The organism is Cesiribacter sp. SM1, from assembly GCF_020178975.1.
Lineage (GTDB): Bacteria > Bacteroidota > Bacteroidia > Cytophagales > Cyclobacteriaceae > Cesiribacter.
The window spans coordinates 1-323784 of record NZ_JAHXBU010000047.1; the positions used below are offsets into that span (position 1 = coordinate 1).

The window sequence follows — 323784 nt, forward strand, 5'->3', positions numbered from 1 at the left end:
ACTGGTGAGGCAAAAGGATAAGCTACATCAAGTTCTGGTAGAGCATGGTATAGACATGCTGGCTATGTTTGACCAGGAGTTAAACTTCTTGTACAGTGGAGGTTCCACCTTCAGAATAATGGGCTACACGCCAGAACAGCTTGTTGGCACTAATGTTATACACTACATTCATCCCGAAGATGTTCCCCAGGTTGAGGAAGCGTTAAGGCAAATTCTTACTTCACAAGAAACCGTTAAACTTTCAGATTTCCGATTCAAGGATGCAAAGGGAGCATGGAGATGGATGGAGACAACGGTGAGCAATCAGTTAAATAATCCTAATGTCAGAGCGCTGGTATCTAATTCACGGGATATTTCCAGCAGAGTAATACTAAGTCTTGAACTGGAAAAGCTTTCCCTGGTTGCAAAGAAGACCATCAATGGAGTCGTGATCTTCGATGCTGATGGACGTGTAGAGTGGGTGAATGATGGTTTTACCAGAATAACAGGCTACACTTTTGCCGAAGCGGCAGGTAAATTTCCTGCTGTTTTTCTTTCAGGGGAAGAGACTGATATAGCCACTATCAACAGAATCAGAGAAAAGTTAATACAAGATCAGCCGTTTTCAGAAGAGGTGGTTGCTTATAACAAGTCAGGGCAAAAGATGTGGGTTGCACTTGATTTTACTCCTATTCTGAATGATCGTGGTGAGTTGTTGAATGTGATAGCCTTGCAGACTGAAATTACAGAAAGAAAACAAGCAGAAATACAGCAGCTAAAGTTAACCCAGGACCTTTACAAGCAAAATAATGATTTGCAGCAGTTCACCTATGTTGTCTCCCACAACCTTAGATCACCAGTAGCAAATGTTATGGGATTAGTGGATATAATGTCCACACTTGATAAGGATTCTGATGAATTTGATACTACGCTTGCCTATCTGAAGAAATGCACAGGAAAACTTGACGGTGTTTTGAAAGATCTTAACATGATTCTTTCCTTCAGGGATAAAGAAGATTTTATTGAGATGGTAGAAGTGAGTGTCGCAGAAAAGTGCCAGCAGGCAGTGGAAGATCTTCAGGAATTACTTCAAATAAGTGGTGGTGAAGTGAATATGGACATTGATAAAAGCATTATTGTCCTTGGTAATAATGCTTATATATACAGTATCTTTCATAACCTGCTAACTAATTCCATAAAGTACAGGTCACTTAAACGTACTTTAAAGATCGACATCAAGTGCATAAGCAGCGACAGAACTGGCACCATCATATCTTTCCAGGATAATGGATTAGGCTTTGACATAGATTTAGCGGGTGACAAACTCTTTAAGCTTTACAAGCGGTTTCATAACAACTCCGATGGAAGAGGTGTCGGGTTGTTCTTGATCAAATCTCATCTTGATGCCATGGGTGGACGAGTAGAAGTGTCCAGTGAAGTAGACGTGGGAACGATGTTTCTAATCTACTTTAAGTAAGGTGCATGAAAGCTATGTCAATGATGATGGAGAAAATAGCTTATTCTTTGCTTTATAGTAGATCTTAGAAGGAGTAGTTGCAGGAGAAATGAATACCAATATTTAAGCTATCTGCAAAAGCAGTGTTAGATTGAATTTGTACCTCTATTATCCCCCAATCAATGTTTTGACTTCATTTGCATCTAATGGCTTTAAGATGTATTTCTGCACAATGTCTTTGTGCAAATTAACATTCTCACCATCTTGACTGCCTATGTGGGTTGCTAACATATAGATAGTAAGCCTGCTTCTGTCAATGTCTTGTAACTTTTTCAACTTTTCCAAAAATTCAAATCCGTCCATGTCAGGCATGTTCAAATCCAGAAACAGTAAATCTTTACCCTGTTCTTGTTTGGTTGAATTCTTGTAATGATCAGTGATATATTGTAGTGCTTGAGTCCCATCATGCATGCATAGCACCTGTTCAGCGACACACATATTTTCTAAAACTGACTGATGCACAAAGCATGACACTTCATCATCATCCACAAGCAAAATTTTATTTACCTTTTTCATAACAGATGTTAGCTTAAAGAAGCCCTGAACGATAAGGCTATAAAGTGACGGTAATTTAACCCTAAATTTCAATTCTACTATAACTGCAAGCCAAACAAAGTATTTAAGAGCAGGGGTTGTATCTCCAAAGCCAGCATACTGACATAGATTTCATTGTTGCACACCTGATGATAAAATTATTCTCTGGGCAAAACCTCTCCTGGCGGAATGGTCGGAATCAATTTAAACCAGCATTCAAGGTTAACAAAGAAGCATGTCTAATATCAATATATTAGACATATATATGATGTCTATTTGTCTAAGCTATATAATCAAACCACTATTTTCATAATAGTTTCATAAACCTGTACTCGGTATAATGTAACTAACTGTAAAACAGCACTAAGAATGTGGTTTAACATTATTTAACTTTAATTAAGAATACGTTAACACCGGCGCATTGGGTGATGCAGTACTTTTGAATAAGCATCAAATTGCTTTGATAAAGCATCCATTTAAATTTTTAACCCATGAAAAAGGCGGCCCTATTTTTAGTATTATGCCTTGCCACAGGCTGGTTAGCGCAGGAGGTACAGGCACAGAAGGATTCTCCAAAACAAAGGATCAGAGTAATTACCAAAGACAGTAATGGCAATAAGGTTGCATATGAATACAACAGCCGTGAAGAAATGCAGCAGGATGAACGCCTGAAAGGCTTGAACCTGCCCCTGCCCCTCGATGGCAACATTACTTTTGAAATCGACAGGGATAACACTTATGATCGGCTCCTGGAAAATGCTGGCAGTTTAAGGCAGCTGAATGATTCTGTAAAAATCAGGCGGTTTAGTTTTCATCCTGACAGCAACATGCTGAAACAAGTGGACAGGGCCAGGTTTGTGATTGTAAGGGGAATGGAGAATGTTCCATTAGAAGACCTGCTCAAGCAGCGGGATAGTGCGATGGCCGGGGGAATGCAGAAAGAGTTAAGGGTTTTAAAGCTCAGGGGAGTGCCCGCCATGGAAGAAATGCCTGCGGATATGCAGCAAATGCTGAAGGAGAGAGGGCTGGATTTTAAAGAAGGGGACGTGATGATCTGCCTCAGCCATCATGATTCTGTACCCCATCCGCCAGTGCCGCCGGTGCCGCCTATGCCTGCCGAAGCGGCAGGATTAGCTGTTCCGCCAGTACCACCTTTACCTGCCGAAGCAGCAGACTTTACCCTACCGCCAGTACCAGCAGTGCCGCCTGTTCCGGCTCCTGAAGCTGTTGCGGAACGCTCTGCAACACCAGCAGAAGCTCCCTCCTGGCTGGAGGAGCTGGCTGTTTACCCAACACCATCTGCCGATGGACAGGTACAACTGCGATTTAAATCTAAAAACAGGGGAGAAGTTTTGCTGCGGTTAATTGACCTGAATGGAAAAGTTGTATATGAAGAAAGAGTGCCTGATGCAGCTAACACCATAGAGAGAACCATACAGGCCCCGAATGGAGAAAGAGGCATAATGGTACTGCAGATTCAGCAGGGGGGCAACACCTACAGCCGCCGAGTGATTTTAGAATAGTATTTTTTTATCTCCTCATACACCTGAAAACCGGCCGGAACTTCCGGGCGGTTTTTTTATCGCCTTAAACGTGGCCCAAAGCGAACCACTACCCACACCACCAGCAGTAGTATAAATACCCAGGCCGGAATCTGGCCCGGAAGCACAGTTTCATTTAAAACCAGCAGCAAAACTGCAACCAGTAGTATAATAATAGCATTCAGGTGTGGTCCCATCAGGTATATAGTTTCAGCCCTAAAAATATAAAATTAAGGGAAGGGATGGAAAAAAATAACTGGTTTAGCCCCGCTAAAGCTGTAACAGCTGCTCTAGTTGAACTCGTTGGTTTTTTTCATGATCCTGTTAATCACCCGGTTAAGCTCATGGGTGGTGGTAATGAGATAGCCGAGCCACTGCCTGTTTTCAGTATTAAGCTCATCTTCTTTGATGAGCTGGGTAATGCCCATGATGGTGGCTACGGGCTTGCGTACTTCGCTGGCGTAGAGACTGGCTATTTCCTCCAGCTTTTCGTACTGCTGCTGCTCTTTATCTATGTTGGTGGCGCTAAGGGCTACGCCAATAGTATTTCCTTCTGAATCGCTCACCTTAAAGAAACGCAGCTTGTACCAGAGCTCAACGCCCGGGGCAAACTTAAGCTTTTGAATAAACTCCGACCGCTCTTGTGTTAATACCTCATTGATGTGTGCACGAAAAATATCTTCGGTACCTGGCGGTGCATAATGCCAGAAGGAGTCTCCTTCGGCTATTTCCCTGTTAAAGAATGTGCTGGCAAATTCTGCGGCAACCCTGTTGAAGGATATTACCTTAAAGTCCTGGTTGATCAGGATGTTTAGGTCTGAGGTGCTGTTTAAGATGGCAATCAGTTTATTGTTGGCTTCCTGTATGTTTTCCTCTACCTGCTTTCTTTCGGTTACGTCTTTTATCAATACCGTGAGCCCTTCTGCAGATGGGTAAACGGTGCGCTCAAACCATACATTTATATCGGGCCAGTACTCCTCAAACCTGATAGTGGTATTATCTCTTACTGCCTGGCTATAGTACTTGTACAGTTCATCACCTTTGGCTTTTGGAAGTACATCCCAGATGCGTACACCTAAGATCTGGCTGACAGGAAGCCCAACAATTTCTGTAAATACCCTATTGGCTTTGATGATTCTCCAATCCTTATCAACAATGTAAAAACCGTCGGTAATATTTTCAATAACTATATCTAGCTTTTCGCTGCTTTTGCTTAGTTCCGACTGGGCAGCCTCATTTTCTGTAATGTCGTAGCCAATACACATGACTTCTGCTACTTCGCCAGCTTCATTGAGCAGGGCAGAAAATTCGTAATACGACAAAAAAAAGCCCCCGGCGCCATCGGGCTTGCGCAACTGTACCGGAATACTTTTATTCGGATTGGCAATGCAGCTAAAAGCGGTCTGCCTGCAGGCTTCCAGATCGTCGGGATGTATGGTGGCTTCAAAAGGCAGCCCTACAAGATCTGGAGCAATAAAGCTGAATTTACTGGCAAAAGCCTTATTCACATAGGTGTACCTGCCGTCCATGCTAACCCTTAACAGATAAAAGGTGTCAGAATTTTCCAGGTGTGCATACAGGCTTACCGGTAAATTAAATTCAGCCATTGATGTATAAGCGTGAGGTTAGGGTGTTTTTTTAGCTGCACACTTTGCAGGAAATGGTATCAGGAAAAATGGTAAGCTTAAAATACTCATTTAATTAAGCTTGCTTACATATTCGGTGATTTTTTTAATGCATTCAGGCATGCTGAATGTCCGGAATTTTTAGATGAAAGGCCGCGGAAAAGGCAAGGCAGCATGAATGGAAGGGAGCAAGTGCTGCCAATACGGAAGGTATTCTTTAACCTATTTCGCTGGTTTTTATTACTATCTGGTGAATAACACGGTCCAGCTCCTGGGTAGTTTTTCTGAGGTGCCCGAACCACTCCTTATTTTCGCGGGTTAGTTCTTTCTGCTCAATAAGCTGGGTAATGCCCAGGATGGTGGCTACCGGCCGGCGGATGTCGTGTGAGTAAAGATTGGCAATTTCTTCCAGCTTTTCGTACTGGCGCTGCTGCTGGTTGATGTTGGTAGAGCTGAAAGCAACGCCTATAATATTTTTGTCTGCATCATAAACAGGAAAGTACTTCACCAGAAACCATAGGGCAAGTCCGGGTTTGAAGAACAGCTTTATTTTTACTTCTACAGGCTCTCCTTTCAGGGCAGTCTGAAAATTATGAATAAACTCCTCTACCGTACCTGGCAGTATGTACTCCAGTATATTCTGTCCTACTTCAATCTTTTGGTTCTCGTAGAGTATTTTAATGCTTTCGTAGGCAGTTTTATTGAAAGAAAGCACCTTATAGTCCGGATCGATGAGAATGTTGATATCTGAAGTGCTGTTGAGGATAGCAGATAGCTTATTCCTGGATTCCCGTATCTTTTCTTCGGCTTTCTTCTTTTCAGTAATATCCTGGAATAGTACGGTCAGTCCTTCTCCAGAGGGGTAGGCGGTGCCTTCGTACCAGCGCTGTTCCTCTACATTATAATCGATAAAGTAGGAGGTTGTATGCTCCAGCATAGCCCTGCGGTAGGCTTTGGGGTACTGGTAAGCGCCATTGTCGGGAAAAATATCCCACAACGATTTTCCAAGAACCTGCTGGCGGTCTACTCCTACAATTTTTTCAAATACCCTGTTAACTTTAACAAACTCCCAGTTTTTGTTAATGATTAAAAAGCCATCTCCAATATTCTCAATAATGTTATCGAGCTTAATGGCATACTGCAAAGCTTCTCTCTGTGCATGCTGGCTTTCAGTGATATCATAGCCAAGGCACATGATGCCACGTACAGTACCATCCTTGTCTTTAAGAGCAGAGGCCTCCCATTGTGTCCAGACCATGGAACCACCCCTGTTGTCGGTCATGCGGATGCGAAAGGTAAATGTTTTGTGGGGGTGTCCGTGGCAGGCAGTGGTTACCTGGCTGGCCTTTTTTAAATCTGCGGGGTAAACAACACTGTTCAGGTGGGTACCTATAAAATTGTTGCTGATAAAAGAGAACCTGCTGGCAAATAGCGGATTAACATATATATAATAGCCCTGGCTGTCTACACATACCATGTAGAATGAAGCCGAGTTAGTAAACCTGGTGTATGTACTGTTAAAAATCTGGTCTCCAGCCATTAACGATGCTTTCGCTTTTGGTTAAACAGCACTTGTGTAATTGCAGAACAAGGAAACGGGCTGCACTGTTTATGAGGCAAAACCAGGGCTGAATCCGTCGACTGCTGCACTTAATATAAGCAGAATATGTAGAATACAAAGCTTGCTTTCCTTTCCGGGAGAAAGGCTTAGGCGCGGGATTGCACATGCCAGGATATCAACACAGCGCATGCTGAAGACGGAGACTTATTTCTTCCGGGCCTCGTAAATCAGCTTGCCTTCTTTATCCCACTCCTGCAGAATATAAGGGGTGTGGTTATCATCCCAGGGGGTAGGGGGGTACTGCACCACCCGCTTACGGCGCTGCTTGGGGCCTGGGTAATATTCGGTCCAGATGCCTACTTTTTCATCGAAGCGATACTCGCCCTTTACTGCCAGGCGGCCGTCTTCAAAAAAGTAAAAGTAGTTGCCTTCTTTTTTGCCATACTCTACCGGAATTACCTCCTGCAGGCTTTTGGCTTTATCGCTGTAATAGGCAACTTCAGATTCTTTTGGCCAGCCCTTAAAGTATTTCTCTTTGTTGTCGAGTACATAGTAATCGTACATTTTGCGGTAGGTGGTCCAGCGGCCATGCTTGGCGCCCAGGTAAAAAATGCCTTCTTCCACCACCTGGTCGTCTTTTAGTACTTTGTAGGGGCCGTGCAGCAGCATGCCTTTGTCGGGCGTAGGGTTGCCGCCCACTTTTACGGTTTTGCTTTTGTACTCATACCAGTGTATGTCGCGCACATAAGGATCGGGGTCCTGCCATTCGCGCAGGAGGTGAAACAACTGAATTTTCTCTGCTGCACCATAACCGCTTTTTGTAAAGCCCTTGCGGGTTTTCAGGTCGTAGAACACATTCTTTTTCCGCTTTTTCTCCGGAATTTCCTCCTCTTCCTTTTTTTCTTCCTCAAAATCTATGGTGAGGGGCTTATCGGTAGTAAAGCTTTCTTCCGTTGCTGCTGCAGGGGCCTGCCTTTGAGCAGATTCTTCTGTTTGTGCCAGCAGGGGCTGCTGCAGAAGCAGCAGCGCACTTAGCGAACATACGGATGTTAGAAATCTATTCATACAAATGTGGTAACGCAAAGGCAATGGCTCTTGGTATACAATGCGCTGAAGATGCAAAATACCTGTTTTTATATAATTTATAAATAAAGACAGTAATACCGGATCATGGACTTTAACAACTAAAGGCTGCTTTTCTGTTCCGTCTGATTATATTTTTGCAAAAGAATAGGCGCGCAGCTATTGCTGATTCAGGTTCGGCTGGATTATCCGGTACTTACTAAAAATAAAAAAGCGAGAGAAATCTATCCCTCGCTTTTATCAACACAATCAGAATAAAATTACTTCACCAGCATATCGGTGCTGCGACGTATAAAGTCGGTGAGGGCAGCGCCCTGCAGCATATCCTGGCTTAAAAGGGCCAGATCGTAGGCCTGGCGGGCCAGTGCTTTCTGCTTTTCAGCATCGGTTTCGCCGGCAAGCTTGTTAATGAGCGGGTGGTTGGCATTTACCGTCAGCTGGTAGTTATCCGGCATCTGGCCAAAGCCCATGCCCTGCATCATGCTCATGTCTTTCATGCGGCGCATAAACTCTGGCATGGTAAGGGTTACGGGCAGCTCGTCGGGGGCCATTGGGCTTACCTGTACGGTTTTGCTCTTGTCGCCAACGGTTTCTTCAAACACGGTTTTTACCTTTTCTTCCTGCTCCTTGCTTAATACGCTCTCCAGCTTTTCGTCTTTTTCGATCAGCTTGTCGATGGTATCGGCATCTACGCGCTTAAGGCTGGTTTTATCAAGCTTGCGCTCCAGCAGGTTTACAAAGTGGCTGTCGAGCGGAGAGCCCAGCTCCAGCACATCGTAGCTGCGGCGTTTGGCCGATTGCACGTAAGCATCCTGCTGGCCGGGGTGGGTGGTGTAGAGCCACACCTGCTGCTCACTTTTGTCTACCTGGTTGGCTTTAACATGCTCGGGGTACTCGGCCAGGGTAAAGTATTTGCCTTCGGTATTTTTGAGCAGGGCAAAGTCTTTGGCACGATCGTAAAACTTATCGTCGGTAATCATGCCGTATTTCACGAACAGGCCAATATCATCCCACTTTTTCTCGTAGGCTTCGCGGTCTTTCTTATAGAGCTCCTGCAGCTTGTCGGCCACTTTTTTAGTAATGTGGCTATTGATTTTCTTTACGTTGCTGTCGCTTTGCAAAAAGCTGCGGCTTACGTTCAGGGGTATATCCGGTGAATCGATCACACCATGCAGCAGCTGCAAAAATTCTGGCACTACATCTTTTACCTCATCGGTAATAAACACTTGGCGGCTGTAGAGCTGAATTTTATTTTTCTGCAGCTCCAGCTCGTTCTTCAGCTTGGGGAAGTACAGAACGCCGGTAAGGTTAAAGGGGTAGTCTACATTCAGGTGGATCCAGAAGAGCGGATCCGGCGCAAAAGGATAAAGCTCTTTGTAAAAGTTCTGGTAGTCTTCATCCTTTAGCTCGCTGGGCTGCTTGGTCCAAAGTGGCTTGGTTTCGTTGATCTGCTCCGGCTTAGGGGCTTCTTCACCCTCTTTTTCGGCTTTTTCGCCGCTATCAAAGTATACCGGGATGGGCAGGAACTTGCCATATTTCTCCAGTATGCTGCGCAGGCGATAAGTTTCGAGGAACTCCTCGCTGTCTTTGTTTACGTGCAGCACCACATCGGTACCACGTTCCGCTTTTTCGGCAGTACTGATTTCAAACTCGGTGTTACCCGTGCACTCCCAGCGGGCTGCTTCTGCACCCTCTTTATAAGAGCGGGTGATGATATCTACCTTATCGGCCACCATAAAGGAGGAGTAGAAGCCAAGACCAAAGCGGCCAATGATGTTTTTGGCATCGCCCTCTTCCTTGTATTTCTCAATAAACTCAGTGGCGCCGCTAAAGGCGATCTGGTTTATGTATTTCTTGATCTCCTCGGCCGTCATGCCTATGCCATTATCGCTAACGGTAATGGTTTTTGCTGCTTTGTCAAGCTTTACTGTCACCTTCAGCTCTCCGGCTTCACCGGTATACTCTCCTAACTGCGAGAGCTTTTGTAGCTTTTGGCAGGCATCTACGCCGTTGCTTACCAGCTCACGTAAAAAGATCTCGTGATCGGAGTACAAGAACTTTTTGATGATTGGAAAAATGTTCTCGGTATGGATGGAAATTGTACCTTTTTCCTGCATAGCCTAATATAGTTTGATTTGTTGTTCTGCCAGCTCTATTTCAAAAACTGTTCCATTACAGGTAATTCCGCTAAAAATGACACTTTGGCAGAGGTGTAACATATGGGCCGTTTCTGCATTTTTTTTACGCTGTCAATAGTATTATTTCGCTTACTACTTGAATTGGTTAAAAGCATAATGATCAGCAAAATAATCAGCTTTCTTTCTTGGGTTTCAGAACAGGGTATTCGGCCGGAATACTCAATGGGCAAATCCAAGTACATAAAGCTGGTGAATCAGCTAAGCGTGCTTGTTGCAGTAATTGTACTGCTGGTTAACTTTATTCCATACCCCGCTGTACCCCCGCTTCTGCGCTCAGTTATGTTGCTAACGCCGGTTATTATGGCGTCAACGATTCTGATTAACCGATTGGGGTACCCTAAGCTGGCTAAAGTTATCTTTTATCTTGAGCTTAATGCCTACTGCCTAACCCTTACTTTGTTTGTAGGATCGGCCAGTGGCGCCCATATGTTTTTTATTCCGGTTATTTTTGGCTCTGCCCTGGTGTTTGATATGCGCAGGAGGTGGCAGCGAATGCTTGTACTGTTGGTGCCACTTTTAACCATTTCAGTGCTTTGGCTAACAGGAGACAGGCTGGTAATCATAGCTGCGGAGAATGCAGAAGTTATCAGGCAGGCGTATGTTATTAATTATATTGTTACAATTCTTATCTCTTTTTTACTTGCCTTTCTTTATTTCCGCATTACTAACCAGCAGCAAAGGCAGTTGTCTGATGCCATACAGCAGCTTGAAGATCTGAATGTTGCCTTAAAAGAAAAGGAACGCAGCCTGGAGAGTAACCTGCAGTATTCCGACCTGCTGCTGGAAAACCTGAAGGCCAGCAAAGACTATTTCAAATCTGTAATTCAGAATGCCTCCGATATTATTTGTGTTACCGGTAGTAAAGGCTTTGTTAAATACCTGACACCCTCCTTTTACAGGCTGACCGGTTATTTGCAGGAAGATATCCGCAGCATGATGATTTTTGACTTTGTGCACCCTGACGACCTGGCGGAATGTCAGGAACGTTTCTTTAGGCGGGTAAAGGATGGTGGTATGGGACAAACGTTCATGTTTCGTTTTCGTAAGGCCAACGGAGATTACATATACCTGCAAGCCAACGGAAGCAATTTGCTGGGTAACCAGGCTGTAAATGGCATAGTGATTACCGCCCGGGATATTACTGAAAGGGTGCATTACGAGCAGGAGCTAATCCGCAAGGAAAATAACATCCGCAGTATTCTTGACAACAACCCTACCGCTATCTGGATGGTAGACAGTGACTTTAAGCTGCTAGATTACAATAAGGCATTCATTAACCTGCTTGGCATGCTCCACGGCATAGTGCCCTACCGGGGCATGAACCTGATGCAATCTGTGCCTGAAAAGGAGCAACAGGTCTGGCTGACACGTGTAGGGGTTGCAGGAGCGGGAAAGATGGAAGAATACCTGGACAACCGCTACATAGCAGGCAGGGAATACACCTTCCGCGTGTGGGTGCACCCTATCATGAAAGATGGGGAGGCAGACCGCTTCACTGTATTTGCTGAAGACATTACCATTCAGAAGCAGGCAGAGCTGGCCCTGATAGATGCCAAGGAAAAGGCAGAGGAAGCCACTCGTATTAAAACGCAGTTCCTTAGCACCATGAGCCACGAGATCCGTACGCCCATGAACGCTGTTATTGGCATGACACACGTGCTGATGCATGAGAACCCACGCCCCGACCAGGAAGAGAACCTGCGCATACTGCGTTTTTCTGCCGAAAACCTGCTGGCACTCATTAACGATGTACTTGATTTCAATAAAATAGAAGCTGGTAAAGTGGTGTTTGAGAATACACCTTTTGATTTGCCGCAACTGGTTTCTGATCTGAAAAACTCCATGCAGGCCACTGCACGCGATAAGGGCTTGTTACTGGAGGTTTTACATGATGCCGAATTGCCTAAAGTAGTTTTGGGTGATCCGGTGCGCCTGTCGCAGGTATTAGCAAACCTGCTTAGCAATGCTGTTAAGTTTACCTCACAGGGTAGTGTGCGTATACAAACCAGCCTCCTGAAAGAAGAGGCCGGTAAGTGCCACATTGCTTTTAAGGTAGAAGATACCGGCATTGGCATAGCAGCAGAGAAGCAAAACCTGATCTTTGAAAGTTTTGCCCAGGCCGAGGCCGACACCACCCGTCGTTTTGGCGGAACCGGCCTTGGGCTTGCCATTACCAAACGCCTGCTTGAGCTGCAGGGTAGCCACATTACCGTAGAGAGTACCCCCGGAGAGGGATCAGTATTTTCGTTTGTACTCCCGTTTGAGAAACTCTCCCAAACTACCGTTCCTATGCACACTATTCCTATTGAGCCCGAAGACAACCTAGAAAATGTTCGGATACTGTTGGTAGAAGACAATCCGCTGAACCGATTTGTGGCAGAGAAATTCCTGATTCGCTGGGGCATGCAGCTCGATATGGCAGAAACAGGTGCCGAAGCGCTTGAGCTACTGCAAAAGCACAGCTATAAGCTGGTGCTGATGGACCTGCAGTTGCCTGATATTGATGGTTTTGAAGTGGTGGAACGCTTACGGGCTTCGGAATTTAGCAATGCCCGCATTCCGGTTGTGGCCATGTCGGCCTCGGTAGAGCCGCACGTACAGGCACAGGCTTTTGCCTCGGGCATGCAGGATTTTGTAGTAAAACCCTTTAATCCGGAAGAGCTGAAGCAGAAGATTTATTCCTTTATTGGTGCCGGCCTGGCGCAGGTAGGCAGCTGATAAACATTATTTTCAGAATAAAATACAAAGCGGGTAGCCTGGGGCTGCCCGCTTTTTTTCTGTAGCGCTGTGTATTTGGGGCTCGCGCTAAGAGAAACAGTTTCCTGGCTATGGTGAGGAAGGGGCTTAGCGAGAGAAAGAGCAGTCAGCGTATAAAGTGAACTGACAAATATTTATTCATTAGCGGGTAATTCAAGCTCCTGCTGCAGGAGAAGCGAGGCGCTGGCAGAGGCCAGCACCAGCTGCATATTAGCATCCAGGCTTGGGTCTATCCACACCCGGCCATTATTGATGACTTCTACTGCGGCAAGTGGTTTGCCTTCCTGGCGAAACTCATACCCAATAATATCGGTGCCCCAGGTTTCGGCTCCCTGTAGCTTACGCACAGGCAACACTTCAATATTTTGCTGCTGTTCATTGGTGAGCAAACCTGCATAGCGGCCGTTTTTCCTGGTATCATCGCGGTTCATGAGCATCAGGTGCCAGGTTTCCTGCCGGCTGTTGCTGTAGAGCGATGCTGCAAACAAATCTTTGGTTTGCACTGTAAAAGAGGCAAGCTCCTGCAGGGCCGGACTGGTGTTTCCGCCCAGGAAGCGGCCAATGGGCAAATCAGCACCCCTGATGTGATTAACGGCATCTACGGTATAGGCGCCGCGATTGTTATCGAAAAGGGTAAAGCTGTACTTGTCTCTTGCATCCTGCAGTTTGGCAAGGAACACATCCAGCTCATAGCTCCTGGTCCAGCCACGCTTTACCTTTTCGGATTCGTAGTGGCCAAAACTGATCTTTTGGTTAATGAGCAGGCCCTGGCGGCCCGATACCTGCATAGGAGTGCTTTGCTCGGTGAGCTGCTGATCTACCAGCATTTGTGGTGTGGTGCAGGCTGCCAGCCCAAACACCAGTGCCAGAACAAAAAATGTACGTTTCATGGGTAAAAAAGAATAGAAAAAAACAGGCGCTTTAGTTTAAGAGGTGACTAGCTTAAACCCTGGGCCTGTACAGCAAACAATAAGCAACTTCTGTGCCACTGGATATATGAAAGGTACAACTGAACCAGATTTATTTCGCAGCGGCAAAAGGGCTTTATTTGTATCAGTAAATCTTTCAATCATCAGCAGCAGCTCCCTTTCTGTATATAATGCTGGATTTCAGCTAAAAAGCATGAACAATAACTTGCAGCTGTTCAAGATGTTGTTGTACTTATAGGTAAGCGGCTGATGCGCATCTGTAGTTGTTTTTTTATTCTTTCTGATCTACTCCTCCTGGGAAAAAAGAATTTAAACATCACTAATAAAGGAGGCTTATCATGATTTTAGTTGTAGGCGCTACCGGAGCTTAGTGAAGGTGTGATTAAGCTAGTAGTGACTGAAGCTCCCTTTCTATATTTTGCTTTGCAGCATGCTCGTACATATCCTGAAACTGCTGTGTTTTATAAATGGTGGGCAGGGCTAAAAAATGCTGCAGTACTTTTTTCCGGCCTTTCCTGTAGAGGAAGTAGGGCACAAGGCTATACTCCTTGCGTATCTGCCGGGTATAGGTAAGATAGTTTTCCCAGTCATTACCCAAAATGGATAAATCAAAGTCCAGCAGCAGCCTGGTGTCCGGATCAGGAGAATCTGTATGAGCTTTGGTGGCCAGGATCTGCTGGCAGATGTGCTCTTGCTGATGTACAGACAGCCCCAGCCGCTGCATGCGTGCTACGGCTAATTCAGCACTCTTTTCCTCATTGTCCTTGCGCAGTGGGCTGTAAACAATGTCGTGGTAAAAAATGGCAAAGTTTAGCGAGTCAATATCCTGAACAGAAGCTTTATGGGTATTAGCAAGCTTGATAAGTGAATTTAGGTGCTGCAGCGTGTGGTAGTAACGCCCTTTAGAGGAGTAGGCCTGTTCTATTTCCTGCCACAGCTGCTCTGCCAGGTCCTGATGCCGGGTGTAGTGGCTGGCTAGTTTAAGCCAGGATTCTTTCAGGGGTATGTTTTCTGCTGTTTCCATGCCAGCACTGCCGCTAGCGGGCTATGTAATCACTGATCATGCCGTCGGCAATCCAGTTTGCCAGGGCCTGGCGATTGTCGGCCAGCACAAAACGGCGCTGGTCGAGGTCGTTTTTGATATTGCCTAATTCTATGAACACAGCAGGCGGATGGCTGTACTTGATCACATAAAGGCTGCTGCGGGTAGATACGTTGCCGTAGTAGTTACGGTTAGGCTGGTGGTGGTTGTACTTATCGGTAAAGGTCTGGTGAATTGTTTCGGCCAGGCGTTTGCCGTGGGGGCTGTTCTCGTGATGGTAAAAGAATACATCAATATTCTGGCCCTTGCTGCGGCTGTCGACGTGAACAGCCAGCATACGCTGGTAAGCACCTTTGTGCTTCAGGTATAAGGCATTTACAGCATTGGTGCGTTGCCTTAGCCGCTCCTTCTGGCTGAGGGGAATAATATCTCTGGGATAGCAAACCTCATCCTTGTCCGAGGGCAGCAGGCTTTCGTCACGGATTCCGTCGTCCTCGTCCTGAACGATCATATACACCGTTGCCCCATGCTCCATCAGGCGGCGTGCCAGGCGAATGGTTACATCGTAGGCGTACTCATCTTCACTGAGTTCGTAAGGGCCGTATTTGCCGATAGCTCCGGGATCGGGACCGCCATGGCCGGCCGTAAGGTAGTAAACGGCTCCTTTCAACTGCTGGTCTCTTACCTCCAGGCGGCTGTATTTTTTGCCAAAGAGGGGTACATCCAGTACTGCCAGTTCTGCTTTGGGCGCGGGCGCTGGTGCTTTTTCGGGTGCTGCTGCCACTGGTTTAGTTTCTGCAGCAGCAGCAGCGGTAGAGGCTAAAAGTGTTTCAGGTGCGGCTGCGGCAGGCGGCAGGAGGTAGGTTCTGCCTGTGTAGAGGCTGTTATCTTTGCCAATATTGGCTGCGTTTAGCTCCAGGAAGGCCTGAAAATACCTGGCGGGATCAAGGCCGTTTTTACGTAGCAGCAAAAAAATGCCATCGCCGCTTTCGGCCACCACTTTTTTAGGCCCGTCCTGAGCCAGCAAAGAAGTGTGTACCAGCAGCATAAAAAAAAATAAGCAGCACGTTCGGGCAGCAGTTAACACCATCATCACAGAATCAGCCTTTGCGATAGTACAAACAGAATTATAGAATACGAAGATAAGCGATCCGACCCTTTGCACCAACCCATCAGTCTAAAGGTTTGAAAATTTCAATATTAAATTGACGCAGGATTGTTGGCAGAAGGGGCTGTTGCCTCAGAAAATGCCTCTAGCTTGCTTATTTTGAGCTTAGCTTTTCAAAATATTTTTTTAACAGGGTGTTGAAAAAAAACAGCAGCCAAAAAGCCGCGAGCGAAACCAGCCATGTTGTAGCGGCGCCCGGGTCAATGTTAAAAGGCCGGGGAGTAGTTTCGCTGCTGAAGGTGTAGCCCTGGTCAAGCATAAAGCTCATCAGCAGCACAGGCACAGCTGTAAGGGTATAGGCCAGCACAAACCAGGCAAGCAGCCGTATGTTCAGGAGCGGAGCCTTTGCCTGCTTCCGGGCTTCGGCAATCTTGTTCACCCTGTTCATAATGGCCAGTTCCAGCTCAGGCGATGCTTCCGGAGTACCGCCTCTTTTTAATATTTCTTTCAGGTGTTTATCTGCTTGCATGGCTAATCAGATTAGGGAGTGAACATCTTTTTTCAGGATTTGCTGCAGGCTTGCGAGCAGTTTTTTGCGGCCCCGGTGCAGCAGCACTTTAATGTTGGAGGCCGAGTAATGGGTTAGGGCCTCCACCTCGCTCACAGAAAATTCCTGGAGGTAGAAAAGGGTGATACAAACCCGCTCATCTTCGTTTAGGGCAAGCATGGCCTGCTGAATAAACTTTTTTTGCTCAGAGAGCATATAGCTGGCCAGCTGGCCGTCGAGCTGGGGTGATAGCGCCTCCTCGTGCAGTTGCTCTTCAATTGTAACCAGGGGCAGTTTTTTCTTTTTGCCCTTGTTAATGGCGGTGGTGAGCACAATCCGGTAAAGCCAGGTAGAAAATTTAGCATCACCCTTAAAAGTACTGAGCTTCAGGTAGGCTTTTACAAAAGCATCCTGTACGGCTTCTTCGGCATCCTCATGGTTGAGCAGAATGTTGTAGGCCAGGGTGAGCGACAAATCTTTATAGCGGCTCACAATGCTGCTATAGGCAGCAACTTCGCCAGCCAGTACCTTCCGGATCTGTATGTTGATGTCGGGCTCACTCATTACTGCTTTTGACAAGGCGGGTTGAAAAGAGGTTACAACAAAAAATAAGAATTTATTTTGTAACCACCAGCGGGCCAGGGCCTGTCAAAGTATGTGAACATGTAAAACTAAAACGTTATGGAAAACACATTTTTTAGCTCCACCCTATTTTTTCTGATCGTAGTACTGGTGCTGGCCACTATTTTCGGAATATTCTACCTCTACTTTACTACCCGCAACCGGGAGCGCATGGCACTCATTGAGCAGGGTTTAGATCCTAACCTGGCCAACAGCGATTTTTGGGTAATAGTAGCCCTTATTGCCGTGGGCATGGCAGGCGGGCTCATCATAGCGGATCTGATGCCGGGCGGCTACGGTCCACTCATGGGCTTTATTGTGGCCGGTATAAACATTGTGGTCTACCATTTTTATAAGCTGGCAAGGCGAAAAAAAGATATGGAAGAGCGTTGAATTGTGGAATGAGAGTACTGCCAGGGTCTAATCGTTGCTCTTGCAGTCACTGATAAACTCCAGGATAAGCCTGTTAACCAGTTCTGCTTTTTCGTGCTGCACCCAGTGGGTGGCATCGGGAATCATCTCCAGTCTTCCACTTTCACACATCTCTATGCTGGGTTGTGCCATTTCGTGGCTTAGAAACTGATCCTGCTTTCCCCAGATTAGCAGGGTTGGCAGCTGTATCTTCTGGTTTTTCTTTAAAGTACCGGATAATGCAGCACGGTACCAGTTGATCATAGCCGTGAGGGCTCCGCGCTGTCGCCAGGCCTGTTTATAGCGCAGCATGTCGTCGCTGCTAAAGGTGCCTGGTTTTGAAGTGCGTATCATGCTCCGTTCCAGCAGGCGATAGTTGCGCATGCTAAGCAGCTTTTCGGGCAGAAAAGGTATTTGAAAGAAACCGACATATGAGCTTTTAAGCCACTGTTTAGGCCTGCTTTTCAGAAAATTGCGCATTACCTGTGGATGAGGAAGGTTCAGCACAATGAGCTTTTGCAGCAGCTGTGGGTAATGGATTGCTACAGACCAGGCAACGGCGCCGCCCCAGTCGTGCCCTACCAGGTTTACCTTTTGATGTGGCAGCAGCCTGATGAGCTCGGCAATATCGCTGGTAAGTTGCTTCATGCGGTAGGCCTTTTTCCCTGCAGGTTTACTGCTTAGGTGATAGCCCCGCTGGTTAGGTGCTATTACCCGGTAGCCCAGTTTTGCGAAAAAATCTATCTGATGCCGCCATCCCCAGAAGAACTCGGGAAAGCCATGCAGAAAGAGCAGGACTTCCCCATCAGCTGGTCCGGCCTCTACCACATGCAGCTTAATGCCATTTAGCTGGTAATATTGAATTTCAAATGCCATATCTAACTTTCTACGGAAGCAGCCCGCTTTGGTATAGCACTAGCCGTGGCTGAGAATAAAGTTTTAATGTAGCGCATGCAAAGGTAGTGTTTGTTCCATTCCTCTATCCTGTAACCCGAACGATCACAGAGGGAGCCACCATCGAACGTGAAGCAGACCTTTTTTGACTGTGCATTTGCTGCCAGAGATGCAACAACTGATATAATGAAAAGAAAAGATCTGAAAATTGGCTTTTTAAGGAGCATGTGGTGTATTTAAAACTTACAGCTAAGCCTGCGTTTTATTTTTTATATCGATGTGTGAAGTGGCTCGAGTAGTAACTAATGGCTTATGCGCTACTGTTCTGTTGCTGTAGTTATGTTGCGTAAATGGGGTTGCTATCATGGGACAATCTACTTGTCTTTAGCGTTACTATCGCGTTGCGTAACTATGATCAAATCTTTTGGAGAAAAGGAAACAGAGAAAATATGGAATGGAGAGAGGTCAAAAAAGTTTCCTAACGAGATCCAACAGATAAGCAGACGTAAATTAAGGAAGCTTAACAACTCACAGGATCTTCAGGACTTGAGAATACCACCATCGAATCTAAAGAGACCTTTATTCCGCAGACCCGGATTAGTGAAATCATCAAAGGAAGAAGAAGAGTAACCGCTGACACAGCACTTCGACCAAGCAAGTTCTTTGGCACCTCAGCTAAATTTTGGCTGGGCCTGCAGGATGATTATGATCTGGAAGAAGAACTACTACAGAGGAAATCAGCACTTAACAGCATTAAACCAATAGAATATAACGCAGCATAACAACAGAATAAAGCAAATGCCCCCAAGCTTTCAGCCATTGACAATGCAGGTAGCGAGCCTTGCGTCCTTTCAGTAAAAGCCAGTGAATGGGTGCCTGCTTTATTCAATGGACGATGCTATGTAAGTAATATAGGGGAGAACCGAATTCCTGAAACAGCAGAAGCTCCGATGATATTTTAGCACTGGAATACAAGTTAATTTAAAGTTCAGGATTTCATTATAGCCATCACTGCTTTACTTAATGGAGCTTCTGTGCTACCTTGAAGCATTGGAGCTATCAGAATCAAATGGATAATATTCGAATAGAAAAAGTGACACAGGCAGAACTTGAAGAACTGCAGACTATCGCTGTGCAAACTTTTCATGAAACTTTCGCAGAGCGTAATACAGAAGAGGATATGAAAATGTATTTATCTGAAAGTTTCAGCCTGGAAAAGCTAACGAGTGAGTTTAATAATGCAGCATCGGAATTCTACTTTGCCAGGCATAACAAGAAAACAATCGGATACCTGAAACTCAACTTTGGATCAGCGCAAACAGATTTAACAGATGCTAATGCGGTTGAAATAGAGCGGATTTATGTTTTGCAGGCCTACCATGGAAAAAAGGTGGGGCAGGTTTTGTACGACAAAGCTTTAGAAATAGCCAGGCAAAGAAAAGCTGAGTACCTGTGGCTGGGCGTTTGGGAGGAAAACCCCAGGGCAATTGCTTTCTATAAGAAAAATGGCTTTGTAGCATTCGATAAGCATATTTTTAAGCTGGGCAACGATGAGCAGACGGACATCCTGATGCGGCTTAAGTTAAAAATAGACTGAAGCGGATATATAGCTACATTACAGCATGAAAAGAATAACTGTTTTTTGCGGTTCGAGCTTTGGTACAGAAAAAGTCTTTGAAGAACAGGCTTTTTTACTGGGGCAGTATTTAGCCAAAAAGGGGATCGGGCTTGTTTATGGCGGGGCGAAAGTAGGCTTGATGGGGGCTGTAGCAGACGGAGCATTAAGTGTGGGTGGAGAAGTAACAGGAGTGCTGCCCAACTTTTTGAAAAGCAAAGAAATTGCGCATGCAGAGCTGTCGGAATTAATACTGGTGGAAACCATGCATGAGCGGAAAATGAAGATGCACGAGCTCTCCAGTGGTATTATTGCCCTCCCAGGTGGCTTTGGAACCCTGGAAGAATTGTTTGAAATGACAACCTGGGCACAGCTGGGGCTGCACCAAAAGCCTATAGGATTATTAAATGTCAGTGGATTTTACGACCCGCTCCTGGAAATGACTCAGAACATGGTCGCAAAAGGATTCCTCAAAGACGTAAACCACAAGATGCTCCTGGTAAGTGCTGAAATAGAAGACCTGATACACCAGATGGAGCACTACAAAGCGCCTGAAGTTCCTAAATGGATTACCAGGGAAAAGACCTGATAAAGCAACCATGTACACAGCAGGTATGACTGTGTTTTGTGTACTTAATGATAGCACCAGCAACATATGATTCAGGCAGCATTGAACGGAAACAGAAGCGAAGCATGGGTGCCAAAATCTACAGTAGCGATTGTGCAGGCTGCGGTTTCTTCTGTTCTGGAGGGTGCCGGCAGTATTCATTTTCATGTAAGAGATGAGTATGGCGCAGAAACCCTGGCAGCAAAGTGGGTCGATGAGCAGCTTGCTGCGCTGAAATCACAGCTCCCTCACATACCACTGGGCATAAGCACCGGTGCATGGATTGAGCCTGATCTGGAAAAGAGGCTTGCGCAGCTACAAAGCTGGACACAACTGCCCCACTTTGTATCTGTTAATTTCGATGAGCCGGGCTGCCACGAACTTGCCAGGCTTGTATCAGCAAAAGGCATCCGGATAGAAGCCGGACTTAGCAATAAAGAAGCAGCCCTAAATTTTTTAAATACGGGGCTGCAGGCTAATTGTATCAGAATCCTGCTTGAGCCCGGGGAGCAGACCTTGGGTGCAGCCATTAGTACAGTAGAGAGCATGGAAGCCCTGCTCCGACAATCAGGAAACAGCCTGCCTATGTTGCTGCACGGCTTCGATAGTACCTGCTGGCCTTTACTTGCCCTGGCCTTTGAGCGTGGGTATGAAACCAGAATAGGCTTTGAAGATACGCTTGTGTTACCAGATGGCACAAAGGCAAATACGAACGCCGATCTGTTAAAAGCGGCAAAGGCTGTAGAAGGGGGCCATCTGAAAGCAGGTCATCATAAATAGGGTGCCAGGCCGGTAGCAACTAACTGGCACTTGCTTATTATCAGTCTACTTTAGCGCCTCGATAGTGACTTTAGAATTACCTGGTAAAAAAAACGGCTGCAGTTTTATAACACAGCAGCCGCCAAATAACCAGGGTTTCACTTGTAAATGTAGGAGCAAAGGCTGTTTACAGCATAAAGCCAACGGTAAAAGCCACCCGCCTGATAAGCCTTTCCTCCTTTATGTCCATTGTCTTTGCCCTGATGGGTTGTTCACCGCTTTCAATAAATTGATAGTAATACACTTCTGAATGTACTTCCATTTGCTGCAGCTTATAACCAAGCGTAAAGCTGAGGGCCGATCTGGCAAAGTTGAGCTGGTAGCCTATGCCTGCCTGCCCCATCAGCCCTCCTTTAACGCGCATCTCCAGAAAATCATTGTTTACACCTTTGTTCTGCCAGCCGGCGCTATAGCCCAAGTCGCTAAAAGCATATAGGCTCAGCTTATCATTTTTAACATACAGCCTGGGCTGAAGATATATGGGCAGTACCGAAGCCTGCTCAAACCTGTCATAGTTTACCCCAAGCCCCAAAGCAAAAAGCTTATTAAAGCGATAGCCATTCACCATGCCCAGGCTTTTGCCGGTTTCATCCTCCCCAAACGAAAGGCCCGCAAAGCTATGGTGGTAAAACCCCTGCTGCTTTCCATAGGCACCCCTAATGCCTGCATTCCTAAAACTATTCTCCAGCTTCTGTCCATTCAGTTGCTCCTGCTTTACTTTCCTGATATCGGAGGAGTCAATTTGCACAAAGGTTTTTTCTGATAAGTAGAGGTAGAGATTACCGCCTGACCAGCGTTCGGAGATCTGGCCGTTGAGTACATCACCATTCATGAGCACTACCCTGGCTTTGTACCTGTAATCCTGTGCAGATGCAGGAGTACACAGGGCAAAAAAAGCCAGGCTAAAGAAAGCTGCAATCCTAAAGTATGTTTGCATCAGTTGATGGGTTTTGTTCTTTCTATGGTAAGGCGGCTAAGTAGCTTCAGATCGGTAGGATCGCTGTAATCATACTGGTACAAGCCCTCACGGCCAATCATGATCAGCACATCCTGGTAGGGAATTACATCATAGGCATCTATGCCTGTTTCATGATCGAGTAAACTGGTGTTCACCTTATAAATATCTGATACATCATATACCTTCAGGCCATGCTCGCCCTCGCAAATAAACAGGAGCCCATCTTCATAGGCCAGGCCATAGGGGCTTTGCATGGGGTGAGATACCAGCAGCTCCGGTGCCTCAAGGTTCTTGATGTTGATAATATCGAGCTGGTTAACTACTCCACGGCAGGTGGTGCCGCCTCTTAGTGTTACATAAGCCAGCGTATCGTGTACCACCACCGGGTCGCAGCTTACCACGTGGCTAAAGGTAGAGCGCCTCCTGGGTGCTTGCGGATTCTGCAGGCTAAAAATGTGCATGCCATTCTGTGCTCCTATAAACAGGTTGCCGTTGTATGGAAATACTGTTTCAATGCCCCAGCCAATCTGTACCGTAGTTCCCTGCGTAGGTGTTTCGGGGTTTTGTATGTTAAAGGTGTAAAGATTGCTGTTATCGATAGTATAAAGGTAGTCTCCTGCAATGGTGAATCTTGCCATAGATCCGCCAATGCCTGTGGTACTTTGTGTTGGAGCTGTGGATGAGCGGGGTAGGGAAGAAGCATCCATTGCAGCATAAAACACGCCACCGTAGGGAAAGTAGTAGGGGAAATTTCCGTTGAAGTCACCAGAGGATACCTCGATTTTTTCACGCTCTTCCCAATCGGTAACAATGCCCCTTTGCGGATCGTAGGTGCCTGCGGTCATTGCATTTGCAAAAATGTTCTCCGTCCGGCTGGTAATGCTGATGTTGTGGATATCGCGAATATCCAGCACCAGCAAATCCATGTAACTGTCTATATATAAAGCCCCGTCTTTTGCCGCCATATCAAAATTGCCCGGAATGCTGATAAACTTGATGTTCATGGGGTTTGCTTTGTCGGTATTGTTTACCACATGGATGCCTTCTCCCGGTTCGTTGATGAACAGGTAGTCGCCATAGATGTAGATCTTACCCGGATCATGAAGTATCCTGGGAGTTTCTTCCACGGCAAAAGAAGCCCTAATTTCTTCAGGGCTTGTGTAAACAGGTTCATAAACCGTGTAAACGCGGGTGTACTCTACCTTGTCGTCGCAGGCTGTTATACAAAATGCTAGCAGGGCCAGAAGGAGGCTCCAGGGCCTGATGCCGGGAAAGTAAATATTATTCATAGAAGCGGGGCTTTTTTGAGTGTGTGATAAAATATATCCTCTATATCTGGAGTGACAGGAGCTTTTAACAAAAGGTTGGTTCTGCTTTGCCGGAATTTTGTTTTTCCGCTATAAATTTTTCATCAGTATCTCCCTAATCAGGGGCAGGGCGCTTATTTTCGCAGCTGCCACTTCTTGTTACCCGGGGCCAGATAATTTTTATGATAGACAGAACCTGCCTTTTACTTTGCCTACTGGCTTTTTTTGCACAATGCACCTCCAGTGTTCAGCAGCCACCACCCCCAGCCCAGCCTACAGCATCTTTTGATGATGCAGTATCTGCTGATGCACCCGGTGCTGCCGATTCCCTTATTGTCAGGGAAGATCTTTCAAAACATCTAAAAGCATGTAACGAGCACCTGGAAGGTAGTATCACCATTTACGACCAGCAAAGGGGCAAATGGATTATAAGCGACTCTGCTGAAATCTACAGGGAGGCGCTGCCGGCATCTACCTTTAAGATCATTAACCTGCTGATTGCTTTAGAGGAGGGCCTGGTCAGGGATGAAAATGAAGTGATGATCTGGACGGGCGAAACAGATACCACCCTATACGGCAACCGGCCCGAGATCAGCAGAGACCTTACGGTTAAGGAAGCTTTTGAGCTATCGGCAGTATGGGTATTTCTTGATCTGGCAAAAAAGATAGGGAAAGACCGCTATGCCTATTACCTGAAGGCCACTGGGTACGGCAACGGGAACTTAGAGCAGGAGGGCGAAGATTTCTGGAACTTCGGTTCCTTTGGTGTAAGTCCGCTTGAGCAGGTTCAGTTTCTGCGAAATGTGTATGAGGGGAAGAGCCCTTTTTCCAAGCGCAGCACCGATATCTTAAAAAAGGTAATGCTAACCGAAGAAACAGCTGACTACAAAATAAGGGCAAAAACCGGCTGGACCCGGGAGGGAGGTATGAATTTAGGCTGGTGGGTAGGCTATGCCGAAACAGAGCAGGGTGTTTACTTTTTTGCCACCAGGCTTTACCAGGACCGAAAATTTAACAGCCCCAGCTTTGGCCCCTGCCGCAAAGATGTTACCAGGGCTATGTTAAGAGAGCTGGAGATAATCCGGTAATACGTTCTGATTCGTACATCCATAAACGAAGCTTTATTTGTTTGATGTACGCCGTTTGTTTAAGCGCTACTATCACTGTTGTAGGCTGCACCAGGTGGTGTGGGCTGGAAAGAAAGCCACCATGCCAGGGTAGCCTGTAGCTGGTTCATCAGGCTGCCAATGTTACTCCCTTATATTGCTTTAGCTATCTGCTGCTCATGTAAAGATAAACCATGAGGGTGTAGTCCTGTTTCTTTGTTGAAACCTTAATTGTAAAGCAAGCAAGTGCATCATTACGGCTGTTCTCACATCAGTGCTTTTGAGCTGTAAGCAGGTTAATGCAGCAGTGCTTTACTTAAATCTAAAGCAGATAATAAAATGGAAAAAAGGCAATTAGGAAATACGGCACTCTACACGGCTCCCATTGTTTTTGGGTGTAATGTGTTGGGCTGGACCCTGGATGAAAAAGAATCTTTCAACATACTGGATGAGTTTTTTGACTCCGGTTTTAACACCATCGATACAGCAGATGCTTATTCCCGCTGGGCCCAGGGAAACAAAGGGGGCGAGTCTGAAGCAATTATTGGTAAATGGATGAAAGAACATGCCAGGCGGGAACAAGTGACTCTTATCACAAAAGTGGGCTCTGATATGGGCCAGGGCCACAAAGATATTTCAGCAAAGCATATCCTCAAGGCTGCAGATGATTCGTTAAAAAGGCTGCAAACCGATCACATCGATCTTTACCTTACTCATTGGGATGATGACAGAACCCCTGTGGAAGAAACCCTGGGCGCATATCAAAAGCTGATTGAGGCAGGAAAAGTACGTTACATTGGTGCCTCCAACCTCTCACCCCAGCGGCTTAAGGCTTCGCTGGAGGCCAGTAAAAGAGATGGACTTCCGCGCTATGAGGTGTTTCAGCCCGGTTATAACCTCTACGACCGCCGGGATTTTGAAGAGGGTATTGCCTCCCTTTGCAAAGACGAAGGCCTGGGCGTGATCACCTATTATTCCCTGGCAAGCGGCTTTTTAAGTGGTAAGTACCGCAGTGAAGACGATCTTGACAAGAGCGTTCGTGGTGGTGGCGTAAAGAAGTACCTCGATGAAAGAGGAAAGCGAGTACTGGCTGCGCTCGATGCTTTAGCGGAACAGCATAAAGTTTCGCAGGCAGCTGTTGCCCTGGCATGGCTTATAAACAATCCACGGGTAACGGCACCCATAGCCAGTGCCACCAAAAGCAGGCATTTGCAGGCCTTTACAGAAGCTGCCGGGCTGGAGCTAAGTAAAGCAGATATGGAGCAGCTGGAAAAAGCGTCTGCATATGGTGTAAAGGCATGAAGAGAAAGAGTCTTGTTCTGATTTACATGGTGCTTACCGGGCTGTTATGCTGGCCGGTGGGTGCTTTTTCACAAGGCTACAGCACCATCAAAGCACAGGAAGATCTCTATTTTGTAGGCGACCGCACCTTCTCCTGCTTTTATATTACCGATGCCGGCGTTATTGTGATAGACCCCCTGGATTCTGCCCATGCTGCAGCCACCATGAGTGCCATCAGGCAGCTTACAGATAAGCCGGTGCGCTATGTTTTCTATAGCCACAACCACTGGGATCACATCAGCGGAGGTAAAATATTTAAAGACCAGGGTGCTAAGTTTATAAGCCACGAGGAGGCTAAAAAAGAAATCTCCCCCAATCCTGCCGTAATTATGCCAGATAGTACCTGGCGTGGAAATAAGGCACTGTTCAAAACCGGGGGCAAAAGCCTGGAGCTCTACTACTTTGGCCGCAACCATGGCAATGGCATGACCGTTTTCCGCTTTCCGGAATACAATGCAGTTTTTATTATAGACCTGGTGGTGCCAGACCGGGTGCTGTACGCCTACCTGCCCGATGCTTCACCTAAAGACTGGGTGGAAGACCTTAAAAAAATACAGGCGCTGCCCTTCAATACAGTATACATGGCCCACGAACGAGCCATTGGCAACCGCAACGATGTTACCCTGGTTCAAAACTATTTCGATGCTCTTTATGCTGCCGTGGAAAAAGAATTAAGCAGTAATACCCCCTTCTTTGAGATTCCACAAAGGGTAAAGCTGCCCCAATATCAGCACCTGAAAAACTACGATGAGTGGCTGCACATGAATGTATGGCGCATACTCATGGAAAAGTCTATAGGCAAATAAGCCGGATAAAACTGCCCGGAGGTGCCCCTTTGGGCCTAAACTGAAAGCTGCTGCTGGCCCTGCAGCGCTTTGTTAGTCTCCCGGCAAACTATTATCTTTCATCGCCAGCCTGCTGCAAATCCTGTAGCGCTGGCCCTCTTACTAATATGAAATCGGACTTAACGATCAGTATGAAGAAATCAGCACTTTTTTTAATTCCCATCCTGCTCTTTTGCCAGGTTCTGTATGCGCAGACCAAGCCCGCCAGGCTAGATCTTAAAAAGCTGGATAAGTACTACGAGCAGGTGGTGCAGGACTGGGAAATCCCCGGCATGACCGTAGGCATTGTACAGGATGGTAAGCTTGTTTTCAGCAAAGGCTATGGTGTTAAAGAAGCAGGCAAGTCAGAAAGGCCTGATGGCAACACACTCTATGCCATTGCCTCTAATTCAAAAGCATTTACCTCGGCCATTATCGCCATGCTGGTGCAGGAGGGCAAACTCTCCTGGAACGATAAGGTGCAGCAACACCTGCCTTATTTTGAGCTTTATGATCCCTACATCAGCCAGCAGGTAACCATTCGCGATCTGCTTAGCCACCGCGTGGGGCTGGGTACTTTCAGCGGAGACTTTATCTGGTACAAGTCAGAACTTTCTGCCGAAGAAATGATCAAAAGAGTGAAATACCTGCCCCAGTCGTACGATTTCAGGGCGGGCTTTGGCTACTCCAACTTAATGTACATTACCGCAGGAGAGATCATAGCAAAAGTAACAGGCAAAAGCTGGGGCGAGAATGTAAGGGAACGGATACTGGAGCCGCTGGGTATGGACCGCACCATTACCAGTATTTCCGGGCTGGAAGAAAAGGGAAACTACGCAATTCCACATGCCATGCCCGATGGCAAAACCAACGTACCCATCTCCTGGGTAGACTGGGAAACAGTAGGCGCCACAGGGGGCATTATCTCCAGTGTGAATGATGTTGCCAAATGGATGATCTTTAACCTGAATCATGGCATCTGGCAGGGAGACACCCTGCTTACCAAAGCATCCAGAAACCTGATCTGGACCCCACATAATAATTTTACTGTAGACCATACCACCATGTATAACTTCAACCAGAATTTCCATGCTTACGGGCTTGGCTGGTTTATGAATGATTATCATGGAAACCTTCGGGTATGGCATACCGGTGGCTACGATGGCATGATTACCGCAGTAACCCTCCTGCCCGATAATAATGCTGGTGTAGTGGTACTAACCAACGGGCCTAAGAGCCCTATCGGAGCTGTTACCAATCAAACCCTGGATGCGCTGCTGGGCATTAAAGGAAAAGACTGGTCGGCAGATATGCTGCCCAGGACCAACAAACGCCTGCAGGCAGATACCCGAATCGAAGACATTAAAAAGAAGCGTATAGCCAACACAAAACCTTCGCTGCCGCTGCAGGCCTATACCGGCACCTATCATGCTGATATTTACGGAAACATAGTGGTGCGACAGGAAAATGGTGAGCTCAAGCTGGCGTTTGAGCATTCGCCGGATTTATCGGCAAGCCTTTCGCACTGGCATTACGATGTGTGGGAGATCAAGTGGGACCAGCCGCATGCCTGGTTTACCTTTGGTACTCTTAAATTCACTACTGATAATAACATGGAAGTTAGCGGGCTGGAATTTGAAGTGCCCAACGACGATATCTTTTTTGAAGAGCTGAAGCCCAAAAAGGTAAAAACCGAAGTGGCGCAACAGTAAGTGTGCAAAGCTGATCAGGCCTGTCATCTATAGCCTCCGTGCTGCCGGTGACAGGCCTTTTTTGTTCCTTAGGGTATGGGCAGTTTTACAAAATGCTCCATCTACCCATGCAGGCCCAGCAGCCGGAGCACCACCAGCAGCTGGCCGTTGTGGTAAGCATTATGTTCTATAATGAGCATGGCCTCGCGCAGCAGCGTTTGCCCCGAGCCGAAAGAGAACGGCTCAAACAGATCGTTGGCGGGATTAAGCAAATACTGGCAAAACTCATCCCTTTCCCGAAAGTAATCTTCTTTTAGCTGCTGCCACGCCTCCGGGCTTTGTGGTGCCTTTTCCTGTGGCCAGTAGCCTTCCGGCCATTTTGGTGATTCGTACTCCGGATCCTGCGAAAACTGTATGATGTCGTGCTGTGCCAGGCGCATGTGGTAAAACAGCTGGTAGAAAGAATAAGGAAGGCCATTGGGCACCGAACCCAGCTGCTGGTACTCAATTTTATTTACGGCTTCATCTACCGTCATAAACGCTTCACCACCTTTCAGGTGTTTTACCAGCTGCTCCCTTAGCTTTTTGTCAGCGTGCTTATCCATAACTGTTTAGTTTTTATTCGCTTTGTTTAACCCCTGATATCAGGTACATAATAGCGCCACCGGCAGAGTGGTACTCTTTATCTTCTATGGCTTCCTGCATACGGTTGCCGCTGCTGCCATAATGAGCCCGGTAGTCCTCATAAAACTGGAGGTACTCCTCACCAAAGGCCCTGAAAAAGTCATAATCGCTGTACTGGGTGCCCTGCCAGGCGCTGCCACTGCTCCACTGCTTCAGGGCTGCCTGCTGCTCCTGTGTATTGTAGGGTGGGTACATGGGAATGGCTTTGTCCGATAAGCGCACCTCTATGTCCTGCAGGCCGGCTTCGGCCATCATGCCGGGCACCAGGTCACCAACGGAATTATCGCCCTGGCCCAGCCGCTTTTTGCCGCGCTCGCAAATCAGGGCATATTTTACATGGTCCAGTACCTCCTCTATATCGTCGGTGGCAGAGAGTGAGTTTTTAATGAGTGTCTGCACCAGGTTGTTGGGCTCGGCACAAAGTAAAGTACCGCCCGGCTTCAGTACGCGTTTCATTTCGGCAATGGCCCTTTTAGGGTTGGGTACATGAATGAGCAGGGTCTGGCAGGTAACCATATCGAAGCTGTTATCAGCAAAAGGCAGGGCCTGCGCATTGCCCTCCACTGCCTCAAAGGCTGCCTGGTGGTAGTGAAAGTAGGCGCGGATTTCAGGGTCTTCGGCTGCCCATTTAGTATCATTGTCAATACCGGTAACATAAGCGGGCTTTGCCAGGTACGGCACCAGCAGCTTGCTCCAGTGGCACTGGCCGCAGCCAACATCCAGCAGGCTGTGGTGCTGCGCCAGGTTCAGGCGTTTGGCCATCAGGTTCAGAAAACCCTTGTTCCACCAGAAATTGCGGTACTCGCCAAAATAATTCTCTGAATGCCCCTGCGCCATTGTTAGTATCCTCGTGTCTGTTTATTTGTTCAATGCTGCTATAAAGGTACGAAAGCAAGCGTGCTGTGGTTAGATTACCGGCCCTGGTACTGGAAAATGTTTAAGGGATTTGCCCTGGAGTAGGCGCTTACGGCTGCTTATGACCTGCCGTATCAGGTAGTTTGCTTTTTAAACCAGTATCCATTAAATCCGGCGGGAGGCAAGGCGTGTAGCACTATAGTAAGGCCAGCTGGAGCTGCTCCATAAAAGAGGGTATATGGTATTTTATTTTTCTGCTAAATCTTACCCGGGCATGTATATTCCTGAACATCTATGCATTTAGCAATAGAATGGGTGGTTACTTTGGTGGTCTTTAGTGTAAAAAATCAAGACAGTCTGATGAATATAACTTTTGATAAGTTTTGGAAAATGGGTGTTAAGCCCGAAATGCCCCAGTACCTGAAAAATAAGGTGCAGACCAGCAACATTGTGTGTGTTTCCCTGATGTTTATTGCGCTGGTTTACTGGGTGGTAAGTGTGGTTTTTCATCCAGAGCTGACTTTCATTCCCCTGATAGGAGTGTTCGTTATTTTGGGTGCCGGGGCACTGAATTTCTTTGGCGCTATCACCTTCAGCAGGTTTATATTGAGCACCGTACCCACGGCACTGGCAATATTGTACCAGGCCTACCTGGTGAAAGCGGATGGGGAACCCCTGGTAGGAACCATGTTACTGGCCCTTAGCTTTTCTGCCATTTCTTTCATTTTATTTGATTTGCGCGAAGGCAGCCATGTGTACCTTCCATCTGTAGTATGTTTTTTGCTTATTGCCTGTTTTCCTTACCTGCGCAATGTGCTGGAGCTGCCTATAGATGATACACTGTACAGAAGCGGAATTCTGTACCACATGACAGTGGCCATAGCATTTGCACTTAACTTTGTAAATGTGGTAGTACTGGCCTATGTGAATTTACTTTCCGACAAGCAATCCGAAGTTTTATTATCAAAAGCAGAGGAGCAGCGTCTGGAGATGCAGCACAAGGAAGAGGAACTGCATAAAAACCTTGAGGAACTGCAGAAAGCGCAGGAGGAAGAGCGCAGGCGAGCATGGGCTTCGGAAGGATTTTCGCGTTTTGGAGCCGTTTTGCGCAGGCATGATGGAGAGCAGCACTTATATGACACCCTGTTGGCATCATTGATCAAATACATTGGCGTAAACCAGGGCGGGCTGTACCTGGCAGAGGGCGAGGGGAAGGAAGTGCAGCTGGTTTTGCGCAGCGCCTATGCCTACGACCGTAAAAAATACCGTAACCACCAGGTTGCTCCCGGGCAAGGCCTGCTGGGGCAGTGTTACCTGGAGCGTGACTATACCTACCTTACTAAAATTCCGCAGAATTATGTATCTATCACCTCAGGCCTGGGCGATGCAACGCCATCAGCACTTTTGCTGGTGCCCCTCTTATATGAGGAGGAAGTGATGGGCGTGCTGGAACTGGCTTCCTTTAAGCCCTTTCCGCCACACGTTATAGATTTCCTGATGAAGCTGGGCAATGATATTGCCGCAACCGTGCATGCTAACAGGATCAACAGCTTAACACAGCAGTTGCTGGAGCAGGCACAGGAGCAGACTGAAATGATGCGTGCCCAGGAAGAAGAAATGCGGCAGAACATGGAGGAGCTCAATGCCACCCAGGAAGAGCTGCAGCGTAAAGAACGCGAGTACATGCGACAGATCGCAGAGCTGGAAGAACGTATGCAGACCCAGTCAGTGCCGAGGTTTAATTAGGGCATCGGGTATGAGGCATCAGGTACTAAGCATGAGGCATCGGTAGCTACAGCCGACTGATCAGTATCAACTAACCTATTAAGTGCATCTTATTAATAAAAAAAGAAGCAGCCCATCAGCTGCTTCTTTTTTTTCTACGATCTATCGATGATTGTCTATCATCTAACTTCTATCTTCTTGCTTCTACTTTAAACCCCTACCTGAACCTGTCGGCGGAGCGAACGAGCAGCTCGTCGCGGCGGATAAAGCGGTTTGCCAGCAGGTTGAATACAAGGGCTACCGCTGGTAGCCAGAAGCCAGTCATGTAGTGGCCTTCGCCCTCGGCATTCGTAATCAGTTTATCGCCCTGGAAGGTGGCGATGGTGCAGGCAATCAGGGTACCACCAATAAGCAGCGCATTAAGCGCTCCTAACTTAATCTGCAGCAGGCGGTTGCGGTACTGGAAAATAGCAAACAGCGCTACCACTACAGAAAGGCCGGCCAGCAGGGCAATATACCAGAGGCTGCTGGTGGAAAGTACTTCTGTTTGTACAGCAGTATCGGTACCGGTAAAGGTGTAGTGGGTAAGCTGGTAGGCATCTACCTGCACAGCCTGGCTTTGGGCTAAGCTAATTTTTTCCCATACCGGAAAACCAAACATAAGGCCCATGCACAGGGCCGTGAGGAGTAGAAATATGGTTTGAACCCGTTGTATCATCTTTTGTATCTGGTTAACTTGCGCGAAGGTAATCCTTTTTTAGGATAAAGGAAACCGGCTAAAAACCACTTTTTAAACATGGAAAGCGCATTTGTTCTAGATATTATCCGTACACCGGTAGGCAAATTCGGAGGAGCTTTATCCACTGTTCGCCCCGACGACCTGGCCGCAGACGTAATTCAGAAGCTGCTGGAGCGTAATAAAAACTTGCCCAAAGCGGTACTGGAAGAGGTAATATTGGGTGCAGCCAACCAGGCCGGCGAAGATAACCGCAACGTTGCCCGCATGGCAGCACTCATGGCAGGTTTGCCTGTTGAGGTGTGCGGCGTAACGGTTAACCGCCTGTGCGCTTCCGGCCTGCAATCAATCATTGATGCATCACGCGCTCTGAAGCTGGGTGATGGTGCAGCGTATGTGGCAGGCGGCGTAGAAAGCATGACACGCGCGCCCTTTGTACTTAGTAAGGCCGATGCTGCCTGGGGCCGCAGCCAGGAGCTGTACGATACCACCATTGGCTGGCGCTTTACAAACCCCAGGCTTTCTGAAGAGTACCACCCCTTTACCATGGGCGAAACAGCCGAGAACGTAGCCGAACGCTGGGGCATCAGCCGCGAAGAGCAGGATAGCTTTGCGCACGAAAGCCAGCGGAAGTGGAAAGAAGCCCATGAAGCCGGCAAGTTCAGGGCGGAAATTGTGCCGGTTGAGGTGCCCCAGCCAAAAAATACCAGCCTTACGTTTGATACAGATGAACACCCGCGCTTCTCCAGTCCGGAGAAGCTGGCAACGCTGAAGCCTGCCTTTAAGGCAGGGGGTACCGTTACGGCAGGCAACGCCTCTGGCATTAACGATGGTGCTGCTGCTGCACTGCTGGTGAATGAAGCCACACTGAAGCAACATAACCTAAAACCGATGGCCAGGGTAGTATCAGCAGCCGTAGCTGGAGTAGACCCTGCCCATATGGGTATCGGCCCGGTGCCGGCAACCCAAAAAGCCCTGAAGCGTGCGGGCTTAAGCATCAAAGACATCGGGCTGGTAGAGCTGAATGAGGCATTTGCCGCACAGGCCCTGGCCTGCATGCGCGATCTGGAGCTAGATCCTAAAATTGTAAATGTGAACGGCGGCTCCATTGCCATTGGTCACCCGCTGGGCGCCAGCGGTACCCGCATCTCTGCCACGCTGCTGCACGAAATGAAACGCCGCAACACCCGCTACGGCCTTGCCACCATGTGCGTAGGTGTAGGCCAGGGCGCTGCCGTTATTTTTGAACTGGTTTAAACTTGTATATGGTATATTGTATATTGACAGGAGCCTGCAATACAAGCTGTACCATATACTCAATACCCACTACTCAATACTAAAACACCCTTTTGAGATACTTTCTTGACATAGCCTATAACGGAGCCCGCTACCATGGGTGGCAGTTGCAGAATAATGCACACACCCTGCAGGCCGAAGTGGAGGAGGGCCTGGGCAAGCTTTTCCGGCAGCCCATACGCATTACGGGCAGCGGCCGCACCGATACTGGCGTACATGCCCTACAGCAGCTGCTACACTTTGATGTTGAGCAGGAGCTGGAACCGGCGCTGGAGGAGTGGCTTTACAAGATCAATGCTGTACTGCCTCCTGATATTTGGGCCAAAAGCCTGCGCGCAGTCAAGCCCGAGGTGCACGCCCGCTACAGCGCTTTAAGCCGCCGCTATGAGTACCACATCTGCCGGCATAAAGATCCCTTCAGACAAAAGCAGGTTTATTACTTTCACAGGCCGCTCGATGTGGAGAAAATGAACGAGGCTGCCGCCCTAATGCTGCAGTGGGAAGATTTTGAGTGTTTCAGTAAGATACACACCAACGTAAAACACTTTCGCTGCCATGTGTGGGAGGCCCGTTGGGTAGATAGGGGGGGAGAGAATCTGGTCTTCTATGTGGCGGCAAACCGCTTTTTGCGCAACATGGTAAGGGCGATTGTGGGTACCCTGCTGCAGGTAGGCCAGGGGCGCATGTCGGTGCTGGAGTTCCAGGAGGTACTGGAGAGCCGCGATCGCAGCAAAGCCGGACGCTCTGCCCCCGCCGATGGCCTGTTCCTGGTAGAAGTAAAATACCCCGAGGATATTTATTTGTAGTTAAACAGCAAAATCTATTTGCGGTTGCCGGCACTCCAAAACAGGTTAAGACGTTATAGCTAACGTTACAAGCTAATGAACTGGCGTTGTTAGCTTATGCTGCAGCATATCTTTGTGCCTCCTCCGGGCTAACCTTATCCCGGAAAAGAGTAACTTGCAGCAATTGTTCTGCACTCAATGTTGGAACATATAATATTTTTTGGAGTATGTGTTAGTACTATACTTTTGACGTACGCATGGCAGAAGGCGATATTAAAAGTGGAAATATAATGGACTGGAAGGTGCTGCGGAGGCTTTTTGGCTTTGCGCGCCCTTATATAGGCAGGTTTTGGGTGCTGGTTTTTCTAACCATAGCCATGGCTGTGCTGGCGCCTTTGCGCCCATGGCTTATTCAAAAAGCAATAGACAACAACATAGCAGTAGGCGATTTTGCCGGCCTGCAGTATATGATGCTGCTCCTGGTTGGGCTGCTGCTGCTGCAATCGGTGGTGCAGTACTTTCATACCTACATGAGCGACTGGCTGGGGCAGTTTATTATTCGTGATATCCGCACCTCCCTTTACCGGCACCTGCTAAGCCTGCGCCTTAAGTTTTACGATCGTACTCCTATTGGCCGGCTGGTAACCCGCAGTGTATCCGATATAGAAACGCTGGCCTCTGTTTTTAGCGAAGGGGTAGCTGCCATTGTAGGTGACCTGCTGCAGCTGTTCTTCATCATTGGCTTTATGCTGTACACCGACTGGCGCTTAACACTTGTGTGCCTCTCCACCCTGCCGCTGCTGCTCATCAGTACCTATGTATTTAAGGAGAAGATTAAAGTAACCTTCAATGATGTGCGTAATGCCGTGGCTAACCTCAACTCCTTCGTGCAGGAGCACATCACGGGCATGAGCATTGTGCAGATCTTCGGAAGCGAAAAGCGTGAGTACGAAAAGTTCAAGGATATTAACAGGGAGCACCGCCGCGCCAACCTGCGTTCGGTTCTCTACTACAGCATTTATTTTCCGGTGGCAGAGGTTATTCAGGCCATGGGCATTGGTTTGCTGGTGTGGTATGGCGCCAGGCAGGTAATCCATGCCGAAATTGCCCTTGGGGTACTGGTAGCCTTTATCCTTTACATCCAGATGTTCTTCCGCCCCATCCGCCAGATTGCCGACCGCTTTAATACCCTGCAAATGGGGGTAGTAAGCTCAGAGCGGATCATGAACCTGCTGGATAGCAAAGAACACCTTTCCGACACCGGAAGTTATATACCGGAGCAACTGCAGGGTGCTGTAGATTTTAAAGGCGTGTGGTTTGCCTATAACGAGCCGGAATGGGTGCTGAAAGATGTTAGCTTCAGCGCTAAGCCAGGTGAGATGATAGCACTGGTAGGCGCAACAGGAGCAGGTAAGTCGTCTATCATCAACCTGCTGAACCGTTTCTACGAGTATCAGCGGGGCGAGATCTGTATCGATGGAAGAGACATCCGGGAGTTTGACCTGGCCAGCCTGCGCCAGAGCATAGGCGTAGTACTGCAGGATGTGTTCCTGTTTTCAGATACCATCGACAATAACATTTCCCTCAACAATCCTGATATTAGCCTGGAGCGGATGAAAGAAGCCGCACGTCTGGTGGGCGCCGATAAATTTATTGAGCGCCTTCCCGGTGGTTTTGAATACAATGTAATGGAGCGTGGGGCTACTCTTTCTGTTGGGCAGCGGCAGCTGATTTCCTTTGTACGGGCATTGGTGTATGATCCACGCATCATCATACTGGATGAGGCCACCTCTTCGGTAGATACCGAAACCGAAGAAATGATACAGGCAGCCATTGATAAACTTATGAAAGGCCGCACCTCCCTTGTAATCGCCCACCGCCTTAGCACCATCCAGAAGGCAGATAAGATCATTGTGCTCGATCAGGGGGAGATTAAAGAAGAAGGCACCCACGAAGAACTGCTGGCCAAAGGCGGCTGGTATGCCCAGCTCTACCGCATGCAGTATAAAGAAGTGGTAGGTAGTTAATGTGCTGATCGGGAGGTTGGTAATTTAACCACAGCAGGTAAATAATTCAGTAGTCCATAACTGATTTAAGATATAAGATACCTTTTTCTGCAGAAGCTGAATATCTTTGTTGCTATTCGTTTTACTTCTGTCTGTCACTTGCAGGCCTACTCCAGATGATTTCATGTGGCTCTGTAATTAGCTCATTAGCATATTAAACCCATGTCCTTTCGCAAGATCCTTTTCATCGTTATTCCATCAGTTCTGCTGGTGTCTGCAATCATTTACTGGCTGTTGGGTGGTTTTAAAAGTCCTCAGGTAGAAGTGGTAGCGGTAGAGGGAGGCTATACACTGGTGGGCAAGCATTACCTGGGCACCCTGAAGCATCCTGCCCTGCAGGATATACTGGATGAAGTGGGTCAGCGCTGGGAGAGTGGTCAGTTGCCAGGTGTGCTGACAGTTGCGGTGCTTAAAGAACCTGTTACAGATAAAGATACGGTAGAACAGTTCATAGGCGTGCTGCTGCCCGCTACAGAACAGCTGAAAGAACTACCGGAGGGCTACGAGATAATGGAGGTAGAGGCGCAAAGAGCAATTAGAGTGAGCCTTGATGCACATTCATCGGTTTGGCCCACGCCCGACAAACTCCGGCAGCGGGCAGAAGAACATGCCAGGGAAAATGGCTTAGCCATACAGCCTCACATTCTGCTGGAGAAATACTATGGCCCCGGCCACCTGGAAGTAGAACTGCCCCTGGAGCCTGCAACTTCCGTTCGCTGATTTTTTATTGAGTCTGCCTGCCTAACCTTACCTGAGGCCACCGGCGCGTCTTTCGGTTTCGGTATAGCGAAGTTCTATGGGTGCTGATTTGGGAGCGGTGTTCAGGGGCAAAGGCATCAGGAGATACCTGGTGGAGTTAGGCGCAATTGGTGCTCCTCCGGCCGGCATGGTGTACTGTACCAACTCCTTAACCTCCTGGTTAGATCTGTAGGCAACAATGCCGTTAAGAATACCCCAGGCAGCAGGGGCCAGGCCCAGCGGGTGGTAGTCCAGCTTTTTTTCTTCTCCTTCTGTACGAACGAAAGGCCCTAGCAGGAACCACAGCGCGTGCACGGCTACCGGCTGGCGTAAGGCCTTGTAAACATCTTTTCCAGGTCTTACATATAATGTTTTTCCGGCTGAAGAAAGTAATACATCATTGGGCTGAAGCCATACTGTATCGCTTGTATAATTGGTTGCCCGTATGGCATACAAGCTAAGGTTGCGCTTGCTGAGCTTTCTGGCAAAGGGTTCTGAAAACGGGAGTGGCTGCTGGGTAATATCAAAATCCAGCCTGCTTTCGGTTGTGCCGGCAGGGGAGAAGTCTGCATTAGTAAGATCAGGCTTATGAAAAGACCTGGCGCAGGCAGAGAACAGGCCTGCCATAGCACAAAGCATCAGGAAACGTAGAAGAGTAGTCAATGCTGTTATGTAATTGGAAAGCACGAAGTTAACAAGCCAGTTAGACTTTTCCCGTTTCGTCTGCTGATTTTCCTTACATCATTCCACCGCTTCTTCCTGCAGCTGTTTGTCGTAAAGTGTTTTGTAGATGCCAGACTGCTCCAGGAGCTCCTCGTGGCTGCCTTTTTCTACTATATGGCCATTGTCGAGAACCAGAATGTGGTCGGCCAGCTTTGCAGAGCTTACCCGGTGGCTGATGATGATGCTGGTGCGCCCCTGCATGATGCGCTTAAGGTTGTTCAGAATGGTGTTTTCTGTTTTGGTATCTACTGCAGAGAGGGCATCGTCCAGGATCAGGATCTTGGGATCGCGCACAATGGCCCGGGCAATGCTCACGCGCTGCTTCTGGCCGCCACTTAGCGTAATGCCCCTTTCTCCCACACGGGTTTCAAAGCCATTGGGGAAGCGGTCAATATTTTCCAGCAGGTCGGCATCGGCGGCGGCCTGCTGGATGGTCTGTTCATCTAGCCCCGGCTCTCCCCAGGCAATGTTGTTGCGGATGGTTTCGGAGAAGAGGAACACATCCTGCGGTACGTAACCAATCTGGCTGCGCAGGCTTTGCAGGTCGTAGGCCTGAATTTCTGTATCGTCGATATACACCTTACCCTGGCTGGGGTCGTAGAGGCGCAGCAAAATGTTGGCAACTGTACTTTTGCCGGAGCCGGTAGTGCCAATAATGGCCAGCGACTGGCCCGGATCTACCTTAAAGCTGATGTTGTGGAGTGCCTGTATGCCCGAGTCAGGGTATATAAAGCTTACCTCTTCAAAATGCACCCGTCCTTCTATTTCCCGCTCCAGGTCCTGGGTAGAAACTATGTGCGTTTTAGTCTGTAGGAACTCGTTGATACGCTGCTGAGAGGCAGCTGCCTGCTGTACAATACTGGTGATCCAGCCCAGAGAGGTTACCGGCCAGGTAAGCAGGTTTACATAAATGATAAATTCAGCAATGTTACCTGTGGTAATAGCGCCGCGCATTACCTCCAGGCCACCAATGTAAACTGTTAAAATGATTGATAAACCAATGAGCGCCAGAATGAGCGGAAAGAACAGTGCGTTTACAAAAGTGAGGCGCAGCGCCTTATCCTTGTAGTCGTTGCTCAAAACATCAAACTTATTGGCAGAGTCTGTTTCGCGGGCAAAGGCCTTTAGTACCCTGATGCCGCTGAATGCCTCCTGGGTATAGGTAGAGAGGCCGCTAAGCGCTTTTTGTATTTCTGTACTGCGCTGTTCTATCAGGTTGTTCACATAATAAATACTTAGGGAGAGCACCGGCAGGGGCAGCAGCACATACATGGTTAAGCGTGCGTTAATCGTAAACATATACGGGATCAGGATCACGAAAAGCGTAACCAGGTTAATGCCGTACATAATGGCAGGGCCCAGGTACATGCGCACCTTGCTCACATCTTCGCTGATGCGCGCCATCAGGTCGCCGGTATTGTGGCTGCGGTAAAAGCTTAGGGGCAGGGTCTGGTAGTGGGCGTAAATCTCGTTCTTGAGATCATACTCTATGTAGCGCGACATGGCAATAATAGTTTGCCGCACCAGGAAGAGAAACACCCCCCGCAGCAGGGCCATGGCCAGGATAATTATGCCGTATATAAAGATAGAACTGGTGAACAGCTCATAAATAGACTCCTGCAGGGCATAGCCTTCGTAGAGCCGGTAAAGATCTATGTTTTCTTTTACCAGGTCGAAGGCATAGCGGACAACCTGTGCCGGAATGATGGCAAAAATATTTGAGATAACCAGAAAAAGGGTACCCAGGAGCAGGTAACGCTTGTACTGGAAGAGGTATTTATTGATATAACTAAGAGCTTTCACGCTACACTGGAACGATAGAATTAATAATTGGTTTTACCTTACTACAACGTTTGAAATAAAGTTATAAAAGGTATAGCTTTGCATGATTTTTCAAAAAGTCATTGCATAAAAGCACATTTCCATACGGGTTAACCCGGGTTGCAAAGGTAATCTAAACATAAACATACGTACATGGTGGAAGTAAACGAAGTAATGCCACGTGAAAAAACAGGTGTCTTCGATCAAATTGAAGCAATGGAGCACGAACAGCTGGTAGTTTGCTACGACAAAGCTACCGGCCTTAAAGCCATCGTTGCCATTCACAATACCACACTGGGCCCCGCGCTTGGCGGTACCCGCATGTGGCAGTATAAGAACGAACAGGAAGCCATTACTGATGTGCTGCGCCTGAGTCGTGGTATGACTTTCAAGAATGCCATCTCGGGCCTGAACCTGGGTGGTGGTAAAGCCGTGATCATTGGCGATGCCCAAACCCAGAAAACAGAGGCCTTTATGCGCCGCTTTGGCCGTTTTATCAACGGGCTGGGTGGTCGTTATGTAACCGCCGAGGATGTAAACATCCGCACCTCCGACATCGAGTACATTGCCATGGAAACCCGCTATGTATCGGGCCTGCCCGAAATTATGGGTGGCGGTGGCGATCCTTCCCCTGTTACTGCCTACAGCACCTACCTGGGCATGAAAGCCGCAGCTAAAAAGGCCTGGGGTAACGACAGCCTCAGGGGTAAAAGAGTGCTGGTGCAGGGTGTGGGCCAGGTAGGTTCTCACCTGGTAGAACGCCTGCGCCACGAAGATGCACAGGTGTTCATCAGCGATATCAGCGAAGAGCGCCTGAGGCAGGTAGCCAACCGCTTTGGTGCCGAGGTAGTGATGGGCGATGCCATCTACGACCTTGACCTGGATATCTACTCTCCCTGCGCACTGGGAGCCACCCTTAACGACGATACCGTATCCCGCCTGAAATGCCAGGTAATTGCCGGTGCCGCCAACAACCAGCTTAAAGACGAGAAAAAGCATGGCCAGATGCTGGTGGAAAGAGGCATTATCTATGCACCCGATTTCCTGATCAACTCTGGTGGTGTTATCAACGTGGCAGCCGAGTACGAGGGCAACTACCAGCGTGAGCGTGCCTACCAGAAAGCAGAAAAAGTATACGATATCTGCTTAAATATTTTAAATGAGGCAGAAGCCAAAAATATAGGCCCACAGGAGGCTGCCATGCAAATGGCCCTGAAGCGTATTCAGGAAGTAGGCCGTGTGAAGCTGTCTTATTAAGGTATGAGGTATCAGGTATCGGGTATCAGCTTCTGCAGAGGTGGGCATCAGACTTTCTGGATTTATAGCTTTTTTACCATGATTTCAGTAACTTCTGGTATAGTATCTGTTAACGCTGCAGCTTCTGATATTGGCCCGATACCTGATACCCGATGCCTGATACCCGATACCATATAACTTGTACATAATACCCTATACTTAAAACAAATTAGGTACACAACCTTTTTACTAAAGAAGCTATGCTGCATCTTTGCAGCAAGCTTCTTTGTTTTTTTGTTTAAAGCTGATTCTGCTAAATGCTGAACCGTAGGTACCTGCGTATAAAGGCAATGCAAAATATCTTCGCATATTTGCAGTGCCGCCAGTCCGATTACCACCTGGCCTTGGACCTGATCCGGGAGGAGTTTGCTCCCGATCTTAACTCTATGGAGGTGCAGGATCCGGTAAAACTAGAAGAGAACCGTAAGGCTGCAGCCGATCTTTTCATCAAAAGTCACGAGGAGCGCAGGCTACAGTCTGCCGAAGGCTATACCCCCGAACAGACCTCTGCGGCCAGTGATGCCCTGAAATACTATAATAAACTGGTGCAGCAGGATTTTGACCACCTGCGCAAAACCATGGTGGCCGAAGCTGAAAAGCTGGCTGGCCGCTACCTGCTCTTTCTCCTACTCCTGCTGGATCTGAGGCGCTATGCGGCAAGCGAGCGCGAAAGCAGGCTGGAAAGAGGCCGTACCACCGGAACAGGGCCCGATGAGCAAAACTGGCTCAGCAACAGGGTGCTGCAAATACTGGAGAAGAACAAAACCCTGCAGACCGAGGCGATACGCCAGAACCTGAACTGGAAGGTAGATGAGGACTTTGTGCGTGAGCTGTACCGCGATGTGCTGCAGCGCGATGAGGCCTACCAGGAATACCTGAAAATGGGGCAGCCCGACTTTGATGCCGATCAGAAGATTGTGCTCCATGTGGTAAAGAAAATATTCTTCAAGCATGAGCTGGTAGAGTCTTTTATGGAGCGCCAGGATATTTACTGGAGCGAAAACCGCGAGGTGCTTAAGAGCATGGTGCAGCGTACGGTAAAAGAATTAACACCCGAGAGCGACAGCAATGTAGAACTGGCGGTGCTTTCCGTAAACTGGGAAGATGATCGTGAATTTTTTATAGATCTCTATAAACTAACAATTCAGAAAGAGCCTGATTTTGAGGAGCTGATCGCCTCAAAAAGCAAAAACTGGGATGTGGAGCGGCTTGCGCTGCTGGATAAAATTATCCTGATGATGGCACTTTGTGAAATGATTAATTTTGCAAGCATCCCTGTAAAAGTAACGATAAACGAGTATATTGAGCTCTCAAAACGGTATAGTACACCTAAAAGCAAAATCTTTGTTAATGGTATACTAGATGTTCTTTCAGTAGAGTTACAAGAGAAAGGAATAATCCGGAAGAGTGGCAGAGGATTGATTGATAATAAATAAGAGCAGTTTTTATGAATAAAGGTACTATAGGAATTCTCTCGCTGATAACGGGAGCGGCTGTAGGGTTGGCAGTAGGCGTTTTGTTTGCTCCCGATAAAGGATCTAATACCCGCGGCCGTGTTTCATATAACCTGTACCGTTTCAAATCAGCGTTGGAAGATATCCTTAGAGAGCTGCAGGCAGAAGACCTGCCCGACAGCAGCGCACGCTCCGAAAGCGAACGCGTAATAACCGATGCAAAAGTAAAAGCCGAAGAGTTGCTGAAAGATGTAGAGACGTTGATCGGCCAAATTAAGAAAGACTATAAATAATTATGGCTACAACAGTTACGCTGATTGAGGGCGATGGCATAGGCCCGGAAATTACTACTTCTGTAAAACGTATTTTTGAAGCAGCAGGCGTGCCTGTGCAGTGGGAAGAAGAAAATGCCGGACAGACTACCCTGGAATCTGTAGGAGAGCTAATTCCGGCCACGCTGGTAGAATCTATCAAAAAAAATAAAGTAGCCCTGAAGGGTCCGCTCACCACACCGGTGGGCAAAGGCTTTAAAAGTGTAAACGTACAGCTGAGGCAGCTGTTCGATCTTTACCAGAACGTACGCCCCTGTGTTACCACAGAAGGTATCAGCTCCAGGTTCAAGGACGTGAACATGGTGATCTTCCGTGAAAATACCGAAGGCCTTTATGCCGGTCTGGAGATTTTTGACGAACGACTGCAAATTGCCGACTCTATCAGCCGTGTTACCTGGGAGGGCAGCTACCGCATTGTAAAAGCTGCCTTTGATTACGCCCAGCGCCGTGGCTGCAAAAAAGTAACGCTGGTACACAAGGCCAACATTCTGAAAAATGCCGGCAGGCTCATGCTGAAAGCAGGCGAAACGGTTGCTAAAGACTACCCCGGCATTACCTACGAGAATGTAATTGTTGATAATATGTGCATGCAACTGGTGCTGAAGCCCCAGCAGTTTGATGTTGTGGTAACCACCAACCTGTTTGGCGATATCCTTTCGGATCTGTGTGCAGGCCTGGTAGGCGGTTTGGGTGTAGTGGCCGGTGCCAACATTGGCGACGAAGTTGCTATCTTTGAGGCAGTACATGGTACAGCCCCAGATATTGCTGGCCAGGGCAAAGCCAACCCAACAGCTTTGCTGCGTTCCGCTATTATGATGCTGTATCACCTGGATATGGTAGACCATGCCAAGCGCATCAGCCACGCCATAGACGAAACCCTCAAGATAAAAGAGCAGTGCACCGGCGACCTGGGAGGTAGTGCCAGTACACAACAATTTACTGATTATGTAATTCAGAAGCTCCAGAACTAAAGCAAAAAAGCTTGCGTTAGTAGAGCAGTTTGCAAAATCTATTCAAGTTAATTTCATCCATGAAAAAGAATTTCTTGCTTGCATTAGCAGTGGCTGGTATGTTCACTGCATGTAATAATGCCGATTCAGATTCGCGCGTAAAGGAACTGGAGAACCGTTTAGCAGCACTGGAGGCTGAAAAAGGATCTGCAGCAACCACTGTTTCGCAAGATGCTCCTCAGTTAGTTACTGAGCAAAATGCAAATACTGCACCCACAGGCCCCGTTGCAAAAATTGAATACCAGGAAACAGAGTACGATTTTGGTACTGTAAAAGACGGTGAGGTTGTTACGCACACCTTTAAGTTTAAGAATACTGGCGATGTGCCCCTGGTAATTCAGAGTGCTAGTGCTTCTTGTGGCTGTACGGTACCCAAAAAGCCAGAACAGCCAATAGCTCCCGGAGCAACAGGAGAAATCCAGGTTCGCTTTGATAGCTCTAACAAGCCAGGAATCCAAAACAAAACTGTAACCGTTACTGCAAATACCGATCCTGCTATTACAAGACTTGCCATTAAAGGAACAGTAGAGCCTAAGGCAAGTGCAGCAGTTAGTACAGAAGGCCCGGTAAGAAACTAATTATGCTACCTACAATTCTTTTACAGGCAGATGCACAACCCCAGGCCTGGTGGGGTAACTTAATCCTGATAGGCGGGATTATCATTATCTTTTATTTCTTTATGGTAAGGCCACAGCAGCGTAAACAAAAGCAGCATAAGTCTTTTGTAGATTCGCTCAAGCGGGGCGATCGTGTGGTTACCATTGGAGGCATGCATGGCCGCGTAGTAGAAATTGTAGATGATGCCGTGGTGCTTGATGTTGACAGAGGTACCAAACTTACTTTTGAAAAATCAGCCATATCGGTAGAGGCCAGTAAACGTTTTATACCGCAAACCAAAGAAACCAAAGCAGAAGCTTGAAACGGAGTGAGGTATTGTTAAGAGGCTTAAAAAGGCTTTTTTCTACTGAAAGAGGCAAATGGAGAGTGGTAGCCCTATGTGTATTGGGGGCTACCACTTTCTGGTTTTTTAATGCCCTCAATAAACAGTACGCCACACGCCTCAACTACCCCATTGAGTTTCTGTACGACGAGCAGGATGTGGTGGTGGTAAATGAGCTGCCAAAAAAGGTGAGCATTGTGGTATCCGGCGGCGGCTGGAGCCTGTTGCGTAAAACCGTGCTGGTAAATGTAAACCCTATTCAGATACTGCTGGAGAACCCTGCCTCGCAAAAATACATTACCAAAGCTTCGTTAAGTGCCATTATTGCAGATCAGCTCAATGAGGTGCGTTTAAACTACGTGGTTACCGATACGCTTTTTATTGATATTGAACGCAGAATATCTAAAAAAGTAGGGGTGCACATCGACAGTACCTCTATCTCGCTGGCAGATGGCTATCGCATTGTTACCCCCATAAACGTGGCGCCGGATTCCATAAGCTTTACCGGGCCTACCTCTTTCATCAGTGGCCTGGCCGATAGTGTTGTGCTGTTTGTGCCGGCTAACCAGATAAACGGCGATTATTCTGAGTCAATTGCATTAACAAACCTGGAGTCGCGTATTGTAGAAGTTGAGCCCGATGTAGTAGCGGTGAGCTTTGGTGTAAGGGAATTCAGCAGGCAAAGCAGAATGGTAAACATACGCCCCCTGAATTTTCCGGTAAACAGGCCGGTTTCGCTTAGAGATACTGTAGCAAGGGTAAGCTATCTGGTAAGCAGGGCAGATGCAGAACGGCTGCCTCCGGGAAGCTTTAGCGTAGTAGCCGATTATGCAGAACTCAACCGCTCTGACTCTACAATAGTACTGAAATTAGGAAATTATCCTCCACAGGTAGATATACTACGCATAGAGCCAGAATCTGTAAAGGTACGCTATGACCAGCCAGAAGCACGACAAAACCGCTGATAATAAGCCGCTTAAAATTGGCATAACCGGGGGCATAGGAGCAGGTAAAAGTACTGTCTGCAAAATATTTGCTGCCCTGGGTATACCTGTTTATGATGCCGACAGCCGTGCCAAACGGCTGCTGGTAGAAGACAGCGAATTAATGGAGCAAATAAGGGCTGCTTTTGGTGGAGAGGCTTATTTTCCCGAAGGAGGCCTGAACCGTGTGTGGCTGGCAGCACAGGTATTTAGTAAGCCCGATCAGCTGGCACAACTCAATAAGCTTGTACATCCGAGGGTTGGCCTGGATTTTGAAAGCTGGTATCAGCAGCAGGAGGCACCCTATGTTCTCAAAGAAGCAGCGCTGCTATTTGAAGCAGGCTCCTATAAAAGTCTTGATGCAGTAATTACCGTAACGGCACCACAACCATTGCGTCTGCGCCGAACACTTATGCGCGATGAGCACCGCAGCCGTGAACAGGTAGAAGACATTATGCAGCGCCAGTTGCCAGAAGAAGAACGTATTCAGCGTTCCCAGTTTAAGATTGTAAACGATGAACATAGCCTGGTGCTGCCCCAGGTACTGCGTCTTCACCGGCAGTTACTAAGAAGAGAACTACCCGCAGCCGGTTAAGAATTGAGAAACGAAACATCGCCAGGGCACTAATCTTAGCTTGCTAAAATTAGTGCCCTGGCGCTGCAGTTCTTTGGTTAAGCTGTATTAATCTACCGCCCGGCCTATAAAAATCTGAACCAGCAAACCAACAACTGCCAGAATAGCAGCCGTTCCAAGAATGGTGTTGCTGGGTTCGCCCATAGCCATGGCTACGATTAAAATAATGGCTGCTATTACAATAACAACCAGACCCAGGTATCGAGAGATATTTTGCATTGTTAACACGTTCTGCGAATAAATAAACAGGCCCTAAAATAGGTAGAGTGCCGGAATTTACAAAATAATTGACAGTTCGCTTCAGCAGAAGTACGACAACCTTTTCTTAACTATATACATATATTGATGTAAATCATTAATTTAGTATTAAAATGGCTGTTAAAGGTTTATATTAATAACCAGCCGTTCATTCCAAAATCCTCTCCTGTCGGGGAACAAGCAGGCAGGACTCAAGTTTTAAATCAAAAAAAGCATGAAAATTTTTTCTACCGTTCTGCTACTCCTTGCGCTGTTTGTTTTCAACAGCACCGAACTGCATGCACAGCAAAGCACGCCTCCCAGCCGCGTAAACGTAAAGTTTAATGCCAAGTATCCTAAGTATGCGGATAAAGCCAGCTGGGAGCAGACCTCAGAAGGTTATACGGCCACTTTTAACGACAAAGGCAGGCATACCGTTAGCCGCTTTTCTGAAGAGGGGCGCTGGCTGGGCTCCACAACAAAAATTATGAAAAAAGATTGGGAACCTGCCATGAAGCACTATCTTGATCAGGTTCACCCGGGCTATAAGTATCTGCAGGGTTACCGTTATGAAGAGGCCGAGGGAAAGCTGCGCTACCAGGTAGATATACAGGACAAGAACGGCAGCCGTTACCGGCTTGATTTTGACCAGTCGGGAAGCTTTATTAACGAGGGGCCTATCCAATAGCGGAATTAATAATCACTGAATAAATAAATCCTTAAAACAAAAGCGGCTGCTCCACCAGGAACAGCCGCTTTTGCTTTAAGGATTTACAGAAATCAGAGTAAATACTCTGTCAGGACTCAAACCGGCACTCGCTTTAAAATTCAGAAGTAAAATGGAAGGTAATGTCGGGGAAGTTCTCCTGTACCATTTGCAGCCAGGCACGGGTTTCTGCCATAAACACCAGCTTGCCATCTTTATCGCGTGCTATATAGCGGTATTTTGATTCTATGAATTCATCCAGCTTCTTTTTGTTGGTGGCCGTAATCCAGCAGGCTTTGTAGAGGTTGGTGCCTACAAAATCGCAGGAGGCTCCATACTCATTTTTCAGACGGTACTGAATTACTTCAAACTGCAGGGCACCTACGGTACCTACTACCTTGCGGGCACCCATCTCATAGGTAAACAGCTGTGCCACTCCTTCGTCCATCAGCTGACTAAGCCCCTTCTCCAGCTGTTTGGTTTTCATGGCATCCTTGTTTATTGCCTCCCTGAATATTTCAGGAGAGAAGCTGGGAATACCTTTGTAGAGCGATTTGTCTCCGGCAGAAAGGGTATCGCCAATCTTAAGGTTGCCGGTATCGTAAAGGCCTACGATATCGCCTGGGAAAGCCTCGTCAATAATTTCCTTTTCCTGCGCCATAAAGGCAGTGGTGTTGGCAAAGCGGAAAGGCTTATCGAGCCGCACGTGGTGGTAGGGAACGTTGCGCTCAAACTTACCGCTGCACACGCGCAAAAAGGCAATGCGGTTGCGGTGCTTAGGGTCCATGTTGGCGTGTATCTTAAAGATAAAGCCGGTAAAGTCTTTCTCATCTGGTGTAATTACCCGCTCTTCGGTGGCACGTGCTCTTGGGGGTGGGGCCAGCTCTATAAAGCAATCCAGCAGCTCGCGCACACCAAAGTTGTTAACGGCACTACCAAAGAATACAGGCGCTACCTTACCATCCAGGTACTCCTGCACATCAAACTCAGGGTATACCTCTTCTACCAGCGATACCTCCTCGCGCAGCAGTTTTGCCGGGTTTTCACCTACTTCCTGGTCAATGCGGGGATCTGCCAGGTTGCTGATCTCGATAACGTCACTCTGCAGTTCGGGCCGGCTGGGCTGGAACAGCATCAGCCGGTTCAGGTAAAGGTTGTACACCCCCTTAAAGCTTTTGCCCATGCCAATGGGCCAGCTAAGTGGTTTTACGCGTATGTCAAGCTTTTCTTCTATCTCATCCAGCAGCTCGTAAGGATCACGGCCCTCGCGGTCCATTTTATTAATGAAAACCATTACAGGCGTATTGCGCATGCGGCACACTTCCATCAGCTTTTCAGTTTGCCGCTCAACACCTTTCACACAGTCAATTACCATTACCACACTATCTACAGCGGTGAGGGTGCGGTAGGTGTCTTCTGCAAAATCTTCGTGGCCGGGGGTATCCAGCAGGTTAATTTTACAGCCTTTGTAATCAAAGCCCATTACCGAGGTAGCAACGGATATACCCCGTTGCTTTTCTATCTCCATCCAGTCGGAGCGGGCATGCTGTTTTATTTTGTTTGACTTTACGGCACCCGCTTTTTGAATTGCACCACCAAACAGGAGCAGCTTTTCAGTAAGCGTGGTTTTGCCGGCATCCGGGTGACTGATAATCCCGAACGTACGTCGTTTCTTTATTTCTTGTGTAATTGTATTTGACTTGATAAGGTCTTCAGCAACCGCCATGATGATGTATGCTTATAAATTAGTTTTGTAGCAGCCCCTTTAACGGTTCTCCTGTTTTGTCATGCCTGGAATCAGGCAGGTTTACATACAGGAGCTAAAGTTTTTCTACTGCGGCTTTTTTCCGCTAAGCAGGGGCTGGTGTTACTCCAGATATAGAACCTGTAAAAGTAAGAAAAAATTCTGACAGCCTGCAGATTCGCTGATGCCCGGCGGAGCAAAACAGCTACATTCCTCTGGAGTGAAATCAAAAGCAGGCCATAGCCGCCAGCTAAGTTGTTCACGCTTTATTGTGGCCGGTAGCAGAGGAAGGTATTTGCAACTAATCGCCAGAGAGACTGCAGATCTGCTAAATTTACAATATCTTGCGCTACATGCGCTTTCTCCGTATTCTTTGGCAATTTATCTTTTGGGGCCTCATTGTACTGGTGCTGGTTGGTACCTTCCTGCCCCTGATACCATCATCGCGCTGGTGGGTACGCATGTGGGATTACCCAAGGCTGCAGGCTTTTTTTCTGGCGCTGCTGGCAATGCTCATGTTTTTTATTTTTTATTACCACCGGCGTAAACGTGGCAAATTGCTAATGCTGTTGCTGGCTGGCGTTGTCGTTTACCAGGCAGTAAAAGCCTTTCCCTACACCCCTTTTGCACCAAAGCAGGTGCTTGAAACAGAGGGAGACCCCCAGGATACCAGCTTTCTTAGCCTGCTGGTAGTAAATGTGTTGCAGTATAATAAGAATCACCTGGCCTTATTAAAACTCATCGAGGAGAAAGCACCCGATATTGTACTTACGCTGGAGTCAGATTCTGCATGGCAAAAAGCACTCGACCGCAGCAGTACAGCTTATCCCCATGCAGTACGAATTCCCCTGGATAATACGTATGGCATGCACCTATACTCCAGGCTGCCGCTAAAGGAAACAGAGGTGCTGTACCTGCTGGAGCCGGATATTCCTTCAATACAAACCAGGGTGCAGCTGCCTTCAGGTGAGTGGATTCAGCTTTATGCTGTGCATCCACGCCCGCCTGTGCCTGGCGAGAGTGGCGATAGCCGCGAGCGCGATGCAGAAATTGTGATGATTGGAAAAATGGCTAAGGAAAAATCTGAAACGGGAGGTGTAGTGGTGGCAGGTGATTTTAATGATGTTGCCTGGTCTCCCACCACTGACTTATTTCAGGAAATCAGCGGCCTGCTCGATCCGCGTATTGGCAGGGGCTTTTATAATACCTTTCATGCCCAATACCCGCTCTTCCGCTGGCCGCTCGATCATGTATTTCACTCCCATCATTTTAAGCTGTCCAGCATGGAGCGCCTGCCCGATATCGGCTCCGATCATTTTCCTATTATGATCAGGCTTAGCTACGAACCGGAAGAAAAGGCAGAACAGGAACAGCCGTTGCCTGATGAAGATACCCGGGAAAAGGCAGATAAGCTCATAGAAAAAGGCGTGAACGACAAAGATGCACCTGGCGACTGATTTTTGATATTTTTTACCCTATAGCTAAATGCCTGTTCCTGCATCAGTGGCAGACTACTGGCATAGCCTGCTGTAAAGCAGTACATTTTGCCCCAGTATTTGGCTGATTTTTGGATAGCCTGTATGCCATACATTACCTGACTGTCAACATCGTGTAAAGTAACTGTCATGTTGGCAGCTTTTGAGGGTAAAAGCCGCCTTGGCACAACCATTGTTAAATTCTTTGCGTGAGGTAAAAAACGTAAGTTGAATTTTTAAAACATCTATATATACTATGGGAAAAATAATAGGAATTGACTTGGGTACTACCAACTCTTGCGTTGCCGTAATGGAAGGTAACGAGCCGGTAGTAATCCCTAATAGTGAAGGCCGCCGCACTACGCCGTCCATTGTAGCCTTTTTGGAGAACGGCGAGCGTAAAGTTGGCGATCCTGCCAAGCGCCAGGCCATCACCAACCCTAAGCGCACCATTAGCTCGGTGAAGCGCTTTATGGGTAAAAAATACTCTGAAGTTTCTGCAGAAGCCAAGCGTGTTTCTTATGAAGTTGAGCAGGGTGCTAACGATACACTTCGTGTTAAAATAGGCGACCGCCAATATACGCCACAGGAGCTTTCGGCCATGATTCTGCAGAAGATGAAGTCTACTGCCGAAGATTACCTGGGAACAGAAATCAAGGAAGCTGTAATTACCGTACCTGCATACTTTAATGATGCCGAACGTCAGGCAACAAAAGAAGCAGGCCAAATTGCTGGTCTTGAAGTAAAACGTATCATCAACGAGCCAACAGCAGCTGCCCTGGCCTATGGTCTGGACAAGAAAAGCCAGGACATGAAAATTGCGGTATTCGACCTTGGTGGCGGTACCTTCGATATTTCTGTGCTGGAACTGGGTGAGGGTGTGTTCGAAGTAAAATCTACCAACGGTGATGTGCACCTGGGTGGTGACGACTTCGATGCCAAAATCATTGACTGGCTGGCAGATGAGTTTAAGAACGACGAGGGCATTGACCTGCGTAAAGATCCTATGGCCCTGCAGCGCCTGAAGGAAGCAGCCGAAAAGGCCAAAATTGAGCTTTCTTCTTCGCAGCAGACCGAAATTAACCTGCCGTACATTATGCCGGTAGATGGCATTCCAAAGCACCTTGTGCGTAGCCTTAGCCGCGCTAAGTTCGAGCAGCTGGTAGACGGCCTGGTACAGCGTACCATGGGCCCTGTACGCCAGGCGCTGAAAGATGCCAATATGTCGCCATCAGATATCGACGAAGTAATTCTGGTAGGTGGTTCTACCCGTATTCCTAAAATTCAGGAAGAAGTAGAGAAATTCTTTGGTAAGAAGCCAAGCAAAGGTGTAAACCCAGATGAGGTAGTAGCTATTGGTGCTGCCATTCAGGGTGGTGTACTTACCGGCGAGGTTAAAGATGTGTTGCTGCTGGATGTTACGCCGCTGTCACTGGGTATCGAAACCATGGGTGGCGTAATGACCAAACTGATTGAGTCTAACACAACGATTCCTACCAAGAAATCAGAAGTGTTCTCTACAGCCAGCGACAACCAGCCAAGCGTGGAAATTCACGTACTGCAGGGCGAGCGTCCTATGGCGAAAGATAACCGTACCATTGGCCGTTTCCACCTTGATGGTATTCCACCAGCACCTCGTGGTATCCCTCAGATCGAAGTAACTTTCGATATTGATGCCAACGGTATCCTACACGTATCTGCCAAAGACAAAGGCACTGGTAAAGAGCAAAAGATCCGCATCGAAGCAAGCAGCGGTCTGAGCGAGCAGGAAATCGAAAAAATGCGCCGCGAGGCCGAAGCCAATGCCGAGTCAGACAAACAGGCTAAGGAAAAAGTTGAAAAACTGAACCAGGCCGACTCGCTGATCTTCCAGACTGAAAAGCAGCTAAAAGAGTATGGCGATAAGCTTAGCGAAGGCAACCGCAGCAAAATCAGCAGTGCGCTTGAGCAACTGAAAACTGCTCACCAGCAGCAGGATGTAGCCGCAATTGACAATGCTATGAACGAGCTCAACACTACCTGGCAGGCAGCTGCACAGGAGATGTATGCAGCCGGCGGCGGACAGCCAGGTGCTGATGGTGCCGGACCACAAGGTGGACCAGGTGCAGGCCCGGGTGCTAATGCCGGTGGCGGAGCCGCAGGCGATGTGTCTGATGTAGAGTATGAAGAAGTAGATGATAACAAGAAGTAGTATTGACTACTGATCCAATAAAAAGCCCCGGCCTTCAAGTCGGGGCTTTTGTTTTGCATATTGTTCATAAGTGTAATGTTATCATGGTGAAAAACAGATCTCTGCAGAATATTATATAAATGTTTGTTCATTGATTTTCATGAATGTTTGAACATTGTGTTATTATGCTGATAACTACAAGATAATCAGGGCGTTATTGTGGAATTTTTCGGGTACCGATTGATAATAGATCTTTTCATTACAGCACATTATGGAATGCTTTAATAGAAATAGTGAGGAGCGGGCATTGCTGTAATATTGTAAAATTATTTGACCTCACTAAACAACCACTACTGATTTATGAAGTGTATTCATTTTGCCTTCCTGGTGCTGGGAGGGCTATGCCTGCCTGTTGCTGCAACTGCACAGCAGCCGGCAGATAGTCTGCTGCTGGAGTTGCAGGGATTATCGGCCTATGAAGAGGCTAGTGCATTACAGGCACAACTAAATGGTAAATTGGGTGTAGGCAGCCACATTGGCTTGAGCAGCCGTGAGACTCCCGGAATTGTATCTGTCATTACTGCCCAGGATATACAGGATATGGGTGCGCGCGATTTTATTGATGTGATGCGCGTTGTGCCCGGCTTTGATTTTGCCGCAGACGTAGATTTTGCCGTTGGTCCTACCATACGAGGTAACTGGGCTATGGAAGGAAAAATGCTGCTGATGGTAGATGGTGTGAAGTACAATGATCTCCTGTACCAGAACCTGTTCTTTGGCAACCACCTGCCGGTAGACCAGATCGAAAGGGTTGAAATTATTCGTGGTCCGGGATCGGCCATGTATGGCGGTACGGCAGAATATGGGGTAATCAACATTACAACAAAAGGTGCATCCGGCCTGAATGGCGTTTCTGCTACAGGCAGCTATGGCATGTATGGCAAAGACCTGGCCCGCCGCAACATTGGCCTTAGCATTGGTAAACGTATAGGGAATGTTGTTGTTGATGTTTCGGCACACACAGGCAGGGCAAACAGGAGCAATAGCATGTACCAGCCAGGCTTTGATGCCTTTGTTGGAGAAGTAAACCTGGCCGACGGCCGGGGGCAAACAAACCCGGGCTTTGTGAGTGCGGGCGTTTCCTGGAAGGGGCTTAAGTCGCGCTTTGTTTTCGATGACTACTCCTGGAGCAACTATCATTACGACCTTCAGACTAAAATCATGACTGGTTTGCTTGAGTACGAATTTAAAGTAGGAAAAAGGTTTACCCTTACGCCACAGCTAAGCTATACCAACCAGATGCCATGGTACTACAAAAACTCTTTATTCCCCTCTGATGAACACAAGTATCTCTATGAATATAAAATAAGGACCGAGCGTGCTACCGCTAACCTGACCGGGGGCTATAAAGTTAACCACCGCTTGTATTTAACTTCTGGAGTGGAATGGTACCAGGAGCGGGCAAAGGATGTGTTGGATCAGGGTAATTTTGGAGATGTGCAGCAGGTTGAGTATCAAAATTTTTCTGCATTTGGCGAGGCGCTGCTAAAGCACAGGCTGGCCAATATAACTGGCGGTATACGATTAGAGCATCACAGTGCTTTTGGTTACGCCTGGGCTCCACGCTTTGCCATTACAAAGCACGTGAACCGCCTGCACTTTAAAGGTTTGGCCAGTGGTGCTTACAGGGCACCAGGCATTGAGAACATCAACATGAGTGATGATATAAAACCGGAGCGCAGCAGTACTTATGAGCTGGAAACAGGCTACCAGTTTACAAAAGATATGCTCCTGGCTGTAAATCTCTTCAAGATTAAAACAAAGGACATTATTGTTTTCAGCTATGTTGACGTTGAAAATGAAGGCTTTGGAAATTTTGAGCAGGTGAGCAGTAAGGGTGTTGAAGTTGTATACCAGGTGCGCCGGCCAAAATGGTCTTCAAACCTCACTTATTCCTATAGCCGTGCTTCTGATAAGAATGCAGTAGAGCAGTATAAGGTCTCAGGTAAAGATCATCTGAATATTGGTATCGCCGCTCATAAATTAACCCTGCATGGGGGGTACAGGGTGTCGAACCGCTTCAGCATCAATCCTTCTCTGGTTCTTATTGGCGAACGCTATGGTTACAAAGGCTACGATGAAGAAGGCACGCCGTTGCTGATGCGTTTTGCGCCATTTCTGCTGGCAGACCTGCACCTGCAGTATAAAGATCTGCTGCCGGGGCTTACACTGGGCGTGGGTACCCACAACCTGCTGAATGAAGAGAATTCCTTTGTTCAGGCCTATAACGGCAGCAGTGATCCTGTGCCCGGCCCTGGCAGAGAATATACAGTGAAGGTATCTTACGACTTAAAATTCACGAAATAATGCAGGCAATCATGAAAAAACAACTCATTATAGCAATTGCTCTATGCCTGCTGCCGCTTAGTTCGCTCCTGGCGCAGGCTGTTAATTATAAAGCACAAAGTGTATTTCTGTTCAACTTTGCCCGCTATGCCGAATGGCCGGCCTCTGCACCCGATAATGAGGTGATACGCTTTGGTATCATGGGTAAAACCGAGGTATTCAAAGAACTTGATGAGGTTCTGAAGGTTAAAACCATCAATGGCAAAAAGTGCCAGGTAGAAAAAATAACAAATGCGGCTTCAGTGGGCTATTACCACATTATTTTTGTGGCTGATAATGAGAGTAGTAAACTGCTTGACTTGTTGAAAGCACTGGGAGATAAACCTACCCTGGTGGTTACAGAACGCGATAACCTGATTCGTAAAGGTGCTGCCATCAGCTTTTTTATAGCGGATGATCAGAAGCTGCATTTTCAACTCAATGACGATGCACTTAGCAAAGCTAAAATACAGCTTGCAAACTCTTTAAAGAGCCTTGCACTGGCCGATCACTAATCTTCTTTTTCATACATATTCCTCAATTTAAAACCAGTTTCTGTAGAGGCTGGTTTTTTATTTTAGCCTGCCTCCAGACATCAGAACAAGCTTAGCTTTTGTGTAAACGGGCGTGGGTTTATACCTTTGGTAAAAAAAACTCATGGCGTCAACACTTATCCTAAATGCGCAACTGGTTAACCAGGGCAAGGTACAGGAAGCAGATGTGCTTATTTCAGACGGGCGCATTATACGCATAGGCAAAGACCTGCAGCATATTGTAGCCGACAGGGTGCTGGATGCAGGCGGTAAATACCTGTTGCCGGGGGTAATTGATGATCAGGTGCATTTCAGGGAGCCAGGGCTCACGCACAAAGCCACCATTGCCACCGAAAGCCGTGCTGCTGTGGCAGGGGGCGTTACTTCTTTTATGGAGATGCCCAATACGCAGCCACAAACCCTTACCCAGGCGCTGCTGGAAGAGAAGTACCAGATAGCAGCACAAAGCTCCTTTGCCAACTACTCTTTTTTCATGGGAGCCTCAAACGATAACCTGGAGGAAGTGCTGCGCACCGATCCGGAGCGTGTATGTGGCATCAAGGTGTTTATGGGTTCCTCTACCGGCAACATGCTGGTAGATAACGAGCAAACACTGGAGGGGCTTTTTAGCCGGGTAGAAATGCTCATTGCCACGCACTGCGAAGATGAGGCCACCATTCGCCGAAACATAGAAGTGTACCGGCAGCAGTGGGGCGAGGAGGTGCCTGTGCGCTTTCACCCCCAGATTCGCAGTGCCGAGGCCTGCTACAAAAGCAGCAGCATGGCTGTTGCGCTTGCGCGCAAATGGGGTGCGCAGCTGCATGTGCTCCACATCAGTACTGCCAGGGAGCTGGAGCTGTTCGATAGAGACATACCACTGGCAGAAAAGAAAGTTACAGCGGAGGCCTGCATACACCACCTCTGGTTCACAGAGCAGGATTATGAAATTAAAGGCAATTTTATTAAATGGAACCCTGCTGTAAAATCGGCTGCAGACAGGGCTGCACTAAGAAAAGCCCTGGCAGAAGGGGTGCTGGATGTGCTGGCAACCGACCACGCCCCCCACACTCTTGAGGAAAAGGCAGGCACTTATTTTAAAGCCCCCAGTGGTGGCCCGCTGGTACAGCATAGCCTGGTGGCAGCCCTGGAGCTGGCAAAGCAGGGCGTGCTAAGCCTGCCACAGGTGGTAGAAAAAATGTGCCATAACCCGGCCATCCTGTTCCGCATAAAAGAGCGGGGGTTTATTGAAGAAGGCTATTGGGCAGACCTGGTGCTGGTAGATCCGCAGCAGTCCTGGACAGTTAGCAGAGAAAATATATTATACAAGTGCGGCTGGTCTCCATTGGAGGGGCAGGAATTTCAGCATAAAGTTACCCACACATGGGTGAATGGAGAACTGGTGTGGGAGGAAGGCCAGCTTCATGAAAGGAAAGCAGCCCAACGCTTACTTTTCGACAGGGCCAGCATAAACCGCTGAAACAGGCTGTAGCATAGTTGCAGCATGTGGCCCTGGATATCCTTTGCTCTTCAGCCCAAAAATCTTTTTGAGAGAAAATAAAAATAGTGCTGGTAGAATATTGCGGGATATCACTCTCTGTATTACCTTTGCATTCCAATCTGATGGTAATTGTAGCTCAGTTGGTTAGAGCGCCTGATTGTGGTTCAGGAGGTCGCCGGTTCGAGCCCGGTCTTTTACCCATATTTTTCCCCTGCCGGTAACGGCAGGGGTTTTTTGTTTAAAGGGGCTTTCAAAACAAACTTTTTACGTAAATTACTGCTTAGTTGAACATCGGATTTTAGTTACTAACCCAGGCATAGGAAAAGAAAAAGAGAGATTGCATGAGGCCGGAAGTATTTATGGATCTGCCCATAAGGGATAAGGTAAAAGTGTTGTATGAGAAGGGTACTTTTGTAGTAGCCATACGCTACTATGGCTATAAAATTAACCTCTACCTCATGCAGAATTATTATGTTGAGGTTTTTTACAACCACAAGCAGGATTGTATAGAAAAAATTGAACTATTCAACCCGCGTCATACCCGCCTTAAATTCTATGCCGATCAAATTAAGATCAGCCTGCCTGCAGGGATATAAGTTTTGAGGGAGTGAAGGATTGATTTTGTGAGTAGTAGACCCCTGCTGAAAAAATCCTGTATTGTGATATGGCAAGTCTTGATTCGGTAAATACATCGCTCACTCTCTCACCCCCTCTTCAAAATCACAACTTAGAACTAATCACAAAGCAGCAGTTCCCATTCTGCCCTGTTGTAGGTATTCTGGAAAATGACTTCACCCTTGTCGTTCATATAGATAACGGCATAGGTTTCCTGTTCCCTGTTTTTGCGCTCCAGGTAAAACAGGGGTGCTTCGCGGCTGCCCAGGTTGCGGATATCATCATAAACAGGTGCTGCCAGTATGCCTCTGCCGGTGCTGGCAATGCCGTAACCGGCGTTTGTTTCTAATATCACTAACCCTCCTTTTGTATGGCCAGGCTCGCGCAGCCACTCTATCTCCAGTATATCCTGTAGCAGGGGCTGGCTGCTATGAACAAAGATTATTTGCCAGAGGTCGTCTTTCTGGGCAAATGCAGTAGAATCGGTCCAGTAGCGAATACTTTCATAAAGGTGAGGCAGTATGGTTTTTCCGCCGCTATCAACCAAACCCCACTTTTTGCTCTTTGAGGCTGCCACCAGCTGCCTGTTGTAGGGCCGTGGTGCAGCATCGAACTGCGGGTTCAGCAGGAAGTTCTGGTACGGATTAAAGGTGCCAAAGCGACTGCCCTTTAGCATTGCCAGGTGCCCGCCCTGGTAATTTCCGATAGCATCATAAGCCGGTTTAAGCAGTGTCTGGCCGCTGGTGTCTACGAGCGTGGCTGCACCTCTGTTTGTTTTTAAAATAAGCAGGGCGGGGTCGGGCGACTGTACATCTTCATATCTGCCCTGAAGCAACTGCCTGCCCTGCAGGTTATACACCCGCATGTTTCTGCTGGCGCTCACTACTACCTTGTCGAAGCTGTCGCGCTTAGGTTTTAGAGAGTCGGGTACATACAAGGAGCGTAAAATCCTGATGCTTTCATTGGTTTGCAGGGGCACGCGCTGCTGTTTGTTGAGGAAAAGCAGCGAATCGCGGCCCTCGTTGCGGTACCATAGCAGCTGTGCGTGCAGGAGAAGCAGGCTATCGTAAGCCGGGCTAAGGGGCTTGAGCGCAGGAAGCTGCCAGAGCGACCAGCGGCCATCCTGCTTCACAGCCAGGTGATCGTACCTGTACTGCGCCTGTTGATAGTTGCCGGGTAGTGCTGGTTTTCCCTCCCCATTCAAAACCTGGTATGCATTGTTCTGCTGCATCAGCAGTGCCCCTGGTATAGCCTGTACCGTCGTGCCTTTGCTGCCTTCTGCAATACTGTTCAGGTTGGTATCCAGTACCAGCCAGCTGCTGTCAGGCCTTACTGCCATCAGCAGGCTATCATTTATAAGCCTTACAGACTGGTAGGCAAAAGCTGGTTTTATTTGCTCGTTTTCCTGTGCTGCCCTTACGAGGCTTTCGCGGCTGTGTACTGATATGCGGTTTGAGCGAATACGCAGGATATAATTTGACAGTCGCGCCAGGGAATCTGGCTGTGGATTCAGCAGCCACAGGCCGTTAGGGGTGAGCAGGCCTCTCTGGTTTTCCCTTTGCACCAGCACCAGGTCGCGGCCCAGGCTCCTGATTCCGTTGTAGTCGGGTTGCAGCAGCCAGGTGCCATTTTTGAGCAGGAGGCCCTGCCGGCCTGCTTCCTGCACCCGGATGAGCGCAGGCATAATGTGTTCCACAAATTCGTAATCACCCTGAAGTAAGGTCTGGCCATTCAGGGCAACAAGTTGTGATTGTCCGTCGGCAAACACTTCTGCTACATCCTGTTCAAGGCTTTCGCACACATAATCGGGGTGTACATCATCAAAAGCAGGGGATAGAACACTACTGCCATCTTCAGAGATAAAGCCCCACCTGCCATCTTGTAAAACAGTGATCACCTGCTGGTTTGCCAGGCTTATGAGGTTGCGCAAGGAATCTGGCTGCGGCAGGCCGGGGTATTTCTGCCACAGTGTTTGCGGTTGTTCATGCAGGTAGTATAGTTGTGTGAGTGCCTGCTGGTTGTAGGGGCTTTCGGGGTAAGTACTTATGTACTGGTAGTAGCTTTGAGGCTTGTGGTCAGCAGTGCTAAGCCGGTATATGTTTCGCAGCAGGCGATCACGGTATGGGGTCTGGGGAAAATCGGACAGAAAGCGGCGGTAGGCCTGCAGGGTGCCGGTGCGGGTACGTTCTTTAAATAAAAGCTCCTCGTAACGTTCGCGCGCTTCGGCTTCCTGCCGGGCCTGTGGGTAGGTCTGGAAAAACTGCTGATAGGCCTGCCAGGTATTTACCTCTTCTGCGGTGGCAAAGGCAATGGCATTGCGCCTTTCCGTGGCTTCTGCCACCTGCCGCGCCAGTGGGTAGTTGTCAAGAAAGTACTGGTAGGCTATCACGGTATGTTGTGCAGCGGCGCGGGCAAAGGCTGCACTGTCAACCCGGGCATGCTGAAGGGCAAGAGCGGTGCTGTCGAGGCCAAGCCTGTGCCAGCGCTTTTTGTCTTTTGGTTCTTCCTGCGGCTCCTGTTGCTCCGCTTTTAATATAAAGAGGTGTGCTGTATCGATGTTTTGCCGGTAGGCTGTGTCGAGGTACAGCCTGCTAAGCAGCCAGTAAGCGGCAGGGTTAATACTGTCCTTTTCCAGGTCTTTGCGCAGGAGTTCTTCAGATCTGGCAAACTTTTCTTTCTGGAGCTGCCGCAGGGCTCTGCGCGGTCTCGACTGCAAAAAACAGCCGCTAAGCGTAATAGAAAGTAGCAGAAACAGTAAGATATGATAAGCAGAGAACTTGAGCTTCATGTAGCAATAACGTAATGCGCAGACAATATTGGTAGCTGTAGCCAAAAAAGAGGCAAACAGTAATGTAAAAGAAATAAAAAATTTCGTAATATTGCAGCCCGTTCGGGATGTAGCGCAGCCCGGTAGCGCGTCCGTCTGGGGGGCGGGAGGTCGCAGGTTCAAATCCTGTCATCCCGACTGAATGGGAACCGCATTTACTGCTTGTAAATGCGGTTTTTTGTTTTATAATGGTGAGTTCAGCCTGAAGGAAGGCCGGAAACTATTTTGAAACATTAGTAAAATACAGTAGCCATGGCTCGTGCTTGCCTCCAATCTGTAGCTGCAGCTCCCACCGTTTATCCTCTTGACCGGGATGTGAATAACAACTTTAAGACTGGTTTTTGTCGTCATCTGTAAAGTACCTGGGTTAGAAGCCAGGGGAGGGAATGTCTGACGATGACCTTTTTTCCATTTGGATCATGTCTACCACTAGTCCTGCCCAGGTAAAATCTTTTGCACCATAGCCTTCGCCTGTAAATGGATTGTAGTATTCTCTAAAACCGCTTGATTCAATTAGCTTTCTAATACTTTCTACCAGCTTAGTAGCTTCCCCGCTATGCCCTTTTTCTATTAAGAACTGATGCAGGAACCAGTTATTGAAAATCCAGGTGGGGCCACGCCAGATGTACATAGATTCACCCGGGTTAAAAGAAGGATGGTTTTTAGCCACCGATGGAAGAGGATAAGGAACGTCAAACTCCTGGCTGTTGAACAGGTGCCTGTCAATAACTTTTTGAGTTATTGTTTCGGGCATATTCTCCAGAACAGCAGGAAAGAACACGGTAGGCGTAACTACATGTATTTTCCTGTTATCCTTTCCATACACATCCAGGAAGGCTGCAGATGCTTCATCATACATCACAGCAATGATACTCTTCACAACCTTTTTACCCAGTGATCTGTAGCGCTCGGCATCTGGGTCGTCTGCTTCGCTGCACAAATCAGCCAGGGCAAATAGATTTTGTGCATAGATGGTATTAAACCCTACCTCCTTTACCAGGAAATACCCTTTTCTGTAGATCTTCTGCAGGTTGTAGTTGTAAACAAAGTTTCTCAAGTCCACGCCTACATATTTTACAAACAGCCTCCAATCAGCCTTTCTTTGAGGCATCCCCAGTGCTACATCAAAAGTAGGCTTGAAGTCGATCCCGGATTCAAAGGGTGAGATAATGGTGATAAGCCCATCACCCTCAAAGTCCCGATGCAGTGCAATCCAGTCAAACAGCTTCTTGAGCTTGGGCAGCATTTCTTGTAAAAACTGTCTATCTCCACTGTTGTGGAATACTTTAGCGACTGCCTGTGCTACCAGCGGGGGCTGTATTAGCGCTGACATATGCTCCTTGAAGAAGCGCTTTCCTAGTCCTGGCTTTAGCTGAAAAACATCGGTACTTCTGCCTGGTACCAACCGATCCCAGTAAATCATATGCCCGACAAACCCATCTTCCTCCTGTAGGGCAAACAGGCTGTACAGATGCTCCTTTGCCATTTCATGCTCACCCAGGGCACTGAAGATGAACACATGAAAGCAGGTGTCCCAGAAGAACTGAAAAGGATAGCGGCCAGGAGATGGTTTCGTATAATGAAATGCGCTTCCGTTTTCCTTGCGGTGCCCCCTGATCATGTTGTTGTGCAGGAGCTGTCTTACCCTTTGGAACAGCTCCTGATCGGCTGCATTTTGGTCGGGACTACTATCTGGAAAAGCCTTATTTCTATTTGACATACTTATCCCATAAGCCGTAAGTTTCTGTTTTAGCTCCTTTTGGGATGGCCAGGGCAGCAACGATCAAACCAGCCACTGCACCACTAATGTTCAGGGCCAGGGTGCTGTCTGCTGTAAACCAGGGGCCGATTGCAACTACCATGCCCAGCAGCACATTTCCCCAGCGCCCCATGCGGAGCACTTCCCCCATGCAGATCACAGAAAGAACAATGATCAAAGCTCCTGCTACGTGGTTGATATGGGCTGACATGGCTTCTATGCTTACACCGAAAGTAGCCGGGGCAAACATCAGCCAAAGCCCTAGCAGGGAGGAAGCCACGAGCGTCCAGGGAAAGCTCATCCCCCAGATAGAAGCTTTGTATACCTTGCCCGGCATTTGAGGAAACTGCATGAGCTTGGGAGATCGTTCGTCTTTATTCATCTCAAAAGGTTCGCCCCCTTTCCAGAACACTTTCCAGAGGTTGTCGCCTCGCTTTTTGGCCTGCACCATGTGCTGACCCATCGCTATTACTTCATCGGCTTCCAGGGGAATCATAGGAAGCATAATGGCTGCCGCCAAAAGGCAGAAGGTACACCATTCGCCTACTACTACTGGCTGGGAGATCACCAGGAATATGTGCACCAGGCCTAAAGGAATAACCAGAATACCAAAAACAGCTACCATCCAGGGCATGGTGCGCCAGCGGCTGGGGCTGCCCATAAAGCCCATCAGAAACTCAAAGGTATAAGCCAGGGCACCCATGGCTCCATCCGAAATAAAAAGGGAGTGTGACATCTTTGAGTTGAGCACCTGGCGTGTGCTTTCGCCAAAGAAGGGATCCCAGGCATGGTCAATGTATCCTAGCTGAAAAGCACCCAGGTAGCGCGATACACCCCACCCGGCAAAGGCTAGCACAATCATGATCCAGCGCTGTGGCCAGCTGGAGGGGTTATAGCTCCAGCCAGGAGGTACTGCAGATCCCATTTTCATGTACATGATCATGTTGGGCATGCCGGGAATCAGGATGGTCAGCGATATGACCAGCATGCCAATAAGGGTGTTGTTGAGGTAACCAGCAGCTGTTGGAGACCAGAATAGCACCGGGGCAATACTTAGCCAGATGCCAATAAAGCAGCATATCCAGAGACTAACAGGTCTGTTAGGGCTAAGCGAGCGCCAGCCAAAGAAGATCAACCCAAGGCCGCTGATAATATCGCTCCATTTCATGAAAAGGATGCGCTGTTCCAGGGACAGCCACAAATCACGACCACCGCTGGGATCAACAGTTCCCTTTGCATAGCTGAAGGTTAAAGGAGAAAGCACCATCCACACCCCCAGCATGATGATGGCCCAGTAGATCCAGAGCGTTTGCATGTGGTGCATGTGCAGCATGTTCTGCCGCATCTCTTCGTCCATCTTCATGCCGCCCTTTTTTCCCTCTCGATGTTTTTGGTGCTGGTCTTTCTCCTGCTCGCCATCATCATGTGACTGCATCTCTTTATGGTGCTGCCTGATCTGTTTTTCGGCCATAGGACGGCTCACACCACGCATGGCCATTCCGCCATCCTTTTCTTTTTTGTCCTTTGAATCTTTATTGTGATGCTTCATGCTGAAAAGATTAAAAAATTCCTGAATAGGGGGTAAAGCTTGTACAACGGTGAACACAAAAGCACCAACCCCATTGGAGCCAGTGCTTTTGGTTTGGAGCTTAGAAAGCTTAAGCGCCTACACCGGCATAGCTGCGGCAAACCTGCTCACACTCAAAGCATGCCCTTGCGCATTCTTTACAGTGATCAGACTGGTGCTTGTCGCACTCCTCACCACAGGCACGGCAGATCTCTGCGCATTGTTGCAGAATAGTACCGGAATAAGCAGAGTGAGAGGCTACATAGCTGTGCGCCAGCATACATATTTTAGCACAGTCTCTATCCAGGCGAATGCACTTTACCATCATCTTGATATCGTCTTCGTCGAGGCAGGCATCTGCACACATATCGCAAGCGGCTGCACACTGGGCCAACTTTTGAAGCAATTCTCTATCGTGAGCCATGTTAAAAAATTTTAGGTTTAAAAATTTACTACACTACTAACATCTTCATCTGCGCAGTGTTTAGGGAAAGCCCCTTCTGAAGGGCTTAAGGCTGTACAAGATTATGCTTTTTATGTGTGGAATTATGAAGCGATGTACATTGGCTGTGTAGTGCTGGCTATTACACAAGTTCCGGCACACTGCATTTAGTCCTGTGGCTGTTACAGCACTTGGTCATGCGCAAACCATAGCAATCAAGTATAGCGGGACGCAGTAATAAACTCATTTCACGAGTTGTAGAAAGAGATGAGTAGTTTCGTTTAGTTTCTCTCCTGGGTGCAATACACTTCCTGCCAGCTCCAGCCACTGCCTAGCAGAATATTGGCAAAGACCTTTCTCCGGTTTACAAACTCCTGGTCAGATTCAAAGAACAGCTTTGCTTTTTCAGTGTCTATAGGAATTCCGGAATTCCTGAGCTTTTGCAAGTCAGACTCTGGTAGTGGGTGTTGCTCCAGCAGGTTATAGTTACTGGCAATCCTGGTGTAAAAGTCCAGGGTGTCTTCCAGTGTAAGTAGCTCTTTATCATCAGGACTAAACTCCTGCTTTACTACATGTTTTAGGAGGCCTAAGGCTTCATTTAGCTTTGCCAGGTTAACAACAATCGAGCGGTTGGCATCTCCTGCTCTAAAGTAGAAGACTACCGGATAGGCTTGGTAATTCTGTGTGTGCTGAATAAGTTTTTGATAAACGTTTGATAACCTGTTAAGCAGGCGGTCAAAGTTCTTGCCATTCCAGCCATTGATGATAATATCTTCAGGACTTTTGCCAAGGCTGTTAATAAACACACCTATACCTTCCTGTAGGATCACCGCCGATAATATAGGGACAAAGTAGGTGATGGAAACCGTAATGAAAATAAGGCCTGTAAATGACACAATGTTAGCCAGCAGCCGCCATACATCTGAGGCAGGAATATATTCACCGCTACCAAGCGTAGAAAGGGTGTAGCCAACAAAATAAAAGAGCTTAAAACCCTGTACCGGCGCATGTGTGCTGCTGGTTACAACAGCATCGGCACCAAAAAGAAAGATCAGGAAAAAGCCAAGCCACAGTGCAATAACCCACACCAGTAAAACGACCAGCAGTATGAGATAGCCAGCATGATTAAGGAGTTTCTTGTTGTTTAGTACTTCTGAGATCTTCAACAGGAGTTTCCAGAACCTGCTGGAGATAAAATTTGTAACCATGCCCCCTCCTTGTAAAGAAAGAGCTGTAAGAACAATGTCCCGAAGAATGAGCGTAATCAGTACGAAGCCTACAACCAGATAGAGGTAGTTCATATGAGATATCTACAATGGCACCATTGGCTAATAAGTAATAAAAGTCAAAGCAGCAGTGCTGTATAAAGAGAAAGTTCTACGGCAAAAGCCCGGAAGTTGTTTTTCCGTGCCTGGGGCAGCTTTTCTTTTAGTACGTACATAACAGTACTGCCGGCAATAAAAAAGATGAGAATCATGATCCTGGCATCAGTAATCTCTGCCAGCACCCCTATGAGACGTCCTGCAGTAATAGCCCCGGTGATAATCCATAGGCCTTTTTTGGTAGTGCCCACCTGGGTTTAATCCTTGACCGGAAAATGAAAGGCACGGCTACGGTGTACCACCGCAGGATGATGGGGTTACTTTTATAGAACCAAATAGAGCAAATTTCATCGTTATCATGTATTATTACGGTAAAGCGATTTATAGATGGGTGTAACGAAGTCAGACTTATTTGACGAGCGAATTAATAACATGGCCACCGTTGCCAAAGCAATTGGTCATCCTGCAAGGGTGGCAATACTGGAGTACCTGCTCAACAATAAAACCTGTATCTGCAACGACCTGGTAGAAGAATTGCCACTTTCTCAATCTACCATCACCCAGCATCTGCGGGAGTTAAAACAGGTAGGCTTGATCAAAGGCGAAATAGAAGGTCCCAGGGTAAATTACTGTATTGATGAGGAGGCCTGGAATGATGCCCGTAGCGCTTTTGCTGCTTTCTTTGCCAGGCTTGTTCCTAAAAATGACTGCTGTTAAGCTGTTTTGCTGATATTCAAAAAAATACATAGGCCTCCTGCTAATCGCATTGGAGGACTTTCTTATGATAGGGGTGCTGCAGCTTTACAGTAATTTAAACCAGTGAAAAAGCGTATAGCATTTCCCTGCCTATTTGCCCTAGCCTTTCGCTGTACTTCCGGGCCTCCTGGGGAGTGCCATCGAAGTTTTTGGGGTCATCATAAGTTACCGGCAGGCGTAGTTCAGCACCAGGAATAAAGGGGCAATTCTGATCTGCATCAGAGCAGGTCATTACCGCACAAACTTCATAAGCTGAATTGGCTTTATCGTCAAACCTTTTCGACCAGGCTTTTACCAGCGCTGCTCCTTCGGCAAACTTTACTGCGTAGAGCGGATTATCTCCCTGCTCAAGGATTTCAATGCTAAAGCCTGCTGCTTCTGCTGCCCTTACAGCTCTTGGGTTAAAAGCAGTTGCTTCGGTGCCGCCCGAATAGCACCTTACACCTTCAACATCATAATAAGCAGCTGCAGTTTGTGCCCAGATTTGGGAAAGATGGCTCCTGCGTGAGTTGTGGGTGCAGATAAAGTTGAATTGTGCCGGTTTGCCTTCAGCCAGCTTGCTGCGGGTATAGTCAGCAAGTTTTGCCAATACCTGCTTTCTTTCTTCCGGTATCTGTCCAAACTCCTGTTCCAGTTCCTGCGCGTATGCGTTCAGTTGCGGATATAGTTTCATATAAAGGGTATCAGTAAAGTCTGGTTGAGAAATTACAGGCGAAGAATCAGGCACTTTTTGCCTCTGGGTAAGATGCTTTGGGCGTTATTCTATCATTATACAGCTTTCGCCTGAGCCAGAAAGCCACCCTCACCAGGAGTATTAGTACCGGTACTTCTACCAGCGGGCCTACTACGCCAGCAAAGGCTTGTCCGGAGTTAAGGCCGAATACGCCTATGGCCACAGCTATGGCGAGCTCAAAGTTGTTACCGGCTGCTGTAAACGATACAGCAGCGTTTTTAGAATAGTCGGCTCCGCTGGCCTTGCCGGCAAAGAACGTCACCAGGAACATAAGCACAAAGTAAATTACTAAAGGAATGGCAATGCGGACCACATCCATCGGAATATTAACGATCAGCTTGCCTTTCAGGCTGAACATCACCAGAATGGTAAACAGCAGGGCTACCAGGGTAATGGGGCTGATGGCCGGAATGAATTTCTCCTTATACCAGGTTTCTCCATATTTAGTAACCAGCAGCAGGCGGGAAAGGAAACCGGCTGCGAAAGGAATACCCAGGTAAATCAGCACACTTTGGGCTATTGCACCCATGCTGATATTAACCACATGCCCCTCTATGCCAAAGTAAGGAGGCAGCACGGTAATGAAGATATAAGCAAAAAAGCTATAGGTAAGTACCTGGAAGATGCTGTTAAAGGCTACCAGGCCTGCGCCATATTCAGTATCGCCTTTGGCCAGGTCATTCCAGACCAGCACCATGGCAATGCAGCGGGCCAGGCCAATCATAATCACACCTACCATGTATTCAGGATAATCGCGAAGAAAGGCAATGGCCAGGAAGAACATCAGCACAGGGCCAATAATCCAGTTCATCAGCAGCGACAGGCCAATAATCCTGAAATTGCGGAATACTTTTGGCATCTGGGCATAATTTACCTTAGCCAGGGGCGGGTACATCATCAGGATCAGCCCAATGGCAATGGGTATATTGGTGTTATTTACCTGAAAGTTATTAATGATGCCTTCTGTTCCGGGAAACAGGTAGCCAAGGGCAATGCCCAGTACCATGGCCAGAAATATCCAGAGCGTAAGATAGCGGTCCAGAAACGAAAGCTTCCTGGGCTTATCGGAAAAGGCAGTGGTGGTTATGGGTTTTAGCATGGTGTTAGGTTCAGCTGGCTTAACAGCAACTCAATAAAGGAAAGCCCTCCAGAACGAAAGCGTACAGTTCTGCTGCCAGTGTAACAGATACTAGCGCTAGCAGCAAAGCTTTATTGCTATATCGCAATATTACGATATGAGCGTAAAATCAACAAGCTCTCCCAGTGATAGTTTATGGGCCTGGTTGAATTTTTTCGGGAGCAGTTTTTTAAATTATCGCCGGGAGGGATTTCATTTAGGCTGTGTCTGATGCCTGCTTTCTTTGTTATTGTGCCAGTTACAGAGGTTTATTGATGGAGAGAGGTAGTTTGTTTGTGCCGAGCCGGCATGAAACTTTTTTGCAGCTGTTAGGCAATGTTTCGGTTAAACCTTTGCGGGCGTTTCACTGGTTAATAACTTGCCATTCTATAGTCCCTCAAACATGAATTTAACAACTGAGAATATTCTGCTTATTGGTTCTGTTCTTCTTTTTATCAGTATACTGGCAGGTAAAACTTCCTATCGCTTTGGCGTGCCTACGCTCATCTTCTTCCTGGTGGTGGGTATGCTGGCCGGCTCTGAGGGAATAGGCAAGATATATTTTGATAATATGGTAACAGCCCAGTTTATCGGGGTGGTTGCCTTAAACTTTATTCTGTTTTCAGGTGGCCTGGATACCAAATGGGACTATATAAAACCTGTACTAAGCAGGGGCTTGCTGCTTTCTACAGTTGGTGTTTTACTTACTACCGCCAGTGTGGGGGCCTTCGTCTGGCAGGTTACCAATTTTACTTTGCTGGAGGGACTGCTTTTGGGAGCCATTGTTTCATCTACCGATGCAGCAGCCGTATTCTCTATTTTAAGGGCAAAAAGTGTTGGCTTAAAAAAGAACCTGCGCCCAACCCTGGAACTGGAGAGTGGCAGTAACGACCCCATGGCCTACTTTCTTACCCTTACCTTAACCTCACTGGTAATCGACCAGAACCAAAGCTTTTTATCTGTTATTCCGTTTTTTATCAAACAGATTCTTTTTGGTGTAGCGATAGGCTTTGGTATGGGTAAGCTCAGTGTGCTGCTCATTAACAGAATAAGGCTTGGTTTTGAGGGGCTTTACTCTGTGCTGGTAATTTCCCTGATGGGCTTTACCTTCTCCTTTACCGATTCTATTGGCGGCAACGGCTTTCTGGCCATTTACCTGGCTGCAGTCTACATTGGCAATCATGATATCATTCATAAAAAAACGATCATGCGCTTTTTTGACGGTATTGCCTGGCTGATGCAGATCGTACTCTTCCTTACCCTGGGGCTTCTTGTTTTTCCCAGCCAGATCCTGCCCGTAATAGGTATTGGTCTGCTCATCTCCCTCTTTATGATCCTGGTTGCACGTCCCATCAGTGTGTATGTGTCGCTGGTGTTTTTCAGGCTTAAGCACAGGGAAAAGCTGTTTATATCCTGGGTGGGCTTAAGGGGCGCGGTTCCTATTGTATTTGCAACTTATCCCCTGATAGCCGGGGTGGAAAAGGCTAATATGATCTTCAACATTGTATTTTTTATATCAGTAACCTCTGTACTACTGCAGGGCACTACACTGCCCCTGATGGCAAAATGGCTGCACGTTGCAGTACCTGAAAAATTAAAAAGAAGAACGCCTTTGGATATGGAGCTTTCAGATAATGTAAAATCAGAGCTAACAGAAATTATAATTCCTGCCGATAATGAGGTGGTAGGCAAGCAAATTGTGGAACTGGGTTTTCCCAAAACTGCCATTATTGCCATGATCAAAAGAAACGGGGTTTTTATTACACCCAATGGCTCTACTGTGCTGGAGCCAAGAGATACCCTGCTGGTACTTGCCGAGAATGAAGAAGGCGTAGATGCAGTTTATGAAAGCCTGCACATTTCTGAAGTCTAAAAACTGTTCATCACAATGCTGCAGCACAACTTACAGTGCACTGGAAAAGGTGCCGGTACTGCTGCCTGTAAGAAACAGCATGGCTACCATCAGGAGAGTCCTGGATAGTCTATGGCAGCATACTTTGCAGGAGTTTAGCGTAGTGCTGGTAAACGACGGTTCTACCTATGCAACAGCTGATATTTTAAAGACCTGTACCGATACCAGGCTAAGGGTTATTAACCTGCCGCCCATGGGTCTGCCAGCTGCCCTTAATGAAGGTCTGCAGCACTGCACAGCTCCGCTGGTTGCACGCATGGATGCCTGCCCTATGCTTTGCCAATCGGCATGTGTTGTTAAAGTGGCTGTCTGTGCCTGTTCCGGCACAAAGTGCGTATTTGGCTTTGAGTACCTGTTAGGGTGCAGGTAATCTGTTAGAATATGAGTTAAAGAAGCCTGCTCAATGACAGATATCATATTTTATTCAGAAAAGTGCGGCTAACTATGCAGCAGCGCTTTTCAGAGCACAGTAGTGGCTGGTGTTTTGCCTGTAGTTGCAGCCAGAACTAACATAATGGGAAATAAATTGGGGCCATTATAGATTTAAATCTGACATGGTGGCTTACAGGATTGAAAAAAATACCATTTTCGCCACGCGAGATCCTGAAACACAAGGCAGGGCCTTCATTATTAATAAACATTAGTTGTTATGTCAAAAATTAAAGTTGGAATTAACGGTTTTGGTAGAATTGGCCGCCTGGTTTTCAGGGCTGCCGAAGAAAGAGACAATGTAGAGGTAGTGGCCATCAACGACCTGATGGATGTAGACTACATGGCTTACATGCTCAAATATGATTCTACACATGGCTTGTTCAAAGGCGAAGTAAAAGTAGAGGACGGCGCCCTGATCGTAAATGGCAGGAAAATCCGTGTTACTGCCGAGAAAGATCCTTCAAACCTGAAATGGGGAGAGGTTGGCGCTGAATATATTGTAGAATCTACCGGGATTTTCCTGACTAAGGAACTGGCCCAGGGTCACCTGAAAGCAGGTGCCAGAAAAGTAGTGCTTTCGGCACCTTCTAAAGATAGTACACCTATGTTTGTAATGGGTGTAAACGAAAAAACTTACAACAGCAGCCTGGATGTGGTATCGAATGCTTCCTGCACCACCAACTGCCTGGCTCCGCTGGCAAAAGTTATTCACGATAACTGGGGCATTGAAGAAGCTCTCATGACAACCGTACACGCCACTACAGCAACGCAAAAAACGGTTGATGGTCCTTCTGCCAAAGACTGGCGCGGTGGCCGCGGTGCCGGTCAGAACGTTATACCTTCCTCTACCGGTGCTGCAAAAGCAGTAGGTAAGGTAATTCCTGAGCTCGATGGCAAACTTACAGGCATGGCCTTTAGAGTGCCTACCCCTGATGTATCTGTGGTAGATTTAACGGTTAGGCTACAGAATCCTGCCAGTTACGAGGAAGTATGCCAGAAAATGAAAGAGGCATCAGAAACCTCGCTGAAAGGTATCATGGGCTATACCGAAGATGCAGTGGTTTCCAATGACTTTGTGGGAGACGCCAGAACCTGTATTTTCGATGCTACCGCCGGTATAGAGCTCAATAACAAATTCATGAAGCTGGTTGCCTGGTACGATAATGAGTGGGGATACTCCAATAAAACTGTAGACCTGGTTGTGCACATGGCCAGCGTTGAAAAGTAAAATCCTGAATAAGGTAAAAGGGCCGGCTCTAAGCGCTGGCCTTTTTACTTTTCCATACTTTCTCTTGCTGTGGCATAAGCACCATATAAAGCAAATGAAGCCAGTCCTTCGCAGGGCTGGCTTCATCTTCATAAGGCTATTCAGGATTAACCGTTCAGCTTGTCCACCGTGAACGACACTTTGGCATTCACACCATAGGAAACAATATTATTATCCTTTACATCAGCTTTCATTTCCTTCACATATACAGAAGAAATGTTCTTCACAGATTTAGATGCTTCCTGTAAGGCATTCCTCACAGCGTCATCAAAGCTTTTTTCTGATGTTGCAATTACTTCAATTACTTTTACTACACTCATAAAATTTGTGTTTTGGGTTAAAAAAATATATTATCGTAGCCATTGGCAGGGTAGTGTAAAGGTTTACCCACATTCCCGCTACCAGCCGTAGCCTTAGCATCTAAGCTTACCCGTTTTGGCTTGCAGAAGGGGATAATAGTTTTTAAATCCTGTATGCAAGCACTACTTCTCGGGTGTTAGCAATGGCTTAAAAAGGCTGCATCAGCAGCAGAATAAAGGCTCCTTCCTGCGGAGCATTCTCCGCAGGCAGGAAGCCACTCTATTTAATAATTGATAATCAATCCATTTGTTGCTCTTTCTATGCCAGTTATTTCTGTTGCATACTTTGCAGGCCACATTCAGATAACTGCAGCTCTATGTAGTTGTTTGTTAATCCATTGATATTTAGAGGGTACAGCAGCTGGAGGCCTGTCTCCGTAAAGTGGAACAAGCCTTGATATTCTTTTGTAACTGCAGCTTTTTTACATCTGAAAGGCAAGCTTTTACATACACAAGTAACATAAGCTGTATTGCTCATATGTATGAAAGAACCAGCTTATGGTAAAATAATTATGAGATACTGTGTTATTTTTGAAGGATTTTATGCAGGATAACTAAATCATCAGCTGGATGATCTCTTTACCTGATCAATGATGTATGTTAAAATCAGACCCATGAGTGCCGGCAGAGAGATTAGAATATACAGATGGGTGATTTTCCTCCTGCTTTTTATGGCCAGTGCCGCTGCTTTGGCAAACAGTGCCAGCCTGCCTAAGGGAGCCACTGCTGCACATCCGCCACTATCCCCGGAAGATTCCGCGACTATACATCAGCACCTGAAAGATGCAGATAAAGTTAGTGTTTACGACCAGCGTAAGGCAATTCAGCATGTAAACAAAGCCCTCCGCTTATCAGAACATCATCAGTATAAAAAAGGAATTGCCGATGCTTACCAGTTAAAGGCCGACCTGTACGTGATGATGGAAAGCAGTGATTCTGTGCGCATTTTGTTCGAGCAGGCCCTGGAACTTTATATGGCACTCAAAGACCCGGAGGGAATTTCATCATCCAGGGCTGGGCTGGGCTACTGGTACTACATGCGTGGCGATTATGCAATTGCCCGCTCATACAATCAGCAGGCACTGGAGGGCTTTAAGGCCCTGAATAATAGCAAAGGCATTGCACAGGTGCAAAATCAGTACGGACTCCTGTGCTGGAGCGAGGGCAACCTGGCTGATGCCCTGCGCTATTTTCAGCTGGCGACCCCTCATTACAAATATGCCGAAAATAACCTAGGGCTTATTTACCTGGAACTGGCACAGGATACTCTGGCGCTGATTCATTTTCAAAACAGCCTGAAGTTGTATGAATCCTTAGGGGATGAAGTTGGCAAAGGCATTGCCCTGGGCAATATGGGTGTTGCCTACACCAGCCTGAAGCAGGATTCCCTGGCACTGCAGTATTTTTACAAGTCGCTTGCACTTAGCGAAAAACAGGAGAGCCTGGAAGGAATAGCATTTTGCAAGAAAAGCATTGGCTTGCTGAAGCTGGGCCAGAACAAGCTGAACGAGGCGCTGGTGTACATTCAGGAGGCAAATAAAATTTACGATAGAATTGGTAGTAAGGAAGGGATGGGTTTCTGCCTGTCGGGCATAGCAGATGTTTACCTTAAGCAGGAAAACTACCCGCAGGCCATTAGCCACGCAAACGAAGGCATGGACATAGCCCGTAAGCTAAATAGTAAACAGCTCATAAGCCAGACAGCCAAAACACTGGCATTGGCCTATAAGCATGAACAGCACTTTGAGCAGGCTTTTAAATACCAGGAACTGTTCCAGCAGTACAGCGATAGCATACTCAATACCGACAACATTCGTCAGCTTGAGGGCATGCGTTACTCTTTTGAGCTGCAGAAAAAAGAAATTGAAAATGTAAGGCTGCGAAATGAAAAGGAATTGCAGCAGGCCAGATCGCACAAGCAATTGCTGCTCATACTGGTAATTGGTGGAGGCCTGATAGTAGCCCTGCTCTTACTGATGCTGCTCCTGAAAAGCAGTATAGCCAGAAAGCGTAGCAACCAGTTGCTTGCCCAGCAGAAAGAGCAGATCTTGATGCAGAACGAAGAACTGCAGGCTACTAACGAGAAACTGGCCGAACTGGACCGGGAAAAAGATGGCCTGATGAGCATTGTAGCCCATGACCTTAAATCGCCCCTGAACCGGGCACATGCCCTGGCGCAATTGGTGAGAATCAGTGGGCCCTTAAACACAGATCAGGCCACTTATTTACAGCTGATAGAGAAGGTGGCAAATGATGGTGGCAGGCTGATAGAGGACCTGCTCACACTTAACCAGGCACAGCAAATAAGCGAGGAGCTTAGCCATACGCCTATTGTGTTGCCAGACTGGCTTGATGTGCTGCTGGTTGGTTACCGGCAGCAGGCAAAAGCAAAAAATATCCGCATAGAATACCAGCCATTAGCTGTGCCCGTAGCGCTTAAAATAGACGAAGATGCCTTAACACGGATTTTAGACAACCTGTTGTCAAATGCGCTAAAGTTCAGCAAGGCGGGAAAAGACCTTTTCATCAGCCAGAAGGAAAGCCCCGAAGGAATAAGGATTAGCATTCGGGATGAGGGGCCGGGCATTAGCCGGGACGACCAGCCTAAGCTGTTTAAGAAATTTCAGCGCTTAAGTGCCAAGCCAACTGCGGGTGAAAGCTCTACTGGCTTAGGCATGGCAATTGTAAAAGCTCTGGCAGAAAAAACAGGAACAGAAATCTATGTGGAGAGTGAGCCTGGCAAAGGCACACAGTTTACAGTTCTTATTCCTAAAAACCTGTACCAGCACCAGCCCCACCAGCCCCTGCAAAAAGTGTAAACCAGTGCCTCATAAGCATTTTGTCTGGCCAAACATAACAGTGCGGGCTGAGATTAATGTACACTAATATATCATCTGTTTTCTGCACTTATCAGTAGCCGAAATGCTGTTGATTATGATTAAGCCTGAAGGGATGAAGTGATTCTGGCAAAACATGCTAATCTCAAAACCCTTAAGGGGTGACCTGATTATTACTACGGAGCTGGAATACCCGGGAAACATTAAAGCCAAAGTGAATATCACCATCGAAGAAGTTGCCGGTGGTTTGGGTAATAAAGCCCCGCTCCTGCATGGCCCGGGCATTGGTAAGGTGGAGCTGAAACACATGCCCGCCGGTTTCAATATCTAGGCCAATTGCAAGTGCGTTGTAGTTGGGCTGCAGGAGCGGTTCGTTAAAGCGGTAGTAGTACTCAAAGTTAAGTGCCAGCCGCTTGTTTAGCTTATAGCGTCCGCCGGCACCCAGGGCATAAATATCATTGCTGTCTTCTTCCGTAAGGCTAAGGTTGCGGTGCACCACTGCAGGCATCAGCTGCAGGGAAAGCCGCTCGCTGAATTTTCTGGCAAGCAGCAGCTGCCAGGTGTAGGTAAGCCGGTTGCTTAGGCTTAGTTCATTGGCCGACTTTAAGGTGCCAATAGCAGCACTGGAAAAAAGAACGGCAGAAAGTGGAGCTGTGCCTTTACCGTTGCCCTGCTGTAAGAGCTTGTATTTTATAAAGCCATCGTACACTCTCTCAAAAGAACTGCGGCCAAAGCCTATATTTAATCGGTTGGTAAGGCCATAGTCAAGGCCCAGCCGAATGTTGGCTTCATCGAGGCCAAAAAGATTGTAGGCGCCACTGTTAAGCCTGCCAAAGCGGTGGGAAATAATGAAATCGAGCACGCCCTGGCTGCGGGTTTCAATGGTGTGGCCGTTAATAAGGCGTGTGCTTTTAAAGGTGGCCGTGGTGTATTCCGGCTGTGCAGGATCCTGCTGCTCCCTTAGGGCATCCAGCAGCTCGTCCTGTGCCTGCAGCGAGTGTGCAGCAGATAAGGTGAACAATAAAGTAAACAGCAGCATAAAGATGCGCTGTTGCCAGCTATTTCTTTTCATAGGGCAGGTATTTAGCTTTAACAGTTACCTCTACTTCTTCTGCTATGTTATAAAAAACCAGGCTTGGAATTTCCACCTCGTAATCGGCTACTTTAACCGGAAACACTGCCGTGAGATAGATTTCCTTATCACGATATTCAAGCGTTCCCGCTGCCTCTACATTGCGGTTAACACCATGAATATTCATCTGGCCCCGGGCCACTACCTTTTGCACTCCCTTTTGCTGCGGGTTAAAACCGCTTAGTTTTCCCTTAAAGGTGGCATCAGGGTACTTGTGCGATTCCATATAGTTCTCGTTGAAATGTTCCTGCATCAGCTTTTTCTCAAACTCAAAGGTTTTGATGGGGATCACAAAAGCAATTTCGGCAGTCTGTGTGTTCAGCAGGCTTTTTGCCCTGCTGCTGATGGCTTCAATGTTCTCCATGGGTGCACTGGAAAAAAAGCTCACCCGACTTTCGGCAAGCTGGTATTGCTGGCTGTACAGGGGCAGGCTTGCAAATAAGCACAGGCTTAAAAGGTATATCTTCATTGTTGGATATTTAAAGGTTTACTCTTTTACTGCTCCCTGCGCTATCCAGCAGCTTATCAGCTGTATTTCTTCAGCGCTTAGGCTTTTTCCGGACGAAGGGGGTGGCATCTGCAGGCTTTGCGTCATATGATGTATATCACCAGCCCTGGCTTTTATCTGCTCATAGGAGGTAAGTGTTGGCTGTGTTCCACCAGCTGCATGGCAGCCGCTTATGGCACAGTTTGCCTGTACCAGGGGCTCAATGTGAGTGGTAAAAACAACAGGCTCGGCACAATCACTGTCTGCTCCAAAGAGGCTCTCCTCGTTCTGGTATTCGCAGGCGCTGGTTAAAATCATTAAAACCAGGGCTGCCGCTGTGGGTAAATTGGCCATATGGTTTAGTTTTGAAGTGCTCCATCATCTACCCAGCAGGCAATGGCAGCAATTTCTGCTGCTGAAAGTGATTTGCCCGATGCCGGCGGGGGCATAATTTTGCTGTGGGTCTTTTCTTTTATGGCTGCAGCATTGTTTTGTATCTGGCTAAACTGGGTAAAGTTAGCCCGGCCTGTACCGGATACATGGCAACCTGCAACAGCACAATTGGCTTCGATGATGGATTTTACTGTTCCATCGAAACTGGTGCCGCGCAGCAGGCTAAAATCGGTGCTGCTTACGCAGCCGGCTGCATCTTTTACATAGGCGGTGTGCTGGCCGGCAGCCAGGTTAGAGAAGCTGGCACTCTCCTGAAAAACGGAGCCATCCAGGCTGTAGGTATAGCTTCCCTGGCCACCTGTGCCGCTAATTGCAACCCCGCCATTGCTGGTACCGCAGCCGGCATTTGTGCTCGACTGAATAGAGGCAAGCAGGCTGCTGCTTTCGGCAATGGCAGATTGCTGTTCCGTGGTACAGCCCTGCTCGTCTCTAACCTTTAGGGTATAGGTTCCTGCTGCCAGGTTGCTGAACTGGCTGCTTTGCTGAAAGCTACCATTGTTGAGGCTGTAGGAAAGCGCACCACTACCGCCGCTTGCCTGTACCTGTAGGCTGCCATTATCGTTCCCGCAGCTGGCATTTACAATGGCAACATTAACTATTGCAGGAGGTGTCTGGCAGGGCTCCGGCTCGGGATCGCCGGAGCAGCCCAATAAAAAAAGCACAATAGCTCCCGGGCTAAAAAAAGTGAAAAAGCTTTTCATAGCAGAAAATTTAGATTGATAAAAATTAAGCAGTTTGGCGGCCAGTCCGGCCACTGTACGTTTATACTTTCCTGGATTCTAATGTTACAGGCTAGTCATTTGTGCGCCTCATGAAGTTGTATTTCAGGTGGATGAAAAAGCCCATGGAATTTAATTTTGCAGTTCCTGCTCCTACGCCCTTTATCGGTACTTTCAAAAATGGCTCGGCCTGCAAAGACCAGCGTTCCGAAATGGCACGTTCATAGCCTAATGATAGGTTCCAGGCCGCCATAAAATGCCTGTGTTCGTTGCGTACTTCGTAGGTGTAGTCATCGTAATAATAACTGTCATACACCATATAGTACTCTTCGCGCTGCATCAGGTAGCTCGATGCTCCCGTGCTCACAAAGAAGCGGTGCCTGTTCTTTTGGTAGAGGTAGTAGCGCAGGTTCAGTGGAATGTCAATCACGCCACAACTTGCATCTACATAATCGGGTGCGTAACCATGTTGCCACGATTCGCCGTAGGGAGAAAAATCACCCCCGGCCATGTAATTCTTTTTGCTGTAAAATGCCCCGCTAAGCAGCGATACCCTTTTCAGGAAGAAGTACTCCAGGTGAACTCCTGCACCAGCACCCCATTTCACGCTGCCTGCCTGCCCTGTTCCTGTAAAATCAGGGGCTAGGGTTAAACTTACACTTAGCGGCAAAGTGCTGCGCAGCTTCTTTACAACAGCCCCGGTATCTGCCCCCGCCTTAGGTTCTGCAGCAAGTAAAGGCAGGGCAGGTGTTTTAGCTGCTGTATCCAGGCTCATGGGCATCCAGCTTTGTGCTGAAATTTGAGGCAGCCTATTCAGTGCTGCTTGCTGCTTTTCAGGCTGCTGCACACCTGCATTTGCTGTATGTTCAACAGCCTTCTGTGCGGCGGCAGGCTTTTGCGCATGATCTGCAGCGCTTTGCTGCCCTTCATTTGTTTCCGGTACTGCTGCAGCCGCTACCTGTACCGAACTGCTGGAATGCTCCATAGCAGGGGTATTACCTTTGCTGTTTACTGCAGCAGTTTGTGCTGCTCCATGCGCTGTCGCGGCTTCTGGCAGTGCCAGGCGCGCAGTTTCAGCCGTTCTGCTGGCCTGTATCCTGCTGCTGTTCCCGGCTCCACTACCCAGTTCTGAGGTAGAACTTTCAGTCGCTTTGACATCTTCTTCAGCACCACCAGCAGCTCCTTTGTTTTGATCAGCAATAAGCGGAGAAGCAGGTTTCACTGCTACACCTTCTGGATCGTTGGTGTCTGTTAGCTGTATTGCTCCAGCTTCGGTGCCTTCCTCTTCTGCTCTTGATGTTGCTGCTGCAGTGCTGGTACCAGGCCCTTTAAGCTGCACTTGCTGTTGCCTTTGTGGCTGCAGCTGCTCTTTCTTGGTGTAGCTGCTAAACAGGTACCAGCCCAGCACAGCACTGATGAGCAGGGCCGCCATCAGACCTGCACTACGGCCACCCCTGGCGGAAAAGCCACCTCCCCTTGAGGGTCCCTTTTCAACCGGCATATGCGTATCCAGCATTTTCTCCATCGATGCCCAGGCAGCCTGATCGAAGTCAGGTAACTGGCCCTCCTGCGATTTCTGCCGGATATACTCCTCGAAATTACCGTTTTGCCACTCCTGGTGCTTGCTCATGATCGTAAATTTTAGTTAACCTCTTCTGCAAAAGTGCCTTTGCCTTGAAAAGATTAGATTTTGAGGTTCCCACCGATATGCCCAGCTGGCCGGCAATTTCTTCATGTGTAAATCCGTCAATTACATACAGGTTAAAAACCGTGCGGTAAGCCGGACTTAAAGCTTGTATTTCTGTTAAGATTTCATCGTAAGAGAGCTTACTGCTAACAGTTTCCTGTTCAGAGACCTTCATCGCGTTTTCAATATCAGAGTTGTTGTTTGTGTGCCTGCTGTTTTGCCGGTAATAATCAATAGCAGAATTAATCATAATCCGGCGTATCCAGCCTTTGAGTGATTTCTCCTGGTTGTACATTTCTATTTTTGTAAAAACCTTGAGAAAACCCTCGTTCAGTACTTCTGTGGCTTCTGTACGGTTTGCCGTATAGCGCAAACAGATGTTCATAGCATAGCCGTAAAAATGCTGGTAGAGCATTCTCTGGCTCTGCCGGTCATTTTCCTGGCAACCTTTCAGCAGGTTTTGAAGGCTTATGCTAATTCCTGGATCCACATTAACATTTTCAAGGTCAGCACGCAGGCTGTGGCCGATTGGTTGCCTGCTGTTTAAAAAAAAACTAACAAAATTCCTTATCCTTAAAGCCGCTTATAAAAGCCGCCGATGCCGGCTGCTGCTAACTGTTAAAAGTTAAGGATTTTTATGGCTCCTACGCATGCTCCAGTGTTGAATGTTAAATAGTGTTTGGCTGGTGGTTATTAGTTTGTTGGGGTGGTTTAGCAGTTGCTGCAACTGCTGCTTTCGGTGCTGATCGCAGGCAGGATATAGCCAGCCCCTAAAACATGAACTTTATCATATTTTAGATTTCGCCAAATAGTTAAGATTGTAAAATATGCTGTGAGCTTATGCCACTGCTATTGGGTGTATGATCTTCATTTCCAGGCTTGAGTGCCTGATTAATTATTGATTGCTATACTGCTGAAGCATGCAGAACAGCGGACCGGCATCATACATTGGTACATCTCTTTTAACTTCATAACCGGCCGATCGGGAAGTCCTTATGAATTTTCAGTCAGATAACAAGCATGCCGTAGAGGCAAGACATGAAGCACAGAAAATAGCGTTCGGCCCTGTTGCCTTTCAGGCTGCACTGTGCTTAAGAGACCTGGGAATCCTTGCTTTTATAGAGAAGGGGGGTAAGGTGGGGCACACAGAAGATGAGGTGGCATCTGCACTTGGCCTCTCCGTTTATGGCGTAAGGGTGCTGATGGAGGCCGCCCTTGGCCTGGGCTTACTGTGCTTAAATGACGGGCGCTATACCGCTACCAAAACAGCTTTCTTTATACTCCATGACAGGATGACGATTGCTAACATGGACTTTATGCAGGATGTCTGCTACCTGGGTCTTTTCCATCTTAAAGAATCTGTTACAAAGGGAAAACCGGAAGGCCTGAAAGTATTTGGGGATCAGTGGAAAACAGTGTATGAGGCCCTGGCTTATTTGCCGGAAAAAGTACAGAAAAGCTGGTTTGCCTTTGATCACTACTATTCTGATATAGCCTTTCCAGAAGCACTTCCGCTCTTGTTTAAACATAAACCGGCTACGCTCTTTGATGTTGGTGGCAATACCGGCAAATTTTCCATACGCTGTGCACAGTATGATCCGGAAGTTAAGCTGTGTATTCTTGACCTGCCGGGCCAGTGGAACATGGCTGCCAACAATATCAAAGAAGCAGGCTTTGCAGATCGGATCAGCGGTTATCCCATCAACCTGCTCGATGAAACACACGAATTTCCTGCTGGTGCAGATGCTGTATGGATGAGCCAGTTCCTGGACTGCTTCTCCGAAACCGAAATTGTATCTATTCTGTCGAGGGCTAAAAAGGCACTGAGCAGGGAAGGGGCTGTTTATATTCTGGAAACCTACTGGGACCGCCAGCGCTTTGAGGCTGCCGCTTTCTCATTGCAGCAGATCTCTCTCTACTTTACCAACATTGCCAATGGCAACAGCCAGATGTACCATTCTAAAAATATGATCAGGTGCATTCACGAGGCAGGCCTTTATATAGATGAGGATATTGATGGCATTGGGATCAGTCATACCCTCTTCCGCTGTAAGGCTAAATAAAGCTTCTGCTTTCGGCTCTAAAGTATAATCATAAGCCGTGCCTTGCCGGGCAGAGGTGGAGCAATGTGGCAGGATAAAGGAGTTAGTACAAGCTTTTTGTTTTTTCTTTTTTTCTGTTGCAAAATGGCTCCACTCTGGTATATCTCCCTCATTAAAATGTAGATAGGTGCCGGGCTTTAAAGCGTTGCTTCTACATTAAAATATAATTAAAAATCAGCTTCCTGCCTGAATAAAGGGAGCTGCGGAAACCATTCACGAAATTGGTTTGTATTCCTATAGATCAATTTTTCATAATATGATTTTAGAGGAACGTCTGGAAGGTAGTTGGAAATCATATAAGACCCTGGTACATGGAAAGGTTAAAATAAGCTGCCCTGCAAATTACCAGGAGTTTCATTTTTCAAAAGATGGAAAGGTAATCCTGGAACATACCCGTGATGGCTATAGTACCGCTGGTGTATCCAACAGAACCTGGGGGCTTAAAACCGTTACTGATCGGGAAGGTGATAGCCAGACTTACCTGGTGCTGAATAATAAGCTTCAATACCAGATTGTATCTCTTAATAAGGATTTTCTTGTGATTAAGACACTCCTGGGCACTATTTACTTTGCCAGAGAGGCAAAGTGGCAGGAGTTAACTGCCGTTACCGCTAGCCTTAACTGATTCAAAAAGCCTTTGGGATAGCTGATGGCTGAATGATAGAGTTAAGCTTCGATGATATTAACCTGCTCAGTGTAGAGCAGGTTTCCTTGTTTTAAGGGCTGCAGACCAGGTTTATATAGCGCCTGAAAGGGACAAATCCTGCAGGGGTTCCTGTGCTGCCCTTTTTACCGGCACCCACAAATGAAAGCTGCTGCCTTCGCCATAGACCGACTCTGCCCTGATGCGGCCGCCAAGTTTTTCTATAGATTCTTTAACTATGTAAAGGCCCAGCCCAGATCCGCCGGAGCGTTCATTACCACGGTAGAACATTTCGAACATGCGGGCCTGCACGTTAGGGGGAATCCCTGGTCCGTTGTCTGCCACCAGGAGGTGCAGCTCATCACCCTCTAAGCTTGCATCAACAGTAACCCGGGCTTCCGGGTATTGCAGCCGGTGGTACTTTATTGCGTTTGCAACCAGGTTGTTTAGTACAGTGTTCAGGCGCTGGCGGTCAAGCAGCAGCACTTCCTGGAAATGAACAGCTTTCATGAGCTCAATAGGCTGCTCTTCGTACAAAAAGCGATGGTTATTGAATACCTCCTCAATTAACTCCTGCAGTACAACCGGCTCGGCCTGCAGGGGCAGGCGAGCATTGCGGGCATAAGCGGTAATATCGTTAATAAAGGCCTCCAGGTTGCTGATGCGCTTACGCATCATTTTCATGTACGATTGCATCGTTTCATCAGCAGGCTTTTTTTCCATCAGCTGTATCAGTCCTAAAACTGAGAGCAGGGGCGCCCTTAGGTCATGAGAGGTGCTGTATACAAAGCGGTCCAGTTCTTCATTTACCTTGCTAAGCTCTTCGCTTCTTTGTTGTGCCTCATCTGCCATTTCCTGCAGGTGTTTTTCGGCTTTATAGTTTGCGTGGGTAATAAAACTGAATATCAGGAAGAGGGCGACCCCCGATGCTATAAAATTAACCGTGAAGGATATATTATCGGGCTCTTCCAGTAAAGGCAGGTTACCAAATAGCCTGAAATCTGTGACCTCCAGCAGCAGGTAACAGCTTAATATAAAACCGCCCCCCAGAATTTTCCCCAAATGCTGCTTATAGCTGAAACATATAAATACGGAACACAAAAGTGGCAGGAACAGCAGGTGCAGTCCATTCTCTTTTGGAATAATAGAGCCTGTTACTAACAAAATAATGCTAAGGGATGCAAGTATACAGTAGGGAACAAAAGACCGCCTGCTCAGCTGGTTAAGAACCATAAGGCCAGATAACCACAGCAGGATTACCAGATCGAGCAGGGCAATAGCAACAGAACTTTGGTAAAAGTCCCACACAGCCTGCAGCCCTGCTGCAGATGCAGCAACCAGTAGTAATCTGTTAATCAGGTGTTGGTTATTCATGTATCAGGCAAAAAAGAAGTCAGCAGAAGAAGTTGCCCAGGTCCGCAATTAAGTAAATAATCCTATTTATGGAAGCGCAACACCTTCCACATGTATGATATTTAGTGTGTTTACATAAATATCTGCTGGATAGTGTTAGCCCTGTGCCTCCTGATTTCTCCAGCATAGAAACGCGCTGATTATCATCTTATTTCTGCGTAATAAAAAATACTGTTCCAGGAGCCGTGGGCTGTGCTTTGGGAAACAGGTCTACAGGCTGGAGAGTAACAGGCTTGCATTGTGGCCGCCAAAGCCAAAGCTGTTGCTAAGTGCAAACTTGATTTCTTTATGTAATGGCTGCCTGCAGATGTGTTGCAGTTGGGTGGGCAGTGCGGGGTCCGGGGCCTGCAGGCTGGCAGTGGGGGGAAGTGTATGATGATAGAGTGCCAGGGCAGTGGCAATGGCTTCTACAGCCCCTGCTGCTCCCAGCAGGTGGCCTGTTTGGCCTTTGGTGCTGCTTACTGCAACTGATGCCAGCCGGTTGCCCAGTAAAAGGGCTATTGCTTTTGCTTCGGCCAGGTCGCCTGCCTGGGTAGAGGTGGCATGTGCATTTATATAGCCGAGCTGATCAGGGGAAACACCGGCTTCCTGCAGTGCCATCTGCATGCTAAGTAAGGCGCCGCTTCCTTCTGGTTCCGGGGCAGTAGGGTGCCAGGCATCGGCACTCATACCACCGCCTGCCACTTCTGCATAAATACGGGCACCGCGTTCCTGTGCATGCTCCAGCCGCTCCAGTACCAGGGCTCCGGCGCCTTCACCCACTACAAATCCATCCCTACAGGCATCAAAAGGGCGTGAGGCTGTGGCCGGATCCTCATTACGAACGGATAGAGCTTTCATGGCATCGAAACCTCCTACCCAGGCCGGGGTGATAGGGGCTTCGGAGCCACCGCAGAGGATGGCATCGGCCTTGCCCAGCCGCAGGTAGTTAAAGGCTTCTATGATGGCAGTGGTGGCAGAAGCGCAGGCCGATACGGTGCCAAAGTTTACTCCTCTGAAACCAAACCTTAAAGCCAGCATGCCGCTGGGTGTATCCAGGAGTGTTTTAGGGATCATATAGGGGCTGTAGCGGGGCTGTCGGGGGCTGGCGGCATTTGCAAGCACCTCCTGCTCAAAGCTCTCTACCCCTCCATTGCCCGATGCCCATACCACGCCCATGCGTTCGGGACGCACAGCGGGCAGTGCTAAAGCGGCATCCTGTACTGCTTCTTCGGCGGCAACAAGAGCGTACTGGGTAAAGCGGTCGGTTTGCCGCAGGGTTTTGTGATCCAGGTAGTCCCGGGCCCTGAAATCCTTTAGCTCACAGGCTATGCGGCTTCGGTAGCCGCTGGTACTAAAGCGGCTGATCGGGCCTGCCCCGCTGCGAGCCTCCAGTAAACCATTCCAGAAAGAGAGAACAGAGTTGCCAACCGGTGTTAGCGCACCCAGTCCCGTAATGACTACCCTGTTTAATTGCATGTTAAGTTCTTGATTGATGATGGAGACAGGAATCTGGATTTAGCTAGCCCGGAGCAGCCTATATGAAAAAACTATCAGCAAAAGTAGCAGGGCTGATGCCACAACCATTTCAGCGCTGTTTACATTTCTGTTGCTGCTTTCCTATGCCCAACTGCTCACTGCACTGCCAGTCGCTTTACAGTTTAGCGTTCAAAGCCTTCAATCCAGACTCCTGCATCATGCTCTGTTACTTAGCCCGCAGTGCACTGTCCAGATCTGCAATCAGATCTTCTGCAGCTTCAATGCCAACAGAAAGGCGCAGCAGACCATCGGAAATACCTGCCTCCTCCCGCTCTGCGGCACTCATTTTTAAGTGAGATGTTTTTCTGGGTGAGCAGATCAGGCTTTCCACACCACCCAGGCTCAGGGCCGGCATAATTATTTGCAGGCGGTCTGTGAGTGCATCGGCAGCGGTACCACCACCAGCTACTTCAAAAGAAAGCATGGCGCCAAAGCCCTTCATTTGCTTTCTGGCCAGCTCGTGTTGTGGGTGAGCAGGCAGGCCGGGATAGTTTACTTTTAACACATTAGGGTGCTGTTCCAGGAACTCAGCAATACGCTGGGCATTCAGGGTCTGGCGTTCTACGCGTATCTCCAGGGTTTTCAGGCTGCGCTCTATCAGGGCGCAGGTTTGGGCATTAAGACTTCCGCCTGTGTTCACCGCATGGGTGCGTAGTTTTTGCATGGGTTCGCGCCTGCCCAGCAGCACGCCAAAGCAAAGGTCGCTGTGGCCGCCAAAATATTTGGTACCGCTGTGCATTACCACATCTACGCCCATTTGCAGGGGCAGCTGGTTAATGGGCGAGGCAAAGGTATTGTCTATAAAGCTTAGCAGTCCGCGCTCTTTTGCCAGCTTTGCTATGGCCGCAACATCAGTCAGCTTCAGCAGCGGGTTGCTGGGCGTCTCCATGTACAGGGCTTTGGTAGCCGGAGTAATGGCGGCGGCATAGGCTTCAGGGGTGGTATCGTTAATCAGGGTAAAGCCAATCCCAAAACGCGGCAGTTCGGTACGGAAAAAGCTGTAGCTGCCTCCATATATTTCTTTAGGGATTACCAGGTGATCGCCACTCTGCAGCAGGCCCAGCACCATTGCGCTGATGGCGGCCATGCCAGAACTGAAAAGCATGCCTTCTTCGGCATGTTCCAGGGCACACAGCTTGTCTACAACCGCCTTTTGGTTAGGAGTATTGTAGTAGCGCGGGTATTTGTTATCGGCAGGGTCTCCATAGCCAAAAGCAGAGGAGGTATGGATGGGGGTATTAACACCCTTTACATTTTCATCAAGTTGGGTTCCACTGTGTACGCACTGTGTGGCGGTACGCCAGCCGGAGGTATTTGGGTTGCTCATTCCCAAATTTAAGCTGCTAATTGGTTAATGTACTAATTTTTTAGTACGCGAATTTAAAACTGTTGCCGGGGAACGATAATGGTACTGATGTGGAAGATGACAAGAGTGTTCACATTTAAAATGATGTGAATATTTATACACTATATATTAAACAAAACATCAGTTGCCATTCAAAGTTACCCTTATAACCAAAGCTATAAAACCTATGACAACATCTTATTGGGAACGGACAGCCAAAAAAGAAGTCTATGCCCCCCTGGATAAAGACCTTGAGGCGGAAGTACTGATTGTGGGCGGAGGCCTTACGGGGCTGATGACGGCCTGGAACCTGATGCAGGCAGGAAAGAAAGCAGTGATCGTGGAAGCACGTACCATTGGCAGTGGTGTAAGCGGCAATACCACCGCTCACCTTAACTCTTCAGTAGATTGTGACTATCACATTGTAGCGCAGAACTTTGGTAAGGACACGGCCAAACTTGTGGCAGAAGCTGCAGTTTTAGGAATTGAGCTGGTAGGGCAGGTAGACAAGGCGCATAACCTGGATGCTAACTATAAAAAGCTGCCTGCCTATATCTATGCCGAAACCACCGACCAGATCCTGGAGCTGCAAAAGGAGCTCAAAGCCGCAAAAGAAGCTGGCCTGGATGTTGAAGAAGTGGAGGAAATAGAAGGGCTTAATTTTCCAACCGGGATGGTGGTGCGCTTTAACCGTAACGCTCGCTTTCATCCCCTGAAGTTTTTGTACGGACTGGCAGAAACCCTGCGGGAAGCGGGTGTGCAGATCTATGAGCAAACACGTGTTGAAGAGCATAATGAAAAAGACGGATATGTAGAGGTTACGCTTTCTACTGGTGCCACTGTGCGGGCGCAGCACCTGGTACTGGCAACGCATAGTCCTATTTTTATGCATTCGGTACATACCCGTATGGCACCTTACCGTTCCTATGCCATTGCTGTGCGCACCCGCCAGCCGGTGCCCGATAGCCTGATCTACGATATGCGCGAGCCCTACAACTATGTGCGTAAAGAGGAGGATGATGTGGTGATCATTGGCGGTGCCGACCATAAAACCGGCCAGACCGGAGATGAGAACCAGCACCTGCAAAACATTAAAGCCTGGGCAGAAGAACGTTTTGGCATAGCCGAATACCTGGCCAGCTGGTCGGCGCAGGTATTTGAACCTGCAGACAACCTGCCATTCATTGGTAAAAGCCTTACCCACAAAAGGGTATACTATGGTACTGGTTATTCCGGAGATGGTACCCTCTGGGGTTCTTTTGCCGGCTACCTGCTGTCAGATATTATTCTGGGCAAAGAGAATAAGTTTGCAGAACTGTTCAGCCCGGCACGCCTTAATGTGAAAGCAGAAGCAGGCGAATTTCTGAAGGAAAACCTGAATGTAGCAAAGGAGTTTATCGTAGAGCGCTTTAGCTCCGATGCTTCTGATGTGAAAGAAATACCTAATGGCGAAGGAAAGATTTTGCGGCAGGGCATTCAGCAGTATGCGGTATTCCGCGACGATCAGGGTGGTTTGCACGTAATGAGCCCTACCTGTGTGCACATGGGCTGTGTAGTGCAGTGGAATAAAATGGAAAAAACCTGGGATTGCCCCTGCCATGGTGGCCGTTACAAAGCAACCGGCGAGCAGCTTTCCGGACCCCCGGCTACTGGTTTGCGTAAGGCAGAGTTGTAAGCAACGACAAGCTTAGCCTGTATAGCATGTTTTAAATTGCCTTTGCTTCAACTGGCCAGACAATGAATAAATGTATATTTATATCCTCTTTGGGCTAAAACCTGGGAGGATTTTCTTTTGAAGTCATGTAGCCTTTGAAAGATTGCTGATCATATTCGGCATGTCTGGTTTTGTGGTGCTTCTTAAAAGGAGGTAGGTTTGGGTATTTTATTAACTGCGTTTTTATCCGGAGTTGTTTTTTGGTTCTGGCGGTATGTTAAAAGTAAGACCGGTACCATCAGGGCAGAAGGGTTCTATACCAAAGGCATTGTTGTTGACTATCAACCTGCACCTTTTGAATTAGGTGGAGACTGGACTGGAATATACCCTTATGTAGAATATGTTGATTCAGATCAGCAACAGAAGAAGGGTATGCTTAAATACCCTGTCAGGTATGCAGAGCCGTTCAAAATAGGGGCGGAAATTGAAATAATTAAGCATAATGGAATACTTTATCATAGAAATTCCCTGCACTAAGATCTGCTTAAGCACCATGACAGGAGAGAGTATAATATTATTTCAAAAGTTGAGGCAAGCTACCTTGCCTTTTACTTTGATCTTTAATTTTTAATTGATTGCAATGAGCATCACCGAATCAAGCTCACACTATAACCACCTCGAACGGATGAGTGTGCGGGAGCTGCTGGAGAATATAAATAAGGAAGATAAAACAGTGCCACTGGCCGTAGAAAAGGCTATTCCGCAAATTGAGGCGCTGGTTGAGCAGTTGGTGCCGCGCATGCAGCAGGGCGGACGCCTGTTTTACATTGGCGCGGGTACCAGTGGCAGGCTTGGCATTGTAGATGCTTCTGAATGTCCGCCTACCTATGGTGTGCCCCACGACTGGGTAGTAGGCCTTATTGCCGGCGGCGATAGTGCCATCCGCAATGCTGTTGAGTTTGCTGAAGATGACCGTGAAGCTGCCTGGCATGATTTGGCATCCTACCTGCCCAATGAGCTTGATACGGTGGTAGGCATTGCGGCCTCTGGCCGAACGCCCTATGTGATCGGGGGGCTGCAGGAAGCCCGCAAGCGAGGCCTGCTTACAGGTTGTGTGGTGTGCAACCCCGGCTCGGCGGTGGCAGCGGCCTGTGAGTATCCTATAGAAGCTGTTGTTGGTCCGGAGTTTGTAACAGGCAGTACCCGTATGAAGGCTGGCACCGCCCAGAAGCTGGTGCTGAATATGATCACCACCTCCACCATGATACGCCTTGGCAGGGTAAAAGGCAGTAAGATGGTAGACATGCAGCTTAGCAATAAAAAGCTGGTAGAACGTGGAACCCGCATGATCATGGACGAGTTAACTATCGAGGAAGCCGAAGCCCGGCAGCTGCTGCTGCAGCAGGGTTCGGTTCGCAAAGCCGTCGATTTTTACCGTCAGCAACATGCACGAAATTGAACCTTTTTATAACTGGCTAAAATATTATAACGTAGCCGAAGATACCCGCTCACCGTACTTCGGGAAGGAGTACAATTACGAGCTGTATACCGATGCCATCTACAATTATTACATAGATCCGGCCTGGGATTTTATGGGCTCCGAAACGCTCTATTTTAAAATTCTCTGGGCCGATTATGACCGTGGTTTTGTAGTAATGGAATTCCTTGGGGAATGGAATGATGCCATCAACAACGACATCATGCACCTCAAACGCAATATAATTGACCATTTTACCCCAATTGGCATCAACAAATTCATCCTCATCGGAGAAAATGTGCTTAATTTTCACGGCTCCGACGATTGCTACTATGAGGAGTGGTTTGAAGATGTGGAAGATGGCTGGATTGCCGGCATAGGCTTTCGCGACTTTGTACAGCACGAAATGAAGCTCTACAACATAGACGCCTACATTAACATGGGAGGCCAGCTGGATGTACAAAACTGGCGCACCATGAAGCCCCAGCTTTTTTGTGAGGCCATCAACAAGCTGGTAACCTATCGCCTGGGTTAAGCACTGTACAGTATATTTGCTTATGTTTGGCAGGGGCTAAGATGCTCTGCATGATTCCGGCATGCCGCCCCTAATTCTTCAGAAAGCATAAGCAATTTGCATGATCAAAATATTTCCGAAACCTGAAATTCCTCCGCTGGGGCATGCTGTAGCATTACAGCAGCCCCGGCTGGAGGAATTGCTTTTTCTGGGCATCCACACCCTGGTGAGGCAACGGAACCGGGAAGACGGAGCAGATTACTACTACAGCCTTCCCGTAGGCTACACCTCTTTTTACCCGGTTTCTTTCTGTGCCGATGGCTCAAAAGCCCAATACCATCCTGAGGCTGCCGACTGGCTTGCAAAGCCCCTGATCGACAGTGTGGTGCAGGGCAGGGGCAGTACAGTTACCATAGAAAAACAGGTTTTTAAGCAGGCAGGCCGGGTGGTAATACTTAATTGCCTCGACGATTGCTATGGCCATGTGCTGGTGAAGCTATTCAATGCCCGGCAGTATTTAGAAGATCCTGCTTTGGGCCTGGTTGTGATTATACCCCATATATTTGCCTGGCTTGTGCCTGAGGGTGTGGCCGAGGTCTGGTCGGTGCAGGCGCCGCTGCGGGCGTTAAAGGCTGTGCTTACTAATTTTGATGCTTTTGTAAAACAGGAGCTTAGCCGCTTTTCCGAAGTTTATCTGAGCCCTGCTGCTACCAGCCTGGATTACAGCAAAACAGATTTCTCCCGCTTTATAAAGGTGCCACCCTTTGCCATGCAGCATTTTATGGAGAAGCCAGCGCACATAACATTCATCTGCAGGGAAGACCGCTTCTGGCTCACCAGCCAGGCCGACGCAAAGCTGTACCTGGCGGCCGTAAAGTTTAAGTTTCTCCCTAAAGTAAAGGCTTATTTTGTACACAGGCAGAACCAGCTGTTTCAGCAGGTGGCAGGGTTGCTCGGGCAGCAGCTTAAAAACGTTAGCTTTGCAATAGCTGGTTTTGGCAATAGTGGGCAGTTTCCTGCAGATTTCAGCGATATGCGCGTACAGCCCGGAACCATGACAGAAGCAACAGAACTAGCCTGGTGCCGGCAATTTGCCAGTAGCCATGCCGTGGTAGGGGTACATGGCTCCCACATGCTGATCCCTTCCTGGCTGGCGGCCGGTTTTATAAGCCTGGTGCCACCTTATAAGATTATCAACCAGGCAGAAGATGTGATACCGCGGCACAGTGCCCAAAACCAGGTGTACCTGGGCCGGTTTTTGCCCACCAGCGTATCTCCTGCAATTGTTGCACAGCACCTGGCAGCCATGATCCGGTACTTTCCCCACCATTACAGGATAGAGGAGTAGGAGAAGGCTACTCTGCCTGCTTTTCCAGGTTTTCGCCCAGCAGTATGCTGTTGTTCTCTTTGTTGGTAACGGGTTTCAGGGCAAGGGTTGCCACCATGGCTTTATGGTCGGAGCCAGGGATGGGTGCGCTGCCATGACTAATGCGCTGCCAGTGGGCGCTGTGCAGTACATAATCAATGGGAATGCCCCACCTGCCCAGGGGAGAAGGCCAGGTAGCAGTATAGTGTAGTGATCGGCAGTCTTTCAATCCGGCAGCCTGCAGTAGTGGCTTCAGGGCAGAATCCCAGGGAACTATGTTAAAGTCGCCCAAAATAAGGGTGGGCATATCAGCTTCTCTGACGAACTTTGCAATTTCGTGGAGCTCTTCGTTACGTGCCTTAAAGCGTTTTAATGTGACTGGAGAGGGCGTATGTACGCTTAAAACAAGGGTTTCCTGGTCTCCCTGCCTGATCTTTGCGCTAAGCACCGGGTATCCAGCCCAAACATTAAGCTGTACATCTTTTAAAGGTTTCCTGGAGAAGATTGCCATGCCGTAGTGTTTTTCGTGCGGTGCCAGGCTGTAGTACGGATACTCCTCGCTTAGTAACTCCGCCAGTGTATCTGTCCATACCTTATTTACCTCCTGAAAGGCTAGAACATCTGCATCCAGGGACATTATTTGCTGGGCCACCAGCTCATGCTTCCTGTTTTCCTGAAGCACATTCACCTGTGCCAGTCTAAGTGTGGATCCGTTGCCCTGCATAGGGGTAGAGGTGTGGTGCTGCGGGATAAGCACCGGAATACAAAGCAAAATCCAGAGAGCAAGCCAGCCAGCCTTCCAGCTTTTGTGTTTCAGCAGCAGCCATCCGCACCATAGCAGGCTTATTACCAGTAAATGTGGCAACCAGGAGCCGGCAAGAGCAAAGATGAAGAGGGGGCAATAAGCAGCCAGAGCCAGAAAGGGCCCTGCCAGCCAGGGACTGGTTGACAGAGCTTTGCTTATATGTCTATTTAATTGTTTCAAGATTCTGTTTCGCATAGTAATTCAGGAATGTCCAGCTTTTCCAGTTGTCTGTTTTGGTAGATTCTACCAGGCGAATACGCCGGGAGTGCAAATTTAATTGCTGTTGGTGAGAGAATTTTGCATTGTGTTGCAACAGCTGATCTGTGTTATGTAAGGAAAGTGCCAGAAGGTAGCTGTTATCGGTTATTTGTGCTTTTTCGAGATTATACCATGTGATAATACGTGCCCAGGGAAGTACAGTTACCAAGAGTAAAACTAGTATAGTAGCCTTGAAATTGCGTGTAAACATCCACCAGAGCGTTTGTTTTTCAGTTATTTTGATCCAGGTGGAAATCAGCCCAATTAGCACTAGAATCAGATATACCCAAACACCGATACGTTTATAGGTAAGACCGTAGGAAGCTATATACCAGCTGTTTTTCAGGGCGGTAGTGGAGGCAAGCACAGCATTTTGAACTATCCACACTTTGGCTAGTAGCAGGAGTGACTGGTTCTGGCGGAAGAAGTTAAGATTACCGCGGAAAACATATACCAGCAAGGCAACGGCCATTACAATGGAGACAATAAGTGTACCTACGCCCTGGTGTACCCATTCGGCATAGGTGGTTCCGCCACCCGGTTTGCCTTCCAGCAGGGTAGTAATATCAATGCTGTGAAAGAGCAGGAGCAGGGCATTCAGGAGTCCCAGCACCAGTAGGGCAGTTTTAAACTCGTACTTGAGCCAGAAAGGGTTCAGCAGCGATTTTCTCCGGCGGCGCAGCAGCACATCCGGCTGGCGTGCATCCCAGGCCTCCAGCCTGCTTTGCGGATGGGCATAGGCCAGGGCAAAACTGCCCCACAGCAGGCAGAAAAACAGCAGGAACCAGGAAAAGTCAGGCAGGTGCAGCTGTGCCAGAGATGCCTTACTGGCAAAAACAGGACTGGCATTAGCATAGAGCGCATAGAAGATAAGGGTAATGCCCAGGGGGGGTAAGCTAAGCAGCAGGCTTTTGCTCATGCTAAAACCAGGCAGGGGACCATGTTTTCGGCTGCGGATAGCAAGCCAGCCCCCTTTCACTAAGCTGCTGATGCCTTCGGGTATGGCCGTTGGCCAGGAGAGCTTGTTCTGGCTATTGCCTATCAGCACGAAAAGTAACAACCAGAACAGTACCAGGCTAAGGGCGGAAGCACTTAAGGCAACCCCTACCCCGGAAAAGCCAAACAGCAGTGCAGGCAGGGGAGCGATACGTTTGCTCCACACCAGCAGCCCCAGTATAATAAGAGACAGCAAGAAGGCATTCAGTCCCCAGTTAGCTTCGTATAGCAGCCAGGTTCCTGCTAAGGCTGCTGCTGACTGGAAGTAAAGTTTGATGTTTTTCATAAAGCACTTTGTTTTTCAAAGTTAATTAGCAAAAAAAGAGAAGTCGTTTTGTATAAGTGAATGAGCAATAAATTACGGATACACAAACTGAAGAGCACGTTTATCTTGCCTGACTTATCAGGCTCTCGGTTACTACACCCGCCAGCCCGGAGAGGGAAATAAACCGGCTGCAGCGCTCCAGGATAGTGGGAATTTCTGCCAGATCATTTAAGTAGGTGTCAGTCTTGCTTATCATTTAAAGTACTTTGTGTTCCAAAGTAAGTTATTTTTGCAGCTAAACTCCAAGGGAAACGCAGGAAAAAATTAACGGCTCAGCAAAAATGGCGTAGTGCTGCCTCCGGGAGTAATAAAAAAGCACAGGGGTCTCCTGTGCTTTTGATTGTAGTTGCAAATGTGCAGCGCCTCTTTATCTGGTAGGGCATTTATTGCATCAGACTGCTGGTTTAGCTCTTTTTTTTGGCCTATATAATGAGTAAGGAGGCATTAGCCGCTGCATGTTCAGCGCTTAGATTCTTATCCCTTCTGTTTTAACCAAACTGTAAAGGTGGTGCCAATTTCTGGAGCACTTTGCACTGTAATGCGGCCAGCGTATTTCTCTATAATCTTCTTTACTATGTACAGGCCCACGCCTGTTCCCGGGGTGTGGCTATGAAAGCGCTTGAACATATCAAAGACCCTGGGCTGATGTTCCGGTGCAATGCCTATGCCGTTGTCATGAATGGAGATTTTGTACCAGTGGTCTTCCTGTTCGGACTTTATCTGTACATGCGGTGGTCTGCTGGGGTGGCGGTATTTTAAGGCATTGCTAAGCAGGTTATCCAGCAGGCTGCGCATATGCTTACGGGAGATGCAGCAGATCTCCTCCTCTTCCAGGTCGGCCTCCAGGGTGGCAGCAGTACTTTCGTACAAGAGCTGGTGGTTTACTTTAAACTCTTCAATTAATTCCGGCAGGTTAATCCAGTGCGATTCTTCGGCAGATTCGCGTTGTATGCGGGTAATGTCGGCAAGATCGTGGATGGTCTCCTTTAGCTGGTTTACAGATTTATCGATGCGGGAGTAGATGTTCAGAAGGTCTTTGTTTTCTCCGGCAGGTACCTTTGATTTGATCAGCTGCAGCAAACCTTCAATATTCAGAATAGGGGTTTTAAGATCGTGTGAGGCAGTATATACAAAATTATCCAGCTCTTCGTTGGTTCGTTCCAGCTCCTGGTTTTTAACAATCTGGTCGTTAATGTTGGTGGAGGTGCCAAACCATTTTTCAAGCTGCCCCTTATTGTTTGTCATGGGTAACGCACGGGTCAGGAACCAGCAGTATTCACCTGTTTTATCGGCAATACGCATCTTTGCCTCAAAAGGAATCCCTTTTTCCATAGATTCTTTCCAGCTTCCACGAGCTGTTGCCAGGTCATCCGGGTGAACGAGCTGTTGCCAGTTGCCAGTACTTGTAAGCTGTTCGTCCTGGCCGGTATAGGTATACCATGTTTTATTCAGGTAATCAGTTTTGCCATCGGGGTTCGCTGACCAGACAATCTGAGGAATGGCATCGGTCATGAATTTATAATGGGCAGCCAGCTTCTCCAGCTCTTCTGTACGTGTTTTTACTTTTTGCTCCAGTTGTTCATTCAGCGCCCTTAGTTCTTCATTCATTTCCTTCCACCTGCGCCCGCTGGGCAGCATAATAAGCTGTGGTGTAATACGCATCAGCATAATGGCGGTACCTATAGATGCAAGGGCAGTGATGATACGTATGGCAGAGTCTGTTAAATACCAGGGCTCCCAGATGTTAACAACATCCATGATATGTGTTGCACCGCAGCCCAGGATAAAAGCGGCAAAGAGAATGAGCATCCACATATAGGCAAAGTCATCTTCCTTGCGGCTGCGAACAATCTTTATCAGGCTAAGGGGTATTGTCAGGTATGCCAGGGCAATAATACTGTCGGAAATGGCATGCGACCAGAGGATGTATGGCTCCCAGTAGTAGCAATGGCCATGAGGCATAAAATTTGATTCCAGCGTATCAAATAAAGGATTCATCTTTATTTCTGCATGATAATGCCTGAAAGATACACCTTCTAGTATAAATTTCTAATAACAAATGTCGGGCGTTGGTTTACTGTAAAATGGGCTATAAAAACACACCCTGCTGTAAAAAGCAGGGTGTACTTTCTTTAGGTTATGCTTTAACGGGCTCGTGCAGCACAAGGGATCTGATGGATTGTTCCTGGCAGTGAAGAGCTGCGGCTGTATGTATATGCTTTAGTTTAGGTGTTCCTGCCACATGAGTGCTACGATAGATACATCTGCTTTGCTTCTGAAAGTAGCAACCGGGTTGTCTGGCTGTTGCTGAATTAGTCTGCTTTTACGCATTTGCAACTCCTGATGTGCCAGAACTATCTGGGAAGCTAAAAGCTTATTGAGTTCTCTTAGCCTGTTTAGCAGATTATTTAAATCTTCTGATCGCTTGTCCATATATGAGTATTTTTTAAAAGCTGTTATACCTGATGTTTTATGCCATCATACTTTCATGTTCTGTATTTTGTTCCAGAGCTTCCTTTTGCTCCCTGGCCCAGTTAAGCAGCTGTTTTTCTGCGGTAATATCCTGTGCCAGTTTTACAATCTTCACAACATTGCCGTTCATATCGAGCACTGGTCCGTAGATGCCTTTTATCCAGATGGTGTTCCCGTTCTTGTCAACGCGCTTAAACTCCCCCTGAACAGCTTCTCCTTCTTTTAGCTTTAACCAGTGTTCCTGATAGTCCGGGGATTTGCTGTCTTCTTCGCTAACAAAAATCTTGTGATGTTTACCAACTAATTCACTTTCGCTGTACTTCATTAAATCCTGGAATATCCAGTTGGCCCTTACTATTTTACCTTCAGGCGTAAATTCTATTACTGCACTTGAATTGTTGATGGCCTCTACCTGTCCCTGCAGATCAAGCTGCTTTTGTTTATCTTTGGTTATATCAAAAGCCAGCTTAATTACTTTATAAGGTTTACCGCTACTGTCAGTAACAGGGGTATAGGTGGCGTATAACCAGATTTCTTTACCTTGTTTGCTGATACGCTTATAATCATTTTTGAAGCTGATGCCACTCTTTAGCTGTTCCCAGAAGTTGGTGTATTCAGCTGATGCGGCAAAGGAACTTTCGCAAAGTATGCGATGGTGTTTGCCTCTTATTTCTTCCAGGGAGTAGCCTAAAAGCTTCAGGAATGATTCATTGGCAGTACGCACCATGCCTTGCATATCGAATTCTACAGTGGCCAGTGTATTATCTATTGCAGACAGCTGGCCCCTGGTCTCAATTTCTTTTCGGTGCAGTTCTTCCTGTGTGGCCTCCATCTCCTCCATATTTTGGCGCATTTCTTCTTCCTGTGCCCTGAGCTCCTCGGCCTGTTGCTGCGATTTCTCCAGTAGCAGTTTGGTGTGCTGGTTTACCTGTACAGAAATAATGGTAGAGGCAATGGTTTCAGAGAGCTTCTCCAGGAATTCGATCTGGTGGGTTTCAAACACCTGGAATGAAGCAAACTCCATAACACCCACAACTTCGTCGTTAGATTTTATAGGAACGATGAGTACACAATTAGGACGGGCCTCACCCAGACCGGAAGTGATGTTTACATAGTCCTTGGGAATATCTGTAAGATAAACAGTGTCTTTCTCCAGGGCAGCCTGTCCCAGTAAACCTTCACCAACTTCTATTTTTTTGCTGATGTATTTTTTGCGGTTGTAGGCATAGCTGGCCAGTAGCTCAAGACAGGCCCCGTCTGCTTCTTTTTTTAAGATGAACAGGCCGCCCTGGTTGATGTTCATGTACTTAATAATCCTGGTAAGTACCTGGTTCGCCAGATCTTCCAGACTGGCCGAACTGTTTCTTAGTATATCACTGATTTCTGCAAGTCCTGTGTTTTTAAACTTTTCCTGCTCTTCTTTTTGTGCTGCTTCAACCAGGCTGTTGCGCATCTCAACCAGAGATTTACCCAAGGGGTCTTCTTCATTCAATGCATACCTGGCAGCCAGGTTTCCCCTGCTGATCTCACTGGCAAATGCTATATTATTCTGCATGTTTTCCAGCTGGCTCTCCAGCCTAGTCTTATTCAGGTAATCCTGCCTGCTTCTTTTTTGCAGCACGATGCTCCACCATCCGCAAACAGCTCCCATAAGGGCAACCAAACCAAGGTGAAAGCCTATCATTGTATAGCTGATGGTATCCAGGTTAATGATGTATTCCTTTACCTCGTAGCCGTTCATTTGCAGGCCAAACAAAACTCCATGATGCACGGCAGCAATAAGTGTGTAAGGCAGCATAATGCGCCAATCCTGGTAAATGATCAGAATGGCAATGTTGATAAAAAAGAAAAAGTGCATTTCGAACATGCCATGCATCTGTGCTATAAACTGAAGCATGTAAATGGCAAACACTGAGCTGATTACCATGCGAGAGAGCAGGGTGCCCGGAATCAGAACTTTGCAAAGCAGGTAAGCTACCAGGCTGGTGCCACCAACCCCCAGCGCTAACAGCCAGGTATCATAAAAAAATGCCATGAACACACCCAGTACAAAGAAACTGTATATAAAATAGCTTGTATTACGATCGGCTTCGCGGTAACGTTCGGAAAGGAAAGTTTTGTACCCCTGGCTTATTACTGCCTGATTTTCTGAAATTGAAATGGTCATGCTTTGGTTAGAAGTTTAGAAGGTTCAAGAATGAGGGTCCGTTGTCTTTAAGCGCGCAGCCATAAGCTGTTGTCGCCAGTGCTGATGGAGTAGGAGGAGCTGTTCTTGCACGGAGTGCTTCCAGGGCAAGGCGCGCATAACTTGTTTGCCTGTCGGTACAGTACCGCGACCTGTTGTAGTTTCCGCGATAAAACAGCTGCTGGTTACTATCTACAATCACGGCCTGGGGGCTTGAGTAAACACCGCATATTTGGGCAAGCGCCTGGTGTTCATCGGTTAGTACAGGCAGTTCAATGCCGTAAGTAGCCAGCATCTGCGCTACAGCTTCCCTGTCATTACTATATTGTAGCACTACATAGAAGCTTACTTCATTGCCATACTCCTTTACCAGCGAAACAAAATGATCGGTGTTGAAGCGGGAGCAGGGGCAGTTGGGATTAAAGAAATGGAGGAGTACAGGCTTTTTCTGATTATTTTCTCCTAATTCAGTTAAATCAATTGCTTGCCTTAGGGCTACACGACTATAACCCGGCGGAATGGGGGTTGGCGTGAGATACTTTATTTCCTGTTGCCAGAAAATAGTAAGAATGAACAGGAGCAGGCTTGTCAGTACAAGAGAGAGAACAAGTTTTCTGCGCATAAATGGAGGATAGAGAACCACTATGACAAATGTCATTGAAATAGCACAGGCTAAAAAACCAATCCAAAGCCTTAACTCACCTAAGGGTTTCCCCTTAGTGTTAAGGGAAAACCCTTATTCTTACAAAGAACCTACCAACAGAAGCCTATTTATCTGGCAGATTGTGTTGAATTTTTTCACCAGTAAAGCTTTTTAACACTTTTCACCTGTAAAAGGAGTGTTCGTATAGGATCATTGTGTAATAAAATATACTACCGATGTTAAAAAGCTGTAAAAGAAAGGTGTAGGCGCAAAGTCCTCAACTAAAATAATAAGTGGATCTTTTTCGCAGGAGAGACAAACCCTCAATAGTATTACTATTTTGTGAAAATATGGGATGTGTATTGTTCCGGTCTGATTTATTACATCAGCCTGGCCTAAGAATCTGCCTGGAATATTACATACTATTTATCGGCATACTGTAATTTTTTGAAAATTTTTAGATACAGAAGTTCAATAAACTTCTGTATCAGCTAACATGGGGCGAAAAAAAAGCCAACCCTAAGGCTGGCTTATGCTGTAATTGTTATGCTCATTGAGCCATTGGCTCACCATAAAGGTCAAACTCTGAGGCATCTGTGATGGTAACATCAGCAAAATCGCCCACGCGTAAATAGTGCTGGCTGGCATCTATAAGTACCTCGTTATCTACCTCAGGCGAATCGTGTTCGGTACGGCCAACATAGTAACCGCTCTCTTTTTTGTCGATGAGCACTTTGAAGGTTTTACCTATTTTCTCCTGGTTTAGTTCTGCACTAATACTTTCCTGCAGTTCCATCAGCTCATCGGCACGCTGTTGCTTTTCTTCATCAGGTACGCTGTCTTGCATGCTGTAGGCGTGGGTGTTTTCTTCGTGCGAATAGGTAAACACGCCCAGGCGCTCAAAGCGCATTCGCTCTGCAAAATCCAGCATTTCCTCAAACTCTGCTCTGCCTTCGCCAGGGTGGCCCGCAATAAAGGTAGTGCGGATGGCAATACCAGGCACTTTTTCGCGGATGGTATGGATCAGCTCTTCCTGTTTCTGACGGGTAGTGCCGCGGCGCATTTGCTTCAGCACCTCGGTGCTGCCGTGCTGCAGCGGAATATCCAGGTACTTGCAAATATTGGGGCGCTCACGCATTACGTCCAGCACATCCAGCGGAAAGCCGGTGGGGAAGGCATAGTGCAGGCGAATCCACTCTACGCCCTGCACATCGGCCAGGCGGTTGAGCAGCTCTGCCAGGTTGCGTTTCTTGTACAGGTCCAGTCCGTAGTAGGTAGAGTCCTGCGCAATGAGCAGTAGTTCTTTGGTACCGCCTTTTACCAGGTGGTTTGCTTCTTTTACCAGCTCTTCAATTGGGCGGCTGGTATGGCCGCCACGCATCAGGGGAATGGCGCAAAAGGAGCAGGGGCGGTCGCAGCCCTCGCTTATTTTCAGGTAAGCATAGTGGTTGTGGGTGGTAAGCAGTCGCTCACCTACCAGCTCATGCTTATAGTCGGCCTTAAGGGTTTTTAGCAGGCGGGGCAGGTCGCGGGTACCAAACCAGGAGTCTACCTCCGGTATTTCCTTCTCCAGTTCTCCTGCATAGCGCTGGCTTAAACAGCCGGTCACATACACTTTTTCAACAAGGCCTTCGCCTTTGGCATCTACATAGCGCAGAATTGTATCAATACTTTCCTGCTTGGCGTTATCTATAAAGCCGCAGGTATTAATGACCACCACATTGGCGTCGTCATTTTCGGCTTCGTGGGTAGCATCTACATTATTTCCACGCAATTGGGTGAGCAGCACCTCGGAGTCAACAAGGTTTTTGCTGCAGCCCAGCGTTACAATATTTACTTTATGCTTCTTAGTATTCTTAGCTTTGGTTTTCAAAGGCTCTTTCCTCTCTTTTTTCCGGCGAATCGCAAAATTAACACAATTTAAGTATCAGTAGGTTTCCGGAGGCCGCTCTTATTCATAACTTTGTAGCTACGCATGCGCTATTTATTCCTCTTAATCGTTTTTTCTGCAACTTTCTGGGCTTGTCAGCCCGAAGAGGCCTGCATTTCTTCTGCTACCAACAACTTTGTAGTGGAGTTTCTGCCTGTAGATAACCCGGATCTAACCACCGACGACCGATATTTCAGGAGGATTAGTACCCTTATCGGAAATACTGAATATGTTTTCTGGGCAAACGACACTACGCCTATTAGCAGGTTTTTGCTGATACTGGACCCTAACAGGGATACTACTACTTTTGTGTTCCGGCACCTGGAAGCAGAGGGGCAGGAACCCCTGCCAAATGATAGCCTGGTGCTTACTTACCAGCGCCGTTACCGCCTTATTACACCCGATTGTCCGCTGGAGGTTAGCTTTGACCAGCTTCGCCTGGTTAAAACAACATTCGATACAGCCCTGGTCGTGAATTCAGAACTTTTAGAACCCAGTGATTCTACAGATGTACAGGTATTTGATTAGTTTTTGCCTGCTGCTCCTGCCGCTGCTGGGTATGGGGCAGGGCACTGCCGATACGGTTGCCCGAGAAACTGTTGTGCTGCCCGATACAGCAGATTTGCCCCTGCGTATTAATGGCCTGCGGATAGGGGTAGACATGAAATCCTGGATACAGGGTATTGCCTCGGGCGACAGGGATCTGTACAACCTGCACCTGCGGCTGGATGCCGGTCCGGGCGAGGTGGTACGCTACGGAGCCATGCTCGACTGGACCCACTCACAGGCAAACATCACTGGCGATAGTGCTACCTACTACCACCGGGGTAATGCGCTGAAGGTAGGTTTTTACCTGAATGCCATGCCCGGCGATCCTGATAACAACCTGCTAAGCATTGGCATAGGCTATGGACGCAGCTGGTTCGACGAAAGCCTTTCCGGAATTGTAGAAGATGAGCTTTACGGCTCATTTCCCATTAACAGAAGCTCAACCGGGCTCAGTGCCGGCTGGCTTGAGCTTAGTGGCGGTATGCAGGCACGGGTATGGAAGCAGCTGAATGTTGGTTATAATCTTACCCTAAGGCTGCTGCCCCACTTCAGGGACGATGAGCAGGTGCGGATTTATGAGATACCCGGCTTTGGCAATGCCAACAATAACTCTACTTTCGGCTTTAGCTATTACCTGCTTTACCGCTTTAAGCTTTAGTGCTATTGGCTGTGAGGCCTCCTGTACCAGGTATGAAGTATCAGGCACAGGAGACAGAATGCCTGTCCACATTTAGCTACAACCATTCCATAGCAGAAGCAGGGTGCTTGGCTGCTGATCATGCAGTGCCTGCCTTATACCTTAAAGCTCATACCCGATACCTGAGCCCCAACCATCTGCCCAATTTGTAGTTTAGCTTCTACCACTACAATTTTTAATATGGCCAGCTACGAATGGGAGGGGGGTATGCGCTGGATCGTTTCCATGGTAATGGCCGTGGGTTCACTCATTGCCTGCTTCAGCCTCCATCCCGATCCGGCAAACAGAATCGAACGTATAGGGGAAGCAATACGTAACTATGGCGTGCAGTCACTTTAAAAAATTTGCCATGACATACAGATCAGGATTTTTGGCTGTTTACACAGCCCTGCTAATGAGCCTTTGCTTTGCGTGCGAAAATACCGAGCGGAACCCACAGACAGAGGGACCTGCTAAAAATACTTTGCGCGACAGTGTTGAAACAGAAGAGGTAGCTGTAAAAGTACTGGCCGGCGACGATACTACCCTTGAAAGCAACAGCCTGATGAACAGTATGGCACCTAAATGGTCGGTGCAGGAGGTGTTGCGCAAGTATCCCGAGGCTGAGATCACGAATAAAGAAGCTGTGCCCAACAGGCATACCGACGGGCAGATCGATACACTAATAACCATTAAAAGCGATAGCACCATTTTTCAGTTTTACAGCCTGCAGGACAGAGACCTGCTCCAGACAGCAACACTTTCTAAAGCAGGCATTGCCCTGGGCAATGGCCTGGAGGTAGGCATGACTGCGGAGGAAGTAACCAATCATATAGAACCGCTGCAGGGCAGAAAAGCGGTTCCCCAGAGCATCCTGATAAGAGCAGAGCAGGCGCCAACCTCTATCAGGCTACGTTTCAGGCAAAACAGGCTCTCCTATATCGATTACCAGGGCTACGTTGATTAGGATAAAAATTTATCTTGGAAAATAATTCTATTAAGTTGTGATATTCTTTGTTTGTGGGTTCTTTCCTTTCCCCTAACTTGCAGACTTACAACTATTTTACACATGAAAAGAATTTTTTTCTTAATGCTCATAGGGCTGATTTTTAATACGGCCCTTTACGCGGCAGTTATGCTTGCCTCACCGGAGGCAGAGTTTGATCAGTTTATGACTGATTATGTTGCCCGCCTTAAGGCTGTAAAAGAAGAAAGAGACGATACCAAAGCGGTAAAGCTGTTAAACAGCATGGTTGCAGAATTCCGGCCCCGTGCAGAGAAGCTTAAGCCTTTGCTCGAAAACTGGAAAAAGTCTTTATCCGCTGCAGAGCAGGAAGCCCTTGAAAAGAGAATGGAGAAGAAGCCCTATGTGGCAGAGCTGCTGAAGATAGGCTTTGATATGGAGTTCGCAAAGCGAATAGAGGCTAACCCTGCCATGAAAAAAGCCATGAATGAGCTAAGGTTAATGACCGATGCAGATAAAGATGCAGGGGCTTCCAGTATCAGCTTTTCGGGTGGCCCGCTAAAAGGAAAAACGTTTAAAGTAGATCCGGCACTGGAGGGAGTGGGAGATGCAGAGCAGCTAGAGGATAACCTGCTGATAAACATATATGGGCAGACCATGCATAACGAAGAGGTAAGCGTGAGCTTCTCCATAGAAGGCAACAAACCTGGCAAGTACAACTGGCCCGATGATTCTTTTATGATCACCATTGCGAATAGCGCAGGCAGCTATGGCTATTACGGCACTAAAGGCACTATCACAATTAGCTCTGTGGCTGGCGGGTATGTGAGCGGTAGCTACGATGGCACCGTTATTCCTGATGATGGCAGTAGTGAAGCCCCTATTCAGGTAAATGGCTCATTTAAAGTAAAAGTGATGGAGCAGTAGGAGTGGGATTGCTGTAAGCAAGGCTTAGTTCTACCGGACATGCAATTGCATAGAACGTTGGATCAGTGCTACCCATTAGAAATATAGAAGGCCCGGGTTTTAAGCCCGGGCCTTCCTATTTATAGGTCAGAATCTAAATCTTCATGCTCTTAGATTCTGCAGCTTTACCTTTTGAAAATGGTCTCTACAAAAGCTTTGCGGTCAAACACCTGCAGGTCGTCTACTTTTTCGCCTACGCCAATATACTTCACCGGTATTTTAAACTCTTCGGAAATGCCAATGACAACGCCGCCTTTGGCTGTACCATCCAGTTTAGTAATGGCCAGGGTGGTAACATCTGTGGCTTTCGTAAACTCGCGGGCCTGGAGCAGGGCATTCTGGCCGGTGCTGCCATCCAGTACCAGCAGCACCTCGTGTGGTGCCTCGGGTACAAATTTCTGAATAACGCGCTTGATTTTTGAAAGCTCGTTCATGAGGCCCACCTTGTTATGCAGGCGTCCTGCTGTATCAATAATCACTACATCGGCGCCTTCCCGCTGGCCGCTTTCTACGGCATCGTAAGCTACAGAAGCAGGGTCTGTATTCATGCCGTGTGATACTACCGGCACACCTACGCGCTCGCCCCAAAGCTTTAGCTGGTCAACGGCAGCGGCCCTAAAGGTATCGGCTGCACCGAGCACCACTTTTTTACCATGCGCTTTGTAACGGGCAGCCAGCTTGCCAATAGTGGTGGTTTTACCTACACCGTTTACCCCCACTACCAGAATAGTATAAGGCTTTTTGATACCCTCGGGTATGTTAAATCCCTCTACGTCTGCAGATTTATTCTCTGCCAGCAGTGCTGCAACTTCCTCGCGTAAAATTCTATCCAGCTCGCTGGTATTCAGGTAAAGGTCGCGGGCTACGCGTTCTTCTATGCGGCGAATAATTTTAACGGTAGTTTCCACGCCAACATCACTGGAGATAAGAATTTCTTCCAGCTCATCGAGTACTTCTTCGTCTACCTTCGATTTGCCTGCTACAGCTTTGCCTAGTTTAGAAAAAAAGCTTTCCTTGGTCTTTTCCAGACCCTTGTCCAGCTTTTCCTGTTTCTCTTCAGGTTTGTCCAGACCGGATCTCTCCTGAGGCTTTTCCTGCTTGCCTTCCGGCTTTTCCTTAAAAAAATCAAAAAAACCCATAGCTTCCGCAATTATGCTTTTCCGGGGGAATATAACAAAAAAGTCCCGAACCAACGGGACTTTTTTGTTATATTCAATAATGATATTAGGCTTATTTCAGCGCTTCTTCGGTGCCTGTTTCAGCACAGCTTTAGTGCTTATTTCAGCGCGTCTTTTACTAAGTCAACCGGTACAATCTCTTCTCTAAAGGTGTAAGCACCTGTTTTAGGAGATTTCACGGCTTTGATCACTTTCGCGAAGCCTTTTGCTTCTTTGTTCTTCAGAGTTGCAACTACCTTCTTAGCCATGACTATTTGATTTCTTTATGTACAGTAACTTTTTTAAGGTTCGGGTTGTATTTTTTCAGCTCCAAACGCTCAGTTGTGTTCTTGCGGTTCTTGGTAGTGATATACCTTGAAGTGCCTGGAACGCTAGTATTCTTCTGTTCGGTGCACTCCAGAATTACCTGTATACGGTTGCCTTTCTTTGCCATGATGCTTTCTTATATTGGAGGTTAATCCGAATGATTAGCTTAATGTTCCTTTTCTGGCTGCTTTTTTCAGCGTATTCAGCAGGCCATTTTTGTTGATGGTACGCAGTGCCTGGGTAGATACCTTCAAGGTGATCCAACGGTCTTCTTCTGGCAGATAGAAACGCTTCTTCTGCAGGTTCGGATAGAACTTACGCTTAGTTTTGTTGTTAGCGTGTGATACGTTATTACCCGTTACTGGTTTTTTTCCTGTTACTTGACAAACTCTGGCCATGACTATATATGCTTTAAGCTACCAATGCCTGTGATTGCTTATGGTTGTTTCAAATTAGTCTGCAAATATCGTGATATTAGTTTAAATATGCAAACCTATTTTTGTTCTGATTTTACTTATTATCTTTTTCCTGCTGTTGCCGGTCCTGCTGCGGGCTTTTTTGCCGCCAGGGGCAGTGCCGGCAGCCGCTGCCACAGCAGTAGCCGCGCCGCAGGTGGTACTGTTTAGTGAACACCATCAGTCCCTGGCTGTTAAAATAGTAATCGCCCGACTGCAGGGGTTGTGGATCTGCCTTTTTTGATTTCAAGCCTGCTATTCTGGAATATGGTTCTCCAGCCCTGGGCTGGCCCGGCACACAGCGCCAGCGCTAATAGATTTGCAAAGATAGCTTCTTTCTGCAAATTCGGGAGGGGCCCCCTGCCTGCTGTTTAGAATTTTAGCCACACAGGTTTAATTATTACAGGCAGAGGGGTAATACTCAGGCAGCAACATTTTCATCATAAATTGAATTGGGGAGGTGTATAGGGCATTTCCTGCTTTTTATTGTGTGCTATTTTATGCTCTGTGCTGTTATCGCTATATTTACCAGCATTCCCCTTTATTTGAGGAAAACGTATATAGCGCTAAAGAGCTATTTTTTTAAGGTATGGGTTTGGGTGTATGCCCGGGCCAGTGCCTAAGGATATTAAATTCTAAGTTATGACTACTGAAATTCGTACCAGCCAGGAGGCAATGGAGTTGGAAGACCGCTACGGCGCACACAATTACCACCCGCTGCCCGTAGTGCTTAGCCGTGGCGAAGGCGTTTATGTGTGGGATGTAGAGGGCAAGCGTTATTTTGATTTTCTCTCGGCTTACAGTGCTGTAAACCAGGGCCACTGCCACCCTCGCATTATTGGTGCCCTTAAGGAGCAGGCCGAAACCCTCACCCTTACCTCCCGTGCCTTTTACAATGATGTGCTGGGGGTGTACGAAAAGTATGTAACCGAATATTTTGGCTTTGAAAAGGTGCTGCCCATGAACACAGGGGCAGAAGCTGTAGAAACTGCCATTAAGATCTGCCGCAAGTGGGGTTATGAAAAACGTAGTGTACCGGAGGCACAGGCAAAAATAGTGGTGGCAGAAGGCAATTTTCATGGCCGCACCACCACCATTATCTCCTTCAGTAATGATGAAGATGCCCGGAAAAACTTTGGTCCTTACACCCCCGGTTTCATTAAGGTGCCCTATAATAATATAGAGGCCTTAAAAAAGGTGCTGCAGGAAGAAGATAACGTAGTAGGTTTTCTGGTAGAGCCCATCCAGGGCGAAGCAGGCGTGTTTACGCCCGCCGACACCTATATCAGGGAAGTGGCAGCCTTATGCCATGAGAATGGTGTTCTTTTTATTGCTGATGAAATACAAACAGGCATTGCCCGTACCGGTAGCTTGCTTGCAGTATGCGGCAACTGCAGCTGCGAAAACAAATGCGAGCGCCAGCCTGAGCATTATACCAAACCCGATATCCTGATCCTGGGGAAGGCCCTAAGTGGTGGCGTGTACCCGGTATCGGCTGTGCTTACCGATAACCTGATCATGGATGTGATTAAGCCGGGCCAGCATGGGTCTACTTTTGGCGGTAATCCTTTGGCCTGTAAAGTAGCCATGGCAGCCCTGGAGGTGGTGTATGATGAAGGACTGATGCAAAATGCCCGCCGCCTTGGCAATATTTTCCGGGAGCGAATGGAGCAGCTCATCGGTAAAACAAACCTGGTAAAGCTGGTGCGGGGCAAAGGCATGCTCAACGCTGTGGTTATCAACGATTCTCCCCAAAGCTCTACTGCCTGGGATATATGTGTGGCACTCAAAGAGGCAGGACTGCTGGCCAAACCAACCCATGGCAACATAATTCGCTTTGCGCCCCCGCTGGTGATGACGGAAGAACAGCTGCATGAGTGCTGCGATATTATTGAAAAAACAATCCTGAATTTTAAGAGGTAGCATGACTGAAGTTGAATCTTCGTGACAGAACCTTCTGAAACAATAAACATTTATGAGCCCTGCCTGTAGGCGGGGCTTTTTTTATTTTAACCACTTGCAGGCATTTCCTGTTGTAGCAGGGAATTGCTACAAAATGAAGTTAATAAGTTTTGATCCCTACGAATGGGCAATGCTGGGAGCCGGGCTTACCCTTGTGGTTGGTGTGTGGCTGCCGCAAATATTAGTAAAAAGGCATTTTACCATTGCTTTACTTTATGTGCTGGCTGGCTTTCTGTTTTTTAGATTTTTCCTGATTGAGGTACCTAATCCTTATTCAGGCATTGGTCAGCGGCTTTGGGAAAAGCTCTCAGAGTTTGTCGTTATTATTTCGCTGCTGGGAGCAGGCCTGAAAATAGACACACCACCTACCTCGGGAGAATGGAAAACTACAGGTCGCCTGCTTTTTCTGGTAATGCCGCTCTGTATACTGGTGGGAGCCTGGCTGGGCTCCACAATGCTGGGGCTGGTGCCTGCTGCTGCAGTGTTGCTGGGGGCTGTGCTTGCTCCTACAGACCCGGTGCTGGCCAGCGATGTGCAGGTGGGGCCGCCAAATGAACAGAACGATAAGGTACGCTTTACCCTTACCTCGGAAGCCGGGCTTAACGATGGGCTCGCCTTTCCCTTTACTTATTTTGCCATACACATGGCCGAGGAGGGGGGACTTAACAGTGAATGGCTGTTTACCTGGTTCTGGCAGGATGTTTTATATAAGATTGGAGTAGGTGTTATGGCAGGGTTCCTGATGGGCAGGGTGCTGGCCTACCTGGTTTTCAGGGTGCCCAGGGAGCGGCCTGTGTTTGCCGAAGGTATGGGAGCTATTGCCATTTGTGTACTATTTATCTCCTATGCCGGGGCCGAGGCCATTGGGGGCTATGGCTTTATGTCGGTTTTTGTGGCAGCCTATGCCTTTCGCAGAAGTGAGCATACAAATAAGTTCAATATTATTTTGCATGAATTTACTTACAACCTGGAGCATGTAATAGCCTCGCTGGTGCTTATTTTCCTGGGAGGTTTGCTGGCGTTTTTGTGGCCAACACTTAGCTGGGATATGCTCTGGTACGCGCTCGTTTACATACTGCTGGTAAGGCCTATTATTGCCTGGCTGTGCCTGTTAGGTTCCAGAATATGGGGTGCTCAACGTACCATTGTCTCTTATTTTGGCATCAGGGGCATTGGCTCTGTTTACTACCTGGCTTATGCCCTGGCCAATTACGATTTTGGAGTAGCAGAAAGGCTGTGGGGTACGGTGCTGGTTGTTATTGTGGTATCCTCTGTTGCACATGGCTTCAGCGCCTACCCGGTAATGGAGTGGCTCGACAAGAGGTACGGCTACGAAAAGCCAGAATCTAAAATAGAAACTACAGGGGAAGAGGAAATTTAATGAGGTATGAGCTGTGAGGTATGGGGTATGAGCCACAGCAGACAAGGAGCCGAGTAACATTCAGTTTCTCTATTTTCATAGCAGAAGGTGTTACTGCTGTCTGCCGCAGTTTCTATTTTACAATCTCAACGCTCATACTTCATACCTCATACCTCAGCCCTTTGTAATCATCTCAAAGCCACAGTATGGCTGCAGTGCTTTAGGAATGCGGATACCTTCAGGGGTCTGGTTGTTTTCCAGCAGGGCTGCCATAATGCGCGGCAGGGCAAGGGCGCTGCCGTTAAGGGTGTGGGCTGGCAGGTTTCCTTTTCCTTCTTCGGGCTTGTAGCGTAACCTTAGGCGGTTGCTCTGGTAGGTCTCAAAATTGCTCACGGAGCTAACTTCCAGCCAGCGCTCCTGTGCAGCACTCCATACCTCCAGGTCGTATGTAAGGGCAGTGGTAAAGCCAATGTCGCCCCCGCACAGAATAATGGCACGGTAAGGAAGCTCCAGCTTTTTCAGCAGGCCTGTGGCATGCTGGCGCATATCTTCCAGCACAGCATAGGAATCTTCAGGTTTGGTAATCTGAACGATCTCAACCTTGTCGAACTGGTGCAGGCGGTTAAGGCCGCGTACGTGGGCTCCCCATGAGCCGGCTTCGCGCCTGAAACAGGGCGTGTAGCCAACACATTTCACCGGCAGCTCAGATTCCTGTAAAATCACATCCCTGAACAGGTTAGTAATAGGCACCTCTGCGGTTGGGATCAGGTAAAGGTTATCGGCGGTGGCATGGTACATCTGTCCCTCCTTGTCGGGGAGCTGGCCTGTGCCATAACCACTGGCTTCGTTCACCAGCAGGGGCGGGGTAAATTCGGTATAACCTGCTGCCAGGGCTTCGTCGAGAAAAAAGTTGATGAGTGCACGCTGCAGGCGGGCACCTTTGCCTTTATAAACGGGAAAGCCGGCTCCGGTAATTTTAATGCCCAGTTCAAAGTCTATCAGGTCGTACTCCTTAATAAGCTCCCAGTGCGGCAGGGCATCAGCACCCAGTGCAGGCTTGCTGCCTCCATTATCAACCTCAATATTGTCGTCTGCACCATTTCCTTCGGGAACACGCTCGTGTGGTACGTTGGGTATGGTATAGAGGAGTTGGGTAAGCTCATCGCTGTACTGCTGCAGCCGTTCGCCAAGCTCTTTGCTTTCCGACTTCAGATCGCTCACACGGGCCTTGGCAGCCTCTGCTTCCTCGCGCCTGCCCTCCTTCATAAGCTGGCCAATTTGCTTTGAAGCTACGTTTTGCTCGGCAAGTAGATCGTCCAGGCGCTTTTGGGTTGTGCGCCGGCCTTCGTCGAGAGAGAGTACTTTTTCAATACTTTCTTCTGCCTGCTTAAACTTTTTCTTTAAGAGGCCAGTTATAACAATGTCTTTGTTATCTTTTATATAGGATACTGATAGCATGCCGTAAGGGGTTATTCCTTGCGTTAGCTGTAAAATTAACTATTTTTTCAGCTTTAAGCTCCCGGTTAAAGGCTTTTTTGGCTAAAGATAAAATTTCGCATAATTGTTGCGAAATCGCAGCATACTAGCTATACTTGTGAACCTTTCAGACGTCACCGTCCCCGGGCTACAGGCAGGTAAGCTTTTCTTAAAGACCTTTAGCACCCAGTTTAGGATAAAATAATTCATCTTTTAAGGTATTTCAACCCTCGTTAGGTAGTCATTCCGACTCGTTGTTCTAACACCCGGATATGTACAAAATTGAAGAACTAAATCTCAGGCTACTTTCGGAACTGAAAGAGATTGCAGAGGAAATGGGCGTAAAAAACTACAAAAAACTGCCCAAAAAAGAATTAATCTACAAGATTTTGGATCAGCAGGCTGTAATGCCTGAAAATGCACTTCCCAAGCGAAGGGCTGCTTCTCCTGCTCCTGTAGAAGAACCCGCCACTCCTGCAGATGCTGTAGAAGAAGAAGCTGTAGTAGCAGACGCAGAAGAAAATACTGTTCAGGAGAGATCCCGTCAGGACAGACCCGGTCAGGACAGGCCTCGTAAAGAGCGTTCTGGTCCTTCCGGCCAGGATAAATCTCGCCAGGAGCGTGGGCAGGAAAGGCCGGATCGGGCACAGGGCAGGGCTGTTTCTGCTGAAACAAAGGATAGGTCCGGTGATGATGGGGCTGCGGAAGCATCTGCTCCGGAAGGACAAACCCAGGAGGATCAACAGCGTCAGCAGCAGGAGGAGGATCGCCGTCAGGCAAGAATTGCCCGCCGCGTGAATGTTACCCCTGTTGAAGAAGAGCCTGAAACTGATGCTGGCACAGAAGGTGGTGATGCTACCGACGGCCGCCAGCGTAACCAGCGCCCTCGTGGTGGTGAACGTCGCGGTGAAGACCGTCGCGGTGGTGACCGCCGTAGCGACGACCGCCGCGGTCAGGAGGAAGATCGCACTGAACAGCGTGAAAACCGCCGTGCTGATGCACAGGCTGAACGTGGCGACAGAACAGATCGTAAAAATGACCGCCCGGACCGTGAAGACCGTCGCAGTGAAGACCGTCGCGGTGAAGACCGCCGCCCGGATAAACGTGAGCGCGGCGATCGTAATGATCGTAACCGTGATAACCAGCAGCCAGAAGCAGAAGCTCCTGCTGCCGGTAACGATACACGCCGGGATACCATAACTCCTGCACCTGTAAAAGAATTTGATGGTATTGTCTCCAGTGAGGGTGTACTGGAAATCATGCAGGATGGCTATGGCTTCCTGCGCTCCAGTGACTACCATTACCTTGCCTCCCCGGACGATATCTACGTATCTCCTTCTCAAATCAAGCTTTTCAACCTTAAAACCGGCGATACGGTAAAAGGTCAGATCCGCCCGCCTAAAGAAGGTGAGAAATATTTTGCGCTGCTGCGCGTGGAAACCATCAACGGTAAAACACCCGAAGAGGTGCGCGACCGTATTGGCTTTGAGCACCTTACCCCACTTTTCCCTCAGGAGAAGCTTAGGTTAAGTACCGCAGCCGGCGATTACAGCAACCGTATTCTTGACCTTTTTGCCCCTATTGGTAAAGGTCAGCGTGGTATGATTGTGGCACAGCCAAAAACTGGTAAAACAGTATTGCTGAAGCAGATAGCCAATGCCATTGCCGAAAACCACCCAGAATGCTACCTGATTATCCTGCTGATTGACGAGCGCCCTGAAGAGGTGACCGACATGGCCCGCAGTGTAAAGGCAGAGGTAATTGCCTCTACTTTCGATGAGCAGGCAGAGCGACACGTAAAAGTATCGAGCATTGTGTTACAAAAAGCAAAGAGAATGGTAGAGTGCGGCCACGATGTGGTTATTCTGCTTGACTCTATTACACGACTTGCCCGTGCCTATAACACAGTGGTTCCTTCTTCCGGTAAGATCCTTTCCGGTGGTGTGGATGCCAACGCCCTGCACAAGCCCAAGCGTTTCTTCGGTGCGGCACGTAACGTGGAAAATGGTGGTTCTCTTACCATTATTGCTACCGCTCTTATCGAAACAGGCTCTAAAATGGATGAGGTAATCTTTGAAGAATTCAAAGGTACCGGTAACATGGAGCTTCAGCTGGATCGTAAGCTTTCTAACCGCCGCATTTACCCTGCCATCGATGTGCCTGCTTCCGGTACCCGCCGTGAGGATCTGCTGATGGATAAGGAAACGCTGCAGCGTGTGTGGATCCTGCGCAAGTTTATGAGCGACATGAACTCACAGGAGGCCATGGAGTTCCTGCTCGAAAGAATGAGAGGTACCCGTGATAACGACGAGTTCCTGGTATCCATGAATGGTTAATTCCAGATAAATATATGAAGAGAGAGCGGCTACCCCAGGTGGCCGCTTTTTTTTACTTGTTATTTACACCAGCCTTTGTTCTTGTTTTGCTGGGCTTGAGCCAGGGCTTGGCATATCGGCAAAAGATCAATATCTTGTAAGGTAGCAGCAGGCGTAGCGGTAGCTGGTTTGTGTAAAAAAGCCTAACCTGCTGCTCAGTAATTGTGGTAAAGCAGTATGTCTAAAAAAGTATCTACAGCAAGGCAGGCAATAAAATCGGCCCGTAACATAGCATCTTCCCTAAGAAACAAACAGAAGGTAGGCCTGCCGCCAGGTTCTATTTTATACACAGGCGAGCATGCCGATACTCCCATCAGCATGCAGCTGTTTTCTTATAATGAAGAAGGCCTGAAGGAGTCTTTTCCCGTTACGCCACAGAAAGCAATCGACGCAGTAAGCGAAAATGGCACTACCTGGCTAAATGTTGATGGCGTGCATGATGTGGTACTGGTGGAGCACATCTGCAGGCATTTTAAAATTCACCCTCTTACCATAGAAGATATTGTAAGTACCCGGCAGCGCCCCAAGGTAGAGTCAATGGAAGGCTACCTGTACGTGGTGCTAAAGGTGCTGGAATACGATGATGAAAAGGCCAGTGTAGGCCTGGAGCAGATAAGTCTCTTGCTGGGGCCTAATTTTGTGCTCTCGTTTCAGGAGCGCCCCGGAGATACTTTTGAACCGGTGCGTAACCGCCTGCGTGCAGGCCGGGGCCGTATAAGAGGGGCTGGTGCCGATTACCTGCTCTATGCCCTTATCGATACAGTAGTTGATAACTACTTTGTGATACTGGACAGAATAGATGAGCGTGCCGACCAGCTCGAAGAGCTGCTGCTTACAGATGCCTCAAAGGAAAATTTTGATGCTGTTTACCACCTCAAACGGGAGATGCTCACCATCTGGCGTTCGGTATGGCCGCTACGTGATGTAATGTACCGCCTGGAGCGCGGCGATTTTGCGCTAATACAGGACCAGACCCAGATTTACCTGCGCGATGTTTCTGACCACATGACCCAGATCATAGATATTGTAGAGGTAACACGCGATCTGCTAAAGGGCATGGCCGATCTGTACCACTCTACAGTGGGGAGCCGGACCAACGAAGTGATGCGGGTGCTTACCATTATTTCAACCATTTTCATTCCACTAACCTTTATTGTAGGGGTGTATGGAATGAACTTCGATATTATGCCGGAACTGCGGTGGCGTTACGGCTATCTTTTGGTCTGGATTGTAATGATAACCCTAACGGTTGCCATGCTCGTTATTTTCAGAAGAAAAAAGTGGTTGTGAGGACTTACTCTTTACCATCTACATAATCCTGCAGGTAGGCGTAGGCAGGCGTTAGTTTGCCGCCTTCTGTTATGGTTGCCCTTGCCAGAATTCCCTGCCTGTCGCCACCTGTAAAGTGTGGCATTACGTGCTGCATCAGGGCATTGCCAAAGCTCTCGGAGGCATCGCGCGGCAGTTCGCAGGGCAGGTTATCGATGGCCATAACCGTTATGTTTTTTTGGTCGGCTAAGGGAGTGGTAATGCTATCGCTGCCAGGTACATAATCATAGATAGGCTCTGTTACATTACTTGCTTTTTTAGTGGAGGGAATGGAGCCGTCAATATCGCAGGTAATATCGGCTATTATTTTTATCCTGAAATCTGCAGATGCGGCTTCGGCAGGGGAGAAAAGCACAGGAGCAGCCGGATGCCAGTAAGCGGCAGCAATCAGCATGTCTGCATTGCGGTAAAACTGTGCAAAAGAGGAATCGTACAGCTCCGGATGCTGGTAAAACTCTTCCTGATCGAAGCCTCCGCCGTTGCGACGGTAGTGGTAATGGCGGCTGTTCACCTGGGCAAATACAGCTTCGGTAAAAGTATCCTGCAGCAACTCTTCAGGGCTCACCCGTTTAATGCCCATGCCTTCAAGTACCTCAATGGCTCCTTTGGCCACCCTACCGCCACCGGTAACTACTATGCGAATGGGCGGCAGCTGTACTTTCTTGAATTCTGTTTTCAGGTCCTGGTAATCATAGCACTTAAATGCACGGCGCAGGTCGAAGGAATTATAGCGTCGTCCCCAGGTCCAGATGGCGTTATAGGCACCCACAATACCGGCCCATTTGCCAAAGGCCACCAGGCGGTTGCCCTCTTCATCAGTAATACGTTCGTAATCGATGAGCCGTATGTTCCTGTTCAGGATTTCCTGCAGCAGCTGGCGGTTGTAGGGCTGTTTTTTTATGGTGTGCGAAAAAAACAGGTAAGTTTTACCGGGTACCAGCTCCTGTACCGGCACTTCTTTGATGCCCATCAGCACGTCGCAGTCCTGCATTTCTTCCTGTACCACAAGGCCTTCGCTGGTGTATTCCTCATCGGTAAAGCAGCGTATATAGCTGCTTTGTACGCTAATTGTAGCCTGTTGGTATTGGCTGTTAAAGGTGGCTGCCTGCTGGGGGGTAAGAGGAACCCGGCGGTCAATAGGGCGCTTGCCTTCGCGGATGAGGCCAATCTTGAGCATAGGTAAAAAAAGCTAAATCTGGTGTGCGGCGATACAATAAACTGCCGGAAAAGACGCTCAAATATAGTAATTTGCCACAATGAGCCCATATCTTCTGTTAGTTATCTTGTGGGTGCTGTACTTCCTGTTGCACAGCCTCTTTGCCCGGCCCTGGATGAAAGAGTGGTTTGCGCGCCATTTGCGCTGGCTCCTGCCACATTACCGCCTGCTCTACAGCCTGGGTTCAGGCCTGGGACTGGTAGGAATATTATTCTACAATGCAGTTGTCTCGCATGAGCGCCTCCTCCCCGAGGAAGAGGGCACCTACCGTTATGTAGGTATGATGCTGGCAACCTTTAGTGTAATTGTATTCAGGCAGTCGTTCCGGGTGTATTCTTTCCAGGAGTTTGTAGGTCTTAAACCTGTTACAGAACACACAGCCGACCAGGGCGGCTTAAAAACCCATGGCATCCTGGCACAGGTGCGGCACCCCTTGTACCTGGGTATTCTCCTGCTCATTGTAGGCTTCTGGTTTTACATTCCAACCATTGCCAACCTTATCACGGCTGTTGTCATTATTATATATCTCTTTGTAGGCATTAGGTTAGAAGAACGCGACCTTGAGCAGCAGTTTGGTGAAGCCTACCGGGAGTACAGGCGAAAAGTACCGATGATCATTCCTAAATTGGGTAAAAATAGACATCAGTAGCGCCACTGCGCAGCTGTGGTCTACTGATGCTGCTAATATCCTCCAACACGCTAATACCATGAATATAACGCTTTCAACAGCCAGGTTAAATCTGGAATTAGTGAAGCTGAAGGATCTGCCTCATATACATGAATTGCATTCTCTTTTGGAAACCGATAGGTACAATACCCTGGGAATACCAGATTCTGTTGAGCAAACGAGAATGATTCTTCTGGACTGGATTGCTGCAGCAGAGGCGGAGCCGAGTCCTGCTTACACCTTTAGTATCAGGAATAAAGAAACCGGCACTTTTATAGGATTGATTGCCCTGAAGTGCGGAAATGCGAAGTTCAGGATCGCCGAAGTTTGGTATAAGCTGCATGTTAATCACTGGCGGCAGGGTTTTGCAACCGAGGCCCTGCGGGAGATCCTTAACTTTGGATTTTCAGGGTTGAAGCTCCACAGAATTGAGGCTGGATGTGCCATAGCCAACACTGGATCAATCAAAGTCCTGGATAAAGCAGGCATGCTGAAAGAGGGTAGAAAGAGAAAGGTTTTGCCCCTGAAAGAGGGCTGGTCGGATAATTATGAGTTCGCAATGCTGGAAGAAGACTGGGTTGGTAGTTGCAAAAGCCGGCAGGCAACTAAACAATAGCTGCATAGCTTATTGTGTTTCAGCGGCCAAACTGCTACCTTACGTTATTGGAAGTATTGAGCGGCACAGTTTTTAACAAAGCTGCTGGGCTCCTTTTTTTTCAGGACCATTTTTTGATCTGATATTAGCCAAACATGAATATCACTTTTATACTGGCAGCATTGATTGGTACTGTTTACCCCCTGTACTTTGTACTAACGTACCGAAAGATCAACAGCAATATCCGGGCTGATGGCAGGTTCAGGCTGGCAGATTATAAACAAACCATCTTTATCTTTTGGCTCATCACAGGTTTGATCCTGCTAAACAGCATATCGGATAATGGCTTTGGACTCAATTTTTACCCTCACTTTAATACGGCAGCAATAGTTTTATCAGTACTGGTAGCAGCCTTTGTGCTCTTTCAGGCAAGGCAGTCTAAAGTTACGGCAGAAACAGCACCGCTTGTAAGGGATAAAATGAAAGACATTTACCACTACCTTCCCAAGTCAAAGAAGGAATTGCGCTGGTTTAGCTGGCTGTCTTTAAGTGCTGGTGTTTGTGAGGAAATCATCTTCAGGCTTTTTCTATTTACATTTTTGCTGGAGCATACGCATATTAGCATTGCCTTTGTACTTACAAATATCATTTTTGCGATAACTCATATTGGAAGCGGCAGGCAAAACCTGATCACTTCATTTATATTAGGTCTTTTGTTAAGTGCTATTTATTATTTTACAGACAACATCTGGATCGCCATTGTTTTACATGCTGCAATAGATATCAATGCAGGTATGCTGGGGTACAGCCTAAGCCGGTTTGAGCACCTGGGCCATAAAAATCCTGCATAGTTAGTGCTACATTGTGCGTGAGTGGCCGCCCGGGGAAGTGAATGTAGGAAAGTGCTACTGTGAGAGTGAAATGTTGTAAAGTAAAATATGTGCAGCATGAGCATTTGTAAAGACTGGCTCCGACGGCTGGCTGTAGTAACAAAGCTAAACAGAAATTGGTAGCCCTATATTTTCAAATTAATCACTAAACTATCCATATGAGCAACAAACTAATGATGGCAGCTTTAGCATTGCTGCTACTGGTGGCCTGCAATGAACCTGCAAAAGAAACAAGCCTGGCTAGCCTGGGTGCCTCTGAGCAGAATGTTGAAATTGTAAACAAGGTTTACGAGCATTTTAACAACCACAACTGGTCTGCTATGGCAAGCCTTTATAGTAATCCTGCTGAATTCAAAGATCCTGCCTTTGGGCTGGAGGCTGTGCAGCAAACAAGGGAGGAGATTGCTGCCAAATACCAGGAGATGGGCGAGATGTTTCCAGACATAAAAGATGAGGTGGTAAAGGTTTATCCTTCCGGAGCCAATCATGTGGTGGTTGAGTTTGTATCTTCCGGTTCGGCGCCAGATGGTACTAAATGGAGCCTGCCTATCTGCACCATTTTTACGGTAGAAAATGGCCTGATCACCAAAGACTACACCTATTACAACAATACGCCTGAAGAATAAAGCTTTAGCTAAGGCTGTACAAAATCTAAAGTATAGACCATGGATGCACCCCTGGTAAATAAGGAGTACCTTCTGGAGAAATTTCCCGGCAAAGGCGGCTGGACCTATGCCGCCATTCCCGAAGTGCCGCAAGATAAAAAAGCGCCTTTCGGCTGGGTAAAGGTGCGGGGAACCATTGATGGTTATGAAATAAAGCATTACCACCTGATGCCCATGGGCAACAACTGCCTTTTTTTACCGGTAAAGGCTGTAATCAGGAAGAAGATTGGTAAAAAGGAAGGTGATTGGGTAAAAGTAGTGCTGTATGCCGACAACACCCCACTGGAGGTGCCACAGGAGCTGCAACTTTGCCTGCTCGATGAACCCCAGGCACACCAGGCCTTTATGAGCTATACGGAAGGCGAGCAGAAAGCTTTTATAGACTGGATCTACAGTGCAAAAACAGAAGATACCAGAGTAGCACGCATTGCCGGCACTATTGAAAAACTTTTAAAGAAACAGAAATTTTCAGACAGGGAGTAGCCCTGAATTACTTTTACAACCATGACAAAACCAAGTAACCTGATAGCGGGCTTTGTGGCCCTGGTACTGATCCCCCTAAGCCTTACCTCCTTCTTTGCAGAAAAAGAATGGACCTCGTTGCTGGATAAAGATCTCTCGCAATGGGAGCGGTACCTGAGTTACCGCCATAAAGATGACTACAACGGCGACTTGCCAAAAGAAGCCAATGGAGAGCTAACTGTACCAATTGGCTATAATAAAGACGAAAGCAAGGTTTTTTCTGTGGTTGAACAGGATGGAGAGCCTGTTTTACGCATCAGTGGCGAAGTATACGGCTGTGTGTTTACCAAGCAGGAGTATGAAAACTATCATTTAAAGCTTAAGGTAAAGTGGGGCGAAAAAAAATGGGTGCCCCGTATGGAGAAGCTTAAAGACTCCGGCATTCTGTACCATTCCATCGGTGAGGCCGGCGTTGACTACTGGCGGGCCTGGATGCTCTCGCAGGAGTTCCAGGTAATGGAAGGACATATGGGCGACTACTGGAACATTGCCAACTCGGCTATTGACATACGGGCCTTTATTCCGGAGGGCAGAATGAACACAGTTGCCAGCGCCCGGCAGGATTTTGTACCCATCGGTTCTGGTAAAAGCATTGATAGCTTCTGCCTGCGCAGCGAAGATCATGAAAGCCCCAATGGAGAATGGACTGATCTGGAGCTGATCTGCTATGGCGACAAAAGCCTGCACATTGTTAACGGCCATGTGGTAATGGTGCTGCAGAATTCCCGCTACGTGGAAAACGAGAAGTCTATCCCGCTCACAAAAGGGAAAATACAGCTGCAAAGCGAGGCCGCAGAGGTATTCTACAAAGATATTAAGATCAGGAGCATCAGCGAAATGCCGAAGAAGTATGCCTCCTATTTTATGTGAGTACAAATGGTGTGCACCTGGCCGATTGTGATGAGTACCAGGTGAGAACGCCAGCAAAAAGCAACAAAGCCTCTGCTGATATAGCGGAGGCTTTGTTGTTTCTTATACTAGATGTATTCCTGTTACTGTTCAAAGAACTGGCCCAATACAGAGCTGCCCTTATCGCTGTTGCCGCCATTGGGCAGCAGGGCCTGAATGAGCTTGCGCACAGGCATACTCTGCAGCCACACAGTACCTGTACCGTGCAGGGTAGCCAGAAAAATGCCCTCACCGCCAAAAATCATGCTTTTAAGCCCGCCGGCGCGGTCTATATCGTAACTGATGGTAGACTCAAAGCCTACAATGCAGCCGGTATCTACCCGCAGGGTTTCGTTATTAAGCTGGCGCTTAATAATGGTGCCACCTGCATGGATAAATGCCAGGCCATCGCCCTGTAGTTTTTGAAGAATGAAACCCTCGCCGCCAAACAAACCGCTGCCAAGCTTTTTGTTGAAGGCAATGGAAACTTTAGTGCCCAGGGCCGCACAAAGGAAAGCATCCTTTTGTACCAGCAACTCACTGCGGTACATGCTGGATAAGTTCACAGGCACAATGGTGCCAGGGTAAGGCGCCGAGAAGCCAACTTTAGATTTACCGGCAGGCCCGCGGCCTCCCCGGTTGGTAAAGTGGGTCATAAAGAGCGATTCACCCATGATCCAGCGCGAGCCTGCCTGAAACAGCTTGCCCAATATGCTGGAGTTGGCATCGGAGCCATCGCCCATTTTGGTGTCAAACTGTATGCCGTCTTCCATGTATAGCATGGCGCCGGCTTCGGCAATCACGGTTTCACCTGGATCCAGTTCAATTTCTACAACCTGAATGCTTTCTCCAATAATGTTGTAATCGATTTGGTCGGAAGGGCGATACATAGCTTATTCGTCTGATTGATTGTCTTTAGGGATCTTTTTCGGTATTTTTTTATTTTTCTTATCCTGAATAAATTCAAGATCATCACGGTCGCGCAGCTTCTTGTCATCCACGTTCTTGTTCAGGAACTTGTTGATGTCGTCGATGCTCATGGTTGATCTGATCTCGCCAAAGGTATCGATCTTGATGTCGAAACCATTCAGCTCATCATTCACCTTTGGGGCCTCCTTTTTTGAAGGTTTATCGTTTTTATCTTGTTTTTCGGGTTTACGTGCCATAGCCTATAATCTTTGTAGTAGTATACTGAAAAACAGTTTATAAGATTAATATAGAACTGTTTTAGTGGAATTGTACAATAATGCCACTACTAATACAACAATTTTACAGGTATTTGTTTTTTTAGCTGTTTTGAAATTAAAGGTCCTATCCGGAAATCCCGTGGAATAACCTGGATTATGATTGTTTCTGTAAGAGGCTTCTAATGCAAATAGCCATAACTAAAATACGCTGTAATAGAAATAAAGCAAACCAGGGATCTATTGAACGGTACAAAAAAAATTTAAACGGTAAGCTCAGCAGAGAAACTTGCAAATGTAGTTGTGAGGTAAAATAAAAAGCCCCTCTTACACTTAGTAAAAGGGGCTTCTATGACTTAGGATTTCTACTGTTAATACGCTACAGGCAAGGGCACCCAGCCTTATCCATTTACTTGCAACTGATGCAGCGCTGTGCGCAGGCGTTCTGCAGTTTCCTTGTTTCCGATAATCTCGATCATGTTCATCAGATCAGGACCCGAGCCCAGGCCGGTGAGCGCCAGTCGTACTGCCTGCATCACACGCCCGATCTTTACATTGTTTTTGTCGAGCACCTCCTGTAGCAGGTTTTTGGCCCCCTCGGCAGTAAGTGCCTGGCTACTGTTTTCTACCGCATCGGCAAACTGCTCTATGATGGTGGCTGCTTCGGCATTCCATTTCTTGGCAGCAACGGCCTCATCGTAGCGGGCGGGGCGTATAAAATATACGGCGCCGTCTTTCCAGAGATCTTGCGGAAATACAGCCCTTTCTTTTATCTCCAGGGCTACTTTCCTGGCGGTTTCGGGAGCATATTCAACCTCGTTCTTATCCAGCTGTTCCTGCAGCATCCGGGTCAGTTCATCATCTGAACGCATGCGCAGGTACTGCTGGTTGTACCACTTGGCCTTGTCAATGTCGAATTTTGTTCCCGCTTTGCCAATGCGTTCAAGCGAAAAGGCTTCTATGAGCTGGGGCATGGTAAACAGTTCTTCGGTAGAACCGGGGCTCCAGCCTAAAAAGGCCAGGAAGTTTACCAGGGCATCGGGCAGGTAGCCTTCTTCGCGGAAGCCAGCTACCTGCTCGCCACCGTTGGGGTCTGTCCACTGCAGCGGGAAAATAGGAAAGCCGTGGCGCTCAGCATCGCGCTTGCTCAGTTTGCCGTTGCCATCTGGCTTCAGGATCAGGGGCAGGTGTGCAAATTGCGGCATTTGCTCCTCCCAACCCAGGAATTTATACAGCAGCACGTGAATGGGTGCAGAGGGTAGCCACTCCTCACCACGGATCACATGCGAGATCTTCATCAGGTAATCATCTACCACATTGGCCAGGTGGTAGGTGGGCATGCCGTCGCTCTTCATCAGTACCTTATCGTCGAGGGTGGCAGAGTGAACCATTACCCAACCCCGTATCAGGTCGTTTAGCCTGATCTCTTCTTTGCGGGGCACTTTAATGCGGATCACATACGGTTCGCCGCTGGTGATGCGTGCCTTTACCTCGTCTTCAGGCATGGTAAGACTGTTGCGCATCTGCATACGCGAGAGGGCATCGTACTGGGGGTTGGCAACACGTGCTGCCTTCAGGCGCTCGCGCATGGCCTCCAGCTCTTCGGGTGTATCAAAGGCATAGTAGGCATTACCCTCATTTACCAGCTTTTGGGCATACTCCATATAGCTCGCCTTGCGTTCGCTCTGGCGATAGGGGGCAAAGGGGCCGCCTGTCCAGGGGCTCTCGTTCAGCTCAATGCCGGCCCAGGCCAGGGCTTCCTGAATGTATTCTTCTGCGCCGGGCACATAGCGGGTCTGGTCGGTATCTTCAATACGAAGAATCATGGTGCCGCCGGTTTTGCGGGCAAACAGGTAATTGTACAGGGCGGTGCGAACGCCACCAATATGTAAAGCCCCGGTTGGGCTGGGGGCGAAACGAACTCTAACGTCTTTATCCATGCTGCTCAAATTTGCTGCAAAATTATAAAATTAAAATAGAGAGGAAAGCCCGCAGACTTTCTACCCTTCTTTAGAAAAAAGCACCTTCTCCAGCTCCTGCCTGCTTCTGTTTACCTGCCAGCTGAAGTTTTTGATGGCTATGATGTATTGTACGCAGCCAGTGCCAAAAGCAATGGCGGCATAAAGCCAGGCCTGGTGGTATATCAGAAAGAACAGGGTAAGCAGCAGGCATACTACCGACCAGAAAACCAGGTACATGGCTGTGGAAAAAAAAAGGCGGTAGCTTACAAACAGCAGACAGCCTACAGAGGTGGTTTCCAGCCGGCCCAGCAGCAGGGGCAAAAAGTTCTCGGGCTTTTGCACCCTTCTGCTAATGCGAAAGATGCCTTTTTTAACAACGCCATTGAACAGGAAACGTTTTTCTTCAGCCGTGCTAAACTCAAATCCCTCCTCTACCGGCCGTGTATGCGGGCGCAGGCGATTCAGGGCTTCTTCTGCCGGGTAGGGAAGTACAAAGGTCTCCTGTTTGTAAGGCAACAGCTGCATCAGGCCACGGCTATGCAGGAAATTTCCACACGAACATCTTTAGGCAGGCGGCTCACCTCAACGGTTTCGCGCGCAGGAGGCTGCTGATCTGTAAAGAAGCTGCCGTACACACCATTGATAGCACCAAAGTCGTTCATGTCTTTGATAAAAATAGTGCACTTGGCTATGTTATTAAAACCCATGCCTGCCGCTTTTAATATTGCTTCCAGGTTGTGCATTACCTGCCGGGTTTCTTCTTCGATGGTGCCTTTTACAAGCTCACCACTGCCGGCAAGCAGGGCAATTTGTCCTGAAACATAGAGAGTATCTTTTACGCGAATGGCCTGGCTGTAGGGGCCGATGGGGGCCGGGGCCTGTTCGCTATAGATTACGCTTTTGCTCATTTTGGGTGGAGTTAAAAGATAAAAAAGCTTATTTTGGCCAAAAATACTCTATTTATGCTAATACTGGTGACAGGACCCGCTCAAATGTTGGCCGAATTTCAGGAACGCTTTGGTGAGCCGGAAGAGATAGTATACCATACGGTAGAGGCCCTGCCACAGGCAGAGTTGTTGAAAGCGAATGCTGTTTTTGACTTCTGGCTCGACTCGCTGCCCGAGCGTATGCTGCAATACCAGCGGCTGGATGGACTGATGCTTTTCTGCAATGTTCCAAAATTAAGCCTGGCCGAGCTGCTGTTTCGCTACGGCAGGCCTTCCTGTGCACTGGCTGGTTTTAACGGCTTACCTGGTTTTGTAAACCGCCCGCTGCTGGAGCTAAGTTTGCTTGAGCAAAAAGACCTGCCCCAGCTGCAGGAAGTATGCAAGGCGCTGGGAGCCGATTTCAGGCTGGTGCAGGACCGGGTTGGCATGGTTACCCCCAGGGTGGTGTGCCAGATCATTAATGAAGCTTACTTTACCGTGCAGGAAGGTACCGCCAGTCGTGAAGACATTGACCTGGGTATGCAGCTGGGCACCAATTACCCGATGGGGCCGTTTGCCTGGTGCAACAAAATAGGAGTAAAGCATGTGTATGAGCTTTTGCTTGCCGTGCTGATGGATACCGGCGATGAACGCTACAGGATCTGTCCTTTGCTGAAGCGGGAATACCTTTTGCAGGAGGCTTCTGAAAAGGCATCTATGTAGGCGGTGACTGCCGGGGGCATAGGTAGCAGTTAGTGTTTTGTGTGCATTGCTGTATATAAATACTTTTTGGCCTGCTTAAGGCGCATGTAATATTCTCCCCTGCGGAAAAGCATTCTGTGCATACGAAAAATGCGGTTTAAAGCTGCTGTTGCCAGTTTATCCTGAATGAGGGCTAAACAACAATGTGGATTTTTTCAGGAGATTCTCCTGCTCTCACCAGCCTGAGGTAGCCAGGTGTGGGAAGTGCGGCGTTTTCGGCTGCTGGTGTTTTGTATTTTACCTTGGTAATGCACCTGCTTCTTGCTGCAGGCCTGTGGTGTAGCTAACTTGATTTGTGTTCGTAGAAACGTCAAGTCAAATTTCTTCTCATCATGAAGTACCAAAAAGCGGGGTTTTTAACAATTATTACCCTTCTGTTGCTGTTAGGAAGCGGTAACGTGCTGGCAAAGGATTACACCTATCACACGGTGTTCGTTTATAACTTTACCAGATACATTGAGTGGCCAGGTGCAGGCACTGAAACTATTATTGGTGTACAGGGTGGAGACAAAGATGCTATGGCTGCCTTTGAAAAAATGGCCCAGAGTAAATCTATGGGTGATCGTAAATATACGGTTAAGGTAATAACCAAACCAGAGGACGCCGCCACCTGCCATGTGATCTTTATTCCCGACAGGGAGAGCGATAAAGTTGCGGCATATGCACAAAAATATGCTAACTCGCCTAAACTGATCATTACCGAAAAAGACGGGCTGGTGAAAAAAGGTGCGATGATCAACTTTATTATTGTTGATGGTAAAATGCGCTTTGAGCTTAACCAGAGTGCTATGGATAAATCTGGCCTGAAGGTTTCCAGCCAGTTATTAAGCCTCGCCATTGTCGTGTAAGGCAAAACATCTTTTGCTGCCTAATAGGGCAAAAACAGAAAAACACAGTCTGCGCAGGCAGCTGTGTTTTTTTTATCAGGCATGCAAACCCCTTGTGATGGTTTGGAGCAATTTAGGCTAAAGGGTATTCGTCATGCACAGCCTAGTTATTGTGTTCGGCTTTAAGTTCAACAACAAAGCGGCTGCCCCTGTCTTTGCCATCGCTTTCTGCCCATATTTTACCTTTGTGTTGCTGCACAATTTTTTGGGCTATGTACAGGCCCAGGCCGGTGGAGCTTTCATTGGCGGTAGGCTTGGCGCTTAAGCGCGCATATTTGCCAAAAAGCTTTTCCTGATCTTCTGCAGTTATCCCCTGCCCATGGTCTGTTATGGCTATTCTGGCAACGCCATCTGTCTGGGCCAGATTTACCTCAATGGCAGTTCCGGGATGTGAATATTTAGAGGCATTACTGATCAGGTTATCAAGCACCAGCTTTAGGCGAAAAGGATCTGCCTGCAGCCAGATGCTTTTTTCTATACTGGTAGTAACAGACTGGCTCTTTTTAAGCAGCCCTGCCTTGTTTTCTTCTATGGTTTGCCACAACAAAGACGACAGGTTTACACTTTCCAGCTTTAGGTTAGCCTCGCCATTGGTATTCAAAGAGGTGTCCAGGAGGTTTTGTACAACCTGGTTCAGGGTTTTTGTAGACTTATGAATCAGATCGGTATAGGTGAGTATGCTCTCCTTGTCTGAAATCTCCATTTCAATGAGGTGTGCCAGGCCGCTGATGTTGTTGATTGGGTTCTTCAGGTCGTGCACCGTCATGTTCAGCATCTCGTTTTGCGCACCCAGGGCTTTGCGGGTGGAAAGTCTAAGCTCCAGCTCATTCATGACCAAACTTGCCAGTTGTGCCAGAATATTACGCTGTTCTTCAGAAAAGCTGCGGGGTTTATGATCAACAATACAAACAGTGCCCACCTGGTAGCCATCGTGGGTGGTAATGGGGGCCCCGGCATAAAAGCGCAGGCCAAAAGAACCTGCCACCAGGGGGTTGTGCAGCAGGCAGGGATCGTCGGTAGCATGTTCAAAAACTGTAACTTCCTGCTGCAAAATGGCAAGGGAGCAGAGGCTTACGCCGCGGTTAACATTTTTTGTGTCGCCCATCCCTACATTTGCCTTAAAAAACACACGATCCTGATCTACCAGGGCAACCAGGGCAATAGGCACTTTAAAGATGGACTGGGCCAGTGTGGCTATTTTATCAAAAGCTCCCTCTGGAGGAGTATCGAGTATTTCATAACGGTAAAGGGCCCGCAGCCTTGCCTCATCATTTTCCGGAACGATCTCTTTGCCAAATGTATTTCTGATCATGCTTCTTTAGCTACCCCCTAATGTTGCAACATTATTTTATAAGTTTTGATTCAGGAGAAGCCCTCATTTAAAACTATTTGGTAGCCTGGTGATACAGGGTGAGGCCTGCAATAGGATTTTCCAGGATATGATGCACCCTTAGGCCCATATCTGATGCAACCTTGCGCAGCACATTGGCATAGTGGTAGGCTACAGATCCTACAAAATGGATTTTATGTTGCTGGTAATCGGGGTATTTTACCACGTTGCGTTCCAGGAAGTTTTTGAAGCTGTCGTACACCAGTTGGTAGCACCAGGGATCCTCCAGGTTGTTGTGCAGAAAACGGGCAAATGAGGCTATGTAAGGCTTTGGAAATGGCTGGCGGTAAATTCTGTCCAGCACATCTTCTGCCGTAATATCGTGTTCCTGCTGAAAGAGCTGGCGCAGGTGGTCTGGCATATCGTAGCGCAGGTAATCGGCCACTACGCGTTTTCCCAGGTCGGAACCACTGCCTTCGTCGCCCATGATCCAGCCCAGGGCAGATATGTTGTGTGTTATTTCGCTGCCGTTGTAAAAGCAGGAGTTGGAGCCGGTGCCCAGGATGCAGGCAATGCCGGGTTCTGTACCGCAGAGGGCTCGGGCAGCGGCCAGCAGATCATGCTCTACAACTACTGCTACATCGGGAAAAACCTCACGGAAAGCCATGCGCACAATGCTTTTGCTTTTGTCTGAGCTGCAGCCGGCACCATAAAAATGAATGCTGCTTGGTTTAATGCCGACAGGTAAGCTGGGGAGCAGTTCTTTTTGAACCAGCTCTTTTATTTCAGTTGCTGTCTGGTGGTGGGGGTTGTAGCCACTGGTACGTGCCTGGCTGATGCTGCCATCGGGCTGTAGCAGTCTCCACTGGGTTTTGGTTGAACCGCTGTCGGCAATAAGGATCATATCTTAGTTTTTTAATTTTCCTACTATAACAAATTTATCGAACACCTTGTCTGTGTGCGGTGCATCCTTTAGCTCATCGGTAAGATCCTGGCCGGCCCAATGCTCATAATGTTTGCCACCCCGCCAGAGGCGTGAGGGAGCTACATCGTAAATCAACCCCATATAAGCACACCAGATCTCGGGGCGGTCTTGTCCGTTGCGCAGGGCAAGCTGCGCTTTGGTGTATTCTTTCAGCATGCGCTACCCTATTCTCCGCTGATGCTGTGTTCATAGTCTTTCACCAGCGTGTGCAGCAGTTTCAGCGGGGGCAGATCGGTCTGGATGCTCAAAAGATCCTGTGCCTTGTTGGCCATTAGCTGTACTGGCTGCGTGTTACCGGTAAGGCGGTAATTGCGCAGCGTTTCGCGGATGAGCGCTATGTCCTTTTCCTGAAGGCGGTTAACCTGCGGAAACTGCACTTCATACTCATCCTCCTGGCTAGGCCTGTAGAGCTGCTGATCGAAGCCATACTGTTGGTTACGGTATTTTACCACGGTGGTTCCGGCTGCCAGATCGCCCAGGCGCTGGCCCTTGCCATTAATAAGTATGGTGATGATGGCCACTGAGCCATACAGCCAGATATCGATGGGGCGCAGCAGCCAGCGCAGCAGATAGCTGCCAATGCCCGGTTGGGTGCCATCGAGCCGCACCACCTTCAGGTTTAGCTGGCGTTTGCCCAGGCTTTGGCCATTCAGCAGCATTTCGCACAGCAGGTGGTACAAAAACGGCGGTAGTATCAGCAGAATGTTAAGCCAAGTTGGCAATTCTGTTACCTCGGAATTAACCAGGAATAAAACAACATAATAGGCACCCGTTAGCAGGGAGTCCAACAGGTAAGCACCAATACGGTCCCCCAGTCCCGCAACCTCATAGTCGATCAATACATTTTGGGTGGTTTGTATCCCTACTTTCTGCATCTTTTGTTACCTTGTGCTTTCAGAATTTAACAAATGTATGCGCGAGGCCTTATTTGTCAAAACGAATTACCCAAAATGGAAATCTTTTGAGGCTGTAATGCAGAAAAATAAGGCGGCCAGTCCCGATGAGCTGGCAGATCTGTTTGTGCAGCTTACCGACGACCTTGCTTTTGCCCGCACCCATTATCCTGAGAGTGACATAACCCGTTACCTGAACAACCTGGCGGCCGGGGTGCACCAGCGCATTTACCGGAATAAAAAAGAAGACCTTAGCCGCTTTGTAAGCTTCTGGACCCGGGAGCTGCCCCTGCTTTTTCGCGAAGCACGCCGCCCCCTGCTGTATTCCTTCCTGATCTTCATCATCTCGGTAGGCATAGGCATCCTTTCATCAGAATATGATGATACCTACGCCCGCCTTATCCTGGGCGACGGCTATGTAAACATGACCCTGGAGAATATCGAAAAGGGCGATCCCATGGCGGTGTACAAAGACGAGGAAATGCTTAGCATGTTTGCCGGTATTGCCTTCAACAACCTAAGGGTAGCCTTCACCATTTTTGCTGCAGGCCTGGTGCTGTCCATCGGAGCAGGGCTTATCCTGTTTTACAATGGGGTAATGGTAGGGGCTTTTCAGTACTTCTTTCTGCAAAAAGGCCTTTTCTGGACCTCCTTTCTCACCATCTGGGTGCATGGTACCCTGGAGATGGCCTCTTTTGTAATTGCCGGAGCAGCAGGCCTGGTAGTGGGCAACAGCTTCTTGTTTCCGGGTACTTATCCGCGTATGGAGTCTTTTAAAAGGGGCGCTCAAAAGGGGCTTAAAATGCTGGTAGGTGTGCTGCCCATTATTGTGGTGGCGGCTTTGCTGGAATCCTATGTTACCCGCTTTACCGACTGGCACTGGTCGGTAAAAGCAGTAATTATTCTTACATCTGCGCTGTTTATGCTCTATTACTTTGTAATTTATCCCTTTCAACTAGAACGCAGAGAGGATGCCGGAGCCCTACATAAATTTTAAACGGGAGCGCAGTTTTGGAGATAAGATCAATGCTACTTTTGCTTTTATCAGCCAAAACCTGAAGCCCATTGCCAAAAGCGCCCTGTATATTGCCGGGCCATTTGCCCTGCTTACCACGCTGGTGTTGCAGGCTTACCAGATGCGCAATTTTGGCGACTTCTCCGGCACCCTGTCCGGTAATAATCCTGCCGGTGCGGCGGGTATGTTTACCTCTGCAGCCTGGTGGTCGTACCTGGGCATCACTTACCTGGTGCTGCTGGGCATGATTGCCCTTACCATTGCCCTGGCACAGCGCCACATCCGGGCTTATGTAGAGACCGGCAGCGCGGCTATAGAAATAAGCTACCTGGCTAAAACGATCTGGCGCGATTTTCTATCGGCACTGGGTGCTACCATAGGCATTGCGGTGCTCATGTTTATCGCCATGATGATTATTGTGGTGCCCTTTTCTCTCCTGATTGCCGGTTTGCAGGCCCCTTTTCTGGCTATTTTAATGGTACTGGCCATGTTTGTGGGCATGCTGATGGCAGGCTCTGCCCTGATGCTGATCTACCCCATTCTGAATTTTGAAAAAACAAACTTCTTCGATGCCATTGGCAGGGTGTTTTCGCTGAACGGGGGTAAGTGGTTTAGCACAGCAGGGCTGGTATTCATTACCTCTACTATTCAGTTCGTTATTATTATGGCATTATCCATCCCGGTGTATGCCATTACCTTTTACCAGTTGTTTCATGGCGGCTCGCTCGAAGAGGTAGTAGCCCAGTCGAACCAGTTTAGCTGGTACACGCTCTTTACAGCACTGGCATCTGTTGTGTACTCAGTAGGTTTAACCCTTATTGGCAGTATTATGCTTATTGCTATAACGCTGCAGTATTTTAACCTGCGCGAAAGGCGGGAGGCCAGCGGTCTGCTGGAGCGAATGCAGTCCTTTGGCGTAACCAAAACGGTTCATGAGGAAGAAGAGCAATACTAAGCCCCTGCTGCAACTTTCCCTGTACCTGCTGGTGTTTCTGCTGCCCCTTTTTGCTTTTGTCCAGCCCGATTCAGCAGCAAGTGCCAGTAGCGACCCCCAGTGGCAGGAGCGCCGTTTTTCTGAAGAAAAGCTGCAGGAATTGCAGGAAGATGACCGCCTTGTTTATGAAATAGAAGTGGCGGAAGATGATTCCTGGGGCCGTTTTAAAAGATGGTTTTTCACAAAGCTTTCGCAGTTCTTTGGAGGCGCTTCCAAAAGCGGCTTGTTAGACATAATCGTTTACGCTGTTTGTATTGGCGCAGGCATTTTTATTATTATCCGCTTTCTGGATGTTGATTTAACAGCACTGGTGCAGCGCCGGGCAGTGGCTCCTACTATCAGTGTGGGCGAAGGCATCACTGAAAATATTCATGCACTGGATTTTGACCAGGAAATAGGCGCTGCTGTTCAGCAGCAGGAGTATAAGCGGGCCGTTCGCCTGCTATACTTAGCATCTTTAAAAAGGCTGACCGATGCCGGCCTCATCAGGTTTGAGCCTGGCAAAACCAACCGGCAGTACCAGCGCGAATTGCGATCTCCAGACTGCAGTAGCCGCTTTGCCAGCCTTGGTCGCGTTTTTGAATATGCCTGGTATGGCGATTTTCCGGTAAACGAGCAGCTATACCTGCAGGCAGCGCAGGAGTACCGGGAGCTTTGTAAACTGGTGGAGGTGCGGGTATGAGCAGGCGCAGAATACTAATACTGGCAGGGGTGGTGCTCCTGTTCGTAGTCATAGAAATGCTGATGCCCAGGCCACTGAACTGGAGCCCTACCTATTCACATCGCGATAAAAACCCTTATGGCGCTTATGTTCTGGCGCAGCTACTTCCGGGGCTGCTTGCCCCGGAAGAATTGCGCATTCAGTCGGTAACCCTCTACGAAACCGACTCTGTACAGGATAGGCTTAACCTGCTGGTGTTGTCAGAGGATTTTATGCCTGAAGAGGAAGACCTGGAAGTGCTCCTGCGCAGAGTAGCGAAAGGTGACCATGCTTTTATCTCAGCGCAGTTCTGGAGCGAGGAGTTTTCGGATACGCTTGGCTTTACCTATGTGTATAACTTTGAGTTGCCCGCAGAAGTAGGAGGCAGGGAGCGCGATAGCAGCAATGTACAATTTACCCAGGCAGGTTTGCCCCGGCAGCGTTTCCGTTTTGCCAACAGTGTGCTTGCCTCTACCTTCGATAGCCTGCCTCCAACAGCCACCGTACTGGCAAAGACCGATGGAGGGGCGGCAATACTGGTTTCTGTACCCTGGGGGAGTGGCACTATGTTCCTCTCCAGCACCCCGCTACTGTTTACCAATTACTATCTGATGCAGGAGAGGAGCAGGCCCTTCAGCGAAGCTGCGCTGGCTTACCTGCCCGAACAAACCCTTTTTTGGACAGAGTACTATCACTTAGGACGCATGGAGGCAAACACCCCCCTGCGCTTTATACTGCAGGAGCCGGCACTGCGCTGGAGCTATTACCTGGGCATGGGAATTTTGCTGGGCTTTGTGCTCTTTAGCTTAAAGCGCCGCCAGCGGCCAATTCCGGTAGTGGCACCACCTGCCAATACCAGCCTGCAGTTTGCAGAAACAGTGGCCCGCCTGTACTACAGCCAGGGCAACCACCTCGATATTGCCCACAAAAAGATCAGCTACTTTAAGGAGTGGCTGCGGGAGCGCTACCAGATGCCTGCCGGCAGAGTTGATGAGGATTACCTGCAGCGGCTCGCCCGCAAAAGCGGAAAGCCCGAGGCGGAGGTGCGCAGCCTTTTTGCTTTTATTGAACGAATACAGCGGCAGGCATCCCTTTCGCCGGAAGACCTGCTTGCGCTGCAACATAAATTAGAATCTTTTACACGAAGCTAGATGGAAGATATTCAAACACCCTTTGCCAACCGCATTAACCTGGAAGAATTGCAGAGCAGTATGGCGCAGATCCGTGCGGCGGTGGGGTCTGTTATTGTAGGTCAGCAGGAAATGGTAGAGCTAATGCTGGTGGCCCTGCTTGCCGAAGGGCATGTGCTGCTGGAGGGGGTGCCCGGCGTGGCCAAAACTTTAACTGCAAAGCTGCTGGCGGCGGCCATTGATACTGGTTTTTCCCGCATTCAGTTTACCCCCGACCTGATGCCTTCCGATATCCTTGGCACTTCTGTTTTCAACGTAAAAACCTCCGATTTTGAATTCAGGAGCGGCCCCATCTTCAGCAACCTGGTGCTGATTGATGAAATTAACCGTGCACCGGCCAAAACACAGGCAGCCCTCTTTGAAGTGATGGAAGAACGGCAGGTAACGCTGGATGGCAAGACCATGCGCATGGGCGAACCTTTTATGGTGATGGCTACCCAAAACCCCATAGAGCAAGAGGGTACCTACCGCCTGCCGGAAGCCCAACTGGACCGCTTCCTGTTCCGCATTGATGTGCCTTACCCCAGCCTCGATGAAGAGGTGCTGATTCTGCAGGGGCATCATGAACGGGGCAAGGGCTTTTCGGCTGCGGCCATACAGCCAGTGCTGGGCCCCGAGCAGATTGCCCGTGCCCGTGCCTCTGCCCGGCAGGTGCATGTAAGCCAGGATCTGCTGCGCTACATAGCCCGCCTGGTAACCACCACCCGTGCATACCCCGATTTGTACCTGGGTGCTTCGCCGCGGGCTTCGGTAGCCATTCTTAATGCGGCCAAGGCCTATGCCGCCCTGCAGGGCCGAGATTTTATAACGCCCGAAGATGTTAAGTGGCTGGCTATACCAGTACTGCAGCACCGGGTAACCCTAACACCCGAGCGTGAAATGGAAGGCCGCAGAGAGGCGGACATCCTCAGGGAAATGATAGAAACCGTAGAAGTACCCCGCTAGTGAATTTCATCCGGTCATTTTACCTGCAGCGGCGTTTCTGGATTGCCGCACTTGCCCTGGTAGCACTGGGGCTGGCTGGCTTTCCCCTGCCCACGCTGCTGTTCTGGTCAAAGATTGGCTTTGGCATGCTGCTGCTCCTGCTGGTGGCCGATGGTCTGTCACTCTACCGCCTGCGGCAGGGCATAGAAGGCACCCGTACCACTGCCGATCGTTTTTCTAACGGCGATGAAAATCCTGTGCAGCTGGATCTCAGCAACCGCTATCCTTTTGCTGTAAGACTTGAAATTATTGATGAAGTGCCCGAGCAGTTCCAGGCACGCGATCTGCAATTTGAGCTGTCGCTGACACCCGGCGAGCAAAAGCGCCACACCTATTTTCTGCGCCCAACCAGGCGGGGCACTTATGGCTTTGGTTTCCTGAATGTCTACGCCAGCTCGCCGCTTGGACTTGTTAGCCGGCGTTATAAGTTTCCGCTGCAGAAAGAGGTGCCGGTATATCCCAGCTACATCCAGATGCACAAATACGAGCTGCTGGCTTTCTCCAGCCTGCCGGAGCAGGGCATCAAGCGCTTTCGCCGCCTGGGAAACAACCAGGAGTTTGAGCAGATCCGCGAGTATGTGCAGGGCGACGACTATCGTACCCTTAACTGGAAAGCTACCGCCCGCAGCGGCCATATGATGGTGAATACCTACCAGGATGAGCGATCGCAGCAGGTAGTATCGCTGATCGATAAAGGCCGCCTGATGCACATGCCTTTCGAGGGACTCTCATTACTGGACTGGTCCATTAACGCCAGCCTGGCAATTTCTAACATTGCCATCAAAAAAGGCGATAAGGCAGGCTTGGTAAGCTTTCAGCACAAGGTAAGCCTGGTGCTGCCTCCGGGCCGGCAGGGCGCACAGATGAACACTATTATGGAAGCGCTCTACAACCAGAAGACTGCTTTCAAAGAGTCTGATTTCAGCCGCCTGTACGTAAGCTTGCGCAGGCAGCTGGCACAGCGCAGCCTGCTGCTGCTCTTTACCAATTTTGAATCTTTGCAGGGCATGCGCAGGCAGCTGCCTTATTTACGTCAAATGGCCCGTCAGCACCTGCTGGTGGTAATATTCTTCGAGAACACAGAGCTGACTCAGCTCCTGAATGCACCGGTAAAAGTGCTGGATGAGGTATACACCCAGACCATTGCCGAAAAACTGGTGCATGAAAAAAAATTAATTGTACGGGAGCTTCAGCAGCATGGTATTCAGGCCCTTTTAACTCCGCCACAGGGCCTTACCATCAATGTAATTAATAAATACCTGGAGTTAAAATCGCGGGGTCTGCTCTGATTGCAGGTGTAAAAAGAATATTTTTGCTCCAGATTGCGTTGTATCAACATTGCCAGGTCGTAATTAACTTGAAGAAGCTTCTCCTATGTATGCTGGGCCTTTTGGGCCTGCTGGTAACAGCACACGGGCAAAACCAGCGCCAGATCAGAGGGCGGGTGGTGCTTGCCACTGATACGCTGCGCCCTCTGCCTTATGTACAGGTAATAAACCGGAGTAGTGGTAGCGGTACCGTAAGCGACCTGGATGGGTATTTTCGTCTCACTGTTTCCGACAACGACAAGATCGGATTCAGGATGATAGGCTACCATGATACCCTGCTGACGGTAAGCCAGCTGCGACAGCTAAATAACGTTTTTGCTATGAAGGAAAGGGTTGTAACCCTTAAGCCGGTTACCATACGTGGCCAGAAGCAGGTTTATAAACCTTTTGCCCCGCCAGAAGCCAAAAGCGATGATCCTTATGTAGGCTACCGCAGTGTAAAACCCAGCGGGCTTGATCCGGTAGACCAGAAGATTGGCCTTGCCACCACCGGCAGTGGTGCTGCCCTTGAGGGGGCCATTACTGAATTTGCCAACCTCTTCAGCAAAAAAGCAAAACAGCGCAAGAAGATCAGCGCCCTGAAAGAAAGAGCCAGGGAGGAGGAGTACTACAAAGCCCTGCACGATTACTGGTTCGACGAGGAAATAGTAGCCGAGCTCACCGGTTACAAGGGAAAAGATTTGCAGGAGTTTATTGCTTTCTGTAATCCTTCTCTAAAATTTATGGAAGAAGCCACTGAATACCAGGTGATTCTCCAGATCTGGCACTACCAGAAGCAATACGAAAAGATGTACTACCGGGATATGTAGGTAGTAGTTGTGAGGGCGTGATTTGGTGATATCATACCAGCTTATTATACGTATTGATCCAGCGTTCGGGCACTTCGCCCTGTACGGCCATCAGGTAGTCGTTGTAGCTGCAGGGTACCATAAAATTGCGGCCGTAGCGGCTTAGGTCATCATTGGGGTGGGGAACCTCCATCCACCATTTTTCGCTGCGGCGGCTTTTGTAAAAGGTTAAAGTAGAGGGCTCTGCGGGCATGGTCACGATAAAGCGCTGATAATCGTTGCTGGCAAAGCTTTTCTCCTGCTTGCGGTTGTAGTACCCTTCAATAAAATACCAGACCATTGTAGCCACTACTGATGCAGTTGTTTTACGGGCATCGTCCAGGGCAGGGTTGTATTCAAAAAAGCCAATAGAGCTTAATTTTTCGTTAAGGCCGGCATACCAGCAAAGCTGGCAGGCTTCTTCGCCGCTAAGGCCAAAAGGCTGTGCCTGGGCATTGCCCGGGGCATCGGTAGCTTTAATGGCGGTAATATCGAAACTTAGCAGGTCTGCCTCGCGCACCAGGGGCTCGGCTTCGCGTATGTCGCGCCTAAGGGCACCCAGGCGGTGGGCCTCAAAATACAGGCGCTCCAGCATGGCCATGGCAGCAGGATCTACCAGGTAGCTCTGGTAGCCCAGCAGTGAGTAATTGAAAAGGAAGTTTGGCTCGTGTACCAGCAGGCTGTGTACGTGCCGGCTGTTGGCGGGCATATCGGCGGCGTCTTCCAGGTCTAGCTTTGCATCCACATGCACTACCGATACCAGCTTCTCAAGGTCTTCGTAAGCCTGGTATTGGCCAAAGGAAAGGTCGTGCGAGCCGCCCAGGAGTATGGGCAGCACATTGTTGCCAATGAGCATGCTGCATACTTCGCGAATGCGCAGATAGGTTTCTTCCAGGTCGTGCCCATTAATAAGATTGCCCAGGTCTATGATGCGCAGGGTGCCGGTAGGGCATCTTTTTAAACGGTAAAGCTTTTCCCTGATGGCATCGGCGGCAGCCCCAACACCTCCGTTATCGCCGCTGCCGCGGTTTTCGGTAAGGCCAATCAGGGCCAGATCGGCCTGTTCAAGGTCGGGAAAGCTCTCTGCATGCAGCCTGATGCTCTTTACCAGGGCGTCTGGTGCAGTAATGCCGGCATATGCCGATTCGGGCAGGGGAGAGAAAAATATCTTCAGGTCGGGCTGTTCCATACGGGCGAAGATACGGCGATTTCCGGAAAGAACCAGTCAGCAGGGGTGCCCTAAAAACGAAAAGGCTGCCTTCACTTAGCAGCCTTTTCAACAGATCAGAAGAGTAGTAAAACAAAACTTTATTGCCGTGTGCGCACTTTAGGTCTTTTGGTTTTATTCACAACCTTATCGTGCTTCATTGCTTTATAATCGTTAAAGGTTTGGCGTTGCTGTGTTACATAAACTGTTTCACTACAGCTGGTACCAGCCAAAACTGTGCCAGCCAATCCTAAAACCAGTATCAGGCGTCTGTACAATTTGTTCATCTGCATAAAACTTGTTAAAATTGACTTAACACTCTAAAGGTAAGGTGTTGCAGAAGGGCATACCAGCGCAGATTGCACCGAACCGTACCTGTGTAATATTTTTTTGCCAAAACTTAAATTTTTATGGCAGTAAACATCGAACAATTACTGGGGCAGGAGGCAGAGGCTCTTTTGCACCACCGTAGCCAGACTATTCTTAAAGAAAGGCTCCATTTGCCGGGCCCCGATTTTATTGACCGGACCTTTGGTCAATCAAACCGCTCACCACAGGTACTGCGCAGCCTGGCGGCACTCTACAACGGTGGCAGGCTGGCGGGCACGGGCTATCTCTCTATTTTGCCGGTAGACCAGGGTATTGAACACACAGCCGGTGCTTCTTTTGCCCCTAATCCGGATTATTTTGATCCTGAAAACATCATAAGGCTGGCTGTGGAGGGCGGCTGTAATGCCGTTGCCACTACCTTTGGCAACCTGGCGCTGATGTCCAGAAAATGGGCACATAAAATCCCTTTTGTGGTTAAGATTAACCACAACGAGCTGATGACCTATCCCAACAAGTGGGACCAGATCATGTTTGGTTCTGTGGAAGAGGCCTGGAACCTGGGTGCTACGGCCATTGGCGCAACCGTATATTTTGGTGCCGAAGAGAGTAATCGCCAGATAGTGGAGGTAGCCGCAGCCTTTGAGCGTGCCCACGAGCTTGGCATGGCAACTATTCTCTGGTGCTACACCCGCAATTCAGATTTTAAGAAAGATGGTACCGATTACCATGTGGCAGCAGACTTAACCGGGCAGGCCAACCATCTGGGGGTAACCATGCAGGCCGATATCATCAAGCAAAAGCTCCCGGAAAACAATGGTGGCTTTAAGGCTATAGGCTTTGGCAAAACCCATCCGGAGATGTACAGCAAGCACTCTTCCGATAACCCCATAGATCTGTGCCGCTACCAGGTGGCCAACTGTTATATGGGCCGCATAGGTTTGATCAATTCGGGAGGTGCTTCTGGCGGTAACAGCGACCTTGCCGAGGCAGTTCGTACGGCCGTTATTAATAAAAGGGCCGGCGGACAGGGATTAATCAGCGGAAGAAAGGCTTTTCAGCGGCCAATGAACGAAGGAATTGAAATTTTGAACGCTATTCAGGAAGTTTACCTTTCTGAAGACGTAACGATTGCATAATTTTACGCGAAACTCATTGAGCACCTTATATGACGTGGTTTAAGAGAAAGGATAAAGGTATACTAACGCCCACTGAGGCAAAAAAAGAAGTACCCGACGGACTATGGTTTAAATCGCCAGGCGGCAAAATTGTTCATACGCGCGAGCTGAAAGACAATTGCTATGTTGTGCCTGACGAAAACTACCACGTACGGATAGGTTCTAAAGAGTACTTTGAGATCCTTTTTGATGATAATAAGTTTACCGAACTGGATGCAGACTTAACCTCTGCAGACCCTCTGCACTTTGTAGACAGCAAGCCTTATCCGCAGCGGATCGTGGCTTCGCAGAAAAAAACAGGCCTTAAAGATGCCGTACGTTCTGCAGTGGGCAAATCTAACGGACGGGACCTGGTGGTGTCGTGCATGGACTTTAGCTACATTGGCGGTTCTATGGGATCGGTGGTAGGTGAAAAGATTGCCCGCGCCATTGATTACTCCCTCAAGCATAAAATCCCATTCCTGATGATCTCCCGCTCCGGTGGTGCGCGCATGATGGAAGCGGGCTTTTCGCTGATGCAGATGGCCAAAACCTCTGCCAAGCTGGCGCTGCTTAATGAGGCTGGAATTCCTTATATCTCCCTGCTTACTGACCCTACCACTGGTGGTGTTACGGCTTCTTTTGCCATGCTGGGCGATTTTAATATTGCCGAACCCGGTGCACTGATCGGTTTTGCCGGGCCAAGGGTTATCCGCGAAACTATAGGCAAGGATCTGCCTAAGGGGTTCCAGAGTGCAGAGTTTGTGCTGGAGCACGGTTTTCTTGATTTTATTGTAGACCGCCGCAATCTCAAGAGCAAAATTACTTTGTTGCTGGGCATGCTTTCCTAAGCAGTGCAGCCAACATACAGTTATGAAAGCCGGTATAATGCCGGCTTTTTTAGTTTATACCAGCTACAATCATCATTTTCCCGTTATTTGACAAACCATGCCAAACCTAAATTAGTATTTATGTACATAGGACGTTGATAGCTGTAGCATTCAGCCGAAGTTACAGCCCTCGGCGAAATGGCGCAGCCATACGTATAAGTAAAAGACCAAAACATTATTTTTTAACTGACAGAATATGGATACTACATTATCAGACAGACGAATAACCTGGCCAATCATTATCCTTTACGGCATAATTGCCGCGCTCCCGGGTATTCTTGGCAACCTAATATATATATACCTCATTGGTGAGCCTATGAGCGATACCTATGAGCTTGGCTTTAACCAGGAATATATGACCCGCATCGGGATCTTTATATTTATGACGCTGGGCTTTCTTTCCTATTCAGGTATTATTTTCTGGATTACCAAACCAGACAGGTCAAGAAGCCTCTATAACGGTTTCAGGCTGGTGCTGGTAGGATACCTGGTAGAGGTGATCTTTTTATGGATTGTAGGTATTGAGTACAGAATGGCATATGCCTTTACACTGGCGGTATATTTTGTAGCAATTTTAATTGCCACCTTTACCCCTCTGATGCTTAAAGGCAGAAAAAAACACCTGAAAGACTGGGATGCTAGAAAAGGACCAGACTACGATAAGAAAACACGAAAATAACAGCATGTTAATCGCAAAAAATGCCTGATGCAGATACACAGCATCAGGCATTTTTTTTCTGATTCTGTAACATTCAACCTGAGAGTGTTAGATTATCTATGGAATTTATTATTATTATATTGGGAATAGCAGAAGGGCATTAAGATTATATCTAAGCTTGTATTTAATGTTAAATCACCAGTATGGTAGCCACTACAACTTTTGAAGAACAAGAAGACGCAAGGCTTCAGGAATTGCTTAGATATGCTATTCTGGATACACCGCAGGAGCAGGATTTTGAGGATGTGGTGAAGCTGGTTTCCTATATGTGCGAAGCTTCCATAGGGCTGGTGTCTTTTATTGATGAATGCAGGCAGTGGTTTAAGGCAAAAGTTGGTTGGGAGCAGTTTGAAACCTCCAGGGAGATTGCCTTTTGTGCTTACACAATCAGGGGGGAGGGTATTTTAGAGGTGCCTGATACCTTGCTGGATGAACGCTTTAAAAATAACCCCCTGGTTACATCAGCACCAGGGGTGAGGTTTTATGCAGGGGTGCCGCTGGTGAGTCCGCGTGGCTACAAACTCGGTACTTTATGTGTGTTGGATCACAAGCCCCGTAAGCTTTCAGATAAGCAGGTCTTTGGCTTGGTTGTGTTGAGCAAGTACATTATAAAACTACTTGAGCTTCGCCTTAATAAACAGAATTTATTATTAAGTCAGCAACAGCATTCGAACCTGCAGGAGGAAATGCAACGCCAGCAGCATGCACTTACCCGTGCACAGAGTGCAGCCAGTATCGGCATGTTTGAGTTAGACCTAAAGACCAATCTTATACAGGCTTCCGAAGGATTTGCCAATCTTTTCGGACTAAAGCTGGCTGATGCGTACTTGACCGATGAGGTTCTTTCCTGCATTCATCCCGATGATGAACAAGCCTTTCGTGAATATTTCAACAACCTTCTAAAAAGCAGTGAGAAGCGTCTGATGTATGACTACAGATGCAAAAAGAAAAACTCGGCACAGGAAGTTTGTATCCGCACAACGGGTGAAATTATCAGGAATAGAGCGGGTGAACCTTTAAAGATCATTGGTATAAAGCAGGATATTACTGAACAGAAGGGCTACGAAAAGAAGCTTGAAGATCAGAACGCAGAGCTGATAAAGGTAAACGAGGAGCTGGATAACTTTGTGTACCGTGTATCACACGATCTTAGAGCACCTATTTCTTCCCTGCTGGGCCTGGTAGAGGTTATATCGGCAGAGCAGGATATTAGCACCATAAAAGAGATGCTCCTGCTGGTAAAAAAGACACTGGAGAAGCAAGATAAGTTTATCAAAGATATTCTTGACTACTCCAGAAATGCCCGCCAGGAAGTGCAGTTCGTGGAAATAAACTTCAATGAGCTGCTGGAAGAGGTTTTTTCCCCTTTTGCTTACAGCCAGCCCGAAAAAGCCGAGTATTCTTTTGATGTTGAGCAGGATGCTCCTTTTTATACAGATGATTACCGCCTGAGCATCATTCTCAACAACCTGGTTTCTAACGCCTTCAAGTATCTTAAGCTAAACAGAGAAAATTCTTATGTGAAAGTCTATGTTAAAGCAAACCGTGCCGGGGCTACTATTGTGGTGGAAGATAATGGTATTGGCATTGAGAAAAAGCACCAGGAGAAGGTATTTAATATGTTTTACCGTGCCACGGACCAGCACCCTGGCTCCGGCCTTGGGCTTTATATAGTAAAAGAAACAGTCTCTAAGCTTAAAGGAACCATTGGTATCACGTCTGAAAGTGGGTATGGAACTACCATAACCGTAGAACTGCCAAACCTGGCTCCCAATCATTAGAAGAACGAACTACAGGCAAGTTTAGCTGTAGCATATAAAAACAAAGGGAGCCCGCTGCTCCCTTTGTTGTATGCCACTCAAGGCTGTTTCTAAACCCGATCACGGGTTTTGCTGCCGGGCCAGCGTACTTCTGTGGCGCCTGCCATGGAGTGGCGCAGGTTGAGCTGACCTTCAGGCTGTTTCTTCATGCTTTCGTGTGCTTTTTCGCCCACGCTGCCTTTTGCCACCGTAATGCCACCATCGGCAAAGAAAAGTGCACCGGTAACAAAGGAGGCTTCGTCTGATGCCAGGAAGAGGTACACATTGGCCATTTCTTCCGGTGTGCCTCTGCGGCCCATTGGGGTAGCATTCACCATCAATTGTTCATCTTCCTTAGCCATGGGACCCTCTTCTTTTCGGGTCCAGGCGGTATCGATGGCACCCGGGCATACACAGTTTGCCCGTACCCCATGCTGCGACTGCTCTACAGCCACCCCTTTCATAAAGGCATGAATGAAACCTTTTGTGCCACCATAGGGCGTGTTCTTGGCAATACCCAGCTGCCCTGCCTCTGAGCCCGCCGATACAATGCAGCCCTGTGTTTTTTGCAGTTCTGGCAGGGCCATGCGTGTCATCATAAAGCAGCTGCGGATGTTGTTTCGCAACAGGTTGTCAAATACCTCAATGTCGTACTGCTGCAGTTCTTTCATATCCGGGAATACGCCGGCATTGTTAATCAGGATGTCTAATTTTCCGAACTTCTCAACCGCCAGCCGTACGCAGCGCATGGCATCGTCGGCATCGGCAACATCGCCCATAAAGCCGGCAGCCTGGCCGCCTTCTTCTGTAATTTCCTGCACTACCTCGTTTACAGGATCCTCTGGCATGCCTGCCACCATTACCTTAGCACCCTCGCGGGCAAATTTCTTGCAAATGGCTTCACCTATGCCGGTGGCGCCACCGGTTACTATTGCTACTTTACCTAAAAGTCTTTCCATGGTTTTATAATTTTCTGTTTAAAAAAGTAATCATAAAAAGAAATTAAAAGCAGGGGCTATGGTTTGTGGCTGGCTGTAAAAAATTTGTTAAACCTTTGTGCATGAGTAATAAAGAATGCACACTGCAGGGATTTTGCCGTGCCCTTTCCTGTATTTTGAATGCTCTCTTACCCTGTAAAGCCATTGGCAGCTGCACTAAACCTAACTTTGAGACGTTAAGAGCCAAAGGCCAGTACTGCCACATTTTTAACAGGCATTTAAGTGTAAAAGAGAACAGGAATTGATTTATATCATATTTTCCGCTTTTACCTAAATCTAAATTGCAGCCTTTTTGAACAGCTACTGATCATACAGACCCAAATCAAACATGCATATAACACATCAGCTTAAAGAAGAAATTGCCAACGCCCTTACCCATGGCATAGGCATACTGGCCGGCGCCGTTGGCGGTGCGGTGCTTATTACACTGGCAGCGCTCTATGGAGATGTGTGGCAGATTATAAGCGCTGCAGTGTTTGTGGCTGCGCTGGTGTTGCTCTATACAGCCTCTACCTTATACCATGCCATACAGCATGCCGTCGCAAAATCGCGCCTGAAGGTGCTGGACCACTGCGCCATCTTTATACTTATTGCCGGTACCTACACCCCCTTTACGCTGGTTACCCTAAAAGGCGCATGGGGCTGGAGCCTGTTTGGTGTTGCTTGGGGGCTGGCAGCCCTGGGCGTAGTTTTCAAGCTTTTCTTCACCGGCCGTTATGAGAAGCTTTCTACCGCCATATACATAGCCATGGGTTGGATGGTGCTCGTTGCCATGAAGCCACTGCTTGAGGCCCTGCCGCTGCAAAACTTTTTATGGTTGCTGGCAGGAGGTTTATTTTATACGGCTGGTACTTATTTCTATCATAAGGATAATCGCCTGAAGTACGGTCATGCTATATGGCACTTGTTTGTGCTAGGTGGCAGCGTTTGCCATTTTGTGGCCGTTATGCTGCAAGTTGTATAACTATAGGTTCCGCTTATGGTGTGCTGAAGGCTTAGCAATCAAAAAATACTCACTTAAGTTATTAAGATTTAAAAGTGACTAACCTTATTGGCACTTTTAGTTGTGCGGCAAAATAACTGCCACGACTGCCCAGTCGCGCACTGAAAGTGTCTCTGCCCCTGTATTCCTTTATCTCCATTTCGGCAACACGCCTTAACCCCTGGTTGTACAACAGTGTAAGGTGGAGTTTGTCTCGCTTGCGGTTGTAGAACTGGAGGGATAGGCCGCCAAATACAGAAAAATTCTGAAAGTGCTGCGGCAGGATGTAGTGCCTTACAAATATTTGTTGCCCATAATTAACACTTTCTATGCCTTCTGTTGTTGTTACGTGGCTCAGGCTAATGCCGGTTATGGCTTTGAGCCTGAAAAGAGCCAGGAAATAATAGCCATGCGCAGTGCTGTTTTTGCCGAAGAATTTTGGGCGCTCACTCATCGGGAAGAGGCGTACATCCTTAAGTAACCATTCTATGGCGAGCGGAAATTCACTTTGTTCTATGCTTGCGGCGTAACGGTGGCTACCGTACAGGCTATAGTTGATATCGATCCTGCTGTTTTGGTACCCGGCGTAAATGTCTGTCTTATTATTAGCTCTATAGAAAAATTCAATTCCCCAGCCTAAATACAAGTTATGGTTATTATACCGGAAGGCCGTATGCTGGTCTTTGTGTATCAGGTGTTCTACAGGAGAATTGAGCAGCATGCCGGGCCTGAAGTAAAGTTCCTTTTGTGCAAAGGCGGTTGTGATGATACCAAGGCAAAAGATCAGGCAGCTTAGTTTCTTAGGCAGGTGCATGGCGTATTGATAAGGTGCTTCTGTTGTGGATGTATTGTTATAACTGCTTCCAACATTGTGTTATTGCTCTCCTTGTTGATCAAATGTTTTTTCCCCTGCCCCCTCTTCTGTACCTTTACCACATGCGTTTAGTTCGCCACCCTGTACTCTGCAACTACTATGTAACCTACCGCTGCAATGCCAGCTGTAGCTTTTGCGATATATGGGAGCGCCCTTCACCCTATGTTACGCCGGAGCAGGTTAAACAAAATCTGGAGCAGCTGCGCAAACTGGGCGTGAGGGTAATAGATTTTACAGGTGGCGAACCCCTGCTGCACCGCCAGATAGATGAACTGCTGCGGCTGGCCAAGAGCATTGGCTTTATCACCACCCTTACCACCAATGGCCTGCTGTACCCCAAATGGGCACAGCGCCTGCGGGGGCTGGTAGATATGCTGCATTTTTCCCTTGATTCTCCCCATAAAGAGGAGCATGACACCAGCCGGGGAGTTGCCTGCTATGATTTTGTGGTAGAAAGCATTAAGGTTGCGAAAAGCCTGGGTGAGCGGCCTGATATACTGTTTACTGTGATGGAAAGCAATGTGCACCAGATCGGGGAGGTGTACGATAAATTTAGCAGACCCAACGGGCTGGTACTTATCCTGAATCCCATCTTTAATTATAACCAGGTAGCTACCGGGGGCGGCCTTTCTGCCCAAAGCCTGCAGGCGCTTAAGCGCTGGGGCCGAAAGCCAGGGGTATACCTGAATGAAGGTTTTGTAGGCCTGCGGCAGGATGGCGGTAACAAAGTGGAAGATCCTGTGTGCCTGGCAGGGAGTACTACAGTGGTGATTTCTCCTGAAAACAAGCTGGTATTGCCCTGTTATCACCTGGGCCTGCAGGAGTTTCCGATAGAGGGAGCGCTTTACGCGCTTTACAGGTCGGAAGCCGTTCAGGAGCTTATTGCTCAGGAGGGGCGGCTGCCACAGTGCCAGGGCTGTACCATTAACTGTTATATGCAACCTTCCTTTGCTGTAAAAGTGAATAAATACTTCTGGCAGGCCCTGCCCAGTACTTTAAAATACAACCTGATGAAAGGCACCTGGAAAGGGCTTTTCAGGCAAAAAGCACTCTAAAGCCAAATGCCAGGAAAAGCCGAACAACCGCTTAAAAAGCAGTGTTCAATACGTAGGAAAAAAACTGAACTTTACTGATTTAATTGCCCTTTGTTGGGTATATTTGCGCCAAATTAGATCTTAAACCCATTTTAAGAGAAATACATGAGTCCAGAAATCATTGCTGCCATTGTTGCGTTTGCTGTGGTTATTTTGCTCCTTGTGCTGATCCTGTTGTTCGCTCAGTCCAAGCTAGTGCAGTCCGGAGACGTACGCATTGTGGTGAATGGCGACGAAAATGAGCCAATGGTAGTATCGGCAGGTGGTACGCTCCTGAGCACCCTGTCGGCGCAGAAAGTGTTTTTGCCTTCTGCCTGTGGTGGTGGCGGTACCTGTGCCATGTGTAAATGCGTGGTAGAAGAAGGTGCCGGCGAAGTGCTACCCACAGAGGTTGGCCACTTAAGCCGTACCGAGCAGCGCGAAAACGTACGCCTGGCCTGCCAGGTAAAGGTGAAGAACGATATGCGCATTCGCATACCGGAAGAGATCTTCGGTATCAAGAAGTGGGAGTGCGAAGTGGTATCGAACTACAACGTTTCTACCTTCATCAAAGAGTTTGTGGTGCGCCTGCCGGAAGGTGAAAGCATGCACTTCGAGCCGGGTGGTTACATCCAGATCGACGTTCCTGCCATCACGGTTAACTTCAAGGACATGGACATCACGCCTAAGCCTGAGCTGAACCACAAGCCAGACGTTTATAAGTCTGACTGGGATAAGTTCCAGATGTGGGGCCTGACCATGAAGAACGATGAGCCGCTGTTCCGCGCTTACTCCATGGCTAACCACCCTGCCGAGGGAGACATCGTTATGCTTACCATCCGTATTGCCACACCACCATGGGACCGTGCCAATAACCGCTGGATGGATGTAAACCCTGGCGTTTGCTCTTCTTATGTATTCTCTCGCAAACCTGGCGATAAAGTAACTATTTCCGGTCCTTACGGTGAGTTCCACATCAACCCAACCAAGCGTGAGATGATCTACATTGGTGGTGGTGCTGGTATGGCTCCGCTGCGTTCGCACATCTTCCACCTGTTCCATACAGAGAAGACCGACCGCAAAGTGAGCTACTGGTACGGTGGCCGCTCTAAAAAAGAGCTTTTCTACACCAACCACTTCCGTAGTATTGAGAAGGACTTCCCGAACTTCCGCTTCTACATTGGCCTTTCCGAACCACTACCGGAAGACAACTGGCAGGTGAAAAAGGCGCTGGACGATAGCGGCGATGGTTATGTTGGCTTTATTCACCAGGTGCTGTTCGATAACTACCTGAAGACTCATCCCGAGCCAGATGAAATTGAGTACTACCTCTGCGGACCTCCAATGATGAACGCTGCGGTACTTAAAATGCTCGACGATATGGGTGTACCTAAAGAAAATATCCGCTTCGACGACTTCGGTGGTTAATTTGCGGTAACGTTAAAAGAAAGCCTCTCCCGGTAAAGGAGAGGCTTCTTTATTTTATTGGCTTGATGAATAAGCTTTTCAGGCAGTATGCAGGTTAAAAACGCTTCCTGCTGATAGTAACTTTTTATAAAGGGCTACAGCTTAGAAAATGCATCTGTACAGCCTGATTGTGGCTATACTGCTTTTTCCAGGCCATTAATATCATTGCCGGTGAGCAGCTGTACATTGCGGGTGATTTTTTCTATTGGCCAGTCCCACCAGCGTATGTTGAGGAGACGTGAGGTATCCTGCTCACTAAAGCGCCTGCGGATCGTAACAGCAGGATTACCTGCAACAATGGTATATGGTGGTACATCTTTGGTTACAACAGCATAAGCGCCAATAATGGCACCATCACCAATGCTTACACCCGGCATAATGGCGGCTTTATAGCCTAGCCACACATCGTTACCAATAACAGTATTGCCTTTGGATGGGTAAGCCTTGCCCTCCATGGCCTCCTGCCAGCCCTGCCCGAATATAGCAAAGGGGTAACTGGAGATGGCGTTGGTCAGGTGATTGGCGCCATTCATGATGAACTGTACATCTGAAGCGATCATACAGAATTTGCCAATAATGAGCTTATCGCCCGTAAAGTCAAAAAGGTATCTTACATTCTTCCTGAAATTATCAACACTCCTGAAATCATCGTAGTAGGTGTAATCGCCTATGCTGATGTTAGGAGCTTTAATGATATTCTTCAGAAAGCAAAGCTTATCATAATGCTTTAGAGGAAAGGCGGTAGCGGGATCAGGTCCTGTCATAATCAGAAATAAATAGGATGGCTGGGAATTGGAGTAAGGCTAAAGTTATTGAAAACAGTATCTAATGTAGATGTATTGTATTGGATTATATAGGTAAGATATTGAATTCTATTACATAGCTCTAAAATATTTTTCAGCTTATTCCTACAGGTATTGACGATAGAATAACTGCTCTGGAATTAAAAGCAAAGGATTGCCAGATAGCAGCAGCACTGCAGAAATCAGTGGCTATGGCTTTTACGTTTGGGTACGGGATCATAGCCGTGGGTGCCCCAGGGATGGCAGCGGCCTATGCGCTTAAGCCCCATCCAGGTGCCTTTAAATGGTCCCCACTCCTGTATGGCCTCTATCATGTAAGTAGAGCAGGTAGGGGTATGGCGGCAGCTCTGGCCCAGCAAAGGAGAGATGGCAAGCTGATAAAAACGTACCAGCCCTGTGAGTACAACAGCAATAAGCTTTTTCAGCAGTCGGATCATTACTTGTAAAAGCCTAAAGTAGCTACTTTTAGTTCAGATAAAAAAGAAAAGCTACCGGTTGCAGACCGGTAGCTTCAACCTATTTATAGGCCGGCTTCATACTATTCAACTGTTACAGCCCAGGTAATATCCACATCTGTTTCTCCGTCGTTAACAGTAGAGGTGGCTGACTTAATGTTTGGCTGATGTTTCAGCACCATCCTGAATGTGCCGCTGGCTGGTTCTCCGGTGGTCCAGGTGGTGGCAAGACCAACCGGCTGATTATTGCTGTCGGTATCACCATAATCTACAGTGTTGCTGCGATTGCTAATGTTGCCGGTGCCGGTGGGGCTATCAAACAGCTGATCGCTCCAGCCAAAGAAAAACAAATGCTCAGCAGCTTCTTCCTGCACTTCCTCTGTGATATTCTCGCCATTCGGGCCATATAGTTCTATGGTGAGATCATATTCTGTATTTGCCTGAAGCACAACCGGATCTACTACGGGTAATGTAGGGCCTTCGGGGTCTGTCCAGTCGAAAGTAAGTGCATCAGCACCATCGGCAGGCGTAAAAGTAAGGGTTACCTGGCTAATTACTTCTTCTTCGTTTTCAAGTGCTGGTACGTCGTCATCATCAGAACATGCCATCAGTACCACAAAGGGGAGCAGTAGCAGAATAAATGAAAAAATGTTTTTTGCAGCTTTCATGATAAATAATTTAATTATTGCAACAGTGATGCAAATATATAAAACTCATGGGAGTAAAAAAGTTTTAAAAATTATATTTAACAGAAACGACAAAGTTCCTGCCAGGTTCATCGGCAAAATAACGCAGGCGGTTAGTATAGTCGCGGTAGGAGGTGTTTAGCAGGTTGCGTACTTCAAGGCCATAGGTCAATTTGCCTTTTTCAATGCTGCCTGCAAGGTTTAGCAGGAAATATCCTTCCGGGGCAGCCATCAAGTCAAAACCATTTTCTGCTGTGGCAAATATTTCTGTATCATCTCCGGCAGACTCCAGCAGCTGGGCGGGTGTAATGACAGGCGGTGCAAGGTACTGCCTGAAGGTGTAGGATGGCTCCAGCCCGGCAGTAAAGTTACTGAACTTGCCAAGCCTGGCCTGCTTATAAGCTAATGTGTAGGCAATGCGGTTAGCAGGCAGGCCTAGAAAGCGTTCGTTGTTTTTTACATCTGTAGCATACAGGAACGAAAAGCGCAGGGCAGATTCCCATAAATTGTTGTGCTGTAAGGCAAAGCTGCCATCTACGCCTGCCAGTAAGGCATTGGTTTGGTCGTAGATGAAAAACGGAAAAGGCCCCCTGGAGATTACAGTAATACCTGCAGGCTTACTGTAAATATAGTTTTGCAGATAGTTTACGTATGCGGTAAGCTCTGCCGTGGTTCCGTTGCGCTGATAGCTGTAGGTGTTTACCCATTTGTAGCTTAACTCACTGTTGGCAGCCCGTTCGGCCTGGGAAAAAACACCAGAGACTCCTTCGTGAAAGCGCAGCAGGCCATATTCTATAACAGTTTCGTGTTTGCCGTAGCTGTACAATTCGGCCATGTTGGGTGGTCGCCAGGCCAGGCCAAGGTTAGATTGTATGGTAGACCAGTTATTCATTGGCTTAAGAAAGCCTGTGCTGGCTGTAATACTGCTGTAGTTTAATTCATGGCGGAATATATCCTGGTTTTGATCTCTTCCCCTCACAGAGCTCTGCTGAATGTCAAAGCGTACACCCAGGTCGAAAATGGTTTCTCCTGCCTGAATTGATTCTGCCAGGTAGGCGCCCAGGTTAAGGTTGTTGTAGTTGGGTAGAAAAGGCGTTGTGTTGGTGCCGGCTATATTATTATTATCCTGCAATTGTAGCTGTACACCTGCTGATCCCTTAAGGTTGCCTATGGCCGGGTGGTTCCAGTCGGCTTCGAAAGAATGGGTGAGCAATTGCAGGTTAATAGAAGGCAGCTGGTTGTTGGTTCCTCTCCTTACATCATACTCCTGCCGTTCATTTAACTGGAAGCCATACTGAAAATCCAGGCTGCTGTTATGGAAAGTATAGCTGCCATCGAGTTTCAGGAGGTGGTGTAGTACCTCCTGGTTAGGTGTATTTATGTTATAGGAGAAGCCGCTGGTGTAGGCAGGTGGTTCGTTGTTAATGGCAAAAGCTAAGTCGTTTAAACTTCCCACCACGGAACCTCTGAGGATGCCCAGTTTTTGCTGAAAGTAACTGTAGTGTGCCCTAAGGTCAAGCTGCCGTCTGTGGTAAAGTGCGCCTGCAGAAAAGCTAAGTTCCCTGGCACCTGTATTGGTAAGGTTATAATCAGGGGTGTGTAAATCGCCCTGAAACAGGCCGGAAGCCTGGGCAAGCCAGGCAAAGTTAGAGTAGCCTTCCTGCAGCAGCAACGTACCCCCGGCGGCACGTCCGTTGGATTGCAGCCTTAGTCCGGCCCTCCCACTCAGCGGAGCTGTTAATTGAGGCTGTGGCGGGTTAACTACAATTACCCCACCTAAGGCACCAGGGCCATATTTTACCGAGGCGGCACCTTTAATAAGGCTTATGTTGCTGACCTGCGAGGGGTCTATTTCGGGGGCATGTTCGGCACCCCAGTTCTGGCTCTCGTGCCGTATACCGTTGTTGATGATGAGAATGCGGCTGCTGTGCAGACCATGAATTACCGGTTTCACCACATTCTGGCCGGTGCTGAGGGTAGTTACACCAGAGAGTCTGCTTAGCAGGTTGCCCAGGCGCTCGCCCTGGCTGTTCTCCAGCTCTTCGGGGCCTATGGTGGTAGCTGTTACCGATGCCATACCGCTCTCCATTTGCCTGCCTTCCACTACAATGCTTTCCAGCTGCGCTTCTTCGGGCGAGAGGTAAATTACGGGATCGTTGTGGTAAAGATCGTGGTGATGGGTAACTGGCTTGTAGCCAACAAAAGAAACCACCAGGTCAAATTCATCGTCGCAGAGGTTGTGGAGGTGAAACACACCCTCATCATCGGCGATAGTGCCAACGCTTGACCCCTTTAGCTGCACAGTTGCAAAGGGTAGGGGCTCCTGGGTGAGCTGGTCTACCACCCGTCCGGCCATATCGCAGCTGCAGTCAGTAATACATTTTGGCTTTTGCTGCTGGGCAGCCAGTGGAAGTGCTGCTAAAACCAGGAGAATAAACCCCAGCATGCTTACAAAAAGTCTGTTCTTTTTAAACATCCAGCTGATGGTGGTGCCTATGTATTCTTTCAAATCAGTGAAAAGCTTAGATAACAGCAATGCAGTGCCAGCAATCCTCTTTTACTTAAAAATAAAGTCGGCGCTTCAAAGGTAATGAAAACCGATACATTATTGCAACATTAGTGCAATTACAATTAAGGAACGTTTAAAAGTGCCTGCCTTGTATTGATGGGCTTATTTGCTTATGATTTTTTCTGTGCCGGAAACTAATTGCTGCTTATCACGCATTCGGGGCAAATCCCGTCAATCAGGAGCTTTGCATCACCAAACACATAGCCTTTTGGCAGCTTAACGTCCGGGATGGCAACTTCTGGCAAACAGAGGGTTTTTGAGCAGCTGGAGCAGCGGAAGTGTACGTGCTCATCGTGATGTTCATGTTCTGAACAGCCGGTTCTGCAAAGGGCAAAGCGGGTTGTGCCGGAGTCGTCGAGTACCTTGTGTAATAAGCCGCTTGCCTCGAAGGAGCGCAAAATGCGGTAGAGCGTTATTCTGTCGAACTGGGAGGGAAGCATCTTTTCAAGCTCTGCCTGGGTGAGGGCCGTATCATGCTCGCGAAAGAGTTGTAGCACCTCTCCTCTCTGTTTGGTATAGCGCAGGCCTGTGCCGCGTAACATGTCTTTTAATGGGGCTTCTTCCACACCTAATGATTCTTCTATTTCAAAAATACTAAAGAGTACAGGTATTTCCATCATTTTTGACAAAAAGCACGTTTTACTATCTTGCACACCTGTATTTAACCTTAACAGCTATAACACCGGCAAATGTTTCTTGTTGAGCAAAGCTGGTACTTGTTTAACCATTCTTTCTATGAAACAACCTTCTGTTGCAAATTTACCGGTTTTTGACCTGCATTGCGATTTGCTGGCTTACCTGCGCGAAGTACCCCATGCAGACCCTGCTGGTACTGAAGATATGGGTGCTACCATTCCCTACCTGCAAAGGGGAGGTGTTAAGCTGCAGGTAATGGCAATTTATTCAGATGTACGGAAGGGCAGTGTGCAAAAGGCCTGGGACCAGGCGCAGCTGTATTGCCGCCTTATGCAGGATTATGCCGATTACCTGCTGCCTGTGACCCGCCGGGAGCACCTGCAGCAGCTGGCTACGGGCAGTAAAATAGGAACCATTGTGGCTATTGAAAATGCTGCAGGCCTGTGCGAAGAGGATGAGCCTCTTGATAAAACTTTTGAAAGGCTGGAGTCTATAGCAGCAAAGGTAGAGCGTATCTTTTACATTGGTATTACCCACCATACAGAAAACCGCTTTGGCGGTGGCAACTACAGCGAGGCAGGTTTAAAGGATGACGGTAAAGTACTGCTCGAGTATCTTTCCGGTAAAAATATAGCCATAGACCTGGCCCACACCAGCGACGCGCTTGCCGAAGGTATCTTTAATTACACAGCGCAGCGCAACCTTAAGGTGCCACTGATAGCCAGCCACTCTAACTTCAGAAAGGTGTGGGAGCACAGGCGCAACCTGCCCGAAGAGTTTGTGCAGGAGCTCATAAAACGTCAAGGGCTTATCGGTATTAACTTTTTGCGTGCCTATGTGCATGAAGAAGATCCGCAGGCGCTGCAGGCGCATATTATGTATGGTTTGGAGCAGGGGGCCGAAGACCTGCTGAGCTTTGGTGCAGACTTTTTCTATACCAGGGATATGCCGGATAAAAGCCGTATTCCTTTTTACTTCCAGGAGCATGAAAATGCAGGCAGGTACCCGCAGATATTACAGCAGCTGGCAGAGAAGGGTTTAAGCATGGAGCAGTTGCGAAAGCTTAGTTACGGAAACGCCTATCGCTTTCTTGATGATTTGATGGCCTGATGAAAATTTGTAGTAAAGGAATCAGGAATCAGGAATCAGGAATCAGGAATCAGGAAATTTTATTATAAGAACTAAGCAAAGAAGCCGCCCCTGTATTGGAGCGGCTTCTTTTGATTGGCCGAAGTGAGATAAGGTGCAAAGAGTGTTTTATGCTCCGGCAATGCGATGCTGCGGATTTGTAACCAATCTTGGTGCTACTTCTTCCTCCAGTCTGGCTACTTTAAAAACTTTTCTGGATCTGTGGTCGCAATAGGCACAGCAGTAGTGTTTTACCAGTTCTCCCTCGGTGCTGGTGGTTGGGGCCAGAACCAGCTCTTCGCGTTTCACTTTAAAGGTTTGGTAGTTACACTCGGGGCACTGCAGTGCGTGCAGGTGACCATCGTACTTTTCTATGCGGGTAAAGCCTGTGGCTTCGTCTAACCATACGTCATAGTCAATTGCATGCAAGTTTTCTTCTGCCTGCATACCCGGCTCCAGGTGCACATCTTCTTCTTCCTCGCTAAGCAGCTTCATTAAGTTGCCGTTGCTTGGGTTTATGCGTGGAGAGTAACGCAGTTCCTTTAAACGTTTTTCAATGTAAAAGGGGTAGTAGAATTTAAGCAGGTTCTGTACAATCACACCCAGAATTATGCCGAACATAATGCTAACAAAGATGCGGGTGAAAATCCACAGGGGTTCTGCTTCAAGTGCAATGGTGTTGGCATAAACTGCCGCCGCTGCAATTAGTGCAAGTGCGCTGTACCATAGCATATCAATCTCATTGCGAATGATAAAGTCATACTTATCTTTCTTTTCCTTTTGAGTTGATAAACGTACTATATAGTACAGCAAAATAGCCAGTCCGGTGCCGCCTGCAGCCAGGGCCACATAAGGACCAGCTTGATACCAGGTTTGTAATGCTGTTTCCATTTTTATATGAATTTTGGTTTAAGTTCCGGTTTATATAGAGGAGATCTTCTCTTACCTGTTGAAATAATACACAGGTGCTTTTTTGTATGTATATACCGGAATTAATAAAAAGGTAACCGCTGATATGCAAAATATTTTGCATTTATATCGTGTGATGTAAAAATTATCTAAGGAGGCTCCCCTGTTGGTGTATGTAAGGAATGGGGATGTTTTGTCAGTGTTTAAACAAAAAAAGCTATCCCTAAGGATAGCTTTTACAACAGAATGGGCTGGCCCTGTTAAAGATTGTTTTTCACATAGTCAGTCATCATCTGAAATAAATGTAGGCTGGTGTTGCCTCCCCTGATGCTGTGTGCCCTGTTAGGATAGTAAAACGACTGGAACTGCTTGCCTGACTCTATAAGCACATCCTGCAGGGCAACTGCATTCTGAAAATGCACATTGTCGTCGCCGGTACCATGAATCAGCAGAAAGTTCCCTTTTAACTTATCGGCATGTGTGATCGGAGAGTAGGCATCGTAGCCTTCAGGATTCTCCTGCGGGGTTTTTAAATAACGTTCGGTATAAATGGTGTCATAGAAGCGCCAGTTTGTAACAGGGGCAACTGCTATGCCTGTTTTAAATACATCGTTACCAATGAAAGTTGCCAGCGACGACATATAGCCACCATAACTCCAACCCCAGATGCCAATGCGGCTATCATCTACATAAGGCAGGGTAGCCAGGTATTTGGCTGCTGCTATCTGGTCTTCTACCTCCAGCTTACCCATCTGGCCATAGGTAAGGTGCTTAAAGTCTCTGCCGCGGGCGCCGGTTCCGCGGTTGTCTACCGAGACTACCAGGTAACCCTGGTCGGCCATATAGCTGTGCCATGCTTCGCGAAGGGTGCTGAAGTTATTTAAAACAGTCTGGCTTCCCGGACCGCCATACACATACATCAGCACGGGGTACTGTTTGGTGGCATCGAAATTGGAGGGGCGTATCATGTAGCCATTCAGTTGGGTGCCTTCTTCTGTCTGGAAGTTAAAGAACTCCTTGGTATTCAGGTTAATGGCGTTAAGGCGCTGGCGCAGGCGTTCATTATCTTCCAGAATCTTAACCAGTTCGCCCTGTGGTGCACGGTGCAGCGATACAGTAAGTGGTTCTGTTGCAGAAGAATGGTACTGGATATAATAGCTAAAGTCGGGGCTCATGCTGATGTCTACCACGCCGGCCTCATTGCTTAGCTTGGTTTTATTTTTGCCCTTAAGGCTGATGCTGTAGAACTGGCGCTCCAGGGGAGAATCTTCAGAAGAAATAAAATATACCAGCTTCTTTTTCTCATCAACACCTACCAGGTCTGTTACTTCCCAGTTGCCGGTGGTAATCTGCCGGATCAGCTCACCATTCATTTTGTGGTGGTATATATGCTTGTAGCCATCCTGCTCACTGGTGCGCACAAAACCTTTGCCGTCCTTCAGGTACTTCAGATTATCGTTATAGCCCAGGTCTACGTAGGTAGCTGCTTTTTCTGAAATGATTACCGTAGCATTGCCAGTAGCAGCATCGGCATGAAGCAGCTCCAGCTGGTTTTGCAGGCGGTTCATGCGAATAAAGGCCAGCAGATCGGGGTTGGCAGTCCAGTAAATGCGGGGCAGGTAAATGTCTTTCTCCTCACCGGTCTGTACCTGCACAGTTTTTTTGTCGGGCAGGTTGTACACCAGTATGTTTACTTCTGAGTTCTTTTCACCCGCCTTTGGGTATTTGAACTTATAATCCTGGGGGTAGAGCTGGCCCTGGCGCACATCTGTCCAGAGCTGCATGTTGTACTCAGGCACTTGGCTTTCGTCGAAGCGGTAAAAAGCTATTTTGCGGCTGTCGGGCGACCAGAAAAAGCCTTTCGCAAAAGAAAACTCCTCTTCGTATACCCAATCGGCACCGCCGTAGATAATTTCGTTAAAGCGGCCATCGGTGGTAACAGCCACCTCCTGCATATCGGAAAGCTCTTTGTAATAAAGGTTGTTGTTGCGTACATAGGCTACTTTGCTGCCATCAGGTGAGAAGGTAGCATACATTTGCTTATCGCCGCTTGCCAGGGGCTTCAGGTCACCGGTGGTAAGGTCGTAAATGTAATAGTAAGCCTTGGTAGAGTGGCGGTAAATGCCTTCCTCTTCGGTAGCAAGCAGTGCCTTGGTTTCATCGGCGCTAAGGCTGTAATCAGAAAAGCGGAAGGTGCCATTCTGGCCGCTGGCGGCAAGCTTGCTGCCATCTACCAGTGTGGCTACCGGTTCGCCGGTAGTAATATCATATTTTACCACATCCTGGGTGTTGGTCTGCGGGTTTGGGCGCAGGGAGGTGTAGTAGCGGCCGTCTTTCATCCAGTTAATGCCTCGTACGCTTTGCTGGCTAAAAACATTACGCTCAAAGAGGTCCTCCAATGATGGTGATTTTTTCTGCTGTGCATAAGCTGCCGCTGATACCATCATCAGCAGTAAAAGCAGGCCTGTTAAGCTTTTCTCTATTTGGTTAATCATTAGTATTGAAAATGAAAATTATCAATTTGCGCCTAAATATAACGAAACAACCAAACCGGCAGGTATATAACTGAAAAATGCCGGCTGGTTAACTATACCTTTTCACTCTTGTACTCCTTCACTCCTTTAAAGCTCTTTCGGTGCAGTGGGGTTGGCCCCCATTCCAGCAGGGCTTTTTTATGTTCAGGGGTGGGGTAGCCCATGTTGCGTGCCCAGCCATACTGCGGGTGCTCTTCAGAAAGGGCCTCCATGAGTGCATCCCGATGGGTTTTGGCCAGCACAGAAGCTGCTGCAATAGAGGCATAGAGGCTATCGCCTTTTACAATACACACATGCTCAATACATGGATAGGGCCTGAAGCGATTACCATCGATAAGCAGCAGTCGGGGTGTAAGTTGCAGCTGGGCAACTGCCCGGTGCATGGCCAGCAGGCTCGCCTGCAGAATGTTATGCTGGTCTATTTCGGCAGGACTGCAGCTGGCTACAGCCCAGGCCAGGGCTTCCTTTTTGATGATAGGGGCCAGCTCCTGCCGCTGTTGCGGATTTAATTGTTTGGAGTCGTTTAAAAGGGGGTGATAAAAAGTATGCGGCAGTACCACGGCTGCTGCAACCACCGGTCCGGCCAGGCAGCCCCTGCCGGCTTCATCACAGCCGGCCTCCGGCACTAAGGTTTGATAGTATTGACGTAGCATAATCTCCTAAAAATAGGCAGATCGCCCTTAAACACAAACCTGCTACTGGCTGCTGCAGTGGCGAAGTGGTAGAAAAAAACTGATTTTCATGTTAAATAACCCTTCAACAACTGATCAGGGGTAAAAAAGAGAAGCAGTCTGCATAGCATGAGCTGCTACCGACTGCTTCTTTTTCAATGTTTATAAATTTTCTGGTGTGCTAAAAAGCAGGTTTTACTCTCTTTCCATTTCTACTGCCATTGTTACACCAGTTTCTTTTTGCAGTGCTTCCATATAATCTTCACGGGCATCTGCCAGTTTCTCATTAGCGGCTTTTAGCTTTTCAGCGGCATCTTCGTGTCTGCCGGCATCACTTCTCTGCTGTGCGGTCTGCACAGTTCTTTTGGCCTCAGCTACTTTTGCCCTGGCTTCTTTTACCTCTTTCTGGCCCTCTCTGCTTAGCTGTCCGGCAGGATTATAGGTACCGGTTTCTACATTTTTAAGGTCTGCTTCAATGCGGTACCACTTTTTCTCCATTTCCTCCAGGTTGCTGGTCAGTGATGCTTCATCGGCAGTAATGCTCTCCTCATCCAGGGTCCAGTAAGCAAGGCGCTTCTGCTCTTCGCCCATCACCCGTTGGGCTCTGGCTTCTGCCTCTGCTTCGCCTTCGGCCATAGGCTGGTCTTCTGCTGTTGCAGTATCGGCTGTTGTGGCATTAGAGGTGCGGTCTATTATCATCTCATCATTGTCTACACCTTCTCCATTAGTACTGATGTAGCCCGGATCACCAGATTCTGGTTGGGTTCGTTCTCCATCACTACAGGCGGCCAGCATGGTTGCGGCCATAAAAATCATTATGCTTAGCTTTTTCATAATCTTAAAAAAATTAGGTTCACCAGCACCTTGTTTACAAGCCTTCAAAAGGCTTTTGGTACCGGAACGATTGCTTTTACGTCTCTGATTATCAAACGGTTCTCAGTTGGAGAAGTTTTTTTTCAAAGCTCAACCTTTGCGCAAATTCTACGTAATAGAAATCCCCGTTATGTTAACGGCAACCCATTTTTTAGCCTTTAGAAACTGTTTTTTATGAGAATTGTAAACACTCCTGTTAAAAGTGATTTTTTTGATAACCTGCAAAACTGGTCCAGTCAGGAGAAGTCCTGTAGCATTGTTTACAGGCAAAACGACGGTAGTTCTGTTAAAGTAAATTCTGTTATTGTAGATCTGTTTTCATGGCAGGGCAATAACTATATACTGATGGAAAAAGGACAACTCATACGCCTGGACAGGCTTGTTAGTGTGGAGGACGTTACCACCATATCATAATTTAGGATTAGAATCCTTGAGGGTGTAATCCTGCTGATGATCACTATGATGATCCATGCCTGCAGTGAAATATCCATTAAAGTGCACCTGCTGTAATTGCTCACTACGGGTAAAATAAAGATATACTGCTAACTGGCAGCAGCTGGTAAATCAGTTATATGCGCTTTTATAAATAGCTGCACACCCAGCTTATGGCGGATTTATCGCAGCAGGCTGGACAGTTCTTTAGCATCCAGATGCAGTCGATAAAGTCGGTGAGCATGTGAAAGAGCAGGCCAAGTGCAACTATGCGTATAGATTTGTAAGGCAGGAGCAGCAGCACTACATAGCCTATGATTGCCGGCAGGGTATGCAGGGGGTGAAAACCTATGCTGCAGCGCTCCGGGTCGAAAACAGGTGTGCTAAGCAGGTGGTCAAGATCTACCAGCATGGTAAGCACCATCAGGAACCAGGCCCGGAGCCACATGGGCCTGAAAAAAGTCCAGGCCAGCAGCCCGGGCACCAGGAAGTGCATGCTATAATGAAAAAATGCCTGTACCAATCAGCTCGTTTTATGCCGAAAGGTAGAAGATTCCTCTTAATTTTGCGGCCATGAATTTTGAAAAAACATACGACCCTAACCATAATCCCTGGACAACCACCAACAGCAGGCCTGTTTATGAAAACCCCTGGATACGCGTGCGCGAAGACCAGGTGCTAAACCCATCCGGTAATCCGGGTATTTATGGTGTGGTAAGCTTCAGGAACTGGGCGCTCGGTATTATTCCCTTAGATGAAGATAATAATACCTGGCTGGTGGGACAGTACCGTTATTCGCTGAATGAATGGAGCTGGGAAATACCCATGGGCGGAGGCCCGAAGGAATCTGATATTCTGGAATCGGCCAAACGGGAGCTGAAAGAAGAAACCGGCTACACCGCTGCCCGCTGGACCAATATCATGCGCATTCATACCTCCAACTCGGTTACCGACGAAACCGGCTATGTGTACCTGGCAGAGGAGCTTACCCCTGGCGAAGAAGAGCCTGAAGAGACCGAGCAGCTTGTAGTAAAAAAACTGTCGCTGAAAGAAGCGGTAGCATGGGTGATGGAAGGAAAAATAACGGATAGCATTTCCGTTGCAGGGCTTTTAAAAGTAGCCCGTATGAAGGGTATTTAATCAAATGACATCCACCACCGCTCACGCTTCAACCTCCTGGAAATGGCAGGCACGGCGTATCCTGCAAATAGCTTTACCGGTAATGCTCAGCTACCTGGGCCACGTGCTGGTAGGTACCGCCGATAGTATGATGGTGGGGCAGCTGGGTAAAGTGCCGCTGGCAGCGGTTTCCCTGGCAAACAGCATTGTAGTACTGCCCATGATGTTTGGCCTGGGCCTAAGCTACGGGCTTACGCCCCTGGTAGCTGCTGCAGATGGCAGGGGCAACCGGCGCCGGATTGCTAACCTGCTACAGCACAGCCTGCTCATAAATGTACTGGCTGGCGCGGCATTGGCCGGCCTTATTGTGTTGCTGCTGCCCTTTCTGGATGATATGGAACAGCCTCCTGCAGTGGTAGACATTGTAGGTGCCTATCTGGCCATTGCTGCCGGTTCTCTTATTCCGCTCATGGCATTCCAGGCTTTCAAGCAGTTTGCAGAAGGCCTGGGCTATACCCGGCAGGCCATGTACATTACCCTGCTGGCAAATGGTGTAAACGTATTCTTTAACTGGCTGCTTATATACGGCAACTGGGGTTTCCCGGCCTTGGGATTGGCTGGTGCCGGCTGGGCTACCCTGCTCTCCAGGATACTGATGGCAATTGGCATGGCCTGGTATTGCTATAAAAGCCCCTTGTTTGAGCGTTACAGGGACTATTTTCACTTTTCGCGTTTCAAGAAGAAAATGTCGGTGAAGCTGATAAAGCTTGGTATTCCCATGGGGCTGCAGTTTACTTTCGAGGTAGGTGCTTTTAGCGGAGCCGTTATCATGGCTGGCTGGATCAGCGATACAGCCCAGGCAGCCCACCAGATTGCCATCAACCTGGCCTCCATGAGCTATATGATTGCCTCTGGTATTAGTGCCGCAGCAACCGTGCAGGTGGGCAACCTGCTGGGGCGAAAGGATGTGGCTGGTTTGCGCACCGCAGCCGTTACATCTGCAGTGCTCGTGCTGGTACTGCAAACCCTTTTTGCGCTGCTGTTCCTGTTTGGCCGCCACCTTTTGCCTACCCTGTACATCGATAATACCAATGTTATTGATATTGCAGCCGGCTTGCTCGTGATTGCCGCTTTCTTCCAATTATCAGACGGTTTGCAGGTGGTGGGCTTAGGTGCTCTCAGGGGTATGGAAGATGTGCGCGTTCCTACCTGGATTACCCTCTTTGCCTACTGGATACTGGCACTGCCGCTTGGGTACCTGCTTGGTTTTACCTTTGATCTGGGTATTGTAGGCGTGTGGTGGGGGCTGCTTACGGGTCTTACCGTTGCTGCCATTCTTCTTGCCGTACGATTCTGGTGGCTCAGTGATAAATCAAGAATACAGCAGCTTGGCGCATGATTGTTCTCTTGCACATCTGTTAATTGCATTGTTTCATTTCTGATTATTCAAACTGTATATAAAGTGAATAATCAGAAATGAAATTGCTGCTATGCCTTATCTTTAGCATTACTATTTTTTGGCTTGTTATTCCACGCCCTACAGGTGAATGGTGTACTTGCCGGAGTGTAGGAATGCTGTTTTTAATTTTTTACGTCAATTAGCATGCAACAATCACTAGATGCCAGGCCTGTTAGCGCCAGCCGTACTACCCTTACAGAACTGATGATACCTTCCTATGCCAATTTTGGTGGCAAAATTCATGGAGGTATTTTGCTTAGCCTGATGGATAAGGTTGCTTACGCCTGCGCCAGTAAACACAGTGGGGCTTATTGTGTAACCGTATCGGTAGATAATGTCGATTTTATGCAGCCGGTAGAGGTGGGAGAGCTCATTTCTCTGAACGCCTCGATGAACTATGTGGGCAAAAGCAGCATGGTGGTGGGCATAAGGGTTACTGCAGAAAACGTAAAGGAGCGCTTCGTTAAACATACCAATACCAGCTATTTTACCATGGTAGCCAAAGACGAAGAGGGCCGTCCGTTCCAGGTGCCCCCGCTTATACTGGAGACTCAGAATGATGTACGCCGCTTTATTGAAGCCAGGGAGCGCCGCAGAATTTATTTTCAGAGCCGTGAGCTGATGCAGAAAGCCAAGCAGGCCTTCAATCTCCAGGAAGAAGTTATAAAGCTGGAAGGCGAACGCTGTGTGCTGCAGGTAAACATTTGATAGAGGAGGAGAGGGAAGTGTATCCTGCTTAGCAAAGAGTTTCTTTCTTAGCATCGCGGGGGCTCATTTATTGATAAGCACCGCTTTTGCCGGCTGTAAAAAGCGAAAGCCCGGCTACTATTGTAACCAGGCCTTCTAACCTAAACCCCATTGATACCAGATACAATAACTAAGCCAAAACAGTATTGATGTACCAGGGTTAGCCAAAATATTCAGCAGCATGCTACTCCAAAATCATGGGTGCGTTGTAAACAGCTCTAGCCGCAGCCTTTTAGCCAGAGGTAGCACCCTAATCAAAACTCCTTAAGCACCAGCATGGGAACAGGGGTGTGGAAAGCCAGCCTGTGCGTAACACTCTTGTTTAGCAGGTGGTACAGGGGGCCATGTTTCCGGGGCAAAATGCACAGCAGGGTAGCCTGCTTTTCCTTTACATAATTAATAATGCCCACCTCTGGGTCATCTGCCTCTTCCACCTTCAGAATAGGGGTAAAGGAGCTGAATAAATTCTCCAGAGCCAGTAGATTCAGCGCCTTTTCTTTAGGTAAATGATTTAAATCTTTGCCTGTATGCAGCAGGTGTAAACGGGGTTTAAATTGTGTTAACCAGGGCTTTAGTTGTTCTGCGGCTTTTTCCTGTGGCATGTCTTTGCAGTCGGTGGCAAAAACCACAGCATCTGGCAGGGCAAAAGAGCAGGCAGGTGGCACCACCAACACCGGCACCTCGCTGTTGCGGATAGTGGCAGTGGTAACATTGCCAATGTATTCTTCCAGGGCACTGCAGGGGTGAGCAGGCATGATGATCAGGTCAACGTTGTTCTTTTCAGATACTTCGCAGATATCCGGCACCGCCGGTCCATACTCACAAAAAAACTGGTAAGGTGCAGCACATTGTTGCAGCAGCCTTTGCTCGAGCTCTGCAAACTTCAGTTCTGTAGTTTCGCGTAGTTCTTCCTCATAGTAGGGAGCCAGTGCCATAGCACTGGCACCGGTAACTGCGGCAGGCAGATGGTAGGTGTGTAAAATGAAAAGCTTTGCCCCGGGTAAGTGCCTGACGAGCGATACGGCATAACGTAAGGCGTTATCGGAATGGGATGTAAAATCTACAGGGACCAGTATTTTTTTCAGCGTTTTCATGACAGGGAAGATTTATTACAATCAAGATATTACTCTTCCAGCTGTATTGCCATGAGTGGGGTCAGCTCCCGGAGTGATTTTCGTCAGATATTCTGCAGGAGTTTACAGTAGCAGCTTGCCGGGGTTAAACATGCTGATATTCAGGTGGTTGCGAGGCAAATAGACTGCCTTCATGCTCCTTGCCCGGGCCAGAAAACGTTTTGGTTTGGCTTATCCTGAATTGGCTTTACGCTTTATAAGGCTTTAAGCGTAATGCCTGTGTGGACTGCAGGTGCAAAGGCATAAACAGTATTGGTGGTTGTTTTCCCCTCCGGCTTACGCAGCTACAAAAGTATTAGTCTTTTTTTTTACCGGACCTTCCTTGCGAAGCTTTTTTCGAAGTGCCACCACATGATTAAAATTCTCCTGCAGGGCCTTGAAACCCGTGAAAAAAGATTTTATTCTTGTTTTAAGAATGATACACTGCACCTTGGTAATCTTGCCCTCTTCAGACTTTTTATTGATGAACTGGTAGCGCCACCAAAGAGGTACATATTTCTTTACATGGTAAAAAAAGCTTCGGCTTAGCTTCCTGTAAAAGGTAATGCGGCTGGGGCTGTTTGTTTCTAGCAGGATCTTGTATGGCTCGAGCACCTCAAAGCAGCCGGCGCTTTCCCTGATATAACGCTGGTAGTACTGCCAGTTCAGGCGGTCGGTGGTAATAAAATGTTCAAACTGCAGGCGTTCGTCGTACCTGATTTCATAGCCTGCCAGTGCCAATCCATAGCAAAGCTCATGGTCGCCGCCGGAGGTAAGCTGAGCTGCCATCCTATCGGCTAAAATAGAGCGAAAGCCAGCCTTATACACAGCGTAATAGGCAGATTTTCTTAAGATGCTGCCTGCACCATACAGCCTGTTTGTGGCCACTTTTCCTGATGTTGGCGCCTGGGGTCCGCCTGCATATAATGAATAGGCTGCCAGCCAGGAAGGAGGGGTAGTTTCGTATACGAATATACCCATGCCTCCCAATACAGCACAGTTGGGGTGTTGCTGCATTACATCAAAGGCAATCTCCACGTAATCCTGCTTTAGCCAGTTGTCATCATCGCACATAATAATGTAGTCGTACTGTGCTGTTCTGAATCCCATTTCGCGGGCATAGCTGAGGCCTGGCACAGGCTGATGCACCACCTTAAAATGAGCCTGGCAGTTGTACTTACTCCATTCCTCTTTAGCCAGCGCAGCAGTATTATCGGTAGAGGCATTGTCTACCAGAACCAGCTCCCAGTTAACATTGCTCCTTACCTGCTGTTCAGCGATGTGACGCAGGGTTTTGGGCAACCTGGCGGAGCCGTTGTAAGTACAGATTACTATGGATATACCTGCTTTCACGGATAATTAAGCATCATTTTGGTGTATAACTTCAGGATCTGCCAGTACATGCCGAAATCCTGGTGCATGCGCAGTGCTTCCCTGATCTGTGCCCTAACGCTCTGTCTATTGTAAGAGGAGTGCCACAGCCGGTTGGCTACCCTAAGGGCATAATGTGCATAGAATTTAAGGGCCTGTTTGCGAACGCCTGAGCGTGCCGTTTCAGGCAAATATTGCTGTATTGTATTGATTACCCACTGCAGGTCCTGCATATTTTTTGCACTAGCAAATGCCTGACCGGAGATAGAAAGCTGATGCATCCTGTAATCTGCCAGCACTTGTGGGGTATAGGCCATGGGGTAGTCTTTAGCAATGCGCATCCACATTTCCCAGTCCTCACCGTAGGTAACACCATAAAAGCCTCCCAGCTTTTCGTAAACATCCCGTTTAACAGAAATAGCACAATACTGGATGCGCTGCTTCTGTCCCAGGCGTACCAGCCAGTTATCCAGCACACAATCCCTTTCTGCTTCTGTCTGATACTTGTAAGGCAGGTATGTGCTTGTTTCGGTAATATAGTGAAAGTGGCAAAAGGCTGCACCAGCCTGGGGAAAGCGCTGGAAGAGCTCCTCCATCTTCTGGTAATAGCCTGGTCTTACCCTGTCGTCGCCATGGAGCAGGTGCACCAGGTGCCCGCGGGAGCGGTTTAAACAGGTTTCGAAGTTTTTAAGGCTGCCCAGGTTTTGTTCCTGCCTGAAGTAAGCAACCCTGCCTTTACCAATCTGCTCTACGAGTGCCTTTACATCTGCATCTGTGCTGGCATCATCTACCACCTCAATCTGCATCTGCGCTTCTCCTAAATCCTGCTCCAGGACAGCCTGCAGTGTTTCCTGCAAAAACTGGCTGCAATTGTACACAGGGATCATGACTGACCACAGGGGCCTGTGCACCGATTGCGGTACCGGTTGAATAATCGGAGGATTCAGGAGGATACGATTCACACAATTTCACTTAAATAGCGCAGGATGCTGCAGGAGCATCTAAAAATTTCCTTTAAAAGGTAAATTTTACCTAAATATAATAAAAATAAACAAAACCTATGTTGCCACATTTAAAGATGGTATCCTTTTTAATCGAAATTTAAGAATTTTTGTTGCAGACGTTCTTGATATGAAGATCATGCCACACCCGCCGAAGGTTAAAATTGCAGGGCTGGCTGAAGGAATGGCAGGTTTATCTATAATTTTTATACTGTGAACGGTATGGCTATCTATCGGATCCTGCTTGCCTTTGCGCAGGAGTATACCCGCCACGCTTATCTAAGTACCCAGCTTTCTTCTGATTCTGTTTAAGAGATCTTTTCCCTGTTTTGGCAGCCTGTCGGCTATGTAGTGAAGCATTGGCCTGCGGTATGGCTTCAGTGCTTTCTGCAACAGTCTGTTTACCTGTGGGTAATGCAGGTTCTGTTGCTGTAGGTAACGCTCCAGCCACTCCAGGTAGCGCAGCCGTACCTGATGGTAATCTGTTTTCCATGACTTTTCAACCATAGAGTCGGGGTGCTGCCGGTAGCGGTTGTTGCAGCTGGAAGCTACATACACCGGCTCATGCAGGTAAAACTTAGAGAGAAAAACCTGGTCTTCGTACATTCCGGTAAAGGCTTCTTCAAAGCCCTCCCATTTTACCAGCAGGTCTTTTTTTACCAGTATGCCACACATGCATGGTGCCGAAGCTGTTGTAAGAGGGTACAGTTCTGACATCAGGCGGGGAGGAAGAAAAACTTCATCCTGCCTCACTCCAATCTGCCCTACCCAGTCTTCCTGTTGCCCGTTCCAGCTGTACCAGTACTCGGTAGCCTCGCAAACCATGGCTACTTTGTGCTCCTGCAGCAAAGCCAGCAGCTGAGATAGCAGCTTCGGCAGCCAAACATCATCGGCATCCAGAAAGGCAACCAGTTCACCAGAGGCATTTGCAATACCAACATTACGCGAGGCGCTTAAACCACGGTTAATATGGTTCTTATGTTCCAGGTAAATTATTTTTCCGGGATATTGGGTAGCATATTTCTTTGCCAGCTTTGTGCTGTTGTCGGTTGAGCCATCGTCTATCAGCAGCAGCTCCCAACTGGTGTATTCCTGCGCCAGAACACTCTCTACGGCTTCAGCGAGGTAACGTTCAGCATCCAGAAAGCAGGTAATTACTGATATTTTCGGACCAACAGATTCCATCATCACTGCTCATTGCTTAAAACACCAGTTTGTTTGCTTTCCCATAGCTTGTTCCAGCAGTTGCTGCCCTTAAACAAGCTTACCAGATCAGTACCTTTTATGGTAAAGGGTACATATTAGAAGAAGCTTTGCCTCTTGATTGTTTTTAATTTGGCTTAGAAAAGCAGAGCAACTTTTAGTAGAAATAATAGCTTCCTTTTCTGCCTCAGAGAATGTTTTTAATAGCTCGCCTGCTGCCAGTATTTTCTTTTCAATGCTGAACAAATGATCAATCCAACCTTGTAGAGTCTTTGGTACAGTAGTTTAGGGGATGAGAAGAAATTAGTCTATGTTTAAGTATGCTAAAGTCTTAAAGAAGGGGCTGATAAAGAATTGAAAGCTTTAAGCATCATTGGTGATAAATTTTCGAGAATAACGAAACAGCTCCAGTTCGCTATCAACTGGAGCTGTTTAATTTTTAGCGGCATTGGTGACTTAAGGATAATACTAAAAAACTCCAAAAGCGTAGTAAACTCTTAAATTCAGCCACATCCTAAGATCTTTCTCCCCTACATCAAGAGGATATTTTTGATCGTAATTAAACATCAGTTTATGTTCAGCATGAAAATTATTATATGAGAAGGATGTAACAACATCAAATGTCCCATAGTCAAGATTATGTGGAAATGAAAAACCATTAACGGATTGCACCGTGTAGCTTTTATTGGTGAACAACCAGGTATGTCCCAATCCTAAAGAAAGGCCAAATTTTGAATCTGCATCTGATATTCTATAGGAAGCCATGATGCTATGGTCTGTGATGAATTCTTTCACTGGTCTGGTAAGGTAACCATCTTTATAATAAACAAGGCCATAACGAAGGTTAGCATTGTAACCTATCGAAAGTTCTGGCCTTAGCTTATACATAATTCCCAGGTTCCCTCCGGCTTTGATCTGAGCTACAACTGCATATGAATAGACGGAAGTCATACTATGATCTATGAGCTCAGGGCTTCTTAACATAGCTCCGACAGTTAAATGTAGGCGTTTCACCTTCTGTTCTCCATCTTGTGAAAATGCAGGCACAACTAATAAAATCAAGAAAGCTGTAAATACATATCTTTTGAAAGTTGGAAAATGTAAGTAGTTGCGCATGATTTAATTATGGTAGTAGATCATTCAATCTAAAGGAAATATCTATGTTATCTACACATACGGAATATTCACATTCATGAGGGTAATTGGGGAAACCTGCTTTTTTAGCAGTATCTCATTTCTACATAACGCGCGTTAAGGGTTTAGTTGCTGCTAATCTGAATGTTATCATCTCATAAGCTCAAATACAAGCCGTCATTCCCCTGAAAAGGGAGATCTGTCTGCTTTTACAGGTAGAATCACCATTCCTGTTTTATCTGACAGATCTCCGCCTGCGCGGGAATGACGATTAAGGAGCAATTGACGCTGATGCTAAACCCATAATTCACGTTACTTAGTAAACCTGCCAGTAGCCGCAGCGCGATTAGAAGATTTTGTGCCAAAACCAACTATTGTTTCTTCTGGAGGAGATACAGCATTGTAAAACGGAGATAGTTTCCAGTATACCTGAGATCCACCGATACAAAAGAGGTCATTATCATATTTGTAGATTGCGAAAATGATACAATCTCCTCTATATCATGATAAATGATGATGTAGGTACCTCAAGTGGTCTGAAAGAACCTGGCAGGTGCAGAAAGATTTTTGCTTAGCTAGCTAATCCCTCTTTTTACCCGGCTTTTTAACACTTTTTTGGCCAGCGCCCATGCATTGGTTTTGGCTGTTAGCTGTAAAGCTTTTAATAGTGGCAGGTGTTGCAGAAAATAGGAAAGGATAAAGCTGCGCTTATAGAAAGCAGCCTGTACAATGGCAGCGGGCTCGCGGTTAGGGTTGGGGGTTTCTTGTATTCTCTCCGTGAGAAAGTGCAGTACCCTGAGGCAATCAACAATACCATCAACACTTCCTTTTGCCAACAGCGGGGTAAAGTTGTGCCGGTAGCATTCTATGTATGCAGCCGGTATGGTAAAGTCGCTGCCTGCATAATATTTCAGGTTCTGCAGAATCTGCTCTAGGTGTGCCTGCTCGTACTCCTTTTTCTTTTGTACCTGGTGCAGGCTTTGGGTATTTACGCGGTAGTCGAGCAGGGTTTCGGGCAGGGTATGGATTTTAAAGCGCTTGTAGAGCTTCGAGAACAGCTCAAAATCTTCTGAATACGGAACTGTATAGCCACCACACTGCTCCACCGCTTCTTTGCGGTAGACTACCGTGGGGTGGTAAATCCAGGATTCGAATATGGAGTTGTAGTAGTAGTATTCGCTTTTAAAATCATCCTGCTCCACAAACTGCCCCTCTTCTGTAATTACCCTGGCCCGGCATGTTACCATGGCACAATCCGGATTGGCCGCCAGATAGCCATACTGCTTCTGCAGCCGCTCCGGATGGCAGATATCGTCAGCATCCATGCGGGCAATCAAACCGGTACTGGCCAGTGCTATGCCTTTGTTCAGGGTGGGGCTTATGCTAAGGTTAGTTTCATTCTGGTAGAAGCGAATACGCGGGTCTGTATAGGAATTAATAATAGCAGCACTGCCATCGGTAGAGCCGTCGTCGATAATGATAAATTCAAAGTCTGTGAAGGTTTGCTGCAGCACACTGTCGATGGCCTCTGTAAGAAACCTTTCGGCATTATGCACGGGCATTAATACCGATAGCTTTGGCTTTTGCACGAGCTTTTCGCTTGATTTTACTTAATATGTTTTTACCCTCCTGCGGCAGCCTTTGCTTAAAAAAATAAAGCATGGGTCTGCGGTAAGGCATCAGGGCATCCGCTAAAAGCCTGTTTATTTCCGGGTGGTTTATATTCTCCTGCTGCAGGTACTGCTCCAGCCATTCCAGGTATTGCAGCCTTACATCTTTAAAATTTGTTCTCCAGGAGGTTTTAACCATAGAGTCGGGGTGCTGGCGATAGAGGTTATTGCAGCTGGAAGAGATATAGACCTTTTCGTGCAGGTAAATCTTGGTGAGGAATGCCTGGTCGTCGTACATGCCGGTAAAGGATTCATCCCAGCTCCCCCACTTCTGGAGAATGTCTTTCTTTATCAGAATGCCGCAAATACAGGGAGCGTGCCGGTTGCGCAGCGGGTACAGCTCAGTCATGAGGCGGGGCGGCAGAAACGTCTGATCCTGGCTGGTGCCAATTTGGACCAGCCAGTCTTTTTTATCCTGGTTCCAGCTGTACCAGTACAAAGTGGCTTCGCACACCATGGCTACCCTATGCTCCTGCAGCAAAGCCAGCAGGTGTGAGAGCAGCTGTGGCCGCCATACGTCATCGGCATCCAGAAAGGCAATTAATTCTCCTGATGCTTTTTCTATACCTGCATTGCGGGAGGCGCTTGAACCACGGTTGATGTGCCCCTCATGCTCCAGGTAAACTATTTTTCCGGGATATTGGGCTGCAAATTTCTTTGCCAGCTCAGTGCTGTTATCGGTAGAGCCGTCGTCGATCAGCAACAGCTCCCAATTGGTATATTCCTGCGCCAGCACGCTCTCTACGGCTTCTGCCAGGTAGCGTTCTGTGTTCAGAAAGCAGGTTATAATTGATATTTTCGGGTTCGTTAACCGGGTCATAAGCTACTATTGTCTGAACCAGTAAGTCAGGTACTTTTCAAACTGCTCTGCTGACCAGTTATTTACCTGATACCTGCTTATCAGAAACGGCTCTGTTTTTTTTGAAACAGGAGCGTGCTCAGTAGTGAAAGCAGCTTTAAAGCCAGACTGTTTGAGGGCCTGGATAGAATGATCGTTGTAATTGCCTGAAGGATATGCAAATAGCGTGATGGGGTAGGGGGTTACTTCTTCCAGCAGCTTTTTGCCTCCCAAAATCTCCTGCTGCTGCTGCTCCAGCGGGTGATGGCCCAGGGCCGGGTGGGTGATGGTGTGCCCCCCTATGGTAATACCTTCTGCCGTAGCCAGTGCCTTAAGCTGATCGGTACTCATGCAGCAATAGGCTGGCCGGGCCTCTTCCGCAATGCCTGCCCAGCTACGCAGATCGGTCAGCGCCTGCTGTTGTTCGGGATCAGTTAAAGGGCTTAGCTGTTCCCACAGCCGCAGGTACAATTGCGTGCGCAGGGTGGGGGCATCTGACGTGGCTACCCACGCCCTGTGCTTTTGCTGAAGTGCGGCTGTTAAACTGGTTTCCTCCTTCAGGTTAAAAGAAAACGGGCGCTCCCCAACCGGCATGCTAAGCTGTTGGGGAAGCACTGGCGTTTGCACCACAATGCGCTCCAGCTCATCCCACCAGAACTCTTTTTGGCGGCCTATGTTCTGGGTAGTTACAAATATGGTAGCAGGTATCTGCCATTTCTGCAGCAGGGGCAGGGCTGTTGTAAAATTGTCGGCATAACCATCATCAAAAGTAACCACCACACTTCTTCTGGGCAGCTTCTTTTGTTCCATTTGCCTTACCAGGCTGTTGGCAGAGGTGGTAATGCCCATACGGGCTAGCAGCTGCAACTGCTGCTCAAAGTTCTGGGGACTTACTGCCAGCTCCCAGGGGTCGGTGTCTGTGGTACCAATGCGGTGGTACATCAGTACCACCGCCTGATGCGTTAATCTTTTCTTTAGCTTCCACAGCCACTTTTTCATTGCTTATCCCAAATTTGGCTTAGTGGCTTTCACCGTGATAATAACCGGATAGTGAGGGTCTTCATAATCCAGCTGCTCCTTTTTTACCTCTGGCAGGCCCATGCCCTGAATAAATGCTGTAGCCACCCATACGTTGCCATAGGTATGAAACTCCACCTGCCGGGAGGGAAAGCATTTTTCGAACATCTTGCGCATGGCAAGTTCGGTAAAAGACCATAGCCAGGTTTTTTTCCACTCGCCGTGGTCTATTGGTGTAATGCCCGGCACAGTAAGCAGCAGGGTGCCCCCCGGTTTCAGTAAGCGATAGCAGGTTTTTACTGCTCCTTCAAAGTCGTAAATAAGGTGCAGGGTCTGGGCAAGCACAATACAATCGAACAGGTTATCCGGAATGTGGGGTGCATTGCTTAAGTCTCCTATGAAGGTTGCATCCGGGTTTCCTTCTTCAACATGGAGTATATCGCTCTTGGTAACCTTACTACCGCCATACTGGAGGGTGTAGGCGTTATCGCCAATATCAAGTACACGGCCCCTGATGCTGGCAGATTCCCGCTCCATAAAGTTTTCAATATAATAGCGGTCAATCGGGCCACCTCTTTCGTAGCCAAAGCTCACATCCAGAGGGGTGAGTCGTGCCAGGTCTCCTGCATCTACCTTGCCTATGCCAGGTTTAAAGTATTTATGCAGGCCTGCCTTATGCAGTGATCTTAGCGCAAAGGTGCTAAGACCCGCTTTTTTCAGCCCCTTTAACGCAAAAGGAGCAATGTTCTTTTTGATGAATTTCTTTGTCAAGGAGTTATTGCCGGTTAATACGTAGCTAACTAACATTTTTGGCTGGTGAACAGCAAGCATCTGAATGGCTGCCGGCGTAGGCTTAATGCTTCTCCGGATCAGCTTATCATACAATTCACCACAGTAATATTTTTTATAGATCCTGATGCCCCGTTTGTAGGCCTGATGTTCTTCCAGTGTTTGTAAATCCTTTTTCTGCTTTTCCAGCACCTCCAGTACTGTGCTAAGCATCAACGGATCATTGCCCGACATATTGGTGGAATGCTGGCGGTAGGCAGCCGTATTGGCACTGTGGTGTATAATCGGGTATTTTCTGGCTACTCTTAGGTAAAAATCATAGTCTTCACAGGCCCTGAGGCTGGTGTCGTACAGAAACTCCTTAAACACCCAGCTGCGGTACATTACTGTTGCATGCATGCCAATGTAGTTGCCATGCAGCATCACATAGTAATGGTTTGAGAGCACTTCTGTATAATCCTCCCGGATGATGTTCTCTTTTTCATACACCTTGTTGTGGGCGGTAGAGGCAAAGGCGGCCTTGGGGTGCTGCTGCAGGTAGTTATAATTTAGCTCCAGGGCATTTGGATACAGCCAGTCGTCGGCATCCAGAAACACCACATACTCTCCTTTACAATGCTGCACACCGGTATTTCTGGCGGCTGATAGGCCCTGGTTTTGCTGGTATACGTAAACAACCTGCGGATAAGATTCTGCCACTGCCCTGGTGTTGTCCTTAGAGCCATCATCCACCACCACCACTTCTACAGCAGGATACGACTGCTGTAAAACACTTTCGATGGCATTGGCCAGGTACCTGCCGTGATTATAGCAGGTAATGATCACGGAAGCCAGGGGAGGAGTGGGCTTATTACTTTCAATCATTGCGCAGTGTTTTTAGAAAAAGAGGGCTTCCGGCGGTTCTTCAGGTAAAATAACAGGCCGCTGCAAACACCCCTGATTTCAGACCAAAGGGTTTTATGGCGGAAACGGTAGTTTGGAAACCCCCGCAGGATCAGGAAAAAGTAGTACTTAGGCAGCGCCCGGAATAAATGCTTTTTATAGCGGGCCTGCGGGTATTGCTCCTGCTGAATCAGCGCAGCTGCTGTAAATCCCTTCATATAACTGAACAGCTGCCGGTGCAGGGCCTCCAGGCTGTTGCGGTGCCCATGGTATACCACTGCACGGGGCGTGTAGCAAATGCTGTATCCTTTTGCCAGAATCCGGTACCAGAGTTCCGAATCTTCGCTGCAGCCGGAGGCGCCGGCACCCAGGCGTTCATCAAAATAACCAATTTTTTCAAATATGGCTTTTTGAAATGCGGCGTTGGCACCTGCCCCTATTTCCCACACGGGCGGACCAATGGCCAGGGTATCATTAAAATACTGCTCGTTATAAAGCTTATCTACATAGCCGCGGTTAAAGCTCCAGTGTTTTTCAAAGATCAGCTGTGCTTCCGTATCCAGCTCGTTGGCAATTACCAGGCCGGTAAAGGCAGCAGCACCTGTTTGTTCAAAGCCCTGCCACACCCGGTATACCCAGTGCGGGTGTACGCTTACATCATCGTCGGTAAAGGCAATAAAGGGGGCTTTTGCCTTTTTGATGCCGGTATTCCTGGCAAATGACAGGCCAGGGGTAGGCTCCATGCAGTAAATAACCCCCTGATGTTTTTTTACTATATTTTCTGTACTGGCATCGGCAGGGGCATTGTCTACCACAATAATTTCCTGCGGCCTGTACGCCATGCGGTGCAGCGACTCCAGGCAATGGTTTAAAGAACTGGCCCTGTTGCGGGTGCAGATGATCACAGATACAGGTACTTCTGCCGGCTGACCCTGCAGGAGCTCCGGATTTAAAATAACGCTTAGCAGCGCTGTGCTCCCTGCAACATCTCCTTTTTGCAGTGCCAGGCTCCAGCGTTTGGCTGCGGCTTCCATACCCCTTTTTTTTGCATACTGTTCTACGGCAGGGGCTATGGCTGCAGCCAGCTTTTTGTAGTATTCCTTTTCGCTAATTTTCTGGCCCGGTTCTATAAAAACATGGCCTAGCGGCAGCTCCTCCCACCAGAACACAAGGTAGTGACCCTCTTCTGCCGGGCTAAGAGAGGGCATTGCCTGTTGCTGGTTCAGGTAAAGATGATGTATGTGATAGGGTGGAAACGCCATGGGGCTACCTGCTTTTTTCTGCAAGTGCTATTTTACTGGGTTGTTCTATTTTGAAAGGAAACTTAGGCCGTACAAAGCCCTCCCATTTCCAGAAAGGCTGATGCTCTTCCCGGTAATCCTCTACATCAAACGTAATACATTCTTCATGATAGAAAAGAATATCGGAAACGTCTTTTATAATGATGAGGGAGAAATAATAAGTGCCATCGTTCAGGAAATTACCTGGTATGTGGCACTCGCCTGCAACAATTCCTTTATCGCAGACAGTTGAGTTGGAGACAAGATCGAAGATCAGGTCGCCGGAAGGAGTGAATAAGTGAAGGCCCGTGATCAGGTTTGCATTATCCAGGTTATTCCAGAACTCGAAGCGTATGCTAAAGGGGGTACGGATATCAAGAAGCTTGTTATCGCCTTTCAGTTGCGGAATAAGCTCTATGTGCTTGATGCGAACCATGCTGTTGCCGGGGGCATCCTGCTGGTTATCCCATACCTGTCGCAGGTTGTTAGACCTGGTGCTGCTGGCATATTTATGTACTACATACTGCACATCGCCCATTTCCTGCAGCCTGCCTCTTTGCAGTAAAATAGCTTTGTTGCACAGGTTGTTTACTGCATGCACGTTGTGGCTTACAAAGATAATGGTTCTGCCCTCGGTGCGGGATACATCACGCATTTTGCCCAGGCACTTTTTCTGAAACTCTGCATCGCCTACGGCCAGTACTTCATCCACAATCAGGATGTCGGGCTCCAGGTGGGCTGCCACGGCAAAGGCCAGGCGTACATACATGCCCGAGGAGTAACGCTTTACCGGTGTGTCTATAAAGTTGTCGATGCCGGAGAAGGCAACAATTTCATCAAACTTGCTGCGGATCTCATCTTTTTTCATCCCCAGAATGTAGCCGCTGATGTAGATGTTCTCGCGCCCGGTGAGCTCCTGGTGAAAGCCGGTGCCTACCTCAAGCAGGCTGCTGATCTTCCCTTTGCCCCTTACTACGCCCTGGGTAGGCCGTACAATGCGCGAAAGTATTTTTAGCAGGGTAGATTTGCCTGCACCATTATGGCCTACAATGCCCCATACCTCGCCCTGCTTTACTTCGAAGTTTATATCCTTCAGGGCCCATAAATACTTGGAGTTGTGGTCAGCATCTTCGCCCTCTCCCAGGGTAAAAAACGGATCTTCCTTTCCGCGGATTTTGGTGGTCCAGAAGCGCTGCAGATCCTGCCTTAAGGAACCGGTGCCAATGGTGCCAAGCCGGTAGAACTTCGACAAATCTTCAACCTGTATTACTACGTCGGACATAATCAGCGTTTTAAACTACATCAATTAACTTATCGCCCTGCTTGTTGAATATCATGAAAGATACCAGCAACAGTACCAGGCTAACCACAACACTGTAGGCTAAACCTAATAAATCTACAGTGCCGGAGCCCAGCATGGCATAGCGGAACACCTCGAAAAGAGAGGTAAGCGGATTCCAGAGCACCAGCCAGCGTACATTTTCCGGAATGATAGCCAGGGGATAAATAACCGGGGTAAGGAACATCATCATGCGGATGCCCAGGTGCACCAGGTTGGCCAGATCGCGGTATTTTGCTGTTAGCACCGAAAAGATAAGGCCCAGCGACAGGCCAATGCAGCCAATTAATATAATGGCCAGAGGCACAAATAATATCCAGGCATTGAAGCTGTAAGTTGTATCCTCTACCACCCAATACCACAGCATGGCAAGCAGTAAGAGTAAAAACTGCATGACAAAGCGCATGCAATGGGTGCTAAGCACGGATAGCGGAACTACCAAACGGGGAAAATATACCTTGCTGAAAACCTCTGCATTTTCGCGAAAGGTAAAAGCAGTGCCGCTAAAGCTGTCGCTGAAAAAGCTCCAGAGCACAATGCCCGACAGGTAAAAGAGCACCGGCGGAATACTGCCTGTATCGATGCCCACCAGCTTATCGAACACCATTACATAGGTAATGAGGGTTAAGATGGGCTGAAATAAGATCCAGAGCGGCCCTAAAACTGTTTGCTGGTAGTTCAGCAGGAAATCTCGTCTTACCAGCCTGCCCAGCAGGTTACGATAAGCCCAAAGCTCTTTTGCACTCCAGCCCCACCAGGTGGTTCTGCTGCCAAATTCCCAGTCCCAATGGTCTTTATTGATTTTTTCAGACATGCAGTGGAAAAATCTATCTTCTTTTCAGAGGGTAATCTACAATTATTTTGCAAGTGGGTGCAAATATTACTTAGAATAAGTATATTCCATAGCCAATAACATTAAATAATTCTTAAAAGAGCAGTTCGCTACAGAATTATCCGTTAGCTCCAGGATCATCACAATCCCTGATTACACGGTAATTAAGAAAAAATGTTCTACCAGCCAGGTTTAGTTTTCTCTTCTGAAGATACAAGGATATAATGGTAACTTTTATAAAAAATCTAGGAGCTTGCTAAACTTTGGGAAAGTTATGTTGCATTGTCAATCATAGCTGCAGCTTTGATCAGGGATTCATTGCCAGAAAGAGCAGTATAAAAATCAATATAAAAATTATGGCATATAAAAATCCTATTTCTGCTGGCAGCAGGCCCGGGTAGTGAACCTTTTCTTTAGGCTCATCTTTTGGAGGCAGAAAAAACTCGTATAATTCTTTCCAGTACTTCCTGAAATTCATTTGAGTGTTTGGCTATTGTATTTGGCCAATCCTGCACAATAACTGCCATTAGTTCGGAGGGATCTGGAAGATAGCAGCGTATTAGCTAAACAAGTGCTTTTTATGGCTGCTCTGTGCCCTGCAAAGACCAGATGCTTGTTTATGCCTGTTCCTGCTCTTTAACCAGATTTTCTGATGCGTTTGCTGCGGGATTGTATTTTTAATAAGTCATGGTTTTACCCAGGAGGCAAGAGTGTGGGTTTTACCCGGGGCGGGTACTTTAAAATGCCATTCACGGTGGAGTGGGGCGGTATTTAAACACACATTTTACCATCTTAACCTCTACTTATTAGCTAAACGACTCTTAAAGACCAGCGAAATAGCATTTTAGCCAGCCTACTCTTTTAGTAACTGAGGAAGTGTGATAAAGTTATTTCTGAGAAAGTATCAGAAGTGCAAGAATCATTTAAATGTTAACGCTGTGGATGTAGGGAGTGGGGATCTGTTGATTGATCTCGACAGCAGGTTCAATTCTATCTTACAGCAGGTAAAAGTTCCAGGCTTAGGACTGCTTTTGCAACAGTACATGTTGGCCAGCGCTGAAAAAGATCAGCATGCTGGCAAGCCACATTGTGTAAAGCTCCCAGTGGGGATTGAAAGCCGTTGCAATGGCAGCAAAATACACCACCGCCAGCGACAGCAGCCACACCACAAATACCAGCCTGCTTACCAGTTGCCTGAATCTTAGGGCTTTGCTGGTGAGCGCAAAGCCTGTAAAGCAGTAGGTGGCTGCCACCAGAAAAAGGTTAGTTGTAGTATCTACGTACCCAATGGAAATAGTACACAGGCAGAGAAGGGCTAATACAAAGAGGCCGATTTCAAGAGGAGTGTTCTTTTTTAGCAACATGGCTTTGTTGGGTTAGCGATGATACATCTTAACTTCCGATACAGAAAACCGTAGGGTTCTGAAAAATTAATTTAATGTACAGGTTTTGCCCTTTCTGATTCTGAACTTTATCAGCCTAATTCTTACCTCCATTAGTTTTAGGCTGTAATGTGAGTAGTAAAGGGGGGTATACAGGATCAGTACTAACTAATTGGGGTAAAAAGGCTACTTAATATCTCAATCAGGAGCGGTGGAATTTATGCCGGGATGCCTGCTGGTTGTATGGCAGGAGCTTTTATGTGCCATAGAGTATTTGGCGGACAGTTGCAATCTGGAACATTGTTTTGTTGCCAGGATTTTGTGCTAATTGCACTACGGTAAAAAAAACTATTGCCTGGCAGGCAGCTTTTATGCTTGCTGGCGTTGTAGGATAGGGCTTAAAACCTTATTTTTCCACTTTGTCTTTTCACTGACATATCATCAGGTATGCGTGCACAGACCTGCTGTTTGCATATTTGCAGGCTGCTGTAAAATAGATTGAGCCCCTGTAGTGCTCACAGATAATTGAAAGTTTACAACCGACAAATAATATGAATCTATGTTCCACTGCCGGCAGATGGGTCTGCTGGCTTTTGCTGCTGAGCTTTCAGCTGTTTGGGCTGCTCTCCTGTTCTTCGGAAAAGGAAGAGCCCAGGGTATTGGTATTTTCAAAAACCGGGGGCTTCCGGCACACCTCTATTGAGGCCGGTGTGGCAGCCATTCAAAAACTGGGGCAGGAGCACAATTTTGTAGTTGATACTACTGAAGATGCCTCCAGCATCAGGGAAGAAAACCTGAAAAATTATCATGCTGTAATTTTCCTGAACACCACCGGTGATGTACTGAACCAGCAGCAGCAAAATGATTTTGAGCGCTATATACAGGCGGGAGGAGGCTATGTAGGCATACACGCTGCCGCCGATACTGAGTATGAATGGCCCTGGTATGGCAAACTTGCCGGTGCTTATTTCGAAAGCCATCCCAACAATCCTAACGTGCTGAAGGGCACCTTCAGGGTGCTGGATAAAAACCATCCGGCAACAGCCCCGCTGCCCGATAAATGGGAGCGTGAAGATGAGTTCTACAATTTCAAAGATATGAACACAGACGTGCGCGTGCTGATGGATATCGATGAAAAAAGCTACCAGGGCGGTACCAATGGCGATAACCACCCCATGGCCTGGTACCATGAGTATGATGGTGGCAGGGCTTTCTACACCAGCATAGGCCATACAGATGAAACTTTCTCAGAGCCAATGGCGCTTCAGCACCTGTTGGGCGGCATTCAGTACGCCATGGGAGGAGAGAACGCTAAAAAGCCGGATTACAGCCTGGCCCGCACCAAACGAGTGCCCGATGAAAACCGCTTTACCAAAACAGTGCTGGTAGATAACCTGGATGAGCCCTACGAGCTGGCTGTAATGGAAAGGGGCCGTGTGCTGTTTATTGAGCGCAAGGGCGATGTAAAACTGTATGACCCTGCAACTGAGCAAACTACCGTTGCAGCTCATATACCGGTAAGTACCAAATACCTGCCAAAAGATGGTAAGGAAAAAGAAGCAGAAGATGGCCTGATGGGTCTTGCACTGGACCCTGATTTCAACAAGAACCACTGGGTGTACCTGTATTATTCGCCAGCAGGAGACGAACCCAAAAACATACTTGCGCGCTATGAGCTAAAGGGCAATGAACTGGACCTGGCTAGCAAGAAAGTAATGCTGGAAGTGCCTGTTCAGCGGGCTGAATGCTGCCATACCGGTGGCTCTATTGCTTTTGATGCAAACGGAAACCTGTACCTGTCTACTGGTGATAACACCAACCCATTTGATACAGGCTATGCGCCGGTTGATGAGCGGGAAGGCCGCAGTCCCTGGGATGCACAGAAGAGCTCTGCCAATACAAATGATTTACGGGGCAAGATTCTTCGCATACACCCGGAGCCAGATGGTACTTATACCATTCCGGAAGGAAACTTATTCCCTAAAGGTACGGCTAACACCCGCCCAGAAATCTATACGATGGGTCACCGCAATCCTTTCCGGATTTCAGTAGATAAGAAAACCGGCTTTTTGTACTGGGGAGATGTAGGGCCGGATGCTAACAAAGATTCGCTGGCGGTAGGACCCCGCGGGCACGACGAATTTGGGCAGGCACGAAAGCCAGGCAACTTTGGCTGGCCTCATTTCATTGGCGATAATAAAGCCTACGCCAGAATTGATTTTACCACCAGAACGCCCGGGGCTAAATTTGATCCGGCCAAACCCATAAACAGCTCTCCTAATAATACCGGCTTACAGGAGCTGCCACCGGCTCAGCCAGCCTTTATCTGGTATCCATACGATGAGTCTAAAGAGTTTCCATTAGTAGGCAGTGGCGGCAGAACGGCTATGGCTGGCCCTGTTTTTTATAGTGAACATTTTAAAGGAGCAGCGCGCCCGTTCCCGGATTACTATGAGGGTAAACTGTTTATTTATGAATGGATGCGTGGCTGGATTATGGCTGTTACCATGGATGAAGAAGGCAACCTGCTGAGCATGGAGCCTTTTATGCCAAACAGCAAGTTTAACAACCCTATGGAGATGGAGTTTGGTCCCGAGGGCGATCTGTACATGCTGGATTACGGCGAGGGCTGGTTTCAGCAGAATCCTACAGCAAAGCTGGTTAAAATAGAGTACAATGCCGGTAACCGTAAACCTGATATACAGCTGGCCTCCGATACCAGGGCTGGCTCAGTGCCGCTTACTGTTAAACTTTCCTCTGCCGGTACCAATGACCCGGACCGTGATGAGCTTAAGTACGAATGGAAAGTGACCACACAGGATGGTAAAGTGTATAAAACGCTGGAGGAACCCAACCCAACCCTTACTGTAGATAAACCCGGCGTTTACACTGTTCAACTGCAGGTAACAGATGCACAGGGAGCAACCGCCAGCAGTACCATGGATTTAGTGGCAGGCAATGAGCCACCACAGCTTGCCCTGAATATGCCAACAGGGAATAGTACATTCTACTTTCCAAACCAGTCATTCCAGTACGAGGTATCGGTAACAGATAAGGAAGATGGCAGCCTGGCAAATGGTGGCATTTCTGCAGAAGAGGTTGCTTTTACCATTGATTACATGAAGGAGGGCTACGACAAGATTGCCATAGCACAGGGCCACCGTGGTGCCGACGAAGCCGTTGCTTTTGCCCATGGCAGGAAACTGATGGAGGAAAGCGACTGTAAGGCTTGTCACGCCATTGATAAAGAGTCAATAGGCCCAAGCTATCAGCAGGTAGCACAAAAGTACAAAGGCGATGCAGGCGCTGTTGACCGGTTGGCGAACAAGGTAATCCAGGGCGGTGCCGGTGTTTGGGGAGAAGTGGCCATGTCGGCCCACCCGGGCATAGCGCCTGATGATGCCAAAGAAATCATCAAATATGTGCTTAGTCTGGATGGCTCAAAGAAACCAGCCTCATCTTTACCACTAAAGGGCTCCTTTACAGCCAATGGGCCCGCAAAAGTAGGCGGACAGGGTGTTTATTTAGCACGCATGGCTTATACAGATAAAGGCGCCAGTGGTGTACCCCCAGCAACAGCAGAAAAGGTAGTGCTGCTTCGCCATCCTTTTGTAGCGCCAGCCACGGCCGATCAGCTATCGGCAGGCATCCAGAAGTACAAATTAGAAGAACCCCCGGTGGAGATTGTAATTGTACAGGAAAGCGATTCCTACCTCAGGTTTAACCAGATAGACATGACGGGGATCAGCCAGCTGGATTTCCTGGCCACAGCGCCAAAAGAATATCTTAATGCGGCAGGTGGTAAAATAGAGGTGCGCCTGGGTTCTCCTACCGGTAAACTGGTTGGAGAAAGTGCTGAAATCAAGCAGCAGAGTATGGGTGCGAACAGGACCCCACCGAGGGTGCCTGTAACAATTGCACCAACAGATGGTGTTCAGGACTTGTACTTTGTATTTAAAGGAAGCAAGGGCGAAGGCCAGCAGGGGCTTTTTACCATTAGTGGTATAGAATTTAAGCAGGCCAGGCCAAGATCTTAGGCTGATTTTGATCTTAATAAAAGAGGAGCATTCATTTACCGGATGCTCCTCTTTTTTTATGCTGTTGTTTCCGGAAGGTTTAGCTGCCGGGGCTTATTAAAGCTGCTTATCCATGATGTAGTCTTCCATCAGAAAGCCGTTGCCAATATCAATATCTTCCCTGCCAACTATCTCAAAACCTATTTTTTCATAAAACTGCACAGCCTTGTTGTTCCTGTTTACATTCAGGGTAAGCGTTGGGTTATTGTGCTTCAGGGCAAGCTCCCGGATATAGCCCATCAGCGCTTTACCAACACCCTTGCCATGCGCTGCAGGCAGTACATAGATCTTATGTATTTTGGTTTTGGCCTGTTTCTGATAGTTAGGTTCGTAAGCGGCAAAGCCCAGAAAGGAGTCTTCCTCCCTGGCCAGAATGAAGGTGTGACCTTTCTGGTATACCTGGTTCATTAAAGCAGGCATGCTGTACATCATGTCCAGCATGTATTCAATCTGTTCGGGAGAAAGAATATCGCCAAAGGTGGGGGGCCAGGTTGTAAATGCAATACTCCTGATGGTGGAGAAATGCGTATTGTCTGCTTTGATAATCTCTATCATAGTTCTAATGGAGTGGGCAAATTTAAGGGAGATTTCCAAAATTCTACATGCTTTTTAATGAGGTCGGCCAGGAAGGTGGGGCTGCTGCCATGGGTTCTGTAGGGTGGTTTTTGATGCGTGGCAGTGCTGTTCTTACCAAGGGCAGCTGATAGCCTTTCGGCTGCTGCTACAAAGTAAAGGGGATACTCCAATCGGAGCAACCCCTTTACAGACCTGCCATGAAACTAACTTACCCCACTACAGCTTCATTACTGCTGCTGTGTATGTCTATCTCTTTGGCTTCCCCGGAGGAGGCTTCCCCCAAATCAGTTTTTGCTGACTTTCCTTCAAAAGCATTGATGTATAACTGCTTCAGCTCACTGATGAGCGGGTAGCGCGGGTTAGAGCCGGTGCACTGATCATCAAAGGCCTGCTCTGCCATTTCATCAAGCGTAGCATAAAAGCTAAGGTCAGATACGCCTGCTTCCCGTATGGTTTTAGGGATGCCTACTTTGGCTTTCAGCTCCTCAATGGCCTGGATCAGCAGCTCTATTTTTTCATCGTCGTTGCTGCCGCCCAGGTTCAGGTAATCGGCCACGCGGGCATAGCGCCACTTGGCATTCGGGTATTTATACTGCGGAAAAGCAGTCTGCTTGCGCGGATTATCCACAGCATTAAACCTGATTACTTCGTTAATGAGCAAGCCGTTGGCCAGGCCGTGCGCCAGGTTATGGGTTGCCCCTAATTTATGTGCCAGGGAGTGGCTGATGCCCAGGAATGCATTGGCAAAGGCCATACCGGCAATGGTAGCGGCGTGTGCCATTTTTTCGCGGGCTTTTATGTTGCTGGTGCCTTCGCTGTAAGCTGCAGGCAGGTATTTAAAGATGAGCCTGATGGCCTCCAGGGCCAGTCCGTTGGTATATTCTGAAGCCAGCACCGATACATAAGCTTCCAGGGCATGGGTAAGTGCATCAATACCGCCGGCAGAGGTTAAACTTTTCGGCTTGTTCATCATCAGTTCGGCATCGATAATGGCGATATCGGGTGTTAACTCATAGTCGGCCAGCGGGTATTTAATGCCTGAATGCTCATCGGTAATAACCGCAAAAGGCGTTACCTCGGAGCCAGAGCCAGCCGTAGTGGTAATGGCCACCAGCGATGCTTTTTCACCCATTTTAGGGAAGGTGTATACGCGTTTGCGGATATCCATAAAGCGCATGGCCAGGTCTTCAAAACGCACATCAGGATGCTCGTACAGTACCCACATAATTTTGGCTGCATCCATCGGAGAGCCCCCACCCAGGGCAATGATGGTATCGGGCTGGAAGCTAAGCATTTCTTCGGCGCCTCTTCTGGCAGTGGCCAGCGTTGGGTCGGGGGCTACATCAAAGAAAACTTTGTAGTCTATGCCGATCTCGTCCAGTACCTTTTCAATGATCTCGACAAAGCCCAGGTTGTACAGCACCTTGTCGGTTACAATAAAGGCCCTTTTTTTGCCGAGTGCTTTCAGTTCTCGCAGGGCAACAGGGGTACAGCCGTACTTAAAGTAAATCTTTTCCGGAACCCTGAACCACAGCATGTTTTCTCTACGCTCTGCCACGCTTTTAATATTTAGTAAGTGCTTCACCCCTACGTTTTCAGATACTGAATTGCCACCCCAGCTACCACAGCCCAGGGTAAGGGAAGGGGCCAGCCTGAAGTTGTAGATATCGCCGATGGCACCCTGCGAAGAAGGCATGTTGATAATGGTACGGCCGGTTTTAAGAGCTGCACCAAAGCGGGCTATTCTGTCTGCAGATTTTACCTGGTCGGTATACAGCACTGAGGTGTGGCCAAAGCCACCCAGCTCTACCAGGCGAACGGCTTTGTTCAGGGCATCATCAAAGTTTTTAGCCCGGTACATAGCCAGGAGCGGAGAGAGCTTTTCATGAGAGAATGGCTCTTCCAGCTCCACAGATTCTACTTCGCCTATCAGTATTTTGGTAGCCTCCGGAACAGTAAACCCAGCCAGCTTTGCAATTTTAGCGGCAGACTGCCCCACTATCTCCGAGTTAAGCACGCCGTTTACCAGGATGATCTTTCTGACCTTGTCAAGCTCTTTGCCTTTCAATATATAGGCACCGCGTTCTTCAAATTCCCTCTTCACTTCGGCATAAACCTCGTTCACCACAATCACAGACTGTTCGGAGGCGCAGATCATGCCGTTATCAAAAGTTTTGGAGAGCAGAATAGAGTTAACAGCCATTTTAAGGTGAGCTGTTTCGTCGATAATGGCAGGAGTGTTGCCGGCACCTACGCCAATGGCAGGTTTGCCGGAAGAGTAGGCAGCTTTTACCATGCCCGGTCCGCCGGTAGCCAGGGTAAGGTCGGCCTGCATCATTACAATCCTGGATAGCTCCACAGAGGGCTCGTCGATCCAGCCGATGATGTTTTCGGGGGCACCTGCTTTTACGGCAGCCTCCAGCAGAATTTTAGCGGCGGCTACTGTTGCTCTTTTCGCCCGGGGGTGTGGCGAAAAAATAATACCGTTCCTGGTTTTCAGGGCAATCAGTGCCTTGAAGATAGCGGTAGAGGTAGGGTTGGTGGTGGGTATTATGGCTGCCACAACGCCTATGGGCTCTGCTATTTTGGTAATGCCAAAAGCCTCATCTGTTTCGATGATGCCGCAGGTTTTTTCATCTTTATACTGGTTAAAGATGTATTCAGAAGCAAAGTGGTTTTTGATTACCTTATCTTCTACCAGGCCCATGCCTGTTTCTTCTACGGCAAGCTTGGAAAGTATAATTCTTGCATTATTGGCAGCCATGGCCGCCTGCCGGAAAATTTCATCTACCTGTGCCTGCGAAAAGGTAGAAAACTGCTTTTGTGCCTCTCTTACCTTTGCAAACAATAGGGCCAGTTCTTCTGCATTTGTTGTTTTCATGTTTTCTTCTCCTGCTGATTGCGCCTGCTGGCTTGCGGAGCCTCCCTTGAATTGTAGGTTTAGTTGCCTTTGTTTTATGGCTATAAAGGAAGAAACAAAGGGCTGCTATGCCGATGATAATAATCAAGTAGTGTGGTGATTCTTATCAATTTTAGCAGGCTAAAAAATGGAGGCGCTGGCATCCTGTACTGCTTTGGGTGGGCAGCTTCGGAATGCTCCTTATGCAATGGAAGGCGAAAGGCCGGTTCAGTAAAACAGTGCCTGGTTGCGGGAACAGGCTGCAAATAAAAATGTGCCCGGTGGTTTAAACTTCCAGCGCTACCGGTACAGCCGCTTTTTTTGAAACGGCAGGAACAGTAACAATAAAGGAGGTGTACTCCCCTACATTGCTCACTACTGTAATGGTGCCGCTATTCAGTTCAACAAATTCTTTGCACAGAATAAGACCCAGGCCGGTGCCATTTTCTTTTGCGGTACCCTCTGTGGTGAGGTGTTCGCCTACTTTAAACAGCCTGATCAGGTTTTCTTCCGGTATTCCTATGCCTGTATCTCTTACGGTAATAATGGCCTTATCTTCCCTGGCTTCTGCCAATACTGTTATGGTGCCGCCGCCGGGTGTAAACTTCACAGCATTCGACAGAAGGTTCCGCATCACAAAGTCAAGCATGTTCCTGTCTGCTATTACCTCCAGCCCTTTTTCTGCCTGTGCATTCACCGCTATACTCTTCGCGTCGGCGGCAAGCTTTACCAGTGCGGCATTCTCCTCTACCAACTGGCTAAGTGCAAATTTCTCTGGCTTACAGTGCAGATTACCGGTTTGTGCCATAGACCACTGTAGCAGGTTGTTAAGCAGGTTAGTTAGATTTTTAACAGAACCGTTCAGTTTTGTGGTGAGTTGCACCAGCTCTTCTTTACTTAATTTGTCGGCATTGGTGCTGATCAGTCCCAGCAGGCCAGCGAGTGAATTCATTGGGCTGCGGAGGTCGTGAGAAAGAATAGAGAAAAACTTATCTTTGGTGTTGTTAAGCTGGCGCAATTCTTTTTCGGAGATCTGCAGCCTGGCATTTACTTCCTCCAGGTGGTGGTTCTTTTCTTTTATTTCCTCGTTGTACTGTTCAAGTATTATGTTGGTGCGTTTCTTTTGAATAAACTGGCGGTAGATCAGGAAAAGAAGCGCAAAGGCAAAAACGATCCCGGCAGTGAGGGCATAGGCAAGCAGTTTTTTCTCCTTCAGCTCGGCTTCCTTCAGATCCTGCTCTGCCTTTAACAGAACAATTTCCCTTTGCTGTGCAGCAAAATTATACTTTGCCTCCATCTCGGCTGTTTTAGCAGCGCTTTCTTCATTAACCAGCGAATCTTTGTAGGTTATGTGCTGCTTTAAAAGTGCATGGGCTTTTTTATGTTCTCCTTTGGCTGCGTAGGTTTCAGAGAGGGTGAAAAGGGTTTCGGAGGTTAATAATTTGTAGCCATGCTGCCTGCTTTTTGCAAGGGCTGTATTCAGGTAGTGCAAAGCTTTTTCATACTGTTTATCCCTGTTGTAGGTATCGCCCAGGTTTAAAAGATTATAGCATATCCCTTCTACATCGGTTGTGTCTTTTCTGGCATCCAGGGCCCGGTGCAGGTATTCCAGTGATTTACCGTAATTACCCATAAACCCGTACAGAATTCCTGTATTCTGCAGCGGAACAATGGCCAGCTGCTCTTTGCCAGCATCCAGGTGGGCCTGAATAGACTTCTGGTAGTATTCCAGTGCAAGGTCGTATTCATTCTTCATTCTGTGAATGGCGCCAACATTAGAGTAAAGCTTGCCCAGCAGCTCGTTTTTAGAGCCTGTTGCCAGTTTTAATGCTTTGTGGTAGTATTCCAGGGCTTTGTCGGCATCGCCCTGCCTTTTATAGGCGATCCCTATGTTATTCAGCACTTCACCTGTTTTCAGCTCATCTCTTTGTCCGGTGGGTAGCGCTTCGTAAAGGGCCAGCAGTTTAAAATAGTTATCCAGTGCTTCTTCAAAATTACTTAGGCTCTGCTGATAACCACCCAATATCATGTAGAGCTTCGCCAGCGATTGTGTGTCTTTAAGCGAATCAGCAATGTTGATAGCCTCAGTGGTATGCTGTATGAATAAAGCAGATTTTGTTTTTAAGTCTTTTCTATGCTTGCGGTTCAATTCTATGATCAGATCAACCTTCTCTTTACTTTTTGCCTGCGAGATTTGCTCAAAGAGGCTGTCAGGCCCGATCTGTGCAAAGGAGGAGGAACGAATAAAAAGGTAAAAAAACAGTAGAAATATTACCTTTGAAGTTGCGGGCTTTGTGTTTGTAAGCGCAAGATCTGTTCTTAAACAGCGCTTATGTAAACTGTTGTCTGGCAATTTGTTAGAAGTATAGTGTGAAAATTGACCGGGCTCTACTCATAGCAAGGCCTGGCTTTCATTCAATTACCTTTTTTATACTATTATTAATAAAAAGGCTTTTTTTGGCTTCTGCACGGCAGCTCAAGGGCTCGCTAATTTGTAATATAAAGTTATGTAGCTGTTTGTTGTCTCTTCTGATAATTATAGGCAAAATCATACATCAGGTTTTTCTGCTGATGAAGCCATGCTGAAAACTGCTTCACATGAAGCGTCTATGATTTATGCAATAGCCATTGCCGCAGCGTTGTCGTCTGATGGCTTTAGAAGAAAAACAGCTGAAAATATCACAAATGAGCGATGCAAAAGAACGAATTTTCGGAAAAGGCCGTTTTTTGCGTATCTTGTTTGTTGGTTTCATACATCCATTCAGGGTACTGATGATAGACATGAAACTCTTGATGTTGATTTAAAAATTACCCCCATAGATGAATAGACGAATAGCGCTAAAAAACATGGCACTGGTTGCTGCAGGTCTGCTGGTGCTGCCGGGCTGTGATACAAGCGGCTGGAAGGAAACGGCGGTTCAGGCAACAGATCCGCTTTTATCGGCAAAGCAGGAAGGTTTATTGGCAGAGATTGTGGAAACACTTATCCCTACCACCGATACCCCTGGTGCTAAAGAGCTGAAAGTGCATGCGTACGTTCATAAAATGGTAGCCGACTGCTTTGAGGTAGATGCCCAGGAGGTACTTATAAAAGGGCTGGATACTACAGAACAGTTGGCCGATAAGAAATACAATAAGGCATTTGCTGCAGCCAGCATGGAAGAGAAAACAGCTATTCTGGAGCAAATGAGCAAATCTGACGAAGCTACTCAGAAGGATTTTTATGAACTAGTGAAAGGTCTTACCATTCGGGGTTATATGACTTCCGAATACGTGATGACCAACATCACCAAATACGAAATGGTACCTGGCCGTTATCACGGTTGTGTTCCTGTACAATCATCAACACCCCTTTCTTAACAAAGCATGGCAAATATTAACGGAGATTCAGCGAAGGAGAGAACATTTGACGCAATCGTTATTGGATCGGGGATCAGTGGTGGCTGGGCAGCCAAAGAACTTACCGGGCACGGCCTTAAAACCCTGGTGCTGGAGCGTGGCGGCGATGTAAAGCATAATGTAAATTACCCCACAGCTACTAAAAATCAGTGGGAGTTCGATCACCGAGGCCAGCTGCCGCTGGAGGTTCGTAAAGCAAACCCCATTGTGAGCAAGTGCTATGCCTTTTACGAAGGCACTGAGCACTTCTTTGTAAAAGATAATGAACATCCCTATGTACAGGAAAAGCCCTTCGACTGGATCAGGGGCTACCAGGTAGGAGGTAAGTCGCTGCTGTGGGCCCGCCAGACCCAGCGCTGGAGCGACTTTGATTTTGAAGGCCCTGCCCGCGATGGCTTTGCTGTAGACTGGCCCATCCGCTATGCCGACCTGGCGCCCTGGTACAGCTATGTAGAGAAGTTCGCCGGTATCAGCGGAAACAGAGATGGCATTCCGCAGCTGCCCGATGGCGAGTTTCTGCCGCCGCACGAGATGAACTGCGTGGAGAGCCATTTTCAAAACCAGGTTGCCAAAAAATACAAAGACCGGCAGGTAATCATGGGCCGGGCAGCACATATTACAAAGCCACAGCCCATACACCTGGAGCAGGGGCGCGCACAGTGTATGCACCGTACCCTTTGTGAGCGTGGCTGTCCGTTTGGTGGCTACTTTAGCAGCAATGCTTCCACCTTGCCTTGGGCCGCCAAAACCGGCCTTATGACCCTGCGTCCCCACTCGGTGGTACACTCTGTTATCTATGATGAGCAAAAAGGCAAAGCAAGCGGTGTGCGTGTAATCGATGCGAATACAAAGGAGGAGATGGAGTACTATGCGAACATCATCTTTGTAAATGCAGCAGCGCTCAACACCAACCTGATCCTGCTGAACTCAACCTCCAGCCGCTTTCCGAACGGCTTGGGTAACGACAATGGACTTATGGGCAGGTATGTTGCCTTTCATAACTACAGGGGAAGGGTTTCTGCCGAGTACGACGGGCACCTTGATTCTACCACCGAAGGCCGCCGGCCAAACAGTCCGTACATTCCGCGCTTCCGCAATGTGTACAAGCAGGAGACTGATTTTCTGCGTGGCTATGCAGCAGGCTTCAATGCCAACCGTAGCTCCGGCTCGAGCCACGAGGGTATGGGCGCAAGCCTGAAAGCAAGCCTGCACAACCCACAGTTAGGTGGCTGGTATGTAGGCTCTCACATGATGGGTGAAACCATTCCGAAAGAGAGCAACTACGTAGCCCTTGATACTAATAACAAAGATCCTTTTGGTATTCCACAGCTTAAGATCTCAATCGATTATGATGAGAATGATGAGAAGATGGTGAAGGATTACCTTGAGCAAATGACGGAGATGTTTACCAACGCCGGCTTTACCAATATCAAGACAAGCGACTCTAAACAGGCCCCTGGTCTTGATATCCACGAAATGGGTGGGGTGCGCATGGGGCATGATCCTAAAACATCCCTGCTCAATAAATGGAACCAGCTGCATGCCTGCAAAAATGTGTTTGTTACCGATGGCGCCTGCATGACCTCTACGGCAACACAAAACCCTTCACTCACCTATATGGCACTTGCCGCCAGGGCTGTAGATTATGCAGTGAAGGAGCTGAAAAAGCAGAATGTGTAGTAAGGCATAAGCCTAGGAAGAAGTTTTTGCTTTAAGACTTAAAAAGACCTGCAAACATCAGGTCTTTTTTTTATGCCTGATAATTGAAAATGGGCTGGCTCAGGTTATTAAACCAGGGCACTCGCGCCAATGATTATCAGGTGGGTAACCATATGTGCAATAATGGCTGCTTCCAGTCCTTTTTTCCAGTAGAGCCAGCCGTAGATAATGCCAGCCACAGAATTGCCCAGCAGAATGTAGAGGATCAGCAGGCTTGATGCCTCCGGTACCAGTGCAAAAGCAAGGGGCAGGTGGGCTGCTGCAAATAAGAGGGAAGCCAGTACTATTGCTGGCCACAGCGCAATGGGGCTGGCTTTGTGTGTTAGCTTAATAAGTACCCAGGCCAGTAATGTCATCATCCCAAATCTTAGCATTACCTCTTCTGTAATGCCGCCATATAATAACCGCACCACTAAGTTTGGACTGTTTCGGGCAGATAGCTCTGAAAACTCCATGGGCAACAGCTGTTTAAAAAAGGCCTCCACTACTATTATGGCAGCGCCTGCTACAACGCCACCAACCAGGCCGCTTTTAAACTGTTGTGTTAAAACCTTTTGCCAGCTGGCAGGTGCGGGGCTCAGCATCTTTTCCAGGCTTGGTGCCGAAAGTGCTGGTACTTTTGGGTAAAGTATTGTGCCCACAACAACTGCCGCAATTAGTAATATAAGCGGGTTTATGGTGCTTAATAGCCGCAGAGTGGTTTCGGAATAGGCTGCCAGTACCTCCTGTGGAAAAGCAACAGAAGCAAACGGCATGCTTAGCAGGCTAAGAATGCCAGTAAAACCAGCCAGAAAAAGAACAAGACCTATCTTAACGTGGAGTTTCATTTATCATGCAGGGAGTCTTACAGCATGCATTTGCCCGACCTTATGGGCGGGGCTGCTGTGCAGCATATTGCTAACAATAAGCTGTGCGCCCAAAAGTACATCTTAAAAATAGTGCAGACCTATCTTTCGAATAGTTTATAACCTAAATTAATGATAAACTGGTTGGCTCTTACTCCGGACTCCCTGTTTAGCCTGGATAAGCCATATTCGTATCGGGCATCCAGGCTAAACATTAAAATATCTGCTCCCAGGCCCAGCTGCACGCTGTTCACGTTTCTGTCGAAGTTGTAGCGGTTGGGGTCAAGAACTTTAAGATCATTCTCTGTTTCTTTGGTGTAGAGGTTAAAGACAGGTCCGGCAATGGCCCGTATGTTAAAGGCATCTGTTCTTACCAGGTAGTACCCCAGCAGTACAGGGGCTTCAAAAGTATTTATGCGTATTTTACCGGTTTCCTGCACGTTGCCCACCAGGTTATAATTGGCCCCCTTAACCAGGAAGTATATTTCTGGCTGAACATACAGGCGGCCCAGGTTTAAGCGTGCAAATGCTCCTGCAGATATAGTCTGAAAGCTCTCAAATGTAATGTTATCATCATTACGGAGATCTTCAAAGCGATTTACGCTGAATGCTGCTTTAGGGCCAATGGCAAAATACTTCTGGGCATGTGCTGTGTGCGAGGCCAGGTAAATAATTGAACAGCAGAGAATGCTTAATAACGTCTTCATGAAAAAATAATGGTTAAAAAAAATTAGCCAGAGTGCTGTTTAAATATCCTTAAACTATGGAAACCATGCAATTTTTCTGCCTTTAACGGGTGTACAGGCCATTCAAGTGCAGCTTTCCAATTAGCTTAGAGGGATAACGTTTAAACGAAGCGGCAAGCAAATTTGTATCCTGAAACAATAATAAATACTGCGAAAGCCGATACTTCTCTGTTTTGGACGGTACTACACTTACTGCACCTTTTTATCGGCACTAACCCCTAAAGCTTCTTTAGTGCCCCACACAATCGTTTTGGGAAAAGTATGCTGAGCCAGGCGGGGCTGTTTGGTAGGAAATCTTTGCTTTTCTGTAGCAGTAGGATCAGAATGGAGGCTTGAACATAGCTAGCTATTCTCTTGAATTCTTAGCTCATAAGGCGCGGGTGCTTAACGCGCAGCCAAAGCCTCTTCAGTTTCTTTTTCTGTAGTGCTGCCCCAGTAAGAGGCGTATGTATCGGCATCATTGGCCTGTTGTGCTGGCGAAAGGGTGGGATCAACCTGGCGGAGTGCATCGAGTAAAACAGCATAGGGGCGATAGCCGGTGATCATGAATGCCTGCTCACCTTTTTTTCTAAGGATAAGCGTAGGGAAGCGGGAGATGTTACCATAACGCATCTTTTGCAGGTCTTCGCGGAAAGCCTGCTGTCCTTTGCCTTTATGATAATCCTGCAGTAGCTGCTCCGCATCCAGGAGATCCTCCTGTTCAGCTGCCAGTTGTCTGGCTTGTTCAAATAATATCTGTTCTTTCGCTATGTTTTTTCCCTCCAGCATTATCGCTTCGCGCAGGCGGCGCAGGTAAGCTTCTTCCGCCTCGGCAGATTGTAAAGAGGCACATTTTACAGCAATACAGGCAGGATAAGAAGACTGTGGAGGATCATCCCCCCAGATCCGGTCATGCATTGGCTGTCCGCTCATCTGCTGGGCTTCCATCCATACAGGGCCCATTTGCAGCGGGCGGTTTACCGAATACAGCGGATCGCTGAAGTTCTTCCAGCTGGGTAGCAGTCCGGCCATACGGTAGCGCCACTGGATCATTTCCTTAAATTCATACCTTAAGCGCCGCCACTGGGGTTCAAAGGCCCAGCTCCAGCAGCATAAAGGATCGGTATAATACTCGATCTCTATCAAAGGCTCCGTTTGAATTTTGTCTTCTTTTTTAGGCAATTTTCTATTTAACTTTTTTCGTTAATGAAGGATACAGTGTTAATAATAAGCTGCCGATGGGGTGCTTAAACATCTATCAATTGTATAACTCCCTTCTGTAAAGGATATAAAAGAAGAGCAGTTTTATTCTGCTCTTCTCCCTTATAGAATCCAGAAATAGTACTCTGTTTACTAGGACATTAACGGCCAGGCTCGCGGTTTCTGGAATTGTAGTTGCTCCACTGAATATCAGCTTTAGGGATGGATCCTCTGATGTGAGAGCTGCGCCTTTCCCCTAGCTCTTTGTTCATCTGCTCAACCTGCTCCTGGGTACGTGGGGTGCCTGTTGACTTATGCAACTGCAAGCCATCGCTTTCCATTACATAACGAATAGGATCATCCACATACTGCCAGGATTCTCCCAGTTGCGGGCTCTGCCCTTCGTTCCAGGGTCCTCTGAAATCAGCACCACTCGACATGTTGAAGTACATATTGCTGTAGCGGGGATCTCCCTGCAGGACACCTTGCGGGAAATTAGGTTTAATGGTTTCCAGTGCTGCTTCAAACATCTGGAAGTGTGCTATTTCCCTGGTCATCAGGAAGCGAAGTGTTTCCTTTACATAAGGATCATCCGTAAACTGCAGCAGGTACTCATATACTATCTTTGCCCGTGATTCTGCAGCCATGTTAGAGCGCAGATCCACAGTAAGATCACCATTGGCAGTTACATAGGCTGCAGTCCAGGGATTTCCCTGGCTATCTGTATAGGCTGGTCCGCCTCCATTTAAATCAAAAAACTGCGGGTTTACCATCGCTTTGTGGATAAACTCTTCCTTGGCAGCCTTGCCTTTAAGCAGGTCCATAATTTCTGACTGATCAGCCTGGTCTTTCAGCTCCCCGGCGGTGGGTCCTAACAGCATCTGGATAGTAGCACCTACAATCTCCAGGTGAGAGAATTCCTCGGTGGCTATATCCATAAGCATATCATACTTATCGGGATAGGGCATTTTGGCCGGGAAGGCCTGTACAAAATACTGCAGGGCAGCTTTTAGCTCTCCATTCGCTCCACCAAATTGCTCCAGCAGCATGCTGGCAAATTTTGGATCGGGTTTCGACACTCGTGCGTTAAACTGTAGTTCTTTTACGTGATAGAACATAAGCCAAAAAAAGTTAATTGTGGAACATGTTTGAGCAGAGAGTGAGATTATTAGTTTGCAACAGAGAGATGAAAAGAATGTTTTATGAAAATCAGCATCGTTGGAAATTATTTATTGATAAGATATTCTTCACTTGTACCCTCTGCTAGAAGTGCGCTGTTCTCTGTTTGCCTTTTTCTGTGGGAGACAGTACGCAGATCTATGCACTAACAGGAATATGCCCTGGCAGTCGGTATATTAGTGTAGTAAGGCTTAATGGAAAGGATAGCAGTGGCTGATTTTTTTGCAGCACTACTTTTAAAGAGCTGGTATATGATGTTGTGCCTGTTAAGTTATGCTCTCCAGGCGCTGGGTAATCTCATCAATCAGGTCATCGCACCACCTTTGGGCAACCTCTCTTATTTCACTTTCTGTCCATGGCTGGTAGTACTGCTTTTCTATCTCATCGCCATCTTTATCCGGGCTTACCGTGTACATAGCCCTCCCTAATTCAAAAACCAGATTTTTTGATATGTCAAAGGCTGGTACACCTGCTCTTTGAAAACCCTCAAGCCTTAGCCTTAAAGCCATTTGCTGCACATTTCCATTCTCAATGCTGATGGCTGAGTCAGTGTTTGCATCAGGGTCTTTGGTCCAGGTATCCACTGCTTTCTCCAGCAGAAAGTTGTGGAACAGGGGGGTGATTTCCTGAAGATTTTGATGAATGCGTGCTGCCAATGCTGGCAGTGTTTTATTGTAAAGGTGTAGTAATGCGTCTTTATCCCTGGTCTGATGCGCTTCTTCCATATTAAATAAATACAATCAAGCAGGCTTCTAACGTAAATTAAACTGTACAATCATGGCTAACTGTTTTTCCACTGGTTAATATGTGTCAAGGCTGGCTCTACCCTCATTTGATCAGCTACTTCCTTTACTTCAATGGCAATATCCAGAAAGGTGTTAAAGGGCAGTTTTCCCCACTTCAGGTAATGCAGTAAAATAACTTCTGATGCCACATTTATAGGGCATGGAATACCGGTTTCATCAGTTACCCTGAATTTTCTAAATTCTTTGCTGTACACTACAGATTTTTTCAAACGCCATATGCCTGGCAGGGCCGGTCTGCTGATTTCCAGAAATATGATCTTATACCTTGTTTCCTGCCTTAAGGTAAGCTGATAGTTTTTGAGGGTTTCCAGTATCATATGCTTAGTGTTTGCCTAGGGTTGTTTCAGAAGACCGCCCCCATGTTGATAAAGATGTTAACCTGTAAGCATTAATACGTGATTAAGTAGCCTGTGAGTTGTTGGATCCTGTTGGTTTTAGTTTACCGGATGCCGATTAACATTTAGTATCTCTTTTGAAGAATTGTGATGCCAGTAAAAAAATGAAAACCATTACAAAAAAAGACAGGGATACCTTTAGCTCATCTTTAGCCACAAAACGAAGCCGGATAAGGTGTGCTTCTCAGTAAATAACCATCAGAAACACAGTTACCTCATATAGTCGGGTTGGTCAACCCTCTGTCCATCTTCAGAAAACACCAGCCAATAATCCCGCAATTCATCGTCAAAGTGCGCCTGATAGTACTTTTTGCCTTCATAAACAAGAACCTCAGTATCGGCAATAGGGACTTCAGAGTATTCTCTTCTTATAGTAGCCCTGACAGCCTCAGGTAGTTCTGATTCAAGTATGTCGTACTTGTACTTCAGTATTTTCCCCTCCCGGCTCACAAGCACTTCATAGGGAATATTATCTATGTTAAATTCTGCAGCATAGTTTTGATTAAGTGCTTCCCATTCCAGTACTCTCACATCTGGAAACTGAGCTTGTAGTCCGCTTTTTACAGCCTCCGGCACATTTTCAGGTGCTGTCTCATTATCGCACGATACAAACAATACACTTAGTATGATCAGAAATTTAGCTTTTAACATGATTAAAGGGCTACTAAGGTTCAGTAGTAATTACCTCACAGCTTGCTGTTAAAGCAGTTTCCACCTGTGAAGTGAGCAGCTGTGTGCTAGTACTTTTAAGAAGCTAAACTGAATTTTGTTTGAATTTTCAGGAAGATATATAAATAGGATATGCTGGTTCTGTTCGTTCAGATTGGCCCCTCCTGAACTAACGGCTAAGTATTGCAAAGTGCAGCTACATGGCACTTTAATATGCTGCTAACGTTGAATCGCCAGGAATCAAACTATTTATTTTTTGGCTGGATACTCCCATGGCCGGATACTCCCGTGGCCGGATACTCCCGTGGCCGGATACTCCCGTGGCCGGATATTCCTGCGAAAAATGATTCTTGTGCGAACACTCAGAAACTTATGAACCCCATCGGCATAAAGTAGTGCTAGATGCGGGAAAATGGAAAAGCTGCCATTGTTGATGTAGCTGTCAAAAAAACAATGTTTTTCCGAAGTATCCGAATATAAGATTTGCGGTTTAGTATCACAGCTGTACCAACAAAGTGCTCCATTGAAAAGTTAAGCAGCTGCAGAACGGAAAATGATGATTGAATTTTGTGCAAATGCTGAAGTATGTCTACTCCAAGCCCGGGGTCTACAACAAAAAAAAGCTCTTTCAGCAAGTGCTAAAAGAGCTTTTGTGACCTTGTCAGGATTCAAACCTGAAACCTTCTGATCCGTAGTCAGATGCTCTATTCAGTTGAGCTACAAGGCCGTTCCCGTTGATTGGGAATGCAAATCTAAGGAAAGTTTTTTTATCCGCAAATAGAATCGCACAACCTTTGAAAAAAATTTTAACTTTGCTCCATCACGTTTATTTTTATCGCATGAAACAACATGTTCTTATAGTCCTGGCGCTCCTGCTCATGAGTATGCCGGTTTTAGCCCAGGAAACTGCAGGCCAGACTACCACTACACAACAAAGAGAAACCTATCAGCCCGATGTTCGGGGGTCGCTGTTATTTGCAGTTGGCGTAAATGTTCTCCAGGATGCTCCTGAACAATTCAATCTTAAAACCTGGGGCTCCAAAAGCGTAAATATCTACTATCTGTATGATGTAAATTTGGGCGCCAGCAGTTTTTCTTTTCATCCGGGTATTGGCCTGGGCCTTGAAAAATACGAAATAGAAAGCCCTGTTACCCCTGTTTACAGAGAAACAGTAACGGGTATTTCTGAGCCCGGCCCGATTCTTATCCTGGATTCTCTGCAATTTGTATATGGCTCAGGGCTGTACAAGAAAAACAGGCTGTCGGCTAATTACATTGATATACCGCTGGAGTTTAGCTGGGTGAGCAATAAAACCAATCCAAAATCAGGATTTAAGGTAACCCTTGGCGGTAAAGCAGGGGTTCTCTTCGGTTCACAGATGAAAGTTAAATACACCGTAGGCGACGATACCCGTAAAGACAAACTTAAGCGTGACTGGAACCTGAACCCTTTCCGTTACAGTGCACATGCACGGGTGGGATATTCTGCCTTCAATCTGTATGTTGAGTACCAACTTTCTGATCTGTTTGATGCAGGTGAAGGACCTTATTACCGTACAAGGCGAAATAACACTACTGCCGGAACAGCTCCTTTCCTGCCTTACCCTGATGGCATAAGAAACTTACGCTTTGGCCTGGCCATCGATCTGTTCTAATTAAGGCAAAGATCAAGATCTTGCCTCCCTCATACAGACTGCTGAAGCATTAAAAGCTCAGACAGTGAACAACAAAAACTTTAAGGCACCTGGCCATGGAACAACTATCCGGAAACAGGTGCCTTAAAGTTTTTTTGCTTTATGCTATTTCTCTAAACCAGCATCAGGTATTTTTCTTTACATCCCTGCTGCTGTGGAAGGCTGGTCAAAAAAAAAGCCCGGGATTTAATCCGGGGCTAGGGCCTTTATTTTCTTACGCTGGTAGCAGATGGTCTGACTATTTGCCCTGGTACTGGGGCTTTCTTTTCTCCAAAAAGGCACTCACACCTTCTTTATGGTCGGCAGAGTTACCTGCAATTTCCTGGCAGTAGGCTTCGTACTCAAGCATTTCATCAAGCGAAGCAGTTTGTGACTTATTGAGCATTTTCTTGATCATGCCAATGGCTTTGGTGGGGGCAGCAGCATAGTAGTTAACATACTCCTGTACAGCACTATCGAGCTGATCATGGGGTACTACTTTATTGATCATGCCCCATTCATAAGCCTGGCGTGCCGAAATCTTATTGCCCATGGTGCATAGCTCAAACGCCCTTGCCGGGCTTACGAGTCTTGGAATAAAGTAGCTGGAGCCGCTATCGGGCACCAGGCCAATGTTAATGAATACTTCGATGAGGGTAGCCTGCTCGGAAGCTACAATAATATCGCAGGCCAGCGCCAGAGAGCAGCCAGCACCTGCTGCCACACCATTCAGGCGGCAGATGATAGGTTTGGGGAGTTCCCGCATGGATTTGATCAGCGGGTTATACCGTTTGCGAACCGAGTCAAGAAAGCTGCGGTCAGGGTCGGCCTGTGAAGCTTTCAGATCCTGGCCCGAGCCAAAGGCTTTGCCCTCACCGGTAAGCACCACTACGCGCACCTCGTCATCACGCCTTATTTGCTTAAAGGCATCCTGCAGTTCGTAGGTAAGCTCATTATTAAAGGCGTTGTATACTTCGGGCCTGTTCATGCTAAGCCTTACTACACCCTGCTCTTTCTCGTATTTTAAAAATTGATACATCAGTGAAAAAATTTCAATAGCTAGTTTACTAAAATTTATGAGGCTTTGCAGCTTTTTAGCCTATAAATCTGGTAACGGATTTTTTAGCCATCATAAGATGGGGTACAACAACATCACCATGCTGATACAGATAGAGAAACCGGCAAACCAGCCAGTCCAGACTTCCGGTGGTGTGTGGTGGTTGAGGTACAACCTTGCCCACATAACAGCACCCGATAAGATCAGCAGAATGGCGAGCGGGTAAACAAGCTCCTGGTTGTTACAATGGACTACCAGGCCAGCTATAAAGCCGGTTACACCACCTGCAGCAATACCATGAGCACTTATTTTCCAGAAGAGGCTGATGATGGTAAGTACCAGCAAGCAGGCTGTTATGCTTAAGAGGCCAAGTATTACAAATGGTATCTGGGGAAATATTTTGTAGAAGAACAGCGAAATAACCAGGTAGATGGCCGATACAAAAAGAAATGGAACGCGGCGGTCTTCGCGGCGGGTCATGGTGAGGCTGGAGATATTGCCAAACAACCGCAGGGTAAGTACACTAAGCCCGGGTAGGGCAAAGGTGGCCAGAAAAAGCAGGGCCATCAGCCGCCAGCGAATTTCCAGGTTTCCGGCCAGCATTAGCTCGGGCGCAAAGATCAGCACCAGCCCAAACATAAGAGAGGGCAGCGGCAGTGGATGCATCAGAAACGAAAGCACCCATGCCACCGCTGCCAGTGGATCTGACTTGCCGTTTTCGGATGTTCCGGTATCGGACATGCCGGTTTCGGACGTGCCTGACTGGGGTGTGCCGTTTTCAGGAGCCTTGGAGGTAGAGTCCTCGGCCGCATTCTGACGTATGGAGTGTTCTGACTGATTCAATTTAAAGTTCTTTACGAAGGCGGGCAACGGGTATGCCTAATTGTTCCCGGTATTTGGCAACAGTGCGGCGGGCAATCTGGTACCCCTTTTCATTCAACATTTTTTCCAGCTTATCGTCAGAGAGCGGCTTCTTCTTATTTTCGTTATCGATCATATCTTTCAGAACCTGCTTTACCTCGCGGCTGCTAACATCCTCGCCAGATTCTGTAGATATACCCTCGGAGAAGAAATACTTAAGGGGAAGTACCCCAAACTCTGTTTGTACCGATTTGCTGCTTGCCACCCGTGATATAGTGCTGATATCCATGCCTACGCGGTCGGCTATATCTTTAAGGATCATGGGGCGTAGTTTGGTTTCATCGCCCTCCAGAAAATATTCGTACTGGTAATCCATAATGGCCCCCATTACATTTAGCAGGGTGTGCTGCCGCTGCCGGATGGCATCAATAAACCAGCGGGCAGAGTCCAGCTTTTGCTTTACAAAGCTTACTGTTTCCTTTAGCTTTTTGTCTTTTTTATTGCTCTTGTCGTAGGCATCGAGCATATCGGCATAGGAGCGGCTTATGCGCAAATCGGGAGCGTTGCGGCCATTGAGGGTAAGCTCCAGCTTACCGTTGTTGTTGGTAATGATAAAGTCGGGGATGAGGTACTGCGAACGAACATTGGAGCCAGCCGCTGCACCACCCGGCTTAGGGTTAAGGCGTGTTATTACGTCTATGGCAGATTTTAGCTCATCTTCAGTCTCCAGCCCCAGCCGCTTCAGTATCTTTTTATAATGTTTTTTAGTGAATTCCTCAAAATGATCCTCAATAAGGCGGGTAGCCAGCAATACAGCTTCCGTAGGCTCCCGCCGGCGCAGTTGCAGCAGCAGGCATTCCCTTAGGTCGCGGGCGGCAATACCGGGAGGGTCAAACTCCTGGATCAGGTGCAGGATGTGCTCCAGCTCTTCCTCGTCGGTGCGGATGTTCTGCGAGAAGGCCAGGTCGTTGGCTATGGCATCCAGCTCACGCCTGATGTAACCATCAGGTTCTATGCTGCCCACCAGTTGCTTGGCAATGGCCTCCTGGCGCTCATCCAGCCCCAGAAAGCCCAGGTTCGACATGAGCTGTTCGGTAAGGGTGCTGCCGGCTGCCAGGGGCATATCCCGATCCTCCTCGTCAGAGGGACCATCGCCCTGCATTTTATAGCCGGCATAGTCGTCGTCGCGCAGGTAATCGCTTACATCCAGGTCTTCGCCATAGCGGTCATCTTCCCCCTCGCTGCCAAAGTCATCGTCTTCGGCAGCTGCAGCAGTTTCCTCATATGATTCATCAGCCCCTTCTTCCAGGGCAGGATTGCTTTCAAGTTCTTCTTCGATGCGGGCATCCAGCTCAGCCGTTGGTACCTGCAGCAGTTTGATAAACTGTATCTGCTGGGGCGACAGCTTTTGGGTGAGCGTTTGGCTAAGGTTCAGTTTTTGCATACGAGCCCTTCTATATTATCTTCTCTGCTAGTTGGTAAAATTATGAAATTTCCTGACTCTCTCTCGCACAATGTATTTTTGCTTTGTGGCTATGTACTAAAAAACTTAGCTCTAAACAGGCGTTCAGCGCTACTTCTTAGCTATATATCCTGATTTTAAACTATCTATGGCTACCTTGTGCTTTTTATATTATAACGAATCAGCAACGCTAAGTTTTCTGAATTATTCAAAGCTTTAGTAATATTGCAACAAGAGAAATAACATCGTGGAAGAGATAAAGTCTAGCAAACGCACAGAAATAGTGAAATTGCTGCAGGGACAGCAAACCGGCCAGCAGGTAACTGCCATGGGCTGGGTACGTAACAAGCGCGAAGGCAAAAACGTGTTTTTCGTTACCTTAAATGACGGATCCTGCCTGCAAAGCCTGCAGGTAGTCGTAGATCCTACCACTACATCCGATGAGGTACTGCGAAAAATTAGTGTTGGCGCAGCATTATCAGTCAATGGAACCCTTGTTGCCTCACAGGGCAAAGGGCAGAGCGTGGAGTTGCAGGCAAATGAGGTGGTAGTGCTGGGTGAGGCTGATCCGGAAAAATATCCTATTCAGCCTAAAAAACATTCGCTGGAGTTTCTTCGCGAGAAAGCGCACCTGCGCATGCGTACCAATACCTTTGGTGCGGTATTCCGCATTCGCCACCACCTGCAGTTTGCTGTTCACCAGTTCTTTAACCAGGAGGGTTTCTTTAACCTGCATACGCCCATTATTACAGCCTCAGATGCAGAGGGTGCCGGCGAAATGTTTCAGGTAACTACTCTTGATCTGAAAAACCCGCCCCGCACCGAAGAGGGCGAAATAGATTTTAAAAAGGATTTCTTTGAGCGTTCTACTAACCTTACCGTAAGCGGACAGCTCGAAGGCGAGCTTGGCGCAACGGCGCTTGGTAAAATATATACCTTTGGCCCTACCTTCAGGGCAGAAAACTCAAACACCAGCCGCCACCTGGCCGAGTTCTGGATGATTGAGCCCGAGGTAGCTTTCTACGAGCTGGAAGATAACATGGACCTGGCCGAGCGCATGCTGAAGTATGTGATCCGCTACGCCCTGGAGCACTGTGCTGAAGACCTGGAGTTTTTAGCCCAGCGTGCCGCCGAAGAAGAAAAGCAAAAGCCACAGAACGAACGTAGTGAAATGGGCCTGCTGGAGCGCCTGCAGTTTGTGCTGGAGCATCCCTTTGAGCGCCTTAGCTATACCGAGGCCATAGAAATTCTGCGCAATTCGCAGCACAACCGCAAAAAGAAATTCCAGTACCTCATAGAAGAGTGGGGTGCTGATCTGCAAAGTGAGCACGAGCGTTACCTGGTAGAGAAGCACTTCAAAAAGCCGGTTATACTTTATAACTACCCGGCAGCCATTAAAGCCTTTTACATGCGCCTGAACGAAGATGGCAACACCGTACGGGCAATGGATATTCTCTTCCCAGGCATTGGCGAAATTGTAGGTGGTTCGCAGCGCGAAGAGCGTTACGACGAGCTGAAAGAACGTGCCGCAGCCTTTGGCATAGAGCCGGAAGCACTCTGGTGGTACCTGGAAACCCGCAGGTTTGGTACCGTGCCCCACAGCGGCTTTGGTCTGGGCTTTGAGCGCCTCATGCTGTTCGTTACCGGCATGACCAACATCCGCGATGTGATCCCCTTCCCTCGCTTCCCGGGCAGTGCGGAGTTCTGATCTTAGAAGAAAGAAGATCGACATTAGACGAAAGACAATGGACTGCAGCGGCGGACCGCAAAAGAAGAGCACTGGCTGAAAGGCTGGTGCTTTTTTTGTGCGCCGCCTGTAATGCAACTCTGATGTAGGTGGGACTGAAACAAACAGAATACTTTTCAGCTTTTTTAGGTCAGATACAGCATTAAATCAGGAATCCGGGCTGCAATTCTGTGCTGAGGCATCATATTTTTATGATGCCTGCTGCTCTTTGTGATTAGCTGGAACAATCGGGCTGGGAAGCGTGGCAACCTCTTGTGCGCCCTTGATCAAAGCAGCAGCTACTGAACATTGATTGAAGTCCTGGCTTCTCAGTTATCGTCCCACTAACAGCCTTAGTGATTGCTGCTATCTCTGGATGGCAGATTTTTCAACCTTAATTGTTATGCGTGTAAACTGTTTTTTACTTTTTATCAAGCTGCTTTTGCTCCTCATGTTTTCAGCGACTGCTTATGGGCAATCAGATACCACTGCAGGAGCACAGTTTAAACGGGAACTTATTATAGGCCTGCATCCACAGCCCCCTTATATTATTAAAGGTGAGAATGGCACCTGGGATGGTATCAGTATTCGCTTGTGGCGGGCCGTAGCGGAAAATCTAAAGATTACCTACCGCTATATGGAAATAGCACCCGATGATGCCCCCGCCGCACTGCAGCAGGGAAAGATAGACTTGTTGCTGCAGGGCGATGTTACTGCCGAAGCCGATGCGCTTATAGACTTTAGCCACTTTTACCATACCGCCGAAATGGGAGTTGCAACAGCTAAGTTTGGAGGTATTTCATCTATCACAAAAGCCTTTTTCAACAAGCGTTTCTGGGTGATTACTGCTATGCTGTCTGTTTTGCTGCTCATTGTTGGGTCGATCATTTATCTGGTAGAGCGCGGCCAGAATGAAGACCATTTCGGAGGCGACCGCTCGATTTTAGAAGGAATCGGCTCTGGCTTTTGGTGGGCGGGGGTAACCATGACAACCATTGGCTATGGCGATAAGGCACCTGTTACTCCATTGGGGCGTGCCGTTGCCCTGCTCTGGATGCTGGTTGCCATGGCTGTAACAGCGGTACTTACTGCCTCACTTGTTTCGGTGGTTATGGGAAGCTCTGGTAAGGATCAGGTTAAGGTTCCTGGCGACCTGCGTGATATGGAAGTAGCAGCAGTAGAAGGATCCGGGGCTGCCCGCTACCTGGAGCAGGAGAGAATCTCCTACCAAAAATTTCAGGACCTGCAGGAGGCGCTGCATGCAGTTAATAAAAATGAACTGGATGCTGTTTTGCATAATGTGCCCGTTTTAAGGTATACTATAAATAACAGCTCCAGCCTTAGGCTGCAGGTGCAAGCTGTAGGCATAGATCCTCATTATTTTGCCTTGGGCTTCAAGGAAGACAGCCCTTTAAGAGAACCGCTAAACCATGCGCTGCTCCGCATCATCAATACTCCCCTGTGGCAGCAGGAGCTGGATCGTTTTATACCTGATATCGAGTAGTAGCCCTGCTTTGCTTTAAAGTAGACCGGCAGCTTTACACCAGAAGCCTGCATATAAAAAAGCACCGCTGGAACAACGGTGCTTTTAGAGGAGAGAGTATGTGAAGGTGTAAAGAGGGGATAAGATTTGGTTGCACAACCCTTACCAGCCGTTAACTTCTTTGCACCTGTGATCAGGCATGTTTAAAGGAGTAGTAATCAGATGTAAATGCCCTGATCTTGATACTCAACAATCTGTATCTGCCATCAAGACGTTGCCTGCCAGGCATATGGTTGGAAGGGGTGCTGAATAATTTAAATATTTTCAAAAAGCCTCTGTTATTTCCAGGTAAAAGCCGCTGGTATCCTTGCCCCAGCCGTAGTCCAGCCTGATGTTTACACGCTCCGACTTGTTCACCAGGAAGCGCAGTCCCAGGCCATATGAAGGTTTTATTTCATCCAGGTTGAAGGCATCAAGAGATGGGGCTACTTTTCCCAGGCCGGCAAAGGCCACAGCACCAATGCGCCAGAAGAGCGGGGCCCTGTATTCGGCCTGTGCTGTCAGGTGCTGCCTGTCGCGGTAGCGGCCTTCGTAATAGCCGCGCATCATTCTATCGCCACCCAGGGCTGGTAGCTCCAGGAATGGAACCTCTCCGCTGGTAAGGTTGGCAATACCCTGCAGTGCCAGTACATGCTTTTTCTTATTGAGGGTGTAGTACTTGCGGGCATCTATGTTATACCTGGAGTAGCGGTACTCACTGCCGAAAAAAGATGCATTAAAAGTAGTGCTCACCTCCAGGAAGGCGCCTTTTGCAGGATTTACCACAACATCTCGGGTATCATAAGCGGCTACCAGGCCTAATCCGGATGCCCTGTATCCGTTCCAGCCGCTAGGTTTTGTGGTTTCCAGAAGCCCTTCGGCCACAGGCACCACATCATACACCTGGTAGTAATTCCATTGCGGACCGGCAAAAATAGCTGGTGTTAGTTTTTTCATAAACTTGTTCTCCAGCCTGAAAAGCGTGTAATCTACCAGCTCTTCGTTTTCCTGCGGTAAGTTGTTGCCTATGCCATAGTAAAACTGTGGAAAACTAAAATAACCCAGGTTACCCTGTAGGGTGTAGCGGTCCTGCTTAAAGAAAATGGTGTAGCGCGGCGATATCAGCAGTTGCTTGTTAATGGTGTAGAGCACATAAGCCTGTATGTTAGATGTGCGGGTAAGGGTATCGGCTCCGCGGGGTTTAAACAGGTGCATGCCCAGTGCTCCAAAACCCAGGCGCGTTTCCGGAGAGTAGTAAAGCACCGGCAGTACTACCCAGCTGCCCTTTTGTTTAACAGCAGTGGTGTCTGTGTCTGTAGAGGGGTTGTCTGCCCTGGCCTGTAGCGAAAGGCATACAGCCAGCAGCACTATAACTAAAACGGCCAGGCGGCTTTGCATAAGGGGTTGATATTGCTATGGTTGAGTGAGTGTGTTAGCAGGGCAGGCTAAACCGGGTGAAAAAAAAAGACCTGATCAACATCAGGTCTTTGCAATATCTTAAATATTTTAATTATTTCTTCAAAAAGCATTATTTTTTCAGGAACCGGTAAGCCCGCTTATAGGAACTGTTCTCATCCTTAAGCGTGAGGAAATAGTAACCCGGGCGCAGATCCTTTACATAAATCTTATACCGGTTATTTCCAATGGGCTCGCTGCGTATTTCAAAGGTATTGCCAATGATGTTGTTCAGCTCAAAGCTAACGTTTATAAGGTCCTGGCTATTAATTTCTACAACCAGGTACTCTACAGCAGGGTTAGGGAAAAGCTTTACATCGCTTCGTGGATCTATCACCCTGTCGCCGGAGAATGCAAATTCTTTTGGCGTATTATATGCAGGTGTGCCGGAGCCGGAACGAACCTGCGCCTGAACACCGCTGCCAGCGATCATATATATGGCAAATAATAAAAGGATGTACAATTGTTTCATACGCGCAGACGTTAATAAGCCGTGCTCTTTTTTTGTAAATGAAGCAAAAATTGCACCAGATTTAAATCAAATTTATTTAAGCGGGCAAATATTTTGTTTCAGTGGTGTAAAAAAGCATAAGTGCAATGCACTAAAGTAAATATTGCAACGTTTATGCCAATTTCTTAAATAAATATACGGCAATAAATGGAACGGGGAGGCCATATCTGTGGAAAAAAACAAAATTTATCTGCTCCCGTACTAAATAGTATGGATTTTTAGACTAAAATTTTGTAACCATGACATTTTTAGAAATCATACTTGCCATTTTTTTTCCGCCCCTGGCAGTTGGGCTTCGTTATGGCCTTGGAAGTAAATTTTTGTTAAACGTGATATTAACAGTTATTGGCATTGTGCCCGGCATTATACATGCATTTGTGGTGCTAAGTCGCCGGTAATAAAAAAGCGCCTTTATCAGGCGCTTTTTTTATGCGGTTTGTCTTTGATAACACTGGGGCCGGCAAGGTTATTTTTATCGATGATCTCTATGGTTACTTCATGCTCCTTTTGCTGTTTTTCCAGCACCTTTAGCGTTATTTGCTCTTCAGGCCGCAAGCCATAGGGGCCCTGGTCTGTGGTTTTGAACCGGCGCAGACTCTGTAATAAGTAGCCGTTGTCAATACTATCGAGCACACAGGGGTGAATGTAGTACTCTCGGCACACAGCTTCGGTATTGCCCAAGCGTTCTGCTACTTTTTTTACCAGGGTGGGCGTTAATTCCCGCTTTGGGTTTTCAGTAACAGCCTCTATGGCCTCTTCCAGTCGCTCCACAGCAGTTACAGTGCCTCCCCAGGTACGGAAATTCTTGCTGCTGAAATTCTCGCCGCTTATCTCTTTCAAATAGTCATTTACATCGCCGCTGTCTACAGGCTGTCCTGCAAGTTCACCCTCCTGGTAACGGAACAGCTCATAGCCTGGCAGCTCGCTGGATTCTTTGATGAGCTTAACCAGTCTTTTATTATCAATCTTTACCCTTTGCTCCACACCATGCTTGGCTTTATAGGTAAAAACAGCTTCGCCATCTTCAAGCGAAAGATGCTTGCGGCGCAGGGTGGTAAGTCCGTAAGTGTTATTTTCCTTCAGGTACTCCTTATTGCCGATCCGTACATGGGTTTCATCCAGTACCGACACCACCAATGCCAGTATTTTTTCTTTGGGCCAGCCCTTTTTTCTTAGGTCTTTGGCAATATGCTCCCGAATGCGGGGCAGTGCATGGCCAAATTCTATCATTTTATCAAACTTGTGGCGGCTGCGGTACTCCTGCCACAGCGGGTGGTACAGGTATTGTTTGCGGCCTTTTTCATCGTAGCCTGTTACCTGTAAGTGCCCATTTTTGCGCTTGCAGATCCATACGTCTTCCCACATGGGTGGTATCACCAGGGTTTTTAGCCTTTCCTTAAGTTCGTCTTTTGAGATCCGCTTACCTGCCGGATCGAAATACTGATGGCCCCGGCCCCATTTTTTTCTACGGTAGCCAGGTTCTTCATCAGTAACATATATAAGTTTAACGTTTTTCGCCTCTTCCATTCGGTCATCTCTAAATGACTATCTCATACGCCAGATCTATCCTCAGGTTTGTATTTTTTTAAGGATTATTCATAAACAATGGTACTGCTAACCCGTAGATCTTTATAGTGAATAATTTAAGATCAACTTTAAAGACAATGGAAAATAATTTAAATGGGAAAAAGGTTGCTATACTGGTGGCCAATGGATTTGAACAAGTAGAATATACCAAGCCCAAAGAAGCACTTGAAAAAGCAGGAGCAAAGGTTGAGACAATTAGCCTGAAGGAAGGTAAGGTAAAAGGATGGCAGCATGACCACTGGGGAGATGAGTTCCCGGTAGATCGCACTGTAGACAGTGTTAAGCCTGATGACTATGACGGACTGGTGCTGCCTGGCGGACAAATGAACCCCGACAATCTTAGGGATAATGAAAAGGCTGTAGATTTTGTGAAGGGCTTCTTTACCAATGAAAAGCCGGTAGCAGCCATATGCCACGGGCCCTGGGTGCTGGTAGAGGCCGATGTAGTGGAAGGCCGTTCCATGACCTCGTATTCATCCATTAAAACAGACCTTATCAATGCCGGTGCCATCTGGAAAGACCAGGAAGTAGTGGTAGATGGTGGTTTGGTAACCAGCCGAAACCCTGACGATATACCTGCCTTCTGCGAAAGCATGGTAGAAGTAATAAGCAAAGGTATCTCTGCAGGTAAAAATGCCGTAAATAAAGCCAATGCCCAAATGTAAACGGGCAACGCATTAAAAATGCGTCTGTTAAGCATATAAGAGAAAAGCTATTTACCGGTTGGTGAATAGCTTTTTTTAATTGTCATAGATAAGCATATACCTTATATTTGTATGCATGCATAATAATTCAGCACAAAGTACTCCTCTGGGGCAATCGGTTTATGTGCAGGTAGGTGAGCAGCGGCTGCACCTGATGCGCATGTGTGGAGATGAAAAAGGAGCACCTGTTTTTATGGTGCATGGTTCCATTGAAAATGGAGGTATCTTCTATTCGGGATCGGGAAAAGGTTTGGCCCCCTGGCTGGCTTCAAGGGGGTTTGATGTATATGTAGCCGATCTTAGGGGGCGTGGTAAAAGCACACCCAGGGTAGATGGCAGTGCCAAATGGGGCTTGCGTGAGATCCTGGAGCAGGATTTTCCTGCTATGCTGCAGGAAATTGTAAAACTGCGCGGAACTGTGCCCCAGCACTGGGTTGGCCACTCCTGGGGAGGAGTGCTGGCCCTGGCATTTTTAGGCCGCTGGCAGGCCCCTGCACCGGTAGCTTCTCTCTCATTTTTTGGTACCAAGCGCCACCTGGGAGTCTGGAACCTGAAAAAAATGCTAATGGTAGACGGTGCATGGTCTTCTATGGGCGAAGCACTTACACGTTTCTATGGATATTTGCCTGCTCAAAAGTGGGGAATGGGTTCTGATGATGAATCTGCACGCTCTTACCGCGAAACGCACCGCTGGGTAGTGGAAAAGCAATGGCTGGATCCTGAAGATGGATTTGATTACGGCAACGCGCTGAAAAAACAGGCACTGCCTCCGGCACTTTACCTGACCGGTGCCGATGATAAAGTACTCGGTAACGCGGTAGATGTACACCGGCTTATGCTGGAAACCGGAGTTGATCAGGAAAACCAGCTGATTGTAGCTGGTAAGTCTGCCGGTTTCAGGCATGATTACGGGCATATAAACCTGCTCACCCATCCCGATGCTCCCGAAGATGTTTTTCCGCTGCTGGAAGACTGGCTGCGCCAGCACAGTTAAGTAGGTTAAATAGTGGCCCCGGTATAAACACTGTGTGCTTAGGATAGACAGCCCGACACCTTTTTTCTGCTATATTGTTAACATGCTGCTGAATTAGCAGATAGCTATTAATTTTTTATTCAGAAAGTATGCATTTTTTTAGCAGTTTTTTAAGCCTTAGTTTTTAAATTAACGTATAAGGTTTTACTCTGAAATTGTTGCTCCGTCTTCTTGTGGTGGCGAAGAAATATTGATAAAATAGTAATAATTATACTGAATACTATCTTAAAAAAATGTGATCTTTGTTGCACATATTTTTAAGAGACCAGTGTAAACAAAACAGGACCGGCTTTGTATTGAGAATATAGATTTATTCTCTGATATAAAGCAGAAGTCTACGGCCGGGTGTAGCTCCGGCAGCTAACGTTTACCAGAGGGCTTTAGCAGCTCATACAGGTTGCCAACCAGGGTATCGAGGAGTAGCTTTAACCATTTTTTTATATAGATGATACTTTTTCTAAGCGCGTATCCTCCCCGGGAGTATGGGGTGGCTTCGTATTCTTACCATCTTATTCAGGCTCTGAAGGAACATTTCGATTCAAGAAGCCTTGCAGTTGAAGTTTGTGCGCTGGAGGGAGAAGAGGAGGCTTACCGACAGTATTCAGATGATGTGCGCTATGTACTCAACACCTCAGATAGGGCTGCATGCAGAGAAATGGCTCATATTATCAATGGTGATCCCAGCATACAGGCTGTATGTATCCAGCACAGGTTTGGCCTGTGGGGCGGTAATCACTGGGGCGATAACATCCTGGACTTTCTGGAGGTAATTGACAAGCCCCTGGCAGTTGTGCTGCATAATGTGCTGCCGGAACCCGATGCCGAACTCCGGCATGTGGTTAAGGAGATCAGCAAGCATGCCGATTTGCTGATTACACCAACAAAACATCATGCTTCTCTGCTTGGTGAGCATTACCAGGTGCCGGATGAGCAGATCAGGGTTGTTTTGCCGGGTGCTCCTGTTGTTTCACCCTACAATAAAGAATCTCTCAAAGAGAAACACCAGCTGTCTGGTAAACTGGTGCTTGCCTCTTCGGGCCTGCTGCGTCGTAGTAAGGGCATCGAGCATGTTCTGAATGCGCTGGAAATTATAAGAGAAACCTATCCGGATGTAGTTTACCTGATACTGGGCGAAACGCATCCCACGGCCTACCGCTACGAAGGAGATCGCTACCGCATTCAGCTTAAAGACCTTATCTTCCGGAAAAAACTGCAAAAACACGTTCGTTTTGTAAACCGGTTCCTGAGCCAGGAAGAACTGCTGGAGTATATGTGCATGTCTGATGTGTACATACATAACAGCAGAAATAACCTTAGCAGCCTGGCCATGGCCCTGAGCAGCGGTAATACTGTACTGGCAGAAGATACGCCTGCCGTAGCAGAATTGCTGCAGATCAATGCCTCAAATGGCACCATGATTAACCTGAAATGCCCTGAAGCAATTGCAGCAACCGTAACGAATCTGTTGGAAGAGCCTAAGCCAGAGACTGGCGGTAAGCTGCCCGTTGTGTCGGCTGGCCATCCTCTCCTGTGGCCAAACACAGCACTTGCGTACCAGAAAATATTTGGAGAGCTTGTGCCGCTGCATACACACTACAAGCTGCCCGAGCTAAAGCCGGATCACCTCTACAGGTTAACCACCTCAATTGGTCTGCTTCACATAGATCTGCACGATCATCTGCTGGCACAGCAGGGCTATCTGTTAAAAGATAATGCAAAAGCCCTGGTTGCTACCCTGCTCTGGTATCGTTACGATGCAGAAAATGAACTGTTGCTGCTGATGCTCATGCGCCGCTTCCTGAATGTAATCCGGAAGTGCCAGCAGCCCGACGGTAGCTTTATTAACCAGCTGGATGATGGCGGCGATTATGTGCCCGAGCACAACAGGCAACTAACAGAAGAAAGCAGCATGCAGGCCATGTGGGCCCTGGCAACGCTTATTGAAAGGCAGGAGGAGCTGCCGGCTGACCTGACCAGCCTTGCCCAGCGTTTGTTCAACAGGGCACTACCGCATGTTACCTGGGTCTCTGCCCTTAAGGCCTCTGCTTATGCGATAAAAGCCCTCTATTTATACAATAAGGTGCATAAGAGTGCTTCTATTATTAGCCTACTGAGTGCAAAGGCAAACTGCTTACAAACCTTTTTTGATACCAATGCAGGCGCAGATCACGCCTGGTTTGAAAAAGAATTGGGTACTGAAAACGGCCTGCTGCCGGAAGCAATGCTTATGACCTGGATGGCTACGGGGGAGCAGGTGTACAAAAATACCGCCTACCGTTCTTTCAGGTTCCTGGTAGAGCGTTTGTTTAGCAAGGTACCGGCGAATGCAGCACAGGATATGGCCCTGAAGGTAATAAACGAAGAGCAGTTTACTTTTAACAGTGAGCCGCTGGAGGTAAGCCAGACTATTCTGATGCTGAACCTTTTTTATCAGCAAACCGGCGAACAGCAGTACCTGGAGAAAATGTATGCTGCCTTTAGCTGGTTTATGGGTAATAACTGCCTGCGGCATGCGCTTTACAATCCTGCAAATGGCGGCTGTTACGATGGGCTGAAGCATGGAAAACCCAGCAGTCACCAGGGAGCAGAGAGCCAGGTAAGCTATTTGCTTTCACGTTTAACACTTGAAAAATATACTATGCAACTACCGGCAAGGCCTAAAGAAGTGCAGGAAACTGCTATTGCAAATGTACGGGGAGTACCTGTAGCGCCAGACAGGCCAAGTATGCCCTCAGGGCAGGTTAAAGTTATAGCAAATTAATTAAAAGAAGAGCCCCGTGAAAACGGGGCTCTTCTTTTAATCAGCCGCATTTAATTACTCTCCGGCTCTTCCTGCATCAGGTACGCCTTGATATAATCATTCAGATCGCCATCCAGCACGGCCTGAACATCTGTACGTTCCACACCTGTGCGGGCATCTTTAATAAGCTTATAGGGGTGCAGCACATAGTTTCGGATCTGAGATCCAAAGTCGATACGCTTTTTGGTGCTCTCTACCTTGTCGCGCTCTGCATTGCGCTTCTCAATCTCAAGCTGATATAGGCGTGATTTCAGCATTTGCAGCGCTTTTTCGCGGTTCTGGTGCTGTGAGCGCTCTTGCTGGCACTCTACAACCAGGCCGGAAGGGGCATGGCGTACACGCACGGCTGTTTCTACCTTGTTCACGTTCTGACCGCCGGCACCACCGGAGCGAAAGGTATCCCAGCTTAAGTCGGCCGGGTTTATCTCTATCTGAATGGTGTCGTCGATAACGGGATAGGAAAAAACCGAAGCAAAAGAGGTGTGGCGGCGGGCGTTGCTATCGAAAGGCGAGATGCGCACCAGGCGGTGTACGCCAATCTCTGATTTAAGGTAGCCATAGGCAAATTCACCTTCAAACTCCAGCGTAACAGATTTGATACCGGCTGTTTCGCCCTGCTGCAGGTTTACCTCCCTTACCTTATAGCCGTTTTTTTCGCCCCACATAATGTACATACGCATGAGCATGCTGGCCCAATCCTGGCTTTCTGTACCACCGGCGCCGGAGTTTATCTCCAGCATGGCGTTGAGCTGGTCTTCCTCGCCGCTTAGCATTTTCCGGAATTCAACATCTTCCAGTGCTTTGAGTAATTTTGCGTGCTCTTTGTCTATTTCTGCTTCGGAGCCCTCTCCGGCTTCCAGAAATTCCCAAAGGGTAGCCATATCGTCGTAAATAGCCTGTACCTGCTCATAAGAGTTGGTCCAGGCCTTACGGCTTCGGATTTCCCGCATAATGCGCTCGGCTTCCTCGGGATCGTCCCAAAAGCCGGGCTGGGTGCTCATGCTCTCAAAATCTTCTATCTCTTGTTTCTTGGTATCGTAGTCAAAGATACCTCCTTAAGGCCGAGATGCGGGCCTTCACGTCTTTGAGCTGTTCAGCAGTCATTTTAGTGAATGTTATATATGTTGTATGCGGTATATAGTATATGGAAGAACAGGACCGGGAGTTTCTCTTAACCTATTCTTTTTTTTTGCATTTGTAAAGGTACACAAAATGCAGGGCTATGTACAGGGGCGTATTAGAATGCCCATACAGGGTGGCCAGCTTAGAACAGCTGTTATAAAAAATCAGCACGGGCGGAAGAACCGGGCCGTGCTGATTTTATGTATGGTGATGTAGACCGCTGGCAAAAAAAACTGGGGAGATTCTGCCAGGGGCTGTACCAGGATTATACCTTGTATACCCAGTCCCACTTATCGGCTACTTTTCCTGTTTTAATTTCGTCTAATGCGCGAAGTACACGATTAGAGAACTCGCGGTTTTCTACCGCAGGCAGTTCATAATCCTTTTCTTCATGGCCAATTGCCTTTATTTGTGCAATGGTGGCGGCAGTGCCGGTACCAAAAGCCTCCTGCAGGCGGCCTTCCTTAGCAGCATCTATTACCTCCTGAACAGCTACTTTACGTTCTTCTACCTTATAGCCCCATTCGCGGGCCAGGGTAAGCACGCTGTCGCGAGTAATGCCTGCCAGAATAGTATCGCCGGTAGGGGCGGTAATTAGGGTGTCGTCAATAATGAACATTACGTTCATGGTGCCGGATTCCTCGATAAACTGATGCGATTTTGCATCGGTCCAGAGCAGCTGGTGATAACCCTGCTGGTGGGCTTTAAGGGCGGGCAGCAGTGAAGCGGCATAGTTACCGGCTGCTTTGGCAGCGCCGGTTCCGCCGGTTGCAGCACGGCTGTACTGGGTTTCTATTTTAACCCGTACCGGCTCAGAGTAGTAAGCACCAACCGGACATGTGAAAATCATAAACTTATAGGTGTCAGACGGGCGGATGCCCAGGTAATCATCAGTAGCAAAAATAAACGGGCGGATATAGAGAGAGGTGTTCTCGTTGGCAGGCACCCAGTCCCTGTCCAGTCGCAGCAGCTCTGTCAGGCCGTTCATGAACAGTTCTTCGGGCAGCTGTGGTATACACATACGTGCGGCAGAGCGGTTCAGGCGATCGAAATTAGCACGCGGACGAAATACCAGTACATCCTTACCCTCGTTTCTGTAGGCTTTCATACCTTCGAAAACACTCTGGCCGTAGTGCAGGGCCGAGTTGGCAGGACTTAGCTGCAGCGGCTGATAAGGTAATATCTGAAGGTTCTTCCAGCTTTTGCCGTCAAAATCAGCCACAAACATATGGTCTGAAAAGACCCGACCAAAAGGGATATTATTAAAATCGACCTGGGATAAGCGACTGTTCTGAGTCTTATTGATAGAAATGTTCAGGGTATCGACCATGATGCAGAAATTTATTCCTAGAAAAAATTTAGAACTTGCCCTGCTCTATATCCGGAAATGTACCGGGTATAAGCCTGGGTAAATATAGGTACATTCCACTCAATCGGCAAGCTTTCTGGGCTGCCAGGGAACTTCTGTTGCGCCCAGCTCAAGGCTCATGCGGCGTGCCAGTACAAACAGGTAATCCGACAGGCGGTTCAGGTATGCCAGAATAATTTCATCTGCGGGCTCGTGCTCATGCAGGGCTACCACCAGGCGTTCGGCACGGCGGCAAACACAACGGGCAATGTGGCACTGCGAAACCTCTACATGGCCACCCGGTAAAATAAAATTCTGAAGGGGCGCCAGGCCCTCTTCCATTTTATCAATTTCCTGCTCCAGCTCTGTTACATCTTGAGGTGTGTAGGAGGGCAGGTGGCGGATACGCTTGCCCGGGGCAGTGGCCAGGTGAGAGCCCAGGGTAAAGAGCATTTCCTGTATTTTCTTCAGCGGCTCTTTGCGGTTGCGGTTAACCGTAAAATCACGCAGCAGGCCAATCCAGGAGTTGAGTTCATCAAGGCTGCCGTAGGCCTCCAGCCGTAGGTGGTTTTTCCCTACACGGGTACCTCCTAAAAGTGCTGTGGTGCCGGCATCGCCCGTTTTTGTGTATATCTTCACAAACTAGTGCTTTTATGAAATAAATGCGTTTTTGCTTCTAACGCGTTCTTCGTTAATCTTATCTGTTTCTACCAGGCCATCACGCATGCGAACAATACGGTGGGCATAATGGGCAATGTCATCTTCGTGTGTAACCATAATAATGGTATTGCCGCCATCGTGTAGTCTCTGGAATAACTCCATGATGTCGTAAGAAGTTTTGGTATCGAGGTTACCGGTTGGTTCGTCGGCCAGTATAATGCTGGGATCGTTTACCAGCGCACGGGCAATGGCCACACGCTGGCGTTGCCCGCCGGAAAGTTCGTTGGGTTTATGTTTGGCGCGATCTGCCAGGCCTACACTTTCCAGGGTAGCGTAGGCTTTTTCTTCGCGCTGTCTGGAACTGTAGCCGGCATAGATCAGGGGCAGTGCCACATTCTCCAGGGCTGTCTGGCGGGGCAGCAGGTTAAAAGTCTGGAATACGAAGCCTATTTCTTTATTTCTGATTTCTGCAAGAGAGCTTTCACTGAGAGAACTTACATCGTGGCCGTTCAGAATATATTGTCCGCTGGTGGGGGTGTCGAGGCAGCCAATGATATTCATGAAAGTAGATTTTCCACTACCGGAGGGCCCCATAAATGCAACATATTCGCCCCGCATTACCTCAATAGAAATTGATTTAAGTGCTTTTACTGTTTCGGTACCCATACGGTACACTTTTGAAATATCACGGGTGTGGATTACCTCTTTCATATGGTGTTGTTCTTGGGACACAAAAAAACCTTCTATAGTATATATAAAAGGTCTTAACAATTACGCAGGAAAAGAATGCTTTATCAAGTATTTTTTGATAAAAGGGGGTTAGCAAGGATTGCAGGTAAATACCATTTATATGTACTGTGTCCTTTTGTTAATTTAAGTTAGAGGCACACAGGTGCTTCAGGTATGGATTTACTTTTTTTCCCTTTAAGTAATCTATGCGCATGACCCGTCCCGTAATGGGTTCGTACCATAGTTCTACAAAATCATTTTCAATTCGGTATAGCGAGATCTCCAGCTGAAAAAATTCAGATTTGGAAACGTATACGCCCTTGCTGAGAATAAGCTTGGCTTTCTCATCGAGGCTAAGTTTATCAAAATCTATAGGCTTCATATTAAGCTTCGTTTGGGTAGTACAAAAAATTGCATTTTAGGAGTCTCAATAGACCTCTATTGCATGCAGAACCAAAAATGGTTTACCTTTTTCTACGCAAACATCTAAGCAAGGTTAGCTTGGCAGTGCCTATATGTCAAAAATGATTGAACTGTTCCCCGGCAGGTTTACCAATTCTGCTGGCTTTCCAGTCTAGCTTTCAGACTTTCATATTCTTCCTTAAAGCTACTGAATCGGTCGGGGGCCGAAAGCTCCTGAAGTCTCTCCACTGTTTCATCGGCATACTCATCAAGGCCAATATTCAGACTTTGCAGTGCATAAGCCTCAAGCAGTGTAACAGAATAACTGTTGAGCAAAAGGGCTCTGCGCAGTATGGCATAGGCCTCTTCGGTTTGTTTTTGGGCATTCAGCAGGTGCACGGCCTGCAGAATGGCACCCTCCTCAAAAGGAGTAGCCTCTGTTACTTCTCGCAGCAATTGGAGCGCAGCTGTGGCATTTCCATCAGCCAGTTCGCGGCTGGCCCTTAACTGCAGCTGGTGCAGCGTAGGGGCCTCTCCGTTTTGTTGCCGGGCAATGCTGCCTGTGCCCAGCTGGTGCCGCAGCCGTAAGGCCCTTATGCTGTGTAGTTGCTCCGGGCTAAGCTGTGCCTGCAGCTCCTGCAGGCGTGCCAGGTAAGCCTGTGCCTGTGCCCGGTCTCCTGCTCGCAAAGAGGTTTCTGCCAGTTGTATCAGGGCATCTGCGCGGGCAGGTGTTTCGCTAATGGTGCTTAGGAGTGCATCTGTTTCAGCAGGAATTAAGGTGCCGGGCCGCAGGTGCAGTCGCAACGCGGCTATTTGCTCCTGTTGGGGTACATCTTCCAGAGATGTATTACTTACAGCCAGCAGGGCAAGGTTTTTTCGCTGCTGAAGCCGGGCTGGTAAGGTGCTGTCGGCGAGGCTTATCCATATTTCAGTGGCGGCCTCGGCCTGTCCGCTTTCGGCCAGGGCCAGTGCCCTGTAGAAGCCTGCGGTAGCATCGCCACGCATGTGGGCCTGCTCAAACCAGTCGGCTGCGAGGCGGGGTGCGCCCTGCTCCAGCGCCCACTGCCCCAGTACTTTATAATAAGTAATGTTGTTAAACTGGCTGCGGTCTGCTAAATCCTGCATTACGCCAAACGCCCTGTAATGATCGGGAAGCTGGTACAGGAGCAGCGCATAAGCCATACCCCATTGTTCCTCCAGCGCAGAATTCTTTGCCCGCTCATAACCATCGCCAACCAGCCTTACCAGACTGCTATCGGCAAGGGGGCGCTGCAGCGCATAGTTAAGCAGGTAAAGGGGAATGGCAGCAGCACTGTCGCTACCCAGCACCTGCCGGGGCGATTGTAGCTCCCGCAGCTGGTAGCCCTGGCGGTTGGCCATTGCCAGCATGTTGTTTTGCAGGGCAAGGTTGTTGGGGCTGTGCCATGCGAGCAGGCTGTCTGGTGAAAGTGCTATGCCTTTCTGCGCCAAAACGCCCAGCATATTTGCCAGTGCCACTTCCTCGCTCTTATCATCGCCTGCGGCTGCACGTAAAAAGTAAAAGGCAGAGTCGGTAAGTTGAGTATTGCCGTAGTACAGGCCCAGGTTGTTGTAGAGGGGGCCTGCCAGCGGAAACTGCTTTACTCCCTGGCGAAGTGTAAAAAGTGCTTCAAAAAACAGGCCCTGCTCCCGGTACAGGTTAGCAAGCGTAGCATAGGCGTAAGGGCTGGGCTGGCGCTCAATGGCATCTTTGAGGTAAATGGCCGCTGGTTTAGGGTTGTTGGCCCCCAGTGCCAGGGTGGCAAGGGCATAATTTGAGCGGTGGTTCCGGATCTGGTACTGGCTGCCCAGCCTGTAATAGTTCTGTGAAGTTATCAGGTCGTTCTGGGCCGCATATAAATCCCCTATGGCATTGTAATAGCCGGCAACAGGCTGAAAATACGCCCAGTTGCCTCTTACACTGTAAAGGCCGAAGATGATGATGAGGCCGGCGAGCCTGGCTGTAAACAGCGGCATGTACTGCGGCCGGTACAGCACCCGGTATACCCGCTGGTTCTGACGTAACAGGGCATAAAAGTTAGCAAGGATGTACAGCAGCAAGGCCGCTCCCATGCCAATATGAGTGTAGAGAATGGCATCTTCCAGCGACTCCAGCAAAGGGTCGTTGGCAGTAGCCGAGGCATACGCAAGGGTGCTAAGGGTAATCATTGCCAGGGCTACATACATGATTAGCCCGTAGGGCTCTGCCTGGAGTATTGCACCCAGTGTTTCGCGGCGCAGGCGCAGCGTCCAAAGGCCGGTAATTATGCTGATGAGCAGTATCCAGTAGGGGCCAATGTAGTAAATACCCAAATCCAGGTACTGGCGATCTGTAAGGTAGTAGAAGATCAGGTTAAGCAGGTACAGGGCCGAGGCTATTGTAAAATGCCTGAGGCTGCCGGTACTGTTGGGTGTTGCAGAGGCCGTAACCAGGTACAGGATGCCTGCGATGATCTCCGGCCCCACCAGGATCATCAGCAGAAAAGAGAGGGCCAGCCAGGCTGGGATGCCGTAATTCACCACATACAGCACCGGGTTGGGCACACTTGCGCCATAACCAATTGCCAAGGTCAGCAATGCAATAAGAGCGCTAAACGCAGCAAGCCTGACCAGGAATGCCGTGTGGGTGCGAACAGCCTGGAAATAGTAGGAGAGAGGCAGGAGCAGGATAAAAACTGCAGCCGTAGCTGTATTATCAAAACGGCCCCAGCTACCCAGCTGCTCCAGGCGCAGGAGCACAACCACCCCACAAAAGGCGGTAACGCCAGCCAGGTACCAAAGGCGGCTAAAAGTGGTGAGGCAGGCTAAGATTATAGCAAGCCCCAGCAGAAATACAGTAAGGCTTATGGCTGCTGCTGTGGTGTTGATCTGCAGCGGACCACCCCAGTAGATTTGTTTTACCACCCAGGTATCTACCAGTACCTGAACATCCTGCAGGGGGTGCTGCCAGGCCTGCAGGGGTACCTGCAGTTGTTCCAGGGCAGGGGTCAGGATCCATTCTACAACAAACTCTGTTCCGTAAATGTAGGAGACTACAAAATAAATAATGCTGCCGGCCAGCATGGCCAACAGCACAATAAATAATATCCGGTATGGCTTCTGCCAATTGTTCCAGTAAGCGAATTGCAGCATAGTAAGGGGTTATTCCAGCACTTTGGGTACCCTGAAGTAATCCTGATCTTTTTCAGGGGCATTTTTCAGGCCACGCTCGCGGGAGAGCGGTTCCTGTGATAGATCTTCACGCAGTACGTTCACCTCGACAGACATATGGGTGAGTGGCTCAACGCCTTCTGTATCTACCTCATTGAGTTGTTCAACCCAATCCAGAATTTTACTTAGGTCGGCCATCATGGCTTCAGCACTTTCCTCCTCAAACTCCAGCCGTGCCAGGTGTGCAATTTTCTGCAGGGTTTGCTTGTCTATCTTCATTCCGGTTGTACTTTTTCAGTTCCTGGTCAATAACACGATAAACCTGCTGCTGAAGGTCAGGAAGGTCCTCCAGCCGCATGCCTTTCGTTTCAATAGGCTGATGCACCACCATTCTCACCGTTTGAGGGTAGAGCAGGTAACTCTTGTCATCAGGTAAAATTAGCCAATTGTACGGAAATGTGACAGGCAGTATTGGGATTTGTTTTTCAATAGCCACCCGGAAAGGGCCCTCTTTAAAGCGGGCCATCTGGGGAGGATTATCGCTTTGCACGCCACCTTCCGGAAACATGACCAGGCTCAGTCCTCTGTCTACGGCCTGCATGGATTTTTGCAGGGCACGGTAGCGGTCTTTCAGCGAGTTGCGGTCTACTGTTATGTGCAGCTTGCGGAACATATAGCCAAAGACAGGAACTTTGGTAAGGGATCTCTTGCCTACAAAAATGGCATTGATGGGCAGAAAGCCCATGGTTACAATATCAAGGATAGAGAAGTGGTTGGAGCAGATTACATACTGCCTGTTGCGCCTGGGGCGGTAGTGGTAGCGGATGCTCCAGGGCACAAAGCTCGATGCCAGAAAAAAAGCCGCCCAAAAGTGTTGCGCAATATACAGATAGCGCTGCAGGGGCTTTATCCAGATCATGAGCATGAAAAAAGGCATCATGAGCAGTAACCCCACCCCAAACATACAGAGGGAATAGGTAGAGTAGATTCTGTGGAGTACCTTTTTGATCATTCTTAAAATTACACTTAGTATGCTTGCATACCAAAAACAAAGCGAGGGAAATGTTTCCCTCGCTCCGAAATTAGGTTAAAAGCGGTAATAGACGAAAATGTGTGAGGCTGGTCTCATAACCGCTGCTTTGTTCCAGGTATCCTGGCTATACTGTCTCACAGTATTGTTATAATCTTCTTCACTTCCCCAATTCTGCACCCTGGAAACACTAAGTAGTAAGGAGGCTTCTGTAGTTACGTACAGGCGGGGGGTAATAAAGTAGGAGATACCGATAAAAGGTCGGAGTGCCCCACCGTAGGTGGTTTTTTCAGTTTTGCGTAGCCATTCACTAAAATCAGAGTTGTTGGTATTTCTTTGTTCGGTTTCGTAGTAGGAGTAACTGATGCTGGCCTCACCACCATAAAGAAATTGCCAGGAGCTGCTGAGGGCCTTTCTTTTCTCGATTCCTGCAGATGGACTAAATGAAACAGATGAATGGGAATGGTTGTGGTTGAAATCAACATATTCATTGCTGCCATAGTAAGCCTGAAGTCCATAACGCATCCAGCTGTTCTCGCCTCTGCGTTTTTTCAGCATCAGCTCAAAGGGTGCTCCTCCTGATTCAAAAATATTATCAAAAATGATTTGAGTGCTGAAGCCTATTTCCCGGCGGAGGGAATCTGTTTGTGCGGTAGAAGGCATGGCATACAACAGGGCCAGCAGCACTACAAAAAATGCTTTTTTCATAAGGGTTAAAATTTTTGGTTGAATTAAAACTCTTATGAAAAAAGCAATAATCAGTCCTGGTACTGTTGCTTAATGTTAAAAGGGGTTAATTAAAGTTAATTTGCAGCAGCTTTCTGCTTTTTTCTTCTTTTATCCCACCACACATAAGCTGCAAAGCCAACAATACTTATCACAGAGGCCCAGATAAGGCCGGTTTTAAGGCGATCGTTGTTCTCGCCCAGCCAGGCTACAAATATGGTGAGGGGCGTAATGCCAATCAGGGTAGCACCCATAAAGCGCCAGTAGCCCATGCGCAGCATACCTCCTACAAAAGAAATGGCATCGTTAGAGAGAAAAGGGGCAAGCCTGGTTACAATCACTGCCCAAAAGCCATAGTCATCAATAAACCGCTCTACCTCTTTCTCGCCCTTGGGGCCTAGAATTTTTTCAACCACCGGCGGACCTAAATAGGCTCCCAGAAAATACCCAACACTGGAGGCACAAAAAACAGCAACAAGTATAATAAGTGAACCGAATACCGGACCATAAGCCAGTACCGATACCACCATGAGCAGTGGCGTAGGAATTACCAGCAGGAACATCTGGGCAATCATGGCCAGAACTATAATAACCGGTCCAAGCCATCCAAACTGCCCCACCCAGCTTTTAATCTGCTGTTCATCATCGCTGGTAAGTACCTGCCATGCTTCCGACAGAAAATTTTGAACACTGGGGATCAGGAAGTAGGAAGCAACCAATGCCACTACAATGCCCAGTGAGATGTAAAGTGGTGCCTTACTCTTTTGTACGGAATGAATTTCCGGGTCATCGAAAAAGCCATCATCCTCTTTCTTTTTATCTCTATCTCTAAGGCGGGCTTTTGATGTATCTGAAATAGGTGTATCTGTCTTTTTCATAATATCAACCTCCTTTACGACAATTTTAGGCTTTTGGTTAAAAAAGCAGCTAGAATCAAACTCTAAACAATCTTTACCATGCTGTTTGTTATAGATTCTCTCTGAGGCTAAGTCTGCTGTTCAGCAGGGAAATATGGTGGAGTGCAGCTCATCTTTCGTTAAGATGTATTCCAGAACAAACGGAATACTCTTTATATTAAAGGGTTTTTCTAATGTACTATTGGTTTATGATAAAAGTATGTGGCAATACGGGACCACTGGCGGTTCTGGCGGCGGCTCTGCTATTTGCGAGCTGTACCGCTCCGGTTCATGAAACGGATCCTGTAGGCGCTGCATTAGCAGCAGACCATAGCGGCTGGCGTACCTATGCCGGTACCAGAGAAGGTAACCGCTATTCCTCCAATGAGCAGATCAATACTGAAAACGTTGCCCAGCTGGAGGTAGCCTGGCGCTACAGCACCGGAGACAAGGATCCTGATAATCATTCGCAGATCCAGTGTAATCCTATTATGGTAGATGGTGTACTGTACGGAACATCGCCCTTCCTGATGCTCTTTGCGCTGGATGCTGCTACAGGCCAGGAAAAATGGGTGTTCGATCCTGCCGAAGCACAGGGCAGTACAGATGATGAGATGGCCTGGTTTCACCAGATTAACCGCGGAGTGGTGTATTGGGAAAATGAGGAAGGTACTGATAAGCGCATCCTCTACAGCGTGGGAGCCAAGCTGTATGCTATAAATGCCGAAGATGGTTCGCTGGTGAGTGCTTTTGGGAATGAAGGCTCAGTTGATCTGACCCGGGGCTTAGACCGCGAAGGAACAGAAAATGCCTATATAGCAGGCACCACTCCCGGGGTGATCTATAAAGATCTGCTCATTATGGGCATGCGCGTTACCGAAGATGGCGATGCCGCTCCCGGTCACATACGTGCTTTTGATGTACGCACCGGCGAGCGCCGCTGGATCTTCCATACCATTCCCCATCCGGGTGAGAAAGGCTACGAAACCTGGGAAGATCCCGATGCCTGGCAGAAAATTGGCGGCGCCAACAGCTGGGCCGGTATGTCGCTCGATGAGCAGCGGGGTATTGTGTATGTACCCACCGGAACTGCCGGCCCCGATTTTTACGGTGGAGTGCGCAAAGGCCAGAACCTCTTTGCCAACAGCCTGCTTGCCCTGGATGCCGCCACAGGCAAATACATCTGGCACTTTCAGGTGGTGCACCACGACCTCTGGGACCGCGACTTACCGGCTAATCCAAACCTGGTAACCATCAACAAAGAGGGCAAAGCTATAGATGCCGTTGCACAGATCACCAAGCATGGGTATGTGTTTATGTTTGATAGGGAAACCGGTGAGCCCATTTTTCCCATTGAAGAAAAACCAGTGCCAACCGCAGGGCTTCCGGGAGAGCAAGTCTGGCCCACCCAGCCCATTCCTACCCTGCCGGAGCCTTTTGCGCGGCATAAGTTTGAGGAAGAGGATGTGGCTAGCCTAAATCCTGAATCGCACCAATACCTGCTGGAGAAATACAGGCAGGTAAAGCATAAGGGTATGTTCTCACCACCCAGCAAGGAGGGGGCCTGGATTTTTCCCGGCTACGATGGCGGTGGTGAGTGGGGTGGGGCAGCTGTAGATGCCGAAACAGGAATCATGTACGTGAACAGCAGCGAAATGCCCTGGATCCTCACCATGATTGATGTGCCAGAGAATGCCGGGAAGGATCTTTCCCTGAAGGGCATTGGCAGATCGGTGTATAATAAATACTGCATCTCCTGCCATGGCCCGGAGTTGAAGGGAAACGGCCCGTCTTACCCTTCGCTGGTAGCGCTAAACCAGCGGATGACTGAAGGGCAGGTAACGCAAATTATTCATAACGGCCGTAACATGATGCCTTCGTTCAAGCAAATACCCGATAATGAAAGAACTGCCTTGCTTGCCTTTTTGCTGGATGCAGAAGAAAAAGAAGCAACGGCAAAGCTGGAAACCAACACAAAAGAAGTTGATGGTGCCGAGGAGCATAACCTGGCGGGTCCCAAAACTATCCTGGAAGAAGTTCCTTATGTATCTACCGGCTACATTCGCTTTTTGGATGAACAGGGCTATCCAGGCATCAAACCACCCTGGGGCACCCTGAATGCCATAAACCTGAACACAGGTAAGCTTCTTTGGAAAGTACCTCTTGGCGAATACGATGAACTGACTAAAAAGGGGATAGCCCCTACCGGCACCGAAAATTATGGCGGCCCCTTAGTTACCAAAGGCGGGCTGGTATTCATTGCCGCCACCAAAGATGCAAAGATCAGGGCTTTCGATAAAAAGAGCGGAAAGGTGCTGTGGGAAGCAAAGCTACCCGTACCCGCCTACGCCACCCCTGCCACCTACAGCCTCAATGGCAAGCAGTATGTTGTAATTGCATGCGGCGGCGGCAAAATCGGCAGCCCCTCCGGCGATGAATACATTGCCTTTGCGCTGCCGGATGGGGGTAGTTTGTCTAAATAGGCACAAGTGAATACTTGCGCCAGGGAGGTTATGTAAAAACAATATATATTGCTTTATATTGAATAGCATTTGCCAATGACAATTCTCACAGTTCTTTTATGAAAATTAGAGCGTATTTTCTATTCGTTCTGTTCCTGCTTTTGGGACATACTGTAAATGCCCATGAATATTTGCTTGGGCTCGATAAGGTTAACGTTGATCTTTCAAAACAGCCTGTTCCCATAAATTTAGTTGAGCTGATTGATGCCCGGCCCCAAAAGGAGAATATAGGATGGGTTCAGCGGAGTATTTTAAATAAGAAGGTTCATGCAAATTTCGAAAATAGCTTTGAAATAGAATTATCAGATTTCATCAATAAATCTACTTCAAATGCATCAGAGGCTTTACCCTTGATCATTAAGATCAACTCACTCGTAATCTGGGAAAAAACGCTGGCAAACAGTGAATATGCTTATGTAAAACTTGATCTTGATTTCTATGCAAAAGTAAAAGAAGAGGACTACCGCCATCTTTATAGATCTGTTGCAATGATGAATAGCTCGGGTATGGAAGTAACTTCGCATCATGATGATAACATTGCTGCTGCATTTCAACAATGCTTTAATGAGCTAACATTACTGGATGTGCAGGCGTTGCTGGTCACCACAAAATCAGAGCCTTATGAGAAAGTCTTTTCGGAAAGGTCTAAGGAAATTGTACCGGAATATCCTATTTTCTCAGCTGAACCGGTAAAAGGTGTATATCAATCTTTTAATGAATTCATCAATAATGCACCCAGTTTACAGGGCCAGTCTATAAACAGGAAAAAGGGCGTCTGGCTTACACGCTACATTACAGTGGCAGTGGTAAAAAAGTGAAAAATGTCTGGGGCTTTACAGATGGCAAAGCTCTTTATGTGCATTATGGTAATCAGTTTTTTCCTTTAATTCGTAAAGAAGATGGATTTGTTTTTGAGGGTTATGGTGCTGTCGATCATCAAGCAGTAACCACAGCTGCAATACTGGGTGGCGCAGTAGGTGGTGCTATTGCCGGTGCAACATCTGGCAAGGCTAAAACACAGGAGTACCAGCTAAACATGTTCACAGGTAATATTTATAGTGCTGATGAAGAATATCTAGCGGGGGTAACTATTACCGCACCGGCAAAATTACAGTTATACCGCAGTGATAGAAAGCAACAAGAGGAAGAAGTAATCTTGATGATCAATGATTCTACCACCATAGCATTACGGCCAGGTTCCATACAAGAACTTAACTTTCTGGCGCCCCTCACAAAGCTTACTATTTGTGATAAAGACGCCAAAGCAGCTTGTATCACCATTAACCCATCCGCTGGCAGTACATACTATATTGAAGTGAGCTTACCTAAGAAGCAGGAGGCCTCTCTTTCGGTGGCTGAAGTAGAGGAAAAAGTGGCACAATTCTATCTAAATGAAATAAAGCTAGCCAAAGATAAATGAAAGTGACATGCCTGTGTAGATAATATCTGTATGAACAAAATAAAGGAAACAAAAAACGAAGCCCCACCATTGCTGGCGGGGCTCATTTTTTATTCTTTGATAATCTCGTAGTCGACGTACTCTCCTCCCGGATCCGACTTTGGTTTTTCTTTCTGTTGCTTCTGCTGCTTTTCTTCAGCTACATACTCAATTACCACATCGCCTTCCCTGCGTTGGGGGCGTTGCTGGTGTTGCATGTGCTGCATCATTTGCTTCCAGAGCTTACGTTGTTGTAACAGTACCAGGAAGGCACGGAACAAAAAGCGTAAAAACAGGAAAAGCAGATAGCAAAGAAATAATATAAACAGAGTCTTCATAGTACCTTATTAACCTACTTACTGAGGTATAAGTTTCTTTCCGAGTAAATCTGCATGAAGTAATCGTCCATCAGATCGTCAATAAAGTAAATGGCTTCACCCGTCGATTTCATCTCCGGCCCCAGCTCCTTGTTTACATTCGGAAACTTGTTGAAGGAGAATACGGGTACTTTGATGGCATAGCCTTTTTTGTAAGGCGCATATTCAAAGTCAGTTACCTTGGCTTTGCCCAGCATTACCTTGGTGGCCCAGTTTACATAGGGCTGGCGGTAGGCTTTGCAAATGAAAGGTACCGTGCGGCTGGCGCGCGGGTTGGCTTCTATGATGTATACTTTATCGTCTTTGATGGCAAACTGAATGTTGATGAGACCTACTGTTTTTAGCGCCAGTGCGATCTTCTTCGTGTACATTTCAATTTGCTGCATTACAAAGTCGCCCAGGTTGTAGGGAGGTAACACCGCATAGGAGTCGCCACTGTGAATACCGGCAGGCTCAATGTGCTGCATCACGCCAATGATCATTACATTTTCACCGTCGCAGATGGCATCGGCCTCGGCCTCTATGGCGCCTTCCAGGAAGTGGTCGAGCAGTACCTTGTTGCCGGGAATATCGCGCAGCAGGTCAATTACGTGCTTCTCCAGCTCCCGCTCGTTGATCACGATCTTCATGCGCTGGCCACCCAGTACATAGGAAGGACGCACCAGCAGCGGGAAGTTAAGCTTCTTGCTAAGCTCCACGGCCTGTTCGGCATCTTCAATTACCCCAAATTCAGGGTAAGGAATATTATTTTCCTTCAGCAGTGAAGAAAAAGATCCCCTGTCTTCGGCAAGGTCCAGGGCCTCATAAGTGGTGCCCAGAATTTTAATGCCGTAACGCTCCAGCTTCTCGGCAATTTTAAGGGCCGTTTGGCCACCCAGCTGCACAATAACGCCCTCGGGCTGCTCATGCAGAATGATGTCGTAAATATTTTCCCAGAACACCGGCTCAAAGTAGAGCTTATCAGAGATATCGGGGTCGGTACTTACGGTTTCGGGGTTACAGTTGATCATGATGGTTTCGTAACCACACTCATTGGCGGCCAGTACACCATGCACACAGCTGTAGTCGAACTCAATACCCTGGCCAATGCGGTTAGGGCCGCTGCCCAGGATCACTACCTTTTTGCGGTCGGAGCGAATGCTTTCGTTCTCTTCCTCAAAGGTACTGTAGAAGTAAGGTGTTTTGGCTTCGAACTCGGCAGAGCAGGTGTCCACCATTTTGTACACACGCTTAATGCCCATTTCCAAGCGTTTGCTGTGCACTTCGCTCTCCATGCAGCGCAGCAGGTGCGCTATCTGGCGGTCGGCATAGCCACGGCTCTTGGCTTCCTTCATCAGCGGAGCAGGGAGCGTTGCCAGTGTGTATTTTTCAATTTCACGCTCCAGCGCAATCATCTCCTCGATCTGGTTCAGGAACCACCTGTCTATTTTGGTAAGCTCCAGGATGGTGCGCATGGGGATGCCTAGCTTAAAGGCATCGTATATGTGGAAAAGGCGGTTCCAGCTGGGGTTTTTCAGGCTGTGCAGGATTACTTCCTGGTTGGTAACCTCTTTGCCATCGGCACCCAGGCCATTGCGTTTGATCTCGAGGCTCTGGCAGGCTTTCTGCAGCGCCTCCTGGAAGTTGCGGCCAATGCCCATTACCTCACCTACAGATTTCATCTGCAGGCCCAGGTATTTATTGGCACCCTCAAACTTATCGAAGTTCCAGCGTGGTATTTTCACGATCACATAATCCAGCGCCGGCTCGAAGTAAGCCGAGGTGGTTTTGGTGATCGGGTTTTTCAGTTCATCAAGGTTATAACCAATGGCCAGCTTGGCGGCAATTTTGGCAATAGAGTAACCGGTAGCTTTAGAGGCCAGGGCCGAAGAACGGCTTACGCGTGGGTTAATCTCAATGCCAATGATGCTGTCGTCTTCGGGGTTTACTGCAAACTGTACGTTACAGCCACCTGCAAACTGCCCGATGCCGTTCATCATTTTAATGGCCAGGTTACGCATGTTCTGGTAAACAGTATCTGGCAGGGTTTGGGCAGGTGCTACGGTAATGGAGTCGCCGGTATGCACGCCCATCGGGTCGAAGTTCTCGATGGAGCAGATGATGATCACATTGCCTACGCTATCGCGCAGCAGCTCCAGTTCATACTCCTTCCAGCCCATGATGCTCTGCTCTACCAGTACCTCGTGAATAGGAGAGGCATGGAGGCCGGCAGTGAGGGCTTTATCAAAATCTTCGGGTTTTTCTACAAAACCGCCTCCTGTACCACCAAGGGTGTAAGAGGGGCGAATTACCAGCGGAAAACCAATTTCCTGGGCAATTTCCTTGCCCTGCAGAAAAGATGTAGCAGTAGCACCCTGGCAAACGCCAACGTTCAGCTCTATCATTTTCTGGCGGAATTTTTCGCGGTCTTCGGTGGTTTCGATGGCGTTGATATCAACACCTATAATACGAACACCAAACTTTTCCCATATCCCGGCTTTTTCGCAATCAATGGCCAGGTTAAGGGCTGTTTGTCCACCCATGGTGGGTAGTACTGCGTCTATCTGCGGGTGATCTTTCAGGATCTTAATGATCGACTTTTTCTCCAGCGGCAGCAGGTACACATGGTCTGCTGTCACAGGGTCGGTCATAATGGTGGCGGGGTTGGAGTTAATGAGGATTACCTCAATACCCTCCTCTCGTAAGGATCGTGCTGCCTGGCTGCCCGAATAATCGAACTCGCAAGCTTGCCCGATGACGATTGGTCCGCTCCCGATAATGAGAACTGACTTTATTGATTGGTCTTTTGGCATGTAGCGCGGAAATATTCGGGGGACAAAGTTAGCCACAAAGGGGGAGGATTCAAAACCTTATGCTACTTTGATGCAAGCTTCTGAATTTTCTTACATCGAAATACCAAATAAAGGCTTTGGTTATATGTTTGTAACGTTTGTAGCAGCGTTCTATAGTAGTGAACATTTTAAGGAGAGGCTGAGGCAGCAGAGGCTAATCTATTAATAATGAGGACTTCTTAACTTGTTTGCCTATGTTTCCGTATAGTAAAGTAAAATTAACTTTGGTATAAAGTTTGATAAATCATTTTTAGTAGATAATTTAATTGCGATATAGGAGGAATATATAATGAATTTGAATATAGATAAACTAATAGACCTTATTAACGATTTACTCTCCACTTTACAGGAGAAGCTAAGTCCTAAACCGGAGCTTGTGCCGGTTCCCGTGCGGAACGGCCAGGGCCAGAGACCCCCTGTTCCGCGTAACTAATAGATAAGTCTAACTGCAAGCCGCCAGATGAGCGGCTTTTTTTTTGCCCGCGGCTTAAGCTTTAGTCTGCTAATATCTTGACCTACAAGGGAGGCTGGGCCCGGGGTTTACAACCATTTTTGTCGTAACTACCTTTTTTTCATGACAATGTGGCTAGTTCTTCTGTGCTAAATCCAGGTCGGTAAAAGCGTATAGTGCCTGGTCCAGTATTTTTCCTTCCTTGATGGCGCTTCTCCTTAGCACTCCTTCCCGCAGGTAGCCGGCTTTCTCCAGCGCTCTTACAGATCCCTGGTTATGAATAAACGGCAGGGCATAAATTCTGCTAAGCCCCAGTGCAGGCATGGCCCAGGTGGTGATAGCCCTAATGGCAGCAGTAGCAATTCCTTTTCCCCAATATGCTTCGCCCAGCCAGTAGCCCAGCTCTGCAGAGGTGCGTTCAACATCCTGCTGCAGGTCCAGACCAATGCTGCCTGCAGCTTCACCATTTACCTCTATGGCAAACAGGCTAAGGGGTTGCTGCTGGCCTGCATGCTGCAGCCACCAGTCAGCATCTGCGTGGGTGTAGGGGTGTGGAAAGCGGTCGCGGAGGTTCTGCCAGATCTTGTAGTTGTTGGCATGCTTTAGCAGTGCTGCTTTGTCCGATGTATGCCAGGGGCGCAGCCTGCAGTTGTGGCAGTTAAGGATCATGGCTAATGCTGTAATGTTGTTTAAGTTATAAAATAATCAGTGGTTTCTGTAAAGTAAAGTGTACTCCTCTGGCTTTTAAGGCTCCCATTGCTCAATGGAAAGTAGTCTTAACACCTGCTGCTTTCTTGGGTTGTATAAAAAAACAAGAGCACCTCCATGCCTGACATACACGAATTATTTGGTTTAGACACCGATCTCGACACCGTCTTAACTTTTGCCATCAGGGCAGTGGTGGTATTTGCTGTTTCTGTTTTTTATGTACGCCTGGGTGGTAAGCGCATCTTTAATAAAAATTCTGCTTTCGATATTGTAGCGGCCATTATGCTGGGTTCAATCCTAAGCAGGGCCATTACCGATTCAGCACCCTTCATCCCCACGCTGGTGGCGGGAGCCCTGCTGGTGCTTACCCATCGCTCCCTGGCCTACATCTCTTACCGGAGCGACTGGTTCGGAAACTGGATCAAGGGTGTGAAGAGAACCCTGGTGAAGGATGGAACGCTGCTGGAAGACAATATGCGCAAGAGCCACATTACCGAGCAGGACCTGATGGCGGCTGCACGTACACAATCCAGCCTCGATTCGCTAGATCAGATTGAGGAAGCCTACCTGGAGCGGAGCGGCGATATCAGTATACTGCCCAAAAAGAACAAAGCGTGAGGCATTGTTGCTTTTTACCAGGTAGTAACAGAGATAATTTTAGTTGATGGTGTCTGGCATCAGGTAAGCCGGATAAAATTAATGGGTGCGGGGTGTAACATTTCTGCAAAGCCTGTATCAAAGCAGAAAAAAAGCCCATGAAAAAGATAGCCCTTACCTTCGCACTTTTACTTTCCACAGTTTTTGTCTTTGCTCAATCCGGTAGTGCCATCAGGATTATGAAATCCGGAGCGGGAAAACCTGTGCTGTTCTTACCGGGATTTACCTCTCCGGGAACTGTATGGGAGGAAACCATCAGCAATCTGGAGGTTGAAAGGCAAAGCCATGTTATTTCTTATGCCGGTTTCAATGGCATACAGCCTATCGATACTCCCTGGTATGCCACCATCAGAAAAGAGCTGCTGCAGTATATTGAAAAAGAAAACCTGACCAACTTAAGCATTGTGGGGCACAGCATGGGCGGTAACCTGGCCGTGGATGTTGCCGCAGCAGTGCCTGAAAGGGTAGAAAAGTTAGTGCTGGTAGATGCCATTCCCTGCATGCGGGAGCTGATGATGCCCGGAGTGGCAGCCTCCCAGATCAAGCACAGCAGTCCCTACAACCAGCAAATGCTCCAAATGTCTGCAGATGACCTTCGCAAAACGGCCGGCATGATGGCACATAACATGACTTACAGGCAGGATAAAATTGATCTTCTTGTACAGTGGTCCCTTGCGGCCGACAGGGAAACCTATGTGTATGGCTATACCGACCTGCTCAAGCTTGATTTGCGGGAGGCCCTGAAACAGGTAAAGGCACAAACGCTGATACTGGGCGCCACATATCCCGATGCTAAACTTGTGATGGGCAATTTTGAAAAACAGTATGCTAACCTGCCGGCAAAAAACATTGTGCTGGCTCCGGAAAGTAAGCATTTCATCATGTTCGATCAGCCCGAATGGTTTTTTGAAAAAGTTAATACCTTTCTGGCAAAATGAGTAGTACTGCAACCCAAAAGTCCCTGTTTGAATCTCTGCACCGGCAGTACCAGCCGGCGGTGCTGCAAATGTGCCTGGGCTTTATGAAAGGCGATCGGGATCTGGCAAAGGATCTTACCCAGGAGGTGTTTATCAACATCTGGAATGCTCTCCCCGGGTTCAGGGGTGCATCATCATACAAAACCTGGATCTACCGCATTACTGTGAATACCTGCCTGCTGCACATCAGAAATAACAAAACCAAAAGCACAGTTCCCTTGCTTGATGTTCCCCATCCTGTAAGCTCAGGTACTGATGATAAAGAAGAGGAGGACTACCGGGAGCTGTACCTGGCAATCGGGAAACTATCGGAGCTCGACAGACTGATTATTATGATGGTGCTGGAGGAGCTTGAGTATGATGAGATTTCCTCAATTGTGGGAATAAACCCTGTGAACCTCCGGGTAAAAATACACCGGATAAAGAAACGACTCAGAGAATTCATTGAAAAAGAACAAGCACATGGATGAGCTTAAAAATAAATGGAAAAAGGCGAAGGAGGCAGCCGCACTTGCGCCCCAGCCTGTTGAGCAGTTAATTGCTGCGGCCCGGGAGAAAAAGAAGAGTAACCTGTATTTTCATTATGGCAATATCTTTATTCTTACTGTTACCCTGGTGGGTATTTCCCTGTTCTTCTATTATGTAGCACCCTTTAGGGAGCTGCTTAGCAGAGTAGGGGTTGCCCTGATGGTGGGCGGGTTAATAGTGCGTATTGCCATTGAAATTTACAGTGTGCTAAAGTCGCAGAAGATCCGGATGCTGCATGATGCCTCCCGCACCACCAGCGATACCCTGGCATTTTACCGCTTTCGCAAGACCATACACGGGCCGGTAACCATTACCATTGTAGGCTTGTACTGCTTAGGCTTTATTTTGCTTGGTCCTGAATTTAGCAGGTACATAGCAATGGAGTGGATGGTCATGATCTATGGCTCTTTTGTGCTGGGAGCCCTGCTGCTTATCTGGCAGATCAGAAAGGGAATTCAGAAAGAAATGAGAATACTGCTGGAACTGGCAGCGCTTAAAAAAGAGCTGCACAGCGAGGAGTAAGGGGAGGATGGTTTCAGGAATGCCGCAAATCCATTAACTTACCTCTTGAAACCATCTTTCCAGTATGAATAAATCTATTTTCTATCCTTTTTTTCTGCTCTTGTTTTTAAGCCTGCTCCTGCCGGTTGCTGCTCAGAGAAAGAAGCAGGCGGCAGTACAACCGGTCTATGATACTGCGCTGTACAATGGGCTGGAGTGGCGGCACCTGGGGCCCTACCGAGGCGGCCGTTCTGCAGCGGTAACTGGTGTGCCGGGCAAGCCCAACCTGTACTATTTTGGTGCTACCGGTGGTGGTGTTTGGCGTACCCAGGATGGCGGCCAGAGCTGGAGGAATATCTCCGACGGCTACTTTGGCGGTTCTATAGGTGCTGTAACCGTTAGCGAATGGGATCCTAACGTTATTTATGTTGGAGGTGGCGAGAAAACCGTTCGGGGTAACGTATCTTACGGCTATGGCATGTGGAAATCGGTAGATGCCGGCAAAAGCTGGAAAGCTGCAGGCCTGAAAGACTCCCGCCACATTAGCCGCGTGCGGGTGCATCCTAAAAATCCTGAGCTGGTATATGCTGCCGTTATGGGCGATTTGTTTAAGCCCAGCCAGGAGCGTGGTGTGTACCGCAGCAAAGATGGCGGCCAGAGCTGGCAACGCATACTCTTTGCCAACGAAAATGCAGGAGCGGTAGACCTGGTGATGGACCCAACCAACCCACGTGTGCTCTATGCCAGCACCTGGCGCATCAGGCGCACACCCTACAGCCTGGAGAGTGGCGGCGAGGGCTCCGACCTCTGGAAGAGCACCGATGGCGGCGATACCTGGAAAAAAATATCTGAAAATAAGGGCCTGCCCAAAGGCACCCGTGGTATTATAGGCATAGCTGCCTCGCCGGCACAGCCAGACCGGGTATGGGCGCTTATCGAGCATGCCGAGGGCGGCGTTTTCCGCTCCGACGATGGCGGCGAAAGCTGGCAAAAGCTTAACGACAACCGTGCCCTGCGCCAGCGCGCCTGGTACTACAGCCGCATCTATGCCGATCCGCAAGATCCGCAGGTGGTATATGTGCTTAATGTAGATTTTCATAAATCTACCGATGGAGGCAGCACCTTCAAAGCCTACGAAACGCCGCACAGCGATCATCACGATCTGTGGATTGCTCCTGAAGATCCCAGCCGCATGATCATAGCCGACGATGGTGGTGCCCAGGTAAGCTTTGATGGCGGCGAAAACTGGAGCACCTACCACAACCAGCCAACAGCACAGTTTTATCGCCTGGAAACAGACAATAGCTTTCCTTACCGCATCTACACGGCGCAGCAGGATAATACCACCATCCGTATTCCGCACCGTACCGATGGGGGCGCCATAGAAGAGCGCGACTGGGAAATTACCGCCGGCAGCGAAAGTGCTCACCTGGCCGTGGATCCAGAAAATAATGATATCGTGTATGGCGGCAGCTACGGAGGCTATCTGTCGCGCCTTAACCATCATACAAAGGAGGAGCATGCTATTAACGTTTGGCCGGATAACCCTATGGGGCATGGGGCCGAAGGTATGAAGTACCGCTTTCAGTGGAATTTCCCTATCTTCTTTTCGCCCCACGAAAAAGATAAGCTTTACGCCGCCTCTAACCACCTGCATACCACAAGAAATGGAGGCCAGAGCTGGGAAACCATCAGCCCCGATCTTACCCGTAACGACAAAAGCAAGCTGGGTCCCTCCGGTGGTCCTATTACCAAAGACAATACCGGTGTGGAGTACTACGGTACCATTTTCGCGGCTACCGAGTCGCCATACGAGGCAGGCCTTATCTGGACTGGTTCTGATGATGGTCTGATCTATGTAAGCCGCGATGGCGGCAAAAACTGGCAGAACGTAACGCCAAAAAATATGCCGGAGTGGATGATGATCAACAGCATAGATGCCGATCCCTTTGTTAAAGGTGGTGCCTATGTTGCTGGTACGCTGTATAAGGAGGGCGATTACCGCCCTTACCTCTACAAGACCAAAGATTATGGCAAAACCTGGACAAAGATCACCAATGGCATAGATGCCGGGCACTTTGCCCGTGTGGTAAGGGCCGACCCCAAGCGGCAGGGCCTGCTTTATGCCGGTACAGAAACAGGTATGTACGTTTCTTTTGATGATGGTGCCAGCTGGCAGCCTTTTCAGCAAAACCTGCCCATCGTGCCTATTACCGATCTGGCCATCAAAAACGATAACCTGATTGCAGCCACCCAGGGGCGCAGCCTCTGGATTATAGATGATCTTACGCCGCTACACCAGCTAAGCGATAAGGTAAAGAGCAGTGCTGCTTATTTGTACCAGCCAATGCCCAGCTACCGCATGGGGGGCGGCCAGGCTAAAAATCCGCGTAATGCCGGAACCAACCACCCCGGCGGTGTAATGGTGTATTACCACCTCAAAGAGCAGCCCGATACCACACAGGTGGTAAAGCTGGAGTTCCTGGAGCCGGATGGCACCCCCATCCGCAGCTTTGCTACAGATGCAAAAGATAAAAAGCTGGAGTTAAAAGACCTTAAAAAGGGCTTAAACCGCTTTGTGTGGGATATGCGCTACGAAGGGGCTAAAGATTTTGAGGGCATGGTGCTGTGGTGGGCAGGCCTGCAGGGACCAAAAGCTGTTCCTGGCGAGTACAAGGTTCGCATGACGGTAGGTGAGCAGGTGCAGGAGCAGACTTTCCGTATCCTGGCAGATCCGCGTATTAGTGCCAGCACAGAAGATTTGCAGGCGCAGTTCGAGTTCCTGAAATCCGTAACCGATAAAGTAACAGAATCGCACACCGCTATTGCAGATATTCGCAGCGTTCGCAAGCAGCTGGAGAGCCTGAAAACCCGCATAGGGGCCGATTCTGCCATGAAAGAGGTGGTAGAGGCTGCCAATGTGCTGGATAAAAAGATGACAGAGGTGGAACAGGCACTGTACCAGACCAAAAACCGCAGTGGTCAGGATCCGCTCAACTACCCGATCAGGCTTACCAATAAGCTGGCGCACTTAAATTCACTCTACGGTATGAGTGATGGCCGCCCGCCAAAGCAGGCTTATGAGTTTAAGGAGGAGGTTAATACTGCCATTGATGCTGAACTTGCAAAGTGGCAACAGATCAAAACACAGGAGCTTAAGGTCTTTAATGAGCTGGTTCGCCAGAAACAGATAGATGCTGTTAAGCTAAGTGAAGCAGCTAAGCCTTAGGGGAAGAAAGGCTTACGTGCTCTTAAATAAGAAGGCTCTACCCTGTTTCAGGGATAGAGCCTTCTTGTTTTTGGATTTGTTTAGCTTAGTTTGCTAACTGGGTTTTAGAACTGTTTGAATTTTTGCTGGCGGTCCTGTCCTGCCTGGCTTTTATCCTGCTTTCTGCAGTAACAGGCTGGCTGTTTTGGCTGCTTATCTGAATGGATATTCCGCCAAGACTTTGATCGATATAACAGAGCAGTGCATGGAGGAAAATAAGAATGCCGGCCATTTCCATAGTTTCTTCTATGGTGGTAAGTGTGTCGAAAACAAGGCCCCTTTTGCCGGTTGTGGTAAAGTAGTAGCTTTCTACAGCCTCCAGCCCTAATGCTCCGGCAACAAAAACAGAACCTGCCAGTACTATTGTTTTTTTTACGGCTGCGGGGAGTTTTAGAAGGAAAGGAATGTAAGCTACTGCTACCGCTAATACCAGAAAGCTGTAGGGGATGATCCAGGCGAAATAAAATACACCGGTGGTATTAAGCGTATTTCTTACCTTTTCAGCTATTACTTCATGAATCATAATTGATTCATCGGCACTCAGAAAGAGCAAAATAGCAGAGAGGCCAAGCCAGTGCCAGAAATCACCTGCTGCCTGCTTTTTCCTGATGTTTGCAATTACAGCCAGCAGTATAGCGCAAAATAGTAACTGGGCGCTGGAGAAATAGGTTGGGAAGTTTTTTTCGCTTGATAGCTTAAAATACTCAATGGTATAATAACTGGTATTATGACCAAAATAGTAGTAGCCAATCATGCCTGCAATATTGGCCAAAACCAGGAGACAAATGATTGCTCCAAGGCAATAGGTAATTTTTTTCGGTGAGTATGTAATCTGCATGCTAAAGCCTCGATGATTGGGAGTAGTGAAAAAATATCATCAGTTACTGCTCCGATGGTGGGGTATTCAAGTTAAAGGCTGTCTAATGCTTGTGCTCTACCTCGTTTCGGAGCAGGAAATTCATGTAATAAAAGTAAAGTGATTTCTTAAATAAATGTTAAATAGGAAGGCAGTTTTAAATCTATAGTGCAGATTTTAATGAAATTTTAATAAAAAGATAACCTCAAAGCTGAAACACTTGTCCGCTGTGGGGATGTAAGGTATGGCTCTGATTTATGTGTGTAGTTTTGCGGTATACCAGGGTAAGGAAAAGTTACGCGGCTATACCGAAAGGAGCATCAGCTCCAGAATCACCGCTTTCCGGCAGGTTTAGAGCATAATAGGTAAGACATGTATTTTATTATGAGCTTAGCGTTACGCACCTTAGAAACCTGTGATTGCCCATGATACCAGCATACCTGCAGGTATGCTTCTTGCTAGTCCTGTTTTTCTTGATCGGACCCAGCCACTGATACCAATACTAACTATCAGGGCATAAGTGCCGGCCATAAAGCTGATCATCCCAATGATTCTGGCAGTTAATAAACTACTCTCCCTGGCTAAAACTGCATCTGGCCTAAGATTTACCACCAGCATTATAAGAGCAGTTACAGCAACAATAAAGGGTAGGGGCAGCAAATAAAGCAAAAGTAATAGCCCAGCCTGCGGCCTTATTATTGCTGTTCACAAATCTAAAGCAGATAGAAAGGTAGCTGCAAGGCCTCCAGGGCACTTGTTTGGCAAGCCTGCTGCAGATGATTGACAAACAGGCTGATAGCAGTAGTGTCTGTAGCAGCAGGGAATACTTGACTTGTAGAAATATCTCTAATTTTGTAGCTTTCCTTAGGTCAGTATGATTGACTGGTGCAGAACTGGCAACACGGCTTACACCTGTGCAGCGCAAAATTTATAGAGGCTTTTTTTTGTCACCAGGCATTCGTTATTTCGTGTTCCCTGGGCTTTGCTTTTACTCTGTTCAAAGCCCTGTCTATCCATGCTATGATCAGATTACGATACTACACGCTTATGCTGCTGCTTATCAGCAGTACAGCTGCCTACCCACAGGCAAACAGAAGCACCAGGCGCCAGGCGGCAGTTACTGAGAGGCCGGTGCACCTTAAGTCCGAGACCTACCAGGCCCTGCAGTTCCGTGGTATTGGCCCGGCCGTTACTTCGGGGCGCATTTCGGATTTTGCAGTACATCCGCAAAACCCGGATGTTTATTATGTTGCATCCTCTTCCGGAGGTGTATGGAAAACCGAAAATCATGGCACCACCTACACGCCTATATTCGATCAGCAGGGGAGCTATTCCATTGGCTGTGTAAGCCTGGACCCCAATAACCCCAGCACAGTTTGGGTAGGTACCGGCGAAAACAACAACCAGCGATCTGTTGGCTATGGCGATGGTGTGTACAAGAGCACCGACGGCGGAAAGAGCTGGGCGCATATGGGGCTTAAAAATTCCGAACATATTGCCAACGTGATTGTAGACCCCAGCAACAGCAACATTGTATGGGTGGCGGCCTATGGCCCAGTCTGGAGCGATGGCGGTGAAAGAGGCGTGTACAAATCAACCGATGGTGGCCAGACGTGGAACCAGGTGAAAGCAGTGAGCCCTTACACCGGCTGTAACAGCCTTGTGATGGACCCGCGCGATCCCAACACCCTCTATGCAGCTTTTCACCAGCGGCAGCGTAAAGTATTCACCTACATTGGCGGCGGCCCGGAATCGGCTATCTATAAAACTACAGACGGCGGCCAGAGCTGGACAAAGCTGGAGGGTGGCCTGCCCGGCGGTGATATTGGCCGTATCGGCATTGATGTGTCTCCGGCCAACCCCGATGTGGTGTACGCCGTGGTGGAAGCACCTGATAATAAAGGGGGCATCTATCGTTCTGCAGACCGCGGACGTAGCTGGGAGCGCCGTAGTGGTGTGTTTACCAGCGGTAACTACTACCAGGAGCTTAATTGTGATCCGCTTGATGAAAACCGCATCTTTATTACCGATACCTGGTATAAGGTGAGCGACGATGGCGGTAAAACCGTACGCAACCTGGGTGAGCTTAACAAGCACATCGATAACCATGCGATCTGGATAGACCCCCGCAATACCAACCACCTGCTGGTGGGCTGCGATGGCGGCATTTACGAAACCTGGGATTTTGCCCAGACCTGGCATTTTAAGCCTAACCTGCCGGTCATTCAGTTCTATAAAGTTTCCACTGATAACGCAGAGCCATTCTACGGCATCCATGGTGGTACGCAGGATAACCTAAGCCTTGGCGGACCCAGCAGAACAACCAGCATTAACGGCATTACCAACGAAGACTGGTACATTACCAGCATTGGCGATGGCTTCGAAACCCAGGTAGATCCTACAGACCCCAACACTATATATGCACAAAGCCAGCACGGCGGGCTGGTTCGCTTTGACCGCCGCAGTGGCGAATACCTCTTTATCAAACCCATGGAAGGAGAGGGTGAGCCTGCCCTGCGCTGGAACTGGGACTCACCGCTCCTGATCTCGCAGCATCAGCCTACCCGCCTGTACATTGGCGCCAACAGGGTATACCGTACCGACGACCGCGGCAACTCCTGGAGGCCGATCAGCCCCGACCTTAGCCGTGGTGTAGACCGCAACCGCCTGCAGGTAATGGGCCGCATATGGAGTGTAGATGCCATAGCCAAAAATGCCTCCACAGATATCTGGGGACAAACCACCACCATTGCCGAGAGTGCTTTAGACGAAAACCTGCTGTGGGTGGGCACCGACGACGGGCTGCTGCACCTGACACGCGATGGCGGCCAGAACTGGACCCGCATCGAAAACATAGCAGGCGCCCCCAGCCAGAGCTACGTAAACCAGGTAATTGCCTCACAATTTGATAAGAATGTTGCTTATGTAGCCTTTAATCACCACCGCTATGGCGACTTTAAGCCATACCTGTTCAAAACCACAGATGGCGGCCGGAGCTGGAGGGCCCTGCACGGCACCCTGCCAGAGCGGGGCAGCGTGTACACCATTGCCGAAGATCATGTAGACCCTAACCTCCTGTTCTGTGGCACCGAGTTCGGAGCTTTCTACTCAAAAAATGGCGGTGCCGACTGGGTGCAGCTGAAGAGCGGACTGCCCACCATTGCCGTGCGCGATATTGAAATACAGCGCCGGGAGAACGACCTGGTGCTGGGCACCTTTGGCCGCGGCTTTTATGTGCTGGATGATTATACACCCCTGCGTAACCTGGATGCCAACAGCTTTAAGCAGGCTGCTGCCATACTGCCTGTAAAAGATGCTTTGTTGTACGTAGAGCGCTTCCCGATTGGCCTGCGCGATAAAGGACATTTGGGCAGCAGCTATTTTACGGCACCTAACCCGGCCTTTGGAGCAGTGTTTACCTACTATGTACGTGATGAACTGCAAACCATGCGCCAGCAGCGCAGAGCACGCGAAAAAGAAAAGGTAGACCGTAAGGAAAGCATTTATTACCCAAGCAAAGACAGCCTGCGCCTGGAGGCGCAGCAGCCGGAGCCATTCCTGCTCTTTACCATAACAGATGCAGCAGGTACCGTGGTGCGCCAGATAAAGGCACCAGCTAAGAAAGGCTTGCAGCGCATTAACTGGGACCTGCGCCACAATGTGTCGGCACCAGTCACCAACCGTTATGTGCCAGCACCCGATGAGCTGTTCGGCTCCGAAGAAAAGGGCCAGCTGGCGGTGCCGGGTGTGTACAGCGTAGCGCTAAGCAAATACGAAAACGGGCAGCTCGCGCCACTAACAGAGCCTGTTTCCTTTACAGTAAAAGCCCTGAATCAGGCCACATTCCAGACAGAAAACTGGGATGAGTACAGGCAGTTCACTGAAAATGTTGCACGCCTGAACAGGGCGGTAAGTGCAGCCAATAACATACACACAGAGCTTGCCCGTAACCTGAATTATATGCAGACGGCCGTTCTGGAAATGTCAGCGCGATCTACAGAAGCACTCAAGCAGATTTATGATTTGCAAGGCCGCCTGAACCAGGTTAAGATGGCATTGGTGGGAGACCAGGAGCTGGCCCGTCATCAGTTTGAAACGGCACCTTCCATCAGTGAGCGTGCCGGGGTGCTGCAATATGGTATGTGGTCTACCACTTCGGCGCCGCCAGCAACCTACCGGGAGTCTTACCAGATAGCTGCCAGGCAGCTCGGCCCTGTGCTAACACAGCTAAAAGAGATTGCAGATCAGTCTGCAGCACTACAGCAACAGCTGGAAATTGCCGGTGCTCCTTATACCCCGGGCCGCTGGCCGGAGTGGTCTGGCGAGTAAGGTGTGTTGGTGGCTTTATTACACCATCCCCGCGCAGGCAGGGATCTGTTAGAAGCTACTGTTACAGACTTATATTCTGAATAGATACAGACAATAAAAAAGCGATGCCATTTTCCGGCATCGCTTTTTTATTCTACAGTTATTGAGTTTGCTTTTACATATGCAAAGCCCTGTTATCCGTTGCGGCAAGGCAGGCTTCTTTGATGGCTTCTGTAAAGGTGGGGTGGGCGTGGCTCATGCGCGAAATATCTTCGGCAGAGGCACGGAATTCCATGGCCACCACGGCCTCGGCAATCATGTCGGCAGCACGTGGGCCAATCATATGTACGCCTAGCACCTCGTCGGTTTCCTTATCGGCCAGCACTTTTACAAAACCGTCGGTATCCATAGAAGCACGGGCACGGCCGGAGGCTTTAAAGGAGAAGCTGCCGGATTTAAACTCGCGGCCCATTTCCTTTAGCTGCTCTTCGGTATAACCAACACCGGCCACTTCTGGCCAGGTGTATACTACACCCGGAATCAGGTTGTAGTTGATGTGCGGCTTTTGGCCTACAATGCTTTCGGCAACAAACACACCTTCTTCTTCGGCTTTATGGGCCAGCATAGCGCCTTTCACCACATCGCCAATGGCATAAATGCCTTCAACATTGGTGCGCAGGTGGTCGTCAACTTCCACGCGGCCACGGTTATCCAGCTTTACGCCGGCATTTTCAAGGCCAAGGCCTTTGGTGTAGGGAGCACGGCCTACAGAAACCAGGCAGTAATCACCTACGATCTCTATCTGCTCGCCTTTTTTATTCTCAGCACGTACAACCACCTCGTTACCCCTGCGCTCTACGCCGGTAACTTTGGTGCTTAGCTTAAAGTCGAAGCCATGCTGCTTCTTAAGCACCCGCTGCAGCTCTTTGCTAAGAGCACCATCCATACCAGGTATGATGCGGTCAAGGAACTCTACCACGGTTACTTTAGCACCCAGGCGCCCGTAAACAGAACCCAGTTCCATACCAATCACACCGCCGCCAATCACGATCATGTGCTTGGGTACTTCCTGAAGCTCCAGGGCTTCGGTGCTGGTGATGATACGTTCTTTATCTATTTGGATGAATGGGAGTGCTGTAGGCTTAGAGCCTGTAGCAATAATGGTATTTTTGGTCTGGAAGGTTTCTTCCCTGCCATCACCACCGGTTACTTTTATGGTGTTCTTGTCTACTAAGGAACCCATACCAGTCTTCACATCGATCTTGTTTTTCTTCATCAGGTAATCGATGCCGGCAACTGTCTGCTTTACCACATCGCGCTTACGCGAAATCATCTGTGGCAGGTTTACCTGCAGGTTGCTAAGCTCAATGCCATGATCCTTGAAAGTGTGGCTGGCGTTGTGGAAGTGCTCTGAAGAATCGAGCAGGGCTTTGCTGGGAATGCAGCCTACATTAAGGCAGGTGCCGCCCAGTGAAGTATATTTTTCTACGAGTGCGGTTTTGAGTCCCAGCTGTGCACAGCGAATGGCTGCCACATACCCGCCAGGTCCCGAACCGATTACGGTTACATCGTATTGCATTTTCTATAATTTTAGTAGCAGTAAAGATGGGGTGCAATGCTTAATTTAAGCATTGCACCCCATATCAAACACTATATATTATCAATTAAACGCCAAGCAGTAGCCTGGTTGGATCTTCCAGCAGTTGTTTAACCCGCACCAGGAAGCTTACAGACTCGCGGCCGTCGATGATGCGGTGGTCGTAGCTAAGAGCAACATACATGATGGGGCGGATTACAATCTCACCATTCTCCACTACCGGACGCTCCACAATGTTGTGCATGCCTAAAATGGCACTTTGCGGGGCGTTGATGATAGGGGTAGACATCATGCTGCCGAAAACACCACCATTGGTGATGGTGAAGGTACCACCCTGCATCTCGTCGATGCTAAGCTTGCCGTCACGTGCTTTCTTGGCTAGGCTGATGATTTCCTTCTCAATTTCGTGGAAGTTCATGCTTTCGGCATTGCGCACCACCGGTACAACCAGGCCCTTAGGGCTCGACACAGCTATGGAAACATCAACGAAGTTGTTATACACAATTTCATTACCATCAATCTGTGCGTTAACGGCAGGCCACTCCTGCAGGGCCACACATACTGCCTTGGTAAAGAAGCTCATAAAGCCAAGGCCAACCTCGTACTTCTCTTTAAACTGCTCCTTGTATTTACTGCGGATATCCATGATCGGCTTCATGTTTACCTCATTGAAGGTCGTTAACATGGCCGTTTCGTTCTTAACACTTACCAGGCGGCGGCTGATGGTCTTGCGCAGCGAGCTCATACGCTCACGGCTTTGCGCTCGATTACCTCCTGCTGATGCTGCCTGAGGAGCTTTTTGCTCCTGTGGAGCAGCTTTTTGCTGCTGTTGAGGGGCACTCTGCTGCTGTTTCTGAGCATCACCTCTCTGTGCATTCTGTGCATCTTCTTTGGTGATACGGCCACCAACACCGGTGCCTTTTACAGCTTCGGCAGAAATGCCTTTTTCAGCCAGAATTTTACCTGCTGCAGGAGAGGGGTGGCCGGCTGCATAACCAGCAGCATGTCCCTGATCAGATGGTTGTGCAGTTGCCTGCGACTTTCCGTCATTGCCATGGCTGCCATAGCCGGCTTTATCTGTGGCTGGTTGTGAACCTCCAGTGCCCTGAGCGGCTCCTGCTCCAGCCTCTATCTGGCAAATCAGATCACCGATCTGCAGGGTAGCACCTTCCTGTGCCTTGATGCGAAGTACACCACTGGCTTCGGCTGGTAATTCAAAGGTTGCTTTGTCAGACTCGATTTCGGCAATTACCTCATCGAGCTGTACGGTATCGCCATCCTCTTTCAGCCACTGGCCTATGGTTACCTCGGTGATGGATTCGCCAACGGTGGGCACGATCATATCTACCAACTGGCCGGCGCCGGTCGCGCCACCTCCGGCAGAGCCGCTACCAGAAGCAACGGATCCGGCTGCCCCTGTTGTACCTGTACCTGCTGTATCCTTGCCTGTATTTCCGCTGAACTGACCGGGGGTTCTGGTTTGTTCGCCTGCGCCTAAGTCGCCCACTTTGGGAGCATCTTGTTTAGCATCTGCTTTTTCAGCACCTGAACCGCCACTGGAGGCTGCATCTCCATCTTCAATCACACACACTACCTCCCCGATGGGCACTGTCTGGCCTTCTGCAACTTTTATGCGTAATACACCCGCCTGCTCTGCAGCAAGCTCAAAAGTTGCTTTGTCAGATTCCAGTTCGGCAATGTTCTCGTCTCTTTCAACGTAATCGCCGTCGTTTTTAAACCACTGGCCTATGGTGACTTCCGAAATGGATTCGCCCACCGTGGGCACTTTTACTTCTATACTCATAGTATTATAGGTAGTCTCTATCTTCTAAAAAATTGATCCTGCTTATTTAGCCTTTTTTTTCCTTTGGTCTGGTTCTGCTGTTGTAACAGGTGATTCGTTACTGGCGGGTAGTGCAGGAGCCTGCTCAACGGCAAAGGCACGGTTTATCAGTTCTGCCTGCTCTTTGTTATGTATTTTATAATAACCAGTGGCAGGAGAAGCACTTGCTTTACGGCCAATAAATTTAACCGGCCGCTGATAAACACGCAGAATGAAGTTCCAGGCACCCATGTTGGCTGGTTCTTCCTGCACCCAGTATACCTCGGCATTGGGGTAGTTGCTTGCCAGTTCTGCCTCAATTGCCTTTTCAGGGAACGGATACAGCTGCTCCACTCTTATGATGGCTACATCTGTACGCTTCTCTTCCTCCTGGCGCTCCAGCAGATCGTAGTAAATCTTGCCAGTACAAAGCAGTACCCGCTTTACATTCTCACCACGAACGTTGGTATCTGGCAGAACTTCCTGGAAGCGGCCTTCGGTAAGGGCGCTCATCGGGCTTACCACCCGCGGGTGGCGCAGCAGCGATTTAGGCGACATTACCACCAGCGGCTTGCGGAAAGGCCATGCAAGCTGGCGGCGCATTAAGTGGAAGAAGTTTGCCGGGTCTGTAACGTTAGCTACAATCATGTTGTACTCAGCTGCAAGCTGCAGGAAACGTTCCGGACGGGCATTGGAGTGCTCTGGTCCCTGGCCTTCGTAGCCATGAGGCAGCAGGAGCACAAGACCATTCATTCGCTGCCACTTACTTTCGCTTGGGGTCAGGAACTGGTCAATCATTACCTGAGCACCATTGGCAAAGTCGCCAAACTGTGCTTCCCAGATTACCAGTGCGTTAGGGTTGGCCATGGCATAGCCAAACTCAAAGCCCATGGCGCCATACTCACTAAGCAGCGAGTTATAGATCCTGAAAGGCTGCGAGTTGCCTTCGCTGATGTGGTTAAGGCTGTTGTAAGCCTGTCCGGTTTTAGCATCGTGCAGCACGGCATGGCGGTGCGAGAAAGTGCCCCGCTCCACATCCTGTCCTACCAGGCGAACCATGTTGCCCTGCTCCAGCAGCGATCCGTAGGCAAGCAGCTCTGCACCGGCCCAGTTCACTACTTTATCATTGAAGAACATTTCCTGGCGCTGGCTCAGAGCTTTTTCGATCTGTTTGATCGGGCGGAAGCCCTGTGGGATTTTCACCAGCGCCTCTGCTACTTTATGCAGGGTATCGAGCGGAACTCCGGTTTCCGGCGACTGGTCAAAATCTTCTGGCTTAGAGCGGCGCAGGTTGTGCCATGCCTGCTCAAGCTCCTGGTACTGGTAAGGGAGCGGCTTTTGCTTCACCATGTCGAGGCGGTCCTGCAGCAGCTGGCGGAACTCATCGTCCATCTTCTGGGCAAGCTGTGCATCTACATCACCACGCTCCAGCAGGCGCTTGTTGTAAAACTCCCTTGGGTTAGCATGCTTACTGATGATGTTGTAGAGCTGCGGCTGCGTGAATTTAGGCTCGTCGCTCTCGTTATGGCCATGGCGGCGGTAGCACACCATGTCGATGAAAATGTCGTTGTTGAATTTCTGACGGTACTCTACTGCCAGCTTCATGCAGAATACCACAGCTTCCGGGTCGTCGCCATTTACGTGCAGCACAGGTGCATCCACTACTTTGGCAACATCTGTTGAGTATATGCTGGAGCGGGCATCATCGTAATCAGTGGTAAAGCCAACCTGGTTGTTAATTACAAAGTGAATGGTACCACCAGTGGTGTAGGCCTTGAGCTTACTCATCTGGATAAGCTCATACACAATACCCTGTCCAGCCACGGCAGCATCGCCATGGATCAGGATGGGCAGCATGCTGTTTACATCGTTATTGTACTGCCAGTCTATTTTAGCACGGGTAAAGCCTTCTACAACGGGATCTACTGCCTCCAGGTGCGAGGGGTTTGGTGCCAGCTTAAGGTTTACTACTTCATTGCCTACTTTTATCTGGCTGCTGTAGCCCATGTGGTATTTCACGTCACCATCGCCCATGGTAAGGTCAACATCGTAGCCGCCTTCAAATTCATTGAAGATCTGCTCATAGGTTTTGCCCATGATGTTGGCCAGTACGTTAAGGCGTCCGCGGTGAGCCATGCCAATCACTACCTCTTTTACACCCAGCTTACCGGCGTGTGAAATGGCTGCATCGAGTGCCGGAATGGTACTTTCACCACCCTCCAGGGAGAAACGTTTCTGTCCAAGATATTTGGTGTGCAGGAAGTTTTCAAACACCACTGCTTCATTCAGCTTCCTTAGGATCTGCTTTTTCTCTTCCAGTGGCGGGTTAAACTTCAGGGCTTCTGATTCGGCTTTGTTCTTGAACCACTCCATCATATCCGGGTCGCGGATATACATATATTCAAAGCCCACAGTGCCCATGTAAATATAGTGCAGGGCATCTATGATTTGCTGAAGTGTGGCACGGCCAATGCCTATTTCCTTGCCGGCATCAAACTCCTGGTTCAGGTCGGCTTCGGTAAGGCCAAAGTCAGCAATATCGAGGTATGCTTTATGGTCGCGGCGCTTGCGCACCGGGTTGGTGTTGCTTTTCAGGTGACCGCGGCTGCGGTAAGCATGGATCAGCTGGCTAACATTTAGCTCCTTGGCGTTGCCGCCGGAGATGGTTGGTGCAGCTGCAGCTGGTTTGTCGGCTACGTTTGCAGCCTCAGCGGTGTAAGCTTTTCCATTGCTTTGTGAAGATGCAGCTCCGTTTGAAGCTGTTTCGCCGGGAAGGGCAGGGTAAAATTTCTGTGCGAATTCAAACCCTTCAAAGAATTTTTGCCAGGTAGGATCCACTGAATTTGGATCCGCCTTGTATGCCTTGTACAGCTCTTCTATGTAGTTGCCGTGGGCATTGGCTATGTAACTGTATTTATCCATTTAAAAATAAACGTTTGCGCAAAAGTAACTAAGTTGTATGAGTTATAATAATTGTATATTCGCTTACGCAAATATTGCATATTTTCCGGTTACGTAAGTTTGGGCCACAATATAGTAAGGCTAAAAAGAAAAAACTGTTTTCAAAATAGTTAATGTTTAATCCCTAAATGCTAAAGGATTGATGTTGTGAAACTACCGGAATTTTGCCTATCTTTGCAGCCTGTTCAAAGCGGACGTGTTCCGCAGCTGAATTTATACTATATTATAATATGGCAGTTCGTATTCGTCTGGCCCGCAGAGGCCGCAAAAAACGCGCAATGTACGATGTAGTCGTTGCCGACGCTAGAGCACCACGTGATGGTCGCTTTATCGAAAAAATTGGTGTTTACAACCCTAACACCAACCCTGCTACAATTGATATCAACACCGATAAGGCGTTTGATTGGGTAATGAAAGGTGCGCAACCTTCTGATACCGTTGCAGCAATGCTGAAATACCGTGGTATTCTGCTTCGTAAGCACCTGCAAATTGGTGTAAACAAAGGTGCCATCACTCAGGAAGAGGCTGATAGCCGCCTGGAAGAGTGGCTGAACACCAAGCAGGGCAAGATCCAGGGTAAATCAGAGCAGATCGCTTCTCAGCGTGAAGCTGCTGCCAAGGCTCGCCTTGAGGCTGAAACTAAAGTGAAAGAAGCTCGTGCTGAAGCCATCCGCAAAAGAGAAGAAGAGGCTATGGCCGCCGCTAATGCAGATGCAGCTCAGATTGAGGATGCCGGCGATGTGGTTTCTGAAGGTACAGAAGAACCTTCTGCAGAATAATCCGGCATGCGTAAAGAGGACTGTTACCTGTTAGGTACCATACAAAGGCCACACGGCCTGAAAGGTGAAGTAGCAGTTTTTCTGGACGTAGACGATCCTTCAGTATATACAGCATTGGAATCAGTGTTCGTCGATCAGGACGGACAACTGATTCCTTTTTTTATTGAGGCGCTTCAGATAGGTTCACAGAAAAACATCTTCAAGTTTGAAGAAATAGATAGCTATGAAGATGCTGCTGAACTAACTGGATATGATCTTTACCTGCCGTTAAGCACTTTGCCTCCGCTGGAAGGAAATGCTTTTTACTATCATGAGATTATTGGTTTTACACTGGTGGACAAAGAAAGTGGTCAGGTAGGCGAAATCCGTCAGGTAGTAAGTGGCATGCAGGATCTGCTGGTGGTAGACAGGCAGGGCATAGAGATACTGGTGCCCCTTCACGACGAGCTGATCGATCGTGTAGACAGGGAGCAGCGGCAGCTGCTCATGCAGTTGCCCGAAGGCTTGCTGGATGTTTACCTGAATCCAAATAATACGCCGGATGATGAGGATTGATATCATAACGGTGCTTCCGCGCCTGCTCGATAGTCCTTTCTCTCATTCTATATTAAAAAGAGCACAGGACAAGGGCCTGGTAGAGGTGGTGGTGCATGACCTGCGCGACTACAGTACCAACAAGCAAAAGTCTGTAGATGATTATGCCTATGGCGGCGGTGCCGGCATGGTGCTGCAGATAGAGCCTGTTTCACGCTGTATAGAGCATCTGCGGGCGCAGCGTACCTATAATGAAACCATTTATATGAGCCCTGATGGCGAAACGCTCAGCCAGGGAATGGCCAATGAGCTTAGCCTGAAGCAAAATCTGCTGATTCTCTGTGGTCATTATAAAGGAGTGGATGAGCGGGTGCGCCAGCACTTTATCAGTCGTGAGATCAGCATTGGTGATTATGTGCTTAGTGGCGGTGAACTGGCTGCTGCCGTGCTGGCAGATAGTATTATTCGTTTGCTGCCCGGGGTTTTGAACGATGAAACCTCTGCGCTCTCTGATTCTTTCCAGGATGGCCTGCTGGCACCGCCGGTTTATAGCCGGCCTGCAGACTTTAGGGGATGGAAGGTTCCGGAGGTGTTATTAAGCGGCCATGAAGGTAAGATAGAAGCCTGGCGTCATCAGCAGGCAGTGGAACGTACCCAGCAGCGCAGGCCGGATCTGTTTGGTGAGGGTGCGGAGTCTGGCGGTACAAAGCCAGGCAGTACTGAGTCGTGAGATTCGGTGCCGGTAAATTATATAAATATCAAGCTCTCGGAAGGCGGTCTTTCAAAATCAGGATTTTTGCAGTAAATAATCTTTTTGCTTCGGCAGAGGTAAACAGACTGCAAACGGATCTGCTGTTTTTAGGCAATGCAGCTAGGATTTGGCTGACGGGTTAAAATACAAAGCAGTAGCCGGTATAAAATTTTAGAGAGCAGAACTGTATAAAAGAAAAAAATTCTTATATTTGCGATTCCTTTTACGGAGGCAGAAAAAAATAGCGTTATGAGCGAGCTTATAAAATTTGTAGAGAAGGAATACCAGGAAGCACGCGCGAAGTTTCCTTCTTTTAAATCAGGCGATACTGTAAATGTACACGTAAAGATCCGCGAGGGTAACAAAGAGCGTATCCAGCAGTTCCAGGGAACTGTAATTCAGCGGAAAAATGCAGGTACTAACGGTGAAACATTCACTGTACGTAAAGTATCAAACAGTGTTGGTGTAGAGCGTATATTCCCAATCTTATCGCCAAACCTCGAGAAAATCGAGCTGGTGCGTAAGGGTAGAGTAAGAAGAGCTCGCCTGTACTACCTGCGTGGTCGTCAGGGTAAAGCAGCCAGAATCAAAGAGCTGGTTTAAGCATCTTCTGCATAAAGCATTCAAGAGCCTCCTGTTATTGCAGGAGGCTTTTTGTTTTTAGTTAGTACAAGCATGCGCCACTTTGGCAGCTGCTTCACGAAATAATAGCCCGCGCTGCGGGCTTGGCTCATCTGTTTTATTATTTTTGTATCCGCCGTTTTATTACCTTCGTAGTGATATTGCCCTTTCGGCAAAAAAAGCTTTGTCTGTTACGCAGCTAAGGCGGGTTAAGAACATTCAATATGTCAACACTGCATTTCTATAAATACCAGGGTACCGGCAACGATTTTGTCATGATCGATAACCGGCAGGAGGTCTTTGATAAAGAAAACCTGGCGCTTGTACGGCAGTTGTGCCACCGCCGTTATGGTATTGGGGCCGATGGTCTCATCCTGATCGAAAATAACCCGGAGTCAGATTTTGAAATGATCTATTTCAATTCCGATGGCTCTAAAAGCTTTTGCGGAAACGGCGGCCGCTGCGCTGTTTTCTTTGCGCGCTTTCTGGGTATAGTAAATGATAATGCCGAATTCAGGGCTATTGATGGCTTCCACGAGGCCTACATGCTCAACGACCAGGTGTACCTGCGCATGCGCAATGTAGATAGCGTGGAGCAATTTGAAGAAGATATGTTCATCAACACCGGCTCGCCCCACTACATCCGTTTTGTGAAGGAGCTGGCCGATATGAACGTAGTGGAGGAGGGTAGAAAGATTCGCAATTCTGAGCTTTACAAAGCAGAAGGAACCAACGTTAATTTTGCCGAACCTACCAGTGAAGGCAAGCTGTATGTTCGTACCTATGAGCGCGGGGTGGAAGATGAAACCCTCTCCTGCGGTACTGGGGTAACGGCCGTGGCCCTGGCAAGTACCTACCTGGGTTATGCCTCACCGGTGAAGCTGGTAACCCCCGGCGGACAGCTGCAGGTGGCGTTTAAAACAAAAGGAAACGACCACTTTACCGATATTTACCTGTCGGGACCGGTTACACCTGTGTATAAAGGTGAAATTTCTATATGACAGGCTGGCAGGTGCACCATTTGCCTGCAGCCTTTGTTAATAATAAGGTACAATTTTTGTTTATTACCTGAATCGTGGCTTAAAGCATGTTTAAACTTAATCCTCTGCATCCTGCAAACATACTGCATGCTGCACAGGCCAAAGTAAAATTCAAACAAGCCTGTAGCTGCAGGGTGATTATAAGAAAAAGCTTGTAAATTTATCGGGAGATTGACGTTCGCATGTTAGATTTTATAACGAAAGGCATACAGAAACTGGTTGGCAGTAAATCAGAGCGGGATGTAAAGTCCGTGATGCCCCTGGTTAACCGCATCATAGCTGAGTACGAGAAGCTTGCTTCTTTAAGTGACGATGAGCTGCGCAACCGTACTAAGGAAATACAAAACAGCATCGATAGCAGTTTGCGTTCTATTGATGATCAGCTGGAAGACCTGCACAAACAGGTAAACGACCAGCCCGATCTGGATATAGACCAGAAAGAGGCGCTGTTTAACCGCATAGATAAGCTGGAGGCTGAGCGCAATACAGAGCTGGAAAAAGTACTGCTGGAGGTGTTACCGCAGGCTTTTGCAGTAGTGCGTGATACCGCCCGCCGCTGGAAAGAAAACGGACAACTGGTGGTTACAGCCACCCAGTACGACCACGCATATGCTGCTAAGCATGAACATGTAACCATAGAGGGCGACAAAGCCATCTGGAAAGGTGAGTGGATTGCTGCCGGAAATAAAATAAAATGGGATATGCTGCACTACGATGTGCAGCTGATTGGCGGTATTGTGCTGCACCAGGGTAAAATTGCCGAAATGGCAACCGGTGAGGGTAAAACCCTGGTAGCAACCCTGCCTGCCTTCCTGAATGCCCTTGCCCGCCGTGGGGTACACGTGGTAACGGTAAACGATTACCTGGCCAAGCGCGACTCCGAATGGATGGGACCGCTCTTTAACTTCCACTGGTTAAGCTGCGATTGTATTGACAAGCACCAGCCTAACAGTGAGGCCCGCCGTAATGCTTACCGTGCCGATATTACCTATGGCACCAACAACGAATTTGGTTTTGATTATCTGCGCGATAACATGGCCCGCAGCCCCGAAGACCTGGTGCAGCGCAAGCATCATTATGCCATGGTCGATGAGGTTGACTCCGTACTGGTTGACGAAGCCCGTACACCGCTCATTATCTCCGGCCCGGTTCCGCGTGGCGATGAGCACGAATTCTATGACCTGAAGCCCCGCGTTAGCCGCCTGGTGGAAGCACAACGCAAGCTGGTAACCGGCTTGCTGCAGGAGGCTAAAAAGGGCCTGACAGCCAACATAAAAGATGAGGATGCCGGCCTTGCACTTTTCCGTGCCTACAGAGGCATGCCTAAGTATAAGCCACTCATCAAGTTCCTTAGCGAGCCGGGCATTCGCCAGGCACTGCAGAAGGTAGAGAACTTCTACCTGGCCGATAACCAGAAGCAGATGCCGCAGGCCGATAAGGTGCTTTACTTCACCATCGACGAAAAACACAATACCATAGAGCTTACCGAGCAGGGTATCGACCTGATTACGGGAGATGGCGAAGATCCGAAGTTCTTCATCATGCCTGATATCGGTACTGAGATTGCCAGGCTTGAGCACGATACAAACATCAGCGACGAAGACAAGCTGCAGCGCAAAGATGTGCTGATTAAGGACTACGCTACCAAATCTCAGCGTATCCACACCATTAACCAGCTGCTGAAAGCTTACACCCTCTTTGAGCGCGATACTGAATACATCATTCAGGAAGGCAAGATCAAGATTGTAGATGAGCAGACAGGACGTGTAATGGATGGCCGCCGTTATTCCGACGGTTTGCACCAGGCCATTGAGGCGAAAGAAAATGTTAAGGTAGAAGATGCTACCCAAACCTACGCCACCATTACCCTGCAGAACTACTTCCGGATGTACCATAAGCTGGCCGGTATGACCGGTACTGCCGAAACAGAAGCAGGCGAATTGTGGGATATCTACAAGCTGGATGTTGTGGTAATTCCTACCAACCGCCCCATTGTGCGCGATGACCGCGAAGACCTGGTGTACAAAACCATGCGTGAGAAGTTTAACGCCGTGGCACAGGAAATCGAGCAGCTGCGTAATGCAGGCCGCCCGGTACTGGTAGGTACTACTTCTGTAGAAATATCGGAGGTGCTGAGCCGTATGCTCAAAATCCGCAACATACCACACCAGGTACTGAACGCCAAGCAGCACCAGCGCGAGGCCGAGGTAGTAGCCGAAGCCGGTAAGCCAGGTACTGTTACCATTGCCACCAACATGGCAGGCCGTGGTACCGACATTAAGCTTACGCCTGAATCTAAAGCCGCAGGTGGTCTTGCAATTGTAGGTACAGAACGCCACGAATCCCGTCGCGTTGACCGCCAGCTACGTGGCCGTTCCGGCCGCCAGGGCGACCCTGGTACCACACAGTTCTTCGTATCGCTGGAAGATAACCTGATGCGCCTGTTCGGTTCCGACCGCATTGCACGCCTGATGGACCGCATGGGTTACGAGGAGGGTGAGGTAATTCAGCACTCCATGATCACCAAATCTATTGAGCGTGCTCAGAAAAAGGTAGAGGAGAACAACTTCTCCATCCGTAAGCGACTGCTGGAGTACGACAACGTGATGAACTCACAGCGTGAGGTGATTTACCGTCGCCGCAGAAACGCCCTTTATGGTGAGCGCCTGCAGCTGGACATCATGAACATGCTCTACCAGGTTTGCGAAGACCTGGTGCAGAATGCCAAAGGTGCCGATGATTACGACAGCATGCGCCTGAATGTGCTTAGCATCCTGGGCTTTGACTACAGTCTGGATGAAAACACCTTCCGCAAAAGCAATCTGGAGGTGCTTACTGAAAAGCTTTATCACAGAGCCTACGAGCATTATAATAAAAAGAACAACAACATTGCCCAGCAGGCCAGCCCAATCATCAGGCAGGTGCATGAAGAGCGCGGTGCGGTAGTTAAGAATATTGTAGTGCCCTTTACAGATGGCAAGCGTCAGATTGCGGTAGAGTCAAACCTGGAAAAGAACCTGGAGACCAACTGCAAGGAGCTGATCCTTTCTATGGAGAAGTCTATTACGCTATCGATCATAGACATGCTCTGGAAAGACCACCTGCGCGATATGGACGACCTGAAACAGTCGGTGCAGAACGCGGTGTACGAACAGAAAGACCCGCTGTTGATCTATAAGTTTGAGGCTTTTGAGCTCTTTAAACGCTTTATTGGGCGGGTGAATGAGGAAACCATCAGCTTCCTGATCAAGGCCAACCTACCGATGAGGGATCCGGAAATGGTGCAGGAGGCAGCACAGCTGCAGCGCCTGCGCCAGCAACAGCAGCGTTTGCGGGAGAGCAAGGAAGAATCCGAGCCACTGGTAAGCGGCGGACAGGGTGTTCCGCAGGGCCAGCAGGAAACTGCAGAGAAAGTAGCTCCGGTGCCGGTTAAGTCTACCAAAGTAGCTGGCCGTAACGACAGGGTGAGTGTGCAGTATGCCGATGGTACTGTAAAGAAAAATGTGAAATTCAAGCTCGTAGAGGAAGATATCAAAGCCAGCCGCTGCGTGCTCATTGATTCAGAAGATTAATACTGAAGATTATATTAAATAAAAACCGCAGGAATAACTGCGGTTTTTATTTCTGTGCGCTAACCCTGCCCCGATAATTGCGCTATAATAGCAATATCCTATGTATTAGCTCACAGAATTGTTTCGTTATGAAAAACACAAGCATGCGCAAACGCAACTATATGATATGGTTTATGATGCTGGGCCTGTATTTTAGCTGTGCAGGTCCGGGACAGTCGCCGCAGCGGGCCGAGACCCAGTATTCAGAAGATCTTTCTGCACTACGGCGTACCCAGGATTATAAGCTTACAGAACCTGATGCTGCTACTGCTACACCACGTCCACGTCCGGAGCAGCAGTCACAGTATCCGTCTTCAGGTGCAGTAACAGCCAGTCAGGATGTAACCAGGCAGCTGGAGACCCTGCTGGCAGCCTCGGCAGAGCGTAATAAAGAGATTAAAACACTTCCCGGCTTTACCGTGCAGGTTTACCTGGGCACCAGCCGCGATGCCGCAGAAAGAGCCAAGCGGCAGGTGTATAATGCCGTTCCTGAGGCCCGGCCGGAAGTTAAGTTTGTGCAACCCAACTACCGGGTAATTGTAGGCCGCTTTGTTGACAGAATGGAGGCCCAGTCTACCTACGCATCGCTGAAGCAGGAATTTCCGAATGCACTTATTATTCCAGACAGAATACAGATCAATGAATAAGTCTGCTTAAGGGCAGGCGGCGTACATATTTTATTTTTATTTATATGGAGTTACTGGAGCGCGTTAAGGTGCTGGCAGCACAGTATGAGCAGGATCTTGTGGCTAACCGCAGGCACTTGCACGCAAATCCGGAACTGTCGTTTCAGGAGTATCAAACGGCAGCTTTTATTCAGGAACGTTTAAAAAGCTGGGGCATTCCCTTCAAGGCACCTGTTGCCGGTACCGGTGTTGTAGGCACCATTGAGGGCAGAAACCCGCAGAAAAAAGTGTTTGCCCTAAGGGCCGATATGGATGCGCTGCCCATTCTGGAAGCTAACGATGTTCCGTACAAATCTAAAAATGATGGGGTAATGCATGCCTGCGGACACGATGTGCATACCACCTCGCTGCTGGGCGCTGCCCGTATACTGAACGAACTTAAAGATTCCTTTGAAGGTACGGTACGCCTGATCTTTCAGCCGGGCGAGGAGCTGCTGCCAGGTGGCGCTTCCCTGATGATCAAAGAAGGAGTATTGAAAAATCCCGAGCCTGCTGCCATTGTGGGGCAGCACGTTATGCCGCTGATTCCTGCAGGCAAGGTTGGGTTCAGGGAAGGCATGTACATGGCCTCTACAGACGAGCTGTACGTTACTGTAAAAGGAAAAGGCGGCCATGCCGCCATGCCGGAGCAGAACATAGACCCTGTGCTGATTACAGCCCATATTCTGGTTGCGCTGCAGCAGATCGTGAGCCGGGTTGCCAACCCTAAGATACCCACAGTACTCTCTTTTGGTAAAATAATTGCCAACGGTGCTACTAATGTAATTCCCAACGAGGTAAAAATAGAGGGTACCTTCCGCACCATGGACGAAACGTGGCGGGCAGAGGCGCATAAGCGCATGAAAAAGATGGCAGAAAGCATTGCAGAAGGTATGGGCGGCCAGTGCGACTTTGATATTCAGAAGGGCTATCCGTACCTGGAGAACGATCCGGAATTAACCCGCCAGGCGCGTACTGCTGCTGTAGAGTACCTGGGAGAAGAAAATGTGCTGGACCTGGACCTGTGGATGGCTGCTGAAGACTTCAGCTACTACTCTCATGAGGTAGACAGCTGCTTTTACCGCCTGGGCACCCGCAATGAAGATAGAGGCATTACCTCTTCGGTACATTCACCTACTTTTGATATCGACGAAAAAGCATTGCCTATCGGGGCAGGCCTGATGGCCTGGATTGCACTAAAGCAGTTAAATGCTTAGTATAGCTGCGGCACTATATGCAGGTAGGTGCTGTAATAATATTTTAGTACTACCGGTACTGTAAAAAAGAAGAGGAGGACGTGCATCACGTCCTCCTCTTCTTTTTTATTGGCTATGAAATAGTTAGTTACTGCTGCCAAAAAGGGCTTCGAATACTTCTGCCCGAACTTCGGCGTTAATGGCCAGTGCAAGGATAACAGCAACCAGGAGGCCTATCAGGGCATAGAGCATATCTTTGCCAATCATCTTTGCTGCTCTCTTGGTGCTGCGGTATCTTTTCTTCTGCCTTTTTTTGCTGATGCTAATGGCCAGTTCCCTGCCACCCAGCAAGCCAATAAACACCCAGGTAGTACTCATGGGGATGGTGCTAAGGTTCTTGAAATAGAGCAGAAGCAGGGCATATACAAAATCTACTATGGTAGCAGCCCGTATGTCGGCAACACCAGACTTTTCTGTTACCACACGCTGTATTTTGTCGCCTTTCAGGTAAAAGAGAATACCTAAGCCAAAGAAAATATAAGCAACAAACCCAATGAACTGGGAGGTGCTTAAGCTTCTGGGCAGGAATACGGCAATGTTAGCAGCATCCTGCGATAGCCAGGTGTACCAGAGGGCGCCGCTGATTACCCACTGAACAGGAAGCCACCAACTGGCAGGTTTTCCTTTGAAAAGGTTTTTTACAGCAAAGGAAACACCAAACCAAACGATAAGGGCTATGATGAATGCAATAAAATAACCAATTAAGCTTTTGCCAAGTACGCCAAGGATAGCATCTGAACTGGTGGCAAAGGCACTTAGAATCAAAAATGTGGTAGATACCGGCATGCGCAGCCGGGTTAAGATCAGCAGAAAAATAGGGGCGGCCAGCTGCAGAAAAGAAAATGTCTGTGGAGCCTGATCAAAACCCTTAGATGCCAGGCGCTGATAGCTCACATCGCCATCGTACACAAGCCAGCTGTAGGTCATGGTGGCAATAAAAATAATACCCATGTACAGCCAGAGATAATACCAGCGCCTTTGGCTGTTGGAGGCAATAAAGGTACCAATGGTTTGGATACTGTCGTTTGCAATGGCAGAATAACCGGCAATTGCAAAGCCTACCCACATGGCAATATGGGGAAAAGGCGTAACAAAGGCGCAGGTTAAAAACAGTACGGCAATGAGAATAAGAAAATTTCGCTCTTCCTTAACCAGTGTAAATATCTGGATGGGGCGCCTGGAGAGTTTCTCCCAGGTAATGCGTTGGTTGATGTTATTAGCCATGAAGATTGTTTGGCCGGCTTCGATCCTTAAGAAAGGGAAAGCAAATTTATTAAATTGTTTTTACAGTTGAATGAACGCTCTGTTAACTTAACGGCTATCCAATAAGGCCATGGATAATCAAAGGTATATTATCATCAGCACAATTTTAAAATTAAAACTGTTTTTACTTATTTAAAAATTTAACAATTGCTTCACATTGAAATACCCCCTGTTCAGTATTTAATCAAATATCTTTGCATTCCCTCTCCGGTGCCAATGCTCTGGTGCCCTGGCAGGTTAAGACCGGAACAGTCAAGGGTGGCACTCTATGTTTTTCCTGGAGTACAAAGAAAAATTTACTAATAAATTGACGCAATCTGCTGCCGGTACAAAACCATCGATCAGTATAGTAGGTAGAGTACTGGCCATTATTGTGGCTGTAGCGGTTTTTCTGTTTGCGCTAAGCCTTCTTGGTCATGCCTTTAAGATGGTGGCTGCCGGAAGAACCCAGCAAATCATGGAGGTTACCTCCGATCCCTTTATCAGTTTGTTTATTGGCCTGCTTATGACTGCCGTAATACAAAGCAGCTCTACAACCACCTCTATGGTTGTTGCTGCGGTTGCAGCAGGCTCACTTAACATGGCACAGGCCGTGCCTATGATCATGGGGGCCAATATTGGCACCACCCTTACCAGTACCCTTGTATCGCTGGGGTTTATTACCAAGAAAAAAGAGTTTAAAAAAGCCCTTGCAGCAGGTACGGTACATGATATCTTCAATGTATTTACAACCATCATACTGCTGCCTCTGGAATTGTACACTGGCTTTCTCTCCAGTCTGGCACAGACAATTTCAGGCTACATTTCACTGCCTGGTGAGTTAAATTCCAGCGACCTTTTTACCTATGGTTTCTGGCACAACCTAAGCCCGGTGCAGTGGATGGTAGATAGCATAGACAATGTGTGGGTAGTGCTTCTCCTGGCGTTTGTGCTGCTGTTTGCATCTATCAAGGTGCTGGCACACTACATCTATGAGTTATTCATAGGCAGCTTCAGGAAAGATTTTGAGCGGATATTTTTTGCCACGCCCCTTAAAGCCTTTGCATTTGGTGGTTTGCTTACTGCTACGGTGCAATCCAGTTCTGTTACAACGCCATTGGTTGTTCCACTGGTGGCAACCGGAAAAATCAGCCTTAAAAAATGCTACCCTTATATCATGGGTGCAAATTTAGGTACAACTGTTACTGCTTTTCTTGCAGCACTTTTTCATTCCAATGCAGCCATTAGCATAGCACTGGTGCATGTACTTTTTAACCTGTTTGGGGTACTGATCTTCTTCCCGATAAAGGTTCTGCGCAATGTGCCGATCAAAACAGCCCAGCGCCTGGGCCGCATCACCAACCGAAACAGGATTATTGGCTTTATGTACATCCTGTTAACTTTCTTTTTACTACCCTTTATTCTGATTTATATTAGCCAGCAGAGTTAAGTTTTTAGTGGCATCTTTCTATTATTTCTTTAAAAAGAATAAGGAAAGTAGTATTATCAACAATGGTTTAGCTAAACATTACTGTCGTAGCTCTCGTTTAGAAGAGTAGCATAACCGTTTGTTATTTTTTAAATATTACCACGTGCAACCAAAAGGATTACTAAAATTTTTACGGCTTGAGGGATTTGCTCAAAACGTAAAAGAATACGTCGAGAACCAGATAGCAATAACCAAACTAGAAGCAAAGCAGAAAGTTGCAGATATAGGCAGTACTGTTGCTGCATTAGTGCCCGCAGCGCTGTTTGGTTTTTTTGCTTTGATTTTTCTAAGCCTCACCCTGGCAATGGCCATTAATGTATGGTTGGATAGCCTGGTATGGGGATTCTTAATTGTAGGTGTTTTGTACCTCGTAGGCGCTGGAGTTATGTTTTCCATGCGGGATTCTGTATGGCTCAAGAAAAAGATTGTGGATGGCAGTACTAAGTTCCTGAAGGAGAAACCCCAGCAGGAGAAAGATCAGCAGGAAAAAGACAATGCTAATGCTAAGCAGACCAGCCCTGTAGAGCATAAAAAAGTTATATTCGAAGATCTGGATGAAGATGGTGAGGTGATCACAGCTGATCGCGAGCGTTATACGACAACTGCTGAAAGACAGCCTCATGTAGCAGCAGACCGGGAGCCACTCAGCAAAGCAACTGCTGTTACCGAAGTGCGCACCAATCACAATGCGGCCATTATTGAAACAGAAACAGAAGAAGATACCAAGAGAGAAGAGCGTTCCTGATCGAACTACGTTAATCAGCCCTGGCAGCAGCACAGCATGCAGCTGCATTTTTTTTACGCTGTGCTAATGCTGGTATGCTGATTTATTGGTATACATATATGTCTGGCTGCCAATCGCCAGCACTACTTTTAATTGGGAAAAATTTTTTTATAAGAAATCAAAAATAGCGTATCTTGTATAAACCCGCTTATGGAAACCCTTGATAAGAACAATCTACCTGGCAAAAACAAAGAGCAGCTGTTAGCTGATCAGGAACGGCTTAAAAATGAAATGGGGTACCAGTTGGATGGTATCAAAGACGATGCTGCAGATGTAGGGAAAACAGTGTTGATGGTAGGTGCAGGAATATATCTGGGTTACAAACTTCTTAAGTACATTTTTAGCAACAGCCGGAAAAAACGGAAAAAAAAGCTAATTTTCGTTCCAACAGAAGAGCGCTGGTTGTAAGGCAGGGGTGAAGCCCGGCCCCAGGCTAACTCACTCAAGACATAACAGCCTCTGTTTACTGCTGTGCTACTTATGCCAGCCAGAGGCTGTTTTAAAAGAACATAGATTTTAGATGAATAACCCGCAGGTGCTTAACATCCTGTCCGAACGCTCTAAAGAGGGCAGAAAAAGTTTTGCCGTACTGATAGATCCGGATAAGGTAAGCGATGAAGATTCTTTATCAGAAATAATTCACCTAAGTGTTAAGCACGGGGTGGATTTTTTCTTTGTAGGAGGCAGCCTTATTACCGAAGACAGCCTGGACTGGGTTGTGCGTATGTTAAGAGCGGAAAGTTCGCTTCCTGTTGTGCTTTTCCCGGGTAGCAACCTGCACATACACCAGCAGGCACATGCCATACTTTTTCTATCGCTTATTTCGGGGCGTAATCCGGAGCTGCTCATTGGGCAGCATGTAGTGGCTGCCCCCATTCTTAAAAAGAGCAGGCTGGAGGTTATTGCCACCGGCTATATGCTTATTGGCTCCGGTATACAGACAACAGCCGCTTACATTAGCAATACTTTACCTATTCCCAACGATAAGCCCTCTGTGGCTGCCTGTACCGCCATGGCTGGTGAGTTGCTGGGCTTGCGTCTGCTTTATATGGATGCAGGCAGCGGAGCGCCAGAGCCTATCTCTCAACGGGTAATTGGTGCCGTACGCCGCAGTGTAGACCTTCCACTGATTGTAGGAGGGGGCATTCGTTCAGGGGCGGCTGCCCGGCAGGCCCTGCAGGCAGGTGCCGATGTGGTAGTGGTAGGCAACGGGATAGAAAAAAACCCCAATCTGCTGATTGAGGTTTCTTATATTGTTCATGAGCTGAATGCAGCCTTAAACGTTCATGAGTGATTCTCTTCTGCGCATTTTGCCGGCAGGGATACCAAACATCATCTTAAAGCGGCGGCAGAAATAGGCGGTATCTTTGTAGCCCACTTCCTTACCAATTTCGCGGATGCTCTTTTTGCTGGTACGCAGCAGCGTAACGGCTTTTTCCATGCGCTGATATTCAATATAGTCCTGCGGGTTGATGCCAGTCAGCATTTTGAAGTACTGCCCTACATAATCTTCAGATACATTGGCTACATTGGCCAGCACCTTGTTCGACAGATCGCCGGAGATATTTTCCTTGATGTAAGTAAAGATATCTATTAAGCGAGGATCGTTAAAGTAGGTGCTGTTGGTTGCCAGCTGCTCTACAAATAGCTTGCGATCCAGGATGTGGCGAATTACTTCTACCACCAGCATATCGGTGCTGATCTTTACAATTCTGTCTTTACCAGGCTTCTTAGAGCCAGCCTCGCGAGAAATATCATCTATGATCTCATAGATAACAGGATTTTCACTTAGGCTGAATGCCGGTACATCCAGTGAAGCAAAGAAGTTCACAGAATCGAATACCTTGGCCTCAAAGCTCACCTGTGTAAACACCAGGCCTTGTGCCGACTGTGCGTCTTCAGCAGAAATTGGCTGAAGATACTTTTCCCGGTTGGTCAGGAAGTCCTCGTTGTGTATTCTTAAAGATGGGTTAGAACCAAATACGAAAGATGTAGTCTTTCCACCCGGAATAAACAGGGCTTCTCCCTCATTTACAACCTCACCGCCATTGAAACTGCACTGACCGCTACGCAGGTAGAGTATCGTGTTTTCAACGTCATAATAGTTGTCAACGGCTACTGGCTCTAGTACCCTAAAATGCTTTGCCTTCAGGTAGCGAATGCTCAGCGACTCGATAATTTTATTGTAATCCTCCATTATGCACTCCAGAATGGAAATCTAGTTATATTGAAAATCACACAAAGAAAGCCCATAAAAAGGTTTATGCCAAAATTGTGTAATTTTTTTCTCTAAAATCCATTTTTTTAGAAAGATTACAAACTATTCTACTTTAAAAGTTCCCTTGAAATTACAATTTTCTGAATCTCAGAGGTTCCCTCGTAGATTTGGGTTATTTTGGCATCGCGCATTAAACGCTCTACATGGTACTCTTTTACATATCCATATCCACCATGGATTTGTACAGCTTCTGACGTTACCTCCTGGGCAATTTGCGAAGCATACAGTTTGGCTACTGCACTGGCGGAACCGAAATCTTTCTTCTGGTCTTTAAGCCAGGCAGCCTTCAATACCAGCAGGCGCGCAGCCTCTACCTGTGTAGCCATCTCGGCCAGCTTAAACTGTATGGCCTGGTGCTGGGCAATGGGCTTGCCAAAGGCCTGGCGTTCTTTTGCATAGCCAATGGCCAGCTCCAGTGCGCCGGAAGCAAGCCCCAGGGCCTGGGCTGCAATGCCAATGCGGCCGCCGTTAAGCGTAAACATGGCAAACTTAAAGCCAAAGCCCTCTTCGCCAATGCGGTTGGCTTTAGGTACTTTTACATCCTGGAACATGAGCGAGTGTGTATCGGAGCCACGGATACCCATTTTGTTCTCTTTCTTGCCCACTACAAAACCTTCCATGCCTTTTTCCACAATCAGGCAGTTAATGCCTTTATGCCCCAGCTCTGGGTTCGTCTGGGCAATTACCAGGTATATCGAGGCAGAGTTGCCATTGGTGATCCAGTTTTTGGTGCCATTCAGGAGGTAGTAATCACCTTTGTCTTCGGCTGTGGTGCGCTGTGAGGTAGCATCTGAGCCTGCCTCGGGCTCAGAAAGACAAAAGGCGCCAATTTGCTGCCCACTGGCCAGTTTAGTGAGGTGTTTTTGCTTTTGTTCTTCTGAACCATACTTCTCCAGACCCCAGCACACCAGCGAGTTGTTTACCGACATGCACACCGAGGCTGAGGCATCTACCTTGGAGATCTCCTCCATGGCCAGTACGTAAGAGATGGTATCAAGGCCGCTGCCGCCATAGGCAGGATCTACCATCATGCCCATAAAGCCAAGCTCACCCATTTTACGTACCTGCTCGGCAGGGAAGGTTTGGGCATCATCGCGTTCTACCACGCCTGGCAGCAATTCTGTCTGGGCAAAATCACGGGCTGCATCCCGCACGGCCTGTTGTTCTTCTGTAAGTTCAAAAACCATATATAAGGCTATTAATCTGATTTAAATCGTTTGCGCTACGAATATAAAGGAAAAAAATATTTTCTGCCTCCATCTGTAAATGTTATGCATGAAGAGCATTTTTAAATAAACGAAAAAGCCGGCATAGGGCCGGCTTTTGTATTAAATTTTAATGTTAGTCTCTTCTGCTGCCACCCATCAGAATCATCACCAGGTAGAGCAACTGTGCCAGTGAGGCAAGAGCAGCTACTACGTAAGTCATGGCGGCCCACTTCAGGGCGTCTTTGGCCATACCCATTTCGCGGTTGTCTACCATGCCGGTGTTGCTCATCCAGGCAAGTGCCCTGCGGCTGGCATCAAACTCTACCGGCAGCGTAATAAAAGCAAAGAGGGTAGTTAGCGCAAACAAACCAATGCCCAGTACCAGGGGTATTGGTGTGGTGTTCATCATGAATATACCAATCAGGATAATCCAGGAAAGGTACTGTGAGGACACCGACAGCACGGGTACCATGGCCGAGCGGAATTTTAGCATGCCATAGGCTTTTGCATGCTGCACGGCGTGGCCACATTCGTGAGCGGCTACGGCTACAGCAGCGGCATTGCGCCCGTGGTATACCTCCTGGCTAAGGTTAACAGTTTTGTCTGCAGGGTTGTAGTGGTCGGTAAGCTTACCGCCTACCGATAGTATTCTCACATCGGTAATACCGCTGTCGCGTAGCATTTTTGCAGCCGCTTCGGCCCCACTAATGCCGCTGTGCAGCGTAATTTGTGAGTACTTACGGAATTTGCTCCTCAAGCGCTGGCCAACCAGCCAGCTAAGCAGGGCAAATACCGCGAATATGATTAATCCGGTTCCGTCAAATATCATAGCATTTCAGAGTTTAAGCAGTTTTGATTTTATTGACCAGGGCAGTAGTAGAACAACCTTCCACCAGTTCAATGGTTCGCACCAATCCGCCTTTCTGAAGAACGAAATCCGCTCCAACTATATTTTCGACTGTATAGTCGTTTCCTTTTACCAGCACATCGGGCTCTACCTGCCTGATAAGCTCCAGGGGCGTATCTTCTTCAAACAGCACGATGGCGTCTGTAAAGGCCAGTGCTGCCAGCAAACGGGCGCGGGCATCTTCCTGCTGAAGGGGCCTGCTGTTACCCTTTAGTCTACGGACAGATAGATCAGAATTTATGCCAATTACTAGTCTGTCGCCAAGTTGGCTGGCTTTTTCCAGGTAATCGATATGCCCCAGGTGTAACAAATCAAAACAGCCATTGGTAAACACAATGCGCTGGCCTTCATTACGCCATTCTGTCAGTGTTTGCTTTAGTGCTGGTAAAGAGTATACTTTATTTGAACTATGCTGGTTTAGCTTCATCCTGTAGTGCTTTGGTGCCTTTAAGTAAACTGATGAGCAGGCAAATACTCCCTATGATGATAACAAAAAGACTTTGGGAAGTGTGCATCAGCAGGGTAAGAAATGCTGCATCTCCCCTGGATAGGCCGTAGAGCATTAGTACACCGCTTACCAGTACATGGTAGGTACCAATGCCACCCTGTACAGGTGCAGCCATGGCAATGCCACCCATAGCCAGCAGGGCAAGTCCTACAAGAAAGTTTATGTTGCTGATGTGAGGCAGGGAGAACAGGATCAGGTAGGTCATGTAGTAGTACAATACCCAGATGAGCAGGGTGCTGGTCCAGAAAGCCAGCTGATGCTCTATCTTGCGGATACTTAACAGGCCGGCCAGCAGATCGCTTCCAAAACCTATTACCTTCTGGTAGAGCTTAAACTGCATGAGGCGCAGGTGGTAAATGCGCCAGAGGTAAATGCTAACAGAGCCAAGAACGGCCCCTGCTACCAGCAGCCACACAAGCGTTGTTGAACTAAAGCGGGATTCTCCGGAGAATACTTCTGCCAGGAAATCCTCAAGCCTGTTAAACTCCAGCAGCAAAGTTACGCCCACGGCCAGGAGCAGCATTATCAGATCAAGGGCTCTTTCGGCCAGTACGGTGCCAAAGGAGGTAGGCATGGGAATGCCTGCATTTTTTCTTAGTACGCCACAGCGGGCTACCTCTCCAAAACGCGGAAGGGCAAAGTTTGCCAGGTAGCCAACCATTAATGAATTGAAGGTAATGCCTAGTGTGGGGCTATAGCCAACGGGCTTCAGGAGTAGCTTCCAGCGGAAGGCTCTTAGAATAAGGCTGATAAAGGAGGCCAGGAGCGACAGGGTTACCCAGCTCCACTCAACTTCTGATATACGACCAGCTAGTTCATTAAGCTCAACACCCCTTAAAGCGAACCACAGCAGTGCCAGGGAAATAAGAAGCAGTAAAATGTACTTGAGTACCTGCTTGATGATAGATGCCTTCACGCTTACGCGAGTTTGTTGGTGTCATCAGGAAAGATAATGGAAGGCTTAAAGCTTCTTGCTTCTTCGGGAGTTACAAAGGCATAGGAGATGATGATGACAATATCGCCCACCTGCACCTTACGCGCAGCCGGACCGTTCATGCAGATCATGCCGCTGCCACGCTCGCCCTTTATCACATAGGTTTCGAGCCTTTCGCCATTGTTTACGTTTACAATCTGCACCTTTTCTCCTTCAAGGAGACCGGCGGCATCCAGCAGATCTTCATCTATGGTAATGCTGCCTACGTAGTGCAATTCTGCCTGCGTAATCTTTACTCTGTGTATTTTTGATTTCAGTACCTGTATAAACATGGTGCTGCAAATGTAATTAGTTGCCTTGATAACTTATGAGCAGGTTGTCAATTAACCTTACACCTTCCACATAGGCAGCGGTGCAAATGGCTATTTGATCCCCCTTTTGAACATTTCTTAGTTCTTGCAAAGTTCCACCCTCGGTAATGTAAAAGTATTCCGGCTCCAGGTTTGGAATGTTTTGCAGGTAAGCCAATGCATTTTTTTGTGCTACATCAGGCACTATGCCGGCCTGCACGGCTTCTGCAGCCTGCTGCAGTGCTACATATAAATGTAGTGCGGTTTGCCGCCCCTCGCGGCTTAAGCGCAGGTTTCTGGAGGAGAGGGCCAGCCCGTCGGCCTCGCGTACGGTAGGCTCTATCTGAATCTCGGTATTGAAACCAAGGTCTTTTACCAGCTGCTCCAGAATGCGGCATTGCTGCAGGTCTTTCTGGCCAAAGAAGGCCATATGAGGCTGTACTATGTGCAGCAGCTTGCTTACAATAAGGGCAACCCCGCTAAAGTGGCCGGGCCGGTAGTAGCCTTCCATTACTTTTTCCAGGGGGCCAAAGGAGAATTGTACCAGGGGAGGGGTAGGATAGATCTCATCTGCCTCCGGAAGAAAAACAGCATGACAGCCGGCAGCTTCCAGCAGGGCAATATCCTGCTCGGGCATGCGGGGGTACTTTTTAAGATCTTCGGGATTGTTGAACTGGGCAGGATTTACAAAAATACTGCACACGGTATAGCCGGTCAGTTCCAGCGATTTGCGGATCAGCGACAGGTGTCCCTGGTGCAGGGCACCCATGGTAGGTACAAAGCCAATGGTGGTGTTCTGCAGCCTATGCTCCTGCAAATGTTGCCGCAGCGCCTCTTTTTTTCTAAAGACCAACATAAAGGAGCGAGCTTTTCGCACTAAAGGCCGCAAACATACGTTAATAGGTGGATTATTTCTTGAAAAGCCCCCTTTTTTTTTGTATTTTTGGGGCTTGAAACTTTAGTTTAAAAAAATTAGCCCTTAGGTATGTGTAAATTACGCATTTTGTATGTAGCCAGCGAAATCGACCCTTTTCTGCAAACTACGGAAGTCGCCAATTTTGTGCGAATGCTGCCGCAGGCCATGCAGGAGCGAGGTATGGAGATTAGAATTCTGGTGCCGCGTTTCGGGCTCATCAACGAGCGCAAGAACCGGCTGCATGAGGTGGTAAGGCTGTCGGGCATTAACATTTCTGTAGGCGATGAGGAAAAACCGCTGATCATTAAAGTGGCGTCTATTCCTAATGCCAAGCTGCAGGTGTACTTCATTGACAACGAAGATTACTTTCAGCGCAAATATGTGTTCGTTGATAAAGAAAACCGCTTTTACAAAGACAATGATGAGCGGGCTATCTTCTTCTGCAAAGGAGTAATAGAAACAGTGCGTAAACTGGGCTGGTCGCCAGATATTGTACACTGTAACGACTGGATGACTTCCCTCATACCAATGTATTTGAAGAGTACCTATAAAAATGATCCGCTTTTCAAAAATACGAAGACGGTGTTCACCGTTTATAATAATCCGTTCCAACACAAGTTCAGCGTTGACCTCCTGGATAAAGTGAAAATGATTGATGTGGAGGATAGTATGCTGGAGCCGCTGCAATCTGCCGACTTTGAGGGCTTTATCAAGGTGGGTATCAGGTATGCCGACGCCGTTGTAAAAGGAGATGAACAATACAGCGAAAGCCTGACGATGCTGTTTGACGGAGTTGATGGTAATAAAAAAATAGATACCTTTGACAAAGACACGGACTACCTGGATTCCTACTATAATTTATATAATGAACTTGCTGGTTAAAAAAATAGGGCTGGTACTTTTACCGGCCCTCTTTTTCGCATGCGAAGATCCCACCGAACTTGGCACCAATCTAAATCCCAACACTGGGGCAGTTTCCACCCATTACATCGAAATTCCGGTTAACACCTCGCAGGTGCGCACTGATAGTTTGTTTACTGCAATGCAGTTGTCATATTCTAATACAGGTGCGGTTAGCGTAGGGAATAGTCCATATATTGGCCGGCTGGAGCATCCTGATTTTGGTATTACCAAAGCTACGCTCTATACCAATATTGGTATGCCAGCAAGTGTGCCAACCATTGGTAACAATGTGCAGTTAGATTCTGTAAAGGTACAGCTGGTGTGGAACAGCAGAGAAGTATATGGCGGCGATCTGATACAGGAGCAGCGCTTTGGTGTTTACAGGCTTGCAGAGCCAATAAGCCCCACAAGAAGAGAAACTGTGCGAGATACTGTTGAGGTGCTCACTTACTACTACATTGCCCCAGACAGTGAACCACTGGCTGAGCAGCTGGGGCAGTTAAGCCTCAGCTTAAGGGATGTAACCAGTAAGCTGGATAGTGCCGTATTCTATAATGATGTTAACAATAGAATACTGTCCGGGCAAATCGATCAGGCGTTTGGCGAACAGCTGCTGATGGCCATTAAAAATAATACAAATGGCCTGCTGGATAACCAGGATGCATTTGATAATTATGTGAAAGGCCTTGCCATTGTACCTGAAGACATCAATACCTTTGTTACAACCTACGACATTACAAACGCAAACAGCGGAGTGTTTTTGTACTATACACAGGGTACGGAGCAGCGATCTATCAGACTTCCTTTTTTTCCTGAAATGAACACGAAACGCCAGTACACTACTGGACCTTCGTACTTCGGCCTGGAAACTGAACGAAGCGGCACTGCACTTGCCAGTGCTGATGCTGTAGGGCACCTGCAGGAGTTTGATCCGCTGGATAACAGGGTCTACTTCCAGGGCTTAACCGGTCTGCTTCCAAAGGTAGAATTTAAGGAATTCAAAGATTTTATCCTGAACCAGGAAGAAGGGGATTTGATTTCCATCAACAGGGCATCCCTTGAGTTTGACAGCCTGTACGCCGGTGCGGTCCGTCAACCCATTCCGGGCACAGCAGTACTTTACTTTGTAGACAATTCCAACCGCAGATTTGCCTCAACGCTACAGGCAGGAGCAGCGGAAAGAGCCCCCTCTACCACCATGGGTGTTTACAGAATAGGTACAAAAGATGTTAACTATTTTAGCTCTGATATAGTATATAATTTAGAGCAGTACATGCGTACCGGGGAAGAGCGCAACCTGCAGGCTGTTCTTTACCCGGGTGAATCATTGTTAAGCACGCCTAATCAATTTGTTATTCGGCCAGACCAGGTAAAACTGAAAATCTGGTATACAAAATTGGCGAGGCCAAACCTATAAGTTAAGTTTTATGTGTGGTATAGTAGCATACATCGGTTATAGAGAAGCATTTCCTGTTGTGCTGAAAGGACTGAAACGGTTAGAATACAGGGGTTATGATAGTGCCGGGGTGGCGCTTTTACATGATGGAAACATCAATGTTTTCAAGCAGAAGGGTAAAGTATCGGAGCTGGAGGAGCTTACTGCAGACAAGGATACTGCAGGCATGATAGCCATGGGGCATACCCGTTGGGCTACTCATGGAGCACCGAATGATTGCAATGCTCACCCACATGTAGTATCCAGGGGACAGGGCCGCTTGGCCATTATTCATAATGGTATCATAGAAAACTACGGCTCGCTGAAGGAAGATCTTAAGCGCAAAGGGCATGTGTTTGAGAGTGAAACTGATACAGAGGTATTGATTCACTTTATTGAAGACATTCAGAGCCATGAAAACTGCTCTATTGAAGAGGCGGTTAGGCTGGCCCTTACAAAAGTGATTGGTGCCTATGCTATTGTGGTGATGGATGAGAAAGATCCAGATACACTGGTAGCAGCACGTAAAGGTAGTCCGCTGGTAATCGGTATCGGCAAGAATGAATATTTTCTGGCTTCTGATGCTACACCTATCATTGAGTATACTAATGAAGTGGTTTACCTTAATGATTTCGAGATTGCTGTAATCCGTGGCAACACCCTTAATATTAAAGATACTGAGGATGTTGTAACCAATCCTTATATCCAGGTGCTCGACCTGGAGCTGGAGGCTATTGAAAAAGGTGGCTACGACCACTTTATGCTCAAGGAGATATTTGAGCAGCCTCGTTCCATTGCCGACTGTCTTCGTGGCCGCCTGAAGGCAGATGAAGGATATCTGAAACTGGGGGGCATCCGCGAATACTCAAATCGCCTGGAAAATGCCGAAAGGATCATGATTATTGCCTGCGGCACGTCCTGGCACTCTGGTTTGGTTGCTGAATATATCATTGAAGAGTTCTGCCGTATTCCGGTAGAAGTAGAATATGCTTCTGAGTTCCGCTACCGTAACCCGGTGATCAAGGAGGGCGATGTGGTCATTGCCATCTCGCAATCAGGTGAAACAGCAGATACGCTTGCTGCCATAGAACTTGCTAAAAGCAAAGGTGCCATTATATTTGGTGTTTGTAATGTGGTAGGTTCTTCCATAGCCCGTATTACGCATGAGGGTGCTTATACACACGCCGGCCCAGAAATTGGTGTGGCTTCTACAAAAGCCTTTACCGCACAGCTCACCGTATTGATTATGATGGCGCTGCAGGTTGCCCATAAGCGTGGTACCATGCCCCTGGGCCAGTACAAGCAAATGCTGGTAGAGCTGGAAACCATTCCTGCCAAAGTAGAAAAAGCACTGGAACTGAACGATCAGATCAAGTATATCTCAGAGCTGTTCAAAGACTCCCGCAACTTCCTGTACCTTGGCCGCGGCTATAACTTCCCGGTGGCACTTGAGGGAGCGCTTAAGTTGAAGGAGATCTCTTACATACATGCAGAGGGTTATCCTGCTGCAGAAATGAAGCATGGCCCCATTGCCCTTATCGACGAAGAAATGCCTGTGGTATTTATCGCTACCAAAGACAAGTCGTATGAGAAGATTGTATCGAACATACAGGAGGTGCGTGCCCGCAAGGGTAGGGTTATTGCCATTGTAACAGAGGGCGATGATATTATTCCTGAAATGGCAGAATTTGTGATTGAGGTACCCGCAACGCATGAAGTGCTCATGCCGCTGATATCGGTTATTCCGCTGCAGTTACTCTCTTACCATATAGCTGTTATGCGTGGCTGCAATGTAGACCAGCCCCGTAACCTGGCAAAGTCTGTAACAGTAGAATAAACAATCCAGAATAATTTTTAAAGCCGGCTGTAGCCGGCTTTTTTTATGCAGAATCCTTACTACTGTAGCTGCCGGCAGGTGTTGCCTCCACTAAAAAATATATGAAGTATAAGTAGAGCTGTAGATTAATCGTATTATTACGATATTAAAGGCAGTTTCAGTTAATCTGTAGGCACCATGAAAAACGCCAACAATACCACAGCTGCGTCTGCTCAATGCTCCACTAGTTATGTTGTAACCGGGAGCATTGAGCTTTCTGCTACTGAATGTTGTACCAGCACTGCAGCGGCAACAGCCAGTGATAGGCTGTGTGAGCAGGCATGGACAGTGTGGCAGGAACACACAGGAAGCCTGCGACGCTTCTTACATCAGCGTACGCGGGAGCATGCCCTTACCGACGATCTGCTTAGTGAGGTAATGCTTAAAGCTTATAAAAACTGCGAGCGGCTGGCCGAAGTAAAGGATGTGCGGGCGTGGCTGATACGTGTGGCGCAAAATACCCTTACTGACCATTACCGGAAGAAAAAATTTGCAGATTTGCCGGCTGAAGATGTGCTGCCGGTAGCAGAAGATGGTTTGCTGCCAGAACAGCGCCTGGCAGCTTGCCTGGGAGAAATGCTGTTGTTGCTGCCGGAAGATCAGCGTTACCCCCTGCAGTGGGCCGATCTGGAAGGCTTATCGCAGCAGGAGGTGGCCAACCGGCTGGGAATAAGTTTATCGGGTGCAAAGTCGCGCATACAAAGGGCAAGAGTAAAGCTAAGACAGCAACTGGAGGCCTGCTGCCGGATAGAGACCGATCTGCTGGGCAGAATATCAGATTATACCTCTAAAAATGCCGAATCGTGCAACAGAAATGCGGGCTGCTAGTTGTACCCCTGAAGGGACTGAGCTTAAGCGCGTAACATATTGAAGAGCAGCTGTATCAGCTGCTCTTATATTTTGCAAATTTTAAGATAAACTGTGGAAAGTTAAGCTGCAGCCCGGAACTTTGCGGCCAATATGAAACGAGTTTATTTGGTATTGATGATAGCAGCCCTGTTGCTGAGCCTGGGAGTACATGCCCAGCAGCAACAGCGCCTTACCCTGAGTGGTTACATACGAGATGCCTCCAGCGGAGAGGAATTGATTGGTGCCACCGTGCAGGTGGTGGAGTTGCCAGGTACAGGTGCCACAACAAACATTTATGGCTATTATGCACTGCCCCTGCCTGCAGGTAACTACACCCTTCGCTATCAGTACCTGGGCTATCAGTCTATAGAGCGCCAGCTTAATTTAGCGTCTGATACCCGCCTGGACATAGAACTGCAGCCAGATGAAGACCAGCTGGAGGAGGTAGTAATTACCGGAGAACGTAAAGATGCCAATGTAAGTGAAGTAGGCATGAGCCGCGAAAAACTTTCGGTAGAAGCGGTAAAAAAAGTGCCTGCACTCTTTGGTGAGGTTGATGTGCTGCGTACCATACAACTGCTGCCAGGCGTACAGACCGCTGGCGAGGGTACCACAGGACTCTTCGTTCGCGGAGGCGCTGCCGACCAGAACCTGGTGCTGCTCGACGAAGCCACCGTTTACAATGCCAGCCACCTCTTTGGCTTCTTTTCAGTATTCAATCCCGATGCCATCAAAAACCTGGAGATCTATAAAGGAGGTATACCGGCCCGTTTTGGCGGCAGGCTCTCCTCCATTCTCGATATTCAGATGAAAGAAGGAAACAATAAGGAGTATGTAATATCGGGTGGTGTGGGCCTCATAGCCAGCAGGCTTACCGTAGAGGGGCCCATCTGGAAAGACAGAAGTTCTTTTATTGTAAGTGGCCGCCGTACCTATGCCGATATTTTTCTGCGCCTAAGTCCTAATGAAAACATCAACAGGAATACTCTGTATTTCTACGATTTTAACATGAAGGCGAATCTCATCATGAATGAGAACAACCGATTTTACGTTTCCGGCTATTTTGGCCGGGATGTACTGGGCCTGGAAGACTTCTTTAGCCTCGATTGGGGCAACACCACTCTTACCACCCGCTGGAATCACCTGTTTAATGATCGCCTGTTCCTGAACACCTCTCTAATCTTCAGTAACTTTAGCTATGGCTTTACAGGCGAGAGCGCTACCACACAGTTTACCTGGGGATCTACCATGCGGGAGTACAACCTGAAATCAGCATTTACCTACTACCTTAACGAAAAGAATACCCTTACTTTTGGTTTAAGCTCCACATTCAGGAGGTTTGGAGCGCCCGTCATAAATTTCCAGAGTGAGTCTGATTTTGAAGCCCCTGCAGTGGACGATCGCTATGCTTTTGAAAATGCTGTGTATGTGGGAAACGAGTGGAAGGCCTCACCAAAATTCACGGCAGAGTACGGGCTGCGTTACTCTGCCTTCAACAATATAGGCCCGGGAAGCGTATTTTTGTACGAAGAGGGGGCCGAGCGCACCGAAGAGACAAAAGCAGGTACAATATCATTTGATCGTTTCGAGAACATACAGTTTTATCATGGACTGGAACCCCGTATGGGGCTGCGTTACCTGCTGAATGAGCAGAGTTCTGTAAAAGCTTCCTACAACCGCATGCGGCAGTACCTGCAGGTAGCCAGCAATGCTACGGCTGGGCTGCCCATTGAACGCTGGATTCCTGCCGATCGCTACATACGCCCCCTTATAGCCGATCAGGTAGCCCTGGGCTATTTCAGAAATTTTAAACAGAACACTTTCGAAACCTCTGTTGAGGTATATTATAAGTGGATGGATAACCTGGTAGACTATAAACTGGGAGATCAGGCCAATATTCTTTTCACCAACAACATAGAAACAGAGGCGCTGGAAGGTAAGGGCTGGGCCTATGGTGCCGAGTTTCTGGTAAGAAAGAACATAGGCACCACCACCGGCTGGATAGGCTATACGCTTGGCCGCACCCTGCGGCAGGTACCCGGCATCAATGGCGGTGAAGTGTACCCGGCCCGCTACGACCGCATTCACGATCTTTCTGTGGTGCTAAGCCATGAGCTCAATTCGAGGTTGTCGCTGTCGGGCACCTTTGTGTACAGCACAGGTACTGCGGTTTCCTTGCCGGTAGGCAAGGCAAACATCGATGGTTTTATAACCCCAGTGTATGACGATACGCGCCGCAATGCATTCCGCATGCCTGGCTACCACCGGCTGGACCTGGCGGCAACGCTTAAAAATAAGCCCAGGCCCGGCCGGAGGTGGGATGGCAGCTGGACCTTCTCTATCTACAATGCCTACGCACGTAAAAATCCTTTTGCCATTACCTTTGAACAGGTCTACAACCAGGACCCTGATTTTGACCCCGATGAGGATAGGGTGCGCAGCGTAGATGCAGCCGCCGTTAAACTCTATCTCTTCAGTATTATACCTTCAGTAACCTATAATTTCGAAATTAAGCCAAAGCGAAAATGATACGCTTTCTTCCTATATATCTCCTGTTCATACTTATGCTTGGAGCTTCCTGCCGTGAGCTGGTAACCCTTGATCTGCCACAGCAGGAGCCCAGGCTTATTGTGGAGGGCCATGTAACAGATACGCAGGGCCCACATACGGTAAAGTTAAGCCTTAGCCAGGACTACTTCAGTACCACCCCCGCGCAGGTTGTAGAAGATGCTGTTGTAAGGATAAGCGATGATGCCGGGAACTCCGAAGTGCTCCTCTATACCGGCAGTGGTGTGTATGCAACCCAGGCGCTGCAGGGAGTGGTAGGCAGGTCTTACAGCCTAGAGATAGACTGGCGGGGCGAGCACTACACCTCTTCCGGTACCTTAATGCCCAAAGGAATAGTAGATTCGCTTTCAGTAGCATACTATGAGGCAATACCGCCGGTGTTTGATGCTGGCTACTACCTGACCTTTTATGGGAAGATACCCCCTGAAGCTGCAGACTTTTACAGGGTACAGGTGTATGAAAACGACTCCCTGTATAACGACCGTACAGATTTGCTCATACCCGACAGCCGTTTTGTGCCAAGTACCATTGTAGAGCAGCTGCAGTACCCGTTTGAGATTGGCGATACTGTACGGCTGGAGCTTTACAGCCTCGACAGAAACATGTATGACTATTATGTAGAGCTGCGCTCGCTGCTGTTTAACGATGGTGGATTATTCAGTCCTCCGCCCCGAAACCCTACCAGCAACATTATAAATGTTAGCAATCCCGATAATCAGCCGCTGGGTTTTTTCCAGGTCGCTTCTTTTGATACCGGCACAATTATCATAGAAGAAGAGCCGGAGTAGTGCAACTTATGCATGTAATGAATTCTGTGGCATTCACTAAGAAGCGGAACCTCTGTATATGTAAAATAAGGCCTCGGCAGCAGCAGGCTGGCAGGCTGAAAAATGGATATTCGCTTTGCTTTAATAGCTTTTTAAGTTAATTTTGCCCTCTGAAAATCCCAAGCGTAAATTCTTTTCAAATAACAAATGGCAAATATTGGTAGAATTACCCAGATAATTGGCCCAGTGGTAGACGTAAGCTTCGAAGCCGAAGGATCTCGCTTACCGAACATTCTGGATGCCCTTTATGTAACCCGCCAAAACGGACAACGGGTTGTGCTGGAAGTGCAGCAGCACCTGGGTGAAGACCGTGTACGGACCATCGCCATGGACTCTACCGAGGGTATGATGCGTGGTTTGGAGGTAGTAGATACTGGATCTCCCATCCAAATGCCTATTGGTGACGATATCCGTGGCCGCCTGTTCAATGTGGTAGGCGAGGCAATCGACGGTCTGCCGCAGCCAAAAGGTACAAGAGGCCTTCCTATTCACCGCGCTGCTCCAAAATTTGAAGATCTTTCTACCTCACAGGAGGTATTATATACAGGTATCAAAGTAATTGACCTGATTGAGCCTTATGCAAAAGGTGGTAAAATTGGTCTTTTCGGTGGTGCCGGTGTAGGTAAAACTGTATTGATCCAGGAGCTGATCAACAACATTGCCAAGGCATACGCTGGTCTTTCTGTGTTTGCAGGCGTAGGTGAGCGTACTCGCGAAGGAAATGACCTGCTGCGTGAGATGATCGAAGCCGGCATTGTAAGCTACGGCAAAGAATTTCTGCATACGCTTGAGGAAAAAGGAGGCTGGGACCTTTCTACCGTAAACGTAGAAGGACTGAAAGACTCTAAAGCTACCTTTGTGTTCGGTCAGATGAACGAACCTCCGGGAGCCCGTGCACGTGTTGCCCTTTCCGGTCTTACCATTGCAGAATATTTCCGCGATGGCGAAGGCAGCGGCCAGGGTCGTGATATCCTTTTCTTCGTAGATAACATCTTCCGCTTTACACAGGCAGGTTCAGAGGTATCGGCTCTTTTAGGTCGTATGCCATCTGCGGTAGGTTACCAGCCAACACTGGCAACAGAAATGGGTGCCATGCAGGAGCGTATTACATCTACCAAAAACGGATCTATTACATCGGTACAGGCCGTTTACGTACCTGCCGACGACTTAACTGACCCTGCTCCGGCTACAACTTTTGCCCACCTTGATGCTACCACAGTATTGAGCCGTAAAATTGCCGAGCTTGGTATTTACCCTGCGGTAGACCCGCTTGACTCAACTTCACGAATCCTTACCCGCGATATTCTGGGTGATGAGCACTATAGCTGTACCCAGCGCGTGAAGCAGATTCTGCAGCGTTACAAAGAACTTCAGGATATTATTGCCATTCTTGGTATGGACGAGCTTAGCGAGGAAGACAAACTGGTAGTGCACCGTGCACGCCGTGTTCAGCGCTTCCTGTCGCAGCCTTTCCACGTTGCCGAGCAGTTCACCGGTCTTAAAGGTGTGCTTGTAGACATCAAAGATACCATCAAAGGCTTTAACATGATTATGGACGGTGAGCTTGATCACCTGCCGGAAGCTGCCTTTAACCTTGTTGGTACTATTGAACAGGCCATTGAGAAGGGCGAGAAAATGCTTGCTGAAGCTTAATTTAGTATTGAGTATTGAGTAGTGGGTGTTGAGTTTTTTGTCAATACACCATGCTTGATACTTACTACCCAATACCAATATGTTTTTAGAAATAATAACTCCCGATAGAAGAGTATTTGAAGGCGAGGTTGATAGTGCCACTTTTCCTGGTGCTAAGGGCTCTTTTCAGGTACTTACGAACCACGCTCCGCTGATCAGTACGCTGGCGCAGGGCAGAATCACCTATGTGAGCAAAGCCGAAGGCCGCCGCACATTAGAGGTAGATGGTGGTGTAGTGGAAGTGTTGAATAATAAAATATCAGTACTGGTAGAGCGCCTCATAAGCGAATAAACCTGCCGGACCATCATAAAAAAAGGCCATTCCTGTTAGCAGGAATGGCCTTTTTTTATCTGTTGCCTGCAGTAGATCTGCTTACTGTTTAGGTATTTTGATCTTCTGGCCGGGGTGTATAAGGTCCGGGTTTTTGATTACATCTTTGTTTGCGTTATAAATGGTCTGCCATTTTGTAGCATCGCCATACTGGCGCTTGGCTATTGCAGAAAGCGTATCGCCCTTTTTAATTTCATAATACTCTGGCGATATAGTGCCAGGCTCATTATGTACTGGCGGACGGTCCTGCGCCTGATTGGCCTGTGCAGGCTTTGTTTGCTGCTTCTGCTGCAGGTCTACAAGAGAACCTGTTTTTTGCTGGCCTGCCTGCTGCTGGCGTACAGGCTGCTTCTGTTCTATTTTTTCTTCTTTTCCTTTGCGGAAAAAATCCATTAATCCCATAGTAAAAAAATCTAATACTATGGAATATTACGATGCCGCTTGTTAAAGGTTCTTCGGTGAAACATTCCTGAATCTGTCTGGTTTTACGGATATATTTTTTAAATAAATGAATTTTTTATGAAGCTGGTCCGATACTATGTTCTGCTCCTGCTGCCATTCATGTTAATGGTAGCCTGTAATAACAAAGAAGAAGAAAATCCCCGTCAGCTGCTGGCAAGCGAAAGTAGCAAAACCTGGATAGCGAACCGTGAAACAGATGCAGCAGGCGATGAGCAGAGACTAAATGACGATGAAAGGGAGCAGAAAATGGTTTTCTATGCGAATGGCGCTTTCCAAATACTAAATAATGCCGAATTCCAGACTGGACGCTGGAATTATAATGAGGCACAAAAAGAGCTGGAAATTACTTTTGATGATCGCCAAAATGTGAAAGAAGTTTTTCATGTACAGGAATTGGAAAACGATAAGTTGGTACTGCATGCCAGTGATGGCTCTACCATGCGCATGAAGCCGGAGTAGATTTTAATTTATAATATTGTACCTGAAGAGCTCTCCTGCATGGGTAGCTCTTTTTTTATTGCTGCATAGGGAGGTGTGCTTGTTGAGAACTGGAATTGGTATTAATTTGCCGGCATGAGCCGCTACCGCACAGGAATAAATCATATAGAGCTTTGGGTATCAGATCTTAGCAGATCAGCCTTGTTTTACAAGGGTGTGCTTGAGCTCATTGGATGGCAGCAGACAAACTACCGTTCCTTTGCTACCGACAGCATGGAAATATACCTGGTGGAGCATCCGGAGCTTAAAAGAACCGACAACCTGGGTGTTAGGCATATAGGCTTTCAGGCACTGGCGCGAGAGCAGGTAGAGGCGGTAGCATGCTTTCTACAACAAACCGGTGCCAGTATTATACGTGGTCCGGTAGAAATGCCCTACTCAAAAGGCTATTATACTATTGATTTTTATGACCCTGATGGCATGGTGGTAGAGGTAGCGCATACGCCTAATATGGACTTCAAAGCATAAGCAGGTGAAAAAGATAGAAAAATGGTTAACCAGCCCTTTTATGCAGCGGGCAGTTTACCTGCTGCTTCTGCTGCTCTGGTTATACATCAATAAAAGCAATGGTAACTTTAACCGCTTTTACGCCAGTAACACACTGGGCATACCCTATGCGGTGATAGTTTTTCTGCCGGCTCTTTTGCTGGGACTCCAAGTTTACTGGAATAAGCAGTGGCTCTGGCGGGTGTTGTGCGGTTTCCTGATTTGTTTTACGCTATGGCTGGCTACCTTAAGCATGCCATCCATTATATCGGCTGCTGGTGCTGGCGCAAAAACTATCGTCTGGGGTTTTGGTGTAATTGGCTTCACTGTTCTCCTGGTGCTGCTGCTTGCCTTTTTAAACTGGATGCTGCTGCACATGAAGCCTAAAAGATAGTTGCCCTGCAGGAAGAATCAGAAAAGCTAAAAGGGTGAATTATCCTTCACCCCTTATCAATGGCTGCCGAAAATAAGCTTTAAGCGCCGAACATATTATCCAGCTTGTTCATTTTAAGCTTTGGATCTTCCAGGGTTAGGTACTGCTCCCAGAAATTGGTTTCGGGAAGCCCGGCCCTTATAAACAGCGGGTCTTTTTTTACAGGGTGCTCAAATTTAAGGTTTTTAGCGTGCAGGTTAATGCTGCCATCAGGATTTGGTTTGCTGAAGCCGTACTTGATATCGCCCCTGATCGGGCAGCCCATGCTTGCCAGCTGTACCCTGATCTGGTGCGGCCTGCCGGTTAAGGGTTGTACCTCCAGCAGGTAGTGGTCGTTTAAGTGCCCCAGTACTTTGTAGGTAAGCTCAGAGCGTTTGCCCTCAGGTATTTCATAGTCGTAGGCAGTGGTAACATTGCGGCTTTCGTCTTTCACCAGCCAGTGTACCAGCTTGCCGGTTTTTTCCTTCGGACGGTTTTTTACTACTGCCCAATAGGTTTTGTACACCTTCTTGCTCTGGAACATTTTGTTCATACGTTCCAGCGCTTTGCTGGTGCGTGCCAGAATTACAGCCCCACTTACCGGACGATCAATCCGGTGCACCACACCCAGAAATACATCACCAGGCTTGTCATACTTCTCCTTTATATAATCTTTGGCATAATCTGCCAGGGTTTTATCGCCGGTGCTATCGCCCTGCACCAGTACGCCAGCCGCCTTGTTTACTATGAGCAGGTGGTTATCTTCGTATATAACGGTAAAAGGAGGTTGGTTCTTCATAAATCAAAAAGTTTAGGCAAAGGTACAGCTATTTTTAACCAATATCAGCCTGCCCCTATTTTGCAAATCAGCTTCGCAACACAATGCGGAAAGTGGTGCCAACATTGGGCTCACTATGCTTTACGTAAATACGGCCCCGGTGGTAATGATCAATAATACGTTTTGCCAGGGTTAAGCCCAGGCCCCAGCCCCGTTTTTTAGTGGTAAACCCAGGTTCGAACACCTTCTTGAGGTTAGATTTGGAAATGCCCTTGCCGTTATCCACTATATCAATGTAAACTGTGTTATTGTTGCCCGGAGCTATGCGAATGTCAATGGTGCCAATGCCGCTCATGGCATCCACGGCGTTTTTGATTACATTTTCAATTACCCAGCCAAAGAGGTGCGGGTTTAGCTGGGCACGCAAATCATTGCCTACGGTGCTCACCGTAATCTTTACCTTAGTGCTGATACGCTTTTGCAGGTAGCTTACAGAGCTGTGGATCATCTCTGGCACTGAGGTAAGCTCCAGCACAGGCACTGAGCCAATGTTACTAAAGCGTTCGGTAATCAGGTGCAGCTTTTCCAGGTCTTTGGCCATTTCCGGCAGTGCCTCGTGTTGCATGGTGCGTTCATCGGCGCGCAGGTACTCCAGCCAGGCCATAAGCGAGGAAAGAGGAGTGCCCAGCTGATGTGCAGTTTCTTTTGCCAGGCCCACCCACACCCTGTTTTGTTCTGCAGTACGGCTGTAGCTGAAGGCCAGGTAGGCCAGCGCACCAAAAAGTAGTATGGTGCTAAGCTGTATAAAGGGGTAATAGCTCAGCTGGCGGAGCAGATCAGAATTGCGGTAGAATACATACTCTACGTGTTCCACCTGGTTGGCTGCATTGCGGTACACCACCTGTATGGGCTCATTTTCAGCCCGCATATTATTTATTTCGGCCCGCAGCATCTCGTACAGCTCTGCCTCCGATAAGTTCTCGGGAATATCCAGGTTCAGGTAATCCAGGGTAGGCTCGCCCATCTGGTCGGCCAGAATAACGGGTATGGTGGTGTTACTTTTGATGATGTGCTCATTGATGAAAGTAACGTTGGCGTGGTCGCCCTGTTCTGCCATGAACTCAATAGAGCGGGCAAACACATCTACTGTGTTGCGCTCGCGTTCCTTGAGCAGATGCACGATAAAATTATTGTAATAGACGGATACCACCACAATTAAAATGGCAATAAGGCCTACCAGTATTTTAATGGTGCTTTTGTGGCGGTAAAGATTAAGTTCAGCTGTTTCTCGAAGAGGTCGGGCCATGGGGGCAGGCGGTATTTAATAGCAGCAGGTTTAGGCTTTATTGCTGCGGCACTTTTTGTTAACGAATAAACACCAAATTTATGCAAAAAGAAAAGCCGGACTAGCCGGCTTTTTCTAACAATTTGAATATGATGCTTTAGCGCATCATTAGCCATTTGCCAATGGTCTTGTAGTTAACCTTGGAGCCGTGCATCAGGATACCTATGCGGTAAATGCGGCCAGCCAGCCAGGTCATGAGCAGAAAGCCTAAAACCAGCAGCACCATAGATGTTGCCAGCTCCCACATGGGTACACCAAAAGGCAGGCGCATCAGCATGACGGTAGGAGAGGTAAAAGGCACCATACTAAACCAGAATGCCGTGCTGCCATTAGGGTCTTTTAGTACCGCTGTAATGGCTACCACAAAGCCCAGCACCAGTGGCATAGACACGGGTGCCATAAACTGCTGTGTATCTGTTTCGCTGTCTGAGGCAGCACCAATGGCTGCAAACATGGCACCATACAGCAGGTAACCGCCTAAAAAGTAAAACAGGAAGCCTCCCACCATCAGGGGCACGTTCAGTGAGCCTAATTCACCGGAAGCCTGGGCTATTTTTACCTGGGTAGATGAAAAGTCTGCGCCTTCGGCAGAAGGCATCTGGTTAATCTGCGCGATAGATTCTGCATCCAGTCCGATCATGGATAATCCAACACTATAGATCAGGGATGTCAGCACAATCCAGATAATAAACTGGGTGAGGCCAACGGCTGCAATACCAATGGTTTTGCCAATCATAAGCTGGGTGGGCTTTACCGAAGAAATGATCACCTCCACAATTCGGCTGGTTTTTTCCTCCAGCACACCCCGCATGATCTGCGCACCATAGATAAAGATGAACATATAGATCATGAAGGAAGCCAGGTAGCCGATTCCTGTATAAATACCGGTGTTGGCAGATTTTTCCTCTCCTCCGGCCAGGCTTATCTCATTCAGGTTAACATTGGTGCGCAGGGCATCCAGAGTGGCTTTATCGATCTGGGATTCTTCCAGTTTCATGTTCTCGATCTTCTGCTCCAGCACACGTTCTATTCTTTCTTTTAGCTCTATGCCTGCACTGCTTTCAGAATAAAAAGTAATGCCAGATGGGTTGTCAAGCTGCAAGTCCGGTATGTAGAGCAGTCCAAAGCTGCCATTTTGCTTGATACTGGTCTTGGCTTCGTTCAGTGTGGCATCGAGGTAATCGAAATGCAGCCCTTTTTCATCTTCGAAAGTACCTCTGAAAAGGCCGCTTTCATCTACCACAGTAATATTCTTTACTTCGTTGCTGTCTCTGGTAGCCAGCCAGATGGGTATGGCAAAAAGGGCGGCAAAGATTATCGGTCCAAGAATAGTCATGATGATGAATGACTTCTTGCGTACCCGGGTAAGGTACTCGCGTTTTATGATCAGGCCTGTCTTAGACATATGCTACCTCCTTGTCCTCGTCTTTTACTTTTGATATGAAAATTTCATTGATGCTCGGGATTTTCTCCTCGAAGCGATGTACCTCCACAAGTGGCAGCAGGCGCTGCAGCAGGTAATTAGGGCTTTGTGCGCCAATTGCCCTGACAATGGTCTGGTAATAATTATCTTCCAGCAGTTTCTCCTGCAGTACTTCCACCTCGCCACCAAGACCAATCAGCGATCCTTTATGTTCTACAATAAAGGTATTGCTCCGGTGCTGGTCTTTAATTTCCCGCTTGGTGCCATCCAGTATTTTCCGGCTTTTGTTGATGAGGGCAATATGGTCGCAGAGTTCCTCTACCGATTCCATGCGGTGGGTAGAGAATATAATGCTGCTGCCACGTTCGCGCAATTGCATGATCTCATCTTTGATAAGGTTAGCATTCACAGGATCGAATCCTGAAAAGGGCTCATCGAGTATGATTAGCTGTGGCTCGTGCATAACGGTAGCAATAAACTGCACCTTCTGGCCCATGCCTTTGCTAAGGTCTTCTATGGTTTTGCCGGCCCATTGGGTAAGGTTAAGCCTGTCGAGCCAGTGGCGTATGCGCTGGCGTGCTTCTTTTTCTTTAAGGCCTCTGAGCTGCGCCAGGTACATTAGCTGTTCGCCAACTTTCATTTTTTTATACAGGCCACGCTCTTCGGGCAGGTAGCCAATAATTCTGATATGTTCCTGGCTGAGTGGCTCACCATTGATGAATACCTCGCCCTCATCCTGCATCAGGATTTGAGTGATGATGCGTATAAGGGTGGTTTTTCCGGCTCCGTTAGGCCCCAGTAAACCAAAGATGCTTCCTCGGGGCACTCTAAGACTTACATCCTGCAGAGCCGTGTGGGCGGCATAGCGTTTGGTAAGGCCATGTACTTCTAGTATATGATCGTTCTTCATAATATGGGGTTGGAACGTGCTTATCTAAAGTACAAATAAATACACTTAAAGCTTCATTATTTATGGGCAGTGGCACTTATTCCTGATTATCGGCTGGTAAATTATTAAAGGTTAAACGTTAGAGCAGCTTAGCAGGCAGTATAGAAGGAATTCCCGACTGCGACAGGAGCAACAGACTTTTGCCTCCGCAGTTCATTGCCTGCTCACATAGAGCCGCTGCGGGGAACGCAGGGCACAAAAGCGGGGTTAAGGTTGTGATGGGCAGGGTGTTTTTGTACCTTGCCTTAGAATATTTTTAGAACTAAATTTTTAGAACATGACGAAGGCTCAAAAAGGCGACCGTGTACGTGTGCATTACACAGGCCGTTTAAAAGATGGAAACGTATTTGACAGCTCAAAGGGCCGTGAGCCACTGGAGTTTCAGGTTGGCGGCGGTATGATGATTGCCGGTTTTGATAAAGCTGTTAACGGAATGGCTGTTGGCGACCAGAAGACAGTTGAAATACCATCTGATGAAGCATATGGTGCCCGCAGGGAAGAAATGGTGATTGATGTGCCTCGCCAGCAGGTGCCTGAAGGTGTAAATCCGCAGGTAGGCCAGCAGCTGGCACTTAATAACGGCGGTCAGCAGGTGCCTGTAGTAGTGAAAGAAGTAACCGACGAGAAGATTGTACTGGATGCTAACCACCCACTGGCTGGTCAGGATCTGGTGTTCGATATTGAACTGGTAGATATTGGAAGCTAAATAAAAACGCTTTTCTCCAAGCTATGCCGCATTTACTGAAAAGTAATGCGGCTTTTTATTTCTGCTGGGCAGCTGCAGCAGGGGGCATCATCAGGTAATGGTAAACTTCTCCTTTATTGAACACCCAGATGTCTCTTCCTTTTACCAGCAGGTGTTCGGGACTAGCCTCCACCAGTGGTATGCGCACCACTTCATGGGTTTTCAGATCCAGATAGCCAAGCTGGTTACGCTGCAGAAAGTAGAACCTGTCCTCATCGAGCGAAAGTGAATGTAAGCCTGGTAAATCGTGTGTTAGTTCGTAATTGCCCATGGCATCAAACACCAGGAAGCCTGTTGTGGGGCTGTAGAGATAAATTTTGCCTTTATGCTCGCGCAGGTAATTAAATTTCATCTGGCTGCTGCCGGCCACCAGGTTAAGCGGAATGGAAACTGCCAGTTCTCCACCCGGAAACTGTTGCTTTAACAGGCGCTGGCGGCTGCCATCTACCAGCCAGATGCCATTACCCTCGGCGGCGGCTACGGCATCAATAAAGCCGGCATTGTTGTCGGCACTTAAACGGTAGCTTCCCGACTGGGTAAGAAAACGGTCTACCCACAACAGCTGCTGGTTGGTCCTGTCGAACAGGAGTAACTGCAGGCCCGGCAGCGCCTCAAGGCTGCTGATGGAGAGCATCTCGTCCGGGCTAAAGCTGACCCCCTTCTGCCCCTTGCCATTGTACTGGATTACCTGCCCCTGCGGAGTGGCCAGGTACAGGTTGCCCTGTACATCCTGTGCTGTTGCCACCGCCTTGGGAACGGCAAAATTTCCTTTGAACAGCAGGGTTTGTGCCGGTGCCGGCAGCACTGCCACGCACACCATTAGTGCAAGGGTGCAAAGGAACAGGTGATTATTGCGTTGCTTCAAAGGTTTTAAGCTCCAGTTTATGCCCGTTAAAAACGCCATAGGTATAATAATTGATCCACTCCCCCAGGTTTATGTAGTGGCTGTTTTCTGTTACCTCCAGATCCAGCGGCAGGTGCCGGTGCCCGAAAACGTAGTAATCGTGGTGCTCCTTTTCTTCCTTATATCTGCAGTAAGCCAGCAGCCATTCATCTTCGCCTAAAAACACCTCATCCTTGCCCTTATTCTTTGCCCGGCTCTTGTTCGACCATAAGTTTGCCAGCGTAATACCTATATCAGGGTGTAACCAGCTGTAGAGCGAGTAGCTTAGGGGGCTTTGAAACACCTTTTTCATGATCTTGTACCGCTTATCACCCGGTCCAAGCCCATCGCCGTGGCCTATCAGAAAACGGCTGTTGCCAATGTTGATTGCCCTGGGATGGCGGTATACAGGTATTCCAAACTCATCAGGGAAGTAATTTTTCATCCACATATCGTGGTTGCCGGTAAAGATGGTGAGCGGTATGCCGCTGTCACTAAGCTCTGCCAGCTTGCCCTGCAGGCGTATGGCTCCCTTGGGTACTGCATGTTTATATTCAAACCAGAAGTCAAACAAATCGCCCATCAGGAAAACAGCAGCGGCATCCTGGCGGATGTGGTCCAGCCAGCGCACTATTTTTCGCTCGCGCTCGCGGCTTTTTTCCTTATTAGGGGCACCCAGGTGAAAATCAGAGGCAAAGTATACTTTCTTGCCGGCAGCTAATGTAATAGGAGGTAGTTCTTTCGACAAAACGTTAGGGGCTGTAGTCTTTTTGCTTTACGAAATTAAATAAAAAGAAAGGGCATTAAAAAAACAGGCAGCCCTAAAGCTGCCTGTTTTATAAGTTATTAAGTTATAAGGAATCATTCTCACGCGAGCCATTAGGCGGAACATCTCCATCTGAGCCTACACGCTCCTCTACCGTAGTGGCATCTGGTGGCATGTTTTCTTTGGCCATCTCACCATTAGGCGTAATATACTGCTGATAGGTAGTTTGCTTATCGAACGGACGCTTGCCAATAAGCCGCTCCAGATCATACTGATAAATGATCTCTTTCTTGAGCAGCTCCTGGGCAATGATCTCAAGCTTATCACGCTTACTCAACAGCAACTGTTTTACAGCCACATAAGCTTTCTCGATAATGTACTTAACCTCCTCGTCAATAATCTTGGCGGTGGCTTCGGAATAAGGCTTATTGAAGTTGTATTCGCTTTGTTTGGCATCGTAGAAAGATACGTTTCCGATCTTATCGTTCATGCCATATACCGAAACAATGCTGTAAGCCATTTTGGTAACACGCTCCAGGTCGCTAAGGGCACCGGTGCTGATCTTCTCAAATACGATGTCTTCGGCGGCACGGCCACCCAGGGTCATACACATTTCGTCGAACAGCTGCTCGGTCTGGTACAGGAACTGCTCCTTAGGCAGGTACTGCGCATAACCAAGTGCGGCAACACCACGGGGCACTATACTTACCTTTACCAACGGATCGGCATGCTCCAGGAACCAGCCTGCAACAGCGTGACCGGCCTCGTGGTAGGCAACAATTTTCTTTTCTTCCGGAGAAATAATCTTGTTCTTTTTCTCCAGGCCACCAATTACCCTATCCACAGCATCCTGAAAGTCCTGCATATCCACTGCTTTTTTATCGCGGCGGGCAGCAATCAGGGCTGCTTCGTTGCAGACGTTGGCAATTTCTGCACCGGCAAAACCTGGGGTTTGCGCCGATAGTTTCTTCGGATCTACTTCAGAAGAAAGCTTGATAGGCTTCAGGTGTACTTTAAAGATAGCCTCACGACCTACAATATCTGGCTTGTCAATGCTGATCTGGCGGTCGAAACGGCCGGGACGCAGCAGGGCAGAGTCAAGAATATCCGGACGGTTGGTGGCAGCCAGGATAATAACGCCGGAGTCGGTAGCAAAACCATCCATCTCTACCAGCAGGGAGTTCAGGGTGTTTTCGCGCTCGTCGTTAGAGCCAGGCATGGCACCACGGCCACGGCTGCGGCCAATGGCATCAATCTCATCAATAAAGATAATACAGGGCGCTTTTTCTTTTGCCTGCTTAAACAGGTCGCGCACACGGGCGGCACCCACACCTACAAACATTTCCACAAAGTCGGAGCCCGACAGGGAGAAGAAAGGTACGCCAGCCTCGCCGGCTACGGCTTTGGCCAAAAGTGTTTTACCGGTACCGGGAGGGCCTACCAGCAGTGCGCCTTTTGGTATTTTACCACCCAGCTTGGTGAATTTGCCCGGGTTTTTCAGGAATTCAACAATCTCGCGGATTTCTTCCTTGGCTTCGTCCAGGCCGGCAACATCGTTAAATGTTATCTTTACCTTGTTTTCAGCATCAAAAAGTGCTGCTTTCGATTTGCCAATGTTAAAGATCTGTCCGCCGGGTCCGCCGGTGCCTGTCATGCGGCGCATCAGGAACCAGAAACCAAACAGGATCAGGAACAGAAAACCCCAGCTGGTAATCAGGCTGGTGAGGTCTGAGCGTTCTTCTGCTTCCAGTGCAATCTGCTGTTCCCTGGGTAGCTGGTCCATCAGCTCCCGGTATTCCTGTGCGAACACCTCTTCGCTAATAATTTTTAAGCGGTAGTGAGGTCCCTGTGAGGCGGTAAACATTTTGCGGTCCTGCAATCTGTTCTGGTTTTCAGGATCGTTAATCGCTTCAGGGGTAAGAGTAATTTCAACCAGGTCCTGCCCCTTAATGAGGGTAACCTGCTTCACCTTTCCTTCTCTGAGAAGCTCCTCAAATCGAAGGTAATTTATGGGTTCTGTAGAACTGCTTTTACTAAGCCACAGTACCCCAAAGATCAATATCAGCAGGGCTACAATAATGTAAGCCTGATAATTGTTCCGCTGGGGAGGCTTGGGTATAAGGTTCTTACGGTTCGGTTTTTCTGCCATTCGTTCTATTCAAAAAGGGATATCAAATGTATAAACAATAAAAGGCCACAATAAAGTTAGCCTTTGTAACAGTATTTATGCTTCTGTTTCTGAGGAAACATGAACAATTTCTGCATCACCCCATAGTTCTTCAAGCGCAAAAAAATCGCGCCTGTCTTTTTTGAAAACGTGGGCTACAACATCAACATAGTCCAGAAGCACCCATTCCTTTTGCTGGCGACCTTCGCGGTGCCAGGGGTCCTGCTTCACTTCTTTATAAACAACTTCCTCTATGGAATCGCTGATGGCATCAAGTTGTGTGTCGGAATTACCCGTGCAGATTATAAAGTAATCAGCTACAGCATTTTTTACTTTAGTAAGGTTCAGAACCACTATGTCAGAAGCTTTTTTCTCCTGCATGCCAGCGACAATCAAATTGGCCAATTGTTCTGAATTCGTTTTTTCTTCCATTCTTGCTCTTTAAATTGCTCCTCAAATTAAATAAATCCTTGTATAATTCTCCGGCAAACACGCTATTTATTGGTAGTAAGCTTATTTATCTGCCAGAATGTCACTCTACTAATACAACAGCTTTGCAGTTGTTGCAGCAGGAGAGCCTGCCGGAGGGTACTGTTATCATCACTGATCGTCAGCTAGCTGGCCGTGGACAGCGCGGAAACAGCTGGGAGGCAGTTTCTGGCCAAAACCTTACCTTTTCAATGGTACTGCGGCCACGGTTTTTGCCTATACAGGATCAATTTCTACTTAATATCAGCATATCTCTTGCCATTTCTGATTTCCTGACAGATTTGCAGCTATCCGGGGCCGCAATTAAGTGGCCAAACGATCTCTACGCAGGATCGAAAAAGCTGGGGGGTATTCTGATAGAAAGCTCCTTGAAAAACGCTCAATTGGAGTGGAGTGTTATAGGGATTGGCATAAATGTGAATCAAAAAGAATTTTCGGTGCCAACGGCTACCTCCCTGGCCTTGGAACTTGGCTGCGATCACAGCCTGCAACAGTTGCTGGACCAGCTTTTAAAGGCACTGGAGGTACGTTACCTGCAGTTGATGAAGCAGAAGAAAACTCAGGAGCTGCGCAGGGAGTACCTGGAGCGCATGTACTGGCTGGGCGAATGGCACCTTTTTGAAACAGAAGGCAAACAGTTTACAGGAAAAATTGTGGGTATAGACCCCAGGGGCAAGCTGGCGGTGCTCCATCAGCAGGAGGAGCAGCTCCACTACTACGGCATACAACAGATCCGGTACCTGGCGTAAGGCCGGGAAAGTTGTTAAAGCTTCAGCTGCTTATCTTCCTTAATTTTTGCACATAATGGGTTGAGTTACTGTGTGCTAAATCATTTTTGGCTTTTATTGGTTAAGCATTTGGCAGGTATGCAGGCCTGGCTGTGACCACTTTGCTAAGTTTGTGGCAGGGCTGGTAAGTAGCACGAAATTTTGTACTTTTGGAAAAGTTTATGTTTAGTTTAGATTGATATGCTCAAAGAGACAGAAAATTACAAGGTAAAGGATATTACACTGGCCGACTGGGGCCGTAAGGAAATCCGTTTGGCAGAGGCAGAAATGCCTGGTCTGATGGCGATTCGTGAAGAATATGGCCCTTCTAAACCATTGAAAGGTGCCCGTATTGCCGGTTGCCTGCACATGACGATCCAGACTGCCGTGCTCATCGAAACACTGGTGGAACTGGGTGCCGATGTTACCTGGAGCAGCTGCAATATTTTTTCTACCCAGGACCACGCTGCCGCAGCCATTGCCGCCGCTGGTATACCTGTGTTTGCCTGGAAAGGCATGACCGAAGAAGAATTTGACTGGTGTATTGAGCAGACGCTGTTTGCCTTTGAAGGCGGCAAGCCACTGAACATGATACTTGATGATGGCGGCGACCTTACCAACATGGTGCTTGACCGCTATCCTGAACTGGTAAAAGAAATTCGTGGTATCTCTGAAGAAACCACCACAGGTGTGCTTCGCCTTTATGAGCGTATGCGCAAAGGCACGCTGCCGCTGCCTGCCATTAACATCAACGATTCGGTTACCAAATCGAAATTCGATAACAAATACGGTTGCAAAGAATCTCTGGTAGATGCCATTCGCCGTGCTACCGATGTGATGATGGCTGGTAAAGTAGCCATTGTGGCAGGTTATGGAGATGTGGGCAAAGGTTCTGCGGCCTCTTTGCGTGGTGCCGGTGTGCGTGTTATCGTTACGGAAATTGACCCAATATGCGCCCTGCAGGCAGCCATGGATGGCTTTGAGGTGAAGAAAATGGCTAATGCCGTTCACCGTGCTGATATTATAGTTACAGCTACCGGTAACAAGAACATAGTAACGGGCGAGCATTTCAAGAAAATGAAAGACAAAGCCATTGTTTGTAACATTGGCCACTTTGATAATGAAATTGATGTTGCCTGGCTGAAAAAGAACTATGGCAGCACACGCATAACAGTTAAGCCGCAGGTTGACATTTACAATGTTGACGGCAACGACATTATTCTGCTGGCCGAAGGCCGCCTGGTAAACCTTGGCTGCGCCACTGGCCACCCCAGCTTTGTAATGTCTAACTCTTTTTCTAACCAGACACTGGCACAGTTAGAGTTGTGGACCAACAATGGACAGTATGAAAATGCTGTTTACACCCTGCCTAAACACCTGGATGAGAAAGTAGCTGCCCTGCACCTGGAAAAAATTGGTGTGGAACTGGAGGAGCTTACTACGGAGCAGGCCGAGTATATCGGTGTGCCGGTAGAAGGTCCATTCAAAGCAGATTACTATCGTTATTAATCTTAAGTAAAGATTGTTTATTTTGTAAGCCTTCTGCCAGTCTGTGGCAGAAGGCTTCTTTTTTTACAATATGCAACTATCGGCAAGGTCGGTTTACGGTACACTGGAGCATCTGGATCAGCAGCTTAAGGAACATAAGCGGGTTTTCTACACCCGTTTTGGCGATGGTGAGATTTACATCATGCAGGGGAAAGGCACCATCGATCATGCCCCTGCGCCAGAACTTACTGCAGAAATCAAAAAGGTGTTTGCTATTGAGCATCCGCAGTTTTTAAAAGCAGTATCGGTAAACTATCCCCGGGAGAGGGGAATGGTAGATGGCGTTTTTGCTCCCTTTCCGGATAACGACGCGCTGGAACAGGCCCTGCTGCAAATGGGCGAAAAGCCCGGCACTGTGTACGATAACTTTATTTCTTTCCATTACCTAAGCCTGTTCGACCAGCAGCGGATGCAGAGTTTCTTGGATCAGCACATCCGCCCAAAGCGTAAAATGTTCATAGGCAGCTCCGACAAACGTGTATTGGAGTACGTGTTTGGTAAAATAGATGTGTATGTGCAGCTGCCTGGCCGCGATGCTTTCTATACCCTTGATGAATGGTTTCCAAAGGTGCGGGAACAGCTGGAGGGGGTTGATGTAGTGCTGCCGGCGGCAGGAGCTGCCACAAAAGTGGTTCAGCGCCTCTTGTGGGAAAGTGGTGCACCCGTGCACAGTATTGATATGGGCTCGGTTGCTGATGTGGTACAGCAGCGTGGTACCCGCCGCTGGATTCGCCTGCTGGGGCACAGAAGCCGCAAAATAATGTTACCAGGCTGGCAGCAAAGCGGGCTGTTTAAACAAAGCCCTGTACGTGATGTAAAGCAGGAGCTAAAATATCTTTTTCACAAATTACGTGCCCGCTAATGATATAGTGATAGTAGCAGAATTAAGTTGTGCTGGCCTTTTTAACGCCAAATGGTGTAAAGGCAATCTTATCCTGCTTTACCTGCGCCAGTATGTCTGCATTAACGGTGGGCCTTTGCAGTTTTCGGTGGTAGAGGTGGTACTGAATGGCATAGTTTTTTACACTCCTGAACCCTTTGCCTGCCCAGCGAAGCCGTAATTCCGGATCAGTATCCTCTCCTACGGCAGGGGCAAGGTAGCGTTCGTCAAAACCATTAATATCCAGCAGGTCTTTTTTGTAGAGGCTGAAATTGCAGCCCAACAGCCCTTTAAATTTCTGTGAGAACAGCACTTCAAATGCTTTGCTGGGGAGGTAAATGCCCTTTTCGGCATCGCGGGTTTTGCCCAATACGCTGTCTGCAAAGGTGCGAAGTGTAAAACCAGCACCAATGGCGCCGGCTCTTATGCGTTCTGCTGTAAGCCAGTTGGTGAGCTGCTCCGAAAGGTTTACGCGCCTGCCCGAAAGTACAACCCCTTCCTGGCGGTGCTGGAGGTGGGCCTCTACATAATTGGGGTGTGGCACACAGTCGCCATCAACAAAAATCAGGTAATTGCTCTCGGCAGCCATTACTGCTTTGTTGAGCATAATGGTTTTGCGGAAGCCCACATCTTCGTGCCACAGATGCTTGATGCTAAGCGGACTGCGCTGTTTGTACTTTTCTATGGAGGCAATAGTTTCCTGGTTAGAGCCGTCGTCGGCCAGAATTACCTCAAAATTTTTGACGGTCTGGGTTTCCAGGCCGGCCAGTACCCGCTCCAGGAACTCAAATTTATTATAGATAGCAATGATGATGCTGGCTAGAGGTTTCTGCATAAAATTGTCTGCTTCAGTCCGGGAGAAGTTTCAGGCGGTAATAAACTTTCACCGGCTTGCAAATATATTGATTTTGCCCATGCCTACTGGCAGGTACTGTTTTACAATTCCCTAACAAATGATAAATTTGCCATTATTTATCAGTAAACATGGCAAGGCTGGTAGTTTACACATCGGTTTTTGGCAATAAGGAAGGACTGTTACCACAACCAAAAAGCAGGGATGTGGATTATGTATGTTTTGCAGACAATGAGATGCGCGTGCCCAGGCCATGGCAGTTAAAGCTAATAGAGCCGGCAGTACCCGGCGATCCTGCCCGTAGTTCAAGAGCACCAAAGTTGATGCCCCACAGTTTTCTTCCAGACTACTCCTACAGCCTCTACATAGATGCTAATTTTTTGGTTCGGGGTAATTTTGCTCCTTTTGTGCTGTCACTATTGCCCAAAAAGGCTTTCTGGGCTTTTGGACATGGCCGCAATTGTATATATGATGAGCATCAGGCCATAATAGAAAAGTATCATCGCGAAGGGGTGCTAAAAGATAATTTTGAGGTTATGCAACGCCAGATAGACAGGTACCGCCAGGAAAATTTTCCCCCTGGCTTTGGGCTGATTTCCGGAGGGGTACTTATGAGAAACCACCATCATCCTGAGGTTGCAAAAGCCGGGGAACTTTGGTGGAATGAGGTGAAAAATGGCAGTCGCAGAGATCAGCTTAGTTTTAATTATGTTGTCTGGAAAACAGGACTTGACTACGGGGTACTTCCCGGCGATTTACGAAAGCATAAGCATTTCTATATGATTGGAATTCACCGGAAGGATTATAAATGGAAGTATTTTAGATATCGGTTCAAGCACTTCCTTGGCCTTGTGTAGTGGTCTGAAGAGTTTTACCTTGATAAAACCGCCCTTTTTTCTATTTTTGTGCAAACGAAAAACTTCCGCTAATGAGTGTTTTGGTAAATAAAAACTCGAAAGTGATCGTACAGGGCTTTACAGGCTCTGAAGGTACTTTCCATGCCGGCCAGATGATTGAATACGGCACGAATGTAGTTGGTGGCGTAACCCCTGGAAAAGGTGGTCAGACGCACCTTGATAAGCCAGTATTCAACTCCGTTGCAGAGGCTGTTGAAACTACCGGCGCCGATGTTTCTATTATTTTTGTGCCACCGGCTTTCGCAGCTGATGCCATTATGGAGGCTGCCGATGCCGGAATTAAAGTGATCATTGCCATTACCGAGGGTATCCCGGTAAAAGATATGATGATTGCCAAAGAATACCTGAAAGGTAAAGAGGTACGCCTGGTAGGCCCTAACTGCCCGGGTGTTATAACGCCTGGCGAAGCAAAAGTTGGTATCATGCCTGGTTTTGTATTTAAGTCAGGGCGCGTAGGTATCGTTTCCAAATCCGGAACGCTAACCTACGAAGCAGCCGACCAGATTGTAAAAGCAGGTCTTGGTATTTCTACTGCCATAGGTATTGGTGGCGACCCTATCATTGGTACGCCTACTAAAGATGCGGTAGAGCTGCTGATGAACGACCCAGAAACTGATGCCATTGTAATGATTGGCGAAATTGGTGGTAATTACGAAGCTGTAGCTGCCCGCTGGATCAAGGAAAATGGTAATAAAAAGCCTGTGATTGGCTTTATTGCCGGCCAGACAGCGCCTCCAGGCCGCCGCATGGGCCATGCTGGTGCTATTATCGGTGGTGCCGAGGATACGGCAGCTGCTAAAATGAAGATTATGCGTGAGAACGGAATTACCGTTGTAGAATCACCTGCCGAAATTGGTGCTGCAACTGCCAAAGCTTTAAAAGAAGCTGGCCTTGTTGCTTAAGTAATTAGTAAATTAAATGTAAGAGCCTGTTCCATAGCCGGAACAGGCTTTTTTTTATGATAATAATTTCTAATGACAGCTTAAAAGGAATATAATTAATTGAAAAAATATTACTAATTTCGGAATATGGTCCTAGCTCCGGTAAGAAGTGCCGGAGCATTAACGAACATGTTTTACCCCACAAAGCTTCTCTGAATAGCCACCCTTCTGAATGCTGCCTCCAAAGAGGGCAGCATTAATACCTATAGCCTCTACCTCTGCTGGCAGCTTCTATTTAATTTATGTGATGTAACATTTGCCTTACAATTGCCGCAGTTGGTTTCCCTGCACCTCATAACTTTGTGCTTAGCATGATTATGGGACTATAAGCCAATGAATATCAAGTCTATAATCTGTTCTGATACTATCCATATCAATGTTTAAATGAAACACCTTTACTTAGTTCTTTCCTTGTGCTTGTGCACAATGGGGTGGGCGGGTGCGCAGCAGGAAACAACCCTAAGTACCATGCGAAGCCTGCCGCAGGCGGGTTATACTAACCCGGCCTTTGTACCCACGCAAAACTTTTACCTGGGCCTGCCCGGTATATCATCTGTAGCAGGCTATGGTGGTTCCAACAGCCTTTCTTATCAGCAAGTAGAAGAGCTCAATATTGAGGATGACTTCTCCGGAAGAAATTTACTGGAGCTGCGTGCAAAGATGAAAGACAAAAACTGGTTTTCTACTGGCGCAGAAATTGATCTTTTATCTGCAGGCGTTCGTGCAAATGCGCGTCTGTACCTGCGCTACCGGCTGAGCACCAAAGTGGCAGTGCAGACAATGCTGCCGCGTGAGCTTGCTTTGCTGGCAGATGAGCAGTTCCTGAAAACTACCAATACGGTGGTGCTGGCGCCCTCTGTGCAGGCAATGGGCTACCTGGAGAATTCAATTGGTGCATCTTATGTGATTGACCGGAAATTTACCGTAGGGGCCAGCATAAAAAGGTTAAATGGTATTGCAAATGTGCACACCGATGAGCTGGACATGACCCTTCGCTCAAAACCAACAGAAGGCTTAATGGAGCTGGAAGGTGGCTTGCTTGCTTATACCTCAGGCTACGAGTTTGATGAGGATGATTCGGAAGAGGAAGAGAGCGAAACAAACTATGAGTACATAAAGAACAGGTTAAAAGACAATGGAGGCTGGGCGGTAGACCTTGGTGTTACCTATCAGCTTAGCGATAAGCTTCAGCTTGGGTTGGGTATTCTGGATCTTGGTACCATCAACTGGAAGAACAGTGCTACTGAATTCAGGGTAAACAGAGCCACTGCAACCTTCGAAAACCTGAATGAGGAAAGCCTTAATGAAGAAAATTACAGGGCCGAGGCTTTTGCCGACAGTGTGGCAAAGTATTTTGAACCACAGGAAAATGCAATCAGCAGCTACCGCACGGGCATTCCGAGCAAAAGCTATCTCAATGTAACTTATGAGCTGCACCGCAGTGTGCATGCCTCAGGTATACTTTTCGCCTATAAGTATAAAGACAGGTTTATCCCTGGCTTTACGGCAGCTGTTAACAAAGAATTTGGCCGCAGGCTGGGTCTCTCTGTAAGCTATACTGCTATCAATGGTTCTTACTCGAATGTAGGGGCAGGATTTAGTTTAAGGCTCACGCCATTTCAGTTGTATGTGGTGAGTGATAATGTGCTTGGCGGCATTGATTATGAAAATGCCAGAAACGTAAATGTTAGAGCCGGCCTGAACCTGGTATTTGGTACAATTAAAAAACCTACTAAGCTTCCTTACTAAGCCATGAATTTCCCGATAAAGCATTTATATAAAGCAGCACTCATGGTGTTGCTGACGAGTGGAGCTGCCCGTGCACAATCGAACTTTGCACCTCAGAGGGTTGAAGAGAGCATCAACAGTACTTATGCAGAGATAAACCCTGTTCTGTCGCCTGATGGAAATGAGCTGTTCTTTGTAAGAGCCAATCATCCGCAAAATGGTTTTGGCGAAAACGACAGTGAAGATATATGGTACAGCAAGCGGGGCGAAGATGGAAAATGGTCTGAGGCGGTGCGTATTCCGCAGCTTAACATTGGCCGTTACAATGCCGTTTGGGCCGTTACCCAGGATGGCTCTGCCGTGCTCATACAGGGGCAGTATAACAAAGACGGTGATTTCTGGAAGAAGCGTGGCTTTTCACTGGTACGCCGCACTGCTTCCGGTGAGTGGGAGAAACCAGTCAAGGTATCGCTGGCAAAGTTCAATAAGAAGAACAGGGGCCTCTACACTACAGCCTATCTTACACCTGATGGCAGGCACGTGCTCATGAGCTTTTCCAATAAGTTCAACAGCAAAAAGAGCAGGCTTTATGTGAGCCATGAAGAAGTGCCGGGTTTTTTTGATAAGCCCAGAAAAATAAAGATTAAGCAGGGTAGTGCCCTGCATGCTCCTTCTGTATCGGCCGATGGGAAGAAGCTTTATTACACCAGTAGCCAGTCTGGCAACTCCGATGTCTGGGTAGCAGAGCGTTTGGATGAATCATGGCGGAAATGGTCGGAGCCCAAGCCAGTGCAGAGTATCAATACTGCAAACTGGGAATCTTACTTCCGTACCAACGTTAAAGGAAGCCAGGCCTGGTATGCTGCAAGAGCAGAAAAAGGCAGTAACCCTGATCTATATACCATAAAGCTGTTCGAAGAAAACCCCTTTATCGTAGTTTCAGGTCAGGTGATCAACAAAAAAACAAACCTGCCTATTACCAACCTGACCGAGGTTGCCCTTTATGCAAATGATTCCCTGGAGAATTCGCTTGTAGTGCGTGAAGACGGCAGCTATACCATGAAGCTTCCGCTCGGTAAAAACTACCAGCTAAAGCCACAGCTGGCCCATTACGATGCCGATCCTGCATCTGTAAAAGCCGACAGCCTGTTTGAGTATACAGAAACCAGCCTTAACCTGTATTTTACCCCATGGACGGTAGTAAAGGTAAGTGGAAAGCTGCTTGAGCGCAGTACACTCGCACCTTTCCCGGCAGAGGCAAAAGCGCGCCTGCTGGTAAACGGAAAAGAACCTGATTCGCTGGTGATGAACCCTGCAACAGGTGAATATTCGCTGTGGCTGCCCTATGGCAAAAATTACCAGCTGCAGGTACAGGCAAAGGGGCATAAAACAGAAGAACAACCCCTGCTGCTGGATAAGGTGAAAGCCTACCAGGTTATTACCAGGGATCTGTATGCCAGCAAAGTAAACACTGCCACTGTACAGGGGCGCCTGCTGGACCGTAAAACCGGTAAGACATTCCCGGCTGGTGTGCCGGTTAAGGTAATGCTTAATGATACGCTGCAGCTAACCATCATCGATACACTGGGTACCTATTCCGTTCCGCTTGCTCTGGGTAATGCCTATTCTCTAAGTGCCAAGGCAGAGGGTTACTACCCGATTACCGAACTAATTGACCTTTCAGGGGAAGAAAAGCAGGTAAAGGTGTACAAAGATCTGTACCTGGCTCCTGTAGAGGTAGGGGAATCTATTCGCCTGAACAATGTATTCTTTGAGAATGCCAAATCTACGCTTAAACCAGAGTCGTTCACCGAGCTGGACAGGGTGGTAACCTTCCTGCAGGAAAATCCTAATATGAAGATCGAAATTGCCGGCCACACGGATAACAAGGGCACCGCTGCTCTGAACAAAAAGCTTTCTGGCGACAGGGCCAGTGCGGTGGCTAAATACATTACCAGCCAGGGCATTCCTGCCGACCGTCTTACTTCAAGAGGCTATGGCAGCACCAAGCCAGAGGCCGATAATAAAACAGAAGAAGGCCGCAGCCGCAACCGCCGGGTGGAGTTCACCATTTTGGAGATTAAGAAGTAAATTTGCATCATCATCAACGGAAGCGCAGCTCTGAAAAGGGCTGCGCTTTTTTTTTTGCTTCTATGATTGTGTATCTTTTGCTATGGCTAAATTCCGGTTAAGCATACCCAAGCCCTGTTCTGAAAAGTGGGAGAGTATGAACCCTTCCGCTAAAGGCGCTTTTTGTAATAGCTGTCAGAAAGAGGTAGTCGATTTTACTACCATGTCTGAAAGACAGATTAAAGAATACTTTAGCAGGTCTGGTGGGCGCGTATGCGGCCGGTTCAGAGGAGAGCAGCTGGCACTGCCCTACAATACTGTAGCAGCTACACCTGCCTGGAAAAGGTGGATGGTAGCGGCATCATTGGTGGGGCTGGGGCTGCCAGGGCTTGCTGCTGCACAGGAAAGCACTTTAGCAAAGGCCCCGGTTGAGCAGCGGGATCCTTCAACAAAGGGTAGTCATAAGGCTAAATTGAAAAGTAGCGCAGTTTCACCAGCTACTCTTGACAGTCTGCGGGTAGTAAGGGGTAAAGTAACAGACCCGAAGGGTGAGGCATTGCCAGGGGTATCTGTACATTTAAAAAACACTTCCTATGGTGCTGTTACTGATAAAGATGGCGTATTTGAAATCAGATTTCCGGATAACATTCCTAATCCTGAACTCAGGGTTTGTTTCATAGGCTATGAGACGGAAGAAGTAAAGCTAGGACCAACTGTAAGCTCTATGAACGTTAAGCTGGAGGAGGCTGTGGAAAGCTTGGGAGAAGTGGTGGTAATAGCCAGAAAATGGAGCCCTCGCTGGCTGTGGTGGCAGTTAAGAGGCATCTTTTAGCATCGAAAATAGTAGTAGCGGATATAATATCCTTTTTATTATCTGTAAGCTACCTCTTCAATTTCTAAGATTTGCCGTCTTTTCCTCGAAGGAGAGCCTCTGTTTGCTGTTTTGCCAACATACTTCCCTTCTGATAATGTTTCTGAAAAGTCCTCGGCGGGCGGCCACTGCCTTCTCGGGGATGACGGAACTAGTAAGTCAGGCGAGATAGCCTTTAAAGCAAAAAAGCGCAGCCCTTAAGAGCTGCGCTTCGCTTTTTATAGCTGTTAGCTGTTATTTGAGTAATCGGCTACTTCGCATACGCTACAGAGCGCATTTCGCGGATTACGGTAATTTTGATCTGGCCGGGGTACTGCATATCCTGCTCAATCTTTTGTGAGATATCGTAAGACAGGCTGCTGGCCTTCTCATCTGTTACATTTTCAGCATCTACCATCACGCGTAGCTCACGGCCTGCCTGAATGGCATAGCACTTCTGTACGCCATCAAAATTAAGGGCAAGGTTCTCCAGGTCGCGCAAGCGCTGAATGTAGCTCTCCATTACTTCGCGGCGTGCACCAGGACGGGAGCCACTAATGGCATCACAGGCCTGCACAATAGGCGAGAGCATAGAGGTCATCTCAATCTCATCGTGGTGAGCACCTATGGCATTGCAAACCTCCGGATTTTCCTTGTATTTTTCGGCCAGCTGCATACCCAGAATGGCGTGTGGCAGCTCCGGCTCCTCCGGCCATACCTTGCCAATATCGTGCAGCAGGCCTGCGCGTTTGGCTAGTTTTGCATTTAAACCTAACTCTGCGGCCATGGTGGCACAAAGCTTGGCTACTTCGCGGCTGTGTTGCAGCAGGTTCTGGCCGTAGCTGGAGCGGAAACGCATGCGGCCCACCATCTTGATCAGCTCGGGGTGCAGGCCATGCACACCCAAATCGATTGCAGTACGCTCACCAATTTCTATGATCTCATCTTCAATGTTCTTGGTGGTTTTGGCAACTACCTCTTCGATACGGGCGGGGTGAATGCGGCCATCCTGAACCAGGCGGTGTAGCGAGAGGCGGGCAATTTCCCTGCGAACCGGATCAAAACCACTGATGATGATGGCTTCCGGGGTATCGTCTACAATGATTTCAACGCCTGTGGCAGCCTCCAGTGCGCGTATGTTACGACCTTCACGGCCAATGATCTTGCCTTTGATATCGTCGCTTTCGATGTTGAAAACGCTTACACAGTTTTCAATGGCATGTTCGGTAGCAGTACGCTGAATGGTTTCTAGTACCACCTTTTTGGCTTCTTTGGTAGCGGTGAGCTTAGCCTCTTCGATGATATCCTTTATGTTGGCAGATGCTTTGGTGCGAGCTTCCTCTTCCAGGGTGCTGATAAGCTGGTTACGGGCATCTTCTGCGGTAAGGTTGGCAGCTTTTTCCAGAATGGAGATCTGCTGTTCTTTTAGCTTTTCAGCTTCCTCTCGGCGACGTTTAGCCAGCTCAGTCTGTTCGTCCAGTTCAGATTTTAGCTTTTCGAGCTCTGCTTCGCGGCGGCTTACTTTTTCCTGTTGCTGTTTAATTTGCTGCTCGCGCTGTTTAAGCTTTGCTTCGTTCTGGGTAAGAATTGTCTTCTTCTTGTTTACCTCTTTCTCGAATTCAGTTTTCAGGTTCAGGTACTTCTCCTTAGACTGCAGCATCCTTTCTTTCATGATGCTTTCACTCTTGGTTTCAGCCTCTTTAACGATAAGCGCGGCTTTTTCCCTGGCTTCGTTTTCCTGTTGCTGGTATATGCGCTGCAAGAGCATGCGCCCGATAAAGATCCCTGCTACCAGCGCTATAATGGCCGTTAGCAGGACGTATATGTACTCCATTGTGGTTTTTGTTAAAATTATTTATGGGGGTTTATAATTTTAACAGCCCCGTATAGTGAATCTGGAGTGAGGCAATAAATAAGCTAGTTTATGTACTGGTGCTCTTGATAAGGGAAAATAATAGGGTACTACAATACCTGGTTCAGCAGACTGTTTAAATGGTCAAGCTTGTTGCTGATGGACTCGTCTACAGTGCCTGTTTTCGACTCCGTTTCAAAACGCTCCACGATACAATCAAACGCAACCATGGCAAGCAGGTCCTGCTTGTCATGAAGGCCAAAACGGGCGGTGTATTCACGCATCTTTTCATTGATGAGCTTTCCGGCCCTGCGTACCTTCTCTTCTTCGGCGGCACTTACCTTCATGGGGTATTCGCGGTCGCCTATTTTTATCCTTATCGAAAGTTCTCCCATAATCCTGATTTAGAACTATTCGCTCAAGTGCGCGATGCACAAATCTATTTTCTTGATATACTCGCTTAATTTTTGCTTTATCTCAGCAGATTCGCCTTCGTCGGCTGTTACTGAATTCGCAATTTTATTTATAGTTACTTTGTTTTTGAATCCTTCTACCTGTTCGTCTTTAGCCCTGAGAATCTTTTTCATCTCACCGTTCTCTTCCTGAAGACGGCTGACTTCAAGCTGCAGGTTTTGGTGCTCATTGAGCAGCAGCCTAAGCTTTCGCTCCAGGGTGGCTAATTTTTTCTCCAATGTCTCCCGCTCCATGCGTTGCTATTTTCGGATATAAGCACCAAGTTCTTTTTCAAAAGCAGCCATCAGCCGCTGCATTGTTTTATCTATCACCTTATCGGTCAGTGTTTTGTCTTCGTCCTGAAGTATAAAACTTAAAGCATAAGCCTTTTTGCCTGCCTCTATTTTATCGCCTTCGTACACATCAAAAACGCTGATACGCTTAATCAGGGTACTTTCGGCTTTTCGGGTAATCTCCTGGATCTGGTTAAAGGTAGCCCCTTTATCCAATACCAGGGAGAGGTCGCGCCGTACTTCCGGAAAGCGGGAAACAGGCTGGTACACCGTTTCCTGAATGCCCGAGAGCTGCAGCAGCAGAGCCCAGTTTACTTCTGCCCAGAACACCTCCTGCTTTACACCGGCAAGTGCTGCCAAAGCAGGTTTTACCTTACCAAGGCGAACAATAGGTTGTTTGGCAAAAGCCCGATCAATTTTCCTACCATTATACACAATTTCCAGGCCGTAGGCAAATTCTCGCTCGTGAATAACTTGTGGATAAGTATCATTTATTCCGAAACGATTGAGTAACAGCTCAATAGATAAACGAAGGTCGTGGTAGGCCACCGGACGGGCTTCCTGCAGATAATGCTCTCCTTCGGCCAGGCCAGTTATCCACATACCCACATACTTGTGCTCCTGGTACTTATTATCTTCTTTCCGGTAGGTTTTTCCAAACTCAAATAGCTTCAGATCGCGCTGCCGGTGGTTAATATTGTGTGCGATCACTTCCAGTCCGCTAAAGAGCAGCGTCTGGCGCATTACACCCAGGTCTTCGCTTAGTTTGTTCAGGATCTCTACGCTCTTCTCCTCTTCCAGAAAATCGCTTTTGCGGGCATATTCGGGATTGGTAAGAGAATTGGTCATGATCTCCAGGTAACCGTTGGCTGCCAGTAGGGCAGAGGCTTCCTGGCGCAGAATATTCTCGTCCGTTTTAGGGAATTCAGCCATGTAGCTGCTGCTAAGGCCTGCCGGCATCGGGATGTTATCAAGGCCATAGATGCGCAGCACCTCTTCCACTATGTCGGCAGGGCGTTGCACGTCTACCCGGTAAGGAGGCACTATGGCAGTAAAGCTTTCGGCAGTTTCGTCCTGCAGTTGTATATCCAGGTTGTTCAGTATTTTCTTAACTTCCTCTTCGGGTATATGATGGCCAATAAGCTCATACAGCTTCTGCCAGCGTACCTTAATGCTGAAGTTCTCAACAGGCTGCGGGTAGAAATCGGCAATATCGGAGCTTATTTCGCCACCGGCCACTTCTTTGATCAGCTGTGCCGCCCGCTTCAGGGCATAAACCGTGATGTTTGGATCGGTGCCCCGCTCAAAGCGAAAAGAGGCATCAGTCTTCAGGGCGTGGTACTGGGCCGTGCGCCTGATCCAGTCTGGTGAAAAGTAGGCACTTTCCAGGAACACGCTTTGGGTGCCCTCGCTAATGCCGCTTTCCATACCGCCAAACACACCGCCTATGCACATGCCGCCTTCAGCATCGCAGATCATCAGGTCCTGCTCCTGCAGCTTACGGTCTTTCTGGTCGAGGGTGCGGAATACAGTGCCGGCAGCCAGGTAGCGAACCACCACTTTGCCGCCGCGGATTTTATCGGCATCGAAGGCATGCAGGGGCTGACCCAGTTCGTGCAGCACAAAGTTGGTTACATCCACCACGTTGTTGATGGGCTCCAGGCCTATGCTCTGCAGGCGCTCCTTTAGCCAGTCCGGAGACTCCTGCACTTTTACACCACTAATGGTAAGGCCGGAATAGCGGGGGCAGGCTTCGGGGTTTTGCACCTCTACCTCAATATTGCGCTTGTGGTTGTCTACTGTAAAGCCAGAAACATCAGGCCACTGCACGGGTCGGTTCAGCAGCGCCTTCAGGTCGCGGGCTACGCCTATGTGCGAGGCAGCATCGGAGCGGTTGGGCGTAAGGCCTATCTCAAAGAGGTAGTCGTCTTTAAGATTAAAATATTGGGCAGCAGGAGTGCCATTGGGCAGCTGGGTATCCAGCACCATAATGCCGGCATGAGAGGTGCCCAGGCCAATTTCATCTTCGGCACAGATCATGCCCTCTGAGGCTTCGCCCCGTATCTTGGCTTTTTTGATCTGGAAGGGCTCACCACCGGTAGGGTACAGGGTGGCACCAACGGTGGCTACCACTACTTTCTGGCCTGCTGCTACGTTTGCTGCTCCACAAACAATGGGTACTACCCCGCCGCTGCCAATATCTACCGTTGTGAGGCTAAGGCGGTCGGCATTAGGGTGCTGCTCGCGTGTTAGTACTTCGCCAATTACGATGCCTTCCAGGCCGCCGGGAAGTCCTTCCTGTTTTTCAACGCTCTCTACCTCCAGTCCGGAGGAGGTGAGCAGCCGGGCTATTTCTTCCGGCGATTCTTGTATATCGATATACTGGCGTAGCCAGTTATAAGAAATTTTCATGTGCAGCAGTTAACGTGCAGAATTCGCAAAATTAAGCATTTTAAAGGATTGCCGAAGCGCAAACCTTATTTTTCGTAGCTTTTTTCGCCGGCTTCGATGGCTACCGGCAATATGTTCTCTTTAGGCGGTAGCGGGCAGGTGTAGCGCTCGTTATAGGCACAGTAGGGGTTATAGGCCTGGTTAAAATCCAGCACTATTTTATTGCCTTCGGGATCGGGCACCTCCAGGTAGCGGCCGGCACCGTAGGTTTCGCGGGCGCTGGTTTCGTCGGCAAAGGGCACAAAGAGGTGGTTGGTTCCGTCGGTAGACTGCAGGATGAGCAGCTTCAGGGGCTGGTTGTTTAGCTGAAAGTGCGCCCAGCCCCAGCGTTTATAAGTCTCGGCGGTGCCGGTACTGGTTTGTATCTGCATGTGCTCCTCCAGCGGATTTTGCTCCAGGCGGGCATTGATCCGGTACTCGTGTTTTATCGGGTAGTATTTCAGCCCCTTAAAGCTGCTGCGCTCTTCTTCAGGAATAGGAGAGTCTTCTGCTGCTTTGAAAGTTTTATCTTTATCGTAGCGGTCAAATTCTATTCTTTGCTGATAGACCTCCGGGTCTTCGCCAGTGTTGCTGCTCTGCAGCAGGGTATATACAAAAATGGCCATCAGTCCGCCAAAGACCAAAAAGCCTATAACGCGTTTACTCATGTTGCAAAGGTAGGGCTAATGGAGTAATGTGCTAAATTAATGGGCTATGAATGTGTTTATGAGGGGCGGTTGGTGCGCCTGTTTTGGGTAAGATTTTTTAGTTCTGGCTCAGCTCTCTTTAACTTTGCATAGCAGCACTACCCTCTTTCTTAAAAGTGAACAAGAATGGGTTGTTTTGGTGTTTAATGTGCAGATAAACTTTTATGCTTATGAAAGGAGATTTCAATGAGCTGGTGCAGGGGAACACCCCGGTGCTGGTAGACTTTTACGCAACCTGGTGCGGACCCTGTAAAATGATGCCACCCATTTTGGATGAGCTCAAGAGCCAGGTAGGTGATAAAGCTAAAATTGTTAAAATAGATGTAGATAAAAACCAGGCGCTGGCCAGTCATTTTAAAGTAAGAGGTGTGCCTACCCTTATGCTGTTTAAAAATGGCAAGGTGGTGTGGCAGCAGTCTGGTGTGCAGCAGGCGGCGCAGCTCAGGCGCGTAATTGAGCAGCACGCCTAGTTTCATGAGTAAATTTTAAGGCAGCCATACCAGAAGAGCCTGCCTCAGCGTTAATGCTATAGTTAAGGTTCTAACTGAAAGGTTGATGATGAAGGTTCAGTAACAGTTAATCTGTTGCTGAACTTTTTTATTTTGCAGCTCTGTATCGTTTTTCTTTGGCGAATCAACAACAATACGACTTTATTATAGCAGGTGCCGGTGCGGCCGGCTTAAGCCTGGCCTGGCACCTAACACATTCCCCAAAGCTTAGGGAGAAGCAAATCCTGCTCATAGACCGCTCTGCTAAAACCGAAAACGACCGCACCTGGGGCTATTGGGCAAAAGGCGCTGAGCCATTCGATGATTATGTAAGCTGGCAATTTAAGGATGCCGAATTTTTCAGCCGCTACTATACAGATGTAATTTCCCTGGCGCCCTACAGCTATCGGGTGCTGGAGGGCAGGCGATTTTATGAAGTTGTCAGGGGCTGGCTGGGGCAGTTCCCGAATGTTCACTGGCTGCAGACTTCCATAGAGGGTTTTGATGATACAGACAATGGCGCATTTGTTTACACCGGCGCAGGTTCCTTCAGGGCTCCATGGATATTCAATAGTTGTTTTCTTGGGGAGGCCCTGAAAAAGGCTGCGCAAAAAAGCATCAGCCTTAGACAGCATTTTAAGGGTTGGGTCATAGACACTTCAGTGCCTGCCTTTCAGCCAAACCTGCTACGCCTCTTCGATTTCAGAACGCCGCAGCAGGGCTGCTTAAGATTTTTTTACCTGATTCCGCAGAGCCCTACCCGGGCACTGGTAGAGTACACCCTGTTTTCGGATAGTTTGCTGGCGCCTGCTGCCTACGAGCAGGAGCTAAAACGATACATCCGGGAGGTGCTGCAGCTTAATGAATATTCCATAGTAGAGGAGGAGTGGGGGGTAATTCCTATGACAACCTACAGCTTTCCTAAAAATCGGGGGCAGCATATCCTGAACATTGGTTCAGTAGGAGGCGCCTCCAAGCCTTCTACCGGTTATACCTTCAGGCGCATTCAGCAGCAGTGCAGCGAAATTGTGCAACTGCTGGAGGAGGGAAAGCGGCCGTTGCCGGAGAGCACACCCTTAAGGCACAGGTTGTACGATGCTACAATGCTGAACATACTGGATAGGCAAGGTGATGAAGGTGAGGCGGTGTTTGCACGCTTGTTCGAGAAAAACCCGGTGCAGCGCCTTTTTAAATTCCTGGATGAAGAAACCAATGTTGGTGAGGAGCTGCTCCTGATGCAAACAGTAAATAAGCCGCTATTTCTGTTAAGCATGCTCAATCTTACAATAAAGCATGCCTGATGCTGAACCTCCCGCAATTTGCCATTGCTGGTGTTGATTATGGCAGTAAACTGGCAGGTACTACTGTTATGGCTGTGCTGGTGGCCGGTGAGATAAAATTATTTTCAAGCCGCAAAGGAGAAGATGCAGATATTTTTTTAGCAGGCCTGACGGAGGAGTTCAGGCTCCGGAAAGTATTTATTGATGCCCCGTTAAGCCTGCCGGGGGTGTACAGTGGGTTGCAGCATTGCACCGATTATTTTTACCGGAAGGCCGACAGGGAGCTTCGGGCCATGTCGCCCATGTTCCTGGGAGGCCTAACTGCAAGGGCCATACAATTGAAAAATAAGTTGCTACCAAGTAAAGTGCAATTTTTTGAAACCTACCCCTCGGGTTGGGTACGGTTTTTTGCAACAGAAGCAGTGGGTTACCGTAGTAAAGCAGAGGAGCCTGCAATATTTTGTCAAAAAAATGTAGAAATACATTCACTAATCACACGGCCTTTTGCAATCTCCAGCTGGCATCATGCCGATGCGCTTATAGCGCTTATGTGTGGCTTACGCTATGAGAACCAGGTGCATACAACTTATGGTAATCCTGAAGAAGGAGAAATTGTAATCTAAGTTGTAACAATTATCTCTCATTCATTACAGCGTAAGGTCTGCATGTCAGGCATCTAAACTTTTGCTACTATTTTTGAAGAAAGTTATAAACATTTTATCAACCTTGTTCGTATAAATGTGGACAAGCCTGTTTATAACTTTTTTAACTAGCTGAATGGCAACCACAAACACCCCTATGCTTATGGTAGCGCAAGAGATGATGAACAGAGGCGAGCAATTACATTTGCTAAAAAGCTACAGCCGTTACATGAAACTCTGCAAAAGCGGATTTCCAGCGCATGATGCACGTTTTATGACTGGTCTTAACGATGAAGACGTGTTCAAAAAAGCCTCTGAGATTTACAAGAACTACTTATAACTTCATTTTCTGAAGTAGCAGCGAGAGGCTGTTTTGTAAAATTTCTCCCATGTTCCGGCATTTCTCAAATTCCGGGTCATCATAATAATGCGCCAGATCTGTGCGCAGGTGTTCAATATTTTCTTTTGGTGCCAGTTCGTCCATTGTCATGGTGCGGATTAACTTCTTGATGGTAGTGCTGGAGGTATTGATCCTGTTGGCTATCAGGGTTCTTTCCTCACGCTGGTACTGGCGCATGGTTGTAGGGGTCATGTTCCTGAGTCCTATTTCAATGATAGGATTATTCTGTTTGAAGTACTGCGGCATATATACGCCCCGTCGCCCTTCGTAAGACTGCTGGTCAAAATCTATCGCCCTTATCCTGTAATGCACTTCCTCAAAATCGGGCGTTACCTCAATTACAAAGTTGCTGCTGTGCATATCGCCCAACAGCCTTACAAAGCAGCGCTCATTAAACTTTACAAACTCCTTTGCCAGCCGAATTTCATTTAAGGTATGTTCATGCAGGTACTTTTTAATGAACTGGTCTCCCGGTATGCCTGCAATATGCTCTTCTATCAGTGTCTGGTCGTGCACCACAAAGTTGATGTGGTTGGGAGATAGCAAATGCTCCAGCTCCAGGCCATACACCCGGGAGGCGTCTGCCACTTTTATATAAAAGTAATCGAAGTTATCATTGATGTTGTTTACAATGCGTACCCTGAATGGTTTGGTGTTGCCATATACGCATAGATCTACCCGCTCAATAGAAAGGTGATCAACAATCGATAAATCGCCCTGGGTCTTAAGCTGTGCATAAATCACCTTCAGGCTGTGGTAGATCCCCTCCATTTCTGACTGAGGGTAAAAAACAGTTTCCCATAGCGTGTCGGCTCCAAACCTGTCGTAAAGCGGAATAGAATTATCGTAACGCAGCAGGTCTTTGTAGGAGAGGGGTAATTCTGTTTCCCGGTTCTGGCTGCGCAGGTAGGTACGCAGGTGCTGGCTAATGGAGTATATCTTTTTCTTTTTGCTGATCAGGGCCATGGTGGGTATGAGGTTTCGGGTATCAGAAGACTTGTGTTTGCATACTCAATGCAGCTTTTTCAACACGAAAGGAATGTATGCTTGTTTGGCAGATTGGTACTTGCATTCAAAGAAAAAGCCGGCTGCTGAGCCGGCTTAATTTACTTAATTATATAAGAATTACCCTTTAAAAGAACTCACGCATTCTGTCAAAGAAGCCTTTTTCCTTTTTGTCAGGTGTGGGATCAAAGTTCGGAGATTCCCTAAGCTTCTCCAGCAGCTCGCGTTCTTCGCGGGTTAGCTGTTGTGGGGTCCAAACGTTGATCTGGATCAGCTGATCGCCGGTTTCGTAACCATTGATGTTTTTAATGCCTTTGCCGCGCAGGCGCAGCACTTTACCGCTTTGGGTACCTGGTTCTATTTTTATTTTAGCCTTGCCATCAATGGTTGGCACCTCTACAGAGGTACCCAGGGCGGCATCGGCAAAGTTCAGGTACAGATCGTAGGCAACGTTATTGCCTTCGCGCTTCAGCTCTTCGTGCTCCTGCTCTTCTATTACAATCAGCAGGTCGCCGGGATAACCACCGCCCGGAGGCTCGTTACCCTTACCCGACATGCTTAGCTGCATACCTTCGGCTACGCCTGCAGGTATGCGTATAGAGATAATCTCTTCTTTTTGCTCCAGGCCGGTATTGTCTACACCCGTAGGCTTCTGGTCTATTACCTTGCCGCTGCCATGGCAGGTATGGCAGGTATTGGCAGATACCATCTGGCCCAGCATGGTGTTTACCACTTTACGGATCTGGCCGCTACCGCCACAAGTCTGGCAGGTTTTGTAGGTAACACCTTCGGCTACTACCAGTCGTTTCACCTTTACCTTCTTCTCTACACCAGCTGCAATTTCATCAAGCGTTAGCTTAATTTTAATGCGCAGGTTGGAGCCTTTACGCCGGCCACCACGGCCGCCGCCGCCACCAAAGAAGCTTTCAAACGGATTGCCTCCACCACCACCAAAGATGTCGCCAAACTGGGAGAAGATATCATCCATATTGCCACTGAAGCCACCGCCATTGCCCATGCCGGCATGGCCAAACTGGTCGTAGCGCTGGCGCTTATCGGGGTTACTAAGTACCTCGTAAGCTTCTGCTGCTTCCTTGAATTTGTCTTCTGCAGTCGGATCATCCGGGTTTTTATCCGGATGGTATTTAATGGCAATCTTCCGGTAAGCCTTTTTAATTTCTTCCGGAGTTGCAGATCGGCTTAAGCCTAATATTTCGTAGTAATCGCGTTTAGCCATAGTTTTGCCTTATGCGCCAATCACTACCTTGGCAAATCGAATAACTTTATCGCCAAGGGTGTAGCCTTTTTCTACCACGTCCACCACTTTACCTTTAAGTGATTCGTCAGGCGCGGGTATTTGGGTAATAGCTTCCTGATATTCAGCATCGAATTCGCTGCCGGCTTCAACCTGCATTACTTTAACACCTTTTCGCTCCAGCGCACTTTTAAACTTGTTATAGATAAGCATCATGCCTTCTTTGGTGCTGTCGCTTTGGGAATTGTCTTTCTCAAAGGCCTTGATGGCACGCTCAAAGTCATCGAGCACCGGCAGCATGGCAGAGGCCATTTCTTCGTTGGCGGTGCGGGTAAGCTCCATTTTTTCTTTAGCAGTACGGCGCCTGAAGTTTTCAAACTCCGAGTAAAGGCGCAGGTATTTTTCTTTCTGCTCCTCCAGCTCGCCTCTGCGTTGTTCTTCTTCTACTTCAGGAGACTGTGCCTGGTCTGACACATCACTTTGCGTGGGTGTCTCTGTGTCAGTAAGGGCAGCATGTTCGCTATGCTCGCTGGCAGTTTGGGCGCCATTGGGGCGTTCGTTTACAATATCTTTATCTTTATCTTGATCTTTACTCATATCAACTACAATTTTCAGAACAAAAAGAGTTGCACAATTATTTTGCCAAAGGGGGTGAGGTGTCAAATTGGCAGGGGTGAAAGTTTTGATTTAATCACTCCCTCACTCCCGCTCCTCTGTATGCAGCGTTCTCCAGATTAAATCCTTTAGTTTATCCAGGTTATAGCCGGTTACGGCAGAAATAAAGATGGTGGGAAGTTCGGCAGGGAGTTCCTGCTTCATTTCTTCCATCAGCTCTTCGTCGAGCAGGTCGCTTTTACTGATTGCCAGAATACGTTGCTTGTCCAGGAGCTCTGGGTTAAACTGCTGCAGCTCGCTGATAAGAATGTTGTACTCCTTGCGCAGGTCTTTGGCATCGGCCGGAATCAAAAAGAGCAGAATAGAATTGCGCTCTATGTGGCGGAGGAATCGCAGGCCAAGGCCGCGGCCTTCGGCAGCACCCTCAATAATGCCCGGAATATCGGCCATTACAAAAGAACGGTAATCTCGATAGGGCACTACACCCAGGTTGGGTACTATGGTAGTAAAGGCATAGTCGGCTATTTCTGGCTTGGCTGCCGACACAGAGGCCAGCAGTGTGCTTTTGCCTGCATTCGGAAAACCCACCAGGCCAACATCGGCCAGTAGTTTTAGCTCCAGTACAATCCACTCCTCCCTGCCGGGCTCGCCTGGCTGGGCGTAATGGGGCGCCTGGTTGGTAGGCGACTTATAATGGCTGTTGCCCTGGCCGCCACGGCCGCCGGGGGTTAATATTTTTTCCTGCCCGTCTTCGGTTATCTCAAACAGGATTTCGCCAGTTTCGGCATCTTTGGCAACAGTGCCCAGGGGTACTTCCAGAATTTCGTCTTTGCCCTGTGCGCCGCTGGAGTTCTGGCCAGAGCCTGCCACGCCGTTTTCGGCAATTACGTGCTTGCGGTATTTTAAGTGCAGCAGGGTCCAGAGCTGCGAATTACCCCTTAGTATGATGTGGCCGCCACGACCGCCATCGCCGCCATCGGGGCCGCCCTTGGGTACATATTTCTCCCGCCTGAAGTGTACAGAACCGGCTCCGCCGGCCCCGGAGCGGGAACAGAATTTTACGTGATCTATAAAGTTGGACTGTGCCATAGTGTTCAGCAGGCTATTTTAAGCCTGCACATATATATGTACAAAAAGTGCTGCCCTTTGGTTGGGGCAGCACATAGATGAAAGTTTTATTTGCATCAGGCTTCAGGCAGTTTTTTTGCTCTGCAGCCTATTTTGCATGCTCTTCAATTTTGCTGCAGATGTTATCAAAGATCTCATCAATGCTACCCACACCCTGTATGGGTATGAATTTATCCTGCTTTTTATAGTATTCGGCCACGGGCAGGGTTTCATTCCGGTACACCTGTATACGGGTGTTGATTTTTTCCGGGTCCTGATCGTCGGTACGGCCGGAGACTTTGCCTCTTTCCACCAGGCGGCGTTTCAGTTCTTCTTCGGGTACATCCAATGCCAGCATGCAGCTGATGCTTAGGTCAAGCTCAGTCAGCATTTCGTCAAGTGCTTCTGCCTGGGGTACTGTGCGGGGAAAACCATCGAAGATAAAGCCCTTGCTGTCTTTATGTGCTTCAATCTTTTCGCGAACCATCCCAATTACTACTGAGTCGGGTACCAGATGGCCCTGGTCCATATAGGTGCGGGCAAGCTTGCCCAGCTCAGTACCATTGCTAAGGTGCATCCTGAAAAGGTCACCCGTAGAGAGGTGCTGCAATTGATATTTCTGGATCAGTTTTTCGCTTTGAGTGCCTTTACCGGCACCTGGAGCGCCAAACAAAACAATGTTCAGCATAATAGACGATTTTCTGCCCGGGGGCTTCTTTTTAGAAAGGGTTCAAAGATAAGCTTATCTGCTAAATTAAAAAAGTACTAATTAGTTCGCCAGTGAATAGATATCGTTCAGGTTTCGGCCCTGCCCGTCATAATCGAGCCCGTAGCCTACCACAAACTTTTTAGGTATCACAAAGCCTACATACTTTAAATCTATTACCTCTTTGGTTGCTTCTGATTTGTGAAGTAATGTGGCTACCTCCAGCGACTTGGGGCCAAGCTCCTGCAATTCGTTCAGCAGGTGGCGCATGGTAAGGCCGGTGTCTACAATATCTTCTACAATAATCAGGTGGCGGCCAAAAATATTTTCCTCCAGCCCAATGAGTTCTTTTACACGCCCTGAGCTCCTGGTGCTTTTGTAGGAGCTAAGCCTGATAAAGCTGATTTCAACCGGGATGTTCAGGTTGCGCATCAGGTCGGCGGCAAACATAAAAGAACCATTCAGTACTGCCAGCAGCAAGGGGGTTTTACCGGCATAATCTACGTTAATGCGGCTAGCCAGCTGGCTAATGGTTTCCTGAATGCGCTTGCTTTCAAGATAGGGAACAAATTCTTTATCCTTAATGATCATAGGGCCAGGCTTTTGCTCTTCAGGCTTTTGCAGTTTAGGGCAAACATATAAAAATTCTTTTACAGCTTCTCCATCAGGTAACCGTAAAGCTGCAACATGCAGTCAATATCATGCTTGTGCACTATTTCATCAGGGCTATGCACATTATCTTCGGGTGCGCCAATAAAGCACCAGTCGAAAGGATAGGGCGAGATCTGCAGTTCGCGCCCATCGCTGGAGCCGCCGCCCTCTACCTCCAGCTGGTAGTCTATGCCGCTTTCGTTTGCCAGTGCTATGATGCGATTAACCCAACTTCGGCGTGGTATGTTGCGGTCGCGCATGGAAATTACCACACCCCCGCCGGCATGCACCCCTTCTGTTACCCAGGTAATGTCTGATATCAGTGCCTGCTGTACGCCATACTCTTCATACAGAATACGGGCAATGATGGGTACGGAACCACCGCCATGCTCCTCCCAGCTGGTAAACGCAATAACACCATTTTCCAGTTCCTCGCATAGTTTAAGGGCATTGAACACTCCCAGGCGGTTATCCATATAGCAGCACTGGATGCTGTCTTCCTCCTCGCGCCAGTGTGCTTTAAACACAAGGCTGGTGCCTCTTTCTATTGCCCTGCCAAATCTGTAGCTCAGCTGCCCCTCTTCTTCAACCAGTGTACATTCTATGGGTCCCAGGCTGTCGCTTCCCGTTAAAACGTAGCCTGTTTCGGCATGGGGGCCACCAATGGGTACCAGCTGGTTCTGGTAGCGTACGGTAAAACCTATGCTGTCCATGTGTGCAAAAACGGCAGTGCGGGGCTTGCCAAATACCAGCATAAAGGCATCCTGCAGCTGGGGACCTGCTATAATTTTTGGCTGTACCTTCCACTTAGGACTTTGCTTGCGAATGTAGGCTAGCAGGAATTCTTTGAGTGTTGCTTCTTCGCCGCAGGGGGCATGTATCTGGCAGAGTTGTTTGAGTAGTGCAAAGTTCATAAGTCGGAAAAAAAAGTAAAGTAGTGGAAAATTATACGAACAGTAGCAGAGCCTGAAGGATTAATTTAAAAAGTTACTGCCTTGGCAGGCTTTTGCAACACCGTGCCTGATCACAAGGTTGCAAGAGGCTGCGGCATTATTTAGCTTAGCGTTTTTTAATTACGGCATGTTTATATTGAACAGAGAGCCTTCTATTGCCAATCAGTACCTGGCAGAGCTGCGCGATACGCAAGTACAGAAAGACCGACTCCGCTTCAGGCGTAACCTGGAGCGCCTGGGGGTGCTGTTGGCTTATGAAATATCTAAAGCACTTACCTACCAGCAGCAAAGCATTCAGACACCCCTGGCCGAGTGCATGGTAGATTTACCTGCCCAGCAGCCGGTGCTGGTGCCAATTCTTAGGGCAGGCATTCCTTTTTACGAAGGCTTCAGCCAGGTTTTTGACAGAGCTGATACCGGTTTTATAGGGGCTTACCGTGCGCCACACACCAGTGCCGAAGACCTGCGGGTGGAACTAACCTACCAGACTGCTCCATCGATCCAGGACCGTACCCTTATTGTAATAGACCCTATGCTGGCTTCGGGAAAATCTATGGTACAGACACTGGAGGCACTTTGTGCACAGGAAACTCCCAGGCACATTCACATAGCAGCAGTTATTGCTGCGCCAGAGGGTGTAGCCTACCTCAGAGATCAGCTTAAGCTGCCTTATACGCTTTGGGTTGGAGCTCTTGATGAGCGATTGAATGAAAAAGCGTATATAGTGCCGGGTTTGGGCGATGCCGGAGACCTTTCGTATGGAGAAAAACTTTAAGTAAGTAAGATGGTATTTACAACGCTGTTGTTGCTGGCGGGTCTTGTATTGTTGATTGTGAGTGGTGATTTTCTGGTGCGTGGTGCTTCCAGCCTGGCATTGCGATTTAAGATATCCACCCTTGTGGTAGGGTTAACGGTAGTTGCCTTTGGTACCTCTGCCCCCGAGCTGTTTGTGAGCATCAGGGCTGCCCTGGAGGGAACGCCCGATATTTCCATGGGAAATGTAGTAGGCTCCAACATCTGTAACCTTGCCCTGGTGCTGGGGGTGGCTGCACTCATCACACCTATCATAGTACATAAAGACAGCATCAAAATAGACTGGCCTGTTACCATGGGTGCTTCGCTGCTGTTGTATGCTATTGTGCAGGATAGCTACATCAGTCAGCTGGAAGGAGGTTTTTTTGTAGCCCTGCTTGTTATTTACATTGTATTCCTGATCAGGAAAAGCCGCAAGGAAAACATAAGCAAACATGCGCTGGAAGATGTAATGGATGAGGAACTGCCCAGCCAGGCACCCTGGAAAGATGTGCTCTACCTGCTGGCGGGCGTAACGGGCTTGTATTTTGGCTCTGAATGGTTTGTAGGCAGTGCCCGCGAGCTTGCCAGCTACCTGGGGGTAACCGAGCGGGTAATCAGCATAACCGTGGTAGCGGTGGGTACCAGCCTGCCCGAGCTGGTTACATCTGCCATAGCGGCTTTCAAGAAAGAAAGCGATCTGGCCGTGGGCAACCTGCTGGGCTCAAATATTTTTAATATTTTTTCAATTTTGGGCATCACCAGCATTATAAAAGAAGTATACGTTAATAGTGATATTGTGAACGTTGATATGGTGTGGATGCTGGCTATTACATTGCTGGTGCTCCCCATGATGTTCATAAAGCGCACCATCAGCCGGGTAGAGGGGGGCGTACTGCTGTCCGTCTACTGTGTTTACACCTATTTTGTGATCAGTTAAATGCTCGAAGCTTTCGTCAAATATCTTACAGTGTACCTGGGCAGCATGGTAAAGTTTATAGCAGGCCCCCTTGCAGGGGTGGCTACAGGCCTTAGCTTCTGGGAGAGCGCCCTGTTTAGTACCCTGGGTATGATGACGACCGTATTGCTGCTGACGCTGCTGGGGCCAGGCATCAGGCTTTGGGTACACAAGCTGATTGGCAAAAAGCGAAAGCTTTTTACACCTAACAACCGCAGGTTTGTAAGGGTGTGGAAGCGCTGGGGCGTATTTGGCGTAAGCTTTTTAACCCCGCTGGTTTTTACCCCCATAGGCGGTGCGCTACTGGTAAATGCTTTTTCCGGCGACCGTCAGAAGATCATTCTTTCCATGCTGGCGAGTGCTGTGTTCTGGGGGCTTGTTTTAAATGGAATTATTTACGGCGGAAAGCACATATTACCCAGTGGAATTCTATAATGATGATAAACCCAGTTTCTAAGGCACGCTTTATCTAAAAGACTTGCATCAGCAATTTAGCCACTCGCTGTGCTTTTTTTCAGCCGGTCAATCATTCATAACAGAAGAGAATCAGGCATTTTCTTGCGGGTTAAAGCGTAACCTGATGTTCAGAGAACGGGCATAATCAAGCAGGGCATAGATAAATATGATTATACCCCACATTTCAAACAACTCTTCTATGCAGTACAGAATTTTGTTGATGAGGTGGTCCAGGCCATATAACTTAAAATAGTACCCTTCAATAAATTCCAGGCCCAGTGCGCCAAGCATAAACAGCAGCCCGCTGGCAATGAAAAGGGTTCGGGTTTTCTTTGGCAGGTTTAGCACAAAGGTAAAGAAGTAAGCAGCTACTGCCAGTGCAACTACAGAGTAGGGCACAACCCATGCCCAATAGAAAAAGCCATTGAAATCGGTAGGAAGCACTGGCCGCAGGTGTTTTGCTATTGCCTCATGTAGCTGTACATTTTCATCAATTGATAAAAAAGCGAAAATGAGCCCCAGCACCAGCCAATAAGTGCTGTCTGCTGCAGCATTTGTTTTCAGGAAACGATAAATCACCAGGTTGAGTAGTGCAGCAAACATCAGTGCCAGCGTTGAAAAAAATGCCGGAAAGTTTGATTCACCATTAAAATCGAAATACCAGGCAGTATACCACAGCAAAACCGACTGACTGTTTTTTCCGGAGGCAATCAGGTACACAGAAACCAAATTGCCTAGTAGTAACAGCACGCTTATGCATAACAGGGCTACTGTTACTTTGATAGGAGATATGCCTACTGCTAATGGTTTTTCTGTGCCGCTAGTTAGGGTACTCCCGGGTTTTTCAATGCTGGTGCTTTTAGTAAAATCTCTCTTCATTGGCAGGCGCTATAAATGTGCAGCAACAAAAAGCTTAAACCCAAAATAAGGTGGTGCGGTTTATTCCGGACTTTTCTCTTCGTCTGGCAGAATTTCAATATCCTGAATCAGCACTCTTTTGCTGATGGCCTGGCCGGTAGTGGTTGCTGCCAAACCGCCCAGTGCAGTTTCTTTATAACGGGCCTCCATGCTCTGGCCTATTTCGCCCATGGCTTCTATGCATTCATCGACCGGTATGGTGCCGCCCACACCAGCCAGGGCTATTTGTGCAGAAGAAAAAGCAATGGCTGCTGCACTCGCATTACGCACCACACAGGGTACTTCTACCAGGCCGGCAACCGGATCGCACACCAGCCCCAGCATACATTGAATGGTAATGGCAACGGCATTGAATACCTGGTCTATGCTACCTCCTAAAACATGGACCATGGCTCCGGAGGCCATAGCGGCAGCGCTGCCCGTTTCGGCCTGGCAACCACCAACGGCACCTGCCAGGGAAGCCCGCTGCTGAATAATAAGGGCAATGCCTGCTGCTACCAGCAGTCCGTCTATCATCTGCTCGTCATCCAGCCCGTGTATTTCCTGCAGGGTGTAGAGTGTGCCCGGTAAAATACCGGAGGCACCGGCCGTAGGGGCTGCCACCACACGGCCCATGCAGGAGTTTACTTCTTTGGCTGCCAGTGCGCGCGCAATAAGTCTCTGAAATTCAGGAGACAGAATTGAAAGAGAATGGTTGTAGACTTTTTTGCCGCCATTGTCGATCATGCCGGAACGCGATTTCATATCTTCTGTAAGGCCTGTTTGCACAGCATCTTTCATAACGGCATAAGCGCGCCTAAGCCCTTCCCGGATTGCCTCCGGCGATTTACCCTTTTGTTCTCCTTCATACTCGGCTACGCTCTCGTGCAGGAGCAGCTCATTTTTTTCACAGTAGGCCTTCCAGGCCAAAAAATTATCAAACAGAAAACTCATGTTAGCGTGTTAAACATTGTAAAGGTAAGGAAAAAGCGATTCCGGAAACCGTTTGCGCTGCGTAAAAAAAGCCAGCGTACTTTCGTTGTCTCTTTGTCTTGCAACAATTCTAATACTACTTTTGTGCCCATATGGAACTCAAGAATGATCTGCTGCTGCGAGCAGCCCGAGGCGAAAAAACCGAACGTACCCCTGTATGGCTTATGCGACAGGCCGGCCGTATTCTGCCGGAATACCGCGCCGTAAGGAACAGTTTGCGTGATTTTATTGAACTGGTGAAAACACCTGAACGGGCTGCCGAGGTAACCATACAGCCGGTAGATATTCTGGGCGTGGATGCCGCTATTATTTTTTCTGATATCCTGGTGATCCCCGAAGCCATGGGGTGCCTCTACGAAATGCAGGAGAAAAAAGGCCCCTACTTTCCTAAAACTGTAGCTACTGAGCAGGACCTTAACACTTTAAAGGTAGCCGATGCTGAATCTGACCTGGGCTATGTGCTGGAGGCAATTCGCATTACAAAAAAAGAACTTAACGGACGGGTACCGCTGATAGGGTTTGCAGGCGCACCTTTTACCATTTTCTGCTATATGGTAGAGGGCAGTGGCAGCAAAACTTTTTCCAAGGCACGCAAAATGCTGTATACACAGCCCGAACTGGCACACCAGCTGCTGCAAATGATCACCGATTCTACCATCGCTTACCTGCAGGCGCAGGTAAAAGCAGGAGCAGACCTGCTGCAGGTGTTCGATTCCTGGGCCGGTATCCTGGGGCCGGAGCAGTACCGCGAGTTTTCACTCTCCTACATCCGCCAGATCTGCGAAGCCCTGGACGGGCAGGTGCCACTTACTGTTTTTGCAAAAGGAGCCTGGTTTGCGCTAAAAGAAATGTCGGCCCTGCCGTGCCAGACCATTGGGCTCGACTGGCACATGGATCCTGAAGAATGCCGTAAATGGGTAGGAACAGATAAAACGCTACAGGGTAATATGGATCCCTGTGTATTGTATGGTAATGCAAAGGAAGTAGCAGGTGCCACCCGGCGCATGCTGGAGCAGTTTGGCCCACACAGGCACATTGCTAACCTTGGTCATGGGGTTTACCCGGATACTGACCCCGAGATGGTGAAGGTTTTTATAGAAACAGTTAAAGAATACAGCAGCAAAATGCGTTAGCAGCAATAGAGGCTAAGCAAAAAAAAACAGCCTGTAACGTCTTAAATGTAAATCAAAAGCGGCCGCCCGGTAATTTACCGGCGGCCGCTTTTGATTGAAGAATGTACCTGTTTTGCAGCGTAGCAACTAATGTTTAGTAACAGCGCCTCTTATCTTATTTCAGTTCCTCTGGGTTGCTCCGGATTTTATCCAGTATGCGGTTTAATTCTCTGGCTTCGTCTTCTGAAATATTGGACAGAAAACTGTCAAACTCCACCTGGCGCTGATCTATATTTTCCAGCAGCCTCAGCCCTTTACTGCTGATGCGTACATCTACCAGGCGTCTGTCGCTGGGGCAGGGCTGTTTGTCTACCAGTTCCTGCTTATGAAGCCTGTCTACTATACGGCTGGCATCTGAATTACGATCCAGCATGCGCTCGCGTATAACCGAAGTAGAAATACTCTCGGGGTGCTGGCCGCGAAGAATTCGGAGAACATTGAACTGCTGCATGGTAATATCATGCTCACTCAAGAATTGTTTGATTTTTGTAGTGAGCCAACTGTGAGAATATAATAGGTTTACAGCAGCCCTCTGGTGTTCATTCCTGAAGTGCTTCTGGTGGATTTCGTCTTCAATTTTCATAAACCAATTATACAGGAAGAGTTTGTAATATTCCAATTCTTCAGGTTAAAATAATCTAAAAAGGCCGTTTTATTGATAGATTTCAAAGAATTGGGGAAAAAAGTAACATTTTTTTAACAAAACTCAGATAAAAACTATGTTTTACGAAGCGGATTGTTGGTTAAACAAAGATTTTTCGATCTCCTGAAATAGTATTATTTCATTATTTGCAGGTTACATTTATATATTGTCACAGCTGGGCAGGATTGATACAGCCCCGTGAAAATACAAATAAAGCAGGCCTTTGCTGACCTGCTTTATTGCCGTGAGTTTATTGTTGCTAGAAGTAAGCGTGGCATGGTTCGGGACTAAGCCTGATGCGGTAATTCAGCAGAAGCTCGTGCGATCCCTGGGTATGGTTGCTCAAACTGGAGAGGGTGTAGTCGTAGGCGTAGCCAAAATTTACGTTCTCATTCAAGATCAGCTGAAACATACCAATGATAGAATCTCCATTGCGGTAGGAGATGCCTGTGCCCAGCACCTTGTTGTAGTAGAAATTAAGGCTAAGGTCATAGCCCAGGGGCATGTTGTCCTGCAGGCGAAGCAGCATAGAGGGCATTGTTTGTACCTTGGGCCCCAGTTCAAAGAGTTTACCGGCTGTCAGGTAATAGTAGCGGGCCTCCCTGTTTTCGGTAATAAGGCCATCGCTGTTAATATCAAAGGTTTTATTTTCTACCAGGAAGGGAGAAGATAAACCTACATAACCTTTTCTGGTGCTGTAGAAAGCTCCTGTACCAAAGTTAGGCGTAGACTTGCGGTAGTACCCCAGCAGCGGATCAGTTCCGGCCTGAACAGTCAGGCTGTTAAAGTCAGACTGGCGGTAGTTGAGGCCCCCCTGCAGACCCAGCGAAAGCATACCTGCTCTTTTGAACTTGATCTGGTAGGCATAGGAGACATAGGCACTCCAGTCGGTATGTACGCCAATGGTTTCATGGGAGATGAGCATGCCCAGGCCAATGTTCTTTCGATCAAGGGGGGCATGCACACTTAGCATCTGTGTTTTAGGGGCACCCTCAAAGTTCACCCACTGGCTGCGGATAACAGCCATGGCATTAAACTGCTTCTGGCTGCCGGCATAGGCAGGGTTAAGGGCTAAACCATTGAACAT

At 48.0% G+C, this 323784-nt stretch carries 297 protein-coding genes, 3 tRNA genes and 2 pseudogenes; 144 read left to right on the forward strand and 158 right to left on the reverse strand.

The window, feature by feature from the left end:
- Positions 1–1456: PAS domain-containing sensor histidine kinase (locus KWJ01_RS11340; protein WP_224996563.1), on the forward strand; the 1456-nt coding region annotated here is incomplete at its 5' end.
- Between the two features lie 147 nt (positions 1457–1603).
- On the opposite strand, the gene KWJ01_RS11345 is transcribed toward KWJ01_RS11340, so the two are convergent.
- Positions 1604–2011: a response regulator gene (locus KWJ01_RS11345; RefSeq protein ID WP_224996564.1), complete on the reverse strand. Its 408-nt coding sequence runs from the start codon at positions 2009–2011 to the stop codon at positions 1604–1606.
- Between the two features lie 509 nt (positions 2012–2520).
- On the opposite strand from KWJ01_RS11345, the gene KWJ01_RS11350 reads away from it, so the two are divergent.
- Positions 2521–3552 (forward strand): T9SS type A sorting domain-containing protein, encoded by a 1032-nt coding sequence (locus KWJ01_RS11350; protein WP_224996565.1) that lies wholly within the window; start codon positions 2521–2523, stop codon positions 3550–3552.
- Between the two features lie 56 nt (positions 3553–3608).
- On the opposite strand, the gene KWJ01_RS11355 is transcribed toward KWJ01_RS11350, so the two are convergent.
- The 5 genes from KWJ01_RS11355 to htpG all read right to left on the reverse strand — a co-directional run bounded on the left by KWJ01_RS11355 (position 3609) and on the right by htpG (position 9956).
- Positions 3609–3767 (reverse strand): hypothetical protein, encoded by a 159-nt coding sequence (locus KWJ01_RS11355; RefSeq protein ID WP_224996566.1) that lies wholly within the window; start codon positions 3765–3767, stop codon positions 3609–3611.
- Between the two features lie 93 nt (positions 3768–3860).
- Complete coding sequence (locus KWJ01_RS11360) at positions 3861–5177, reverse strand: PAS domain-containing protein (RefSeq protein WP_224996567.1); 1317 nt, start codon at positions 5175–5177, stop codon at positions 3861–3863.
- Between the two features lie 235 nt (positions 5178–5412).
- The gene (locus tag KWJ01_RS11365; RefSeq protein ID WP_224996568.1) at positions 5413–6735 is read right to left on the reverse strand and encodes a PAS domain-containing protein; all 1323 of its coding nucleotides are present in this window, start codon (positions 6733–6735) and stop codon (positions 5413–5415) included.
- Positions 6736–6960: 225 nt separating this feature from the next.
- On the reverse strand, positions 6961–7821 hold the full coding sequence (locus tag KWJ01_RS11370; protein WP_224996569.1) for a toxin-antitoxin system YwqK family antitoxin: 861 nt from the start codon (positions 7819–7821) through the stop codon (positions 6961–6963).
- 278 nt (positions 7822–8099) lie between these two features.
- Positions 8100–9956, reverse strand: coding sequence for a molecular chaperone HtpG (htpG, locus tag KWJ01_RS11375; protein ID WP_224996570.1), 1857 nt, complete (start codon positions 9954–9956; stop codon positions 8100–8102).
- A gap of 177 nt (positions 9957–10133) precedes the next feature.
- Between htpG and KWJ01_RS11380 the strand changes: the two genes are divergently transcribed.
- Positions 10134–12755, forward strand: coding sequence for a PAS domain S-box protein (locus tag KWJ01_RS11380; protein ID WP_224996571.1), 2622 nt, complete (start codon positions 10134–10136; stop codon positions 12753–12755).
- Between the two features lie 173 nt (positions 12756–12928).
- On the opposite strand, the gene KWJ01_RS11385 is transcribed toward KWJ01_RS11380, so the two are convergent.
- The 5 genes from KWJ01_RS11385 to KWJ01_RS11405 all read right to left on the reverse strand — a co-directional run bounded on the left by KWJ01_RS11385 (position 12929) and on the right by KWJ01_RS11405 (position 16999).
- Complete coding sequence (locus KWJ01_RS11385) at positions 12929–13684, reverse strand: hypothetical protein (RefSeq protein ID WP_224996572.1); 756 nt, start codon at positions 13682–13684, stop codon at positions 12929–12931.
- Positions 13685–14105: 421 nt separating this feature from the next.
- Positions 14106–14747, reverse strand: coding sequence for a hypothetical protein (locus tag KWJ01_RS11390; protein ID WP_224996573.1), 642 nt, complete (start codon positions 14745–14747; stop codon positions 14106–14108).
- Positions 14748–14760: 13 nt separating this feature from the next.
- The gene (locus KWJ01_RS11395) at positions 14761–15813 is read right to left on the reverse strand and encodes an N-acetylmuramoyl-L-alanine amidase (protein ID WP_224996574.1); all 1053 of its coding nucleotides are present in this window, start codon (positions 15811–15813) and stop codon (positions 14761–14763) included.
- A 214-nt stretch (positions 15814–16027) separates the two neighbouring features.
- Positions 16028–16402, reverse strand: a complete 375-nt coding sequence (locus KWJ01_RS11400) for a hypothetical protein (protein ID WP_224996575.1) — start codon at positions 16400–16402, stop codon at positions 16028–16030.
- A 6-nt stretch (positions 16403–16408) separates the two neighbouring features.
- Positions 16409–16999 (reverse strand): RNA polymerase sigma factor, encoded by a 591-nt coding sequence (locus tag KWJ01_RS11405; protein WP_224996576.1) that lies wholly within the window; start codon positions 16997–16999, stop codon positions 16409–16411.
- Between the two features lie 102 nt (positions 17000–17101).
- Here KWJ01_RS11405 and KWJ01_RS11410 point away from each other — a divergent pair, with 102 nt between their 5' ends.
- Positions 17102–17434, forward strand: coding sequence for a hypothetical protein (locus KWJ01_RS11410; protein ID WP_224996577.1), 333 nt, complete (start codon positions 17102–17104; stop codon positions 17432–17434).
- Positions 17435–17461: 27 nt separating this feature from the next.
- Here the strand turns inward: KWJ01_RS11410 and KWJ01_RS11415 are convergent, their stop codons facing one another.
- Complete coding sequence (locus tag KWJ01_RS11415; protein WP_224996578.1) at positions 17462–18328, reverse strand: alpha/beta fold hydrolase; 867 nt, start codon at positions 18326–18328, stop codon at positions 17462–17464.
- 429 nt (positions 18329–18757) lie between these two features.
- On the opposite strand from KWJ01_RS11415, the pseudogene KWJ01_RS11420 reads away from it, so the two are divergent.
- From KWJ01_RS11420 to KWJ01_RS11440, 5 genes and pseudogenes are all read left to right on the forward strand, one after another.
- Positions 18758–18913 (forward strand): annotated as a pseudogene (locus KWJ01_RS11420) (type II toxin-antitoxin system RelE/ParE family toxin); the annotation flags it as partial.
- Positions 18913–19128: pseudogene (locus tag KWJ01_RS11425) on the forward strand (HigA family addiction module antitoxin); the annotation flags it as partial. The pseudogenes KWJ01_RS11420 and KWJ01_RS11425, both read left to right, overlap by 1 nt.
- A 287-nt stretch (positions 19129–19415) precedes the next feature.
- Positions 19416–19943 carry a GNAT family N-acetyltransferase gene (locus KWJ01_RS11430; RefSeq protein ID WP_224996579.1) on the forward strand — a complete coding sequence of 176 codons (528 nt, stop codon included), beginning with the start codon at positions 19416–19418 and terminating at the stop codon, positions 19941–19943.
- A gap of 25 nt (positions 19944–19968) precedes the next feature.
- Positions 19969–20550: a TIGR00730 family Rossman fold protein gene (locus tag KWJ01_RS11435; RefSeq protein WP_224996580.1), complete on the forward strand. Its 582-nt coding sequence runs from the start codon at positions 19969–19971 to the stop codon at positions 20548–20550.
- 66 nt (positions 20551–20616) lie between these two features.
- Complete coding sequence (locus KWJ01_RS11440; protein WP_224996581.1) at positions 20617–21348, forward strand: 3-keto-5-aminohexanoate cleavage protein; 732 nt, start codon at positions 20617–20619, stop codon at positions 21346–21348.
- Between the two features lie 166 nt (positions 21349–21514).
- Here KWJ01_RS11440 and KWJ01_RS11445 read toward each other — a convergent pair whose 3' ends face one another.
- A complete protein-coding gene (locus tag KWJ01_RS11445) occupies positions 21515–22324 on the reverse strand; it encodes a hypothetical protein (protein ID WP_224996582.1) in 810 nt (269 codons plus the stop codon).
- Entirely contained in the window at positions 22324–23634 is a 1311-nt protein-coding gene (locus KWJ01_RS11450; protein ID WP_224996583.1) for an LVIVD repeat-containing protein, read from the reverse strand. Before KWJ01_RS11450 ends, KWJ01_RS11445 begins: the two co-directional genes overlap by 1 nt.
- 200 nt (positions 23635–23834) lie before the next feature.
- On the opposite strand from KWJ01_RS11450, the gene KWJ01_RS11455 reads away from it, so the two are divergent.
- The 4 genes from KWJ01_RS11455 to KWJ01_RS11470 all read left to right on the forward strand — a co-directional run bounded on the left by KWJ01_RS11455 (position 23835) and on the right by KWJ01_RS11470 (position 28635).
- Positions 23835–24740: a penicillin-binding transpeptidase domain-containing protein gene (locus tag KWJ01_RS11455; protein ID WP_224996584.1), complete on the forward strand. Its 906-nt coding sequence runs from the start codon at positions 23835–23837 to the stop codon at positions 24738–24740.
- A 357-nt stretch (positions 24741–25097) separates the two neighbouring features.
- Entirely contained in the window at positions 25098–26060 is a 963-nt protein-coding gene (locus tag KWJ01_RS11460) for an aldo/keto reductase (RefSeq protein ID WP_224996585.1), read from the forward strand.
- Positions 26057–26905 carry an MBL fold metallo-hydrolase gene (locus tag KWJ01_RS11465; RefSeq protein WP_224996586.1) on the forward strand — a complete coding sequence of 283 codons (849 nt, stop codon included), beginning with the start codon at positions 26057–26059 and terminating at the stop codon, positions 26903–26905. The genes KWJ01_RS11460 and KWJ01_RS11465 overlap by 4 nt, the downstream gene beginning before the upstream one ends.
- Positions 26906–27075: 170 nt before the next feature.
- Positions 27076–28635: a serine hydrolase gene (locus KWJ01_RS11470; RefSeq protein ID WP_224996587.1), complete on the forward strand. Its 1560-nt coding sequence runs from the start codon at positions 27076–27078 to the stop codon at positions 28633–28635.
- 101 nt (positions 28636–28736) lie between these two features.
- Here KWJ01_RS11470 and KWJ01_RS11475 read toward each other — a convergent pair whose 3' ends face one another.
- Positions 28737–29219 carry a DinB family protein gene (locus KWJ01_RS11475; RefSeq protein WP_224996588.1) on the reverse strand — a complete coding sequence of 161 codons (483 nt, stop codon included), beginning with the start codon at positions 29217–29219 and terminating at the stop codon, positions 28737–28739.
- A gap of 13 nt (positions 29220–29232) precedes the next feature.
- Positions 29233–30135 carry a class I SAM-dependent methyltransferase gene (locus KWJ01_RS11480; protein WP_224996589.1) on the reverse strand — a complete coding sequence of 301 codons (903 nt, stop codon included), beginning with the start codon at positions 30133–30135 and terminating at the stop codon, positions 29233–29235.
- Between the two features lie 378 nt (positions 30136–30513).
- Between KWJ01_RS11480 and KWJ01_RS11485 the strand changes: the two genes are divergently transcribed.
- Positions 30514–31899, forward strand: coding sequence for a GAF domain-containing protein (locus KWJ01_RS11485; protein WP_224996590.1), 1386 nt, complete (start codon positions 30514–30516; stop codon positions 31897–31899).
- A gap of 196 nt (positions 31900–32095) precedes the next feature.
- Here the strand turns inward: KWJ01_RS11485 and KWJ01_RS11490 are convergent, their stop codons facing one another.
- The gene (locus tag KWJ01_RS11490; RefSeq protein ID WP_224996591.1) at positions 32096–32596 is read right to left on the reverse strand and encodes a DUF4293 domain-containing protein; all 501 of its coding nucleotides are present in this window, start codon (positions 32594–32596) and stop codon (positions 32096–32098) included.
- A 78-nt stretch (positions 32597–32674) separates the two neighbouring features.
- Here KWJ01_RS11490 and KWJ01_RS11495 point away from each other — a divergent pair, with 78 nt between their 5' ends.
- The 4 genes from KWJ01_RS11495 (at position 32675) to KWJ01_RS11510 (ending at position 37481) form a co-directional block, all read left to right on the forward strand.
- Positions 32675–33871 (forward strand): acetyl-CoA C-acyltransferase, encoded by a 1197-nt coding sequence (locus tag KWJ01_RS11495; protein ID WP_224996592.1) that lies wholly within the window; start codon positions 32675–32677, stop codon positions 33869–33871.
- A 92-nt stretch (positions 33872–33963) separates the two neighbouring features.
- Positions 33964–34716, forward strand: a complete 753-nt coding sequence (gene truA, locus KWJ01_RS11500) for a tRNA pseudouridine(38-40) synthase TruA (RefSeq protein WP_224996593.1) — start codon at positions 33964–33966, stop codon at positions 34714–34716.
- A gap of 236 nt (positions 34717–34952) precedes the next feature.
- Entirely contained in the window at positions 34953–36722 is a 1770-nt protein-coding gene (locus KWJ01_RS11505) for an ABC transporter ATP-binding protein (RefSeq protein ID WP_224996594.1), read from the forward strand.
- Positions 36723–36923: 201 nt separating this feature from the next.
- A complete protein-coding gene (locus KWJ01_RS11510; RefSeq protein ID WP_224996595.1) occupies positions 36924–37481 on the forward strand; it encodes a hypothetical protein in 558 nt (185 codons plus the stop codon).
- Between the two features lie 27 nt (positions 37482–37508).
- On the opposite strand, the gene KWJ01_RS11515 is transcribed toward KWJ01_RS11510, so the two are convergent.
- A complete protein-coding gene (locus KWJ01_RS11515; protein ID WP_224996596.1) occupies positions 37509–38162 on the reverse strand; it encodes a hypothetical protein in 654 nt (217 codons plus the stop codon).
- Between the two features lie 78 nt (positions 38163–38240).
- Positions 38241–40025 (reverse strand): ABC transporter ATP-binding protein, encoded by a 1785-nt coding sequence (locus KWJ01_RS11520; protein WP_224996597.1) that lies wholly within the window; start codon positions 40023–40025, stop codon positions 38241–38243.
- Positions 40026–40196: 171 nt separating this feature from the next.
- On the opposite strand from KWJ01_RS11520, the gene KWJ01_RS11525 reads away from it, so the two are divergent.
- From KWJ01_RS11525 to coaE, 8 genes are all read left to right on the forward strand, one after another.
- Positions 40197–41300: a Glu/Leu/Phe/Val dehydrogenase gene (locus tag KWJ01_RS11525; protein WP_224996598.1), complete on the forward strand. Its 1104-nt coding sequence runs from the start codon at positions 40197–40199 to the stop codon at positions 41298–41300.
- A 329-nt stretch (positions 41301–41629) separates the two neighbouring features.
- Complete coding sequence (gene nusB, locus KWJ01_RS11530; RefSeq protein ID WP_224996599.1) at positions 41630–42775, forward strand: transcription antitermination factor NusB; 1146 nt, start codon at positions 41630–41632, stop codon at positions 42773–42775.
- Positions 42776–42786: 11 nt separating this feature from the next.
- Entirely contained in the window at positions 42787–43086 is a 300-nt protein-coding gene (locus tag KWJ01_RS11535; protein WP_224996600.1) for a YtxH domain-containing protein, read from the forward strand.
- 2 nt (positions 43087–43088) lie between these two features.
- Positions 43089–44096, forward strand: coding sequence for an isocitrate/isopropylmalate dehydrogenase family protein (locus tag KWJ01_RS11540; RefSeq protein ID WP_224996601.1), 1008 nt, complete (start codon positions 43089–43091; stop codon positions 44094–44096).
- A gap of 59 nt (positions 44097–44155) precedes the next feature.
- Positions 44156–44713 carry a DUF1573 domain-containing protein gene (locus KWJ01_RS11545; protein WP_224996602.1) on the forward strand — a complete coding sequence of 186 codons (558 nt, stop codon included), beginning with the start codon at positions 44156–44158 and terminating at the stop codon, positions 44711–44713.
- A 2-nt stretch (positions 44714–44715) separates the two neighbouring features.
- Positions 44716–45054 (forward strand): preprotein translocase subunit YajC, encoded by a 339-nt coding sequence (gene yajC, locus KWJ01_RS11550; protein ID WP_224996603.1) that lies wholly within the window; start codon positions 44716–44718, stop codon positions 45052–45054.
- The gene (locus KWJ01_RS11555) at positions 45051–46040 is read left to right on the forward strand and encodes a hypothetical protein (RefSeq protein ID WP_224996604.1); all 990 of its coding nucleotides are present in this window, start codon (positions 45051–45053) and stop codon (positions 46038–46040) included. The genes yajC and KWJ01_RS11555 overlap by 4 nt, the downstream gene beginning before the upstream one ends.
- Entirely contained in the window at positions 46009–46653 is a 645-nt protein-coding gene (coaE, locus tag KWJ01_RS11560) for a dephospho-CoA kinase (protein WP_224996605.1), read from the forward strand. The genes KWJ01_RS11555 and coaE overlap by 32 nt, the downstream gene beginning before the upstream one ends.
- 87 nt (positions 46654–46740) lie before the next feature.
- On the opposite strand, the gene KWJ01_RS11565 is transcribed toward coaE, so the two are convergent.
- Positions 46741–46911 carry a hypothetical protein gene (locus KWJ01_RS11565; protein ID WP_224996606.1) on the reverse strand — a complete coding sequence of 57 codons (171 nt, stop codon included), beginning with the start codon at positions 46909–46911 and terminating at the stop codon, positions 46741–46743.
- A gap of 253 nt (positions 46912–47164) precedes the next feature.
- On the opposite strand from KWJ01_RS11565, the gene KWJ01_RS11570 reads away from it, so the two are divergent.
- Complete coding sequence (locus KWJ01_RS11570) at positions 47165–47617, forward strand: hypothetical protein (protein ID WP_224996607.1); 453 nt, start codon at positions 47165–47167, stop codon at positions 47615–47617.
- 133 nt (positions 47618–47750) lie between these two features.
- On the opposite strand, the gene KWJ01_RS11575 is transcribed toward KWJ01_RS11570, so the two are convergent.
- Positions 47751–49361 carry a peptide chain release factor 3 gene (locus KWJ01_RS11575; protein WP_224996608.1) on the reverse strand — a complete coding sequence of 537 codons (1611 nt, stop codon included), beginning with the start codon at positions 49359–49361 and terminating at the stop codon, positions 47751–47753.
- Between the two features lie 371 nt (positions 49362–49732).
- Here KWJ01_RS11575 and KWJ01_RS11580 point away from each other — a divergent pair, with 371 nt between their 5' ends.
- From KWJ01_RS11580 to KWJ01_RS11615, 7 genes are all read left to right on the forward strand, one after another.
- The gene (locus tag KWJ01_RS11580) at positions 49733–50836 is read left to right on the forward strand and encodes an endonuclease/exonuclease/phosphatase family protein (protein WP_224996609.1); all 1104 of its coding nucleotides are present in this window, start codon (positions 49733–49735) and stop codon (positions 50834–50836) included.
- 274 nt (positions 50837–51110) lie between these two features.
- Complete coding sequence (gene dnaK / locus KWJ01_RS11585; protein ID WP_224996610.1) at positions 51111–53045, forward strand: molecular chaperone DnaK; 1935 nt, start codon at positions 51111–51113, stop codon at positions 53043–53045.
- Positions 53046–53384: 339 nt separating this feature from the next.
- Complete coding sequence (locus KWJ01_RS27985) at positions 53385–55391, forward strand: TonB-dependent siderophore receptor (RefSeq protein WP_255651070.1); 2007 nt, start codon at positions 53385–53387, stop codon at positions 55389–55391.
- A gap of 11 nt (positions 55392–55402) precedes the next feature.
- Positions 55403–55924 carry a YfiR family protein gene (locus KWJ01_RS11600; protein WP_224996611.1) on the forward strand — a complete coding sequence of 174 codons (522 nt, stop codon included), beginning with the start codon at positions 55403–55405 and terminating at the stop codon, positions 55922–55924.
- Positions 55925–56066: 142 nt separating this feature from the next.
- Positions 56067–57419 (forward strand): dihydroorotase, encoded by a 1353-nt coding sequence (locus KWJ01_RS11605; RefSeq protein ID WP_224996612.1) that lies wholly within the window; start codon positions 56067–56069, stop codon positions 57417–57419.
- A gap of 145 nt (positions 57420–57564) precedes the next feature.
- Positions 57565–57640, forward strand: a tRNA-His gene (locus KWJ01_RS11610).
- A 141-nt stretch (positions 57641–57781) separates the two neighbouring features.
- Positions 57782–58036, forward strand: a complete 255-nt coding sequence (locus tag KWJ01_RS11615; protein WP_224996613.1) for a hypothetical protein — start codon at positions 57782–57784, stop codon at positions 58034–58036.
- 137 nt (positions 58037–58173) lie between these two features.
- Here KWJ01_RS11615 and KWJ01_RS11620 read toward each other — a convergent pair whose 3' ends face one another.
- Complete coding sequence (locus KWJ01_RS11620; RefSeq protein WP_224996614.1) at positions 58174–60843, reverse strand: WG repeat-containing protein; 2670 nt, start codon at positions 60841–60843, stop codon at positions 58174–58176.
- Between the two features lie 103 nt (positions 60844–60946).
- Here KWJ01_RS11620 and KWJ01_RS11625 point away from each other — a divergent pair.
- Positions 60947–61020: transfer RNA gene (locus KWJ01_RS11625), tRNA-Pro, on the forward strand.
- A gap of 229 nt (positions 61021–61249) precedes the next feature.
- Here KWJ01_RS11625 and KWJ01_RS11630 read toward each other — a convergent pair.
- The 5 genes from KWJ01_RS11630 to KWJ01_RS11650 all read right to left on the reverse strand — a co-directional run bounded on the left by KWJ01_RS11630 (position 61250) and on the right by KWJ01_RS11650 (position 66223).
- Positions 61250–62602 carry an amylo-alpha-1,6-glucosidase gene (locus KWJ01_RS11630; RefSeq protein WP_224996615.1) on the reverse strand — a complete coding sequence of 451 codons (1353 nt, stop codon included), beginning with the start codon at positions 62600–62602 and terminating at the stop codon, positions 61250–61252.
- Positions 62592–64190, reverse strand: coding sequence for a vitamin K epoxide reductase family protein (locus tag KWJ01_RS11635; RefSeq protein ID WP_224996616.1), 1599 nt, complete (start codon positions 64188–64190; stop codon positions 62592–62594). The genes KWJ01_RS11630 and KWJ01_RS11635 overlap by 11 nt, the downstream gene beginning before the upstream one ends.
- A gap of 109 nt (positions 64191–64299) precedes the next feature.
- Positions 64300–64632 carry a four-helix bundle copper-binding protein gene (locus tag KWJ01_RS11640; protein ID WP_224996617.1) on the reverse strand — a complete coding sequence of 111 codons (333 nt, stop codon included), beginning with the start codon at positions 64630–64632 and terminating at the stop codon, positions 64300–64302.
- 299 nt (positions 64633–64931) lie between these two features.
- Complete coding sequence (locus KWJ01_RS11645; RefSeq protein ID WP_224996618.1) at positions 64932–65951, reverse strand: potassium channel family protein; 1020 nt, start codon at positions 65949–65951, stop codon at positions 64932–64934.
- 44 nt (positions 65952–65995) lie between these two features.
- Positions 65996–66223 carry a hypothetical protein gene (locus KWJ01_RS11650; RefSeq protein ID WP_224996619.1) on the reverse strand — a complete coding sequence of 76 codons (228 nt, stop codon included), beginning with the start codon at positions 66221–66223 and terminating at the stop codon, positions 65996–65998.
- A gap of 136 nt (positions 66224–66359) precedes the next feature.
- On the opposite strand from KWJ01_RS11650, the gene KWJ01_RS11655 reads away from it, so the two are divergent.
- Positions 66360–66689 carry a helix-turn-helix transcriptional regulator gene (locus KWJ01_RS11655; RefSeq protein ID WP_224996620.1) on the forward strand — a complete coding sequence of 110 codons (330 nt, stop codon included), beginning with the start codon at positions 66360–66362 and terminating at the stop codon, positions 66687–66689.
- 94 nt (positions 66690–66783) lie between these two features.
- Here the strand turns inward: KWJ01_RS11655 and KWJ01_RS11660 are convergent, their stop codons facing one another.
- Together KWJ01_RS11660 and arsB are read right to left on the reverse strand one after the other, a co-directional pair.
- Positions 66784–67401: a protein-tyrosine-phosphatase gene (locus KWJ01_RS11660; RefSeq protein ID WP_224996621.1), complete on the reverse strand. Its 618-nt coding sequence runs from the start codon at positions 67399–67401 to the stop codon at positions 66784–66786.
- Between the two features lie 46 nt (positions 67402–67447).
- A complete protein-coding gene (gene arsB, locus KWJ01_RS11665; protein WP_224996622.1) occupies positions 67448–68560 on the reverse strand; it encodes an ACR3 family arsenite efflux transporter in 1113 nt (370 codons plus the stop codon).
- Between the two features lie 421 nt (positions 68561–68981).
- On the opposite strand from arsB, the gene KWJ01_RS11670 reads away from it, so the two are divergent.
- The 3 genes from KWJ01_RS11670 to gap all read left to right on the forward strand — a co-directional run bounded on the left by KWJ01_RS11670 (position 68982) and on the right by gap (position 72150).
- Entirely contained in the window at positions 68982–70451 is a 1470-nt protein-coding gene (locus tag KWJ01_RS11670; protein WP_224996623.1) for a potassium/proton antiporter, read from the forward strand.
- On the forward strand, positions 70423–70860 hold the full coding sequence (locus tag KWJ01_RS11675; protein WP_224996624.1) for a glycosyltransferase family A protein: 438 nt from the start codon (positions 70423–70425) through the stop codon (positions 70858–70860). The genes KWJ01_RS11670 and KWJ01_RS11675 overlap by 29 nt, the downstream gene beginning before the upstream one ends.
- A gap of 279 nt (positions 70861–71139) precedes the next feature.
- Positions 71140–72150 (forward strand): type I glyceraldehyde-3-phosphate dehydrogenase, encoded by a 1011-nt coding sequence (gap, locus tag KWJ01_RS11680; RefSeq protein ID WP_224996625.1) that lies wholly within the window; start codon positions 71140–71142, stop codon positions 72148–72150.
- Between the two features lie 146 nt (positions 72151–72296).
- On the opposite strand, the gene KWJ01_RS11685 is transcribed toward gap, so the two are convergent.
- Positions 72297–72509: a dodecin family protein gene (locus tag KWJ01_RS11685; protein ID WP_224996626.1), complete on the reverse strand. Its 213-nt coding sequence runs from the start codon at positions 72507–72509 to the stop codon at positions 72297–72299.
- 653 nt (positions 72510–73162) lie between these two features.
- On the opposite strand from KWJ01_RS11685, the gene KWJ01_RS11690 reads away from it, so the two are divergent.
- Positions 73163–75367 (forward strand): tetratricopeptide repeat-containing sensor histidine kinase, encoded by a 2205-nt coding sequence (locus KWJ01_RS11690; RefSeq protein WP_224996627.1) that lies wholly within the window; start codon positions 73163–73165, stop codon positions 75365–75367.
- Between the two features lie 172 nt (positions 75368–75539).
- Here KWJ01_RS11690 and KWJ01_RS11695 read toward each other — a convergent pair whose 3' ends face one another.
- The 6 genes from KWJ01_RS11695 to KWJ01_RS11720 form a co-directional block, all read right to left on the reverse strand.
- Positions 75540–76457 carry a DUF5777 family beta-barrel protein gene (locus KWJ01_RS11695; protein ID WP_224996628.1) on the reverse strand — a complete coding sequence of 306 codons (918 nt, stop codon included), beginning with the start codon at positions 76455–76457 and terminating at the stop codon, positions 75540–75542.
- Positions 76444–76986 (reverse strand): YceI family protein, encoded by a 543-nt coding sequence (locus tag KWJ01_RS11700; RefSeq protein WP_224996629.1) that lies wholly within the window; start codon positions 76984–76986, stop codon positions 76444–76446. The genes KWJ01_RS11695 and KWJ01_RS11700 overlap by 14 nt, the downstream gene beginning before the upstream one ends.
- 18 nt (positions 76987–77004) lie before the next feature.
- Entirely contained in the window at positions 77005–77358 is a 354-nt protein-coding gene (locus tag KWJ01_RS11705; protein WP_224996630.1) for a hypothetical protein, read from the reverse strand.
- Positions 77359–77363: 5 nt separating this feature from the next.
- Positions 77364–78158 (reverse strand): SprB repeat-containing protein, encoded by a 795-nt coding sequence (locus KWJ01_RS11710; protein WP_224996631.1) that lies wholly within the window; start codon positions 78156–78158, stop codon positions 77364–77366.
- Positions 78159–78249: 91 nt separating this feature from the next.
- Positions 78250–79806 carry an outer membrane beta-barrel protein gene (locus tag KWJ01_RS11715; protein ID WP_224996632.1) on the reverse strand — a complete coding sequence of 519 codons (1557 nt, stop codon included), beginning with the start codon at positions 79804–79806 and terminating at the stop codon, positions 78250–78252.
- On the reverse strand, positions 79775–80353 hold the full coding sequence (locus KWJ01_RS11720; RefSeq protein ID WP_224996633.1) for a sigma-70 family RNA polymerase sigma factor: 579 nt from the start codon (positions 80351–80353) through the stop codon (positions 79775–79777). Before KWJ01_RS11720 ends, KWJ01_RS11715 begins: the two co-directional genes overlap by 32 nt.
- Positions 80354–80858: 505 nt before the next feature.
- Here KWJ01_RS11720 and KWJ01_RS11725 point away from each other — a divergent pair.
- A complete protein-coding gene (locus tag KWJ01_RS11725) occupies positions 80859–81926 on the forward strand; it encodes a methyltransferase (RefSeq protein ID WP_224996634.1) in 1068 nt (355 codons plus the stop codon).
- Positions 81927–82221: 295 nt separating this feature from the next.
- The gene (locus KWJ01_RS11730; protein WP_224996635.1) at positions 82222–82590 is read left to right on the forward strand and encodes a hypothetical protein; all 369 of its coding nucleotides are present in this window, start codon (positions 82222–82224) and stop codon (positions 82588–82590) included.
- A 111-nt stretch (positions 82591–82701) separates the two neighbouring features.
- Here the strand turns inward: KWJ01_RS11730 and KWJ01_RS11735 are convergent, their stop codons facing one another.
- From KWJ01_RS11735 to KWJ01_RS11745, 3 genes are all read right to left on the reverse strand, one after another.
- On the reverse strand, positions 82702–83982 hold the full coding sequence (locus KWJ01_RS11735; RefSeq protein WP_224996636.1) for an ATP-binding protein: 1281 nt from the start codon (positions 83980–83982) through the stop codon (positions 82702–82704).
- A gap of 249 nt (positions 83983–84231) precedes the next feature.
- On the reverse strand, positions 84232–85479 hold the full coding sequence (gene fabF / locus KWJ01_RS11740) for a beta-ketoacyl-ACP synthase II (RefSeq protein ID WP_224996637.1): 1248 nt from the start codon (positions 85477–85479) through the stop codon (positions 84232–84234).
- Between the two features lie 226 nt (positions 85480–85705).
- On the reverse strand, positions 85706–86866 hold the full coding sequence (locus KWJ01_RS11745; RefSeq protein WP_224996638.1) for a PLP-dependent aspartate aminotransferase family protein: 1161 nt from the start codon (positions 86864–86866) through the stop codon (positions 85706–85708).
- 205 nt (positions 86867–87071) lie between these two features.
- Between KWJ01_RS11745 and KWJ01_RS11750 the strand changes: the two genes are divergently transcribed.
- From KWJ01_RS11750 to KWJ01_RS11770, 5 genes are all read left to right on the forward strand, one after another.
- Positions 87072–88559: an FAD-dependent oxidoreductase gene (locus KWJ01_RS11750; protein ID WP_224996639.1), complete on the forward strand. Its 1488-nt coding sequence runs from the start codon at positions 87072–87074 to the stop codon at positions 88557–88559.
- A gap of 198 nt (positions 88560–88757) precedes the next feature.
- A complete protein-coding gene (locus tag KWJ01_RS11755) occupies positions 88758–89075 on the forward strand; it encodes a hypothetical protein (RefSeq protein ID WP_224996640.1) in 318 nt (105 codons plus the stop codon).
- Between the two features lie 103 nt (positions 89076–89178).
- Positions 89179–89997, forward strand: a complete 819-nt coding sequence (gene murQ / locus KWJ01_RS11760) for an N-acetylmuramic acid 6-phosphate etherase (RefSeq protein ID WP_224996641.1) — start codon at positions 89179–89181, stop codon at positions 89995–89997.
- A complete protein-coding gene (locus KWJ01_RS11765; protein WP_224996642.1) occupies positions 89984–90550 on the forward strand; it encodes a hypothetical protein in 567 nt (188 codons plus the stop codon). Before murQ ends, KWJ01_RS11765 begins: the two co-directional genes overlap by 14 nt.
- A gap of 100 nt (positions 90551–90650) precedes the next feature.
- Positions 90651–91877: a hypothetical protein gene (locus tag KWJ01_RS11770; RefSeq protein ID WP_224996643.1), complete on the forward strand. Its 1227-nt coding sequence runs from the start codon at positions 90651–90653 to the stop codon at positions 91875–91877.
- A 7-nt stretch (positions 91878–91884) separates the two neighbouring features.
- On the opposite strand, the gene KWJ01_RS11775 is transcribed toward KWJ01_RS11770, so the two are convergent.
- From KWJ01_RS11775 to rimO, 8 genes are all read right to left on the reverse strand, one after another.
- Positions 91885–92880, reverse strand: a complete 996-nt coding sequence (locus KWJ01_RS11775) for an endonuclease/exonuclease/phosphatase family protein (protein WP_224996644.1) — start codon at positions 92878–92880, stop codon at positions 91885–91887.
- Entirely contained in the window at positions 92864–94240 is a 1377-nt protein-coding gene (locus KWJ01_RS11780; RefSeq protein WP_224996645.1) for a DUF4173 domain-containing protein, read from the reverse strand. Before KWJ01_RS11780 ends, KWJ01_RS11775 begins: the two co-directional genes overlap by 17 nt.
- Positions 94241–94340: 100 nt before the next feature.
- Positions 94341–94475: a hypothetical protein gene (locus tag KWJ01_RS27990; protein ID WP_255651071.1), complete on the reverse strand. Its 135-nt coding sequence runs from the start codon at positions 94473–94475 to the stop codon at positions 94341–94343.
- A 278-nt stretch (positions 94476–94753) separates the two neighbouring features.
- Positions 94754–96277: an ATP-binding protein gene (locus KWJ01_RS11785; RefSeq protein ID WP_224996646.1), complete on the reverse strand. Its 1524-nt coding sequence runs from the start codon at positions 96275–96277 to the stop codon at positions 94754–94756.
- Positions 96278–96499: 222 nt separating this feature from the next.
- Positions 96500–96712 carry a hypothetical protein gene (locus KWJ01_RS11790; protein WP_224996647.1) on the reverse strand — a complete coding sequence of 71 codons (213 nt, stop codon included), beginning with the start codon at positions 96710–96712 and terminating at the stop codon, positions 96500–96502.
- A 37-nt stretch (positions 96713–96749) separates the two neighbouring features.
- Complete coding sequence (locus tag KWJ01_RS11795) at positions 96750–98918, reverse strand: PAS domain S-box protein (RefSeq protein WP_224996648.1); 2169 nt, start codon at positions 98916–98918, stop codon at positions 96750–96752.
- 7 nt (positions 98919–98925) lie between these two features.
- Positions 98926–99558 carry a redoxin family protein gene (locus tag KWJ01_RS11800; protein WP_224996649.1) on the reverse strand — a complete coding sequence of 211 codons (633 nt, stop codon included), beginning with the start codon at positions 99556–99558 and terminating at the stop codon, positions 98926–98928.
- 571 nt (positions 99559–100129) lie between these two features.
- Positions 100130–101452, reverse strand: coding sequence for a 30S ribosomal protein S12 methylthiotransferase RimO (gene rimO / locus KWJ01_RS11805; RefSeq protein WP_224996650.1), 1323 nt, complete (start codon positions 101450–101452; stop codon positions 100130–100132).
- 102 nt (positions 101453–101554) lie between these two features.
- Here rimO and KWJ01_RS11810 point away from each other — a divergent pair, with 102 nt between their 5' ends.
- From KWJ01_RS11810 to KWJ01_RS11830, 5 genes are all read left to right on the forward strand, one after another.
- The gene (locus KWJ01_RS11810; protein WP_224996651.1) at positions 101555–102037 is read left to right on the forward strand and encodes a hypothetical protein; all 483 of its coding nucleotides are present in this window, start codon (positions 101555–101557) and stop codon (positions 102035–102037) included.
- Positions 102018–102716 (forward strand): DUF6048 family protein, encoded by a 699-nt coding sequence (locus KWJ01_RS11815; protein WP_224996652.1) that lies wholly within the window; start codon positions 102018–102020, stop codon positions 102714–102716. The genes KWJ01_RS11810 and KWJ01_RS11815 overlap by 20 nt, the downstream gene beginning before the upstream one ends.
- A 219-nt stretch (positions 102717–102935) precedes the next feature.
- On the forward strand, positions 102936–103094 hold the full coding sequence (locus tag KWJ01_RS11820; protein ID WP_224996653.1) for a hypothetical protein: 159 nt from the start codon (positions 102936–102938) through the stop codon (positions 103092–103094).
- A 10-nt stretch (positions 103095–103104) separates the two neighbouring features.
- Positions 103105–103701, forward strand: a complete 597-nt coding sequence (locus KWJ01_RS11825) for a hypothetical protein (protein ID WP_224996654.1) — start codon at positions 103105–103107, stop codon at positions 103699–103701.
- Between the two features lie 102 nt (positions 103702–103803).
- Positions 103804–104625 (forward strand): hypothetical protein, encoded by an 822-nt coding sequence (locus KWJ01_RS11830; RefSeq protein WP_224996655.1) that lies wholly within the window; start codon positions 103804–103806, stop codon positions 104623–104625.
- Positions 104626–104789: 164 nt separating this feature from the next.
- On the opposite strand, the gene ftsY is transcribed toward KWJ01_RS11830, so the two are convergent.
- The 5 genes from ftsY to KWJ01_RS11855 form a co-directional block, all read right to left on the reverse strand.
- Positions 104790–105803, reverse strand: coding sequence for a signal recognition particle-docking protein FtsY (ftsY, locus tag KWJ01_RS11835; protein WP_224996656.1), 1014 nt, complete (start codon positions 105801–105803; stop codon positions 104790–104792).
- A 137-nt stretch (positions 105804–105940) separates the two neighbouring features.
- Positions 105941–106090: a DUF4295 domain-containing protein gene (locus KWJ01_RS11840; protein WP_009196815.1), complete on the reverse strand. Its 150-nt coding sequence runs from the start codon at positions 106088–106090 to the stop codon at positions 105941–105943.
- Positions 106091–106092: 2 nt separating this feature from the next.
- Positions 106093–106275: a 50S ribosomal protein L33 gene (rpmG, locus tag KWJ01_RS11845; RefSeq protein WP_224996657.1), complete on the reverse strand. Its 183-nt coding sequence runs from the start codon at positions 106273–106275 to the stop codon at positions 106093–106095.
- A gap of 34 nt (positions 106276–106309) precedes the next feature.
- Entirely contained in the window at positions 106310–106546 is a 237-nt protein-coding gene (gene rpmB / locus KWJ01_RS11850) for a 50S ribosomal protein L28 (protein ID WP_224996658.1), read from the reverse strand.
- 112 nt (positions 106547–106658) lie between these two features.
- Complete coding sequence (locus tag KWJ01_RS11855) at positions 106659–106853, reverse strand: DUF5522 domain-containing protein (RefSeq protein ID WP_224996659.1); 195 nt, start codon at positions 106851–106853, stop codon at positions 106659–106661.
- A gap of 392 nt (positions 106854–107245) precedes the next feature.
- Between KWJ01_RS11855 and rocD the strand changes: the two genes are divergently transcribed.
- Positions 107246–108526 carry an ornithine--oxo-acid transaminase gene (gene rocD, locus KWJ01_RS11860; protein ID WP_224996660.1) on the forward strand — a complete coding sequence of 427 codons (1281 nt, stop codon included), beginning with the start codon at positions 107246–107248 and terminating at the stop codon, positions 108524–108526.
- Positions 108527–108659: 133 nt separating this feature from the next.
- Positions 108660–109946: a sodium:proton antiporter gene (locus KWJ01_RS11865; protein ID WP_224996661.1), complete on the forward strand. Its 1287-nt coding sequence runs from the start codon at positions 108660–108662 to the stop codon at positions 109944–109946.
- A 153-nt stretch (positions 109947–110099) separates the two neighbouring features.
- Here KWJ01_RS11865 and serS read toward each other — a convergent pair whose 3' ends face one another.
- On the reverse strand, positions 110100–111383 hold the full coding sequence (gene serS / locus KWJ01_RS11870) for a serine--tRNA ligase (RefSeq protein WP_224996662.1): 1284 nt from the start codon (positions 111381–111383) through the stop codon (positions 110100–110102).
- Between the two features lie 290 nt (positions 111384–111673).
- On the opposite strand from serS, the gene rho reads away from it, so the two are divergent.
- Together rho and corA are read left to right on the forward strand one after the other, a co-directional pair.
- Entirely contained in the window at positions 111674–113737 is a 2064-nt protein-coding gene (rho, locus tag KWJ01_RS11875) for a transcription termination factor Rho (protein WP_224996663.1), read from the forward strand.
- Between the two features lie 216 nt (positions 113738–113953).
- Positions 113954–115066 carry a magnesium/cobalt transporter CorA gene (gene corA / locus KWJ01_RS11880; RefSeq protein ID WP_224996664.1) on the forward strand — a complete coding sequence of 371 codons (1113 nt, stop codon included), beginning with the start codon at positions 113954–113956 and terminating at the stop codon, positions 115064–115066.
- A 4-nt stretch (positions 115067–115070) separates the two neighbouring features.
- On the opposite strand, the gene KWJ01_RS11885 is transcribed toward corA, so the two are convergent.
- A complete protein-coding gene (locus tag KWJ01_RS11885; protein ID WP_224996665.1) occupies positions 115071–116282 on the reverse strand; it encodes an NAD(P)-dependent oxidoreductase in 1212 nt (403 codons plus the stop codon).
- A gap of 79 nt (positions 116283–116361) precedes the next feature.
- Between KWJ01_RS11885 and KWJ01_RS11890 the strand changes: the two genes are divergently transcribed.
- The 6 genes from KWJ01_RS11890 to KWJ01_RS11915 all read left to right on the forward strand — a co-directional run bounded on the left by KWJ01_RS11890 (position 116362) and on the right by KWJ01_RS11915 (position 120530).
- Positions 116362–116970, forward strand: a complete 609-nt coding sequence (locus tag KWJ01_RS11890; RefSeq protein ID WP_224996666.1) for an isoprenylcysteine carboxylmethyltransferase family protein — start codon at positions 116362–116364, stop codon at positions 116968–116970.
- Positions 116971–117028: 58 nt separating this feature from the next.
- Positions 117029–117604 carry a GNAT family N-acetyltransferase gene (locus KWJ01_RS11895; RefSeq protein ID WP_224996667.1) on the forward strand — a complete coding sequence of 192 codons (576 nt, stop codon included), beginning with the start codon at positions 117029–117031 and terminating at the stop codon, positions 117602–117604.
- Positions 117605–117738: 134 nt separating this feature from the next.
- A complete protein-coding gene (locus KWJ01_RS11900; RefSeq protein WP_224996668.1) occupies positions 117739–118434 on the forward strand; it encodes a CPBP family intramembrane glutamic endopeptidase in 696 nt (231 codons plus the stop codon).
- A 197-nt stretch (positions 118435–118631) separates the two neighbouring features.
- Positions 118632–119099, forward strand: a complete 468-nt coding sequence (locus tag KWJ01_RS11905) for a nuclear transport factor 2 family protein (protein ID WP_224996669.1) — start codon at positions 118632–118634, stop codon at positions 119097–119099.
- Between the two features lie 39 nt (positions 119100–119138).
- Positions 119139–119621: a YdeI/OmpD-associated family protein gene (locus KWJ01_RS11910; protein ID WP_224996670.1), complete on the forward strand. Its 483-nt coding sequence runs from the start codon at positions 119139–119141 to the stop codon at positions 119619–119621.
- Positions 119622–119642: 21 nt separating this feature from the next.
- The gene (locus KWJ01_RS11915; RefSeq protein ID WP_224996671.1) at positions 119643–120530 is read left to right on the forward strand and encodes a DUF1080 domain-containing protein; all 888 of its coding nucleotides are present in this window, start codon (positions 119643–119645) and stop codon (positions 120528–120530) included.
- A gap of 122 nt (positions 120531–120652) precedes the next feature.
- Here KWJ01_RS11915 and KWJ01_RS11920 read toward each other — a convergent pair whose 3' ends face one another.
- From KWJ01_RS11920 to KWJ01_RS11940, 5 genes are all read right to left on the reverse strand, one after another.
- On the reverse strand, positions 120653–121438 hold the full coding sequence (locus KWJ01_RS11920) for a TIGR00266 family protein (protein ID WP_224996672.1): 786 nt from the start codon (positions 121436–121438) through the stop codon (positions 120653–120655).
- Between the two features lie 3 nt (positions 121439–121441).
- Positions 121442–121714, reverse strand: a complete 273-nt coding sequence (locus KWJ01_RS11925; RefSeq protein WP_224996673.1) for a hypothetical protein — start codon at positions 121712–121714, stop codon at positions 121442–121444.
- Between the two features lie 419 nt (positions 121715–122133).
- Positions 122134–123672: a glutamate--tRNA ligase gene (gene gltX, locus KWJ01_RS11930; protein WP_224996674.1), complete on the reverse strand. Its 1539-nt coding sequence runs from the start codon at positions 123670–123672 to the stop codon at positions 122134–122136.
- Between the two features lie 60 nt (positions 123673–123732).
- Positions 123733–124218 carry a hypothetical protein gene (locus KWJ01_RS11935; protein ID WP_224996675.1) on the reverse strand — a complete coding sequence of 162 codons (486 nt, stop codon included), beginning with the start codon at positions 124216–124218 and terminating at the stop codon, positions 123733–123735.
- Positions 124218–124601, reverse strand: a complete 384-nt coding sequence (locus tag KWJ01_RS11940; RefSeq protein WP_224996676.1) for a RidA family protein — start codon at positions 124599–124601, stop codon at positions 124218–124220. Before KWJ01_RS11940 ends, KWJ01_RS11935 begins: the two co-directional genes overlap by 1 nt.
- A gap of 54 nt (positions 124602–124655) precedes the next feature.
- Between KWJ01_RS11940 and KWJ01_RS11945 the strand changes: the two genes are divergently transcribed.
- Both KWJ01_RS11945 and KWJ01_RS11950 read left to right on the forward strand, forming a co-directional pair.
- Positions 124656–125342 carry a 3-hydroxyacyl-CoA dehydrogenase family protein gene (locus KWJ01_RS11945; RefSeq protein WP_224996677.1) on the forward strand — a complete coding sequence of 229 codons (687 nt, stop codon included), beginning with the start codon at positions 124656–124658 and terminating at the stop codon, positions 125340–125342.
- Positions 125343–125713: 371 nt separating this feature from the next.
- Entirely contained in the window at positions 125714–126229 is a 516-nt protein-coding gene (locus KWJ01_RS11950; protein WP_224996678.1) for a YfiR family protein, read from the forward strand.
- 142 nt (positions 126230–126371) lie between these two features.
- Here KWJ01_RS11950 and KWJ01_RS11955 read toward each other — a convergent pair whose 3' ends face one another.
- The 4 genes from KWJ01_RS11955 to KWJ01_RS11970 all read right to left on the reverse strand — a co-directional run bounded on the left by KWJ01_RS11955 (position 126372) and on the right by KWJ01_RS11970 (position 129458).
- Entirely contained in the window at positions 126372–127580 is a 1209-nt protein-coding gene (locus KWJ01_RS11955; RefSeq protein ID WP_224996679.1) for a GAF domain-containing sensor histidine kinase, read from the reverse strand.
- Positions 127581–127653: 73 nt separating this feature from the next.
- Positions 127654–128502: an N-acetylglucosamine kinase gene (locus KWJ01_RS11960; protein ID WP_224996680.1), complete on the reverse strand. Its 849-nt coding sequence runs from the start codon at positions 128500–128502 to the stop codon at positions 127654–127656.
- A 3-nt stretch (positions 128503–128505) separates the two neighbouring features.
- The gene (locus KWJ01_RS11965) at positions 128506–128739 is read right to left on the reverse strand and encodes a cytochrome b5 domain-containing protein (RefSeq protein ID WP_224996681.1); all 234 of its coding nucleotides are present in this window, start codon (positions 128737–128739) and stop codon (positions 128506–128508) included.
- 8 nt (positions 128740–128747) lie between these two features.
- Positions 128748–129458, reverse strand: a complete 711-nt coding sequence (locus tag KWJ01_RS11970) for an RDD family protein (protein WP_224996682.1) — start codon at positions 129456–129458, stop codon at positions 128748–128750.
- Between the two features lie 37 nt (positions 129459–129495).
- Between KWJ01_RS11970 and KWJ01_RS11975 the strand changes: the two genes are divergently transcribed.
- The 7 genes from KWJ01_RS11975 to KWJ01_RS12005 all read left to right on the forward strand — a co-directional run bounded on the left by KWJ01_RS11975 (position 129496) and on the right by KWJ01_RS12005 (position 136496).
- Positions 129496–130473 (forward strand): stage II sporulation protein M, encoded by a 978-nt coding sequence (locus KWJ01_RS11975; RefSeq protein WP_224996683.1) that lies wholly within the window; start codon positions 129496–129498, stop codon positions 130471–130473.
- On the forward strand, positions 130448–131446 hold the full coding sequence (locus KWJ01_RS11980; RefSeq protein ID WP_224996684.1) for a hypothetical protein: 999 nt from the start codon (positions 130448–130450) through the stop codon (positions 131444–131446). The genes KWJ01_RS11975 and KWJ01_RS11980 overlap by 26 nt, the downstream gene beginning before the upstream one ends.
- A complete protein-coding gene (locus tag KWJ01_RS11985; RefSeq protein WP_224996685.1) occupies positions 131424–132167 on the forward strand; it encodes a DUF4129 domain-containing protein in 744 nt (247 codons plus the stop codon). The genes KWJ01_RS11980 and KWJ01_RS11985 overlap by 23 nt, the downstream gene beginning before the upstream one ends.
- Complete coding sequence (locus KWJ01_RS11990; RefSeq protein ID WP_224996686.1) at positions 132164–133336, forward strand: DUF4350 domain-containing protein; 1173 nt, start codon at positions 132164–132166, stop codon at positions 133334–133336. The genes KWJ01_RS11985 and KWJ01_RS11990 overlap by 4 nt, the downstream gene beginning before the upstream one ends.
- Positions 133337–134320 carry a MoxR family ATPase gene (locus KWJ01_RS11995; RefSeq protein WP_224996687.1) on the forward strand — a complete coding sequence of 328 codons (984 nt, stop codon included), beginning with the start codon at positions 133337–133339 and terminating at the stop codon, positions 134318–134320.
- Positions 134320–135648: a DUF58 domain-containing protein gene (locus KWJ01_RS12000; RefSeq protein WP_224996688.1), complete on the forward strand. Its 1329-nt coding sequence runs from the start codon at positions 134320–134322 to the stop codon at positions 135646–135648. Before KWJ01_RS11995 ends, KWJ01_RS12000 begins: the two co-directional genes overlap by 1 nt.
- A gap of 68 nt (positions 135649–135716) precedes the next feature.
- Positions 135717–136496 (forward strand): carboxypeptidase-like regulatory domain-containing protein, encoded by a 780-nt coding sequence (locus KWJ01_RS12005; RefSeq protein ID WP_224996689.1) that lies wholly within the window; start codon positions 135717–135719, stop codon positions 136494–136496.
- Positions 136497–136527: 31 nt separating this feature from the next.
- Here KWJ01_RS12005 and KWJ01_RS12010 read toward each other — a convergent pair whose 3' ends face one another.
- A complete protein-coding gene (locus KWJ01_RS12010; protein ID WP_224996690.1) occupies positions 136528–137703 on the reverse strand; it encodes a formimidoylglutamase in 1176 nt (391 codons plus the stop codon).
- A 119-nt stretch (positions 137704–137822) separates the two neighbouring features.
- Complete coding sequence (locus KWJ01_RS12015; RefSeq protein WP_224996691.1) at positions 137823–138008, reverse strand: hypothetical protein; 186 nt, start codon at positions 138006–138008, stop codon at positions 137823–137825.
- 123 nt (positions 138009–138131) lie between these two features.
- On the opposite strand from KWJ01_RS12015, the gene KWJ01_RS12020 reads away from it, so the two are divergent.
- From KWJ01_RS12020 to KWJ01_RS12035, 4 genes are all read left to right on the forward strand, one after another.
- Positions 138132–139187 (forward strand): class I fructose-bisphosphate aldolase, encoded by a 1056-nt coding sequence (locus tag KWJ01_RS12020; protein ID WP_224996692.1) that lies wholly within the window; start codon positions 138132–138134, stop codon positions 139185–139187.
- A 29-nt stretch (positions 139188–139216) separates the two neighbouring features.
- Positions 139217–140056: an acetyl-CoA carboxylase, carboxyltransferase subunit beta gene (gene accD, locus KWJ01_RS12025; RefSeq protein ID WP_224996693.1), complete on the forward strand. Its 840-nt coding sequence runs from the start codon at positions 139217–139219 to the stop codon at positions 140054–140056.
- A 235-nt stretch (positions 140057–140291) separates the two neighbouring features.
- Entirely contained in the window at positions 140292–140774 is a 483-nt protein-coding gene (locus tag KWJ01_RS12030; RefSeq protein ID WP_224996694.1) for a hypothetical protein, read from the forward strand.
- A 182-nt stretch (positions 140775–140956) separates the two neighbouring features.
- Positions 140957–142594, forward strand: coding sequence for an ATP-binding protein (locus KWJ01_RS12035; protein ID WP_224996695.1), 1638 nt, complete (start codon positions 140957–140959; stop codon positions 142592–142594).
- A gap of 89 nt (positions 142595–142683) precedes the next feature.
- On the opposite strand, the gene KWJ01_RS12040 is transcribed toward KWJ01_RS12035, so the two are convergent.
- Complete coding sequence (locus KWJ01_RS12040; protein ID WP_224996696.1) at positions 142684–143571, reverse strand: SDR family NAD(P)-dependent oxidoreductase; 888 nt, start codon at positions 143569–143571, stop codon at positions 142684–142686.
- 367 nt (positions 143572–143938) lie between these two features.
- Here KWJ01_RS12040 and KWJ01_RS12045 point away from each other — a divergent pair, with 367 nt between their 5' ends.
- A complete protein-coding gene (locus tag KWJ01_RS12045; RefSeq protein ID WP_224996697.1) occupies positions 143939–144574 on the forward strand; it encodes a hemolysin III family protein in 636 nt (211 codons plus the stop codon).
- Between the two features lie 61 nt (positions 144575–144635).
- Here KWJ01_RS12045 and KWJ01_RS12050 read toward each other — a convergent pair whose 3' ends face one another.
- Positions 144636–145406: a hypothetical protein gene (locus KWJ01_RS12050; RefSeq protein ID WP_224996698.1), complete on the reverse strand. Its 771-nt coding sequence runs from the start codon at positions 145404–145406 to the stop codon at positions 144636–144638.
- 122 nt (positions 145407–145528) lie between these two features.
- Here KWJ01_RS12050 and KWJ01_RS12055 point away from each other — a divergent pair, with 122 nt between their 5' ends.
- Both KWJ01_RS12055 and nqrF read left to right on the forward strand, forming a co-directional pair.
- Positions 145529–146521 (forward strand): radical SAM protein, encoded by a 993-nt coding sequence (locus tag KWJ01_RS12055; RefSeq protein WP_224996699.1) that lies wholly within the window; start codon positions 145529–145531, stop codon positions 146519–146521.
- A gap of 144 nt (positions 146522–146665) precedes the next feature.
- Positions 146666–147967, forward strand: a complete 1302-nt coding sequence (nqrF, locus tag KWJ01_RS12060) for an NADH:ubiquinone reductase (Na(+)-transporting) subunit F (RefSeq protein WP_224996700.1) — start codon at positions 146666–146668, stop codon at positions 147965–147967.
- Between the two features lie 173 nt (positions 147968–148140).
- On the opposite strand, the gene KWJ01_RS12065 is transcribed toward nqrF, so the two are convergent.
- The 5 genes from KWJ01_RS12065 to KWJ01_RS12085 all read right to left on the reverse strand — a co-directional run bounded on the left by KWJ01_RS12065 (position 148141) and on the right by KWJ01_RS12085 (position 153139).
- Positions 148141–148770 (reverse strand): CatB-related O-acetyltransferase, encoded by a 630-nt coding sequence (locus tag KWJ01_RS12065; protein ID WP_224996701.1) that lies wholly within the window; start codon positions 148768–148770, stop codon positions 148141–148143.
- Between the two features lie 221 nt (positions 148771–148991).
- Complete coding sequence (gene yidD, locus KWJ01_RS12070; protein WP_224996702.1) at positions 148992–149246, reverse strand: membrane protein insertion efficiency factor YidD; 255 nt, start codon at positions 149244–149246, stop codon at positions 148992–148994.
- A gap of 101 nt (positions 149247–149347) precedes the next feature.
- Positions 149348–149932, reverse strand: a complete 585-nt coding sequence (locus KWJ01_RS12075) for a hypothetical protein (RefSeq protein WP_224996703.1) — start codon at positions 149930–149932, stop codon at positions 149348–149350.
- A 64-nt stretch (positions 149933–149996) separates the two neighbouring features.
- Entirely contained in the window at positions 149997–152459 is a 2463-nt protein-coding gene (locus KWJ01_RS12080; RefSeq protein WP_224996704.1) for a TonB-dependent receptor, read from the reverse strand.
- 194 nt (positions 152460–152653) lie between these two features.
- On the reverse strand, positions 152654–153139 hold the full coding sequence (locus tag KWJ01_RS12085; protein WP_224996705.1) for a Fur family transcriptional regulator: 486 nt from the start codon (positions 153137–153139) through the stop codon (positions 152654–152656).
- 115 nt (positions 153140–153254) lie between these two features.
- Between KWJ01_RS12085 and KWJ01_RS12090 the strand changes: the two genes are divergently transcribed.
- Positions 153255–154265: a dipeptidase gene (locus KWJ01_RS12090; RefSeq protein ID WP_224996706.1), complete on the forward strand. Its 1011-nt coding sequence runs from the start codon at positions 153255–153257 to the stop codon at positions 154263–154265.
- A 147-nt stretch (positions 154266–154412) separates the two neighbouring features.
- On the opposite strand, the gene KWJ01_RS12095 is transcribed toward KWJ01_RS12090, so the two are convergent.
- The 4 genes from KWJ01_RS12095 to KWJ01_RS12110 all read right to left on the reverse strand — a co-directional run bounded on the left by KWJ01_RS12095 (position 154413) and on the right by KWJ01_RS12110 (position 159231).
- Positions 154413–155174, reverse strand: a complete 762-nt coding sequence (locus KWJ01_RS12095; RefSeq protein WP_224996707.1) for a hypothetical protein — start codon at positions 155172–155174, stop codon at positions 154413–154415.
- A gap of 278 nt (positions 155175–155452) precedes the next feature.
- Positions 155453–157687: a S9 family peptidase gene (locus tag KWJ01_RS12100; RefSeq protein ID WP_224996708.1), complete on the reverse strand. Its 2235-nt coding sequence runs from the start codon at positions 157685–157687 to the stop codon at positions 155453–155455.
- Positions 157688–157779: 92 nt separating this feature from the next.
- Positions 157780–158379 (reverse strand): ribonuclease HII, encoded by a 600-nt coding sequence (locus KWJ01_RS12105; RefSeq protein WP_224996709.1) that lies wholly within the window; start codon positions 158377–158379, stop codon positions 157780–157782.
- A 213-nt stretch (positions 158380–158592) separates the two neighbouring features.
- Entirely contained in the window at positions 158593–159231 is a 639-nt protein-coding gene (locus tag KWJ01_RS12110) for a hypothetical protein (protein WP_224996710.1), read from the reverse strand.
- Positions 159232–159444: 213 nt separating this feature from the next.
- Between KWJ01_RS12110 and KWJ01_RS12115 the strand changes: the two genes are divergently transcribed.
- Positions 159445–159684 (forward strand): hypothetical protein, encoded by a 240-nt coding sequence (locus tag KWJ01_RS12115; protein ID WP_224996711.1) that lies wholly within the window; start codon positions 159445–159447, stop codon positions 159682–159684.
- A gap of 166 nt (positions 159685–159850) precedes the next feature.
- On the opposite strand, the gene KWJ01_RS12120 is transcribed toward KWJ01_RS12115, so the two are convergent.
- The gene (locus KWJ01_RS12120; protein WP_224996712.1) at positions 159851–160225 is read right to left on the reverse strand and encodes a DUF6122 family protein; all 375 of its coding nucleotides are present in this window, start codon (positions 160223–160225) and stop codon (positions 159851–159853) included.
- Positions 160226–160275: 50 nt separating this feature from the next.
- Between KWJ01_RS12120 and KWJ01_RS12125 the strand changes: the two genes are divergently transcribed.
- The 3 genes from KWJ01_RS12125 (at position 160276) to KWJ01_RS12135 (ending at position 162988) form a co-directional block, all read left to right on the forward strand.
- Positions 160276–160842: an NUDIX hydrolase gene (locus KWJ01_RS12125; protein WP_224996713.1), complete on the forward strand. Its 567-nt coding sequence runs from the start codon at positions 160276–160278 to the stop codon at positions 160840–160842.
- Positions 160843–160846: 4 nt separating this feature from the next.
- Complete coding sequence (locus KWJ01_RS12130) at positions 160847–162220, forward strand: MATE family efflux transporter (RefSeq protein WP_224996714.1); 1374 nt, start codon at positions 160847–160849, stop codon at positions 162218–162220.
- A gap of 204 nt (positions 162221–162424) precedes the next feature.
- Positions 162425–162988 (forward strand): acyl-CoA thioesterase, encoded by a 564-nt coding sequence (locus KWJ01_RS12135; RefSeq protein ID WP_224996715.1) that lies wholly within the window; start codon positions 162425–162427, stop codon positions 162986–162988.
- 293 nt (positions 162989–163281) lie between these two features.
- Here KWJ01_RS12135 and KWJ01_RS12140 read toward each other — a convergent pair whose 3' ends face one another.
- The 13 genes from KWJ01_RS12140 to KWJ01_RS12200 all read right to left on the reverse strand — a co-directional run bounded on the left by KWJ01_RS12140 (position 163282) and on the right by KWJ01_RS12200 (position 178859).
- Positions 163282–164121, reverse strand: coding sequence for a universal stress protein (locus tag KWJ01_RS12140; protein WP_224996716.1), 840 nt, complete (start codon positions 164119–164121; stop codon positions 163282–163284).
- A gap of 315 nt (positions 164122–164436) precedes the next feature.
- Positions 164437–165492 (reverse strand): glycosyltransferase, encoded by a 1056-nt coding sequence (locus tag KWJ01_RS12145; RefSeq protein WP_224996717.1) that lies wholly within the window; start codon positions 165490–165492, stop codon positions 164437–164439.
- Positions 165489–166472, reverse strand: a complete 984-nt coding sequence (locus KWJ01_RS12150) for a glycosyltransferase (RefSeq protein WP_224996718.1) — start codon at positions 166470–166472, stop codon at positions 165489–165491. The genes KWJ01_RS12145 and KWJ01_RS12150 overlap by 4 nt, the downstream gene beginning before the upstream one ends.
- Before the next feature lie 318 nt (positions 166473–166790).
- On the reverse strand, positions 166791–167699 hold the full coding sequence (locus KWJ01_RS12155) for a glycosyltransferase family 2 protein (RefSeq protein ID WP_224996719.1): 909 nt from the start codon (positions 167697–167699) through the stop codon (positions 166791–166793).
- A 483-nt stretch (positions 167700–168182) separates the two neighbouring features.
- Positions 168183–168830, reverse strand: coding sequence for a hypothetical protein (locus KWJ01_RS12160; RefSeq protein ID WP_224996720.1), 648 nt, complete (start codon positions 168828–168830; stop codon positions 168183–168185).
- Between the two features lie 593 nt (positions 168831–169423).
- On the reverse strand, positions 169424–170437 hold the full coding sequence (locus KWJ01_RS12165; protein WP_224996721.1) for a glycosyltransferase: 1014 nt from the start codon (positions 170435–170437) through the stop codon (positions 169424–169426).
- Entirely contained in the window at positions 170397–171338 is a 942-nt protein-coding gene (locus KWJ01_RS12170) for a glycosyltransferase family 2 protein (protein ID WP_224996722.1), read from the reverse strand. The genes KWJ01_RS12165 and KWJ01_RS12170 overlap by 41 nt, the downstream gene beginning before the upstream one ends.
- Before the next feature lie 6 nt (positions 171339–171344).
- Positions 171345–172355 carry a polysaccharide deacetylase family protein gene (locus KWJ01_RS12175; protein WP_224996723.1) on the reverse strand — a complete coding sequence of 337 codons (1011 nt, stop codon included), beginning with the start codon at positions 172353–172355 and terminating at the stop codon, positions 171345–171347.
- A gap of 3 nt (positions 172356–172358) precedes the next feature.
- Positions 172359–174026: a glycosyltransferase gene (locus tag KWJ01_RS12180; protein ID WP_224996724.1), complete on the reverse strand. Its 1668-nt coding sequence runs from the start codon at positions 174024–174026 to the stop codon at positions 172359–172361.
- Positions 174023–175306 (reverse strand): glycosyltransferase family 2 protein, encoded by a 1284-nt coding sequence (locus KWJ01_RS12185; protein ID WP_224996725.1) that lies wholly within the window; start codon positions 175304–175306, stop codon positions 174023–174025. Before KWJ01_RS12185 ends, KWJ01_RS12180 begins: the two co-directional genes overlap by 4 nt.
- Positions 175307–175310: 4 nt before the next feature.
- The gene (locus tag KWJ01_RS12190; protein WP_224996726.1) at positions 175311–176606 is read right to left on the reverse strand and encodes an ABC transporter ATP-binding protein; all 1296 of its coding nucleotides are present in this window, start codon (positions 176604–176606) and stop codon (positions 175311–175313) included.
- Positions 176607–176616: 10 nt separating this feature from the next.
- Entirely contained in the window at positions 176617–177477 is an 861-nt protein-coding gene (locus KWJ01_RS12195; RefSeq protein ID WP_224996727.1) for an ABC transporter permease, read from the reverse strand.
- A gap of 1037 nt (positions 177478–178514) precedes the next feature.
- Entirely contained in the window at positions 178515–178859 is a 345-nt protein-coding gene (locus KWJ01_RS12200; protein ID WP_224996728.1) for a hypothetical protein, read from the reverse strand.
- Between the two features lie 569 nt (positions 178860–179428).
- Here KWJ01_RS12200 and KWJ01_RS12205 point away from each other — a divergent pair.
- Positions 179429–182914 carry a ThuA domain-containing protein gene (locus KWJ01_RS12205; RefSeq protein WP_224996729.1) on the forward strand — a complete coding sequence of 1162 codons (3486 nt, stop codon included), beginning with the start codon at positions 179429–179431 and terminating at the stop codon, positions 182912–182914.
- 96 nt (positions 182915–183010) lie between these two features.
- Here KWJ01_RS12205 and KWJ01_RS12210 read toward each other — a convergent pair whose 3' ends face one another.
- From KWJ01_RS12210 to KWJ01_RS12220, 3 genes are all read right to left on the reverse strand, one after another.
- Positions 183011–183508 (reverse strand): GNAT family N-acetyltransferase, encoded by a 498-nt coding sequence (locus tag KWJ01_RS12210; RefSeq protein ID WP_224996730.1) that lies wholly within the window; start codon positions 183506–183508, stop codon positions 183011–183013.
- A 229-nt stretch (positions 183509–183737) separates the two neighbouring features.
- Entirely contained in the window at positions 183738–186410 is a 2673-nt protein-coding gene (gene adhE / locus KWJ01_RS12215) for a bifunctional acetaldehyde-CoA/alcohol dehydrogenase (RefSeq protein WP_224996731.1), read from the reverse strand.
- 304 nt (positions 186411–186714) lie between these two features.
- Positions 186715–188577 (reverse strand): tetratricopeptide repeat protein, encoded by a 1863-nt coding sequence (locus KWJ01_RS12220; protein WP_224996732.1) that lies wholly within the window; start codon positions 188575–188577, stop codon positions 186715–186717.
- A gap of 430 nt (positions 188578–189007) precedes the next feature.
- On the opposite strand from KWJ01_RS12220, the gene KWJ01_RS12225 reads away from it, so the two are divergent.
- The 3 genes from KWJ01_RS12225 to KWJ01_RS12235 are packed head-to-tail and all read left to right on the forward strand — an operon-like array spanning position 189008 to position 191507.
- Positions 189008–189256, forward strand: a complete 249-nt coding sequence (locus tag KWJ01_RS12225; protein ID WP_224996733.1) for a hypothetical protein — start codon at positions 189008–189010, stop codon at positions 189254–189256.
- Entirely contained in the window at positions 189249–189788 is a 540-nt protein-coding gene (locus tag KWJ01_RS12230) for a gluconate 2-dehydrogenase subunit 3 family protein (RefSeq protein WP_224996734.1), read from the forward strand. The genes KWJ01_RS12225 and KWJ01_RS12230 overlap by 8 nt, the downstream gene beginning before the upstream one ends.
- A 6-nt stretch (positions 189789–189794) precedes the next feature.
- Entirely contained in the window at positions 189795–191507 is a 1713-nt protein-coding gene (locus KWJ01_RS12235) for a GMC oxidoreductase (RefSeq protein WP_224996735.1), read from the forward strand.
- A gap of 107 nt (positions 191508–191614) precedes the next feature.
- On the opposite strand, the gene KWJ01_RS12240 is transcribed toward KWJ01_RS12235, so the two are convergent.
- The 8 genes from KWJ01_RS12240 to KWJ01_RS12275 form a co-directional block, all read right to left on the reverse strand.
- Positions 191615–192373 (reverse strand): CPBP family intramembrane glutamic endopeptidase, encoded by a 759-nt coding sequence (locus KWJ01_RS12240; protein WP_224996736.1) that lies wholly within the window; start codon positions 192371–192373, stop codon positions 191615–191617.
- Between the two features lie 119 nt (positions 192374–192492).
- A complete protein-coding gene (locus KWJ01_RS12245) occupies positions 192493–193098 on the reverse strand; it encodes a porin family protein (RefSeq protein WP_224996737.1) in 606 nt (201 codons plus the stop codon).
- A 423-nt stretch (positions 193099–193521) separates the two neighbouring features.
- Entirely contained in the window at positions 193522–194262 is a 741-nt protein-coding gene (locus tag KWJ01_RS12250) for a DsbA family protein (RefSeq protein WP_224996738.1), read from the reverse strand.
- A 215-nt stretch (positions 194263–194477) separates the two neighbouring features.
- The gene (locus tag KWJ01_RS12255; RefSeq protein ID WP_224996739.1) at positions 194478–195434 is read right to left on the reverse strand and encodes a manganese catalase family protein; all 957 of its coding nucleotides are present in this window, start codon (positions 195432–195434) and stop codon (positions 194478–194480) included.
- 327 nt (positions 195435–195761) lie between these two features.
- Positions 195762–196220, reverse strand: a complete 459-nt coding sequence (locus tag KWJ01_RS12260; protein WP_224996740.1) for a hypothetical protein — start codon at positions 196218–196220, stop codon at positions 195762–195764.
- Positions 196221–196276: 56 nt separating this feature from the next.
- Entirely contained in the window at positions 196277–196618 is a 342-nt protein-coding gene (locus KWJ01_RS12265; protein ID WP_224996741.1) for a hypothetical protein, read from the reverse strand.
- Between the two features lie 288 nt (positions 196619–196906).
- Complete coding sequence (locus KWJ01_RS12270; RefSeq protein ID WP_224996742.1) at positions 196907–197347, reverse strand: hypothetical protein; 441 nt, start codon at positions 197345–197347, stop codon at positions 196907–196909.
- 671 nt (positions 197348–198018) lie between these two features.
- A tRNA-Arg gene (locus KWJ01_RS12275) sits at positions 198019–198092 on the reverse strand.
- A 112-nt stretch (positions 198093–198204) separates the two neighbouring features.
- Here KWJ01_RS12275 and KWJ01_RS12280 point away from each other — a divergent pair.
- Complete coding sequence (locus KWJ01_RS12280) at positions 198205–199020, forward strand: outer membrane beta-barrel protein (protein ID WP_224996743.1); 816 nt, start codon at positions 198205–198207, stop codon at positions 199018–199020.
- Positions 199021–199297: 277 nt separating this feature from the next.
- Here KWJ01_RS12280 and KWJ01_RS12285 read toward each other — a convergent pair whose 3' ends face one another.
- The 3 genes from KWJ01_RS12285 to rpoN form a co-directional block, all read right to left on the reverse strand.
- Entirely contained in the window at positions 199298–200077 is a 780-nt protein-coding gene (locus KWJ01_RS12285) for an enoyl-CoA hydratase-related protein (RefSeq protein ID WP_224996744.1), read from the reverse strand.
- 90 nt (positions 200078–200167) lie between these two features.
- Positions 200168–200938 carry a hypothetical protein gene (locus KWJ01_RS12290; protein ID WP_224996745.1) on the reverse strand — a complete coding sequence of 257 codons (771 nt, stop codon included), beginning with the start codon at positions 200936–200938 and terminating at the stop codon, positions 200168–200170.
- A gap of 1 nt (position 200939) precedes the next feature.
- A complete protein-coding gene (gene rpoN / locus KWJ01_RS12295; protein ID WP_224996746.1) occupies positions 200940–202400 on the reverse strand; it encodes an RNA polymerase factor sigma-54 in 1461 nt (486 codons plus the stop codon).
- A 274-nt stretch (positions 202401–202674) separates the two neighbouring features.
- On the opposite strand from rpoN, the gene asnS reads away from it, so the two are divergent.
- Both asnS and KWJ01_RS12305 read left to right on the forward strand, forming a co-directional pair.
- On the forward strand, positions 202675–204126 hold the full coding sequence (asnS, locus tag KWJ01_RS12300; RefSeq protein WP_224996854.1) for an asparagine--tRNA ligase: 1452 nt from the start codon (positions 202675–202677) through the stop codon (positions 204124–204126).
- Positions 204127–204595: 469 nt separating this feature from the next.
- Complete coding sequence (locus KWJ01_RS12305; RefSeq protein ID WP_224996747.1) at positions 204596–205648, forward strand: transporter substrate-binding domain-containing protein; 1053 nt, start codon at positions 204596–204598, stop codon at positions 205646–205648.
- 303 nt (positions 205649–205951) lie between these two features.
- On the opposite strand, the gene KWJ01_RS12310 is transcribed toward KWJ01_RS12305, so the two are convergent.
- Together KWJ01_RS12310 and KWJ01_RS12315 are read right to left on the reverse strand one after the other, a co-directional pair.
- Positions 205952–207064 (reverse strand): BamA/TamA family outer membrane protein, encoded by a 1113-nt coding sequence (locus tag KWJ01_RS12310; protein ID WP_224996748.1) that lies wholly within the window; start codon positions 207062–207064, stop codon positions 205952–205954.
- Between the two features lie 130 nt (positions 207065–207194).
- On the reverse strand, positions 207195–207593 hold the full coding sequence (locus KWJ01_RS12315) for a T9SS type A sorting domain-containing protein (RefSeq protein WP_224996749.1): 399 nt from the start codon (positions 207591–207593) through the stop codon (positions 207195–207197).
- A 278-nt stretch (positions 207594–207871) separates the two neighbouring features.
- Between KWJ01_RS12315 and KWJ01_RS12320 the strand changes: the two genes are divergently transcribed.
- Positions 207872–208030 carry a YqaE/Pmp3 family membrane protein gene (locus KWJ01_RS12320; protein ID WP_224996750.1) on the forward strand — a complete coding sequence of 53 codons (159 nt, stop codon included), beginning with the start codon at positions 207872–207874 and terminating at the stop codon, positions 208028–208030.
- Positions 208031–208046: 16 nt separating this feature from the next.
- Here KWJ01_RS12320 and KWJ01_RS12325 read toward each other — a convergent pair whose 3' ends face one another.
- Positions 208047–209159 (reverse strand): DNA topoisomerase IB, encoded by a 1113-nt coding sequence (locus tag KWJ01_RS12325; RefSeq protein WP_224996751.1) that lies wholly within the window; start codon positions 209157–209159, stop codon positions 208047–208049.
- A gap of 137 nt (positions 209160–209296) precedes the next feature.
- Here KWJ01_RS12325 and KWJ01_RS12330 point away from each other — a divergent pair, with 137 nt between their 5' ends.
- The 3 genes from KWJ01_RS12330 to KWJ01_RS12340 all read left to right on the forward strand — a co-directional run bounded on the left by KWJ01_RS12330 (position 209297) and on the right by KWJ01_RS12340 (position 213717).
- Entirely contained in the window at positions 209297–209884 is a 588-nt protein-coding gene (locus tag KWJ01_RS12330; RefSeq protein ID WP_224996752.1) for a type 1 glutamine amidotransferase domain-containing protein, read from the forward strand.
- A 115-nt stretch (positions 209885–209999) separates the two neighbouring features.
- Positions 210000–210917, forward strand: coding sequence for an alpha/beta fold hydrolase (locus KWJ01_RS12335; protein ID WP_224996753.1), 918 nt, complete (start codon positions 210000–210002; stop codon positions 210915–210917).
- A gap of 484 nt (positions 210918–211401) precedes the next feature.
- On the forward strand, positions 211402–213717 hold the full coding sequence (locus KWJ01_RS12340; RefSeq protein WP_224996754.1) for a glycosyltransferase: 2316 nt from the start codon (positions 211402–211404) through the stop codon (positions 213715–213717).
- Between the two features lie 50 nt (positions 213718–213767).
- On the opposite strand, the gene prfB is transcribed toward KWJ01_RS12340, so the two are convergent.
- From prfB to KWJ01_RS12390, 10 genes are all read right to left on the reverse strand, one after another.
- Positions 213768–214860, reverse strand: a protein-coding gene (gene prfB / locus KWJ01_RS12345) for a peptide chain release factor 2 (protein WP_224996755.1) whose coding sequence is annotated in 2 segments (ribosomal slippage) — positions 213768–214799 and positions 214801–214860 — 1092 coding nt in all. Because the reading frame shifts where the segments join, the coding sequence is not laid out codon by codon here.
- Between the two features lie 283 nt (positions 214861–215143).
- The gene (locus KWJ01_RS12350) at positions 215144–216208 is read right to left on the reverse strand and encodes a branched-chain amino acid aminotransferase (protein WP_224996756.1); all 1065 of its coding nucleotides are present in this window, start codon (positions 216206–216208) and stop codon (positions 215144–215146) included.
- A gap of 99 nt (positions 216209–216307) precedes the next feature.
- Positions 216308–216865: a cob(I)yrinic acid a,c-diamide adenosyltransferase gene (locus KWJ01_RS12355; protein WP_224996757.1), complete on the reverse strand. Its 558-nt coding sequence runs from the start codon at positions 216863–216865 to the stop codon at positions 216308–216310.
- Between the two features lie 12 nt (positions 216866–216877).
- Complete coding sequence (locus KWJ01_RS12360; protein ID WP_224996758.1) at positions 216878–217597, reverse strand: ABC transporter ATP-binding protein; 720 nt, start codon at positions 217595–217597, stop codon at positions 216878–216880.
- 157 nt (positions 217598–217754) lie between these two features.
- Positions 217755–217997 carry a hypothetical protein gene (locus KWJ01_RS12365; protein WP_061987840.1) on the reverse strand — a complete coding sequence of 81 codons (243 nt, stop codon included), beginning with the start codon at positions 217995–217997 and terminating at the stop codon, positions 217755–217757.
- Positions 217998–218164: 167 nt separating this feature from the next.
- Complete coding sequence (locus tag KWJ01_RS12370) at positions 218165–221167, reverse strand: lipopolysaccharide assembly protein LapB (RefSeq protein WP_224996759.1); 3003 nt, start codon at positions 221165–221167, stop codon at positions 218165–218167.
- A 9-nt stretch (positions 221168–221176) separates the two neighbouring features.
- Positions 221177–221464, reverse strand: a complete 288-nt coding sequence (gatC, locus tag KWJ01_RS12375; protein ID WP_224996760.1) for an Asp-tRNA(Asn)/Glu-tRNA(Gln) amidotransferase subunit GatC — start codon at positions 221462–221464, stop codon at positions 221177–221179.
- Positions 221406–222197, reverse strand: coding sequence for a 1-acyl-sn-glycerol-3-phosphate acyltransferase (locus KWJ01_RS12380; RefSeq protein ID WP_224996761.1), 792 nt, complete (start codon positions 222195–222197; stop codon positions 221406–221408). Before KWJ01_RS12380 ends, gatC begins: the two co-directional genes overlap by 59 nt.
- Positions 222198–222272: 75 nt before the next feature.
- Complete coding sequence (locus KWJ01_RS12385) at positions 222273–222923, reverse strand: hypothetical protein (RefSeq protein ID WP_224996762.1); 651 nt, start codon at positions 222921–222923, stop codon at positions 222273–222275.
- A 95-nt stretch (positions 222924–223018) separates the two neighbouring features.
- On the reverse strand, positions 223019–223819 hold the full coding sequence (locus KWJ01_RS12390; protein ID WP_224996763.1) for a TVP38/TMEM64 family protein: 801 nt from the start codon (positions 223817–223819) through the stop codon (positions 223019–223021).
- A 227-nt stretch (positions 223820–224046) separates the two neighbouring features.
- Between KWJ01_RS12390 and KWJ01_RS12395 the strand changes: the two genes are divergently transcribed.
- The 3 genes from KWJ01_RS12395 to KWJ01_RS12405 all read left to right on the forward strand — a co-directional run bounded on the left by KWJ01_RS12395 (position 224047) and on the right by KWJ01_RS12405 (position 227779).
- Positions 224047–226320: a PQQ-binding-like beta-propeller repeat protein gene (locus KWJ01_RS12395; RefSeq protein WP_224996764.1), complete on the forward strand. Its 2274-nt coding sequence runs from the start codon at positions 224047–224049 to the stop codon at positions 226318–226320.
- A gap of 98 nt (positions 226321–226418) precedes the next feature.
- Positions 226419–227177 (forward strand): hypothetical protein, encoded by a 759-nt coding sequence (locus tag KWJ01_RS12400; RefSeq protein WP_224996765.1) that lies wholly within the window; start codon positions 226419–226421, stop codon positions 227175–227177.
- Positions 227178–227215: 38 nt separating this feature from the next.
- Entirely contained in the window at positions 227216–227779 is a 564-nt protein-coding gene (locus tag KWJ01_RS12405; protein ID WP_224996766.1) for a hypothetical protein, read from the forward strand.
- A gap of 89 nt (positions 227780–227868) precedes the next feature.
- Here KWJ01_RS12405 and KWJ01_RS12410 read toward each other — a convergent pair whose 3' ends face one another.
- Positions 227869–228135, reverse strand: coding sequence for a DUF4834 family protein (locus KWJ01_RS12410; protein WP_224996767.1), 267 nt, complete (start codon positions 228133–228135; stop codon positions 227869–227871).
- Between the two features lie 14 nt (positions 228136–228149).
- Positions 228150–230966, reverse strand: coding sequence for a carbamoyl-phosphate synthase large subunit (carB, locus tag KWJ01_RS12415; protein WP_224996768.1), 2817 nt, complete (start codon positions 230964–230966; stop codon positions 228150–228152).
- A 328-nt stretch (positions 230967–231294) separates the two neighbouring features.
- Here carB and KWJ01_RS12420 point away from each other — a divergent pair, with 328 nt between their 5' ends.
- Entirely contained in the window at positions 231295–231438 is a 144-nt protein-coding gene (locus KWJ01_RS12420; protein WP_224996769.1) for a hypothetical protein, read from the forward strand.
- A gap of 153 nt (positions 231439–231591) precedes the next feature.
- Here KWJ01_RS12420 and KWJ01_RS12425 read toward each other — a convergent pair whose 3' ends face one another.
- A complete protein-coding gene (locus KWJ01_RS12425) occupies positions 231592–232125 on the reverse strand; it encodes a GNAT family N-acetyltransferase (RefSeq protein ID WP_224996770.1) in 534 nt (177 codons plus the stop codon).
- Between the two features lie 156 nt (positions 232126–232281).
- On the opposite strand from KWJ01_RS12425, the gene KWJ01_RS12430 reads away from it, so the two are divergent.
- From KWJ01_RS12430 to KWJ01_RS12450, 5 genes are all read left to right on the forward strand, one after another.
- Positions 232282–232782 carry a DUF421 domain-containing protein gene (locus KWJ01_RS12430; protein WP_224996771.1) on the forward strand — a complete coding sequence of 167 codons (501 nt, stop codon included), beginning with the start codon at positions 232282–232284 and terminating at the stop codon, positions 232780–232782.
- 137 nt (positions 232783–232919) lie between these two features.
- Positions 232920–233759 carry an alpha/beta fold hydrolase gene (locus tag KWJ01_RS12435; RefSeq protein ID WP_224996772.1) on the forward strand — a complete coding sequence of 280 codons (840 nt, stop codon included), beginning with the start codon at positions 232920–232922 and terminating at the stop codon, positions 233757–233759.
- Positions 233756–234268, forward strand: a complete 513-nt coding sequence (locus KWJ01_RS12440) for an RNA polymerase sigma factor (RefSeq protein ID WP_224996773.1) — start codon at positions 233756–233758, stop codon at positions 234266–234268. The genes KWJ01_RS12435 and KWJ01_RS12440 overlap by 4 nt, the downstream gene beginning before the upstream one ends.
- Positions 234261–234848: a hypothetical protein gene (locus tag KWJ01_RS12445; RefSeq protein WP_224996774.1), complete on the forward strand. Its 588-nt coding sequence runs from the start codon at positions 234261–234263 to the stop codon at positions 234846–234848. Before KWJ01_RS12440 ends, KWJ01_RS12445 begins: the two co-directional genes overlap by 8 nt.
- A 64-nt stretch (positions 234849–234912) precedes the next feature.
- Complete coding sequence (locus KWJ01_RS12450) at positions 234913–238056, forward strand: glycosyl hydrolase (RefSeq protein ID WP_224996775.1); 3144 nt, start codon at positions 234913–234915, stop codon at positions 238054–238056.
- Between the two features lie 85 nt (positions 238057–238141).
- Here the strand turns inward: KWJ01_RS12450 and KWJ01_RS12455 are convergent, their stop codons facing one another.
- Positions 238142–238933, reverse strand: a complete 792-nt coding sequence (locus KWJ01_RS12455) for a hypothetical protein (RefSeq protein WP_224996776.1) — start codon at positions 238931–238933, stop codon at positions 238142–238144.
- Between the two features lie 1038 nt (positions 238934–239971).
- Here KWJ01_RS12455 and KWJ01_RS12460 point away from each other — a divergent pair.
- Positions 239972–243280, forward strand: coding sequence for a glycosyl hydrolase (locus KWJ01_RS12460; protein ID WP_224996777.1), 3309 nt, complete (start codon positions 239972–239974; stop codon positions 243278–243280).
- A gap of 154 nt (positions 243281–243434) precedes the next feature.
- Here KWJ01_RS12460 and lpdA read toward each other — a convergent pair whose 3' ends face one another.
- The 3 genes from lpdA to KWJ01_RS12475 form a co-directional block, all read right to left on the reverse strand.
- Positions 243435–244838 carry a dihydrolipoyl dehydrogenase gene (gene lpdA, locus KWJ01_RS12465; RefSeq protein WP_224996778.1) on the reverse strand — a complete coding sequence of 468 codons (1404 nt, stop codon included), beginning with the start codon at positions 244836–244838 and terminating at the stop codon, positions 243435–243437.
- A gap of 85 nt (positions 244839–244923) precedes the next feature.
- Positions 244924–246660, reverse strand: coding sequence for a 2-oxoglutarate dehydrogenase complex dihydrolipoyllysine-residue succinyltransferase (gene odhB / locus KWJ01_RS12470; RefSeq protein ID WP_224996779.1), 1737 nt, complete (start codon positions 246658–246660; stop codon positions 244924–244926).
- A 42-nt stretch (positions 246661–246702) separates the two neighbouring features.
- Positions 246703–249600 carry a 2-oxoglutarate dehydrogenase E1 component gene (locus KWJ01_RS12475; RefSeq protein ID WP_224996780.1) on the reverse strand — a complete coding sequence of 966 codons (2898 nt, stop codon included), beginning with the start codon at positions 249598–249600 and terminating at the stop codon, positions 246703–246705.
- Between the two features lie 269 nt (positions 249601–249869).
- On the opposite strand from KWJ01_RS12475, the gene KWJ01_RS12480 reads away from it, so the two are divergent.
- The 8 genes from KWJ01_RS12480 (at position 249870) to KWJ01_RS12515 (ending at position 258857) form a co-directional block, all read left to right on the forward strand.
- Entirely contained in the window at positions 249870–250418 is a 549-nt protein-coding gene (locus KWJ01_RS12480) for a 30S ribosomal protein S16 (RefSeq protein WP_224996781.1), read from the forward strand.
- Positions 250419–250424: 6 nt separating this feature from the next.
- Positions 250425–250973: a ribosome maturation factor RimM gene (gene rimM, locus KWJ01_RS12485; RefSeq protein ID WP_224996782.1), complete on the forward strand. Its 549-nt coding sequence runs from the start codon at positions 250425–250427 to the stop codon at positions 250971–250973.
- Positions 250963–251682 carry a tRNA (guanosine(37)-N1)-methyltransferase TrmD gene (trmD, locus tag KWJ01_RS12490; protein ID WP_224996855.1) on the forward strand — a complete coding sequence of 240 codons (720 nt, stop codon included), beginning with the start codon at positions 250963–250965 and terminating at the stop codon, positions 251680–251682. Before rimM ends, trmD begins: the two co-directional genes overlap by 11 nt.
- A gap of 270 nt (positions 251683–251952) precedes the next feature.
- Positions 251953–252306: a 50S ribosomal protein L19 gene (rplS, locus tag KWJ01_RS12495; RefSeq protein WP_224996783.1), complete on the forward strand. Its 354-nt coding sequence runs from the start codon at positions 251953–251955 to the stop codon at positions 252304–252306.
- A gap of 242 nt (positions 252307–252548) precedes the next feature.
- Complete coding sequence (gene dapF, locus KWJ01_RS12500; protein WP_224996784.1) at positions 252549–253325, forward strand: diaminopimelate epimerase; 777 nt, start codon at positions 252549–252551, stop codon at positions 253323–253325.
- A 221-nt stretch (positions 253326–253546) separates the two neighbouring features.
- The gene (secA, locus tag KWJ01_RS12505) at positions 253547–256936 is read left to right on the forward strand and encodes a preprotein translocase subunit SecA (RefSeq protein WP_224996785.1); all 3390 of its coding nucleotides are present in this window, start codon (positions 253547–253549) and stop codon (positions 256934–256936) included.
- A gap of 128 nt (positions 256937–257064) precedes the next feature.
- Positions 257065–257622 carry an SPOR domain-containing protein gene (locus KWJ01_RS12510; RefSeq protein ID WP_224996786.1) on the forward strand — a complete coding sequence of 186 codons (558 nt, stop codon included), beginning with the start codon at positions 257065–257067 and terminating at the stop codon, positions 257620–257622.
- Between the two features lie 44 nt (positions 257623–257666).
- Positions 257667–258857, forward strand: a complete 1191-nt coding sequence (locus KWJ01_RS12515; protein WP_224996787.1) for a M20 family metallopeptidase — start codon at positions 257667–257669, stop codon at positions 258855–258857.
- A 123-nt stretch (positions 258858–258980) separates the two neighbouring features.
- Here KWJ01_RS12515 and KWJ01_RS12520 read toward each other — a convergent pair whose 3' ends face one another.
- Positions 258981–260120 carry a hypothetical protein gene (locus tag KWJ01_RS12520; RefSeq protein WP_224996788.1) on the reverse strand — a complete coding sequence of 380 codons (1140 nt, stop codon included), beginning with the start codon at positions 260118–260120 and terminating at the stop codon, positions 258981–258983.
- 346 nt (positions 260121–260466) lie between these two features.
- Here KWJ01_RS12520 and KWJ01_RS12525 point away from each other — a divergent pair, with 346 nt between their 5' ends.
- The 4 genes from KWJ01_RS12525 (at position 260467) to KWJ01_RS12540 (ending at position 263705) form a co-directional block, all read left to right on the forward strand.
- Positions 260467–261588: a Na/Pi symporter gene (locus KWJ01_RS12525; protein WP_224996789.1), complete on the forward strand. Its 1122-nt coding sequence runs from the start codon at positions 260467–260469 to the stop codon at positions 261586–261588.
- Between the two features lie 142 nt (positions 261589–261730).
- The gene (locus KWJ01_RS12530) at positions 261731–262372 is read left to right on the forward strand and encodes a phage holin family protein (RefSeq protein ID WP_224996790.1); all 642 of its coding nucleotides are present in this window, start codon (positions 261731–261733) and stop codon (positions 262370–262372) included.
- Between the two features lie 189 nt (positions 262373–262561).
- Positions 262562–262819 carry a hypothetical protein gene (locus KWJ01_RS12535; RefSeq protein WP_224996791.1) on the forward strand — a complete coding sequence of 86 codons (258 nt, stop codon included), beginning with the start codon at positions 262562–262564 and terminating at the stop codon, positions 262817–262819.
- Between the two features lie 112 nt (positions 262820–262931).
- Entirely contained in the window at positions 262932–263705 is a 774-nt protein-coding gene (locus KWJ01_RS12540) for a geranylgeranylglyceryl/heptaprenylglyceryl phosphate synthase (protein ID WP_224996792.1), read from the forward strand.
- Here the strand turns inward: KWJ01_RS12540 and KWJ01_RS12545 are convergent.
- The 7 genes from KWJ01_RS12545 to panC all read right to left on the reverse strand — a co-directional run bounded on the left by KWJ01_RS12545 (position 263688) and on the right by panC (position 269452).
- Positions 263688–264608, reverse strand: a complete 921-nt coding sequence (locus KWJ01_RS12545; protein ID WP_224996793.1) for an AraC family transcriptional regulator — start codon at positions 264606–264608, stop codon at positions 263688–263690. The genes KWJ01_RS12540 and KWJ01_RS12545 overlap by 18 nt on opposite strands.
- Positions 264609–264736: 128 nt before the next feature.
- Positions 264737–265876: an acyl-CoA dehydrogenase gene (locus KWJ01_RS12550; protein WP_224996794.1), complete on the reverse strand. Its 1140-nt coding sequence runs from the start codon at positions 265874–265876 to the stop codon at positions 264737–264739.
- 154 nt (positions 265877–266030) lie between these two features.
- On the reverse strand, positions 266031–266726 hold the full coding sequence (locus tag KWJ01_RS12555; RefSeq protein WP_224996795.1) for a zinc metallopeptidase: 696 nt from the start codon (positions 266724–266726) through the stop codon (positions 266031–266033).
- Between the two features lie 13 nt (positions 266727–266739).
- A complete protein-coding gene (gene rfaE2, locus KWJ01_RS12560; RefSeq protein ID WP_224996796.1) occupies positions 266740–267231 on the reverse strand; it encodes a D-glycero-beta-D-manno-heptose 1-phosphate adenylyltransferase in 492 nt (163 codons plus the stop codon).
- A complete protein-coding gene (locus KWJ01_RS12565) occupies positions 267212–268228 on the reverse strand; it encodes a lysylphosphatidylglycerol synthase transmembrane domain-containing protein (RefSeq protein WP_224996797.1) in 1017 nt (338 codons plus the stop codon). Before KWJ01_RS12565 ends, rfaE2 begins: the two co-directional genes overlap by 20 nt.
- Positions 268229–268230: 2 nt before the next feature.
- Positions 268231–268578 carry an aspartate 1-decarboxylase gene (gene panD / locus KWJ01_RS12570; RefSeq protein ID WP_224996798.1) on the reverse strand — a complete coding sequence of 116 codons (348 nt, stop codon included), beginning with the start codon at positions 268576–268578 and terminating at the stop codon, positions 268231–268233.
- Positions 268579–268594: 16 nt separating this feature from the next.
- Positions 268595–269452 carry a pantoate--beta-alanine ligase gene (panC, locus tag KWJ01_RS12575; RefSeq protein WP_224996799.1) on the reverse strand — a complete coding sequence of 286 codons (858 nt, stop codon included), beginning with the start codon at positions 269450–269452 and terminating at the stop codon, positions 268595–268597.
- A 129-nt stretch (positions 269453–269581) separates the two neighbouring features.
- Here panC and KWJ01_RS12580 point away from each other — a divergent pair, with 129 nt between their 5' ends.
- The 8 genes from KWJ01_RS12580 (at position 269582) to atpC (ending at position 279954) form a co-directional block, all read left to right on the forward strand.
- Positions 269582–270394 carry a glycogen/starch synthase gene (locus tag KWJ01_RS12580; RefSeq protein WP_224996800.1) on the forward strand — a complete coding sequence of 271 codons (813 nt, stop codon included), beginning with the start codon at positions 269582–269584 and terminating at the stop codon, positions 270392–270394.
- Complete coding sequence (locus KWJ01_RS12585) at positions 270378–271832, forward strand: DUF4270 family protein (RefSeq protein ID WP_224996801.1); 1455 nt, start codon at positions 270378–270380, stop codon at positions 271830–271832. The genes KWJ01_RS12580 and KWJ01_RS12585 overlap by 17 nt, the downstream gene beginning before the upstream one ends.
- A 10-nt stretch (positions 271833–271842) precedes the next feature.
- Entirely contained in the window at positions 271843–273687 is a 1845-nt protein-coding gene (gene glmS / locus KWJ01_RS12590) for a glutamine--fructose-6-phosphate transaminase (isomerizing) (protein WP_224996802.1), read from the forward strand.
- Between the two features lie 177 nt (positions 273688–273864).
- Entirely contained in the window at positions 273865–274554 is a 690-nt protein-coding gene (gene sigZ / locus KWJ01_RS12595; protein WP_224996803.1) for an RNA polymerase sigma factor SigZ, read from the forward strand.
- A 132-nt stretch (positions 274555–274686) separates the two neighbouring features.
- Positions 274687–277104, forward strand: coding sequence for a TonB-dependent receptor (locus tag KWJ01_RS12600; protein WP_224996804.1), 2418 nt, complete (start codon positions 274687–274689; stop codon positions 277102–277104).
- Complete coding sequence (locus KWJ01_RS12605) at positions 277101–277931, forward strand: DUF4249 domain-containing protein (RefSeq protein WP_224996805.1); 831 nt, start codon at positions 277101–277103, stop codon at positions 277929–277931. Before KWJ01_RS12600 ends, KWJ01_RS12605 begins: the two co-directional genes overlap by 4 nt.
- A 186-nt stretch (positions 277932–278117) precedes the next feature.
- Positions 278118–279623 (forward strand): F0F1 ATP synthase subunit beta, encoded by a 1506-nt coding sequence (gene atpD / locus KWJ01_RS12610; protein WP_224996806.1) that lies wholly within the window; start codon positions 278118–278120, stop codon positions 279621–279623.
- 79 nt (positions 279624–279702) lie between these two features.
- Positions 279703–279954, forward strand: a complete 252-nt coding sequence (gene atpC / locus KWJ01_RS12615; RefSeq protein ID WP_224996807.1) for an ATP synthase F1 subunit epsilon — start codon at positions 279703–279705, stop codon at positions 279952–279954.
- A gap of 81 nt (positions 279955–280035) precedes the next feature.
- Here the strand turns inward: atpC and KWJ01_RS12620 are convergent, their stop codons facing one another.
- Entirely contained in the window at positions 280036–280395 is a 360-nt protein-coding gene (locus KWJ01_RS12620) for a LysM peptidoglycan-binding domain-containing protein (protein WP_224996808.1), read from the reverse strand.
- A 117-nt stretch (positions 280396–280512) separates the two neighbouring features.
- Between KWJ01_RS12620 and KWJ01_RS12625 the strand changes: the two genes are divergently transcribed.
- The 3 genes from KWJ01_RS12625 to KWJ01_RS12635 all read left to right on the forward strand — a co-directional run bounded on the left by KWJ01_RS12625 (position 280513) and on the right by KWJ01_RS12635 (position 281833).
- On the forward strand, positions 280513–280914 hold the full coding sequence (locus KWJ01_RS12625) for a hypothetical protein (protein ID WP_224996809.1): 402 nt from the start codon (positions 280513–280515) through the stop codon (positions 280912–280914).
- Between the two features lie 114 nt (positions 280915–281028).
- On the forward strand, positions 281029–281421 hold the full coding sequence (locus KWJ01_RS12630; protein WP_224996810.1) for a VOC family protein: 393 nt from the start codon (positions 281029–281031) through the stop codon (positions 281419–281421).
- A 4-nt stretch (positions 281422–281425) separates the two neighbouring features.
- On the forward strand, positions 281426–281833 hold the full coding sequence (locus KWJ01_RS12635; RefSeq protein ID WP_224996811.1) for a hypothetical protein: 408 nt from the start codon (positions 281426–281428) through the stop codon (positions 281831–281833).
- 79 nt (positions 281834–281912) lie between these two features.
- On the opposite strand, the gene KWJ01_RS12640 is transcribed toward KWJ01_RS12635, so the two are convergent.
- The 4 genes from KWJ01_RS12640 to KWJ01_RS12655 form a co-directional block, all read right to left on the reverse strand.
- Entirely contained in the window at positions 281913–282650 is a 738-nt protein-coding gene (locus KWJ01_RS12640; protein ID WP_224996812.1) for an RluA family pseudouridine synthase, read from the reverse strand.
- A gap of 67 nt (positions 282651–282717) precedes the next feature.
- Positions 282718–283935 (reverse strand): PAS domain-containing sensor histidine kinase, encoded by a 1218-nt coding sequence (locus KWJ01_RS12645; RefSeq protein WP_224996813.1) that lies wholly within the window; start codon positions 283933–283935, stop codon positions 282718–282720.
- A 136-nt stretch (positions 283936–284071) separates the two neighbouring features.
- Entirely contained in the window at positions 284072–285379 is a 1308-nt protein-coding gene (locus tag KWJ01_RS12650; RefSeq protein WP_224996814.1) for an ABC transporter permease, read from the reverse strand.
- On the reverse strand, positions 285372–286307 hold the full coding sequence (locus KWJ01_RS12655) for an ABC transporter ATP-binding protein (RefSeq protein ID WP_224996815.1): 936 nt from the start codon (positions 286305–286307) through the stop codon (positions 285372–285374). Before KWJ01_RS12655 ends, KWJ01_RS12650 begins: the two co-directional genes overlap by 8 nt.
- A 316-nt stretch (positions 286308–286623) precedes the next feature.
- Between KWJ01_RS12655 and KWJ01_RS12660 the strand changes: the two genes are divergently transcribed.
- A complete protein-coding gene (locus KWJ01_RS12660; protein WP_224996816.1) occupies positions 286624–287052 on the forward strand; it encodes a peptidylprolyl isomerase in 429 nt (142 codons plus the stop codon).
- A gap of 55 nt (positions 287053–287107) precedes the next feature.
- Here the strand turns inward: KWJ01_RS12660 and KWJ01_RS12665 are convergent, their stop codons facing one another.
- The 4 genes from KWJ01_RS12665 to rsfS form a co-directional block, all read right to left on the reverse strand.
- Entirely contained in the window at positions 287108–287956 is an 849-nt protein-coding gene (locus tag KWJ01_RS12665) for a hypothetical protein (protein WP_224996817.1), read from the reverse strand.
- Positions 287940–288722, reverse strand: a complete 783-nt coding sequence (locus KWJ01_RS12670) for a UDP-2,3-diacylglucosamine diphosphatase (RefSeq protein ID WP_224996818.1) — start codon at positions 288720–288722, stop codon at positions 287940–287942. The genes KWJ01_RS12665 and KWJ01_RS12670 overlap by 17 nt, the downstream gene beginning before the upstream one ends.
- 103 nt (positions 288723–288825) lie before the next feature.
- On the reverse strand, positions 288826–290889 hold the full coding sequence (gene ftsH, locus KWJ01_RS12675) for an ATP-dependent zinc metalloprotease FtsH (protein ID WP_224996819.1): 2064 nt from the start codon (positions 290887–290889) through the stop codon (positions 288826–288828).
- 75 nt (positions 290890–290964) lie between these two features.
- Entirely contained in the window at positions 290965–291339 is a 375-nt protein-coding gene (rsfS, locus tag KWJ01_RS12680) for a ribosome silencing factor (protein ID WP_224996820.1), read from the reverse strand.
- Between the two features lie 122 nt (positions 291340–291461).
- On the opposite strand from rsfS, the gene KWJ01_RS12685 reads away from it, so the two are divergent.
- From KWJ01_RS12685 to KWJ01_RS12695, 3 genes are all read left to right on the forward strand, one after another.
- A complete protein-coding gene (locus KWJ01_RS12685) occupies positions 291462–292145 on the forward strand; it encodes a biotin--[acetyl-CoA-carboxylase] ligase (protein ID WP_255651074.1) in 684 nt (227 codons plus the stop codon).
- Positions 292146–292364: 219 nt separating this feature from the next.
- Positions 292365–293672, forward strand: a complete 1308-nt coding sequence (ahcY, locus tag KWJ01_RS12690) for an adenosylhomocysteinase (protein WP_224996822.1) — start codon at positions 292365–292367, stop codon at positions 293670–293672.
- 70 nt (positions 293673–293742) lie between these two features.
- A complete protein-coding gene (locus tag KWJ01_RS12695) occupies positions 293743–294573 on the forward strand; it encodes a GT-D fold domain-containing glycosyltransferase (RefSeq protein ID WP_224996823.1) in 831 nt (276 codons plus the stop codon).
- 22 nt (positions 294574–294595) lie between these two features.
- Here KWJ01_RS12695 and KWJ01_RS12700 read toward each other — a convergent pair whose 3' ends face one another.
- Positions 294596–295426: a glycosyltransferase gene (locus KWJ01_RS12700; RefSeq protein ID WP_224996824.1), complete on the reverse strand. Its 831-nt coding sequence runs from the start codon at positions 295424–295426 to the stop codon at positions 294596–294598.
- 149 nt (positions 295427–295575) lie between these two features.
- Between KWJ01_RS12700 and KWJ01_RS12705 the strand changes: the two genes are divergently transcribed.
- The 5 genes from KWJ01_RS12705 to KWJ01_RS12725 all read left to right on the forward strand — a co-directional run bounded on the left by KWJ01_RS12705 (position 295576) and on the right by KWJ01_RS12725 (position 301932).
- On the forward strand, positions 295576–296301 hold the full coding sequence (locus KWJ01_RS12705) for a glycosyltransferase domain-containing protein (protein WP_224996825.1): 726 nt from the start codon (positions 295576–295578) through the stop codon (positions 296299–296301).
- A gap of 71 nt (positions 296302–296372) precedes the next feature.
- Positions 296373–297263 carry a succinate--CoA ligase subunit alpha gene (gene sucD / locus KWJ01_RS12710; protein ID WP_224996826.1) on the forward strand — a complete coding sequence of 297 codons (891 nt, stop codon included), beginning with the start codon at positions 296373–296375 and terminating at the stop codon, positions 297261–297263.
- 507 nt (positions 297264–297770) lie between these two features.
- Positions 297771–299051 (forward strand): DUF5723 family protein, encoded by a 1281-nt coding sequence (locus KWJ01_RS12715; RefSeq protein WP_224996827.1) that lies wholly within the window; start codon positions 297771–297773, stop codon positions 299049–299051.
- A 3-nt stretch (positions 299052–299054) separates the two neighbouring features.
- On the forward strand, positions 299055–301121 hold the full coding sequence (locus KWJ01_RS12720) for an OmpA family protein (RefSeq protein ID WP_224996828.1): 2067 nt from the start codon (positions 299055–299057) through the stop codon (positions 301119–301121).
- A gap of 202 nt (positions 301122–301323) precedes the next feature.
- Positions 301324–301932: a carboxypeptidase-like regulatory domain-containing protein gene (locus KWJ01_RS12725; protein WP_224996829.1), complete on the forward strand. Its 609-nt coding sequence runs from the start codon at positions 301324–301326 to the stop codon at positions 301930–301932.
- Between the two features lie 289 nt (positions 301933–302221).
- On the opposite strand, the gene rny is transcribed toward KWJ01_RS12725, so the two are convergent.
- From rny to KWJ01_RS12750, 5 genes are all read right to left on the reverse strand, one after another.
- On the reverse strand, positions 302222–303784 hold the full coding sequence (gene rny, locus KWJ01_RS12730) for a ribonuclease Y (RefSeq protein ID WP_224996830.1): 1563 nt from the start codon (positions 303782–303784) through the stop codon (positions 302222–302224).
- Between the two features lie 128 nt (positions 303785–303912).
- A complete protein-coding gene (locus tag KWJ01_RS12735) occupies positions 303913–304197 on the reverse strand; it encodes a cell division protein ZapA (protein WP_224996831.1) in 285 nt (94 codons plus the stop codon).
- 15 nt (positions 304198–304212) lie between these two features.
- On the reverse strand, positions 304213–304509 hold the full coding sequence (locus KWJ01_RS12740) for a hypothetical protein (RefSeq protein WP_224996832.1): 297 nt from the start codon (positions 304507–304509) through the stop codon (positions 304213–304215).
- A gap of 6 nt (positions 304510–304515) precedes the next feature.
- Complete coding sequence (pheT, locus tag KWJ01_RS12745) at positions 304516–306960, reverse strand: phenylalanine--tRNA ligase subunit beta (protein WP_224996833.1); 2445 nt, start codon at positions 306958–306960, stop codon at positions 304516–304518.
- A gap of 65 nt (positions 306961–307025) precedes the next feature.
- On the reverse strand, positions 307026–307646 hold the full coding sequence (locus KWJ01_RS12750; RefSeq protein WP_224996834.1) for a DUF1684 domain-containing protein: 621 nt from the start codon (positions 307644–307646) through the stop codon (positions 307026–307028).
- A 209-nt stretch (positions 307647–307855) separates the two neighbouring features.
- Here KWJ01_RS12750 and trxA point away from each other — a divergent pair, with 209 nt between their 5' ends.
- The 4 genes from trxA (at position 307856) to KWJ01_RS12770 (ending at position 310434) form a co-directional block, all read left to right on the forward strand.
- Positions 307856–308155, forward strand: a complete 300-nt coding sequence (gene trxA / locus KWJ01_RS12755) for a thioredoxin (protein WP_224996835.1) — start codon at positions 307856–307858, stop codon at positions 308153–308155.
- A gap of 155 nt (positions 308156–308310) precedes the next feature.
- A complete protein-coding gene (locus KWJ01_RS12760) occupies positions 308311–309474 on the forward strand; it encodes a lycopene cyclase family protein (RefSeq protein WP_224996836.1) in 1164 nt (387 codons plus the stop codon).
- On the forward strand, positions 309474–310076 hold the full coding sequence (locus KWJ01_RS12765) for a hypothetical protein (RefSeq protein WP_224996837.1): 603 nt from the start codon (positions 309474–309476) through the stop codon (positions 310074–310076). Before KWJ01_RS12760 ends, KWJ01_RS12765 begins: the two co-directional genes overlap by 1 nt.
- 154 nt (positions 310077–310230) lie before the next feature.
- Entirely contained in the window at positions 310231–310434 is a 204-nt protein-coding gene (locus tag KWJ01_RS12770) for a hypothetical protein (protein ID WP_224996838.1), read from the forward strand.
- On the opposite strand, the gene KWJ01_RS12775 is transcribed toward KWJ01_RS12770, so the two are convergent.
- From KWJ01_RS12775 to KWJ01_RS12805, 7 genes are all read right to left on the reverse strand, one after another.
- Positions 310429–311460, reverse strand: coding sequence for a hypothetical protein (locus KWJ01_RS12775; protein WP_224996839.1), 1032 nt, complete (start codon positions 311458–311460; stop codon positions 310429–310431). The two genes, KWJ01_RS12770 and KWJ01_RS12775, sit on opposite strands and share 6 nt — an antisense overlap.
- Positions 311461–311626: 166 nt before the next feature.
- Positions 311627–312736, reverse strand: a complete 1110-nt coding sequence (dnaJ, locus tag KWJ01_RS12780; protein ID WP_224996840.1) for a molecular chaperone DnaJ — start codon at positions 312734–312736, stop codon at positions 311627–311629.
- Between the two features lie 9 nt (positions 312737–312745).
- Positions 312746–313351: a nucleotide exchange factor GrpE gene (locus KWJ01_RS12785; protein ID WP_224996841.1), complete on the reverse strand. Its 606-nt coding sequence runs from the start codon at positions 313349–313351 to the stop codon at positions 312746–312748.
- Between the two features lie 102 nt (positions 313352–313453).
- Entirely contained in the window at positions 313454–314458 is a 1005-nt protein-coding gene (obgE, locus tag KWJ01_RS12790) for a GTPase ObgE (protein ID WP_224996842.1), read from the reverse strand.
- Positions 314459–314585: 127 nt separating this feature from the next.
- Positions 314586–315164, reverse strand: a complete 579-nt coding sequence (locus KWJ01_RS12795; protein WP_224996843.1) for an adenylate kinase — start codon at positions 315162–315164, stop codon at positions 314586–314588.
- A gap of 81 nt (positions 315165–315245) precedes the next feature.
- Positions 315246–315773 carry a hypoxanthine phosphoribosyltransferase gene (gene hpt, locus KWJ01_RS12800; RefSeq protein ID WP_224996844.1) on the reverse strand — a complete coding sequence of 176 codons (528 nt, stop codon included), beginning with the start codon at positions 315771–315773 and terminating at the stop codon, positions 315246–315248.
- Between the two features lie 59 nt (positions 315774–315832).
- The gene (locus tag KWJ01_RS12805) at positions 315833–316747 is read right to left on the reverse strand and encodes an aminopeptidase (RefSeq protein WP_224996845.1); all 915 of its coding nucleotides are present in this window, start codon (positions 316745–316747) and stop codon (positions 315833–315835) included.
- A 166-nt stretch (positions 316748–316913) separates the two neighbouring features.
- On the opposite strand from KWJ01_RS12805, the gene upp reads away from it, so the two are divergent.
- Genes upp through KWJ01_RS12820 form a run of 3 tightly spaced genes read left to right on the forward strand, consistent with a single transcriptional unit; the run spans position 316914 to position 318971 of the window.
- Positions 316914–317561 (forward strand): uracil phosphoribosyltransferase, encoded by a 648-nt coding sequence (gene upp / locus KWJ01_RS12810; protein WP_224996846.1) that lies wholly within the window; start codon positions 316914–316916, stop codon positions 317559–317561.
- A gap of 9 nt (positions 317562–317570) precedes the next feature.
- Positions 317571–318518, forward strand: a complete 948-nt coding sequence (locus KWJ01_RS12815) for a calcium/sodium antiporter (protein ID WP_224996847.1) — start codon at positions 317571–317573, stop codon at positions 318516–318518.
- 45 nt (positions 318519–318563) lie between these two features.
- The gene (locus tag KWJ01_RS12820) at positions 318564–318971 is read left to right on the forward strand and encodes a hypothetical protein (protein ID WP_224996848.1); all 408 of its coding nucleotides are present in this window, start codon (positions 318564–318566) and stop codon (positions 318969–318971) included.
- A gap of 111 nt (positions 318972–319082) precedes the next feature.
- Here the strand turns inward: KWJ01_RS12820 and KWJ01_RS12825 are convergent, their stop codons facing one another.
- Together KWJ01_RS12825 and sdaAA are read right to left on the reverse strand one after the other, a co-directional pair.
- The gene (locus KWJ01_RS12825; RefSeq protein ID WP_224996849.1) at positions 319083–319871 is read right to left on the reverse strand and encodes a multidrug transporter; all 789 of its coding nucleotides are present in this window, start codon (positions 319869–319871) and stop codon (positions 319083–319085) included.
- 60 nt (positions 319872–319931) lie between these two features.
- Positions 319932–320843 carry an L-serine ammonia-lyase, iron-sulfur-dependent, subunit alpha gene (gene sdaAA / locus KWJ01_RS12830; RefSeq protein ID WP_224996850.1) on the reverse strand — a complete coding sequence of 304 codons (912 nt, stop codon included), beginning with the start codon at positions 320841–320843 and terminating at the stop codon, positions 319932–319934.
- A 131-nt stretch (positions 320844–320974) separates the two neighbouring features.
- On the opposite strand from sdaAA, the gene hemE reads away from it, so the two are divergent.
- A complete protein-coding gene (gene hemE, locus KWJ01_RS12835) occupies positions 320975–322015 on the forward strand; it encodes a uroporphyrinogen decarboxylase (protein ID WP_224996851.1) in 1041 nt (346 codons plus the stop codon).
- 154 nt (positions 322016–322169) lie between these two features.
- Here the strand turns inward: hemE and KWJ01_RS12840 are convergent, their stop codons facing one another.
- Entirely contained in the window at positions 322170–322637 is a 468-nt protein-coding gene (locus KWJ01_RS12840; protein WP_224996852.1) for a MarR family winged helix-turn-helix transcriptional regulator, read from the reverse strand.
- Positions 322638–322956: 319 nt separating this feature from the next.
- Positions 322957–323784, reverse strand: an 828-nt coding sequence (locus KWJ01_RS12845; RefSeq protein ID WP_224996853.1) for a type IX secretion system membrane protein PorP/SprF, incomplete at its 5' end; no start/stop codon positions are given.

Coding starts and splice junctions, on each gene's coding strand:
- KWJ01_RS11345 (WP_224996564.1), bottom strand. CDS start 2,011: ATGAAAAAGGTAAATAAAATTTTGCTTGTGGATGATGATGAAGTGTCA.
- KWJ01_RS11350 (WP_224996565.1), top strand. CDS start 2,521: ATGAAAAAGGCGGCCCTATTTTTAGTATTATGCCTTGCCACAGGCTGG.
- KWJ01_RS11355 (WP_224996566.1), bottom strand. CDS start 3,767: ATGGGACCACACCTGAATGCTATTATTATACTACTGGTTGCAGTTTTG.
- KWJ01_RS11360 (WP_224996567.1), bottom strand. CDS start 5,177: ATGGCTGAATTTAATTTACCGGTAAGCCTGTATGCACACCTGGAAAAT.
- KWJ01_RS11365 (WP_224996568.1), bottom strand. CDS start 6,735: ATGGCTGGAGACCAGATTTTTAACAGTACATACACCAGGTTTACTAAC.
- KWJ01_RS11370 (WP_224996569.1), bottom strand. CDS start 7,821: ATGAATAGATTTCTAACATCCGTATGTTCGCTAAGTGCGCTGCTGCTT.
- htpG (WP_224996570.1), bottom strand. CDS start 9,956: ATGCAGGAAAAAGGTACAATTTCCATCCATACCGAGAACATTTTTCCA.
- KWJ01_RS11380 (WP_224996571.1), top strand. CDS start 10,134: ATGATCAGCAAAATAATCAGCTTTCTTTCTTGGGTTTCAGAACAGGGT.
- KWJ01_RS11385 (WP_224996572.1), bottom strand. CDS start 13,684: ATGAAACGTACATTTTTTGTTCTGGCACTGGTGTTTGGGCTGGCAGCC.
- KWJ01_RS11390 (WP_224996573.1), bottom strand. CDS start 14,747: ATGGAAACAGCAGAAAACATACCCCTGAAAGAATCCTGGCTTAAACTA.
- KWJ01_RS11395 (WP_224996574.1), bottom strand. CDS start 15,813: ATGCTGCTGGTACACACTTCTTTGCTGGCTCAGGACGGGCCTAAAAAA.
- KWJ01_RS11400 (WP_224996575.1), bottom strand. CDS start 16,402: ATGCAAGCAGATAAACACCTGAAAGAAATATTAAAAAGAGGCGGTACT.
- KWJ01_RS11410 (WP_224996577.1), top strand. CDS start 17,102: ATGGAAAACACATTTTTTAGCTCCACCCTATTTTTTCTGATCGTAGTA.
- KWJ01_RS11415 (WP_224996578.1), bottom strand. CDS start 18,328: ATGGCATTTGAAATTCAATATTACCAGCTAAATGGCATTAAGCTGCAT.
- KWJ01_RS11430 (WP_224996579.1), top strand. CDS start 19,416: ATGGATAATATTCGAATAGAAAAAGTGACACAGGCAGAACTTGAAGAA.
- KWJ01_RS11435 (WP_224996580.1), top strand. CDS start 19,969: ATGAAAAGAATAACTGTTTTTTGCGGTTCGAGCTTTGGTACAGAAAAA.
- KWJ01_RS11440 (WP_224996581.1), top strand. CDS start 20,617: ATGATTCAGGCAGCATTGAACGGAAACAGAAGCGAAGCATGGGTGCCA.
- KWJ01_RS11445 (WP_224996582.1), bottom strand. CDS start 22,324: ATGCAAACATACTTTAGGATTGCAGCTTTCTTTAGCCTGGCTTTTTTT.
- KWJ01_RS11450 (WP_224996583.1), bottom strand. CDS start 23,634: ATGAATAATATTTACTTTCCCGGCATCAGGCCCTGGAGCCTCCTTCTG.
- KWJ01_RS11455 (WP_224996584.1), top strand. CDS start 23,835: ATGATAGACAGAACCTGCCTTTTACTTTGCCTACTGGCTTTTTTTGCA.
- KWJ01_RS11460 (WP_224996585.1), top strand. CDS start 25,098: ATGGAAAAAAGGCAATTAGGAAATACGGCACTCTACACGGCTCCCATT.
- KWJ01_RS11465 (WP_224996586.1), top strand. CDS start 26,057: ATGAAGAGAAAGAGTCTTGTTCTGATTTACATGGTGCTTACCGGGCTG.
- KWJ01_RS11470 (WP_224996587.1), top strand. CDS start 27,076: ATGAAGAAATCAGCACTTTTTTTAATTCCCATCCTGCTCTTTTGCCAG.
- KWJ01_RS11475 (WP_224996588.1), bottom strand. CDS start 29,219: ATGGATAAGCACGCTGACAAAAAGCTAAGGGAGCAGCTGGTAAAACAC.
- KWJ01_RS11480 (WP_224996589.1), bottom strand. CDS start 30,135: ATGGCGCAGGGGCATTCAGAGAATTATTTTGGCGAGTACCGCAATTTC.
- KWJ01_RS11485 (WP_224996590.1), top strand. CDS start 30,514: ATGAATATAACTTTTGATAAGTTTTGGAAAATGGGTGTTAAGCCCGAA.
- KWJ01_RS11490 (WP_224996591.1), bottom strand. CDS start 32,596: ATGATACAACGGGTTCAAACCATATTTCTACTCCTCACGGCCCTGTGC.
- KWJ01_RS11495 (WP_224996592.1), top strand. CDS start 32,675: ATGGAAAGCGCATTTGTTCTAGATATTATCCGTACACCGGTAGGCAAA.
- KWJ01_RS11505 (WP_224996594.1), top strand. CDS start 34,953: ATGGCAGAAGGCGATATTAAAAGTGGAAATATAATGGACTGGAAGGTG.
- KWJ01_RS11510 (WP_224996595.1), top strand. CDS start 36,924: ATGTCCTTTCGCAAGATCCTTTTCATCGTTATTCCATCAGTTCTGCTG.
- KWJ01_RS11525 (WP_224996598.1), top strand. CDS start 40,197: ATGGTGGAAGTAAACGAAGTAATGCCACGTGAAAAAACAGGTGTCTTC.
- nusB (WP_224996599.1), top strand. CDS start 41,630: ATGCAAAATATCTTCGCATATTTGCAGTGCCGCCAGTCCGATTACCAC.
- KWJ01_RS11535 (WP_224996600.1), top strand. CDS start 42,787: ATGAATAAAGGTACTATAGGAATTCTCTCGCTGATAACGGGAGCGGCT.
- KWJ01_RS11540 (WP_224996601.1), top strand. CDS start 43,089: ATGGCTACAACAGTTACGCTGATTGAGGGCGATGGCATAGGCCCGGAA.
- KWJ01_RS11545 (WP_224996602.1), top strand. CDS start 44,156: ATGAAAAAGAATTTCTTGCTTGCATTAGCAGTGGCTGGTATGTTCACT.
- yajC (WP_224996603.1), top strand. CDS start 44,716: ATGCTACCTACAATTCTTTTACAGGCAGATGCACAACCCCAGGCCTGG.
- coaE (WP_224996605.1), top strand. CDS start 46,009: ATGACCAGCCAGAAGCACGACAAAACCGCTGATAATAAGCCGCTTAAA.
- KWJ01_RS11565 (WP_224996606.1), bottom strand. CDS start 46,911: ATGCAAAATATCTCTCGATACCTGGGTCTGGTTGTTATTGTAATAGCA.
- KWJ01_RS11570 (WP_224996607.1), top strand. CDS start 47,165: ATGAAAATTTTTTCTACCGTTCTGCTACTCCTTGCGCTGTTTGTTTTC.
- KWJ01_RS11575 (WP_224996608.1), bottom strand. CDS start 49,361: ATGGCGGTTGCTGAAGACCTTATCAAGTCAAATACAATTACACAAGAA.
- KWJ01_RS11580 (WP_224996609.1), top strand. CDS start 49,733: ATGCGCTTTCTCCGTATTCTTTGGCAATTTATCTTTTGGGGCCTCATT.
- dnaK (WP_224996610.1), top strand. CDS start 51,111: ATGGGAAAAATAATAGGAATTGACTTGGGTACTACCAACTCTTGCGTT.
- KWJ01_RS27985 (WP_255651070.1), top strand. CDS start 53,385: ATGAAGTGTATTCATTTTGCCTTCCTGGTGCTGGGAGGGCTATGCCTG.
- KWJ01_RS11600 (WP_224996611.1), top strand. CDS start 55,403: ATGAAAAAACAACTCATTATAGCAATTGCTCTATGCCTGCTGCCGCTT.
- KWJ01_RS11605 (WP_224996612.1), top strand. CDS start 56,067: ATGGCGTCAACACTTATCCTAAATGCGCAACTGGTTAACCAGGGCAAG.
- KWJ01_RS11615 (WP_224996613.1), top strand. CDS start 57,782: ATGAGGCCGGAAGTATTTATGGATCTGCCCATAAGGGATAAGGTAAAA.
- KWJ01_RS11620 (WP_224996614.1), bottom strand. CDS start 60,843: ATGAAGCTCAAGTTCTCTGCTTATCATATCTTACTGTTTCTGCTACTT.
- KWJ01_RS11630 (WP_224996615.1), bottom strand. CDS start 62,602: ATGTCAAATAGAAATAAGGCTTTTCCAGATAGTAGTCCCGACCAAAAT.
- KWJ01_RS11635 (WP_224996616.1), bottom strand. CDS start 64,190: ATGAAGCATCACAATAAAGATTCAAAGGACAAAAAAGAAAAGGATGGC.
- KWJ01_RS11640 (WP_224996617.1), bottom strand. CDS start 64,632: ATGGCTCACGATAGAGAATTGCTTCAAAAGTTGGCCCAGTGTGCAGCC.
- KWJ01_RS11645 (WP_224996618.1), bottom strand. CDS start 65,951: ATGAACTACCTCTATCTGGTTGTAGGCTTCGTACTGATTACGCTCATT.
- KWJ01_RS11655 (WP_224996620.1), top strand. CDS start 66,360: ATGGGTGTAACGAAGTCAGACTTATTTGACGAGCGAATTAATAACATG.
- KWJ01_RS11660 (WP_224996621.1), bottom strand. CDS start 67,401: ATGAAACTATATCCGCAACTGAACGCATACGCGCAGGAACTGGAACAG.
- arsB (WP_224996622.1), bottom strand. CDS start 68,560: ATGCTAAAACCCATAACCACCACTGCCTTTTCCGATAAGCCCAGGAAG.
- KWJ01_RS11670 (WP_224996623.1), top strand. CDS start 68,982: ATGAATTTAACAACTGAGAATATTCTGCTTATTGGTTCTGTTCTTCTT.
- KWJ01_RS11675 (WP_224996624.1), top strand. CDS start 70,423: ATGAAAGCCTGCACATTTCTGAAGTCTAAAAACTGTTCATCACAATGC.
- gap (WP_224996625.1), top strand. CDS start 71,140: ATGTCAAAAATTAAAGTTGGAATTAACGGTTTTGGTAGAATTGGCCGC.
- KWJ01_RS11685 (WP_224996626.1), bottom strand. CDS start 72,509: ATGAGTGTAGTAAAAGTAATTGAAGTAATTGCAACATCAGAAAAAAGC.
- KWJ01_RS11690 (WP_224996627.1), top strand. CDS start 73,163: ATGAGTGCCGGCAGAGAGATTAGAATATACAGATGGGTGATTTTCCTC.
- KWJ01_RS11695 (WP_224996628.1), bottom strand. CDS start 76,457: ATGAAAAGAAATAGCTGGCAACAGCGCATCTTTATGCTGCTGTTTACT.
- KWJ01_RS11700 (WP_224996629.1), bottom strand. CDS start 76,986: ATGAAGATATACCTTTTAAGCCTGTGCTTATTTGCAAGCCTGCCCCTG.
- KWJ01_RS11705 (WP_224996630.1), bottom strand. CDS start 77,358: ATGGCCAATTTACCCACAGCGGCAGCCCTGGTTTTAATGATTTTAACC.
- KWJ01_RS11710 (WP_224996631.1), bottom strand. CDS start 78,158: ATGAAAAGCTTTTTCACTTTTTTTAGCCCGGGAGCTATTGTGCTTTTT.
- KWJ01_RS11715 (WP_224996632.1), bottom strand. CDS start 79,806: ATGAGCAAGCACCAGGAGTGGCAAAACGGTAATTTCGAGGAGTATATC.
- KWJ01_RS11725 (WP_224996634.1), top strand. CDS start 80,859: ATGAATTTTCAGTCAGATAACAAGCATGCCGTAGAGGCAAGACATGAA.
- KWJ01_RS11730 (WP_224996635.1), top strand. CDS start 82,222: ATGATTTTAGAGGAACGTCTGGAAGGTAGTTGGAAATCATATAAGACC.
- KWJ01_RS11735 (WP_224996636.1), bottom strand. CDS start 83,982: ATGAATAACCAACACCTGATTAACAGATTACTACTGGTTGCTGCATCT.
- fabF (WP_224996637.1), bottom strand. CDS start 85,479: ATGCAATTAAACAGGGTAGTCATTACGGGACTGGGTGCGCTAACACCG.
- KWJ01_RS11745 (WP_224996638.1), bottom strand. CDS start 86,866: ATGAGCAACCCAAATACCTCCGGCTGGCGTACCGCCACACAGTGCGTA.
- KWJ01_RS11750 (WP_224996639.1), top strand. CDS start 87,072: ATGACAACATCTTATTGGGAACGGACAGCCAAAAAAGAAGTCTATGCC.
- murQ (WP_224996641.1), top strand. CDS start 89,179: ATGAGCATCACCGAATCAAGCTCACACTATAACCACCTCGAACGGATG.
- KWJ01_RS11765 (WP_224996642.1), top strand. CDS start 89,984: ATGCACGAAATTGAACCTTTTTATAACTGGCTAAAATATTATAACGTA.
- KWJ01_RS11770 (WP_224996643.1), top strand. CDS start 90,651: ATGATCAAAATATTTCCGAAACCTGAAATTCCTCCGCTGGGGCATGCT.
- KWJ01_RS11780 (WP_224996645.1), bottom strand. CDS start 94,240: ATGAAAAACATCAAACTTTACTTCCAGTCAGCAGCAGCCTTAGCAGGA.
- KWJ01_RS27990 (WP_255651071.1), bottom strand. CDS start 94,475: ATGATAAGCAAGACTGACACCTACTTAAATGATCTGGCAGAAATTCCC.
- KWJ01_RS11785 (WP_224996646.1), bottom strand. CDS start 96,277: ATGAATCCTTTATTTGATACGCTGGAATCAAATTTTATGCCTCATGGC.
- KWJ01_RS11790 (WP_224996647.1), bottom strand. CDS start 96,712: ATGGACAAGCGATCAGAAGATTTAAATAATCTGCTAAACAGGCTAAGA.
- KWJ01_RS11795 (WP_224996648.1), bottom strand. CDS start 98,918: ATGACCATTTCAATTTCAGAAAATCAGGCAGTAATAAGCCAGGGGTAC.
- KWJ01_RS11800 (WP_224996649.1), bottom strand. CDS start 99,558: ATGCGCAGAAAACTTGTTCTCTCTCTTGTACTGACAAGCCTGCTCCTG.
- KWJ01_RS11810 (WP_224996651.1), top strand. CDS start 101,555: ATGCGCTATTTATTCCTCTTAATCGTTTTTTCTGCAACTTTCTGGGCT.
- KWJ01_RS11815 (WP_224996652.1), top strand. CDS start 102,018: ATGTACAGGTATTTGATTAGTTTTTGCCTGCTGCTCCTGCCGCTGCTG.
- KWJ01_RS11820 (WP_224996653.1), top strand. CDS start 102,936: ATGGCCAGCTACGAATGGGAGGGGGGTATGCGCTGGATCGTTTCCATG.
- KWJ01_RS11825 (WP_224996654.1), top strand. CDS start 103,105: ATGACATACAGATCAGGATTTTTGGCTGTTTACACAGCCCTGCTAATG.
- KWJ01_RS11830 (WP_224996655.1), top strand. CDS start 103,804: ATGAAAAGAATTTTTTTCTTAATGCTCATAGGGCTGATTTTTAATACG.
- ftsY (WP_224996656.1), bottom strand. CDS start 105,803: ATGGGTTTTTTTGATTTTTTTAAGGAAAAGCCGGAAGGCAAGCAGGAA.
- KWJ01_RS11840 (WP_009196815.1), bottom strand. CDS start 106,090: ATGGCTAAGAAGGTAGTTGCAACTCTGAAGAACAAAGAAGCAAAAGGC.
- rpmG (WP_224996657.1), bottom strand. CDS start 106,275: ATGGCAAAGAAAGGCAACCGTATACAGGTAATTCTGGAGTGCACCGAA.
- rpmB (WP_224996658.1), bottom strand. CDS start 106,546: ATGGCCAGAGTTTGTCAAGTAACAGGAAAAAAACCAGTAACGGGTAAT.
- rocD (WP_224996660.1), top strand. CDS start 107,246: ATGACTACTGAAATTCGTACCAGCCAGGAGGCAATGGAGTTGGAAGAC.
- KWJ01_RS11865 (WP_224996661.1), top strand. CDS start 108,660: ATGAAGTTAATAAGTTTTGATCCCTACGAATGGGCAATGCTGGGAGCC.
- serS (WP_224996662.1), bottom strand. CDS start 111,383: ATGCTATCAGTATCCTATATAAAAGATAACAAAGACATTGTTATAACT.
- rho (WP_224996663.1), top strand. CDS start 111,674: ATGTACAAAATTGAAGAACTAAATCTCAGGCTACTTTCGGAACTGAAA.
- corA (WP_224996664.1), top strand. CDS start 113,954: ATGTCTAAAAAAGTATCTACAGCAAGGCAGGCAATAAAATCGGCCCGT.
- KWJ01_RS11885 (WP_224996665.1), bottom strand. CDS start 116,282: ATGCTCAAGATTGGCCTCATCCGCGAAGGCAAGCGCCCTATTGACCGC.
- KWJ01_RS11890 (WP_224996666.1), top strand. CDS start 116,362: ATGAGCCCATATCTTCTGTTAGTTATCTTGTGGGTGCTGTACTTCCTG.
- KWJ01_RS11895 (WP_224996667.1), top strand. CDS start 117,029: ATGAATATAACGCTTTCAACAGCCAGGTTAAATCTGGAATTAGTGAAG.
- KWJ01_RS11900 (WP_224996668.1), top strand. CDS start 117,739: ATGAATATCACTTTTATACTGGCAGCATTGATTGGTACTGTTTACCCC.
- KWJ01_RS11905 (WP_224996669.1), top strand. CDS start 118,632: ATGAGCAACAAACTAATGATGGCAGCTTTAGCATTGCTGCTACTGGTG.
- KWJ01_RS11910 (WP_224996670.1), top strand. CDS start 119,139: ATGGATGCACCCCTGGTAAATAAGGAGTACCTTCTGGAGAAATTTCCC.
- KWJ01_RS11915 (WP_224996671.1), top strand. CDS start 119,643: ATGACAAAACCAAGTAACCTGATAGCGGGCTTTGTGGCCCTGGTACTG.
- KWJ01_RS11920 (WP_224996672.1), bottom strand. CDS start 121,438: ATGTATCGCCCTTCCGACCAAATCGATTACAACATTATTGGAGAAAGC.
- KWJ01_RS11925 (WP_224996673.1), bottom strand. CDS start 121,714: ATGGCACGTAAACCCGAAAAACAAGATAAAAACGATAAACCTTCAAAA.
- gltX (WP_224996674.1), bottom strand. CDS start 123,672: ATGGATAAAGACGTTAGAGTTCGTTTCGCCCCCAGCCCAACCGGGGCT.
- KWJ01_RS11935 (WP_224996675.1), bottom strand. CDS start 124,218: ATGCAGCTGTTGCCTTACAAACAGGAGACCTTTGTACTTCCCTACCCG.
- KWJ01_RS11940 (WP_224996676.1), bottom strand. CDS start 124,601: ATGAGCAAAAGCGTAATCTATAGCGAACAGGCCCCGGCCCCCATCGGC.
- KWJ01_RS11945 (WP_224996677.1), top strand. CDS start 124,656: ATGCTAATACTGGTGACAGGACCCGCTCAAATGTTGGCCGAATTTCAG.
- KWJ01_RS11950 (WP_224996678.1), top strand. CDS start 125,714: ATGAAGTACCAAAAAGCGGGGTTTTTAACAATTATTACCCTTCTGTTG.
- KWJ01_RS11955 (WP_224996679.1), bottom strand. CDS start 127,580: ATGATCAGAAATACATTTGGCAAAGAGATCGTTCCGGAAAATGATGAG.
- KWJ01_RS11960 (WP_224996680.1), bottom strand. CDS start 128,502: ATGATCCTTATTGCCGACAGCGGTTCAACCAAAACCCAGTGGAGACTG.
- KWJ01_RS11965 (WP_224996681.1), bottom strand. CDS start 128,739: ATGCTGAAAGAATACACCAAAGCGCAGCTTGCCCTGCGCAACGGACAA.
- KWJ01_RS11970 (WP_224996682.1), bottom strand. CDS start 129,458: ATGCAGAAAGTAGGGATACAAACCACCCAAAATGTATTGATCGACTAT.
- KWJ01_RS11975 (WP_224996683.1), top strand. CDS start 129,496: ATGCGCGAGGCCTTATTTGTCAAAACGAATTACCCAAAATGGAAATCT.
- KWJ01_RS11980 (WP_224996684.1), top strand. CDS start 130,448: ATGCCGGAGCCCTACATAAATTTTAAACGGGAGCGCAGTTTTGGAGAT.
- KWJ01_RS11985 (WP_224996685.1), top strand. CDS start 131,424: ATGAGGAAGAAGAGCAATACTAAGCCCCTGCTGCAACTTTCCCTGTAC.
- KWJ01_RS11990 (WP_224996686.1), top strand. CDS start 132,164: ATGAGCAGGCGCAGAATACTAATACTGGCAGGGGTGGTGCTCCTGTTC.
- KWJ01_RS11995 (WP_224996687.1), top strand. CDS start 133,337: ATGGAAGATATTCAAACACCCTTTGCCAACCGCATTAACCTGGAAGAA.
- KWJ01_RS12010 (WP_224996690.1), bottom strand. CDS start 137,703: ATGGAACAGCCCGACCTGAAGATATTTTTCTCTCCCCTGCCCGAATCG.
- KWJ01_RS12015 (WP_224996691.1), bottom strand. CDS start 138,008: ATGAACAAATTGTACAGACGCCTGATACTGGTTTTAGGATTGGCTGGC.
- KWJ01_RS12020 (WP_224996692.1), top strand. CDS start 138,132: ATGGCAGTAAACATCGAACAATTACTGGGGCAGGAGGCAGAGGCTCTT.
- accD (WP_224996693.1), top strand. CDS start 139,217: ATGACGTGGTTTAAGAGAAAGGATAAAGGTATACTAACGCCCACTGAG.
- KWJ01_RS12030 (WP_224996694.1), top strand. CDS start 140,292: ATGGATACTACATTATCAGACAGACGAATAACCTGGCCAATCATTATC.
- KWJ01_RS12035 (WP_224996695.1), top strand. CDS start 140,957: ATGGTAGCCACTACAACTTTTGAAGAACAAGAAGACGCAAGGCTTCAG.
- KWJ01_RS12040 (WP_224996696.1), bottom strand. CDS start 143,571: ATGGAAAGACTTTTAGGTAAAGTAGCAATAGTAACCGGTGGCGCCACC.
- KWJ01_RS12045 (WP_224996697.1), top strand. CDS start 143,939: ATGCATATAACACATCAGCTTAAAGAAGAAATTGCCAACGCCCTTACC.
- KWJ01_RS12050 (WP_224996698.1), bottom strand. CDS start 145,406: ATGCACCTGCCTAAGAAACTAAGCTGCCTGATCTTTTGCCTTGGTATC.
- KWJ01_RS12055 (WP_224996699.1), top strand. CDS start 145,529: ATGCGTTTAGTTCGCCACCCTGTACTCTGCAACTACTATGTAACCTAC.
- nqrF (WP_224996700.1), top strand. CDS start 146,666: ATGAGTCCAGAAATCATTGCTGCCATTGTTGCGTTTGCTGTGGTTATT.
- KWJ01_RS12065 (WP_224996701.1), bottom strand. CDS start 148,770: ATGACAGGACCTGATCCCGCTACCGCCTTTCCTCTAAAGCATTATGAT.
- yidD (WP_224996702.1), bottom strand. CDS start 149,246: ATGATCCGACTGCTGAAAAAGCTTATTGCTGTTGTACTCACAGGGCTG.
- KWJ01_RS12075 (WP_224996703.1), bottom strand. CDS start 149,932: ATGAAAGCTGCAAAAAACATTTTTTCATTTATTCTGCTACTGCTCCCC.
- KWJ01_RS12085 (WP_224996705.1), bottom strand. CDS start 153,139: ATGATGGAAATACCTGTACTCTTTAGTATTTTTGAAATAGAAGAATCA.
- KWJ01_RS12090 (WP_224996706.1), top strand. CDS start 153,255: ATGAAACAACCTTCTGTTGCAAATTTACCGGTTTTTGACCTGCATTGC.
- KWJ01_RS12095 (WP_224996707.1), bottom strand. CDS start 155,174: ATGGAAACAGCATTACAAACCTGGTATCAAGCTGGTCCTTATGTGGCC.
- KWJ01_RS12100 (WP_224996708.1), bottom strand. CDS start 157,687: ATGATTAACCAAATAGAGAAAAGCTTAACAGGCCTGCTTTTACTGCTG.
- KWJ01_RS12105 (WP_224996709.1), bottom strand. CDS start 158,379: ATGCTACGTCAATACTATCAAACCTTAGTGCCGGAGGCCGGCTGTGAT.
- KWJ01_RS12110 (WP_224996710.1), bottom strand. CDS start 159,231: ATGAAAAAGCTAAGCATAATGATTTTTATGGCCGCAACCATGCTGGCC.
- KWJ01_RS12115 (WP_224996711.1), top strand. CDS start 159,445: ATGAGAATTGTAAACACTCCTGTTAAAAGTGATTTTTTTGATAACCTG.
- KWJ01_RS12125 (WP_224996713.1), top strand. CDS start 160,276: ATGAATTTTGAAAAAACATACGACCCTAACCATAATCCCTGGACAACC.
- KWJ01_RS12130 (WP_224996714.1), top strand. CDS start 160,847: ATGACATCCACCACCGCTCACGCTTCAACCTCCTGGAAATGGCAGGCA.
- KWJ01_RS12135 (WP_224996715.1), top strand. CDS start 162,425: ATGCAACAATCACTAGATGCCAGGCCTGTTAGCGCCAGCCGTACTACC.
- KWJ01_RS12140 (WP_224996716.1), bottom strand. CDS start 164,121: ATGAAAACGCTGAAAAAAATACTGGTCCCTGTAGATTTTACATCCCAT.
- KWJ01_RS12155 (WP_224996719.1), bottom strand. CDS start 167,699: ATGATGGAATCTGTTGGTCCGAAAATATCAGTAATTACCTGCTTTCTG.
- KWJ01_RS12160 (WP_224996720.1), bottom strand. CDS start 168,830: ATGCGCAACTACTTACATTTTCCAACTTTCAAAAGATATGTATTTACA.
- KWJ01_RS12170 (WP_224996722.1), bottom strand. CDS start 171,338: ATGACCCGGTTAACGAACCCGAAAATATCAATTATAACCTGCTTTCTG.
- KWJ01_RS12175 (WP_224996723.1), bottom strand. CDS start 172,355: ATGAAAAAGTGGCTGTGGAAGCTAAAGAAAAGATTAACGCATCAGGCG.
- KWJ01_RS12180 (WP_224996724.1), bottom strand. CDS start 174,026: ATGATTGAAAGTAATAAGCCCACTCCTCCCCTGGCTTCCGTGATCATT.
- KWJ01_RS12185 (WP_224996725.1), bottom strand. CDS start 175,306: ATGGCGTTTCCACCCTATCACATACATCATCTTTACCTGAACCAGCAA.
- KWJ01_RS12190 (WP_224996726.1), bottom strand. CDS start 176,606: ATGTCCGACGTAGTAATACAGGTTGAAGATTTGTCGAAGTTCTACCGG.
- KWJ01_RS12195 (WP_224996727.1), bottom strand. CDS start 177,477: ATGTCTGAAAAAATCAATAAAGACCATTGGGACTGGGAATTTGGCAGC.
- KWJ01_RS12200 (WP_224996728.1), bottom strand. CDS start 178,859: ATGTTGCTAAAAAAGAACACTCCTCTTGAAATCGGCCTCTTTGTATTA.
- KWJ01_RS12205 (WP_224996729.1), top strand. CDS start 179,429: ATGAATCTATGTTCCACTGCCGGCAGATGGGTCTGCTGGCTTTTGCTG.
- KWJ01_RS12210 (WP_224996730.1), bottom strand. CDS start 183,508: ATGATAGAGATTATCAAAGCAGACAATACGCATTTCTCCACCATCAGG.
- adhE (WP_224996731.1), bottom strand. CDS start 186,410: ATGAAAACAACAAATGCAGAAGAACTGGCCCTATTGTTTGCAAAGGTA.
- KWJ01_RS12225 (WP_224996733.1), top strand. CDS start 189,008: ATGCTGAAAACTGCTTCACATGAAGCGTCTATGATTTATGCAATAGCC.
- KWJ01_RS12230 (WP_224996734.1), top strand. CDS start 189,249: ATGAATAGACGAATAGCGCTAAAAAACATGGCACTGGTTGCTGCAGGT.
- KWJ01_RS12235 (WP_224996735.1), top strand. CDS start 189,795: ATGGCAAATATTAACGGAGATTCAGCGAAGGAGAGAACATTTGACGCA.
- KWJ01_RS12240 (WP_224996736.1), bottom strand. CDS start 192,373: ATGAAACTCCACGTTAAGATAGGTCTTGTTCTTTTTCTGGCTGGTTTT.
- KWJ01_RS12245 (WP_224996737.1), bottom strand. CDS start 193,098: ATGAAGACGTTATTAAGCATTCTCTGCTGTTCAATTATTTACCTGGCC.
- KWJ01_RS12255 (WP_224996739.1), bottom strand. CDS start 195,434: ATGTTCTATCACGTAAAAGAACTACAGTTTAACGCACGAGTGTCGAAA.
- KWJ01_RS12260 (WP_224996740.1), bottom strand. CDS start 196,220: ATGGAAGAAGCGCATCAGACCAGGGATAAAGACGCATTACTACACCTT.
- KWJ01_RS12265 (WP_224996741.1), bottom strand. CDS start 196,618: ATGATACTGGAAACCCTCAAAAACTATCAGCTTACCTTAAGGCAGGAA.
- KWJ01_RS12270 (WP_224996742.1), bottom strand. CDS start 197,347: ATGTTAAAAGCTAAATTTCTGATCATACTAAGTGTATTGTTTGTATCG.
- KWJ01_RS12280 (WP_224996743.1), top strand. CDS start 198,205: ATGAAACAACATGTTCTTATAGTCCTGGCGCTCCTGCTCATGAGTATG.
- KWJ01_RS12285 (WP_224996744.1), bottom strand. CDS start 200,077: ATGTATCAATTTTTAAAATACGAGAAAGAGCAGGGTGTAGTAAGGCTT.
- rpoN (WP_224996746.1), bottom strand. CDS start 202,400: ATGCAAAAACTGAACCTTAGCCAAACGCTCACCCAAAAGCTGTCGCCC.
- KWJ01_RS12305 (WP_224996747.1), top strand. CDS start 204,596: ATGTTTTCAGCGACTGCTTATGGGCAATCAGATACCACTGCAGGAGCA.
- KWJ01_RS12310 (WP_224996748.1), bottom strand. CDS start 207,064: ATGCAAAGCCGCCTGGCCGTTTTAGTTATAGTGCTGCTGGCTGTATGC.
- KWJ01_RS12315 (WP_224996749.1), bottom strand. CDS start 207,593: ATGAAACAATTGTACATCCTTTTATTATTTGCCATATATATGATCGCT.
- KWJ01_RS12320 (WP_224996750.1), top strand. CDS start 207,872: ATGACATTTTTAGAAATCATACTTGCCATTTTTTTTCCGCCCCTGGCA.
- KWJ01_RS12325 (WP_224996751.1), bottom strand. CDS start 209,159: ATGGAAGAGGCGAAAAACGTTAAACTTATATATGTTACTGATGAAGAA.
- KWJ01_RS12330 (WP_224996752.1), top strand. CDS start 209,297: ATGGAAAATAATTTAAATGGGAAAAAGGTTGCTATACTGGTGGCCAAT.
- KWJ01_RS12335 (WP_224996753.1), top strand. CDS start 210,000: ATGCATAATAATTCAGCACAAAGTACTCCTCTGGGGCAATCGGTTTAT.
- KWJ01_RS12340 (WP_224996754.1), top strand. CDS start 211,402: ATGATACTTTTTCTAAGCGCGTATCCTCCCCGGGAGTATGGGGTGGCT.
- KWJ01_RS12350 (WP_224996756.1), bottom strand. CDS start 216,208: ATGGTCGATACCCTGAACATTTCTATCAATAAGACTCAGAACAGTCGC.
- KWJ01_RS12360 (WP_224996758.1), bottom strand. CDS start 217,597: ATGAAAGAGGTAATCCACACCCGTGATATTTCAAAAGTGTACCGTATG.
- KWJ01_RS12365 (WP_061987840.1), bottom strand. CDS start 217,997: ATGAAGCCTATAGATTTTGATAAACTTAGCCTCGATGAGAAAGCCAAG.
- KWJ01_RS12370 (WP_224996759.1), bottom strand. CDS start 221,167: ATGCTGCAATTCGCTTACTGGAACAATTGGCAGAAGCCATACCGGATA.
- gatC (WP_224996760.1), bottom strand. CDS start 221,464: ATGAAGATAGACAAGCAAACCCTGCAGAAAATTGCACACCTGGCACGG.
- KWJ01_RS12380 (WP_224996761.1), bottom strand. CDS start 222,197: ATGATCAAAAAGGTACTCCACAGAATCTACTCTACCTATTCCCTCTGT.
- KWJ01_RS12385 (WP_224996762.1), bottom strand. CDS start 222,923: ATGAAAAAAGCATTTTTTGTAGTGCTGCTGGCCCTGTTGTATGCCATG.
- KWJ01_RS12390 (WP_224996763.1), bottom strand. CDS start 223,819: ATGAAAAAGACAGATACACCTATTTCAGATACATCAAAAGCCCGCCTT.
- KWJ01_RS12395 (WP_224996764.1), top strand. CDS start 224,047: ATGATAAAAGTATGTGGCAATACGGGACCACTGGCGGTTCTGGCGGCG.
- KWJ01_RS12400 (WP_224996765.1), top strand. CDS start 226,419: ATGAAAATTAGAGCGTATTTTCTATTCGTTCTGTTCCTGCTTTTGGGA.
- KWJ01_RS12410 (WP_224996767.1), bottom strand. CDS start 228,135: ATGAAGACTCTGTTTATATTATTTCTTTGCTATCTGCTTTTCCTGTTT.
- carB (WP_224996768.1), bottom strand. CDS start 230,966: ATGCCAAAAGACCAATCAATAAAGTCAGTTCTCATTATCGGGAGCGGA.
- KWJ01_RS12420 (WP_224996769.1), top strand. CDS start 231,295: ATGAATTTGAATATAGATAAACTAATAGACCTTATTAACGATTTACTC.
- KWJ01_RS12425 (WP_224996770.1), bottom strand. CDS start 232,125: ATGATCCTTAACTGCCACAACTGCAGGCTGCGCCCCTGGCATACATCG.
- KWJ01_RS12430 (WP_224996771.1), top strand. CDS start 232,282: ATGCCTGACATACACGAATTATTTGGTTTAGACACCGATCTCGACACC.
- KWJ01_RS12435 (WP_224996772.1), top strand. CDS start 232,920: ATGAAAAAGATAGCCCTTACCTTCGCACTTTTACTTTCCACAGTTTTT.
- KWJ01_RS12440 (WP_224996773.1), top strand. CDS start 233,756: ATGAGTAGTACTGCAACCCAAAAGTCCCTGTTTGAATCTCTGCACCGG.
- KWJ01_RS12445 (WP_224996774.1), top strand. CDS start 234,261: ATGGATGAGCTTAAAAATAAATGGAAAAAGGCGAAGGAGGCAGCCGCA.
- KWJ01_RS12450 (WP_224996775.1), top strand. CDS start 234,913: ATGAATAAATCTATTTTCTATCCTTTTTTTCTGCTCTTGTTTTTAAGC.
- KWJ01_RS12455 (WP_224996776.1), bottom strand. CDS start 238,933: ATGCAGATTACATACTCACCGAAAAAAATTACCTATTGCCTTGGAGCA.
- KWJ01_RS12460 (WP_224996777.1), top strand. CDS start 239,972: ATGATCAGATTACGATACTACACGCTTATGCTGCTGCTTATCAGCAGT.
- lpdA (WP_224996778.1), bottom strand. CDS start 244,838: ATGCAATACGATGTAACCGTAATCGGTTCGGGACCTGGCGGGTATGTG.
- odhB (WP_224996779.1), bottom strand. CDS start 246,660: ATGAGTATAGAAGTAAAAGTGCCCACGGTGGGCGAATCCATTTCGGAA.
- KWJ01_RS12475 (WP_224996780.1), bottom strand. CDS start 249,600: ATGGATAAATACAGTTACATAGCCAATGCCCACGGCAACTACATAGAA.
- KWJ01_RS12480 (WP_224996781.1), top strand. CDS start 249,870: ATGGCAGTTCGTATTCGTCTGGCCCGCAGAGGCCGCAAAAAACGCGCA.
- rimM (WP_224996782.1), top strand. CDS start 250,425: ATGCGTAAAGAGGACTGTTACCTGTTAGGTACCATACAAAGGCCACAC.
- trmD (WP_224996855.1), top strand. CDS start 250,963: ATGAGGATTGATATCATAACGGTGCTTCCGCGCCTGCTCGATAGTCCT.
- rplS (WP_224996783.1), top strand. CDS start 251,953: ATGAGCGAGCTTATAAAATTTGTAGAGAAGGAATACCAGGAAGCACGC.
- dapF (WP_224996784.1), top strand. CDS start 252,549: ATGTCAACACTGCATTTCTATAAATACCAGGGTACCGGCAACGATTTT.
- secA (WP_224996785.1), top strand. CDS start 253,547: ATGTTAGATTTTATAACGAAAGGCATACAGAAACTGGTTGGCAGTAAA.
- KWJ01_RS12510 (WP_224996786.1), top strand. CDS start 257,065: ATGAAAAACACAAGCATGCGCAAACGCAACTATATGATATGGTTTATG.
- KWJ01_RS12515 (WP_224996787.1), top strand. CDS start 257,667: ATGGAGTTACTGGAGCGCGTTAAGGTGCTGGCAGCACAGTATGAGCAG.
- KWJ01_RS12520 (WP_224996788.1), bottom strand. CDS start 260,120: ATGGCTAATAACATCAACCAACGCATTACCTGGGAGAAACTCTCCAGG.
- KWJ01_RS12535 (WP_224996791.1), top strand. CDS start 262,562: ATGGAAACCCTTGATAAGAACAATCTACCTGGCAAAAACAAAGAGCAG.
- KWJ01_RS12540 (WP_224996792.1), top strand. CDS start 262,932: ATGAATAACCCGCAGGTGCTTAACATCCTGTCCGAACGCTCTAAAGAG.
- KWJ01_RS12545 (WP_224996793.1), bottom strand. CDS start 264,608: ATGGAGGATTACAATAAAATTATCGAGTCGCTGAGCATTCGCTACCTG.
- KWJ01_RS12550 (WP_224996794.1), bottom strand. CDS start 265,876: ATGGTTTTTGAACTTACAGAAGAACAACAGGCCGTGCGGGATGCAGCC.
- KWJ01_RS12555 (WP_224996795.1), bottom strand. CDS start 266,726: ATGATATTTGACGGAACCGGATTAATCATATTCGCGGTATTTGCCCTG.
- rfaE2 (WP_224996796.1), bottom strand. CDS start 267,231: ATGAAGCTAAACCAGCATAGTTCAAATAAAGTATACTCTTTACCAGCA.
- panD (WP_224996798.1), bottom strand. CDS start 268,578: ATGTTTATACAGGTACTGAAATCAAAAATACACAGAGTAAAGATTACG.
- panC (WP_224996799.1), bottom strand. CDS start 269,452: ATGTTGGTCTTTAGAAAAAAAGAGGCGCTGCGGCAACATTTGCAGGAG.
- KWJ01_RS12580 (WP_224996800.1), top strand. CDS start 269,582: ATGTGTAAATTACGCATTTTGTATGTAGCCAGCGAAATCGACCCTTTT.
- KWJ01_RS12585 (WP_224996801.1), top strand. CDS start 270,378: ATGAACTTGCTGGTTAAAAAAATAGGGCTGGTACTTTTACCGGCCCTC.
- glmS (WP_224996802.1), top strand. CDS start 271,843: ATGTGTGGTATAGTAGCATACATCGGTTATAGAGAAGCATTTCCTGTT.
- sigZ (WP_224996803.1), top strand. CDS start 273,865: ATGAAAAACGCCAACAATACCACAGCTGCGTCTGCTCAATGCTCCACT.
- KWJ01_RS12600 (WP_224996804.1), top strand. CDS start 274,687: ATGAAACGAGTTTATTTGGTATTGATGATAGCAGCCCTGTTGCTGAGC.
- KWJ01_RS12605 (WP_224996805.1), top strand. CDS start 277,101: ATGATACGCTTTCTTCCTATATATCTCCTGTTCATACTTATGCTTGGA.
- atpD (WP_224996806.1), top strand. CDS start 278,118: ATGGCAAATATTGGTAGAATTACCCAGATAATTGGCCCAGTGGTAGAC.
- atpC (WP_224996807.1), top strand. CDS start 279,703: ATGTTTTTAGAAATAATAACTCCCGATAGAAGAGTATTTGAAGGCGAG.
- KWJ01_RS12620 (WP_224996808.1), bottom strand. CDS start 280,395: ATGGGATTAATGGATTTTTTCCGCAAAGGAAAAGAAGAAAAAATAGAA.
- KWJ01_RS12625 (WP_224996809.1), top strand. CDS start 280,513: ATGAAGCTGGTCCGATACTATGTTCTGCTCCTGCTGCCATTCATGTTA.
- KWJ01_RS12630 (WP_224996810.1), top strand. CDS start 281,029: ATGAGCCGCTACCGCACAGGAATAAATCATATAGAGCTTTGGGTATCA.
- KWJ01_RS12640 (WP_224996812.1), bottom strand. CDS start 282,650: ATGAAGAACCAACCTCCTTTTACCGTTATATACGAAGATAACCACCTG.
- KWJ01_RS12645 (WP_224996813.1), bottom strand. CDS start 283,935: ATGGCCCGACCTCTTCGAGAAACAGCTGAACTTAATCTTTACCGCCAC.
- KWJ01_RS12650 (WP_224996814.1), bottom strand. CDS start 285,379: ATGTCTAAGACAGGCCTGATCATAAAACGCGAGTACCTTACCCGGGTA.
- KWJ01_RS12655 (WP_224996815.1), bottom strand. CDS start 286,307: ATGAAGAACGATCATATACTAGAAGTACATGGCCTTACCAAACGCTAT.
- KWJ01_RS12660 (WP_224996816.1), top strand. CDS start 286,624: ATGACGAAGGCTCAAAAAGGCGACCGTGTACGTGTGCATTACACAGGC.
- ftsH (WP_224996819.1), bottom strand. CDS start 290,889: ATGGCAGAAAAACCGAACCGTAAGAACCTTATACCCAAGCCTCCCCAG.
- rsfS (WP_224996820.1), bottom strand. CDS start 291,339: ATGGAAGAAAAAACGAATTCAGAACAATTGGCCAATTTGATTGTCGCT.
- ahcY (WP_224996822.1), top strand. CDS start 292,365: ATGCTCAAAGAGACAGAAAATTACAAGGTAAAGGATATTACACTGGCC.
- KWJ01_RS12695 (WP_224996823.1), top strand. CDS start 293,743: ATGCAACTATCGGCAAGGTCGGTTTACGGTACACTGGAGCATCTGGAT.
- KWJ01_RS12700 (WP_224996824.1), bottom strand. CDS start 295,426: ATGCAGAAACCTCTAGCCAGCATCATCATTGCTATCTATAATAAATTT.
- KWJ01_RS12705 (WP_224996825.1), top strand. CDS start 295,576: ATGGCAAGGCTGGTAGTTTACACATCGGTTTTTGGCAATAAGGAAGGA.
- sucD (WP_224996826.1), top strand. CDS start 296,373: ATGAGTGTTTTGGTAAATAAAAACTCGAAAGTGATCGTACAGGGCTTT.
- KWJ01_RS12715 (WP_224996827.1), top strand. CDS start 297,771: ATGCGAAGCCTGCCGCAGGCGGGTTATACTAACCCGGCCTTTGTACCC.
- KWJ01_RS12720 (WP_224996828.1), top strand. CDS start 299,055: ATGAATTTCCCGATAAAGCATTTATATAAAGCAGCACTCATGGTGTTG.
- KWJ01_RS12725 (WP_224996829.1), top strand. CDS start 301,324: ATGTCTGAAAGACAGATTAAAGAATACTTTAGCAGGTCTGGTGGGCGC.
- rny (WP_224996830.1), bottom strand. CDS start 303,784: ATGGAGTACATATACGTCCTGCTAACGGCCATTATAGCGCTGGTAGCA.
- KWJ01_RS12735 (WP_224996831.1), bottom strand. CDS start 304,197: ATGGGAGAACTTTCGATAAGGATAAAAATAGGCGACCGCGAATACCCC.
- KWJ01_RS12740 (WP_224996832.1), bottom strand. CDS start 304,509: ATGGAGCGGGAGACATTGGAGAAAAAATTAGCCACCCTGGAGCGAAAG.
- pheT (WP_224996833.1), bottom strand. CDS start 306,960: ATGAAAATTTCTTATAACTGGCTACGCCAGTATATCGATATACAAGAA.
- KWJ01_RS12750 (WP_224996834.1), bottom strand. CDS start 307,646: ATGAGTAAACGCGTTATAGGCTTTTTGGTCTTTGGCGGACTGATGGCC.
- trxA (WP_224996835.1), top strand. CDS start 307,856: ATGAAAGGAGATTTCAATGAGCTGGTGCAGGGGAACACCCCGGTGCTG.
- KWJ01_RS12765 (WP_224996837.1), top strand. CDS start 309,474: ATGCTGAACCTCCCGCAATTTGCCATTGCTGGTGTTGATTATGGCAGT.
- KWJ01_RS12770 (WP_224996838.1), top strand. CDS start 310,231: ATGGCAACCACAAACACCCCTATGCTTATGGTAGCGCAAGAGATGATG.
- KWJ01_RS12775 (WP_224996839.1), bottom strand. CDS start 311,460: ATGGCCCTGATCAGCAAAAAGAAAAAGATATACTCCATTAGCCAGCAC.
- dnaJ (WP_224996840.1), bottom strand. CDS start 312,736: ATGGCTAAACGCGATTACTACGAAATATTAGGCTTAAGCCGATCTGCA.
- KWJ01_RS12785 (WP_224996841.1), bottom strand. CDS start 313,351: ATGAGTAAAGATCAAGATAAAGATAAAGATATTGTAAACGAACGCCCC.
- obgE (WP_224996842.1), bottom strand. CDS start 314,458: ATGGCACAGTCCAACTTTATAGATCACGTAAAATTCTGTTCCCGCTCC.
- KWJ01_RS12795 (WP_224996843.1), bottom strand. CDS start 315,164: ATGCTGAACATTGTTTTGTTTGGCGCTCCAGGTGCCGGTAAAGGCACT.
- hpt (WP_224996844.1), bottom strand. CDS start 315,773: ATGATCATTAAGGATAAAGAATTTGTTCCCTATCTTGAAAGCAAGCGC.
- KWJ01_RS12805 (WP_224996845.1), bottom strand. CDS start 316,747: ATGAACTTTGCACTACTCAAACAACTCTGCCAGATACATGCCCCCTGC.
- upp (WP_224996846.1), top strand. CDS start 316,914: ATGTTTATATTGAACAGAGAGCCTTCTATTGCCAATCAGTACCTGGCA.
- KWJ01_RS12815 (WP_224996847.1), top strand. CDS start 317,571: ATGGTATTTACAACGCTGTTGTTGCTGGCGGGTCTTGTATTGTTGATT.
- KWJ01_RS12820 (WP_224996848.1), top strand. CDS start 318,564: ATGGTAAAGTTTATAGCAGGCCCCCTTGCAGGGGTGGCTACAGGCCTT.
- KWJ01_RS12825 (WP_224996849.1), bottom strand. CDS start 319,871: ATGAAGAGAGATTTTACTAAAAGCACCAGCATTGAAAAACCCGGGAGT.
- sdaAA (WP_224996850.1), bottom strand. CDS start 320,843: ATGAGTTTTCTGTTTGATAATTTTTTGGCCTGGAAGGCCTACTGTGAA.
- hemE (WP_224996851.1), top strand. CDS start 320,975: ATGGAACTCAAGAATGATCTGCTGCTGCGAGCAGCCCGAGGCGAAAAA.
- KWJ01_RS12840 (WP_224996852.1), bottom strand. CDS start 322,637: ATGAAAATTGAAGACGAAATCCACCAGAAGCACTTCAGGAATGAACAC.